The organism is Delftia sp. DLF01 (assembly GCF_014852125.1).
GTDB classification, from domain to species: domain Bacteria; phylum Pseudomonadota; class Gammaproteobacteria; order Burkholderiales; family Burkholderiaceae_C; genus Comamonas; species Comamonas acidovorans.
Genome location: NZ_JACVAZ010000003.1, coordinates 57,672 through 511,330, shown reverse-complemented (window position 1 = coordinate 511,330; position 453,659 = coordinate 57,672). Strand labels below are relative to the sequence as shown.

Annotated in this window: 411 protein-coding genes, 2 tRNA genes, 3 pseudogenes and 1 riboswitch (1 of these 417 only partly in view); of the genes and pseudogenes, 217 read left to right on the top strand and 199 right to left on the bottom strand. The window is 66.0% G+C overall.

Translation table 11 applies throughout. The features are described 5' to 3' along the window. From IB269_RS17545 to IB269_RS17530, 4 genes are all read right to left on the bottom strand, one after another. Positions 1–339 carry the 5' portion of a septation protein A gene (locus IB269_RS17545; RefSeq protein WP_013802779.1) on the bottom strand. The gene continues 261 nt to the left of window position 1, outside the view, so only the first 339 of its 600 coding nucleotides appear in the window; its start codon is at positions 337–339; its stop codon lies beyond the left edge, outside the window. Positions 340–464: 125 nt separating this feature from the next. Then, a complete protein-coding gene (gene msrB, locus IB269_RS17540; RefSeq protein WP_012205139.1) occupies positions 465–878 on the bottom strand; it encodes a peptide-methionine (R)-S-oxide reductase MsrB in 414 nt (137 codons plus the stop codon). Continuing rightward, complete coding sequence (locus IB269_RS17535; RefSeq protein ID WP_192367822.1) at positions 875–2,419, bottom strand: protein adenylyltransferase SelO; 1,545 nt, start codon at positions 2,417–2,419, stop codon at positions 875–877. The genes msrB and IB269_RS17535 overlap by 4 nt, the downstream gene beginning before the upstream one ends. A 69-nt stretch (positions 2,420–2,488) precedes the next feature. Further along, the gene (locus tag IB269_RS17530) at positions 2,489–3,505 is read right to left on the bottom strand and encodes an AraC family transcriptional regulator (RefSeq protein ID WP_012205141.1); all 1,017 of its coding nucleotides are present in this window, start codon (positions 3,503–3,505) and stop codon (positions 2,489–2,491) included. Between the two features lie 190 nt (positions 3,506–3,695). Here IB269_RS17530 and IB269_RS17525 point away from each other — a divergent pair, with 190 nt between their 5' ends. From IB269_RS17525 to IB269_RS17465, 13 genes are all read left to right on the top strand, one after another. Beyond that, complete coding sequence (locus IB269_RS17525; RefSeq protein WP_192367821.1) at positions 3,696–5,408, top strand: carboxylesterase/lipase family protein; 1,713 nt, start codon at positions 3,696–3,698, stop codon at positions 5,406–5,408. Between the two features lie 102 nt (positions 5,409–5,510). Continuing rightward, positions 5,511–7,346, top strand: coding sequence for a CocE/NonD family hydrolase (locus tag IB269_RS17520; protein ID WP_192367820.1), 1,836 nt, complete (start codon positions 5,511–5,513; stop codon positions 7,344–7,346). Positions 7,347–7,457: 111 nt separating this feature from the next. Beyond that, positions 7,458–9,095 (top strand): 3-(methylthio)propionyl-CoA ligase, encoded by a 1,638-nt coding sequence (locus IB269_RS17515; protein ID WP_043822739.1) that lies wholly within the window; start codon positions 7,458–7,460, stop codon positions 9,093–9,095. Between the two features lie 169 nt (positions 9,096–9,264). Next, a complete protein-coding gene (locus IB269_RS17510) occupies positions 9,265–10,500 on the top strand; it encodes a branched-chain amino acid ABC transporter substrate-binding protein (RefSeq protein ID WP_013802774.1) in 1,236 nt (411 codons plus the stop codon). Positions 10,501–10,741: 241 nt separating this feature from the next. Further along, positions 10,742–11,977: a branched-chain amino acid ABC transporter substrate-binding protein gene (locus tag IB269_RS17505; RefSeq protein WP_065346707.1), complete on the top strand. Its 1,236-nt coding sequence runs from the start codon at positions 10,742–10,744 to the stop codon at positions 11,975–11,977. Positions 11,978–12,029: 52 nt separating this feature from the next. Beyond that, entirely contained in the window at positions 12,030–12,983 is a 954-nt protein-coding gene (locus tag IB269_RS17500; RefSeq protein WP_013802772.1) for a branched-chain amino acid ABC transporter permease, read from the top strand. A 4-nt stretch (positions 12,984–12,987) separates the two neighbouring features. Then, on the top strand, positions 12,988–14,352 hold the full coding sequence (locus IB269_RS17495; RefSeq protein ID WP_013802771.1) for a branched-chain amino acid ABC transporter permease: 1,365 nt from the start codon (positions 12,988–12,990) through the stop codon (positions 14,350–14,352). Positions 14,353–14,355: 3 nt separating this feature from the next. After that, complete coding sequence (locus tag IB269_RS17490) at positions 14,356–15,177, top strand: ABC transporter ATP-binding protein (RefSeq protein WP_071955440.1); 822 nt, start codon at positions 14,356–14,358, stop codon at positions 15,175–15,177. A 10-nt stretch (positions 15,178–15,187) separates the two neighbouring features. Then, on the top strand, positions 15,188–15,883 hold the full coding sequence (locus IB269_RS17485; protein WP_012205150.1) for an ABC transporter ATP-binding protein: 696 nt from the start codon (positions 15,188–15,190) through the stop codon (positions 15,881–15,883). 150 nt (positions 15,884–16,033) lie between these two features. After that, on the top strand, positions 16,034–18,133 hold the full coding sequence (locus IB269_RS17480; protein WP_043822732.1) for a 3-hydroxyacyl-CoA dehydrogenase NAD-binding domain-containing protein: 2,100 nt from the start codon (positions 16,034–16,036) through the stop codon (positions 18,131–18,133). 59 nt (positions 18,134–18,192) lie between these two features. After that, positions 18,193–19,368 (top strand): acetyl-CoA C-acyltransferase, encoded by a 1,176-nt coding sequence (locus tag IB269_RS17475; protein ID WP_013802768.1) that lies wholly within the window; start codon positions 18,193–18,195, stop codon positions 19,366–19,368. A gap of 108 nt (positions 19,369–19,476) precedes the next feature. After that, positions 19,477–21,321: an acyl-CoA dehydrogenase gene (locus IB269_RS17470; RefSeq protein WP_192367819.1), complete on the top strand. Its 1,845-nt coding sequence runs from the start codon at positions 19,477–19,479 to the stop codon at positions 21,319–21,321. A gap of 251 nt (positions 21,322–21,572) precedes the next feature. Further along, entirely contained in the window at positions 21,573–21,911 is a 339-nt protein-coding gene (locus tag IB269_RS17465; protein ID WP_192367818.1) for a hypothetical protein, read from the top strand. A 98-nt stretch (positions 21,912–22,009) separates the two neighbouring features. Here IB269_RS17465 and IB269_RS17460 read toward each other — a convergent pair whose 3' ends face one another. The 4 genes from IB269_RS17460 to IB269_RS17445 all read right to left on the bottom strand — a co-directional run bounded on the left by IB269_RS17460 (position 22,010) and on the right by IB269_RS17445 (position 24,972). Next, a complete protein-coding gene (locus IB269_RS17460) occupies positions 22,010–22,837 on the bottom strand; it encodes a hypothetical protein (RefSeq protein ID WP_034363979.1) in 828 nt (275 codons plus the stop codon). A 555-nt stretch (positions 22,838–23,392) separates the two neighbouring features. After that, the gene (locus tag IB269_RS17455; protein ID WP_192367817.1) at positions 23,393–23,857 is read right to left on the bottom strand and encodes a GNAT family N-acetyltransferase; all 465 of its coding nucleotides are present in this window, start codon (positions 23,855–23,857) and stop codon (positions 23,393–23,395) included. Positions 23,858–24,024: 167 nt separating this feature from the next. Further along, positions 24,025–24,258 carry a hypothetical protein gene (locus tag IB269_RS17450; protein WP_043781750.1) on the bottom strand — a complete coding sequence of 78 codons (234 nt, stop codon included), beginning with the start codon at positions 24,256–24,258 and terminating at the stop codon, positions 24,025–24,027. Positions 24,259–24,273: 15 nt separating this feature from the next. Further along, entirely contained in the window at positions 24,274–24,972 is a 699-nt protein-coding gene (locus tag IB269_RS17445; RefSeq protein ID WP_192367816.1) for a hypothetical protein, read from the bottom strand. A 149-nt stretch (positions 24,973–25,121) separates the two neighbouring features. Between IB269_RS17445 and IB269_RS17440 the strand changes: the two genes are divergently transcribed. After that, positions 25,122–26,153 carry an AAA family ATPase gene (locus IB269_RS17440; protein WP_192367815.1) on the top strand — a complete coding sequence of 344 codons (1,032 nt, stop codon included), beginning with the start codon at positions 25,122–25,124 and terminating at the stop codon, positions 26,151–26,153. An 86-nt stretch (positions 26,154–26,239) separates the two neighbouring features. Here IB269_RS17440 and IB269_RS17435 read toward each other — a convergent pair whose 3' ends face one another. Both IB269_RS17435 and IB269_RS17430 read right to left on the bottom strand, forming a co-directional pair. Next, positions 26,240–28,315: a pyridoxamine 5'-phosphate oxidase family protein gene (locus IB269_RS17435; RefSeq protein ID WP_192367814.1), complete on the bottom strand. Its 2,076-nt coding sequence runs from the start codon at positions 28,313–28,315 to the stop codon at positions 26,240–26,242. A gap of 46 nt (positions 28,316–28,361) precedes the next feature. Next, positions 28,362–28,973 carry a glutathione S-transferase family protein gene (locus IB269_RS17430; RefSeq protein WP_192367813.1) on the bottom strand — a complete coding sequence of 204 codons (612 nt, stop codon included), beginning with the start codon at positions 28,971–28,973 and terminating at the stop codon, positions 28,362–28,364. Between the two features lie 201 nt (positions 28,974–29,174). Here IB269_RS17430 and IB269_RS17425 point away from each other — a divergent pair, with 201 nt between their 5' ends. Then, complete coding sequence (locus tag IB269_RS17425; RefSeq protein WP_099751217.1) at positions 29,175–30,074, top strand: LysR family transcriptional regulator; 900 nt, start codon at positions 29,175–29,177, stop codon at positions 30,072–30,074. A gap of 100 nt (positions 30,075–30,174) precedes the next feature. Here IB269_RS17425 and IB269_RS17420 read toward each other — a convergent pair whose 3' ends face one another. Then, the gene (locus IB269_RS17420) at positions 30,175–30,615 is read right to left on the bottom strand and encodes an META domain-containing protein (RefSeq protein WP_192367812.1); all 441 of its coding nucleotides are present in this window, start codon (positions 30,613–30,615) and stop codon (positions 30,175–30,177) included. Positions 30,616–30,705: 90 nt separating this feature from the next. Next, positions 30,706–31,047: a hypothetical protein gene (locus IB269_RS17415; protein ID WP_225614172.1), complete on the bottom strand. Its 342-nt coding sequence runs from the start codon at positions 31,045–31,047 to the stop codon at positions 30,706–30,708. 32 nt (positions 31,048–31,079) lie between these two features. On the opposite strand from IB269_RS17415, the gene IB269_RS17410 reads away from it, so the two are divergent. Next, a complete protein-coding gene (locus IB269_RS17410; protein ID WP_192367810.1) occupies positions 31,080–32,414 on the top strand; it encodes a sigma-70 family RNA polymerase sigma factor in 1,335 nt (444 codons plus the stop codon). A gap of 180 nt (positions 32,415–32,594) precedes the next feature. After that, positions 32,595–34,928, top strand: coding sequence for a TonB-dependent receptor (locus IB269_RS17405; protein ID WP_257221314.1), 2,334 nt, complete (start codon positions 32,595–32,597; stop codon positions 34,926–34,928). Between the two features lie 13 nt (positions 34,929–34,941). Here the strand turns inward: IB269_RS17405 and IB269_RS17400 are convergent, their stop codons facing one another. After that, entirely contained in the window at positions 34,942–36,474 is a 1,533-nt protein-coding gene (locus tag IB269_RS17400) for an MFS transporter (RefSeq protein ID WP_225614171.1), read from the bottom strand. A gap of 108 nt (positions 36,475–36,582) precedes the next feature. Here IB269_RS17400 and IB269_RS17395 point away from each other — a divergent pair, with 108 nt between their 5' ends. Together IB269_RS17395 and IB269_RS17390 are read left to right on the top strand one after the other, a co-directional pair. Further along, positions 36,583–37,554, top strand: coding sequence for a LysR family transcriptional regulator (locus IB269_RS17395; protein WP_192367808.1), 972 nt, complete (start codon positions 36,583–36,585; stop codon positions 37,552–37,554). A gap of 55 nt (positions 37,555–37,609) precedes the next feature. Continuing rightward, complete coding sequence (locus tag IB269_RS17390) at positions 37,610–38,113, top strand: flavodoxin family protein (RefSeq protein ID WP_013802753.1); 504 nt, start codon at positions 37,610–37,612, stop codon at positions 38,111–38,113. Between the two features lie 58 nt (positions 38,114–38,171). Here the strand turns inward: IB269_RS17390 and IB269_RS17385 are convergent, their stop codons facing one another. The 4 genes from IB269_RS17385 to IB269_RS17370 form a co-directional block, all read right to left on the bottom strand. Beyond that, positions 38,172–39,404: a hypothetical protein gene (locus IB269_RS17385; protein ID WP_192367807.1), complete on the bottom strand. Its 1,233-nt coding sequence runs from the start codon at positions 39,402–39,404 to the stop codon at positions 38,172–38,174. Positions 39,405–39,520: 116 nt separating this feature from the next. Then, positions 39,521–39,994: a hypothetical protein gene (locus IB269_RS17380; RefSeq protein WP_192367806.1), complete on the bottom strand. Its 474-nt coding sequence runs from the start codon at positions 39,992–39,994 to the stop codon at positions 39,521–39,523. Positions 39,995–39,997: 3 nt separating this feature from the next. After that, positions 39,998–40,606 carry an N-acetylmuramoyl-L-alanine amidase gene (locus tag IB269_RS17375; RefSeq protein WP_013802750.1) on the bottom strand — a complete coding sequence of 203 codons (609 nt, stop codon included), beginning with the start codon at positions 40,604–40,606 and terminating at the stop codon, positions 39,998–40,000. 211 nt (positions 40,607–40,817) lie between these two features. Continuing rightward, positions 40,818–41,765: a DMT family transporter gene (locus IB269_RS17370; protein ID WP_192367805.1), complete on the bottom strand. Its 948-nt coding sequence runs from the start codon at positions 41,763–41,765 to the stop codon at positions 40,818–40,820. A 145-nt stretch (positions 41,766–41,910) separates the two neighbouring features. Here IB269_RS17370 and IB269_RS17365 point away from each other — a divergent pair, with 145 nt between their 5' ends. Continuing rightward, complete coding sequence (locus IB269_RS17365; RefSeq protein ID WP_192368189.1) at positions 41,911–42,843, top strand: LysR family transcriptional regulator; 933 nt, start codon at positions 41,911–41,913, stop codon at positions 42,841–42,843. Here the strand turns inward: IB269_RS17365 and IB269_RS17360 are convergent. The 3 genes from IB269_RS17360 to IB269_RS17350 are packed head-to-tail and all read right to left on the bottom strand — an operon-like array spanning position 42,840 to position 46,124. Next, the gene (locus tag IB269_RS17360) at positions 42,840–44,405 is read right to left on the bottom strand and encodes a PhnE/PtxC family ABC transporter permease (protein ID WP_192367804.1); all 1,566 of its coding nucleotides are present in this window, start codon (positions 44,403–44,405) and stop codon (positions 42,840–42,842) included. The genes IB269_RS17365 and IB269_RS17360 overlap by 4 nt on opposite strands. Further along, positions 44,396–45,220, bottom strand: coding sequence for a phosphonate ABC transporter ATP-binding protein (locus tag IB269_RS17355; protein WP_192367803.1), 825 nt, complete (start codon positions 45,218–45,220; stop codon positions 44,396–44,398). Before IB269_RS17355 ends, IB269_RS17360 begins: the two co-directional genes overlap by 10 nt. A 19-nt stretch (positions 45,221–45,239) precedes the next feature. Beyond that, a complete protein-coding gene (locus IB269_RS17350; RefSeq protein WP_043820849.1) occupies positions 45,240–46,124 on the bottom strand; it encodes a putative selenate ABC transporter substrate-binding protein in 885 nt (294 codons plus the stop codon). Between the two features lie 584 nt (positions 46,125–46,708). Here IB269_RS17350 and lldP point away from each other — a divergent pair. The 4 genes from lldP to dld all read left to right on the top strand — a co-directional run bounded on the left by lldP (position 46,709) and on the right by dld (position 52,290). Beyond that, positions 46,709–48,391: an L-lactate permease gene (lldP, locus tag IB269_RS17345; RefSeq protein WP_192367802.1), complete on the top strand. Its 1,683-nt coding sequence runs from the start codon at positions 46,709–46,711 to the stop codon at positions 48,389–48,391. Positions 48,392–48,576: 185 nt separating this feature from the next. Beyond that, positions 48,577–49,383: a transcriptional regulator LldR gene (gene lldR, locus IB269_RS17340; protein ID WP_192367801.1), complete on the top strand. Its 807-nt coding sequence runs from the start codon at positions 48,577–48,579 to the stop codon at positions 49,381–49,383. 10 nt (positions 49,384–49,393) lie between these two features. After that, positions 49,394–50,533 carry an FMN-dependent L-lactate dehydrogenase LldD gene (gene lldD / locus IB269_RS17335; RefSeq protein ID WP_012205184.1) on the top strand — a complete coding sequence of 380 codons (1,140 nt, stop codon included), beginning with the start codon at positions 49,394–49,396 and terminating at the stop codon, positions 50,531–50,533. After that, on the top strand, positions 50,530–52,290 hold the full coding sequence (gene dld, locus IB269_RS17330) for a D-lactate dehydrogenase (RefSeq protein ID WP_192367800.1): 1,761 nt from the start codon (positions 50,530–50,532) through the stop codon (positions 52,288–52,290). Before lldD ends, dld begins: the two co-directional genes overlap by 4 nt. A gap of 43 nt (positions 52,291–52,333) precedes the next feature. On the opposite strand, the gene IB269_RS17325 is transcribed toward dld, so the two are convergent. The 4 genes from IB269_RS17325 to IB269_RS17310 all read right to left on the bottom strand — a co-directional run bounded on the left by IB269_RS17325 (position 52,334) and on the right by IB269_RS17310 (position 59,807). Next, complete coding sequence (locus tag IB269_RS17325; protein ID WP_065345663.1) at positions 52,334–53,842, bottom strand: aldehyde dehydrogenase family protein; 1,509 nt, start codon at positions 53,840–53,842, stop codon at positions 52,334–52,336. Between the two features lie 42 nt (positions 53,843–53,884). After that, positions 53,885–54,766 carry a transporter gene (locus tag IB269_RS17320; RefSeq protein ID WP_192367799.1) on the bottom strand — a complete coding sequence of 294 codons (882 nt, stop codon included), beginning with the start codon at positions 54,764–54,766 and terminating at the stop codon, positions 53,885–53,887. A gap of 117 nt (positions 54,767–54,883) precedes the next feature. Then, positions 54,884–57,007, bottom strand: coding sequence for a PQQ-dependent dehydrogenase, methanol/ethanol family (locus tag IB269_RS17315; protein ID WP_141835963.1), 2,124 nt, complete (start codon positions 57,005–57,007; stop codon positions 54,884–54,886). Between the two features lie 589 nt (positions 57,008–57,596). Then, the gene (locus IB269_RS17310) at positions 57,597–59,807 is read right to left on the bottom strand and encodes a TonB-dependent receptor domain-containing protein (protein WP_192367798.1); all 2,211 of its coding nucleotides are present in this window, start codon (positions 59,805–59,807) and stop codon (positions 57,597–57,599) included. A 125-nt stretch (positions 59,808–59,932) separates the two neighbouring features. On the opposite strand from IB269_RS17310, the gene IB269_RS17305 reads away from it, so the two are divergent. Further along, positions 59,933–61,099: a helix-turn-helix domain-containing protein gene (locus IB269_RS17305; RefSeq protein ID WP_225614170.1), complete on the top strand. Its 1,167-nt coding sequence runs from the start codon at positions 59,933–59,935 to the stop codon at positions 61,097–61,099. A 10-nt stretch (positions 61,100–61,109) separates the two neighbouring features. On the opposite strand, the gene IB269_RS17300 is transcribed toward IB269_RS17305, so the two are convergent. Next, on the bottom strand, positions 61,110–62,027 hold the full coding sequence (locus tag IB269_RS17300) for a LysR substrate-binding domain-containing protein (protein ID WP_192367796.1): 918 nt from the start codon (positions 62,025–62,027) through the stop codon (positions 61,110–61,112). A gap of 105 nt (positions 62,028–62,132) precedes the next feature. On the opposite strand from IB269_RS17300, the gene eno reads away from it, so the two are divergent. Further along, complete coding sequence (eno, locus tag IB269_RS17295; RefSeq protein WP_192367795.1) at positions 62,133–63,458, top strand: phosphopyruvate hydratase; 1,326 nt, start codon at positions 62,133–62,135, stop codon at positions 63,456–63,458. On the opposite strand, the gene IB269_RS17290 is transcribed toward eno, so the two are convergent. Next, on the bottom strand, positions 63,413–64,372 hold the full coding sequence (locus IB269_RS17290) for a class I SAM-dependent methyltransferase (protein ID WP_192367794.1): 960 nt from the start codon (positions 64,370–64,372) through the stop codon (positions 63,413–63,415). The genes eno and IB269_RS17290 overlap by 46 nt on opposite strands. Positions 64,373–64,548: 176 nt before the next feature. Next, the gene (locus IB269_RS17285; RefSeq protein ID WP_013802728.1) at positions 64,549–64,863 is read right to left on the bottom strand and encodes a hypothetical protein; all 315 of its coding nucleotides are present in this window, start codon (positions 64,861–64,863) and stop codon (positions 64,549–64,551) included. A gap of 164 nt (positions 64,864–65,027) precedes the next feature. Between IB269_RS17285 and IB269_RS17280 the strand changes: the two genes are divergently transcribed. From IB269_RS17280 to IB269_RS17260, 5 genes are all read left to right on the top strand, one after another. Further along, entirely contained in the window at positions 65,028–65,747 is a 720-nt protein-coding gene (locus tag IB269_RS17280) for a methylated-DNA--[protein]-cysteine S-methyltransferase (RefSeq protein ID WP_192367793.1), read from the top strand. Between the two features lie 137 nt (positions 65,748–65,884). Next, positions 65,885–66,676, top strand: coding sequence for an SDR family oxidoreductase (locus IB269_RS17275; RefSeq protein ID WP_012205198.1), 792 nt, complete (start codon positions 65,885–65,887; stop codon positions 66,674–66,676). Positions 66,677–66,794: 118 nt separating this feature from the next. After that, the gene (locus tag IB269_RS17270) at positions 66,795–67,217 is read left to right on the top strand and encodes a PaaI family thioesterase (RefSeq protein ID WP_016446794.1); all 423 of its coding nucleotides are present in this window, start codon (positions 66,795–66,797) and stop codon (positions 67,215–67,217) included. Between the two features lie 98 nt (positions 67,218–67,315). Beyond that, on the top strand, positions 67,316–68,332 hold the full coding sequence (locus tag IB269_RS17265; protein WP_013802725.1) for an NADP-dependent oxidoreductase: 1,017 nt from the start codon (positions 67,316–67,318) through the stop codon (positions 68,330–68,332). Positions 68,333–68,360: 28 nt separating this feature from the next. Further along, positions 68,361–69,266, top strand: a complete 906-nt coding sequence (locus tag IB269_RS17260) for an SDR family oxidoreductase (RefSeq protein ID WP_013802724.1) — start codon at positions 68,361–68,363, stop codon at positions 69,264–69,266. A 3-nt stretch (positions 69,267–69,269) separates the two neighbouring features. Here the strand turns inward: IB269_RS17260 and IB269_RS17255 are convergent, their stop codons facing one another. Continuing rightward, on the bottom strand, positions 69,270–69,980 hold the full coding sequence (locus tag IB269_RS17255; protein WP_192367792.1) for a DUF1566 domain-containing protein: 711 nt from the start codon (positions 69,978–69,980) through the stop codon (positions 69,270–69,272). Between the two features lie 220 nt (positions 69,981–70,200). Here IB269_RS17255 and IB269_RS17250 point away from each other — a divergent pair, with 220 nt between their 5' ends. From IB269_RS17250 to IB269_RS17225, 6 genes are all read left to right on the top strand, one after another. Beyond that, on the top strand, positions 70,201–71,436 hold the full coding sequence (locus IB269_RS17250) for a multidrug effflux MFS transporter (protein WP_192367791.1): 1,236 nt from the start codon (positions 70,201–70,203) through the stop codon (positions 71,434–71,436). Beyond that, positions 71,433–72,857, top strand: a complete 1,425-nt coding sequence (locus IB269_RS17245) for an MFS transporter (protein ID WP_034392786.1) — start codon at positions 71,433–71,435, stop codon at positions 72,855–72,857. The genes IB269_RS17250 and IB269_RS17245 overlap by 4 nt, the downstream gene beginning before the upstream one ends. 166 nt (positions 72,858–73,023) lie before the next feature. Next, entirely contained in the window at positions 73,024–74,391 is a 1,368-nt protein-coding gene (locus tag IB269_RS17240; protein ID WP_192367790.1) for an efflux RND transporter periplasmic adaptor subunit, read from the top strand. Between the two features lie 18 nt (positions 74,392–74,409). After that, the gene (locus IB269_RS17235) at positions 74,410–77,607 is read left to right on the top strand and encodes an efflux RND transporter permease subunit (protein WP_192367789.1); all 3,198 of its coding nucleotides are present in this window, start codon (positions 74,410–74,412) and stop codon (positions 77,605–77,607) included. Then, a complete protein-coding gene (locus tag IB269_RS17230) occupies positions 77,604–79,073 on the top strand; it encodes an efflux transporter outer membrane subunit (RefSeq protein ID WP_192367788.1) in 1,470 nt (489 codons plus the stop codon). The genes IB269_RS17235 and IB269_RS17230 overlap by 4 nt, the downstream gene beginning before the upstream one ends. Positions 79,074–79,123: 50 nt before the next feature. Further along, entirely contained in the window at positions 79,124–79,453 is a 330-nt protein-coding gene (locus tag IB269_RS17225) for an antibiotic biosynthesis monooxygenase family protein (protein WP_012205208.1), read from the top strand. Here IB269_RS17225 and IB269_RS17220 read toward each other — a convergent pair. Continuing rightward, on the bottom strand, positions 79,438–80,550 hold the full coding sequence (locus tag IB269_RS17220; RefSeq protein WP_192367787.1) for a DUF72 domain-containing protein: 1,113 nt from the start codon (positions 80,548–80,550) through the stop codon (positions 79,438–79,440). The two genes, IB269_RS17225 and IB269_RS17220, sit on opposite strands and share 16 nt — an antisense overlap. Positions 80,551–80,838: 288 nt before the next feature. Between IB269_RS17220 and IB269_RS17215 the strand changes: the two genes are divergently transcribed. From IB269_RS17215 to IB269_RS17200, 4 genes are all read left to right on the top strand, one after another. Then, positions 80,839–81,966 (top strand): RCC1 domain-containing protein, encoded by a 1,128-nt coding sequence (locus IB269_RS17215; RefSeq protein ID WP_192367786.1) that lies wholly within the window; start codon positions 80,839–80,841, stop codon positions 81,964–81,966. 23 nt (positions 81,967–81,989) lie between these two features. After that, the gene (locus IB269_RS17210; RefSeq protein ID WP_192367785.1) at positions 81,990–83,726 is read left to right on the top strand and encodes a multicopper oxidase family protein; all 1,737 of its coding nucleotides are present in this window, start codon (positions 81,990–81,992) and stop codon (positions 83,724–83,726) included. A 179-nt stretch (positions 83,727–83,905) separates the two neighbouring features. Then, a complete protein-coding gene (locus IB269_RS17205; protein ID WP_034392802.1) occupies positions 83,906–86,266 on the top strand; it encodes a Tex family protein in 2,361 nt (786 codons plus the stop codon). Positions 86,267–86,294: 28 nt separating this feature from the next. Continuing rightward, positions 86,295–87,134: an HDOD domain-containing protein gene (locus tag IB269_RS17200; RefSeq protein ID WP_043820881.1), complete on the top strand. Its 840-nt coding sequence runs from the start codon at positions 86,295–86,297 to the stop codon at positions 87,132–87,134. 20 nt (positions 87,135–87,154) lie between these two features. On the opposite strand, the gene IB269_RS17195 is transcribed toward IB269_RS17200, so the two are convergent. From IB269_RS17195 to IB269_RS17180, 4 genes are all read right to left on the bottom strand, one after another. Further along, positions 87,155–88,387: an SEL1-like repeat protein gene (locus tag IB269_RS17195; RefSeq protein WP_071955515.1), complete on the bottom strand. Its 1,233-nt coding sequence runs from the start codon at positions 88,385–88,387 to the stop codon at positions 87,155–87,157. Positions 88,388–88,426: 39 nt separating this feature from the next. Continuing rightward, the gene (locus IB269_RS17190; protein ID WP_034392811.1) at positions 88,427–90,064 is read right to left on the bottom strand and encodes a DUF4384 domain-containing protein; all 1,638 of its coding nucleotides are present in this window, start codon (positions 90,062–90,064) and stop codon (positions 88,427–88,429) included. Positions 90,065–90,303: 239 nt separating this feature from the next. Further along, a complete protein-coding gene (locus tag IB269_RS17185) occupies positions 90,304–90,726 on the bottom strand; it encodes a hypothetical protein (protein ID WP_012205216.1) in 423 nt (140 codons plus the stop codon). Between the two features lie 98 nt (positions 90,727–90,824). After that, the gene (locus IB269_RS17180) at positions 90,825–91,310 is read right to left on the bottom strand and encodes a hypothetical protein (RefSeq protein WP_012205217.1); all 486 of its coding nucleotides are present in this window, start codon (positions 91,308–91,310) and stop codon (positions 90,825–90,827) included. A 656-nt stretch (positions 91,311–91,966) separates the two neighbouring features. On the opposite strand from IB269_RS17180, the gene IB269_RS17175 reads away from it, so the two are divergent. The 3 genes from IB269_RS17175 to IB269_RS17165 all read left to right on the top strand — a co-directional run bounded on the left by IB269_RS17175 (position 91,967) and on the right by IB269_RS17165 (position 96,506). Further along, positions 91,967–92,746 carry a LuxR C-terminal-related transcriptional regulator gene (locus IB269_RS17175; RefSeq protein WP_012205218.1) on the top strand — a complete coding sequence of 260 codons (780 nt, stop codon included), beginning with the start codon at positions 91,967–91,969 and terminating at the stop codon, positions 92,744–92,746. 75 nt (positions 92,747–92,821) lie between these two features. Next, positions 92,822–93,745 carry a sensor histidine kinase gene (locus IB269_RS17170; RefSeq protein ID WP_225614169.1) on the top strand — a complete coding sequence of 308 codons (924 nt, stop codon included), beginning with the start codon at positions 92,822–92,824 and terminating at the stop codon, positions 93,743–93,745. Between the two features lie 145 nt (positions 93,746–93,890). Beyond that, complete coding sequence (locus tag IB269_RS17165) at positions 93,891–96,506, top strand: AI-2E family transporter (RefSeq protein WP_192367783.1); 2,616 nt, start codon at positions 93,891–93,893, stop codon at positions 96,504–96,506. A gap of 7 nt (positions 96,507–96,513) precedes the next feature. Here the strand turns inward: IB269_RS17165 and IB269_RS17160 are convergent, their stop codons facing one another. After that, positions 96,514–97,650, bottom strand: a complete 1,137-nt coding sequence (locus IB269_RS17160; protein WP_012205221.1) for an iron-containing alcohol dehydrogenase — start codon at positions 97,648–97,650, stop codon at positions 96,514–96,516. 300 nt (positions 97,651–97,950) lie between these two features. On the opposite strand from IB269_RS17160, the gene IB269_RS17155 reads away from it, so the two are divergent. Next, positions 97,951–98,955, top strand: coding sequence for an alpha/beta hydrolase (locus IB269_RS17155; protein ID WP_318652170.1), 1,005 nt, complete (start codon positions 97,951–97,953; stop codon positions 98,953–98,955). A gap of 60 nt (positions 98,956–99,015) precedes the next feature. Beyond that, positions 99,016–99,879, top strand: coding sequence for a YbgC/FadM family acyl-CoA thioesterase (locus IB269_RS17150; RefSeq protein WP_043820894.1), 864 nt, complete (start codon positions 99,016–99,018; stop codon positions 99,877–99,879). 35 nt (positions 99,880–99,914) lie between these two features. Here IB269_RS17150 and IB269_RS17145 read toward each other — a convergent pair whose 3' ends face one another. Further along, positions 99,915–100,862 (bottom strand): YgfZ/GcvT domain-containing protein, encoded by a 948-nt coding sequence (locus tag IB269_RS17145; protein ID WP_192367781.1) that lies wholly within the window; start codon positions 100,860–100,862, stop codon positions 99,915–99,917. Positions 100,863–100,908: 46 nt separating this feature from the next. Here IB269_RS17145 and mltG point away from each other — a divergent pair, with 46 nt between their 5' ends. The 6 genes from mltG (at position 100,909) to IB269_RS17115 (ending at position 105,846) form a co-directional block, all read left to right on the top strand. Then, the gene (gene mltG / locus IB269_RS17140) at positions 100,909–101,922 is read left to right on the top strand and encodes an endolytic transglycosylase MltG (RefSeq protein ID WP_080736847.1); all 1,014 of its coding nucleotides are present in this window, start codon (positions 100,909–100,911) and stop codon (positions 101,920–101,922) included. A 57-nt stretch (positions 101,923–101,979) separates the two neighbouring features. Continuing rightward, positions 101,980–102,666: a dTMP kinase gene (gene tmk, locus IB269_RS17135; RefSeq protein WP_012205226.1), complete on the top strand. Its 687-nt coding sequence runs from the start codon at positions 101,980–101,982 to the stop codon at positions 102,664–102,666. Beyond that, entirely contained in the window at positions 102,663–103,712 is a 1,050-nt protein-coding gene (locus IB269_RS17130; protein ID WP_192367780.1) for a DNA polymerase III subunit delta', read from the top strand. The genes tmk and IB269_RS17130 overlap by 4 nt, the downstream gene beginning before the upstream one ends. Positions 103,713–103,856: 144 nt before the next feature. Beyond that, a complete protein-coding gene (locus IB269_RS17125) occupies positions 103,857–104,216 on the top strand; it encodes a PilZ domain-containing protein (RefSeq protein WP_012205228.1) in 360 nt (119 codons plus the stop codon). Between the two features lie 83 nt (positions 104,217–104,299). Further along, positions 104,300–105,112 carry a TatD family hydrolase gene (locus tag IB269_RS17120; RefSeq protein ID WP_192367779.1) on the top strand — a complete coding sequence of 271 codons (813 nt, stop codon included), beginning with the start codon at positions 104,300–104,302 and terminating at the stop codon, positions 105,110–105,112. Then, a complete protein-coding gene (locus IB269_RS17115) occupies positions 105,103–105,846 on the top strand; it encodes an ankyrin repeat domain-containing protein (RefSeq protein ID WP_123691280.1) in 744 nt (247 codons plus the stop codon). The genes IB269_RS17120 and IB269_RS17115 overlap by 10 nt, the downstream gene beginning before the upstream one ends. 45 nt (positions 105,847–105,891) lie before the next feature. Here the strand turns inward: IB269_RS17115 and msbA are convergent, their stop codons facing one another. Next, a complete protein-coding gene (gene msbA / locus IB269_RS17110; protein ID WP_034392846.1) occupies positions 105,892–107,709 on the bottom strand; it encodes a lipid A export permease/ATP-binding protein MsbA in 1,818 nt (605 codons plus the stop codon). Positions 107,710–107,898: 189 nt separating this feature from the next. On the opposite strand from msbA, the gene tolB reads away from it, so the two are divergent. The 5 genes from tolB (at position 107,899) to IB269_RS17085 (ending at position 111,591) form a co-directional block, all read left to right on the top strand. Beyond that, positions 107,899–109,218, top strand: coding sequence for a Tol-Pal system beta propeller repeat protein TolB (gene tolB, locus IB269_RS17105; RefSeq protein WP_013802697.1), 1,320 nt, complete (start codon positions 107,899–107,901; stop codon positions 109,216–109,218). 77 nt (positions 109,219–109,295) lie between these two features. Further along, complete coding sequence (gene pal, locus IB269_RS17100; protein ID WP_013802696.1) at positions 109,296–109,838, top strand: peptidoglycan-associated lipoprotein Pal; 543 nt, start codon at positions 109,296–109,298, stop codon at positions 109,836–109,838. Beyond that, positions 109,838–110,620, top strand: a complete 783-nt coding sequence (gene ybgF / locus IB269_RS17095; protein ID WP_012205234.1) for a tol-pal system protein YbgF — start codon at positions 109,838–109,840, stop codon at positions 110,618–110,620. Before pal ends, ybgF begins: the two co-directional genes overlap by 1 nt. Further along, positions 110,620–111,447 (top strand): ThiF family adenylyltransferase, encoded by an 828-nt coding sequence (locus IB269_RS17090; protein ID WP_099733872.1) that lies wholly within the window; start codon positions 110,620–110,622, stop codon positions 111,445–111,447. The genes ybgF and IB269_RS17090 overlap by 1 nt, the downstream gene beginning before the upstream one ends. Positions 111,448–111,515: 68 nt before the next feature. Further along, positions 111,516–111,591: transfer RNA gene (locus IB269_RS17085), tRNA-Lys, on the top strand. Positions 111,592–111,706: 115 nt separating this feature from the next. Here IB269_RS17085 and IB269_RS17080 read toward each other — a convergent pair. The 4 genes and pseudogenes from IB269_RS17080 to IB269_RS17070 all read right to left on the bottom strand — a co-directional run bounded on the left by IB269_RS17080 (position 111,707) and on the right by IB269_RS17070 (position 116,157). After that, the gene (locus tag IB269_RS17080; protein WP_225614227.1) at positions 111,707–112,198 is read right to left on the bottom strand and encodes a tyrosine-type recombinase/integrase; all 492 of its coding nucleotides are present in this window, start codon (positions 112,196–112,198) and stop codon (positions 111,707–111,709) included. 554 nt (positions 112,199–112,752) lie between these two features. Then, positions 112,753–112,965 carry a hypothetical protein gene (locus IB269_RS17075; RefSeq protein WP_192367777.1) on the bottom strand — a complete coding sequence of 71 codons (213 nt, stop codon included), beginning with the start codon at positions 112,963–112,965 and terminating at the stop codon, positions 112,753–112,755. A gap of 2,267 nt (positions 112,966–115,232) precedes the next feature. Beyond that, positions 115,233–115,351: pseudogene (locus IB269_RS29100) on the bottom strand (VIT family protein); the annotation flags it as partial. Positions 115,352–115,470: 119 nt separating this feature from the next. Then, positions 115,471–116,157 (bottom strand): PRC-barrel domain-containing protein, encoded by a 687-nt coding sequence (locus IB269_RS17070; RefSeq protein WP_192367776.1) that lies wholly within the window; start codon positions 116,155–116,157, stop codon positions 115,471–115,473. Positions 116,158–116,387: 230 nt separating this feature from the next. Between IB269_RS17070 and IB269_RS17065 the strand changes: the two genes are divergently transcribed. Both IB269_RS17065 and IB269_RS17060 read left to right on the top strand, forming a co-directional pair. After that, entirely contained in the window at positions 116,388–117,038 is a 651-nt protein-coding gene (locus IB269_RS17065; protein WP_192367775.1) for a BON domain-containing protein, read from the top strand. A 446-nt stretch (positions 117,039–117,484) separates the two neighbouring features. Beyond that, on the top strand, positions 117,485–117,781 hold the full coding sequence (locus IB269_RS17060) for a hypothetical protein (protein ID WP_225614168.1): 297 nt from the start codon (positions 117,485–117,487) through the stop codon (positions 117,779–117,781). A 380-nt stretch (positions 117,782–118,161) separates the two neighbouring features. Here IB269_RS17060 and IB269_RS17055 read toward each other — a convergent pair whose 3' ends face one another. Next, positions 118,162–118,314 carry a hypothetical protein gene (locus tag IB269_RS17055; RefSeq protein ID WP_192367774.1) on the bottom strand — a complete coding sequence of 51 codons (153 nt, stop codon included), beginning with the start codon at positions 118,312–118,314 and terminating at the stop codon, positions 118,162–118,164. Between the two features lie 188 nt (positions 118,315–118,502). On the opposite strand from IB269_RS17055, the gene IB269_RS17050 reads away from it, so the two are divergent. Beyond that, positions 118,503–118,781, top strand: coding sequence for a hypothetical protein (locus IB269_RS17050; RefSeq protein ID WP_192367773.1), 279 nt, complete (start codon positions 118,503–118,505; stop codon positions 118,779–118,781). 336 nt (positions 118,782–119,117) lie between these two features. Here the strand turns inward: IB269_RS17050 and IB269_RS17045 are convergent, their stop codons facing one another. From IB269_RS17045 to IB269_RS17040, 3 genes are read right to left on the bottom strand one after another with little or no spacing between them, the layout of a single operon-like run. Continuing rightward, positions 119,118–119,315, bottom strand: coding sequence for a tyrosine-type recombinase/integrase (locus tag IB269_RS17045; RefSeq protein WP_318652177.1), 198 nt, complete (start codon positions 119,313–119,315; stop codon positions 119,118–119,120). Next, a complete protein-coding gene (locus IB269_RS29095; protein ID WP_225614167.1) occupies positions 119,279–119,596 on the bottom strand; it encodes a phospholipase D-like domain-containing protein in 318 nt (105 codons plus the stop codon). Before IB269_RS29095 ends, IB269_RS17045 begins: the two co-directional genes overlap by 37 nt. A gap of 46 nt (positions 119,597–119,642) precedes the next feature. Further along, positions 119,643–120,062 carry a hypothetical protein gene (locus tag IB269_RS17040; protein ID WP_034398464.1) on the bottom strand — a complete coding sequence of 140 codons (420 nt, stop codon included), beginning with the start codon at positions 120,060–120,062 and terminating at the stop codon, positions 119,643–119,645. Positions 120,063–120,373: 311 nt separating this feature from the next. Here IB269_RS17040 and IB269_RS17035 point away from each other — a divergent pair, with 311 nt between their 5' ends. Continuing rightward, positions 120,374–120,652, top strand: a complete 279-nt coding sequence (locus IB269_RS17035) for a hypothetical protein (RefSeq protein WP_034392940.1) — start codon at positions 120,374–120,376, stop codon at positions 120,650–120,652. A 58-nt stretch (positions 120,653–120,710) separates the two neighbouring features. Here the strand turns inward: IB269_RS17035 and IB269_RS29265 are convergent, their stop codons facing one another. Both IB269_RS29265 and IB269_RS29315 read right to left on the bottom strand, forming a co-directional pair. Continuing rightward, entirely contained in the window at positions 120,711–122,177 is a 1,467-nt protein-coding gene (locus IB269_RS29265) for an IPTL-CTERM sorting domain-containing protein (protein WP_318652169.1), read from the bottom strand. Between the two features lie 60 nt (positions 122,178–122,237). Next, positions 122,238–122,651 (bottom strand): annotated as a pseudogene (locus tag IB269_RS29315) (hypothetical protein); the annotation flags it as partial. A gap of 881 nt (positions 122,652–123,532) precedes the next feature. Between IB269_RS29315 and IB269_RS17025 the strand changes: the two are divergent. After that, the gene (locus tag IB269_RS17025) at positions 123,533–124,474 is read left to right on the top strand and encodes a hypothetical protein (protein ID WP_318652168.1); all 942 of its coding nucleotides are present in this window, start codon (positions 123,533–123,535) and stop codon (positions 124,472–124,474) included. A 74-nt stretch (positions 124,475–124,548) separates the two neighbouring features. Here IB269_RS17025 and IB269_RS17020 read toward each other — a convergent pair whose 3' ends face one another. The 3 genes from IB269_RS17020 to IB269_RS17010 form a co-directional block, all read right to left on the bottom strand. Next, a complete protein-coding gene (locus tag IB269_RS17020) occupies positions 124,549–125,439 on the bottom strand; it encodes an IPTL-CTERM sorting domain-containing protein (RefSeq protein ID WP_263864458.1) in 891 nt (296 codons plus the stop codon). Between the two features lie 541 nt (positions 125,440–125,980). Then, positions 125,981–127,054, bottom strand: a complete 1,074-nt coding sequence (locus IB269_RS17015) for a linear amide C-N hydrolase (RefSeq protein WP_192367770.1) — start codon at positions 127,052–127,054, stop codon at positions 125,981–125,983. A 251-nt stretch (positions 127,055–127,305) separates the two neighbouring features. Next, a complete protein-coding gene (locus IB269_RS17010; protein ID WP_192367769.1) occupies positions 127,306–127,509 on the bottom strand; it encodes a hypothetical protein in 204 nt (67 codons plus the stop codon). 271 nt (positions 127,510–127,780) lie between these two features. Between IB269_RS17010 and IB269_RS17005 the strand changes: the two genes are divergently transcribed. Both IB269_RS17005 and IB269_RS17000 read left to right on the top strand, forming a co-directional pair. Then, positions 127,781–128,257, top strand: a complete 477-nt coding sequence (locus IB269_RS17005) for a GNAT family N-acetyltransferase (protein ID WP_099751352.1) — start codon at positions 127,781–127,783, stop codon at positions 128,255–128,257. Between the two features lie 141 nt (positions 128,258–128,398). Then, the gene (locus IB269_RS17000; protein WP_192367768.1) at positions 128,399–129,700 is read left to right on the top strand and encodes a UDP-N-acetylglucosamine 1-carboxyvinyltransferase; all 1,302 of its coding nucleotides are present in this window, start codon (positions 128,399–128,401) and stop codon (positions 129,698–129,700) included. A gap of 24 nt (positions 129,701–129,724) precedes the next feature. Here the strand turns inward: IB269_RS17000 and IB269_RS16995 are convergent, their stop codons facing one another. Then, entirely contained in the window at positions 129,725–130,117 is a 393-nt protein-coding gene (locus IB269_RS16995) for a hypothetical protein (protein ID WP_192367767.1), read from the bottom strand. 181 nt (positions 130,118–130,298) lie between these two features. On the opposite strand from IB269_RS16995, the gene IB269_RS16990 reads away from it, so the two are divergent. Both IB269_RS16990 and IB269_RS16985 read left to right on the top strand, forming a co-directional pair. Then, positions 130,299–130,700, top strand: coding sequence for an Arc family DNA-binding protein (locus tag IB269_RS16990; protein ID WP_192367766.1), 402 nt, complete (start codon positions 130,299–130,301; stop codon positions 130,698–130,700). Positions 130,701–130,830: 130 nt separating this feature from the next. Next, positions 130,831–131,010, top strand: a complete 180-nt coding sequence (locus IB269_RS16985) for a CsbD family protein (RefSeq protein WP_012205309.1) — start codon at positions 130,831–130,833, stop codon at positions 131,008–131,010. A gap of 109 nt (positions 131,011–131,119) precedes the next feature. On the opposite strand, the gene IB269_RS16980 is transcribed toward IB269_RS16985, so the two are convergent. Then, positions 131,120–132,295, bottom strand: a complete 1,176-nt coding sequence (locus tag IB269_RS16980; RefSeq protein ID WP_318652167.1) for a GGDEF domain-containing protein — start codon at positions 132,293–132,295, stop codon at positions 131,120–131,122. 346 nt (positions 132,296–132,641) lie between these two features. Between IB269_RS16980 and IB269_RS16975 the strand changes: the two genes are divergently transcribed. Then, positions 132,642–134,204, top strand: coding sequence for a methyl-accepting chemotaxis protein (locus tag IB269_RS16975; protein ID WP_192367764.1), 1,563 nt, complete (start codon positions 132,642–132,644; stop codon positions 134,202–134,204). Between the two features lie 486 nt (positions 134,205–134,690). Here IB269_RS16975 and IB269_RS16970 read toward each other — a convergent pair whose 3' ends face one another. Next, the gene (locus IB269_RS16970) at positions 134,691–134,984 is read right to left on the bottom strand and encodes an H-NS family nucleoid-associated regulatory protein (RefSeq protein ID WP_012205312.1); all 294 of its coding nucleotides are present in this window, start codon (positions 134,982–134,984) and stop codon (positions 134,691–134,693) included. An 800-nt stretch (positions 134,985–135,784) separates the two neighbouring features. Here IB269_RS16970 and IB269_RS16965 point away from each other — a divergent pair. Continuing rightward, positions 135,785–137,605, top strand: a complete 1,821-nt coding sequence (locus IB269_RS16965) for a methyl-accepting chemotaxis protein (RefSeq protein WP_013802673.1) — start codon at positions 135,785–135,787, stop codon at positions 137,603–137,605. 30 nt (positions 137,606–137,635) lie between these two features. On the opposite strand, the gene IB269_RS16960 is transcribed toward IB269_RS16965, so the two are convergent. Beyond that, entirely contained in the window at positions 137,636–139,126 is a 1,491-nt protein-coding gene (locus IB269_RS16960) for a sensor domain-containing diguanylate cyclase (RefSeq protein WP_192367763.1), read from the bottom strand. 662 nt (positions 139,127–139,788) lie between these two features. Here IB269_RS16960 and IB269_RS16955 point away from each other — a divergent pair. Together IB269_RS16955 and IB269_RS16950 are read left to right on the top strand one after the other, a co-directional pair. Then, entirely contained in the window at positions 139,789–140,268 is a 480-nt protein-coding gene (locus IB269_RS16955) for an Lrp/AsnC family transcriptional regulator (RefSeq protein ID WP_012205315.1), read from the top strand. A gap of 156 nt (positions 140,269–140,424) precedes the next feature. Beyond that, positions 140,425–142,875: a penicillin acylase family protein gene (locus tag IB269_RS16950; protein ID WP_192367762.1), complete on the top strand. Its 2,451-nt coding sequence runs from the start codon at positions 140,425–140,427 to the stop codon at positions 142,873–142,875. 106 nt (positions 142,876–142,981) lie between these two features. Here the strand turns inward: IB269_RS16950 and selD are convergent, their stop codons facing one another. Further along, complete coding sequence (selD, locus tag IB269_RS16945) at positions 142,982–144,040, bottom strand: selenide, water dikinase SelD (protein WP_088164922.1); 1,059 nt, start codon at positions 144,038–144,040, stop codon at positions 142,982–142,984. Between the two features lie 99 nt (positions 144,041–144,139). Here selD and IB269_RS16940 point away from each other — a divergent pair, with 99 nt between their 5' ends. The 4 genes from IB269_RS16940 to IB269_RS16925 all read left to right on the top strand — a co-directional run bounded on the left by IB269_RS16940 (position 144,140) and on the right by IB269_RS16925 (position 147,438). Beyond that, a complete protein-coding gene (locus IB269_RS16940) occupies positions 144,140–144,964 on the top strand; it encodes a GNAT family N-acetyltransferase (RefSeq protein ID WP_192367761.1) in 825 nt (274 codons plus the stop codon). A 182-nt stretch (positions 144,965–145,146) separates the two neighbouring features. Then, positions 145,147–145,704 carry a YfiR family protein gene (locus IB269_RS16935; RefSeq protein ID WP_013802668.1) on the top strand — a complete coding sequence of 186 codons (558 nt, stop codon included), beginning with the start codon at positions 145,147–145,149 and terminating at the stop codon, positions 145,702–145,704. Then, positions 145,701–146,930, top strand: coding sequence for a sensor domain-containing diguanylate cyclase (locus IB269_RS16930; protein WP_013802667.1), 1,230 nt, complete (start codon positions 145,701–145,703; stop codon positions 146,928–146,930). Before IB269_RS16935 ends, IB269_RS16930 begins: the two co-directional genes overlap by 4 nt. 1 nt (position 146,931) lies before the next feature. Then, entirely contained in the window at positions 146,932–147,438 is a 507-nt protein-coding gene (locus IB269_RS16925) for an OmpA family protein (protein WP_013802666.1), read from the top strand. Between the two features lie 32 nt (positions 147,439–147,470). Here IB269_RS16925 and IB269_RS16920 read toward each other — a convergent pair. The 8 genes from IB269_RS16920 to IB269_RS16885 all read right to left on the bottom strand — a co-directional run bounded on the left by IB269_RS16920 (position 147,471) and on the right by IB269_RS16885 (position 158,521). Next, positions 147,471–147,566 (bottom strand) — tRNA-Sec (locus IB269_RS16920). A gap of 194 nt (positions 147,567–147,760) precedes the next feature. Next, positions 147,761–149,692, bottom strand: a complete 1,932-nt coding sequence (gene selB / locus IB269_RS16915) for a selenocysteine-specific translation elongation factor (protein ID WP_192367760.1) — start codon at positions 149,690–149,692, stop codon at positions 147,761–147,763. Between the two features lie 10 nt (positions 149,693–149,702). Then, on the bottom strand, positions 149,703–151,169 hold the full coding sequence (gene selA, locus IB269_RS16910; protein WP_192367759.1) for an L-seryl-tRNA(Sec) selenium transferase: 1,467 nt from the start codon (positions 151,167–151,169) through the stop codon (positions 149,703–149,705). Between the two features lie 14 nt (positions 151,170–151,183). Further along, positions 151,184–152,158, bottom strand: coding sequence for a formate dehydrogenase accessory protein FdhE (gene fdhE / locus IB269_RS16905; RefSeq protein WP_192367758.1), 975 nt, complete (start codon positions 152,156–152,158; stop codon positions 151,184–151,186). Between the two features lie 212 nt (positions 152,159–152,370). Then, positions 152,371–152,997 (bottom strand): formate dehydrogenase subunit gamma, encoded by a 627-nt coding sequence (locus IB269_RS16900; RefSeq protein ID WP_012205324.1) that lies wholly within the window; start codon positions 152,995–152,997, stop codon positions 152,371–152,373. Next, complete coding sequence (fdxH, locus tag IB269_RS16895; protein ID WP_063326298.1) at positions 152,994–153,923, bottom strand: formate dehydrogenase subunit beta; 930 nt, start codon at positions 153,921–153,923, stop codon at positions 152,994–152,996. Before fdxH ends, IB269_RS16900 begins: the two co-directional genes overlap by 4 nt. Before the next feature lie 10 nt (positions 153,924–153,933). Next, complete coding sequence (fdnG, locus tag IB269_RS16890) at positions 153,934–156,999, bottom strand: formate dehydrogenase-N subunit alpha (protein WP_080518199.1); 3,066 nt, start codon at positions 156,997–156,999, stop codon at positions 153,934–153,936. 358 nt (positions 157,000–157,357) lie between these two features. Continuing rightward, entirely contained in the window at positions 157,358–158,521 is a 1,164-nt protein-coding gene (locus tag IB269_RS16885) for an AI-2E family transporter (RefSeq protein WP_192367757.1), read from the bottom strand. Positions 158,522–158,752: 231 nt separating this feature from the next. On the opposite strand from IB269_RS16885, the gene IB269_RS16880 reads away from it, so the two are divergent. From IB269_RS16880 to IB269_RS16860, 5 genes are all read left to right on the top strand, one after another. Beyond that, positions 158,753–161,632 (top strand): 2-oxoglutarate dehydrogenase E1 component, encoded by a 2,880-nt coding sequence (locus IB269_RS16880; protein WP_013802660.1) that lies wholly within the window; start codon positions 158,753–158,755, stop codon positions 161,630–161,632. A 54-nt stretch (positions 161,633–161,686) separates the two neighbouring features. Continuing rightward, entirely contained in the window at positions 161,687–162,952 is a 1,266-nt protein-coding gene (odhB, locus tag IB269_RS16875) for a 2-oxoglutarate dehydrogenase complex dihydrolipoyllysine-residue succinyltransferase (RefSeq protein WP_192367756.1), read from the top strand. Positions 162,953–163,042: 90 nt separating this feature from the next. Next, positions 163,043–164,470 (top strand): dihydrolipoyl dehydrogenase, encoded by a 1,428-nt coding sequence (lpdA, locus tag IB269_RS16870; protein ID WP_192367755.1) that lies wholly within the window; start codon positions 163,043–163,045, stop codon positions 164,468–164,470. A gap of 97 nt (positions 164,471–164,567) precedes the next feature. Further along, positions 164,568–165,671: a cell division protein ZapE gene (zapE, locus tag IB269_RS16865; RefSeq protein ID WP_013802657.1), complete on the top strand. Its 1,104-nt coding sequence runs from the start codon at positions 164,568–164,570 to the stop codon at positions 165,669–165,671. Positions 165,672–165,711: 40 nt separating this feature from the next. Beyond that, positions 165,712–166,455, top strand: a complete 744-nt coding sequence (locus IB269_RS16860) for a hypothetical protein (RefSeq protein ID WP_192367754.1) — start codon at positions 165,712–165,714, stop codon at positions 166,453–166,455. A gap of 9 nt (positions 166,456–166,464) precedes the next feature. Here IB269_RS16860 and IB269_RS16855 read toward each other — a convergent pair whose 3' ends face one another. Further along, the gene (locus IB269_RS16855) at positions 166,465–167,238 is read right to left on the bottom strand and encodes a PP2C family protein-serine/threonine phosphatase (RefSeq protein WP_034393013.1); all 774 of its coding nucleotides are present in this window, start codon (positions 167,236–167,238) and stop codon (positions 166,465–166,467) included. Between the two features lie 136 nt (positions 167,239–167,374). Here IB269_RS16855 and IB269_RS16850 point away from each other — a divergent pair, with 136 nt between their 5' ends. Continuing rightward, positions 167,375–169,579: an ATP-dependent DNA helicase gene (locus IB269_RS16850; RefSeq protein WP_192367753.1), complete on the top strand. Its 2,205-nt coding sequence runs from the start codon at positions 167,375–167,377 to the stop codon at positions 169,577–169,579. On the opposite strand, the gene IB269_RS16845 is transcribed toward IB269_RS16850, so the two are convergent. Beyond that, positions 169,542–170,333, bottom strand: a complete 792-nt coding sequence (locus IB269_RS16845) for an outer membrane protein assembly factor BamD (protein WP_012205336.1) — start codon at positions 170,331–170,333, stop codon at positions 169,542–169,544. The genes IB269_RS16850 and IB269_RS16845 overlap by 38 nt on opposite strands. A 212-nt stretch (positions 170,334–170,545) precedes the next feature. On the opposite strand from IB269_RS16845, the gene dnaE reads away from it, so the two are divergent. The 5 genes from dnaE (at position 170,546) to sbcB (ending at position 180,005) form a co-directional block, all read left to right on the top strand. Further along, positions 170,546–174,079: a DNA polymerase III subunit alpha gene (gene dnaE, locus IB269_RS16840; protein WP_043820947.1), complete on the top strand. Its 3,534-nt coding sequence runs from the start codon at positions 170,546–170,548 to the stop codon at positions 174,077–174,079. A 133-nt stretch (positions 174,080–174,212) separates the two neighbouring features. Continuing rightward, a complete protein-coding gene (gene clpS / locus IB269_RS16835) occupies positions 174,213–174,590 on the top strand; it encodes an ATP-dependent Clp protease adapter ClpS (RefSeq protein ID WP_012205338.1) in 378 nt (125 codons plus the stop codon). Positions 174,591–174,653: 63 nt separating this feature from the next. Further along, positions 174,654–176,990, top strand: coding sequence for an ATP-dependent Clp protease ATP-binding subunit ClpA (clpA, locus tag IB269_RS16830; RefSeq protein ID WP_097202510.1), 2,337 nt, complete (start codon positions 174,654–174,656; stop codon positions 176,988–176,990). 83 nt (positions 176,991–177,073) lie between these two features. Next, the gene (gene cls / locus IB269_RS16825) at positions 177,074–178,528 is read left to right on the top strand and encodes a cardiolipin synthase (protein WP_012205340.1); all 1,455 of its coding nucleotides are present in this window, start codon (positions 177,074–177,076) and stop codon (positions 178,526–178,528) included. 37 nt (positions 178,529–178,565) lie between these two features. Further along, the gene (gene sbcB / locus IB269_RS16820; protein WP_192367752.1) at positions 178,566–180,005 is read left to right on the top strand and encodes an exodeoxyribonuclease I; all 1,440 of its coding nucleotides are present in this window, start codon (positions 178,566–178,568) and stop codon (positions 180,003–180,005) included. A gap of 143 nt (positions 180,006–180,148) precedes the next feature. Here sbcB and IB269_RS16815 read toward each other — a convergent pair whose 3' ends face one another. Continuing rightward, positions 180,149–181,378, bottom strand: coding sequence for a nucleoside recognition domain-containing protein (locus tag IB269_RS16815; protein WP_063326291.1), 1,230 nt, complete (start codon positions 181,376–181,378; stop codon positions 180,149–180,151). A gap of 148 nt (positions 181,379–181,526) precedes the next feature. Here IB269_RS16815 and IB269_RS16810 point away from each other — a divergent pair, with 148 nt between their 5' ends. After that, positions 181,527–181,922 carry a VOC family protein gene (locus tag IB269_RS16810; RefSeq protein ID WP_013802649.1) on the top strand — a complete coding sequence of 132 codons (396 nt, stop codon included), beginning with the start codon at positions 181,527–181,529 and terminating at the stop codon, positions 181,920–181,922. A 19-nt stretch (positions 181,923–181,941) separates the two neighbouring features. Here the strand turns inward: IB269_RS16810 and tam are convergent, their stop codons facing one another. Continuing rightward, entirely contained in the window at positions 181,942–182,715 is a 774-nt protein-coding gene (gene tam, locus IB269_RS16805; RefSeq protein ID WP_174549407.1) for a trans-aconitate 2-methyltransferase, read from the bottom strand. Positions 182,716–182,822: 107 nt separating this feature from the next. Here tam and IB269_RS16800 point away from each other — a divergent pair, with 107 nt between their 5' ends. Next, positions 182,823–183,731 carry a LysR family transcriptional regulator gene (locus tag IB269_RS16800; protein WP_192367751.1) on the top strand — a complete coding sequence of 303 codons (909 nt, stop codon included), beginning with the start codon at positions 182,823–182,825 and terminating at the stop codon, positions 183,729–183,731. A gap of 9 nt (positions 183,732–183,740) precedes the next feature. Here IB269_RS16800 and IB269_RS16795 read toward each other — a convergent pair whose 3' ends face one another. Beyond that, entirely contained in the window at positions 183,741–184,658 is a 918-nt protein-coding gene (locus IB269_RS16795; RefSeq protein ID WP_099733802.1) for a LysR family transcriptional regulator, read from the bottom strand. A gap of 75 nt (positions 184,659–184,733) precedes the next feature. On the opposite strand from IB269_RS16795, the gene IB269_RS16790 reads away from it, so the two are divergent. From IB269_RS16790 to IB269_RS16770, 5 genes are all read left to right on the top strand, one after another. Beyond that, on the top strand, positions 184,734–185,603 hold the full coding sequence (locus tag IB269_RS16790) for an HpcH/HpaI aldolase/citrate lyase family protein (RefSeq protein WP_034393039.1): 870 nt from the start codon (positions 184,734–184,736) through the stop codon (positions 185,601–185,603). Between the two features lie 81 nt (positions 185,604–185,684). Beyond that, positions 185,685–186,689 (top strand): tripartite tricarboxylate transporter substrate binding protein, encoded by a 1,005-nt coding sequence (locus IB269_RS16785; protein ID WP_034393042.1) that lies wholly within the window; start codon positions 185,685–185,687, stop codon positions 186,687–186,689. A gap of 58 nt (positions 186,690–186,747) precedes the next feature. Further along, on the top strand, positions 186,748–187,911 hold the full coding sequence (locus IB269_RS16780; protein ID WP_192367750.1) for a CoA transferase: 1,164 nt from the start codon (positions 186,748–186,750) through the stop codon (positions 187,909–187,911). Then, complete coding sequence (locus tag IB269_RS16775; RefSeq protein WP_192367749.1) at positions 187,911–188,756, top strand: amidohydrolase family protein; 846 nt, start codon at positions 187,911–187,913, stop codon at positions 188,754–188,756. Before IB269_RS16780 ends, IB269_RS16775 begins: the two co-directional genes overlap by 1 nt. Positions 188,757–188,819: 63 nt before the next feature. Continuing rightward, on the top strand, positions 188,820–189,812 hold the full coding sequence (locus IB269_RS16770) for a tripartite tricarboxylate transporter substrate binding protein (RefSeq protein WP_192367748.1): 993 nt from the start codon (positions 188,820–188,822) through the stop codon (positions 189,810–189,812). A 20-nt stretch (positions 189,813–189,832) separates the two neighbouring features. Here IB269_RS16770 and IB269_RS29090 read toward each other — a convergent pair whose 3' ends face one another. Beyond that, entirely contained in the window at positions 189,833–190,063 is a 231-nt protein-coding gene (locus IB269_RS29090; protein ID WP_225614165.1) for a PQQ-dependent sugar dehydrogenase, read from the bottom strand. A gap of 173 nt (positions 190,064–190,236) precedes the next feature. Between IB269_RS29090 and IB269_RS16760 the strand changes: the two genes are divergently transcribed. Continuing rightward, positions 190,237–190,938 carry a YebC/PmpR family DNA-binding transcriptional regulator gene (locus IB269_RS16760; protein WP_012205353.1) on the top strand — a complete coding sequence of 234 codons (702 nt, stop codon included), beginning with the start codon at positions 190,237–190,239 and terminating at the stop codon, positions 190,936–190,938. A gap of 72 nt (positions 190,939–191,010) precedes the next feature. Here IB269_RS16760 and upp read toward each other — a convergent pair whose 3' ends face one another. The 3 genes from upp to IB269_RS16745 all read right to left on the bottom strand — a co-directional run bounded on the left by upp (position 191,011) and on the right by IB269_RS16745 (position 194,348). After that, a complete protein-coding gene (gene upp / locus IB269_RS16755) occupies positions 191,011–191,640 on the bottom strand; it encodes a uracil phosphoribosyltransferase (protein ID WP_012205354.1) in 630 nt (209 codons plus the stop codon). Positions 191,641–191,696: 56 nt separating this feature from the next. Next, on the bottom strand, positions 191,697–192,674 hold the full coding sequence (locus IB269_RS16750; protein WP_043796794.1) for a threo-3-hydroxy-L-aspartate ammonia-lyase: 978 nt from the start codon (positions 192,672–192,674) through the stop codon (positions 191,697–191,699). 147 nt (positions 192,675–192,821) lie between these two features. After that, on the bottom strand, positions 192,822–194,348 hold the full coding sequence (locus tag IB269_RS16745; protein ID WP_192367747.1) for a helicase HerA-like domain-containing protein: 1,527 nt from the start codon (positions 194,346–194,348) through the stop codon (positions 192,822–192,824). A gap of 78 nt (positions 194,349–194,426) precedes the next feature. Between IB269_RS16745 and IB269_RS16740 the strand changes: the two genes are divergently transcribed. From IB269_RS16740 to IB269_RS16700, 9 genes are all read left to right on the top strand, one after another. Next, a complete protein-coding gene (locus IB269_RS16740) occupies positions 194,427–195,146 on the top strand; it encodes a YebC/PmpR family DNA-binding transcriptional regulator (RefSeq protein ID WP_012205357.1) in 720 nt (239 codons plus the stop codon). Continuing rightward, positions 195,143–196,426 carry a phosphoribosylamine--glycine ligase gene (purD, locus tag IB269_RS16735; protein WP_012205358.1) on the top strand — a complete coding sequence of 428 codons (1,284 nt, stop codon included), beginning with the start codon at positions 195,143–195,145 and terminating at the stop codon, positions 196,424–196,426. The genes IB269_RS16740 and purD overlap by 4 nt, the downstream gene beginning before the upstream one ends. Positions 196,427–196,430: 4 nt before the next feature. Next, positions 196,431–197,405: an oxygen-dependent coproporphyrinogen oxidase gene (gene hemF / locus IB269_RS16730; protein ID WP_192367746.1), complete on the top strand. Its 975-nt coding sequence runs from the start codon at positions 196,431–196,433 to the stop codon at positions 197,403–197,405. Between the two features lie 249 nt (positions 197,406–197,654). Then, positions 197,655–198,455 carry a ribosome silencing factor gene (gene rsfS / locus IB269_RS16725; RefSeq protein ID WP_180317189.1) on the top strand — a complete coding sequence of 267 codons (801 nt, stop codon included), beginning with the start codon at positions 197,655–197,657 and terminating at the stop codon, positions 198,453–198,455. Positions 198,456–198,476: 21 nt separating this feature from the next. Then, positions 198,477–198,944, top strand: coding sequence for a 23S rRNA (pseudouridine(1915)-N(3))-methyltransferase RlmH (gene rlmH, locus IB269_RS16720; RefSeq protein ID WP_012205361.1), 468 nt, complete (start codon positions 198,477–198,479; stop codon positions 198,942–198,944). 127 nt (positions 198,945–199,071) lie between these two features. Continuing rightward, positions 199,072–199,686, top strand: a complete 615-nt coding sequence (locus tag IB269_RS16715; protein ID WP_012205362.1) for a Maf family protein — start codon at positions 199,072–199,074, stop codon at positions 199,684–199,686. Positions 199,687–199,847: 161 nt separating this feature from the next. After that, positions 199,848–201,335 (top strand): ribonuclease G, encoded by a 1,488-nt coding sequence (gene rng, locus IB269_RS16710; RefSeq protein WP_013802635.1) that lies wholly within the window; start codon positions 199,848–199,850, stop codon positions 201,333–201,335. A gap of 179 nt (positions 201,336–201,514) precedes the next feature. Continuing rightward, a complete protein-coding gene (locus IB269_RS16705; protein WP_192367745.1) occupies positions 201,515–203,416 on the top strand; it encodes a LodA/GoxA family CTQ-dependent oxidase in 1,902 nt (633 codons plus the stop codon). Between the two features lie 9 nt (positions 203,417–203,425). Further along, the gene (locus tag IB269_RS16700) at positions 203,426–204,655 is read left to right on the top strand and encodes an FAD-dependent monooxygenase (protein WP_192367744.1); all 1,230 of its coding nucleotides are present in this window, start codon (positions 203,426–203,428) and stop codon (positions 204,653–204,655) included. Here the strand turns inward: IB269_RS16700 and IB269_RS16695 are convergent. The 9 genes from IB269_RS16695 to lptF all read right to left on the bottom strand — a co-directional run bounded on the left by IB269_RS16695 (position 204,591) and on the right by lptF (position 216,079). Further along, positions 204,591–205,583, bottom strand: coding sequence for a Bug family tripartite tricarboxylate transporter substrate binding protein (locus IB269_RS16695; protein WP_192367743.1), 993 nt, complete (start codon positions 205,581–205,583; stop codon positions 204,591–204,593). The genes IB269_RS16700 and IB269_RS16695 overlap by 65 nt on opposite strands. A 414-nt stretch (positions 205,584–205,997) precedes the next feature. Then, positions 205,998–208,217: a TonB-dependent siderophore receptor gene (locus IB269_RS16690; protein ID WP_225614164.1), complete on the bottom strand. Its 2,220-nt coding sequence runs from the start codon at positions 208,215–208,217 to the stop codon at positions 205,998–206,000. 77 nt (positions 208,218–208,294) lie between these two features. Next, positions 208,295–209,257, bottom strand: coding sequence for a helix-turn-helix transcriptional regulator (locus IB269_RS16685; RefSeq protein ID WP_192367741.1), 963 nt, complete (start codon positions 209,255–209,257; stop codon positions 208,295–208,297). Positions 209,258–209,383: 126 nt separating this feature from the next. Further along, positions 209,384–211,078 carry a tannase/feruloyl esterase family alpha/beta hydrolase gene (locus IB269_RS16680; RefSeq protein WP_192367740.1) on the bottom strand — a complete coding sequence of 565 codons (1,695 nt, stop codon included), beginning with the start codon at positions 211,076–211,078 and terminating at the stop codon, positions 209,384–209,386. Between the two features lie 109 nt (positions 211,079–211,187). Continuing rightward, the gene (locus IB269_RS16675) at positions 211,188–212,354 is read right to left on the bottom strand and encodes a pyridoxal phosphate-dependent aminotransferase (RefSeq protein WP_192367739.1); all 1,167 of its coding nucleotides are present in this window, start codon (positions 212,352–212,354) and stop codon (positions 211,188–211,190) included. Positions 212,355–212,412: 58 nt separating this feature from the next. After that, complete coding sequence (locus tag IB269_RS16670; RefSeq protein ID WP_034398475.1) at positions 212,413–213,354, bottom strand: CysB family HTH-type transcriptional regulator; 942 nt, start codon at positions 213,352–213,354, stop codon at positions 212,413–212,415. A 64-nt stretch (positions 213,355–213,418) separates the two neighbouring features. Continuing rightward, positions 213,419–213,832 (bottom strand): sirohydrochlorin chelatase, encoded by a 414-nt coding sequence (locus IB269_RS16665; RefSeq protein ID WP_192367738.1) that lies wholly within the window; start codon positions 213,830–213,832, stop codon positions 213,419–213,421. A gap of 10 nt (positions 213,833–213,842) precedes the next feature. Beyond that, the gene (lptG, locus tag IB269_RS16660; RefSeq protein WP_034393081.1) at positions 213,843–214,952 is read right to left on the bottom strand and encodes an LPS export ABC transporter permease LptG; all 1,110 of its coding nucleotides are present in this window, start codon (positions 214,950–214,952) and stop codon (positions 213,843–213,845) included. Beyond that, positions 214,952–216,079 carry an LPS export ABC transporter permease LptF gene (gene lptF, locus IB269_RS16655; RefSeq protein ID WP_097202491.1) on the bottom strand — a complete coding sequence of 376 codons (1,128 nt, stop codon included), beginning with the start codon at positions 216,077–216,079 and terminating at the stop codon, positions 214,952–214,954. The genes lptG and lptF overlap by 1 nt, the downstream gene beginning before the upstream one ends. A 23-nt stretch (positions 216,080–216,102) precedes the next feature. On the opposite strand from lptF, the gene IB269_RS16650 reads away from it, so the two are divergent. From IB269_RS16650 to IB269_RS16640, 3 genes are read left to right on the top strand one after another with little or no spacing between them, the layout of a single operon-like run. Further along, positions 216,103–217,662, top strand: coding sequence for a leucyl aminopeptidase (locus tag IB269_RS16650; RefSeq protein WP_192367737.1), 1,560 nt, complete (start codon positions 216,103–216,105; stop codon positions 217,660–217,662). Between the two features lie 45 nt (positions 217,663–217,707). After that, complete coding sequence (locus tag IB269_RS16645) at positions 217,708–218,139, top strand: DNA polymerase III subunit chi (protein WP_012205376.1); 432 nt, start codon at positions 217,708–217,710, stop codon at positions 218,137–218,139. A 3-nt stretch (positions 218,140–218,142) separates the two neighbouring features. After that, positions 218,143–219,003, top strand: a complete 861-nt coding sequence (locus tag IB269_RS16640) for a hypothetical protein (protein WP_192367736.1) — start codon at positions 218,143–218,145, stop codon at positions 219,001–219,003. Positions 219,004–219,049: 46 nt separating this feature from the next. On the opposite strand, the gene IB269_RS16635 is transcribed toward IB269_RS16640, so the two are convergent. Next, positions 219,050–220,066, bottom strand: coding sequence for a D-2-hydroxyacid dehydrogenase family protein (locus IB269_RS16635; RefSeq protein ID WP_063326267.1), 1,017 nt, complete (start codon positions 220,064–220,066; stop codon positions 219,050–219,052). Positions 220,067–220,254: 188 nt separating this feature from the next. Here IB269_RS16635 and IB269_RS16630 point away from each other — a divergent pair, with 188 nt between their 5' ends. After that, positions 220,255–221,529: a tyrosine-type recombinase/integrase gene (locus IB269_RS16630; protein WP_192367735.1), complete on the top strand. Its 1,275-nt coding sequence runs from the start codon at positions 220,255–220,257 to the stop codon at positions 221,527–221,529. Here the strand turns inward: IB269_RS16630 and IB269_RS16625 are convergent. The 6 genes from IB269_RS16625 to IB269_RS16600 form a co-directional block, all read right to left on the bottom strand. Continuing rightward, entirely contained in the window at positions 221,516–221,761 is a 246-nt protein-coding gene (locus IB269_RS16625; RefSeq protein WP_192367734.1) for a helix-turn-helix transcriptional regulator, read from the bottom strand. The genes IB269_RS16630 and IB269_RS16625 overlap by 14 nt on opposite strands. Before the next feature lie 109 nt (positions 221,762–221,870). Then, positions 221,871–222,401, bottom strand: coding sequence for a hypothetical protein (locus IB269_RS16620; RefSeq protein ID WP_192367733.1), 531 nt, complete (start codon positions 222,399–222,401; stop codon positions 221,871–221,873). Between the two features lie 40 nt (positions 222,402–222,441). Continuing rightward, positions 222,442–222,798 (bottom strand): hypothetical protein, encoded by a 357-nt coding sequence (locus IB269_RS16615; RefSeq protein WP_192367732.1) that lies wholly within the window; start codon positions 222,796–222,798, stop codon positions 222,442–222,444. 29 nt (positions 222,799–222,827) lie between these two features. Next, entirely contained in the window at positions 222,828–223,592 is a 765-nt protein-coding gene (locus tag IB269_RS16610) for a hypothetical protein (protein WP_192367731.1), read from the bottom strand. Then, positions 223,589–224,767, bottom strand: coding sequence for a hypothetical protein (locus tag IB269_RS16605; protein WP_192367730.1), 1,179 nt, complete (start codon positions 224,765–224,767; stop codon positions 223,589–223,591). Before IB269_RS16605 ends, IB269_RS16610 begins: the two co-directional genes overlap by 4 nt. Before the next feature lie 100 nt (positions 224,768–224,867). Then, positions 224,868–226,994, bottom strand: coding sequence for a DNA cytosine methyltransferase (locus IB269_RS16600; RefSeq protein ID WP_192367729.1), 2,127 nt, complete (start codon positions 226,992–226,994; stop codon positions 224,868–224,870). 97 nt (positions 226,995–227,091) lie between these two features. Between IB269_RS16600 and IB269_RS16595 the strand changes: the two genes are divergently transcribed. Then, positions 227,092–227,763, top strand: coding sequence for a hypothetical protein (locus tag IB269_RS16595; RefSeq protein WP_192367728.1), 672 nt, complete (start codon positions 227,092–227,094; stop codon positions 227,761–227,763). A 45-nt stretch (positions 227,764–227,808) separates the two neighbouring features. On the opposite strand, the gene IB269_RS16590 is transcribed toward IB269_RS16595, so the two are convergent. The 10 genes from IB269_RS16590 to IB269_RS16540 all read right to left on the bottom strand — a co-directional run bounded on the left by IB269_RS16590 (position 227,809) and on the right by IB269_RS16540 (position 233,985). Further along, positions 227,809–228,090 (bottom strand): H-NS family nucleoid-associated regulatory protein, encoded by a 282-nt coding sequence (locus IB269_RS16590; RefSeq protein WP_192367727.1) that lies wholly within the window; start codon positions 228,088–228,090, stop codon positions 227,809–227,811. A 53-nt stretch (positions 228,091–228,143) separates the two neighbouring features. Further along, a complete protein-coding gene (locus tag IB269_RS16585) occupies positions 228,144–228,842 on the bottom strand; it encodes a hypothetical protein (protein ID WP_192367726.1) in 699 nt (232 codons plus the stop codon). Continuing rightward, positions 228,832–229,056, bottom strand: a complete 225-nt coding sequence (locus IB269_RS16580; protein WP_192367725.1) for a hypothetical protein — start codon at positions 229,054–229,056, stop codon at positions 228,832–228,834. The genes IB269_RS16585 and IB269_RS16580 overlap by 11 nt, the downstream gene beginning before the upstream one ends. Continuing rightward, positions 229,053–230,114 (bottom strand): recombinase RecT, encoded by a 1,062-nt coding sequence (locus tag IB269_RS16575; protein ID WP_192367724.1) that lies wholly within the window; start codon positions 230,112–230,114, stop codon positions 229,053–229,055. The genes IB269_RS16580 and IB269_RS16575 overlap by 4 nt, the downstream gene beginning before the upstream one ends. Then, positions 230,111–230,917 (bottom strand): lambda exonuclease family protein, encoded by an 807-nt coding sequence (locus tag IB269_RS16570; protein ID WP_192367723.1) that lies wholly within the window; start codon positions 230,915–230,917, stop codon positions 230,111–230,113. The genes IB269_RS16575 and IB269_RS16570 overlap by 4 nt, the downstream gene beginning before the upstream one ends. Before the next feature lie 79 nt (positions 230,918–230,996). Then, positions 230,997–231,161, bottom strand: coding sequence for a hypothetical protein (locus IB269_RS16565; protein ID WP_192367722.1), 165 nt, complete (start codon positions 231,159–231,161; stop codon positions 230,997–230,999). Positions 231,162–231,419: 258 nt separating this feature from the next. Next, on the bottom strand, positions 231,420–231,761 hold the full coding sequence (locus IB269_RS16555) for a hypothetical protein (protein ID WP_192367720.1): 342 nt from the start codon (positions 231,759–231,761) through the stop codon (positions 231,420–231,422). A 540-nt stretch (positions 231,762–232,301) separates the two neighbouring features. Beyond that, the gene (locus IB269_RS16550; RefSeq protein WP_318652166.1) at positions 232,302–232,664 is read right to left on the bottom strand and encodes an Arc family DNA-binding protein; all 363 of its coding nucleotides are present in this window, start codon (positions 232,662–232,664) and stop codon (positions 232,302–232,304) included. A gap of 96 nt (positions 232,665–232,760) precedes the next feature. Further along, positions 232,761–233,141 (bottom strand): hypothetical protein, encoded by a 381-nt coding sequence (locus tag IB269_RS16545; protein ID WP_192367719.1) that lies wholly within the window; start codon positions 233,139–233,141, stop codon positions 232,761–232,763. 385 nt (positions 233,142–233,526) lie between these two features. Then, complete coding sequence (locus IB269_RS16540) at positions 233,527–233,985, bottom strand: helix-turn-helix domain-containing protein (RefSeq protein WP_225614163.1); 459 nt, start codon at positions 233,983–233,985, stop codon at positions 233,527–233,529. Here IB269_RS16540 and IB269_RS16535 point away from each other — a divergent pair. From IB269_RS16535 to IB269_RS16405, 27 genes are all read left to right on the top strand, one after another. Further along, positions 233,984–234,238 (top strand): hypothetical protein, encoded by a 255-nt coding sequence (locus IB269_RS16535; protein ID WP_096916516.1) that lies wholly within the window; start codon positions 233,984–233,986, stop codon positions 234,236–234,238. The genes IB269_RS16540 and IB269_RS16535 overlap by 2 nt on opposite strands. Beyond that, entirely contained in the window at positions 234,231–234,602 is a 372-nt protein-coding gene (locus IB269_RS16530; RefSeq protein WP_192367717.1) for a hypothetical protein, read from the top strand. Before IB269_RS16535 ends, IB269_RS16530 begins: the two co-directional genes overlap by 8 nt. 136 nt (positions 234,603–234,738) lie before the next feature. Next, on the top strand, positions 234,739–235,011 hold the full coding sequence (locus IB269_RS16525; RefSeq protein ID WP_192367716.1) for a hypothetical protein: 273 nt from the start codon (positions 234,739–234,741) through the stop codon (positions 235,009–235,011). 135 nt (positions 235,012–235,146) lie between these two features. Continuing rightward, positions 235,147–235,425 (top strand): hypothetical protein, encoded by a 279-nt coding sequence (locus IB269_RS16520; RefSeq protein WP_192367715.1) that lies wholly within the window; start codon positions 235,147–235,149, stop codon positions 235,423–235,425. Next, positions 235,422–235,739, top strand: a complete 318-nt coding sequence (locus IB269_RS16515) for a hypothetical protein (protein WP_192367714.1) — start codon at positions 235,422–235,424, stop codon at positions 235,737–235,739. Before IB269_RS16520 ends, IB269_RS16515 begins: the two co-directional genes overlap by 4 nt. Then, positions 235,736–236,638 carry a hypothetical protein gene (locus IB269_RS16510; protein ID WP_192367713.1) on the top strand — a complete coding sequence of 301 codons (903 nt, stop codon included), beginning with the start codon at positions 235,736–235,738 and terminating at the stop codon, positions 236,636–236,638. The genes IB269_RS16515 and IB269_RS16510 overlap by 4 nt, the downstream gene beginning before the upstream one ends. Further along, positions 236,635–238,026: a replicative DNA helicase gene (locus tag IB269_RS16505; protein WP_192367712.1), complete on the top strand. Its 1,392-nt coding sequence runs from the start codon at positions 236,635–236,637 to the stop codon at positions 238,024–238,026. The genes IB269_RS16510 and IB269_RS16505 overlap by 4 nt, the downstream gene beginning before the upstream one ends. 11 nt (positions 238,027–238,037) lie before the next feature. Then, positions 238,038–238,511, top strand: coding sequence for a RusA family crossover junction endodeoxyribonuclease (locus tag IB269_RS16500; RefSeq protein ID WP_192367711.1), 474 nt, complete (start codon positions 238,038–238,040; stop codon positions 238,509–238,511). Positions 238,512–238,558: 47 nt separating this feature from the next. Further along, entirely contained in the window at positions 238,559–238,768 is a 210-nt protein-coding gene (locus IB269_RS16495) for a hypothetical protein (protein ID WP_192367710.1), read from the top strand. Further along, positions 238,756–239,265, top strand: a complete 510-nt coding sequence (locus tag IB269_RS16490) for a hypothetical protein (protein WP_192367709.1) — start codon at positions 238,756–238,758, stop codon at positions 239,263–239,265. Before IB269_RS16495 ends, IB269_RS16490 begins: the two co-directional genes overlap by 13 nt. After that, on the top strand, positions 239,262–239,720 hold the full coding sequence (locus IB269_RS16485) for a recombination protein NinB (RefSeq protein ID WP_192367708.1): 459 nt from the start codon (positions 239,262–239,264) through the stop codon (positions 239,718–239,720). The genes IB269_RS16490 and IB269_RS16485 overlap by 4 nt, the downstream gene beginning before the upstream one ends. Further along, positions 239,717–240,172, top strand: a complete 456-nt coding sequence (locus IB269_RS16480; protein WP_192367707.1) for a hypothetical protein — start codon at positions 239,717–239,719, stop codon at positions 240,170–240,172. Before IB269_RS16485 ends, IB269_RS16480 begins: the two co-directional genes overlap by 4 nt. Positions 240,173–240,243: 71 nt before the next feature. Continuing rightward, a complete protein-coding gene (locus IB269_RS16475) occupies positions 240,244–240,792 on the top strand; it encodes a hypothetical protein (RefSeq protein WP_192367706.1) in 549 nt (182 codons plus the stop codon). 187 nt (positions 240,793–240,979) lie between these two features. Beyond that, entirely contained in the window at positions 240,980–241,471 is a 492-nt protein-coding gene (locus IB269_RS16470; RefSeq protein WP_192367705.1) for a hypothetical protein, read from the top strand. 38 nt (positions 241,472–241,509) lie between these two features. Further along, positions 241,510–242,175, top strand: coding sequence for a hypothetical protein (locus IB269_RS16465; protein WP_192367704.1), 666 nt, complete (start codon positions 241,510–241,512; stop codon positions 242,173–242,175). Beyond that, positions 242,147–243,655 (top strand): terminase, encoded by a 1,509-nt coding sequence (locus IB269_RS16460; RefSeq protein ID WP_192367703.1) that lies wholly within the window; start codon positions 242,147–242,149, stop codon positions 243,653–243,655. The genes IB269_RS16465 and IB269_RS16460 overlap by 29 nt, the downstream gene beginning before the upstream one ends. A 6-nt stretch (positions 243,656–243,661) precedes the next feature. Then, complete coding sequence (locus tag IB269_RS16455) at positions 243,662–245,815, top strand: genomic island protein (RefSeq protein ID WP_192367702.1); 2,154 nt, start codon at positions 243,662–243,664, stop codon at positions 245,813–245,815. A gap of 11 nt (positions 245,816–245,826) precedes the next feature. Next, positions 245,827–246,006 carry a hypothetical protein gene (locus tag IB269_RS16450; RefSeq protein ID WP_192367701.1) on the top strand — a complete coding sequence of 60 codons (180 nt, stop codon included), beginning with the start codon at positions 245,827–245,829 and terminating at the stop codon, positions 246,004–246,006. Positions 246,007–246,039: 33 nt separating this feature from the next. Then, complete coding sequence (locus IB269_RS16445) at positions 246,040–247,050, top strand: hypothetical protein (RefSeq protein ID WP_192367700.1); 1,011 nt, start codon at positions 246,040–246,042, stop codon at positions 247,048–247,050. Between the two features lie 169 nt (positions 247,051–247,219). Then, a complete protein-coding gene (locus tag IB269_RS16440) occupies positions 247,220–248,320 on the top strand; it encodes a N4-gp56 family major capsid protein (RefSeq protein WP_192367699.1) in 1,101 nt (366 codons plus the stop codon). 68 nt (positions 248,321–248,388) lie between these two features. Then, entirely contained in the window at positions 248,389–248,790 is a 402-nt protein-coding gene (locus IB269_RS16435) for a hypothetical protein (RefSeq protein ID WP_192367698.1), read from the top strand. Between the two features lie 79 nt (positions 248,791–248,869). Further along, entirely contained in the window at positions 248,870–249,250 is a 381-nt protein-coding gene (locus tag IB269_RS16430; RefSeq protein ID WP_192367697.1) for a hypothetical protein, read from the top strand. Positions 249,251–249,261: 11 nt separating this feature from the next. Continuing rightward, positions 249,262–249,933, top strand: a complete 672-nt coding sequence (locus tag IB269_RS16425; RefSeq protein ID WP_192367696.1) for a DUF6682 family protein — start codon at positions 249,262–249,264, stop codon at positions 249,931–249,933. Positions 249,934–250,019: 86 nt separating this feature from the next. After that, on the top strand, positions 250,020–251,801 hold the full coding sequence (locus IB269_RS16420) for a hypothetical protein (protein WP_192367695.1): 1,782 nt from the start codon (positions 250,020–250,022) through the stop codon (positions 251,799–251,801). Between the two features lie 32 nt (positions 251,802–251,833). After that, complete coding sequence (locus IB269_RS16415; protein ID WP_192367694.1) at positions 251,834–252,019, top strand: hypothetical protein; 186 nt, start codon at positions 251,834–251,836, stop codon at positions 252,017–252,019. A gap of 41 nt (positions 252,020–252,060) precedes the next feature. Then, on the top strand, positions 252,061–254,304 hold the full coding sequence (locus IB269_RS16410) for a hypothetical protein (protein ID WP_192367693.1): 2,244 nt from the start codon (positions 252,061–252,063) through the stop codon (positions 254,302–254,304). Positions 254,305–254,347: 43 nt separating this feature from the next. Continuing rightward, the gene (locus IB269_RS16405) at positions 254,348–254,788 is read left to right on the top strand and encodes a hypothetical protein (RefSeq protein ID WP_192367692.1); all 441 of its coding nucleotides are present in this window, start codon (positions 254,348–254,350) and stop codon (positions 254,786–254,788) included. A gap of 12 nt (positions 254,789–254,800) precedes the next feature. Here the strand turns inward: IB269_RS16405 and IB269_RS16400 are convergent, their stop codons facing one another. Then, complete coding sequence (locus tag IB269_RS16400; protein ID WP_192367691.1) at positions 254,801–255,655, bottom strand: hypothetical protein; 855 nt, start codon at positions 255,653–255,655, stop codon at positions 254,801–254,803. Between the two features lie 51 nt (positions 255,656–255,706). Continuing rightward, positions 255,707–256,270, bottom strand: a complete 564-nt coding sequence (locus IB269_RS16395; RefSeq protein ID WP_192367690.1) for a Bro-N domain-containing protein — start codon at positions 256,268–256,270, stop codon at positions 255,707–255,709. A gap of 447 nt (positions 256,271–256,717) precedes the next feature. Between IB269_RS16395 and IB269_RS16390 the strand changes: the two genes are divergently transcribed. The 15 genes from IB269_RS16390 to IB269_RS16320 all read left to right on the top strand — a co-directional run bounded on the left by IB269_RS16390 (position 256,718) and on the right by IB269_RS16320 (position 269,626). Next, on the top strand, positions 256,718–257,596 hold the full coding sequence (locus tag IB269_RS16390) for a hypothetical protein (RefSeq protein WP_192367689.1): 879 nt from the start codon (positions 256,718–256,720) through the stop codon (positions 257,594–257,596). Positions 257,597–257,698: 102 nt separating this feature from the next. Next, a complete protein-coding gene (locus IB269_RS16385; protein WP_192367688.1) occupies positions 257,699–258,877 on the top strand; it encodes a hypothetical protein in 1,179 nt (392 codons plus the stop codon). Next, positions 258,874–259,335 carry a hypothetical protein gene (locus IB269_RS16380; RefSeq protein ID WP_052155296.1) on the top strand — a complete coding sequence of 154 codons (462 nt, stop codon included), beginning with the start codon at positions 258,874–258,876 and terminating at the stop codon, positions 259,333–259,335. The genes IB269_RS16385 and IB269_RS16380 overlap by 4 nt, the downstream gene beginning before the upstream one ends. An 18-nt stretch (positions 259,336–259,353) precedes the next feature. Next, positions 259,354–261,279, top strand: coding sequence for a hypothetical protein (locus IB269_RS16375; protein ID WP_192367687.1), 1,926 nt, complete (start codon positions 259,354–259,356; stop codon positions 261,277–261,279). Between the two features lie 8 nt (positions 261,280–261,287). Continuing rightward, positions 261,288–262,952 carry a hypothetical protein gene (locus tag IB269_RS16370; RefSeq protein WP_043821061.1) on the top strand — a complete coding sequence of 555 codons (1,665 nt, stop codon included), beginning with the start codon at positions 261,288–261,290 and terminating at the stop codon, positions 262,950–262,952. A gap of 2 nt (positions 262,953–262,954) precedes the next feature. After that, a complete protein-coding gene (locus tag IB269_RS16365) occupies positions 262,955–264,853 on the top strand; it encodes a hypothetical protein (protein WP_192367686.1) in 1,899 nt (632 codons plus the stop codon). Positions 264,854–264,906: 53 nt separating this feature from the next. Beyond that, complete coding sequence (locus tag IB269_RS16360; RefSeq protein WP_192367685.1) at positions 264,907–265,344, top strand: hypothetical protein; 438 nt, start codon at positions 264,907–264,909, stop codon at positions 265,342–265,344. Beyond that, the gene (locus IB269_RS16355; RefSeq protein ID WP_192367684.1) at positions 265,341–265,871 is read left to right on the top strand and encodes a hypothetical protein; all 531 of its coding nucleotides are present in this window, start codon (positions 265,341–265,343) and stop codon (positions 265,869–265,871) included. The genes IB269_RS16360 and IB269_RS16355 overlap by 4 nt, the downstream gene beginning before the upstream one ends. Positions 265,872–265,880: 9 nt before the next feature. Continuing rightward, positions 265,881–266,390: a hypothetical protein gene (locus IB269_RS16350; protein ID WP_096916489.1), complete on the top strand. Its 510-nt coding sequence runs from the start codon at positions 265,881–265,883 to the stop codon at positions 266,388–266,390. Position 266,391: 1 nt separating this feature from the next. Next, positions 266,392–267,222: a hypothetical protein gene (locus IB269_RS16345; protein WP_192367683.1), complete on the top strand. Its 831-nt coding sequence runs from the start codon at positions 266,392–266,394 to the stop codon at positions 267,220–267,222. Positions 267,223–267,311: 89 nt separating this feature from the next. Further along, on the top strand, positions 267,312–267,764 hold the full coding sequence (locus IB269_RS16340) for a hypothetical protein (RefSeq protein ID WP_318652165.1): 453 nt from the start codon (positions 267,312–267,314) through the stop codon (positions 267,762–267,764). 39 nt (positions 267,765–267,803) lie between these two features. Next, positions 267,804–268,115, top strand: a complete 312-nt coding sequence (locus IB269_RS16335) for a holin (RefSeq protein ID WP_016453337.1) — start codon at positions 267,804–267,806, stop codon at positions 268,113–268,115. Continuing rightward, on the top strand, positions 268,112–268,696 hold the full coding sequence (locus tag IB269_RS16330) for a glycoside hydrolase family protein (RefSeq protein ID WP_192367681.1): 585 nt from the start codon (positions 268,112–268,114) through the stop codon (positions 268,694–268,696). Before IB269_RS16335 ends, IB269_RS16330 begins: the two co-directional genes overlap by 4 nt. A 7-nt stretch (positions 268,697–268,703) precedes the next feature. Continuing rightward, on the top strand, positions 268,704–269,120 hold the full coding sequence (locus IB269_RS16325) for a hypothetical protein (RefSeq protein ID WP_192367680.1): 417 nt from the start codon (positions 268,704–268,706) through the stop codon (positions 269,118–269,120). Then, positions 269,117–269,626 (top strand): hypothetical protein, encoded by a 510-nt coding sequence (locus IB269_RS16320; RefSeq protein ID WP_192367679.1) that lies wholly within the window; start codon positions 269,117–269,119, stop codon positions 269,624–269,626. The genes IB269_RS16325 and IB269_RS16320 overlap by 4 nt, the downstream gene beginning before the upstream one ends. Positions 269,627–270,231: 605 nt before the next feature. Here IB269_RS16320 and IB269_RS29310 read toward each other — a convergent pair. Then, a complete protein-coding gene (locus IB269_RS29310; RefSeq protein ID WP_412523752.1) occupies positions 270,232–270,369 on the bottom strand; it encodes a DUF1010 domain-containing protein in 138 nt (45 codons plus the stop codon). Between the two features lie 239 nt (positions 270,370–270,608). Next, on the bottom strand, positions 270,609–271,289 hold the full coding sequence (locus IB269_RS16315) for a DUF6338 family protein (RefSeq protein ID WP_192367678.1): 681 nt from the start codon (positions 271,287–271,289) through the stop codon (positions 270,609–270,611). An 826-nt stretch (positions 271,290–272,115) separates the two neighbouring features. Between IB269_RS16315 and IB269_RS16310 the strand changes: the two genes are divergently transcribed. Genes IB269_RS16310 through IB269_RS16300 form a run of 3 tightly spaced genes read left to right on the top strand, consistent with a single transcriptional unit; the run spans position 272,116 to position 273,791 of the window. After that, positions 272,116–272,724, top strand: coding sequence for a hypothetical protein (locus IB269_RS16310; protein WP_141831182.1), 609 nt, complete (start codon positions 272,116–272,118; stop codon positions 272,722–272,724). Continuing rightward, positions 272,724–273,317, top strand: a complete 594-nt coding sequence (locus IB269_RS16305) for an isochorismatase family cysteine hydrolase (RefSeq protein WP_192367677.1) — start codon at positions 272,724–272,726, stop codon at positions 273,315–273,317. Before IB269_RS16310 ends, IB269_RS16305 begins: the two co-directional genes overlap by 1 nt. A gap of 12 nt (positions 273,318–273,329) precedes the next feature. Then, a complete protein-coding gene (locus IB269_RS16300) occupies positions 273,330–273,791 on the top strand; it encodes a DUF421 domain-containing protein (RefSeq protein WP_013802139.1) in 462 nt (153 codons plus the stop codon). A 9-nt stretch (positions 273,792–273,800) separates the two neighbouring features. Here IB269_RS16300 and IB269_RS16295 read toward each other — a convergent pair whose 3' ends face one another. The 4 genes from IB269_RS16295 to IB269_RS16280 are packed head-to-tail and all read right to left on the bottom strand — an operon-like array spanning position 273,801 to position 274,771. Continuing rightward, positions 273,801–274,010: a hypothetical protein gene (locus IB269_RS16295; RefSeq protein ID WP_013802140.1), complete on the bottom strand. Its 210-nt coding sequence runs from the start codon at positions 274,008–274,010 to the stop codon at positions 273,801–273,803. A 5-nt stretch (positions 274,011–274,015) separates the two neighbouring features. Continuing rightward, on the bottom strand, positions 274,016–274,258 hold the full coding sequence (locus tag IB269_RS16290; RefSeq protein ID WP_192367676.1) for a hypothetical protein: 243 nt from the start codon (positions 274,256–274,258) through the stop codon (positions 274,016–274,018). 8 nt (positions 274,259–274,266) lie between these two features. After that, the gene (locus tag IB269_RS16285; RefSeq protein WP_141831188.1) at positions 274,267–274,476 is read right to left on the bottom strand and encodes a hypothetical protein; all 210 of its coding nucleotides are present in this window, start codon (positions 274,474–274,476) and stop codon (positions 274,267–274,269) included. A gap of 16 nt (positions 274,477–274,492) precedes the next feature. Then, positions 274,493–274,771: a hypothetical protein gene (locus IB269_RS16280; protein ID WP_192367675.1), complete on the bottom strand. Its 279-nt coding sequence runs from the start codon at positions 274,769–274,771 to the stop codon at positions 274,493–274,495. 53 nt (positions 274,772–274,824) lie between these two features. Here IB269_RS16280 and IB269_RS16275 point away from each other — a divergent pair, with 53 nt between their 5' ends. Beyond that, positions 274,825–275,523, top strand: coding sequence for an SOS response-associated peptidase (locus IB269_RS16275; RefSeq protein WP_192367674.1), 699 nt, complete (start codon positions 274,825–274,827; stop codon positions 275,521–275,523). Positions 275,524–275,595: 72 nt separating this feature from the next. On the opposite strand, the gene IB269_RS16270 is transcribed toward IB269_RS16275, so the two are convergent. Together IB269_RS16270 and IB269_RS16265 are read right to left on the bottom strand one after the other, a co-directional pair. Beyond that, positions 275,596–275,826 carry a hypothetical protein gene (locus IB269_RS16270; protein WP_143290039.1) on the bottom strand — a complete coding sequence of 77 codons (231 nt, stop codon included), beginning with the start codon at positions 275,824–275,826 and terminating at the stop codon, positions 275,596–275,598. A gap of 442 nt (positions 275,827–276,268) precedes the next feature. Further along, a complete protein-coding gene (locus IB269_RS16265) occupies positions 276,269–276,799 on the bottom strand; it encodes a DUF4124 domain-containing protein (RefSeq protein ID WP_192367673.1) in 531 nt (176 codons plus the stop codon). A gap of 203 nt (positions 276,800–277,002) precedes the next feature. Then, positions 277,003–277,066: riboswitch (Fluoride riboswitch) on the top strand. Between the two features lie 81 nt (positions 277,067–277,147). Here IB269_RS16265 and crcB point away from each other — a divergent pair. Both crcB and IB269_RS16255 read left to right on the top strand, forming a co-directional pair. Next, positions 277,148–277,534 carry a fluoride efflux transporter CrcB gene (crcB, locus tag IB269_RS16260; RefSeq protein ID WP_099752947.1) on the top strand — a complete coding sequence of 129 codons (387 nt, stop codon included), beginning with the start codon at positions 277,148–277,150 and terminating at the stop codon, positions 277,532–277,534. A 178-nt stretch (positions 277,535–277,712) separates the two neighbouring features. Continuing rightward, positions 277,713–278,270, top strand: a complete 558-nt coding sequence (locus IB269_RS16255) for an AAA family ATPase (protein WP_192367672.1) — start codon at positions 277,713–277,715, stop codon at positions 278,268–278,270. A gap of 47 nt (positions 278,271–278,317) precedes the next feature. Here IB269_RS16255 and IB269_RS16250 read toward each other — a convergent pair whose 3' ends face one another. The 4 genes from IB269_RS16250 to lexA form a co-directional block, all read right to left on the bottom strand. Next, positions 278,318–279,289 (bottom strand): FecR domain-containing protein, encoded by a 972-nt coding sequence (locus IB269_RS16250; RefSeq protein WP_192367671.1) that lies wholly within the window; start codon positions 279,287–279,289, stop codon positions 278,318–278,320. A gap of 4 nt (positions 279,290–279,293) precedes the next feature. After that, positions 279,294–279,770, bottom strand: a complete 477-nt coding sequence (locus IB269_RS16245; protein WP_043781909.1) for a sigma-70 family RNA polymerase sigma factor — start codon at positions 279,768–279,770, stop codon at positions 279,294–279,296. 254 nt (positions 279,771–280,024) lie between these two features. Then, the gene (locus tag IB269_RS16235; RefSeq protein WP_192367670.1) at positions 280,025–280,447 is read right to left on the bottom strand and encodes a hypothetical protein; all 423 of its coding nucleotides are present in this window, start codon (positions 280,445–280,447) and stop codon (positions 280,025–280,027) included. 162 nt (positions 280,448–280,609) lie between these two features. Further along, positions 280,610–281,284, bottom strand: coding sequence for a transcriptional repressor LexA (gene lexA / locus IB269_RS16230; RefSeq protein ID WP_012205399.1), 675 nt, complete (start codon positions 281,282–281,284; stop codon positions 280,610–280,612). Positions 281,285–281,382: 98 nt separating this feature from the next. Here lexA and IB269_RS16225 point away from each other — a divergent pair, with 98 nt between their 5' ends. Next, a complete protein-coding gene (locus tag IB269_RS16225; RefSeq protein ID WP_192367669.1) occupies positions 281,383–282,372 on the top strand; it encodes an asparaginase in 990 nt (329 codons plus the stop codon). 92 nt (positions 282,373–282,464) lie between these two features. Here IB269_RS16225 and adk read toward each other — a convergent pair whose 3' ends face one another. The 6 genes from adk to IB269_RS16195 all read right to left on the bottom strand — a co-directional run bounded on the left by adk (position 282,465) and on the right by IB269_RS16195 (position 286,611). Then, positions 282,465–283,121, bottom strand: a complete 657-nt coding sequence (gene adk, locus IB269_RS16220; protein WP_012205401.1) for an adenylate kinase — start codon at positions 283,119–283,121, stop codon at positions 282,465–282,467. A gap of 264 nt (positions 283,122–283,385) precedes the next feature. Next, the gene (kdsB, locus tag IB269_RS16215) at positions 283,386–284,177 is read right to left on the bottom strand and encodes a 3-deoxy-manno-octulosonate cytidylyltransferase (protein ID WP_192367668.1); all 792 of its coding nucleotides are present in this window, start codon (positions 284,175–284,177) and stop codon (positions 283,386–283,388) included. A gap of 67 nt (positions 284,178–284,244) precedes the next feature. Beyond that, positions 284,245–284,427 carry a Trm112 family protein gene (locus IB269_RS16210; protein WP_012205403.1) on the bottom strand — a complete coding sequence of 61 codons (183 nt, stop codon included), beginning with the start codon at positions 284,425–284,427 and terminating at the stop codon, positions 284,245–284,247. 64 nt (positions 284,428–284,491) lie between these two features. Further along, positions 284,492–285,508: a tetraacyldisaccharide 4'-kinase gene (gene lpxK, locus IB269_RS16205; protein WP_192367667.1), complete on the bottom strand. Its 1,017-nt coding sequence runs from the start codon at positions 285,506–285,508 to the stop codon at positions 284,492–284,494. Positions 285,509–285,521: 13 nt separating this feature from the next. Next, positions 285,522–285,947, bottom strand: coding sequence for an ExbD/TolR family protein (locus tag IB269_RS16200; RefSeq protein WP_012205405.1), 426 nt, complete (start codon positions 285,945–285,947; stop codon positions 285,522–285,524). Between the two features lie 31 nt (positions 285,948–285,978). Beyond that, complete coding sequence (locus IB269_RS16195) at positions 285,979–286,611, bottom strand: MotA/TolQ/ExbB proton channel family protein (RefSeq protein ID WP_012205406.1); 633 nt, start codon at positions 286,609–286,611, stop codon at positions 285,979–285,981. Between the two features lie 147 nt (positions 286,612–286,758). On the opposite strand from IB269_RS16195, the gene IB269_RS16190 reads away from it, so the two are divergent. From IB269_RS16190 to IB269_RS16180, 3 genes are all read left to right on the top strand, one after another. Beyond that, positions 286,759–287,010 carry a hypothetical protein gene (locus IB269_RS16190; RefSeq protein ID WP_139093503.1) on the top strand — a complete coding sequence of 84 codons (252 nt, stop codon included), beginning with the start codon at positions 286,759–286,761 and terminating at the stop codon, positions 287,008–287,010. After that, complete coding sequence (gene xseA / locus IB269_RS16185) at positions 287,007–288,332, top strand: exodeoxyribonuclease VII large subunit (protein ID WP_192367666.1); 1,326 nt, start codon at positions 287,007–287,009, stop codon at positions 288,330–288,332. The genes IB269_RS16190 and xseA overlap by 4 nt, the downstream gene beginning before the upstream one ends. A gap of 318 nt (positions 288,333–288,650) precedes the next feature. Then, positions 288,651–289,232, top strand: a complete 582-nt coding sequence (locus IB269_RS16180; protein ID WP_012205408.1) for a Fe-Mn family superoxide dismutase — start codon at positions 288,651–288,653, stop codon at positions 289,230–289,232. 92 nt (positions 289,233–289,324) lie between these two features. Here the strand turns inward: IB269_RS16180 and IB269_RS16175 are convergent, their stop codons facing one another. Further along, positions 289,325–290,869, bottom strand: coding sequence for an MFS transporter (locus IB269_RS16175; protein WP_225614162.1), 1,545 nt, complete (start codon positions 290,867–290,869; stop codon positions 289,325–289,327). 114 nt (positions 290,870–290,983) lie between these two features. Between IB269_RS16175 and IB269_RS16170 the strand changes: the two genes are divergently transcribed. After that, the gene (locus tag IB269_RS16170; protein ID WP_034393130.1) at positions 290,984–291,865 is read left to right on the top strand and encodes a LysR family transcriptional regulator; all 882 of its coding nucleotides are present in this window, start codon (positions 290,984–290,986) and stop codon (positions 291,863–291,865) included. 43 nt (positions 291,866–291,908) lie between these two features. Here IB269_RS16170 and IB269_RS16165 read toward each other — a convergent pair whose 3' ends face one another. Further along, positions 291,909–293,129 (bottom strand): MFS transporter, encoded by a 1,221-nt coding sequence (locus tag IB269_RS16165; protein ID WP_180317169.1) that lies wholly within the window; start codon positions 293,127–293,129, stop codon positions 291,909–291,911. Between the two features lie 122 nt (positions 293,130–293,251). Here IB269_RS16165 and IB269_RS16160 point away from each other — a divergent pair, with 122 nt between their 5' ends. Beyond that, on the top strand, positions 293,252–293,848 hold the full coding sequence (locus tag IB269_RS16160) for a TetR/AcrR family transcriptional regulator (RefSeq protein ID WP_192367665.1): 597 nt from the start codon (positions 293,252–293,254) through the stop codon (positions 293,846–293,848). 52 nt (positions 293,849–293,900) lie between these two features. Here the strand turns inward: IB269_RS16160 and IB269_RS16155 are convergent, their stop codons facing one another. Genes IB269_RS16155 through IB269_RS16145 form a run of 3 tightly spaced genes read right to left on the bottom strand, consistent with a single transcriptional unit; the run spans position 293,901 to position 296,856 of the window. After that, positions 293,901–294,761 (bottom strand): isocitrate lyase/PEP mutase family protein, encoded by an 861-nt coding sequence (locus tag IB269_RS16155; RefSeq protein WP_154834398.1) that lies wholly within the window; start codon positions 294,759–294,761, stop codon positions 293,901–293,903. Positions 294,762–294,805: 44 nt separating this feature from the next. Then, positions 294,806–295,816, bottom strand: coding sequence for a Bug family tripartite tricarboxylate transporter substrate binding protein (locus IB269_RS16150; protein WP_192367664.1), 1,011 nt, complete (start codon positions 295,814–295,816; stop codon positions 294,806–294,808). A gap of 44 nt (positions 295,817–295,860) precedes the next feature. Beyond that, complete coding sequence (locus IB269_RS16145; RefSeq protein ID WP_012205415.1) at positions 295,861–296,856, bottom strand: Bug family tripartite tricarboxylate transporter substrate binding protein; 996 nt, start codon at positions 296,854–296,856, stop codon at positions 295,861–295,863. Positions 296,857–297,032: 176 nt separating this feature from the next. Here IB269_RS16145 and prpR point away from each other — a divergent pair, with 176 nt between their 5' ends. Next, positions 297,033–299,075: a propionate catabolism operon regulatory protein PrpR gene (prpR, locus tag IB269_RS16140; protein WP_412523748.1), complete on the top strand. Its 2,043-nt coding sequence runs from the start codon at positions 297,033–297,035 to the stop codon at positions 299,073–299,075. 21 nt (positions 299,076–299,096) lie between these two features. Here prpR and IB269_RS16135 read toward each other — a convergent pair whose 3' ends face one another. Both IB269_RS16135 and IB269_RS16130 read right to left on the bottom strand, forming a co-directional pair. After that, positions 299,097–299,951: a hypothetical protein gene (locus IB269_RS16135; RefSeq protein WP_063326255.1), complete on the bottom strand. Its 855-nt coding sequence runs from the start codon at positions 299,949–299,951 to the stop codon at positions 299,097–299,099. Between the two features lie 166 nt (positions 299,952–300,117). Further along, positions 300,118–301,050: a LysR family transcriptional regulator gene (locus IB269_RS16130; RefSeq protein WP_192367662.1), complete on the bottom strand. Its 933-nt coding sequence runs from the start codon at positions 301,048–301,050 to the stop codon at positions 300,118–300,120. Between the two features lie 67 nt (positions 301,051–301,117). Between IB269_RS16130 and IB269_RS16125 the strand changes: the two genes are divergently transcribed. Continuing rightward, positions 301,118–302,050, top strand: coding sequence for a pyridoxal-phosphate dependent enzyme (locus IB269_RS16125; protein ID WP_192367661.1), 933 nt, complete (start codon positions 301,118–301,120; stop codon positions 302,048–302,050). A gap of 34 nt (positions 302,051–302,084) precedes the next feature. Here IB269_RS16125 and prpF read toward each other — a convergent pair whose 3' ends face one another. Genes prpF through IB269_RS16110 form a run of 3 tightly spaced genes read right to left on the bottom strand, consistent with a single transcriptional unit; the run spans position 302,085 to position 306,938 of the window. Next, positions 302,085–303,281 (bottom strand): 2-methylaconitate cis-trans isomerase PrpF, encoded by a 1,197-nt coding sequence (prpF, locus tag IB269_RS16120; protein WP_192367660.1) that lies wholly within the window; start codon positions 303,279–303,281, stop codon positions 302,085–302,087. Further along, a complete protein-coding gene (acnD, locus tag IB269_RS16115) occupies positions 303,281–305,908 on the bottom strand; it encodes a Fe/S-dependent 2-methylisocitrate dehydratase AcnD (RefSeq protein WP_192367659.1) in 2,628 nt (875 codons plus the stop codon). Before acnD ends, prpF begins: the two co-directional genes overlap by 1 nt. Positions 305,909–305,957: 49 nt before the next feature. Next, positions 305,958–306,938, bottom strand: a complete 981-nt coding sequence (locus IB269_RS16110; protein WP_192367658.1) for a tripartite tricarboxylate transporter substrate binding protein — start codon at positions 306,936–306,938, stop codon at positions 305,958–305,960. A 541-nt stretch (positions 306,939–307,479) separates the two neighbouring features. Here IB269_RS16110 and IB269_RS16105 point away from each other — a divergent pair. From IB269_RS16105 to IB269_RS16085, 5 genes are all read left to right on the top strand, one after another. Further along, entirely contained in the window at positions 307,480–310,758 is a 3,279-nt protein-coding gene (locus IB269_RS16105; RefSeq protein ID WP_192367657.1) for an EAL domain-containing protein, read from the top strand. A 133-nt stretch (positions 310,759–310,891) separates the two neighbouring features. Next, positions 310,892–314,419, top strand: a complete 3,528-nt coding sequence (gene smc / locus IB269_RS16100) for a chromosome segregation protein SMC (RefSeq protein ID WP_192367656.1) — start codon at positions 310,892–310,894, stop codon at positions 314,417–314,419. Between the two features lie 57 nt (positions 314,420–314,476). Then, the gene (locus tag IB269_RS16095) at positions 314,477–315,823 is read left to right on the top strand and encodes a cell division protein ZipA C-terminal FtsZ-binding domain-containing protein (RefSeq protein WP_065346993.1); all 1,347 of its coding nucleotides are present in this window, start codon (positions 314,477–314,479) and stop codon (positions 315,821–315,823) included. Positions 315,824–315,870: 47 nt separating this feature from the next. Then, the gene (gene ligA / locus IB269_RS16090; RefSeq protein WP_192367655.1) at positions 315,871–317,982 is read left to right on the top strand and encodes an NAD-dependent DNA ligase LigA; all 2,112 of its coding nucleotides are present in this window, start codon (positions 315,871–315,873) and stop codon (positions 317,980–317,982) included. Continuing rightward, positions 317,982–318,989 (top strand): patatin-like phospholipase family protein, encoded by a 1,008-nt coding sequence (locus IB269_RS16085; protein ID WP_012205427.1) that lies wholly within the window; start codon positions 317,982–317,984, stop codon positions 318,987–318,989. Before ligA ends, IB269_RS16085 begins: the two co-directional genes overlap by 1 nt. A 69-nt stretch (positions 318,990–319,058) precedes the next feature. Here IB269_RS16085 and IB269_RS16080 read toward each other — a convergent pair whose 3' ends face one another. The 3 genes from IB269_RS16080 to IB269_RS16070 all read right to left on the bottom strand — a co-directional run bounded on the left by IB269_RS16080 (position 319,059) and on the right by IB269_RS16070 (position 323,600). Next, a complete protein-coding gene (locus IB269_RS16080) occupies positions 319,059–321,941 on the bottom strand; it encodes a chemotaxis protein CheW (protein WP_192367654.1) in 2,883 nt (960 codons plus the stop codon). Between the two features lie 252 nt (positions 321,942–322,193). Then, positions 322,194–322,757, bottom strand: coding sequence for an NUDIX hydrolase (locus tag IB269_RS16075; protein ID WP_096916160.1), 564 nt, complete (start codon positions 322,755–322,757; stop codon positions 322,194–322,196). A gap of 147 nt (positions 322,758–322,904) precedes the next feature. Beyond that, positions 322,905–323,600, bottom strand: coding sequence for a fumarylacetoacetate hydrolase family protein (locus tag IB269_RS16070; RefSeq protein WP_123693125.1), 696 nt, complete (start codon positions 323,598–323,600; stop codon positions 322,905–322,907). A gap of 133 nt (positions 323,601–323,733) precedes the next feature. On the opposite strand from IB269_RS16070, the gene maiA (IB269_RS16065) reads away from it, so the two are divergent. Together maiA (IB269_RS16065) and pgeF are read left to right on the top strand one after the other, a co-directional pair. After that, positions 323,734–324,399, top strand: coding sequence for a maleylacetoacetate isomerase (gene maiA, locus IB269_RS16065; protein WP_192367653.1), 666 nt, complete (start codon positions 323,734–323,736; stop codon positions 324,397–324,399). After that, entirely contained in the window at positions 324,396–325,253 is an 858-nt protein-coding gene (pgeF, locus tag IB269_RS16060) for a peptidoglycan editing factor PgeF (RefSeq protein WP_192367652.1), read from the top strand. The genes maiA (IB269_RS16065) and pgeF overlap by 4 nt, the downstream gene beginning before the upstream one ends. On the opposite strand, the gene IB269_RS16055 is transcribed toward pgeF, so the two are convergent. Beyond that, the gene (locus tag IB269_RS16055) at positions 325,173–325,508 is read right to left on the bottom strand and encodes a hypothetical protein (RefSeq protein ID WP_013802557.1); all 336 of its coding nucleotides are present in this window, start codon (positions 325,506–325,508) and stop codon (positions 325,173–325,175) included. The genes pgeF and IB269_RS16055 overlap by 81 nt on opposite strands. A gap of 141 nt (positions 325,509–325,649) precedes the next feature. On the opposite strand from IB269_RS16055, the gene IB269_RS16050 reads away from it, so the two are divergent. The 3 genes from IB269_RS16050 to phbB all read left to right on the top strand — a co-directional run bounded on the left by IB269_RS16050 (position 325,650) and on the right by phbB (position 329,797). Continuing rightward, positions 325,650–327,542 (top strand): PHA/PHB synthase family protein, encoded by a 1,893-nt coding sequence (locus tag IB269_RS16050; protein WP_192367651.1) that lies wholly within the window; start codon positions 325,650–325,652, stop codon positions 327,540–327,542. A gap of 123 nt (positions 327,543–327,665) precedes the next feature. Then, positions 327,666–328,847: an acetyl-CoA C-acetyltransferase gene (locus tag IB269_RS16045; protein ID WP_012205435.1), complete on the top strand. Its 1,182-nt coding sequence runs from the start codon at positions 327,666–327,668 to the stop codon at positions 328,845–328,847. A 212-nt stretch (positions 328,848–329,059) separates the two neighbouring features. Continuing rightward, entirely contained in the window at positions 329,060–329,797 is a 738-nt protein-coding gene (phbB, locus tag IB269_RS16040; RefSeq protein ID WP_012205436.1) for an acetoacetyl-CoA reductase, read from the top strand. Between the two features lie 718 nt (positions 329,798–330,515). Here the strand turns inward: phbB and IB269_RS16035 are convergent. The 15 genes from IB269_RS16035 to dapC all read right to left on the bottom strand — a co-directional run bounded on the left by IB269_RS16035 (position 330,516) and on the right by dapC (position 348,806). Then, positions 330,516–331,490 (bottom strand): isoaspartyl peptidase/L-asparaginase family protein, encoded by a 975-nt coding sequence (locus tag IB269_RS16035; RefSeq protein ID WP_192367650.1) that lies wholly within the window; start codon positions 331,488–331,490, stop codon positions 330,516–330,518. Continuing rightward, positions 331,487–332,569, bottom strand: a complete 1,083-nt coding sequence (locus IB269_RS16030) for an amino acid ABC transporter permease (RefSeq protein ID WP_192367649.1) — start codon at positions 332,567–332,569, stop codon at positions 331,487–331,489. The genes IB269_RS16035 and IB269_RS16030 overlap by 4 nt, the downstream gene beginning before the upstream one ends. A 17-nt stretch (positions 332,570–332,586) precedes the next feature. Continuing rightward, positions 332,587–333,636, bottom strand: coding sequence for an ABC transporter permease subunit (locus tag IB269_RS16025; RefSeq protein ID WP_192367648.1), 1,050 nt, complete (start codon positions 333,634–333,636; stop codon positions 332,587–332,589). 20 nt (positions 333,637–333,656) lie between these two features. Continuing rightward, complete coding sequence (locus IB269_RS16020) at positions 333,657–334,694, bottom strand: amino acid ABC transporter substrate-binding protein (protein WP_192367647.1); 1,038 nt, start codon at positions 334,692–334,694, stop codon at positions 333,657–333,659. Then, positions 334,691–335,629, bottom strand: coding sequence for a MurR/RpiR family transcriptional regulator (locus IB269_RS16015; protein ID WP_225614161.1), 939 nt, complete (start codon positions 335,627–335,629; stop codon positions 334,691–334,693). Before IB269_RS16015 ends, IB269_RS16020 begins: the two co-directional genes overlap by 4 nt. A gap of 270 nt (positions 335,630–335,899) precedes the next feature. Then, positions 335,900–337,963, bottom strand: a complete 2,064-nt coding sequence (locus tag IB269_RS16010; protein WP_063326238.1) for an ABC-F family ATP-binding cassette domain-containing protein — start codon at positions 337,961–337,963, stop codon at positions 335,900–335,902. Between the two features lie 94 nt (positions 337,964–338,057). After that, positions 338,058–339,077: a tripartite tricarboxylate transporter substrate binding protein gene (locus IB269_RS16005; protein ID WP_012205443.1), complete on the bottom strand. Its 1,020-nt coding sequence runs from the start codon at positions 339,075–339,077 to the stop codon at positions 338,058–338,060. Between the two features lie 41 nt (positions 339,078–339,118). After that, positions 339,119–340,342 (bottom strand): acyl-CoA dehydrogenase family protein, encoded by a 1,224-nt coding sequence (locus tag IB269_RS16000; protein WP_192367645.1) that lies wholly within the window; start codon positions 340,340–340,342, stop codon positions 339,119–339,121. A gap of 1 nt (position 340,343) precedes the next feature. Further along, positions 340,344–341,954 carry an AMP-binding protein gene (locus IB269_RS15995; RefSeq protein WP_192367644.1) on the bottom strand — a complete coding sequence of 537 codons (1,611 nt, stop codon included), beginning with the start codon at positions 341,952–341,954 and terminating at the stop codon, positions 340,344–340,346. Between the two features lie 175 nt (positions 341,955–342,129). Continuing rightward, positions 342,130–343,128, bottom strand: coding sequence for a LysR family transcriptional regulator (locus tag IB269_RS15990; RefSeq protein WP_192367643.1), 999 nt, complete (start codon positions 343,126–343,128; stop codon positions 342,130–342,132). A 1-nt stretch (position 343,129) separates the two neighbouring features. Further along, positions 343,130–344,107, bottom strand: a complete 978-nt coding sequence (gene prmB, locus IB269_RS15985; protein ID WP_192367642.1) for a 50S ribosomal protein L3 N(5)-glutamine methyltransferase — start codon at positions 344,105–344,107, stop codon at positions 343,130–343,132. A gap of 20 nt (positions 344,108–344,127) precedes the next feature. After that, entirely contained in the window at positions 344,128–345,288 is a 1,161-nt protein-coding gene (gene dapE / locus IB269_RS15980; protein ID WP_192367641.1) for a succinyl-diaminopimelate desuccinylase, read from the bottom strand. A gap of 86 nt (positions 345,289–345,374) precedes the next feature. Beyond that, positions 345,375–346,544 (bottom strand): PilT/PilU family type 4a pilus ATPase, encoded by a 1,170-nt coding sequence (locus tag IB269_RS15975; RefSeq protein ID WP_012205449.1) that lies wholly within the window; start codon positions 346,542–346,544, stop codon positions 345,375–345,377. 180 nt (positions 346,545–346,724) lie between these two features. Continuing rightward, on the bottom strand, positions 346,725–347,549 hold the full coding sequence (gene dapD / locus IB269_RS15970; RefSeq protein WP_012205450.1) for a 2,3,4,5-tetrahydropyridine-2,6-dicarboxylate N-succinyltransferase: 825 nt from the start codon (positions 347,547–347,549) through the stop codon (positions 346,725–346,727). 51 nt (positions 347,550–347,600) lie between these two features. After that, positions 347,601–348,806 carry a succinyldiaminopimelate transaminase gene (gene dapC / locus IB269_RS15965; RefSeq protein ID WP_192367640.1) on the bottom strand — a complete coding sequence of 402 codons (1,206 nt, stop codon included), beginning with the start codon at positions 348,804–348,806 and terminating at the stop codon, positions 347,601–347,603. Positions 348,807–348,994: 188 nt separating this feature from the next. Between dapC and IB269_RS15960 the strand changes: the two genes are divergently transcribed. Further along, on the top strand, positions 348,995–350,533 hold the full coding sequence (locus IB269_RS15960; RefSeq protein WP_192367639.1) for a methyl-accepting chemotaxis protein: 1,539 nt from the start codon (positions 348,995–348,997) through the stop codon (positions 350,531–350,533). Between the two features lie 107 nt (positions 350,534–350,640). Here the strand turns inward: IB269_RS15960 and rsxB are convergent, their stop codons facing one another. The 3 genes from rsxB to dusA all read right to left on the bottom strand — a co-directional run bounded on the left by rsxB (position 350,641) and on the right by dusA (position 353,933). After that, on the bottom strand, positions 350,641–351,357 hold the full coding sequence (gene rsxB, locus IB269_RS15955) for an electron transport complex subunit RsxB (protein ID WP_043821779.1): 717 nt from the start codon (positions 351,355–351,357) through the stop codon (positions 350,641–350,643). 23 nt (positions 351,358–351,380) lie between these two features. After that, a complete protein-coding gene (locus IB269_RS15950; RefSeq protein ID WP_043821780.1) occupies positions 351,381–352,754 on the bottom strand; it encodes a polyhydroxyalkanoate depolymerase in 1,374 nt (457 codons plus the stop codon). Between the two features lie 168 nt (positions 352,755–352,922). Then, entirely contained in the window at positions 352,923–353,933 is a 1,011-nt protein-coding gene (gene dusA / locus IB269_RS15945) for a tRNA dihydrouridine(20/20a) synthase DusA (RefSeq protein WP_081816183.1), read from the bottom strand. 186 nt (positions 353,934–354,119) lie between these two features. Between dusA and IB269_RS15940 the strand changes: the two genes are divergently transcribed. Both IB269_RS15940 and IB269_RS15935 read left to right on the top strand, forming a co-directional pair. Next, the gene (locus IB269_RS15940; RefSeq protein WP_192367638.1) at positions 354,120–355,088 is read left to right on the top strand and encodes a hypothetical protein; all 969 of its coding nucleotides are present in this window, start codon (positions 354,120–354,122) and stop codon (positions 355,086–355,088) included. Between the two features lie 323 nt (positions 355,089–355,411). Beyond that, positions 355,412–356,917 (top strand): choice-of-anchor U domain-containing protein, encoded by a 1,506-nt coding sequence (locus IB269_RS15935; RefSeq protein WP_192367637.1) that lies wholly within the window; start codon positions 355,412–355,414, stop codon positions 356,915–356,917. A 643-nt stretch (positions 356,918–357,560) separates the two neighbouring features. Here the strand turns inward: IB269_RS15935 and IB269_RS15930 are convergent. Continuing rightward, complete coding sequence (locus tag IB269_RS15930) at positions 357,561–359,000, bottom strand: IPTL-CTERM sorting domain-containing protein (protein ID WP_192367636.1); 1,440 nt, start codon at positions 358,998–359,000, stop codon at positions 357,561–357,563. 1,078 nt (positions 359,001–360,078) lie between these two features. Between IB269_RS15930 and IB269_RS15925 the strand changes: the two genes are divergently transcribed. The 4 genes from IB269_RS15925 to IB269_RS29260 all read left to right on the top strand — a co-directional run bounded on the left by IB269_RS15925 (position 360,079) and on the right by IB269_RS29260 (position 363,103). Continuing rightward, positions 360,079–360,747, top strand: coding sequence for a hypothetical protein (locus IB269_RS15925; RefSeq protein WP_192367635.1), 669 nt, complete (start codon positions 360,079–360,081; stop codon positions 360,745–360,747). Continuing rightward, entirely contained in the window at positions 360,744–361,214 is a 471-nt protein-coding gene (locus IB269_RS15920) for a phage terminase large subunit (RefSeq protein ID WP_263864457.1), read from the top strand. The genes IB269_RS15925 and IB269_RS15920 overlap by 4 nt, the downstream gene beginning before the upstream one ends. A gap of 134 nt (positions 361,215–361,348) precedes the next feature. Further along, a complete protein-coding gene (locus IB269_RS15915; RefSeq protein WP_192367634.1) occupies positions 361,349–362,038 on the top strand; it encodes an IPTL-CTERM sorting domain-containing protein in 690 nt (229 codons plus the stop codon). Between the two features lie 27 nt (positions 362,039–362,065). Next, positions 362,066–363,103, top strand: a complete 1,038-nt coding sequence (locus tag IB269_RS29260; protein WP_318652163.1) for a hypothetical protein — start codon at positions 362,066–362,068, stop codon at positions 363,101–363,103. Between the two features lie 1,031 nt (positions 363,104–364,134). Here IB269_RS29260 and IB269_RS15905 read toward each other — a convergent pair. After that, entirely contained in the window at positions 364,135–365,157 is a 1,023-nt protein-coding gene (locus tag IB269_RS15905; protein ID WP_192367632.1) for a hypothetical protein, read from the bottom strand. A gap of 386 nt (positions 365,158–365,543) precedes the next feature. On the opposite strand from IB269_RS15905, the gene IB269_RS29305 reads away from it, so the two are divergent. Continuing rightward, positions 365,544–366,665, top strand: a complete 1,122-nt coding sequence (locus IB269_RS29305; protein ID WP_192367631.1) for a collagen-like protein — start codon at positions 365,544–365,546, stop codon at positions 366,663–366,665. Between the two features lie 87 nt (positions 366,666–366,752). Here IB269_RS29305 and IB269_RS15895 read toward each other — a convergent pair whose 3' ends face one another. The 7 genes from IB269_RS15895 to IB269_RS15865 all read right to left on the bottom strand — a co-directional run bounded on the left by IB269_RS15895 (position 366,753) and on the right by IB269_RS15865 (position 375,526). Beyond that, entirely contained in the window at positions 366,753–367,442 is a 690-nt protein-coding gene (locus tag IB269_RS15895) for an ANTAR domain-containing response regulator (protein ID WP_192367630.1), read from the bottom strand. A gap of 2 nt (positions 367,443–367,444) precedes the next feature. Further along, entirely contained in the window at positions 367,445–368,593 is a 1,149-nt protein-coding gene (locus IB269_RS15890; protein ID WP_192367629.1) for a transporter substrate-binding domain-containing protein, read from the bottom strand. Positions 368,594–368,673: 80 nt separating this feature from the next. Continuing rightward, the gene (locus IB269_RS15885; RefSeq protein WP_192367628.1) at positions 368,674–370,407 is read right to left on the bottom strand and encodes a nitric oxide reductase activation protein NorD; all 1,734 of its coding nucleotides are present in this window, start codon (positions 370,405–370,407) and stop codon (positions 368,674–368,676) included. 12 nt (positions 370,408–370,419) lie between these two features. Next, complete coding sequence (locus tag IB269_RS15880) at positions 370,420–371,277, bottom strand: CbbQ/NirQ/NorQ/GpvN family protein (RefSeq protein WP_097202436.1); 858 nt, start codon at positions 371,275–371,277, stop codon at positions 370,420–370,422. Between the two features lie 72 nt (positions 371,278–371,349). Next, entirely contained in the window at positions 371,350–372,387 is a 1,038-nt protein-coding gene (locus tag IB269_RS15875) for an aliphatic amidase (RefSeq protein ID WP_192367627.1), read from the bottom strand. A 306-nt stretch (positions 372,388–372,693) separates the two neighbouring features. Next, positions 372,694–374,103: a GntP family permease gene (locus IB269_RS15870; RefSeq protein WP_013802523.1), complete on the bottom strand. Its 1,410-nt coding sequence runs from the start codon at positions 374,101–374,103 to the stop codon at positions 372,694–372,696. Positions 374,104–374,215: 112 nt separating this feature from the next. Beyond that, positions 374,216–375,526: a cytochrome P450 gene (locus IB269_RS15865; RefSeq protein WP_263864459.1), complete on the bottom strand. Its 1,311-nt coding sequence runs from the start codon at positions 375,524–375,526 to the stop codon at positions 374,216–374,218. A 291-nt stretch (positions 375,527–375,817) separates the two neighbouring features. Between IB269_RS15865 and IB269_RS15860 the strand changes: the two genes are divergently transcribed. Both IB269_RS15860 and IB269_RS15855 read left to right on the top strand, forming a co-directional pair. After that, complete coding sequence (locus IB269_RS15860) at positions 375,818–376,768, top strand: helix-turn-helix domain-containing protein (protein WP_192368185.1); 951 nt, start codon at positions 375,818–375,820, stop codon at positions 376,766–376,768. A 338-nt stretch (positions 376,769–377,106) separates the two neighbouring features. Further along, positions 377,107–379,341 (top strand): NADP-dependent isocitrate dehydrogenase, encoded by a 2,235-nt coding sequence (locus IB269_RS15855; protein WP_013802520.1) that lies wholly within the window; start codon positions 377,107–377,109, stop codon positions 379,339–379,341. Positions 379,342–379,497: 156 nt separating this feature from the next. Here IB269_RS15855 and IB269_RS15850 read toward each other — a convergent pair whose 3' ends face one another. Then, positions 379,498–379,845, bottom strand: coding sequence for an RNA recognition motif domain-containing protein (locus IB269_RS15850; RefSeq protein ID WP_012205474.1), 348 nt, complete (start codon positions 379,843–379,845; stop codon positions 379,498–379,500). A gap of 121 nt (positions 379,846–379,966) precedes the next feature. Next, the gene (locus IB269_RS15845) at positions 379,967–380,176 is read right to left on the bottom strand and encodes a hypothetical protein (protein WP_012205475.1); all 210 of its coding nucleotides are present in this window, start codon (positions 380,174–380,176) and stop codon (positions 379,967–379,969) included. 353 nt (positions 380,177–380,529) lie between these two features. Between IB269_RS15845 and IB269_RS15840 the strand changes: the two genes are divergently transcribed. The 6 genes from IB269_RS15840 (at position 380,530) to fur (ending at position 384,370) form a co-directional block, all read left to right on the top strand. Continuing rightward, positions 380,530–380,928: a Fur family transcriptional regulator gene (locus IB269_RS15840; protein WP_192367626.1), complete on the top strand. Its 399-nt coding sequence runs from the start codon at positions 380,530–380,532 to the stop codon at positions 380,926–380,928. Between the two features lie 66 nt (positions 380,929–380,994). Beyond that, positions 380,995–382,215: a zinc metallochaperone GTPase ZigA gene (zigA, locus tag IB269_RS15835; protein ID WP_034393333.1), complete on the top strand. Its 1,221-nt coding sequence runs from the start codon at positions 380,995–380,997 to the stop codon at positions 382,213–382,215. A gap of 46 nt (positions 382,216–382,261) precedes the next feature. Continuing rightward, positions 382,262–383,152: a GTP cyclohydrolase FolE2 gene (gene folE2 / locus IB269_RS15830; protein ID WP_192367625.1), complete on the top strand. Its 891-nt coding sequence runs from the start codon at positions 382,262–382,264 to the stop codon at positions 383,150–383,152. Between the two features lie 44 nt (positions 383,153–383,196). Further along, complete coding sequence (gene ykgO / locus IB269_RS15825) at positions 383,197–383,346, top strand: type B 50S ribosomal protein L36 (RefSeq protein ID WP_013802515.1); 150 nt, start codon at positions 383,197–383,199, stop codon at positions 383,344–383,346. After that, positions 383,343–383,903 (top strand): carbonate dehydratase, encoded by a 561-nt coding sequence (locus tag IB269_RS15820; protein WP_192367624.1) that lies wholly within the window; start codon positions 383,343–383,345, stop codon positions 383,901–383,903. The genes ykgO and IB269_RS15820 overlap by 4 nt, the downstream gene beginning before the upstream one ends. A 17-nt stretch (positions 383,904–383,920) precedes the next feature. Continuing rightward, complete coding sequence (gene fur / locus IB269_RS15815) at positions 383,921–384,370, top strand: ferric iron uptake transcriptional regulator (protein WP_192367623.1); 450 nt, start codon at positions 383,921–383,923, stop codon at positions 384,368–384,370. Here fur and IB269_RS15810 read toward each other — a convergent pair. From IB269_RS15810 to IB269_RS15780, 7 genes are all read right to left on the bottom strand, one after another. Beyond that, the gene (locus tag IB269_RS15810; protein ID WP_192367622.1) at positions 384,357–385,142 is read right to left on the bottom strand and encodes a DNA alkylation repair protein; all 786 of its coding nucleotides are present in this window, start codon (positions 385,140–385,142) and stop codon (positions 384,357–384,359) included. The genes fur and IB269_RS15810 overlap by 14 nt on opposite strands. Beyond that, positions 385,139–385,630, bottom strand: coding sequence for a MarR family winged helix-turn-helix transcriptional regulator (locus IB269_RS15805; RefSeq protein ID WP_192367621.1), 492 nt, complete (start codon positions 385,628–385,630; stop codon positions 385,139–385,141). The genes IB269_RS15810 and IB269_RS15805 overlap by 4 nt, the downstream gene beginning before the upstream one ends. 23 nt (positions 385,631–385,653) lie before the next feature. Beyond that, complete coding sequence (locus IB269_RS15800; protein WP_192367620.1) at positions 385,654–387,186, bottom strand: PepSY domain-containing protein; 1,533 nt, start codon at positions 387,184–387,186, stop codon at positions 385,654–385,656. A 14-nt stretch (positions 387,187–387,200) separates the two neighbouring features. Beyond that, positions 387,201–389,408, bottom strand: a complete 2,208-nt coding sequence (locus tag IB269_RS15795; RefSeq protein ID WP_192368183.1) for a TonB-dependent receptor — start codon at positions 389,406–389,408, stop codon at positions 387,201–387,203. Between the two features lie 122 nt (positions 389,409–389,530). Further along, positions 389,531–389,902, bottom strand: coding sequence for a DUF2946 family protein (locus IB269_RS15790; protein WP_043821811.1), 372 nt, complete (start codon positions 389,900–389,902; stop codon positions 389,531–389,533). 9 nt (positions 389,903–389,911) lie between these two features. Further along, positions 389,912–390,364: a DUF192 domain-containing protein gene (locus IB269_RS15785; protein ID WP_099733691.1), complete on the bottom strand. Its 453-nt coding sequence runs from the start codon at positions 390,362–390,364 to the stop codon at positions 389,912–389,914. 214 nt (positions 390,365–390,578) lie between these two features. Beyond that, positions 390,579–390,800 (bottom strand): hypothetical protein, encoded by a 222-nt coding sequence (locus IB269_RS15780; protein WP_012205488.1) that lies wholly within the window; start codon positions 390,798–390,800, stop codon positions 390,579–390,581. Between the two features lie 209 nt (positions 390,801–391,009). Between IB269_RS15780 and icd the strand changes: the two genes are divergently transcribed. Further along, a complete protein-coding gene (gene icd / locus IB269_RS15775; RefSeq protein WP_013802507.1) occupies positions 391,010–392,272 on the top strand; it encodes an NADP-dependent isocitrate dehydrogenase in 1,263 nt (420 codons plus the stop codon). A 66-nt stretch (positions 392,273–392,338) separates the two neighbouring features. Here icd and IB269_RS15770 read toward each other — a convergent pair whose 3' ends face one another. Continuing rightward, positions 392,339–393,106: a DsbA family protein gene (locus IB269_RS15770; protein ID WP_043821814.1), complete on the bottom strand. Its 768-nt coding sequence runs from the start codon at positions 393,104–393,106 to the stop codon at positions 392,339–392,341. A gap of 137 nt (positions 393,107–393,243) precedes the next feature. Here IB269_RS15770 and IB269_RS15765 point away from each other — a divergent pair, with 137 nt between their 5' ends. The 3 genes from IB269_RS15765 (at position 393,244) to mnmH (ending at position 396,271) form a co-directional block, all read left to right on the top strand. Continuing rightward, positions 393,244–393,822 (top strand): TIGR02281 family clan AA aspartic protease, encoded by a 579-nt coding sequence (locus IB269_RS15765; RefSeq protein WP_225614160.1) that lies wholly within the window; start codon positions 393,244–393,246, stop codon positions 393,820–393,822. Positions 393,823–393,861: 39 nt separating this feature from the next. Beyond that, the gene (locus IB269_RS15760; RefSeq protein WP_192367618.1) at positions 393,862–394,980 is read left to right on the top strand and encodes a serine hydrolase domain-containing protein; all 1,119 of its coding nucleotides are present in this window, start codon (positions 393,862–393,864) and stop codon (positions 394,978–394,980) included. Between the two features lie 226 nt (positions 394,981–395,206). Continuing rightward, positions 395,207–396,271 carry a tRNA 2-selenouridine(34) synthase MnmH gene (mnmH, locus tag IB269_RS15755; protein WP_071957138.1) on the top strand — a complete coding sequence of 355 codons (1,065 nt, stop codon included), beginning with the start codon at positions 395,207–395,209 and terminating at the stop codon, positions 396,269–396,271. A 40-nt stretch (positions 396,272–396,311) separates the two neighbouring features. Here the strand turns inward: mnmH and IB269_RS15750 are convergent, their stop codons facing one another. Further along, positions 396,312–396,947 carry a LysE family translocator gene (locus tag IB269_RS15750; protein ID WP_192367617.1) on the bottom strand — a complete coding sequence of 212 codons (636 nt, stop codon included), beginning with the start codon at positions 396,945–396,947 and terminating at the stop codon, positions 396,312–396,314. Positions 396,948–397,073: 126 nt separating this feature from the next. Between IB269_RS15750 and IB269_RS15745 the strand changes: the two genes are divergently transcribed. Together IB269_RS15745 and IB269_RS15740 are read left to right on the top strand one after the other, a co-directional pair. Continuing rightward, complete coding sequence (locus tag IB269_RS15745) at positions 397,074–398,585, top strand: PLP-dependent aminotransferase family protein (protein WP_013802501.1); 1,512 nt, start codon at positions 397,074–397,076, stop codon at positions 398,583–398,585. A gap of 112 nt (positions 398,586–398,697) precedes the next feature. After that, positions 398,698–399,495, top strand: coding sequence for a hypothetical protein (locus IB269_RS15740; RefSeq protein WP_192367616.1), 798 nt, complete (start codon positions 398,698–398,700; stop codon positions 399,493–399,495). A 9-nt stretch (positions 399,496–399,504) separates the two neighbouring features. On the opposite strand, the gene IB269_RS15735 is transcribed toward IB269_RS15740, so the two are convergent. The 5 genes from IB269_RS15735 to IB269_RS15715 form a co-directional block, all read right to left on the bottom strand. Beyond that, positions 399,505–401,940, bottom strand: a complete 2,436-nt coding sequence (locus tag IB269_RS15735) for a TonB-dependent siderophore receptor (RefSeq protein ID WP_225614159.1) — start codon at positions 401,938–401,940, stop codon at positions 399,505–399,507. 191 nt (positions 401,941–402,131) lie between these two features. After that, complete coding sequence (locus IB269_RS15730) at positions 402,132–403,124, bottom strand: FecR domain-containing protein (RefSeq protein WP_192367614.1); 993 nt, start codon at positions 403,122–403,124, stop codon at positions 402,132–402,134. Beyond that, the gene (locus IB269_RS15725) at positions 403,121–403,651 is read right to left on the bottom strand and encodes a sigma-70 family RNA polymerase sigma factor (RefSeq protein WP_192367613.1); all 531 of its coding nucleotides are present in this window, start codon (positions 403,649–403,651) and stop codon (positions 403,121–403,123) included. Before IB269_RS15725 ends, IB269_RS15730 begins: the two co-directional genes overlap by 4 nt. A 200-nt stretch (positions 403,652–403,851) precedes the next feature. Beyond that, positions 403,852–404,181 carry a cupin domain-containing protein gene (locus IB269_RS15720; protein ID WP_013802496.1) on the bottom strand — a complete coding sequence of 110 codons (330 nt, stop codon included), beginning with the start codon at positions 404,179–404,181 and terminating at the stop codon, positions 403,852–403,854. 100 nt (positions 404,182–404,281) lie between these two features. Then, entirely contained in the window at positions 404,282–404,734 is a 453-nt protein-coding gene (locus IB269_RS15715) for an SRPBCC family protein (RefSeq protein ID WP_192367612.1), read from the bottom strand. Between the two features lie 234 nt (positions 404,735–404,968). Between IB269_RS15715 and IB269_RS15710 the strand changes: the two genes are divergently transcribed. From IB269_RS15710 to IB269_RS15690, 5 genes are all read left to right on the top strand, one after another. After that, positions 404,969–405,952, top strand: a complete 984-nt coding sequence (locus IB269_RS15710; protein ID WP_192367611.1) for a Bug family tripartite tricarboxylate transporter substrate binding protein — start codon at positions 404,969–404,971, stop codon at positions 405,950–405,952. A gap of 11 nt (positions 405,953–405,963) precedes the next feature. Further along, positions 405,964–407,259 carry a CaiB/BaiF CoA transferase family protein gene (locus tag IB269_RS15705; RefSeq protein WP_192367610.1) on the top strand — a complete coding sequence of 432 codons (1,296 nt, stop codon included), beginning with the start codon at positions 405,964–405,966 and terminating at the stop codon, positions 407,257–407,259. Continuing rightward, a complete protein-coding gene (locus tag IB269_RS15700) occupies positions 407,244–407,639 on the top strand; it encodes a cupin domain-containing protein (protein ID WP_180317128.1) in 396 nt (131 codons plus the stop codon). The genes IB269_RS15705 and IB269_RS15700 overlap by 16 nt, the downstream gene beginning before the upstream one ends. 57 nt (positions 407,640–407,696) lie before the next feature. Further along, positions 407,697–408,860, top strand: coding sequence for an acyl-CoA dehydrogenase family protein (locus IB269_RS15695; protein WP_012205503.1), 1,164 nt, complete (start codon positions 407,697–407,699; stop codon positions 408,858–408,860). A 167-nt stretch (positions 408,861–409,027) separates the two neighbouring features. Next, positions 409,028–409,981: a LysR substrate-binding domain-containing protein gene (locus tag IB269_RS15690; RefSeq protein ID WP_192367609.1), complete on the top strand. Its 954-nt coding sequence runs from the start codon at positions 409,028–409,030 to the stop codon at positions 409,979–409,981. On the opposite strand, the gene IB269_RS15685 is transcribed toward IB269_RS15690, so the two are convergent. From IB269_RS15685 to IB269_RS15675, 3 genes are all read right to left on the bottom strand, one after another. Beyond that, complete coding sequence (locus tag IB269_RS15685; protein WP_081816188.1) at positions 409,962–410,282, bottom strand: hypothetical protein; 321 nt, start codon at positions 410,280–410,282, stop codon at positions 409,962–409,964. The two genes, IB269_RS15690 and IB269_RS15685, sit on opposite strands and share 20 nt — an antisense overlap. A gap of 196 nt (positions 410,283–410,478) precedes the next feature. Then, positions 410,479–411,156 (bottom strand): hypothetical protein, encoded by a 678-nt coding sequence (locus IB269_RS15680; protein WP_225614158.1) that lies wholly within the window; start codon positions 411,154–411,156, stop codon positions 410,479–410,481. Positions 411,157–411,630: 474 nt separating this feature from the next. After that, the gene (locus IB269_RS15675) at positions 411,631–414,123 is read right to left on the bottom strand and encodes a PAS domain-containing sensor histidine kinase (RefSeq protein ID WP_192367607.1); all 2,493 of its coding nucleotides are present in this window, start codon (positions 414,121–414,123) and stop codon (positions 411,631–411,633) included. 84 nt (positions 414,124–414,207) lie between these two features. Here IB269_RS15675 and IB269_RS15670 point away from each other — a divergent pair, with 84 nt between their 5' ends. The 4 genes and pseudogenes from IB269_RS15670 to IB269_RS15655 all read left to right on the top strand — a co-directional run. Continuing rightward, positions 414,208–414,498: a hypothetical protein gene (locus tag IB269_RS15670; protein ID WP_192367606.1), complete on the top strand. Its 291-nt coding sequence runs from the start codon at positions 414,208–414,210 to the stop codon at positions 414,496–414,498. A 221-nt stretch (positions 414,499–414,719) separates the two neighbouring features. After that, positions 414,720–415,820, top strand: a complete 1,101-nt coding sequence (locus tag IB269_RS15665) for a porin (protein WP_013802488.1) — start codon at positions 414,720–414,722, stop codon at positions 415,818–415,820. 122 nt (positions 415,821–415,942) lie between these two features. After that, positions 415,943–417,523, top strand: coding sequence for an esterase-like activity of phytase family protein (locus IB269_RS15660; RefSeq protein WP_192367605.1), 1,581 nt, complete (start codon positions 415,943–415,945; stop codon positions 417,521–417,523). Between the two features lie 399 nt (positions 417,524–417,922). After that, positions 417,923–418,315, top strand: a pseudogene (locus IB269_RS15655) (acetyltransferase); the annotation flags it as partial. Positions 418,316–418,534: 219 nt separating this feature from the next. Here the strand turns inward: IB269_RS15655 and IB269_RS15650 are convergent. Next, positions 418,535–420,520, bottom strand: coding sequence for an ATP-binding protein (locus IB269_RS15650; protein WP_192367603.1), 1,986 nt, complete (start codon positions 420,518–420,520; stop codon positions 418,535–418,537). A 262-nt stretch (positions 420,521–420,782) separates the two neighbouring features. Continuing rightward, complete coding sequence (locus IB269_RS15645) at positions 420,783–421,028, bottom strand: helix-turn-helix domain-containing protein (protein WP_192367602.1); 246 nt, start codon at positions 421,026–421,028, stop codon at positions 420,783–420,785. Positions 421,029–421,257: 229 nt separating this feature from the next. Here IB269_RS15645 and IB269_RS15640 point away from each other — a divergent pair, with 229 nt between their 5' ends. Further along, positions 421,258–421,563 (top strand): hypothetical protein, encoded by a 306-nt coding sequence (locus IB269_RS15640; RefSeq protein ID WP_225614216.1) that lies wholly within the window; start codon positions 421,258–421,260, stop codon positions 421,561–421,563. 109 nt (positions 421,564–421,672) lie between these two features. Here the strand turns inward: IB269_RS15640 and IB269_RS15635 are convergent, their stop codons facing one another. The 9 genes from IB269_RS15635 to IB269_RS15595 all read right to left on the bottom strand — a co-directional run bounded on the left by IB269_RS15635 (position 421,673) and on the right by IB269_RS15595 (position 429,942). After that, on the bottom strand, positions 421,673–422,218 hold the full coding sequence (locus IB269_RS15635) for a PepSY domain-containing protein (protein ID WP_016445999.1): 546 nt from the start codon (positions 422,216–422,218) through the stop codon (positions 421,673–421,675). Positions 422,219–422,360: 142 nt separating this feature from the next. Next, the gene (gene trpB / locus IB269_RS15630) at positions 422,361–423,572 is read right to left on the bottom strand and encodes a tryptophan synthase subunit beta (RefSeq protein WP_192367600.1); all 1,212 of its coding nucleotides are present in this window, start codon (positions 423,570–423,572) and stop codon (positions 422,361–422,363) included. A gap of 461 nt (positions 423,573–424,033) precedes the next feature. Then, positions 424,034–424,930 (bottom strand): 3-hydroxyisobutyrate dehydrogenase, encoded by an 897-nt coding sequence (gene mmsB / locus IB269_RS15625; protein ID WP_192367599.1) that lies wholly within the window; start codon positions 424,928–424,930, stop codon positions 424,034–424,036. Between the two features lie 37 nt (positions 424,931–424,967). Continuing rightward, positions 424,968–425,447: a DUF488 domain-containing protein gene (locus IB269_RS15620; protein WP_192367598.1), complete on the bottom strand. Its 480-nt coding sequence runs from the start codon at positions 425,445–425,447 to the stop codon at positions 424,968–424,970. A gap of 22 nt (positions 425,448–425,469) precedes the next feature. After that, a complete protein-coding gene (locus IB269_RS15615; RefSeq protein WP_192367597.1) occupies positions 425,470–425,934 on the bottom strand; it encodes a TfoX/Sxy family protein in 465 nt (154 codons plus the stop codon). Between the two features lie 23 nt (positions 425,935–425,957). Beyond that, positions 425,958–427,124, bottom strand: a complete 1,167-nt coding sequence (locus IB269_RS15610; RefSeq protein ID WP_016446004.1) for an acyl-CoA dehydrogenase family protein — start codon at positions 427,122–427,124, stop codon at positions 425,958–425,960. Positions 427,125–427,225: 101 nt separating this feature from the next. Beyond that, complete coding sequence (locus tag IB269_RS15605; protein ID WP_052151730.1) at positions 427,226–427,627, bottom strand: lysozyme inhibitor LprI family protein; 402 nt, start codon at positions 427,625–427,627, stop codon at positions 427,226–427,228. Between the two features lie 61 nt (positions 427,628–427,688). Next, positions 427,689–429,212 carry a CoA-acylating methylmalonate-semialdehyde dehydrogenase gene (locus tag IB269_RS15600; RefSeq protein WP_192367596.1) on the bottom strand — a complete coding sequence of 508 codons (1,524 nt, stop codon included), beginning with the start codon at positions 429,210–429,212 and terminating at the stop codon, positions 427,689–427,691. 190 nt (positions 429,213–429,402) lie between these two features. After that, positions 429,403–429,942, bottom strand: a complete 540-nt coding sequence (locus IB269_RS15595; RefSeq protein ID WP_225614156.1) for a MarR family winged helix-turn-helix transcriptional regulator — start codon at positions 429,940–429,942, stop codon at positions 429,403–429,405. A 122-nt stretch (positions 429,943–430,064) separates the two neighbouring features. On the opposite strand from IB269_RS15595, the gene IB269_RS15590 reads away from it, so the two are divergent. Next, the gene (locus tag IB269_RS15590; protein ID WP_043781939.1) at positions 430,065–431,045 is read left to right on the top strand and encodes a tripartite tricarboxylate transporter substrate binding protein; all 981 of its coding nucleotides are present in this window, start codon (positions 430,065–430,067) and stop codon (positions 431,043–431,045) included. A gap of 50 nt (positions 431,046–431,095) precedes the next feature. Beyond that, a complete protein-coding gene (locus tag IB269_RS15585) occupies positions 431,096–432,334 on the top strand; it encodes a flavin-dependent oxidoreductase (protein WP_192367594.1) in 1,239 nt (412 codons plus the stop codon). 14 nt (positions 432,335–432,348) lie between these two features. Here the strand turns inward: IB269_RS15585 and IB269_RS15580 are convergent, their stop codons facing one another. The 5 genes from IB269_RS15580 to IB269_RS15560 all read right to left on the bottom strand — a co-directional run bounded on the left by IB269_RS15580 (position 432,349) and on the right by IB269_RS15560 (position 437,172). Continuing rightward, the gene (locus IB269_RS15580) at positions 432,349–433,386 is read right to left on the bottom strand and encodes a Bug family tripartite tricarboxylate transporter substrate binding protein (protein ID WP_192367593.1); all 1,038 of its coding nucleotides are present in this window, start codon (positions 433,384–433,386) and stop codon (positions 432,349–432,351) included. Between the two features lie 116 nt (positions 433,387–433,502). Further along, positions 433,503–434,144: a maleylacetoacetate isomerase gene (gene maiA / locus IB269_RS15575; RefSeq protein ID WP_192367592.1), complete on the bottom strand. Its 642-nt coding sequence runs from the start codon at positions 434,142–434,144 to the stop codon at positions 433,503–433,505. 19 nt (positions 434,145–434,163) lie between these two features. Further along, positions 434,164–434,871 (bottom strand): fumarylacetoacetate hydrolase family protein, encoded by a 708-nt coding sequence (locus tag IB269_RS15570; protein ID WP_192367591.1) that lies wholly within the window; start codon positions 434,869–434,871, stop codon positions 434,164–434,166. A gap of 38 nt (positions 434,872–434,909) precedes the next feature. Further along, positions 434,910–435,947 carry a cupin domain-containing protein gene (locus tag IB269_RS15565; protein WP_192367590.1) on the bottom strand — a complete coding sequence of 346 codons (1,038 nt, stop codon included), beginning with the start codon at positions 435,945–435,947 and terminating at the stop codon, positions 434,910–434,912. Positions 435,948–435,963: 16 nt separating this feature from the next. Further along, the gene (locus tag IB269_RS15560; protein WP_192367589.1) at positions 435,964–437,172 is read right to left on the bottom strand and encodes a 3-hydroxybenzoate 6-monooxygenase; all 1,209 of its coding nucleotides are present in this window, start codon (positions 437,170–437,172) and stop codon (positions 435,964–435,966) included. Positions 437,173–437,376: 204 nt separating this feature from the next. Between IB269_RS15560 and IB269_RS15555 the strand changes: the two genes are divergently transcribed. The 4 genes from IB269_RS15555 to IB269_RS15540 all read left to right on the top strand — a co-directional run bounded on the left by IB269_RS15555 (position 437,377) and on the right by IB269_RS15540 (position 440,333). Then, the gene (locus IB269_RS15555; RefSeq protein ID WP_012205532.1) at positions 437,377–437,913 is read left to right on the top strand and encodes a MarR family winged helix-turn-helix transcriptional regulator; all 537 of its coding nucleotides are present in this window, start codon (positions 437,377–437,379) and stop codon (positions 437,911–437,913) included. A 14-nt stretch (positions 437,914–437,927) separates the two neighbouring features. Next, positions 437,928–438,830: a LysR family transcriptional regulator gene (locus IB269_RS15550; protein ID WP_192367588.1), complete on the top strand. Its 903-nt coding sequence runs from the start codon at positions 437,928–437,930 to the stop codon at positions 438,828–438,830. Positions 438,831–438,857: 27 nt separating this feature from the next. Further along, positions 438,858–439,160 carry a HigA family addiction module antitoxin gene (locus tag IB269_RS15545; protein ID WP_192367587.1) on the top strand — a complete coding sequence of 101 codons (303 nt, stop codon included), beginning with the start codon at positions 438,858–438,860 and terminating at the stop codon, positions 439,158–439,160. A 114-nt stretch (positions 439,161–439,274) separates the two neighbouring features. Continuing rightward, entirely contained in the window at positions 439,275–440,333 is a 1,059-nt protein-coding gene (locus IB269_RS15540) for a patatin-like phospholipase family protein (RefSeq protein ID WP_016446015.1), read from the top strand. Between the two features lie 21 nt (positions 440,334–440,354). Here the strand turns inward: IB269_RS15540 and glyA are convergent, their stop codons facing one another. From glyA to IB269_RS15520, 4 genes are all read right to left on the bottom strand, one after another. Beyond that, the gene (gene glyA / locus IB269_RS15535; protein ID WP_192367586.1) at positions 440,355–441,629 is read right to left on the bottom strand and encodes a serine hydroxymethyltransferase; all 1,275 of its coding nucleotides are present in this window, start codon (positions 441,627–441,629) and stop codon (positions 440,355–440,357) included. 46 nt (positions 441,630–441,675) lie between these two features. Next, positions 441,676–442,902 (bottom strand): aspartate aminotransferase family protein, encoded by a 1,227-nt coding sequence (locus IB269_RS15530; RefSeq protein WP_192367585.1) that lies wholly within the window; start codon positions 442,900–442,902, stop codon positions 441,676–441,678. 69 nt (positions 442,903–442,971) lie between these two features. Continuing rightward, entirely contained in the window at positions 442,972–443,823 is an 852-nt protein-coding gene (locus tag IB269_RS15525; protein ID WP_096916217.1) for a YggS family pyridoxal phosphate-dependent enzyme, read from the bottom strand. Positions 443,824–443,827: 4 nt separating this feature from the next. Beyond that, the gene (locus IB269_RS15520; RefSeq protein WP_192367584.1) at positions 443,828–445,084 is read right to left on the bottom strand and encodes a benzoate/H(+) symporter BenE family transporter; all 1,257 of its coding nucleotides are present in this window, start codon (positions 445,082–445,084) and stop codon (positions 443,828–443,830) included. 191 nt (positions 445,085–445,275) lie between these two features. Between IB269_RS15520 and IB269_RS15515 the strand changes: the two genes are divergently transcribed. Then, a complete protein-coding gene (locus tag IB269_RS15515; protein ID WP_013802466.1) occupies positions 445,276–446,790 on the top strand; it encodes a PLP-dependent aminotransferase family protein in 1,515 nt (504 codons plus the stop codon). A 30-nt stretch (positions 446,791–446,820) separates the two neighbouring features. On the opposite strand, the gene IB269_RS15510 is transcribed toward IB269_RS15515, so the two are convergent. Further along, positions 446,821–448,101 (bottom strand): serine hydroxymethyltransferase, encoded by a 1,281-nt coding sequence (locus tag IB269_RS15510; protein WP_192367583.1) that lies wholly within the window; start codon positions 448,099–448,101, stop codon positions 446,821–446,823. A 507-nt stretch (positions 448,102–448,608) separates the two neighbouring features. On the opposite strand from IB269_RS15510, the gene IB269_RS15505 reads away from it, so the two are divergent. From IB269_RS15505 to IB269_RS15485, 5 genes are all read left to right on the top strand, one after another. Then, complete coding sequence (locus IB269_RS15505) at positions 448,609–449,571, top strand: AurF N-oxygenase family protein (RefSeq protein ID WP_012205541.1); 963 nt, start codon at positions 448,609–448,611, stop codon at positions 449,569–449,571. Further along, positions 449,568–450,647: a 2Fe-2S iron-sulfur cluster-binding protein gene (locus IB269_RS15500; RefSeq protein ID WP_192367582.1), complete on the top strand. Its 1,080-nt coding sequence runs from the start codon at positions 449,568–449,570 to the stop codon at positions 450,645–450,647. The genes IB269_RS15505 and IB269_RS15500 overlap by 4 nt, the downstream gene beginning before the upstream one ends. Before the next feature lie 51 nt (positions 450,648–450,698). Further along, the gene (locus IB269_RS15495; RefSeq protein WP_192367581.1) at positions 450,699–451,403 is read left to right on the top strand and encodes a glutamine amidotransferase; all 705 of its coding nucleotides are present in this window, start codon (positions 450,699–450,701) and stop codon (positions 451,401–451,403) included. Between the two features lie 94 nt (positions 451,404–451,497). Beyond that, a complete protein-coding gene (locus IB269_RS15490) occupies positions 451,498–451,866 on the top strand; it encodes an antibiotic biosynthesis monooxygenase family protein (protein WP_012205544.1) in 369 nt (122 codons plus the stop codon). Positions 451,867–452,232: 366 nt separating this feature from the next. Continuing rightward, positions 452,233–452,931 carry a hypothetical protein gene (locus IB269_RS15485; protein ID WP_192367580.1) on the top strand — a complete coding sequence of 233 codons (699 nt, stop codon included), beginning with the start codon at positions 452,233–452,235 and terminating at the stop codon, positions 452,929–452,931. A 244-nt stretch (positions 452,932–453,175) separates the two neighbouring features. Here the strand turns inward: IB269_RS15485 and IB269_RS15480 are convergent, their stop codons facing one another. After that, entirely contained in the window at positions 453,176–453,517 is a 342-nt protein-coding gene (locus tag IB269_RS15480) for an H-NS family nucleoid-associated regulatory protein (RefSeq protein ID WP_013802462.1), read from the bottom strand. Between the last annotated feature and the right edge of the window lie 142 nt (positions 453,518–453,659).

Sequence of the window (453,659 nt, the reverse complement as noted above, 5' to 3'; positions counted from 1 at the left end):
GTCGGGCAGTTGCAGCTGTGCGCCCATGACCGAGCGCAGCAGGTTCTTGCGGAACACCAGCTGGCCTATCAACAGGGCGCTGCCCATGAGCCAGTACAGCACGGTGGGCTTCCACTTGATGAAGGTGTCGTTGTGGGCCAGCAAGGTGGCGCCGCCGAACAGCACGATCACGCCCAGGCTCACCCATTGCATGGGCTCGACCTTGCCGTGGCGCACGCGCAGATAGGCGATCTGGGCAATGGTGGCGACGATGGCCACGGCCGTTGCCGTGTAGATGCCCCAGACCTTGAAGGCGACGAAGAACAGGATGATGGGGAAAAAGTCGATCAGTAACTTCATTGGAAGGTTTCGATGGGCTTGGAGTCAGGCATGGGCCTGAGCTTGGCAGGCGCATTGTGGCGCAGCCGGCGCGGCCCGGCATCGGTGCAGGGCCGCGTGGCCTGGGGTTTTTGCGGGCCTGGAGCCTAGGCCTTGGGCGGCTCGAATTCCAACGATGCGGAATTCATGCAGTAGCGCAGCCCTGTGTCGGACGGGCCATCGGGGAACACATGCCCCAGGTGGGCGCCGCACTGGCTGCAGACGGTTTCGGTGCGCACCATGCCGTGGCTGCGGTCCACGATTTCGGTGATTGCGCCCGGGATGGCGCGGTCGAAGCTGGGCCAGCCGCAGCCGGCGTCGAACTTGGTGTCGGAGTCGAACAGCTTGCTGCCGCAGCAGATGCAGTGGTAGCTGCCATCGGCCCAGAACTGCTCATAGCGGCCGGTGAACGGGCGCTCGGTGGCTGCATGGCGTGTCACCTGGAAGGCGGCAGGTTCGGCGCCCTTGGCCTGCAGCTCGGCCTGCCATTCCTGTTCGGTCTTGTGGATGGGAAAGCTCATGATGAACAGCTGATCTCGATGGAGGAAGCCCAATCGGGCGGGAAGCCTGCCCATTCGGCATGCTCGGCGTGGGGGTCGAACGGAGTCTGCAGCACGGCCAGCAATTGGCGCACGGGAGCGAAGTCACCGGCCTTTGCGGCGCGGATGGCCATCTCGCCCAGGTGGTTGCGCAGCACGAAGCGCGGATTCGATTCTTGCATCAAAGCGGCGGCCGCCGCGGCATCCGTGCCTGCCAGGTGCCGTGCGTACAGGGCTGCCCAGCGGTCGAAGGCCTCGCGGTCCAGCACCAGGTCGCGCACGGGCTCGAGGTCGAGGTCCGTACCGACATTGGCACTGGCACCGGCAGCCACCGCATCGGTCAGGCGGCTGAAGAAGATGGTGTAGTCCACCGCGTTGTCGGCCATGAGCTGCAGCAGCGGGTTCACCAGGGCGGCAAAGCGCCCCTCGGCGGGCGGCGTGCCTGGCGCATCTTCGGGCAGGCCCAGCTTGCGCAGCATGAGGGCGCCATAGGCCTGCGGAAACACCTGCTTGTACGACTCCAGCGCTGCAATGGTCAGTTCCTCTTCGCCGATCAGCGGCAGCAGGGCCTGGCCCAGGCAGTACAGGTTCCAGTAGGCCACCTGGGGCTGGCGGTTGAAGGCGTAGCGGCCCTGGGTGTCGCTGTGGTTGCAGATGTGGCCGGGGTTGAAGGCATCGAGGAACTGGAAGGGACCGTAGTCGATGGTCAGGCCCAGGATGCTCATGTTGTCGGTGTTCATCACGCCATGGCAAAAGCCCACGGCCTGCCAGTGCGCCAGCAGCCGCGCCGTGCGCTCGCTCACGGCCTGCAGGAAGTTGGCGTAGGCGTTGCCGGCCAGTGCCTCGGCCGTGCGGCATTCGGGGTAATGGCGGTCGATCACGTAGTCGGCCAGCTGGCGCAGAGGGGCTATCTGGTCGCGCGCCGCAAAGTGCTCGAAGTGGCCGAAGCGTATGAAGCTGGGCGCCACGCGCGCCACCACGGCAGCGGTCTCGATCTCTTCGCGGCGGATGGGGGCGGGCGATCCGGTGAGGCTCAGCGCGCGCGTGGTGGGAATGCCCAGGGCGTGCATGGCCTCGCTGCACAGGAACTCGCGGATGGACGAACGCAGCACGGCGCGCCCGTCGCCCATGCGCGAATAGGGAGTGCGGCCCGCGCCCTTGAGCTGAATCTCGTGGCCCGAGGCGGTCTCACCCAGCAAGATGGCACGGCCGTCGCCAAGCTGGCCGGCCCAGACGCCGAACTGGTGGCCGCTGTAGACGCTGGCCAGCGGATGGCTGCCGGGCAGCACGGCATTGCCGGTGAGCGCCTGCAGGGCCTCATCGGAGGCCAGCCACTGCGGGTCCAGGCCCAGCAGCTCGGCGGTGCCGGTGCTGGTGGCAATCCAGTGCGGCTCGGGCAGCGGCGTGGGGCGCAAATGGGTGAAGAAGTCCGGGCCCAGGGCGGCGAAGCCGTCTTGCCAGGAGATGGGAGGGCGTGGGGAGGTCGCCGGAGCCTGGCCTTCGGCGGCAGCATGCAGGTTCATGCGGGAATTGTCCCCCAGCGCCTATGCCCCGTGGGGCGCAAGGTTCATGCGCGCATTCACCCCATGCATTCACGCACGCAGTTGCTGCCGGTACTGGCCCGGCGGCATGCCGAACCAGCGGCGGCAGGCGCGAAAGAGGTTGCTCTGGTCCACAAAGCCCAGCAGGTCGGCCACCTCGGCCAGGCTGCGGCGCGGCTCGCCCAGGTACTGCAGGGCCAGCTCGCGCCGGGTTTCGTCCAGCAGTTGCTGGTAGCTGGTGTCTTCGGCCTGCAGGCGGCGCTGCAAGGTGCGGTCGGTCAGGCCCAGCAGGCTGGCCACGTCTTCGCGGCGCGGCTCGCCCTGGGGCAGCAGGCGCGCGATCTCGTGGCGCACGCGCGCGCCCACGCCGGCCTGGCCCAGGTGGTCGAGTTCGGTTTCGACCAGCTTTTCGTGCAGTGCCAGCAGTTCGGGGTTGTGCGTGGGAATGGGGGCGAGCAGGTCGGCCTCGGACAGCAGGAAGCGGTTCGCGTCCTCGCCGAAGCGCGGCAGCAGGCCGAAGGCCGCGCGGTAGGCGGCCTCGTGCGAGGGGGCGGGCGCCTCGGCCATGAATTCCACGGCCAGCGGCCGGACATCGCGCCGCGTCAGCCAGTTGCACAGCACCAGCAGCGTGAGCACGGCGAACTCTACGCGCTGGCGCGGCACGGGCCGTGTGGCGCCGATGTGATGTATGGACAACCAGTAGCCGCGCGCATCGCGCTCTAGCGTGAAGGACGTTGCGTCCGAGATCACGGCCATGTGGCGTTCCAGGTCGCGGAAGCCGGCCAGCAGGTGCGGGCCCGAAGCCAGCGAGTAGCCGACCAGATCGATGTTGCCGTGGCGCGCGGCCAGTTGCCGGTCCAGCCCCAGCGTGGGATTGGCGGACTGGGCCACGGCCAGCTCCCAGAGCCGGCTCACGCGGTCCACATCGGTACGGGCCTGCGAATGCTGCAGTGCGGCAAGGTCGATATCGGCTGCGGCGCACAGGCTTTGCGGGGCCAGCCCTTCGGTGGCCATCATGTCCAGGATGCCGCGCACCCAGGCGGCGGAGCTGCTGCGCTGCGTTGTCATGACCGGGTTTTCCTGGGCCATTCGGGGCGCTGTTTGCGTTCTGAAGTCACTGTTTTGGCGTGGTTGCGATAGCGGCGTTTTGCCGCGCTGTTCCTAGAATTTTTGCAGCGCGGCGAACGACTGCGCAGTGTGACCCATGGGCCCGGCGCGGCCCATACGGGAAACCCCAAAAACCATTCAGGAGACAAGCATGCGCACAGGACAGCGGTGGATGGCTGGCGGCATACGCCTGGCCGTGGCTTCAATGGCTTTGTGGCTCGCGGCCTGCGGCGGCTCGGGCGGCGGAGGTCCCGAACTGCGCGAGACGGCCTACGGCCCCTTGCGCGGCGTGGACGATGGCGCCGCCACGGGCACCTATTACTGGAAGGGCGTGCCCTTTGCCCAGGCGCCCGTGGGCGCGCTGCGCTGGCAGCCGCCGGCCGAGCCCAAGGCCTGGGAGGGCGTGCGCGAGGCGCGCCAGTTCGGCAATGCCTGCCTGCAGATCGGGCGCATGTACGGCCCGGGAGCCAACAACCGCTTCGACGACACCATCGCCTCCACCCTGGGCCAGCCCGTGGGCAGCGAGGACTGCCTGACGCTCAATATCTGGCGCCCGGCCAGCGGTGCCGAGAAGCTGCCGGTGCTGGTGTTCATCCACGGCGGCAGCGCCATCTCGGGCTATACGGCCGATCCGCTGTATGACGGCGCGGCCCTGGCGCGCGCCGCCAATGCCGTGGTGGTGACGGCCAACTACCGGCTGGACATCCTGGGCTACATGCACATGCCGCAGATGCAGGCCGGCGCGCCGGCCACGGGCAACTTCGCGCTGCTGGACAACCTGCAGGCGCTGCGCTTTGTTCAACGCAATATCGCGGGCTTTGGCGGCGATCCGGGCAATGTCACGCTCATGGGCCAGTCGGCGGGTGCCACCAATGTGCTGGCGCTGCTGGCGGCCGAATCGGCGCGCGGCCTGTTCCACAGGCTTGTGCCCATCAGCGGCGGGCTGTCGCTTCCATCCAACCTGCCGGCCGGCGTGCTGGCCACGCTCAAGCCGGCTTCGGCCTACGCCACCCAGTCCGCGCTGTTGCTGGCCCATCTGATGGTGGCCGATGGGCTGGCTGCCGATGTGGCGGCTGCGGCCACGGTGGCTGCCGGCTGGACACCGGCGCAGATTGCGGCCTACCTGCGCGGCAAGGATGCGCGCGTGCTGCTGCAGACCCTGGTGGCCAAGGGCCTGACGGGCGCGGGACCGATTCCCGACGGCCTGCTGCTGCCCACCGATCCCATGGCCGCGCTGGCTGCGGGCCAATACAACCGCATGCCAGTGATGGCCGGCTACACGGCCGAGGAGGGCAAGCTGTTCGCGCCCCTGCTGGCTGCGCTGGGCGGCAAGCCGGGCTTCAGGATCGATGATGCGGCGCGCTTTCGCATGATGCAGTCCTTCGATGCGCAGTCGCCCAACGCGCCGGGCCTGGCCGACATCATCGATGCCGCCTACCTGCCCGTCGATACGCCGGTCACCGGCTACAACGCCCGCATGGCGCAGCTGACCCATCTGTTCGCCGACCCCAGCCGCGACCAGTTGCTCAACACGCTGCGCACCCGGCAGGCCGAGGTCTGGAGCTACCGCTTCGACTGGGCGCGCCAGCCCGCGCCCTGGAACACGGTCTACGGTGCGGCCCATGCGTTCGATCTGCCCTTTCTCTTCGGCAACTTCGGGCCGTCCGTGTTCTCCCGCGTGACCAACAGCACGGCGAATGCCCCGGGCCGGCTGGCGCTGTCGAACGCCATGATGGCCAGCCTCAAGGCCTTCATGCAGACGGGCGACCCGCAGAACGCGGCCCTGGGCCAGACATGGAAGCCCTGGCCGTCCAGCCTGATCTTCGACGCTGAGCCGGGCGCGACCAGTATCCGGCTGCAGTGAGAGAGCCGTTGAGCGGGCAGGTGAGCGAGTAGATGAGCGAGCAGGGGCTTGCCGCGGCAAGCCCCAAGAGATAGCCAACAACAACGAAGGAGACAAGTACCCATGACAGTCAAGACCGTTTTCACACATGCCTGGCGCTGGCCGCTGGCGGGGGCCATTGCGGCCGCCGCCGTGGGCCTGGCCGCCTGCGGAGGGGGATCGTCGGGCATGCCCGCGCCCATGGGGCCGGGCCAGCAATCGGGCTACATCACCCTGCCAGACGGCAGCAGGATGCGCTACTCGCTGCTGCTGCCCGAGGGGCAGGGCCCGTTCCCGCTGCTGGTCGAGTACGACGGCTATATCTCGGGCTCGTACCCCAACATCAGCAGTCCCTGGACCAAGGAAGGCTATGCGGTCATGGGGCTGAACGTGCCGGGCACGGGCTGCTCCACGGGGGATGACAAGGTGTTTGACGCCAGCGTAGGTGCGGCCGGGGCCTTTGCCATCGAATGGGCCGGGCGGCAGGCCTGGTCCAATGGCCGCATCGGCATGATCGGCTACTCGTACTCGGGCTACAACCAGCTGTGGGTGGCGGCGCACCGGCCCAAGGGGCTGCTGGCGATCACGCCCAGCAAGAATGTGGGCGATCCCTACCGCGACGTGGGCTATCCGGGCGGCATTGCCAACATCGGCTTTCCGGCGCAGTGGTGGAACGGCTTCCCGCGCATCTGGCGCACGGCCGCCGACCTGGCGGTGAAGAACGGTGGCGACACGGAATGCGCCAAGACCGTGGCCGACAACATCGAGAAGATCAAGCGGCCCGAGCTGGACCTGATCAAGTGGCTGGACAACCCCTATGCCGATGGCCTGTACCTGGAGCGCAGCGCCATGCTGCAAAGCGGCAAGATCAATATCCCCACGCTGGGCACGCAGTCCTGGCAGGACGAGCAGATCGGCCCGCGCTCGGGTTACTACGAGGACACCATTGCGCCCGACAGGATGTGGCTGGTCAGCTCCAACGGCGACCACCACACGAACATCACCTCGGACCATATCGACCAGACCTTGAAGCGCTTCCTGGCGCGCTTCGTCAAGGGCGAGGACAACGGCTTCGACAAGGAGCCGCGCGTGCGCCTGCTGCAGGAGATGCAGACCACGGACGCCAAGGCCCTCAATGGCGGCACCAAGCTCATGCCCACGGGCGAGGCACGGTTTGACCGGCTGCCTGTCCAGGTCAAGCCCCTGCGCCTGTGGATGCAGCCCGGCCAGGCGCTGGGCGACAGCGCACCCGCCTCAGGCACGGCTTCGTCCAGCTACCGCTATCCGGCCCTGAGTCCGCAGGTGAACAACCCGGCGGCCGAAGGCTGGCCCGCCGTGCCCGCTTCGGAAAAGGATGGCCAGCTGGTCTTCACCACGGCGGCCCTGCCGCAGGACCTGAGCTTCTATGGCGAAGGCTCGGCCGACCTGTGGCTCAGCGCCACGGCCGCCAATACCGACATCCAGGTCACCGTGTCCGAGGTGCGGCCGGACGGGCAGGAGATGTTCGTGCAGCGCGGCTGGCTGCGTGCGTCCAAGCGTGCGCTCGATGAGAGCCGATCCACGGCGCTGCGTCCCTGGGGTGCCTACACACGGGACAAGGATGTGCCACTGGTCGCCGGCCAGCCCCAGTTGATGCGGGTGGAGATCCAGAAATTCGCGCATGTGTTCCGCGCCGGTTCAAGCATTCGCGTGACAGTGGATTCGCCATCGCAGACCGGATACTGGATCTTCGGCAACGACAAGACGCCGTCCACGAACACGCTGTGGCATGACGCGGCGCATGCCTCCAGCATCGTCCTAGGGTATATCCCATACGAGCATGCGAAGACGCTGCCGAGTTGCGACAAGACAATGCGTCAACCATGCCGGAAAAACGATGCGCCTGTCCCTGCCGGGATCGGACCCAGGGCGCCGGCCTGAGCCACCCTCCATGCGGGCAGTGGCATCGCGCACCAGGGCCTTGGCCTTGCGCGAATCTGCGGTCCGCAGTTCACGACGTTCACGAAGTTCAATCACCTTAGGAGCCTATAGATGCTGGGTCTGATGCAAAGCCAACCACTGTTGATCTCGTCGCTGATCGACTTCGCCGACCGCCACCATGGCGATGCGGAGATCGTCTCGCGCAGGGTGGAGGGCGATATCCATCGCTATACGTACCGCGACCTGGCACGGCGCTCGCGCCAGCTGGCGAACACGCTGGACGGCCTGGGCCTGCAGCCCGGCGACCGCGTGGCCTCGCTGGCCTGGAACGGCTACCGCCACATGGAAATGTACTTCGGCGTCAGCGGCTCGGGCCGCGTGCTGCACACGGTCAATCCACGCCTGCATCCCGACCAGGTGGCGTGGATCATCAACCACGCGGAAGACCGCGTCATGTGCTTTGACCTGACCTTCCTGCCCATCATCCAGGCCGTGCATGCCAAGTGCCCCACGGTGCGCCAGTGGGTGGCGCTGTGCGATGCGGACCGCCTGCCCGCCGACAGCGGCATTCCGGGCCTGGTCAGCTACGAGGACTGGATTGGCGGCCAGCCCGACCAGTACCAGTGGCCCGAATTCGACGAGAACACGGCCTCCAGCATGTGCTACACCAGCGGCACCACGGGCAACCCGAAGGCCGTGCTGTACAGCCACCGCTCCACCACGCTGCACGCCTACGCGGCCGCGCTGCCCGATGTGATGTGCATATCGGCGCGCGACTCTGTGCTGCCCGTCGTGCCCATGTTCCACGTCAACGCCTGGGGCATTCCCTACTCGGCCGCGCTCACGGGCTGCAAGCTGGTGTTTCCCGGCCCGGCGCTGGACGGCAAGTCGCTGTACGAGCTGATCGAGGCCGAGGGCGTCACCTACGCGGCCGGCGTGCCCACGGTCTGGCAGATGCTGCTGGGCCACATCAGGCCGGGCGGCCTGCGGTTTTCCACGCTCAAGCGCACGGTGATCGGCGGCTCCGCCTGCCCGCCGGCCATGATCACGGCCTTCCAGGACGAGTTCGGCGTGGAGGTGCTGCATGCTTGGGGCATGACCGAGATGAGCCCGCTGGGCACGCTGTGCACGCTCAAGAACAAGCAGCTGCAGCTGCCCAAGGACGAGCAGATGAAGATCCTGCAAAAGCAGGGCCGCGCCATCTACGGCGTGGACATGCGCATCGTCGATAGCGACGGCACCGACCAGCCCTGGGACGGCAAGAGCTATGGCGATCTGCTGGTGCGCGGCCCCTGGATCGTGGACAGCTACTTCAAGGGCGAGAGCCCGCTGGTCAAGGATGCGCAGGGCCGCGGCTGGTTCCCCACGGGCGACGTGGCCACCATCGACCCGGACGGCTTCATGCAGATCACCGACCGCAGCAAGGACGTGATCAAGTCCGGCGGCGAGTGGATCAGCTCCATCGACATCGAGAACATCGCCATGGCCCATCCTGCCGTGGCCATGGCCGCCTGCATCGGCATGCCGCATCCCAAGTGGGACGAGCGCCCCATCGTCGCCGTGGCGAAGAAGCCCGGCGCCGAGGTCACGCGCGAGGAACTGCTCAAGTTCTACGAGGGCAAGACCGCCAAGTGGCAGATCCCTGACGACGTGGTCTTCGTCGATGCCATTCCGCTGGGCGCCACCGGAAAAATGCTCAAGACCCGGCTGCGCGAGCAGCTGGCCGGCTACCGGCTGCCGGGGCTTTGAGCCGTTGCGGGCGGCCACCGGGCCAGGGCATGCGGGGGCATGTCCTGGCCGGGGTGGCCGGTCCGAGTCTCGTCGGCGATAGCCGCTAGGGGCAATCACCGATCAGGGCAGGGCACAGGGGCCATTACCCTGGGCCTCGCCCAGAAACCACCACAAGAGGAGACGCTTCATGAAGTTTGCGATCAAGGCATTGACGGCATCCCTGGCCCTGGCTTGCGCCACGGGCGCCATGGCCCAGAAGGGCGAGACGGTGAAGGTTGCGTGGATCGACCCGCTGTCCGGCCTCATGGCCGCGCTGGGGTCCAACCAGCTCAAGAGCCTGCAGTACATCGCCGAGGAGCTCAACAAGGGCACGGCCTCGGGCGTGAAGTTCGAAATCATCGGCATCGACAACAAGCTCAGCCCGCAGGAAACCACGGCGGCCCTGCGCTCGGCCATGGACCAGGGCGTGCGCTACGTCTTCCAGGGCAACGGCTCGGGCCCGGCCCTGGCCATCATGGATGCGCTGGAAAAGCACAACGCGCGCAACAAGGGCAAGGAAGTCGTCTACCTCAACTACGCGGCCGTGGATCCGGACCTGACCAACAGCAAGTGCAGCTACTGGCACTTCCGCCTGGATGCCGACACCTCCATGAAGATGGAGGCCTTGACTACGTACATGAAGGACGTGCCCGAGGTCAAGAAGGTCTACCTGATCAACCAGAACTACTCGCACGGCCAGCAGGTCTCCAAGTACGCCAAGGAGATGCTCAAGCGCAAGCGCCCCGATGTGGAGATCGTGGGCGACGACTTCTCGCCGCTGGCCCAGGTGCGCGACTTCGCACCCTACATCGCCAAGATCAAGCAGTCGGGTGCCGACTCGGTGATCACGGGCAACTGGGGCTCGGACCTGGCGCTGCTGATCAAGGCCGCCAGCGACGCGGGCCTGAACAACGTCAAGTTCTACACCTACTACGCCATCGCCACCGGCGCGCCCACGGCCATGGGCGCGGCCGCCGCCGACAAGGTCTACATGGTGGGCTACGGCCACATGAACCTGCCCGGCCCGCTGGACCGCATCACCAAGGGCTACAAGGCCAAGTTCAACGACGACATGTACACGGGCTCGCTGTACTCGGGCCTGACCATGCTGGACCAGGCCTTCCTGCGCGCCAAGACCACGGACCCGGCCAAGGTGGCGGCCACCATGGAGGGCATGAAGTTCAACAGCCTCAACGGCGAAGTGGAGATGCGCAAGAGCGATCACCAGCTGCAGCAGGGCCTGTTCATCGCACGCTGGGAAAAGGCCGGCGGCAAGTACCCGATGGATTCGGAGAACACCGGCTACACCTTCGTTCCCGTGAAGTACTACGAGCCCTATGTGGCCAGCACGCCGACTTCATGCGAGATGAAACGGCCTTCCTGATCGCCTGACCGGCCAGTGAACTTCGCAAAGGGGCGCGAGGCGCCCCTTTTTTTGCCCGAAATCAGGCAAAACACGGTTTTCTGGCCTGATCGATGGCGATCTGTCGCCAATGTGTCCAGGGCCGCAGCCAAGTCGCATGCGCGATAGTTTCTAAGGCATTCCCCAGAGGGAAATTGTCATTCAGGCGTTAGTCTGGCGCCAATACAGATATCCGAATCAACCGGAAAAAGGAGACAGAAAAATGAAGTGGATCGTGCATTCGGTGGCCGCCTCGGCCATGCTGGCCTGTGCATCGGGCGCCTGGGCGCAAAAGGGCGAGACGGTGAAGATCGGCTGGATCGATCCTCTGTCGGGTCTGATGGCCGCCGTGGGCACGAACCAGCTCAAGACCTTCCAGCTGATGGCCGAGGAGTTCAACAGGAAAAATGCCTCGGGCGTGAAGTTCGAGATCATCCCGCTGGACAACAAGCTCAGCCCGCAGGAGACCACGGCCGTGCTGCGCTCGGCCATGGACCAGGGCGCACGCTACGTGGTGCAGGGCAACGGCTCGGGCCCGGCCCTGGCCATCATGGATGCGCTGGAAAAGCACAACGCACGCAACAAGGGCAAGGAGGTCGTCTACCTCAACTATGCGGCCGTGGACCCGGACCTGACCAACAGCAAGTGCAGCTACTGGCACTTCCGCCTGGATGCGGACACCTCCATGAAGATGGAAGCGCTGACGACCTATATGAAGGACGTGCCCGAGGTCAAGAAGGTCTACCTGATCAACCAGAACTACTCGCACGGCCAGCAGGTCTCCAAGTACGCCAAGGAAATGCTCAAGGCCAAGCGGCCTGATGTGCAGGTGGTGGGCGACGACTTCGCGCCCCTGGCCCAGGTGCGCGACTTCGCTCCCTACATCGCCAAGATCAAGCAATCGGGCGCCGACACGGTGATCACGGGCAACTGGGGATCGGACCTGTCGCTGCTGCTCAAGGCGGCCAACGACGCGGGCCTGAACAACGTCAAGTTCTACACCTACTACGCCTTCGGCTCGGGCTCGCCCACGGCCATGGGCGCAGCGTCCGACGGCAAGGTCTACACCGTGGGCTATGGCCACTACAACATGGGCGGCCCCATCCAGCCGCTGATGGCCGAGTTCAAGAAGAAGATGAACGACGACCTCACGCAAAGCTCGATCTACCACGTGTTCGCGCTGCTGGATGCGGCCTTCGTCAAGACCGGCGGCACCGACCCCGTGAAGGTGGCGGCCGCGCTGGAGGGCATGAAGCTCAAGAGCTTCAACGGCGAAGTGGAGATGCGAAAGAGCGACCACCAGCTGCAGCAGGGCCTGTACATCACGCGCTGGGAAAAGGCCGGCGGCAAGAACCCGTATGACGCAGAGAACACGGGCTACACCTTCGCCCCGGTGAAGTACTACGAGCCCTACGTGGCCAGCACGCCCACCTCCTGCCAGATGAAGCGCCCGTCCTGAGAGCGGCCCGCACCGTTCCCTGTCCCCAACGCACCGAGACCAAGGCCTTTCGATGACGCTTGAGTTCTTCACCATATCGCTGCTCAACGGCGTGAGCTATGGACTGCTGCTGTTCATGCTCAGCTCGGGGCTGACGCTGATCTTCAGCATGATGGGCGTGCTCAACTTCGCCCACACCAGCTTCTACATGCTGGGCGCGTACTTCGGCTACACGCTCAGCGGCATCATCGGCTTCTGGGGCGCGCTGTTCGTCGCGCCCCTGCTGGTGGGCGCGCTGGGCGCCATGTTCGAGCGCTACAGCCTGCGCCGCGTGCACAAGTACGGCCATGTGCCCGAACTGCTCGTGACCTTCGGCCTGTCCTATCTCATCCTCGAGGTGGTGCAGCTGGTCTGGGGCCGGGGCACCGTGCCCTACGGCCTGCCGCCCGCGCTGCAGGGCCCGCTGTTCACGCTGTACGGCACGCAGTTCCCGCGCTCGCGCTCCTTCGTGATGCTGCTGGCGCTGCTGATGCTGGTGGCCGTCTGGCTGCTGCTGACGCGCACGCGCATCGGCCTGGTCATCCAGGCCGCGCTCAAGAACCCCGAGATGGTGGAGGCGCTGGGCCACAACGTGCCGCGCGTGTTCATGATGGTGTTCGGCGGCGGCTGCGCGCTGGCGGGGCTGGCCGGCGTCATCGGCGGCAACACCTATGTGACCGAGCCGGCCATGGCCATGTCGGTCGGCTCCATCATCTTCGTGGTGGTGGTGGTCGGCGGCATGGGCTCGCTGGCGGGGGCCTTCGTGGCCTCGCTGCTGATCGGCGTCGTGCAGACCTTTGCCGTGGCCATCGACTGGTCGCTGGCCAGCCTGCTGACCTCGCTGGGCAGCCCGGTCGGCGAGCAGACCTTTGGCTGGCCGCTGCTCAAGCTCACCATCTCCCAGGTCGCGCCCATCCTGCCCTACCTGTTCCTGGTGCTGATCCTCATCTTCCGGCCCAAGGGCCTCCTGGGCACGCGGGGAGATTGACACCATGTCCTCGATCACCAAAACGACCATGACATCCACTGCCGCAAAAGGCGTTCCGGGCGCTTCGGGGGCTGCGGGCGCAGGGCGCCACTACAGCTTCCAGCCGCTCAACATCGGCCGCATCCTGATCTGGGGCGCCTTCGCCCTGGCGCTGATCGTCGCGCCGCTGGTGTTCACCAGCAGCCTGGCGCTGACCATGCTCAGCCAGATCGGCTATCTCATCATCATCTGCCTGTCCTACAACATCCTGCTGGGGCAGGGCGGCATGCTGAGCTTCGGCCATGCGGTCTACACGGGGTTGGGTTCGTTCATCGCCATCCATGCGATGAACCGGGCCAGCTCCGGCGACTGGGGCATTCCGCTGGTGCTGATTCCCATCATCGGCGGCCTGGGCGGCATGTTCTTCGCGGCCCTGCTGGGCTATGTGACCACCAAGAAGTCAGGCACCACCTTCGCCATGATCACCATGGGCATCGGCGAGCTGGTGGCGTCCATGGCGCTGATGTTCCCCGAGTTCTTCGGGGGCGAGGGCGGCATCACCACCGACCGCGTCTATGGCAAGCCCTTCTTCGGGCTGACCTTCGGCTCGGGCATGGAGGTGTACTACCTGATCGCCGCCTACTGCTTCATCTGCACGGCCGCCATGTTCGCCTTCACGGGCACGCCGCTGGGCCGCATGCTCAACGCCGTGCGCGACAACCCCGAGCGCGTGGAGTTCGTGGGCTACAACACGCAGCGCGTGCGCTACTTCTCCTTCATCATCGCGGGCTTCTTTGCAGGCGTGGGCGGGGGGCTTGCAGCCATCAACTTCGAGATCATCACGGCCATGGACAGCGTGAGCGTGATGCGCTCGGGCTCGTACCTGCTGTTCACCTTCCTGGGCGGCGCCACCTTCTTCTTCGGGCCCATCATCGGCGCCGTGCTGCTGGTGCTGGCCTCGGTGCTGTTGTCGGAGCTGACCAAGGCCTGGCTGCTGTACCTGGGCCTGGTGTTCCTGCTGATGGTGATGTACGCACCCGGCGGCGTGGCCAGCCTGATCATGATGAACCTGCGCGTGGCGCGCTTCGGCAAGTGGCGCCGGCTGGCCCAGCCCTACCTGGCCATCGCGGCCAGCGCACTGGTCATGATCGTGGGCGGCGCGGCCATCGTCGAGATGATCTACCACCTGCAGCTCAATGCGGCCCTGGGTCCCCAGGTCTCGTTCATGGGCGTGCAGCTCGATACCAGCTCGGCATCGACCTGGACCGTGGCCGTTGCCATCTTCGTGGTGGGCCTGGGCCTGCTGGAAGTGGCCAGGCGCTGGTGCCTGCGCCGCTGGGAGCGCATCCAGGAAGAAATCGAAGAAGCCATCAAGCGCGGGGAGGGTTGAACCATGTCCAGCATTGCAATCGAACGTCCGGGCACCGCCGCCGTGGCTGGCGAGGCCACCTATGCGCTGGAGCTGCGCGACCTGTACAAGCGCTTCGGCAAGGCCGAGATCATCCGTGGCGCCCAGCTGGCCGTGAAGCCGGGCGAGCGCGTGGCCATCATCGGCCCCAACGGCGCGGGCAAGAGCACGCTGTTCAACCTGATCAGTGGCCGCTTCGAGCCCACCAGCGGCCAGGTGCTGCTCAACGGCCAGCGCATCGACGGCAAGAAGCCCTATGAAATCAACCGCATGGGGCTGTCGCGCAGCTTTCAGATCACCAACATCTTTCCCAAGCTCAGCGTGTTCGAGAACCTGCGCTGCAGCGTGCTGTGGAGCCTGGGCTACCGCTACAGCTGCTGGCGCTTCCTGTCGAAGCTGCGCGACGCCAATGCCCGCGCCGATGAGCTGATGGAGATGATCGGCCTGCACAGAAAGCGCGACACGCTGGCGGTGAACCTGACCTATGCCGAGCAGCGTGCGCTGGAGATCGGCATCACCATCGGCGGCGGCGCCGGCGTCATCCTGCTGGACGAACCCACGGCCGGCATGAGCAACAGCGAAACGGCCCACTTCATCCAGCTGATCAAGAAGGTCACCGAAGGCAAGACCCTGCTGACCGTGGAGCACGACATGGGCGTGGTCTTCGGCCTGGCCGACAAGATCGCCGTCGTGGTCTACGGCGAAGTCATCGCCTACGACACGCCCGAGGCCGTGCGTGCCAATCCGCGCGTGCAGGAGGCCTATCTCGGATCTTCAGTCGCCGATCAACAAGCTGGTGCACATTGAGGAAGCGCGGATGCTGAACATCAACAACCTGCATGCCTATTACGGCAAAAGCCATGTGCTGCATGGCGTGGATTTCTCGGTGCAGCCCGGCGAAATCGTCGCGCTGCTGGGGCGCAACGGCTCGGGCCGCTCCACCACGGCCAAGGCCATCATGGGCCTGGTGCACTGGGAGGGCTCGCTGGACTGGAAGGGCCAGAGCCTGACCGGCCGCAAGGCCTACGAGATCGCCCACCTGGGCGTGGGCTATGTGCCCGAGAGCCGCGACGTGTTCCCCAACCTCACCGTGCACCAGAACCTGCTGCTGGGACAGAAGGGCAAGGGCCGGGACAGCCGCTGGGGCTTCGACGACATGTACGCCATGTTCCCGCGCCTGAAGGAGCGTCAGCACACCGAGGCCGGCGTGATGTCGGGCGGCGAGCAGCAGATGCTGACCCTGTGCCGCACGCTGATGGGCGACCCGGACCTGATCATCATCGACGAGCCCACCGAGGGCCTGGCTCCCAAGATCGTCGAGCTGGTGGGCGAGTACCTGCAAAAGATCAAGCAGCGCGGCGTGTCCGTGCTGCTGATCGAGCAAAAGCTCACCATTGCCATGAGCATCTCGGACCGGGCCCTGGTCATGGGGCATGGGCGCATCGTCTTCGACGGCACGCCCGACGGGCTGCGCGCCGATCAGAAGGTGCGCAAGGAGTGGCTGGAGGTCTGATGCCGCACAAGGCTGGGCATGCTGCCAGGCAGGCGGCCCGGGCCACGGCGCTTGTCCCGCTTGGGACAAACCGCAGTGGCGCCGGCCCGCATTTTTTTTACAATCAAAATCGCACGATCGTTCTTTTTCTATCGCATAGGGGACAACAGCATGACTGCTGAATACAAAGTGGACGGTGCCATCGCCGTCATCACCTTGAACAATCCGCCGGTCAACGGCCTGGGACTATCCACGCGGCGGGGCATCGTCGAGGGGCTGGACAAGGCGTACGCCGACCCGGCCGTCAAGGCCATCGTCATCACGGGCGCCGGCAAGGCTTTTTCGGGCGGTGCTGACATCAACGAGTTCGGCAAGGAAGAGGCGTATCGCGAGCCGCACCTGGTCTCGCTGATCAACTCGCTGGACCAGGGCAGCAAGCCCGTGGTGGCCGCCATCCATACCGTCTGCATGGGCGGCGGGCTGGAGCTGGCGCTGGGCTGCAACTACCGCGTGGCCGCTCCCGGCACCCTGGTGGCCCTGCCGGAAGTCAAGCTGGGCCTGCTGCCCGGCGCAGGCGGCACCCAGCGCCTGCCGCGCGTGCTGGGCGTGGAGACCGCGCTGAACATGATCGTCAGCGGCGAACCCGTCAAGAGCGAGCTGCTGGCCTCCATCCCCGGCCAGAAGCTGTTCGACAAGATGGCCGCTTCGCCCGAGTCCCTGCTGGACGAGGCCAAGGCCTTTGCGCTGGAAGTGGCCGACAAGCGTCCGCTGCCGCGCGTGCGCGACCTGCCCTGCAAGCACCCCCAGGGCGACGCCTACTTCCAGTTCGCGCGCAACATGGTCAAGGGCATGGCCAAGAACTACCCGGCCCCGGCCCGCTGCGTGGACACGGTGGAGAACGCCGCGCGCAAGAAGTTCGACGAGGGCATGGCCCTGGAGCGCGATGCCTTCATGCAACTGATGTGGTCGCCCGAGTCGCGCGCGCTGCGCCACCTGTTCATGGCCGAGCGCGCGGCCTCCAAGATCGCCGACGTGCCCTCGGACACGGCTGTGCGCGACATCAAGACCGTGGGCGTCATCGGTGCCGGCACCATGGGCGGCGGCATCTCCATGAACTTCCTGAACGCGGGCATTCCCGTGACCATTCTGGAGACCAAGCAGGAAGCGCTGGACCGTGGCGTGGCCACCATCCGCAAGAACTACGAAGCCCAGGTCAAGAAGGGCAAGCTCACCCAGGAAAAGTACGACCAGCGCATGGCGCTGCTGAGCACCACGCTGTCGTATGACGCGCTCAAGAATGCCGACCTCATCATCGAGGCGGTGTTCGAGGAGCTGGGCGTCAAGGAAACCGTGTTCAAGCAGCTGGACGAGGTTGCCAAGCCTGGCGCCATCCTGGCCTCCAACACCTCCACGCTGGACGTGGACAAGATCGCCGCCTTCACCAAGCGTCCGCAGGACGTGGTGGGCATGCACTTCTTCAGCCCCGCCAACGTGATGAAGCTGCTGGAAGTGGTGCGCGGCAAGCACACCGCCAAGGACGTGCTGGCCACCGTGATGAAGCTGGCCAAGAAGATCAAGAAGACCGCCGTGGTCTCTGGCGTGTGCGATGGCTTCATCGGCAACCGCATGATCGAGCAGTACTCGCGCCAGGCCGGCTTCCTGCTGGACGAAGGCGCCACGCCCGCCCAGGTGGACAAGGCCATCGAGAAGTTCGGCTTCGCCATGGGCCCGTTCCGCATGGGCGACCTGGCCGGCAACGACATCGGCTGGGCCATCCGCAAGCGCCGCGCCGTCGAGCGCGCCGACATGAAGTACAGCCGCACGGCCGACAAGCTGTGCGAGCTGGGCCGCTTCGGCCAGAAGACCGGCGCGGGCTGGTACGACTACCAGGCGGGCAAGCGCGACGCCATCCCGTCCGAGCTGGTCAACCAGATGATCGAGTCCCACCGCAAGGAACTGGGCATCACCCCGCGCAAGATCTCCGATGAGGAAATCGTCCAGCGCCTGGTCTTCGCCCTGGTCAACGAAGGCGCCCACATCCTGGAAGACGGCATCGCCGGCAAGTCGGGCGATATCGACATGGTCTACCTGACCGGCTATGGCTTCCCCATCTGGCGCGGCGGCCCCATGCACTACGCGGGTGAGGTCGGGCTGTTCAACGTGGTCCAGGCCATGAACCGCTTCGCCAAGAACCCCAACGACGACGCCGATTTCTGGCAGCCTGCCCCGCTGCTGGCGAAGCTGGCGGCCGAAGGCAAGCAATTCAGCTGAGACGTGCGGCGCACGAACTTTTTGCGAACCACCGCAAACCCGCCATACAAGGAATATCCATGACATCCGCCGTGATCGTTTCCACCGCCCGCACGCCCCTGGCCAAAAGCTGGAAGGGCTCCTTCAACATGACCCATGGCGCCACGCTGGGCGGCCATGCCGTGCAGCACGCCGTGCAGCGCGCAGGCGTCGACCCTGCCGCCGTCGATGACGTGATCATGGGCTGCGCCAACCCCGAAGGCGCCACCGGCATGAACATTGCGCGCCAGATCGCGCTCAAGGCCGGCCTGCCCATCACCGCATCGGGCATGACCATCAACCGCTTCTGCTCCTCGGGCCTGCAGACCATCGCCACCGCATCGCAGCGCATCATCGCGGGCGAGGGCGATGTCTACGTGGCCGGCGGCGTGGAGTCCATCTCCTGCGTGCAGCAGGAAATGAACCTGCACATGATCCAGGACCTGGCCCTGGCCAAGCAAAAGCCCGAGATCTACTGGAGCATGCTGCAGACCGCCGAACAGGTCGCCAAGCGCTATGGCATCGGCCGTGACGCCATGGACGAATACGGCGCCGCCAGCCAGCAAAAGGCCTGCGCGGCCCAGGCCGCCGGCCTGCTGGATGCCGAGATCGCGCCCATCACCGTGACCATGGGCGTGGCCGACAAGGTGCGCGGCCTGATCACTAAGGAAGTAACCTGCAGCAAGGACGAGGGCGTGCGCGAGGGCACGACCAAGGAAGGCATCTCGGGCATCCGCCCCGCGCTGCCCGGCGGCGTGATCTCGGCCGGCAATGCCAGCCAGTTCTCCGATGGCGCAGGCGCCTGCGTGGTGGTCAGCGAGGACTATGCCTCGCGCAACAACCTCAAGCCTCTTGGCCGCTTCCTGGGCTTTGCCGTGGCCGGCTGCGAGCCCGACGAAATGGGTATCGGCCCCGTCTTCGCCGTGCCCAAGGTGCTCAAGAAGCTGGGCCTGACGGTGCAGGACATCGACCTGTGGGAGCTCAATGAAGCCTTTGCCGTGCAGGTGCTGTACTGCCGCGACAAGCTGGGCATCCCCAACGATCGCCTCAACGTCAACGGCGGCGCCATTGCCCTGGGCCATCCCTATGGCGTATCGGGCCAGCGCCTGACGGGCCATGCCCTGATCGAAGGCAAGCGCCGCGGTGCCAAGCGTGTCTGCGTGACCATGTGCATCGGCGGCGGCATGGGTGCCGCCGGCGTGTTCGAAGTGCTGTAAGTGCAGGTGGCGGCTGCGACCGCCACCGCCTGTTCCCGTTACTCCTGTTGGCCGCACGCGCTCCCTCTGGCGGCGCCTGCGGCTTCTTTTTTGATTCCGGACATCACCATGCGCCTGCGTTCCACCATCGATTTCCTGCTCTATGAATGGCTGCGCGCCGATGCGCTGGGCGAGCGCGAGCGCTTTGCCGACCATTCGCGCGACACCTTCGATGCCGTGCTCGACACCTGCGAGCGCATCGCCCGCGAGAAATACGCCCCCTTCAACCGCACCGTGGACACGCAGGAGCCGCAGTTCGACGGCGAGAAAGTCATCCTGCCCCAGTGCACCCACGATGCGCGCCAGGCCTATGCCGACTCGGGCATGCTCAGCGCCGCCCAGGACTACGACATCGGCGGCATGCAGCTGCCCTACACCGTGGAGGCGGCAGCCAACAGCTTCTTCGCGGCGGCCTCCATCAGCATCGGCTCCAACATGCTGACCTCGGGCAATGCCAATGCCATCATGGCCCACGGCACGGACATGCAAAAGCAGGTCTTTGCCACCAATGAATTCAATGGCCGCTGGGCCGGCACCATGTGCCTGTCCGAGCCCCAGGCCGGCTCCTCGCTGAGCGATATCGCCACCCGCGCCGAGCCCGATGGCGCCGACTTCGAGAGCGATGCGCTGGGCCCGCGCTACCGCCTCAAGGGCAACAAGATGTGGATCAGCGCGGGCGACCATGAGCTGACCGAGAACATCGTCCATCTGGTGCTGGCCAAGATCCCCGGCCCCGATGGCAAGCCCGTGCCCGGCGTGCGGGGCATCTCGCTGTTCATCGTGCCCAAGAAGCTCGTGGACACCGAAGGCCAGCTCACCGGCGAGCGCAACGACGTGGCCCTGGCCGGCCTCAACCACAAGCTGGGCTGGCGTGGCACCACCAACACGCTGCTGAACTTCGGGGAAGGGCGCTTTCCCGTGCGCGGCGGCGCCGGGGCCGTGGGCTACCTCGTCGGCAAGCCCGGCGAGGGCCTCAAATGCATGTTCCACATGATGAACGAGGCCCGCATCTCCATCGGCATGGCCGCCACCATGCTGGGCCTGGCCGGCTACCACGCCAGCCTGGAGTACGCGCAGAGCCGCCCGCAGGGCCGGCCGATCAAGGGGGCGCCGGGTGCAGCCGGCAAGGATGCCACGCGCCCCCAGTCGCGCATCATCGAGCACGCCGACGTCAAGCGCATGCTGCTGGCGCAGAAGTCCTATTGCGAAGGCGCGCTGGCGCTGAACCTGTTCTGCGCACGCCTGGTCGATGAGCAGCACACCGGCACGCCCGAATCCGTGGCCGAGGCCCGGCTGCTGCTGGAAGTGCTGACCCCCATCTCCAAGAGCTGGCCCAGCGAGTTCTGCCTGGAGGCCAACTCCCTGGCCATCCAGATCCATGGCGGCTACGGCTACACGCGCGACTTCCCCGTGGAGCAATACTGGCGCGACAACCGCCTGAACATGATCCACGAAGGCACGCACGGCATCCAGGCCATGGACCTGCTGGGCCGCAAGGTGCTCATGGAAGGCGGCAAGGGCCTGCAGCTGCTGGCCACGCGCATCAACGACACCATCCAGCGCGCCATGGCCCGGCCCGAACTGGCCGGCCATGCCAATGAACTGGCCAAGGCTCTGCAGGAAGTCGGCGCCACCACCAAGGCCGCATGGGCCACCGACGACCCGCAACAGGCCCTGGCCAATGCCGTGCCCTACATGCAGGCCTTCGGCCACACGGTACTGGCCTGGACCTGGCTGGACGTGTCCCTGGCTGTACTTGCCAAAGACACCGCCCTGGCCGAACCTGCCAACGCTGGCCGCATGGCCGCCATGCGCTACTTCTTCCGTTACGAACTGCCCCGGATAGGCGCATGGCTCAAGGTCGTGCGTGAGCGCGACATGACCTGCGCGGAGATGAGTGAAGAGGCGTTCTGAGGGAGTTGGCAGCACGGCTGCCGTAGGATGCAAAAAAGCGCGGACCATGTAGTCTGCGCTTTTTTTTATTTCAAAGATTTTCAGGACCGCTGGCGAGCTTGGCTTGCTCCATGACCCACTCCCTGGATTTTCCGCGAACGCACCATTCGGGCTTTTTGACCCAGTCTGTGAAATATATGGTGGGATGCCCTTCCAGAATATTGCAACGTGTATAGCCCAGCTTAGGCATCGCATAGTACTGCAGCGGAGTAATGAATATCAAAGAAACCAGTGCTGAAGAAATTCCAAGGGTGAAAACTATTGATAGTGCTTTATCGGATTTTCGTAGAATACTATCGTTGCAAGGGATGGAATTTAGCACCGATACCAGTGCTAACGTAATAAAAACGAAAGGAGTCATGAAGATTGTTGGTGCGCCCGGCATGATTCTTATGGTTGGCGCGAGAGCATTTATGTCTTTCAGCATCGGGATTGTTTCCGCAAAGGAAAACCAGAAACATCCGACTGATAGTAGAATGCTGATGGGTATTCCAAATATTGCAGATTTCCGAATTTTTTTTATGTCTCTCATATTTATTTTGATTAATTGATTTTCTTTTGATTTGACGCGAAGTATCTTGTGAAGTTGATTTTCTGTTGGATCGTGATTCTTGGGTGATGCTTGCGTGCTGAGAGATGATAGCTGCCTTTATTGAATGGGGTTTTGATCTAGTTTATATATGCCTGGTGCTTTTTCATTGTTTACAGACTTTAGGGCTGTAATAACGTTTTGTTTTATTTTCCATCGCTGATCTGTGTAGTTGAGAAGTGCTCCAGTGGCAAATATGGCTAACGCCATCGCTCCTAGCGGAAAAATGACCAAAGTAGTAACGCTTGCAGTTAGGGCTCCCGCGCTTATTGCAATCATCGTCGCCAATCCCGCCTTGACCGCCTCCACTCCAATCCCACCCACAAGATCATGCATGGTCTTCTCGTCATTGAAGATGAAGTCCAGTGTCTCTATCCCGGTGCCCACCACCAGGCTCAGAAGAAACCCGCCCTTGGCCACATTCTGCAGACCGCGAATACCCAGGCCCATCTGGACCATGCGTGGATTGGCGGCAAGGAATCGCGTGCCTTGCAGCAGCTGGCGGCGAAGTCCCGCGTAGCCCGTGATGATGATATAGGTGCCTGTGGCGGTTGTCTTGATATAGGAGCGGGCACCGGCCAGGCCCAATGCAATCAGCGTTTTGGTGATCAGGTACGCGTCGCTGACCATCAGGGAGGCGGGAGCGACCCAGGGTTTGCCTGCATTCGGGCTGGCGGTGTGTGTCCAGTATCGACCAAGCGCACTGTGGGCCAGCATGGCATGCAGCGTGGCCGCCAGGCGAGGATTATTGCGCGCCTTGTCGCTCAGTATGTCTGCGTATTCCTGTGGCGTGAGCACAATGGCATCGATCTGTTTCTGCTCCATTTGGCGAGCAAGCATGTCGGCATAGCCGATCTGATAGAAGGTGGCGGCAATGGAGGCTGGCATGGTGTATGGAGACGCTGGATCAGAAGCGGAATCGAGGATTCCAGCCAATGCGCCTTGATCAATAAAGGCAATTTGACGGAAATGAGTGGTTGCAAGCAGGCGAATAATCCGCTGTCAGTGTCCGAGCGGGTTTCTGATGTTTGCTGTGCGAAGAGTCCTCATTTGATTTCATGGCCTGCACGAGGTCAATCAAAGAAGTCGCCCACAGATCATTTTCAGAATTATCCTTAGGACAATTCCTAAAATCAGGTTTGAAATTCCAGGTGAATAGAGATGCTGCCAATGAGCGTTTGGTCCCAGGCAGCGCCATTCGCCATGGGCGGTATTCACGGGGCACAAGCGCAGGCTGCCCGGCTCGGCCACGGGCATTTGCGGATGAAGGATGCGGGGAGAGGTGGTCCGTACCGCCGCTGCGCTTGCGGGCAGGCTGTTGGACCGGGGGATGGGCTACGGTCTCACCGTGCCGAATGCTGGCAGACGAGGACTCAGGGACCAGGTGTCAGCGCATCGGAAGCCGTGCAGGCGCTGAAGGCCGCCTGCCGGAGGGTGCATGCCTCAAAGATCCAGTCCGAGATAACGCGTGCCCGGCACGGGATTGAAGCTCACCGGCTCTGCATCCGCAAAACCCAGGGACTCATACAGCCGCTGCGCGGCCTGGAACTCGGGCAGCACGTCCAGGCAGATGCGGCTGTAGCCTGTGTGGCGTGCAGCGTCCAGGATGCCTTCCACCAGGCGGCGCCCCAGGTTCTCGCCGCGTACCGTGGGGCGCACGTAGACGCGCTTCATTTCGCCTGTCTGCGCATCCACCTGGCGCAGGGCGGCGCAGCCCACGGGCTGGCCGTCTTTCCAGGCCAGCAGCACGCAGCCTTCGGGTGCGGCGTACTTGCCGGGCAGGGCGGCGAACTCGGTCTCGAAGTCCTGGAAGTCCAGGCTCACGGTGGGGCTGGCCACGTACTCCCGGAAGATGCGGACCACGGCGTCGAGGTCTTCGGGAAAGTGGGCGGGGCGGATATCGGTCATGGGTGGCAAGGGGTCAAGCCCGGTTCAAGGGCGCTGCTCAGTTGGAATGAAAGCGCACAAGGATAGGGCAAGACGCCCGGGCCGCCGCCGATCCGCTACAGCATGGGCACCACGCCCAAGCACAGGGCATCGTCGTGCGCCAGGCGGGCAACGGGATAGCCCGCAATTCACTCCTTCGGGGGCGCCTGTTCAGGGCGTTCGCACCTGCCGGTTTGCCTGGAGATCTGTGCTCCAGCTTTCAGGCATTTGTCTTTCTCCACATGGTTCAGGATCAGTGGCGCCAGCCACGCTGCCAGCAAGGCAAGCGCCAAGGGCAGCACGCCAAGCACCCACAGCATCCACTTCGCCTCACGCCGGAAATGCCCGGAGATTCCTGCGTTGGGCGATGCGGGATCTTTCATGGCGATGGCACCGCCTCAACTGCACAAGCGCAGATTGGTGCGCGCAGCCTTGAGCATGGGCAGCACCACATCGGCATCGGTGGGTGGATAGGCCTCGCGCAGTTCCTGATCCGTCTTGCCGGCTTCCTCGGCCAGCGGCGCCAGGGTCTGGCGGCAGGCGGCTGCATCGCCCGAGCGAAGCTGCGCCAGCGCCAGGTCGTTGCGCAGCCAGCCCTTGATAACCCCGGTCAGCACCTCATCGCAGTCCTGCAGCACCGGCGCCAGCGTGGTCAGCGCCAGGCGGTAGTCCTTGGCGTCGTACGCGCGCTTGAAGTTTCTGCGCGATGCGGCAATGGCCTTGTCCGTGCAGCCGGGTGTGGGCCGAAGGTAATCGCCACCGAACCAGGCCCGCATGCCGCAGAAGTCCCGGCATGCATCGGCGGTGGCCGTGTCGACGCCGACGCGCTGGCCTGCAGGCGTGAAGTCCACGGCGCAGGCCGAATTCGCCATCCTGGCCCGGCCGTTGGTGATGGTGCCTTCCAGCTCACAGGTATGGCCGTTGGCACCGACGGTCTGGATATGGAACTTGCCATTGGCCCGCACCACCAGATCGCCACCCCCGCCCTTGCGCACATAGGTGCCTGCTGAGGGCGTGGTGATCTGTGCGCAGGCCAGGCCGATGTGGCAGGTGAGGACCAAGGGCGACAGGCGGAGCAGGCAGTTGGTGAGTTGCATGGGCAGGGCTTTGGATTTGCGGCGTGTACGAGGGCGCAGGAATTGCAGCGAGTGTATCGATCAAGGCCGTTTTGCATGGCGGGTTCGTTTGTCTGCGGACGGTACGGCGCCGTGCCCAGCTACAGTGATCCAGAATCTTGCAGCTCACCATGGACACTACAAAGCACATCAATCCAGACCACTATCTGGAAACCGAACAAGGTCGCCTGTTCACCCCGGAACGCAGTGCTGCCGCATGGGAGTTGGCGTACCGGGACTTGGACAAAGCACTGTCTGTCAGCTCGCCCGCGACCAAGCTCTATGTGGTGGTGGGGGTGCAAGCTGCAGGCAAGAGCAGCTGGATTCAACAGAACGCCGCAGCGTTGGGTGGTGATGCGGTGTTCTTTGATGCCGCCCTTCCGAAGACGGTGCATCGTGAGCGTGCCATTCAGATCGCCAGATCACATGGCGTGCCCGTAGTCTGTATTTGGCTCAAAGCCGATTTGCAGACCGCCTTGCGGAGGAACACGCAGCGGCGAGCCGATCACCAGGTGCCGGAGCAGGCCATTCGCAGCGTGTTTGCCATGTTCGAGCCGCCGAGTGAGCAGGAAGGGTTCGCGGTAGTCCATATCGACGACACCAAGCCGGCCCCCGGGAGCTCCATCCAGCCCATGGGGCCGCGCCAGTTCCCGTCCCTTCAGGATCTCGACCAGCAGGTGATTGTGGGCTGGCGAGCTTGCGAGATGGCGTTGGCCGAAGGCGGCCGCTGGGATATGGATGAATCAGGTCGGCAGCACTGGGTACCTGGCGAAGCAGTCTGGAGCCATCCGCAGGTGCCCTATCTCCAGTTCATCGAGATTTGGATCCAACTGGTGGACGGACGTGTCTGGTCAATGCTTTCCCGTATCGAGGATGGCAGCGGGTTTCACGGCCTGTACCTTGTGACTCCAGAGGCGTCTGAGTCGGGTCCCGGCGTGCCTGCATCCATTGGTTACCGTGACCGACTGCTGGCTGAGTTGCCCTTGGGCCTTGTGCGGATAAAAGACATGCGCCGGGATGCAGATGGCTTTGTCGTGGAGATGTGCATGCTCATCGGCCAGAAAGTGGTTCGGTTCCTGTCAGGGGAGGTCTATGAGCGGGGTCAGGGCCTGTTTGAAGTCATAGAGCTTGATGAATCGATACTCGTCCAGATAGAAAGCTAGATGCAGCCAAGCATTGGGCAGCAATCGCTGATGTGCCTTTTGCCGTCGGTATGTCCTGATGTGGAAAGCGCGCAGAGACAGGCTCCTCACAACGCCAGATGCAAAGCCTCCCCCGTCCCCTGCGCAGGCACGGCGCAGCAGATCAGCGCCTCGCCCGCTGGCACGGCGAAGGAGGGTGGCGAGGCATAGGTCACCCCGCCCTGCAGCACACGCGCGCGGCAGTCGCCGCAGCTGCCGCCCCGGCAGCCGAAGGCGGGCTCCAGCCCCCGGGCCTCGGCCACTTCGAGCAGGCTGCCGTCGCCGGGCTTCCAGCGCGCTTCCTTGGCCGAGTCGGCAAAGATGATGCGGACAGGCTGTGTGGCGGGTGCCGGCAGTTCGACGGCGGGGGCTGCACCGGCCATGGAGCGCTTCAGGGCGGAGGGACCGAAGGCTTCTGCGTGGATGCGCTCGTCGGGCACATTGCGTTCGCGCAGGCCGTCATAGGTGGCCTGCATGAAGGCGTCCGGGCCGCAGAGGTAGAAGTCGTAATCGTCCCAGGGCAGGGTGGCTCTTAACAGGGCCATGTCGATGTGGCCCTCATGGTCGTAGTCGCGGCCGGCCTTTGCCGTGCCGGGCTGGCTGAGCGTGCGCACCCAGTGCACCTCGGCATTGCCGGCCTTCACCAGTTCGGCAATCTCCGTGTCAAAGGCCCGTTCGCTGCGCGTGCGAGCCGCCTGGAACAGCCAGGTGGGCCGCAGGCTGCGGGTGCGCCGGCCTTCGTGGACGATGTGGCGCAGCATGGCCAGCAAGGGCGTGATGCCTATGCCCGCGGCCAGCAGCACGGCGGGGCGGCGCAGGGCCGCATCGGCGGTGAAGCTGCCAGCGGGCGGGCGGGCCTCGACCAGATCGCCGGGCTTCAGGCCATGCAGATGGCTGGATGCGCGGCCTTGCCTCTTGACGCTGATGCGCAAGCGCCCGTCCGAAGGCGCCAGCGACAGCGTATAGGTGCGCTGCAGATGGCTGCCGTCCGCCAGCGTGAGGCGCAGCGGCAGGTGCTGGCCGGCCAGGGGAGCCACAGCGGCCATGCCATCGGCCGGCTCCAGGTAGAGCGAGCGGATGGTGGAACTCTCATCCACGGCCTGCGCCACCCGGAACGGCCGCCACTGCCGCCCCAGCCGGGCGGCGGCCAGGCGCTGGCTGGCATCGGCCCAGCTTCCGGTCATCTGCAGGTGGGGCGACCAGCCGTCGGCCGCCATGCTCCAGCGCAGCGGCAGGGCGTCGGGCCGGCGCACGATGCGGCGGGGCTTGAAGGTCCACAGGCGCTCGGCGCCCTCGAAGGCCGCGATTTCCGGGGAGTCGAGGATGACGCTGGCCTCGCCCGTCATCTGCAGCATTTCCCCGGTTTCGGAGTCGATGAACAGCAGGCCCGCCTTGGGATTGACCAGGAAGTTGCCCAACGTCATGAAGAACAGGTTGCCCGAGAAGTCGGGGATGGTCAGCGTTCCATCGGCGTCGATCCGCACAAAGCCCGGCTTGCCGCCACGGTGGGAGACATCGACCTGGCGCAGGCCATCCTCCCCATCAACGTAGGACGCCACGTAGAACGTATCCGCCTGCGCAATCAGTGCCTGCGCGCGCTGGTCCAGCGATGCCAGTTCGACCGCCGGCACCTGGGTGGGCTCGTCCGCAGGCCGGACGAACCGGACGCTGCGGTTCTGGATATAGCGCGGGCAGTTGCCGAAGCTCTGGACCACGCCGATGTCGAAGGCGCCTGCCCCATCAACGCCTGTCTTGCGCCGCACAGTGCCGTTGAGCCGGTTGCGCCGGCGCGTCATGGGGTCCATGCCCAGCAGGCCCACGGCATGGCCATCGGCCAGGCCCGGCTCGGCCGGGTCGGCCGCATCGCGGCCCGCCGCCACATGCAGGGTCGATGGATCGGGAGAGTGCAGGAAGCCCGGCTCGCCGGCCCGTACCGTGGCCCAGGCATCGCCTTGCGCATCCACGCTGCCCAGCACCACGAAATGCAGCAGAGGATAGAACTCGCGGTGCTGGTCCAGGAGGAAGGGGCGCAGGAACTTGCGGCCCGGCATGTCCATGCGGCCCACGACGCCAACGCTTTGCTGGATCGCCAGTTCGCCCGCATGCCAGGGCGAGGCGGGGTTTTGCAGGGGTTGCGGGTGCATGGTGAGCTCCTTTGCCGGGGTTTCAGGGGAGGTGTGGCTCAGGCACTCAGGCCCGCAGGCCGGCCGGTGTCTGGGCGAATGCCACGAAGCCCGGCAGCGCCTCGATGCGGCCCAGCCAGGCACGCACTTCGCGGTAGGGTTGCAGGTCCACATTGCCCTCGGGCGCGCTGGCGATGTAGCTGTACAGGGCCACGTCGGCAATCGTGGGCGTGCCGCCGGTGAGGAAGGGGCGGGTGGTCAATTGCGCCTCGATCTTGGCGAGGATGGCGTGGGCGCGGGCTATCACTTCCTCGGCCTGGAAGGGGGCCTTGAACACCGTGACCAGCCGGGCCGCTGCCGGGCCGAAGGCGATGGGGCCGGCGGCGATGCTCAGCCATTTCTGGATCTCGGCCTCGGCCTGTGCGCCCAGGGGCATCCAGTCCTGGCGGTCCAGCTTGCGCGCCAGGTAGACCAGGATGGCGTTGGAGTCGGCAATCACCGTACCGTTGTCGTCCAGCACCGGCACCTGGCCCAGCGGGTTCAGCGCCAGGAATTCGGGCTTCTTCTGCGCGCCGTTGGCCAGGTCCACGTGGACCAGCTCATGCTCCACGCCCAGCAGGCCGAGGAAGAGGCGGGCGCGATGGGCGTGGCCGGACAGGGGAAAGTGGTAGAGCTTCATTGCGGTTCCTTGGGGTTGGTGAAGGCGCCGGTTGTCGGCGCCACGGGACGTATCCTCCTTCCCCGCCCGCATCTTTAGAATCCCTGGCGGCGGCAAGTCACTCTTGCGGGAACGCGAACAAAGCGCCGGCGCAAACCTGGGCAGTCCTGCGCGGGCCGCCCGCAGCCGGGCAGACATACGACACAGACAAGGCAGGCACAGATGGATCGCTTCCAGTCCATGACAGCATTTCTCGCAGTGGTGGACACAGGCGGCTTCGCCTCGGCCGCACGCCGGCTCAAGGTCTCGCCCTCGGTGGTGACGCGGGCCGTCTCCGACCTGGAGGAGCGCCTGGGCGTGCGCCTGCTCACGCGCACCACGCGCTTCGTGCGCGTGACCGAGGCCGGCACGGCCTACGCCGACAGCTGCCGCCGCATCCTGGCCGAGCTGGAAGAGGCCGACGAGCATGCCGCCAGCGCCCATGCCGCACCGCGCGGCCGGCTCACGCTCACGGCGCCGGTCAACTTCGGGCGCATGCACGTGCTGCCCGTGGTGCACGACTACCTGGGCCGGTTTCCTGAGGTGGACGTCAACTGCTGGTTTGTGGACCGCGTGGTCAGCCTGGTGGACGAGGGCGTGGACGTGGCCGTGCGCATCGGCGATCTGCCCGACTCCTCGCTGCAGGCCATCCGCGTGGGCAGCGTGCGGCAGGTGCTGTGCGCCTCGCCCGCATACCTGGCCAGCCACGGCGTGCCCCAGCGGCCCGAGGAGCTAGCGCAGCACACCACCATCACCGCATCCGGCCTCACCTCCACACCCGAATGGCGGTTTCTCGAAGGCGACAAGGCCCTGGCCGTGCGCCTGCAGCCGCGCCTCATGTCCATGACCAACGAGGCTGCGGCGGACTGCGCCCTGGCCGGGCAGGGCATCACGCGCCTGCCGCTCTACCAGATCGCCAAACCCGTGCAGGACGGCGCACTGCGCCTGGTCCTGGAGCCCTTCGAGCGGCCGCCGCTACCGATTCATGTGGTGCACAGGGAAGGGCGGCACGCCGCGCATCGCGTGCGGGCGTTCATCGATATGGCGGTGGATGCGCTGCGGGTGGCAGCGTTGAGGTGGTAGCAGCCATCGCCCACGCATTGCAAATCATGTGTGGCAACGCCAAATGGCTGGCGATTTATTCGCTCACCCAACTGAGAAGAATCGCCTAGCCACCACTTCCTTACTTGGTTTTTGAAGTGGGTTCGCCTTTCAGTTCCCAGCGACTACCATCGGCAAAGCGCAGTTGCAGATGGGGTGGTACGTTGGTGATTGCCGTTGTCAACGTGTAGTGAAATTTCCTTGACAGCAAGTCACTTGCCCATTTTTGCAGCTCCATCAATGGCTCGGGACAACCGGCCATCGTGTAGATGCCGGGCTTGATCTGGAGGCTTCCATCGGCATCCATCTCATATTTCCACTTCATGAAATTGCATATCCGTGTGCCGAAATCTCCATCTTTGGAGAACCAGAGCTTTATTGAGGGGCTGTCTGGTGTTTTCCAATTCGTTTTCTCTTTGCCTACGGCATCGAAAGCCTGCTGCAGGTTCCACTCGTAGGCAGATAAATACTCCGCGTCTTTGTTTTGATGCGGTAGCGCACTTTGGCTGGCAATGTGTTCCATGCCGTGGCTTGCAGTGGACAAAAGTATGGCTGCCAGGAATTGAAGAAAAGCTTTCAATTGAAGCCCTCAAGGTGGTGACCAGAGAACCCGCTATCGCAGGGAAGATGCCTCTACCCAGATCGTATGCCCTGGGTGGTGTTCCTCAATGGTGGACACGGCATCGTCGATCAAAACGCGGTCCTCCAGCGAGTAGGCAAAGCGGCTGAGGTTGGGCCATTGTCGGGCGGCGTAGTCGGCCTCGGAAATCGCGTCGCTGCCGCACCAGACGGCGTCGTTTTCGGTGGCGGCGCGAAGTGCCTGTGCCAAGCCGGTAGATGTGATCGCCAGGAAGATCATGGGCATGTGGTCCGGATGTTGATGGGTGGACAGTTTGCCTGCGATGGCCCGGCGGCCGGGCCTGCCTGGATCAAACAAAACTAGAATGATAGTCATTCTCGTTGTCGATTTCTCACCTCCCCCCGGCCATGCCCACCCCTTCCGCCTCCTGGACCGCTGCGCGCTGGCACCAGCTTTTCTGTGCCTGCCAGCAGCAACTGGTGTCCTATCTGGCCGGCAAGACCGGCAGCCGTGATGAGGCGCAGGAACTGGCCCAGGAAACCTGGCTGCGCCTGGCCGATGCGCCGCCGCAACTGCCCGATGGCAGCTCGCCCACGCTCGAAGCCGCGCGGGCCTACCTGTTTGCCACGGCCAAGCATCTGGCGATAGACAGGCTGCGCCAGCGCGGTGCGCAGCAGCGCTGCATGGACGACTGGGCGCAATTGCAGCCCGAGGCCGAAGGCGATGTGGCCGACCGCGCCATGTACCGGCAGGCACTGGCCGTGGTGGAGCGCACGATTGCAGATCTGCCCGAGCGCATGCAGGCCGCCTTGCTGGCCCACCGCCTGCATGGCGAGCGGCAGGCCGACATCGCCCAGCGCCTGCAGGTCTCCCTGAACACCGTGGAGCGCGACCTGATGCAGGCCGATGCCTGCCTGGAAGCCGCCTTGCTGCGCTGGCGCGGCGGGGTGGAGGCGGGCTTGCAGGCCTCTTCCAGAAAGCGGCGGCGGCGTGCCCTGGGCGCACTGCTGGGCGTGGCCGGCATGGCCTGCGCGGCCTGGCCCGCCTGGCAGATGTGGAGCCGCCGCGTGCTGTGGCAAGGTGAACTGGCCAGCGCCACGGGCGTGCAGCGCAGCCTGGAGCTGCCCGATGGCAGCGTGCTGCGCGTGGACGCCGCCAGCCGCGTGGCGCTGACCTACCGTGCCGACCTGCGACAGGCACGGCTGCTGGAAGGCGCCGCCTTCTTTGCCGTGGCCCGCGATGCGGCACGGCCCTTTGTGGTGGAGGCCGGCCCCCTGCGCGTGACCGTGCTGGGCACGCGCTTTGGTGTGGAACTGGAGCCCGATGCGGTGCGGGTGCAGGTGGAGTCGGGCCAGGTGCGGGTGGAGCATGCAGCCACCGGGCGCAGCCAGTTGCTGCAGGACAGCCAGTCGCTGCGCATTCCCCTGGACGGCGGGGCAGGAGATGCCGACGGCGCTGCCTGGCAGCCGCAGCTCCAGCAACGGCCCGCGGCCTGGCGCGAGGGCGAGCTGGTCTTCGAGCAGGAACCGCTGGGCCGCGTCGTCCACCGTCTGGGCCGCTACACGCGGCGCCGCCTGGTGGTGGAGGAGGGCGCGGCGCAACTGGCCATCAGCGGCCATGTGCGCATTGCCCAGACCGAGCGCTGGCTGCGCGGGCTGCCGCAGTTCGCCCCGGTGCAGGTCAGCGTGCTGGACGACGGCGGCCTGCGGATTGCGCGGCGCGGCGGGCGCGCGGAGCCGTGAAGTTTTTTTCAGGGTTTTTGGGAGTGACTCGTATTTGCATATGAAAGGCCGGGCGCCCTGCCTGTGCCGGCGATTCGCAATGAGCCTGTCTTCCAGAAAGTCCTTATGTCCGCTCCCAAGTCCTCCCGATTCCGCCTCCGCCTCCGCCGCACAGCGGTTTTTCATGCATGTGCAGGCCTGGTGCTGGGCCTGCAGCTGCAGTTGGCCGCCGCGCAATCGGTGTCCTTCGACGTGCCGGCCCAGCCGCTGGCCCAGGCGCTGAGCCAGTTTGCGCGCCAGGCGGGGCTGCAGCTCACCTACTCCTCCGAACTGGTGCAGGGCCGGCAGGCCCCGGCGCTCAACGGCAGCCACGATGTGCGCCAGGGCCTGGCGGCATTGCTGCAGGGCAGCGGCCTGCAGGGGCGCATCGAGGGCGGTACGCTGACCCTGCTTCCCACTGCCGCCAACGCGCCGGAGAACGCGCACCGCCTGTCCGAGATCACCGTCACGGCCGGCGACCAGTATGTGAGCCTGCTGCCCGCGCCCTACGCCGGCGGGCAGGTGGCCAAGGGCGTGCGCCTGGGCGTGCTGGGCAATACCGGCAACATGCAGGCGCCGTTCAGCACCACCAGCTACACGTCCGAGGCCGTGCGCAACCAGCAGGCCGGCACCATTGCCGAGGCGGTGAACCGCGACCCTTCCGTGCGCTACACCGTGCTGCCGGGCGGCAACGTGGACAACCTCTATATCCGGGGCTTTCCGATCTGGGAGGGCAACTCGGGCGAGATCGCCTTTGACGGCATCTACGGCATTGCCCCCAACTACCGCGTGCGCACCGAGTACGTGGACCGCATCGAGGTGGTCAAGGGGCCCGGCGCGCTGCTGTTCGGCATGTCGCCCAACGGCTCCGTGGGCGGGGTGATCAACATCGCGCCCAAGCGCGCCAATGAAGATGTGGCGCGGCTTACCACGGGCTGGACTTCGGACAGCCTCTGGCGTGCCCACGCCGACGTGGGCCGGCGCTTTGGCGACGAGGCCCAGTACGGCATCCGTGTGAACGCCAGCAAGTACGGCGGCGATACGTCCATGGACCATCAAAGCACCGATGGCCATGTGCTGGCCGTGGCGCTGGACTACGAGGTGGAGCGCTTCCGTGCCACGCTGGACCTGCTCTCGCAGGACGAGCGCATCGACGGCGTGGGCCGGCCCATCATGCCCACGGGGCTCACCTCCATGCCTGCTGCGCCGGATGGCCGGCGCAACGTGACCCAGCCCTGGGAATGGTCCAAGAACCGCGAGCGCGCCGTGCTGCTGCGCACCGAACTGGACCTCACGCAGCAGCTCACGCTGTTCGCCAACATCGGCCAGTCGCGCGCCGATGTGGACCGCATCTACGACTCGGCCCCGCGCCTGACCAGTGCGGCGGGCGCCACCAGCATCACGCCCACCTACGCGGTGTTCGACGTGGACCGCAGCACCATCGACGCGGGCCTGCGCTCGCGCTTTGCGCTGGCCGGTGTCAAGCATTCGGTCACGCTGCAGCTGGCCAGCTACCGCGAGGATTTTCACCGCGCGCTGCAGGCGGGCTCCACCGTGGTGTCCAACATCTATGCGCCCATTGCCCACGCGCCGCAAAGCATTGCGCGGCCTTCGGCCATTCCGCGCATCCATGACAACCGCAACACCAGCCTGGCCCTGGTGGACACGCTCTCGCTGCTGCAGGACAGGCTGCAACTGTCGCTGGGCCTGCGCCACCAGGCCATCAAGTCCACCAACTACAACGTGCTCACGGGCGGCACCGCCAATGTCTACGACGAGAGCGTGACCACGCCCGCCGTGGGCGTGGTCTGGCGCCAGGCGCCCAACTGGAGCCTCTACGCCAACTACATCGAAGGCCTGAGCAAGGGCGACATCGCGCCGCCCGCGGCCAGCAACTACGGCGAGGTGCTGCGCCCCTACAAGAGCCGCCAGTACGAAGTGGGCAGCAAGTACGACTTCGGCAGCTTCATGGCCACAGCCGCCCTGTTCAGCATTGAAAAACCCAGCGGCGGCCTGGACCAGGGCGTCTACAAGACCAACGGCGAGCAGCGCAACCTGGGCATGGAGCTGTATGCCTACGGCGAGGCCGCGCGCGGCCTGCGCTTGCTCGGTGGCGTGACCTGGCTCAAGCCCGAGATCACGCGCTCGGCCACGCCTGCGCTGGTGGGCAACCGGCCCATCGGCACCTCGCGCCTGCTGGCCAACCTGGGCGTGGAATGGGATGTGCCCGCCCTTGAGGGCCTGACCCTGGTCGGCGACCTGGCCTACACCGGCGCCCAGTTCGTGGACCAGGCCAACCGCCTGCGCATCCCGGGCTGGACACGCACCGACCTGGGCCTGCGCTATGCCACCCGCATCGCAGGCCGCAAGACCACGCTGCGCGCCACGGTGCAGAACGTGGCCGACCGCAAGGCCTGGGCCGGTGTCACGTCCTGGGGCGCCGTCTCGCCGATGATTCCGCGCACCTTCGTGGTGTCGGCTTCGGTGGATTTCTGAGGCATGGGGCGGCCTAGGCGCCTTCCGCACCTCGGCGAATGGCGGCGCTCTGCGCCGCAGGGGCTGTCTGGCCGTCACGCACTGCGGCTTTGCGCGCCGGCAGCCATCGGCAGGCAGCCAACGCCGCCAGAACCGCCAGCGCCGCGCAGCCGAAGATGGCCTGCAGCCCGTGGCCCAGCGCGGCGGTGACGGCATCGGCCTGTGCTGCCAGGGGGCTGGCCGCAGCCAGCTCCTGTTTCATCAAATGGCTGAGCAGGGCTGCCAGCAAGGCCACGCCGGCGGCGCCGCCCAGGCTGCGCAGCATGACGGGTGCCGCCGTGGCAATGCCCAGGTGCCGGGCCGGCGACACACGCTGCGCCACCACGGTGATGATGGGAAACATCAGCCCCAGTCCCAGGCCCAACGGCAGCAGTCCTGCGGACAGGGCCAGCGGCGCCTGCGGCAGCCAGTGCAAGGCCGCGGTGATCAGCCCGAACGACAGCAGCATCAGCACGCAGGCCACCCGGGCGAGCGACGCGGCTGGCGTCTGGGCGCGCAGGCGCCGGCCGCTGCCAATGGCCCCTGCGGTGATGCCGGCCATCAGTGGCGCCAGGTGCCAGGCGGAACCGGTAGGCGACAGGTGCAGGCCGATCTGCAGATACTGCGGAAGGAAGACAACGGCCGCATACAGCGCAACGCCCGTGGACAGGGCCAGGAAACTGACCGCCGCGTAGGCCGGGTGGGCAAACAGCGACAGGGGCAACAGCGGATGGGTGGCGCGGCGCTGGCGCACGAAGAATGCAAGGGCGAACTTGGCGCCCAGGGCCAGCAACACCCACAGCGACAGCTGCTCGGGCAGATTCAGATGGCTGTGCTGGGTGGCCAGCAGCAGGCTGACCAGGGCTGCGGTCAGCAACACGGCACCCAGCCAGTCGATGCGCTGGCGGGGCCGGGGCTCGGCGGCAGCCTGCGGCGCAGCCGCCCTGGCGGGCAGCGCCCATGCCAGCACCCCCCAGGCCAGCCCTGCGAGCGGCACGTTCAACCAGAACGCCCAGTGCCAGGACAGATGCTCCACCAGTGCCCCGCCCAGCAGGGGTCCGATCATGGTCGATACACCATAGGCGGCGCCCAGCAGGCCCTGGTAGCGGGCCCGTTGTTCAGGCGCAAACAGGTCGGCAAGGGTCAGCATCGTCAGCGTCATGAGTCCGCCGCCGCCCGCGCCCTGCAGGGCACGCGCCAACACCAGCTGCTGCAGGTCATGGCTGGCACCACAGGCCAGGGAGCCGGCCAGGAACAGGCCGATGGCCAGCAGCAGCATGGGCTTTCTGCCCAACACATCGGCCAGCCGCCCGTACAGCGCAATCACCACGGTGGCCGCCAGCAGATAGGCCGAGAACACCCAGGCCAGCGGCCAATGGCCCGGCAGTTCGCGGGCCATCACGGGCAGGGCGGTCGAAAGAATGGTCTGGTCCAGGGCCGCGAGGACGAGCGTCAGCACGAGCATGGCGAAGCAAAGCCGGGGCAGGTTCCGCCGACCGGGCGGGGAAGTCAGCGAGGTTGTGGGCATGGGCGTCATGGGCGTGCAGCGGCGAGGGCTTGGGTTGAGGCAACGGCCGCCAGTGTCGGAAGAGGTGTGGGTTTTGTACAGTGCAATGTATTGAACGTATGATTTCGCATGGCGAACATATACGACCTCAACCTGCTGATTGCACTGGATGCCTTGCTCAGCACCGGCAGCGTGACGCAGGCGGCCGGGCGCATGCACCTGAGCACTCCCGCCATGAGCCATACGCTGGCACGCATCAGGGAGGCGTTTGGCGATCCCATCCTGGTGCGTGCGGGCCGCAGCCTGGTGCCCACGCCGCGCGCGCTGGCCCTGGCGGAGCCGGTGCGCGCGCTGCTGGCACAGGCGCGGGCGCTGCAGGACCCTGTCGATGCGGGAGGACTGGCGGGCCTGCGCCGCCGCTTCGTGGTGCGGGCGCCCGAAGGCATTGCCGTCGTCTTCGGTGCCAGCCTCTCGCGTGCGCTGGAGGCGGAAATGCCGCTGGCCAGCCTGCAGTTCCTGCCCGAAACCCATGCTGACCCGGGGGCCCTGCGCGAAGGCCGCATCGACCTGGATGTGGGCAGCTTTCGCAGCATGGACCCGGAAACCGAGAGCCTGGTGATATCGGAGCAGACCTTGGTGGGCGTCGTGCGCGCCGGCCATCCCCTGTTGAAGTCCGCCAGAAAGTCGCAACGGCCGAGCGCCGCGCAGTTCGCCGCCGCGCGCCACGTCGGCATCACCCAGCGCCCGGGTGAAAGCTCGCCCGTGGACGCTGCCCTGGAGGCGCTGGGCCTGCAGCGGCAACTGGCGCTGCTGGTGCCCAGTTCGTTCTCGGCCCTGATTGCGGCTTCCCGCACCGACCTGGTGGCCTGCGTGCCGACACGCACGGCGCATGGCATGGCTGCATCGCTGGGGCTGGTGGTGTTTGCCTTGCCCATCGACGTGCAGGTGCAGCCCATGCGCATGGCCTGGCATCCGCGCCATCAGGCGGATCCCGCGCATCAATGGTTGCGCGACTGCATTCAACGGCAGCTCGATGATCCGCAATGGATCAGGCCTTCCGTGGCGTCGCTGACGGATGGGGCCGGCAGAGGGGTTACCTGAGCCGCACCGTGGCGGGAGCGGCCCGGTTCTCCCACCATCGGTCTATGCTCGCGGCATGAACGCAAGCAAGACCCTGCTGATCGTCTACCACTCCATGACCGGCGGCACTCGCCAGATGGCCGAGGCCGCGCGCGACGGCGCAGCGGCCGAAGGCCAGGGCGTGCAGGTGCGCCTGCTGCATGCCTCCGAGGCCGGCCCCGACGATGTGCTGTCCGCCGACGGCTACCTCTTCGCCACCCCGGAAAACCTGGCCGCCATCAGCGGCCAGCTCAAGGACTTCTTCGACCGCAGCTACTACGCGGCGCTGGACCACCTCAATGGCCGGCCCTATGCCAGCCTCATCTGCGCGGGCAGCGACGGCCAGAACGCCGCCCGCCAGATCGCCCGCATCGCCACCGGCTGGCGCCTTAAGCCCGTGGCCGAGCCCCTGATCATCTGCACCCACGCCCAGACCACCGAAGCCATCCTGGCGCCCAAGCGGATTGCCGCAGCTGAGCTGGAGCAGTGCCGGGCGTTGGGGGAGGCGATGGGGGCCGGGCTGGCGTTGGGAGTCTTTTGAGGGTTGCCAGCATCTTGGGCGGCCTACATTTCTTGGTGGCCCGGTCGCCCGGTGTGGCTCAGCCGAACAGGCGCGACCAGAATCCGCCTTTTCCACCCACCTGCTGCCGGGCTCCCTGCATGTGGGCGCGTATGCCGAGCAATTGGGCATCGCCCGGATCGTGGCGCAGGGCGATCTCGACCAGTTCAGGCTGAAGGTGCGAGGCCTTGAGCTGGCCCAGGGCCCTGAGGGCGGTGACCTTGTGCGCATGAACGAAGCTCATGCTGCGAACTTCCCATTGCGCTTGCTGTTGCTGCGGCGAAAGCTGCGCATAGCGGCGCTCGGCTTCGGCCACGATGTCGAGGACGTCCTGGTGGTGGCTGGTCTCGTTGAGATAGGCGCATGCAGTCTGCGCGCAGTCCAGATACAGGCCGGTGTCAAGCGCGTAGTCCTCCATCAGTAGCAGTGACAGGTCGGTGGCTTGCTTGCGGTTACCCAGTTGCCGATAGGCATGGCGCAGGTTTTCCAGCAGGGCCTGGAAACAGGTCTGCTGCAGCCCGGCTTCGAGGACGGCGGCCGCCTGCTCGTACTGTTCATGTGCGTTGTACAGCACGCCCAGGTTGTTGCAGCACATGGCATAGGTGTGGATGTCCAGCGCGGTGGGCGCGGCCTCCTGGCCGTTTGCCGGCGTGCCGGTGCTGGCGAAGCGCTCCAGACAGCGTTCGTAGAGTGTGGTCTGCAGGCGCTCGATTTCCTGCAGGGCCGCTGCATCCGTGTCGGGGCGCTTCCACTTGCTCACGGTCACGCCGGCCGTGTAGTAGTCGGGTGCCGCCGGGCTATCAGCCAACTCGGGATAGGAAAAGATGCTGCGCCAGGGCACGGCATGCTCCATCTCGAAAATGCGGGCTTGCAAGTCCACCTGGGGCTGCAAGGCATGAGACTTGCGGTAGGCCGCCAGCGCGGGCTCGGGTTCGTCCAGCCAATAGTGGGCACTGCCCAAATAGCGGTGTCCATAGGCATTGCCTGGTGACATTGCCAGTGCGCGCTGCGCCCATTCGCCGACTTGGCGCAATGCCGCACTGCGGTCCTCGGTGAATTGGTCACTGGAATCGAGATATACCAGGCACAGCATCAGCCATGACCATTCGCTACCCTGGCCTGATTCGGCAGTGGCCTGAATGCTGGTCAAGAGGCTGGCAATCGCTTCGTTGTCCAGATGGCTGAAAACCGTGGTGCCGGCCCATAGCGCATGCATGCGCGCGTGGTCGCCCTGGCTGAAGGCATGCATTCCTTGGGAAATCAGTCGTTCCATGGTCTGTTGGGAATATTGTGGGAGGCGCCATCGTATCCGCTGTGTTTGACAGGAGGATGGGGCATCACTCAATCGGAGTGATTAGACGCCTTTGTAGAAAATGTCTGAACAACAGGTCAAAGCCCCGTCAACTGCGGCAATGCCTTCTCGCAGGCCTTGCGGCACAGGTAGCGCAGGTCGTGATCGCCATCTTCACTGCGCAGGTAGCCGGCACCGGCGGCGTTGATGTTCCATTCATAGACCTTGCCCGAGCGCAGCAGCCGTCCGCTGAAACTGCAGGGCAGGATGATGGATTCCTCGTGGAAGCTGCCAGCCGAGACTTGCTTTGCCGTCGCGAAATAGCGGGCCACGTCGGCGGCGTCCAGACTGACTTTCTCGCATCCCATGGTCTCGCCCGTGCCCACGGAACGGGTGACCGGGCCGATGACGGAAATGGGTGCCGCCTTGGCCGCGTGTTTGGGCGTGGGCGTGGATGTGGATGTGGAAGTAGATGAGGCTTGCAGCGGCGCATGCAGGCACAGCATCACGGCAGCCCAGGCCGCAATGCGCAGGCTGCGAGAGGGATTGTTGAAAAGCTGGCTGGATGACATGGCTCAGGCTCCCGTGAAGATGTAGCGCAGCAATTGGGCGCCTTCGGTCGCTTCCTTGCGGGCAATGGCACCGTGGGAGTAGACATCGGACAGAAGCTTGAGCTTGTAGTGGTCCACCAATTGCTGGGTCAGCCATTTGGTCTGGAACAGCTGCGATTGGGTGGGCGCCTCGTAATCCTTGGTCGATGGCAGGAAACGGCCCACCACCTCGATGCCCACGGAGTCGCTGTTGGCCGGATAGCGCAACGGATAGGCCTTTGTGTTCTCGTGCGATGACACATTCTTGGCCCGCTTGCTGAAGCTCAGGCCCTTTTGGTGCAGCAGGGCATTGATGTTCTTGAGTTCCGTGGGATCGCAGGTGCTCTCGTTGACGCAGCGCGGCTGAAGAATTCCCACATGCCAGCAGATCTTTTCCAGACTGGCCGTCTGGTAGATCTTCCCGTCCTTCTCGATCAGAAAGTGCGCCCCCGTCTTCTGGCCGCTCTTGTAGGCATTGAGCACGCTGGCGGCCGTGGACGAGTCAGTGCGGTGTAGCACGATGGATGTGACGGACAGCAAGGCGCCGTGCTCTATGGACGGATAGGTCTTGACTTCGACGCTTTTGTCTACCATCAATCCTTTTTCGATAGTGGCCAATTATTTCTCCCTCTGTATTCCGGCTGAATGAATGCGAATGGCGGAAAGCCGGGAGAGCATACGGGCGGAAAGGGGAAAAATAATTCGAAATGTACTGTGCGCCTCTTTATTGGAAATATCTTGAAACAATTGGATGGAGTTCATGAAGGATGTATGAATTCCAGAAATCTCCGGAATTCACAGGGGCTCAATGGCGGCGCAATGCAATGCCTGCGCGATGGCCCACGACTGCGACGAGGATGAAGCCCATTCCCGCCCACTGCGCCGCCGACGGAACAGCGCCAAACCAGACCAGGTCCACCAGCAAGGCCATGGCGGGGTAGACGAAAGACAGTGCCGCAATGGCGGGCGCCGGCAGCCGCTGGAATGCGGCATACATCACTGTGTACATGAAGGCCGTATGGACCAGCCCCAGGGTCAGCACCATGGAAGCGGCGCGCGCTGACAGCAATTGAGGGCTGGCTGCGGCGATATGGGTGAGCAGGGGCAGGGCCCACAGGCTCAGCACCAGTCCGCCCGCCAGCATCTGCAGCATGGCGATCTGGGCCGAGGGCATGTGGCCCAGACGGCGCGTGGCCACCGTGGTGCCTGCGTAGAGAGCGGCGGCCAGCAGGGCCAGGGCCACGCCTATCCAGGCGCCTGTTCCAGCATGCGATGCATCCATGCCATCCAGCCCGACCAGGCCGCTGCTCAGCGCCACCCCCAACAGGGCCAGCAGCAGCCAGGGCAGCTTGCGGCGTTCGACGGGCTCGCCCTGCAGGGCCGACAGAGCCAGCAGCATGAAGGGCTGCACGTGGTAGACCACGGTGGCCACGGCGATGGAGCTGTAGTGGTAGGCACTGAAGAGGGCGACCCAGTTCAATACCAGGGCGATGCCGCCGCCGGCCAGCCACAGCCATTCACGGCCTTGAGGGGCGACCCATTCGCGCCGCCAGGCCAGCCACAGGCCCAGGCCCAGTGCGCCCAGCACGCAGCGGGCGAATACGACCAGCAGCGGCGGCAGCGCGCTTTCCACGACGAGCAGGCCGATGGTGCCCGACAGCGCCATGGCCAGCAGCATGCGCCAGGTGCCGCCCTGGCTGGTTCGGGGCCGTGTAGGTGAGGTTGCAGAGGTGAGGCTGGGGCTGTGGGACATGGTGTCGATTCCTGGGCGCGCTTCGGTATGGAGCGCATGGCCGTATCTTGCGGACCCTGCAATCAATCAACAATCTGCCATTCATTCAAATTAATATTGCCTGCCGTGCAACAAAGACCGGAGTAGCGCCTTGCCCGATACCGCCATGCCCCTGGATGAAATGCTGGTCTTCGCCCGCGTGGTGGAGCACCAGAGCTTTGCGGGCGCGGCCCGGCAATTGGGGCTGACGACCTCGGCCGTGAGCCGCAGCGTGGGGCGGCTGGAGGCGCATTTCGGGCTGCGGCTGCTGCAGCGCACCACGCGCTCGCTTTCGCTGACCGAGGCGGGGGCCGAGATCCACCAGGCCTGCCTGCGGCTGGTGGCGGATGCACAGGCCGTGCAGGCGCTGGCCGGCCAGCTGCGCCAGCAGCCGCGCGGGCTGCTGAAGATCAGCGCGCCGGCCGTGCTGGGCGATATCTGGCTGTCGCCGCTGCTGCCGGGCTTTTGCGCGCGCTGGCCCGAGGTGCAGGTGCAGGTGGACATGACGGACCGCATGGTGGACCTGGTGGCCGAGGGGCTGGACCTGGGCCTGCGCATCAGCGTGCCGGGCCAGATCGCGCCGGGGCTGGTGGCGCGGCCGCTCAAGACCATCCGCTATGTGCTGGTCTCCACACCCGGCTACTTGGCGCGACATGAGGCCATCGGTGCGCCTGAGCAGTTGCTGGCGCATCCCTTCATCAGCCTGGGCTACGGGCAGTTCCAGAACGAGGTGGAATTGCGCCCGCTCCACCCTGCGGCCGCGCCCGCCACACGGCTGCTGGTGAATACGCCCATCACCATTGCCAGCAGCCTGGGCATCATCCACGCGTTGCAGCAGGGGCCGGGCATAGGCGTGGTGGCCGACTTTGCCGCGCAGGCGGCGCTGCAGGCCGGGCAGCTGGCGCACGTGCTGCCGGGCTGGGCGCTGTGCGGCAAGTACGCGCCGCGCGTGGTGCATGCGGTCTATGCGCCCACGCGCCATGTGCCGCTGAAGCTGCGGGCGCTGATCGACTACCTGGTCGAGGTGGAAGGCGAGGGCGCCGCGGCCTCCACCACCTAACCCATGCGCCTTCGCAGCGCCGCGCTGGCCCAGTCCACGGCCACGGACAGCGCCAGCATGGCGATGATGACGGTGCTGGCCTGGGCGTAGTGGAACAGCGACAGCTCGAAGTACAGCAGCTGCCCCAGCCCGCCCGCGCCCACGAAGCCCAGGATGGCGGCCATGCGGATGTTCATCTCCCAGCGGTACAGCGTGTAGGCCAGCAACTGCGGCGCGGCGCCGGGCAGCGTCGCGTAGAGGAAGGCCATGGCGCGGCCGCTGCCGGACAGGCGCAGCGCTTGGGTGGGGGCGGCGGGCTGGTTCTGCAGGGCCTCGGCATAGAGGCGCCCCAGCACGCCGGCCGTGTGCAGCGCCAACGCCAGCGCGCCTGCGAACGGGCCCAGGCCCACGGCCAGGGCGGTGATGGTGGCCCAGACCAGCTCGGGCACGGAGCGCAGCACGTTGAGCACCAGGCTCCAGGGAGCGCGCCAGCGCGGCAGCGCCAGCAGCAGGCCCAGCACGGCCGCCAGCAGGGTGCCGACCACGGAGATGGCCAGCGTCTCCCACACGCCCACGGCCACCTTGCGCAGCCATTCGGCGCTGGTGTCGGGCGGGAAGAAGCTGATGACGAATTCCAGCATGGACCGGCCCGCCGCGCCGGTGAACAGCGAGGGCAGGTCCATCTCCAGCATGGCAAAGCTGGCGGCCACGCCCAGCGCCAGGGCGGCGCAGGTGAGGGCGCTGCGCCAGCCCCAGGCGCTGGCGCGTGCGGCGGGTGGCGTGTCCAGCGCGCGGCGCAGGCCGCGCGAGAGCAGGTCGGCGCCCCAGACGAGCAGCATGAAGGTCAGCAAGATGGTGGAGGCCTCGCCGCCGTTGAGCATCTTCATGGCCTGGTCCATGAGCTGGCCCAGGCCGCCCGCGCCCACAAAGCCCATGACCACCGAGGCGCGTATGGCGCACTCCCAGCGGTAGACGGTGTACGAGGTCAGTTCGCGCGCGGCCTGGGGCAGCAGGCCGTAGAGCATGGCCAGCGGCCGGCGCGCGCCGGCCTGCGCCAGGGCACGTGCGGGCGCGGGGTCGGCCGATTCCAGGATTTCCGCATAGACCTTGGCCAGCATGCCGCCATAGGTCAGGCCCAGGGCCAGCACGCCAGCGGCCGGCCCCAGGCCGAAGACGCGCACGAAGACCAGGGCCCAGACCAGCTCGGGCACGCCGCGCAGGATGGTGAGCAGGCCGCGCGTGACGGGATTGAGCGCCCGCCGCTCGCTCGCGGCGCCCGTGACGAGGTAGGCCAGCGGCACGGCCAGCACAAAGGCCAGGGCCATGCCGGCCGTGGCAATGGCCAGGGTCTCCAGCGTGGCGCGGCCCAGGTAGCCGAGGAAGTCGCGCCCGGTCTCGGGCGGCAGGAAGGTGGCCAGAAAGCGGCCTATGACCTGCAGGTTGCCGGGATCGAACAGCGCGCCCAGGCTGAAGCCCGCGCCCTGGAACAGCGGCCACAGCACGACGGCGGCCAGCACCAGTGCGCCGAGGCGGCGGGGTGCGGCGGGGTCACGCAGCGCGTGCAGATCGGAACTCAACGGCATGCGGATGCGGACAGCGGTGCGGCAAAGGCGGCGGGCGCGGGTGTCCACGCAGGGCGGGAGGGATCATCGCCAGGATGCTCGGACCCATACAGCGCACGCAGATGTTCTTGCGTGACTTCAGCCACCGGCAGGTCGAAGGCGATGGCGCCATCGCGTATGCCCACGATGCGCGCAAAGCAGGCCAGCGCCAGGTCCACGGCATGCAGGCTGGCGACCAGGGTGGCGCCGCGCGCGGCCGCTTCGTGCACCAGCAGTTGCACGGTGGACAGGGCCAGGGCCGGGTCCAGCGCGGCCACGGGCTCGTCGGCCAGGATGAGCTCGGCCTGCTGGTAGAGCACGCGGGCAATGCCCACGCGCTGCAGCTGCCCGCCAGAGAGCTGGTCGCAGCGCGCGAACAGCTTGTCTGCCAGCTGCACGCGGGCCAGGGCCTCGCGCGCGCCGGCGGTGTCCTGTGGGTACAGCAGCGAGGCCAGCGCCTTCCAGGCCGGCCACCGGCCCAGCCGCCCGGCCAGCACGGCCGTGACCACGCGCTGGCGCGGCGGTATGGGCGGCGCCTGGTGCACCGTGCCGATGCGCGCGCGCAGCAGCCGGGGAGCCCCCGCGCTGGACGCAGGCACCTCGTCGCCCAGCACGCTGCGCCGGCCCTGGCTGGGCGCCAGCGCCGTGCCGATGACGGACAGCAGCGTGGTCTTGCCCGCGCCCGAGGGGCCGATCAGCGCAATGGCTTCGCCCTGGCGTGCGGCCAGCGTCACGCCACGCAGCGCAATGCCGCCGCCGGCGTGGGTCAGGCCCACGCCTTGCAGTTCAAAGCTCATGGATTGCGCCTGCTGCGGCTTACTTGAGCAGGCCGGCCGACTTGGCGGCAGCCTCGATGCCTTCGTAGTTCGAGGCCTGGGTGGGCACGAAGCGCGCGGCGCGCTGCAGCTCCAGGATGGCCTTGTGCTCGGGCTTGGCCGGGTCCAGCGCCAGGAAGGCGTCGGTCAGCTTCTTGACCAGGGCCGGGTCCAGGTCGCCGCGCACGGTCCAGTTGTAGTCGAAGTAGGGCGGCGTGGTGGCGAACACGCGCACCTTGCTGGTATCGACCTTCTTGCTCTCCACCAGCTTGTCCCAGACCGATGCATTGAGCACGCCGGCCTCGGCCTTGCCTGCGGCCACGAAGGCCACGGTGGCGTCATGCGCGCCGGAGAAGGCCACGGTCTTGAAGTCCTTCTCGGGGTTGATGCCGTCCTGCTGCAGGAAAAAGCGCGGCATCAGGCTGCCCGAGGTGGACGAGGGCGCGCCAAAGGCAAAGCTCTTGCCCTTGAGGTCGGCCAGGGTCTTGATGGCGGGGTTGGCCGTGATGAACTTGGAGGTGAACTTGGCGTCTTCCTCGCGCTGCACGATGGGGATGGCCGTGCCGTTGGTGCGGATCTTGGCCTGCACGAAGGTGAAGCCGCCCAGCCAGGCCAGATCCAGCTTGCGCGTGGCCAGCGACTCGACCACGGCGGCGTAGTCGGTCACGGGCGTGAACACCACCTTCATGCCGGTCTGGGCCGAGAGGTACTTGCCCAGCGGCTCGAACTTGCGCTGCAGCTCGGTGGGAGCTTCATCCGGGATGGCCGAGACGCGCAGCACGGCGGGTTCGGCGGCCAGCGCAGGCAGGCTGGACAAGGTGGAGGCGGCCAGCACGCAGGCAGCCGCCTGGCGCAGCGCCGAGCGGCGCGCAGGAATGTGGTTCATGGATGGGCTCCGTTCAATCAGCCACCGCCGTCCGGATACACGGCGATTTAATGGGCGCCCGGGATGACCGGGCGCCGAAGGTACAAGGGCGGTACACCGACCGCTGAGGCTGCATTGTAGGGAGCGGGCTTTTCCGTTGGGGACGTCAGGCATGAGCGCCGGACCTGCGGGCACAGCGCTGCCGCCGATCTTTTCCCCGCGTGCGCTGCGTTTGTGCACCGCCCGGGGGCCTTGCCTGGCCGGGGACTTGAGCATGCGTTGCACCGAAACATTCATAATTGGTCTGACCAATAAACATCGTGGTGCATTATCTGCACTCTTTTAGGTGTTTACCCTGTTCATCTGCCCACTTGAAAGCTCTGAGAATCGCACCACTTCGCGCAATGGTCTGAATTTTGGTTTAATTGGTTGGACCAATTTGCCAATGGCCCACAAGGTGCCAGCGCGGGGAACACTCCCGGTCACCGTTGCGGCCAGCCAGCAGACATCCTGTGCGGATCGCACCGCATGCCAACGCTGCAACGAGAGGGAGTGGCCGACAAGGGGCGCTTACCGCGCCCTCCCCATCATCTAGAGACACGGTCATGCAAACCATCTGGCAGCAGAACTACGATCCCGCCGGGAACATCTGGATCTCGGCGCTGATCGCGCTGATTCCCATCATCTTTTTCTTCCTGGCGCTGACCAGGTTCCGTCTCAAGGGCTACCAGGCCGGCACCGTCACCGTGGCGCTGGCGCTGGGCGTGGCGCTGCTGTTCTACAAGATGCCCGTGAGCGCGGCACTGGCCTCGGCCGTGTACGGCTTCTTCTACGGCCTGTGGCCCATCGCCTGGATCATCGTGGCGGCCGTGTTCCTCTACAAGATTTCGGTCAAGACGGGGCAGTTCGACGTGATCCGCTCGTCCATCCTGTCGGTCACGCCCGACCAGCGGCTGCAGCTCATCCTGGTGGGCTTTTGCTTCGGCGCCTTCCTGGAGGGCGCGGCCGGTTTCGGCGCGCCCGTGGCCATCACGGCCGCGCTGCTGGTGGGCCTGGGCTTCAAGCCGCTGTACGCGGCCGGGCTGTGCCTGATCGCCAACACGGCGCCCGTGGCCTTCGGCGCCATGGGCATTCCCATCATCGTGGCGGGGCAGGTCTCGGGCGTGGATGCATTCGCCATCGGCCAGATGGCCGGGCGCCAGCTGCCCTTCATGACCGTGCTCGTGCTGTTCTGGCTGATGGCCATCATGGACGGCTGGCGCGGCGTCAAGGAAACCTGGCCTGCCGTGCTGGTGGGCGGCGGCTCCTTCGCCGTGGTGCAGTTCCTCACGGCCAACTACATCGGCCCCGAGCTGCCGGACATCACCTCGGCCATCGTCTCGCTGGTGGCGCTGACGCTGTTCCTCAAGGTCTGGCAGCCCAAGCGCATCTTCCGTTTCGACACGGAAGGCGAGGGCGGCAAGGCTGCGGCAGTTGCAGCACCGGCCATCACCTCCGGTGCGCCGCTGACAGCAGGCGCCGTCATCAAGGCCTGGTCGCCCTTCATCATCCTCACGGCCATGGTGACGATCTGGAGCATCAAGCCCTTCAAGGCGCTGTTCGCCGCAGGTGGCCCGCTGGCCTCCACCGTCATCAACATCCCCGTGCCCTTCCTGCACAACCTGGTGGAGAAGACGCCCCCCGTCGTGGCCGCCGCTGCGCCCTACGGCGCGGTCTACACCTTCAACTGGCTGCTGGCCACCGGCACGGCCATCCTGATCGCGGCGCTGATCACCATCACCTTCACGCGCCTGTCGCCCGCCAAGGCCGTGGCCACGCTGGGCGAGACCTTCAGGGAACTGGCCGTGCCGATCTACTCCATCGGCATGGTGCTGGCCTTCGCCTTCGTGGCCAACTACTCGGGCCTGTCGGCCACGCTGGCCCTGGCGCTGGCGCACACGGGCCAGGCGTTCACGTTCTTCTCGCCCTTCCTGGGCTGGATCGGCGTGTTCCTGACGGGCTCGGACACCTCGGCCAACGCGCTGTTCGCCGCGCTGCAGGCCACCACGGCGCAGCAGCTGGGCCTGCCCCAGGTGCTCACGGTGGCGGCCAACACCACGGGCGGCGTGACGGGCAAGATGATCTCGCCCCAGTCCATCGCCATTGCCTGCGCGGCCGTGGGCCTGGCAGGCCGCGAGTCGGACCTGTTCCGCTTCACGGTCAAGCACAGCCTGATGTTCGCCGTGATCATCGGGGTGATCACGACGCTGCAAGCCTATGTGTTTACGTGGATGATTCCTGGGTATTGACATGAAACACCCCCTGAGTCGCTGCGCGCCTTCCCCCTCTCTACCCGCTTCGCGGGGGAGGGGGACGACACCCTCGCGGCGGGGCGGCCCTTGCTCGGTGTCCCTGGCTTGGGCAGTGCGGGTTTCATGCGATGAGGCTGGCGCATAGCGCCGTGAATCACTGAAAACCAATTCTGAGAATCCCCATGCGCGTTGCCGATCAAGTTGTCGAGAAATTGCTTGCCCTGGTGCAGGCCAGCGGAGTGCAGCCCGGACAGCGGCTGCCCGCGGAACGGCAACTTGCGGCCGAGCTGGGTGTCTCGCGCACCTCGGTGCGCGAGGCCATACAGAAACTCACCAGCCAGGGCATGCTGGTGGCGCGGCGCGGCGATGGCACCTACCTGCAGGAGCCGGAGCCGGCTGCCGAGCCTGCGGACTGGCTCAAGGACGCCATGCGGCCGCTGGCCGGCCTGATGGAGTCCGACTCCCACTACCGCTATGACGTGCTGGAAACCCGCCATGCGCTGGAGACCAGCACGGCCTGGCTGGCCGCCCAGCGCGCCACGGAGCGCGACAAGGACCATATCCAGCGCTGCTTCGATGTGATGATCCAGCACCAGCAAAGCGGTCACGCCGAGCTGGCGGCGCGCGCCGATGCGCAGTTCCACCTGGCCATTGCCGAGGCCTCGCACAACCTGGTGCTGGTGCAGGTCATGCACAGCCTGTTCACCGTGGTGCTGTCCACGGTGGAGCGCAACCGCCATGACATGTTTCGCCTGAGCGCGCCCCAGACCCTGCAGGAGCTGACCGTGCAGCACCAGAGCCTGATGCAGGCCATCCTGGACGGCGACCCGCAGCGCGCCCGCGAATGCATCGGTGAGCACCTGGAGCATGTGCGCACCACCATCCAGCGCCTGGACGAGGACCGCGCGCGGCGCGAGCGCTCCATGCGGCTGCCTCTGGACTCCGCGCCCGCGCTGCTGCCCACTTCAGACCTGATACGAAAGACATGAGACCACCATCATGATCATCTCCTCCACCTCCGACTACCGTGCGGCTGCGCAAAAGCGCCTGCCGCCTTTCCTGTTCCACTACATCGACGGTGGCGCCTATGCCGAGCAGACGCTGCGCCGCAATGTGGAAGACCTGGCCGCCGTGGCGCTGCGCCAGCGCGTGCTCAAGGACATGAGCCGGCTGGACACCAGCATCGAGCTGTTCGGCGAGAAGCTGTCCATCCCCGTGGCGCTGTCGCCCGTGGGCCTGACGGGCATGTACCGCCGCCGTGGCGAGGTTCAGGCCGCGCGCGCGGCTGACGCCCATGGCATTCCTTTCACCATGTCCACGGTTTCGGTCTGCCCCATCGAAGAGGTGGCGCCCAAGATCAAGCGCCCCATGTGGTTCCAGCTCTATGTGCTCAAGGACCGGGGCTTCATGCAGAACGCGCTGGAGCGTGCCCAGGCGGCCGGCTGCTCCACCCTGGTCTTCACCGTGGACATGCCCGTGCCCGGCGCGCGCTACCGCGATGCGCATTCGGGCATGAGCGGCCCGAATGCCGCCATGCGCCGCTACTGGCAGTCGGTCACGCACCCGGCCTGGTCCATGGACGTGGGCCTGCTGGGCCGCCCGCATGACCTGGGCAACATCTCGGCCTACCGGGGCAGCCCCACGGGCCTGGCCGACTACATCGGCTGGCTGGGCGCCAACTTCGATCCCTCCATCTCCTGGAAGGATCTCGAATGGATACGCGCCTTCTGGAAGGGCCCCATGGTCATCAAGGGCATCCTGGACCCCGAGGACGCCAAGGACGCCGTGCGCTTTGGCGCCGACGGCATCATCGTCTCCAACCATGGCGGCCGCCAGCTCGACGGCGTGCTGTCCTCGGCCCGCGCGCTGCCGGCCATTGCCGATGCGGTCAAGGGCCAGATCAAGATCCTGGCCGACTCCGGCATCCGCAACGGCCTGGATGTGGTGCGCGCCATCGCCCTGGGCGCCGACTGCGCCATGATCGGCCGCGCCTTCATCTACGCCCTGGCCACCTCCGGCGAGGCGGGCGTCAAGCACCTGCTGGAACTATTGGAAAAGGAAATGCGCGTGGCCATGACTCTGACCAGCGTGAGCAAGGTATCCGACATCACCGGCGACCTGCTGGTGCGCCAGCCATGAGCGCGCTGCAGACTCCGGTCGTCTCCCGCGAGGCCCTGCTGCTGCAGTTGCGCGAAGCCGTGGGTGCCGCCCATGTGCTCACCGACGACCAGGCCACGCGCCGCTTTCGCAAGGGCCACCGCACGGGCGAGGGCCCGGTGCTGGCCGTAGTGCGGCCCGCGACGCTGCTGGAGCAGTGGAAGGTGGTGCAGGCCGCCGTGGCGGCCGGGCGCATCGTCATCATGCAGGCCGCCAACACGGGCCTGACGGGCGGTTCCACGCCCGACGGCGCGGACTACGACCGCGAGATCGTGCTCATCAACACCTTGCGCATCACCGGCGTGCAGGTCATTGGCGGCGGCGCCCAGGTGGTCTGCCTGCCCGGCGCCACGCTGGACCGGCTGGAGCAGGCGCTGGCGCCGCTGGGGCGCGAGCCGCATTCGGTGATCGGCTCGTCGTGCATCGGCGCCTCGGTGCTGGGCGGCATCTGCAACAACTCGGGCGGCGCCCTGGTGCGGCGCGGCCCGGCCTACACCGAGCTGGCGCTGTACGCGCGTGTCTGCGACGACGGCTCGCTGGAACTCGTCAACCACCTGGGCATCGCCCTGGGCCGCACGCCCGAGGAAATCCTCACGCGGCTGCAAAACGGCGACTACACCGAGTCCGACATCGCCCACGATGCGCAGCGCGCCGCCTCCGACCCGCGCTACGCCGAGGCCGTGCGCGCCGTGGACGAGGACACGCCCGCGCGCTTCAATGCCGACCCTTCGCGCCTGTTCGAGGCCTCGGGCTCGGCCGGCAAGCTGTGCCTGTTCGCCGTGCGGCTGGACACCTTTCCCAAGGAGCCCAGCACCGTCTTCTATATAGGCAGCAATGCGCCCGACGACCTCACGGCCGTGCGCCGCGAGCTGCTGACCGCGCTGCCGCGCCTGCCGATCGCGGGCGAGTACATCCACCGCACGGCCTACGACATCGGCGAGAAATACGGCAAGGACACCTTCCTGCTGATCGACCGCTTCGGCACGGCCAGGGTGCCTGCCGCCTTCGCCCTCAAGAGCCGCGTGGACGGCTTCTTCGAGCGCTTCGGCCTGCGCGGCGTCACCGACCGCGTGATCCAGGCGCTGACCAACCTGCTGCCCAGCCACCTGCCCGCGCGCATGCGCCAGTGGCGTGACCGCTACGAGCACCACCTCCTGGTGCGCGTGTCCAACGACACGGCCGAGGCCACGCGCAACTTCCTCACGCGGCACTTCAGCGGCAGCACCACGGGCGGCTGGTTCGAGTGCGATGCCGACGAGGGGCGCAAGGCCTTCCTGCACCGCTTCGCCATCGCGGGCGCGGCCATCCGCTACCGCGAGGTGCACCGCGCCCAGGTGGAGGACATCGTGGCCCTGGACGTGGCCCTGCGCCGCAACGACCGCGAATGGGTGGAGCAACTGCCTGCCGACGTCGAGCGCGACATGGTCCACAAGCTCTACTACGGCCACTTCTTCTGCCATGTCTTCCACCAGGACTACATCGTCAAGAAGGGCGTGGACCCGCTGGCCATGGAGCACCGCATGTGGGAACTGCTGGACGCGCGCCGCGCCGAGTACCCGGCCGAGCACAACGTGGGCCACCTCTACGTGGCCAAGCCCGCGCTGGCGGGCTTTTACCGCGAACTGGACCCGACCAACACCTTCAACCCCGGCATAGGCCACACCTCGCGCAAGCTGGGCTGGGAGGAATGCTGCGACCGGCCGGGGGGATGGCCCAAGGGGTATTCGGAGGCCTCCTGAAGCCAGGTGCAGGCGGGCCAGGGAGCGGCCCGCCGTATCCGACTCACAGATTGATGAACACCGACTTGGTCTCCAGATAGGCATCCAGCGCGGTGCGGCCCATGTCGCGGCCCATGCCGGACTGCTTGTAGCCGCCGAAGGGCATGCCCGGGTCCAGGGTGCTGTGGCAGTTGACCCAGACCGTGCCGGACTGGATCTTGGGGATCAGCCGGTGGACCTTGGACAGGTTGTTGGACCAGATGCTGGCGCCCAGGCCGTAGGGCGTGTCGTTGGCCCAGGCGGCGACTTCGTCGAGGTCGTCATAGGGCATGGCCACGAGCACGGGGCCGAAGATTTCCTCGCGGGCCACGCGGTGGTCGTGCTGCACGCCGGTCATCACCGTGGGCTGCACGAAGTAGCCGCGCTGGCCTGAGCGGGCGCCGCCCGTCACCACCTCGGCGCCCTGGCTGCGGCCTATGTCGATGTAGCTGCAGACGCGCTCCATCTGCTCCTGCGAGACCAGCGGGCCCATCTGCGCGCTGGGGTCCAGGCCATGGCCCAGGGTGAGCTGGGCGGCCTGGTCGGCCACGTCGGCCACCACGCGGTCGAACATGCTCTTGTGCACGTACAGGCGCGAGCCCGCGCAGCAGACCTGGCCGTGGTTGAAGAAGATGGCATTGGCCGCACCCGCCGCAGCCGTGGCGGGATCGCAGTCGTCCAGCACGATGACGGGGGACTTGCCGCCCAGCTCCAGCGTGATGCGCGTCATGTTGTCCATGCAGGCATGGCCGATGAGCTTGCCCACCTCGGTCGAGCCCGTGAAGCTGACCTTGTTGACCAGCGGGTGCGAGACCAGGGGCGCACCCGTGCCGGGGCCGTCGCCCGTGACCACGTTGAACACGCCGGGCGGAAAGCCCGCTTCCTGGATCAGCTCGGCCAGCATCAGCGCGGTCAGCGGCGTCTGCTCGGCGGGCTTGAGCACCAGGGTGCAGCCTGCGGCCAGCGCGGGCGCCAGCTTCCAGGTGGCCATGAGCAGGGGGAAGTTCCAGGGCACGACGGCGGCTACCACGCCCACGGGCTCGCGCCGGGTGTAGGTGAACATCTGGGCCTCGGGCGCGAAGGGCACGGAGTGCTCGTGCGTCATGCCCTCGATCTTGGTGGCCCAGCCGGCCATGTAGCGGATGGAGTCGATGGCCATGGCGATGTCCACGGCGCGCGCAATGGCGGCGGACTTTCCGTTGTCCAGCGATTCGACCTCGGCCAGTGCCTGGGCATGGGTCTCCATGAGGTCGGCCAGGCGCAGCATCAGGCGCTCGCGCTCCACGGGGCGCATGCGGCCCCAGGGGCCCAGGTGCAGCGCGCGGTGCGCGGCGCGCACGGCCAGGTCCACGTCGGCCGGGCCGGCGCTGGCGACTTCGGCGATCACGGCCTCGGTGGCCGGGTTGACGGTGGACAGGCGCTGGCCGGTCTGGGCCGCCACCCATTGGCCGTCGATGAAGAGGTCATGCGTGCCCCGGTTGAGGAAGGCGCTGGCGCGTTCGGTGATCTGGTGCTGGATGTCGCTGAGGTTCATGGTGTGCTCCTTGGTGGTGGACAGGGGACAGGGGGTGTGGATTCAGAAAACCTGCAGCAGGCGCAGGTTGATGCGGGCGTTCTCCTTGAAGCCCTGGCGCACATGCAGGTCGCGGCCCACGGTGGCCAGCAACTGCGTCTTGGGTGCGACAAAGACCGCGCCGCCGAAAGAGACCTTGGTGGAGGACTGGCGGTCGCTTTGCGACACGCCGTTGACCTGGGTCTCGCCGCCCGTCAGGTGCGACAGGCCCAGGCGCAGGTCCGATGTGTCCGACAGGTGGTAGCGCAGCAGGCCCTGGAACTGGAACTGCGCCTTTTGCTTGAGCGTGGCGCTGTGGGCGCCGAAGTCGTCGTTCTTGCCGAAGACGGTGACATCGGCCGCCAGGTCCATGGTCACGCTCTTGCCCAGCGGCTTGATCCAGCCGGCCTGCAGGGCGGCCTTCCAGCGGTTCTCGCCCAGGCTCAGCGGATCGTTGCGGCTGTACTGGCCCGTGGGCAGCCAGACAAAGGGGGTGATGCCGAAGTGCTCCTTGTCGCCGGGCTTCGTCAGCCAAAGGGTGGCGGCCAGCATCAGGTCGCCCACGCCGGTATTGCTGCCCATGGCCGCGATATCGCGCGAGGCCGACAGGCGCCCGAAGGGCAGCAGGAACTGCGGGTCGATCACATAGTCGCCCAGCTTCATGAAGTGCACGCCGCGCGCTATGCCGATGTCCGAGGTCAGCCTCGGCCGTATGGGCGCCTGGTCGCCATTGGCATAGAGGCTGTCCCGCGTGGCGTGCTGGTAATAGACCATGCCCAGCGTGGTGCCCGGAGGCAGGGCGGTGTAGTCGCCCGCGTCGATATCGACGGCGTGGGCGTTGAAGGTGGCGCATGCGGCCATGGCCGCCAGGGCCAGGGATGCGCGGGTGAAGGGCTTGGATGGCATGGCGAAGAGTCCGGTCCGGTGTTTTCAGGCAAAGCCCTGCCCAGGCCTGCTGCAGGACAGCAGGGCCGGGGAGGGGAATGGGAGGTTGGGGGAGGGGAGGAGGGCGGCTCGCGCTGGCTACTTGGGCCGCACCGCGTCGGCCGTGCCCTGGATGAAGGCCTTGATCTTTTCCACGTCTTCCATGCTCAGCTTGCCCGTGAAGTCCGGCATGCCGCGCGACATGGCCGGGCCCTTGAAGATGAACTTGTCCAGGTGCTCGATGTAGGCCGGGTCCAGGTAGCCCAGGTTGGGCAGGTTGCCGCCGCGGTCCACGCCGGGCACGCCGTGGCAGAAGGCGCAGTTGCTGACGTACAGGGCCGTGCCTTCGGCCACCAGGCTCTTGTCGTAGGGCACGCCCTGCAGCAGCTTGCCCTGCTGGTAGGCGACGAAGGCAGGCGCCTCGGCCTTGCCGTCCAGCGCGAAGGTGTAGACCGTGCCCGGGCCCTTGCGCTCGGTGTGGCGCGCGGCCAGGCCGTAGACGCCGCCCCAGCCCACGGCGATGGAGACGTACTGCCGGCCATCGACCTCATAGGTGATGGGTGCGGCCACCACGCCCGTGCCCGTGGGCTTTTCCCAAAGCTTCTTGCCGTTGCGCGCGTCATAGGCCACGAAGCGGCCGTCGGCCGTGCCCTGGAACACCAGGTTGCCTGCCGTGGCCAGGGTGCCGCCGTTCCAGGGCGAGGCATGCTCCACGCGCCAGCGCTCCTTCTGTGCCACCGGGTCCCAGGCGATCAGGCGGCCGAAGGGCGTGCTCTTGGGCGGCTCCATGTTGACCAGCGTGGCCGTGTTCCAGCCGATGTTGCTGTGCGGCTCGGGCAGGGAGCCGCCGTTGAACTTCCAGTTCTTGTTGTCCTGCAGGGTCAGAGGCACATGCTGGGCCGGCAGGTAGGCCAGGCCCGTGTCGGGGCTGTAGGACATGGAATGCCAGTTGTGCGCGCCGAAGGGGCTGGGAATCACGTCGCGGGCGCGGTCGCCGCTGCGCGCAATCGGCGTCTCGATGGGCCGGCCCTTGGCGTCGTAGCCGCTGGCCCAGTTCACATCGACGAAGTTCTTGGCCGAGATGAACTGGCCGTTGGTGCGGTCGATCACGAAGAAGAAGCCGTTCTTGGGCGCATGCAGGATGACCTTGCGCGGCTTGCCGCCCACCTTGATGTCGGCCAGCACCATGGGCTGGGTGGAGGTGAAGTCCCAGCTGTCGCCCGGCGTTTCCTGGTAGTGCCAGACGTACTCGCCCGTATCGGGGTTCAGCGCCACGATGCTGGCCAGGTACAGGTTGTCGCCACCGGCCGGGCTGCGCTTGGCTTGCGCCCAGGGCGAGCCGTTGCCCGTGCCGATGTACATGAGGTTGAGCTCGGGGTCATAGGCCATGGTGTCCCAGGCCGTGCCGCCGCCACCGGCCTCCCACCACTTGCCGGCCGGGTCCCAGGTCTTGGCGGCGCGGGCCATGGCCTCGTTCTCGAACGGCTTGGACGGATCGCCTGGCACGGTGAACCAGCGCCATTGCTGCGCGCCGGTCTCGGCGTCATAGGCCGTGACATAGCCGCGCACGCCGTACTCGGCGCCACCGTTGCCGATCAGCACCTTGCCCTTGATGACGCGCGGCGCACCCGTGATGGTGTATGAGAAGGCGCGGTCGATGATGGTGTCCTGCTCCCAGACCTTCTGGCCCGTGGCTGCGTCCAGCGCCACCAGGCGGCCATCGAAGGCGCCCACATACACCTTGCCCTTGTAGACCGCCACGCCCCGGTTGACCACGTCGCAGCAGCCCTTGAAGCCGTTGGCGCGGTCCACGCCGGGGTCGTAGCTCCACAGGCGCTTGCCGGTGCGCACGTCCACCGCATGCACCACGCTCCAGCTGGCCGTGACGTACATGATTCCATCGACCACCACGGGCGTGGACTCCACGCCGCGCGTGGATTCCAGGTCATACGACCAGACCAGGCCCAGCCGCTTCACATTGGCCGTGTCCAACTGCCTGAGTTTGGAAAAGCGCGTCTCGCTGTAGTCCATGCCGTAGCTGGGCCAGTCCTTGGAGCTGCGTGCGTTGTCGCGGATGCTCTGCGAGTCGATGCGCGAGGTGACGGCGCGTATGTGCTCGGGCGAGCCTTTGCTTGGCAGGCCTGCCTGCGCCAGCGCGGCGCCCGGCAGGGCCAGCACCAGGCCGGCGGCCAGCAGCGTGGAGGAAAGCACGTGGGTCTTCATGTTGTCTCGTCTCCTGTGTGGTTTGTTTTTGCGTGCATGGCGCTGGGGGCAAGGGCACCATGTGGGAGACGATAAAAAAAGCGCCCCGGCGCCACAACATTCGGATTTACCCGGGGGCGGATCTGTACCGCGATGGAACAGGTTTGTGTCGGTTTTTTGTGGGCTGGGTTTTGGCCCTGCCGGGTGGTTGTTTTTCGAGGCCGGGTCTCGGCCCGGCAGCCGACCTACCTTCTTTTGCTTCGCCAAAAGAACGTAGGCCAAGAAAAGGCGACCCCACTGCCTGCGACCCCTTCGCTGCGCTGCGGGGCAACCTGCGTTGAACGGGATGCGGGGTGCGCCGTGAAACTCGTTACGCGCTGCGCGCTTCACTCAAACATCACGGCGAGTCAGATGACGAAGCAGCCCTGTCCTTCGGCAGGGCTGCCACCCCGCATCCCGTTCAACGCAGGCGCAGTCAGAGGGGCAGTGCCGGGACATCCAATACCGGGCGCGGCCGGCCTCTGAAAGCCGCCGCGCAGCGGAATCAAAAAATCGCCCGAAAGCTCAATAAATCAGCAAATCAACGCATCAACGACCCATACATGAAAACCTAGAACGTCCGGCTGACCGTCACCCCGGCCGACAGCCCGCGTCCCGCACCCGGTTCGAAGAACCGCTGGTTGCCCTCGTTGACGATGACCGACCCTGCAAAGCGCCGGTCGAACAGGTTGTCCAGCCGCACAAAGGTCTGGGCGCTCCACTGCTGCCATTGCCGCGACCAGCGCAGGCTGGAGCCCCAGACGGTGTAGCCGGCCGCGCGGTCGGTGTTGCGGTCGTTCACGGCCACGGGGCCGCTGTGCAGCATGTCCACGGTCCAGGTCCATTGCGGCGACAGCTGCCAAGCCAGCTCGCTCCACAGGCGGCGCGGCGCGGTGCCGGCCAGGCGCGCGCCGGCATCCACCGGGGCGGTGGGCGTGGTGCAGGGCGTGGCCTCGCAGGTCAGGAAGCTGTCGCGGTAGCGGGCTTGCAGCAAGGTCAGGGCGGTGCTGGCCGTGAGCCGTCCCCATTGGGCGTTGCCCGAGAATTCCAGCCCCCGGCGCAGCGTGCGGCCTGCGTTCTGGTAGGTGGCGCGCCCGCCCGTGTTGGACAGCACGGTGAGTTCGCGCTGGGTATGGGTTTCGAACAGCGTGAGGTTCCAGCCCGCGTTGCCGTGGCGCCCGCGCAGGCCGACCTCGACGGTGTTGTGGGCGCTGGCGGCCAGGTCGGTGTTCAGGCCGCTGTTCATGCCATTTTGGCTGCCGGGCCGGTAGGCCACTTCGTTGAGCGTGGGCGTCTCCATGCCCCGGCCCACCGATGCGTGCGCCACCAGGTCCGGCAGCAGGTTCACGCGCAGGCCCAGCGAGGGCAGCCAGCCGCGCCAGGCCATGCTGCCGCTGTCGTCGCCATTGCCGGCGACTATGTAGTGGTCCTCGGAGCGGTAGCGCACGCGCGCCTGGCGCAGGCCGGCGCTCAGGGCCAGGCTCTGCGTGCTCCACTCGGCCTGCAGGTAGGGGTCGGCGGAGCGCGCCTGGTTGCGTTCGTCGCGGCGCAGCCGGCCCTGCACGCCGAGCTGGCTGCCGATGAAGTTCTCGTAGCCGCGCCGGGTCTCGCCCTGCCAGTCGTAGGCCAGGCCCGCCGACCAGTCCAGCCGGCCGCCAGCCACATCCTCGTAGGTGCTGCGCCAGCGCAGGTTCATGCCCGCGTAGTCGCGGTCCAGGTCGATCACGCCGCCTGAATGCGAGGGCGGTGCCTGCGTGGCCACGGGAATGGACTGGTACTGCAGCACGGAGCGCGTACCCGCATAGGCCATGAGCTCCAGGCGCTGGCCCGCGCCGAACTGGTGCTGCCAGGCGGCGCCCAGCTGGCGCTGGCGCACGCTTTTGCGCGTATTGAAGCGCAGCGCGCTGGCCGTGGTCTGGCCGGGGTCGGCCTCGAACTCGGCGCGTGTCAGGCCCAGCGGGTCCTGGGCGCTGGCGCGCTGCTCCTGGTACTGCAGCAGCCACTGGTCGTCGCCCTGTTTGCGTGACAGCTTCATGTGGGCCGTGCTGCGGTCGGCGGCCGATTGGGGGCGCATGCCGTCGGTGGCGAAGCGCTCGATGTGGATGGCATAGCGCCAGGGGGCGGAGCCGCCATCCGCCTGGTCCGGCTTTCCGCCACCGATTGTGCCGCGCAGCTGGGTGGACAGGCGCCACAGCCCGTCCGGCCCCACGGCCATGCCGCTGCGCCACAGGCCCGGTTCCTCGCCGTCTTCGGTGTACAGCAGCAGTGCACCGCCTGCGCTGTTGCCGTAGAGCACGGCGGCCGGGCCGCGCACCACGTCCAGGCGCGCGGCGTTGCCCAGCGTGAAATTGGCGGCCTGGCCCTGGCCGTCGGGCGCGCCTGCCGGAATGCCGTCCACGTACAGGCGCAGCCCGCGCACGCCAAAGGTGGAGCGCGCACCGAAGCCGCGCACCGAGATCTGCAGGTCCTGGGCGAAGTTCTGGCGGTTCAGCACCACCAGGCCCGGCACGCGCGCCAGGCTCTCGGACAGGTTAATCTGCATCTGCCCGTCTCGCAGCACGGCGCCTTCCACGCTGTCGATGGCGGCGGTGGCGCGCCACAGATCGGGGCCGGCACCGGGCTGGCTGGCCGTGATGACCACGGGGGCGAGCAGGGCCTCGCTGGAGTCCTGCGCAGCGTCCGCCGCGCGGGCGGGCAGGGCGTGCAGCGTACAGGCCAGTGCGGCGCCCAGGGTGGACAGGGCGGGCCGGGTGTGTCTTGTGCTGTGTGGGGAGCGTGTCATTGCGGGCGGGCCTGTGGCGATGCCCGAGGTTACCGAGCCCGGGAAGCTGTTCCAACACGGGTGATTTCCCTAGTGCTGTCCTGTGCCGTGGCGGAACAACAATCGCGGCAGTTTTGATGTCCGTCATGCAACAGCCGCCTCCCGCCCCACTGCCCTCCAACCCCTTCTATGCCACGCGCCAGGACCGGGTGGCGCTGGCGCGCGAGCGCTATTTCGAGCGTGGCGAGCGCCCCTCGGGCCTGGTGTCCGAGCCCGTGCTGCAGTCCTGGACGCGCTGCCTGGGCGCCAGCCGCAGCCCCGACGAGAAGATCAGCTTCGACCCGGTCAGCAAGATCCGCACGGCCACCTTGCTGACCCACAACCGCGCGCTGATCGAGGCGGCGCGCGACCCCATCGCCGAACTCGAGACCGTGATCGCGGGCAGCCAGGCGCGCGCCATGCTCACCTGCAGCGAGGGCGTGGTGCTGATCGCCTCGCGCCCCACGCCGGGCGACGGCCCGCTGCTGCTGACGGCCGCACGCGTGGGCGTGAACATCGCCGAGGATGCCGTGGGCACGGGCGCACCTGGCGTGGCCGTACGCACGGGCGAGGTCTGCCATGTGCGTGGCGGCGAGCATTTCTTTCGCTGCCTGGCCTCGCTGCACTGCGCGGCCGCGCCCGTGCGCGACGCCAGCGGGCGCACCGTGGCCATGCTGGACCTGAGCAGCGAGGCGGGCCCCTTTCGCTTTGATGCGGGCGCCATGGCCCACATGTACGCCACCTGCATCGAGAACCGGCTGCTGGTGGGCGCCGCCCGCATGCACCTGCTGCTGCGCTTCCAGTCCAGCCGCAGCATGTTCGGCACGCCGCTGGAAGGGCTGGCCGCCGTGGATGGCGGCGGCATGGTGCGCTGGTTCAACGGCGTGGGTGCCCAGTTGTTCGACAGCCCGCGCCGGCCCGCCGAGGGGCTGGCGGCAGAGGAAGTCTTCGGCCTGGGCCTCAACCAGTTGCTGGAGCTGGCCCACCACGGCCAGGCGCGCCCGCAGATGCTGCCCACGGGGCTGACGCTGTGGATGGAGGCGAGGCTGGATGAGGCATCTTCCCAGGTCGAGGAGGTGCTGCCGGCCATCGAGGCCCTGCCACCGCCCGCCGAGGCGCCGTCCGAGGCACCGTCTTCCCTGGGCGAGGCCAGCCGCGAGCTGATCGAGCAGGCCCTGGCCCGCTGCCAGGGCAATATCTCGCAGGCCGCCCGCATGCTGGGCGTCTCGCGCGGGCTGCTGTACCGGCGGCTGCGCGAATGGGGCAGGGCTTAGGCCGTCTGGCCTATGCCGGCACGACGGCCAGCGCGCTGCGCATCCATTCGATGAAGACTCCCGCCTGGGCCGGCAGCGTGCGCCCTGCGGCGGGCACGGCGCGCAGGCCGCCCTCGAAGGGTACGAAGCCATGGGGCGCCACCAGCAGCCCCTCCTTGAGCTCGCGTGCGATCAGCCGCTGCTCCACCAGGGCAACGCCCAGGCCCGACAGTGCCGCCTCTATGCACAGGTGGGTGTGGGGGAACGCCAGCGTCTCGCCCAGGGCCACGGGCTGGCCCGTGAGGGCTTCCCACTGGTTCCAGGCGCTGGCCGTGTACTCATGTGCAATGCGCGCGCGGTTGGCGGGCCGGCGCCGGGCATAGGCCGGCGTGCAGACGGCGCCGAAGTGCACGGGCGCCAGTTCGATGGCGCGGCGGCGGTCTGCCTCGCCGTAGGTGGACAGGTCCCAGGCAATGATCAGGTCGGCGCCCTCGTGGCGCATCTCGCGCGCCGAGGTCATGGACAGGCGGATGCGGATATGCGGGTGGCTGCGGTAGAACACCGCCAGCTGCGGCACCAGCCAGCGCATGGCAAAGGTGGCGCTGCAGGCCACATGTAGCCCCGGTGCCTGGGCGTCGCGCGCCAGCTGGGCATAGGCGGCCTCCAGCTGGTCGAAGGCCGTGCGCACCGAGGCATGGAAGGCGACGCCGGCCTCGGTCAGGCGCAGGCCCGTGCCTTCTTTCTCGAACAGCGCCGCGCCCGCATGCTCCTGCAGCAGGCGCAGGTGGCGGCTGATGGCGCCGTGGCTGCGGCACAGTTCCTCGGCCGCGCGTGTCACCGAGCCGGTGCGGGCAATGGCCTCGAAGGCGCGCAGGGCGGCCAGCGGTGGCAGTTGTCTCATGGCAATCAATTCGTCAGAAAAGCTGACGCATGGGCAGAAAAACTGCATTGTCCCGCATCGCCGTGATTTCTAGCATGGAGGCCTGTTCATTGGAGTTGTGCAGGCTTGCCAACTCCTTTGCACAGTTCAATTTCTTGACGAAAAGGAGTTTCCATGCAGATCACCGATATCGCGGCCCATGAGGCGCTGGACAGCCGGGGTCATCCCACCGTGGAGGTCGAGGTCGAGCTGGAGGACGGCGCGCGCGGCCTGGCCCTGGTGCCCTCGGGCGCCTCCACGGGGCGGCACGAGGCGCTGGAGCGGCGCGACGGCGATGCCTCGCGCCATCTGGGCAAGGGCGTGCTGGGGGCGGTGCAGGCCGTCAACACCGAGCTGCGCGATCTGCTGCGCGGCATGCGGGCCGACGCCCAGGGCCGCATCGACACGGCCATGATGGCGCTGGACGGCACGCCCGGCAAAAGCCGGCTGGGCGCCAACGCGCTGCTGGGCGTGTCGCTGGCCGTGGCGCGCGCGGCGGCGGCCAGCCAGCGCATGCCGCTGTGGCGGCACATGGGCGGCGCCCAGGCGCGCGTGCTGCCCGTGCCCATGATCAATGTCATCAACGGCGGCGCCCATGCCGACAATCCGCTGGACTTCCAGGAGTTCATGCTGCTGCCGGTGGGGGCGGACAGCTTCGGTGAGGCGCTGCGCATGGGCGCCGAGGTCTTTCACACGCTGCGCCATGCGCTCAAGGCCGCAGGCCACAGCGTCAACGTGGGCGACGAGGGCGGCTTTGCGCCCGCCCTGCGCAGCGCGCCCGAGGCGCTGGACCACCTGATGGCCGCCATCGAGCGCGCCGGCCTGCGCCCCGGCAGGGACATCGCCCTGGCCCTGGACCCTGCCGCCAGTGAATTCCATGGCGAGGATGGCTACCGCTACGCGGGCGAGGGCCTGGTGCGCAGCCGCCAGCAGCAGGTGGACTACCTGGCGCAACTGGTGGAGCACTACCCCATCGTCTCCATCGAGGACGGCATGGCCGAGGACGATATCGAGGGCTGGCAGGCCCTGGGTCGGCGCCTGGGCGGACGCTGCCAGCTGGTGGGCGACGATGTGTTCTGCACGAACCCCGGCCTGTTCGAGGGCGGCATTGCCCGGGGCGTGGGCAACGCCATCCTGGTTAAGATCAACCAGATCGGCACGCTGACCGAGACCTGGGACGTGCTGCGCCTGGCGCATGGCGCGGGCTACGGCGTGGTGATGTCGCACCGCTCGGGCGAGACCGAGGACACCAGCATTGCCGACCTGGCCGTGGCGGCCCAGTGTGCCATGATCAAGACCGGCTCGCTGTCGCGCGCCGATCGCACGGCCAAGTACAACCGGCTGCTGCGCATCGAGCGCGAACTGGGCCCGGCCGCCGTCTATGCGGGGCGCCGTGCGCTCAAGGGCCGGGCGGGTCAGGAAGCCGTGTCGGCCGCTGCGGATGTTGCGGGTGCCCTGTAGACCAGCACCTTGAGACTGCGCTCGGCGTCGATGTCGGCGAAGGTGGCCGGGTTGGCCAGGCGCTCGACGAATTCCAGCTCGGGCGCCACTTCCTGCATCTGCGATGTCAGGAACTGCGTGCCCATCTCCGGCGCGTTCAGGCACAGCAGCACATGGCCGCCTGGGCGCAGCAGGTCGGGCAGGCGGCGCATCAGGCGGGCATAGTCCTTGGTGGCGACGAAGCTGCCCTTCTGGTAGCTGGGCGGGTCCACCACGATCAGGTGGTACGGCCCGCCGCGCGTGATCTTGCCCCAGCTGCTGAAGATGTCGTGGGCCAGGAAGCTGGCGCCCGACAGATCGTTGAGCCGGTGGTTCTGCTGGCCCGTGGCCAGCGCGCCCTGGGCCATGTCCATGTTCATCACATGGCGCGCGCCGGCCTGCAGGGCCACCACCGAAAATGCGCAGGTATAGGCGAACAGGTTGAGCACCTTGATGCCGTGGCGGTGCTCGGGATGGTTGGCGACATGCGCGTGCACCCAGCGCCGGCCTTCGGCCATGTCCAGGAACAGGCCGTGGTTCTGGCCGCGCAGCACCTGCACGCGGTAGCGCGTGTCGGCCTCGGTGACGATGTGGGGGTCCGGCACCTCACCGGCCATGAGCCGCGTTTCGGCGGGCGCGGCGGGCTGGCGCAGCTGGTAGACCCAGTTCAGGGGCTGGTCCGGTGCCAGTTCGCTCCAGCGCAGCGACAGCGCTGTGCCGATGGCGGCCAGGGCGTCATCGTCCAGCGGCTGGAAGCTGGTGAGCACCAGCACGGGCGGGAAGGCGTCGAGCACCAGATGCTCGCAGCCCGGGTACAGGCCGCCGCGGCCGTGGAAGATGCGTTGAGCGTCGGAGGGCAGGGCCATCCGGGCGATGGCGTCGAGCAGGGCTTGCATGGGAGAGGCTGGATCTGGCAGGGGCGCCGGGTGTGCCGGGTGGAACCGTATGGGACCGTATGGTTCCAGGCAGGGGTCGACGAAAAGGTCTGCCAGTGTATGCAGTTTGGGGCCCAGCCCAGGCAAACCCGGGCAAACCTGGTTTCAGGCCCCATTCAGCCGTGCTGCGGGCAGGCTCAATGCCGCCAGCCGCGCCGCACCTCGAAGAAACTGCATTCGCCGTCGCCCAGGCCCTGCATGCCGGCCTCGGTGGCGGCGCGCGCAGCCTTCATCCAGCGGGCGAAGGCGAGCTTGGCGTCGTCGCTGATTTCTTCAGGGGGCGTGTCTTCCAGGCCCTCTACCAGGTACAGGGTTTCACTGACCTGCTCGGCGCTGCCGAGCTGGCGTTCGAGCACGCGGGCATAGCGTGCCTCGGCCTTGTTGCGTTCCTGCTCGGGCAGGTTGGGGTAGTCACACAAGGTGACGGTGAAGGCGGCTTCTTGCATGTCCATGGTTCACGAGATGAAGATGATGACTGGCGAAATATACAGTATTAACTGGCTGCACATCCAGTATTTTCCCGGTGTTTTTTTACAGTGTTATCCCGGTGGGGTCGCTGCCGGGCAGCGGCTGCAGCCATCCGGCCACAATCGCCTGCAAGGAGAAAACCATCGCCATGACGAACGAATCGACCACGGGCTGCCCGGCCTGGGACCCCGAAGCCACGGGCCACGCGCTGTTTGCCACGCGCGTGGGGCCCTGCGGCGTGGCCTGGGGCGCCTGCGGCCTGGTGGCCTTTCAGTTGCCCGAGGTGGACGGCCCGGCCGCCACGCGCACGCGCATGCTGCGCGGCGTGCAATTGCGCAGACCGGGCAGCTATGCCGCAGCGGAGAGGGCCGAGGACCTGCCGGCCAGCGTGGCACAGGCCATCGCCGGCGTGCAGGTGCTCATGGCGGGCCATGGCGAATGGACCTTGGAGCCTTCCGCGCCCAGCGCACAGCAGTTGCGTGACGGCCCGGTGCTGCCCGATCTGCGATCACGGCGCATGCTGCCCGCAGGCGAGGCACTGCCGGACCTGGCCGGGCTGGCGCTGGACTGGCACGGCGTGTCGGACTTTCACCGCCGCGTCTATGACCTGACGCGCGCCATTGCGCCCGGCCATACGCGCACCTATGGCGAGATCGCACGCGAGTTGGGCGAGGTGGGCCTGTCGCGCGCCGTGGGGCAGGCGCTGGGCCTCAACCCTTTTGCGCCCGTGATTCCCTGCCACCGCGTGCTGGCTGCCGGCGCCCAGCCGGGCGGTTTTTCGGGCGGCGGCGGCGCGCTGACCAAGCTGCGCATGCTGGAGATCGAGGGTGCGGCCTGGGGCGGCACGCGCTCGCTGTTCGGGGATTGACGGGCCGGACACGCATGTGACATGCGGCACGGCGGGGCGGCTTGCACAATCGCCGCTGCAGGCTGTTCCGCTTGGGGATGGCCGCCCTCCATTCCAACCATGACCGGAACACAAGACCCGGCGCAGGAGACAGACGAATGACTCGCAATGTGCAGCAACTTTTCGACCTCACCGGCAAGACGGCTCTGGTGACCGGCGGCTCGCGCGGCCTGGGCCTGCAGATGGCCCATGCGCTGGGCGAGGCGGGCGCCAGGATCATGCTGAGTTCGCGCAAGGCCGCCGACCTGGAGGAAGCCGCTGCCGAGCTGCAGGCCGCAGGCATCGACGCCCGCTGGATCGCCGCCGACTGCGCCAACGAGGCCGACATCGAGCGCCTGGCCGCCGAGACCCTGGAGCGCCTGGGCCAGGTGGACATCCTCATCAACAACGCAGGCGCCAGCTGGGGCGCGCCGGCCGAGGAGCACCCGGTGGCTGCCTGGGACAAGGTGATGAATCTCAACGTGCGCGGCTACTTCCTGCTGAGCCAGCAGATCGCGCGGCGCAGCATGATCCCGCGCAAGACCGGGCGCATCATCAACCTGGCCTCCATCGCAGGGCTGGGCGGCAACCCGCTGGGCATGAAGACCATTGCCTACAACACCTCCAAGGGCGCGGTCATCAACTTCACGCGCGCGCTGGCCGGCGAGTGGGGCGTGCACGGCATCAACGTCAACGCCATCTGCCCGGGCTTCTTCAAGACCAAGATGGCCAGCGTGCTGATCGAAACCCTGGGCGAGGATGAAATGAAATCCCACGCCCCGCTGCGCCGCCTGGGCGACGACGAGGACCTCAAGGGCCTGACCCTGCTGTACGCCAGCGACGCGGGCAAGCACATCACGGGCCAGTGGGTGGCCGTGGACGGCGGCGTCAGCGCCCTGGTGGGCGGTTGAGCCGCCGCGGCGCTGCTGCCGAGGTGACAGTTTTTCCCGCAGATCGGGCCGCCGCGCGCCATGGTGCCTTCGGGCGCCCTTATGCTCGCCTGCATTGCGATCTGAACTGGAGAATTTCGTGCTGGATTTTGGCCACCCCATCCCCTTCGTCGACCACCTGGGTTTCACCCTGCACCGCATGGAGGACGGGGAGTCCGAACTGCGCTTCGAGGCGCGTCCCGAGCACCTGAACACCTTTGACGTGACCCACGGCGGCGCCACCATGACCCTGCTGGACGTGACCATGGCCGTTGCCGCGCGCAGCCTGCAGCGCGACATGGGCTGCGTGACCATCGAGATGAAGACCAGCTTCATGCAGCCCGCACGCGGCCCCCTGGTGGCCAAGGGCGTGGTGCTGCACCGCACGCGTTCCATGGCCTATACCGAGGCGCGCGTGTTCGATGCCTCGGGCCGGCTGTGCAGCCATGCGACCGGAACGTTCAAGTACATGCCGCGCGTGGCCAAGCCGGCCGCCGCCGAGACAACCCTCGCCACGGACTGATCCGCACGGCGAATCTGCCAGATACCCAATGCCACACGCCAGCCCCAGCAGCACCGGGAACTGGTTCCATTGTTTGTGATGCCACCGGAGGTTTTCCCATGCCCGTGAACCAGCAGATCCTGCTCGACAACCGCCCCGAGGGCGAAGCCGTGGAAAGCAATTTCCGCCTCGCCAAGACCGAGACCCCCGCGCTGGCCGAAGGCCAGGTGCTGGTGCGCCACCACTACCTGAGCCTGGACCCCTACATGCGCGGCCGCATGAATGACAGCAAGAGCTACGCCCAGCCGCAGCCGCTGGGCGAAGTGATGATCGGCGGTACCGTGGGCGAGGTGGTGGAAAGCCGTCATCCCAAGTTTGCCGTTGGCGACAAGGTCGTGGGCATGGGTGGCTGGCAGGAATACAGCGTGGTCGATGGCGATGCGCCCGGCATGCTGCGCAAGGTGGACACCACCCACGTGCCGCTGTCGCACTACCTGGGCGCCGTGGGCATGCCCGGCGTGACGGCCTGGTACGGCCTGGTGAAAATCATTGCCCCCAAGGCCGGCGAGACCGTGGTGGTCAGCGCCGCCACGGGCGCCGTGGGCAGCGCCTTCGCGGCGCTGGCCAAGGCGCGCGGCTGCCGCGTGGTGGGCATTGCGGGCGGCCCCGAGAAGTGCCGCTACGCCACCGAGGAGCTGGGCTTCGACGCCTGCATCGACTACCGCGAGCACCCCGACACCAAGACCATGGCCAAGGCGCTCAAGGACGCCTGCCCGCAGGGCATCGACGGCTATTTCGAGAACGTGGGCGGCTACATCCTCGACGCCGTGCTGCTGCGCACCAACGCCTTTGCGCGCATCGCGCTGTGCGGAATGATCGCCGGCTACGACGGCACGCCGCTGCCCATGACCAATCCCGCGCTCATCCTGATCAACCGCATCCGCATCGAAGGCTTCATCGTCAGCGAGCACATGGAAGTCTGGCCCGAGGCGCTGCAGGAACTGGGCCGCCTGGTGGGCACCGGCAAGCTGCGCCCGCGCGAGAGCATTGCCGAAGGCATTGCCTCCGCGCCCTCGGCCTTCCTGGGCTTGCTCAAGGGCAAGAACTTTGGAAAGCAACTCGTCAAATTGATCTGAACCACCACAAAAACCAGGAGACAAGGGAATGATCAAGAACTTCAAGGGCAAGACGGCGGTGCTGACGGGCGCGGGCTCGGGCTTCGGCCTGGAGTGCGCGCGCATCGGCGCGAAGCTGGGCATGAACCTGGTGCTGGTCGATGTGCAGCAGGAAGCGCTGGACAGGGCCGCCGCCGAGTTCGAAGGGCAGGGCGTGCGCGTGCTGGCGCGCCGCGTGGATGTGTCCGACGCAGCCCAGATGCAGGCCCTGGCCGATGAGGTGCGCCAGCAGTTCGGCGCGCCGCACTTCGTGTTCAACAACGCAGGCGTGGGTGCGGGCGGGCTGGTCTGGGAGAACACGCTGGAAGATTGGCAGTGGGTGCTGGGCGTCAACCTCTGGGGCGTGATCCACGGCGTGCGGCTGTTCACGCCCATGATGCTGGAGGCGGCCAAGGCCGACCCGTCCTTCGAGGGCCACATCGTCAACACGGCCAGCATGGCCGGCCTGCTGGCGCCGCCCAACATGGGCATCTACAACGTCAGCAAGCATGCCGTGGTGAGCCTGACCGAGACGCTCTACCAGGACCTGGCCCTGGTCTCCGACCAGATCAGCGCCAGCGTGCTGTGCCCCTTCTTCGTGCCCACGGGCATCAGCCACAGCGAGCGCAACCGGCCCAGCCATCTGGCCGCCCAGCCGCTGACGGCCAGCCAGAAGATCGGCCAGGCCATGAGCGAGAAGGCCGTGGGCTCGGGCAAGGTCACGGCCCCCGATGTGGCGCAGAAGGTCTTCGACGCCATTGCGGCCAACCAGTTCTACATCTACAGCCATCCGCAGGCGCTGGGCTCGGTCCAGACCCGCATGGAAGATGTGGTGCAGGGCCGCAACCCCACCGATCCGTTCGCGCACAAGCCCGAACTGGGCGCCAGCTTGAAGGCCTCGCTGCGCGCGGCCTGAGCGTCAGTCTTCCTCGTCCGGGTCCGGCCTGTGGGCGGCCGGCCTGGCGGGAGCCTCGGCCTTTTCATCGGGCGGCGCGGAGGGCAGGGGCCGCACCAGCCGCACCATGAGCTGGTTGCCGCGCCCCATGTCGGGCCGCGTCTCCAGGCTGTCGAGGTCAATTGCCCAGGCCTGCTGGGCCGACAGCTGCGTACCGGCGCTGCCCGAGATATTGCTGTAGTTGTAGGGATTGACGGGCCGCGCGTTCACGGCTGCCGTGCCCGTCCAGTGCCAGCCGCGCGGCGCGCCCGGAAACAGCTCGGGCGACAGGCCTTGCGGCCGTATATCGCGCGAGATCAGCCGGCGCATCTCGTTGACGCGCGGCAGGCGCCAGCGCACGCCGTCCTGCTTGGCCCGTTCGGCGGCCAGGGCCTGCGCCTGCTTGTGCGTGAACAGCTCCGGCAGGCCCGTGCAGGTCTTGCCATTCCACTGCATGCCTTCCACGCAGCGCGGCCACAGCAGGCGGGCGCGCCGGTCGATCACGTCGCGGCCGTCTTCGGATACTTCCAGCACAGGAGCGGCGCCGGGCCTGGGGCCGCGCTGTGCCTCCTGCTGTGTCTCTCGCTGCGCTGCCTGGGCAGAACCCAGCGTGCAGGCACCCAGCAGCAGGGCGGCGAGCAGGGGCCCTGGCAATGCATTCAGGGCCGGTGGAAGGGAAGGCAGGGATGGGCGCATGGTGTGTTGCAGTGGCGATGGCAGTTGCAGCGATGAAAAGGTGGGTTGGCCTCTTGGGTGGCAATCTCGTTTCAGAGCGTAACAGGATTGCGGGCTTCTGAATTTGTGTCACGGCAAGCCGCCACCGCCAGGTGCGCGGGGCTGCATGCCCAGGAAATGTGAGCAGCCTCCTGCAGCCCCGCGCGCTTGCCGCCACAATGGCGCGTCTATGTCTGCGTCTATGCCTTCCTCTTCTCCCGCTTCCCCTGATTCCCACACACTGCGCCTGGTGCTGATCCTGGGCCTGCTCTCGGCCATCGGTCCGTTTGCCATCGACATGTACCTGCCCGCGCTGCCCCAGATCGGCAGCAGCCTGGGTGCCCAGGTGGGCGCGGTGCAGGCCAGCCTGACGGCCTTCTTCCTCTCGCTGGGCGTGGGCCAGCTGCTGTACGGGCCGGTCTCGGACATGGTGGGGCGCAAGCCGCCGCTGTACTTCGGCCTGACCGTGTTCGCGCTGGCCAGCGTGGGCTGCGCCATGGCCACCAGCATCGAGACCCTGGTGGTGCTGCGCTTCATCCAGGGCCTGGGCGCGGCCGCCGGCATGGCCGTGCCGCGCGCCGTGGTGCGCGACCTGCACACCGGCCACGCGGCGGCCCGCATGATGTCGCTGCTGATGCTGGTGTTCAGCGTCTCTCCCATCCTGGCGCCGCTGGCCGGCAGCGGCGTGATCGCCGTCAGCAGCTGGCGCGGCGTGTTCTGGGCCGTGGCCGTGGCGGCCGTGATCGGCCTGGTGGCCGTGTTCATGGGCCTGAAGGAAACGCGCGGGGCCGCCGCGCGGCTGGACAGCAGCGTGGCCGGCGCACTGCGCGCCTACGGCGTGCTGCTGCGCGACTGGCATTACCTGGGCCTGGTCTTCATCGGCGGCTGCGCCATGGCGGGCTTTTTCGTCTACCTGGCTGGTTCCCCCTTTGTGCTGATCAATTACTACGGACTGAGCTCCACCCAGTACAGCCTGGCCTTCGGGCTGAACGCCATCGCCTTCATCGGCGCGGCGCAGTTCACGGGCTGGCTGGGCCAGCGCTTCGGCCTGGTGCGCGTGGTCAAGGTGGCGGCCACCGGCTCGGGCCTGGTGATGCTGTCGCTGCTGTCGTACTACCTGCTGGGCGGTGAGCGGCTGGCCGTGCTGATCGGCCTGTACTTCGTGGCCAGCGCGCTGATGGGGCTGGTGATTCCGACGACCTCGGTGCTGGCGCTGGAGGAGCACGGCGCCATTGCCGGCACGGCCTCGGCGCTGCTGGGCACGCTGCAGATGCTGTCGGGCGCCGCGGCCATGCAGATCGTGGGCCTGTTCTCCACGGGCAAGCCCCTGCCCATGGTGGTGGGCATGGCCACGGGCGCGCTGATCGGTGTGGCCCTGGCCTGGATCACGCTGGGCGGTGCGCGTGCCCATCGCGTGGGCGCAAAGGGCCATTCATGAGCCTGGCACCCGCGGCAGAGGCTGCGCCTGTCCACGATGGACTTCCGTCAGGCCCTCGTGGCCAGGCGATGCTGGTCATCATCCTGGGGCTGACGCTGTCGGTGCTGGACAGCACCCTGGTCAATCTGGCACTGCCTGCCATGGCGCGCGAGCTGCAGGCCAGCTCGGCCCATACGCTGTGGGTGGTCAATTCCTACCAGCTTGCCAGCCTGGTGCTGCTGCTGCCGCTGGCGGCCCTGGGCGAACGCCTGGGCTACCGCCGTGTGTATCTGGTGGGCATGCTGGTGTTTTCCGTGGCCTCGCTGGCGGCCATGCTGGCCACGTCGCTGCCCACGCTGGTGGCGGCGCGGGCGCTGCAGGGCCTGGGTGCTGCGGGTGTGATGAGCGTCAACGCCGCCCTGGTGCGGCTGATCTATCCGCGTGCCCTGCTGGGGCGGGGCATGGCCGTGAATTCGCTGGTGGTGGCCACGGCATCCATGGCCGGGCCCTCGGTGGCGGCGGCGATTCTGTCGGTGGCCAGCTGGCCCTGGCTGTTTGCGGCCAATCTGCCGCTGGGCCTGTTTACGCTGTGGCTGGGGCGCCGCGCGCTGCCTGCCAATGCCGTGGCCGGCCATGCAGGGGCGCGGCTGTCGCCGCTGGATGTGCTGCTCAACATCCTCATGTTCAGCCTGATCTTCCTGGGCGGCGAGCAGCTGGGCGTGCGCGCCGGCGGTGCCGATTCTTCCCTGCCTTCGGGTTGGTGGCTGCTGGGCGCGGGCCTGCTGGTGGGCGCCTGGTATGTGCGCCGCCAGTGGCGCCTGCCCGCGCCGCTGCTGCCGGTGGACCTGCTGCGCATTCCGGTGTTTGCGCTGTCCATGTGCGGATCGGTCAGCGCCTTTTGCGCGCAGATGCTGGCCTACCTGGCGCTGCCGTTCCTGCTGCTGGAGTCGCACGGCATGTCGCCCATCGAGGCCGGGCTGCTGATCACGGCCTGGCCGCTGGCCACGGTGCTGACGGCGCCCATCGCGGGCCGGCTCATCGGCCGCTATGCGGACGGGCTGCTGGGCGGCATCGGCATGGCCATGTTCGCCTGCGGGCTGTGGGCGCTGGCGGCCATGCCCGACGCGCCTTCGACCGTGGACATGGTCTGGCGCATGCTGCTGGCGGGCAGCGGCTTTGCGCTGTACCAGTCGCCCAACAACCACACCATCGTGACCACGGCGCCCCTGGCGCGCAGCGGCGCGGCCGGCGGCATGCTGAGTTCGGCGCGGCTCACGGGGCAGACCCTGGGCGCCGTGGTGCTGGCCACCATCTTCACCTTCGCGGGCGGGCATGGCGGCCATGCCGAAATCGTGGCCCTGGCCGTGGCGGGCTGCTTTGCGGCCATGGCGGGCGTGTTCAGCCTGCTGCGCGTGCGCACGGCACCCGTGCCTAAGCACTGAACAGGCCCGTAAATGGCATTGAACTTGCATGTGTCGGCGCGCTCCGACACATGCATCATCCTGGATGGACTTGCCAGGAGATTTCGGTGGCATGCCATCCGCTTTACAAACAAGAAATATGGGCACTGCACAATCGTGCGATGCCCCCAACGACTTCGCTGCTCCCATGATTTCTGACGTGCCCTTTTCGCCGAGCCCGCGCCTTGCTGCGCCTTCCGATTCCCAGCCCGGCGCAGGGCACGTACAAGCTTCCGCCTCGCCGGCCGGCGGCCGGCGCATCGGCACCGCCGTGCTGTGCGCACTGGCGCTGGCCGCAAGCCTTGCGGCCTGCTCCAAGAAGGATGCCGCACCTGCCGCCACGGCCAAGGCCGCGACCGAGGTGGGCGTGGTCACGCTGCAAAAGCAAAGCCAGCAGCTGGACGCCACGCTGCCGGGCCGCACGCGCGCCTCGCTGACCGCCGAAGTGCGGCCCCAGGTATCGGGCATCGTGCAAAAGCGCTTGTTCACCGAGGGCGCGCTGGTGCGCCAGGGCCAGCAGCTCTACCAGATCGACGCGGCCTCGCTGCGCGCCACCGAGGCCAGCGCCCAGGCGGCCGTGGCCAAGTCCGAGGCCAGCGCCCGCACGCTGGAGGCCACGGCGCGGCGCAACGCCGAGCTGGTCAAGATCGATGCCATCAGCCAGCAGGCGTTTGAAGAAAGCCAGGCCGCCGCCGCCCAGTCGCGCTCTGACGTGGCCGTGGCCAAGGCCAATCTGGAGACCGCGCGCATCAACCTCAAGTACAGCCGCATCGAGGCGCCCATCAGCGGGCGCATCAGCCTGTCCACCGTGACGCCGGGCGCGCTGGTGACGGCCAACCAGACCGAGGCGCTGACCTCCATCGTGCAGCTGGACCCCATGTATGTGGACTTCACCCAGTCCACCAGCGAGCTGCTGCAGCTCAAGCGCGACTGGGATGCCGGGCGCTTCCAGAAGGTGGAGGGCGACAAGGTGGCCGTGCGCATCCGCCTGGACGATGGCACGGACTACAGCCACCAGGGCAAGCTGCAGTTTGCCGGCGTGATCGTCAATGCCACCACGGGCAGCGTGACGCTGCGCGCCGTGGTGCCCAACCCGCAGGGCGTTCTCATGCCCGGCATGTATGTGCAGGCGCTGCTGCCCACGGGCCTGGCGCCCGAGGCGCTGCTGGTGCCCCAGCAGTCGGTGACGCGCGACCTGACCGGCAAGGCCAGCGTGCTGGTGGCCAAGGCCGACGACGTGATCGAGCGCAGGCCCGTGAACATCGACCGCGCCGTGGGCAATATGTGGCTGCTGCAGGACGGCCTGTCGGCCGGCGAACGCGTGGTGGTCGATGGCTTCCAGCGCATCAAGCCCGGCGACAAGGTGCGCGCCGTGGAGGTGGACCTGCGCGCCAAAGCCCAGGCCCGCAAGGGCAAGCCCGCCGACGGGCCGGCAGCACCTGGCGCTGCGGACAAGGCGCCTGCTCCAGCTCCAGCTCCTGCACCGGCAGCGGCTCCTGCTCCCGCCGCCGGCTAAGCCGCAGGAACCCGTCACATGGCTCAGTTCTTCATCAACCGGCCCATCTTCGCGTGGGTCATCGCCATCGTCATCATGCTGGGCGGCGCGCTGTCCATCTTCACACTGCCGCTGGAGCAATACCCCGACATCGCGCCGCCGCGCGTGACCATCGGTGCGCAGTACACGGGCGCCTCGGCCGAGACGGTCGAGAACTCGGTGACCCAGATCATCGAGCAGCAGCTCAAGGGCATCGACAACATGCTCTACATGAGCTCCACGTCCGACGCCTCGGGCCGCGCGCGCACCACGCTGACCTTTGCGCCGGGCACCAACATCGACGTGGCCCAGGTGCAGGTGCAAAACAAGCTGCAGTCCGCCGTGAACCGCCTGCCTGATGCGGTCAAGAGCCGGGGTGTGTTCGTGAACAAGGGCGGCCAGGACTTCCTGGTCACCTACAGCTTCTTCTCCAAGGACCCGGCCATGACCGCGGTCGATATCGGCGACTACCTGACCAGCAACCTGGTCGATGTGATCGGCCGCCTCGACGGCGTGGGCGATGTCAACGTCTTCGGCACCAACTATGCGATGCGCATCTGGATGGACCCGGCCAAGATGGAGAAGTACGCGCTGATGCCGTCGGACCTGGTCAATGCGCTGAACTCGCAGAACGCCCAGGTCTCGGCCGGCCAGCTGGGCGCGCTGCCCGCCGTCTCCGACCAGCAGCTCAACGCCACCATCACGGCGCGCACCAAGCTCAAGACGGTGGAGCAGTTCGAAGATATCGTGCTCAAGTCCTCGCTGGACGGCTCGGTGGTGCTCATGAAGGACGTGGCCCGCGTGGAGCTGGGAGCCGACAACCTGACCATCAAGGCCAAGCTCAACGGCCTGCCCGGCGCGGGCATGGGCATCGTGCTGGCCGATGGAGCCAATGCCATGCAGGTGGCCGACACCATCGCCGCCAAGCTGGCCGAGCTCAAGCCGTTCTTCCCCAACGAGATCGACTACTTCGTCAGCTCGGACTCCACGCCCTTCGTGCGCGCCTCCATCAAGGAAGTGGTCAGCGCGCTGGGCGAGGCCATGATCCTCGTGGTCATCGTGATGTTCATCTTCCTGCAGAACTTCCGCGCCACGATGATCCCCGCCATCGCCGTGCCCGTGGTGCTGCTGGGCACCTTCGGCGTGCTGTCGCTGGCCGGGTACTCGATCAATACGCTGACCATGTTCGCCATGGTGCTGGCCATCGGCCTTCTGGTGGACGATGCCATCGTCGTGGTGGAGAACGTCGAGCGCGTGATGCACGAGACGGGCATGTCGCCCAAGCAGGCCACGCGCCAGTCCATGCGCGAGATCACGCCGGCCCTGGTGGGCATCGGCGTGACGCTGTCGGCCGTGTTCGTGCCCATGGCCTTCTTCGGCGGCTCCACGGGCGTGATCTACCGGCAGTTCTCCATCACCATCGTCGCGGCCATGGCGCTGTCGGTGTTCGTGGCGCTGACGCTGACGCCTGCGCTGTGCGCCACGCTGCTCAAGCCGCCCGCAGCGGGCGGGGCAGGGCATGACCGGCCCATCCGCAGCGGCATCCTGGGGGTGAATGACCGGTTCTTTCGCTGGTTCAACCACCATTTCGACGCCACGGCTGCGCGCTACCAGGGCACGGTGGCCTACTCGCTGCGCCGCGCCAAGCGCATGATGCTGATCTTCCTGGCCGTCTGCGGCGTGGTCTGGCTGCTGATGGCGCGCCTGCCCACTTCCTTCCTGCCGGACGAGGACCAGGGCTTCGTCTTCGTCAACATCAACCTGCCTTCGGGCGCGGCCGATACGCGGCTGCAGGGTGTGCTCGACGAGGTGCACGACTACTTTGCCAAGCAGCCCGACGTGGTGAGCTTCTACCAGGTCTCGGGCCTGAACGGCGACCAGGCCTCGGCACGCGCCTTCGTGCGGCTGAAGACCTGGGAGGAACGGCCGCTGCCCGGCCAGTCGGCCTCCGAGATCGCGCACCGCGCGACCAAAGACCTGTCCGCCATCCGCGATGCGCGCGTGCTGGTCGTGCTGCCGCCGGCCGTGCGCGGCCTGGGCTCCAGCTCGGGCTTCAACTTCATGATCAAGGACATGAACGGCCTGGGCCACCAGGCGCTGCTGGAGGCCAAGGAGAAATTCCTGACCGAGGCCCGCAAGCGCCCCGAGCTCACCAATCTGCGCATGACCAACCTGGAAGACGCCAGCGAGCTGCGCCTGGACATTGACGACCGCAAGGCCGCCGCACTCGGCCTGTCGTACACCGACATCAACAGCGTGCTGTCCAGCGCCATGGGCGGCACCTATGTCAACGACTTCCTGAACAACGAGCGCGTCAAGCGCGTCTACATCCAGGGCGATGCGCCGCACCGCATGCTGCCCCAGGACATCGCCAAATGGACGGTGCGCAACGCCAAGGGCGAGATGGTGCCGTTCAGTTCGTTCTCCAGCAGCTACTGGGCCTACGGCTCGCCCCAGCTCATGCGCTACAACGGCAACCCGGCCTACGAAATGGAAGGCCGCGCCGCCTCCGGCGTCAGTTCCGGAACGGCCATGCAGATCGTGGAGGACATCCTGCGCACCCTGCCGGCCGGCATAGGCTACGAGTGGACCGGCGCCTCGCTGCAGGAGCGCCAGTCCGGCGCCCAGGCGCCGCTGCTGTACGCCATCTCCATCCTCTTCGTGTTCCTGTGCCTGGCGGCGCTGTACGAAAGCTGGACCGTGCCGCTGTCGGTGATGCTGGCCGTGCCGCTGGGCGTGGTGGGCGCGCTGGCCGCCACCTATACGCGCGGACTGACCAACGACGTGTACTTCCAGGTGGGCCTGCTGACCACGGTGGGCCTGGCGTCCAAGAACGCCATCCTGATCGTGGAATTTGCGGTGCAGCTGCAGGAGCAGGGCAAGAGCATCTTCGACGCCGTGGTCTCGGCCGTGCGCCTGCGCCTGCGTCCCATCTTGATGACCTCGCTGGCCTTCGGCTTCGGCGTCATTCCGCTGGCCATCGGCACGGGGGCCGGCGCGGGCGGGCGCAATGCCATCGGCACGGCCGTGCTCGGCGGCATGCTGGCCTCCACGGTGCTGGGCATCTTCCTGGTGCCCGTGTTCTTCCTGCTGATCCGCAGCTGGTTCAAGAGCCATTCGCGCACCGAGGACGACGCGCCCCAGCCCACTGCCGGATCACCTGATTCACCGCATACCGCAAAGGAGAGCGCAGCATGAGGCGCCCAACGAATGTCTCCGCACTGGCCGCAGCGGCGGCGCTGGCGGCGCTGCTGACCGGCTGCAACCTCGCGCCGCAGCACCGCACGCCCGAATTGCCCGTGCCCGACACTGTCGGCAGCACGGCCGCAACGCCGGCCCAGGCCGACGAGGCCAGCCTGCAGGCTGCCGCCGCGCTGGGCTGGGTGCAGTCCCAGCAGCTGCGCGAGGTCATTGCGCTGGCCCTGGCCAACAACCGCGACCTGCGCGTGGCCGTGGAAAGCATCGAACGCGCGCGCGCCCAGTACGGCATCACGCGCGCCGACCTGCTGCCCAGCGTCACCGCCCAGGCACAGGCCAGCCGTGCGCGCACGGCCGCCGGCATGACCAGCGCCACCCAGGCGGCCTCGGTCAGCACCCAGTACACGGCCCAGCTGGGCTTTGCCAGCTATGAGATCGACCTGTGGGGCCGCGTGCGCAACCTCAGCGAGGCCGCGCTGCAGCAGTTCCTGCAAAGCGAGCAGAACCGGCGCAATGTGCAGATCGGCCTGGTGGCCGACGTGGCCAACGGCTGGCTCACGCTGGCGGCCGACCAGGCCCGCCTGCAACTGGCGCGCGAGACCCTGGCCAGCCGCGAGAAGGCCTACGAGCTGACGCGGCGCATGCACGAGATTGGCTCCACATCGGGCCTGGTGCTGGCACAGAACCAGACCACGGTGGACACGGCGCGCGGCGACGTGGCCAGCTTCACCTCCCAGGTGGAGCGTGACCGCAACGCCCTGCAATTGCTGGTGGGCGGCCCGCTGCCCGAGGCCCTGCTGCCCGGCGCCGCCACGCTGCGCGCCGATGCCCGGCCCGCGGCCGCGCTGCAGCCCGTGCCTGCACCGCTGCCCTCCAGCGTACTGCTGGTGCGCCCCGACATCCAGGCCGCCGAGAACAACCTGCGCGCCATGGAAGCCAACATCGGCGCCGCACGCGCTGCCATGTTCCCCACCATCAGCCTCACGGCCAGCGTGGGCTCGGGCAGCCGCGAGCTCGACGGCCTCTTTGGCGGCAGCAGCAGCACCTGGAGCTTCATCCCCCTGGTGCGCCTGCCCATCTTCGACGGTGGCCGCAACCGTGCGGGCGTGCAGGTGGCCGAGGCCAACCAGCGCATCGCCGTCGCCCAGTACGAGAAGGCCGTGCAGACGGCCTTCCGCGAAACCGCCGACGTGCTGGCCGACCGCGCGCAGTGGGATGAGCGCCTGGCCGCCCAGACCAGCATGGTCGCCGCCACGCAAAAGGCCTTCGACCTGTCCGAGGCCCGCTTCAAGGCCGGCGTGGACAACTACCTGACCGTGCTGGATGCGCAGCGCAGCCTCTACACGGCCCAGCAGACCCTGATCGGCCTGCGCCTGTCCGAGCAGCTCAACCGCGTCACGCTGTGGAAGGTGCTGGGCGGCGAGCAGGTGCAGGCGTCGTCCGCCTCGGCACCGGCGAATTCCTGAGCGTGGGCGGTGTATTGCGCGGTCCCGCAGAACATGCCGCCCCGACCACGATGAGCCCCTTTGCCAACACCCCCGAGCCGCCTTACTACGCCGTCATCTTCTCGTCGCGCAGGACGCCGGACGACGATGATGGCTACGGCCTCATGGCCCAGCGCATGGTGGACCTGGCCTCGCAGCAGCAAGGCTTCCTGGGCGCGGAAAGCACGCGTGGCGAGGACGGTTTCGGCATCACCGTGTCGTACTGGTCCACGGCCGAATCCATTGCGCGCTGGAAGCAGGATGCCGAGCACCTGGTCGCCCAGCAACTGGGCAAGGATGCCTGGTACGAGCACTATGAGTTGCGCGTGGCCCGCGTGGAGCGTGCCTACGGCAAGCGCTGAATCCGGGCCGCCTGCGCTTGCACCACGGCCTCGGCCAGCAGCGCGATGGAGCGCGGCGCGCAGCCTTCGGCATCGTTGCTCACCGTCACAAAGGCGGGCAGCCCGCGGCTGGTGATGCCATCGATGGTCTTGGCGAGGATGGAGCGCGTGTGCACATCGGGCGTGCGGATCTCGTCGAAGGGATCGTGCTTGGTTTGCGCATCGGGGTAGCCGTAGGCCCCGAACTCGCGGTTCAGGTTCCAGCGGCAGACCAGCGGGGTGGGCCACAGCCCGCGCAGAAAAACCAATTGCTCCTCGATGGGCGGCATCTTGCCGTGCAGCCCCAGGCAGAAGGTGGCGCCTGCAGCGAGCAGCGTGTCCGCCAGCTGGGGCGTCAAAAGCTCCGGGTCGCGCACCTCCACCGCCACGATGATCTGTGCGCCCAGCGGATGGGCGGCCAGCGCCGCTCGCACCGCGTCCAGCATGGCCTGCAGCCGCGCCAGCAGTTCGGTGGGACGGCTCAGCAGGCCCCAGGTCATGGGACTGAGCTGGAACACCAGCACGCCGAGCTGCTCGCCCAGCCCTTCGAGCGTGGGCTCGACGAAGCTGGTCACGGCCAGATCGGGTTGAAGGAACACGGGGTTCAGCGACATGCCCTTGCCATCCTCGTCGCGGACCTGCGCATCGGTGACCACCGAAGGGCACTTGACCACGAAGCGGAAATCGGCCGGCACCTGGCCCGCGAAGGCCAGGTACTGGCTGGCCGTCAACGGCCTCCAGAAGCTGCGGTCCACGCAGACCGTTCGCATCAGCGGATGCCGGCCATAGGCCTCCAGTCCCTTCTTGGCGAGCACGCTTTTGTCATAGGCGCCATCCCAGATCAAACCTTCCCATCCCGGGTAGGACCAGGTGGAGACCCCCATGCGCAAGCCCTGCGGAAGCTGGTCCGCCAGCGCCTGCCATTGCAGGGCCTGGGGCGCCAGCTGCACGGCGCCGACGGCCTTGCGGGATGCCGGCTTGCGGCCGCCAGGCGCCGTGCTGGCGGCGGGCGGGACCGGGGCTGAAGAGGGTGGGGAGGGCGGCGGTGATGGCGGCGCGCCAAACAGATCGTCTTGCATGGGCTGGAGCATGGATTGTCCATGATGCCGCTGCGCCAGCGCAGCCCGCGTAGGCACTCAGGCCACGCAAGCCCCGGCCGCACTGGCGATGTGCCTGCAGGCCAATGCCGCGTCGCAGGCCTGGGGCGGGATCGATTGACGGAGCCTAAGGCGCTCTTGAGGAATCACAGTTTTCAGTGATTGCCACCCACCCGCTTCCTTTGAACAATCCGCACTGACACCTCACGGGCAGCTGTACCGCCGTGTCGAGGTGCCCCAAGACACGCGAAACACGCAAAGGAGAGGGTGATGCTGACCATACAACAGGTAGTGGCGGGCCCGCAGCGGTCCGTGCTCATCACATCGGAGGGCGTATTCGCCTGGGGCAATCTGGAGGTGTTGCGCACCCTGCCCGAAGGCGTGGATGCTGCCGAGGTCTGTGCGCCCGATGCCACGCGCATCGGCCACCGCAGCTTTTCCCAGCCCGTGCCCCAGCGCCTGAGCCCCCGTGGCACGCGTTGGGAGGGGCTGGTGGACGCGGGCCATTCGCTGCTGGCCTGGGCGGATGGCCAGGCCTATGCCGTTGCGCCCCAGGTCCGCGATGCCGCGGGCGCCGTGCCCAGGCCTTTGGCCTTGGGCCGGCAGGATGCCGGGGTGCGGCGCATCTGGGCGGGTGAGCAGCAGGCCTATGTGCAGGACCGCGAAGGCGCACTCTGGGGATGGTCGGATGCCATGCCCGGTGCGCAGCGCGTGCAGGGCCTGCCCTCCGTGCGCAGCGTGTCCGTGGGCATGGGCCATGCGCTGGCGCTGGACGCCAGGGGGCAGGTCTGGTCCTGGGGCGCCAATGCGGCCGGCCAACTGGGGCAGGGCGATCTGGTGCAGCGCAGCCGTGCGCAGCGCGTGGTGCTGCCGCAGGGCGCTGCGGCCGTGGTGGCGGTGGCGGCGGGCGCCACGCACAGCCTGGCGCTGGATGAGAAGGGGCGGCTGTGGGGCTGGGGCTCCAACCACCAGGGCCAACTGGACCAGGGGCTGCAGGCGGCCTACAGCCCCGGCCCCGTGCGCATTGCCGTGCCTGGGCGCCTCAGCAGTCTGGCGGCGGGCCTGCATTTTTCGGCGGCGACCACGCAGGGCGGGCAGGTGCTGGCCTGGGGCTGGAATGGCCTGGGCCAGCTGGGCCAGGGCGATGCGGTACCCCGCGCGGGCTTTCACGCCGTGCCCGGCCTGGCGGCGGTGCAGCAGATCAGCGTGGGCGGCACGCATGTGCTGGCGCTGGAGCACGGCGGGCGCTGCTGGGCCTGGGGCGACAACCGCCATGGCGCCTGCCAGGGCGAGGACGGGGCCCAGGCCCAGTCCCGCCCCCATGCGCTGGCCTTGCACGCCCTCAATGACCTGACCGAAACCAACGCATTCGCCGGCACGGCAAAGGAGGCCCTGTGAAGCATCTGCACCAGGAGCATTCAATGCCTGCCCCGGGCCTGAACCGCAGGGCGCTGCTGCAATGGGGCGCCCTGCTGACGGCGGGCGCCGTGCTGCCCGGCTGCGGCGGTGGAGGCGGGCCGCGCGACGATCTGCCCGAGCCGCAGGCGCTGCGCTCCGTCAACGGCGTGCTGGAGCTGCACCTGAACGTGGGCTATGCGTCCATGGACATGGACCTGCCGGACAGCGACATTGCGCGCTGGGCCCGCTATCCGGCCGATCGGCAGCCCGGGCGGCGTCTGGAGCTGCGCAGCTTCAATGGGCGATACACGGCGCCCACGCTGTGGCTGCGCCCCGGCGACACGCTGAAGATGTGGGTGCACAACCAGCTGCCGGCCTCGCCCCAGGGCTCGGACTGGGCGCTGCTCAACCACCAGAACAGCACCAACATGCATTTCCACGGCCTGCACGTGGACCCGCGCGAGATACGGCCCGGCGTGTTTGGCGACTACGTGGTGGACGGGCCGGATGCCGGCATCGCGCCCGGCGCCACGCGCTACCACGAGATCCATCTGCCCGACGACCACAGTTGCGGCATCTACTGGTACCACCCGCATCTGCACGGCGCCACCAATGCCCAGGTCTCCAGCGGCATGTTCGGCGCCATCATCGTGGCCGATGCGCAGGACCCGTTCCGTGCCAGCGTGAACATGCGCGAGCGCGTGCTGTTCGCCCACAAGCTCACCGTCAACGCCAAGGGCCGCACCGATACGCTGGAAGACTCGATGCAGAATCCGGCTGGCGCCTTTTTGCTCAACGGCGCCTACCAGCCCACCATCGTGATGCGGCCCGGCGAGGTGCAGCACTGGCACATCGTCAATCCTTCGTCGTTCTACCCGCTGCATCCCGTGCTCGACGGGCATGTGATGAATGTCTATGGCCGCGACGGCAACCATTACGGCGGTATCTACCGGCCGCTGAGCCGGCAGACGGCCGGGCAGCCGCTGGACATGCGCGACTGGCCCGGCAACTACATCTACCCGGGCGGGCGCCTGTCCATGGTGGTGCAGGCATCGATGGCGCCGGGGGAGTATTTCCTGCGCGCGGCCGCGTGCCCGTCCTTTCACCGGCCAAGCGGCAACGAGCCCTTCGAGGAGGTGCTGGCCCGGGTGGTGGTGCAGGGCGAGCCCGTGCAGGCCCGCGTGCCCGACCCGGCACTGCTGCGCCGGCCCGGCGACTACACGCCCATCACCGATGCCGAACTGGCCAGCCATGGAGGCGTGCAGCGCGTCCTGCGCCTGGCCGTGCTGGCCGACGACGAGGGCAAGGGCGTGCGCGACCCGGCCCTGGCGCCCATGCCGGCCGGCGAGAGCTGGGTGCTGAAGGTGGGCGGCAACCGATCGGTGTTTGCGGTGGGCACCGAGGCCATGCCGCTGGGCATGTCGCCCATCCATTCCAGCCTCACGCCTGTGCAGACCGTGCCCTTCAATGCGGTGGAGGAGTGGACGGTCTACAACTACAACGGCTACCCGCATCCCTTTCATATCCACGTCAACGATTGCTATGTGGTCAGGGTCAACGGCACGCCGGTGACGCCGTTCTGGGCCGACACCCTGCCCGTGCCGCCGGGCACGGGCAGCAGCGGGGCGGCGGGGGTCACCAAGGGCAGCATCACCTTTCGCATGCGGTTCGCGGATTTCCACGGCAAGTTCGTCTGGCATTGCCATGCGCTGGACCATGAGGACCTGGGAATGATGCAGATCGTGGATGTGCGGCCCTGAAAGCCGGGCTTGTCCGATCGGCCATTCCCGCGCCCTTCCGGCTTCATGCTGCAAGCCATTGAATTCATTGGCCTGCAAGAAATGCTTGCATTTGCGGGCGGGCCGTGAGCGGCCCGGCCCGAATCGCGTGTGGCACACTTGGCCGCTTTCCGGATTCCACGCCACGGGGCGCCTCTCGAATGCAAAAAATCATTGGCCAAATCGCCGCAGAACTGAATGTCAAGCCGCAGCAAGTGGGTGCTGCGGTCGAATTGCTTGATGGCGGAGCCACGGTTCCGTTCGTCGCCCGCTACCGCAAGGAAGTGACCGGCGGCCTGGACGACGCGCAATTGCGCCAGCTCGACGAACGCCTGGGCTATCTGCGCGAGCTGGAAGACCGCCGGGGCACGGTGCTCAAGGCCATCGACGAGCAGGGCAAGCTGACCGATGCGCTGCGCCTGGCCATTGCCAATGCGCCGACCAAGCAGGAGCTGGAGGACATCTACCTGCCCTTCAAGCAAAAGCGCCGCACCAAGGGCCAGATTGCCAAGGAATTCGGCATCGAGCCGCTGGCCGACAAGCTGTTTGCCGACCCCACGCTGGACCCGCACAAGGAGGCCGAGGCCTTCTGCAAGCCCGCCACCACCCTGGACGACGGCAAGCCGGGTCCCGATTTCTCCACCACCTTCGCCGTGCTCGATGGCGTGCGCGACATCCTGTCCGAGCGCTGGGCCGAAGACCCGGCGCTGGTGCAGAAGCTGCGCGAATGGCTGTGGGAAGACGGCCTGCTGCGCTCCAAGAAGATCGAGGCCAAGAACGAGAACGACCCCGAGGTCGCCAAGTTCCGCGACTATTTCGAGTACGACGAACCGATTGGCCGCGTGCCCTCGCACCGCGCCCTGGCCGTGTTCCGCGGCCGCGCGCTGGAGATCCTCGAAGCCAAGCTGGTTCTTCCCGTGGAGCCCGAGCCCGGCCAGCCCAGCCTGGCCGAAGGCAAGATCGCCCTGCACCTGGGCTGGAGCCACGCCAAGCGCGCCAGCGACGACCTGATCCGCAAGTGCGTGGCCTGGACCTGGCGCGTCAAGCTGAGCCTGTCCACCGAGCGCGACCTGTTCTCGCGCCTGCGCGAAGACGCCGAGAAGGTGGCCATCAAGGTCTTTGGCGACAACCTGCGCGACCTGCTGCTGGCCGCGCCCGCGGGCCAGCGCGCCGTCATCGGCCTGGACCCGGGCATCCGCACGGGTGTCAAGGTGGCCGTGGTGGACAGCACGGGCAAGCTGGTGGACACCACCACCATCTACCCGCATGAGCCGCGCCGCGACTGGGACGGCTCTCTGGCCGTGCTGGCCCGCCTGGTCGAAAAGCACCAGATCAACCTGATTGCCATCGGTAACGGCACGGCCAGCCGCGAAACGGACAAGCTGGCGGCCGACCTGATCAAGATCGCCAGCAAGGCCGACCGCCAGATCGAGAAGGTCGTGGTCAGCGAGGCCGGCGCCTCGGTGTATTCCGCTAGCGAGTTCGCCTCGCAGGAAATGCCCGATGTGGACGTGAGCCTGCGCGGCGCCGCCAGCATTGCGCGCCGCCTGCAGGATCCGCTGGCCGAGCTGGTCAAGATCGACCCCAAGAGCATCGGCGTGGGCCAGTACCAGCACGACGTGAACCAAAGCGAGCTGGCGCGCCAGCTTGACGCCGTGGTCGAGGACTGCGTCAACTCCGTGGGCGTGGACCTGAACACGGCCTCAGCGCCGCTGCTGTCGCGCGTCTCGGGCCTGTCGGGCAGCGTGGCCAAGTCGGTGGTGCGCTGGCGCGATGCCAATGGCTCCTTCAAGAGCCGCAAGCAGCTGATGGACGTGGCTGGCCTGGGCGCCAAGACCTTCGAGCAGGCCGCAGGCTTTCTGCGCATCCGCGGCGGCGACAACCCGCTGGACATGACGGGCGTGCACCCGGAAACCTATCCCGTGGTCGAACGCATCATTGCCACCACGGGCAAGAGCGTGGACCAGCTCATGGGCCGCTCCGAGGTGCTCAAGGGCCTGAAGGCCGAGCAGTTCGTGAACGAGCAGTTCGGTGCTATCACCATCAAGGACATCCTGGGCGAGCTGGAAAAGCCCGGCCGCGATCCGCGCCCGGACTTCGTCGTCGCCCGCTTCAATGACGGCGTGGAAGACATCAAGGACCTCAAGGAAGGCATGACGCTGGAGGGCACGGTCAGCAACGTGGCCCAGTTCGGCGCCTTCGTGGACCTGGGCGTGCACCAGGATGGCCTGGTCCACGTCAGCCAGATGAGCCACAAGTTCATCGAGGACGCGCGCGAGGTCGTCAAGACCGGCCAGATCGTCAAGGTCAAGGTGCTGGAGGTCGATGTGGCGCGCAAGCGCATCAGCCTGACCATGAAGCTGGATGCGGCGCCCGCGCGGCGCGACGGCCCCCGGGACAACCGCTTCGAGAGCGCAGGCCGGGGCAGCCAGGGCCATCAGGGCGGCCAGCGCCGCGCGCCCGAGCCGGCGCAGCAGTCGGCCATGGCCTCGGCCTTCGCCAAGCTGCAGACCCGCAAGTAAGGCCGGGCAGGGCAAGGCAGGAAACGCGATGGCTGCGCACGCACTGGATCTGCAGACGCTGTTGACCCAGACGCTGGCCCTGCCGGCGCAGCCGCGCATTGTGGCCCTGCTGCTGCGCGAGCTGGTGCCCGAGCAGCCCAGCCTGCGCCGGCTGAGCCAGCTGTTCGCGGCCGATCCCGCGCTGGCTGCCGGGCTGCTGGCGCAGGCCAACGGCCCGGTCTTCGGCATGGCGGGCCGTGTCACCGGCATTCCCGAGGCGCTGGCCCTGCTGGCGCCCGCGCAGTTGCGCCAGATCGTGCGGGGCATGCCGCTGGGCGTGGGCACGCATGCCGTGCCGGGCGTGGCCATGCCGGCCTTCTGGCGCTACAGCGTGGATGCCGCACGCGTGGCCCGCGCGCTGGCCGGCACGGTGCAGGCCAGCCCCACGGCGGCCTATGCGGCAGGCCTGCTGCACGGGCTGGGCGAGCTGGCCATGCACATGATCGATCCCGGCCGCGCGGCCACCATCTCCGAGCTGGTCGGCCCGCTGGACCCGCGCCGTGCCGAACTGGAGATGCGGCTGTGCGGCTACGCATACAGCCATGTCAGCGCAGGCCTGGCCCGGCGCTGGAATCTTCCGCCGCTGCTGGCCGACGCGCTGCAGCACCTGCACGCGCCGCTGGCCCAGCCCGGCTTCGATCCCCTGGCCTGCGTGCTGCACATCGCCGCCTGGCGCGCCCGATCGCGCGAGGCGCAATGGGGCGAGCGCGCGCTTGCCGTGAGCTTTCCCGGCGAAGTGGGGGTGGCCCTGGGCCTGGACATCGACATGGTGCTGCGCCAGGACCCGGTGGACTGGATGGCCGACACGGGCCTGGATGTGCTGCTTTAGGGCAGGACCCAGGGCCAGCGTCAGTTCCGGTGCCAGGGCGCCGGCACCATGTCGAAAAGCGGCGTGGGGTCGCGCCGGTAGGGCGCGGGGCTGATGGGGGCCATGGGCTGCATGGTCATGGGGTCGATGCGTGCCAGCTGCTGCATCCAGCCAATGTCCACACCGCCGCCCTGTGCGGGGCGCGAATAGATCAACTCCAGCATGCGCCGCGATGCCACATGGCCGTGGGACGCCGCCTGCTGGTACAGGCGCAGGGCCTCGGTGTAGTTGGCCGGCACGCCTTCGCCACGGTGATAGCGCTGGGCCTGCTCCCACTGCTGCTGGGCCGTGACGGGCTGGCGCACCTGGATGTCCTGCTCGCTGGGCGAGCCCCGCAACTCCGGCGTGCGCTGCAGCCGTTGCGGCCCCTGCGCCGCAGGCGGGGCAGACGTGCCCTGGGCCGACACGAGCTGGCCCGCGGGCCGCATGCGGTCGCCCAGCATCTGTGCATTGGTCGCCGCGCTGGATGAGCGTGGCGCCGCCGCGCGGAACTGGCGCAGGGCGGCCTCGGGCTCGTCCTGCGCGAGCAGGGCCAGGCCCCATTCCAGCTGGGCGCCGGGGCTGCCCGAACGCGCCGCGCGCTGCAGCAGTTCCTGGTCGGGTGTGCCTGCCACGGTCAAGGCCTCGCCCACGGGCTCGGCCGTGGACAGCGGCGCCAGGCGCCGGGCCAGCAGCCATTCCAGGTATTGCGCACGGGCCGGGTCGGTCTTGGCCAGCTGGGCGATCCAGGGCCTTGCGGCCGGTGGATCGGGGGGCTGGCCGCAGCCGTCCATGGCGCACCAGGCCAGTCCCGCGCTGGCCAGCGGATGGCCGGCGCGCTGGGCACGCTCGAACCAGGTCCTGGCCTGTGGCCCGTCCTGGGCCATGGCAATGCCATGCAGTGCCAGCAGGCCCATGACCCATTGCGCCTCGCGCTGCGTGGCCGGGCTCACGCCCTTGCCTTCGGCGCGGCTGCGCAGTTGGGACAGGGCCCGTTGCTGGGCGGTATCCGAAGTCGAATTGATGTTGCTGGTGCCCGGCTGGGAGCCGTACACGCTGGCCGTCGCCACCCGGATGGGCATGACCGGCGTGAAGCGGGCTGCCGCCTGCACATGCGGCAGCACGGCGGGAGCCAGACCGGGCAGCACCACCAGCAGCCCGGGCAGCACAAGCCTGGCGGTCAGGCGCAGCCCGCGGCGCCGCCGCGGCGAGGTTTCATGAGCGCTGGAGGGCATGGCAGGTGCCTCTGGTTGGCTTGTGTTCCGCACCGTGCATCAGCGCTTGGCCTGGGCCGGCACCACCTGCCAGAAGCGGGCCGAGCCGGTGTACCCGTCTGCGCCCAGCGAGCTGGCCATGTACTGGTTGACATCCTCCAGGGAGCGCATGCCCGGGATGGCGATGAAGGCCTTGCCCTGCAGCAGCGTGGGCAGCTTGTCGGTCATGTTCTGCTCGGTGGCGAAGCAGGCCACGCCTTCCTTGCCGGGAGGGCCGGCGTTGATCACATAGCCGGGGTTGGGGCTCATCCAGTCGGGCAGGCGCACGGACTGGGCGGCGGTGATCCAGCCCGAGCGGTTCACGTCGTTGGGCACCAGCCGGGTGACCTCGCCATCGGCGCCCGCCATGAAGCACGACAGGTAGGAGGCACGCGACACGGTGGTGGACAGGAAGAGCTGCTCACCCGTCTCGAAGGAGGTACGGGTGGGCGTGATGTTCTCCACCCACAGGTCCAGCTTGCGGTCGGGCGCGGGGGCGCCGTAGCGGTAGTCGCCCGTGCCCACGGCCACGTTCTCGGAGGCGGTGGTGACCGGCGCTGCGCTCTTGGTGTTCCAGCCAATGCGCGTGATGTGGCCATCGGCGCCCACGGCCACGAAGTCGCGCAGTGCGCGTTCGTAGGTGTTGAAGTCCACCACGCCGCTGACCACCATGCCGCTGTCGGCCTGGAAGCGCCCTATGGCCTCGCGCCACTGCGGGTTGCCTGCGGTGAAGGCCGGGGCGTCCGGCGGCAGATAGCCCTTGCTGATCAGCGACTGGCGCACCAGTTCCTGGTGGATGCCGGCTTCGCCTTCCTCGTACCAGTCGCGCAGCTGGCGCTGGAAGTCGGGATGGGTCTGGTCCAGCGTCAGGCACTGCCAGTAGGGCAGGCGCGACCATTTGCCCAGCAGCTCGATCATGCCCAGCTCGACCAGGGTGCGCACGGCCGGGCCCGAGCCCTGGGCATAGTCGCGGCCCACGCTGAACTGCACGCCGTAGGTGCCGATGCGGCCGGACAGGTCCAGCCCCTGGCTGCCGTTGCCGATGACGACCTCGTTGGCCGAATCCAGGCCCGGGATGATGGTTCGCGTGCGGAAGTCGCCCAGGTGCAGCTCCATGCCCAGCACGGCGCCGCTGCGGTTGGCGCTGTAGCCGGTTTCCAGGCGCGAGGCGCTGGTGCCTATGTCCACGTTGTTGCGCAGCACGTTCTGGTCCATGAAGGACACGGCGCCCGACACGTACAGGGCAGGGCGCTGCAGCTGGATCTGGTTGTTGTTGAGCAAGATGGTGGTGAGGTTCTGCACCGTATCCTGGCGGGCGATGTCCACCTCATAGTCCACGTAGCGGAAGGCGCTGCTGACGCGCGACATCTGGGACAGGGCGGTGACCACCATCTCCTTGGCGGCCACGGCCACGCGGCCCGAGTAGTCGGGCAGCTGCTTGCTGGTGATCAGCACCGTGGGCATGTGGCTGTTGCGGAACATCCTGTCCATGCACATCAGCGAGTCGGAAAAGCTCGATATCGAGCGCACCGGCCGCACCACGGGGCGGTCGGCCGCATAGACCTTGTCCAGGTACTTGGCGTCCTTGCGCGCATCCAGCGGCGCGCAGCCCGACAGCAGCACGATGGACGCCGAGACGGCGCAGGCAATGGCCCGCATGCAACCCTGTCTGCCGGACCATCGCTGGCGGAAAGTCCCACGGTCGTCCGCATGGCCGCCGAGTGCCGGCTGCAGCGCGGCATCGGGGCGGGGAAGTCCTGGCGATGGAAGGCGGTTGCGCATGATGGACCTCTGCTGGAAAACGGCGAGCCAGGGCACAGGCGCGCACGGGCGTCGGCGCCGGAAATGGGGGATCGAGAAATGGTGGGCGGCCCGAAGGCTGGCCGCCCGGTGTCGCGCTAGCGGCAGACGTTGACCAGGTCGCCCTTGAGGACCACGATCTGGTCCTTGGTCTGGGGCCCATAGCGGTTGAATGCGCTGGCGTTGGTGTTGCTGGCCAGGTCCTGGGTGCAGGTGCGCTGCATGCCCGTGCTGCTCGTCGTGGTCGTGGTCACCACGTTCGCCTCGGTGGAGATACCGGGCGCATTGGTCATGGACATGGCTTCGTAGCGCGCGATCTTGGCCTTGACATTGATGGGGATGTCGGTGACGGTGTCCAGCCCCGACGATGTCGGCTGCTTGGCCGTGGGCAGCCTGAGGTAGTCGACGGGCTTGTTCAGCACCACCGGGTCTTCGCCGGGGGCCGCTGCATGAAGGGGGTTCGCTCCGAGGGCGAGCCAGGCCAATAGGGCAGCCGAACAGAGATGGGCGGCGGTGTGCATGGTGGGCTCTCCTGGTGCGGTGAGCTGGGTCTTCGCCGGGAAGGTGCCGCCGGGTGGCCTTGGGCCGCCCGGCAGTTTCCTTCGTCCGGCAGCCAGGCTCAGTGGTTGTTGTAGCAGGTCACGCAGCCGTTGTTGCTGGAGATGTTCTGCACTGCCATGGAACCGTTGCCGGCGTAGTTGATGATGCCGGAGTTCTTGGCAGCCACCACCTGGATCGAAGTGCTCTTCACGTCCACTTCGCCATAGTTGGAGGCCAGGTTGTTGACGGCCACTGCGCTATAGCCATCGGCCTTGTTCAGGATGCCGCTGCCGGTGGCTGCGACGACCTGCAGCGAGCTGCCACTGCGATCGATGGTCACGTTGCCTGCATTGCTGGCCAGGTTCTGGGAGGCCTTGCCACCACCCGTTGCCACGTTCAGCACGCCGCTCCTGTTCAGCAGGGTGACCTGAACGCTGGGGCCATTGATTTCGATCTGGGAGCTGCTGCTGCCGCCGCCGCTGCCGCCACCGCCGCCACCACCCATGGGGCCTGCCATGGCAGCTGTTGCGATCAAGCTCAGGGAAAGAATTGCAAGCGATTTCATGATGGCTCCTTGATGAAGAATCGGACTATCAGGAAGAGGTGTGTAAGCACCCGTTTTGCAGACACTTTGCGGAGGTTTCCGGCTTTGTCTCCCTGGACCCCTGCTCGTTGTCTGGACTCCAATGTGCTCGGGGAGATCCGTCCATTCCATCTCTTGTCCGGGGTAGCCATGAGCGCTGATCCACTTGCCGGGTACTTACCCACCCAAGCCGTTTGCAGGCAGGCTGCATCGCGTTAAAACGGCAGCCGTGCGCGATGAATGGATCTGGGTAGTTTCAAGGTGTAACGACAGAAAATTCACGGTTGCAGCTTTGCTTGGGGTCGCCGTTTCGGCGGGTGCGGGGGATTTTGGGCAACCTGGTGTATCGAAGTGCACGCAACTGAGGCCGGCGGCGGCAAAAAGGCAGGATGGACCTTTGTCACAAGGCGGGATTGAAGGCGCGGTGCGCGGTGTCTGGATCGGCAAGATCTGCCGGACCGGCGCTCAGGAAACTCCGTAGTCGATTCCTCACACAAAGGTGTTAATTTGTAATCTACGCAATCTTTCACAAACTTCGTCAAAGATTGTGGATATCGGTTGCGATTTCTCTTAATGTGGAAAGGCAAGTCTGTGATCGGTTGCGTCATACACATGGCGTGACATTTGAGGAGAGCAGCATGAATCCATCCGACGTTCCCGCCGATGCCCGTCCCCTGATCGCCGAGTCCCCTCGCGCCCAGGGCATGCTGGGCACAGGTCTGAGCTCTGCCATGTGGCCCGACTACCTGGCGGGCCAGCCCGACAAGCCCGTGCGGGTGCTGCTGGTGGACGACGATGCCCATATCCGCATGGTCATTGCGCAGGAAATCATGAACGACCCGCGCACCCTGGTCGTGGCCCAGGCCGGCAGCGTGCGCGACGGGCGCAAGGCCATCCGCCAGCATGAATTCGACGTGATGCTGGTGGACCTGAACCTGGGTGACGGCGAGGGCTTCGAGCTGCTGGACATGATGAAGACCGTGCGGCCCACGGCCGAGGCCGTCATCATCTCCGTGATGGAAAACGACGAACAGGTGCTGCGCGCCTTCGAGCTGGGCGCCACGGGCTACCTCGTCAAGAACTCCTGGTTCGGCAACTATCCGCAGGCCGTGCTGCAGGTGGCCAATGGCGGCGCATCCGTCACCCCCAGCCTGGCGCGCAGGTTGCTGCAGCGCTTCGACAAGACCCAGGGAGCCGAGCCCAAGCGCCGCACGCCCGACGAGGCAGACCGCCTGTCCACCCGCGAGCGCGAGGTGCTGCGCATGGTCGCCAGCGGCTATACCAGCGCCGAGATCGGCTCGCGCCTGATGATCAGCGCCATGACGGTCAACACGCACATCAAGAACATCTACCGCAAGCTGCAGGTGCGCACACGCGCCCAGGCGGTACGCTTTGCATCGCTGCGCGGCCTGTTCTGATCCTGGGGCGGCGTCCTGCCCGCAGCGGCCTGCCGCCGCCCGGGCCATGGCGGCCGCGCCTGGCACGGCTTGGCCATGAAAGATCCCCTTCGCACGCTGGCCATCTGCCTGGCCCTGGGCCTGCTGCAGATGCTGGTCCTGTGCGCCTGGCTCTGGCAGGCGGGCGCCCAGGCCCCGCCGTGGCTGAGCCTGGCCAGCCTGGCGCTGCTGGTATCCACGGCGCTGCTGTGCGCCATGGGCGCCCGGCGACTGCACAGGCTGCTGCTGTGGCGGCGCCGGCGCAGTCCCCGGCCCTCGCGCGAAGTGCAGGCCGAGCGCCGGCGCATTGCCGCCGACCTGCACGACGGCGTGGGCGGGCTGCTGGTGCATGCCATGGCCTTGCTGGACCCGCGCGAGACCCGCCAGCGCCAGGCGCAGGAATTGCTGGAGCAGGGCTTGCTGGACCTGCGGCTCATGGTGGATGCCATGGACGCCATGGAAGACGCCTTGCCCGTGCGGCTGGCGCGCCTGCGCCACCGGCTGCAGCCCGTGCTGGACCGGCGCGGCATGCGCATCTGCTGGAGCGTGGCCGATCCGCATGCCGCCGCCGGGCTGCGCGGGGTGCCAGACCTGCCCGACCTGCCCGACCTGCCAGACTTGCCGCGTGGCCAGCCGTCCCAGCAGTTGCTGGCCATCGCCCAGGAGGCCGTGAGCAATGCGCTGCAGCATGCGCGCGCCACCACGCTGTGGCTGGTGCTGGAGCCGGTGGATCGTGCAGATGCTGCAAGCCCTGGCCGCGATGCCCGGCGTGCATTGCACTGGGAACTGCGCGTGGAAGATGACGGCTGCGGCCTGCCGTCCGACCCTGGCGCTGACCCTGGCCCTGCGCAGGGTGCCATCCCGCCTGGCCTGCAGGGCATGGGCCTGGCAGGCATGCATCGCCGCGCCCATGCCATCGGGGCTGTGCTGGACATCCTGCCGCGGGCCGGTGGGGGTACCGTGGTGCGTGTGCGCTGGTGATCCGGCCGATGCGCCGGCGGCAACGGCGTTCCGGCAATTGCGGTGCCCGCTGACAGGGCAGGCCTGCGGCGCGCTGTGCAATCCCCCGATATGCGGATGTGAGGCAGTATCCATACCTGCATCCAAGCCCTGACATCCCGTTTCCATGAACCCACATCCCGACCCTGCGCCGTCGCCTTCACGGCCGGCCCTTCCTGCAGCCACCGAAGGCGCCAATGCTGCCAATGCAGCTGCGAATTCCGCTACCCATGCAGATTTCGCGCGCAGCGTGCGTTCGGCCCTACCGGGCCTGGCACAGCTGGCCGACATGGTGCCTGCGCTGCGCCTGCTCACCGGGCTGCTGGTGGCCAGCATCGTCATCGCCGGCCTGTATTTCGGCCAGGGCCTGCTGATTCCGCTGGCGCTGGCGCTGTTGTTCGGTTTTTTGCTGGATCCGGCCGTCTCCCGGCTCAAGCGCTGGGGCATGCCGCGCATGGCGGCCACGCTGCTGGTGGTGGTCATGGCGCTGGCGACGCTGGCGGGAATGGGTACCTATCTGGGCAGCCAGGTGCAGCAGCTCAGCGCCGATCTGCCGACCTACCAGAACACCATCCGCGACAAGCTGCGCAGCCTGCGCAGGAACGCCAACATGCCCAGTGCCTGGGACGGCGCGCTGCGCACCTATGACACCGTGGAGCGCGAGATATCGCGCGGCGCCACCACGCCCCGCGTGCAGAAGGTGGAGATCCAGTCGCCCGAGCAAAAGCCCACGGCGCGCATGCTGCAGTGGCTGGGCCGCGTGGCCGAGCCCGTGACCATGGCCGGCATCGTGCTGCTGTTCGTGATCCTCATCCTGCTGGACCGCGATGACCTGCGCGACCGGCTGCTGCGCCTGATGGGCGGCAACCTGCACGTGGCCACCGACGCGCTGGACGAGGCCTCGCAGCGCATAGGCAAGTACCTGCGCATGCAGTTCGTCGTCAACATCACCTACGGACTGCCCATGGCGGCGGGGCTGTGGTTCATTGGCGTGCCGGGCGCCATTCTCTGGGGCGTGCTGGCGGCCATCATGCGTTTCGTGCCCTATGTGGGGGCCATGATCTCGGCCGCCTTCCCGCTGGCGCTGGCCTTTGCCGTGGACCCGGGCTGGCAGATGCTGCTGATGACGCTGGGCCTGATCATGGCGCTGGAGCTGATCAGCAACAATCTGATCGAGCCCTGGCTGTATGGCAGCAGCACGGGCCTGTCCACGCTTTCCATCATCGTGTCGGCCACCTTCTGGACGGCGCTGTGGGGGCCGATAGGGCTGATCCTGTCCACCCCGCTGACGGTCTGCCTATTGGTGCTGGGGCGCTACATCCCGGCGCTGCAATTCATGGAAGTGCTGCTGGGCAGCTCGCCCGTGCTGGGGCCGGCCCAGCGCCTGTACCAGCGCCTGCTGGCCGACGACGTGGAAGACGCGGTCACGCTGGCGCATGAACTGGTGGACGCAAGGCTGCCGGCGCGCGCCTCGCCGGACGAACGCTCGGCCGCAGTGGCCGGTTTCTATGACGAGGTGGCCATCCCCGCACTGCGCCTGGCCACGCAGCAGCACCTGGAATCGGCCACGGCCGAACACCGGCTGCGCCTGTCCAGCGGCATGGATGCCCTGATCGAGGAACTGCGCGAAAGCCATCCGGCGCCCGCTGCGGCCCTGGCCACGCGCGCCCTGCGCATCCATTGCGTGGGCGCGCGCTGGGAGGTCGATGCCCTGGCCGCCGCCATGGTGGCGCACAGCGAGGCGCTGCGCGGCCACGTGGTCAGCTGCTCGGACTGGGCCCTGGCCGCCGACCCGCAATGGCGCCAGTTGGGACCGGGGCAGGGCGGCCTGCCGCAAGGCCACGCAGGAGCCCAGGCCCTGGCCGAGGCGCAGTTGCTGGTGCTGTCCGTCTTCAGCACCCAGCCCCAGACCGTGGTGCGCCAACTGATGCGCCGCGTGCGCCGCCATTGGCCGCACCTGCGCGTGGTGCTGGCGCTGTGGAATGCGCCGGCCGTGGTGTCCGACCCCGAGTTCGCGCGCCGCTGCGGCGCCGCCGCCTGCGTGTCCGGCCTGCGCGAGCTGCAGTTGTGGGTGGACGCCTTGCGCCTGCCTGACGCGGCAGGCCAGGGCCTGGCCGCGCCCATTCCCGATGACGATGAGCAGCGCGTGCGCCAGCTGCACGACAGCGGCGTGCTCGGGCCCGGCCTGCCGCAGCTGTACCACGAGGCAGCCCAGCAGGCCGCGAATGCCTTCGATGTGAAATGGGCCCAGGTCTCATGGGTCGATGCCGACCGCGTGCACACGCCCGGCAGCCTGCTGGTGGCGGACCAGGGCGACCCGGCTTCCGCCGGCATGCCGCGTGCGCAGTCCATCTGCTCCTACGTGGTCCATGGCGGTGACGCCCTGGTGGTGCATGACGCCGCGCGCGACCCCCGATTTGCCGGCAACCCCGCGTTGCAGGCGATGCGGCTGCGCTTTTATGCGGGCGTGCCGCTCAAGAACCGCCACGGCACGGTGCTGGGCAGCTTTTGCATCATGGACGACGCGCCGCGCGAGGTCTCGGCGGCCGATCTGGAACTGCTGGGCGTCATGGCCGAGCAGTTGATGCAGAACGTGGAGGTGCGCCGGATGATGGAAGCTGGCGCTGCACCGGCTCCGGTGCAGACTTCGGCACAAACTCCGGCGCAAGTGGCATCCCAAACGACACCCCAGCCACCATCGTCGTCACCATCGACAACACCCCAACCGAGTGCTGGCGGCTGAGTCCCGCTTACAGCGAGGTGGCCAGCATCTGCTCGTAGTCGTCGGCGCTGGCCAGGCGCGGGTTCGTGCCGTGGCAATGGTCCTTGAGCGCGCCGCCGATCACGGCTGCAAACTGCGCGCGCTCCACGCCCATGGCCGCCAGGCCCGTGGGCAGGCCCAGGCGGGCGTTCATGTCGCGTATGGCTTCGGGAATGTCGCTGCCCGAGTCCAGGCCCATGGCGTGGGCCATGCGCTGCAGGCGCTGTTCGGCGCGCACGCTCTCTGCCTCGGCATTGAAGCGCACCACGGCGGGCAGGAACATGGCGTTCAGCGTGCCATGGTGCAGGCGCGGGTTCACGCCGCCCAGGCTGTGGCTGAGGCTGTGCACGCAGCCCAGGCCCTTCTGGAAGGCCATGGCGCCCTGCATGCTGGCGCTCATCAGCTGGCGGCGCGCCTCGGCATCCTGGCCGTTGCGCGTGGCGCGTTCGATGTGGGCCCAGCCGCGCGTGAGGCCATCGAGCGCAATGCCGTCGGCAGGCGGGTTGAAGGCGGCCGCCATGAAGGTCTCCATGCAATGGGCAATGGCGTCCATGCCCGTGGCGGCCGTCAGCATGGCGGGCAGGCCGTAGGTCAGTTCCGGGTCGCAGATGGCGGCACGGGGCACCAGGTGCCAGCTGTGAAAGCCCAGCTTGCGGTGGTCGTCCACGATGATGATGGCGCCGCGCGCCACCTCGCTGCCCGTGCCGCTGGTGGTGGGCACGGCGATCAGCGGGGCCACGCGCTCGCTGATGCGCGGCGAGCCGCCCTCGATGGTGGCGTAGTGCGACAGCGGCCCTTCGTGCGTGGCTGCAATCGCCACGCCCTTGGCGCAGTCGATGGCGCTGCCGCCGCCCACGGCGATCAGGCCGTCGCAGCGCTGCTCCTGGTAGATCGCGGCGGCCGCGCGCACGGCGGCCTCGGTGGGGTTGGAGGGCGTCTGGTCGAACACTGCATGCGGCATGCCGCCCAGCGCATCCAGCGCCTTTTGCAGCACGCCAGCGGCCTTGACGCCCTGGTCGGTGACGATCAGCGGCCGCGTGATGCCCACGCGCTCGCACTCCTGGCGCAACAGGCGCACGGCGCCGAAGTCAAACTGGATCTGGGTGACGTAGTTGATGAAGGCCATGGTCGGTGACTCGTTGCGGGCCGTTGCGGCCCATGGTGGGGATCAGGGGGAGTGCGCCGAATCTAGACCGCGCGTGCTGCACTGCAAACAAAACAAACCCTGAGAGGGCACCTGCGCGGTCACGGGGGCGACAGCACGGGCATGCACTGCCATCGCATGGCTGCCAGGGCCTTGTGCTCGCGGCACAATGCCTGCTGCGCCGTGCTGGCCGTGCCTGGTCGGCCGCACCTCGCCGGCCGCACCTGGCCGGCCGCACCGAATTGCCTTGCCAGATAGTCGCTACCGAACCTGTCCCTGAACGTGCTCCTGAACGTGCCCCAGTCTGAATCCTCCTCCCACGCCACGCCGCTGCCGGCGTCCCTGACCCACCAGATGCGCGATGTGCTGCGCCGCATGGAGCGCGCCGCGCGCACGCCTCTGCACCAGCTGGGCGCCGAAGGCGCACGTGCCGCCTACGAGGCGGGGGCCGGCGTGCTAGAAATTCCCAAGCCGGCTCTGCCGCGTGTGGAGGATCTGCAGATTCCCGCGCGCGATGGCGCCTTGCTGCCCGCTCGGCTCTATGCGCCCGTGGAACGCAGCCAGGCGCCGGCCATGGGCCTGCCCGTGCTGCTGTACCTGCACGGCGGCGGCTTCACCGTGGGCAGCGTGGCCACGCACGACGTGCTGTGCCGCCAGCTGGCCCATCTGTCGGGCGCCATGGTCGTCTCGCTGGACTATCGGCGCGCGCCAGAGCACAAGTTTCCGACCGCCCACAACGACGCCTGGGACGCGCTGCAGTGGCTGGCCGCGCAGGCGGCCTCGCTGGGCGCCGACCCTGCGCGCCTGGCCGTGGGCGGCGACAGCGCGGGCGGCACGCTGGCCGCAGCCTGCGCCATCCATGCGCGCGACACCGGCCTCAAGCTTGCCCTGCAACTGCTGATCTACCCGGGCACGACGGCGAACCAGGACACCGACTCGCACCGCCGCTTCGCCCACGGGCTGGTGATCGACGAGCCGGCCATCACCTGGTTCTTCGCCCAGTACCTCAACAGCCCCGCCGACCGCGAGGACTGGCGCTTTGCCCCGCTGCTGGCCCCCGATGTGGACGGCGTGGCCCCGGCCTGGATAGGCCTGGCCGAATGCGACCCGCTGGTGGACGAGGGCGTGGAATACGCCGACAAGCTGCGCATGTCCGGCGTGCCCGTGGACCTGGAGATCTACCGGGGCGTGACCCATGAATTCGTCAAGATGGGCCGCGCCATTGCAGAAGCGCGCCGTGCACATGCCGACATGGCGCGCGCCTTGGCCGACGCCTTCGCGGCCTGAAGGCCAAGACGCACCAAAACACACCAAGACACCCCAAGACAACAGGAGAGAAACACCCCCATGCAACGCCAAGATTTCCGCACGCTGCAACGCATCGAAGTGCGCTGGTCCGAAGTGGACGCCCAGAAGATCGTCTTCAACGCCCACTACCTGATGTATGCCGACGTGGCCGTCACCGACTACTGGCGCCAGCTGGGCCTGCCCTATGAATCGTCCTTCGCGGCCCTGGGCGGCGAGCTGTTCGTCAAGAAGGCCACCACCACCTACCACGCATCGGCCACGCTGGGCGACGTGCTGCATGTGGGCATACGCTGTGCCAGGCAGGGCAATACCTCGCTGCTGTTCGAGGCCGGCATCTTCCGGGGCATGGAACTGCTCAATACCGTGGAACTGGTCTATGTGTTCGCCGATGCCACCACGCGCCAGCCGCTGCCCGTGCCGCAGCAGCTGCGCGACGTGCTCACGGCCTATGAGGCCGGCCAGAGCGTGGTGCGCGTGGCATCGGGCAGCTGGAACGACCTGGGCCGCGACGCCGAGCGCCTGCGCCTGGCCGTGTTCGTGCACGAGCAGGGCGTGCCGCGCGAGATCGAGATCGACGAGTTCGACCCCGTGGCCCGCCACGCCGTGGTCTACAACGGCCTGGGCCAGCCGATCGCCACCGGCCGCCTGGTCAGCGACAGCCCCGGCGCGGGCAGGATCGGCCGCATGGCCGTGGACCGCAGCGTGCGCGGCGGCCGCTGGGGCCGCATCGTGCTGGACAGCCTGGTCGAAGCCTCGCGCCAGCGCGGCGACCGCGAAGTCGTGCTGCATGCGCAGCGCCATGCCGAGTCGTTCTACCTGCGCGCGGGCTTCACGCCCGAGGGCGAGCCCTATGAAGAGGCTGGCATTCCCCACATCACCATGAGGAAAGCGCTCACCGCCTGAGCTGCAGGCAGCTCAGGCGGTGCAAGGCTCAAATCTCAGATGTCCTCGCGCAACGCGTAGGGCAGGGGCTTGAGCTGCAGCGCCACGGCCTGTGCGGCATCGGCGCGCTGGCCTTCGCCCAGTGCGGCGTGGGCCAGCAAGGGCTGGTCGGCCGAGCTGGTCTGCATGGAGACGATGGCGTCCCAGCCGCCGCCGGGCGCCGGGGCGGCCTGGACCACGGTGCCGGTGGCCTGCTCCAGGTCCTCGGGCGTGAAGACCTCCATGCCGGTGGCCAGCGGCTGCTGCGCATGGGCGATGTAGGCACGGCGCTTGAGCGTGCCCCGGAACTGGCTGCGGGCCACCACCTCCTGGCCTGGGTAGCAGCCCTTCTTGAAGTTCACGCCTTCCACCGATTCGTAGTTGAGCATCTGCGGCACAAAGGCATCCACCACAGGCGCCGACAGCGTGGCAATGCCGCTGGCGACTTCGCTCCAGAGCCAGTCGGCCTCGCTGAGTGCAGGGCCTTCGGGCAGGGGCGCGCCCACGGGCGCCACGCGCAGGGCGCGCGGCTGGCCGGCGGCCGGGTACAGGGCGATCAGGCTGGCGTCGCCGTCATCGGTCTTGGTCCACGGCACGGCTGCCGGGCCCAGGGCCTGCGCGGCGGCATCGCCAGCCAGCCCGTGCAGCGTGAATTCGTCCGTGGCGTCGCTGAGCTTGCACTTGGCGCGCAGCACGAACATGGACAGGCGCTTGAGCGTGGGCGCCAGCAGGCTGCGGTCGCACAGCAGCAGGATCTCGTCCTTGCTGCGCTTGAAGCCGATGAAGCTGGCCAGCATGCGGCCCTTGGCCGTGCAGAACGCTGCCAGACGCGCATGCTGCAGATCCAGCAGCGCGAAGTCGTTGGTCAGCTGTCCATGCAGGAACTGGGCGGCGTCTTCGCCGAGGGCGCGTATCACGCCGAGATGGGAAACGGAAGCAATGCCGTTCAGTAAAGGCTGGGTCATGGCTGAATTATGATCAGCCGCTCTATTGCTTGCTTGGACCGAGGTTGTGCGCTTTATCTTTCGCGCTTTGATGATGTTGCTGGTGCTGGCCGCCGTGCTGGCCGGTGCCGGCTGGTGGTGGCTGAACCAGCCGCTGCCGCTGGCCCAGCCCACGCTGGAGCTGGAGGTCGAGCCCGGCACCACGCCGCGTGGCGTGGCCCGCGAAGTGGTCAAGGCCGGCGTGCAGACCGATGCGCGGCTGCTGTACGCCTGGTTCCGCGTCTCGGGGCAGGACCGGCAGATCAAGGCCGGCAACTATGAGCTGACCACGGGCCTGACTCCCTATGTGCTGCTGCAAAAACTCGCGCGCGGCGAGGAATCGCTCAAGGCCCTGACCCTGGTGGAAGGCTGGAACTGGCGCCAAGTGCGCGCTGCCCTGGCCCGCGAGGAATTCCTGCGCCAGGAAAGCGCAGGCATGGACGACGCTGCCCTCATGCAGGCCCTGGGCCGCGCGGGCGTGGCACCCGAGGGCCGCTTCTTCCCCGATACCTATACCTATGCCAAGGGCAGCTCCGACCTGGCCGTGCTGCGCCGCGCCCTGCACGCCATGGACCGGCGCCTGGCCGATGTCTGGGCGCTGCGCTCGGCCGACACGCCGCTCAAGACGCCCGACGAAGCGCTGATCCTGGCCAGCATCGTCGAGAAGGAAACCGGCCGCGCGGCCGACCGCGCACAGATTGCCGGTGTCTTCAGCAACCGCCTGCGCATCGGCATGCTGCTGCAGACCGATCCCACCGTGATCTACGGCCTGGGCGAGAAATTCGACGGCAACCTGCGCCGCCGCGACCTGCAGACCGATACTCCCTGGAACACCTACACCCGCGCGGGCCTGCCGCCCACGCCCATCGCCATGCCCGGCAAGGCCGCCCTCATGGCCGCCGTGCAGCCCGGACAGACCAAGGCGCTGTACTTTGTGGCGCGTGGCGACGGCACCAGCCATTTCAGCGCATCGCTGGACGAGCACAACCGCGCCGTGAACCGCTACCAGCGCGGCCAGCAAAGCCCTGGGCAAAAGCCCTGAGATATTCCCCCAGGGCTGCTGCTCTTTGCGCAGCGCTTGCGTATCCTCTCTTTCCATATGACCACTGCAACTCCCGCCGGCCTGTTCATCAGCTTCGAAGGCATCGATGGCGCCGGCAAGTCCTCGCACATCGCGTCGCTGGCCCAGGCTTTCCGTGACCAGGGCCGCACGGTGACGCTCACCCGCGAGCCCGGCGGCACGCCGCTGGCCGAAAAGCTGCGCGCGCTGATGCTGCACGACGCCATGGACCCGCTGACCGAGGCCCTGATCGCCTTTGCCGCGCGACGCGACCACCTGGTGCAGGTGATCGAGCCCGCGCTGGCGCGCGGCGAAGTCGTGCTCTGCGACCGCTTCACCGACGCCACCTTTGCCTACCAGGGTGCGGGCCGGGGCTTCGACCTGCAGCCGCTGGCCACGCTGGAGCGCATGGTGCAGACGGGCACCGCCCCCCAGCCCGATCTGCTGCGCGAGCCCCACCTGACGCTCTGGTTCGACCTGCCCGCCGAGGTGGCCGCCGAGCGCCTGGCCTCGGCCCGTGTCCCGGACCGCTTCGAGTCCGAGCCCGGCAGCTTTTTCGCACGCGTGGCCCAGGGCTATGCGGCGCGCGCTGCCGCCGCGCCCCAGCGCTTTGCGCGCATCGACTCCAACGCCAGCCGGCATGCGGTCTGGCAGCAGATCACCCAGGTCATGGTGCGCCGGGGCTGGCTGGCCATCATGGTCGGCGGACAGGCAGGTGCGGCATGAGCGAGGCCCTGCCACAACCGGCCGAGACCGACACCGCCTGGATCGCCGGGCAACGCACGCGCCTGCTGGCCCAGCGCGGCCACGCCTGGCTGCTGCAGGGGCCTTCCGGCCTGGGCCAGTACGCGCTGTCGCTGTCGCTGGTGCGCGCCTGGCTGTGCGAATCGCCGTCGCCCCAGGGGGCCTGCGGCCACTGCGGCAGCTGCCACGCCATCGACGTGCGCGCCCATGCCGACCTGTGCGTGCTCATGCCCGAGGTGCAGATGATGGCGCTGGGCTGGCCACTGCCCGAGAAGGCCCAGGCCGATATCGACGACAAGAAACGCAAGCCCAGCAAGGAAATCCGTGTCGAGGCCATGCGCGACGCCGTGGAGTTCTGCCAGCGCACCAGCGCGCGCGGGCGCGGCAAGGCCGTGCTGGTCTACCCGGCCGAGCAGATGAACGCCATCACGGCCAATGCGCTGCTCAAGACGCTGGAGGAGCCGCCGGGCGATGCCCGCTTCGTGCTGGCCAGCGAGGCGGCCCACCAGCTGCTGCCCACCATCCGCAGCCGTTGCCTGACCCACACCATGGCCTGGCCCGATCAGCGAGAGGCCCTGGACTGGCTGCAGGGGCAGGGCGTGGCCCCGGAAGCGGCCGACGTGGCGCTGCGCGCCGCAGGCGGGCGGCCCGGCGACGCGCTGGCATTGGCGCACAGCGGTGGCGGCAAGGACATGGCCGCATGGTCCCAGTTGCCGCGCGCGCTGGCCAAGGGCGATGTGGCGGCCCTGGCCGCCTATGCTCCGCCCCATGCCGTGGAGGCCTTGCAGAAGATCTGCCACGACCTGATGGCCCTGGCCGCAGGCGCCGCGCCGCGCTACTTCACGCCGGCCGACCTGCCTTCGCGGCCGCTGGACATGGGCCTGCTGGCCGAGTGGTCACGCGCCCTGGCCCAGGCTGCGCGCACGGCGGACCATCCCTTCAACGCCGGACTCATGACCGAGGCCCTGGCCGCCGAGGCCCGGCGCGTTCTCATGTCCGGCCAGCCCGCCCGCCAACGCCGGGGATGAGGCGCGGGGAGCGGGGCGTGGCGGCAGTGCAGCAGCGCGGCTGGGTGCTTTTCGCCACATGAAAGCCCGTCCTGTTAACCTACGGCCCTGGGCCCGGTGCCGATCGCGCCGGCCGCTCACCGAACCAATGTCTGCAAACCATCCATGAGCACCGCACCCACCACACCCCGTCCCAGCGTGATGCAACTGGCGATCAAGGAAAAGGCCGCGCTGTACGCCGCCTACATTCCCATGTTCGCCGAAGGGGGCGTTTTCGTGCCCACGCAGCGTGAGTACCGTCTTGGCGATGATGTCTACGTGCTGCTGACCCTGCCCGACGAGCCGCAGCGCTATCCCGTGGCCGGCCGCGTGGCGTGGATCACGCCCGCGCGCGCCTCGGGCAACCGCACGCAGGGCATAGGCATACAGTTCCCCAAGGACGAGAAGTCCGCCGAGCTCAAGGCCAAGATCGAGAACATCCTGGGCTCGGCCTTGGCATCGGACAAGGCCACGCAGACGGTCTGAGTCCTGCGCCTGCCTCTGCCCGCATGCCGACATGGAGGAAATGCTCTCCGGTCGGCATGCCTGTTTCTGAACCACGAGATTCCATGTTTACCGATTCCCACTGCCATCTGAATTTTCCCGAGCTGCAAAGCCGCCTGCCCGAGATCCGCGAGGCCATGGCGGCCGCGCGCGTCACGCGTGCGCTGTGCATCTGCACCACGATGGAGGAATTCGGCGATGTGCACCAGCTGGCGCTGGACCACGACAATTTCTGGGCCACGGTGGGCGTGCACCCCGATACGGAACACATGACCGAGCCCAGCGTGGCCGACCTGGTCGAGCGCGCCGCCCTGGCACGCGTGGTGGCCATCGGCGAAACGGGACTGGACTACTACGGCATGGAAGACCGCAAGGGCGGGCGCACCATTGCCGACCTGGAATGGCAGCGCGAGCGCTTTCGCGTGCACATCCGCGCGGCGCGCCAGACACAAAAGCCCTTGATCATCCACACGCGCAGCGCCTCTGATGACACGCTGGCCATCCTGCGCGAAGAAGGCGAGGACGGCTCGGCAGGCCAGGCTGGCGGCGTGTTCCACTGCTTCACCGAAACCATGGAGGTCGCGCGTGCGGCGCTGGACCTGGGCTACTACATCTCCATGTCAGGCATCGTCACTTTCAAGAACGCCCAGCACCTGCGCGACGTGGCCGCCTTCGTGCCGGCCGACCGCCTGCTGATCGAGACCGACAGCCCCTACCTGGCGCCCGTTCCCTATCGCGGCAAGACCAACAATCCGTCGTATGTGCCGTACGTGGCCCAGCAGATTGCGCAGGTGCGCGGCATGGCCGTGGAGGACGTGGCGGCCCTGACCAGTGCCAACTTCGACCAGCTGTTCAAGGGGGTTGTCGCATGCGACTGAATGCTGCGGCCGGTGGCCGCGTGGGCATGGGCGTGGACGTGCACCGGCGCCACTGGCTGGCCCAGGCCGGCCAGGCCGTGGTGGCCCTGGCCGCAGCCAGCGGCGGGCTGGCGCATGCCAGCCAGTACGACGATTACGTGCGCGCCATCATCAGCGACAACGAGCGCGCCATGGTCAACCTGATCTTTCGCGGCTTCGACCCCAATACCCGCGACACGCGCGGCCGCCCGGGCCTGGTAGCGGCCCTGCACCAGGGCTCGCTGGGCGTGTTCGATGTGCTGCTCAAATCCCCGGGCATCAAGGTCAACGAAGCCTCCCAGCAGGGCGAAACGCCGCTGATGATGGCCTGCATCAAAGGCCACCTGGACCTGGCCAAGGAACTCATACGCCGGGGCGCCGATGTCAACCGCCCCGGCTGGACGCCGCTGCACTACGCCACCTCGGCCGACCTGCCCAAGACGCTGGACATCGTCAAGCTGCTGCTGGACAACAGCGCCTACATCGACGCCGACTCGCCCAACGGCACCACCCCGCTGATGCTGGCCGCCCAATACAGCAGCGAAGCCGTGGTGGACCTGCTGATCAAGGAGGGCGCCGACGTCGTCCTTCGCAACCAGCGCGGCTTCACCGCAGCCGACTTTGCCCGGCAGGTGGACCGCCAATACATGGTGGACAAGCTCACCAAGGCCATCAAGGCCGAGCGCAAGACCCAGCCTTCGCGCGGAAGCTGGTAGCAGAAAGCCAGGCGAGTGGCACTGCCGGTGCCGCCGCTGTCCAGCTCAGGTTGTGTGATTCCTGCTCAATCGGGCGTACAGGCCGTCCCGCGCCAGCAGCTCGGCATGCGTTCCCTGCTCGGCAATGCGGCCGCGCTCCATCACCACCACGCGGTCGGCATGCTCGATGGTCGAGAGCCGGTGGGCGATGACCAGGGTCGTGCGGCCCTGCATCAGCCGCGTCAGCGCCTCCTGCACCAGGCGCTCGGATTCGTTGTCCAGGGCCGAGGTGGCCTCGTCCAGGATCAGGATGGGCGCATCCTTGTACAGCGCCCGTGCAATCGCCAGCCGCTGGCGCTGGCCCCCCGACAGCTGGCTGGCGTTGTGGCCCACCACCGTCTGCAGACCATTGGACAGGCCGCGCACGTGGGTGCCCAGATTGGCTGCATCCAGCGCGGCCCATAGCTGGGCCTCGTCTTCCACCCCGCCCAGCGCCACGTTGGCGGCAATGGTGTCGTTGAACATCACCACGTCCTGGCTGACCATGGCGAACTGCTGGCGCAGCGCGGCCAGATCCCATTCGGGCAAGGGCGTTCCGTCCAGTAGCAACTGGCCGCCGGTGGGCTGCAAAAAGCGTGGCAGCAGGTTCACCAGCGTGGTCTTGCCCGCGCCGGAGGGGCCGACCAGGGCCACCACCTCGCCCGGGCGCACGCGCAGGTCCACATGGCTCAGGGCGGGTGCCTTGTCCTCACCAAACTGCACGGACACGTCGCGCAACTCGATCTCGCCGCGCGCCTTGCCGGGCACCTGCGTGCCGCCGGTCTCGTCGCCCGAGCCCTCCAGCAGATGCAGGCCCCGCTCCAGCGCCGCCACGCCACGCGTGATGGGGTTGGCCACATCGGCCAGGCGGCGGATAGGGGCAATCAGCATCAGCATGGCCGTGATGAAGGCCGCAAAGCTGCCCACCGTCACATCCTGCACATTGGCCGCAGCAGCGCCCGTGCCCCGGCTTTGCCACAGCGCAATGCAGATCACGGCCGACAGGGCGGCGGCGGCCAGCAACTGGGTCAGCGGCGTCATGGCCGCCGAGGCGATGGTGGCCTTGATGGCCAGCTTGCGCAGCTGCCCGCTCAGGCCGCCAAAGCGCTTTTGCTGGCCCTGTTGCGCGCCATGCAAGCGCACCATGCGGTGGGCCAGAACGTTCTCTTCCACCACATAGGCCAGGGAATCGGTGGCCTCCTGGCTGATCTTGGTGATGCGGTACAGGCGGCGCGACAGCGTCTTCATGATCCAGGCCACGCCCGGCACCACGGCCGCCACCACCAGCGTCAGCTGCCAGTTCAGATACAGCAGGTAGCCCAGCAGCGCCACCAGCGTGAAACCGTCGCGCGAGATGCCCAGCATGGCCTGCACCAGCAGCGTGGAGCCGGTCTGCACCTCATAGACCACGGTGTTGGACAGCGATGAGGCCGACTGGCGCGAGAACAGCGCCATATCGGCGGCCAGCAGCCGCTCGAACAGGCGCTTGCGCAGCGCTAGCATGCCCTCGTTGGCAATGCGCGCCAGCGCGTACTGGCCCACGAACTGCGACAGGCCCCGCACCAGGAACACGCCGATGATGGCCAGCGGCACCGACCACAGTGGCAGCGTGCCGTCGGTGAAGCCGCTGTCCAGCAGCGGCTGCAGCAGGGCAGGGATCAATGGCTCGGTGACCGCGCCCACCAGCGTGGCAGCCACGGCCAGCGTCCAGGCCAGGCGCTGGCCACCAAAGTAGGGTGACAGGCGCTTGAGGCGCTGCGACAGGGTCAGGGTGCTGGCGAGATCAAGGGCCGCCGGTGCGGCGGACGGCGCAGGGGCCGGCGGCGGTGAGGATGGTGCTTGCATGAAGCGCGGATTTTACGGCGGGCTTGCCTGTGGCTGCCTCATGGGGAACTGATGCGGCTGCCGGGGATCGAGAAAGCCTGGGCCGACAGACCCTACAGTGCACGTTCTTACATCGTGACGCATCCAGTGTGTGTAACATTCGCACCTGTGCAAGTACCGGGGTCTTCCCGTAGATATTGATGAATGCCAATGACTATTGACCGACTCCTTTCTCCCTCCTCCCTGGCGGCCGTGCCGCGCACTTCGCGCCGAACCCTGCTGGCCGCTCTCGCCTCAACCCCCGCAATTCCCGCGCTGGCCCAGTTCCGCGTCGAAGTGACGGGCGTGGGCCTGACCCAGTTGCCCATCGCCATTGCAGCATTCAAGGGAGAAGGGCAGGCGCCCCAGAAGATCTCGGCCATCATCCAGGCTGACCTGGAGCGCAGCGGTCAATTCCGCGCAGTGGACACGGCCGGCGTCCAGCTGGACGAGACCTCGCGGCCCGACGTTGCCATGTGGCGCCAAAAGAGCGCTGACTCGCTGGCCGTGGGCAGCATCACGCGCCTGGCCGATGGCCGCTACGATGTGCGCTTTCGCCTCTGGGACGTGGTCAAGGGCCAGGACCTGGGGGGCCAGGGCTTTGCCGTCACCACCGGCGACCTGCGCCTGGTGGCCCACCGCATCTCCGACTACATCTACGAAAAACTCACGGGCGAGAAGGGCGTGTTCTCCACGCGCATCGCCTATGTGACCAAGGCGGGCAGCAACTACCGCCTGTGGGTGGCCGATGCCGATGGCGAGAACGCCCAGTCGGCCCTGTCCAGCCCGGAACCCATCATCTCGCCTGCCTGGTCGCCCACCGGCACCCAACTGGCCTACGTGTCCTTCGAGTCGCGCAAGCCCGTGGTCTATGTGCACGATGTGGCCAGTGGCCGCCGCCGCCTGGTTGCCAACTTCCGGGGCTCCAACAGCGCACCGGCCTGGTCGCCTGACGGCAACTCCCTGGCCGTCACGCTCAGCCGCGACGGCGGCTCCCAGCTGTACCTGATCAGCGCCCAGGGCGGCGAGCCGCGCCGACTGATGCAAAGCAGCGGCATCGACACCGAGCCGAACTTCTCCAGCGATGGCCGCTCCATCTACTTCGTCAGCGACCGTGGCGGCGCCCCGCAGATCTACAAGGTGCCGGCCTCGGGCGGTAGCGCGGAACGCGTCACCTTCACCGGCAACTACAACATCTCGCCCAGCGTCAGCCCCGATGGAAAGTGGCTTGCCTACGTCTCGCGCGTGGGCGGCGGCTTCAAGCTCCACGTCATGGACCTGGGCACCGGCACCGTGAATGCCATCACCGACACCACGGCCGACGAAAGCCCCAGCTTCGCTCCGAACAGCCGCCTGATCGTCTACGCCACCCTGCAGCAGGGACGCGAATCCCTGATGACCACCACGCTCGACGGCAAGATCAAGGCGCGGCTGGCAGGGCAGGGCGGTGACATCCGCGAGCCCGACTGGGGTCCGTTCCAGCGCCAGTGACAGCCGGCTTCCTCGATTTCTTTTCAGTCAACCAGTCAACTCAGCACGAAGTCCACCCGGACATACGGAGATTTTTCATGATCACCATCAAACGACTTTCCCTGGCACTTGCAGTCACCGCACTCATGGCAGGTTGCAGCTCAGGCGTCAAACTTGACGAAACCCCGGTCACCGACGCGGGCGCCACCAGCACGGGCCAGGGCAGCGGCGCCGGCACCGGCAGCACCTCGCAAAGCGGCATCTCGGGCGTGGACCTGACCGGCTCGGCCGCCGACAAGGCAGGTCCCCAGGGCGTCAGCCGCGTCGTCTACTTCGACTTCGACAGCTACGTCGTCAAGGCCGACGCCCAGCCTCAGATCGAAGCCCACGCACGCTTCCTGAAGGCATCTTCCGCTCGCAAGGTCCAGATCGAAGGCCACACCGACGAGCGCGGCGGCCGCGAATACAACCTGGCCCTGGGCCAAAAGCGTGCCGAAGCCGTGCGCCGCTCGCTGGGCCTGCTGGGCGTCAGCGATGCGCAAATGGAAGCCGTGAGCTACGGCAAGGAAAAGCCTGCCTCCGAAGGCCATTCCGAAGACGCCTACGCGCAAAACCGCCGCGCTGAACTGTCCTACCGTTGATGAACATGCAGCGCTCCCCGATCCTGCATCGCACCGCGCTGCGCACGCTGCTGGCGGCCGGCCTGATGGCCGGCTACGCCGCCAGCGGCCATGCCGCACTGTTCGGCGATGACGAGGCGCGCCGCGCCATCCTGGAAATGCGCCAGCGCGTCGACAGCATGCAGCAGTCGCAGCAGCGCATGACCGAGGAAAGCTCGCAAACGCGCCGTGGCCTGCTCGAACTGCAGTCGCAGATCGAGCAGCTCAAGTCCGAGCAAGCCAAGCTGCGCGGCCAGAACGAGCAGCTGCTGCGCGATGTGGCCGAGCTGCAGCGCGGCCAGCGCGACATCGCCAAGGGCGTGGACGAGCGCCTGCGCCAGTTCGAGCCCGTCACGGTGACGGTGGACGGCCAGGAATTCGCAGCCGACCCGGCAGAGAAGCGCGACTTCGAAGCCGCCCTGGCGCAGTTCCGCGCAGGCAGCTTTGCTGAAGCCGGCACGGCGTTCTCGTCCTTCCTGAACCAGTGGCCCAAGAGCGGCTATGTGCCCTCGGCACGCTTTTGGCTGGGCAATGCGCAGTACGCCAATCGCAACTACAAGGACGCGATCACCAACTTCCGCGCGCTGCTGGCAGCAGCCCCTATGCACGGCCGGGCGCCGGAGGCGGCACTGTCCATCGCCAACTGCCAGATCGAGATGAAGGACACCAAGGGCGCGCGCAAGACGCTGGAAGACCTGATCAAGGCCTATCCCAACGCCGAAGCCACGGCTGCGGCCAAGAACCGTCTCGCCAGCCTCAAGTGATGAACGACACGGCTTCTTCATCCCTTCCGGAAGAAGACAAGACAGCGCCTGAAGCAGGCGCTGTTTTTTCTGATGCCGACCTGCAGCGCCGCTTCGGCGGCCTGGAGCGCCTGTATGGCGTGCCGGGCGCCGCTCGCATTCGCGCCGCGCACGTCGTCGTGGTGGGCATCGGCGGCGTGGGCTCCTGGACTGCCGAGGCGCTGGCGCGCAGCGGTGTGGGCGAGCTCACCCTGATCGACATGGACCATGTCGCCGAGTCCAACATCAACCGCCAGATCCACGCGCTCTCCACCACGGTGGGCCAGGCCAAGATCGAAGCCATGCGCGAGCGCATCGCCCAGATCAACCCCGCCTGCCGCGTGCACTGCATCGACGACTTCGTTGACCCGGACAACTGGCTGCGCCTGCTGCCCCCGGGCGCCGACGCCGTCATCGACGCCTGCGACCAGGTCAAGGCCAAGACCGCCATGGCAGCCCATGCGCGCGCCACGCGGCAATGCTTCATCTCCGTGGGTGCAGCGGGCGGCAAGCGCCTGGCTCACAAGGTCGATATCGATGACCTCAGCGCCACCACGCACGACCCGCTGCTGGCCCAACTGCGCTACCGCCTGCGCCGCGAGCACGGCGCACCCAAGGAAGGCAAGCGCATCGGCATCGCCTGCGTCTTCAGCCGCGAGGCCGTCGCCCCGCCCGATGCCTCTTGCGCCATCGAAGGCGACGGCACGCTCAACTGCCACGGCTACGGCTCGGTAGTGGCCGTCACCGCCACCTTCGGTCAGTGCGCCGCAGGCTGGGTCATCGATCAACTGAGCCGCACCAAGAATTGAAGCGTAAATTTTGGTGCTAGAATCTATGTCTTCGCTAAGCAGCATCTGATGCATGCAAAGCGTGGTTCGGGTCTTTAGCTCAGTCGGTAGAGCAGCGGACTTTTAATCCGTTGGTCGCGAGTTCGAATCTCGCAGGACCCACCAAAGAACACAAGGCTCCGTAGCAATACGGGGCCTTTTTTCTTTGCTATCGAAGAAGTAGCAAAACGGAACAGAGATTTGCGGCCCGTGTTCCGCAATTCTGGGCGTGTTCCACAATTCACCGCACGGGCTTCACCTTCTTGCCCACCTTGTGGCGGATGTACTGCGCTGTCATGCCCTCCGTTGTATGCCCCAGCAGCGCCTGGGCATGGCGTATCCCGCCGTCGTCATCCACAGTGGTGGCGGCCGTGGCGCGCAGGTCCCGAAACTGGAATTGCGCCTTGGGAATGCCTGCGGCATCCCGAGCGGCGTCGAAGCGGTCGCGGAGCATGTTCTTTGTCAGCGGCTGACCCGCCTCGTTCACAAGCAGCTGCGCGGTGTCTGCTTTGACCTGGGCTTTGTACGCCTGGATCTTGGCCAGCAGCTCCTGAAGTGCGCCTGTTACCTCGATGCGCAGCTTGGCTGTCTTGCCCTGGCGGACGTGGAGCATGCCGCCGGCGATGTGGTCGGTGCTCATGCGAAGCACGTCGGCCGGGCGCTGGCCAGTGAGGAGCGCCAAGTGGACAGCGAACCGCAGGGATACTGCGGCCTTCTCCAACAGCCGAGCCATCAGGTCGTCGCCGACTACGACATCCCGCCCATCCTCCCGGAAGCCTCGCATGCCTGCGCAGGGGTTGGAGGCCTTCGTGAGGCCCTGTTCCCGAGCAAAGTTCCACATGTGCGAGAACAGGGACTTCTCCCGATTGGCGCGCACCTGGCCGATGGAATCCCGAATCGTCTGAGCCGGTAGTCCAACTTGCCTAAGGGCGCAATGCGGGGGAGTAACTTGGCTCATGCTGGTCCAGAACACAGAAAGCCAGCTCTGTGGCTGGCTTTTTGAAGAAGGAGAGATCAGGACAGCGCACTTCACGCGCTGTGCTCACGCACGGAAAAAAAGCCACTGTTGAGTGGCTTTGATCTGGTTAACGAAGGTTTGCCTAGCTAAGCATCTCGATTTATTTGCTTTTCTTCTTCATAGATCCTTCGTTCCTCTCTGGATAAAGGGTCATTCTTTCTTTTGCTATCAAGTGCTTCTATCTGAACTCCTGGAGAAAAGATACTCTTGACGGAATCCCAAAAGACTTCCCATGGGGTGCGAGGTTGTGAAAGCATATTAAACTCCAATTATCTTCCGTTGAGGTAGGGAGGAGGTGTGTCCCGCAGTTCAGCAGAATCCAAATTTATAGTAAATTCTGTGTCCCAATCGCTGATTTTTTTCTTGCGTGGTGGGGTAGGCGTGCGGAAATAGTCATCGTTAGATACAGCATGACTATCAACATCTGGAAAAGAATATTTATTTGATCGGCTAAATGAACCTTTTGTGTCTTTGACTTTCATGTGGACCTCCGGTCCTGTGTGTTGACCGAAAATGACCAACTTTTTTCACACTACTCTGATTTCCAGCGGAAAACCGTTTGGGTAACAACAATTACCTATATGTAGAAGCGGATCAGGGCAGCGAAGCCCGTCGCGAGAGGGCGCGTCTCGCGCCCCGCATCCATGCCCTCAGGAAATGTCAGGAACTGCTCGCGGTCTTTGCAAACGATCCATCTCGGGGGCTGTTATGAAGGAAAAAGACCCCTGGCAGTCTCGCATCCAGGGGCTTGGGGAGCCCTAGACTTGGCGCGCACCCCTTTGAGTGGTGTATGGGCCGGTCGTTGCTTAACTGTTGGCCGTTCTTATAAGAAGCTGCTTCCGGACCTTGCGGTATCTCCAGGCCGCAGGCAGGCTTGGCTGCGCGAGAAGGTACCAAGACAGCGTGCTGCACGCGCTGCGCTCATGCTTCTCGATATGTGTACGCGGATGTAATACAGCTTCCAAAGGAACAAAGATAGGCGCCGAATGAAACTGCTCATTGGCAATTTCGTTTCCTCCAGAGGCGTTCCTTAATTTGAAATTCGGGAGAAAATGTTATGGATCAAAGAATAAGTGAGCCCGAGCTAGGGGCATTGCACGTTTGGCATGCAAGCATGGTGCTGCTGGCACGCCGTGGCGAGATGCTTGGAATTTCTGTATATGAAGCGCCTGCGATCGCAAGTCTAGCCGCACGCTGTGAGTCCCCATATCACATGCTAGTGATAGCGGTAGACGATCCTTGGGATGTGTCCACCCAAAATCGCATTCGCGCGAGCCTTAGCAGGTTTACGGCATAGGCTCGTCTGCGTTTAAAACACTCAGACTCTCGCCGTTTTGTCGTATAAATGACATGTTGCCAAAAAATTCCCTTTTCTGGTGCATGCAATAACCACAATGCTTGTGATAGATGTGAAATGGCTAATGGGCCTAGATGTTGAATTGCATTTTTCTTACAGCGCTCACCAGTACAGAAGCTCATGCTGTGTTAATGACCACACCTAGTAAAAAATCCCCTGGCCAAGTGCCCACATCCTCTTCTCGTAACAGGTTTTCCACGCGCAGGACACTCTACATCGGCATCGCTGTGGTAGTTGTTGCTCTTCTGGTTACGCTTGTTCCCTGGTAGATGATCACGGCTGCTTTTGCGAGCTGTACGTAACAGCCTTGCGGGGAAGTGCGATCCCAAAAAGGCCTCTATGAAGAGGTTTAGGGGAGCGATTATAAAAACAGAGTGGTTCAGATGGCTGAAAAAGAGCCCGCATTCAGCGGGCTTTTCTACAATTGTCATTATATCGGTCTGTGATATTTATCCTCGCGTCCCTCTATATGTGCATTGTGCCTATTGATGTGTTCATGCTGAGAAGATGCTTGGCTGTACGACGGGGCGTTGAGATTGTCTTGAAGCTCTTCTTCGTATATTAATATATCTTCTTTAGACAAGGGGTAATCTTGCTCAGTGGTTTCCATGGGATCTAGGTGAGCTTTGGGAGTAAATACGGTTTTTATAGAATCCCAGAATTTTTCAAAAGGGGTACGAGGGAGTAAGAACATATTGCTCTCCAGTGCGCAAACCATTTAGAGCGGGCGGGCATATCTGTCGTTCGCGCAATACGGCAGATTTAAGAGCGACCAGAGATGCTGTATTCCACCAGCTGCGCATTATTTTGTGCGGTGGATCAGGCGTGTGGGAGTAATCATCTCTTGATACGGAATGGCTATCAACATCAGGTAGCGAAAAACTTTCGATGTGGATGGTTGAATCAGATTTTTTTCTTAATTTCATGTGAACCTCCGGTTTGGATCGTTGGTCAAAGATGACTAACTTTTCACACTACTCTGATTTGCGCGGTAAAACCGTTTGCGTAACAATAATTACCTATATGTAGTAGCGTTTCATGGCGTCGAAGGACATTAGAAGAGGGCGCAAGGCACTCCCTGTGCTTCTGGCTATCAGTAAATTATCAGGAAACTCTCACGGTGTTTACCTGTTCGCGTTTGTCTGGGACATATGCAGTCTGTAGCGTTTGTCGGAACTTTCGAAGGTCCGAGATCTTCTTGTCCAGAGCCTTCGCTGCGCCATGAGCCCTGGCCAGCGGCACATCTGCCAACACTCCATCAGCATCCTCTCCGCGCTGAAACCCGGGCTTTGAACTCGTTCTCGCTGATGTGGATCCGCTTGAGGTTCTCGTGGTAGGCGTTGCTCTGGCCGTTGGCGCCGCGCGTGTTCCCGTAGAGGCGACCTGCCAGAACACGACAAGGCTCGCCGTCGAGATGATGCCGTCGTTGGTGCCCAGCACTGCAGCGCGCAGCCAACCTACGTGAGCGGTTCATGGCGCTCAGGATACGTTCGATAGTGGAATGACTTCATAGGCATCTTTTCGTCAACGCGAGGAGCGCCAAGCAGTATGCAGCAGCGTGTTGTCGTGTGGTATGTAGTGATTATTTTCATGGCTTCTCTAATGTGGAATAAATTTCCATTAAGCTTTATCAGCCTTCGGATAATGCCATGGATTTTTTTATTCGATCGATCGCCGCAACTACGCCCGCCTCAAAGTCTCTCCAGTTTTTTACGCCAGAGTGACGCATTTCATTCATCTTCTCATCTGCGGATTTAATCTCGGTGTGCATTCTATTAATGTGCATCTGAATATTTACTTTGGCATCGGAGCTTGCCAAGTCATATTTCTTCTCAAGCTCTGATACCGCTGCCTTCCCTTTGGATATCTCCTTTCCGGCATTTGCTAAGAACTGCTCGCGAACCATTGCCTCGTTGGTGTAGGTGAATGCTGGCATGTCCTTCACACTTTGTCTTGTAGCCCCCATGATAATCAGTTTTCCTGATATTTCATTAATCTCACGGATTGGAATGGCCACATCATGTTGTCCTATTCCGACAAACCCTCCTGCACTCACGATGGCATAAGTCACGTTCTTGTCAGGTGAAATAATAAGATCATCTACTCTGCCAACTTTTCCCCCAGTGTCGTTAAATATAAATTTCCCTATCAGTGATTTCTTTGCGCTCCATCCCACGGCGGCGCTGGTGGCTTGGGAGGTCTTAACATCCATTGTGGTAGTTGATCCTGCAATTTGTGCCCTTGCTGTTGCAGCAGAAGCTAGGACAGCGGCTAATGCCAGAACGGCAAGAAAATGGTGTGAATGTTGATTTTTCATGATGAGGTTCTCCAAAACGTACCACATCGGGTGTTGGATGTTTGGTGTACGTTTTATCGCTTTTATACTTATCAAGTAGCTCTGTCTGTACGCGAACGTACAGTGGTTTTTTAACCCTAACACCCTTGATGCAGAAATTTCTCTGGAAATATTTCAAGTGTGTGCTGGCGCACAGACATGATTTTATGTTGGACATATTATTCTGATTGTTGAATCATCTAGGATTTACCATGAAAACTGACACACAATTACAGCAAGATGTAATGGCGGAGTTGAAGTGGGAGCCTTCTGTGCACGCATCCCAGATTGGGGTAGAGGTCAAGGATGGAGCTGTCACTTTGGCTGGAGAGGTCAGTAGCTATTTGGAAAAATGGGGAGCTGAAAGGGCCGTGCAACGTGTGGTAGGTGTTAGAGCCTTGGCGATCGACATGACTGTCAAGTTGTCGCAAATGGGAAAGAGGACTGATACCGATATCGCGGCATCCGCGCGAAACGTGCTTAGCTGGACGAATTCGGTTCCTATCGACACCGTTCAGGTCCTTGTAGAAGATGGTTGGATTACCTTGTCTGGGGAAGTGGTTTGGAACTATCAGCGTAGCGATGCTGCCGACAGAGTGCGCCTCTTGCCGGGAGTGCGCGGTGTGAGCAACCAAATTTCCATCAAACCCAGGGCTTCAGCCATCGTCGTAAAGTCAGAAATCGAGGATGCCATCAAGCGTCGTGCGACTTCTGATACGAAAACGATTGTTGTTGATGTCACGGGTGGCGATGTGACGTTAACAGGGACCGTCGGTAGTTGGACGGAGCGTGATCTCGTAGTTCATTCTGCCTGGGGAAGCCCGGGTGTCCGCCAGGTATTTGACAGGATGACCATCATCTGACAATTTTGGCGAAGGCCGTAGGCTTGAATCGTTGTCGCCAATTCATAGCCATTGTCGTCGTGCCTACCTGAAGCGGATGTCTGATGAATCAGAAAGGATCTGAGCCATGACCGAAACCTGTCCAAAGTATGCAGAAATAGGGTGAAAGAGGCATGATTTCGAAAACACCAGAGGCGTGGATGATTGAGAATGTGTTTTCTTTTTGTCTATTTCAGTGGAACGGATTTCTAATCTGTTGGTCGCAAGTTCAAATCTCGAAGGACCCAACAACAAAAACTCGGAAGCCGCGCTATTGTAAAAGTAGCGCGGCTTCGTTTTGTCCCCAATTGAGGAATAGAGGTCTGGGCTGCTGCCGGTTTCATCTTCCACCTTAACAAGAGGTCATCAAAACCGGCAGCAGCTCACAACGTCAACCACATGTCCAGCACTTTTTTGGAGTAGAAAACATGAAAAATTCCATCCAAGCTCCCTGTCCTCTGTGCAGCCTGACCAGTACAGCCTACTTGGAAAACTATGCCAAGTGGACGCATTTTGTGTGTCCCTGTTGTCGTGAGTTCAAAGTGAACAAGCTGGTCATTAACATGTTGCGTGCTGAATCTGTTGATGTTCGTGAGCGGCTGTCACAGGAGGCTCGGGCGTTAACGGGGAGCAACTATCTTCATATCGCTGCAGCTGAGGGCAAGTCATTGCAACCCAAGGGGCTGACTCCTTGGCGCGCAGAGGTGCGGCAGCGGCCGGTTTAATGTTCAGCCGTCCGGTCCATGCCCAGGGCTTGTCCAGAGCGCGATACGGGTGAACACTGGAGCCATGCTTCATCTACCCACTCGGCCCTGCAGGTCAGACCTCCTAGAAGATCCTTCACGTCGTTTCTAGCTTTCTCCGCGTATCCTTCGCCGATATGGCCCAGCTTTATTAATGTCTCCAGCATAGATAAGGCCCCTGCATTCCATGCTTCCGAAACGGTTAGGGTTGTGCGTATCTCATCTGGTAGAGCTTTTGCCCAGTCATCGAATTTCATATACGTGCCTTGTCTCCGGTGTTCATGCGGTGACTTTCAATGCGGCTTGCCTGCTCGCTGAAGAAAAAAGGGCCTGTTGGCCCTTTGGATTTTTATCCAGCAGATTTATTGCTGAGCCTGTTCTTGCTCAGTCCGCTTTTTTTGCTGCTCGGGCGCGTGCGATCCCTCTTTCAGAGGTCGGCTTTGCTCCTGCTGCGAGGGTTGCGGCTTGTTGCCTTGTTGCTGGTTGTTGCCAGGGGTATTTTGAAAAACGGCCATGAAGAGCTCCTTGGTTATCAAAAGCCAAGATCGGCTCCTGAGGTCTAACGATGTTCCTTTTCCTGATTTTCTGCTGTAGTCAAATAGGCCAATGATTATTTAATGTGTAAGCAGCGTGCCGAAAGGCTTTTATTTTTTAGGGTAAAACTGGACCTTAATAGGTTTCTGGTTTTATATAATATGTAGAAATGACGTTCGATCAGATCGCAATTGCCCTGCTGGGGTCCCTGGCAGCTTGGCTCTCCCAAGCCCGGGGAAAGAGCTGGCGCAAATGGGCGCCGGTGTTCGGAATGCTGGGGCAGCCGTTCTGGTTTTATGCCAGCTGGCAGGCCGAGCAGTGGGGCATCTTCGCCGTGTCGATCATCTATGCTGGCGCGTGGGCCCGGGAGCTGTGGGTCTACTGGATCTCGCCGCGGCGTGAGCATGGCACGGAGCCCATTCAACTGGTCCCCCGCCGCAAGCCATGATCTATGCCCTGCTGGGTTAGACCAAAGTGGAGATTTCTGACACCGGCGATGCGCTGATAGTGGAGGGTTCAGGCAGGCGGTGTGCTATGACCAAAACCTGCCCAAAGTAGGCTGAAATAGGGTGAAAAAGGCATGATTTCGAAAACACCAGATGAGTGGCTATCGTTGCAAGTGATTGATACGAAAGGTATTTTCTCTTATGCCTATTTCGATAGATCTGACTTTTAATCCGTTGGTCGCGAGTTCGAATCTCTCAGGACCCACCAAAGAACACAAGGCCCCGTACCAATACGGGGCCTTTTTTCTTTGCTATCGAAGAAGTAGCAAGAGTGGCGTTCAGGCCGCTTTTTTCTTGGCCGTTGTGCAGGCTTTTTTGCCAATCAACGCAACGGCACTTTTCAGCGTCTTCGTCGCCAGATGGCCGTACCGCTTCGTGCTCACGGCAGACTTGTGCCCCAGTACGCCGCCCATGTTGTACAGATCCACGCCGGCGTTGATCATCTCGCTGGCTGTGCTGTGCCGCAGGTCATGCAGCCGGGCATGGCTGTAGCCGGCCGCTCGCGCGCCAGCCTTGAACGCTTTGCGCGCACGTCCACGCCGCGCTGATAAGCAGCCACAAGTGCCTGCGCAATGTCAGGAGCCTGGAAGGCATAGGCCAGCACCTGAATGCTTGTCTTGGCGCTGGCGATTGTGTCCAGCACCAACTTGCGGGCGGAACCTTCGGGTGAGAACCCTACCTGCACGCTCGACTGGGCAAAGGAGGCGATCGGCAGAGCGAGCAGAGCCGCCAGTGCAATGCGAGGAAGGTTTTTCATACGCAGATAGTGCTGCGCCCGCGCTGTCTGCGGGCGCGGCGCCACTTCAATTCACGACTGAAATTTTGAGCGTGTACGCGGACGACTTGCCCTGCCGGGCGGCCGCACGATTGAGGAAGACTCGCACACGGTAGTCACCGCTGGCGGGCAAGGCGCCGGTCCAAGTGGGCCCGTCTGCCATTTCGCCGCGGAACAGCGCTTCATCGCTGCCAGGTGGGAGCACGTTGAAGTAGGTCGAGGTGGATTTTGTCTCCATCTGCACGGTCATCGTCTGCCCGGCGCCCGCGCGGACCACGTAGTCGCGCGTCTCCACCTTGTTGCCTTGGAGCTTGCCCTGGACGGTGGCGCTCGACGTGCCTTTCTTGAAGTTCACCGCAGTAGAGGGAACATCCGCCTGAGCCATCGCTGGCACTTGCACGACCGTGAGGCAGGCGACAAATGCAGCTGTGCAAATTCTGGAAAGCATGCAGGTCCTTTCTAGGAGGCGCATATCGCCCCGTTCACGTACAGGCTACCAGACGATCGGGCGCATTGTGCGACAGCCTCCGACGAGCCGCCTCGCAGAGATGACGGTGCCGTCCCAAGCCTGCCACGTTCGGCAGGATGAGCAAGGAACAGAAGCAAGCCCCCCAGTGGGAGCGCATTGAGCTGGACTACAGGGCTGGCCCCCCACAACGCACCCGTAGGACTCTCGCCACCGGAATCTTGCTCAGGGACCGACAGCCTGCAGCCCGCTGGCGGGGCACCATGCAAGCTCTGAAGAAACAGGAGCAATGAATGGCGATTTCAGAAAAGATCCAGGACCTGCGCAAGTGGGATGACTCTCGCAAGGGATTCACGGGAGAGCACTGGCTGGTGCTCGGTGCTGGCCTATTGGCTCTGCGCCACGCCCGGCGGACGGAAAGTGGCATGGGCCGTGTTGTGAGTGGTGCGCTGGGCACAGCACTGATAGCGCGGGCGGTAACGGGCCGCGATGGTGTTCTGGGAACGGCAGAGCGCTTGGCTGCAAAGCCCACGCTGGCCGAGCGCCTGCAGATCGCCGCGCGCCGCCTGTAGATACGCAGACGAAGAAAAGGCCCGCAGTTGCGGGCCTTGTTTTTAGGTCAGGGCTGCATCAACGCTGGCGGCGTATGCGACGCAGGCCGAACATCGCCATCAGGGCAGACATCAGAATGACACCCCACTCGCTGAGCGTAGGAATGGCTGCGGCGCCGCCGGCTGGAGCTGCTGCCAGCACGGGCACGAGTGGGTCTGCGATTACGCCCACGGCAGGGTTGGTATCACCCGGGCCGTTGTCGGTGATGGTGTAGGTCACCGTGGTGCGCGCACCGTTCACGATCACGTTCAGCGCGGTCGCAGGGTCGAACCATCCGCCGGCTCCATCGGGCTTGCGGAACTGCACGCCTTCGGGGAGAGCGCTGGGATAGGTGAGAGTCATCGTCACAGATCCGGTGCAGTTTTCAGCGCTGAAAGCGAATTGACCGCTGGGCGCTTGGAGGTTCGGAGGGGTGGAGGTCACAGGTCCGAAGCCGCCGCCAGGTTGCAGCGTGCAGGTGGTGCCGCCGCCGGACATCGTGGCAGACGGTATGCCTGTCATGCCAGGCACACTGCCGGGCGCGCTCACCAACTGCAGCTTGCGCGGCGTGGCTTGTGTGCTTGCAGAGGCTGCGCCGGTGGTCCCGTTGGATGCCACGACCGTGAAGTTGTAGGTGAAGCCATTGCTCAGGCCAGCCACGACGATGGGGGATGTCGTTCCCTGCTGAGTGATCACACCAGGCGCACCGGGCACGGCCACGGGGGTCGCGGTCACGGTATAGCCTGTGATGGGGGTGCCGCCGTCAGATGCAGGTGCAGTAAAGGTCACCGTAGCCTGCCCGTCGGCTGCAGTGACGTTGCCAATGGTGGGGGCTCCGGGTGCCGCTGCATTCACCATGAAGGTTTGAGACACCTGTGATGCAGGCAGATAGCTTGCGTTACCACTTTGGTTCGCATCGACGGTGCAAGAGCCTGTGTTCACAAAAGTCAGCATGCCGCCCGACGTGACCGTGCACACGGCAGTTGTGGTTGCACTGAAGGCCACGGGCAGGCTGGAACTGGCCGTCGCGGTCAGTGTTGGCGTTGTGCCGAAACTTTGGTCGCCGGGGTTTGTGAACGTGATGCTCTGGGTTTGCTGTCCATTCACCAGTACGCCGGTCGTGGCGCCTACGTTTGCCAAATTCAGTACAACGTTGGTGCCTCCGCTCGTCATCGTGCTCCCATTGAGATTGATGGCTGTCCCTAACGTCACTCCATTTGCATCAAAGTCACCTGGCTGCACGGTGTATATGAAAGTCAGGGTGGAGGTGTTGCTGCCACCGACGAAGTTCGCTTGCCGGATAGTTGAACCAATCGTCAAAGGAATTGACGGTGGGCCGCCAGCTGTGACGGCGACGGGAGCGCTGTAGGTCACATTGAACTGCAGGTTCTGTCCAGCACTATAGGTTCCGTTGGGAGGAACGCTTACTGATTGCACTGAGGGGGCAGCGGCCGCAAGCATGTAGCTCAGCGCGGTTTGGCAGGCGTTGGCGTCTGTGATGGTCACCCAATATTGACCGGGAGCTAGTCCTGTCGCGGTTGCCGCTGTGCCCCCGGAGGGGATCCAGGCGTAGGTGTAGCCAGGAGTCCCCCCGCTCGCGACAACTGCTGCGCTACCGTTGTTGCCTCCAGTGGGATTGATCTGCGACTTTGTGCCTGATAGGGCTGCTACAGGTTGTCCAACTGTGACAGACGCAGTTCCCTGCAAGTTGTTCGAGTCAGTAACTTCGACGGTGTAAGTGCCAGCCATGAGCCCTGAGGCGGTAGCGTTTGTGCCTCCAGTGGGTGCCCATGAGTAGGAGAAGGGCGCAACACCGTTCTGGATGCTGTGGGCCGTGGCTGTGCCATTGTTTCCTCCGTAACACGAGACATTGGTATGTGATGTGGATACGTTGAGCAACTGTGCGCTGGCGGAGCCAGCAAAGGCCACAAGAGCCACGGCGCTGCCCAGTGCCCATGTGCGGAAATTCCCGGATGACATGTTGGTTCCTTTTTAGCGAACGGCTCGCTCCCTGCAGCGCTCTATACCGAACCCATGTTCGATGGCCGAATTCGTTGCAAATTGTAGAAATTTGTGTATTTTGTGTATATCACTGAAACTTGGTAGTTACTTGGAGTGGGTGGCCTGGTGCTGTGGCGGTCGTCCCAAGCCTGCCAGCTTCGGGCGGATGAGCAAGCAACAGAAACAGGCGCCGCAGTGGGAGCGCGTCGAGCTGGACGCGCGCTGTCTCTGACGGCCTGCGCGAGCAATCTGCAGATGCCGCCCGCAGACTTGCCAGCGCTCCCCCCGCATCCGTCCTTGAATACGCCACTGCCGTCAATGCCGTATATGAAGACTGCCGCGCAGCGTATGGGGACATGGCAGCAAAGGCTGCAGGACACGCAGCCGATGTCCAATCATTAGGTGCTGCATGGCCTGGAATATCCAAGGATTTAAATCGCGTTTAATTTCTTGGTTAGATGCTTGATTATAGGAAATCAACTAATGAATTTTTAGGTCAGAGTGTGATTTATGGTTTATCCCAAGCTCGTCAATTCCTGAAAGTGTCGCAGGATTAAATGATTCATATTTTCAGATTGTAATTAGACTGCTTGCGGCTAGGGAGGTGATTTTTTTCTGCAGCTCCTCTAAGAGTGGTTAACACCACTTCACCAGAGGGCCCATCAGAGCGGTTATGCTCCCTGCCCTCATTACGAGAAGGTCCACGTGAGCGTTGACCTTCTCGCTGGCGGTGCTGTGTCGCAGGTCGTGGAGAAGCAGATCAATGAGGCCAGCGCATCCGCTCGTTCACGCGTGTTTTGGGCAGATTTTCCTTAGCAAGCAAATAAATTAACTAAATTAAATTTGTTGAAGCGTTTGATGTGAATTATCTTGATGAACCGGTTGCAGGCTATAGTCAGGCGGCTTCGCTTAATTTTCATGTCAATGGAGACGTTATGAATCGATGGGTCCGCAGTGTTGTGATTTCTGCCGTTGCCTCTTGCCTGTCTGCTTACGCAATGGCGGCCTTGCCTGATTCCGGTATGTGGGCAATGGATGGTGAGCTGAATGGCAAGCCTGGGCGTGGGATTCAGATAGACAGGCAAGGCGGGCTGAACGTGATCGTTACCTACTTCGGATACAGAACGGATGGCTCTGCACTTTTCCTGCAGGCTGCGGGTCAGCTGAAGGATGAAAAAACCTTCGAAGGTGAACTGACGGAATACCGTGGCGGCCGCGTTCTGGGAGGGCCCGCACAGGATGGAGAGCCCGTGCGAGTCGTAGGACCTGTCCGCATTGTTTTTGATACAGAGACTTCTGCTACGGTCACTTTGCCCGGGGAGGCGCCACAGCCAATGAAGCGGTTCGGCTTTGAGGACAATTTGGCCCGCATGCATGGCAAGAGCTTCAGCTACTCATCGGGTGAGGAACTGGTGATGAGTGGTTCGAGGGGTGGGCAGCTTCATATCTACGCTAAGGGAGATGTGTTCCGCATGGAGGAGGAGTTTGCAGCCGGAGGGACTTGCTTTTACGAGGGACCTCTGAGGTATTCGGGAGGTGGCATCTACTCTGAGGGGCTTTTGAGCTGCAAAGGCGCTCCGTCTCGATCCGGCTTGAACATGTACAGGATTGAGAGGCTGCACGTGGACGAATACGGCGTCCTGACGGGACGGATCCATTGGAGCGGGGTGGATGCAGCCGGCCAACTCGTCCAACCGGCCAGAACGGTACTGGGCTTTTGCCATAGCAGTGCAGCCGTAATGCTGACGCCCATGCCGTGCTTGGGCGGCGGAAAAAACTACTACCAGGCTGAAAGGCATTGAAGGAATCACAGCGCACGCGCGCTGTGATCATTCCTTTTGGGGCGGGTCCTCAAAAATCCGTCCCGCTCCTGTGCTCAGTACTGGCGCCGCGTCCTGGCTACGCCGACCAAGGCCAGCAGGCCCGACAGCAGCAGCAGGCTCCATTCGCCAAGCGTGGGGATGGCCTGGGCTGATGCGATTGGGGGCGCGAAGGTGATCAGAACGGACCCGTCCGCACCATTCGAATCTCCGACGCCACCCATCCCCGCTCCGCTGGTGGCTGCTGCGAATGTGATTCCGGTGCCGTAGCTGCTGCCACCACCACCAGCGCCGCCTATGTCGTCAGTGTTCCCGCCGCCGCCGCCGCCACCCCCCCCGTAGCCGCCGCCACCACCACCGGCGTTGTAGCCGCCGGCTCCTCCGCCGCCTGCGCCGCCACCGCCCAAACCGGGGCCCATGCTGCCGACGCTGGCGCCACTGGCTCCTGGTCCTGCAGGACCCACGCCGCTGCCGCTGCCGCCTCCGTCATTGCCTGTGGCCGTGCTGCCGTCCCTGCTGCTGGTGCTGCCGCCAGCGCCTCCCGTGCCGTCGGTGCCAATGCCACCGGCCCCGCCCGTGCCAGCCACCGTACCGCCTGCGCCACCGGGGTGTGCCGGGTTGCCCATCGTTCCGTTGCTGCCGTTGCCACCTCCGAAGCCCACTCCCGCATTGCCACCGGAAACTCCAACGGTGTCGTTGCGGCCGGCGCCGCCTCCGCCGCCCGCCACGGCCAGAACGGTGAAGGCGGATGTGTCGATGATGCTGCTGCTTCCACCGCCCCCTGCGCCGACAGGCCCTCCTGTGGTGCCTCCGCCACCGACGCTGATCAGGAGGTTGTTGGCAGGAGTCACCGCCAAGCTGCCTGTGCCAACGGCGGCGTTTCCTCCTGTCACCATGGATGAGCTGAGAACGCCCCCGCCGCCACCGCCGATGAGGGTGACGGTCATGGTCGTGATGCCTGCAGGTACGGTGCAAACCTGGGGTCCGCCAGCGGCGGTGTACACCGTTCCACTGACGCAGGGCGCTGCCCAGACCGCAGGGGCCAGGCACGCAGCGCAAGCTGCCAGAAGACGCGCATTCAATATGCCCTTGCGCAGTTCAGGCCAAGGCGTGATCCATCTTTGTTGATTCGGTGTTGTTGCTCGCATTTTTCCTCATCCCTTGGTGAATATATTTTGCGAGCGCGATGCTATGTGATGGTCTGAATATTGTCTATTGAGGAATTACTTGATTTCGGCTTGTGGAGTCAAGTTGATGTTGTTTATATATTGATATAAATCAATCAATAGAAAATTCAAATGTATCGAGTTTGAGATTATTGGATTTTATTTGTTTAGATTTATTTTCCAGCTGAATGCCAATAAACCGTCATGGTATGAATCAACGGCAATTAGCTCTGCTGTTTTTGGTTTTCCTATGCAAGAACAACGCGAAATCAACATTGAGGCATCAGTGCGCGAGCCCATGGCCTGTGCCTGAAGTTGATTCTCACAATCCAAGAAACTCAAACGGTGCCGATTCCTGAAAATTCCGCGTGGCATCGCCCGAGAATGTGTGGTCCTGATCCGGTCCCAGGTCGAGCTTGAGCACCTTGCCTGTTTGCTTGCTGAAGTCCAGTGCCTTGAGGTCCACCCAGAAGGTATTCGGTGTCAGGGCCGACTCGAAGAAATAGAGCTTGCGCTGGTGGTCGAACACGGTTCTCCAGCGGGTAGATGAAATGTTGGGCTCTTCGGGAGTGTTCAGGCCATATGGCACGGAGGCGTTGCGGATCACGCTGAAGACGCTGGCAAGCGCCTTGTTAGGGTCCGGGCTTTTGGGGATCGCGTTGACGTAGAACGATGCGCGGGCAAAGCGGTCGGCGGCCCGGTTGGTGCCGGGCAGCATGGTGGTGCCGCCCACTTGCTTCCAATAGGCGTTCAGGGCCAGTTGCTGATCAAAGGTCGGCGAGTTGGTCATGACCTGGTATTCACGGCCGTGGTGTATCACCTGTCGGCCGTTGATGTATTCGACGATCGCGCTGTCGCCGCTGGCGTCGGACATCGAAAGGTGCAGCGTCGTCAGGCGGTTCTCTCCGGGCACGTTGTCCGAGACGATGGTGAAGGGCTCTTTCTCCAAAGCCGCGACGGCTTCCTTCACGGTGGCGAAGTTGTCCAGCACATACTGCGCCCAAGCCGCAATGGTCAGGCCGGGTTTGCTGCCTGCGCCGAAAGCGGGGTATTGGGATTCCACGAGCCATAGCAGGTTGGCATTCAGGCCGGCCTCATTGACTCCATCGGTGGTGGAAACGTCATAGCCCGAGGTGACAACGCTGCCGTACCTGGAAGTCCAGCGCAGGGAATTGGGGCCGGCCTTGCCGCTGCGCTCCATGCCGCGCGGCAGTACCCAGAGATTGCTGACGATGTCGCTTTTCCAGTCCATGGAGCGTGCCGTCACGACCTGGCCATTCGCACCCAAATAGACAAGGCGAGTACAGGCCCAGGCGCTGGAAAGGGCTGCAAGCCCGGCAAATCCCACCAGCAATGCGCCCACAAAGGGACGAATCTGCAATGTGCTTTTCTTCACGGGCAATTCCTTTGTAAGCAAATGGACTGGCGCAGTGTAGGCGGCAGGCATTTGCATCCAGAGTCGGATAAAGCCGCATTGGAGACGGCCAAGGAGATGGCCGATGGTTTTATGGGCGTGGTGCAGGCAACGGCACGCGCGCTGGCAGCACGGTCAGATGGCGTGGCTGAGCATGGGGCTGGCCAGCATCGCCACGGCAAAGGAAATGGCGCAGATGGCAGACCACAGAAAGACGAGGAAGAGGTGTCGCATCAGAAAGCTCTCGGCAGTTCGGTGGCGAATGCGGCCCGCAAGGCGCGCAAGCCCCGCGCGTACAGGCGCCACAGGGGCGAGCGCGACTCCATGCGCAGCAGCAAAGGCTGGCTGCCGCGAAGGGGAAAGGCTTCCAGCAGGCTGCGGTGGTAGCGGGCATCCGGGTCCGGGTTGAAGCTTTCTGTCGGAACGACTCGACTCATCTTGTATCTCCGTCACATGATTTGGAGAGGTTTCTGGGTACGTGCTCTCCTATGGGCTCTATTTCAATTGGTTGCGCGGTGTTTCTGTGCGGGCCAAGGCTGAGGTCGCATGTAGGCCGCGCCTGTACGCCGTGTATGTGTTTTGCGGACGCGCTGTGCGCTGCGTCCTCAGGCCTCGCAGGGGTGCAAGGAGTGGCCTGCAAGCCTCTTTGCGGCGGCTTGCCATGCCTAGAATTCCTGGTCCCCATTTCATTTGTTTGCCAGGAGTTCCATGTCGTCCCTTGTTCCTCCGCTCCAGATCCGGCCTGTCACACAGGCGGACCACCACCAATGGCTTCCTCTCTGGCAGGGCTACAACGCGTTCTATGGGCGCGCTGGCGAGACGGCGCTGCCCGAAGGCATCACACAGGCCACCTGGGAGCGCTTCCTCAATCCGCTGGAGCCGGTGTTTGCGCTCGTGGCGGAGAGCGAGGGTGAGCTGGTCGGCCTGGCGCACTACCTTTTTCATCGCAGCACCACGCGGCTGGAGCCGGTGTGCTATCTGCAGGATCTGTTTGCCGATGCGCGGCGGCGCAAGCAGGGCATTGGCAAGTCGCTTATCCGTGCGGTCTATGCGCAGGCTGCGCAGGCAGGAGCGCGCCGCGTGTACTGGCAGACGCAGTCCTCCAACGAGGCGGGCCGCGCGCTGTATGACCAGGTGGCCGAGCACCGAGGCTTCATCGTCTACGGGCACGAAGTGCAGGACTGAGGCTGACGCTTTGTTGTCGGGTAGGCGGCCTGGATACGAAACCTGTTGAAACAGCGGGCGTGTGCTGCCGCTGCAAGGCCTGCGGGCAGCCCGGCAACCCTAGAATCACGCGTTGTCCTATCGCTGCTAGCGCTGCACCCCATGTCCAATCTCATCGTCCACGGCGGCACGCCTTTGCGCGGCCGCGTCGTTCCCTCCGCCAACAAGAATGCCGTGCTGCCGATTCTGTGCGCCACGCTGCTGACCGATCAGCCGCTGCGGCTGCATGGCGTGCCGGACATCACGGATGTGCGCAAGATCCTCGACATCTTCCGCACGCTGGGCAGCGAGGTGCAACTGGACGAGGCCACGCGCACGCTGCAGCTGCACCACCGCGACACGCGCTTTGACGCGTCCTCGCACCGCCTGCCCGAGGAAATGCGCTCTTCCATCATGCTGGTGCCGCCGCTGCTGGCGCGCTTTGGCGTGGCGCGGCTGGAGGACAACGTCAAGGGCTGCACGTTGGGCGTGCGCGAGATCGATCCGCACGTGGACATCTTTCGCTCCTTTGGCGGAGAGGTTGAGCGCGCCAGCGGCTCCCTGCTGATTCACAGTGCCGCGCCGCTCAAGGCTGTGCGCCACTGGCTGGACTATGCATCGGTCACGGCCACGGAGAACTTCGTGCTGTGCGCCGTGGCTGCGCAGGGCGAGTCCATGCTGACCAATGCGGCCTGCGAGCCGCATGTGCAGGAGTTCTGCCGCTTCATGGTGATGATGGGTGCCGATATTGACGGCATCGGCACCTCGCGGCTGACGGTGCGCGGCGGTGCGCCGCTGAGCGGCGGCGATTTCACCTTCGAGGAAGACTTCCACGAGATCACCACCTTTCTCGCGCTGGGCGCGATCACGGGCGGCGATGTGGAGGTACGCAACAGCACGCCAGACAACTTTCCGCTGATCGACCGCACCTTCGCCAAGTTTGGCGTACAGGTGGAGCACAAGAACGGCTGGTCGCGCGCGCTGCGCTCCGGGCCGCTGAAGGTGCAGACGCCGTTCACCAGCAATGTGCTCACCAAGGTGGAAGCCGCTCCCTGGCCGTACTTTCCGGTGGATCTGCTGCCCATCTTCATTGCGCTGGGTGTGCATGCGCAGGGCAATGCGCTGTTCTGGAACAAGATCTACGACGGCGCGCTGGGCTGGACGGGCGAGCTGTCCAAGTTCGGTGCCCATGTGTTTTCTTCGGACCCGCACCGCGTGGTCACCTTTGGCGGCAATCCGCTGACGCCGGCCGTGGTGGAGAGCCCCTACATCATCCGCGTGGCGATTGCGCTGTTCATGGTCGCCAGCAGCATCGAGGGTCGCTCGGAGATCCGCAACGCCACGCCGATTCGCCGTGCGCATCCGCACTTTGTCGAGAACCTGCGCAGCCTGGGCGCGCGGGTGGAGTGGACCAACGAGGAGTGAGGCCAGGCGGCGATGCGCAGGCCGCTATGCCTGCGGCGCCGCATCCGAGAATCTCTTGGCCGCCCTGAGCAGGTAGCTCACGGCATAGAGGATGGGGTCGTCCATCTCGTCGTCGTTCACGCGGTCAATGATTTCCAGCAGGCCTTGAAGGTCGGTCGACATCTGCGGCAGCACGCTGCTGGCCAGCGCCTCGACCGGCTGCTCTGCAGCGGCACGGTCTGCCTTGAGGTGGTAGCTGCGCAGCAGGTCGTGGACACCGACCACCATGGCGCGGTTGGATCTTTCCACATGCATTTCCAGCACGCTCAGCGCCGCGCTGATGTGGCATAGCGCATCGGTCGCCAGGCTCTCCGGATCGGGCGCTCTGGCGAGGGCCTGCGCAAGGCGCGCGCAGGCGTGCATGTCTGTGTCCGGCATGGTTCTGTTCTTGCGCAATAGGTCTGGGGTTCAGTGCTCGTACGCACGGGCATCGGCGTGTGCATGGCATGGGGTCTGGTTTGCCCGGTCCTCGGTCGGGCCGATTCAAATGTTATGCCAACTTGGAATCATGTCAACTAGGCATGAATCTGAATTTGCATCTGACAGGTACCATCGCCCAATGCAACGAAAACCCTTTCCCAGCGAAACCCAGGAGCGCTTCATCGTCCGTTTCCCGGATGGAATGCGCGATCGCATCTCGGAAGTGGCAAAGGCAGGCCACCGTTCCATGAATGCCGAAATCGTTGCCCGCATACGGCGCAGCTTCGAATTGGATGAAGCCGGCGACACGGCCCAGGCTGGCCCGGACCTGGATGTGGCGGAGTTGAAAAAGGAAATCGCGCGCCTGTGCCGCTTGCTGCAAGAACACAAGGACGCCGCTGCAGGCCTGTTCGAGGCGCACAAGGAGGCCGTGGTGACCGAAGCCCTCAAGCGCCTGCGCTCCGAAGCGGGTGAGGCCGCGTCTTTGTCCAAGGCCACGGGGGATGGCATGCAGGCCCGTCGCCCCAGCAAGAAGACCTGAGGCTGTAGGCCTCAGACCACGCGTATCGTTGCAGCGCGCTGTCGCGCGCCCCGGTTTGCCACGCGTATCGTTGCGTTGGGTGTTAAACAACTATCCCTTTTTGAAGGCTCTTGCAGCAAAGGACGCAACTATGAACACGGATCAGATCAAGGGCACGCTCAAGGATGCCGCAGGCAAGGTGCAGCAAAAGGCTGGCGAGTTGATCGACAGCCCCGAGCAACAGGCCAAGGGCATTGCCAAGCAGGTCGAAGGCACGGCCCAGAAGAAGCTGGGTGATGTGAAGGAAGTCTTGAAGGACGCGAAAAAATAAGGCATTCACCCTGCCTTTGCGAACAAGCCCGCCACACCCTGGCGGGCTTTTTCTTTTCCACGGATTTCGATGAATGGGCGTGGGAACAAGGCGCTCCGCGCTTCCTGTTTCAGACGGCCTGCGGCACCCTGCGGCCAGGGTCCGTGGCCACATGCACGCGGTCGCGGCCCGCCTGCTTGGCGGCATACAGCAGGCCGTCGGCGCGCGTCAGCGCATCGGTCAAGGCGGTGTTGGCGGCCACGGGTGCGATGCCGAAGCTGATGGTCACCCGCTGGCCGGCCGCCAGCACATAGCCATCCGCGCTGAGCTGGGCGCGTATGCGCTGGGCCACGCGCTCGGCCTCCTGGGGCGTGGTGCGCATCAGCAGCAGCACGAATTCCTCGCCGCCAAAGCGTGACACCAGATCGTCGTTGCGCACGTGTTGCTGCAGGGTCTGGGCCACGGCCTGCAATACACGGTCTCCGCTGTCATGTCCCCAGCTGTCATTGATGCGCTTGAAGTGGTCTATGTCGCCTATCAGCACGGAGATCGGGGCCATGTGCGGATCGGCCAGGCGCAGCTCGGCAGCCTCCTGGAAGGCGCGGCGGTTGAGCAGGTTGGTCAGCGAGTCGTGGTTGCGCTCCTCGCGCAGCGCGGTGAAGACATCGCGCACCGTGCAGGCCAGCAGCATGAGGGTGAACAGCAGCGCAAACGACAGCGTGCTGACCAGGGTCACCAGCCAGTAGGTGGAGCGTGCAATCTCATTGAGATCGGTGCTGCCCAGGGCCAGCACCAGCAGCGGCCGGGCAGCGGTGTAGCCGGCAAACACCACGTAGGACCAGTAGAGCATTCTCTCCAGCCAATCCTGAGGCGGCCGGCGCCGCAGCATGGCGGGCGCCGGCAGCATCTGCAGCAGGCCCAGGCCGGTGTTGAGCCAGTGCACGCGCACCCACAGATCGACCTGGACCCGGCTGTAGTAGTACAGCGCAGCCAGGACGACGGCGCCTATGAGCAGCCCCAGCAAGGGATGGGCCGAGACGCCATAGCGCCCCGCCATGCAGCGCGCGAAGCACCAGGTGCCGAACAGATACATAGCGCCCGTGAACACGGCCCAGTGGTGCAGTTCTTCCCGGGGTGCAAGGCTTTGCCAGGCCAGCGCCAGAGAAACCAGGGCGTATCCGCCCGCAATCCACAGCAGGTAGCGCTGGCGCCGCTGCACCAGCCAGCACACGGCCAGCGTGCAACTGAGCAGCAAAATGCTCAGCGGCGCAATCAATACATAGAGGCGATCGGTATCGAGTGACACATCCACAGCGTGTTATGCACTTGCAGGTGCGGGTGGCGACAGCTTCGCGATTGCGGCATTGAATGGTGCTGCATTCCGAAGCGCCGGTCCATTTTGCATCCGTTGCCACGGCGCTTGCGGCCGCATGGGCGCATGTTCTGCGTTGTGCACGGCTGGCAATATCGGGCCTACCCGTGCGGCGGCCTCAAGTCCCGGGCATTTGTGACGAAAAAGCAGGTCATCTTTTCCGGATTGGTGGCCTATGCCGATATGGCAAGGCGTTGCGCCGGAAAACGGTCGCCGCTGATGTGCGCGGCCTGTTGTTTCACCTTTCCTGTATTCGGTTTTTCCGACGAGAGTGCTACGAATGAAATTTGATCAATGGAGCGTGTCCGCCAAGCTTTGGGGCACGCTGGGCGGCTTGCTGGCGATGATGCTTGCGGTATCGCTTTGGGCACAGTTTGCGGCGGCTCGCGCCATGGACCACGGCATGCAGACGCTGTCCGAGTACGAGAGTCGCATCAGCCTGGCCATTCAATGGAAGGGCGCAACGGAGACCACGGGCGAGCGGGTTCTGGCCAGCAATGCCTCCACCGATGAGGAACTGACCCGCCTGCTAGACGGCCGGGTCAAGGAAGGCTCGGCACTGATCACCAAGCTGCAGGCCGAGATCGTCAAGGGCGCCAGCGAGGCCGACAAGGCGGCGCTGGAGCGCATTGCCGCCATCCGCACCGAGGTGCTGGCACTGAACAAGCGGGCGCGCGAGATCAAGTTGACCGGCGATGCAGCGGCATTCCGCGAGTTCGTCCAGCAGCAGTACCTGGGCGCCATTGGCCGCTACGTGGACTCGCTGGAAGTCTTCGTGCAACTGCAGCGCAGCCAGCGCGATGCAGCCCGCGAGCAGGCCCAGGCCGCCCGGCAGCAGGCCAGCGTGCTGGCCTGGATCGTCCAGGGCGTGGTCCTTCTGGCGGGCCTGGCCCTGGCCTTGGCGCTGACGCGGGCCATCACCCGCCCCCTGGAACGCGCCGTGCAGCTGACGGACGCCATCGCCCAGGGCGACCTCACGGTGTCGGCCGATGACAGTCGCAAGGACGAGTTCGGCCACCTGCTGCGCTCGGTCTCGGGCATGGCTGCGCGGCTGCGCGGCCTGGTGACGGAGGTGCGTGACAGCGTGCACTCCATCTCCACCGCATCCACCGAGATTGCCGCGGGCAACCACAACCTGTCTTCGCGCACTGAGCAGACGGCGTCCAATCTGGAGGAAACGGCCGCCAGCATGGAGCAACTGACCGCCACCGTGGGCCAGGCGGCCGACACCGCGCGCCAGGCCAATCATCTGGCCGGCAGCGCCGCCCAGGCTGCCGAGCGCGGCGGCGCCGTGGTGGGCCATGTGGTGGCCAGCATGGATCGCATCGGCGACAGCGCGCGCCGCATCTCCGACATCATCGGTGTCATCGACTCCATTGCCTTCCAGACCAACATCCTGGCGCTGAACGCTGCCGTGGAAGCGGCCCGCGCAGGCGAGCAGGGCCGCGGCTTTGCCGTGGTGGCCGGTGAAGTGCGGGCCCTGGCCCATCGCAGCGCCGAGGCCGCCAAGGAGATCAAGGTGCTGATCAGCACCTCGGTCGATGCCGCGCAGGAAGGCTCGGCCCAGGTGGCCCAGGCCGGCCAGGTGATGGACGATATCGTGGGCAGCGTGCGCAAGGTCTCGGACATGATCGGCGAGATCACGGCATCTTCCACCGAGCAGCGCGACGGCATTGGCCAGGTCAACCAGGCAGTCAGCCAGCTGGACCAGATGACGCAGCAAAATGCGGCTCTCGTGGAGGAGTCCGCAGCGGCGGCCGCCGCCCTCAGCGACCAGGCGCAGCGCCTGTCGGGCATGGTGGCCGTGTTCAAGGTGGGCCATGCCGTGCCAGCCTTGCGTTGACCAGCACCAATGCGCAGTAACACACGCAGAAAAAAGGACCGCCCGAGGGCGGTCCTTGAAGAGAAAAGCCGGTGCCCTTGCGGGCCTGCCAGGGTAAGTCAGTGAGAGGGGAGGGAGGAGATAGTCTCCCTGGCCCGGCTGGAAAATGGTTCGTGGTGGCTGCCGATCGATTCAGTGGCCGCCTGGACTTTGCCGCTGCGTGGTTGCATCCACATGGCTTGCGCTTGCTGCAAAGGCGTGGCCAACATGATTTTGGAGAGCAGGGCTGTAGGACAGTTCCCTGTGTGATACCTGCTGTTTCCCTTGTTGTGATTGCTTGGGTACCGAAACATGCCGGCACCCATCGGTTCACGCATCTGCACTACATTGAAGAATTTGTAACTTCTGAGCAATAGGGTTAACCCGTTGCTTCTGGCAGCAAAAAGCCCGCACTTGGCGGGCTCTGTCGCAGCTTGGTGGCTGCCAGGGGGCGGGTTGCGCCGGACCTCATATGGCGAAGGGAGTGCGGTCCTTGCCTTCGATCCAGCGGGGCTGCTTGCCGCGGCCGGTCCAGGTCGCGCCCGTGGCCGGGTCGCGGTACTTGGGGACGCCGACCACGCGGAAACCGCCACCAGCCTTGGCTTTGGACGAAGGGAAGACGTCGGCCTCGGTCAATCCGTATTGGTCGATGATGGTGCGCACCTGGGCAATGGCTCCGGACTTCTCGGTCTTGAGCACTTCGGCGATCTGGGCTTCGAGATGGGCTTTCTGCTGCAGCAGTGTCTTGTAGTCGGTAGTCATGTATATCAATGGATGTTGATCTGCCAATATAAAGGAATCTTAGGAGACTTTTGGCAAAGTGAGCCTACACTGCCGCGCAACACCCGGACGACGACAGGCGTATTGCCTGGAACCTGTCTGAGAACGGATTCCCATCTTGCCCGAGTCTAGGCGAGTCGGACGCTGATTTTTGTAGCGTATGGAAACCGTGCCATCGCGTCTGCCACAGCGGCGCAGGTGCTGGGGAACAGGGCTGTGTAGCAGGCGCCGGCCACTTTGATGATGCATCGCTTCATGTTTCTCTTCCCTTGAATGACAGATCTGCCTTCTTATCGGCATTTTTGTATCAAGGTGAAACACTTTCTTGCCCGGCTCCCTGCCGGCCCCCGATGGGAAGCCACTCTCGATCAATGGCAGTCCATGCAAGGGAAGAAAAGGCCGCGTGGTGCACCCCAAAAATATGAGGGAGGGAAAAACACAGGGTGCGCGGCGCAAACGGCAGGGTCCTGGAATCAAGGCTCTGGCGTTTGCGACAGAAAAATCCCGCAGCCAGGGCGGCAAGTGTCTGTGTTACAAATTGACACTATAGCACGCATCCTTCAAGCTTGTGACTGGTTCTTGCAAAAGGCTGACGACTGCGGCTTGGGCGGCGCTGCCAGCAATGCAGTGCCTGCACGAAGGGGCTAGCCAGCGGGCTTCTTCGCACGCAAGAAGCAGGCAATTACAAGGGCAAGTACGCACTCTTCGAGCTCTGGCGGCCGATGCGTCTCGGATAGGCTCGGTGGGCATTCACAGCCCTCGTTTTGCCTTCACTACGCATCATGTTTCAAACACTTCGTGCCCGCCTGATCCTCATCTGCGTAGCAATCACCGTGGCCGCACTGTTCGCGCTGTCCATGGCCACCTTCTGGACGGCGCGCAGCAGCACGCTGTCCGATATCGACGAAAACATCGGCCAGCTCACGCGGGCCCATGCATCCACACTGACCGACTGGGTTCAGGACAAGCAGCGCATCACCGGCTCATTGAAGAAGGCGGTGGACCAGCCGGACCCCATCCCCTTCCTGCTGGCCGGCCAGCAGGCTGGCGGCTTCGATGACGCCTATTTCGTCCATGCCGACAAGCGCGCCGTGTTCACCCATCCCATGCCGGAGAACTACGACGGAACCCAGCGCGACTGGTTCAAGCAGGCCGTGCGCGAAGGCCGGCCGGGCGTGACGCCAGCCTATGTCGATGCCAGCACCGGCGAGCTGACCATCAGCTTTGTCGATCCGGTCGGCAGCTCGGGCGCCATCACGGCCGTTGTCGGCACTGATGTGCGGTTGGCCGCCATGTCCAGGAAAGTGGCCGCCATCCGTCCCCAGGAAAAAAGCTTTGCCTTTCTGATTGATGGCGAAGGCCGCCTGCTGGCCTACGCCAAGCCCGAGCTGGCGCTCAAGCCCGCTTCCGCGATTGCCCCTGAACTCGATGCCGCGCTGATCAAGCGCCTGGCCGAGCAGGGCGGCCGCGCCGATCTGGTGCTCGATGGCGAGCCGCAGATGCTCTACGCCGCCAAGGTCGAGGGCACGCCCTGGACGCTGGCCGTGGTGATCGACCGCGCACAGGCCACGGATTCGGTGCGGGCGCTGCTGCAGGTGGCCGCCCTCATCACCGTGCTGTCCGTGCTGGGCGCGGCGGTGCTGCTGACCGTGGCGCTGCGCCGCATGCTCAACCGCCTGGCCGTGGCACGCGATGCGCTGCAGGACATCGCCTCGGGCGAAGGCGATCTGACCCGCCGCCTCACCTCTGCCGGCCGCGATGAGCTGGCGCAGATCGGCCAGTCCTTCAACCAGTTCGTGGACAAGATCGCCACGGTGCTGCTGCGCATTCGCGAGTCGTCGGAATCGGTGCGCATGGCGTCGGCAGAGATTGCGGGTGGCAACCAGGACCTGTCGTCACGCACCGAGCAGCAGGCCAGCTCGCTGGAGCAGACGGCAGCCGCCATGGAGCAGATCACGGCAACCGTGCAGCAGAACGCGGCCAATGCCCGCCAGGCCAGCGAGCTGGCCACCAGCGCCTCGCAGATCGCCACCCAGGGCGGAGAGGCCGTCGGCCAGGTGGTGCAGACCATGGGCGGCATCGAGGCCTCGGCCCGCAAGATCGAAAGCATCATCGGCGTGATCGATTCCATTGCCTTCCAGACCAACATCCTCGCGCTGAACGCGGCGGTGGAAGCGGCGCGCGCCGGCGAGCAGGGTCGGGGCTTTGCCGTGGTCGCCAGCGAGGTGCGCACGCTGGCGCAACGCAGCGCCACGGCGGCCAGGGAGATCAAGGCGCTGATCGATGATTCCGTGGGCCAGATCGACACGGGCAGCCGCCTTGTTCGCAATGCGGGCACCACCATCGACCAGGCCGTGGACGGCGTGCGCAAGCTCAGCACGCTGGTGGCCGAGATCAGCAACGCCAGCCAGGAGCAAAGCCGTGGCATTGCCGAGGTGGGCAGCGCCATCGGCCAGATGGACCAGGTCACGCAGCAGAACGCTGCCCTGGTGGAAGAGGTCACGGCTGCAGCGCAGTCGCTGCAGCAGCAGGCGGTGCAGCTGGCGCAGGCCGTGGCGGGCTTCAAGCTCGACGAAGGAAACGGCGCGCGCCGCCTGCGCTGAGCGCGGGCAAAGCCAAGGCGGGCCGGGCGGTCAGGCCGCCTTGGCGCCGCCCGGATGCTCGCAGGCAAAGGCCGGTGTGTCGGCCTCGCCCGGCCGCTCGCCGGCCACGAAGTAGCGGTCGCGGCCGCTGGCCTTGGCCTGGTACAGCGCCGTATCGGCCATGCGCAGCAAGGCACTCAAACCCAGCGGTGGGTAGGCCATGTTCGTGCAGCCTATGCCAATGCTCAGCGTGGGGCAGATGGCTGCGCCATCGTTCATGTCGATGCGAATTTCGCGCGTGGCCTCGCACAGCCGCTGGGCCACGGCGATTGCCGTGACGCAGTCGGCACCGGGCAGCAGCACCGCAAACTCCTCGCCGCCCAGGCGGCCTATGAGTTCATGCGGGCGCAGCGCCTGCGACAGGCGGGCCGAGACTTCCTGCAGCACCCGGTCGCCGGCGGCATGGCCATGGCGGTCGTTGATGTGCTTGAAGTGGTCCAGGTCAAGCATCAGCATGGCGCCTGACTGGCGCTCGCGCTGCAGGCGCTCCAGCGTGCGCTGTGCGCGCTCCAGAAAGCTGGTGCGTGCCAGCAGTCCGGTCAGCGCATCGTGGTTCACTGCATGGCGCAGCTTGCTGAGCATGTCCTTGAAAGCCATGAGCGTGCAGGCTACGGCCAGCGGTCCGATCGACAGCATGGCCAGACCCAGGCGGAAGGAGAACGTGGTCTCCAGCTCGGTGTTGGGCGAGCTGAACAACACATGGGAAAACGTGGCCAGCTTGATGGCACAGCTGACCAGGTTGAGCAGGGCGACCACGAACAGCCGATAGCGCATGGCGCACAGCAGCATGGCCGGCATGGTGAGCGACAGCGCGCCTGGTCCGCCCAGGTAGATGGCAATGGATTCGGAAATCGCCAGGGCAAGCAGCGGCAGCAAGGCCTGCGCCGTTTGTTTGAATGGCTGGCTGCGCCAGGACAGCGGCTCCAGCTTTGCCGGAAGGCTCAGCAGCACAGGCAGCAACAGGGTCATGTGCATCAACTCGCTGCTGAACCACATGGCCATCATGGGCTGCCAGGGCCAATGCATGAGATGGTGCATGCCCGCCGAGCCCAGCACGGCTCCGACCACGCTCACCAGCAGGCTGCACATCACCAGATGCAGCACCGAGGAAGGAGAGCGCATCTGCTGCACCCGCTGCGGCAGGCGCCGCATCATCACCCAGCCGCAGGCCACGGCGGCCAGGTCGGCAAAGGTCAGCCACAGGGTCTGGTCCAGCGGACTGCCAGAAAGCCATTCGGCCAGCGCCATGGCAATGGCGGCAGCCGTCCAGCCGTGTCTATGGCTGTAGGCAGGGCTGCGAAGCATCCAGCCCAGGAGCAGGGCGTTGGACAGCCACAGGGACGACAGATGCTCCGGAGAGCGCAGGCCCAGCGCCACGGCCGAGCACAGGAACAGCACCCCGCCCAGCACAAAGCTGTCCCGCCAGGGCGTTGCAGCTTGTGGAAGGCTCCACGGATCTCCGGATGCGGCGCGATGTGACATATGTCTCCCCTGTGGAGACCGAATGGAGGCACCGGACTCTGCGCGCGTTCGTCGGGCATGGCGGCCATGCCCTTGTCATGGTGGTGAACGAGCGGCCCGGCGGGCAGCGGGAACAGGAAATCCTCCTCGGGGCAGATAAAACAAGACGCGCGGGGTAACTTGAGTACACAAAATTTACGCCTGCGGGGCCAATCTAGCGGAAATGCATGTATTTGCAAGTACTGATCCATCTTGCATACAGCACGCTTTGAAAGCGTTTCGCAGGCGCCGGTAAGCCCGATCAGCACTGCCGCAAGTGTCAGCGGTGCGCCTGGAGCAGCTTTTGTGAAGGAAAGATGGGATGCATGCTAAGGATTCATGCGGTTCCGTAGTCAGGTCCCTGCATGGTCCCTGTTTTCTGTCGCGCCAGGAATTTGTAATTAGTTACTTTTGTTTCTGATGAATATCCCAAGAGCTGGTGGTGCCAGTTGGGGCGGCTGCCGTTCGGCGACGGTTGGAGAGGCATTCCAGCCACCGCGGCACCAGGAAAAGTGCAGCTCCTATCGATAGAACGACGATGCACAACGCATAAAATCGCCGGATTGGGGGAGATCTCTGCCGAAATGTTGAACCACATCCGGGCAGCCTCCATGGGTGCTTGCCGTTGAAATCCAGGGAACCGCATGGAATACCGTCTTGATGAAACCGACCGCCAGCTGCTGCGTCTGCTGCAGACCAATGCACGTGCTTCCACCGCACATCTGGCTCGGCAGATGAATCTGGCGCGCACCACGGTGGTGGCGCGCATTGCCAGGCTGGAGCAAGAGGGCGTGATCGCCGGCTACGGCGTGCGCCTGGGCGCACGCGTGGAGCAGTCTGCCGTGCGGGCGTATTGCGGCATCCGCGTGCAGCCCAAGACGGCCACGCTGGTCATGCAGGCGCTCAACCGCTTCACCGAGGTCGAGGAGGTCTCTGCCGTCAGCGGCCAGTACGACTACATGGTGTTCGTGCGCTGCGAGAGCAATGAAAAGCTCGATGCGCTGCTGGACCGCATCGGCCTGATCGACGGCATTCAGCAGACCTACACCTCGGTGGTGCTCAGCCGCAAGATCGACCGGCGCACGACGGCGGCCCTGAGCCAGCCGGGCGAATCCGCTGCTTGACGAGCGCGCTGCAGCCCTTGCAACCACTGTCGGGTCTCTGACATCTGCTAGTGAAACTGCCGGGTAGGCAGTCCCTTGCGGCCCTCCTATGCTGTTGTGGGCCCCCGTACCAACAGGGGCCTTTCTTTGTGTACGCATAACACCAGGAGACAAAGCATGTACCCAGCGGTTCGCAGTGGATGGAAGCCCCTGTCATTGATTTGCCTGGCCGCCTTGGCGGCCTGCGGCGGTTCGGGCGACGGCTCCAGCAGCAAGTACAGCGCGGAGATCCGCCGCACGGAAATGGGCATTCCGCACATCAAGGCCAAGGACTGGACGGGCCTGGGCTATGGCGCCGGCTATGCCCAGGCGCAGGACAACCTGTGCACCATGGCCGACTCCTTCCTGACGTACCGTGGGGAGCGCTCGCGCTACCTTGGCGGCGATGCCCAGGCCGTCTACGACAGCACCATCGACCGGCCGCGCAATCTCGACTCGGACTTCTTCTTCCGCCATGTCGTCTCCGATGACGCCGTGGCCGCCATGATCCAGGCCCAGCCGGACAAGCTCAAGCAACTGGTCGATGGCTTCGTGGCCGGCTACAACCGCGTGGTGCGCGAGACCCCGGCCGGGGCCAAGACCAATGCGGCCTGCGCGGGCCAGCCTTGGGTGCAGGCCATCACCGCGCAGGACATCTGGCGGCGCATGTACACGGCCAATCTGGCCGGTGGCTACAGCAACTTCGTGGCCCAGATCGCCAATGCCGTGCCGCCTGCAGCGGCTGCGGCAGCAACGGCCTCGGCCAGGCCGGCGAAGGCCCGGCCGGCCGCGACACAGCTGGCCGCGCTCAAGCCGGGGCAGGTGGTGGCGCCATCATTGCAGGTGGGCGGCACCACGGGCATCGGCAGCAACATGTACGGCTTTGGCCAGCAGGCCACGGGCGGCGGCAGCAGCGTGCTGTTCGGCAATCCGCACTGGTACTGGAAGGGGCCGGACCGCTTCTATCAATCGCAGCTCACGATTCCGGGCGAGATCGATGTCAGTGGCGCAAGCTTTCTGGGCATCCCGATGGTGCTGATCGGCTTCAACAACGACGTGGCCTGGAGCCACACCGTGTCCACGGCGCGGCGCTTCGGCCTGTTCATGTACCAGCTGGCGCCCAATGACCCGACCCGCTATGTGCGCGACGGCAAGACCGAGGCCATGCAGGCCAGCAAGATCACCGTGAGCGTGCGCAATGCCTCCGGCGGGCAGGACCAGGTCACGCGCACGCTGTACAAGACCGTGCACGGCCCGGTGGTCAACCTGGGCGCCATGGACCCGGCGCTGGGCTGGACCACGCAGAGCGTGTTCGCCATCCGCGACATCAACGCCTACAACTACCGCACCTTCCGCAACTGGCTGCGCTGGAACCAGGCCAAGTCGCTGGACGAGTTCATCCGCATCCAGAAGGAGGAGTCGGCCATTCCCTGGGTCAACACCGTGGCCGCAGGGCGCGGCAACGCCCAGGTCTGGTATGCCGACATAGGCGCCGTGCCCAACGTGCCGCCCGCGCAGCTGCAGGCCTGTGCCACGCCGGCCTCGGCCGCCATCAACGCGGCGCTGCCCCAGGTGCCGGTGCTGGCCGGCGGCAGCAGCCAGTGCGACTGGAGTTCGGATGCGGATTCGGTGCAGGCGGGCGCCATCGGCCCCGCACGTATGCCCAATTTGCTGCGCAGCGACTACGTGGGCAACATGAACGACAGCTACTGGCTGTCCAATGCCTCGGCGCCGCTGACCGGCTATCCGGCCATCTTCGGCTCCACTTCGTCGGCCCAGAGCCTGCGCACGCGCTTGGGCCACACCATGGCGCTGCAGCGGCTGGCGGGCACGGACGGCTATCCGGGCAAGCTGGCCACCAGCGACATCGTTCGCCAGATGGTGCTGGACAGCCGTGTCTACAGCGCGCGCTTCAAGGACGAGGCATTGGCCCAGGTCTGTCCAGGCCCCGTGTCCTCGGCGGGTGAAACGGTGGACGTATCGGCTGCCTGCACGGCGCTGCAGGCCTGGGACGGCACGGGCACGGCGGCATCCAGGGGCTCCCATGTCTGGGATGAGTTCTGGAAGCGCGTGGCCAGCCAGATCAAATCGGCCGACCTGTATGCCGTGCCCTTCGATGCGGCCGACCCCGTCAACACGCCGCGTGGCATCAAGCCCACTGCCAAGGCGGCGCTGCAAAAGGCATTTGCAGAAGGCGTGAAGGCCGTGCAGGCCAGCGGCTTTGCCATGGATGCGGCGCGCGGCACCGTGCTGTTCTCGCAGCGCGGCGGCGAGAAGATCGCGCTGTATGGCGGCTGCGGCGAGGTGGGCTACTTCACCATCACCTGCTCGGAAAACAAGATAGAGCAGGGCGGCTACAGCATGGACGGGCAGCCGCACGGCAACAGCTACATGCAGGTGGTGAGCTTCCCGTCGGCCGGTGTGGAGGCGCATACCTTCCTGACCTTCTCGCTGTCGGACGACCCGGCCTCGGCCCACTACGTGGACTACACCAAGGCCTACGGCGCCCGCCAATGGCTCAAGCTGCCGTTCACCGACAGCGCCATCCAGGCCAGCCCGGCCTACAAGACGCAGACCGTGAGCGAGTGAAGCAACCTGTGACCCGGTGACGGGCCGCCGGTTCGCTGGCGGCTCGCCGGGAGTGCAAAAAGCAACGGGGGCCGAGGCCCCCGTTGCTTTTGGAATGCGCTGGCCGTCAGTCCACGATGACGCGCGGCTCGCCCGCCTCCATGCGGCCGACGATGGCGGCACTGCCAAAGCCCTGCTCGGCAAACAGCGCAAGCACCTGATCGGCAACATCCGGCGTGCAGGACACGAGCAGGCCGCCCGAGGTCTGCGGATCGGTCAGCAGCGCGCGCTGCGCATCGGTGATGCCGGCGCCCAGCGCAATCTGCGCGCCATAAGAGGCCCAGTTGCGGCCGGAGGCGCCCGTGATGACGCCCTGCTCGGCAAAGCCCTGCACCGTGGGCAGCACGGGCAGGCTGCGGCTGTCGATGCGTGCCGTCAGGCCCGCGCCGCGTGCCAGTTCCAGGCCGTGGCCCAGCAGGCCGAAGCCCGTCACATCGGTCAGCGCGTGCACGCCGTCCATCTTGCCCAGCGCCGTGCCGGGGCGGTTGAGCAGGGTGGTTGCTTCCACCATGGCGCGGTAGCCGGCCTCGTCCAGCAGGTTCTTCTTGAGTGCGGCCGACAGAATGCCCACGCCCAGCGGCTTGCCCAGGATCAGCACGTCGCCGGCCCTGGCGTCGGCATTGCGCTTCATCTGGCGGGGGTTGACGATGCCGATGCCGACCAGGCCGTAGATGGGCTCGACCGAGTCGATGGAGTGGCCCCCGGCCAGCGGAATGCCGGCATCGCGGCAGACCGATTCGCCGCCTTCCAGGATCTTGGCAATGGTGTCGTGCGGCAGCACATTGATGGGCATGCCCACGATGGCCAGGGCCATCAGGGGCTGGCCGCCCATGGCGTAGATGTCGGACAGCGCATTCGTCGCGGCGATGCGGCCGAAGTCATACGGGTCGTCCACGATGGGCATGAAGAAGTCCGTGGTCGCCACGATGGCCTGCTCGTCGTTGATGCGGTAGACGGCGGCGTCGTCAGCGGTCTCCGTGCCCACCAGCAGGTCCGGGAAGAACTGCTTGGGCAGCGCGCTCTTGCCGATCAGCTCCGCCAGCAGGCCCGGCGCGATCTTGCAGCCGCAGCCGCCGCCATGGGACAGCGAGGTGAGTCGGGGGGCTTGGGAGGTGTCTGTGGTCATGGAGCAATCCGGCGATCGGCGGCGATCGCAGTAGTGGGAAAGAGTGCCTGCCGCCAGCGCGGCGGCGCGCCATATTATGGGCGGGCACGGCGGGCGGCCATGGTACAAGCGGGCATGTCCAAGTCTTTCACTCATGACCGCGCATCCGTGGAATGCGATCCCGAGACGGTGGTGGGCGTGGAGCAGCGCGGCTTCAACGCCTGGCCGGCCCAGCGCACCGTGCTCTGCGGCGACTGGCTGCTGCGCGCCGCGCAGGGCCATACCAAGCGCGCCAACTCGGCCAATGCCCAGCAGCCCGGCGCCCGTCTTGGCGCCTTGCTGCCGCAGATCGAGGCCTTCTACGAGCGCCAGGGCCTGCCTGCCATCTTTCGCCTCTCGCCCCTGGCAAGTCCCGAGGCGGATGCGCAGCTGGCGCAGGCCGGTTACCTGCTGGCCGACCCTTCCCTGGTGATGCGTGCCGCATTGACGGACATGGCGCCGCCAGCGAACGACCAGGGCTGGACCCTTGCCATTCAAGCCCAGCCTGGCACGGTCTGGCTGCAGGGCTTTGCCGAGGCAGGCGCCGTGCCGGAGCAGCACAGGCAGGCGCACCACCATATGCTGCAGTCCATTGCCTGGCCCGCCGCATTTGCTTCGCTGCAAGTGGGCGGTGGAGCGGGCGGCGAGGTGGCCGGGTTTGGCCTGGCCGTCGTGGAGCGCGGCTGCGTGGGCCTGTATGACATCGTCATCACGCCTGCGCTGCGCGGCCAGGGACTGGGCCGGGCGCTGGTGCATGGCCTGATGCACTGGGGGCAGACGCAGGGAGCGCAATGGGCCGAACTGCAGGTGCGTGCGCCCAACATGGTGGCGCGCGGGCTGTATGAAAGCCTGGGCTTTCAGGCGCTCTACGGCTATCACTACCGTCTGCCTGCCTCTGCGCTTTGATGTGTTGCCGCATTGGCCCATCACGGGCGCCCCGGCGTGACAGGCCGGGCGGCGCGATGGGGTCGATATGTGAAAAAATGCTTCAGTGCGCCAGCGTGGCGCAATGCATGGATATTCCGTTCAAGGAGCCTTGGTTGGCAGCTCGCACACATCGCATACATCACACACACCGCAGGTGGGGCATGGATTGCAGGATCAAAGGCCTGTCTGCCCGGGCCTGGCTGGTCGTGGGCTTGCTGGCCTTGCAGGCCGGGCTGGTGGGGCAGGCACATGCGGAGCCGGCGGCCGATGAGCATGAGCTGGGGGTGACCCGCACCGTCGTAGGCATCCTGGGCTACACGCGCTGGCCCACGGAAAGCCCCGTGCTGCGGCTGTGCGTGGTGGGCTCCACCGAATATGCCGACGACCTGCTCAATGGCGCCCCGCAGACCGTGGGCAGCCAGCGGCTGGAAGTGCGGCGCGTGGTGCCCGTCGATGCGCGCGCCCTGGTCGAATGCGAGGGCATTTATGCCGGCCAGCTCGATGAGGCTGCGTGGCGCAAGCTCATGGAGCAGCTGGCCGGGCGGCCGCTGCTGACCATCAGCGAGCGGGGCGAGCTGTGCCGCATCGGCGCCATGTTCTGCCTGCGCCGCCGTGGCGAAGGCGCGGGCTTCGAGGTCAGCCTCGACTCCGTGGCCCGCAGCGGCCTGCGTGTCAATCCCAAGGTGCTGCAACTGGCGCGCCACAGGACCTTGCCATGAAGTTGTCCCTGTCCGGCAATGCCTCCCTGCGCAACGTGATCCGCCGCGCGCACCTGCGCATGGCGGCGGTGGCCATCGCGCTGGCGGGGGCGCTGCTGCTCATCGTCGGCGTGGCCACCCTGCGCCTGTACCTGTCCAACAACCTGCATCTGGTGGCCCGTTCGCTGGCCTATACGGTCGAGGCATCGCTGGTCTTCGGTGACCGTGACGAGGCCGCCCGCGTGCTGGACCAGCTGCTGCGCGGAGAAGGCGTGGCCCATGCCGAGGTCTTCGATGCCGAGGGCCGCCCGTTCGTGCGGTGGTCGGGCCATGGTGGCTCGGCGCTGTCCAGCATCGGGGAGCTGCTGGCCGTGGGCATTGGCCTGCCGCGCGCCGAGGCCGATGTGCGCCAGGACGGCAGGCTGGTCGGCAGTGTGCAGCTGGCCAGCGATGGCGTGGGCCTGGTCCGCTTCCTGGGCGCAGGTTTCATCGTGCTGGTGCTGTGCGTGGGTGTCAGCGGCTATGTGGGCCTGCGCCAGTCGCGCCGCATGCTGCGCGACATTGCCGAGCCGCTGCAGCAGCTGGCGCGCGTGGCCCGGGCCGTGCGCCATGACCGATCCATGGACCAGCGCGTGCCGCTGGCGCGCATTGCCGAGCTGCGCGAGTTGGGCGACAACTTCAACGCACTGCTGGCCGAGCTGCAGACGCGCCATGAGCGGCTGCAGCAGCAAAATTCGGCCCTGGAGCGACAGGCTTCACGTGACAGCCTCACCGGGCTGGCCAACCGCCTGCATTTCGAGCAGCGACTGCAGCAGGCGCTGGACAGTGCAGCGGAGAGCGGGCAGAAGCTGGCCGTGCTGTTTCTGGACAACGACCGCTTCAAGCAGGTCAACGATGCCTACGGCCATGCCGTGGGCGATGTGCTGCTCAAGGCGGTGGGTGCCCGGCTGCGCTCGCAGGTGCGCGAGACCGATCTGGTCGCCCGCCTGGGTGGCGACGAATTCGCCATCCTGCTCTATCCCATCGGCGGCGGTGGCGATGCGCAGATGGTGCAGGACAAGATAGAGGCCGCCATGCGCGAGCCCCTGGTCGTTGGCGACGGCGTGGTGCTGCAGCCTTCGGTCAGCGCGGGCGTCGCCCTTTTTCCCAAGCATGGCCAGAGCATGGAGACGCTGATGCGCCATGCAGACCAGGCCATGTACCAGGCCAAGGCCATGCGCCAGGCCGAACGAATCACAGGAGGATGACATGTTGAAACGACGGAGCTGGATCCGGATGTGCGGCGCAGGTGCGGCCGCAGTGCTGGCCCTTGCGCTGGTCGGTTGCCAGACGGTGCCGCAGGCGCCGGCCAAGGCGCCGGGGCTGACCGAAGAACAGCAGCAGTTGCTGCGCAGCCAGGGTTTTGCGCAGGCAGACCAGGGCTGGGAGCTGCAGATGTCGGGCAAGCTGCTGTTCGGCTTTGATTCGGCCGAAGTCGGCGCCCAGGCGCGCACCAAGGTGCTGGAGCTGGGCCGTGCCCTCAAGGGCGTGGGCATCGAGCGGCTGCGCGTGGAAGGCCATACGGACGATCGCGGCAGCGATGCCTACAACATGCGCCTGTCGCTGCGCCGCGCAGAGGCGGTGGCCGATGTGCTGGCCGAAGCTGGCCTGGCGCGCCAGGATATCGAGGTCAAGGGCCTGGGCCGCGCCATGCCCGTGGTGCCCAGCGATGCGGCGGAGAACCGCCGCGTGGCCATCGTCGTGCCCTTGCAATAGCCGTAACCTGGCTGGAATCAGAGTCGGGGGATTGGCGGAAAGCAGCAGGAGTCGAACCTACCCAGGAGCGGCTGACGCCCCTGACCGGGTTTGAAGCCCGGGCGCACCACCGGGTGCGTATGCTTTCCTTCTGGCTTGAAGCTCCCCCTGAGCGGCTTACGCCGCTTCCCCCCGTTGCACGGCGCCTCTCTACCCGCTTCGCGGGGGAGGGGGACGACACTCTTGCGGCGGGGCGGCCCTTGCTCGGTGTCCCTCGCCTTGGGCCGCGCCGGTTGCTGGCGCCGTGGCGAAACAAAGCTCGCCATTGTAGCGGCCCCTTGCCTCAGATTCTTGCTGTGGCGCCAGTGGTCCACTGCACATCGGGGCGCAGCAGGTGGGCGTCGCGCAGGCGGCGGGTGTAGCCGATGCGGTCGAAGAATTCGAGGATCTGGATGGCGCGTTTGCGGCCCAGGCCGGTGGCGTCACGGAAGGCGTGGGCCTGGATTTCGGCGTTGGGGGTGGAGGAGGCCAGCTCGCGGACCAGGGCCGCGAGTTCGTCCATGCGGGCTGCCGTGTAGAACAGGTCCTTGGTGACTTGGAACAATTGGCCCTGGCGTGCGAGCTTGCGCAGCAGCTGGCGCACGGTTTCCTCGCCGGTGGCGCTGTCGCGGGCCAGGTCGCGCACCCAGGGCGGGTCGTAGCGGCCGGCCTCGATGGCGGGCAGCAGTTTCTGGGCGATCTGCTTTTCACTGTCCGACAGCTGCACGCTGTGGCCGGGCAGGTGCAGCCAGGCGCCGCTGGCGGCCAGGCTGCCGTCCTGCAGCAGGGCTTGCAGCAGGCCTTTCCACAGCGCGTCATGCCCTGCATGCACCAGGCCCGACAGTGCCATGCGGCGCAGGCGTGCGGCGTTCACGCCGGGCTCGTCGGGGCTTTTGTCGTGGAAGCGCGCCATGCTGTCCAGCACCTGGTTGCGCAGCTGCTGCAAGCGTGCCTCGCCCAGCAGCAGCGTATCGCCCTCCGCCAAGGGGAGGCGATGCAGGCGGGCATCCGTGGCCACCGATGCGCGGCCCGTCAGGCGCATGAGCTGCGACGTGGCAATGCCGTGCGCCGCGCCTTGCACCAGCGCGCTGGCGTCCCCGGTGGCAATCAGCGATTCCAGCGCCTGCAGATAGGCCGTGCGCTCGGGGCTGCGGCGCTTGCGTGCGGGTGCAAAGGGGTCGATGACGCTGCCGCCGGCAATGGTGCGGCTGGCCTGGGCATTGCGCACGATGAGCCGGTCGCCGGGTTGGGCATGTACGGGCATGTCCAGCACCAGTTGGACTATGGCCTGTTCGCCCGGGCCCAGCGGCTGGTCCTGCAGCAGGGCCACGTGGGCCGTGCAGCGCGCCGTACCGATGTGCACATGCACAGGCGTCCATTGGGCCAGTGATGGCGCATCGGCCAGCAGTTGCAGGCGCACGTCGATCCGGTCGCTGGCCTGCAGCAGCCGGGCGTCGGCGATCCAGTCGCCGCGCGTGATGGCTTCCTTGGCAATGCCCGACAGGTTGAGCGCGCAGCGCTGTCCGGCCAGGCCCTGTTCGCTGGCCTGGTTCTGGGCATGCAGGCTGCGCACGCGCACCTCGGTGCCCGAGGCCGAGTGCACCAGCGTGTCGCCCACCTTCACCTGCCCGCCGAACACGGTGCCCGTGACCACGGTGCCCTGGCCCGGCAGCGTGAAGCTGCGGTCCACGGCCAGGCGGAACAGCCCGTCGCTGGCCCGCGCGGGAATGGACTGGGCGCGCGCCATGAGATGCTCGCGCAGCTGCGCTACGCCAGCGTCACCGGGCTGGGCGGCGGCGGTGGGAAAGACCGGGGCGCCTGCCAGCGGCGTGGGCGCCAGCAGGGACTCGATCTCGGCACGCACCTGCTGCAGCCGCTCGGGCGTGGCGCGGTCGGCCTTGGTCAGGGCCACGGTGGCTTCGCGCACGCCCAGCAGCTGCAGGATGTCCAGGTGCTCGCGCGTCTGCGGCATGACGCCGTCGTCGGCCGCCACCACCAGCAGGGCATGGTCTATGCCCACGGCGCCTGCGGCCATGGTGTGCACGAACTTTTCGTGGCCGGGCACGTCGATGATGCCCAGCACCTCGCCATTGGGCAGCGGCGTGTAGGCATAGCCCAGCTCGATGGAGATGCCGCGTGCCTTCTCTTCCTTGAGGCGGTCGGTGTCCACGCCCGTGAGCGCGCGCACCAGGGTGGTCTTGCCGTGGTCGATGTGGCCGGCGGTGCCGATGATCATGCGTTCGTCCTCAGGCGATGTGCAGCAGCGGCAGCTGTTCGGTGAAGGCAGGCTCGTCGGCCGCTTCCAGGCAGCGCAGGTCCAGCCACAGCGCGTCGTCATGCAGCCGGCCGATGACGGGGCGGGGCAGGCTGCGCAGGCCGGCCTCCAGCCGGGTGAGCTGGCGGCCGGCCTGGCGACCGTCGGCCGGATGCAGGCGCAGGCCCCAGCTGGGCAGGTTTTCCACGGGCAGGGCGCCGCTGCCGATCTGGCTGTTCATCTCGGCGGTTTCCACCACGTAGCGGCTGCCCAGCGCCTGCTGCACCAGCGGCTGCAGCGCCTGCGCGCGGGCCTGCATGTCGGCCTGGGGGCGTGTGAACAGGCGCAGCGTGGTCAGGCGTTCGGCCAGCTTTTCAGGATGCAGGTACAGGCGCAGCGTGGGCTCCAGCGCGGCCAGGGTGAGCTTGCTCACGCGCAGTGCGCGCTTGAGCGGGTGTTTCTTGATGCGGGCGATCAGGTCCTTGCGGCCCACGATCAGGCCGGCCTGCGGGCCGCCCAGCAGCTTGTCGCCGCTGAAGGTGACGATGTCGGCGCCCGACTCGATGGTCTCGCGCACCGTGACCTCGTAGGGCAGGCCCCATTCGCGCAGATCGACCAGGGTGCCGCTGCCCAGGTCCACCACCATCTGCAGGCCGTGCGCATGGGCAATGGATGCCACCTCCGCGTCGCTCACGGCCTTGGTGAAGCCGGTGATGGCGTAGTTGCTGCAATGCACCTTCATGAGCAGGCCGGTGTGTTCGCCGACAGCGCCTTCATAGTCGCGCGCATGGGTTCGGTTGGTGGTGCCCACCTCGACCAGGGTGGCGCCTGCGCGCGTCATCACGTCGGGAATGCGGAAGGCTCCACCGATCTCCACCAGCTCGCCGCGCGAGACGATGACTTCGCGCCCGGTCGCCAGCGTGGCCAGGGTCAGCAGCACGGCGGCGGCGTTGTTGTTGACGACGGTGCAGGCCTCGGCACCCGTGAGTTCGCAGACCAGGGATTCGATCAGGTCGTCGCGGTCGCCACGGCCGCCGTCCTCCAGGTCGTACTCCAGGTTGGCCGGCGCCGTCATGGCTGCCACCACGGCGTCCACGGCCTCCTGCGGCAGCAGGGCGCGGCCCAGGTTGGTGTGCAGCACCGTGCCCGTGAGGTTGAAGACCGTGCGCAGGCGGGGCGCAAAGCGCCGCGCCAGGCGCAGGCCGGCCGCCTGGATCACCTCGGTGATGCCGGGCGCGCCTGCATCGGGCTCGCCGGACCGCAGCCGCTCCTGCGCATCGGCCCGCATCTGTGCCAGTGTCTCGCGCACGGCCTGGGTGCAGGCATCGAGGCCGTGGCGCTCGCGCAGCGCGAGCATGTCGGCGCTCAGCAGCACCTTGTCCACGGCAGGCAGGCGCAGCGCGGACGGGGCAGGGGAGGCGGCAGAGGATGCGGCAGAGGGGGCGGCGGTATCGGTCATGGCGTGCGAAAGGGTCAGGCAGCAGGCGTGGCGGGGTCGATCAGCGCGTCGCCGGCCTCATCCTGCTCCTCGGCAAAGGCCACGTAGAGCAGGGGATTGGCGCTGGCGCGCTGAAAGCGCGTCTCCTCGCCCATCAGCAGGTCCAGCATCAGCGAGGCCAGGTCGTCGGCCAGGGGCTCGGCCATCGGGTCCTTTTCCTGGTTGACCACCTTGCGGTAGCTGCCGCATTCCTCGCAGGTCTCGGCCAGCACGGTATCGCCTGCGCCATCGATGCCCTGGTACTCGACGCCCTTGGTCGACTCGCAGTGCGAGCACTTGACGCGCACCATGTGCCACTCCGTGCAGCAGGTGCCGCAGTGCAGGTAGCGGTGGCCCGCCGCCTTGCCGCCAATGCGCAGCACACTGGCCACGGGCTCGCTGGCGCAGACGGGGCAGATCGAGGCGGGATCGGTATAGGGCACGTCGCGTGCGCTCAGGCCGCTGGCGCGCGTGGCAAACACCACCTGCAGCGCAGCCATCACAAAAGGCGCCATGCCCACGTGGCGGGCCGCCACTTCCTTTTGCAGCAGCCGCTGCGCGATCTCGTCACGCCCGGCCGTGTCCAGCGCGCGCAGCTCCTGCAGCAGCGGCTGCAGCGGCGCAGGCAGGCCATCGGCGCCCGACAGGGTATCGAGCATGCGGTCCAGCACACCGTGCCAAGCGGCATCGATATGGTCGGCGGCAGGCAGCAGCGGCATCGAATGCTCCTGCGCCCGCGCAATCAGCGCCGCATCGGGCGCGGCCAGCGTCAACTGCCCGGCCGCCTTGCCCTGCGCGTCCACGATCTGCGCCACGAACCGCAGATAGTCGGCAATCGGATTGCCCTCGGCCAGCTGCCGCAGCCGCGCCGCCCGCTCGACGAACAGCCCCGGCAACTGCGGCAGCAGCACGCGCGGAAAACTGGTGTGGTCCAGCGACTCGATATCGCCAGGTTGAAGAATGCGTTGCATTGGAATGTTCCAAAAAGACAATCGCCCAGCGTCCATGGACGCCGGGCGGCTGGTGGCTTCAGGCGAAAGGCTAACACGGGGTTCCGCATTGTCCTTGGCCTATGAAACCGGCGTGCCCCAGAGCAGGGGCACCGAGGAAGGGCCGCCCCGCACCGAGGGTGCCGTCCCCCCCGCGAAGCGAGAGGGGGAAGCGGCGCAGCCGCTCAGGGGGCTCAGTCGTTGTCCCCGGTCATCTTGCGATACCACCCCCGGTGGTGCTGCTTGGCCCAGGCCCGCGTCACCGTGCCGTACAGCATGGCGCGGATGGTGCCCCGGGTCCAGATGGCCGCGTACACGTGCATGATGATCAGGCCGATCATCCACACGCCCGCAATGGCATGCACCACCGAGGCGGCGCGCACCACGTTGACGGGCAGCGTCCACCAGGCGCGCCACATGAGCGCTCCGGTCACGGTGATCGCCAGCATTCCGATGACCAGGCCCCAGAACAGCAGCTTCTGGCCGCCGTTGTACTTGCCCTGCTCGGGCATGTCGTGGTCGTCGCCGTCGATCATCTTGTTGACGTTCTTGAGCCACTCGATGTCGCGAGGCTCGACCACGTTCAGGCGCCAGAAGCGCAGCGCCATGATGATGAAGAACAGCGCCATCACCACCCCGATGTAGGGGTGCAGGATGCGCGTCCACGGCCCGCCGCCGAACAGCTGAGTGAGCGGGAAGAAGGCCGGGTGGAAGAATGCCAGGCCCGACAGCGCCAGCAGGATGAAGCAGATGCCGACCACCCAGTGGTTGGCACGCTCCGATGCGTTGTAGCGCACCAGGTCACGTGGATTGCGTTTCATCGGCGGGCCTCCTTTTCAGTGGCTTCCTGGTCCTTGCGGTCCATTTCGTCTTCCAGTTCCTTGGACACGTCGTTCGGGCCCTTGGTGATGTAGTGGAACAGGCTGCCGACGGCAGCTGCGCCCAGCGCGGCCATGGCCAGCGGCTTGGCAACGCCCTTCCACAGGGACACCATGGGGCTGATCTTCGGGTCGTCGGGCAGGCCCTTGTACAGCGAAGGCTTGTCCGCGTGATGCAGCACGTACATCACATGGGTGCCGCCCACGCCTTGCGGGTCATAGAGGCCGGCCTCGGCATAGCCGCGCCGCTTGAGGTCGCCGATGCGGTGCTCGGCCTGGTCCTTCATCGCCTCCTTGGTGCCAAACATGATGGCGCCGGTGGGGCAGGTCTTGACACAGGCCGGCTCCCGGCCGACGGCCACGCGGTCCGAGCACAGCGTGCACTTGTAGGCCTTGTGGTCCTTCTTGGAGATGCGCGGGATGTTGAACGGGCAGCCCGTGACGCAGTAGCCGCAGCCCACGCACTGGTCCTGCTGGAAGTCCACGATGCCGTTGCTGTACTGCACGATGGCGCCCGGCGAGGGGCAGGCCTTCAGGCAGCCCGGGTCCTCGCAGTGCATGCAGCCGTCCTTGCGGATCAGCCACTCCAGGTTGCCGGTTGCTTCGTTCTCGTACTCGGTAAAGCGCATGACGGTCCACGACTGATCGGTCAGATCGGTCGGGTTGTCATAGACGCCGGCCGCGCAGGTTCCGATTTCGTCGCGCAGGTCGTTCCACTCCATGCAGGCGGTCTGGCAGGCCTTGCACCCGATGCACTTGGAGACATCGATGAGCTTGGCCACCTCGCCGCTGTGCGTTTCGCGCGCACTGGGAGCAGGCGTCGTCGTGGCCGAGCGACGCTTGATATCGAGAGACATGGTTGATGACATCAGCTGCTCCTTAAACCTTTTCCACCTTCACGAGGAAGGTCTTGGATTCCGGGGTAAGGCTGTTGCCATCGCCCACCGATGCCGTCAGGTTGTTGGCCATGTAGCCCTTGCGGCCCGTCGACGAGAAGCCCCAGTGAATGGGCACGCCCACGTGGTGGATGGTCTTGCCATCGATCTTCATGGGCTTGATGCGCTTGGTCACCACGGCGGCGGCCTTGACGAAGCCGCGCTTGGAGCTGACCTTCACATGCTGGCCGGTCTCGATGCCCAGTTCCTTGGCCAGCGCCTCGCCGATTTCCACGAACTGCTCGGGCTGAACGATGTTGTTCAGCTGAACGTGCTTGGTCCAGTAGTGGAAGTGCTCGGTCAGGCGGTACGTTGTGCCCACGTGCGGGAACTCGCTGGGCGAGCCCGCCGAATCCTTGACGGAGTCGAAGATGCGCGTGGCCGGGTTGATGACAGCCAGCTTGTTGTCGGGATACATGGGGTTGTATCCCAGCGGGTTGTCAAAGGCCTCGTAGTGGGTGGGGAACGGTCCCTCGTTCATGCCCTTGCGGGCGAAGAAACGCGCCACGCCCTCGGGGTTCATGATGAACGGATCGGTGGTCTCCGGCGGCATGGTCGGGCCCATGTCGGGCACGTCGGCACCGCCCCAGGCCTTGCCGTTCCAGCGGATCAGCGTGCGCTTGGGATCGAACGGCTGGCCGTTGCGGTCGCAGGAGGCGCGGTTGTAGAGCACGCGGCGATTGGCCGGCCAGGCCCAGGCCCAGTTCAGCGTGTTGCCTATGCCCGTGGGGTCGCTGTTGTCGCGCCGGGCCATCTGGTTGCCGGACGAGGTCCAGCATCCTGCCCAGATCCAGCAGCCGCCCATCGTCGTGCCGTCGTCGCGCATCTCGCCGAAGCCGGCCAGCTGCTCGCCGGCCTTGCGGATGAGCTTGGTCGGGTCCTTGGGGTCGAACAGGTCCACCAGGGCGCGGCCGTTGTACTCCTTGGCGATCTCTTCCGAGGTCGGATGATCGGCATGGGCGTAGGGCCACCACAGCTTGGTGATCGGCTCGGGGAACTTGCCGCCGTCCTTCTCATAGGCCTGCTTCAGGCGCAGGTGCAGGGCCGACATGATGGCGATGTCGGTCTTGGCCTCGCCCGGAGGCTCGGCCGCCTTCCAGTGCCACTGCAGCACGCGCGAGGAGCTGACGACGGCGCCGTCTTCCTCGGCAAAGCAGGTCGTGGGCAGGCGGAACACCTCGGTCTGGATCGATGCCGGATCCACGTCGTTGAACTCGCCGTGGTTCTGCCAGAACTCCGATGTCTCGGTGACCAGCGGGTCCATGATCACCAGGAACTTCAGCTTCTTGAGGCCTTCGCGCACATTGTTGCTGTTCGCAAGGGCCGCCAGCGGGTTGAAGCCCTGGGCGATGTAGCCGTTGATCTTGCCCTGCGCCATCAGGTCGAACACCTGCAGCATGTCGTACTGCCTGTCCAGCTTGGGCAGGTAGTTGAAGGCCCAGTTGTTCTCGGCCGTGGCCGCCGGTCCCCACCAGGCCTTCATCAGGCTCACGTGGAACTTGGGCGTGTTCGACCAGTAGTTCATCTGGCCCGGGCGCATGGCCTTGGGCGTGCGCGCGTCGATGTACTTCTGGTAGTCCTGCTCGCCTTCGTTGGGCAGCGTCAGGTAGCCGGGCAGCGAGGCCGACAGGATGCCCAGGTCCGTCAGGCCCTGGATGTTGGAGTGCCCGCGCAGCGCGTTCATGCCGCCACCGGCCACGCCGATATTGCCCAGCAGCAGCTGGACCATTGCGCCCGTGCGCAGGATCTGCGCGCCCGTGGTGTGCTGTGTCCAGCCCAGTGCGTACAGGATGGTCGCGACGCGGCCCGGCACGGCGGTCGATGCCAGCTTCTCGCACACGTGCAGGAATTTTTCCTTGGGCGTGCCGCAGGCGCTCTCCACCTTCTCGGGCGTGTAGCTGGCGTAGTGGCGCTTGAGCCATTGGTACACGCAGCGCGGATGCTGCAGGCTGGCGTCCACCTTCACGTAGCCGTCGGCGTCGAGCTCATAGTCCCAGCTGGACTTGTCGTATTTGCGTGTCTGCGGGTCGTAGCCCGAGAAGATGCCTTCGTCGAACGCAAACTCCTCCTTCACGATGTACGAGAAGTCGGTGTAGTTCCTCACGTATTCGTGATGGATCTTGTCGTTCGTGAGCAGATAGTTGATCACGCCACCCAGGAACACGATGTCCGAGCCTGACCGGATGGGGGCATAGAAATCGGCCACGGAGGCGGAGCGGTTGAAGCGCGGATCGACCACCATGAAGTGCGCACCGTTGTGCTCCTTCGCTTCGGTCACCCACTTGAAACCGCAGGGATGTGCTTCAGCGGCATTGCCGCCCATGATCAGGATAACGTCCGCGTTCTTGATGTCGACCCAATGGTTCGTCATCGCTCCACGGCCAAACGTCGGGGCAAGACCTGCCACCGTCGGGCCGTGTCAGACACGTGCTTGGTTATCGAGTGCGAGCAGGCCCCAGGAACGGGCAACCTTGTGTGTGACGTAACCGGCTTCGTTGCTGGAGGCCGAGGCGGCCAGCATGCCGGTGGTCAGCCAGCGGTTCACCGTCTGGCCCTTGTCGTTTTGCTCGACGAAGTTCGCGTCGCGGTCGTCCTTGAGCAGCTTGGTGATGCGCGTCAGTGCCTCGTCCCAGGACATGCGCTTCCACTCGTTGGAGCCGGGGGCGCGGTACTCGGGGTACTTCAGGCGGTGCGGGCTGTGGACGAAGTCCAGCAGCGAGGCGCCCTTGGGGCACAGCGTGCCGCGGTTGACGGGGTGGTCCGGATCGCCCTCGACATGGATCACCGACAGCTTGGCGTTCTTGGCGCCGTCGCTCAGCGAATACATCAGGATGCCGCAGCCTACCGAGCAGTAGGTACAGGTCTGGCGGGTGACCGTGGTGGCGGCCAGCTTGAACTGGCGCACTTCAGCCAGGGCGGCAGTGGGCGAGAAGCCCATCAACGCCAGGCTGGATCCGGCCAGAGTCGAACCAGTCACTTTCATGAACTGGCGTCTGGAGAATTGGACCATGTGGGGTACCTTCTAATAGAAATTGACGCTTGTAAGCAAATTCTACGAGTGCACCCCGGAATCAATCCGGGAAATAACCCTTAATCCTGAGTCGTCCTGTGCGGCATTCGCGCGCAAGCTCCACGCCAGGCCTTGCTGCGCGGGGCTTGCCGGGGCGCCGCCCGGCGGGATCATCAGTTGAAATGATTATCTGGATTCAGGGCTTCGGACATTTTGTTTTATATCAATCCGCCATTCATTGAATGGATGAATGGGGTCGATGGATCCAGGCTATTGCGCGAATGCGATCCATTTGCACCCATTGAATGCCTGAAAATGGATTTCCGGCCCCCGTCCAGAGGGAGGGGCCGGAGCAGGCTCAGCGTGCCGGCGGGCGCGGATCCTGCGGTGCTTGCTTGAGGTCCATATCATTCGATGTCTGATATTCAGCATGCGCCAAACCTGCCTGGGCAAGTTGGCGGCGCTTTTCCTCATCCTGCACTTGCATGCGCGAGAACATGTCCCAGATCGCCATGAACAGGGCCGCGATCACGGGGCCTATCACAAAACCCGTCAGTCCGAAGAGAGCCATGCCGCCCAGCGTCGAGATCAGCACGATGTAGTCGGGCATCTTCGTGTCCTTGCCCACCAGCAAGGGGCGCAGCACGTTGTCCACCAGGCCGATCACCAGCACACCGTAGGCGATCAGGATCAGGCCCTTACCCATGGCGCCGGTGGCCAGGAAGTAGATGGCCACAGGGGCCCAGATCAGGCCGGCGCCCACGGCGGGCAGCAGCGACAGGAAGGCCATCACCACGCCCCACAGCACGGGCCCCTGGATGCCCAGGATCCAGAAGATCAGCCCGCCCAGCGCGCCCTGGGCGGCCGCCACGGCCAGGTTCCCCTTGACGGTGGCGCGGATCACGGTGGTGAACTTGCTCGACAGCTCGGCCTTGTGGTCGGCCTGCAGCGGAATCGCCATGCGGATGCGCTGGGTCAGGTCACGGCCGTCGCGCAGCAGGAAGAACAGCAGGTACAGCATCACGCAAAAGCCCACCAGGAAGCCGAACGTGTTCTGGCCTATGCCCAGCGCCTTGGTGGCGGCCAGCTTGGATGCCTGCATGGCGATGCTGGACAGCTTGTCCTGCAGCTCGGCCAGCGAGCCCAGGTGCAACCGCTCCAGCCAGGGTGTGACCCAGGAGGGCAGGGCGTCCATGATCTGTTGCAGATAGGTGCCCGCGTCCAGGTTGCCGCTGTTGACGCGCTCATAGATCAACGAGGCCTCGCGCACCAGGGAGGCGCCGATCAGCGCCAGCGGCAGGATGGCAACGACCAGGCACAGCAGCAGGGTGGACAGGGCGGCGAGATTGGTGCGCCGGGGCATGCGCGCCAGCAGGCGCCGGTGCAGCGGCGAGAACAGGATGGCCAGGGCGACGCCCCAGAAGATGGCCCCCATGAATTCCCAGAGCACGGCACCGAAGCCTATGGTCGCCGCGATCAGCAGCAGCATGAAAGTGCGTTTGTGTAAGGGCAGCAGGTTCATCTGTCGGTCCGTTCGGAAGATGCGCCAATGTACGCGACTGCGGGAACTCCCGGAGGGTCCAGGTAATCGCTTGGTAACTGCCCTGCTGCGATGTTTGAACGGTGGCACAATGGCGGTCGCAACCAGGCCCTTCCCCAGCCACAGTCGCATCCGCCAATCGGTACAGCCGTGTCGCGGAAGGTTCTACAAACCAGCTAATGCCTCCTTCAGGGAGGCGGAGGTCAGCGCAATATGAGCGATCAGACGTCGGTCTACCAAGCCTATCAAGGCAATACTTACCTCTTCGGCGGCAATGCCCCCTACGTCGAAGAAATGTACGAGAACTACCTGGCCAACCCCGGTAGCGTGCCGGATTCCTGGCGCGAGTACTTTGATGCACTGCAACATGTGCCCGCAGTCGACGGCACGGACTCCAAGGACGTCCCGCACCAGCCCGTCATCAACGCTTTCGCCGAGCGCGCCAAGCAAGGCGGCACCAAGGTGGTCGTGGCCTCCGGCGCCGACTCCGAACTGGGCCGCAAGCGCACCGCCGTCCAGCAGCTGATCGCCGCCTACCGCAATGTCGGCGCACGCTGGGCCGATCTCGATCCCCTCAAGCGCACCGAGCGCCCCGAAATTCCCGAGCTGGAGCCGTCGTTCTACGGCTTCACCGATGCCGACCAGGAAACGGTGTTCAACACGAGCAACACCTTCTTCGGCAAGGAAAGCATGTCGCTGCGCGAGCTGATGAACGCGCTGCGCGAGACCTACTGCGGCACCCTGGGCACCGAGTACATGTATGCCACCGACCAGACGCAAAAGCGCTGGTGGCAGCAAAAGCTGGAAACCAGCCGTACCAAGCCCAGCTTTGACGCCAGCCAGAAAAAGCGCATCCTCGACCGCCTGACGGCTGCCGAAGGCCTGGAACGCTACCTGCACACCAAGTACGTCGGCCAAAAGCGCTTCTCGCTGGAAGGTGGCGAAAGCTTCATCGTCGCCATGGACGAGCTGATCAACGCTGCCGGCCAGAAGGGCGTGCAGGAAGTCGTGATCGGCATGGCCCACCGCGGCCGCCTGAACGTGCTGGTCAACACCCTGGGCAAGATGCCCAAGGACCTGTTTGCCGAGTTCGATCACACCGCTCCCGAAGATCTGCCCTCGGGCGACGTGAAGTACCACCAGGGCTTCAGCTCCGATGTGTCCACCGCTGGCGGCCCTGTCCACCTGTCGCTGGCCTTCAATCCCTCGCACCTGGAAATCGTCAACCCCGTGGTCGAAGGCTCGGTGCGCTCGCGCATGGACCGCCGCGACGACCCGCACGGCAAGCAAGTGCTGCCCGTGCTGGTGCACGGCGATGCCGCCTTTGCCGGCCAGGGCGTGAACCAGGAAACCCTGGCGCTGGCCCAGACCCGTGGCTACACCACGGGCGGTACGGTGCACATCATCATCAACAACCAGATCGGCTTCACCACCTCCGATCCGCGCGACACCCGCTCCACGCTGTACTGCACCGACATCGTCAAGATGATCGAGTCGCCCGTGCTGCACGTGAACGGCGATGATCCGGAAGCCGTGGCACTGGCCGTGCAGCTGGCGCTGGAATTCCGCATGGAATTCTCCAAGGACGTGGTCGTGGACATCGTCTGCTTCCGCAAGCTGGGCCACAACGAGCAGGACACGCCTGCCCTGACCCAGCCGCTGATGTACAAGAAGATCGGCGCCCACCCCGGCACCCGCAAGCTGTACGCCGACAAGCTGGCCACGCAAGGCCTGGGCGAATCGCTGGGCGACGACATGGCCAAGGCCTACCGCGCCGCCATGGACGAAGGCCGCCACACCGTGGACCCGGTGCTGACGAACTTCAAGAGCAAGTACGCCGTGGACTGGAGCCCGTTCCTGGGCAAGACCTGGACCGACGCCGGCGACACCGCCATCCCGCTGACCGAATGGAAGCGCCTGGCCGAACGCATCACCACCATTCCCGAGACCGTGACCCCGCACGCGCTGGTCAAGAAGGTCTATGACGACCGCGCAGCCATGGGCCGCGGCGATGTCAACGTGGACTGGGGCATGGGCGAGCACATGGCCTTCGCATCGCTGGTCGCATCGGGCTACCCCGTGCGCCTGTCGGGCGAGGACTGCGGCCGCGGCACCTTCACCCACCGCCACTCGGTCATCCATGACCAAAAGCGTGAAAAGTGGAGCGAAGGCACCTACATCCCGCTGCAGAACGTGGCCGACAGCCAGGCTCCGTTCACCGTCATCGACTCCATCCTGTCCGAAGAGGCCGTGCTGGGCTTCGAGTACGGCTATGCGTCGAACGATCCCAACACCCTGGTGATCTGGGAAGCCCAGTTCGGCGACTTCGCCAACGGCGCCCAGGTGGTGATCGACCAGTTCATCGCCTCCGGTGAAGTCAAGTGGGGCCGCATCAACGGCCTGACGCTGATGCTGCCGCACGGCTATGAAGGCCAGGGCCCCGAGCACAGCTCGGCACGCCTGGAGCGCTTCATGCAGCTGGCCGCCGACGCCAACATGCAGATCGTGCAGCCCACCACGGCCAGCCAGATCTTCCACGTGCTGCGTCGCCAGATGGTGCGCCCGCTGCGCAAGCCGCTGGTCATCATGACCCCCAAGTCGCTGCTGCGTAACAAGGACGCGACCTCGCCGCTGTCCGAGTTCACCAGCGGTGGTTTCCAGACCGTGATCCCCGAGCAGGACGAAGCCGTCGTGAAGAACGCGGCCAAGGTCAAGCGCGTGATCGCATGCTCGGGCAAGGTCTACTACGACCTGGTCAAGAAGCGCGCCGAGAAGGAAAGCAAGGACGTCGCCATCATCCGCGTCGAACAGCTGTACCCCTTCCCTCACAAGGCCTTCGCCGCTGAACTCAAGAAGTTCGGCAACGCCACCGAGATCGTCTGGTGCCAGGACGAGCCGCAGAACCAGGGCGCCTGGTTCTTCGTGCAGCACTACATCCACGAGAACATGCTCGATGGCCAGAAGCTGGGCTACTCCGGTCGCGCTGCCTCGGCATCGCCCGCCGTGGGTTACGCACACCTGCACCAGGAGCAGCAAAAGGCCCTGGTGGAAGGCGCGTTCTCCAAGCTCAAGGGTTTTGTCCTGAACAAGTAAGGCAGCCCCCACCCGCTACGTATCAGTACAGAACACTTTTGGAAAGAATCACAAATGGCTATCGTTGAAGTCAAAGTTCCCCAGCTGTCCGAGTCCATCGCTGAGGCCACCATGCTGACCTGGAAGAAGAAGGCCGGCGAAGCGGTTGCAATCGATGAGATCCTCATCGAAATCGAAACCGACAAGGTCGTGCTCGAAGTGCCCGCACCCGCCGCTGGCGTGCTGGCCGAGATCGTGCAAGGTGACGGCGCCACCGTGGTGGCCGAGCAGCTGATCGCCAAGATCGATACCGAAGGCGTGGCCGGCGTGGCCGCTGCCACTCCTGCCGCAGCCGCCGCTCCCGCTGCCGCAGCGCCTGCTGCTGCTCCCGCCGCTGCTGCTGCCACTGGCGGCAGCAAGGGCGATGTCGCCATGCCCGCCGCTGCCAAGCTGCTGGCCGAGAACAACCTGTCGGCCGCCAACGTGGCTGGCTCCGGCAAGGATGGCCGCGTGACCAAGGGCGACGCCCTGGCCGCCGTCAAGGGCGGCGTGCAGTCCACGGCTGCCGTCATCCCCACCGGCGTGCCCACCAAGGCGCTGCCCCAGGTGTCGGCTCCCGCTGCCAAGGAAGACCTCAGCGGCCGTCCCGAGCAGCGCGTGCCCATGAGCCGCCTGCGTGCCCGCGTGGCCGAGCGCCTGCTGCAGTCGCAGTCCACCAACGCCATCCTGACCACGTTCAACGAAGTGAACATGGCCCCGGTGATGGATCTGCGCAAGAAGTTCCAGGACGCCTTCACCAAGGAACACGGCACCAAGCTGGGCTTCATGTCCTTCTTCGTCAAGGCGGCAGTGCACGCCCTGAAGAAGTACCCCGTGCTCAATGCTTCCGTGGACGGCAACGACATCGTCTACCACGGCTACTTCGACATCGGTATCGCCGTGGGTTCGCCCCGTGGCCTGGTGGTGCCCATCCTGCGCAATGCAGACCAGATGAGCTTCGCCGACATCGAAAAGAAGATTGCCGAATTCGGCAAGAAGGCGGCAGACGGCAAGCTGGGCATTGAAGACATGACCGGCGGCACCTTCTCCATCTCCAACGGCGGCACCTTCGGCTCGATGATGTCCACCCCCATCATCAACCCGCCCCAGTCGGCCATCCTGGGCGTGCACGCCACCAAGGACCGCGCCATGGTCGAGAACGGCCAGGTCGTGGTCCGCCCGATGAACTATCTGGCCATGTCCTATGACCACCGCATCATCGACGGCCGCGAAGCCGTGCTGGGCCTGGTGGCCATGAAGGACGCGCTGGAAGATCCTTCGCGCCTGCTGTTCGACCTGTAATTCCACAGGGTTCGACACGACGAAAACCCACCCTTGGCCGCGTGCCCTGCGGTGGGTTTTTTCATGCATCACAGACAAGAGATTCCTGAAATGAGCAAGCAATTCGACGTCATCGTCATCGGCGCGGGCCCTGGCGGCTACATCGCCGCCATCCGTGCCGCACAACTGGGCTTCAACGTGGCCTGTATCGACGAGTGGAAGAACGCCGCGGGCGGCGCCGCTCCGGGCGGCACCTGCACCAACGTGGGCTGCATTCCCTCCAAGGCCCTGCTGCAGTCGTCCGAGCACTTCGAGCACGCCAATCTGCACTTTGCCGACCATGGCATCTCCACCGGCAAGGTCGAGATGGACGTGGCCAAGATGATCGCCCGCAAGGATGCGGTCGTGAAGCAGAACAACGACGGCATCCTGTACCTGTTCAAGAAGAACAAGGTCACCTTCTTCCACGGCCGTGGCTCGTTCGTCAAGGCGGTCGAGGGCGGCTACGAGATCAAGGTTGCCGGCAAGGAAGAGGAAGTGCTGACGGGCAAGCAGATCGTGGTCGCCACGGGCTCCAGCGCCCGCGCGCTGCCCGGCGTGCCCTTCGATGAAGAGAACATCCTGTCCAACGACGGCGCTCTGCGCCTGGGCAAGGCCCCCAAGAAGCTGGCCCTGATCGGCGCTGGCGTGATCGGCCTGGAAATGGGCTCGGTCTGGCGCCGCCTGGGCACGGAAGTGATCGTGCTCGAAGGCATGGACAAGTTCCTGTCCGCCGTGGACGAGCAGATCGCCAAGGAAGCCAAGAAGGCGTTCGACAAGCAGGGCTTGAAGATCGAGCTGGGCGTGAAGATCGGCGAAATCAAGAGCGGCAAGAAGGGCGTGTCCATCGCCTACACCAACGCCAAGGGTGAAGCCCAGGCGCTGGAGGCCGACAAGCTGATCATCTCCATCGGCCGCACCGCCAACACGGCCGGCCTCAATGCCGAGGCCGTGGGCCTGGCTCTGGACGAGCGCGGCTGCGTCGTGGTCGATGACGACTGCAAGACCAGCCTGCCCGGCGTTTGGGCCGTGGGCGACGTGGTGCGCGGCCCGATGCTGGCGCACAAGGCCGAGGAAGAGGCCGTGGCCGTGGCCGAGCGCATTGCCGGCCAGCATGGCCATGTGAACTTCGGCACCATTCCCTGGGTGATCTACACCAGCCCCGAAATCGCATGGGTGGGCCGCACCGAGCAGCAACTGAAGGAGCAGGGCGTCAAGTACAAGGCTGGCACCTTCCCCTTCCTGGCCAACGGCCGTGCGCGCGCCCTGGGCGATACCACGGGCATGGTCAAGTTCCTGGCCGATGCCGAGACCGACGAAATCCTGGGCGTGCACATGGTCGGCCCCATGGTCTCGGAGCTGATCTCCGAAGCCGTGGTCGCCATGGAGTTCAAGGCATCGAGCGAAGACATTGCCCGCATCTGCCACGCCCACCCCTCGCTGTCCGAGGCCACCAAGGAAGCGGCACTGGCCGTCGACAAGCGCACTCTGAATTTCTGAGTGCCAGGCTAGCCATCTAGCCCAAGCCAAAGACCTGAAAGCGCTTGCCCTGCAAGCGTTTTCAGCTTCTGAATACATAGCGAATGGTTGATGCTGCATGAGCGTTTCAGTGCGAGAGGCCTACGAGGCCGAACTGGTAGCCAAGGGCTTTCACAGTGATCCTGCGCAGTTGCGCGCCGTCGAGGCGCTGCAGCGCTGTGCCGACGACTGGGCGGTCTACCGCCAGCGCCGCTCCAACGCCTTCAAGAAGCTCATCAACCATCCCGAGATTCCCCGCGGCGTCTACATGTACGGCGGGGTGGGGCGCGGCAAGAGCTTTCTCATGGACTGCTTCTTCAATGCCGTGCCGCTCAGGCGCAAGGTGCGCCTGCATTTCCACGAATTCATGCGCGAGGTCCACCGCGAGCTCGCCGTGCTGCAGGGCACGCAGAACCCGCTGGACGTGCTGGGTGCGCGCATCTCCAAGAAGTACAAGCTGATCTGCTTCGACGAATTCCACGTCGCCGACATCACGGACGCGATGATCCTGCACCGGCTGCTGGTCTCGCTGTTCGCCAACGGCGTGGGCTTTGTCACCACCTCCAACTTCAAGCCCGACGAGCTGTATCCGGGCGGGCTGCACCGCGACCGCATCCTGCCGGCCATCGACCTGCTCAACGAGCGCATGGAAGTCGTCAACGTGGACAACGGCACGGACTACCGCCGCCGCACGCTGGAAAACGCCCGGCTCTATCACACGCCCCTGGGTGCACAGGCCGATGCGGCCATGACCGAAACCTTCGACAAGCTGGCCGAAGTCAAGGACGAAGACCCAGTGCTGCACATCGAGGCGCGCGAGATCCGTGCGCGCCGCCGCGCCGGTGGCGTGGTCTGGTTCGACTTCCGCGAGCTGTGCGGCGGCCCGCGCTCGCAGAACGACTACCTGGAGATCGCAAGCCAGTTCCACACCGTGCTGCTGTCCGACGTGCCCTATATGCCGGTCAACATGGCATCGCCCGCGCGGCGCTTCACCTGGCTGGTGGACGTGCTGTACGACCGCAGGGTCAAGCTGGTCATCTCGGCCGCCGTGCCGCCCGAGCAGCTTTACACTGAGGGCCCGCTGGCCCATGAGTTCCCCCGTACCGTCTCGCGCCTGAACGAGATGCAGTCCAAGGAATTCCTGGCGCTGGAGCGCCGTGTGGTGGACACCAGCCTGACCTGAGGCCGGTCCCGACCGCTGGCGTCGTTTGCCGGACCTGTACATGCTGAAACTGCCTACCTCTGCTTTCGCCCTTTTGAAGAAACTGCCCGCTCCCCTGGGCGCTGCGCTGGCCTGCCTTGTGCTGGCCGGCCCGGCCATGGCTGCGGAGGCTGGCGCGGATAGCGATGCCGATGCGCGGCAGGAACGCGCCCAGGCTGCAAAGCAGGTCCAGGCCGAGCGCAAGGCCGCACGCGCCGAGATCGCGGCCCAGCGTGCCGTCATCGACAGGCGGCGCACGGCCCTGGAGTCCGAGTGCTACCAGCGCTTTGCCGTGGAAGACTGCCTCAGGCAGGCGCGCGAGGAGGCCCGTGAGCAGGACAAGCCGCTGCGCGAACGCGAGCTGCAGATCAACGACGAGGAGCGCAAGGAGCGCGCCGCCCAGCGCCTTGAGGATATCGAGGCCAAGAAGGCCCAGAAGGCCGCCTCGTCCATGCAAGCCAAGGAGCGGCCACCGGCCGCCCAGCGCGACACCCAGGCCATCAGGGCCCAGCGTGCCCAGGACGCACAGCAGCGCGCAGCCCAGCAGGCCAGCCACCAGCGTGATCGCCAGGCGCAGATCGAGCAGCGCCAGTCTGCGCAGGAGCAGGAGCGGCGAACTGCCGCCCGCGCCCAGTTCGAGGCCAAGCAAAAAGAGGCTGCCGAGCGCAAGGCCCGTGCCGCCGATGCCGCCCGCGAGCGCGGCCCGCAGGCAGCGCCACTGCCTGCGCCTCCCGCGCCTGCGCCTCCCGCGCCTGCGGCGCCCTGAGTTCGGTGGTCACGCCGTCACCGGCTGCTCCAGTGCCTCGAGCTTGAGCACCACCAGCGACAGGTTGTCACCACCGCCCTGGGCGCGCACGCGTGCCTTGTCGATCAGGAATTCCGTGGCCTCGCGCGGCGTGAGCGCGTTGAGCACGGTGCCCAGTTCCTCCGCCGTGTAGTAGTGCCAGACGCCGTCGCTGCAGGCCATGAGCGTGGTGCCCGGGTGCACGTGCTCGATCACGTGGTGGCTCATGGGCGGCTCGGCCTCGGTGCCCAGGCAGCCCAGCAGGATGTTGGACTTGGGGTGCACATGGGCCTCGAATTCGGTGAGTTCTCCCCTGTCCACCAGGGACTGGACGTAGGAGTGGTCCTTGGTGCGGTGGACCATGGTCGCGCCCTGGTAGTGGTAGATGCGCGAATCGCCCGAATGCACCCAGTGGCAGCGGCCCTGGGGCAGCAGCACGAAGGCGGCAATGGTGCTGTGCGGCTCCTGCTCGGCCGAAATGGCCGTCAGCCGGATCACCATGTGCGACTCGTGGACGATGCTCTCCAGCAGCGCCGTGCAGTCCTCCTTGCCTGGCTCGAAGCGCTCGAACAGCTGGCGCGCCGTGAGCATGACCTGGTCGGAGGCCTTGCGCCCGCCACTGCGCCCGCCCATGCCGTCGGCCAGCACGCCCAGCAGGCAGCCGTGTACATAGGGGTGGGCCATGAGCATCACCTGGTCTTGCTGGTATTGCCTGTCACCGCGATGGATGCCTGTGGCGGCTTGGAGTCGGTACGCTGGCTGCATGGTCTCTGGTTTGGTGGGCTCTTGGGGCGGTGGATGGGCACACCAATGTCATGGCGCATATTATCGGAGCACCGTCCCCGGCGCTGGCCCGCCGCACCCCGGCGGCGCTCTCTTTTTCAACAAACGGACCCGCCCTTTGCATTCCCTGACCGCTGCCGTGCAGGCGGCCTTCGCGCCGCAAGGCCTGCTGTCGCGCGCCGAGGCGCTGTTCCTGCCGCGTGAGGGGCAGACCCGCATGGCCCTGGCCGTGGCCCAGGCCATCGAGCAGCGCCAGACCCTGGTGGTCGAGGCCGGCACGGGCGTGGGCAAGACCTATGCCTACCTGGTGCCGGCCCTGCTCAGCGGCCAGCGCGTGCTGGTGTCCACGGCCACGCGCGCGCTGCAGGATCAGCTGTATGCCCGCGATCTGCCGCGCCTCGTTGCCGCGCTGGGCATGCCGCTGCGTATGGCGCGCCTCAAGGGCCGCAGCGCCTACCTGTGCATGGAGCGGCTGGAGCGTGTGCGCCAGGGCCGCACGGCGCCGCAGGACCCGCAGGTGCTGCGCAGCGTGGCCCTGGTCGAGCGATGGGCACGCACCACGCGCACGGGCGACCTGGGCGAGTTGCCCGCGCTGGACGAGCGCTCGCCCGCGCTGCCCCTGGTCACTTCCACACGCGACAACTGCCTGGGTTCCGACTGCCCGCATTGGCAGGACTGCCATGTCAACGTGGCCCGCCGCGCTGCGCTGGAGGCCGATGTGGTGGTCATCAACCACCACCTGATGTTTGCCGACCTGGATGTGCGCGAGTCGGGCGTGGCCCAGTTGCTGCCCAGCGTGGGCGTGGTCGTGGTGGACGAGGCCCACCAGCTCAACGACACCGGCGTGCAGTTCGCGGGCCAGAGTCTGTCGGGCCAGCAACTGACGGGCTATGCCCGCGATGTGCTGCGCGCCGGCCAGGAACTGGCGCGCGGCATGGCCGACTGGATGCAGCTTTCGGCACGTGTGGAGCAGGCCTTGCGCGAGCTGCGACTGGCGGCAGGCAAGCCCCCGGTGGGCGGGCGCCTGCCCTGGCAGGGCGTGACGCCGCAGGGGCTGGACGCGCAGCGCTGGCGCACCGCCCTGGTCACACTGGGGCGCAGCCTGCGGGCATTGCTGGAACCGCTGGTGCAACTGCAGGTCAGCGACCCCGAACTGCGCAGGCTGTTCGAGCGCGGCAACGAGCTGCTGCGGCGCCTGGCCACCTTTGCCGCAGCCGCCGTGCAGGACACGGTGCGCTGGCTGGAGCTGGGCAGCCAGCAGATGCGCATGCTGGAGTCTCCGCTGACCATTGCGCACATCATGCGCACGCGGCTGCTGGGGTTGACGCAGGAGCAGGAGGGATCGGCAGATCAGGAGCGAGAGGATGCACAGCCCGAGCCCGAGCCCGAGCCCGAGACACAAGCACAGGAAGAAGGCGCGCCCGTGCCCGTTCCCGAAGCTGCAGGCCTGCCTCGGCAGCCATCGGGCACCGCGTGGATCTTCACCTCGGCCACGCTGGGTGACGACGAGCGCCTGAGCTGGTTCACCGAGCCCTGCGGCCTGCGCGAGGCCCAGGTGCTGCGCGTGGACAGTCCCTTTGACTATGCGCGGCAGGCAGCGCTTTACGTGCCCCGGCCCTTTGCCCAGGCCGGCAGTGCCACGCACAGCACCGAGGTGGCGCGCCTGGCGCTGGATGCTGCCCAGCGCCTGGGCGGGCGCACGCTGGTGCTGACGACCACGCTGCGGGCGCTGCACGCCATAGGCGATGCGCTGCAGCAGTCGCTGGGGCTGTTTGGTGAACTTGATGTGCTGGTCCAGGGGCAGGCGCCCAAGCTGGCCTTGATCGAGCGCTTTATTGCGGCCGGAGAAGGCAGGGAAGGCACGCAAGGCGAGGAAGGCACGGGGGCGCGCCCGGGGCGGGGCTGCATTCTCGTGGCCTCTGCCACTTTCTGGGAGGGGGTGGACCTGCCGGGCGATGCGCTGCAGCTGGTGGTCATCGACAAGCTGCCGTTTCCGCCGCCCGACGATCCGCTGGTCGAGGCGCGTTCGCGCAGTCTGGAATCCGTGGGGCGTCAGGCCTTTGCCGACTACATGCTGCCCGAGGCCGCCATGGCGCTCAAGCAGGGCGCTGGCCGCCTGATCCGGCGTGAGACGGATCGCGGCGTGCTCGTGGTCTGTGATTCCCGGTTGGCCACCATGGGTTACGGGCGGCGGCTGCGTGCCGCGCTGCCGCCCATGCGGACCCTGGTGGACGAGGCGGCCTTTGTTCAGGCCCTGCAGGCGCTGGCGCAGCCTGCGCCGCAGATCACCACAGCTTCCACCACGACTTCTGCTTTGCCGTGAGGTCCTGGTCGGACTCCTGGCCGTAGGAGGCGGTCAGTACGCGTTGCGCGTCGTCGCGCAACTGCGTCATGCCCAGGGCGTCGTATGAATTCACCAGGATCTGCATGGCCTCGCGCACGGCGGGCACGCCCTGGTAGTCCTTGACGGCCGTCTGCGCGCGCGCGATGGCGGCCACGTAGGCGCCGCGTCCGTAGTAGTAGCGGGCCACATGCACTTCGTACTGCGCCAGAGAGTTGACGATGTACTGCATGCGCAGCCGCGAATCCTCGGCGTAGCGCGACTCGGGGAAGCGCGTCACCAGTTCGCGGAAGGACTCGAACGAGTCTTTGGCGGCCTTCTGGTCACGCTCGGACAGATCCTGGCGCGACAGCCAGGAGAACATGCCCAGGTTGTCATTGAAGTTGACCAGGCCCTTCAGGTAGAGGGCGTAGTCGGTGGCGGGGCTGGCCGGATGCAGCTTCAGGAAGCGGTCCAGCGTGGCGGTGGCCTGGATCTTGTCGCCGCTCTTGTACTGGGCATAAGCCTTGTCGAGCTGGGCCTGCTGGGCCAGGGGCGTGCCGGCGGCACGGCCTTCGAGCTTCTCGAACAGCGGAACGGCCTTGTCGAACGCGCCGGAGGCGGCTTCGTCGCGGGCCTCGGTATAGATGCGGTCCGGGGTCCACTTGGCAGTAGGGTCTTGCTGCGTACTGGAGCAGGCTGTCAGAACGCCTGCGACCAGCATGGCGGGAACGATGGACAGGGGAATACGCTGCATGGTGGACGTTTCTCGGGCAATCGAAGGGCGGTGAGAGGGTTGGCGGGCAGGGAGGCGGGCCGCGCTGAGGGGCCGCACAAAGCCTGATTTTCCCGCAACCGGGCCGAAGCATTGTAACGGCCTGCGATGCCCGCCCCGCAGGCGGGGGCGGCGGCAAAGGCATGGCCGTGAACGGGCCCCGGCCTTGCGGAGCTTTCTACAATGGCGCCCATATGTTTGTCCATTTGCGCCTGCACACCGAATTCTCCGTCGTGGACGGAACCAACCGCATCAATGCCATCGTCAAGGCCGCCGCCGAGGATGGGCAGGTCGCACTGGCCGTCACAGACTTCAACAACCTGTTTGGCGGCGTCAAGTTCTACCGCGAAGGGCGGGCCAAGGGCGTCAAGCCCGTGCTGGGCGCGGAAATCCAGATCGAAGGCGAGAACGGCGCCGCCGTCTCGCGCATCATCGTGCTGGTGCAAAGCCCGCTGGGCTATCACAACCTGTCCGAACTGCTGGCCCGTGGCTGGACCCGCAACGTGGTCAAGGGCCAGGCCGTGCACACCTGGGCCTGGCTGCAGGAGCTGGGCGAGGGGCTGATCGTCCTGGCCGGTGCCCAGGCCGGCCCCGTGGGCCAGGCGCTGATGCGCGGCGACGAGGCAGGCGCAGCCGCCGTGGCCCAGCGGCTGGCAGGCATGTTCCCGCACCGCTTCTTCATCGAACTGCAGCGCGCCGGCCGCCAGGACGATGAGGCGCACGTGCTGGCGGCCGTACAACTGGCCGAGCGGCTGAACCTGCCCGTGGTGGCCACGCACCCCATCCAGTTCTTCGGCCCCGACGACTACGAGTCCCACGAAGCGCGCGTGTGCATCGCCGAGGGTGAGATCCTGGCCAACCCGAAGCGCGTGCGCCGCTTCACGCGCGACCAGCATTTCAAGACCGCCGCGCAGATGCAGGCGCTGTTCGCCGACATTCCCAGCGCCATTGCCAACACCGTGGAAATCGCGCGCCGCTGCAGCCTGACCCTGGTGCTGGGCAAGCCGCAGCTGCCCAATTTCCCCGTGCCTGACGGCATGACCATGGACGAGTTCTTCCGCAGCGAATCCTTCAACGGCCTTGAAGACCGCCTGACCCACCTGTATCCCGATCCCGCCAAGCGCGAGGCGCAGCGCCCGCGCTACGTGGAACGGCTGGAATTCGAGATCGGCACCATCCTCAAGATGGGCTTTCCGGGCTACTTCCTCATCGTGGGCGACTTCATCAAGTGGGCCAAGCTCAACGGCTGCCCCGTGGGCCCGGGCCGCGGATCGGGCGCGGGCTCGCTGGTGGCCTACGTGCTCAAGATCACGGACCTGGACCCGCTGGAGTACAACCTGCTGTTCGAGCGCTTCCTGAACCCCGAGCGCGTGTCCATGCCCGACTTCGACGTGGACTTCTGCCAGGCCAACCGCGACCGCGTCATCGACTATGTGAAGCAGCTCTACGGCCGCGACGCCGTCAGCCAGATCGCCACCTTCGGCACCATGGCCGCGCGCGCGGCCATCCGCGACGTGGGCCGCGTGCTGGACATGAGCTACACCTTCTGCGACGGCATCTCCAAGCTCATTCCCAACAAGCCGGGCCTGCACGTCACGCTCAAATACCCGCCCAATCCGAAGAAGGAGGGCGACAAGTACACCTACGCCATCGAGGCCGAGCCCATGCTGGCCGAGCGCATCGAAAAAGAAGAAGACGTCAAGACCCTGATCGAAATGGCCCAGAAGCTCGAAGGCATGACTCGCAACATCGGCATGCACGCGGGCGGCGTGGTGATCGCTCCGGGCAAGCTCGCCGACTTCTGCCCGCTGTACCAGCAGCCGGGCAGCGACTCGGCCGTGGCCATGTACGACAAGGACGATGTGGAGGCCGTGGGCCTGGTGAAGTTCGACTTTCTGGGCCTGGCCACGCTGACCATCCTGGAGATCGCGCGCGAGTTCATCATCAAGCGCCACAAGGGCCAGGAGAACTTCGCCTTCGAGAACATCCCGCTGGACGATGCGCGCACCTACCACCTGTTCTCCGAGGGCAAGACTGAAGCCGTGTTCCAGTTTGAATCGCGCGGCATGCAGGGCATGCTGCGCGACGCCAAGCCCAGCCGCCTGGAAGACCTGATCGCACTGAACGCGCTGTACCGTCCGGGTCCCATGGACCTGATCCCCAGCTTCGTCGCGCGCAAGCACGGCAAGGAAGTGGTGGAGTACCCGCACCCGCTGGTCGAGCAGGTGCTGGCCGAGACCTACGGCATCATGGTCTACCAGGAGCAGGTGATGCAGACCGCCCAGGTGCTGGGCGGCTACTCGCTGGGCGGCGCCGACCTCTTGCGCCGGGCCATGGGCAAGAAGAAGGTCGAGGAAATGGTCATGCACCGCGGGATATTCCGCGAGGGCGCGGCCAAGCAGGGCATCAGCGAGGAAAAGGCCGACGAGGTCTTCGACCTGATGGAGAAGTTCGCGGGCTACGGCTTCAACAAGTCGCACGCCGCCGCCTACTCGCTGCTGGCCTACCACACGGCCTGGCTCAAGGTGCACTACACGGCCGAGTTCTACTGCGGGAACATGACCGTGGAAATGGACAACACCGACAAGCTCAAGGTGTTGTACGAAGACGCGCTCAAGATGGGCATCAGCTTCGAGCCGCCGGATGTCAACCGCGGCATGTACCGTTTCGAGCCCGTCACCGACAAGGTCATCCGCTACGGCCTGGGCGCCATCAAGGGCACGGGCCAGCAGGCCATCGAGGCCATCGTTGCGGCGCGCGAAGGCCGCGGCGTGGGGCCGCGCGGTGCCGACAAGGGTCCTTTCAAGAGCCTGGCCGACTTCTGCGTGCGCGTGGACCGCACGCGCCTGAACAAGCGCACGCTGGAAGCCCTGATCAAGGGCGGCGCCTTCGACGCCATCGAGCTCAACCGGGCGTCGCTGGTGGCCTCCATCGACCATGCCTTCGAGTTCGGCAACAAGACGCTGGCCAACGCCAACCAGGGCGGCCTGTTCGACATGATGGGCGATGACGCCGTGGGCTCCAGCACCCAGGAGCCGCCGCTGGTCGAGGCACTGCCCTGGGGCGTGAAGGAGCGGCTGACCCAGGAAAAGACGGCGGTGGGCTTCTACCTCTCGGGCCACCTGTTCGACGAGGTCGAGAAAGAGGTGCGCCGCTTCGTGCGCACGCCCCTGGCCGAGCTGCGCGACAGCCGCGAGCCCCAGACGCTGGCCGGCATCATCAGCGACTTCCGCGCCATCAATGGCCAGCGCGGGCGGCTGGGCCTGTTCAAGATCGATGACGGCTCGGGCGTGATCGAGGCCTCGGTGGACGAGAACACGCTCAATACCTACCGCGAACTGCTCAAGGACGATGAATTCGTCGTCATCACCGGGCGCCTGCAGCTCGACCATTTCAGCGGCGGCCTGCGCATGAAGGCCCAGCAGCTGTGGAATCTGGCAGACGCGCGCTGCCGCTTTGCGCGCTACCTGCAGGTCAGCGTGGGCGAGAAGATGCCTGACGTGCTTGGCCTGCTGCGCCAGTTCCCCGCCGTGGTGGAGCAGGGCGAGCACGGCGAGCTGCAGCGCGGCATGAAAGTGCGCCTGGGGCTGGTCTGCGAGGACGAGCGCGGCTCGGCCAGCTGCGAGCTGGCGCTGGGCGATGCCAGCCGCTTCTATCCCAGCGATGCGGCCCTGGCGGCCTGGTACGCCCAGGCCGGCAGTGCCCAGGTCAAGGTGGTCTACGAATAACCCGCAAGGTGGCGCAGCGCCCGATGGCGGCGAGCAGGCACTGCTTTGGTGCGTGCTTGCCGGCCCGGGCGGGCACCGCGCTTGAATTCTTCAGGCATGCCTCGCATATCCCTTCCGGAAAACAGTGGCTCCGATGGCTAGAATGATTTTCATGGCAACCCAACCCCCTTCGATCCCTCCTGCCATCCCTACAGTGCGGCCCGTGTCCGACGATGACGGTGCCGTGGTGCTGGAGCGGCGACGCCAGCGCGTCCAGCCGCCGCAGATGTACCAGGTCGTGATGCTCAACGATGACTTCACGCCCATGGAATTCGTCATCATCGTCCTGCAGGAACTCTTCGGTAAGGACCGCGAAACGGCCACCCAGATCATGCTCAAGATCCATCTGGATGGCCGCGGCGTCTGCGGCGTGTACTCGCGCGACGTGGCGGCCACCAAGGTCGAACAGGTGCTGCAGGCGGCCCAGAAGGCAGGCCATCCGTTGCAGGCGATGTTCGAGCCTGTTGAATAAACCCGGGCCGCCCTGATTTATGGTTGCAGTCAATAATCCCCAGCAAGCGAAAAGGAGTCATCAATGATCGCCCAGGAACTGGAAGTCAGCTTGCACATGGCCTTTGTCGAAGCGCGCCAGCAGCGCCACGAGTTCATCACCGTGGAACACCTGCTGCTGGCCCTGCTGGACAACCCCAGTGCAGCGGAAGTGCTGCGCGCCTGCTCAGCCAACATCGATGACCTGCGCTCGGCCCTGTCCAACTTCATCAAGGACAACACGCCCCAGGTGGCGGGCTCCGATGAGGTGGACACACAGCCCACGCTGGGTTTCCAGCGTGTGATTCAGCGCGCCATCATGCATGTGCAATCCACCGGCAACGGCAAGAAGGAAGTCACGGGCGCCAACGTGCTCGTGGCCATCTTCGGTGAGAAGGATTCGCACGCCGTCTACTACCTGCACCAGCAGGGTGTGACGCGCCTGGACGTGGTCAATTTCATTGCCCACGGCATCAAGAAGGGCGAACCGCCCGAGCCCGCCAAGGCCGAAAACCCTGCGGAGTCCGAAGAGGGCGCCGGTGGCGAGCGCAACGAAAAGGCTTCGCCCCTGGAGCAGTTCACGCTGAACCTCAACCAGGCGGCCAAGGACGGCAAGATCGATCCGCTGATCGGGCGCGACTACGAGGTCGAGCGCACCATCCAGATCCTGTGCCGCCGCCGAAAGAACAACCCGCTGCTGGTCGGCGAGGCCGGCGTGGGCAAGACGGCGATCGCCGAAGGCCTGGCCTGGCGCATCACCGAGGGCAAGGTGCCCGAGGTGCTGACCGAGGCCGTGGTCTATTCGCTGGACATGGGCGCTCTGCTGGCGGGCACCAAGTACCGTGGTGATTTCGAGCAGCGCCTCAAGGGCGTGCTCAAGTCGCTCAAGGACCGGCCCAACGCCATCCTGTTCATCGACGAAATCCACACGCTGATCGGCGCGGGCGCCGCTTCGGGCGGCACGCTGGACGCGTCCAATCTGCTCAAGCCGGCGCTGTCCAGCGGCCAGCTCAAGTGCATCGGCGCGACCACCTTCACCGAGTACCGCGGCATCTTCGAAAAGGATGCGGCGCTGTCGCGGCGTTTCCAGAAGGTCGATGTGGTCGAGCCCACCGTGGCCGAGACCGTGGACATCCTCAAGGGCCTGAAGTCGCGCTTCGAGGAACACCACAGCGTGCAGTACGCCGCCGCCGCCCTGCAGGCTGCGGCCGAGCTGTCGGCCAAGTACATCAATGACCGCCACCTGCCCGACAAGGCCATCGACGTGATCGATGAGGCCGGTGCCGCGCAGCGCATCATTCCGGTGGAGCAGCGCAAGCAGACCATCGACAAGGCCGAGATCGAGGCCATCGTGGCCAAGATCGCGCGCATTCCGCCTGCCAACGTGTCCAACGACGACCGCAGCAAGCTGCAGACGCTGGAGCGCGACCTCAAGAGCGTGGTCTTCGGCCAGGACAAGGCGCTGGAAGCGCTGGCCTCCTCGGTCAAGATGGCGCGCTCGGGCCTGGGCAAGCCGGACAAGCCGATCGGCTCCTTCCTGTTCTCCGGCCCCACGGGCGTGGGCAAGACGGAAGCGGCCAAGCAGCTGGCCTACATCCTGGGCGTGGACCTGATCCGCTTCGACATGTCGGAGTACATGGAGCGCCATGCCGTCAGCCGCCTGATCGGCGCGCCTCCGGGCTATGTGGGCTTTGACCAGGGCGGTCTGCTGACCGAGGCCGTGACCAAGAAGCCGCATTCGGTGCTGTTGCTCGACGAAATCGAGAAGGCGCATCCGGACATCTTCAACGTGCTGCTGCAGGTCATGGACCACGGCACGCTGACGGACAACAACGGGCGCAAGGCCGATTTCCGCAACGTGATCCTCATCATGACCACGAACGCGGGCGCCGAGACCATCAACAAGGCCTCGATCGGCTTCACCAACCCGCGCCAGGCCGGCGACGAAATGGGCGACATCAAGCGCCTGTTCACGCCGGAGTTCCGCAACCGTCTGGACGCCATCGTCAGCTTCAAGCCGCTGGACGAGCAGGTCATCCTGCGCGTGGTCGACAAGTTCCTGCTGCAACTGGAGCAGCAACTGGCCGAAAAGCGCGTGGAGGTCACCTTCACCGATGCGCTGCGCAAGCACCTGGCCAGGAAGGGCTTCGATCCGCTCATGGGCGCTCGCCCCATGCAGCGCCTGATCCAGGACACCATCCGGCGCTCGCTGGCCGACGAGCTGCTTTTCGGGCAACTGGTCGACGGTGGCCGCCTGGAAGTGGACTGGGTGGCCGATGCCGACGATGCCGACAAGGGCGAAGTCAAGCTCGACATCACGCCCCAGCCCAAGCAGGACCCGGCGTCCGAGCCGGCCGAGCCCAAAGAGGCCACCGCCGACTGATGTGCATCGCCTGATGCCCATCGCGCAAGCCGACAGCCCCCCGGGCTGCCGGCTTTTTCTTTGATCCGCCCGAAGGAGTCTTTGTGGAGTGGCTTCGTCAGTACCTGACCCATGAGAATGCGCTGCTGCTGCTGTCGGTGACCTGGTCGGTCTATGTGGTGATCGTCGCGGTGTGGATCCTTCTGCAGCGCAGCGCACCCGTGGCCACGCTGAGCTGGCTTCTGTCCATGGCGGCGATTCCCGTGGGCGGGTTGGCCATTTACTACTTCTTCGGCCCGCAGCGGCTCAAGCGCCAGCGCATCAAGCGGCTGCGTGCGCGAAAGACATCTCGTGTGCGAACAGGCGTGCAGCGCCTGCGCGAGCGCATGCCGGGCAGCTCGGAGCGACTGCACCAGGTCGCGCGGCTGGTGGCGGCCACCAGCGACTTTCCCGTCAGCACGGCCGCCGACCTGCGGCTGCTGGTGGGCGGCGCTGCCACCTTCGACGCCATCATCGAGGCGGTGAATGCGGCGCGCCACCACATCCACCTGGAGTACTACATCTTCGAGCCGGACCAGACCGGCACGGCCTTGCGCGACCTGCTGATACAGCGGGCCCGCGCAGGCATACAGGTGCGCCTGCTGGTGGATGCCCTGGGTTCCAAGAAGCTGGGACGGCGCTTTCTGCAGCCGCTGGAGGATGCGGGCGCCGAGGTCGCGCTGTTCCATGGCACCAAGATCGGCCGACGGCTGCGCCCGGTCATCAACTTCCGTACCCACCGCAAGATCCTGGTGTGCGACGGCAAGGTGGGCTTCACGGGCGGCGTCAACGTGACTGACGAAGAGAACGCGCGTGTCATGCCCGATGCCTACCACGACGTGCACCTGCGCCTGGAGGGCGCCATCGTCAACTGGCTGCAGACCGTGTTCCTCGAAGACTGGGCCTATGCGCTGGAAAAGGACCCCAAGAACGAGCCCGCCGACATCGACCTGCTGCTGCCGGACGCGCCCGAGGGCCCGCTGCCCGTGCAGATCATCACCTCGGGCCCCGACAACGGCCTGCAGGCCATCTACCGCGCCCATCTTGCGGCCATCAACGCGGCCGAGGAACGTGTCTGGCTGACCACGCCGTATTTCGTGCCGACGGAGGCCGCGTTGGCAGCGCTCACCAATGCCTCGCTGCGCGGTGTCGATGTGCAGCTGCTGGTGCCGCGTCGCTCCGATTCGGCCCTGGTCACGGCGGCTGCGCGCTCCTACTACGACGAGCTGATCCGCTGCGGCGTGCGCGTCTACGAGTACAAGGCGCGCATGCTGCACTCCAAGACCCTGGTGGTGGACGACAACATCGCCATCATCGGCACGGCCAACTTCGACTACCGCAGCTTCTTCCTGAACTACGAGGTCTGCGCCATCGCCTACGGGCCTGCGCTCAACGGCGATCTGGCCAAGCAGTTCGAGGCCGATCTGGAGCAGGCCCAGCGCGTGCATTTCAAGCGCGACCTGGGCTTTGCGCTGCGCCTGTTCGACTCGGGCGCGCGGCTGTGTTCGCCCCTGCTGTGAGGGCCGGTGGCCCGTTTTTCGCAGGCATACTCGCCCGATGGCCCATACCTTCTTCTGGCACGACTACGAGACCTTCGGCGCCCAGCCGCGCTATGACCGGCCCGCGCAATTCGCGGGCATCCGCACCGATGCGGAACTCAATGAAATCGGCGAGCCCGTCATGTGGTACTGCCAGCCGGCAGGCGACTACCTGCCCGATCCGCAGTCCTGCCTGATCACCGGCATCACCCCCCAGCAATGCCTGGAGCAGGGCATGCCCGAGGCCCAGTTCGCCGCCCGCATCGAGGCAGAACTGGCCCAGGCAGGCACCGTGGGCGTGGGCTACAACACCATCCGTTTTGACGACGAGATCACGCGCTTCATGTTCTGGCGCAACCTCATCGACCCCTATGCGCGCGAATGGCAAAACGGCTGCGGGCGCTGGGACCTGCTCGACGTGGTGCGCATGGTCTATGCGCTGCGCCCCGAGGGCATTGTCTGGCCGAAAAAGGAGGATGGATCTCCGAGCTTCAAGCTCGAGGACCTGGCCCGCGCTAATGGCCTCCTGCACGAGAAGGCGCACGACGCGCTGTCCGATGTGCGCGCCACCATCGGGTTGGCGCGGCTGATCCGCAAGGTCCAGCCCAGATTGTTCGACTTCGCCTTCTCGCTGCACAAGAAGGACCGCGTGCTGCAGGAAATGGGCCTGCCGGCCGAGCCGGCGCATGCACGGCCCTTCCTGCACGTCAGCGGCATGATCCGGCCCGAGCGCGGCTGCATCGCCGTCATGTGGCCGCTGGCCACGCACCCCACCAACAAGAACGAGATCATCTGCTGGGATCTGGCGCAGGACCCGTCCGAGCTGGCCTCCATCGACGTGGAAACGCTGCGCCTGCGCCTGTTCTCGCGCGCGGCCGACCTGCCCGAGGGCGTGCAGCGCCTGCCCATCAAGAGCATTCACGTCAACAAGTCGCCCATGGTGGTCGGCAGCCTCAAGACGCTGAGCCCTGCCATGGCCGCGCAATGGGGCATCGATGTGGAGCAGTGCATGGGCCATGCGGCCATTGCACGTGACCTGCCCGACATGAGCGCGCTGTGGCGTGCCGTTCACCAGCGCCCTACGCAGGAAGGGCTGGATGCCGACCAGGACCTGTACGGCGGCTTTGTGGGCAACGAGGACCGGCGCCGCCTGAACCACCTGCGCAGCCTGTCTGCGCAGGAGCTGGCGCTGGACCGCACGGGCTTTGACGATGCGCGCTTGACCGAACTGCTGTTCCGATACCGCGCCCGCAACTTCCCCGCCAGCCTGAACCCGGCCGAGCGCCAGCGCTGGCTGCAGCACTGCGCTGCCTGCCTGATCGACGGCAAGGGCGGCGCACGCACGGCCGAGCAGATGTTTGCCATGGTCGATCAGTTATCGGAAACTGCCGACGAGCGCGGAGAGGAAATCCTGGGGGCGCTGTATGACTATGCCGAGGCGATCATGCCGGAACTTTAGTCCCCCCTGAGCCGCTGCGCGGCTTCTCCCGAGAGGTGCGACACCCTCGCGGCGGGGCGAGGCGGGGCGGGTGGCGTAGGCCCTTGCTCGGTGTTCCTCGCCTTGGGCCGCGTCGGCTTTAGGCGCAGCGCCCATTTGTGCCTTTAGCCAAAGAACTTGTAGCAGACCACGATGGCCGCCACCACGCCGGCCAGTTCGGCGATGAGGGCGCAGGGCACGGCGTGGCGGGCGCGCTGTATGCCCACGGCGCCGAAGTAGACGGCCAGGACGTAGAAAGTGGTTTCGGTGCTGCCCTGGATGGTGGCGGCCACCAGGGCGGCGAAGCTGTCCACGCCCTGGGTCTGCATGGTCTCGATCAGCATGGCGCGCGCCGCGCTGCCCGAGAAGGGTTTGACCAGGGCCGTGGGCAGGGCGTCCACGAAGCGGGCGTCCATGCCCAGGGCATCGACCACCCAGCGTATGCCCGACAGCGCGTACTCCAGCGCACCCGATGCGCGGAACACGCCCACGGCGCAGAGCATGGCTACCAGGTAGGGCAGCAGGCCCTTGGCCACGTCAAAGCCTTCCTTGGCGCCTTCGATGAAGCTGTCGTAGACCGCGACCTTGCGCCAGGCGCCCAGGGTGACGAACAGCACGATCAGGGCAAACAGCGTCAGGTTGCCCAGCAGCGATGACAGCTGCGCCAGCGCGGCCGCCGACAGCGTGGCCAGAAAGGCCATGAAGCCCGCCAGCGCCAGGCCCAGCGGCAGCAGATAGCCCAGCACCACGGGGCTCCACAGCGGCAGTCGCTGCACGGCGGCCACGGCCAGCAGGCCGACCAGGGTCGAGGCCGAGGTGGCCAGCAAGATCGGCAGAAAGACCAGGGTGGGATCGGGCGCACCCTGCTGCATGCGGTACATGAAGATGGTCACGGGCAGCAAGGTCAGCGACGACGCATTGAGCACCAGGAACAGGATCTGCGCATTGGTGGCGGTGTCGGGCCGGGGATTGAGCTCCTGCAGCGAGCGCATGGCCTTCAGTCCCATGGGCGTGGCCGCGTTGTCCAGTCCCAGCCCGTTGGCCGCGAAGTTCAGCGTGATCAGGCCCAGGGCCGGATGGCCGCGCGGCACCTCGGGCATGAGCCTGGCGAACAACGGGCCCAGCACGCGCGCCAGCCACTCCACCACGCCGGCCTTCTCTGCGATGCGCAGAAAGCCCAGCCACAGCGTCAGCGTGCCGAACAGCAGCACCATGACCTCGACCGACAGCCTGGCCATGGCAAACAGCGCCTGCACCATGGCCGAGAAAATCCCGGCCTGGCCGCCGACCAGCCATTGCGCCAGCGCAGCCACGGCCGCCACCAGAAAAAAGCCCAGCCACAAGGCATTCAGCATGGATTCCCATCCCTCACGAGGCAATTGCAAGCCGCCATTGTGGGGCCAGCCGCAGGGCTTACGGGCCAGGGCGGCAGGGCATTGACAGGGCTCCGTTATCCTCGCGGCCCCGCGGTCCGAGGACCGCACCATTGCTGCAAAGGATTCCATGCCCCAGGTGATAGGACAGGTGAGCGTCGCCGTGCGCGACTATGACGAGGCGCTGCGCTTTTATGTGGGCGCGCTGGGCTTCGTGCTGATCGAGGACACCGCCCTGTCCGAGGGCAAGCGCTGGGTCACCGTGGCCCCCGGTGGCGGCGGTGTGCGCCTGCTGCTGGCCCGCGCCACGAATGAGGAGCAGGCCGCGCGCGTGGGCAACCAGACCGGCGGGCGCGTGTTCCTGTTCCTGCAGACCGACGACTGCCTGCGCGACTTCGAGGCCTACCGCTCGCGCGGCGTGCGCTTTGTGCAGGACCCCCAGCGCAAGCCCCACGGCACCGTGGCCGTGTTCGAAGACCTCTACGGCAATCTGTGGGATCTCATCGAGCCGCATCCGGCGCGTTGAGGGCCGAAGGCGCGCTGCTTCAGCGGCTGGCCACGATGAACAGCCTGGGGAAGGGCAGCAGCACCGTGCCATCGTCCAGCGCGGGGTAGGCCTGGGAGATGGCCTGCAGATACGCTGCGTAGAAGCCGGCCTTTTGCTCCTCGTCCAGCGGCGCGACGAAGGGACGCAGCGCCGAACCCTTGAACCACTCAACCACCGCGGCATGGCCGCCCGCCAGCGGGTGGAAGTAGGTGGTGCGCCAGACATCGACGTTGCTGCAGTGCGGGCGAAGCAGGGCGTAGTAGAAGTCCGCGCTGTGCCGTGCGGGGTGGCGCACATCGCCAATCGTGGCGGCCCATGGGCCGCTGGCGGCCACTTCGCGTGCCAGCCGGTGGGCCGGTTCTTCCAGGTTGTCCGGCGTCTGCACGGCCAGGCTGCCACCGGGTGCCAGGTGGCTGACAAGGCGCGGGTAAAGCTGCTGGTGGTCGGGCAGCCACTGCAGCGAGGCATTGGCCAGGATCACGTCCTGCGGCTGGTCGGGCTGCCAGGTGGCGATGTCGGCCAGTGAGAAGGCCGTGCCCGGCAGCCGCTTGCGTGCGGCATCCAGCATGTCCTCGGAATTGTCCAGTCCCGTCACGGTGGCCTCGGGGAAGCGCTGGGCCAGGACCTCGGTGGAGTTGCCGGGGCCGCAGCCCAGGTCCACGGCCAGCCGCACGGCGCGGCCAGGCAGATCGGGAATGGCGGCCACCAGGTCGCGCACGGGGCGCGTGCGTTCCTGCTCGAACGTTGTGTACTGCTTTGCGGACCAGGTCATCGTGTTGCCTTTCAGGTAGGTGTGTTTGTGGGGCGCGAGCGTAAATCCGTCCATCCATGATTGCAAATGCCACAATTGATGTCTTCCCATACCTTGAAAGTATTGATGTGCCCGAGCTTCGCCAACTGCGCGCCTTTGTCGCCATCGCCGAGGAAGGCCACATCACCCGCGCGGCCGAGCGCCTGGGCATGCAGCAGCCGCCGCTGACGCGATTGCTGCAGGGCCTGGAACACGAATTGGGCGTGGAGCTGGTGCAGCGCCTGCCGCGCGGCGTGCGGCCCACGGCGGCGGGGCTGGCGCTGCTGGAAGAGTCCAAGGCGCTGCTGGAGCGCTGTGACGTGCTGGCCGAGGTGGTGCGCCGTGCCGCCCGGGGCGAGACGGGCCGGCTGGCCGTGGGCTTCACCAGCTCTGCCGCGCTGCATCCCTTCGTGCCCGGCGTGCTGCGCATGTTCCGCCAGCAGGTGCCCGGCGTGGCCGTGGCACTGGAGGAGTCGGGCACGGGTGAACTCATGGACGCATTGCTGCACGAGCGGCTGGACGCGGCCTTTGTGCGCTCGCCCCTGCATGGCAGCCAGGGGCTGCAGGCCGTGCCGATTCTGGAGGAGCCCATGCTGCTGGCCCTGCCGGCAGGGCATGCGCTGGCACGCCCATTGCGCCGGCCCGTGCCTTTGCCGCAGCTCGCCTCGGAGGATTTCGTGCTGTACCGGCGCAGGGTAGGGCAGGGCCTGTACGACGCCATTCTCAAGGCCTGCCTGGAGGCGGGCTTCAGCCCGCGCGTGGTGCAGGAGGCGCCGCGCATGACGGCCACGCTGAGCCTGGTCTCGGCAGGGCTGGGGCTGTCCATCGTGCCGGCCTCCATGCAGCGCCTGCGCAGCGACGGCATTGTCTACCGTGCGCTGTCCCAGTGCCCCGGGTTGGCCGCTCCCCTGCATCTGGCCACGCGCGTGGGCGATGCGTCGGCCGTGCTGCGCAGGTTCCAGGACCTGGTTGCCACGGCGGCCGTGGCGGAGTCCTGACGGCGCGGGCTACGGTGTCCTAGTTGCTGAGCGCGCGGCAGCGCGCGGGCCGCCGCGCTGCTTGACCACGGTGCGTGCGCAGTCCACCAGCCTGTGGATCAACGGCAGCCGTGCCGACGAGCGCAGCCACATCACGCCAAAGCGCCGCGACTGCGATTCCTCGGGCAGGGCCAGGCGCACCACGCCCTGGCCATCGGGCAGGTTCAGTGCCGTGTCGGGCACCAGGGAGACGCCCAGGCCGCGCTCCACCATCATGGCAATGGCCACCAGCGAGCTCAGTTCAAAGCGCTCCTGCGGCGCAATCTGCGCGGCGCGCAGGTAGCGCTCCACCATTTGCCCGCCGCCCAGGCTGCGGTCATAGCGGATCAGCGGCTGGGTGCGCAGCAGCGTGTGCGGGTCCAGGTGCGCCAGCTGGTGCGGCACCAGAAGCACCAGCGGCTCCTCGCGCAGCAGTGTCCAGTCGAAGGTCTTGGCCAGGGCGAAGGAGGGGTGCAGGCATACAGCGGCATCCAGCTCGCCTTGCTGCACGGCCTGGTACAGCTCGCGCGTGGTGGCCGAGCGCAGGAACACCTTGGTCTGCGGGCACTTCTTCACAAAGCCCGCCAGGATGTCGGGCAGCAGGCTGTGCAGGGCCGTGTTGATGGTGCCTATCACCAGCTCGCCGTCGGCGCCCTCATGGTTGACATGGGTCTTGGCGTTGGCCAGCTCGCGCAGCAGCAGCGGGGCCGATTGCGACAGTCGGTGGCCGGCTGGCGTGGGCAGCACGGTGCGGCCTGCGCGGGCCAGCAGGGGGGCGTCGAACTCGCGCTCCAGGATGCGGATCTGCTGGGCCACGGCGGCGGCCGTGATGTTCAGGCGCCGCGCAGCCTCGGCCATGGAGCCCGTCTCGACCACGAGCAGGAAGCTGTGCAGGTAGCTGGTTTCCATAAACAAAGAATTTGTGTGGTTTGAACAAATATTACCTGTGTTTCTCTTGGCTTTCTGCCGCCCACAATGCGGTGCATGAGAAGCAAACTGTTTGTTCCCGCATCGCGTCCCGAGCTGTTCGCCAAGGCCCTGGCTGGCGAGGCCGACGCACTGTCCTTCGACCTGGAGGACGCGGTGGCCGAGGCCCGCAAGGACGAGGCGCGCGGCCTGCTGCGCAGCTTCCTGCTCAGCCCTGAAAGCCGGGGCCATGGCAAGACGCTGATCGTGCGCGTCAACGCCATGGATACGCCGCATTTCGGCGCCGACATCGCCGAGATGGTGCGCGACGGCGTGCACCTCATCAACCTGCCCAAGCCCGAGACCGTGCAGCAGGTGCGCGAGGCCGCACAGCGCATTGCCGAGGCGGCAGATGCCAACGGCGTGGCCCAGGCGCCTGGCCTGCTGCTCAACATAGAAACACCCCGCGCCCTGCGCTGCGCTGCCGAACTGGCCAGCGCCCATGCCAGCGTGGCCGGCCTGCAGATGGGGCTGGGCGATCTGTTCGAGCCCTTTGGCGTGAACCGGCGCGAGCCCGCCGCCATTGCCCAGGCGCTGTTTGCCGTGCGCATGGCCGCCGCCGAGGCCGGCGTCTACGCCTACGACGGCGCCTTTGCCGACATCCGCGACAGCGAGGGCTTCAGCGCCGAGGCCCGCCTGTCGCGCGGCCTGGGCTTTCTGGGCAAGACCTGCATACATCCCAGCCAGATCGCCCTGGCCAATGCGGTCTACCAGCCCACCGAGCAGGAAATCGGGCACGCCCTGAAGGTGGTGGAGGCGGCCCGCCAGGCAGATGCCAACGCCCTGGGCGCCTATGTGGTGGACGGAAAGATGGTGGACAAGCCCTTTGTGCTGCGTGCTCAGGCCATCGTGGCTGCGGCGCATGCACAGGGGCTGCTGGCGGCCTGAACGGGCGGCCGGCAATCCGGTGCCCCGGCATCCCGCATGCCGGGCATCCCCATGACAAGAAACAGTACAGGAGACAAAGACATGAGCATTTCCCATTGCCGCGCGCGGCGCAGGCTGGTGGCGCTGGCCGCCACCACAACGGTGGCCACGCTGGCCGGGCTGGCTTCGCCGGGATTGATGGCGCAGGGCGCCTTCCCGTCCAAGGCCATCACCATGGTGGTTCCCTATCCGCCGGGTGGCTCCAACGACGTGTTCGCACGCCAGGTGGCCAAGGAAATGGGTGATCTGCTCAAGCAGACCGTGATCGTGGACAACCGGCCCGGCGCCAGCGGCAACACCGGCACGGCCTCGGTAGCCAAGGCGACGGCAGACGGCTACACGCTGGTGGCGGTCTCGTCCAGCATGACCACGAATGCCGCGGTACAGGCCAAGATGCCCTTCGACCCCGTCAAGGACCTGGCGCCCGTGGCCATGTTTGCCAAGGGCCCGCTGGTGGTGGCCGTGAACAATGAATTCCCGGCCAGGACGCCGCAGGATCTGGTGCGCGCCATCAAGGCCAGCCCGGGCCAGTTCAACTACGCCACCTCGGGCACCGGCAGCATCAACCACTTCGCGACCGAGATGATGCGCTCCATGGTGCCGGGCATGGACATCATGCATGTGCCCTACAAGGGCCAGGGTCCGGCCGTGACCGACGTGATCGGCAACCAGGTGCAGATGCTGGTCTCCAGCGGCCCGTCCATCCTGCCCATGGTGCGCAACGGCAAGCTGCGCGCCATCGGCATCACCAGCCTCAAGCCCAGCCCCATTGCGCCGGACCTGACGCCCATGGCAACGGCCATTCCGGGCTACGAATTCGATCTGTGGTGGGGGCTGCTGGCGCCTGCGGGCACGCCCGCCGACATCGTGGACCGCCTCAACCAGGCCGTGAACCAGGTGCTGGCCAAGCCGACCATCCAGGCCAGCTTCCTGCGCGAAGGCGCCATTGCCAACCCCGTGACGCCGCAGCAGTTCGCACAAGTGATCCGCAGCGACGTGGCGCGCTGGAAGCAGCTCGCCAAGGACCGCAATATCCAGGCCGATTGAACCCGGCCTTTGGCGGGAGGCGCCCCAGGCCTTCCCGCTTCCCTATCAGGAGAAACGAATGAGTTTTGTGCCCGGTGAACGCCAGGGACCGAAAGGCCCGCTCAGCGGTGTGCGCGTGCTGGATCTGAGCGCCTATATCGCGGGGCCTTACGGCTGCTCGCTGCTGGCGGACCAGGGCGCCGAGGTGATCAAGGTCGAGCCGCCCGTGGGCGACAACCTGCGCAAGTACCCCTCCACGCTGGAAGCGGAAAGCCGCGCCTTCCTGGGCGTGAACCGCAGCAAGTGGGGCATGGTGCTGGACCTGAAGGACGAGGCCGACCATGCCGTGCTGCTGCGCCTGGTGCGCGAGGCCGATGTGCTGGTCCACAACTTCCGGCCCGGCGTGCCCGAGCGGCTGGGCATCGGTTTTGCGCAACTGGCCGCCATCAACCCACGCCTCATCTATTGCAGCGTCACCGGCTATGGCAGCCGCGGGCCGCTCAAGGCCAAGGCGGGCTACGACCAGGTGCTGCAGACCATGACCGGCATGTGCGCCATGCAGGGCAAGGCAGGCGGGCCGCCCGAGATTCTCTATGGCTCCGTGGTGGACTACTACGCCTCGGCCCTGGTGGCGGGCGGCGTGTCGTCGGCGCTGTACGAGCGCGAGAAAAGCGGGCTGGGCCAGCATGTGGGCGTGTCCCTGCTGCGCGCGGCGCTGACCATGCAGTCCGCACGCATGGTCTGGGCCGAGGGCGAGCCGCGCGAGGTGGGGCGCGACATGCGCTCCGGCGGCATCACGGGCATCCACCCGACGCGCGAAGGTTATCTCTACATTTCGGCCAACACCGTGCATTTCTGGGCCGCGCTGTGCCGCAAGCTGGATCTGCCCGAGGTGGCCAGCGACGAGCGCTACGACTCCGTGCGCAAGCGCGCCCAGCACCGCGACGTGCTGGTGCCCCTGCTGCGCCAGGCGCTGGCGGGGCGCAGCGCACTGGAATGGGAAGCCTTGTTTGGCGAGGAAGTGCCCTGCGCGGCGGCCCGAACGGTGGAAGACATGTTCGACGACCCGCAGGTGCAGGCCGAGGGCATGGTCACCCGCTTCGAGCACCCGACCCTGGGCAGCTACCGGGGCTTTGCCGGCGCCGTCGAATTCGACCGCACGCCCGGCCCACCGGCCTTTGCCGCCCCCACGCTGGGCCAGCATACCGAGGCGCTGAAGGCCGCTGCGCAAGAGAGCCGCTGATGCACGCACTGCCCGCAGGCGCCTGCGACGCCCATCTGCACGTCTTCGATCCGCGCTTTGGTACGCGTTCTGATACGCACTTTGGTACGCGTTTTGGCGCCCATGCCACGGCTGCCGACTATGCGCAGCTGCGCGGCGCCATGGGGCTGGAGCGGGCCGTCATCGTCCAGCCGCGTGCGCATGGCACGGACAACCGGGCCACGCTGAACGCCATCCAGTCGCTGGGCGCTGCAAGCACGCGCGGCATTGCCGTGGTGCACCCCGAGATCACCGACGCACAGTTGCAGGCGCTGCATGACGGCGGCATTCGCGGCATCCGCTTTTCGCTGCACACCGAGCACGATGCAGCCGTGCGGCTGGACATGCTGGAGCCGTTGGCCGAGCGCATTGCCGCGCTGGGCTGGCATGTGCAGCTGCACTGGCTGGCCAGCCAGATCGAGGCCCATGCGGCGCTGCTGCAGCGGCTGCCATGCACCCTGGTGTTCGACCACATGGCGCGGCTCGCTGACAGTGCTGACGGCGCTGGCGTGCACCAGCCCGCCTTCGGCGTGGTCCGTGGGCTGGTGCAGCAGGGCAGGGCCTGGGTCAAGCTCTCGGGCCCGTATCTGAACAGCCGGGCGGGCCTGGCCGCAGGCTATGCCGACTGCGACGCACTGGCGCAGGCCTGGGTGGCCGAGGCCCCGCAGCGCTTGGTCTGGGGCAGCGACTGGCCCCATGTCACCGAAGTTGCCCATCCGCCGCAGACCCCCATGCTGCTGGCGCTGCTGTCGCGCTGGATTCCCGATGCGGCGCTGCGCGCCCGCGTGCTGGTGGACAACGCCGCCGAGCTGTACGGATTCGATTGAGGGCGCGGGGCACGCAAGCCTCGCAGCCCAGGTTTTCACCATTGAGCAACAGGAGACAGAAACGTGAAGAAGATCAAGACACTGCGGCCCGCCATGACGGTGCTGGCCTTGGGGCTGGGCCTGGGACTGGGACTTTTCCAGGGCACGCTGCATGCGGCCGACTATCCGGCCGCACAGGCCATCACGGTCGTCGTGCCGTTCTCGGCCGGCGGCGGCGCGGACAATGCGGCGCGCATCATCGCCAAGGCGCTGGGCGAGGTCTCGGGCCAGACCGTGGTGGTGGACAACAAGGCCGGCGCCAGCGGCGCCATTGGTGCCGCCCTCGTGGCGCGCGCCAAGGCCGATGGCTATACGGTGCTGTATGACGCATCGTCCTTCGCCATCAACCCCGCATTGCGCAAGCTGCCCTATGACCCGGCCAAGGATTTCATTGCCGTGTCCCAGGCCATCAGCGTGCCCAACATCCTCGTGGCCGCGCCGTCCTCTCCCTACAACAGCCTGGCCGACTTCATGAATGCCGCGCGGCAAAAGCCCGGCAGGCTCACCTATGCCTCCTACGGTCCGGGCAGCCTGGCCCAGATGGCGACGGAACTGCTCAAGGCAGACGCCAGGTTCGATGCCGTCCACGTTCCCTACAAGGGCGGGGCGCCCGCCATTGTCGATGTCATGGGCGGCCAGGTCGATGTGTACTTTGCCAACGCGGCCTCCAGCATCAATTACGTCAAGGGCGGCAAGCTCAAGGCGCTGGCCGTGTCCTCGGCCAAGCGCATGCCCGACCTGCCCGACGTGCCCACGGTGGCGGAAAGCGGCATCAAGGGCTTCGAGGTAACGGAGTGGAACGGCTTCTTCCTGCCTGCGGGCACGGCGCCCGACACCGTGCAGAAGCTGCAGGACCTGGTGCAAAAGGCACTGGCCTTGCCGGCCACGCGCGCCAGCCTGGAAAAGCTGGGCCTGACGCCCGTGGGCAGTTCCTCCGCCGCCTTCACGGGCTTCGTGGCGGCCGAGCGCAAGCGCTGGGATGCCGTGGTCAAGGCCAACGGCATCACCGTGCAGTGAGCCGCCGCGCGTGACGGGGCTCAGGGCGTGGCGGTGACGCGCAGCAACTGCCCGTCCTGGGCGTCCGTCAGCAGGTAAAGCCAGCCGTCCGGTCCTTGACGGACATCACGGACGCGCTGGCCCAGGCGCGGCAGCGCCTGCTCGCTGGCCGTTACCTTGCCGGTCCACAGGGGGCAGACCAGCCATTGCCGACGCGAGGCGCCCGTCACCGTGCACGATGCGCAGTCGGGCGGCTTTGATCTGGCAAACATCATGCACGACGCGGCCAGAGCCAGCGGCGCCCTGTCAACCACTGTGCAAAAAGCCCGCGCAGCCACTTGCGCGGGTGTATAAACAGCGCTCTTTCGGCGCCGGGCCGGGTCCCTGCGTGGGGCGGTCGGCGGCGCCTCCTACCCACCAGAGAATCCGCAAGGGAAAAGCAGCCATGGGCGCGCAATGGAAAGCAAAGGGCAAGGCGCTGGTCGCCGATGCCAAGGGAAAGCTGTTTGGCAAGCTGGCCAAGGAAATCATCGTCGCGGCGCGCGCCGGTGCCGATCCGGCAGGCAACTCGCGCCTGCGCATGGCCGTGGAAGCCGCCCGCAAGGCCTCCATGCCCAAGGACACGCTCGAGCGTGCGATCAAGAAGGGCTCGGGCGTGGGTGCCGACGCCGTCAATTACGAACGCGTGGTCTATGAAGGCTACGGCCCCAACCGCGTGCCCGTGATGATCGAGTGCCTGACCGACAACGTGAACCGCACGGCGCCCAACATGCGCGTGTGCTTCCGCAAGGGCCAGATGACGGCCGTGGCCTGGGACTTCGACCATGTGGGCATGATCGAGGGCGAGCCCGAAGGCGGTGCCGATGCCGAGCTGGCCGCCATCGAGGCCGGCGCACAGGACTTCGAGCCCGGCGAGGAAGAGGGCACGACGCTGTTCATCACCGACCCGACGGACCTCGATACCGTGAGCAAGGCGCTGCCGGCCCAGGGCTTCAAGGTGCTGTCGGCCAAGCTGGGCTACAAGGCCAAGACGCCGGTCAGCATGGCCAGCCTGTCGGCCGAGCAGCAGGAGGAAGTGCAGGACTTCCTGGCCGGCATCGAGAACGATGACGACGTGCAGCACGTCTATGCGGGGCTGGTGGATTGATCCCGCTGCCCCCCGCTCCCCAGCAAAAAAGCCGCACGATGTGCGGCTTTTTTGTGGGTGCGTGCACCAGGCCTACTTGGTGCCGAAGATGCGGTCGCCCGCGTCGCCCAGGCCCGGCAGGATGTAGCCGTGCGCGTCGAGCTGGCGGTCCACGGCGGCCGTGTAGATGTCCACGTCGGGATGGGCCTTTTGCATGGTGGCCACGCCTTCGGGCGCGGCCAGCAGGCACATGAACTTGATGGACTTCGGGTTCAGCTGCTTCAGGCGCGCCACGGCGGCGGCTGCCGAGTTGCCCGTGGCCAGCATGGGATCGACGACCAGCACGTCGCGCTCTTCCATCTCGGAGGGCATCTTGAAGTAGTACTCGACGGGCTGCAGCGTCTCGGGGTCGCGGTACAGGCCGATGTGGCCGATGCGCGCACCGGGCACGACGTTGAGCATGCCGTCGAGGAAACCGTTGCCGGCGCGCAGGATGGACACCAGCACCAGCTTCTTGCCGTCGATGACCTTGCCGGTCATGGTCTCCAGCGGGGTCTCGATCTCGATGTCCTGCAGCGGCATGTCGCGCGTGATCTCGTAGGCCATCAGCGTGGACAGCTCGCCCAGCATGCGGCGAAAGCTGTTGGTGCTGGCTTCCTTGCGGCGCATCAGCGTGAGCTTGTGTTGGACCAGCGGGTGGTCGATCAGGTGCAGAGTACTCATGGTTTTCTTCTGGAAAAAAGGGGCGCCGGCATTTGCGGCCGGCGCCAGGGGGCGGTTCAGTCGTGCAGAAAGCGTGCGTAGCGCGCCAGGTCCACATTGCCGCCGCTGATCAGAATGCCCACGCGCGCGCCCGACAGCGCAACCCCGCCATGCAGGGCGCCCGCCAGCGAGAGCGCTCCCGTGGGTTCGACCACGATTTTCTTGCGTTCCGCGTAAAAGCGCATGGCCTGCACCAGATGCTCGTCCGCCACGGCCAGGATATCTTCCACATGCTCGCGGATGATGGCGAATGTGATATCGCCGATGGACTGGGTCTGGGCACCGTCGGCAATGGTGTGGGGCGTGGGGATCTGCACGATCTGGCCTGCCCGCAGCGACTGGCGGGCATCGTCGCCGGCCTGGGGCTCGACGCCGTAGACCTTGCAGCGCGGCGCCAGTTGCCTGGCCGCCAGCAGGCTGCCCGACAGCAGGCCGCCGCCGCCCAGGCAGACAAAGAGGTAGTCCAGGTCGGGCACCTCTTCGAACAGTTCCTTGGCTGCCGTGCCCTGGCCGGCGATCACGTCGCGGTGGTTGAACGGCGGGATCAGCGTCATGCCGCGCTCGTCGGCCAGGCGGCGGGAGATGGCCTCGCGGTCTTCGGTGAAGCGGTCATAGGTCACCACCTGGGCGCCGTAGGAGCGCGTGGCCGCCATCTTGGAGGCGGGTGCATCCTCGGGCATGACGATGAGCGCGGGCATGTCCAGCATCTGCGCGGCCAGTGCCACGGCCTGGGCATGGTTGCCCGAAGAAAAGGCCAGTGCGCCACGCTTGCGCTGCTCGGGCGTGAACTGCGACAGCGCGTTGTAGGCGCCGCGTATCTTGAAGGCGCCCGTGCGCTGCAGGTTCTCGCACTTGAAGAACAGCTGGGCGCCCAGCAGCTCGTCGGCGGTGCGGCTGCGCAGTATGGGTGTGCGGTGGGCCACGCCTTCCAGCCGGCGAGCGGCGGCGGCGACATCGTCATAGGTGGGCAGCGAGGGAGGGCTGTTCGTCGTCATGGCGTGCGGTTCCGCAAAGTGGATGGAGGCGCTTTCGATCATAGCCGCATGCGCGGGCTTTCAGAGCCCTGAAATGCGCCAGCCGTTGCATGGCAACGGCTGGGTGCTATGGTGTTTGATGCGGCGCAGTGCCGGTGTGCCAGTGCTTCAGCGCTTCTTGTTGCCCAGGATGCCGCCGAGCACGCCGCGCAGGATCTCCTTGCCCAGCGAATTGCCCATGGTGCGCATGGTGGACTTGGCCATGGTCTGCACCAGGCCGTCGTGCTTGCCGCCGCGCGGGCCGGTGGTGCCGAACAGCAGGTCCTTGAGCCCGTCCATCATGGCACCACCTTCGCTTGCCGCGGGCGCAGCACCGGCCGGGCCCGTGCCGGTTGGCGCTGCGCCGTCGCCGGCCGCTGCCGTGCGGCCGCGCAGCACCTCGTAGGCCGACTCGCGGTCCACCGCCTTTTCATAGACGCCGGCCACCAGCGACTGTGCCAGCAGGGTCTTGCGCTGCTCCTCGTTGATGGGGCCGATCTGGCTGCCGGGCGGGATCACGTAGGCACGCTCGGTGATGCCGGGGCGGCCCTTGTCGTCGAGGAAGCTCACCAGGGCCTCGCCCACGGCCAGTTCGGTGATGGCGGCCTCGATATCCAGGCCGGGCTTGGGCCGCATGGTAGTGGCCGTGGCCTTGACGGCCTTCTGGTCGCGCGGGGTGAAGGCGCGCAGCGCATGCTGCACGCGGTTGCCCAGCTGGGCCAGCACGGTGTCGGGCACGTCCATGGGGTTTTGCGTGACGAAATACACGCCCACGCCCTTGGAGCGCACCAGGCGCACCACCAGTTCGATGCGTTCGAGCAGCACCTTGGGCGCGTCGTTGAACAGCAGGTGGGCTTCGTCGAAGAAGAAGACCAGCTTGGGCTTGTCGGGGTCGCCGATCTCGGGCAGGCGCTCGAACAGCTCGGACAGCATCCACAGCAGGAAGGTGGAGTACAGGCGCGGCGAATTCATCAGCTTCTCGGCGGCCAGGATGTTGACCACGCCCTTGCCGCCGGCATCGGTCTGCATCAGGTCGCTAATGTCGAGCATGGGCTCGCCAAAGAATTTGTCACCGCCCTGCGACTCGATGGCCACCAGCCCGCGCTGTATGGCGCCCACGCTGGCCGCGCTGATGTTGCCGTACTCGGTGGTGAACTGCTTGGCGTTGTCGCCCACATGCTGGAGCATGGCGCGCAGGTCCTTGAGGTCCAGCAGCAGCAGGCCGTTGTCGTCGGCAATCTTGAAGACCAGGTTGAGCACGCCCATCTGCGTGTCGTTCAGGGCCAGCATGCGGCCGATCAGCAGCGGACCCATGTCCGAGACCGTGGCGCGCACCGGGTGGCCCAGCTCGCCGAACACGTCCCACAGCGTGGTGGGGCAGGCCAGGGGCTGGGGAATCTCGATGCCGCGCTCCTGCAGGGAGGCCGCCATCTTGGCGCCCGTGCTGCCAGCCTGGCTGATGCCGGACAGGTCTCCCTTGATGTCGGCCATGAACACCGGCACGCCGATCTCGGAGAATCCCTCGGCCATTTTCTGCAGCGTCACGGTCTTGCCGGTGCCCGTGGCGCCCGTGATCAGGCCATGTCGATTGGCCAGTGCGGGCAGCAGCAGGCATTCTGTGGCAGAGTGGCGGGCGATCAGAAGTGGAGCGGCCATTTCGGGTTTCCTCGGGGGAGCATGCGGTCAAAAGTAAAATCCCAGCCGCAAGGTTAAATCAATATCAAAGGACAGCCTGTGGCAGGACACAGTAAATGGGCCAATATCCAGCACCGCAAAGGCCGCCAGGACGAAAAGCGCGGCAAGGTCTGGACTCGCATCATCCGTGAAATCATGGTGGCGGCACGCACGGGAGGGGGCGATCTCAGCGCCAACCCGCGCCTGCGCCTGGCGGTGGAAAAGGCCAAGGCGGCCAACATGCCGGCCGACAACATCAAGCGCAACATCGACAAGGCCACGGGCAACCTCGAAGGCGTGACCTACGAGGAAATCCGCTACGAAGGCTACGGCATTGGCGGCGCGGCCATCATCGTGGACACCATGACCGACAATCGCGTGCGCACTGTGGCGGATGTGCGTCACGCCTTCAGCAAGTACGGTGGCAACATGGGCACGGAGGGTTCCGTGTCCTTCCAGTTCAAGCATGTCGGACAACTGATCTTCGCTCCCGGAAGCGACGAGGACCAGATCATGGAAGTGGCTCTGGAGGCCGGCGCCGAGGACGTGATCACCGATGACGAGGGAGCCATCGAGGTGCTGACCGCACCCGCAGAGTTCGAAACCGTGCGCGACGCGCTGCAGGCCAAGGGCCTGACGCCGGAGGTGGCTGAAGTCACCATGCGCCCGGAAAACACCATCGCCCTGCAAGGCGATGACGCAGCCCGCATGCAAAAGCTGCTGGACATGATCGAAGACCTGGATGACGTACAGGACGTCTACCACAACGCTGAACTATGAAAATTCTTGTGATTGGTGGCGGAGGCCGCGAGCACGCCCTGGCGTGGAAACTGGCTGAATCGCCGAAATCGACCAAGGTCTATGTGGCCCCCGGCAACGGTGGCACGGGCCTGGCCGGCGGCAAGGTGGAAAACCTCAACATCACCGACCCGCAGGCGCTGCGCGAGTGGGCGCAGGCCGAGAAGGTCGCGCTGACCGTGGTGGGCCCCGAGGCTCCGCTGGCTGCCGGCGTGGTCGATGAGTTCCGCGCCCACGGCCTGCGCATCTTCGGCCCCTCCAAGGCGGCCGCCCAGCTGGAAAGCTCCAAGGCCTTCTCCAAGGACTTCATGGCGCGCCACGGCATCCCCACGGCGCTCTATGAAACCTTCACCGACCCGGTGGCGGCCCATGCCTACGTGGACCGCCTGGGTGCGCCCATCGTGGTCAAGGCCGACGGCCTGGCCGCAGGCAAGGGCGTGGTCGTTGCGACAACGCTGCAGGAAGCCCACGACGCCGTGGACTTCATGCTCGTGGACAACAAGTACGGCGTGGCCCACAACGACGGCGGCGCCCGCGTGGTGATCGAGGAATTCCTCGCCGGCGAGGAAGCCAGCTTCATCGTGCTGTGCGACGGCAAGAACGTCCTGGCCCTGGCAACCAGCCAGGACCACAAGCGCCTGAAGGACGGCGACCAGGGCCCGAACACGGGCGGCATGGGCGCCTACTCGCCCGCGCCCGTGGTCACGGCCGACGTGCATGCCCGCGCCATGCGCGAGATCATCCTGCCGACCATCCGCGGCATGGAAAAGGACGGCATTCCCTACACCGGCTTCCTCTATGCGGGCCTGATGATCGACGCGTCCGGCCATCCCAAGACGCTGGAGTTCAACTGCCGCATGGGCGACCCCGAGACCCAGCCCATCATGATGCGCCTCAAGAGCGATCTGGTGGACGTCATGCTGGCGGCCACCGATGCCAAGCTCGACCAGGTCGAGCTGCAATGGGACCGCCGCACGGCGCTGGGCGTGGTCATGGCTGCGGCCGGCTATCCCGAGGACCCGCGCAAGGGCGATGCCATCAGCGGGCTGCCGCAGGACGCCGCCGATGCCATGGTCTTCCATGCCGGCACCCAGCTCAAGGACGGCGTGCCCGTCACCAGCGGTGGCCGCGTGCTGTGCGTCACCGTGCTGGCCGACAGCGTCAAGCAGGCCCAGCAAAAAGTCTATGACGTGGCGCGCGGCATCCATTTCGATGGTGCCCAGTACCGCCGCGACATCGGCTTCCGTGCTGTGAAGAACTGAGTCCATGGCAGAGCAATCGACCGGGCAGGCGCTGCCCGTGGCCCAGGTGCGCGAGTACCTGACGGGCCTGCAGGCCCGCATCACGCAGGCGCTGGAGCAGGTGGAAGGCGAGGGCGGTGCACGCTTTCTGTCCGACGCCTGGAGCAAGGGCCCCGGCGAGCGCCTGCAGGGCGATGGCATCACCCGCATCATGGAGGGCGGCCGCGTGTTCGAGCGCGCGGGCTGCGGCTTCTCGCATGTGCGCGGGCCGCAGCTGCCGCCCTCGGCCACGCAGCACCGGCCTGAACTGGCGGGTGCGCCGTTCGAGGCCATGGGCGTGTCCCTGGTCTTCCATCCGCGCAATCCTTTTGTGCCTACGGTACACATGAATGTGCGAATGATTGCGGCCGGCTCAGGCGCGGCCGGCTCAGGTGCGGAAGGGCATCCGGGCAACGAGCCCACCTGCTGGTTCGGCGGCGGCATGGACCTGACACCGGTCTACGGCTTCGAGGAAGATGCACAGCACTTTCACCGCGTCTGCCGCGATGCGCTGGCGCCTTTTGGCGACACGCTCTACCCGCGCTTCAAGACCTGGTGCGACGAGTACTTCTGCCTGAAGCACCGCAACGAGCAGCGCGGCATCGGCGGCATCTTCTTCGACGACTTCTCTGAGCTGGGCCAGGCGCGCAGCTTCGACATGCTGCGTTCGGTGGGAGATTCCTTTCTGGAGTCCTACCTGCCCATCGTCGAGCGCCGCCAGGCCATGGACTACGGGCAGCAGCAGGTCGATTTCCAGCGCTACCGCCGCGGCCGCTACGTGGAGTTCAACCTGGTCTGGGACCGGGGCACGCACTTCGGCCTGCAGTCCGGCGGGCGCACGGAATCCATCTTGCTGTCCATGCCCCCGCATGCGAGCTGGAGCTACCAGCGCGAGGACGCGCCCGGCACGCCCGAACGCGCGCTGCTGGAGCAATTCCTGGTGCGCCGCGACTGGCTTTGAGTTCCATTGCCGCCATCCCCGACCGCGTGGCGAAATCCGCGCGTGCAAGGGAATAGGCGGCAAAACTATAATTTCAATAGCTTGAGGCGCAGCGTTGGCTGCGTTCTCCACTTTCTTCGGCGCGAAATCTTCCGGCGATCTGTGGGCGAACTCCATGCATTTTGGAGCGCCGCTACAGCCAAGCCCTCTACGGGCCGCACGGCGCTCGCGCTATATTGATCCCATTTCTATTCCACTGATCACCGCCTGATGACCACTTCCACCAAATCGGATTCCGCAGCCAAGCGCGACGTGACCAAGCTGCAACGCGCCATTGTTGACGGCCTCGAAAACGTCAAGGCCCAAGACATCCAGGTCTTCAATACCGAAAAGCTCTCGCCGCTGTTCGAGCGCGTGATCGTGGCTGCTGGCACCTCCAACCGCCAGACCAAGGCGCTGGCCTCCAGCGTGCGCGACGCCGTCAAGCAAGCCGGTTTTCCCGTGCCACGCCAGGAAGGCGAAGAAAACGGCGAGTGGATCATCGTCGACTGCGGCCAGGCCGTGGTCCATGTCATGCAGCCAGCCATCCGCCAGTACTACCGCCTGGAAGAGATCTGGGGCGAGACGCCTGTGCGCCTGAAGCTGGGTGCTCCCAAGCCCACGCGCTCGGCCGCCACCGACAAGGCCGAGGAAAAGGCCAAGAAGGCCGCTTCCAAGAAGGCCGCTGCAACGGCCGCCAAGCCTGCTGCCAAGAAGGCCGCTTCTGCCGCCGCACCTGCTGCAGGCAAGAAGCCCGCTGCCAAGAAGGCAGCTCCTGCAAAGGCCGCTGCACCCCGTTCCGCAGCTGCCAAGCCGGCAGCATCCCGTACGGCAGCCGCCAAGCCGGCTGCTGCAAAGTCGGCCGCTCCCAAGTCCGCCGCCGTGAAGTCGGCCGCCGCCAAGGCGCCGGCTCGCAAGACGGCAGCGCCCAAGGCCATCAAGACCGTGGTGGTCAACCGGGCTCCCGCCAAGCCCAAGGCAGGTGCCGCTGCCAAGCCGGCCGCCAAGCGCGCTCCCCGCGCGAAGGCCTGAACGGTTCGGGACTGACGCTGCATGAAGCTGTTGATCGTGGCCGTGGGCCAGCATGTGCCCGACTGGGCGCAGACGGCCTACGACGACTATGCCAAGCGCTTTCCCCCGGAGCTCAAGGTGGAGCTCAAGGCCGTCAAGACCGAGCCGCGCGGCTCCAAGACGGTAGAGACCCTGTACGCGGCCGAGCGCAAGCGCATCGAGGCCGCCATTCCGCGTGGCACGCGCATCGTCGTGCTCGATGAGCGTGGCACCAATCTGACGACCAAGGCACTGGCCCAGCGCCTGCAGGGCTGGCAGCTGGAGGGCGACGACGTGGCCCTGATCATCGGCGGCCCGGACGGACTGGACCCCGCCTTCAGGCAGGCTGCGCACGAGCGCATCCGCCTGTCGGACCTGACCCTGCCGCATGCCATGGTGCGGGTGCTGCTCATCGAGCAGCTGTACCGTGCCTGGTCGGTCAACGCCGGCCATCCCTACCACCGGGAATAGGGCCTGTCCCGGCTCCCAGGCTCTGCCAGCGGCCCTGTCACGCGGATCCGAGGATCTCGTGATACTATGATTTTGATAGCCTTCAGCGCTTTGCAACAAAGGGCTGAAGGCATTTCTCATTCTTATCATGCCGCCATTCATCTACCTTGCCTCCCAGAGCCCTCGCCGCCGCCAGCTGCTGGAGCAGCTGGGTGTGGCCCATGAGCTTTTGCTGCCCAACGCCGAGGGCGACATTGCCGAAGATGCCGAGGCCATAGAGGCCGAACTGGCCGATGAGGCAGCGCGCGACTATGTGCAGCGCGTCACCGCGCTCAAGCTCGATGCCGCCATGGCCCGCCATGCGCGCCGCGCCCTGGCTGTGGCGCCCGTGCTGTGCTCGGACACCACGGTGGCGCTGGATGGCCGCATTCTTGGCAAGCCTGCCGATGCCGACGATGCCCGCCGCATGCTGACCGCGCTTGCGGGCCGCGAGCACGAGGTGCTGACCGCCGTCGCCATACAGCACGGCGCGCGGCGCCTGGCTGCGCTGTCGGTTTCCCAGGTCTGCTTCTCGGCCATGAGCGCGCAGCAGATCGACGCGTATGTGGCCTCGGGCGAGCCCATGGGCAAGGCCGGCGCCTATGGCATACAGGGCCGCGCGGCGGCCCATGTGCAGTGGCTGCACGGCAGCTACTCGGGCATCATGGGCCTGCCGCTGTTCGAGACGGCGGCGCTGCTGCGCGAGCTGGGCTGGGCACTGTAGGCCGGCTCCCCGACCTGGGCCCGCAGGGGCGTGCAGGCATGCGCAGACCGCCGATGGCAGCGGATGGCGCGGCAAGATAGTGGCAAGCGGCCACCGGCGCAATGATTGCCGGGCCGCCATGGCCGAGAAATACAAACGACAAAGCACACCACAGGCACAGCATGCAGCAAGACATTCTGATCAATTGGTCGCCACAGGAAACGCGCGTGGCCATCATCGAGAACGGCGCCGTCCAGGAGCTGCACATGGAGCGCCCGCTGGAGCGCGGCCTGGTCGGCAACGTCTATCTGGGCAAGGTCTCGCGCGTGCTGCCGGGCATGCAGTCGGCCTTCATCGACATCGGCCTGGAGCGCGCGGCCTTCCTGCACGTGGCCGATGTCTGGCAGCGGCAGGAAGGGGGCGAGGCCCCCATGTTCGCGCGCAAGGACATGCCTGTCGTGCCCATCGAAAAGCAGGTTTTCGAAGGCCAGACCATCATGGTGCAGGTCATCAAGGACCCGATCGGCACCAAGGGTGCGCGCCTGTCCACGCAGATCAGCATCGCGGGGCGATTGCTGGTGCTGCTGCCCCAGGATGACCATATCGGCATCTCGCAGAAAATCCCGCAGGGCGAGCGCGACGCGCTGCGCGCCCGCCTGCAAGGCCTGGTGGGCACCAAGGAAACCGGCGGGGGCGGCGGCTTCATCCTGCGCACCAATGGCGAGGACTCCAGCGACGCCGAGCTGGCCGACGACATCCGCTACCTGCGCAAGACCTGGAGCCGCATCAAGGACGCCTCGGTGCGCCTGCCGCCCATGTCGCTGCTGCACCAGGACCTGAACCTGCTGCAGCGCGTGCTGCGCGATCTGGTGGGCGAGGGCACGCAGAGCATCCGCATCGACTCCAAGGAGCAGTTCGCCCTGCTCATGACCTTCGGGCAGGAATACATGCCGGCGGCCGTGCCCAAGCTGCAGCACTACCGCGGCGAGCGGCCCATCTTCGACCTGTTCGCCATCGACGAGGAAATCGCCCGCGCGCTGGGCCGCCGCGTGGACCTCAAGTCCGGCGGCTACCTGATCGTGGACCAGACCGAGGCGCTGACCACGGTGGACGTCAACACCGGCGGCTACGTGGGCGCGCGCAACTTCGACGACACCATCTTCAAGACCAACCTGGAAGCGGCCCAGCAGATCGCGCGCCAGCTGCGCCTGCGCAACCTGGGCGGCATCATCATCGTGGACTTCATCGACATGGTGCGCGACGACCACCAGGCCGAGGTGCTGTCCGAATTCAAGCGCCAGCTCGGGCGCGACCGCGTCAAGACCATGGCGGGCGGTTTCTCGCAGTTGGGCCTGGTGGAGATGACGCGCAAGCGCACGCGCGAATCGCTGGCCCACATGCTGTGCGAATCCTGCCCGGTCTGCCAGGGCAAGGGCCATGTGAAGACCGTGCGCAGCGTCTGCTACGAGGTGCTGCGCGAAATCCTGCGCGAGGCGCGCCAGTTCAACCCGCGCGAGTTCCGCATCGTGGCCTCGCCCAAGGTGGTGGAGATGTTCCTGGACGAGGAAAGCCAGCACCTGGCCGGCCTGTCCGACTTCATCAAGAAGCCCATCTCCCTGCAGGCCGAGACGGCCATGGCACAGGAGCAATACGACATCGTGCTGCTGTGAATCGGTATTTATCCTGCTAATTCATTATCAATAGCAGTTCATCTATTGGAGAATGAATGGGTTCAATTGAACTCATTCTTTCGTTGCTATGGATTGTTGATTCCCGATAATTAACTTTGTCTCGGCTTTTTTGATACTGTTTGTTGCAATCAGTGCCTCAGCAACTGAAAGGGCGACGAATGGGAATCGACTCCACCATTGTGCGTGCAGCCATACACCCGGGAATTGGTGTGGCGCGTATTGGCAATAGTCCGGATGAGTACTATGTCGGCCCCGAGCTGATGCATGTGCCGCCCATGGCGCCGGGCAGCCTGCGTGATGCGCAGGGCGCGCTCAAGCGCCAGGCTGCGCGCTTTCGCATCTACGGCTACAACGCCGCGGGCGAGGTGGTGCGTGAACTCACGGCCGACCAGGACCAGATCGAATGGGAAGTCGAACTGGCCAATACCAAGGCCGCCTGGTATCAATTCCAATTGGCGCTGGACGTGCCTGAAGCCGCAACGGCCGATCCCACGATTTTGCGCAATGCCACGGTGAAGGACCGGAAAAGCCTGGCCATTCGACCCGGAGCCCGCCGAATTGCCAAAGGCTCGGCCCCGGTGGCATTCGACAGCGGCAGTTTCTGCGGCAAGCCGGTTTATCTGGGCGAATTGCGCATTGAAAAGACGGGCCAGCTTCTCGTGCTGGGAGGCCGTGGCGTTTCTGCCTCCGTGGATGGCTCCAAGGCCACCACGTTTGCGAACAACGAGGGCTGGCATGACGATGTGGCCGACGGCCCCGTGCGCGCCAAGGTCGTCGTGGCCGGCGTTTCCGTGCCGGTGGATGCGGCATGGGTCACGGTTGCGCCGCCCAACTACGGCCCGCAGATGAAGTCGGTGCGCACCATGAAGGACCTGATGGAGGATGTGTACATCCACTCGGGCATGGCCGCCTTCCCGCTGCACGTCTCCTTCAGCCGGCACATCCTGCCCATACTCCAGCGCCAGAGCAGCCTGCAGTGGGCGAACAAGGGCTTTGCATCCCAGTTCGGCTGGGGCGGGGCGGCCAGTGCGGATGACGAGGCGTGGATCGCCAGGCTCAACAGCCCGGGCACGACCTGGGCCGAGCTGCGCCAGCAGGTGGCCAATGCCTTCCGCCGTTTTGACCGTGATGGCGCATCCCCCCAGCCCTGGCCCTGGCTGTATGGCGACGCCATGGCCGTGCCGCCCGCCGACACACCGCGCCAGCATGCGGCGCTGACCCCCACGCAGCTGAGAATGCTGGACCTGTGGGCCGGTGGCCATTTCCTGTCCGACTGGAAGCCCGGCCAGCAGTACCCTGCCCAGCTCGCCGACGTGCCGCTGCAGGAGCAGCCGACCATGCTCGACCATGCCGCCATGGACGACTGCCTGGCCGACGCCTTCCATCCGGGCTGCGAGATCACCTGGCCCATGCGGCACGCCAGCATGTACCGGGCGCCGTTCCGCATCCGCGAGGCGGCAGTGAACCCGCCCGAGCTGCAACTCTACGGCTCCCGGCTCACGCCTGCGGTGGCCCTGTCCGAGAGCGGGCCGCTGTATGCGCAGGTGGCCGGCGACCTCACGCGCTGGATGGCGGTCCCCTGGCAGACCGACACCGCCAGCTGCCGCAGCGGCTATTACGCCGGCTATGGCCCACGCTACGACCCCTACCTGCCCACGTTCTGGCCGGCCCGCGTGCCCAACCAGGTGCTGACGCAGGAGGCCTATGAAAGAGTCATCGACACCGAACTGCCGCGCGAGCAGCGCGTTGCCGCCTTCAACCGCCGCGAGTCGTGGTTCCGCACACTGGGCGAGGAAGGCTATGAGAGCGAGATCAACCGCATGATCAGCCACTTCGGTGACATGGGCGTCATCGAGAGTCGGCCCGGCGTGCGGGGCGACAAGGACTTCCCGCCGGTGATGCAGGTGGAAAACCGCATCGCCCCGGCGCCGTCGCACATGCTCAAGACTGCGGTGCAACCGGACGGGCAGGAGGCGCCTCCCCGCATCGAGCCCTTCGATGCAGACAACGAGCAGCAGTTGCGCGCCATGACGCAGCGCGGCCCGGTGCTGCCGCGCTGAGTGCCGGCCATGCCGTCGCACGCCATGGCCGCCGCGCCGCTGCCGGATGAACTGGATGTGCTCGTCGTGGGCGCAGGGCCGGCGGGCGCGGCCGTTGCCGCGCAACTGGCAGGGCACTGCCGCGTGGCGCTGGTAGGACGCGCCGTGCAGGCTGGGCGGGCCATTGGCGAAACCCTGCCCGCTGCGGCCCGGGTGATTCTGTGCGACCTGGGCGTGTGGGATGCGTTCGCGGCACAGGGCCACCGTCCTGCCTGGTCGCGGCGGTCATTGTGGGGAAGCTCCGAGGTCATCTTTCAGGACGCGCTGTTCGACCCGCATGGCGCGGGCTGGCACCTGGACCGAAAGCGCTTCGACGCCATGCTGCTGGAGGCTGCGCGCAGCCGTGGCGTGCCCTGCCTGGTGCCCGCCACGCTGCGCAGCCTGCAGCGCCAGCCACCGGGCGCACCCATGCGCTGGCGCTGCCTGATCGATAGGGCGCAGGGCGACCCGGCGCACGGCCCGCTGGAGCTGTCCTGCCGCATCGTGGTCGATGCCACGGGCCGCGCGGCCCGCGTGGCCCGGCAGGCGGGCGCCCAGGTCCACCGTGGTGGCCGCCTGGTCTGCTTTCACGCCTGGGTGGAGCCGCCATCGCATGAGCATGCAGGCACCACCATGATCGAGTCGGATGCCGAAGGCTGGTGGTACAGCGCCGACCTGCCCGATGGCAGTTGCGTGATTGCCTGGCAGACCGATATCGACCTGCCTGAAGCCCGGCGCCTGCGCAGCACGGCCGATCTGTTGGAAATGGCGCATCACACGGCCCTGGTGGGCGCGCGCAGCAGGGGCAGCCGGCTGCTGGAGCCGCTGCGCGTGGCCGCCGCCCACGAACAATGGCTTGATGCAGCCAGCGGGCCGGACTGGCTGGCCGTGGGCGATGCAGGCCTGTCCTTCGATCCCCTGGCATCGCAGGGCCTGCTCAACAGCCTGGTCACGGGCAGCGAGGCCGCCCAGGCCGTGCGCCGCAGCCTGGCGGGCGATGCCGATGCGCTGCCGTCCTGGAGTGCGTGGATCGGCACGATACGCGCCGCGTACCGCACCCACCACCAGCACTACTACGCGCTGGAGCAGCGCTGGGCGGCCGAGCCGTTCTGGACCCGCCGCCAGCGGGCGCCGGAGGCGGGGACCGGAGCCGACGTTATTGCCGTTCCAGCTTCGCCGTCTGCACGATCGCATTCCAGCGCTGGTACTCGGCCCGCGTGAATTCGCGGAAGGCCTTGGAGTCCAGCAGGCGCACTTCGCCGCCCAGTGCCGTCACCTTGGACTTGAAGTCGGCATGGCCCGCCACCTTGAGCGTGGCCTCTTCCAGGCGCTTGACGATGGCGGCCGGCGTGCCCTTGGGTGCCAGCACGCCGTTCCAGGTGCCGGTCACGAAGGTGGGGTAGCCGCTTTCCTTCATGGTCGGCACATCGGGCAGGGCGGGCAGGCGCTGCTCGGAGGTCACGGCCAGGGCCTTGAGCTTGCCCGACTGCACGAAGGGCAGGGCGGGCGTCACGTTCTCGAAGATGAAATCGATCTGGCCGCCCAGCAGGTCGGTCAGGGCCGGCGCGCTGCCCTTGTAGGGCACATGCACCATGTCCAGCTGGGTGGCGCTCTTGAACAGCTCGCCCGACAGGTGGACCGTGGAGCCGCTGCCCGGCGAGCCATAGCTCATGCCGGTCTTTTGCGCGGCGGCGCGTGCCACCAGGTCCTTCACCGTCCTGGCGGGCGTGCGCGTCTCGTTGACGACCAGCACATTGGGAATGGTGGTCACCAGGGCCACGTACTCGAAATCGCCCAGGCTCTTCTCGCTCAGGTTCTTGTACAGGCTCTGGTTGATGGCCTGGGTGCCGGCCGTGCCGAACAGCAGCGTATAGCCATCATTGGCCGCCGAAGCCACGCGGCTGGCGCCGATGGAGCCGTTGGCGCCGGAGATGTTTTCCACGATCACGGGCTGGCCCAGCGACTCGGACAGGCCCTGCGCCACCATGCGCGCCAGCACATCGGTATTGCCGCCAGGGGCGAAGGGCACGACCAGCTTGACGGGCCGGGTGGGATAGGCATCCGCCCAGGCCTGGGGCAGGGGCAGCAGCGCGGCGCCGAGCAGCGCGGCAGCGCGCAGGAATTGCTTGCGTGAAAGGGTGCGGGGCATGGGGGATGTCTCCTTGTCGGTGTTTTTGGTGGCGCAGCGGCTGGGGCCGGCGGCGGATTTTTCAGGCGGGCCAATGCTGGGTGGTGGCTGTCTTGACGTCAATCAATGTTTTGGCAGGACGTCATGCGGCGGGCGAATGACCTGTTCGGCCTTGCTCGGCAAATGAGAATGGACTGCACCGGCGTGCGCCCGTCATGGCTCCTGCAACCACGGCGCAAGCCTCCTGGACCCGCCCATGAACAAGGTCCGCCCCCTCTCCTGCATCCGCCCCCGACGCTGCCAACTGCCCGCATCCATGCGGCTTTGCTGCTCCTGCCTGCACCTGCACGATGCGCCCCATGACGTGGGCTGGCGCCTGCCGGCGCGCCGGGGTGGAGCGGGAATTGCCGCTGTCCATGCCAATGCCGATACAGCTCAGAAATCCGCCTTCAGGCTCACCGTCAGATTGCGTGGCTCGCCCCACCAGCCCTGGTTGTAGAAGCCGATCTGGCTGTAGTACTGACGGTCCAGCACGTTGTTGAGCTGCACGCTGGCCGACCAGGTGGGGTCGATGCGGTAGTGGGCCGAGAGGTTGACCACCAGGTAGCTGCCCTGGCCGACCTGCACGCTCTGGCGCAGCGGGTTGGTCACGTTCTGCCAGATGCGGCTTTGCCAGCGCAGGTTGCCGCCCAGGCTCAGGCCCTGAAGCGCACCCTCGAAGCTGCGCATGGCCGTGAGCTTGACCAGGCTGCGCGGGTGCGTGGTGTTGAACGCGGCGCCGCTGGCGCTGCGTGCCGTGTAGTGCGTGTAGCTGGCGCCCATGCGCCAGCCCCGGGCCGGCTCGCCGCTGAGTTCCAGATCAATGCCGCGCACCTGGGCGCCCTTGACGCCGCGATAGGCCTTCTGGTCCGTGGTGCCGTCGATGAATTCGCCCGTGTCCTGCGCCAGGTTGTCCTGGCGGGTCTGGAACAGCGCGGCAGAACCCTGCAGCCGGTCCTGCAGCCAGGAGCCCTTGAGGCCCAGCTCGAAGGCCTGGCCGGTGACGGGGTCCAGGATGCCGCCTTGCTTGTCGCGGTAGTTCTGGGGCGTGAAGATTTCCGTGTAGCTCAGGTAGGCCGTGTGCCGGGCATCGATGTCCCACAGCAGGCCGGCGTAGGGCGTGATTTCGTTGCTGTAGCGGTAGTCGCGCAGGCTGCCGAAGTAGTTCTGGCGCGTGGACCAGCGGCTCAGGCGGGCGCCGGCCATGGCCGTCCAGCCATCGGCCAGCGAGAAGCGCCCCACGGCATAGCCGCCGCTTTGGCGCATGCGGCTGTCGTCGCCGCCGTTGGAGACGTCGGACCAGCCCGGCTCGGCCAGGCTGCCGTTGCGCCAGTCGAGGAAGTTGTCCGTGGCAGGCGGCGTGCCCAGCGGTGCGTAGCGGCGGATGTCGATGTCGTCGCGCACATGGTTCCAGCCCACGGCAATCTCGTGCTGGCGCCCGAACAGCGCGACCGGGCCGCTGGCCGTGAGGTGCAGGCTGTCGCGCGAGCGGTCGCCCCGGTATTTGATGAAGGAGTTGGCCATGCCCAGGCCGGTGCTGGCGTCCGGCGCGCCGCCCCGGTAGACGTAGCGCATGTCGTAGTTGCCGTCGTTGCGGCTGTAGGCGGCGCGCAGCAGCCAGCGGTTGTCCAGCCGGTGCGTCAGGTCCAGCGTGGCCGTGGTGTTCTCGGTGCCGAAATGCGACCAGCGCGTGTTGTTGGACACCGAGCGGTCGAAGTCCGTGCGGCTGCCGTCCGCATAGAACAGCGGAAAGCCGGCGCCCATGCCGGGGCTGGTGTTCTTCTTGTATTCGAGGCTGGTCACGAGCCGCGTGGCGGGCGTCAGGGCCGCGCTGACCACGGCGTACAGGCCCTGCCTGCGCTGGCCGAAGTGGCTGACGTAGCTGTCGCTGTCCGATTGCACGGCCACGACACGGCCATGCACGCGGCCTTCGCGGTCCAGCGGCAGGGACAGATCGGCCTCGGCGCGGCGCAGGTTCCAGCGGCCCAGCGTCAGCGAGGCATGGCCGCCCGCCGTCTCGAGCGGCTGCTTGCGCACGAAGTTCACCGTGGCCGACGGATCGCCCGAGCCATTGAGCAGGCCCGTGGCGCCGCGCACGATTTCCACGCGGTCGTAGAAGGCGGTGTCCATGTCGGTGGCGCCGAAGTTCCACAGGCTGTTGATGGGCGAGGCCAGGCCGTCGAACTGGAAGTTGCTGACGCCAAAGCCGCGCGAGGAAAACTGGTAGCGGTTGCTGTCGCTGCGGCTCACCGACAGGCCGGGCGCGGAGGCCTCCAGCGTCTGCGAGACCGTGAGCTGGCCTGCATCGTCCATGAGCTGGCGCGTGATCACGCTGACCGACTGCGGAGTTTCACGCGCCGACAGTTGCAGGCCCGTGGCCGTGCCTGTGGCGCCGCTGGTGTAGCGCGCCGTGCCTTCGGTGATGCCCGCATCGGCGGTGGCGCGCACGGTGACGGTGCCCAGTTCGGTGTCGCCTTTCCTGGCAGGGGGCCTGTCCTCGTCGGCGGCCCAGACTGCTGGCGCAGGGGCGGCACAAAGGGCGCAGATCAGCAGGGACAGCGGGGTCCGCGCGCCTTGGGGGTGTCGCGGGGCGGGGTTTTGAATGCGAATGCTCATCATTTCCATGGTCCTGGGCGTGAGCCCGGATTGTGGGAAATGTGCGCCGCCGCCGCCTGTTCCCGGCGACGCCAGTCCTATGGTTTGCGACGCAGGCTGCCTTGGCTGGGCGCGTGGCCGAAGCGCTGGCGAAAGGCCGTGGCGAAATTGCTGGCGTGCTGAAAGCCCACGCAGTCGGCCGCTTCCTGCACGCTCCAGCCCTGTGCCAGCCGTTCGCGCGCCAATTGCATGCGGCGCTCGCGCAGCCAGCCGAACACGGTCTGGCCGTAGGCAGCCTGGAATTTCTCGCGCAGCGTGGTCGGGCTCATGCAGGCCAGGCGCGCCAGGTCGTCCAGGCTGTGCGCCTGGCCCGGCGCTGCATCCATGCACTCGCGCACGCGCTCCAGGCCGCGCCTGTCCCGGGGATGGATGCGCGGCGAGGGCGCAGGCCGCGGCTGCGCATGTGCCTGCAGCGCGCAGGCCAGCACCTGCAGCGCAATGCCTTCGCGGTGCAGCCGGGCCAGGCTGCCGCTCCAGACGCCATCGAGCAGCTGGCGCAGCGACACCGCCAGATGCTCGGGCAGCGACCAAGCATGCAGCGGCGGGCCGGACTGCCGCAGGGCATGGTGCAGCAGCTCGGCCAGTTCGGCATCGGCGCAGGCCTCGGGTGCCTCGATGGACAGGTTGAAGCCGCGCACCGTCTGGCCCGCCACATGGGTGGCCTTGAGCACCTCGGTGTCGCCGCAGGAGAATGCCGCTGCGGCATGGCGCGTCACGCTCAGGGCCTTGCGGGCGCCGGGCAGCTGCAGCTCGGCCTGGCCGTCCAGCAGGACCACGGCGGTAAAGCGCCGCGGATGCTCGGACGTGGATTCATAGCCATGGTTGATGCGGATGTCGGAGCTGACCAGCTGCAGGCCCGAAGGCAGTTGGTGCTCCTGTACCTGGCCTTCGAAGATGCAATCGTTTTCGGAGACGGTGGAGAGAAAGCGCACACTGAAACCGTGGCGCTGGCGCATGGCGTCGAGCTGCGCCGTGGTGTAGCGCTGGGAAGGGGCGGGCATGGGCGGAGGCGGAAAGGCGGTGGCGGGAAGCGCTCGCTGCGGTGAACGCTTCTCATTATCGCTGCAGGCTTGCTCCGGCCCTGCGGCGGCCCCGGCCTGTGGCGCCCAGCCCGCAGATGCGCAGGCTCAGGGCAGGGCGCAGACAAAGCTGGCCGCATCCTCCACATTGCCCGTGCCGGCGGCTGCGCCCTCGAACCTGTACCTGGCAATCTTCGGATACGGGCACAGCGGGCGCGTGCGCTGCGGAAAGTCCGCGCTGGACGGCAGGGCCCTGGCAGCGATGGTGTCCGGGGCGATGCCTTTCTCCACCCAGTCGACCATGGCCTGTATGGAGTCGAAGCTGTCCGTGGCCGGGCCCCCCGAGCAATGGTTCATGCCCGGCACGAGGAAGGTGCGCGCAAAGTCCTGCGTGGCCTGCATGCCTCCGTTGTTGGCGGCCAGGCGCTCGTAGTAGTCCAGCGTGTCCAGCGCCGAGAAGATGGGGTCGGACATGCCGTGGATGAAGAGCATCTTGCCGCCGTGCTGCCGGAAGGCCGTGAGCCGGTCATCCCGGTAGGTGTCATAGATGGCCGAGTAGGCCTGCATGCGCGCCGGGTCGGTGTCGAAGTTGAAGGCCAGCGGGTTGAAGCCCAGGTCTGGCGGGGTGAGGAATTCGTTGACCAGCGCATCCACGATCAGCGTGATGTAGCGCGAATCCGGCGTGGCGGTGGTGGAGCTGCCCAGTGTCCAGGTGCGCCAGCCCGGCGCTGCCAGGCCCGGATCCCACGGCTGGCCCGCATACAGGGCCTGGCCTGCCGAGTTGCGCGGCCCGGCAAACACGTTTCTGAGCGCGTTCACCTGTCCGCTGCTCAGGCAGCTGCCGGCCTTGGCGCCGCCGCACTGCAGCACGCCGGGGTCGAAATGGCAGGCCTTGACGTGGTTCACCATGCCATCGGCCACGCCGTCGGCCGCATCGCAGGAGGCGGTCACGGCCTTGGCCACCAGGTTCAGGTCCTCGTTGCTGAAGGCCCGGGAGAGGATGCGCCGGCCGCTGCTGTCGGCCGGCGCGATGGCATCGAACTCGATGGTGTTCCACATCGCGGCCACCGTGGCGCCGCTCGATACCCGCATGGCAGGGGCACCGGCCGTGATGGCGTCGAAGTAGTCGGGAAAGCGCTGCGAGAACACCATGCCCTGCCGCCCGCCACCCGAGCAGCCTGAAAAATAGGAGTGCTCAGGCTTGCGCCCGTAGCGCGTGGAGATCAGCGATTTGGCCGCCACGGCGGTCTTGTCGTAGGCGTTGTAGGCGTGGTCCAGCCTGGCCTGAGGGTCGGCACCGAAGCTGGCTGTCGTGCCGGTGTGGCCCGCGTCGGTGGAGACCACCGCAAAGCCCTGGCCCAGCGGCGAAGGCGTTGCGCCTGAGATGCTGGAGCTCAGCGAGGTGTCGCGCAGGATGCCGTCGTTGCCACCGCCGCCGATGAAGAGAAACCGGCCGTTCCATTGGTCCGGCAGGCTGAGCTGGAACCCGATGGCGTAGTTCTTGCCGTCCACGCCCACGCGCGGGTTGATGGCGCCGGTGACTACGCAGTGCCCCGGCAGCAGCGCGCCGGTGCTGGCGCCGCCCGGCCTGCGGGTGTCGGGCGGCACATAGCTGGTGGACAGCCGGGTGGCCGCAAGGCCTGCCCTGTCAGGCAGGTCGGCGCAGGCGGCCGCCTGCGTTGTGGCATCGGCCAAAGTGGGGCTGCTGCCACCGCCGCAGCCCGCCATGAGAAGGGATGCGGCAAAGGCGGCCGTGGATGGAAAAACGCGCCGCAAGGCGCGTGGGGCGTGGTCGGTTCGCATGGCTTGTGTCTCCTGTCGCCCGAGCGTAAGACCAGGGACGGAGGGGCCATGTCATCTCAGAGGATGACGGGACAACCCGGCGTGGGCGCGCGCTGCCCCGCGCCCGGCTTCAGAGTTTGCGTAGCCGCTCCAACGCCGCGCGCAGCGTGCTGTCTTGCTTGGCAAAGCAAAAGCGCACCACGCGCTGGTCGAAGCCGTCGCCATAGAAGGCCGACAGCGGGATGGCCGCCACGCCATGCTCTCGGACCAGCCACTGGCAGAACGCGGCTTCGTCCAGGTCCGAGACGGCCGAGATGTCGGCGCAGACGAAGTAGGTCCCCGCCGTGGGCAGCAGGCGCAGGCGCGAGCCTTCCAGGCCCTGGCAGAACAGGTCGCGCTTGGCCTGGTAGAAGGCGGGCAGCTGCAGGTAGGGCGCAGGGTCGGCCATGTAGCTGGCCAGGCCCGCCTGCATGGGCGTGTTGACGGTGAAGACGTTGAACTGGTGGACCTTGCGGAACTCGGCCGTGAGCGCGGCCGGCGCGGCGACGGTGCCCACCTTCCAGCCCGTGACATGGTAGGTCTTGCCGAAGCTGGAGACGATGAAGGCGCGCGCCGCCAGGCCGGCAAAGCGCGCGGCGCTCTGGTGCTGGCGGCCGTCGTAGACCATGTGCTCGTAGACCTCGTCGCTGATCAGCAGCACGTCGGTGGGCGCCAGCAGCTCCTGCAATTGCAGCATCTCGGCATCGCTCCAGATGGTGGCGCTGGGGTTGTGCGGGCTGTTGATGATCAGCAGCCGTGTGCGCGGCGTGATGGCGGCGGCAATTTTGGCGAAGTCGGGCTTGAAGCTGCCCGGCGTCAGCGGCACGCGCACGGGCACGCCGCCGGCGAGCTCGATATTGGGCACGTAGCTGTCGTAGCAGGGGTCGAGCACGATGACCTCATCGCCCGCATGCACGGTGGCCAGGATGGCGGTGAGGATGGCCTGCGTGGCGCCGGCCGTGACCGTGATCTCGGTGGCCGCGTCGTAGCGGCGGCCGTACAGCACCTGCATCTTGTCGGCCATGGCCTGGCGCAGCTGCGGCAGGCCGGGCATGGGCGGGTACTGGTTGTGGCCGGCCTGCATGGCGGCCGTGACGGCATCGACCAGCCTGGGGGCGCAGCCGAAGTCGGGGAAGCCCTGGCCCAGGTTCACCGCCTGGTGCTCGGCGGCCAGCGCCGACATGGTGGTGAAGATGGTCGTGCCCACATGGGGCAGGCGGCTGGGGAAGGCGGGCGTGCGGGGCGTGGCAGAGGTCATGGCGGAGGCAGCGGAAAACGGGAACGGGCCCGCACTGCGGGCCCGGTGGGGCGGAGGATCAGAGTTCGTAGTCGTGCACGTGGCCGCTCATGGCGCGCATGATCAGGTCGCGCGTCAGGCGGTCGCTGAGCAGTTCGGCGAAGCGGTAGACGAAGTTGCGCAGATAGGCGCCGCGCTTGATGGCCACGCGCGCCACGCTCTGGCCGAACAGATGGCCCATGGGGCGGACCACGAGGTCGTTGACCGGATCGTCGCGCATGGCCATCTCGGCCACGATGCCGATGCCCAGGCCCAGGCGCACATAAGTCTTGATCACGTCGGAGTCAATGGCCTCCAGCACGATGCGCGGACGCAGCCGGCGCGTGGCGAAGGCCTGGTCGATCTTGCCGCGCCCGGTGAACGAGGGGTGGTAGGTGATCAGCGACTCATGGGCGATGTCGTCCAGCGTGATGCGCTCTTTCTGCGCCAGCGGATGGCCCGTGGGCATGACCAGCACGTGCTGCCATTCGTAGCAGGGCAGGGTGACGAGATCGGGGTAGTCGGCCAGGGACTCGGTGGCCATGCCGATGTCGGCGATTTCGTCGATGACCATGCGCGCCACCTCGGCCGGCGTGGCCTGGTGCAGGCTGATGGTGACCTTGGGATACAGGTCGCGCAGCCGTGCCACGGCGGGCGGCAGCACGTAGCGGGCCTGGGTGTGGGTGGTGGCAATCGACAGCGTGCCGCTGTCCTGGGCGCTGTACTGCTCGCCGATGCGCTTGAGGTTGCCGATCTCGCGCATGATGAGTTCAATGCTCTTGAGCACCTCCAGGCCGGGCTCGGTGATGCGCTTGAGGCGCTTGCCGTGGCGCGCGAAGATGTCGATGCCCAGCTCCTCCTCCAGCTCGATGATGGCCTTGGAGACGCCGGGCTGCGAGGTGTGCAGGGCCTTGGCCGCCTCGGTGAGGTTGAGGTTGCGGCGCGCCGCTTCTTGGACGAATCGGAATTGGTGCAGGTTCATGGCGGTGACAGCTGGGTGCAGCGCACCATTATGCTGCATTTATATAAAGAAGCGATTCGTTATTTCAGCTTCCTGAACTGCCGGAAGGCTCCATGGCCGCCAACGCCAGCTCTGCCAGCAGGGCCGTGACACGCGGATGCTCGCCCACGGCCGGCTCCAGTTCCACGGCCACCTGTGGATGGGTGTCGCGGATCTCCTGCACCAGCTTCGGGATGTCCTCACGCGCATGCTTGCCCGTGCCAAGGAACAGGGGCAGCACGGTGATGCGCGTGGCGCCCGCCTCGACCAGCCCGAGCGCGGCGGTGGGCAGGTCGGGCGCACAGGCTTCCAGGTAGGCGCATGCAGCCAGGCCGTGGGGCCGCGTTTGCCGGACGGCGCCGAGCACGGCCTCGATGGGCTGGCGCCACAGGGCGTCGCGGGAGCCGTGGGCCAGCAGGATCAGGCCGGCAATGCCGGCCGCTGTTGTGTCGTTTTGCATGGCAACGGACCTAGCGGCGCAGCACCAGCCAGGTGAAGGCGGTCAATGAAAGAAGGCTGTAGAGCAGGCCCGGCGCCGCAGCGGTCAGCCAGGGCGACCAGGTCTGCAGCGTGCCGATGTAGCCGAACACGTTGTTCAGCAGAAAGAAGCTGATGCCGGCCATGACGCCGCCGAACACATAGGCCGCGATGCCGCCCGAACGGAAGTGCAGATAGGCAAAGGGCAGGGCCAGCACCACCATCACCAGGCAGCTCATGGGGTAGAAGACCTTGCGCCAGAACTCGATCTCGTACTTCTGCGCGGCCTGGCCGTTGGCCTCCAGGTGGCGCACGTACTGGAACAGTGAAATGGTGGACATGCGGTCGGGCTTGAGCAGCGCGGCCGAGACCATTTCGGCGCTGATGCCGGTCTTCCAGACCAGGCTGTCCTCCTTCTCGCGCAGCAGCACCATGCCTCCGTCGGCCTTGGCCTTCAGGCGGCTGGCCTCAACGCCCTGGAGCGTCCAGGATTCGCCATCCTCGCTGACCTGCGCCGCCTGCGCATGGATCTGGGCCGAGATGCGGCCCTGGCCGTCAAAGTCGAAGATGCGCACATTGGAGAAATCGCCGGGCCCGCGGATGGCGCGCACGTTGATGGCGATGGAGTGATCGCCCTGGCGTTCCTTGAGCCAGGCACCCGTGGCGCCGCGCGACAGCTGGGCCAGGTGGATGGCGCGGATGTTCTGGCCCGCGTTCTCGGCCGCCGGCGCCAGGTAGTCGCCCGTGCCGAAGGTGGCCAGCACAAAACCCAGGCCCAGCACCATCAGCGTGCGCAGCGCCAGCCAGGGGCCCATGCCGCTGGTGCGCATGATGGTGAATTCCGAGCTTTGGGCAAAGCGCGCCATCACGTAGATGGTGCCGATCAGCACGGTGATGGGCATCAGCTCGTACAGGTGGCTGGGGATGCGCAGCACCACGAAGAGCAGGGCGTGCGTGATCTGGTAGCCGTTGTCGCCGCCGCGCCCGACCCAGCGCAGCTCATCGACCAGATCGAAGAAGAAGAACAGCGCCAGGAAGGCCAGCGTCACATAGCTGACGGCCGCGATGATGTCGCGGTACAGCAGGTTTCTCAGAACTCTCATCAGGGCACCGCCTTTGCGTCGTCCAGGGCAGCCGGCTTGCAGGGCCTGCGCCACAGGTCGCGCGGCGACCAGCGCTTGTGCCGTGCCAGCAGCACCAGCAGTGCCAGCAGCAATGTTCCTCCGTGCAGCAGGGCCGTCATGGCGGGCATGCTCAGCTTGCCCGAGGCCACCCAGTTCTCGCCCAGCGTCATCAGGTTGTAGTACACGATGAAGGCGAACAGCGCGAGCATGAGGCTGCCGCTGCCGCCCGCGCGCGGGTTCACGCTGGCCACGGCCAGGCCCAGGATCACGAAGTTCAGCGCCGCCAGCGGCAGGCCTATGCGCCAGCCCAGCTCGGCGCGGTAGATGGGTTCGGTGCGCGGCAGCAGCTCATGCGTGTAGGTGCTGCGAGCGGCCATTTCCTCGGCAGCGGCCAGATTGTTGCCGCCGCCGAGCTGCGTGCCGTATTCCTTGAACTCGCTGATCTTCACCGAGCCGTCGCTGGTCTGCGTTTCCATGCGCTGGCCATCGGTGAGCACGGCCATGCGTTCGCCCTTGATCACTTCCAGCCGCGCCCCGCGCGCCGAGGTCACGGACTCGCGCCCCCGCTCATTGGCCACGATGAACACATTGTTGGCAGCGGTGGCGCTGGGCACGTCCTTGTCGATGAAGAACACGCGCGATCCGCCCGCAGACTCCTGGAACTCGCCGGGGGCGATGCGGTCGATGTCGCTGCGCTGCTCGAACTGGGTCTTGATCTGCTCGATCTGCTGGTTGGCCCAGGGCAGGATGCCCAGGCCCAGCACGGCGATCACGGCCAGCACCGGCCAGGCAAAGCGCAGCAGCGGGCGCAGCAGGCTGGCCAACCCCTGGCCTGCGGCGAACCAGATCACCATCTCGCTGTCGCGGTACATGCGCGACAGCGAGCCGACCACGGCCACGAAAAGCCCCAGGCCCAAAATCGTGGGCAACTGGCCAAGCACCGTATAGCCCATGACCAGCAGAACGTCGGAAGGGCTGACATTGCCCTTGTAAGCCTGGCCCAGCGTGCGGATCAGCATCATGGTCATGACGACCGTGATCAGCACCACGACCGTGGCACCGAAGCTGCGGGCCAGCTCTTTGCGTATGGATGAATCGAATAACATTGGCTGAAAGGAAAACGCCGATTATGAACTTTGAACTGAAGCCGTTGACGACTGCCGCAGCAGTACGTGAAAAGTGTGACCTGTTGTTGGTGCTGGTGACCGAAGCCACGGTCACGGGCAGCGACGCGCTGTCCACCCTGGTCGCACACGCGGTCAAGGCCGGAGATTTCGAAACGGCAGCCGGCAAACAGCTGGCACTGTACGGCCTGCCAGCCGTCGCTGCACGCCGCGTCGTGCTGCTGGGCGCGGGCAACGGCTCGGCACGGGAAGTGCGCCAGGCCGTGGCCGGCGCAGGTGCCGCGCTCAAGGCGACCGGTGTTGGCAAGGCCTTGCTGTGCTTTGGCTTCGATGCGGCAGGTCCTGCCGTTGCTGCCGCCGTTCTGGCGGCGGCCGATGCCTGCTACAGCTATACCCACACTAAGCCGCAGGCCAAGCCCGTGGCGCTCAAGAAGCTGGTGATTGCCACAGCCGTCAAGGCGGGCGACAAGAATGGCGTTGCCGACGCTTTCAAGACCGCCGTGGCCCAGGCCGAAGGCATGACCCTGGCACGCGAATGGGCCAATCGCCCCGCCAACCACGCCACGCCCACCTTGCTGGCTGACGCGGCCCGCGCCCTGGCCAAGCTGCCCGGCATCAGCTGCAAGATCCACGGCCCCGCCGAAGTCGCCAAGCTCGGCATGGGCGCCTTCATGGCCGTGGCCCAGGGATCGGAGCAGCCGCTGCGCTTCATCGAACTGCACTACAACGGCGGCACCAAGGGCGCCGCGCCCGTGGTGCTGGTCGGCAAGGGCATCACTTTCGATACCGGCGGCATCTCGCTCAAGCCTGCCGCTGAAATGGACGAGATGAAGTTCGACATGGGCGGCGCCGCCAGCGTGCTGGGCGTGTTCCATGCGCTGGCCCGGCTGCAGCCGGCCGTCAATGTCGTCGGCCTCATTCCGGCGTCCGAGAACATGCCCGGCGGCGCTGCCGTCAAGCCGGGCGATGTGGTCACCAGCATGAGCGGCCAGACCATAGAAATCCTCAACACCGATGCCGAAGGCCGTCTCGTGCTCTGCGATGCGCTGACCTACGCCGCCCGCTTCAAGCCCCGCGCCATGGTGGACATCGCCACGCTGACCGGCGCCTGCGTCATCGCCCTGGGCGGGCTGCGCAGCGGCATGTTCTCGCCCAGCGACGAACTGGCCCGCGCGCTGGAGCAGGCCGGCGATGCGGCACTGGACCCCTGCTGGCGCATGCCGCTGGACGAGGAGTACGGCGAAGGCCTCAAGAGCAATTTTGCCGACATGGGCAATGTGGCTGGCCGCGCGGGTGGCGCAGTCACGGCAGCCAAGTTCCTGCAGCGCTTTGTGGGCGACATTCCCTGGGCGCACCTGGACATCGCCGGCACGGCCTGGAAGAGCGGCGCCGCCAAGGGCGGTACAGGCCGCCCCGTGGGCCTGCTGCTGCACTATCTGCTGGCCTGCATCGATGCTGGCAAGGTGCAGGCCAAGGCTGCTGCACCCAAGAAACCTGTGCCACCCAAGGCAGGATCTGCCAGCCGCCGCAAGGCTGCAGTTGCCGCTCAGCCGGAGCAGGCATGAGCGCATCGTCCCCGTCGGCCCGGACCTGTTTGAAGGGGGCATCGCTTGACTGAAGTGGCCTTCCATTTCAACGCGCCCGACAAGCTGGCCTATGTCTGCCGTCTGGCGCGTAAGGCGCTCAGGCACCGCACGCAACTGGTGGTGCTGGGGTCGCCGCCGCTGCTCAAGGCCTTGTCGCCCAGGCTGTGGAGTGTCTCGCCCACCGACTTCCTGGCCCATGCCGGCGAAGGCGATGGGGCAGACATCATGGCCTTCTCGCCCATCGTTTTGCTGGAGCGGCTGGACGGCGCGCCGCACCACGACATGCTGGTCAACCTGGGCGGCGAAGTGCCCGAAGGGTTCGAGCGCTTTGCGCGTGTCGTCGAAGTGGTTTCCGCCACCGACGAGGAAGACCGCCACCTGGCCCGGCAGCGCTGGAAGCACTATGCGGCCCAGGGTATTTCCATCAAGCGCCATGACCTGGTCCTCAAGGAGTAAGCCATGAGCGCTCCTCCCTCCAAAACCCCACCGCGCTTTGTTCCCACGCTCACCGATGTTGTTGCGGTGGATGCGGTGCAGGCACCGGTTCAGGCGGTCGAGCCCCCGGCACCCCTGGCACACCCCGTGTCCGAACTGCCGCTGACTGACGAAGCGACGCCCTGGGCCAGCGAAGGCATGCTGGCGCCTCGGCGTGGCGTGGTCACCCTGCCTGCGTCCCTGCCGCCACTGCCGCAGGACCTGGAACCCCAGCGGCCCATGGTCACCGAGCAGGCTGCACCCGAGGAAATCCCGACACCTGCAATGCAGCCCGTGCTCTCGGACTATCAGCCGCCCAGCGCCCCGTCCGTGGAAATGCAATTGGCCCAGGAAAGCCGTCTGGCCGAAATGGCCGAAATGGCTGACGTGGCGGATGCGGCGGATGTGGCAGGTGCGGCAGATGTGGCTGCAGCGGGCGACGTGGCACCGGTCGGGGAAGTGGTCCCTGCCGACTTGGTGGTCCCGGTGGTCTCGGTGGTCCCGGTGGTGCAGACTGTCGTGGCAGAGGCGGCTGCCGCGCCGACGCCGGCTTCCCCCGCCATGCCGGCAGCTCCCACCATGGAGTCCATCTGGGACAGCCATGCGCAGCAGGTCACCGAGGAATATCTGGTCCATCGCCTCATGCAGCGTGTGGACCTGGTGCTGGACCAGCGCCTGCGCGACGCCATTGCCACCGTGGTTCAGCAGCAGACTCGGTCCATCGTCGTGCGTCTGCGCGAGGAGGTGGAATCCGTCGTGCGCCAGGCCGTCTATGAGGCGGTGGCCGATGAACTGGCCTTTCGTGCCACGGCCGCACGTGGCGAGTCCGGCCAGGGCGGCCGTTGAGTGCTGGGCAAGGGCGGGTGGCGCAAGCCCCCGCCTGATCCGGTCGTCAGCCTGCGCGGGCCGGGCCTGAGAACACCTCGGGATTGAGGATGTTGCTGGGCTGCCCCGCAACGAAGTTCACCACATTGTCGAAGGCGGCGCGAAAGTACAGCTCATAGCTGTCCTGCTCCACGTAGCCGATGTGCGGCGTGCAGATGCAGTTCTCCAGTCGCAGCAGCGCATGGCCCTGGAGGATGGGCTCGCTCTCGAACACGTCCACGGCCGCCAGGCCCGGCCGGCCTCGGTTGAGCGCACCCAGCAGGGCATCGGCCTCCACCAGCTCCGCGCGCGAGGTGTTCACGAACAGGGCGGTCGGCTTCATGCGTGCCAGATCCTGCGCCGTGACGATGCCGCGTGTGGCCTCATGCAGTCGCAGATGCATGGACAGCACGTCGGATTCGGTAAAGAAAGCCTCGCGCGAGTCCGCCGCCGCAAAGCCATCGGCCTGCGCCTTCTGGCGCGAGCTTTCGCTGCCCCAGACCAGAACCTGCATGCCGAAGGCATGGCCGTAGTGCGCTACCAGCCGTCCAATGCGGCCGTAGCCCCAGATGCCCAGCGTGCGCCCGTGCAACACGCTGCCCAGTCCGAAATTCGCAGGCATGGACGCAGCCTTGAAGCCCGATTGCTGCCATGCGCCGTGCTTGAGGTTGGCGATGTACTGCGGCAGCCGCCGCGTGGCCGCCATGATCAGCGACCAGGTCAGCTCTGCCGGCGCAATGGGCGAGCCCACGCCCTCGGCAATCGCAACGCCCTGGTCGGTACAGGCCTGCACATCGATATGGGCGCCGGCCTTGCCGGTCTGCGCGATCAGCTTCAGGCGCGGAAGCTTTTCCAGCAGCTGCCGGCTGATCTGCGTGCGCTCGCGGGTCAGCACGATGATGTCCGCATCGCGCAACCGCACCGACAGCTGGCCAACGCCCTTGACGGTATTGGTGAAGACCTTGGCGTTGAAGGGCTCCAGCAGACGAGCACAGTCCAGCTTGCGCACGGCGTCCTGGTAGTCGTCAAGAATGATGATGTTCATTGCCTGTGAATCTGTCATAAGCCTTTGATTTATCTCTGGTTTGCCGCGTAAGATGGTGTCGGCAAATGATTTATTCCATTCCTGCGCTTACCTTCGTGCTTCATCTGCGCTTGCCTGGACTCGTCTACACTTCACCGCTCGGTATAGGTTTTGTGTAGGTTTTTCCGGCATTCAAGGTGTAGCTTCAGATGTTCTTTGACGCACGTTCAGCCAAGACCCTAAAGCAGGGCGAACACATTGTCGTACAAGGTTGCCCAGGCTTGAGGCTCGAAGCGACGGCCAGCACGAAATCTTGGACCTATCGTTACAGAAGCTTGGCGGATTCGGCAAAGCTCAAGCAGGTCAAACTCGGCCAATGGCCATCCATGTCGCCAGCCCAGGCTGCAGCTGAATGGCAGACAGCACGGGACCTGCGTGAGCAGGGAAGAGATCCGGCGGATGAGCGAAAGCTGGCGCGCAAGGCTTTGGCGCAACCGGTTGCACAGGTTTACACATTGGCCAGGCTGGTGGACGACTATGCCGCCCGGTATCTCATGGTCAACCGGGAGGCCAAGGGCGCCCGCAACATCGAGCAGCGTCTGCGCAATGCGATCTCGGGACGGGAGTCGACATCCGTGACCGAGGTGGGCCGCTCTTTTGTCTACGACGTCATTGAAGGTCTGGCCGACCGCCCCGTCTTGGCCAAGTCCGTGAAGACGGAGATGGCAGCTGCATGGCGCGTGGGGCTGGAGTCAGGGCGAATTCCGGACGGCATGCCCAACTGGTGGGCGGAACGCACGTCCCACAAGCTTCGCAGCAAAGGGGCAGTGCGTGAGGGCAAACACAAGGGCACCAGCAAGCGCGTGCTGAGCGGCGCGGAGATCAAGACGCTGATCGGCAGCGAGCTGTCGATGTTCAGCCAGCAGGTTCAGGATTTCCTGACGCTGCAGCTGTGGACATGCACGCGTGGCGGGGAGATCTGCCAGATGCAGAAGAAGCAGTTGTCGGAGGAGGGGGGTGTGCTCTGGTGGACCGTGCCCAAGGAGGCAATGAAGATTCGGCACGTTGAGGTCGCACATGACCTGCGTGTGCCTTTGTTCGGTCGGGCCGAGCAGATCGTGCGACGTCTGCTGGCGAATGAGGGGCAATGGCTGTTCCCGAGCATCGGGCGCGATGGTGTGCTTAAAGGGCAGACCCAGGCCTACATGCAGACCAAGGTGCATTATCTGCAGCCCTACAGCAAGACGAAGCCCGAGCACAAGCGGGCGCGGTTGACCGTGACGCATTGGTCACCGCATGATCTTCGGCGGACGGGACGCACCATCCTTGCGTCGATGGGCTGTCCGCATGAGGTTGGGGAGGCGATCCTTGGCCACGTCCTCCCTGGCGTGGCGGGCGATTACAACCTCTACCGGTACGACGCCGAGCGCGGCCAATGGCTGGCAGCGCTCGATGCGAAGTTGGAGGAGTTCATCGGGGCTTAGGGGCACCGGTGTTCTCAGGTGGCAGCAGCTCGGACGCTGGCCGACGGGCGGACCAGTCATCGAGTTCCGCGCGCAGCCAGCCCACGCGCCTGGCAGACAACTGGCGTGGCTGGGGAATCTGGCGCTCCCGCACCAGTTGTTCGAAGGAACTGACGCTCAGCGCCACGTAGGCTGCGGCATGCTCGCGGCCGAGCACGGCAGGTGCAAAGTTCAGAGTGATGATCTTGGACATGGGCGTCCTCAATGAAAAAGGCCCGCGGGTGCGGGCCAGGTGATTGGTTCGTCGTCAGGGTGTGGCGCGCGCTTGTCGCGCCAGTGCTCGGGCTTCTTGCTGGCCATGGTCAGGTCTCCTCGGCGGCCGGCGCGATCTGCTTCAGAGCCTCGCGCACGGCATTGCATATGCGCTCCAGGTGGCCGTACTCCGGGTTCGTCTCCGTGGCCTGCACAGCCATCATGGTGCCGTCGGGCCCGAAGATTTCCTCCAACAGCTCGGCCTTGGACCAGCACTGGCTTTCGGTTTCGCAGTTGGCAAGCTCATCGACGCGCCCCATCAGCTCCTCGGCCTGGGCCTTGGTCAATGGGTCGTACTCGAACCGGCACGCGGCTGTGCCCTTGCGGCGCCCCCTGATGGTCTTCCGCGCCAGGGAAACCAGCGCATCGGCGCTGTAGCGGCTGGCGTGCAGGTCCGGAGCGAGGTTGCTGATCAGGTAGTGGTTGTCGCAGCTGGCGAAAAATTGCGCGATGCCCTGGTCGCCCATGGCGCCCCAGTACGACTCCCAGGCCCTGCCGTAGCACCCGATGGTGATTCGGCCGCGCCCTGGCTCGATGTCATCCAGCGTGACCCGGATGGGGTCCAGGCGGTGGGATTGCATGATGTCGCTGATCGTGATGTGCACGACCGCGTTTGAGCGCTCAACTTTCATGTGGTCCTTTCTGCTGCGCCTGGGCGCGCAACGGCGATTTGCGCTCGTAGAGCACGGCATGGCGATAGGCTGCGTACTCGGCAGTCTTGCCTTCCGCGTCGTCCAGTGAGGCGAACCAGCGTTCTGGCTTCAGCCACTGCTCCACATTGATCGGCCTGTAGTTGCCGTCGCGCCAGCCGTTGTAGCCAGCGAGCACCACGCCACTGGTGATGTCGCCGTTCTTGAGGCGCACGACCTGCCAGACGCCGGTGAGTGGCCAGATCTTCTGGGCGAACCATTGATCCTGGGGGACCCACCAGCCGCGCTCGGTCTCGTTGCGCACGGTCACTTCGATTGGTTCCTGCATGTCAGCTCTCCTTGTGCCCAGTGGTGCGCTCATGCTGTGTATTCCTGCTCGGCCAGCTCGCAGAAGAAGCTGCATGCTGGCAGGGCTTCGTTGCGCTTGATTGGGCCGTCCGGCAGGTCGCGCAGAGGGAAGCGCTCCCCTATGCGTGGCCCTGAGCGATAGCGTAGGAACCAAGATCCAGGGCCCAACTCGTCTTGAACCAGGCACATCTCCTCGAACTCGTCAGGGAAGTCGCAACGGATCGCGCGCCAGTAGGCCTCGCCGCCCTTGACACATCCTTTGCAGTTCGCGTTCTCGTAGCCCATCTCGTACATCACGGGGAGTGCTATTCCGGCCCGCTGCACCATCGCCTTGCAATCGTCTTTCCCGAGGCCGGCAGTGACCAGTGGCGCCAAGGCCTGAAGCCCCGGGTTGTTCTCTTGCCAATCTTCCCAGCGGCCTTCTTCTTCTGCCGTGAACCCGAAGACGATCACGTCGCCGTGCTCGCTCCACTGGTCAAGCAGCTTGCGCTTGAGAACCCTTGTGCACGGGGCGCCACGCGGGCCCTTGATGAAGCGCTCGCGCCGGAAGACCCGAATGATGTCTGCGTCGTACTTCTCATCTCGTAGTTGGACGATATGCCGCCCGAACCAGCGTTCGCAGTCCACGAGGAAACGCCGGTTGTCGTCGTGCTCTTGCTTGATGAAGGCGTTGACGATCTGCACGTCGTGGGTCGCGCCGTACTGGGCCAATGCCAGCTTTGTGGCCACGGCTGAGGCCGCGCCGCAGCTGAACTGGCAAACGATCCTGGTCATGCCGCCCCCTTGGCTGCTGCCTGGGCTGAGTGGTTGCGCTCGGCCCACCAGTCCCGGCCCGGGTCTGCTGCGTTGTCGGCTTCCATGGCGATCATTACGGCCAGCAGTGCCATGCGGGTGCGGCTGGACTTGCCGCCACCCTGACCCGGCGTGCAGAACTCGATGCTTGCGCCGCCGCGCTCGTCCCAGATGCTGGCGTACACGTCGTTGTCGCTGTCGAGGCCGATGCGAAGGTGTGCGCTCGGGCTCATGTCGCCGATGCGGCCAACGTCCCGGGCCTTGGGCCAGACGATGGGGGCATCCACTGCAGGCGCTTCCAGGGCGGGCGCTGCTGCAGACTGCTCGACAGGTGCCATAGCGACGGAGTAGCCCTCTGCTTTCCTGCGCGTTTCTGTACCGTACTGCGTGGACATTTCATGCTTTTTGGCATCGCTGATTACTTCCAGCGTCTCGGGATGCATCCATGCCGTCACGCCCTGGGGCGACACAGCGGCAGGAGCTGCCCCGGCTTCCAGGGCCTCACAGAGTTGCAGCATCAGTGCCTGCTCGGTCCGCCCACGCACGCGGGTCCATCCGTTGCGCAGGTACTCGCGGCATTCCTCGACGGTCAGATCGTCTCGCTCCCGTGCACGACGCACGGGACGTGTTGCCGCCACATATGGCTGTTCGCGCAGCCACCATGCCACGGGGCCGTCCTCGGTGTCATGGATCGACACGAGGCACCAGCCGGCCCCCTCCGGCGATGCGGGCGCCCAGGCGGCGAAGTTGAATTCCTTGGAATCGTAGTTGCCAGCCATCACGTCATAGGCATCCACGTCCAGCTGTTCCTGCGCCGACACGCCCGCCAGTTGCAGGCCCAGTGCCTCGAAGAACTTGGGCGGGTTCATTCCCTCGTCCAACCAGGGCAAGTCAGGGTGCTCGCCGAGGCCCTGTGCATCGCGCTCGATGGCGCGGCCGTCGAGCATGCGCGCCTTCCAGCAGCCATCGAACACCGGGGCGCCGCCAGCGCGTAGCTGCTCGATATGGGCCGGGCACTGGCGGCCAGCGCGCGTACGCTGGACCTCGGCAATGCGAACCATTGCAACCCAGGCCTGGTCGAGTTCGGATGTGGGGCACTCGAAGAATGGGCGCAGCAGATCCAGGGTGGGCGTGCGCGGGATCAGGATGTGGGTCATGGGTTGCTCCGTTCGATTTGCCATGCGCTGGCAGTTTTGGAAATGACGTGGCCTGCGCGCTGCAGTAGCAGCGGGCACGCGGCCTGGGGTGGGGTCGGGGTCAAGCTGCGACTCCGTAGATCAGGGCTTCGTGCGCGAAGTTGGCGCGGGCCAGGGCCTCGGCCAGCGGTGGGCAGACGCTGTTGCCGCACATGCGGACCTGCGCGGTGGTGCTCAGGTCGATGAGGGGAACATCGCGCGGGTCGGCGGCTTGCTTGCCACCTCGGAACAGCAGGGCCGGGTCGGGCACGCGCTCGAAGTGGTAGTCGCGCGGGAAGCCCTGGGCGCGGAACAGCTCGCGCGGCTTGAGCATGCGCAGCGTGATGTCCACTAGCACCCACCACTGGCCTGCGTGCCACATGAGCACGAGTTCGGCCGGATCGGGAAAGTGCTCGGGCAGGTGCTTGTGCAGCAGCTCGGCGCACAGCCGGGCCCGCTCGGCATGCTCGGGCGCCAGCGTTGCGGCCGGCACCTGGCACGTCTGGACGAGGCCCATGCGGGCCTTGGTGGGCACGGTGTGCATGGGCTCGCTGCAGGCGCTGTCCTGGCCGCCCTCGCTGTAGTACTTCACGAGGTAGGCCGTGATCAGCCGCTGCTGCGTGCCGCTGGAGGTCACCGTGGACATGGGGTCCGCCGCGCTGCGGCCGTCGCCGTCGTAGAACCCGCCGTTGGCCTGCTCCAAGCACGCGGCCACCATGGCCTGCTCGCCCCGGTTGGCGCCGGTGACGGTGCGGAGCGGCTCGCGCGGGTCGTTGCCGGTGCGCTCGCCGTGGTGCGTGAGGTGGGTCAGGTGCACGGCAGCCAGCGCACTGGTGCCGCCGCTGGCCGTGACGGTGTTGAGCGGCACTTCCAGGCTGCGGATGCCGTGGCTGAAACGCTTGCCACCGGCAGGCCCTTCGCCGTGGCCCATGTCCACCAGATGCGCTGCAACCAAGGCACTCTTGATGCCTCCGGCCACCACCGTGCCCAGCGGCGCCTCGATGTCCTGGGTGCGTGGCTGCTGGCCCTCGCGCTCGCCGTAGCCGATGGTGACCAGGTTGGCGCCCACCAAGGCGTGGTGCGTGCCGCTGGCCGCCACGGTGGACAACGGGGCCTCCACGGCATGGCCGACCAGGTGCTGCTCGGACGTGCCGCGCAGTGGGGCCAGCGTGGGCGCCACGACGCTGAAGTGCCCGCCCTTCACCTGCGCGCAGATGGTGCGCAGCGGCGCATCAGCCGGCATGGTGCGCTGGTTGCTGGCGTTGGCGTGCTCGTTCAGGTAGGGCGCCATCACCGGCTGGGCCACAGCGCGGTGGTTCTGCGTGGTCACGGTGCCGATGGGGCGGTCTGTCGCGGCGGGCCGGCCTGCATAGACCGGGCCGCCGGCGCCGACGAGGTACGGGCTGGCACTGGTGAGGACATGCTTCCAAAGGCCCTTTGCGACACGGCGCATGGTGTTGTCCACCAGCGGGCGCTTGCGGCCGAACACGCTCTCGGCATGCAGGTCGAAGTCGATGCACTCGGCGGCCGTGCGGTGCGCGGCCAGCTTGCCGGCGATCACGCGGCGGTCTGTGGGCTCGGCATGCGTCTGCTCGGGCCAGACGATGGGCAGGCCATCGCGGCGTGCTACGAGGAACAGGCGCTTGCGGATCGTGGGCGTGCCGTGGTCGCTGGCGCGCAGCTCGCGCCAGTCCACCTGATAGCCGTGGGCCTTGAGCTGGCGCACGAACGACTGGAAGGTCTTACCGCGGCGCGCGGGGTCCGGCCGGGCCTGGCCGTCAGGTCCGACGAGGATCGGGCCCCAGGTCTGGAACTCCTCCACGTTCTCCAACATGAGCACGCGGGGCTTGCACATGGCAACCCAGCGCATGCCCACCCAGGCCAAGCCCCGGATGTGCTTGCTGACCGGCGTGCCGCCCTTGGCCTTGCTGAAATGCTTGCAGTCCGGCGACAGCCAGACGAGCGCCACGGGCTGGTTGCCGGTGACTTGGATGGGGTTCACGTCCCAGACCGATTCGCACAGGTGCAGCGTGTGCGGATGGTTGGCAGCGTGCATGGCCAGCGCCTCGGGGTCGTGGTTGATGGCGATGTCCACGGGCCGGCCGAATGCGGCTTCCAGCCCGGTGGAGGTGCCGCCGCCGCCGGCAAAATTGTCGATGATCAACTCGCCCGGGAATGCGAGTGGCAATGTGAAAGCATCACGCTTCATGTGCGAGTTCCTGTGGTGGAAATGCAAAAAGCCCGAGAGGCGACTGCCAAACGGGCTATGGGAGGTTAGGATTCGCCGCTCATGAAAGGAGAGGGCGATGGACGTTGATCAATTAATCTCTGGTATCGGATCTGCGGTAGCTTCTGCGCAATCACAGAATATCTGTGTTTTTTGGTGCATGACTAAATCGGAGTGGGCTAGCTGGGTGCAGGCTGGTGGATCAGTTGTTGCTATATTCTCAGGTTTTTACTTAACTAGAAAAACTCTACACGTTCAAAATCAGCAGCAGCTTCAGAGAGATATTGAGGCTAAGCGAGTTAAAGACAGGATGCAGTACTGTGTTTTGGCTGACTTGTTCGAAGCCACTGAAGCTTGGGGTAATGAAATGGCCCGAACTATAGTCGACCCAGATACGTACAATATTGATAGCTCCATCTACATAGGGCAATCTGTTATTGATTCGCTAAGGTCTGTATCAAATGAACAATTGCCTGCAGTCGATTCGATAAGAAGAATTAATATGGCAGTTCTCAGCACTGAGGCTGTAGTCGCTGGACTAAAAATCGTAAAGGCACTTGAAGGTGATGCAGCAACCGCCGCTCGTCATACTGTTAAATTTCGGGCGAATCGTCTTAGGAAAATAGCTTCGGTTGATAAGGACTTCTGCAATAGACAGGCGGATGATATTTCAACTGCAGAAGAAATTGCCATAAGACGAAAAGCCGAAGAAAGCAGAGCACAGGCATTGACTGAGCTATTCAGCAAATAGTTGAGAATGTGCCTTGCCGCTAAAAAAGCGCTAGATTGCTGGCAGTCAGATCTGGAACTGCTCCCGCTCCTTGCCGAGAATCCAGTTCGGCGGCTTGCCCCGGCCGGTCCAGGTGGCCCCGGTGGCGGGGTCGCGGTACTTCGGGGCGCCCACGGTGCCCTTGGGCTTCTTGCCCTGGGGCGGGAACACATCGGCAGCGGTCAAGCCATGCTCCTGGATCAGCGCGCGGGCTTCGGTCACAGCCTTCGCCTTGGCTTCGGCCTGGGCCTGGGCGATCTGGGCGTCCAGTTCGGCCTTGCGGGCCAGCAGTTCGGTGTAGGAGGTCATGGATTTCCTTTCGTGGCGCCGCGCGGGCGCCGTGGGTTGGTTCAGTGGATGGTTCAGGCCGGTTCGCCGGTCACGGCCGCCGCAAATGCGTCTTCGGGCGTCTGGTTCACAGGGTGGTTCGGGTCGGTGGGCGGCTCGTCCTCGCCTTCCTCGCGCAGCTCCTGCTGGTCCTCGTTGTCCGGCTGGCTGGCGGGCGTGTCCGGCTTGCCGGCGCGGTAGCCCTTCTTGGCCTGCAGCAGTTCGGCCGGGGCCAGCAGCTTGATGTAGATCTCGCCCTCGGCTGCCAGGCCGGACAGCTCGCCGAAGACATCGTTGTCCTGCAGCTCGTCGCCGTTGTATTGGATGGTGCCCTTGATGGTGACGCTGCCGCCTTCGCTCAGCTCGTAGTGCAGGCCGGTCAGCACGGCGTCCATGAAGTCCACGTGCGCGTCTTCGATGCCCCAGTCCCAGATGAAGCGGTAGCCGCGCCACTTCTGGCCCTTGCCGTAGTGGTAGAGCAGGGGCAGCTGTGGGTGCCGCAGGTTCGGCAGCGGGATCAGCACGCCGGGGAGCGCCTCCTGGCCGGCCGTGGCCGCCTTGTTGCAGTAGTGGTGCTCGCGCAGTCCGGGCTCCAGAAGGTCCAGCAGGGTGTTCTCGCCCGTGAGCGTGAAGGAGATGTCGATGGCGCGCACCTTCTCTTCGCCGTGCAGCTCGCGCCGCGGGTTGGCGTTGGTGATGGTGACGGCCGTGGATTCGGCAAGTTCAAAGGCCATGGTGGTCCTCGGTGGTGGTGGTGGAAACAGGGATGGGCTGGCCCAGGGCCTGGGCGGCGTACTCGCGGCCGAGCTTTTCGGCCTCCAGGGAGACGCGCAGGAATGCGCGGGCGACCTGCTCATGCGAGAGGTTTTCCGCGCCGATGGGCAGGCCCGTGATCAAGCCTGCCAGCTGCGCAGCGAACTTGGCGGCCGGGACGGTGGCGGCGGTCATGCCCCAGGCATCTCCGCGCGCAGGGCCTCGTACTTGGCGTTGAGGTTCCTGCGGTCTTCCTCGACAGGCAGGTCGCCGATGAAGCTGGCCACCTCGTCCAGCTTCTCCGGGCTCTTGGCCTTGAGCATCTGGGCGAGCAGCTCGGGTGCGCTGTAGCCGATGGCGGGCGGCTGTGCTGGAGCCTGGGCGGACGCGGCCGGCGCTGCAGCGGAATCGATCGCGCCGTCCTGCTGCTGGTCGTCGCCGTGCGGCATGTCGTCCGGCATCATGGTGAACTCGCCGTCGATGATGTTGCTGTTGTCCAGGTTCTGGTCCTTGCCGGCCTCGGCCATGCCGTCCAGCGCGGCGGCTGTCTGGAATTCGATGGACAGCGGCAGGTACTTGGCCAGGCGGCGGATGACGGTCTTGCGGCCCATCTCCGTGAAGTTGTCCTTCCAGGGGCCGTATTTGCCCTTGCTCTGGGTGCCGGCCATGATCTGCTCGACCTGCAGGCGGCTCATGAACTCGAAGCAGTGGCCGCCATCCTTGAGCTTGGCCACGGCGTAAAAGCCGATCACCTCGCCGCGCTCGCCCATGGCCGGGCGGTGCTCCAGCTTCTCGTCCAGGCCGTAGACCAGATCGAAGGTGTCCTGCTCGCAGACCTCGTGCGCCGCGATGCTCACGATCTGACCGCTGCGCCGGGCCAGGTCGATCAGGCCCTTGTAGCCGATGATCACCTGCACGCTGTTGACCCAGCGCTCAACACCCTGTGCATCCTTGCGCTTCGTGTTGAAGGGCACGAGGTAGGCGTGGCCCAGCACCGTGTTGGGCTCCAGGCCCATCTGGGCGCATTGCCCGATGGCGCCGACGAGGCTGGCCACGTCGCACTTGGCCAGGGCCGGTGTGGTGGTGGCCGCGATCTGAGCCACCTTCAGCAGCCGCTCGGCGTTGAGGTGCTTGGGCAGCATCTTGGCGATCTCGCCGCGCTTGCTCTGCAGCAGGTGCGCGATCTGCTCCTTGGGCTTCATCTGCGCCAGGGGGCGGGCGGCGGCGGGCGCCTGGGGAATGTTCGTGGTCATGCATGCTCCTGGGTGTTGCCGCGCAGGGCGGTTTCGTACTGGTCCACCAGCTGCTTGAACTGCAGCAGCTCGGCTTCCATGGTTTCGATGTAGTCGTCGTCGCGTGGCACGCGCCAGCGCGTAAAGTCGCGGCCCACGGCAGCCAGGGCCGGGCAGTAGATGCAGAAGTCCCACCAGCGCCTGCCGGTGATCCACATCCCGCCTTGCACCTGGTCCATGAACTCGCTGATGTCGTTGTCCAGCAGGCTGGCGCGCAGGCGCAGCGGGTCGATGAGGCACTTGTATTCGGCGCCGCCGTCCGGCTCGATCAGGCCGTCTGCGCTGGCCCCGAAGAAGCGGTCGGGCGTGGTGATGAAGCCGCAGGGCAGCACCTCGACGCCGGCATGCACTTCGTGCGCGGCGCGCGCCATGGGCTCCAGCTCGTGCCCGCGCCGCATGGCGTAGGTTTCGAAGCCTTCGTCCAGCGGCTCGCGGCTACCGCGCTCGATTGCCAGGCGCAGGGCGTAGCTCTTGGCGGCCTCGCTGAAGTCGCCGATGGGCAGCCCGTCGATCGCGCGCTGCACGGTCTCGGTGAGCTTGGGGCGCGTCTTGTAGCCGGCCTGGGCCGCCGCAGCATCCATGGCCATGCCGGCGCGGATGCCTGCCACCAGGGCGGCCTGCTGCTCCGTCAGGCCGCCCACGCGCTCGCGCGCCGTGGCGAACATGCTGGCCGTGATGACGCCGGAGCGGTCGCGCTTCCATTCGTCCGTGCCCTGGGCGCTGTAGTGGACGATGAACTGGGGGGCGTCGGCCAGCGTGGTCATGCCAGCCCCGCCGCGATGCCGGCCAGGCCAGCGCAGATGGCGCTCAGGCCTAGCCAGAGGAACAGGTGGAGGAGGGCGTTCATGCTTCAGCGTCCTCCTGCGGCAGCATCTCGTTCACGCGCTTCAGCCAGAACTGGCCGCCGGCTGGCAGGCAGCAGTCCAGCTTTTGGCAGGCTTCGCGCACCATTTGGGCCAGCTCGTCGCGCTGCTCCTGCAACTGTTGGTAGGTCAGGGTCTGGCTCATGGCCGCTCCTTCAAACATTGAACTTGGGTGTCGCTGAGCCACTGCGCATGCATACCCGGGCAGAGCCAAGCTCCAGCGGCAGCGCGCTTCAGCTCGGCGGGGCTAGCACTGTCCTGCGCCGCGTCCGCGGCGCTGCAGCCGGACAGGGCCAGCACCAGGGCAGCCAGCCCCAGGACAAGGCCCAGAAGCAGCGAAGCCCGCTGGCGGGCGGGCTTCTTGCGGCGTGGCAGCTGCTGGAGCTGAATGGGAGGGCGGGTATCAGGCAGCATTGATGCCCTCCGGATAGCGGTTGGCGATGTGGGCCATGACGGCGGTGCGCAGCTGCAGGGCCGGCTGGCTGACCATCAGCGCGCCGAGTGCCGTGATGCTGTCATGGTCACCGTCGGCGATGGCCTCGGCCAGCATCTCGTCGAACGACATGGGCAAGCCGAACGGTCCGGGCATGCGCTCGTGGAACCAGTCCGTGGGCGTCATGAACGCCGCCGCGCGCTGCAGCTTCTGCATGGCGCGGGCCCTGTCTTCATCGGCCGCAGCGGCGCGGCGGTCCATCTCGTTCTCCCAGCGCTCCGCATCCGCGCTGGGGTTGGCGGTCATCAGCATGGCTGAATCTCCTGTGGTGGTGGCCGCTGCGGGCCGGGAATGAAAAAGGCCCGCGAGCGTTGAAGCTGCGGGCCTTGGTACAAAGTGCCGATGCCTTGAAGGCGTGCCTGGGAATTAGAGAGGGAGGGAGGAGGAACCCAGGCTCGGCGTGAAACTGATTGCGTCCACGATACCCTGCACTCGGCCGAGCAAATGTGAACGGAAAGTAAAAGATGCAGGGCTTCCACCTGCTGCGGCTTGCGAGGCCTCTGCGACCCCGTGGCCAGGGTATGGATGATGGCATGCCGTATTCGCCCCGGCTTCCCTTCTATTGACGGTTTGGCGGACTCTCACCGCTTGCGGGTGGGCAACTACCCGTCACGATTTGCCATCACAGATAGGGGCCGGTGCTGATCTCCGGCTTGGCGGCGTTACAAGGTACGGTTGCGACCCGTTTGTCCTATCCGCCCGAGGTTCCTTCTGTCGCATCAGCCTGCGCATTCCCTATCTGTGATGGCCCCGGCACTTGGCCGGGACGTTTCGATCCCGCTGTCAATCCGCTCAATCGGGATTGGCAGCGTCGCGCGCCAGCTCCAAGAGCTCGCACATGTAGTCGGTCTGCACGCGCATCTGGGACAGCATCTCGGCCAGCACCGGCTGCGCAGCTGGCTGCTCTGCGGCGAAGTCCTCGCCCAGGGTCTGGGCCAGGCGCCTGACGATCTCTGTGTTGAGGCTGCGATCTGCTGCTTTGGCCAGCCTCTTGAGTTCCTGGTGCATTGGCGTCGGCAGCCGGGCGACGAATTGGGTGATGCCTTCTTCTCGCATCGCCATTACAGCGCCTGCTCCTTGCGGCAGGCTGTCCTGCTGCCCGCTCTGCGGCGCGGTGCCCGAGGCAATGGCGATCTTGTCCAGGGTGTGGTTCACGGTGGTTTCTCCTGTGGTGGTGGCGGAAACAGAAAAGGCCTCCCTCATCGAGAAGCCTCTTTTGTTTGCCCCGATGACGCTCGGGGCGGGCGGTGGTCAGATCTGCGCGGTGTAGGCCTCGAACAAATGGGCGTGCCGCAGGGCGTCATCTGCGGCGGCCCGCGCCTTTTCGATTTCCGCCTGCAGACCGTTGGCATTGAGTGCTTCAATCAGCAGGGCCACCAACTTCGTTTCGCGCATCTCCTGCGCCTGTCTTTTCAGCTTCAGCAACTCCGCCTTCGTGCGCTGCCGGTCGGCTTCGAGGTGCGCGATCTCGCTGTCCAGCGCAATGCGCTCCGGCGCTGGTGTGGATTCGCCGTGCACGAAGAACAGCTCCTTATTGCGCAATCGCAGCGCCTCCTTCTCGAACAGCTCCAGCTTGTTTTGCTCGCGCTTCATGGTCAGTTGCGCGATCTGGGCGGACAGTGGTTCCTTCATCTTTTGCTCCTTGATCAAACCTCAGCACCCTCTCGGAAGACGCTGAGGTTTGGACCCTTGCGGGCCCAATCGCGACGCACCCACGCCGCTGGTTTTTCTTGCTCTTGGGTTCCACCCTCACCGGAGGATTGGCTTGCATCCGGGCGCCCCGGGACTGAGTCCCTGGCGACTTGCAGCTTTGGCCTGCTCGGGAGCAGGTGGCTGGGTCGTTGGGGTGAATTCTTTCCCAAATGTGGGATGCAAGTCAACCCAAATTTGGGAATTAGGTGCAAATTTTTTCCCGCAATTGGGTGTTGCAGGGTGTTCTCGGGTGTTGCGGGGGCACAAAAAAGCCCGCTGGTGCGGGCATTCGGTTTTGAACTTCTTGGGGCGAGCGTCAGCGAATCTATGGAGCCCCATCCTTTTTCGAAGCTTCCCACTCCTGATAGACGTCCATAGCTTTGGCCTCGATCATCCCTTTTCGCCGGTCTGGCAGCGCGGCAAATTGCTGTGGAGAGATGTCCTCGAATGGCCAGGGCGACGTGCCCACTCCGCTCAATGGATCGAACTCCTCCGAGAGCAAGGCCCATGTGGGTATTTGAAAGGCGCGCGCAATTCCAGCCAAGTGATCAACGCCAGTGTTGGTTTCGGCCTTGGTCATCCGCTCGACCACCCCCTTAGATACACCAGAGGCTTCCGACAGTCGCACGATCGTTCCGAGACGTGGATTGGCCTGCATCAGCGCGCGCACATTTTTGGCAAGGATGTGTCGTGGTTCCGAACTCATCCTCCGAGTGTGCCGAAGGCTGTATCCCAGGAATGGGATTGACTCTGTCCCAAATTTGGGATTATGCTCGGCAGCCATGGAACCCATCATCTCTTTCCTCAAGCGTCGTCTTCGCGAGGCGGGCGCCGCGCGCTGGGAGTTGATTGCGGCGGATGCCGGCGTAGCGAAAACGCTGCCCCGGAAGATCGCTTGCAACGACCGAGACAACCCCGGCGTGCAGACCATCCAGCCTCTTCTGGACTACTTCCGCCTCGTTGACCTCGGCGAACGGAAACTTCCCGAACTGCCATCTGCAGCCCCGGCCCCAGCCCAGGAGCCCGGCCATGCCTGAGCCGCACATGCCGCGCCGTTTCGGGCGTCTGCCGTGGCAGGCCAAGCTGAGGATGAAGCGAATGGACCGCATCTGGGATGCCCGGATGGCCGAGTGGCGCGCAGCTGAGGTTCGTATGGCAGCGGAAAAGGCAGCAGCCTCTGCTGCGGTTGCTGCACACGAAACGGCTTATGCGGCAATGCAGAGCGCGAGCTACACAGCTCCGGCATCTCTGCCGCCGCGCGCCATCTCCATCACCGACCTCGACGACCGCGTCGTCATCAAGGTGGGCTTCTCCGAGCTGCGCCTGACCCCTGAAGAGGCCGCACGCCTATTCGCCATGGGCCGCGACTTCGGCGCCCCCCAGCAGAACGGAGGTGCCTGATGCCTACAGCTCCAGGTATGGGCCGCGCTCTCCCCGTGGCGACTTCCGGCTCTCGTAGCGGAAGCGCAGCCCCTCTGATCCGTAGTGCACGTCCGTCCACAGGTAGCCAACGGCGACCAGCACGTAGCACGCCTGAATGGCAATTCCTGACGCGGTGGGCTTCATGAAGAACAACAGCACCACCAATGCCGAAGCCAGGGAAAGTATCCGGCTCCAAGCCCGAATGAAGGCGGCGCGCACGAAGCGCTTGCGCCGGTACGCGGCTGACATCTTGTTGGTTGGCCACCTGGTGATTGCCTTCATGTTGGGCGCATTGGGAGCAGTTGACGAAGCGCTGATCGTACTGACTGCGCTGCCCGCCTCCCTGATCGCCCATGCCTGGGCATACCGCCCGCTGGCCAAGCCCTGAGGTGCTGCCCATGTCTCAACCCACACCCCCAGCCCGCCGCTGCGCCAGCCCGTACAGCAACGCATCCAGCTCCCTGCGGCTGACGTCCCATTCGTCCGCTTCGCAGTCCTCCACCACCACAGCCAGGACCGAGAAATGAACCAACAGCAGCCTGCCTTCGCGCGCAGTCGCAACCCTGAACTGGACCGCACTGACCTGCGCGCGACGGTCCGCAAATTCACCATGGACGTCATCGACGCCGAGGTGAACCACCGCATCCGCCACACCGACGCGGGCGCGAGCCGGAACATGGTCATCAACGAGATCCTGGAGGCGTGGGCGTCTGAGCAATGGCATAGGGCAACTATGACCGTAGCCCTGGCGCCTATCAATCCGTTGCTGCAGGAATCGGAGCAGGGCCAGGAGCCGGCATGAACATCCAGATCCGTTTTGCCGGTGTCGATGGCCAGCCGCCCCAGCCCATGCTGGTGGTGGACTTCGCGCCCACGCCGGTTTCCATGCCACTCGCAGACCAGGAGCTGGAGCTGCGCATCCAGGCCCAGGCCTTGCTGATGAGCGCCGACATGCTGGCGTTCGAGCGCACCAAGAACCTGATGTACCGCCGCTGTGCCGATCAGGGCAAGAAGGCCATGTATGCGCTGATCGGCCGCCGCTCGCCTGAGCGCCAGGCTGATATGGCGTGTGCGCTGGCCACCGAAACACAACAACAAGAAGGGCGCGCACAGTGACCGACACCGCCGAGAAAACCAAGCGCCCAGCGTTCCAGTTCTACCCTGCTGACTGGCGCAAGGATGTCGAGCTGCAGTCGTGCTCCATGGCCGCTCAAGGCCTGTGGATCAACGCCATGTGCATCGCACACGAATGTGAGCCCTACGGCCACCTGATGGTCAACGGCCGCCCCATGAACACCGCGCAGCTGGGTCGCCAGGTCGGCCTTTCCGTGAAGGAATGCGAGGGCCTGGTCTCCGAACTGCTGGACGCTGGCGTGGCCCGCCGCACGGAGGAAGGGGCGTTGTTCTCCAAGCGCATGGTGCAGGACGAGATCACCCGAAACGCCCGTGCTGCTGGTGGAAAGACTGGCGCAGAACACGGCGCGAAGGGGGCTTCTCATGGAAAGAAAGGGGGGCGTCCTGCTCAACCGAAGGGGGGTTCTGAAACCCCCCTTGCTGGAAACGAAACTACCCCCCTTCTAGGCTTCGAAGAACCCCCCCCTTCTTCTTCATCTTCTTCTTCACCTTCGGGGTTTAAAGAAGGAGCTAACGCTCCTCTGTCGAAAGCGAGGCTTCCGACCTGCCCGAAGCAGGCCATTGTCGACCTGTACCACGAGGTGCTGCCCGAGCTGCCCGGCGTGCGGGTTATGGACAAGGACCGGGAGAAGGCCCTGGCCGAGATCTGGCAGTGGGTGCTGACCGTGCCGAAGAAGGACGGCCAGCCCCGTGCCACCGACGCTGCAGGTGCATTGGCCTGGCTGCGCGGCTACTTCCTCCGTGCCCGCAGCAACGACTTCATCATGGGTCGCGGTTTCCGCTCTGCTGAGCACCAGAACTGGCGCTGCACGATCGAATACCTCGTGTCGAGCCGTGGCCGGAAAAAGGTCATCGAGGAGACGCAGGAGGTCGCAGCATGAACGCCCGCTCCATGCCCCCTCTGGACGAAGATTTCGACGGCGCCACCGCGATGCCGCTGGCCAGCTTCGAGGCTGAGCACGCCGTGCTGGGCTCCCTGCTGCTGAGCAGCGGCCTGTACGACGTGGTGGGCGACATCCTGCAGCCTGCGGATTTCGCCGACGAGACCCACGGCGCGATCTACGGCGCCATCTCCGCGCTGGCCGTGGCCGCCAAGGCTGTGGACCCGCTGACCGTGTACGAGCAGCTGCGCTGCGCGGTGGAGCTGACCTACCTGAACGACTTGGCGCAGGCCGGCTCCGTCTCCGGCTCGTCTGCCCGGCGCTACGCCGAAATCGTCCGGGAGCGTGCCCAAAGCCGCCAGCTGCTGGGCGTGGTGGACAAGGCCCGCGAGCTGGCGCGCGACCACGCGCTGCCGATTGGGGACCGCATCGAGCAGGTTTCGGCGCAGCTGGCCGGCCTGGTGTCCGATGGCCCGGGCGACGAGTGGGTCGATGCCTCCGCAGGCATGGACGAGTTCCTGCAGGAGCTGGACCGGCGCGCCAGCGGCGTGGAGGAGCCGTTCATGCCCACAGGCCTGGCCGACCTGGACAACCGGCTCGACGGCGGCCTGCGGCCCGGGGAGTTGGTCATCATCGCCGGCCGGCCTGGCATGGGCAAAACAGCGCTGGCCCTGGGCATCGGCAGCCACGGCTCCAAGCTCAAGCAGACCTGCGCCATGTTCTCGCTGGAGATGCCGCGCATCCAGCTCTACGAGCGCCAGATCGCCTCAGAGGCAGAGGTCTCGTACAGCAAGATCCGGCTGCCCAAGCGCCTGACCGACGAAGAGGGCGCCGCCGTCGTGGCGGCAGCCGAGCGCGTGAAGGCCCGGCCGTTCTACGTGACGGACAAGACCGGCCACAACATCAACACCGTGCGCACGAAGGCCCGCGCGCTCAAGCGCCGGCACGGCCTGCGCCTGCTGATCATCGACTACCTGGGCCTGCTGGAAGGCGCGAACCCGAAGGACAACCGCACCACCCAGCTCGGCGAGATCACGCGCAACCTCAAGAAGCTGGCGAAGGAGCTGGACATCACGATCCTGCTGCTGGCCCAGCTCAACCGTGAGGTGGAGAAGCGCGTGGACGGCATGCCGATCCTGTCCGACCTGCGCGACTGCGGCGAGATCGAGCAGGACGCCGACATCGTGCTGTTTGCTCATCGACCCATCCAGCACAAGCCCAGCCTGGGCGACGCCTGGCGCTACTACGGCGTCATCCGTGTGGCCAAGCAGCGCGGCGGCGCCACCGGCGACATCGACGTCAAGTACACGGGCCCGCTCCTGACCTTCTCCAACTGGTACGGCGCCCGGCCGAGCACCACCCCTGGCCGTTCGGCCGACTTCGAGTGAAAGCCCCACCCATGATCACCCTCACTCTCCCATACCCCATCAGCGCGAACCGCTACTGGCAGACCCGCGTGATCCGCAAGGGAACGACCAGCATGGCCATGACCTACGTGAGCACCGAGGCCAAGGCCTTCAAGGAGCGCGTGGGCTGGCTGGCCAAGGCCGCTGGCGTGCGCAGCCCCATCGCAGGCCGTGTGGCCATCGCCTACACCCTGCACCCGCACCGGCCCCAGGACTGGGCGCAGCGGGCGAAGCGCGATCCCATAGCCTGGGATGACACCGTGCAGTGCATCGACCTGGACAACGCCCAGAAGGTGCTGCTGGACGCGCTCAAGGGCGTGGCCATCGAGGACGACCGCTGGGTGCGCAGCATCAACGCCCAGCGCGGCGAGCCCGTCGAGGGCGGCAAGCTGGTCGTGACCATCACATCGCTGGCCGTGGCCACGCCCGTGCCGGAGCAGGGCGACCTGCTGGGAGCGCTGGCATGAGCAGGTACGGAAAACCCTCCGCGCTCATCTCCGCCCAGGCCCTGGAGATGGCTGCCGCCGATCCCATGTGGGCCAACCACTGCGAGATCCACAAGGACACCGCCAAGAAGGCGGCTGAAGCGTTGCGCGCGATGCTCCGCTGGGACCGTGAGCAGATGGGCCTGCTGGGCGAGGCTCGCAAGAAGATCGCCGCGCTGGAGCTGCGCATTGAACAGCTGGAAGCCGCCGGCGCGAAGGATGCCTTATGCCCGCGCTGACCAGTCGCCCCTTCGGCCGCCGGCCAGCTGCAGCGCCAGCACAGGACCGCGAAGAGCGCCTGGCCCAGCGTGCCGCCCGCGCCCTGGCCAGCGCCCGCGCCACGGTCGGCATGGCCTGCTCCAGCACCGTGACCATGGGCTCCGCCACCGGCCAGGCCCAGCCCAAGGCCGAGATCCTGACCTGCGAAGCCTACCGCCGCGCCGTGGCCAGCCTGCCGTGCATCTCCTGCGGCATCCACGGTTTCAGCCAGCACGCCCACCTGAACCTGGGCAAGGGCTTCGCGCTCAAGACGGACGACCGCACAGGTTTCCCCCTGTGCTGCACGCGCCCCGACATCGAGGGATGCCACGTGGCCTATGACAACTACCGCCTGGTGGAAGGCGGCAGGGAAGGGCACCGCGCCTACGGCCTCGAATGGGGCCGCATCACTCGCCACACGATCCAACAGCGCGGCCTCTGGCCAGCGCGCCTGCCCCTCTGGAAGGAAGACCAATGAGCGAACACCTCACCATCCTGCTGAAGGACACCGAGCAGGCCCATGTGGCCGTGACCAGCGCGTGGCGGCGCGCCAAGGGCTGGCTGGCCGACGGCAAGCGCCTGGTGCTGGAGATCCGCCCGGAGCGCCGGCAGGAGCGCCACAGCCGCCATTTCCACAGCCTCATCAACCAGATCAGCGCCCAGGTGGGCGGCGACCTGGCCGACACCGACGACGCCAAGCGCATCCTGATCAGCGCCTTCCGCCTGGATACCCTGCGCGATGCCCAGTTCTGCGACGAGTGGGCCCGCTTCGGCGAGGCACGCATGGGACGCGGCCTGCGCGGCGAGGTCGTGGTGCTGGGCACGCAGACGAAGAACTTCACCGACAAGCTGGCCAAGGGCTTCGTGGAATGGCTCTATGCCTTCGGCGCCGAGGCTGGTGTCTCCTTCAAGCCCTGGGAGGACCGGCCATGAAGCGCCACCACCAACACCGCGCGCCAGCGCAGCTGCCCAAGTTCAGGCGCCCGAAGCTGGCCGAATCCACAAAGCTCGAAGCCAAGCTCGTGCACCACGACCTGCTGCAGACCATCGCCCAGGGCGGTGCCACCTTTGCGGTTCTTCTCGATTGGATGGAGACCGGCACGACCTACAGCCGAATGATGTGGCTGCTCCAGCAGGATGGCGAGCCGCTGACCGAGGAGGCTGCCCAGGCCGTCAACGCGCAGCTGGAGCTGTACGAGCCGGTGTGCGCCCGCTGGGCACGCTGGGGGAAGGTCCAACTGACGCAGCCAGAGCTGGAAATCGCGCGGCAAGCTGCCCAGGTGTTCGACCAGCTGCTGGAGATCGACCGCAACGGCATCGCCGTGGAGGCCGCGCACTGGTCGATGAAGGAGATGCTGAAGTTCCGGCAGATCCGGCCTGGATAAAGGAAAGCCCGCGCGAGGCGGGCGATCCCGGTCCTGTGACCTGAGCAATCGCAGTTTACCGGGAGAACGCCATGACCACCACCACGCCACAGCACGACGAACGCACCACACGCGAAATCATCTGGGATCACATCCAGGAGATGGCGCATTTGGGCCAGAACATCACACGCCAGCGGCTCATGGAGCTGACCGGCAAGAGCTATCACATCATCGACGACCACGTCTCCCGGATGATCAGCGAGGACGGCATCCTGCGCCGGACCACCGATGGCGTCTATGAGCTGGTCAAGGGCCCCGGGGCGCCGCGCCCGGTGTCCATCACCGATCTGGAAGACGGCATGACCCTGATCGAGATCGGCGACCAAGAACTGCGGCTCTGGCCCCGCGAACTGCGCAACATCGCTATCCGACTCCAAGGCAACGCAATGCAGCACAGCAACCTGCAACTGCAGCACGACGTCGGCCTGCTGGCCCAAGACCTCCAGCTCCAGGTGGCCGCCCAGCGACGCGAGATGGCCGCGCGCATCAAGGAACTGGAAGGCGAGGTGAAAGCGCTGAAGGGGCGCAGGCTGGAGCCCAGCCCGCAGATGGACCTACTGGCGGGGGCGATGATCCAGTAGATCAAAATGCCTGGTCGCATTGGATGCGTCACGTTGCAGTCGGTTGACGATTACTAAATGCTGCACAACCTATTGCTACGATGGCCTAGTGCGATGACTGACATGAGTGATGAGTGGTGCAACAATTTGATTGCCAGTACGCCTGCTGGGTTAGCATGTCGATTCTTTATTTAACAGGAAATAAGTAATGACAAAAATCGAGAACTTCATGAATGTAATCACTGATGGTACTTTCCCATCAAAGCTAAAGAGAATCGACGCTGCGAAAGCTAGGTTCTACAAAGCCCTTGTTGACGAGGAGGAGGAGCAGCAGCAGCAGCAGCAGAGTAAGGTATATACATTGATTCGAAGTGGGGCCCTTGGTGATGCGCCAATTGACTCGGTGAAAATTTCTACAGAGGTCGGGCTGTTGGAGATGAGGAGCTTTCACGCTCTGGACACACGTGGAGGTCTGGCGGGATGGATAGTCTTTTATGGACAATCGCCCGATGACGCCACAGAATCTTGCAGACTTCTTACTGTGCGCATCAATGAACTCGAATGGATGAGGCCAGATGGGACGAAATATCGGGATTCCTCCGGGGATGACTGGGTCACGCTCATCATCATGGAGGCCATGGCGGAATTGCTTCGACTGAAAACGGAGTACATCCACGCGACATCAAAGTCCCCCCAGTAGGGTTCGCCTAAAAGACGCGCGCCCGGGAGACTCCGGGCATGCCTTCCACTCCCGCAGTTCCCGATCAAGCCCCCGGCCCCCGCTCCCCTGACTGGGAGCGCATAGAGCTGGACTACCGGGCCGGCATCAAGACCCTCCGCCAGATCGCCGACGAGAACGGCATCACCCACGGCGCAATCAACAAGCGCGCCAAGCGTGATGGATGGGAGCGGGACCTGGAAGTGAAGATCCAGGCCAAGGCCGATGCGTTGGTATCCAAGGCAGCGGTATCCAGCGAGGTATCCACGGATACCAAAGTCCGTGAACGGGCAGTCATCGACGCCAACGCCCAGGCCGTGGCTGACGTTCGGCTGGGCCACCGCAAGGACGTGCACCGCGCCCGGCGGCTCATGAACAGGCTCATGGACGAGTTGGAGCAGCAGACCGACCCGGCCACCTTGGCAAAGCTGCAGGAGCTGGCTGCGGCCGTGGTGGCCCCCAACGAGAAGCCTGGGCGCGACCGTTTTGCCGAGTTGCTCGAGGCCGTGATCAGCCTGCCGGAGCGCTCCAAGACCATGAAGATGATGGTCGAGAGCCTTCAGAAGCTGGTGGACATGGAGCGCCAGGCCTACGGCATCCGCGACGAAGGCGGGGGCGGCGAGGGTGGCGATCAAGAGTTCCTGGAGAGGCTGCTGAATGCCCGCGCCCGAGCTGCAAACCGCTAAATCGCGGCTGGCGCGCCCGGCGGAGCTGGAGGCGCAGCTGGTGGACGACATCGGGGCGTTCTTCGACGACCCCGAGGGCTTCGTGCGCTACGCCTTCCCCTGGGGCCAGGCCGGCACGCCGCTGGCTGACCAGTCCGGGCCCGACAGCTGGCAGTGCGACGTCATGGGCGAGATCCGCGCCGCACTGCTGGACGGCGCCGACGTGCAGACCGCCATCCAGATCGCTGTCTCCAGCGGCCACGGCATCGGAAAGACCGGCCTGGTGGCCTGGATCATTCTGTGGTTCATGAGCACGCGGGACTTTCCGCAGGTGGTGGTCACCGCCAACACCAAGACGCAGCTCACCACGAAGACATGGCGCGAGCTGTCGAAGTGGCACAAGCTCAGCATCAACGCCCACTGGTTCGACTGGTCGGCGACGAAGTTCAACCACGTCCTCTATCCCGAGGTCTGGTTTGCGGCGGCCATCCCCTGGACCGAGCACAACAGCGAGGCCTTCGCCGGCACCCATGAAAGGCACGTCCTGGTGATCTTCGATGAGGCCTCGGCCATCGCGGACAAGATCTGGGAAGTGACCGAGGGCGCCATGACCACGCCCGGCGCCATGTGGCTGGCCTTCGGCAACCCCACCCAGACCACAGGCCGGTTCGCACAGTGCTTCGGCAAGTTCAAGCATCGCTGGATCACGCGCCAGGTGGACAGCCGCACGGCCAAGATGGCCAACAAGGCCCAGATCCAGAAGTGGATCGACGACTACGGCGAGGACCACGACTTCGTGCGCGTGCGCGTCCGTGGAGTCTTCCCTCGCGCTGGCAGCCTGCAGTTCATCGGGCTGGACACTGTGGCTGCGGCCCAGCGCCGCAAGGCCGAGGGCTACCAGGACTTCGCCAAGGTGCTGGGCGTGGACGTGGCCCGGCATGGCGATGACCAGTCGGTGTTCACGCGGCGCCAGGGAAACCACGTCTGGCCCCAGCGCAAGCTGCGCGAGCCCGACCTCATGCGGCTTGCCGACCTGGTTGCCCTCGAGATCCACGAATTCAAGCCTGATGCCGTGTTCATCGACGCCACAGGCATGGGGTGGGGTGTTATCGACCGGCTGCGCCAGATGGGATTCGGCCGGCTGATCCATGCCGTCCAGGTTGCCGAGCGGGCACTGACCGAGGCCCGTTACTGCAACAAGCGCTCAGAACTCTGGGCGGCCGGTAAGGAATGGCTGGAAGAGGGCGGATGCCTGCCCAGCGATCCCGAGCTGGAAACCGACCTCACATCTCCCGAGTACGGCTACGACAAGCGCATGCGCATTTCGATCGAGAGCAAGGACGACATGAAGGGCCGGGGCCTGCCGAGCCCGGACTGTGCCGACTCCCTGCTCCTGACCTTCGCCAGCCCCATCGCCAGCACCACCGCAACGCCCGCGAAGAGCTGGCGCGACCGCCTGGGCATTTCCCGGCGCAACCGAGGATCGGCGCAAGCCGCGTAAGAAGCCATGGCAACAGCACCAGCACAGAACGACGAAGTCGCCCGCGAGAACTGGGCGCGCTACCTCTGCGGCAAGGACCGGGGGCACAAGGAATACACGGAGAACGCCGCGCGCTGCGAGGGTATGTACCTGGGCGGCGGTGAGCAGTGGAGCGCTGCTGACAAGGCCCTGCTGGACAGCGAGGGCCGGCCCCACTACGAGTTCAACGAGATCATGGCCAGCGTGAACAGCGCCATCGGCTACCAGATCCACAACCGCATGGACATCGCATACAAGCCGCGGGGCGCCATGGGCGACCTGGAGGTGGCCACCATCCTGTCGAAGGTGGTCAAGCAGGTGGCCGACATGACCAAGCTGCACTGGGTGGAAACGCAGGTCTTCGGGGATGGCCTGGTCGAGCAGCGCGGCTACTACGAGCTGCGCATGGACTTCGAGCGCAACTTCAAGGGCGAGATCGCCATCGCGGCCCTCGATCCGCGAGACGTGATCCCCGATCCGGACGCCAAGGCCTACGACCCCGACCAGTGGGGCGACGTCATCATCACGCGCTGGCTGACCCTGGACGAGATCGAGCAGCGCTATGGAAAGGCCGCGCGCACCAAGGTCGAGGAGAGCCAGGACAGCAGCCCCGATTTCGGCGACTTCGACGACGAGACGGAGCGCAGCAAGTTCGGCATGTTCAGCCGGGGCAGCATCTACGACGCCTTCAAGGAGGACGGCCACGGCTTCCGGCGCTACCGCATCATCGACCGCCAGCAGTGGGTCTATGAGCTGACGCAGTGCCTGGTCTATCCGATGTCCGGTGACGTCGTGATGGTCGATTCGCTGGCCGAGGACTCCATTGCAGACGCCCTGCGCCAGGGCGCCGTGCAGGCCAAGCGTATGCGCCGCCGGATCAAGTGGACGGCAAGCACGTGGAGCAAGGTGCTGCACGACGACTACAGCCCCTATGACCACTTCACCGTGGTGCCGTATTTCGGCTATTTCCGGCGCGGCAAGACGCGCGGCATGGTGGACAACGCCATCGGCCCGCAGGAGGTCATCAACAAGGCCGTTTCTCAGTTCGTGCACATTCTCAACAGCTCGGCCAATGGTGGCTGGATGGTGGAGCAGAACTCGCTGACCAACATGGACACCGAGGAACTGGAGACCATGGGGGCCACCACGGGCCTGGTCATCGAGTACGCCGAAAACAAGAAGGCTCCCCAGAAGATCCAGCCCAACACCGTGCCCACGGGCGTGGACCGCATCATCGACCGCGCCGACCGCGCCCTCAAGGATGTCACGGTCCCCGAGGCTATGCGCGGCAGCCAGGGACCGGAGACCTCCGGCATCGCCATCCAGTCCAAGCAGTTCGCCTCCCAGCAGCAGCTGGCCGTGCCGCTGGACAACCTCGCCTACACCCGCCACCTGCTGGCCGGCCGCATCACCAAGCTGATCCAGCGCTACTACGACAGCCACCGCATCTTCCGCATCACTGAGACGGACCCGCTGACGGGCAAGCCGGAAGAAGAGGTGCTGGAGATCAACAAGTTCGACCCGATGACTGGCGCCTACCTGAACGACGTCACCGTGGGCGAGTACGACGTGGTGATCAGCGAGCAGCCGATTCAGGTCACCTTCGAGAACAGCCAGTTCCAGCAGGCGCTAGAGATGCGCCAGGCCGGCATCCGTATCCCGGACGCCACGGTGCTGCGCTACAGCAGCCTGGCCGACAAGCACGAGATCCTGGCCGGCATGGAGGGCCAGCAGCAACCCGTGGACCCGCGCGCCGAGGCACAGGCAAGGCTGTATGACGCTCAGGCCCGCCGCACCGAGGCAGAAGTTGGACGCACGGAGGCCCAGACCACGAAGCTGGGCGCCGAGACGGTCAACACCAACGTCGAGGGCTACTTCAGCTCCACGCAGACCGCCCTGTCGCTGCTGCAGTACCCCGGCGCTGCCGAATCGGCCGACCAGCTCCTGCTGTCCGCTGGCTCCATCGACCACAACGCGGCGCCCATCGTGGCCTCGCCAGATGGCCAGGCCGCGCTGCCAGGTCCTGACGCCGGCCCAGCGCCGGAGCCGCAGGCCAACACCAACCCCCTGACCCCAGCGAATCCGGCCGTAGGCCTGATGCATGGGATCGAAACCCCGGGCCCAGACGGCCTGCAACCCTGAAGGAGCACGACATGGGCAAGAGCATTTCCATGGACGCCAGCGAGGACGACTGGCAAGCCAAGAGCGACATGCGCACCCTGGCCGAAGCCGAGGAGATCCGTAAGGACTCCAAGCGCTTCAAGGCGGCCATGGAAAAGGCGCGCGAGAAGCTGGCCGAGATCGAGTCTCTGCTGGACTCCGACAAGAAGTAACCACCACGCACCACCACCGAGAAGGAAAACACCATGAATCCGATGCTGAAGAAGCTCCTGGCCCGCTACATGGCCCCCGCTGGCGATGACGGCACCGACACTGGCGGCACGGCCGTCGCCGAACCCGAGAACATCACCCCCGAGGATCGCGGCGATGTCGTGGACCCGGGCGTGAGCACCGAAGCGCTGCAGGCCCTGGTGGCCAGCGACAAGGGCGAAGGGGAGGGTGGTGCTGGCGCGCCTGCTGCTGCCCCGGCCGCACCCAATCCTGACGACGACGGCGCCGGCCAGAGCGAGCGCATCCCAAAGGCCCGCTTCAACGAGGTCAACGAGGGGCGCAAGGCTGCGCTGGCCCGGGCTGAGGCTGCGGAGGCAGAGCTGGAGCGCCTGCGCGCTGGCCAGTCGCCTGCAGCACCCGCCCCGTCGCCCGCTGCAGCACCGGCGCCCGCCGCCGAATTCGACGAGGACGCCCAGGAAGAGGCCTACGTGGCCGCGCTGATGGAAGGCGACTCCAAGAAGGCGGCAGGCATCCGTCGCGCCATCAATGCCCATGTCCGCGAGCAGGCCGCCGCGGACGCGCGCCACGAGGTTGAGCAGCAGCGTCAGCAGGACCAGGCCCGCGCCACTGCGGATGCGCTGGCAGCAGAGTCCCAGGCCACGCTGCAGGCCTTCCCCTACCTGAACACTGAAGAAGGCAAAGAGGCGCTGCTGCTGATTGTCGAAGCCCGCGACGGGAAGATCGCGCGCGGCATGGCCCCGCTCGATGCCCTGCGGGCCGCCGTGAAGTCCATTGCGCCCAAGTTCGCGCCGGCCGGCCAGGGCGAACCCCCGTCCAAGGATTTGCCGCAGGGCGAGCCCAAGACAGACTTGCGTACAGCAGCAGCGGTAGAGCGCGGCGCCAAGGCCTCACTGGCCCAGCCCGCGCCTCTGTCCGGCGGCGTTGGTGAGCGGGCGGAAGCCGGCCGCATCAACGTGGCGCAGCTCACCGACGAGCAGTTCAACAAGCTGCCCGAGGCCGAGAAGCGCAGGCTGCGCGGCGACTGATCGCCAAACCAGGGCCGGCAGGCCTCACCCACCTGCCGGCGTCTCTCCAGGGTGCTCTCGTCTGCATGGTCGGACGGTAAACGACCTGGCGCCTTGGCGGCCAACAGCCATGCATTCGCAATAGGGCGGCGCATGTCCCGAGCAGTTCAACACTTCTTTGGAGCATGTTATGCAGACGAATTTTGCGGCACTCACCCCCCAGCAAAAGCTGGTCTGGTCGCGCGACGTCTGGTCCGCAGCCCGCGACCAGATGTTCATCAAGCGCTTCATGGGCTCGAACCAGAACGCGATGATCCAGGTCATCAAGGAGCTGACCAAGACCGAAAAGGGCACTCAGGCCATCATCCAACTGGTCGCCGACCTGGTGGAAGACGGCGTCACGGGCGACAACGAGCGCGAGGGCAATGAAGAAGCCATGCAGTCGTACAGCCAGATCATCACCATTGATCAGCTGTCGCACTCTGTGCGCAACGAAGGCAAGCTGGCTGATCAGGGTTCGGTGATCAACTTCCGGGAACAGGGCCGCGACAAGCTGGCGTACTGGCTGGCGGATCGCTGCGACCAGCTGGCTTTCCTGACCCTCTCGGGCATCAGCTACGCCTTCAAGCCCAATGGCGCGCCCCGTGTCGGCTCTCCTTTCCCCACGCTGGACTTTGCTGCGGACGTGTCCGCGCCGACCTCCAAGCGCTCGCTGATGTGGGATGGCACCAGCCTGCAGGCGTCCAACACGGGCTCCATCACCACCTCGTTCGTGCCCAAGTACACGATGATCGTGGACCTGATCGCCTACGCCAAGGAGCACTATGTGCGCCCTCTGATGGACGGCGGCAAGCAGTACTTCGTGCTGCTGGTGGCCCCTGGCACGCTGGCGGCCCTGAAGAAGGACCCCGACTACCAGCGCGCGGTCGTGGCCGTGGCCACCAAGGCCGGCACGGATTCACCCTGGTTCACGGGCGCCTCGGTGACGGTGGATGGTGCCGTGATTCACGAGCACAACAAGGTCTACAACACCAAGGGCGCGGCATCCGGCTCGAAGTGGGGCTCTGGCGGCACGGTCAACGGCACCCGCACCCTGCTGTGCGGTGCGCAGGCCCTGGGCATGTGCGACCTGGGTGCGCCTGGCTGGGTCGAGAAGCTGTTCGACTACGAGAACCAGCAGGGCATCAACGTCGACAAGATGATGGGCCTGCTCAAGCCCAAGTTCTTCAGCATCGCTGACGGCAGCGTCGAGGACTTCGGCGTCATCGCGGTTGACCACTACCTGCAGTAAGCAGGCCCCCGGGCGGGGCCTGTGTGCCCCGCTCCTTCCCTCTCCCTGATGTTGAAAAGGAGCATCCCATGCCTATCAAGAAGAACGCCGGCCGGCAGGAACTGATTTCTGCCAGCCTGCTGATCAACTTCGGCGACCCCACGACCTACGGCACGGCGGAAAGCGCCATTGACCTGCCTGGTGGCGCCATCCTGGTCGGCGGCGACGTCACCGTGCTGACCGCCTGGAACTCGGCAACGAGCGCCACGCTGAAGCTGGGCGACACGGCTGACGACGACCGCTACACCGCCGCGCCCATCGACCTGAAGACTGCGGGCCGCACCGCACTGACCATCACTGGCTTCCGCCACACGGTGGCCGAAAGCCTGAAGGCGCTGCTGGCCCAGGCTGGTGCGGCGGCCACGGCCGGCCAGGCACGCATCTCCATCCAGTACTACGTCCAAGGCCGCTCGGCCTTCACGCAGCGCTGATTCTTTCTCGGTGGCCAGGGCTTGTAAGGGCCCTTTACCCGGCGGCCGCGTGCTGCCGGGCCTTTTGAAGGATTGAACCATGAAATTCCGCTCTCCTACCGATCAACCTCTGCAGATCGGCCTCACTTCCGGCCACACCGTGGTGATCACGCCCGAGGGCAATGACGTCGCAGCCATGTTCCGCCGCGAAGCCATTGCCCGTGGCGCTGTCCCCGTGGGCATCCCTGGCGCCGAAGAGACGCTCGCGGCGCTGAATGGCACCGTTGGCGCGCCGGTCGCCGACCGTCCCCAGGCCATTCAGGCCGCCCTGCAGGCGATGCTGGACGGCGGCGAGGAAGGCGACTTCACCGGCGAAGGCAAGCCCAACCTGGTCAAGCTGAAGGGCCGCTTGGGGTTCGCTGTGACCCGCGAGGAAGTGGATGCTGCCTGGGCCATCGTGTCCGCGGCCGGCACGGACTGAAAAGGCACGCCATGCGGGTCCAGGAGTTCATCCAGCGGTTCCGGGAAACCGTTGACGACACTGTCAAAAAGCAGTTCTGGACGGACGAGGAGGTGGTTTTTCATCTCAACGAGGCCGTGCAGGAGGCCTGCGAGCGCGCCAAACTCCTGGAAGACCGCACCACCCCCGCCGTGTGCTCCATCACCCTGGAGCCCGGCAAATCCACCTATCTCCTGCACCCCAGCGTGCTGGAGATCAAGCGGCTGACCCTGCGAGGCCGCCCCCTGCATGAGACCAGCGTCGAAGAACTGGACTGCACCCATCCCGCGTGGGAGGCGCGCCAGGGTGTGCCGCGCCAGTTCCTGCTGGAGCAGGCCAACGGCCGGGGCATGCCGCAACTGCGCCTGGTGCCCACCCCCGTGGAGGCTGAAGCCATCGCGCTGACGGTCGTCCGTGGCGCCCTGAAGCCGCTCAGTGCAGACGATTGCCGGGGCCAGCCCGAGATCCACGAGCGCTTCCACACGCGGCTACTGGACTGGGTCTACCACCGGGCCTATCTCAAGCAGGATTCCGAGGTGTTCAACCCCGACAAGGCCGCTGTATCGCTGGCCCTGTTCGAGCGCTCCTTCGGCGCCAGGCCGGACGCCAATGTGCAGCGCAAGCAGCGCGACCGTCGGCCGCCCGTGGTGCGCTTTCGCTGGTAGAGACCGGGCAAATCTACCCCCTGTAGGGTTTGGCCTTGGAAGGGCTGGCGCAGAGACTGGTGGCAGTACAGACGAAAGGCCCTTCCATGGCAACAACCGACGACCGCCAGCGGCGAGGCGCCGCCGACCTCCTGAGCCAGATTCCGACCGATGGCCAGCGCGCCGCGCCCATGCCAGACGGCTCCCAGAGCAACCCCCTGAACACCGAATTTGGCCGCAACGCCATGAACACGCTGTCGGCGCTGCCCGGTGGCGGTGGCGGGGCCATGTACGGTGGCGGCGTGGCTGCAGGAACACTCTCTCGCGCGGCGGCCACAGCTGCGCAGTCCGCGCCGGTGACCTCTGCTCTTTCCAGTCTTGGCAGCGCGGCAAAGGTCGCCGCTCCATACGCGCCAGCAGCCGCTGGCGGCGGAATCCTGCTGGGGATGGCCAATTCTGGCGACTCCAGCGCTGCCTCGCCGCCCGCTACGCCGCCCGCAGGATCTGCAGCCGCTGCGCTTTCCAGTCCGCCACAGGCCTCCAGTGAGTACGGGCGCTACAACGCCGGGCAGACAATGGGGCCTCCCAATCTGTCAGCGCTGAACCAGCCCGAAAACGCCGTGCCCACGTCCGCTGCTGCGCAGCTGTCGAATGTGTCGCGCGAAGGCAACAGCTATTCCGGCATGAACATCGGCGGCGACATCTCCATCAATGGCGCAGCACCTCGCGGCTCGGTGACCACGCTGCCTGCTGGCGCCGCGCCTGTCGGCATCGGTGTCGGGGCGGCCCAGCAGTTGCTGGGGGACATGCCATCCGCAACCACGAACGGCATCTCTGCGCAGAGCATGGGTGCTGCCGATGGGCTTGATGCCCGCTCGCAACTGGAGTCCCTGTCGCGTCTGCGCGCCAGCGGCCAGATCGCTGCGCCTGCGGCAGGGCCATCCATGAGCCTTTCCGGTAGCACCCTCGGCATCCGTCGCGCCCCCAGCATCGTGGCTTCGGAGCTGGGCGCGCAGCGGGCATTTGACCGCAGCGTGGGCCGTGACCCCGCATCTCTCCAGCGCGCTGCCGTTCTCCAGCAGGCTCAGCTGGAGCAGCAGGGTGCAAACGCCCGAGCCCTACTGTCCGATCTCGGCAACACGCGGCGCACGGGGATGGAACAGACCGGTGCCAATGCACGGGCGCAGCTGGCTGACACCGGCTCCTTCCAACGCCAGGCACTGGAAAACCAGGGGGCACTGAACCGCCAGGCCCTGCAGTCCGCCGGCACGGTGCAGGCCGCCCAAATCAAGGCGCAGCAGGGCCTGGGCAAGGAGTTGCAACAGCAGACGAAGGACGCTTCCGATGTGGTGGGCTTGGCTACGCAGGCAGACGATCTGCTCAAGTCCGCCACCGGCAGCTATGGCGGCGCGGCCTTCGACGGGCTGGCGCGCGGCATGGGACTGAGCACGCCGGGTGCCGACGCCGCCGCGCAGCTCAAGGTGTTGCAGGGCAGCCTGATCAGCAAGATGCCCAAGATGAGCGGACCGCAGTCCGACAAGGACGTGCAGCTCTACCGGGAAATGGCGGGCCAGATCGGCGACGCCACGCTGCCGACCAGCACGCGCCAGGCCGCGCTGGAGCAGATCTATGCCCTGAATGCCAAGTACGCCTCTCCCGAGGCCTTGGCCAGCACCCAAACCAGCCCTCTGGCGCAGCGCGTGCAGGCTGCGCAGGCCAAGCGCGCTGCTGCAGCACCTGCCAGCGCGCCAGCCCCTGCAGCAGCTCCCGCGCCAGCCTCCACCCCTGTCGGCCAGCCTACCGGCGCTACGCGACAGGTCGGCACCTCCGGCGGACGGCCTGTTTACGAAGATGAGCAGGGGCGGCGCTTCCTGGCTCGTGGAGGCTGATATGGATCTCATCCCTTTCACTGGCGAACTCGATGCACCAACAACTCCAGCAGCGCCCAGCGCACCGCCTGACCTTGTCCCTTTCGATGGAGCGCTGGATGAGCCTGGCACTGCCTCGGCGCCGGCCGCGCCGCCTGCTGCTGCACCCATCGCGCCTGCGACGCCTGCGGCGCAACCGCGTAGCGTTGGCCAGGAGCTGGGCCGCCAGGCTGGCCTGACTGCCCGCGCAGCGGTCACGGGTCTGGCCTCCCTGCCTGCCATGGCTGCTGATGCAGTGGGGAGCGTGGCCAATGCCGGCCTGGACCTGGTTCGCGGCGAGGGAAATGGCTTCCGCTTCCCGAAGCAGGCCCAGGCCCTGGACAACGTGATGACCCAGGCCGGGCTGCCGAAGCCCGAAACAGCGACCGAGCGCGTGGTGGGTGATGTCGCCTCGGCCGTGGCCGGCGCAGGCGGCACGGTGGCGCTGGGCAAGAAGCTGGCTGAGACGGCGACTTCTGGCGTGACGCGCGCCGTGGGCGGCATCCTGGCTGCAGAGCCTGCTGTCCAGTTGGGAAGCGCTGCAGCGGGTGGCGGCGCCTCCGGGCTGACGCGCGAGGCCGGCGGCGGTGAAGGCGCCCAGATGGCAGCAGGCATTGCCGGCGCCCTGGCGCCCACCGTAGCGCCGTTTGCCGCCAAGGCTGCGGTGCGCGGCGCTCTTCGGGGCGGCGAGGCCGGCCGGCAGCAGATGGTCGAAAACATCGACACCTTCGAGAAGGCAGCGGGCATCACGCCCACGCTGGGCCAGGCCACGCAGTCCCGGGGCATCCAGGCTGCTGAGACCATGCTGTCCAACGTGCCCGGCGGCTCCGGCATCCTGGCACGCCGCGGCGTTGCCCAGGCGCAGGCCCTGGAAGACAGCGTGAATCAGATCACCAAGGAGCTGGCCCCGGACGCCACGGGATGGGGCGCGGGCGAGGCCATCACCAAGGGCGTGAACGCCTTCAAGGCCGGCACCAAGGCCACCCAGGCAGAGCTGTACCAGAAGCTGGACCAGTTCATCCCGGCCAACACGCAGATCACATCCACGCGCACGCAGGCCGCGCTGGCAGACCTCAATGCCGACATTGCCGGCGCGCCAGCGCTGTCGGAGTGGTTCAAGAATGCCCGCATCCAGGGCATCGAGGGTGGACTGAAGAGCGACACCACGGGCATCGAGGCAATCCTGTCGCGCCCTGGCATGCGCGAGAAGGCCGACCAACTGCGCGCCCAGCTCACAGCGGAAGCACAGAACGCCGAAGCGGCCAACCAGCGGCATTTCGGCAATCTGCGGCTGCAGGCGGACGAGGCCATCGAAGCAAACAAGGCCTGGCGCATCTCGTTGCAGCAGGAGGCCGACGCCGCAGCACAGCGCAATGCGGAGCGCCGCACCCTGGGCATGAACAACTTCGAGCCCGTGATGACGCCTCAGCAGATCCGGGACATGCCGGACCAGTTCCACGTCATGTCGGACAAGGACATGACCAGCATCCGGCCGCCCAACGCTGTGCGCACGCCTCAGCAGATCGAGCAGGAGGTGAGCGACATGCTGCGCGGGGAGGTGGACGGCAAACTGCCCTACGAGTCGATCAAGAAGCTGCGCACCCTGGTGGGCAACGAGATCAGCGACGGCGGCCTGGTGGCCGATGTGCCGCGCTCGAAGTGGCGCGCCCTGTACGCGGCCCTGAGCGAAGACCTGGGCGAGGCCGCGAAGTCTGCCGGCCCCCAGGCGGAACAGGCTTGGGGCCGGGCCAACCAGTACACCCGGGGCAGCATGCAGCGCCTGGAGCAGCTCGAATCCATCGTGAACCGAGACGCACCCGAGAAGGTGTTCAAGGCCGCCACCAGCGGGCTGGCTGACGGCGGCACGCAGATTGGCCGCCTGATGAAGTCCATGCCAGTGGAAAACCGCCGCGAGGTCACGGCGGCCGTGCTGCAGCGCCTGGGGCGTGCCCGCAATTCAGCCCAGAACGAAATGGGCGAGGCATTCAGCGCAGAGAGCTTCCTGACCAATCTGGCCGCAATGTCCGGGCCGGCGCGCACTGCGCTGTTCGCCAATTCCGGCTTCCCGGGCTTGCGCCAGAAGGTGGAGCAGATGGGCCGCATGGCCTCGCTGCGTAGGGAAGGGGCTCAGGTGTTCGCCAATCCGAGTGGGACGGCACGGCAGACGGCCTTGATCGGCGGGCTGTCGAGCCTGATCTCCGGAATAGCTACTGGCAACCCGCTGCTTGTGATGGGCGCTCTTGCCACACCGGCCCTGGCAGCAAGCTCCGCAGCAGGAGTGACAAGCAAGAGCCTGGTGAACTTTGCTGCCGGGAGAACGCGTGCGCGCACCTCAGTGCCTGCTGTCGCCTTGGGCGCAGTAGGTCGCTCAAATGGTGCAGAGCAGAATCCGGAGGTCTACAGCAATCGCGTGAGAGCTGGCGCAGAGGCACGTAGACAGGGGAAACAAGTTTTTCCAGTCAATGGAGGATGGGTTGTGCGGTAACATTGGCGCCACTTTCATTGCCGCAATTGAGGGGGGGGTCTATATGAAGAAATATTTGGAAATTTCATCGTCAGTTTTGTCTGCGAAAGCCATCTTGCTTGCTGCAATTGGTGTATTCGCACTTGTAGCGCCACCTGCTAGCAACGCTGCCGATACCAATGGAATGTATATGAGGGGCGGCGGAGTCGGGTCAGTTGAATGCCCTGACTTTGTGAAGTCAATGGGAGTCGCAAAGGCTAGTGGTTACGGGTCTCTGACTTACGCAAACGAAATGATGGGGTATGCATCATTTATATCAGGGTATCAAACCGCATTTAATAACCAGACGCCAAACACTTGCGATATCTTTTCAGGCGTTAGCCTGAATCAGATGCTGGTTTGGGTTGAAAACTATTGCAAGCAAAATCCGCTTGAAAAGTTCGGGACGGGAGTTGGAGAATTGGCGGCTTCGGTTTACAAGAAACGGCTGCAGACCTGCAAATAACGCCAATATCTTTTATCGAGCAAAAAGGCTAATCAATCCCCAAATCATTATCCCAATGCAGGCAAGGAGCAGAGGGAATGAGACTATCAATCCAATCCCTGCCAAAAAGCCTTTAGTCTCTCCCTTCCTATGCAATCGATCCTCCTCGGCCTTGAGTAGGCGTTCGGATTCCTCAAGGCTCATTGGAGGTTTGTTTAGGTCTCTCATGAGCGCGATGGTAGCCGAACGCATCTGCCGGCGTCCAATCCATCTCCTCACCGGGCCGAGCGGCCCGCCCTCCATGCGCTGTGCCGCCAGGAGGAGGGCGCCCTCCAGCTCTTGCCGCGACACCCCGCGCTCCAGCAGCAACCCCTCGCGGAGCGCACGCCCCTTCCATGCTTCGATAGCCTGGGCCAGGGGTCGCCCTGGCCGGATGCGCCCGGACTGCAGGCACAACAGCTCCTCGGCCGCATAGGCCGCAATCTCATCGGCTTCCTGCCTGGGGCTGAGGCAAAACCTGCCGGCTTCGTCCACATATGCCGCTCGGATGTGGCGCTGCAGCGTGCGCAGGCCAGGATCACCCGCCTGCAGGCCCAGTTGGATATGCCTCATGAAATGCGGCCACTCTTTCCCGAGCATGGCGCGCAGGCCGTAATGGCCAACGGCCTCATGGGCCAGCGTCTGCGCCAGGGAATCAGGCGCCTGATTCGCTACCAGGTGGACAGTCCCATTCCAATGCAGGCCGCGCGCATCGTCGGGCGCAGGGAATGGCAGATGCCGGGCAGTGGGAGCGATGCGGACGACAGGGCCTGATTTCCAGCGGGAGGTCAGCCAGTTGACGATGGCGGCGGCGCGATGGGTTCGGGAAGCGGGAGACAGAGAATGCATGGCGAAGAAAAAGCCCGCAGCGCGGGCTGTGGCACAGGTCGGGAGGCTTGATCAGTGGGGCAGGAGCTGCAGGTATCCCGGCTCCCTCATGCCGAGCTTGGGGTGGAGGCCCCGCAATGCCCGGTGCACGCCGAGTGCATCCGAAAATGGATCGCCCAGCGGGTTGAACATGGCCTTCAGTCTTTCCAGGCGGACGGTGATCTCCTGGACCTGCTCATGGGATAGGCGCGCTGCTTGCGCACGTGCAGGCACATGCCTGCTGGCGACCTCTGTATCCAGGATGTCCAGCACCCAGCGCCTGAATTCCTTGGCCACATCGGTGCGCGCAAACATGGCGATGAGGTGAGCGCCGCGCAGGGAGAAGATGCGGGTTTCGCGTTGCAGCTGCCCGCCATTCTGCGAGACCGTCAATTTGACGGTCTGGGACATAGCCGGCGTGAACTCGTCTGCGCGGCGGTCGAAGATGCGGCTGATCGAGTCTTCGCGGGCGTAGCCAAGGGCGCGTGCAATGTCCGCAGCCTGGAGCCAGCGTTGGCCATCACGGTCAACAACGTTGAGCGCGGTGGTGCGAAAGGAGAGGGTCTGCGCGAGCGCGCGAGTGGAAGTGCCAGCCATGAGAGGCTCCTTGACGACAGGTTGATACCTGCCACCCGCATCGCCAAATGAGGGTGGCAGACCGTGCGAGGTTGGCGAACCGGGTCAAGGATCCGGCACACGCTTGCGCGTGTCCCCGCACGGCCCGCCGTAAACGGATCCATGCTGCGCAGACAAAAAAAGCCGCTACCTATGTGGCGCGGCTGTTGCTCTGCGCCTTGACTGCCGGGTCGCCAAACCCAGGCCCCCGTAACTGCAGGGACAGCCGCAGTATAGCAAAAGCGATATTTTTGTGTTGTCGGGTGAAGTGTTACATTCCGTCGCGCTGCCACATCGTGTTGCGCTTGCGCTCGCTGCAAGGAGCTTTCGAAGTGTCCTGCCATGATGAACCTTGAATTGGATTTGGCAAAACTGGTTATCAAGTATTGAGGTTTTTCTTAGTTGATTAATATGTTTGTGGAGGAGTGCATGAATTCAATGAATGATGCGGCAGTAGGTTTGCCATTTTCCTTAAATTATCTTCGGCCCAGCGCGCCACTAAATGATTCGAGTAGATTTCGGGTAAAAATCTCCCAAGCCTTTGGCGATATTGCCGAAGACTATACATTTGAGATCAAGGCGCATTTCGCGCTCGATGTTGGCGTTTCTATTAACGGATCCACAATTTATGAGATAAAAAGCTGGTTCTTGACGGCCAGCATTGCTGATGTATTGGACTGCATAACGAGTACGTGGACATTTTTTGTTAAACGACGGAATGTAGATATTGGCAGAAGGTCTTACCCTGGTGAAATGGTTGCAGAAAAGTGGCATTCCTTTGTGTCAGCCGCATTTTCAACTGAATCGATGGGCTATCAGTTAGATGAAAGATGTGGCGTCCATTATTTTGTTGATTCGGAATTTGAGGGCGCCAGGGCTGCTGCTGTGTCCGGCCTAGGTGCTCCAAGATACACAAATGTTGCTCACTCCCTGGAGAAGGCATACGCGTTTTTGGATGGGCCAGTAGTTGATACAAAATCGGCTGCCAGGTCTGCCTTTGAGGCAATTGAAATATTGGCAAAACTGATGGTTCCTGAGGCCCAAAATCTGAATGGCAGAATGATTGAGACAAGGTTGGAGCCTCTGGTTTTGTCAGGATGTATTGATGATGCACATAAGAATATGGCCTCTGCCATAATGAAATCACTGAAGGAGTTTGTTAACGGCGTTCACTATTATCGTCATGGGCAGGGCGAAGAGTCCGTCATAGAGCCTCCTCTGGATATAGCTGTATACATACTGTCGCAAGTTTCTAATGCTATTCGATTGCTTATACCTGTTGATCAACGGTTGCAGTCAGGGAACTAACCCAATATCTCCAGCCCGCTTGATGAGCGGGTTTTTTTCGACGGCATCCCCCCCCCCCGGCAGGGTTCGACCAAATAACTCGCACCCGAGAAACTGCGGTGCATGGACCCAATCCGCTCCTTCCGAGGCTTGAACAACGTCTCCGACCCCATCCGGCTCGGTCTGTCGTGGTTCACCCGTGCCGACAACGTCGATGTGACGGAGTCGGGCGGGGTGCAGCGGCGTGCCGGATATGCGTTGGCCCAGGCTGGCGCACCGACTGGCATTTACGCCACCAAGGATGAGACCCGCCTGTACGTGATCGACGGCGGCGAACTGCGGCAGGTGCTGGATGACATTACGGTGCGCCCCATGGCGCAGGGCCTGGGCCGCGATGCGTGGTGGGCCGAGATCAACGACCAGGTGCTGTACGTGGCTGGCTACGCTGCGGGCATCGTGACTGCCGAGAGCGAGGTGCTGCCCTGGCGCCTGCCCGTGCCGGCCGAGCCGCGGGTGCTGGTGGGTGAGGGCGGCCAGTTGCCGGCGGGCCAGTACCGTGTCTGCGCCACGTTCGTCATGCCCGACGGCCGGGAGACGCCGGCCAGCACGGCGGCCGAGGTTGTGGTGGAGCAGGGCGCTGCACTGCAGATCAGCGGCATTGAGCAGCTGCCCGGCTGCGTGACGCGCGTCTACGTGGCACCGGCCGACAGCACCGCATTTCAGTTGGCCTTTGGTGCTGCTGGTCCTGCTGCTGTCTGGGCGCAGCCGCCCGAGGCGCTGGGCCAGGAGCTGCTGACCGATGGCCTGGACCCGCTGCCTTTGGGCGTGGACGTGATCGCCGAATGGCGCGGCCGTATTTTCGCCGCCCAGTACCTGCCCGAGGACGACAAGACAGTCGTGTGGCGCAGTGAACCTCTGGCGGCGCACCTCTGGAATCTCTCCGAAGGCTTCTTCATGGTGCCCGGTCGCGTGCACGCCCTGGCGCCGAACGACGCCGGCCTGGTGGCGGCCACCGATCGCGCCATGCACGCCTACACGCCCGAGGGCCTGGCCCTGCTGGCCGACTACGGCACGGTCCCGGGCCTGCCCTGGGCGCTGGACGGCAAGCGGACGCTCATCTGGTCTCAGCGCGGCCTGTGCCAGTTCCCCGAATTCACCAACCTGACCGCCTCGCGCGTGAGCGTGGCGCCCGGCCTGCAGGCTGGCGCGGCCGTGCTCGAGCTGGAAGGCCAGGTCCGTTTCATCAGCTGCCTGCACGCGGGCGGCACTCCTTTCAACCAACGACGCGAGGTATCGCCATGACTCTCAAACTCTCCACGGCCCTGCGCAATGCGCAGGCTGGCACCACGGGCTTTGCCGGCGCGCTCAATGGCGGCTGCATCCTGGTCTACAGCGGACCGCAGCCCGTCACCGCTGATGCAGCTCCCACGGGTACGCTGCTTGGCCGTGCCACGTTGAACGGTGACCCCTGGGTTGCGGGTTCGCCCACGAATGGCCTGGTCCTGGACACGCCGGCCAATGGCGGCGTGCTCAAGCCGGCATCGGCGGTCTGGAAGTTCACCGGCCTGGCCGCCGGCACCATCGGCTGGTTCCGGTTCGTCGGCAACGGAGCAGACGATGGCTCCGCATCGGTGCTGCTTCCCCGCGTTGACGGTGCTGCGGCAGTGGGTTCAGGCGAAGGCAAGTTCTCGACGCTCACTGTGGTGGTTGGCCAGCCCATCACCATCGATTCGTTCTCGTACATGATTCCGGCGCAGTAGGGCGAGGGCGGGCAGGCCATGGGGACGGAGCGCGAACACCTGCTACTGGGCGGCGCCGAAGAGGCCAAGCTGCTGCCCTTCGCGCGGGGGCGCGTGAGCACCCTGCGGGCAGCTGGGTTTCGCCACATCACGCAGCGCTACGAGCTGCTGGATATGCTGGTGCGCGTGACCATCGCTGGCGATGACGCATGGATCGAGATCCAGGGCGGGCGCTGGGACTATCTGGTTTGGCCGACGAGCCTGGACCATGGCCTGGGCGTGCACCAGAGGGATGGTCAGGAGATTTCTCCCTTGTGTGCCATGACTCTGAATGCCTCGGACAAAGGGCTACGCCGCAAGGAGAACGTGGACCTGCAGGCGGGGCCTCACGACTGGATCAGCGACGACCACAAGGATGTGCTGACCTATGACCACGGCAACGGCTTCCGGTATGCAATCACGGGAGCCCAGCATGCAGGCAGCGGCGCCAAGGCGGAGATCTTCCGCAACGGTGCACGCATCAAGGTGGCCCGTGAGCTGAGCGGTTGCGCCATCTTCAAGGCCTCTCTGCCCCAGGGCAGCACGGCGAAGTATTTGGTCCACGCTGCCTACGAGGCCGGGGCCAGCGGCACCATCGGGGATCAGCAGGTGGTGCTCTATCGTGTGGACCCCAAGATCAAGGACGACGACGGCCTAGCGCACACCGAAGAGTTCGCACGCTGGGAAGTGCCCGCCGACATGGAGCTGGCGATCACGCAGCCGTTCTTCTTTGACGGGATCGGCACTCACTGCATCACGATGCTGGAGACGCTGACACGCGAAGTCGTGGGCGGCGTGGAGGTGGTCAGTTTCGGGAAGCCTCGGTATGCGCTGCGTGGCACGCTGGCCCGTGACAGCAATGGTGATTTGGGTGCCCAGTTTGAATTGGGGCTGCTGGTCTCCACGCCCGATGAGCCCTTCACCAGCGTCAACGAGCAAAGACACAACCCTGCCGATTCATCCTATTTTCCAGGGAGCTTGGCCAACGACTTCCACGATGCTGAGAACTACCCGATCGACGAATACAACACCTTCGCGCGGTCCAACAGCAGTTCTTCGGGGTACTCGCGCACCAGGACCACTGAGCGTGTCGTTCACATCCTGGGGCTGGATATGGCCCCTGATGGGACGGAACTGCTGGTTGAACGCGTCCGCTTTTCCGAATCGCTGAGCTATGCCGAGGAAGTGGGAAAGAGCCAATTCCAGTACACGCACTATTACAACGGCAGCGTGTTTCCGGTGGTGGAGCATTACACCGGTAGTGGATCTTTCAGCAACGTTTACAGCGCAGGCTCCACAAGCAAGACCACCGAGACCATCACGGTCAACGGGCAAGCGCTGATGTCGCTTGAACTCGCCAGCGACTTCAACGATGTGACTCGGACTCGGCAATGGGCGTATTCATATTCCCAGGCATACCCTGCACCGAATCCTCCACCTGCAACGGTGAGCACCACTGAGTCTTCGAACTCCAGCCGGCAGACGCTGAGCCTGCGAGACATCGATGGGCGCTGGGGTGCACTGGCGGCGGTGACGGCGCAGTACACGCAGCCCTTCAACGGGACCGACCTCGTGCCCTATTCGGTGAGGCTGCAGGCGCGGTGCCAGGGTTATTTGTTTGGACGCGACATTTTCACAGGGCACGTGAGGCTACCGCCACCGAACATGAGCACGGACACGATGCACTACCGCAGCGTCGCGGTGCGCCGGCCGGGTGAGTTCGTAATTTGCGCGTCGCCCGCGGGCGCAGTGCACCGTGAGCCGCCTCTTTCGACGTTCTATGACGACTTGGCCCTGACCGGGGCGCCTGACCGCGAACCTCTGATTGCCATGCAGCGCAAGGGCAAGGTCATCACTCCCGGTCCCGACAAATTCACGCTGGGCGAGGAGGCCGGTTTCCGGCTCGATCCCGTCCGCCTTCTCTGAGCACAGCCATGGCCGAACTTGCCGGATACGCGTACCTCAGCCGCGAGGAGAACTATTACTCGCCACCAGGCGACCCAGAGACCTGGCAGGCGCAGGTGCACGTCTATGAGGTGTATGACGATGGCACCGCTGTCTATTCGGGGGTTGCTCTCTACAAGGCCTCCCTGCAGGATTATCTGGGTCTGCGCTTTGGATATCGCCCCGAGCCTGACATCAATAATCCCGCATACGAGGGCTACTACGACCTGGACCCACTGGCGCTCCGGCATATCAAGCAGCCGCCCGAGCGCGTGCGGCGCTTTTATTACAAGATCAACGAAACGGGCGCTTCGTTGCAGGCGGACCCAGACCGGTACGATCTTGGCGGACTGATCCCGGACCCTGCTACCCAATACATGGTCTGGTGCCACTGGGAGGCACCGGATGAAGTGGGTGACTTTCCGCGGCCAGCGCGGGTGGCAGTCCTGTTGCCGCTGGTCCCTGGGCTCTGGCAGGGCATGGACATCACTGAGGACTGGCACCGTGCCGCTTTTGCGTCGGATTACGCAGAAGAGATCCTGAACGAGATCGAGCTCGTTTGCCCCACCCCGGTGCTGGAGATGGTGGCCACAGTCGAAGGGCTCGCGCGGTTCGACCTGATCGCACCGGTGGCCCGAGCCGAATTGCATGCTGGGGCTCGTGTCGAGCTGGTGGCGCCTGCCGCGCGCGTGGCGCTGACAGGATCTGACGCGGCGAACCGCTTAGAGCTGGTCGCCCCTGCGGCAACAGCGCTGTTGGTTGGTGGCACTCAGATCGCTCTCGTTGCGCCTTCCCCCGTCGTGAGCCTGCAGGCCACGGTCAGCGAACTCGCGCGTATTGAGCTGGTTTGCCCCGTGCCGCAGGTCCTGCTCGAAGCGACGGTGGAGGGCCTGGCGCAGATCGCGCTCATGGCGCCGGCGGCGCGCGTCGATTTCGTGGGAGGCGCCCGCATCGAGTTGCTGGCCCCGGCCGCCGTTGTGAGCCTGGAGGCCACCACCGAAGGGCTGGCGCAGATCCATCTCGTGTGCCCCATGCCCGTGGCAAAGCTGGAGGCTCATGGCGAGGCCACGGCCAGCTTTGACCTGATTGCGCCTGCGGCGATTGCCGGCGGCTGGGCTGACATCGTGCTCGTGGCGCCTGCCGCGCGCGCCTTCCTGGTGGCCACGGCCGAGGTGCCAGTGGTGCACGAGGCATATGCGATCAACCTGCGCACCAGCCTGGAGACCGGCGGCAACGAGGTAACGCGCTACACGGCTTTCCCGTTCATCCGGGTCGTGCGCTGGCGCGGGCGCTACGTGGCCATGGCCGCCAATGGCCTGTACTTCCTCGGTGGCGATACGGACGCCGGCCAGCCCATCGCGTGGCACCTGCACACCGGCACAACGGACTTCGGCAGCGCGCAGCGCAAGGCGTGGATCAGCTGCTACGTCGGCGGCCGCATGCCGCCCTGCAGTCGCTTCACCGTGGCCGTGGGCGAGAAGTGCCAGGAGCGCTACCCCTACGACACCCCGCGCGGCTCCAGCGCCCAGAACTACCGCCAGAAGTTCGGCAGGGGGCTGGACGCCCGGTACTACGCCCTGGAGCTATCGGGCCGGGGCGCGCTGACCATTGACGACCTCGAGGCCGAGGTCGTGAACAAGACACGGAGGATCTGACCATGGCATCTGTAGAAGAAATCATCGACGACCAGCGCGGCTTTGCGGCCGAAGTGCTGGCGGACTCGCGCCAGGCGCTGCAGGACGTGAGCAACATGATCACGGGCATCGGCTACCTGCAGCCTGACCCGCAGTTGGATCCCATCGATCAGCCGCTGGAGCCACCCGTGCTGCAGCAGGTACCGGAGTTTGCGGGGGTGGATTTCCAACTGCCCCAGGCGCCGGGCGCGGCGCCGCAGTTCCAAGATATCGGCCCCATCGACATCAGCGGACTGCCGGCGGCTACGGCGATGGTGCCCACCATCACGATGCCCTCCACACCAGCGGCGCTGGCGGACTTCTCCATCTCTGCGCCCTCGATCAACACGAGCTATGAGTTCCCGGACCCGCCTGACCAGCTCATCAACCCACTGATCCCTGAGCCGCAGATCCAGGACCGGGCCCCACCTGACAAGCCCACCATCGTGCTGCCGGTGTTTGATTCTGCTGCGCCCGTGTTCGACGCCGAGGAGCCCACGGATCTGGCGGTGCAGCTGGAGACCACGCTGCGCGGGGCCAGCGCCGCGATGATGTCTGTGCTGGACGGCCAGCTGGACGCCATGCTGGCCAGGTACTGCCCGCGCTACCGCTCCAGCATGGAGACCATGGAGCTGCGCCTGTCCCAGCTGATGGCCGGCGGTTCCGGTTTCAGCGGGGATGTCGAGCGCGCGGTGATGGAGCGGGCCAAGGATCGGAACCTCGGCGAGTACCGGCGCGCGCGCGATGCCGCTTGGGCCGACGCTGCAGACAGGGGTTACACGCTGCCACCGGGCGCGCTGCTGTCAGCGACTGCCAAGGCCCGCCAGGCCGCTGCCGACAACGTGGCCCGCGCCAACATCGAATTGGTAGTGAAGCAGGCCGAGATGGAGCAGGCCAACCTGCAGTTCGCCATCAGCACCTCGCTGAACCTGCGCCAGTCCGTGCTCGCGGCCATGCTCAGCTACCACGGTAACTTGGTGCAGATCAACGGGCAGGCGCTGGAGCACGCCAAGGCCGTGGCGGGCATGGCCGTGGAGGCCTACAACATCGCGGTCAAGGCCTTTGGCGCCAAGTTGGAGGCCTGGCGTGCGCAGGTCGCGCTGTACGAGGTGCGGCTTAGGGGCGCGATGGCGGCCATCGATCTGTACAAGGCCGAAGTCGATGCCCTGCAGGCGCTGACCCAGGTGGACATGGCCAAGGTCAACGTCTACCGTGCCCGCATGGAGTCGCTGCAGTCCCTGGCGAACGTCTACCGTGCGCGCATTGATGCCATCGTCAGCAGGGCCGGGCTGGAGAAGCTCAAGCTGGAACTGTTCCAGGCCCAGGTGCAGACCCGGGCCACCGAGGTCCAGTCCAAGGCTACCGAGTGGACCGGCTACCGCGCCGCGCTGGAGGGCCAGGAGCTGCAGGTGCGCGTGTACGATGCCCAGGTTCGGGCAGACGGCCAGGCCATCCAGACCTATCGTGCCGGCATCGACGCCAAGGTCGAGGTGGTGCGGGCCGCCGCGATCACCAACGATTCCCGGGCGCGTGTGCACGAGATGGCGCTGCGCGAGTACGGGCAGATCGTGGCCGCACGTGGCGAGCTGGCGCGCACGCAGCTCGAAGGCGACCGCCAGAAGCTCATGGCCTACCAGGCCCAGACGTCCGCGGCCGTCAGCTACGCGCAGATGGCAGCCACCTTCTACCGCTCCAAGGCGGATGTGAACGTGAGCTACGCCGATGCGCGCATGCGTGCCCAGACCGTGCAGCAGTCCAGCATGCAGAGCATGCAGGCGGCCATCACGCAACTGGCCGCCGCCAACGCCAACACGCACAGCCAAGTCGCGGGCCAGGCCATGGCCGGCTTGAACTCCGTGGCCATCAAGAGCAGCGACGGCTGACCGCCCCCGGCTAGGGTTCGCCTCCAGCAGCCCTGCCGGGAACACTGCGGGGCATGACAACCCCGGCATGCCTCGACTTCACCATCTATCAGGGCGCGACCTTCCGCACGGCCCTGGAGCGCTACAGCGTGGCGTATCCCGTGCGCGAAGAATGCGATGGGGTGGTGAAGGCCTGCAGCGGCGACCCGGTGCCCGATGCCGACAAGGTGCCAGAGGACTACACCGGCTGCACGGCCCGCATGCAGCTGCGGCGCGAGATCGATGACCCGGAGGTGCTGCTGGAGCTGAGCACGGCCAATGGCGGGATTGAGCTGGACGACGCCTGGCTGCGCCTGCTGATGACGGCAGAGCAGACCGCTGCCTTTGTGTACGGACCCATTGCGCCCGGCTGGACCTCCTGCATCGGCCAGATCGAGGTCACGCGCCCCAGCGGTGACGTGGAGCGGCAGTACGAGTTGCGTTTCGCCCTGTACCCGGAGGGCACCCGGTGACCACCGTCGTCTCTTCCGAACCCTCGTCCGCCGTCATCGAGCGGCAGACTTCTATCGTGGTGAAGCAGGAGGGCGGCAAGACCGTTGTGGTGCAGCAGCCGGCGCCGCCACAGGTCGTCGTGACGCGGGGCATTCCCGGTCCCGAGGGCAAGCGCGGCCCGGCAGGCCCAGCCGGCGACGCCATTACGGTCAAAGTTGGCCCGCTGCCGATCAGCGGCCACAGCGTGGTGGCCTGCAACGCCCAGGGCGAGCTCATCGCGGCTGACGCGACCAATCCCGCGCACCGCGGCGCCGTGCTGGGTGTGGTGGCCGATGCATACAGCCCCGGCGATGACGCCGTAGTGCAGACCGGCTTTGTGCTGGAGCACAGCGGCTGGTCCTGGGCGCCCGGCCCGGTGCTGGTCGGGCTGGCCGGCCAACTGGCCCAGGCATTGCCGCCCGGCGCGCTGTTCTCCCAAGTCATCGGGGAGGCCCTGTCCGCCACCCGCGTCCTCATCGACATCAACCCACCCATCACCCTTGCATAGGAGGCCACCATGGCTGCCAAGACTTTCATCCGCCTCATCAACGGCATCTTGACCCGCGTCTCCGGCGTTGTGGTCTCCACGGGGGCTAGCAACGATGGCGACATCCCCGCGCTGGACAGCACGGGCCGGCTGGACATGAGCCTGATGCCCGTGGGTATCGGCGCAGACACAGCATCCATCACCGCGAGCGAGGCCCTGGCCGCGGGCGACTACGTCAACATCTGGAGCAACGCGGGCGCCTTTGCCGCGCGCAAGGCTGACGCAACCATCACGGGCAAGGAGGCTCATGGATTCGTGCTCGCCGCAGTTGCCAGCGCTGCTGCAGCCACGGTCTATTTCGAGGGCACCAACACCCAGGTCACCGCGCAGACGCCGGGCCCTGTCTTCCTGCAGACGACGGCAGGGAAGGGCGCCGCAACGGTTCCCTCTGCCACTGGGAACGTGGTCCAGAACATCGGCTATGCCACGAGCGCGACCTCGGTGAACTTCCAGTCGCAGCTCCCCATCGTGCTGGCCTGACATGGCTTCTCGGCGTCCCCTGGTCAACGTCAGCGGCAGCATCCGCGAGCTACCCACGGGCGACACGCTGCCCGGCGTGCGCGAGCTGCTCACCGCTGCGCGCACCTACTACGTCCGCACCGATGGCAGCGACAGCAATACTGGGCTGAGCAATACGGCGGGCGGGGCGTTTGCAACGCTGCAAAAGGCTGTATCGACTGCGCTGCTTTTTGATTTCAATCGCCTCACAGTGACAATACAGCTTGGCGATGGCACTTATTCCGCAGCATCCGTGGCGTCTGGGTATATAAACGGGTCTCTTGTAATCAATGGCAATGCTGCGAGTCCAGGAAATGTGGTGATATCCCTGTCGTCTGGTAGCTGCATAACCGCTACTGATTCAGCAAAGATCAATGTCAGCAACATGCGGCTGCAGACGAGTGGGGTGTCAGGCCTCGTGGCGAGCACAGGGGCCACGGTAACAGGCTCGAATCTCATATTCGGCGCATGCGGCTATGCGCACATAGCTGCTGCAGCCCGTGCACAGATCATTATTACTGATAGTTGTCAGATCGCCGGATCTGCTCCTGCTTTTGGCAATCTCGATCAAGCAAATCTGGATGCGACTGCGGTTGCATTTACTCTTTCGGGTAGCCTCGCGTTCTCCGATGCGTTTATTCGTGCGGGGGCGCTCTCATATGCACGCATGATTGTCCCAACATTCTCAGGGACGGCAACTGGCAGTAGATACAACGTATCCGGAAATTCTGTGATCAATACCAACGGGGCAGGCGAAACATTTTTCCCTGGCAATGCGGCTGGGGTTAAAAATTCTGGCGGTCAATATATATGACAGAGTATCAATTCACTGGAGAAGGGTTTGTTTACAGGTTTCGTGACGGCGTGCGCATGTCAATCCCCCTTGCAGACCCTCCACTCGGAGTGCCGCCGAATCCAGATGTCATCGAATACCGCGCATGGCTGGCGGCTGGCGGCGTGCCGCTACCTGCCGAGCTGCGGCCTGCAGTCGAGATCGCGGCAGGCCTGCGTCTGGCCCTGGCCGCAGAGTACCGGCGCCGCATGCAAGTCATCGCGGCCGGCTACCCGCTCAGCGAGCGGGAATCGTGGCCTGTGCAGACGGAGGAGGCGAGGGCGCTCGGGGCTGACCCCGCAGCCGCAACGCCGTGGATCGACGCTGCAGCGCTGGCGCGCGGGCTGGACCGCCTGGTGCTGGCCGAGCGCATCCGGGCCAAGGATGACGCATACCGCCAAGTGCACGGCCTGCTGACGGGCACCCGACAGCGCATCGAAGACCAGATCGACGCTGTGGCCGACGACTCTCTAGCCCTGTCCCAGATCGATGTCGCGGTCGGCTGGCCTGCGGCCCCCGTGTAGGGTTCGCCAGCGCGGCCCAGCCCCGGAATCATCGGGGCCATGAAAACTGAAACCCTCGACACGCTCGCAACGGCAGGCAGTCGCACCACCGGCGGCGGGGCTGTCGTCGGCTTTCTCGGCTGGCTCGCTTCTTCCCAAGCCATAGGCTTGCTGGGCATCTGCATTGCGCTTCTGGGCACCTTGGTGAACTGGTACTACAGGCGGGAGGCCAGCAGGCGTGCCACTGCCAGCCGGCAAGAGGAAGCTGCAGAGCACGCGCTTCGCATGGAACTGATGCGCAAGACTGGCATCCCGCTCCGGCCAGTGCATGACGAGCCAGATACCTCTCCAACCGACATGGGGGTGTTGTGAGCAAGGCCCCGCGCACCGCCGTCGCCGCGCTCACCATCTCGGCGGCTGGGCTGCTGGCCACGCTGGGCGTTGAGGGCTTCCGGTCTGACCCGCACATCCCGACGCAGGGTGACCGCCCGACCATCGGCCACGGCTCCACGGTCTACGAGGACGGCACGCCCGTGCAGCTGTCGGACCCACCGATCACCCGCGAGCGCGCGCTGCAGCTGGTGCGCAGCCACACCTCCAAGGACGAGGCCATGTTCCGAGCCAGCCTGCCGGGCGTGGCCCTGTACCAAGCGGAATACGACCTCTACCTGGACTTCACCTACCAGTACGGGATCGGCGCCTGGCGCGCTAGCCCGATGCGCACGCGGCTGCTGGCCGGGCAGTTCGCCCCCGCCTGCCAGGCGCTGCTGGGCTATCGCTTCATGACCAGCCTCAAGCGCGAGGGATCGGGCTGGGAGCCTTACCAGTGGGACGCGGCCGGCCAGCCGAAGCGCTGGCGCTACGACTGCAGCACGCCCGGCAATCGCATCTGCCGCGGCGTCTGGACCCGTCAACAGGCGCGGCACGCTGCATGCATGGAGGCCCAGTCATGAGCCCGATTTGGATCGCAATGTGGTGGTACTGGTGGAGGGGCGGCCGATGAAATGGCTCAGCCGCGACACGGTGCGCTTGCCGTACATGACCCTGTGCCTATCTCAGGCCGAATTCTTGAAGGTCGCCACTCGCTGCAACGTGCCAGATCCAGGGGTCTGGATGGATGTCGATCGCCAATTGGCGGTTGTACACACATGGGAAAACGACAGCGGCTTGTTCTGTGTGGTTTGTTTGAACCAATCAGCCGCAGAGGCGGACCCAATAGCCGTCGCATGCGCTTTGGTCCACGAGTCAGTTCACGTCTTCCAGAGACTGTGCGACAGCATTGGCGAGGAGAAGCCTTCGAGGGAGTTCGAAGCCTATTCCATCGAGCGCATCTCTGAAGCACTGATGCGCGAGTACGCCAGGAGGGTATGCACATGATCCCCGCGCTCTACACCCACCTGGCCGCCGCCGGCGCGGCCCTGGCCATCGGAGCGGGAGGGGCCTGGTGGGTACAGGGCCAGCGCTACGGCCTGCAGATCGAGCAGCTGCAGCACCAACAGACCAGCTCCGCACTGGTCAGTACGCAACAGGCCGTCAAGGACATGGCCGGATTCCAGAAAGGACTGTCCGATGCACTCGCCACATTCCAGACCACGAGCCAGCGCAACACGGCCGCGCAGCAAGATTTGGACCGCAGCTTGCGTGACTGGCGCAGCACTGTTGCAGGCATGCGGGGCGACTTTGCCGGCCTCCCCGAGCGCATCGCTGGAGCTGCCCAGCCCGCCCTCGCTCGGTACGCCTCAACCTGCACAGCCGTACTCCAAGAGCTGGCAGACCGAGGTGGACGAATGGCAGAGCGCGGTGCAGACATCGCGCGAGCGGCTGATGGCCACGCCGCTGACTCCGCGCTGATGCGGGATGCTTGGCCGAAGGAAGTGCGCTGACTGGCGTGAGTAACTGCCGCAAGTGCAGCAGTGGACCGTTAACGGCCAGGAGCTGTCAGTGGCTGCGAGTAAAAGCGGACGTTTAACGATTGACATGAGAGGCGCTGACCGGCTTGCCCGGCAGCGTCCTCTCGATGGAAGGCTTAGGCGTCACCTCGGCTACCTCCCAATACTTGACCCAAGCTTTGACACTCTGTCCAGAGAGACTTTTTGCTGCTGGAGTGAAGCGTCGGATATATTTCTTACCCTGCCATTCAATAACCTCTCTCGACTGCGCATTTGGAAATGCTGCATCGAGAATGGCATCTCGTTCTTCTGTGGCCGTGAGTGCAAGCAGACCAATTGCCTTAAGTTCTGTCTCGATTTAATGAACTTGGGCTTTGGCTTCCTCGATATTGGCGCGGTACCTGTTCGGGTTGTTCCCCGTGTAGTTGTCCCACTTCTCGTTCCAGTGCTTCGAGTTTGGCTTTGGCCGCGGCATAGTCCTCAAGCGTGCGTTTAGTCATTTGCATTCCTTTGTACAGAGAGAGTTGCCATGCAAGTGCTTTACAGCGCTTGCAGCCTGAGTTCAACCGTCGCCGAAGGCGGTCGGTTGCGACGAATGGTTAGACTCGATGGCTAAAAAAGGTGCGCCTTAAATTGAAGACAGGCGCCATCCAAAAGAAAGCACTGCGGCGCCGAGGCAGCGCAATGCTTGCAAGACGAAAGCAGGCTGCGCTTGCTGAGAAAGCTCCAGAAGCCAGAAGGCTTGAAGCTGGCCGGGCGCTAGCAGGCGAAGCCCTGCGTTAAGCCAAAACCCCAGCGGATAAAAGCTTGAGAAATGCGAAACGCCTAAATAATGTTGGCCTGCGTGAATCGGATTATAAAAGGACGAACGTGTCCGAGTCGACTGACCTGCTAGACCCGACTGCCTTAAGGCGTCTTCGGGGGTGGTTGTACCGGCCTTTGCTCGCTCGTCGGCGGTTGATAACCGCTATTCGGACTAGGAGGCGCTGGCGCTTTGACCGGAGTGGGCTGCCACCCCCTCTGACCTTGATTCGGTAGATTCTGCTTGCTTGACATTTGACTCCTCCTGGAGCATGTTGAAGAATTCAATGGATCGAAGCTCGTTTCCAAGTATGAGGATTCCCGCTGAGTCCTGTCTGGGACGTTCAAAGCCGCCTGTGTCGTTCAGTGCCCAAGCTTCCTCCAAATAAAGCTGCTCGCCGGCGGGTGTTGCAGACGCGAAGGAACGTGAGTCGTAGCGGCCCCCGACCTGCTTGCCGTCTTTGAACGTGACAAGCACCCAGTATCTTTGGCGCTGACGGAAGAAGAAGTCCCATGGCTTGCCAACCGGATGCGGAACAATTTTCTGGAGTTGTTGCGTGGTGCGCAAGAATTTCCAACCAAATGCCAAGAGTATCGGAGCAACAAGCACGACAAAGGCGTAGAAGGCGACGTACATCTCTTTGTTCGAGATTCGAAGTCCGGAACTCTCGACCTTCAGTATCGGCCACGCGAGTACGGCGTAGTTGATACAGCTATAGGCCACTGCATCAATCACCTGCTTCGACGAATCCGCTGCTGAATCCAGACCCAGCACTGCGCTGGTCTTCAGGAGTAAGAACCCCGGAATCACAAAAGCAATGAATAGAACAAGCTTGTCGACGTTCCAGATATCCATGGCGTGATTGTGAGGTCTAACGTATGCTAAGCCGACCGCCGAAGGTGGCTCGGTTTGAGTGCTGAGTTACTGGGTAAAAACACAGTTCTAAATTGGCCATGAAACCGGCCGCTTCTCTTGTGTTGCGCGCCACGCGGTCGCTGAATGAGGTCCGCAAATGAATCTTCTGCAAGTACTATAGCCTACGCACGGAGCAGGCCTATGTGCAATGGGCGCGCCTGTTTGTGAAATGGCACGGTTTGCGGCATCACGAGACAAGGGGCTGTAGGAAATCCGGGGTTTTCAGGCCCTGCTGGCCAATGAATGATGGGTCTCGAGCTTCTAGCTGGAGGGCTGCTCAGGGTCGGGCAGCGACAGTCGTGGGGCTGGCCGAGATCGACCGCGGCGAGGGCTACGAGGTGCGACTGCTGGCCGCGCTGATTGCGTGCACGCGGCCGATCACGCCGTAGACGCCGGGTCAGCTGGTGTTACTCGGCTTGCCTCATCGCCGCGGCTCGCGCTGCTTCTGCCGCTTCTCGAGCTTCCTTTTCGGCCTGGATAACGCGTTGCTGCGGCGTCATTGATGCCCCGTCATAGCCACCTGTAGCGCGCTCACCGAACTGTATGTGAGAAATCCGCGACGCTCCGTAGAACAGGGCTGCAGCGATGATGAGTAGCGCGATGAATCTCATGCAGCCATTGTGCCGTCCGCCCGTCATTATTTGACGGTCTTGGACGTACACGTAACTTTCGAGAAGCACTACATACCCTTCAGTTGCTGCTTACGCGCAAAGTGCCAAGGTTGGCCGACCATCGCCGGACCGCAACTGAAAACCGGAGTGGGCAAATGGCTAAACCACGATATGACGATTCTCAACTCAGAGATCTGTTGCTGCAGATGATGGAAACGGAACTCGGAGGTGAGCAGGTGTATAGAACTGCTCTGACCTGTGCCCTGAACGATGACCTTAAAAAGGAATGGGAAGAGTATCTCGAAGAGACGCTCAGCCACCAGAACGTGGTGCGCACCACATGTGAACTGTTGGGAGTCAACCCGGACGAAGCTTCGCCTTCCCGTGATGTTGTGAAGCACATAGGATCATCGCTGGTGAAGGCGATGGAGTTGGCTCTCAGGGGTGGTAGCGCGGCCGCTGCGCAACTCGTGGCGTGCGAGTGCGTGGTCCACGCTGAGACCAAGGACCACGCCAACTGGGAGCTTCTGGGCAAGGTCGCCGAGGTGGCTACAGGTGAAAAGGGCAAGGTCCTCAAGGAGGCCCACGCTCGTGTGGAAAAGGACGAAGACCATCACCTGTATCACACCAAGGGGTGGTGCCGCGAGCTGTGGATCCAGAGCTTGGGTATGCCAGCAGTCCTGCCTCCCCCTGAAGAGGTCAAGCAGGTTGAAACTGCCATCGGCGCATCTCGAGCGGAGCAGCAACGCGAATCCATGCTGTGATGCCTAGGCCGAGGTGGTTAGAACCCACGCAAGTGCCTCACAGCGCGGAGGTGCTGTTGCTGGTGGATGTCATCAATCCGTTTCAATTTCCCAATGCCGGGCCTTTGCTGCAGGAAGCGGTACGGGCTGCCCGGCGCATAGTCCGGCTCAAGGCCAGGCTTCGTGAAAAGGGCGTGGCTACGATCTACGCCAACGACAACTACGGGACTTGGCACAGCGAGTTCAGCGACATTCTTGTCGCCTGCCAGGGTTTGGCCGGCGAGCGCGGCGAGATCGCTCGGCTGCTTGCGCCCGATGCGGAGGATCTGGTGATTCTCAAGCCCCAGCATTCGGCCTTTCATTCCACGCCGCTCCTGCATCTGCTGGGCAGAATGCATGCGCGCAGGCTGGTCATCGTGGGGTTTGCTGCGGACATGTGCGTCATGCTCACGGCTACGGATGCACGCATGTCGGGCTACGAGGTCTGGGTGCCCAGCGATTGCACGGCGGCCGAGACGCCTGCGCGGCGGCAGCAGGCATTGCGGCAGTTGAGGCAGGCCTTCAAGTGTTCAGTGCGCGCTTCGGCGCGTAGCCCCTGGGCGGGGCGGAATTGAAGGGGCGTTGGTATGTGGAACCTGGACATCCATCCGTTTGAGTTGTCCGTACGTGCGCTGGCGGTCTATGTCCTGCTGCTGCTGATGATGCGCATGACGGGGCGGCGTACCGTGGGCCAGTTCACGCCTTTCGATCTGCTGGTGGTGATGTTGGTGAGCGAGGCGGCGGGGCCCTCAATGACAGGGTCTGATCAGTCCCTGCCTGGAGGGCTGCTGGTGTGCGTGATCCTCATTGCGTTGAATACGGCCGTGGGTTTCGTGACGGCGCGCTGGCGCGGGGCGGAAAAGCTGCTGGAGGGCGAGGCGGTGCTGCTGGGGCGGGATGGAACGATCTTCGAGGGTGCGCGCAAAAGCCACCGGGTATCGCGCAACGATATCGAGAAGGCGCTGCGCGAGGCAGACTGCGAGGAATCAGAAATCCGCTGCATGTTCCTGGAGGCCGACGGATCCATTAGCGTGCAGAAAAAGCAGTAGTCGAACCTGTCAATCCTCTGGGCAGCGCTCCATGGCCCAGTCCAGGGCGGCGTCGGCCGAGTGGTGCGGTCCGTCGAATGCCCTGATGCCGCGCTCGTCATCCCAGAGGGCGCCGTCCCAGCGCCGCGCAGCAGGGAAGGGCAGGCGGCCGTAATCCACCACGACCGCATACCAGCCCGGCGCCGTGGGCGCGCCGCCCCAGGTCATGCCATCAGCCATGGCGCTCAGCCAGCAGGCTGTTCCAGTTGCTCGGCGCCGCGCCCGACCCAATGCCAGAATTGATTGCGGCCATGCGAATAGCGCTGCAACTCAAACGTGATGCGCACTCGGCCGGCAAGCAGCGTTTCAATCTCACAGGTGATGTGTTGTGGCTGGCCCCGCCCAGCCCCAGGCAACAGGCGTTGTGCTGCCGACATCTCTTCACCACGCACCTTGGCGATTACGCCGCGCTCAATGGGGTTTTGCATGGTAGCTCTCAGAAGGGGGCGTTTGACTGCTGCACGGACACGGGTCCGACACCGCTGTAGACCATGTCGCCGTCCGAGTCGTAGACAAGAAACCAGTCGGGATGCAGCTGTTCGATGAAATAGTCCTCCGGCTTGCCCGGCATGACTTTGACTTCGGGCGTGCCGAACCAGCGCGGCATCGTGAGCAACGTGGGGAATTCCTCGTATGTGAGCAACATGCGGCCTCCTGGGTGGTCAGTAGTCGAACTCGCAGGACCATTCCTGCGCGTGCCATGCTCTGTCGCAGCGTTCCAGTCCGCTGAACTTCATCTTTCCCGCACATGCATAGATCAGCTTGGGCTCGAACAGCTGGTTGTTGGCGCTGTCTCCAAGGATGCGCAGCACAGGGATCGTCCGGCGCTGATCAGGCACTGCGTAGTGCTTCAGGTCCAGCTCACCCTTAACGTACTGCAGCGGGCCACGGTGGTAGCTGCGTGCGCCTGCTTTGCGGAGGATGGTGACTTTGACTTTCATGACTGTATAAATGTACAGTTATCTGGCAGAGCGAGAAAAGTTAGCATCCACTTATGTGCAATCGATATAACACCCCGCGTGAGATCGAAGTTGAGCGCATGTGGCGGGTCGGCCGGCAGGTGCCACTTCCATGGTGGAAGCCGCACGTCACACCACTGGCCCTGGGGCCGTACATCACTGCAGGCGGCGTGCTGGACATCGGGCAATGGGGCATGATCCCGCGATCATCCAAGACGCGCCGGCCCGTGACAGCCGAGGGCCGGCCGATGTCGACCAACAACGCAAGGCGCGAGACTCTGGCTAGGTCGTGGACCTTTGCCCCGGCGTGGCGTGCTGGCCAACGTTGCTTGATTCCCGTGGAGTCATGGCTGGAACCCTATTGGGGGCTTGGGAGCCGCAACGTGTGGTGGTCCTTCCGCCGAGCGGATGGTGAGCCTGCAGCCTTAGCAGGGCTCCACAGCGAGTGGGTGGACCCGGGGACTGGCGAGGTCGTGCCCAACTACACGATGATCACGCAGCCCGCAGATGGGCATCCGGTGTTGTCGCTCATGCACAGGCCTGGCAAGGAAAAGCGGGGTGTCGTGATGCTGGAGCAGCAGGACTGGGATGCCTGGCTGCACGGCACGGCCGCGCAGGCCGACGCGCTGATCAAGCTGCCGCCGCTGGGAGCGTTGCTGAGCGGAGCAGAGAAGCCTGAGGAAGAGGGCCTGCTTCCTGCCGAGCAGCTGCTCGCTCTAAAAGCTGGGGAATAAGCAGAAGCAGAACCCGCTCCCCGCTGAATGCGGTGTAGGTTCTTGTGTAGCTTTTGAAGAATATTCTGATAATCAGAGGGAGAAGGCTTCTTCAAGAATGATGATGTTCATTGCCTGTGAATCTGTCATAAGCCTTTGATTTATCTCCGGTTTGCCGCGCAAGATGTTGTCGGCAAACACTTTAATCTGTCGTTGCGCTCTGTCTTCGGCATCGTCGGCACTTGCCTGAGCTGGGCTGCTTGAAGGTTCTATGAGACTCGCGCAGCCAAGGCCCTGAAGCCCGGCGAACACATTGTCGTTCAAGCTTGTGCCTACCTGAGGCTGGAGGCTTCGGTCAGTACCAAATCTTGGACCTGTCGTTACAGAAGCCTCACAGATGTCAAGGCTCAAACCGGCGAAGTGCGGCCGTTGGCCCACCATGCCAGCCGCACAGGCTGCTTCTGAATGGCAAGCTGCATCTTGCTCCGCTCGCACCGTGATTTATCCAACGAGCGCAGGCAGGCAGGCCAAGGTCGGCTCCGCGCAACCGTATCAGTGGCTTACACACTGGAACGTCTTGGCGACAACGATGTCGAGAAGGCTTGGTGGATGGCCGCCTGTTGGCAAGGTCGGTGAAGACCGGGTTGGCGGCGGTCTGAAGAGGCTGCTTGGCATTGGGAGAATGCCTGAACATGTTCCCCCGCTGGTGAGTGGCGGGAAAGAAGTCATGATTGCGCTCGATATCTGGCAGTTCCGTGCCTGGTTCTCATTGAGAAACTGGTTGCTGAATGGAGTGAGGTACTCGCGGTGTCCCAATCACCTTCGGCGGCTCCTGCATCAGGGGCGTATTTGAGCCGCATGCAGCATTGACACCCGTGATCGCGGCATTGGTCCGCATCCGTTTTTCGTCTTGGGAAATGGTGCGAATGCTGGAGACGAATTCCAGCTCCTTGCGCGCCTGCTTGCACTGAAGGGACGCGCCGAGCTGCTCCGGCGCAGGAGCAGTTGTCTGGCGGGCTTGCTGCTCGATGACACGCTGCTGGCTCTCGATCTGGCGCTGCTGCATTTCGTTCATCTGGCGCTGATACTTTTGTTCATTCGCCTGTGCTGCATCAGCCCGTTCACGGGAAATCTCATCGTCCGATTTTTTGCGCTGTATCAGAGCTCCAGTGTCAGTGCTGCTGCAGGGACTGTCTGAGAAAGTCGACTTTCCAGAAGCATCCTTGCATTGAAAGACCTGGGCTGCGGCAGGCAATGCGAAAAGTGCTGTAAAGATTGCTGTGGTCAAGAGTCGCATATGCATATCGATGAATTGATAGGCCTGATCGGAATCGAATTACAGACGAAGCATAGTCCTTTGACCCGCATGCCCGGCAACTTTCGTCTTGGTTTGAATGGCCCGCTTCACTCGGCGTCCCGCAGGGCAGCGCGGCGGGCTGCTTCAGCGGTCTCCTGAGCCTGCCAGGTCCAGAGTAAACTCGCCGCCGCAGCCAGCACTCGCTGCACGACGGGAATGGAGCTTCCCGAAACCGCCCTGCGAAGGGCTGATGGCTCCTGCCTTGGTGGGATGGGTCCTGCCGGTGGCGGGGCCATGTCTTGATCCTGCCCGGCACGCCCGTCCCGGTTATTCGATGAAAGGACGGTCATGGGGTTCTACGGTTTCATTCTGGTGTTCGTTGGAGGCGGCCTGGGGTCTGCGCTCCGGCATGGCACGAACTTGCTCGCGCTGCGGCTGGTGGGCAGTGCGTATCCACTGGGTACGTTGGCGATCAATGTGCTGGGTGCCTTCGTGATGGGGGTGGCGGTGGAGTGGTTTGCGCTCAAGACATCGCTGCCGCAGAGTGCGCGGTTGTTCATCACCACGGGCATTCTGGGTGGCTTCACCACGTTTTCGACGTACGCGCTGGAGGTCGGCATGCTGTATGAGCGTGGCGACTGGCTGGCCTCCGTGCTGTATGCGCTGGGCTCGCTGGTGTTGGGCGTGGCTGCGCTGTTTGCGGGGTTGGGGCTGGTGCGCATGGTGGCCCACTGAGACACCGTGATTGCGCTATGCTGTGTGCCATGGCCCGCCTGAACGCAACGCAGATTATTCGCACCATCCATTGGATGGTGGGTTAGCCAGCGGCCTTCAGCGCCATGCAACCCGCCCAGAGGAGGCGGGTTTTTTCATTCCGTCTCCGGGGTTTTCTCAAGCCTTTCAGGAGATGGATATGCAGGTTTCCGAACAGTCCCGGCCCCGTTGCGCAGAATATGCCGATGCCCCTGCCGCCAACGCGCGGCTTGCCACGCTGCACATGGTTTGCGGCAAGATCGGCTCGGGCAAGTCAACGCTGGCGCGGCAATTGGCGGCCGGGCCCGGAACGGTGTTGGTCAGCGAGGATTCCTGGCTGGCCGGCCTGTACCCCGGGGAGATGCAGTCGGTGGCCGATTACGTGCGTTGCAGCACGCGGCTCAAGGGGTTGATGGGGGCGCATGTACAGGCGCTGCTGGACGCTGGCGTGTCGGTGGTGCTGGATTTTCCGGCCAATACCCTGGAGGGGAGGGGGTGGGCGCGCAGCGTGTTCGAGAAAGTGGACGCCTCGCACCGCCTGCATTTTCTGGATGTGCCTGACGAGGTCTGCAAGCAGCGCTTGCGTGTGCGCAATGCGGCAGGCGAGCATCCGTTTCAGGCCAGCGATGAGCAATTCGACCTGATCACGAGCTACTTTGTCGCGCCCTCCGACGAGGAGGGCTTCGACGTGGTGCATCACCCGTATGCGCCGGTCTGAAGTGCCGGCCTGGACAAGAGACTTCGCCACGGCCTCATCCCATCATCTCAGCTTGATCGCGCTTGCACCTCCACCCAATAGCGGGTGCGGCTGCGCAGTTGCAGAGGAAAGCGGCTGACGAGCGCGGCCAGTGCGCGATCCGTGTCATCCACGGGAAAGGCGCCCGAGACAAGCATCCCGGCGACCTCGGCCGAGCAGCCCAGGTAGCCGGGCCGGTAGCGGGCAAGGGCGTCAATCAGCTGGCCCAACGGCATGTCCAGCGCGACCAGTCCGCCTTCATGCCAGCTGGCTGCAAAGGGGTCTGCGGATGTAGGCGGCTGGGTGGCGCTGGACGAGAAGGCGGCCTGCTGTCCGGCCTGCAATTGCGCGGAGGGTGCATCGCTGTCCAGAGGCTGCAGGCGCACGGCCTTTTCCTGCACGGTGACATGGCACAGGCCATCGTCCGCAAGATGGACCGTGAAGCGCGTGCCCAGGGCCAATACGTGGCCTTGCGGGGTCTGCACGCTGAAGGGGCGGCCCAGCGCGTCGGGCTCGGTGGCGACGAGGATGCGGCCACGGTGCAGGCGCAGCAGGCGCTGGCGGTCGTCGAAAACGGTGTCCAAGGCGGTGGCCGTATCCAGGGCCACCAGGGAGCCGTCGGGTAGCGTCAGATCCCGGCGCTCGCCCGTGGCTGTACGCTGGTCGGCCTGCCAGCTTTCCAGTGGTGCGCCTTTCCAGGCCATCCAGGCCGTGGCGCCGCTGCCCAGGCCCAGAGCCACGCCGCGCATCACGGAGCGGCGGGTGGGCGAGGCGCGACGGCCCAGCGCCTGGCGCGCCAGGGGGGCGGGCAGATGCGACAGCTGCGCGGTGACGGATTGCACGCGCAGCCAGGCGCGCTGGTGGGCGGGATCGGCCTCATGCCATTTCTGCCAGTCCTGTTGCAGGCCCGCTGTGGCAGAGGCGCCGCGCAGTTTCACGTGCCAGGCGGCGGCCTCATGCAAGGCGCGGCGGTCGTTGCCTTCCAGATGTCTCTCGCCCATGTGGCTATGCCAGGACCAGGCAGCAATGCTCCATCGCCCGGGTCAGGTAGTTGCTGACGGTGCGCAGCGATACACCCAGGCGCTGGGCGATCTCTGGGTAGCTCAGTTCCTCGAACTGGGCCAGCACGAAGGCTTCGCGAACCTTGGGGGGAAGGCCCTGGAGCATGCGGTCCACATCCAGCAGGGTCTGCTGGACGATGGCCTGCTCTTCGGGCGAAGGCGCCAGCGATTGCGGCAACTGGGCCAGATAGTCCAGATAGGACTGCTCCAGCGTGCGGCGGCGAAACAGGTCGGCGACCAGGCCCCGGGCGATGGTGGCCAGGTAGCGCCTGGGTTCGCGGATGTCCTGCTGCGGCAGGGGCGAGCGCAGCAGGCGCACAAAGGTGTCCTGGGCTAGGTCGGCGGCATCGTCACGGTTTCCCAGGCGTTTGCGCAGCAGGCTTTCCAGCCAGGGATGGTGATTCTGGTAGAGGCTGTGCACGGAGAAGGCTGGGGCGGAGGAGGCGGGCGCAGTGGCAATCGCTGCTGCAAAAGATAATAAGAATGCTTATCAATTATCTTTCAGGCCGGCGCCCCTCCCGCAAAGAGGGCGTCCACTTGTTGCATGTGCGCTACAGGGCAGTGGTGGCCGCCAGCCTGCACCAGCTTTGCGCAGGCCGATTCCTCGTGCGGCACGCGGTCCGCGCCGCCCAGGTTTGTGTCGTGCAAGGTGTGTCGCACACCTTGCATCGGGCCTCAGTTGGCTGCCGGTCCGCCATGCGCCTCCATGCGCTCCAGCGCAGCGCAGACATCGGCCATGCGCCCGGAGATGAACAGGCATTCCGGCTGCTCCTGCGGCGACCGCTGGATGATGCGCAGGCCTGAAGGCTGCTCAGGTGCGGATTGCAGGGCGGGCTGCGTTGGCAGCAAGGGCAGGATCAGCTGGGCATCTCCATGGTCTGCAGCGCGTGCGGCCTTGCTGCGGCGCTGCTGGCTGCGCCGGCGTGCCTTGCTGAAAGAGATCACGTTGGCGGACTCGGGTGCTGCAGCAGGTAATGGCTGGCACGCAGGGGCTTGTGCAAGTGGCATGGCCGACTCCATGGCGGTCGCAGTCAGGCGGATGCCATGTGCCAGGCGCAGGAAGGAAAAAGAAGACAGTGTTGGCAGAGCGAATCCCATGTGACGACTCCTGTTGGCGTGTTTCAAAGAGGCATGGACACAGGCAGGATTGCGGTTTGCGGGCAAAGCTCCGCCCAGGGCGAAGCTCCAAGGCTTCGCGCCTACCACCTGGGCGGTGCGTGAAATGGGGTGAGGCGGCCTGAGAAGGGCCGCCAGTCCGGCTTACATGGACATGCTGTTGCGGATCAGCCCCACGGCCAGGCCTTCAATGGCAAAGGCCTCCTCGGGGGCGACGCGAATCACCGGGTAATCGGGGTTTTCCGGCAGAAGCTCCACGCCCTGCGTGGTGCGGCGCAGGCGCTTGACGGTGACTTCATCACCCAGGCGCGCCACGACGATCTGGCCGTTGCGGGCTTCGTGTGCGGACTGCACGGCCAGCAGGTCGCCGTCCATGATGCCCGCGTCGCGCATGGACATGCCGCGCACGCGCAGCAGATAGTCGGGGCGCGTCTGGAACAGGCTGGGCTCGACGGAATAGGTTTGGTCGATATGTTCCTGGGCGAGAATGGGCGAGCCCGCCGCAACGCGGCCCACCAGGGGCAACATCAGCGGTGCCAGGGCCGACAGCGGCAGTCCGAAGCTGGTGCCGCGCGCGGCATTGATGTTGCGCACGGTGTCGGTACGCAGGCGAATGCCGCGCGAGGTGCCGCTGACCAGTTCGATCACACCTTTGCGGGCCAGAGCCTGCAGGTGTTCCTCGGCAGCGTTGGCGGACTTGAAGCCCAGCGTGTTGGCGATTTCCGCGCGGGTGGGAGGCGCGCCCGTGCGGGAGATGGCGGCCTGGATCAGGTCCAGGATCTGTTGCTGGCGGGCGGTGAGCTTGGGATGGTCGAGCATGGCGTGCGTCCGGTCCTTGAGGGCAGATGGCAGGCTGGGAGGCCATCTGATGATTTATACAGTATCTGTATTTTTAACCAGTTTTCCAAGAGGTGCAAGTGGGGCAGTCAAAGTTGGTGATTCTGGGCACGGGCGGGACCATCGCCGGCCGGGCGGATTCGCAGTCGCAGGGCGTGGGGTACAAGGCCGGGCAGATCACGGTGCAGTCGCTGCTGGAGGCCGTGCCGGACCTGGAGCAGCAGGCGCTGGGACCCGTGCAGACGCAGCAGATCGCGCAGGTGGACAGCAAGGATATGGACTGGCCCGTGTGGCGCGCGTTGCTGCGCGCCTGCACGCAGGCACTGGAGGATGCGGACACACGCGCCGTGGTGATCACGCATGGAACGGACACGCTGGAAGAGACGGCCTGGCTGCTGCACAGCCTGCTGCCGGCCACCAAGCCCATTGTGCTGACCTGCGCCATGCGCCCGGCCACGGCCCTGTTGGCCGACGGGCCGCAGAATCTGCGCGATGCCGTGACCGTGGCTGCCAGCGGCGGGCGCAGCGGCGTATGGGTGGTGGCGGGCGGCGAGGTGCATGCGGCAGCCCAAGTGCAGAAGGTCCATCCCTACCGGCTGCAGGCAATGCGCTCCGTGGAAGGCGGGCCGCAGGCGTTGGTGGAGGAAGGGTGTGTGCGCTGGCTGGTGCCCGATGCGCCGTCCTCCCCCTCCGCACCGTCCACGCGGGCCATGGTGCCTGTGACCATGTCATCTGATCTGCTGGCGCTGGATGAGCTGCCCTGGGTCGAGGTGGTGTTCAGCGGCGCCTTGGCGCGTGCCAGCGGCGTGGATGCGCTGGTGGCGGCAGGCGTGCGTGGCATCGTCGTGGCTGGCACGGGCAATGCGACGGTTCACGAAGGTATGGAAGCGGCCTTGCAGCGTGCCCGCGACAGGGGTGTCTGGATCTGGCGGGGCACGCGCTGCGCTGAAGGCCTGCCCGTGGCCTCGGGCCTTGGGACCAACCCGGCAGAGGCTGATCTGGCGCAGCTGCCTGTGGCAAAGGCCCGGATTGCGATGATGCTGGCGCTGGCAGCACAGCCGCGCGATTGAGCCGGGCGGCGACGCCGGCATTTCTTCAGTTGCTGGCGGTCAACAAAAAAGCACCCGGCGGGTGCTTTTTTCGTTGCGGCACATGGCCTGCATCACTCAGCCAGTGCAGCCAGTGCGCGTTGGGTGATGTCCTCGACCGAGCCCAGGCCGCTGATGGCGCGGTACTTGGGCGCCGCTGCGGCTTCCTTTTCGGCCCATGCGCGGTAGTAGTCCACCAGGGGGCGGGTCTGGCTGCTGTAGACGTCCAGGCGCTTCTTGACGGTTTCTTCCTTGTCGTCTTCGCGCTGCACCAGCGGCTCGCCGGTCACGTCGTCCTGGCCTTCGACCTTGGGTGGATTGAACTTGACGTGGTAGGTGCGGCCCGAGGCGGGGTGGGAGCGGCGGCCGCTCATGCGCTCGATGATGGCATCGAAGGGCACGTCGATCTCCAGCACGTAGTCCAGCTTCACGCCGGCGGCCTTCATGGCGTCTGCCTGGGGAATGGTGCGGGGAAATCCATCAAACAGGAAGCCGTTGGCGCAATCGGCCTGGGCGATGCGTTCCTTGACCAGATTGATGATCAGGTCGTCGCTGACCAGTTGGCCGGCGTCCATCACGGCCTTGGCCTGTTGGCCCAGGGGCGTTCCGGCCTTGACGGCGGCACGCAGCATGTCACCGGTGGAAATCTGGGGGATGCCGTACTTCTGGCAGATGAAAGCGGCTTGCGTGCCTTTGCCGGCGCCGGGTGCGCCCAACAAAATCAGTTTCATGGAAGTCCTTGAGGAGAGTAGAAATTCTTGTCTGCCGGATCGGCCCACCGGGGCGGACAGTCCATGCGTCATATTTTTGTCGCGGGCAAGGATAGCACGCACAGGGCTAACACTGGCTTACACGCAGAGGGCAAAACTGTCGCCTGTGCAATCTCCAAAAACTGCGTTTTGCTGTCCGACAAAACCGCATGTGCAGTTGTGATGTGAATGGCGATGCCGGGCATCGCCATTGGCGCATCTGTATTGGCGTATGCGGGATCGGATTCAGGCGGACAACTGGGCGCGCACCCGTTCCAGGTCTTCGGGGGTGTCAACGCCGGGGCCTGGTGCATGGGGCGTGAGGTGGACGGCGATGCGGTGGCCATGCCACAGCGCACGCAACTGTTCCAGCGCCTCCAGCACCTCGGTGGGGGCGGGAGAAAGCTGTGGGAAGCTGCGCAGGAAACCGGCACGGTAGCTGTAGATGCCGATGTGGCGCAGGGGCGCGAAGCCGGGGTGACCCGGCGCTGCCGCTGCAGATGCAGTCTCCCACCATGCCTGGCCTGCATGTTCACGCGCAAAGGGGATGGGTGCGCGGCTGAAATAGTGGGCCATGCCCTGGGCATCGCAGACGACCTTGACCACGTTCGGGTTGGTGAAGTCGGCCAGGCTGTCGATGGCATGTGTCGCCGTGCCCATGCTGGCCGAGGGCCGCTGCGGCAGCAGGGCGGCCACGGCATCGATGAGGTCGGGAGCGATCAACGGTTCGTCGCCCTGGACGTTGACGACGATGTCGTCGCCATCCAGGCCCAGCAGTTCGCAGGCCTCGGCCAGGCGGTCGCTGCCGCTGGCGTGGTCGTTGCGCGTGAGCACGGCCGCAACGCCGTGCGCGGCGCAGGCGGCGACGATGCTCTCGTCATCGGCCGCGACCACGCAGCGCGTGGCGCCGCTGAGGCCGGCACGCTGTGCCACGCGCACGACCATGGGAAGGCCTGCAATGTCTGCAAGGGGCTTGCCTGGCAGGCGGCTGGAGGCAAGGCGGGCAGGAATCAGAACCGTGAAGGGCGCGGTGGGCATGGTGCGTTGCGGAGATGGTCGAAAGTGCGGGCGCGGGCGTCGTCGGAAATCGGGCCTTGCGGCGCGATCAGTCCTCGAGCTCGTCGTCGTCCAGCGTGCGGGCTTCGGCCTCCAGCAGCACCGGAATGCCGTCGCGCACGGGGTAGGCCAGGCGCGCGCTGCGCGAGACCAGTTCCTGGTGCTCGCGGTCAAAGCGCAGCGGGCCTTTGGTGACGGGGCAGACCAGCAGTTCGAGAAGTTTGGCGTCCATGGCGGATCCTGTGTTTTGGAGGGGGAGGGCGGGCCGTGGCGGCCAGCCAAGACGGTGATGATAGTCAGGCGCGTGGCCTGCGCAGCGCCTGCAGCCGCTGATCCAGCAGCGCCCAGAAATCTGGCGGCAGCTGCAATTGCAGCGCAACGGACCAGGCCTGGGGATGGGTGCGCCACAGCTTGACGGCATCTTTTTCGGTGCAGACCAGCGGGTCGTCATGGCGTCCCAGACGCTGGAAGCTCTCAAAATTATAGTGATCCGGCAGCGCCTGGGCATGCTCCAGCGCCAGGCCCTGTTCGCTGGCCAGCATGGAGAAAAAGCCCTCGGGCCGGGCCACGGCGGCCACGGCCTCCACGGGCCGTCCGCGCAGGGCCGCCAGGGGAATGCGCTCACCGTGCGCATTGACGCCTTCAGCGGCCAGTTGGCGCTGCATGGCAAAGGCGGGCGCATCCGTTGGCGGGCAGGCGCCCGCGTGCAGCACGGCGGTGACGGGGCGCGGCCAGGGTTCGCGCAGCGGGCCTGCCGGCAGCAGCCAGCCATTGCCGATGCCGTCGTCGTTGAAGACGCACAGCTCGATGTCGCGGGCCAGGGCCAGGTGCTGCAGGCCGTCGTCGCTGATGACCACATCCACCTGGGGATGGCGGGCGCGCAGGGCCTGGACGGCCTCGATGCGCTTGCGGGCCACAAAGACCGGCACGCCGCTGGCACGCGCCAGCAGCGCGGGCTCGTCGCCCACATCGGCGGGGGCGCTGTCGGGCGTGGCTTCGCGGCAGTCGTCCGTGCTGCGGCCATAGCCGCGCGAGACGATGCCAGGGCTCCAGCCGCTGTCCCGCAGATGGCGGGCCAGGGCGAGCGTGACGGGGGTCTTTCCGGCGCCGCCCGCAATCACATTGCCGACGACGATGACCGGAATGCCGGCCTGGCCTGCACGCCTTAAACCCAGGGCGTAAGGCAGCCGATGCAGGCCCAGCAGGGCGCGGTATAGCAGGGACAGGGGAAGGAGCGCGCAGGCCAGCGGGCCGCGGTGGCGCCAGGCCGCGCGAAGCCCCCGGGCTGCGGGGGCGGGGCCATTCCCGGGCATGGAGGCCTTGCCCTCAGCGCCCGGCGCTGGCCGAGGTCTGCGTGGCAAAGGTGATCTGGGACAGTCCGGCGCGGCGCGAGGCTTCCATCACCGACACCACGGACTGGTGCGGCGCGGTGGCGTCGGCGCTGATGATGACCACGCTGTCCTTGCCGGCAACGGCCGCTGCGGCCAGTGCCTGGGTCAGGCCGGTGACGCTGCGGTCTTCCACGGCGGTCTTGTTAATGGCGTAGCGGCCGTCGGCGGCGATGGCGACGATGATTTCGCGGGGCCGGTCGCGCTGCTGCTCGACATCGGCCACGGGAAGGGTCAGCTGCAGCTCGGTGAACTTGCTGTAGGTGGTGGACAGCATCAGAAAGATCAGCACCACCAGCAGCACATCGATGAACGGGATCAGGTTGATCTCGGGCTCGTCACGGCGGCGGGGACGGAAGTTCATGGCAGGTCTCTCGCGTGCGGGTTCTGCGGGTTCACTTGCCGCCGACGCGCACCAGGTGGCGCACGAACTGCTCGGAAGCCAGCTCCATGCCCAGCAGGTAGCCATCGACGCGGGCGCGGAAGTAGCGCCAGAAGATCAGCGCCGGAATGGCGACGATCAGGCCGAAGGCCGTGTTGTACAGGGCGATGGAGATGCCGGCCGCCAGCTGTGCCGGGTTGCCGCCGCCGGTGGCCGATGCGCCGCCTTGCGAGCCGAAGATCTCGATCATGCCGATCACCGTGCCCAGCAGGCCCAGCAAAGGCGCGGCAGAGGCGATGGTGGCCAGCGCGCTCAGGTGCTTTTCCAGCGTGTGGGCAGCAGCGCGGCCGGCGCCTTCCATGGAGGCGCGAAGCTCTTCTTCGCTGCTGTCCGGATGGGCCTGCAGGGCGCGCAGTCCGCTTGCCAGGACTTCGCCCAGCGTGGAGTTCTGGGACAGCTGCTGCACGACTTCCTGGCTGGGCAGGCCGCGCGAGGACACGGAAATCGCCTCGCCCAGCAGGGCGGGCGGCGCTACGCGGGCCGTTTTCAGCGCCACGAAACGTTCAAAGACCAGGGCCAGAGCCAGGATGGAGCAGGCAATCAGTGGCCAGATCGGCCAGCCTGCGGCTTGTATGATCGACAGCAAGTTGTTTTCCCCCCGCGTTTAACTGCAGCCGACGATTATGGCCCAGCCATATGGCCGGTCCAGGCGTCTCGTGTCCGCGATCGCCTGAAAACTGTGACCCGGCGCAGCATCCAGGCAACGGGCGGCTCCCCATATTCGGGATTTTGGATGGTCGCTATAGCACAAATTTCTGTGGATAACTTTGTTATCAAGCGGGTTGCGCAAACGCCGCTGCGGCGGCGAATGGACACTGTGACAAATGTGAATTCTTTGTTGCAGCAAAAAAATCTTTATGAATCAATTGCTTGCGAGGTGTTTTTGAGAGTGCTTCTGCAAATTGCCGCCAAAGTGCCTGCTCGGGTCTGCATCCGCCTGCCTGTGGAGAATGTTGCACTGCATGCAGACCGGGAGGCCGCATGAGTGGTGCATTCGGCGCAATGAACCCAGCAGCGGCGCCGCTGGTCTGGGAAGTCGGCGCGCTGTGCCGCGCCGTGAGCGACGCCTTGCAGGCACGCTTCAATCCGGTGGCGGTTCGCGGCGAGATCAGCGGCTTTTCGCGCGCTGCCAGCGGGCATTGCTACTTCAGCATCAAGGACGCGGGCGGGCAGATCCGCTGCGCCATGTTCCGGCGTGCGGCCCAGCTCATGGATTTTTCGCCGCGCGACGGCGAACTGGTCGAGTTGCGGGGCCGGCTGGGCGTCTACGAGCAGCGTGGCGACCTGCAACTGGTCGTCGAGAGCATGCAGCGTGCGGGCCAGGGCGCCCTGTTCGAGCAGTTCCTGCGGCTGAAGGCGCAGCTGGAGGCCGAAGGCCTTTTCGACGCGGCCCGAAAGCGCAGCCTGCCGCCGCTGCCGCGCGGCATTGGTGTGGTGACTTCGCCGGGGGCTGCTGCGCTGCACGACGTGATCACGGCGCTGCGCCGCCGCGTGCCCCATATCCCCGTGGTGCTGGTGCCTGCCCTGGTGCAGGGCGCGCAGGCGCCGGCCTCCCTGATCGATGCGCTGCAAAGGCTTTATGGCCTGGCGCAGGAAGGCGCGGGCTCGGTTGATGGCGCGCCGCCCATCGACACCATCTTGCTGGTGCGCGGGGGCGGCTCCATTGAAGACCTTTGGGCCTTCAATGACGAGCGCCTGGCCCGCACCATCGTGCAAAGCCCGGTGCCGCTGATCAGCGGCGTGGGGCACGAGACCGATTTCACCATTGCCGACTTCTGCGCCGACCTGCGCGCGCCCACGCCCACGGCGGCGGCCGAACTGGTGAGCCAGCCGCGCGAGGTCTGGATGGGTGCGCTGCAGCTCATGCAGGGCCGCCTGGAGGACGGTGTGCAGCGGCTGCTGGACCGCCAGCAGCAGCGCCTGGACCTGGCAGCGCAGCGCCTGGGCCGGCCCAGCGAGCAACTGGCCCGCAGCCGGCTGCAGCTCAGCCGCCAGGCCCAGCGACTGCGCCATGCCATGCAGTTGCGGCTGCAGCGCATGGACCATGCGGGGCAGGGCCTGCAGGCGCAGTTGCCTGCCGGCATGCGTCGCGGCCTGGACAGGCGCGCGGATCACCTGGCGCGCATGGAGCTTCGCCTGCAGCTGCTGGACCCGCGCCTGGTGCTGCAGCGCGGCTATGCCCTGCTGACCGATGCCGAGGGCCATCCCGTGACCGAGGCGCGCAGCGCGCCACCGGGCACGGCCTTGCAGGCACAGCTGGCCGACGGCAGCCTGGACCTGGTGGTGACGCAGCCGCGCCTGCTCTGAACTGCGGCGCCCTGGGTGCAGCGTTCGGCGTGCAGGGAGTGGCGGGCGGCAGGCAGTATCCGTGTAGGCCGATTGGCCGGATCAAGGTCAATTCACATCCACCCCCGCAGCAGCGGGCCAAGATGGGCCATTTGGCGCGCGCTTTCGCCGCAGGGTCACGAAGTTGTTCCTACAATGCCCGTTCGGGTGCGTGAGGGCCAGGGCTCGCAGCAATGCGTGCAGTGCAGGCCCCGCGCGACGGTCACGGCAGGCGCTGCAGGCGCTCTGCGCAACAGGTGCTGGCCCGTCCTAAAAGATTTCAACCACGAAGGAAACACCATGGAACATACCTTGCCCCCTCTGCCCTATGCGATTGACGCGCTGGCACCCCACTACAGCCAGGAAACGCTGGAGTACCACCATGGCAAGCACCACAACGCCTATGTGGTGAACCTGAACAACCTGCAAAAGGGCACCGAATTCGAAAACATGACCCTGGAAGAGATCGTCAAGAAGTCTTCCGGTGGCATCTACAACAACGCAGCCCAGATCTGGAACCACACCTTCTTCTGGAACTGCATGGCCCCCAACGGTGGCGGCGAGCCCACCGGCGCACTGGCTGACGCCATCAACAAGAAGTGGGGCAGCTACGCCGCCTTCAAGGAAGCCTTCGTGAAGTCGGCCGTGGGCAACTTCGGCTCTGGCTGGACCTGGCTGGTCAAGAAGGCCGACGGTTCGGTGGACATCGTCAACACCGGTGCTGCCGGCACGCCCCTGACCACGGAAGACAAGGCCCTGCTGACCGTGGACGTCTGGGAACACGCCTACTACATCGACTACCGCAACCTGCGTCCCAAGTTCGTCGAGACCTTCCTCGGCCAGCTGGTGAACTGGAAGTTTGCCGAGCAGAACTTCGCCTGATCGAAGCGCAGGTACGACGTGTGCACGCCATGTGCACGCAACGCAAAAAGCCCCGGACGGGGCTTTTTGCTTTTTGAGAGGAAGGCGACGGCTCAGCGGCGCTGAGCGCGCAGCCGCCAGCCTGTCCACAGTGCCGTGCAGACCAGCAGCAGCGTGGCGCTGGCGATCACGGCGCTGAAACCCTGGCCGAAGGCCGTGCGTGCCAGCTCGGTCAACTGGTGCGCGGCCTGGGGCATCAGCTGATCGGCGGCCAGCAGGGCTTCGTCCAGGCTGTCGCGCACGGAGTCGGGCAGGGCCAGGCCCAGGCCCTCCGGCAGGTGCAGTGAGCCTGCATAGACGGCCGACAGCAGGCTGCCCATCAGCGTCACGCCCAGGGCGCCGCCCAGCTCGTATGACACCTCCTCGACCGAGGCCGCCATGCCGGCACGATCCGCGGGAGCGCTTTGCATGATGGTGCTCGACGCCGTGGTCATGGCCGCGCCTATGCCCAGGCCCAGCACGGCCAGCGCTGCCGCCTGCGGCCACCAGCCCATTTCGTGGACCAGCAGATAGCCGCCCATGCCCAGGCCCGACAGCAGCAGCGCTGCCGGCAGCATGCGCGCGCCGCCCAGGCGTGGCAGCCAGTGGCCTGCCACGGGGCCTGCGACAAAGGCGGCCAGCGGAAGCGGCAGCACGGCCAGGCCGGCCTGCAGTGGCGACAGTCCCTGCACCAGTTGCAGGCGCTGGCTGAACACGAGCTCCATGCCGATCAGCGCGGCCGCTGCCACCAGGGCCGAGGCCACGGCCGTGGCAAACGCCGGGTTGCGGAACAGCGCAAAGTCCAGCAGCGGGTCGCTGCTGCGGCGCTGGCGCCGCACGAACAGCGCGAGAAAGCCCAGGCCCAGCACCAGGGCCACGGCGGCCAGGGCCCAGTCGGGCGACTGTTTGCCGGCTTCCTTGATGGCATAGGTGCTGCCCACCAGGCCTGCCATGACCTGCAGTGAGCCGATGAAGTCCCAGGGCCGCTGCGCGGTGGCCGTGCCTGCGGGAATCAGCCAGCCGGCCAGGGGCAGGGCGAGCAGCACGATGGGCACATTGATCAGGAACACCGAGCCCCACCAGAAGTATTCGAGCAGCAGCCCGCCCACCACCGGCCCGAAGGCCGCACCGCCCGAGGCCACCGAGGCCCAGATGCCGATGGCCAGCGCGCGCTCGCGCTCATCGGCAAAGCTCAGGCGGATCAGGGACAGCGTGGCCGGCATCATCATGGCCGCGCCCACGCCCAGCAGCGCGCGCGCCGCAATCAGCAGGGCGGGCGAGGGCGCAAAGGCCGCGCACAGCGATGCCACGCCGAACACGCACAGCCCGGCCATGAACAGCCGCTTGTGGCCGAGCCTGTCGCCCAGCGTGCCCATGCCCAGCAGCAGGCCGGAGACCACCAGGGCATAGATATTGACGATCCACAGCTTGGCCGAGGCCGTGGCCGCCAAGTCATGCGTCAGGCGCGGCAGTGCCGTGTAGAGCACCGTCATGTCGATGACGATGAGCAGCAGCGCTACCGAGACGATGGCCAGCACCAGCCAGCGGCGCGGATCGGCCGCCTGGGATTTTGGAAGATGCCCCGCAACGGGGTTCTGGGTTTGCGTTGTGAACGCCATAAAGCACCTGTTTGCCCCGGGCCTTGTGGGCCAGGACTTCCTTCTTGATGAAAACCACAGTTTCCATCAATGAAATGATTCATCAAAGTTTGATTCCATCCATAAAATTGATGGATGGAATGGACACTCGACAGGCTGAAGCATTTCGTGGCGGTGGCCGAAGCCGGCACCATGACCGAGGCCGCCCGTCGCCTGGGGCGTGCGCAGTCGGCCGTGAGCACGGCCATCGGCCTGCTGGAAGCCGACCTGGGGCTGGAGCTGTTCGACCGCGTGGGGCGCCGCGTGCAGCTGACGGCGGCAGGGGAGGTGATGCTGCTGGAGGCCCGGTCCCTGCTGCACCAGGCCCAGGCCATGGACCACCGCGCCCGCGCATTGGCCGCAGGCGGGCAGGCACGCCTGGCCGTTGCGCTGGACGAGGCATTGCCCTATGTGCCGCTGGCCCAGCTGTTCAAGGAGCTGGCGGCGCGCTTTCCGGCCATGGAGCTGACCGTGCTGAACGGCACGGCCTCCGAAGTGGCCGAGCATGTGGCGGCGCAGCGTGCCCAGGTCGCCTTCCAGTTCGACCGAGCGCCTGCGCCGGCCACCTGCGCCCAGCGCCATATCGGCAGCGTGCCGCAGACCATTTGCGTGGCCAAGGGCCATGTGCTCGATGGCACGGCGGCCCTCACGCGCAGGCAACTGGCCGCGCACCGCCAGTTGCTGATGCACATCGAGGGCGTGGAGGACACCGTGCTCAGTCCCGCCGTCTGGCGCTCCAACAGCTTCTATGTGATTGCCGACATGGTGGCCGACGGCCTGGGCTGGGCCATCCTGCCGGTCAATATTGCCGAGTTCGGCGACCTGCGCCCGCATCTGCGGCAACGCGCCTGCGAGGGGCTGGCGCTGCCGCCGCTGACCGTGCGCATGCTGTGGCTGGAAGGGCTGGCGCCCGGGGCCGAAGCGCTGTGGATGCGCCAGCGCCTGGCCGAGCTGCTGGCCCTGATGGCCACGGCCTGAGCGGCCTGAGCAGTCTGGGCTGGCGCGGGCGTTGCGGCCGTGTTCAGGTGCAGGCGGCGGCTGCGTCTTCGGCGGGCTGGCTCTCTTTCGCTCGTGCCTGGCGTGCGGCCAGCACGCCCAGGGCCCACATGGCGACACCGGCCAGCAGCGCCACCACGAAGGAAATGCGCGCGCCCCACAGGTCGGTGGCCCAGCCTGCGGCGGCCGCGCCCAGGGCCACGCCCATGGCAATGCCCGTCAGCAGCCAGGTCATGCCTTCGGTCAGGCGCTGGTGCGGCACCTGCTGCTCCACCAGGCCCATGGCCACGGTGATGGTCGGCCCGAAGGTAATGCCGGCCAGCAACACGGCCAGGGTCAGCGTGAACACATTGGTGGCCAGCAGCAGGGGCACGGCGGTGATGCAGACCGAGGCGCCCACCCAGGCAATCTGGCGGTGCAGCGGCGCCTTCAGGCGCAGCGTGCCGAACACCAGTCCCATCACGCAGGACCCCAGCGCATAGAACGACAGCACGATGCTGGCCGCCGCCGGCTGGCCCTGCTGCGTGGCAAAGGCCACGCTGGCCACGTCGATGGTGCCCACGATGATGCCCTGGGCCAGCATGAACAGCGCCAGCGTGCGCACCACGGGATGGCGGGCCAGCGACTGCTGGCGCGTGCGCTGCTGCGATGTGTCCACGGGCGGCTCTGTGCGGCGCTGGGCCACGAACAGCGCCACGCCCACCAGCAGCAGCAAGGAGGCGGCCAGCGGCCCGGCCTCGGGGAACAGCACCATGCTCAAACCCACCGACAGCGGCGGGCCGACGATGAAGCAGACATCGTCCAGCACGGCCTCCAGCGCATAGGCCGTCTGCAGCTGGGGCGTGCCGCGCAGCAGCACGGTCCAGCGCGCACGCACCATGGCCGGCATGCTGGGCAGGGCGCCCACCAGCGCTGCCAGCACCAGCAGCAGCCAATCCGGCCCCTGCCAATGCGCGCAGGCCAGCAGCGCAAACATGGCGGCAGCACTCACGGCCGCTGCCCAGGGCAGCACCTTGCGCTGGCCATGGCGGTCCACCAGGGCCGAGATGCGGGGCGCCAGCACCGCAATGGACAGCGCAAAGCAGGCCGCGACCGCGCCGGCCAGCGTGTAGGCGCCGCGCTGCTGGGACAGCATGGTGATCAGGCCGATGCCCGTCATGGAAAGGGGCAGGCGGGCCAGGAGACCGGCCAGCACAAAGGCGGCCGTGCCGGGCCGGGTGAACAGCTGGCGGTAGGCGTGGAACATGGAAACCTCGGAAAACGGACAGGCCGCTGCAATCACATACGCGGCGTATGTCAGCGATTCTACGGGTTGCCCATGACGCGCCGTATCATTGGCATACGTTTTGTATGTGAATGGAGTGCGCCATGCGCAAAAGCCGGGCCAGCATGATCGAGGAGACACGCGCCAAGCTCATCGAGGCTGCGCGCGAGGCCTTTGGCAGCCAGGGCTATTCCCAGGCCTCCATGGACGAATTGACGGCCAATGCCGGCCTGACGCGCGGCGCGCTGTACCACCATTTCGGTGGCAAGCCGGGCCTGCTGGCCGCCGTGGTGGCGCAGATGGATGCCGAGATGGACGCACGCCTGGAGCAGGTGCTGGCCGACCATGCCGACCCCTGGGAGGGGTTCCTGGCCTACTGCCGCGCCTACCTGGCCATGGCGCAGGAGGGCGAGATACGCCGCATCGTGCTGCAGGATGCGCGCGCCGTGCTCACGGGCACGGACCAGGGCGAGCAGCACCGCGCCTGCATCGCCTTCGTGGCCGGCTACCTGGAGCAGCTCATGGACCGCGGCGTGATCGTGCGTGCCAATCCTCTGGCCATGTCGCGCCTGCTCAATGGCTGCCTGGTGGAATCCGCGTTCTGGATTGCCGAGGAAGGGGCGCCCCCCGAACGCCTGCCGCAGGCGCTGCAGGCGCTGGAGTTGACGCTCAAGGGGTGGAAGGCGCCTGCGAGGGGCTGAGCGGCTGAGCGGCGCTGTGCCAGCCCGCCCTCGCTCGAACTTCACTCGTGCTTCACTCGTACTTCTTTTCCAGCGCATCCCAGAACGGCTTGTTGACCAGGCGCTGGCGCTCGGCAAAGGGGGCGACCACAGCGGGGTTCTCGTCCACCCTGCGCTCGTTGCGCAGTTGGCCCAGCGCCTTTTGCATGCCGGCCACGGCGCCTTGCAGCGCCGCGTTGGCATACAGCACCAGGCCATAGCCCAGGTCTGCCAGCTCGCCCGCGTCGGTGATGGGCGTCTTGCCTCCGATCACCATGTTCATCAGCTGCGGCGTGGACAGGCGCTGGGGCAGGGCGCGGATTTCTTCGGCCTGGGTCACGGCCTCGACAAAAAGGATGTCGGCTCCCGCCTCGGCAAAGCGCTGGGCGCGCTCCACGGCGGCCTCGAAGCCTTGGGTGGCGCAGGCATCGGTGCGCGCCATGATCAGCGTGCCCTGGTCGCGGCGCGCGTCCACGGCGGCCTTGATCTTGCCCAGCATCTCGTCGGTGGAAATCACTTCCTTGCCATTGAAATGGCCGCAGCGCTTGGGGCTGATCTGGTCCTCGATCTGGATGCAGTCGGCGCCTGCGCGCTCCAGCGTGCGCACGGCGTGGTAGGTGTTGAGCGCGTTGCCGAAGCCGGTGTCGGCATCGACGATCAGCGGCAGATCCACCGCATCACGGATGCGGGCCGTGTGGTCGGCGATGTCGGTCAGGCCCATGAAGGCCTGGTCGGGCAGGCCGAACCACATGTTGGTCACGCCGGCTCCGGTCACATAGATGGCCTCGAAGCCGAGATCGGCCACGACGCGCGCGGACAGCGCGTTGAATGCGCCGGGCACGAGCACGCCGCGGCGCGCTTCGGCCAGGGCCTTGAGTTGTTGCTTGGTGTTCATGGATGGTTCTGTCGAATGGGAAAAAGCGATGCGCGGGCTGGCGCTCAGTCCAGCGTGATGTTGGCGTTCTTGATCACCGGGCCCCACTTGGCGCGCTCGGCCTCGATGAACTTGCCGTAGGCCTGGGGCGTGCCGCCCATGACCATGCCGCCCGTGTTCTCGATCATGGCGCGCACCTCGGCGTCCTTGAGTGCCTCGTTCACGGCCTTGTTCAGGCGCTCGATCACGGCCGGCGGCGTGCTGGCCGGTGCAATCATGCCCAGCCAGTTGTATGACTCGAAGCCCTTGATGCCCGCCTCATCCAGCGTGGGCACGCTGGGCAGCACCTTCAGTCGCTGCTTGCTGGACACGGCCAGCGCCTTGACCTTGTCGCCCTGGATGGCGGGCAAGGCCGCATAGCCCATCTCGAACATGAAGGCCAGGTGCCCGCCCATCAGGTCGGTGGCTGCCAGCGCGCCGCCCTTGTAGGGCACATGGACCATGTCCGTGCGCGTCTGGAAGGCCAGCAGCTCGCCCGACAGGTGGTGGGCGCCGCCCACGCCCGATGATCCATAGGTCAGCGTGCCCGGCTTGGCCTTGGCTGCAGCCACCAGCTCGGCCACGGTCTTGAACGGCTGGTTGGGCGCCGTGGTCAGGATCAGCGGCGCCTCTTCGATCAGGATGATGGGCTGCAGGTCGCGGGCGGCGTTGTAGGGCAGCTTTTTCATCAGCATGGGATTGGTCACCAGCGGACCTGGCGAGCCGAAGCCGAAGGTATGGCCGTCCGCGGCTTTGGCAATGGCATCCGTGCCCGTCACGCCGCCCGCGCCGCCGCGGTTGTCGATCACGATGGGCTGGCCCAGGCTCTGGCCTATCTTGTCGGCGATCTTTCGGGCCCGCGTATCGGCAAAGCCGCCGGCCGCATAGGGCACGATGAGCTTGATGGGGCGGGAGGGCCAGGCATCTGCGCCCTGGGCCACGGCGGTGGCGGGAGCGGCGAGCAGGGCCGCAGCGGCGGCGGTGGCACTCAGGGCCAGCCCCAAGCTCAGGCGGAGGGTGTTGCGGCGGGTATTCATGGTGTCTTGTCTCGGTTGGGATCCGTGGTTGTGGCGGGAGCGGCTCACTTTTCCTGCATCTTCGCGGCCTTGACGATCTCGCCCAGGCGCTTGCGCTCGGCATCGGTGAATTTCACGAACTCGGCGCGCGTGCCGCCGATGGGCTCGATGCCCAGGCCCTTGAGCTTCTCCACGGTGGCCGGCTCCTTCATGGCCTGGTCCACGGCGGCGGCCAGCTTGTCCAGGATGGCGGGCGGCGTGCCCTTGGGTGCATGGATGCCGGCCCAGTGCGCGATCTGCAGCTCGGCAAAGCCCTGCTCCACGGCGGTGGACAGCTGCGGATAGGCGGAGATGCGCTGCGTCCAGGTGGTGGCCAGGGCCTTGAACTTGCCCTCATTGAGGATGTGGGGCAGGGCGATGATGCTGGCCTCCGACGTGCCCTCCACCTGGCCGCCCAGCACGGCCGTCGTGCTTTCCGATCCGCTCTTGTAGGGCACGGGCTGCAGCTGTGCGCCGTACTTCACGTTCAGCATCTCGGCCACGAAATGCGGCGTGCTGCCCGTGCCGGCCGTGGCGAAATTGAAGCCCTGGCCCTTCTTCGATGCCTCGACGAAATCGCGCAGGTTCTGGTAGGGCGCGTTCTTGGGAACCACGATCACCGAAGGCGCCAGTCCGATCATGGCCACGGGCACCAGCGCATCGTCCTTGAACGGCATGGTCTTCTTGATCATGCTGTTGGAGATCACGCCGGCCGCGCTCACCAGCAGGGTGTAGCCATCGGGCTGGGCCTTGGCCACGATGTCGGCGCCCACGGTGCCGCCTGCGCCGGGCCGGTTGTCGATGACCACGGGCTGGCCCAGGATTTTGGACGCACCTTCGGCGGCCGAGCGGGCCATCAGGTCGTTGGCGCCGCCTGCAGAGAACGGCACCACCAGGCGGATGGGGCGGGTGGGCCAGGCATCGGCGGCAGGCGCGGCAAACGACACGCCGGCCAGCGGCAGCACGGTGGCAAGCAGGGCGGCCAGGGCGGTGCGGCGGGGCAGGCGGGATGGCTGGTGCATGGGGAGTCTCCTGGAAATACTTGAAATGATTGAAACGCCGGCCTTGTTTGCAAGCTGCATGCCATGGCAATAAAGGGTAAACCCTTGTTATTGCAAGCCATTGATCTGAATGAATTTTTCAGTTCGCAAGAGGATGGGGTGGAACCTGCTGCTGGATTCATGCAGCGCGATGTTGCATGAATGAAATAATCGGTTGCATGAATGAATCAGTCGTGGCCCATGTCCCTGGAACCCCGTCCGCCCCCCGCGCGGCATGGCCCCGTGTCGTCACCATAGGCCGCCACCGCATCGGCCGCGTGCTGGAGCGCATGTCCCTGGCGTTGGGCGACCAGGTGCGTGTGGAGCATGTCAGCGCGGCCTTTGACGACGCCGTGCAGGCCGTGCGCGCGCTGCAGGCGGTCGAGCCCATAGACGCCCTGGTGGCCGCCGGCGCCAGTGGTGCCTGGGTGCGCGAGCATGTCGACATTCCCGTGGTCATGATCGAGGTGCGCGGCTTCGATCTGCTGCAGGCGCTGGCCAGCGCGCGGGAGTTGGCGCAGGCGGGCGGCACGCCGCGCATCGGGCTGGTGTCGTTTGACCATCCCTCGCCGCACCTGGCCCAGTTCGACGCGCTGTTCGGCGCCGGCATTGCCCAGTTCAGCTACCACGGGCCCGAGGATGCCCAGGCCTGCGTGCGTGCGCTGCAGGCCGCAGGCGTGGGTGCCGTGGTCGCGCCTGGGCTGGTTGCCGATCTGGCCGAGCAGGCCGGCATTCCCAGCGTGCTGCTGTACTCCGACGGCGCCGTGCTGCAGGCGCTGCGCGACGCGGTGCTGCTGGCCCGCCACCGCCATGCCGAGCGCGCCCGCCACCAGCGGCTGGAAACCGTGCTCGGCCAGTTGCAGGACGGCGTGGTCGCCGTGGACACCCAAGGCTGCATCCAGGCACTGAACCCCACCATGGCGGCCCTGCTGGGAGCGCCTGCCAAGGCGCTGCATGGCCGGCTGCTGGACGAGGTGGCGCCCGCGCTGGCACTGGCGCAGGCGCTGCAGTCGCAGTCCCTGGAGCCCGAGGGCAGTGAAGACGTGGTCCAACTGGCCATGCGCACCCTGGTGGTACGGCGCGCGCCCATCGTGGAAAACGGCCAGCTCACGGGCGCCTTGCTGGTCTGCCGCGATCCCGCCACCATCCAGCGCGCCGACCGCCACCTGCGCGCCAACCGCAGCCTGCGCGGCGCGGGCGTGCGCTGGCGCATCGAAGACTACGCGGGCGACAGCGAACCCGCCCAGCGCGTGCGCCGCCTGGCGCGCCAGTTCGCGGCCAGCGATGCCACCGTGCTCATCCAGGGCAACAGTGGCACGGGCAAGGAGTTGCTGGCCCAGGGCATGCACCGCGCCAGCCGGCGCGCCGCCCAGCCCTTTCTGGCCGTCAACTGCGCGGCCCTGGGGGAAAGCCTGCTGGAGAGCGAACTCTTCGGCTACGACGAAGGCGCTTTCACCGGCGCGCGGCGCGGCGGCAAGACCGGGCTGATCGAGGCGGCCCATACGGGCACCTTGTTCTTGGACGAGATCGGGGACATGCCGCTGGCCCTGCAATCCCGCCTGTTGCGCGTGCTGCAGGAGCGCGAAGTGCTGCGCGTGGGCTCCACCACGTCCGTGCCCGTGGACCTGCGCGTCATCGCCGCCACGCATGCCGATCTGGCGACCCTGGTCGAGCGCGGTGAATTCAGGCGCGACCTGTTCTACCGCCTGGCCGTGCTGCGCCTGGCCATGCCCGGACTGCACGAACGCGGACAGGGCGATGTCCAGGCCCTGGCCCGCACCATGCTTGCGCGACGTTTGCGCACGCAGTCGCTGCAGGCCGAGGCCTCTTCACTGGAGCCCTTGCTGGAAGCCCTGCTGGATTTGGCCGCCGCTCACCGCTGGCCCGGCAATGCGCGAGAGCTGGACAACTGGGTGGAGCGCCTGCTGGCCTGCCGCCACGACCTGCGTGACAGTGCGGGCCGCGTGGACATGGGCCGGCTGCGGGAGCTGTTTCCTGAATGCGACGGAGCTGGGCAGGGTACCGTTCAGACCCTGCCCGCACAGCAGCGGCAACTGCAGTTGCGCGAGGCCCGGCGCGATGCCGAGCGCCAGCGCATGCGCGAAGTACTGGAGCAGGTGCAGGGCGACCAGCGCCGCGCCTGCGAGATCCTGGGTATCAGCCGGGCCACGCTGTGGCGCAGGTTGCGCGACAGCCGTTGATCGCGCGCTTGCGTCCTGCGGCTATTCCCGCTGCAGGGCAGGGTCCACCTGCATGGCCTCGGGATTACAACGGGGCGTGCCCAGCATCGTGGGTTGATCATTTTGGCAAATGCCGCTGATGAACTGTCTGTGGCTATAGGTTCCGGGCTTGTCGACAGGGCCCATATAGATGCGGGCACTGAGTGTGCCGAATTCATCCACTTTCAGGTGCTTGGCCTCATAAATGAAGTGACTGATGTTTGTACCCCAGTCGCATTCGGCCGTTCCCTTTGAGTGGAAGCCATCGCCCGCATACTTCAAATCGCCCACGTATTCACAGCTACCTGAGCCGCCCGTTTTTTGGGACATGGTGAGCGTATTGCCATCGGCCTTGATGGTGATCGTGCCCGGTGTGATATTGGAGAACTCATAGGCGACGGTGTGGACGAATGTGAAGTTGAGTCGGCGCTTCAGATCCTCGAACTGGAAGCGCTGAAGGCGCTGCGGAGCCTCGCCGGGCAGGGTGATCGTCGCCGTGGTGGAGGAATCGAAGACGATCCTGACCGGGCCAGCCTCCTGTGCAAGTTCTCCATCGCGGGCCTGGCCACCCAGTGCGCGGCCATTGCGGTATTCCGTGAGCACGCCGTCAAACTGCTTGCCGTCCTTCAGCGTGCCTGCGGCCTGCAGGAACAGTGACGATCCATCCGCGCGATAACCGAAATAGGTCAGGATCAGCGTGGAGCCGCCTTGCCTGTCGATCTGAATGCCGCGCCCGGGCTTGCCATTGAGTTCCGCGCCAATGCTCCACATGCCCGAATCCGGCAGAATGGCCAGCGCGGGTGTGGAAATGAAGGCGGCAAGGGCCGCGGCCATGAGGCCATTCAGTCGCTTTGACATGCTTGCTCCGTTGGTTTTGGGGATATTGAATCGAATGGATGCCGGACTTTAACCGCGATCCACTGCGGAATGCTGAATCGCCCGGGATGACGGAGTCATTTGGTTTTCTGCTCGAATGAAATGGTCGTCGTGATTGCCATTGGCTATTGAAAATCACATGGAAGAATCATGAAACCTGCAGCCCATCAACCCCGCCCAGCCGCTCGGCCAGGAAATCCATCAGCACGCGCAGCTTGAGCGGCAGGTGGCGCGTGGGCGGGTGAAGAATCCACAGCTGGCCGCTGTAGTTGGGCAGGAAGCTCCAGTCCGGCAGCACTTGCACGATGCGCCCGTCCGCCAGGGCCTCGCGTGCCGTGAAGCGGGGCAGGCTGGCGATGCCGATGTGCTGCAGCACGGCGTCCAGCCGCACACCGGTGTGGTTGGCGGCATAGCGCCCGCGCACGGCCACGGTGACGGTCTTGCCATGGCTGCGCAGCTTCCAGTGTGCGTCGCCGGGCTCCTCGCCCAGGTAGATGCAGCTGTGGGCCTTGAGCTCCAGCGGATGCACGGGCGTGCCGTGCCGGGCCAGGTACTGGGGCGAGGCGCACAGCAGATGGTCGATGTCCATCAGGTGGCGGCCCATGAGGCCCGGCGGCGGGTGGTTGGTGATGCGTATGGCCAGGTCCACCGGGTCGTCGATCAGGTCCATGTAGCGGTCTTCCAGCCGCATCTGCACATCGACCTCCGGATACTGGGCCAGGAAGTCGGGCATGTGGGGATGGACCACGGTACGGCCCACGGCCTTGGGCACGCTGATGCGCACCAGGCCGCGCGGCTGCGCGTCCTGCAGCAGGGACGCGGCCATGACGGCCTGGGCGGCGCCCACCATGTCCAGGCAGCGCGCATGCACCTCGCGGCCGGCCTCGCTCAGGCGCAGCTTGCGCGTAGTGCGTTCCAGAAGGCGCAGGCCCAGAGCCCTTTCCAGCCGCGCCACGCCCCGGCTGGTGGCCGATGGCGTGCTGCCCAGCTGGCGCGCGGCCTCGGAAAAGCTGCCCGTGTCCACCACCTTGACGAAGATGGCCATTTCTCCGAACAGGGGTAGGGCTTGATTTGTGCTCATAGCGCAAAGAATATTTGAAAAGCCAAGGGATTATCGCGGCTGAACGCCAGTCCTACACTGCCACCCCATGCCTTTGCACACCTTCACTCCCTTTATCCCGTCCCATGCCCTGAGCCACGCCGGTGGGCCTGAAATCTGGCTCAAGCTGGATGCGCTGCAACCCTGCGGATCGTTCAAGCTGCGCGGCATAGGCCATGCCTGCGAGACCCTGGCGCGCCAGGGCAAGAAGCGCTTTGTGGCTTCGTCGGGCGGCAATGCCGGCATTGCCGTGGCCTATGCCGGGCGGCAGCTGTCCATACCCGTCACCGTGGTCGTGCCCCAAACCACGACCGAGCATGCGCGGGCACTGATCCGTGCCCAGGGCGCCGAGCTGATCGTGCATGGCGCCGTCTGGGACGAGGCCAATGCCCTGGCCCAGTCCCTGCTGGGCGCCGAAGATGCCTTTGTCCATCCTTTTGACGACCCGCTGCTGTGGGCAGGGCATTCCACCCTGGTCGATGAGCTGGCTGCTGCCGACTTCAAGCCCGACGCCGTGGTGCTGGCCGTGGGCGGCGGCGGCCTGCTGGCCGGCGTGGTGCAGGGCCTGGAGCGCCACGGCTGGACCGATGTGCCCGTGATTGCCGCGGAGACGGCCGGCGCGGACTCCCTGGCGCAGTCGCTGGCCCAGGGCCGCCGCGTGCTGCTGGACCGCATCACCAGCGTTGCCACTTCGCTGGGCGCGCGCCAGGTCTGCCAGCGGGCCTTCGATCTGGCGCAGGTGCACCCCGTGCGCAGCGCCGTGGTGACGGATGCGCAGGCGCTGGACGCCTGCCTGCGCTTCATTGATGACCATCGCCTGCATGTGGAGCCCGCCTGCGGTGCCGCGCTGGCCCTGGCCTACGCAGGCGCACCTGCGCTGCAAGGCTTCAAGCGCGTGCTGGTGGTGGCCTGCGGCGGCACGACGAACACGCTGGAGCAACTGCGGACGTGGCACGCAGCGGCGCTGACCGGTCAGGCGTAAGCACGGCCCAGGCCTGAAGCCGGACCCTGCGCATTCACGCGGCGTTCAACACCTCGCCAGGCACCCTGATCCAGCCTTCCATCAGGATGCGCGCGCTGCGGCTCATCAAGGCCTTGGTCACCTGCCACTGGCCATTCACCAACCGGGCCTCGGCGCCCACGCGCAGCGTGCCGGAGGGATGGCCGAAGCGAACGGCGCCGCGTTCGCCGCCCCCCGCCGCCAGATTCACCAGCGTGCCCGGCACCGCTGCCGCCGTGCCGATGGCCACCGCCGCCGTGCCCATCATTGCGTGGTGCAGCTTGCCCATGGACAGGGCGCGCACCAGCAGGTCCACATCGCCTGCCTCGATGCGTTTGCCGCTGGAGGCCGTGTAGGGCGCCGGCGATGCCACAAAGGCGATTTTTGGCGTGTGCTGGCGCCTGGCGGCTTCGGACAGTTCCTGGATCAGGCCCATCTGCAGGGCGCCGTGGGCGCGTATGGCCTCGAAGCGCGCCAGCGCCTCGGCATCGCCGTTGATGGCGTCCTGCAGCTCGCAGCCCGTGTAGCCCAGGTCCTTTGCGTTCAGGAAGATGGTCGGAATGCCCGCATTGATCAGCGTGGCTGCAAAGCTGCCCACGCCAGGCACATCCAGGCGATCCACGAGATGGCCCGTGGGGAACATGGCTCCTCCGTCCTCTCCCTCATCGGCAGGGTCCAGGAAATCCAACGCCACCTCGGCCGCAGGAAAGGTCACGCCATCGAGCTCGAAGTCGCCTGTCTCCTGCACCTGGCCGTTCGTGATGGGCACATGGGCCACGATGGTCTTGCCGATATTGGCCTGCCAGATACGGAGGGTGACCATGCCGTTGCGTGGAATGCGCGCAGGGGCTATCAATCCCATGTGGATGGCGCAGGGCCCCACGGCGGCCGAGAGATTGCCGCAGTTGCCGCTCCAGTCCACGAAGGGCCGGTCGATGGAGACCTGGCCGAACAGGTAGTCCACGTCATGGCCTTCGCGCGTGCTGGCCGAGAGGATCACGGCCTTGCTGGTGCTCGACGATGCATTGCCCATGCCGTCGATCTGCTTGCCGTAAGGGTCGGGGCTGCCCAGGGCGCGCAGCAGGATGGCGTCGCGCACGGCGCCCGGCTGTTGCGCAGCCTCCGGAAGGTCTTGCAGGCGGAAGAACACGCCCTTGCTGGTGCCTCCGCGCAGGTAGGTGGCGGGAATGCGGATCTGGGGTGCGGTGTTCATCAAGCGTCCTGTGTCTGTGCAAGAAAGTCCTGGGCGAAGCGCTGCAGCACGCCGCCCGCCTCGTAGACCGATACCTCCTCGGCCGTGTCCAGCCGGCAGGTCACGGGCACGCGCAGCGTCTGGCCGTCTCTTCGTTCAATCACCAGCGTGAGTTGGGTGCCCGGCGTGCGCTCGCCTTCCACGCCATAGATCTCCGTGCCGTCCAGCGCCAGGGTCCTGCGGTCGGTGCCCGGCAGGAACTGCAGCGGCAGCACGCCCATGCCGATGAGGTTGGTGCGGTGGATGCGCTCGAAGCCTTCGGCCACCACGGCCTCGACTCCGGCCAGCCGCACTCCCTTGGCCGCCCAGTCGCGCGAGCTGCCCTGGCCGTAGTCGGCGCCCGCGATGATGATCAGCGGCTGGCGCCGGTTCAGGTAGGTTTCCATGGCCTCCCACATGCGCACCACGCGCCCTTCGGGCTCGATGCGCGCCAGCGATCCCTTGTGCTGCACGCCGTCGATGACGGCCATCTCGTTGACCAGCTGCGGGTTGGCGAAGGTGGCCCGCATGGCGGTGAGGTGGTCGCCGCGGTGGGTGGCGTAGGAGTTGAAGTCTTCCTCGGGCAGGCCCATGCGCGCCAGGTATTCGCCCGCCGCGCTGTCGGCCAGGATGGCGTTGGAGGGCGACAGGTGGTCGGTGGTGATGTTGTCGGGCAGCAGGGCCAGCGGCCGCATGTTGCGCAGCGTGCGCGGGAAGGCCGCCAGCGCGCCCACGCCTTCGGTGTCCCAGTAGGGCGGACGGCGGATGTAGGTGGACTGGGGGCGCCAGTCGTACTGGGGCAGGGCCTTGTTTCCGTCGTCCTTGCGGATGGCGAACATGGGTTCGTAGACGGCGCGGAATTGCGCAGGTTTGACCGCTTGCTCGACGATGGCGTCGATCTCCTCGTCGGCGGGCCACAGGTCCTTGAGGCGGATCTCGCGGCCGTCCACCACAGCCAGCACATCCTGCTCGATGTCAAAGCGCACCGTGCCCGCCAGCGCATAGGCCACGACCAGCGGCGGCGAGGCCAGGAAGGCTTGTTTGGCCTGGGGATGGATGCGCCCGTCGAAGTTGCGGTTGCCCGAGAGCACGGCCGTGGCGTAGAGGTCGCGCTCGATGATTTCCTGCTGGATCCTGGGGTCCAGCGCGCCGCTCATGCCGTTGCAGGTGGTGCAGGCAAAGGCGACGATGCCAAAGCCCAACTGCTCCAGCTCGGTGAGCAGCCCGGCCTCTTTCAGGTACAGCTCCACGGCCTTGGAGCCCGGCGCCAGCGAGGATTTGACCCAGGGCTTGCGCGTGAGACCCAGGCGATTGGCATTGCGCGCCAGCAAGGCGGCGGCGATGACATTGCGCGGGTTGCTGGTGTTGGTGCAGCTGGTGATGGCGGCGATGATGACGGCCCCATCGGGCATCAGGCCCTGACTCTCCTGGGCACGGGCGGCCTGCAGCTTGGCCGCATCGGCAATGCCGCGCTCGGCCAGGGCCGAGGTGGGCAGGCGCCGGTGCGGATTCGAGGGGCCGGCCATGTTGCGCACCACGGTGGACAGGTCGAACTGCAGCAGGCGCTCGTACTGGGCATCGGCCAGGCTGTCGCTCCAGAAACCTGCGGTGCGCGCATAGGCCTCGACCAGGCGCACCTGGGCCTCGTCGCGGCCGGTCAGGCGCAGGTAGGCCAGCGTCTGGTCATCAATGGAGAACATGGCCGCCGTGGCGCCGTATTCGGGGCACATGTTGGAGATGGTGGCGCGGTCGCCAATGCTCAGGCTGTCGGCGCCCTCGCCAAAGAATTCCACATAGGCGCCCACCACCTTTTGCTGGCGCAGGAATTCGGTCAGGGCCAGCACGATGTCGGTGGCGGTGATGCCCGCCTGGCGCCGGCCCGTGAGGCGCACGCCCACGATCTCGGGCAGGCGCATCCAGCAGGCGCGGCCCAGCATGACGTTCTCGGCCTCCAGCCCGCCCACGCCCACGGCGATCACGCCCAGGGCGTCCACATGGGGCGTGTGACTGTCCGTGCCCACGCAGGTATCGGGGAAGGCCAGGCCATCCTGCACGGTGACCACGGGGGACATTTTTTCCAGATTGATCTGGTGCATGATCCCGTTCCCCGCAGGGATCACATCCACGTTGGCAAAGGCCTTCTTCGTCCACTCAATGAAGTGGAAGCGGTCCTCGTTGCGGCGGTCCTCGATGGCGCGGTTCTTCACGAAGGCATCGGGATCGAAGCCGCCGCACTCCACGGCCAGCGAGTGGTCCACGATGAGCTGCACGGGAACGACGGGGTTGACCTGGGCAGGGTCGCCGCCTTCGGCCGCGATGGCGTCGCGCAGGCCGGCCAGGTCCACCAGGGCGGTCTGGCCCAGGATGTCGTGGCAGACCACGCGCACGGGGTACCAGGGAAAGTCGATGTCACGCCGGCGCTCGATCAGCTGCAGCAGGTAGCTGTCGAGTTGCGCGGGATCGGCACGGCGCACGAGGTTCTCGGCGTGGACGCGGGCGGTGTAGGGCAGGCGTGCCCAGGCGCCGGGCGAGAGGGCATCGACGGCGGCGCGGGCGTCGATGTAGTACAGCGTGGTGCCGGGCAGGGGTTTCTTGTAGCGGGACGTCATGGGGGCGGATGGATTCTCGGGCCTGCGTGGGCCGATTGCTGTGCGCCGATTACTGTGCGCGGATTTCGTTGTCTTTCACCACCTTGGCGTAGCGGGGAATCTCGGACTGGATCAGGGCGCCGAACTGGGCCGGTGTGCCGCCTGCCGGGGACACGCCCGTGGGCTCCAGCTGGGCCAGCAGTGCCGGCGCCTTGAGGCCGTTGTCCAACGCCGCATTGATGCGCGACAGCACGGCGGGCGGCAGGCCCTTGGGCGCGAGCAGGCCGTGCCAGGCCACCACGTCATAGTCCGGCAGGCCGCTTTCGGCCACCGACGGAATCTCGGGATAGGCGGGCAGGCGCTGGGCCGTGGTCACGGCCAGGGCGTGCAGCTTGCCGCTCTTGACGTGCTGCATCAGCGCCTCGGTGCCGGCCACCAGCATGTCCACGTTGCCCGAAAGCAGATCGGTCACGGCCGGGCCCGTGCCGCGATAGGGCACATGCGTGGCCTTGACCTTGGCCATGCCGAACAGGTACTCGGTGACGATGTGAAGATGGCTGCCATTGCCGGCCGAGGCAAAGGTCAGCTTGCCCGGGTTCTCACGCGCATAGGTCAGCAGTTCCTGCAGGTTTCTGGCGGGCACGCGGGGGCTCACGCAGACCACGTAGGCGCCTTTGGACAGCTGGATCACGGGCGTCATGTCGGCCACGGGGTCGAAGCGCAGCTTGTACAGCGAAGGGTTGACCGTATAGCTGCCCGCCACCAGCAGCAGTGTGTAGCCATCGGCCGCCGAGCGCAGCGCGTACTCGGTGCCCAGCGTGCCACCGGCGCCAGGCCGGTTCTCCACCACCACGGGCTGGCCCAGCCTGTCGTTGAGCACGTTGGAGGCCACGCGCGCAATGAAGTCCGAACCGCCGCCGGGTGCGAAGGGGCAGATGATCTTCAGCGACTTGCTGGGAAAGGCCTCCTGGGCCAGGCCCTGGTGCGGCAGCGCAAGGCCGGCCAGCGGGGCGGGCAGGGCGGCGCAAAAGCGGCGGCGGTTGATGCTCATGGGTTGGTGTCTCCTGCAGAGTTATGGTTGGCAGTGCACCAGGCTTGTTGCAAGCAGCATGCCATCCGACTCAAGGGGAAACCCGTGCAAGCCCCGCAGCCTGCTGCCAGAGGCTGAAGGGCTGCAGCGCCACCTGCTGCCGCGCCATCCGTTTCATTGATGTTTCAAAACTGCCGCCTCTGATTTCATGGATGAGGGCTTGTGCAATGCCTCGCCCTTCACCCCTGGTGCCCGGCAAGGCCCGGCAGGCCCGGCGGGCTCGGGCACAGGGGGCCGGGTGCAAGCACCTTGCTGCCTGCAGTCTAGGGTTTGCCCGTGGAGGTCTTCAGCAAGAGCGCATTCCGACGATAGAGCAAAGGCGTTTGTAGGATTTGTCTTACATATGATTTGCCTGCCGGGTGCCGAAATCCATTTATCCTCGCTCTCTGCTCCACATGGCCTGCCCGGCCTTTTCGGGTGGCTGGCCATGGGGCTGGCAACGAGTGGTTCCGTGCTCCTGGACCGATTCCCCCGTGACTGCCTATTCAGCCTTAGCCGCTCCATGTCAGCTTTTGCCCAGCGCACGCTTGTAGCCATCCGGACCGCCTGGCCAGCCGCCACCGTCATGGCGGTGGGCATGTGCCTGAGCGCCGCGCTCGCCCTGCAGCAGCAGAGGGCGCTGGAGCGCATCGACCTGCAGCGCCATACGCAACAGGCCCAGTCTGCCCGCCAGGCGCTGGAGATGCGCCTGGATGCCTATGCCGTCATGGTCCAGCATGTGGCCAACCAGCTGGCCGCCTCTCCCGAGATGGGGCAGCAGGCCTTCGCGCGCATTGCGCAGGCGCTGCGCATACAGATACAGCCCGGCATGCAGGCGCTGACCTTTACGCGGGCCGCAACGGAGCACGGTCAGGCCAGCCAGGATTCGTCGGCCTCGTTCAGGCCCGATCCCCACTATTTCTTCATCGACTATCTCTGGCCGGTGGAAGGCAATGAATCCATCGCCGGCCTGGACATGCACGACCGCCCCAGTCTCATGGCCAGCATGCTGCGCAGCCGGGACAGCGCGGCCGCCGTGGTCTCGGCGCCGTTTGCCATGAAGCAGCCCGGCGAGCATGCCACCGCCGTGCTGGTGCGCGCGCCCGTCTTTGCGCTTGCGGACCACCAGTCCCCGGATGGCACGGCCGCGCATCCGCTGTTCCTGGGAACGGCCGACGTCAGCATTCGTGTGCACGACCTGGTGCAGGACCTGCATGAGCGCGGTTTCCTGGGTCGGCTAGCGCTGGCCATGCATGATGCAGGCCCGGTCTCGCCCCTGCCGCCGGCCGGCGTATCGCCGCTGCCGCTGTATCTGGGTGCTGCCTGGCCCGAGCGCGGGCAGGAAGCGGTAGGCCTGGGCGACACCGGCCAGGTGGTGCTGGAGCAGACGCTGCAGGCCCAGGACCGGCTGTGGCGGCTGAACTTCATTCCCGTGAGCACGGCCCTGTCCTGGACCGAGCGTGCCCAGCCCCTGGTGCTGTTTGCGCTGGGCATGCTGGTGTCAGTCCTGCTGGCCTCGCTGGCGGCAGCCTGGTGGCGGCGCCATCCGTCCAGCTGGGCGCAGCTGCGTGCCTCTTCCCGCAGCATGCGCGAGAGCGATGCCCGCTTTCAGGCACTGTTCGAGCAGGCCGCCGTGGGCGTGGTGCAGATCGACGCGGCCAACGGCAATGTCCTGCATGTGAACCGCAGGTATTGCGACATCACCGGCCACGAGGCACAGCAGCTGTGCCAGCGCCCCCTGCTGGCCCTGGTGGCCGCCGAAACGGTGGAGGGCGACAGGCTGCTGCTGCAGGAACTGGCTGCGGGCCAGCGCCGCGCCCTGCAGATCGAGCGGCAGCTGCGGCGCAGCGACGGCAGCCTGGTCTGGGTGGAGCTGCACATCTCCGCGCTGGGCCACGGCCCATCGCTGCGGCTGATGGCCCTGGTGCAGGACATCAGCGCGCGCCGCCACTTGCAGCAAATGCAGCGCGACGGATCGCGCCACCTGCGCATGGTCATCCAGCGCCTGCCCCTGGGCCTGGCCATGCTGCAGGAGGATGGCCGCTTCGCCTACTGGAACGAGGAATTCATGCGCCTGGCAGGCCATGGCGCCACGGCCGGCATGGATGGCGACGGCTGGTGGCGCAACATGTGCCCGGATGAAGCGCGCCGCCAGCGCATGCAGCGCCGCTTCGAGGCTGCGCAGGCGCGGGCGCGCGTTGCCCAAAGCCCCCATGGCAGCGAGTCCGACAGCTGCGGCACCCTCAACTCCGAGGAGTACCAGCTCATAGGCAGCGACGGCTGCGCGCGCTCCGTATCCATCGGCGGCATGCTGCTGGACGAAGGCTGCCTGCTGATCCTGCAGGACCAGAGCCAGCGCAAGACCGCCGAAGAGGAAATTCGCCGCCTGGCCTTCTACGATGCGCTCACCGGCCTGCCCAACCGCCGCCTGCTGGTGGACCGGCTGCAGCAGGCGCTGGCCTCCAGCCGCCGTCGCGGACGCTGTGGCGCCGTCATGCTGCTGGACGTGGACAACTTCAAGGCCTTCAACGACAGCCTGGGGCTGGAACTGGGCGACGTGCTGCTGCGCATGATTGCCGAGCGACTGGCCCAGTCCCTGGGCCGCGAGGCCACGCTGGCCCGCCACAGCGGCGATGACTTCGTCGTGCTGCTGGAGGACCTGGGCAAGGACTCCATGCACGCCGCCTCCAAGCTCGAAGGCGAGGTCCAGCGCATGCGTTCGCTGCTGCTGCAACCGCTGCAACTGAGTGGCCAGTCCTGCCACATCACGCTGAGCATAGGCGCCAGCCTGTTCGGCGAGCAGGAACTCAGTGCCGACGAGGTGCTGCGCCGTGCCGAGATGGCCATGTACCAGGCCAAGGGCATGGGGCGCAACACGCTGCAGTTCTTCGATCCGCAACTGCAGGCCGTGCTCAGATCGCGCACGGCCATGGAGCAGGAAATGCGCGAGGGCCTGGTGCGCTCGCAATTCGTCCTGTACTACCAGCCGCAGGTGGCGAACGGGCGCATCGTCGGCGCCGAGGGCCTGCTGCGCTGGAACCACCCGCGCGAAGGGCTGGTGCCTCCGTCGCTCTTCGTCTCGCTGGCCGAGGAAACGGGCCTGATCCAGCAACTGGGCGAATGGGTGCTGGGCGAGGCCTGCCGGCAACTGGCGCAATGGGCGGCGGAGCCGGACATGGCCTGCCTGATGCTGGCCGTCAACGTCAGCCCGCGCCAGTTCCACCAGGCGCGCTTCGTGGAGCAGGTGCTGCAGGCGCTCAAGGAGCACGGTGCCAATCCGCGCCTGCTCAAGCTGGAGCTGACCGAAAGCCTGCTGCTGGCCGACGTGGACGACACGGCGGCCAAGATGGCCACGCTCAAGGCACACGGCGTGGGGTTCTCGCTGGACGACTTCGGCACCGGCTACTCCTCCCTGGCCTATCTCAAGCGCCTGCCGCTGGACCAGCTCAAGATCGACCGCAGCTTCGTGCGCGACGTGCTCAGCGACCCCAACGACGCGGCCATTGCGCGCACCATCGTCGCCCTGGGCACCAGCCTGGGCCTGCAGGTCATCGCCGAGGGTGTGGAGACCGAGGCGCAGCGCCAGTTCCTCGAAGACCAGCACTGCCATGCCTGGCAGGGCTACCTGCTCAGCCCGCCCGTGCCCGTGCGCAGCTTCGAGGCACTGGTGCGCCAGGCCATCGTGTCGCGCCCTCCGGCCCTGAGCCCGGCGAACCTGCCGCAGCAGGCGCAGGACCGGCCCCAGGTGGTGGCGTGCACGGATGGCAGCGGGGTGCCGGACGCCCCCTCAAACCATTCTTGACATTCGACACGGCCCCGCGCGGGCCGCTTTCCATTCTTGAGCAGGGGTGGCGCGCGGTATCATTCCGAGCTTCCCTGTTGTTCCCCCACGTCCTCATTCGTCCGTTCGCCGCGGACCGCCATCTGCCTGCATCGTGCGCCTGAATTCCATCAAGCTGTCCGGCTTCAAGTCCTTCGCCGAGCCCACCAACTTCATGCTGCCGGGGCAACTGGTGGGCGTGGTGGGCCCCAACGGCTGCGGCAAGTCCAACATCATGGATGCGGTGCGCTGGGTGCTGGGCGAGAGCAAGGCCAGCGAGCTGCGCGGCGAGTCCATGCAGGACGTGATCTTCAACGGCACCACGCACCGCAAGCCGGCCAGCCGCTCCAGCGTGGAGCTGGTGTTCGACAACAGTGACCACCGCGCGGGCGGCCAGTGGGGCCAGTTCGGCGAAATCGCCGTCAAGCGCGTGCTCACGCGCGAGGGCAACAGCAGCTACTTCATCAACAACCAGGCCGTGCGCCGCCGCGATGTGCAGGACGTGTTCCTGGGCACGGGCCTGGGCCCGCGCGCCTACGCCATCATCGGCCAGGGCACGATCAGCCGCATCATCGAGTCGCGCCCCGAGGAACTGCGCCTGTTCCTGGAAGAGGCCGCAGGCGTGTCCAAGTACAAGGAGCGCCGGCGCGAGACCGAGAACCGGCTCTCGGCCACCACCGAGAACCTCACGCGCGTGGAAGACATCCTGCGCGAGCTAAACAACAACCTCGACCGGCTGGAAAAGCAGGCCGAGGTGGCGGCCCAGTACAACGCGCTGCAGTCCCAGGTCACGCTCAAGCAGCAGCAGCTGTGGTTCCTCAAGCGCGCCGAGGCCGAGGCCGAGCAGGACCGCGTGCGCGTGGAGGGCCTGCAGGCCGTCAACGAGCTCGAAGAGCGCATGGCCGACATCCGCAACAACGAAAGCGGACTCGAGACCCTGCGCCAGGCGCACTACGACGCCAGCGACCAGGTCAACCAGGCCCAGGCCAAGCTCTACGAATCCACGGCCGAAGTCGGCAAGCTGGAGGCCGAGATCCGCTACGTGCTCGAAGGCCGCCAGCGCGTGCAGCAGCGGCTGCAGCAGCTGTCCGAGCAGGTGCTGCTGTGGAACAGCCGCCGCGAGGAAGCCGAAGCCGAGATCGAGAACCTCGAAGGCGCCGGCATGGACGCCGAGGAACAGGCCGAGATGCTGGCCGCCCAGGTCGAGGAGCAAAGCATGCGCCTGCCCGACCTGGAGGACGCCCTGCGCAATGCCCAGAAGGCCGACACCGACCAGCGCGCCAGCGTGGTCCAGGTGCAGCAGCAGATCCAGGTGCTAGCCGCCGAGCAGCGCAGCCTGGATGAGCAGCGCCGCCAGTTCGAGACCCGCTTCGAGCGCCTGCGCGCCGACCGCAACGCGCTGGAGACGCCCGACGAGGCCCGCCTGAACAATCTGCAGTCCCAGCTGGAAGAGGCGCGCGAACTGGCCGAAATGGCCGATGCCGTGCTCAACGAGCTGCAGGACTCCGTGCCCCAGCTCGACGAGGACCGCCGCACGCGCCAGCAGGCCGTCAATGCCGAGGCCGCGCGCCACGCGGACCTGTCGGCGCGGCTGGAAGCGCTCAAGGCCCTGCAGGAAAAGGTCAAGACAGACGGCAAGCTCCAGCCCTGGCTGGCCAAGCACGGCCTGGACGGCATGCAGGGCCTGTGGAGCCGCATTGCCATCGAGCCCGGCTGGGAAAACGCGCTGGAGGCCGCGCTGCGCGAGCGCCTGGGCGCGCTGGAAGTGGGCCGGCTCGACATGGTGCGTGGCTTTCTGGGCTCAGGCGGGCACGATGCGCCGCCCGCGCGCCTGGCCTTCTTCAGCCCGCCGCAAGGCGCACCCGCGCCGGCTGCCGGCCGCTGGCAGCACCTGTCGGACCTGCTGCGCGTGAACGATGCCGGCCTGCGCGCCGTGCTCGGCGACTGGCTGCAGGACTGCTACACAGCGCCCACGCTGGAAGAGGCGCTGTCGCGCCGCGGCGAACTGCGGCCCGGTGAAACCGTCTACGTGCCCACGGGCCATGCCGTCAGCAGCCACAGCGTGAGCTTTTATGCGCAGGACTCGGAGCAATCCGGCCTGCTGGCACGCGCCCAGGAAATCGAGCACCTTGAAAAGGAAGTGCGCGCCCAGGCGCTGATTTCCGACGAGTCGCGCACGGCCCTGGTGCGTGCCGAAAGCGCCTATGCCGAGGCCTCGCAGCGCCTGGTCAGCGCCCGGCGCGAGGCCAGCGAATCGCAAAGCCGTGCCCACGAGCTGCAGGTCGAAACCCTGCGCCTGTCGCAGCTGGCCGAGCAGGCCCGTGCGCGCAATGCCCAGATCAGCGCCGACCTGGCCGAGGTCGAGGCCCAGCTGTCCGACATCGAGGAGCGCCGCGTGGCGGCCGAAGCCCGCTTCGAGGAACTGGACATGCAGCTGGCCGATAGCCAGGAGCGCCATGCCCAGCTCGGCGACAAGGTGCTGGAGTCCGAGCGGCGCCTGAACGAATCGCGCGAGCAGCTGCGCACGCTGGAACGCCAGGCCCAGGAGGCCACGTTCTCGCGCCGCAGCCTGGAAGCGCGCCGGGGCGAACTGAGCCGCACCATAGAAACGGCCAGCCAGCAGGCCCGCTCCCTGGCCGACGAGCAGCAGCGCGCGCAGGATGAGTTCACGCGCCTGACCGATGCCGCGGCCCAGGGCGGCCTGCAGGATGCGCTGGATTTGAAGATGCAGCGCGAGCAGGCCGTGGCCGCGCGCCGCAGCGAATATGACGACCTGACCAACAAGCTGCGCGCCAGCGACGAACGCCGCCAGCAACTGGAAAAGGCGCTGGACCCGCTGCGCCAGCGCATCACCGAATTCCAGCTCAAGGAGCAGGCCGCGCGCCTGGGCCTGGAGCAGTACTCCACCTTGCTGGAAGAGGCGGGCGCCGACCTGGCCGCCGTCTCCCAGTCCATTGCCGAGGCCAATGTGCGCATGCACGGCCTGCAGGGCGAGATCGACCGCCTGCACCGCGAGATCGCGGCCCTGGGCGCGGTCAACCTGGCGGCGCTGGACGAGTTGAAGCTGGCGCGCGAGCGCAAGACCTTCCTCGACGCGCAGACCGAGGACCTGACCCAGGCCATGAACACGCTGGAAGATGCCATTCGCAAGATCGACGCCGAGACGCGCGAACTGCTGTCGGGCACTTTCGAGACTGTGAACGGGCATTTCGGGCGCATGTTCCCCGAGCTGTTCGGCGGCGGGCAGGCCAAGCTGGTCATCACGGGCGATGAAATCCTGGACTCGGGCGTGCAGGTGATCGCGCAGCCGCCCGGCAAGAAGAACCAGACGATTCACCTGCTGTCGGGTGGCGAGAAGGCGCTGACGGCGATTGCGCTGGTCTTCGCCATCTTCCAGCTCAACCCGGCCCCGTTCTGTCTGCTGGACGAGGTGGATGCGCCGCTGGACGATGCCAACACCGAGCGCTATGCCAAGCTGGTGGCCAGCATGAGCAAGAGCACGCAGTTCCTGTTCATCAGCCACAACAAGATCGCCATGGAAATGGCCCAGCAGCTCATCGGCGTGACCATGCAGGAGCAGGGCGTGTCCCGCATCGTGGCCGTGGACATGGAGTCCGCGCTGTCCATGGCTGAGCTATCCTGAGCATGTCCGCAACCTTTCAAACCCCTTTGCTGGAACGACGTTTCATTCCTTCATTCCATGAGTAACCTGCAAATCAGTCTGGCCGTCCTGGGCTTTGTGGTGCTGGCCCTGATCCTTGCCTACAACAGCTGGTCCGCGCGCCGCAATGCACCCAAGCGCGCCGACCCCGTCGATGAAGCGCAGCGCGATCCCTCGCGCCATGAGCCCGGCATGGACACCGTGGGCCACGGCCCGGACCTGACGCACAGCCTGCGCGAGCCCGTGCTGGGCGACTTCGGCACCGCCGCGCCGGGCCAGAGCCCTGCCTCCGCAGACCGCTTTGCCGAAACCGACGCCGAGCTGGCCCATCTGGTCCAGCTCGAAGAGCAGCAGCGCCAGGCCGCGGCCCAGGCTGCGCTGGCGGCCAAGGCCGCCCAGGCAGTGCAGTCCGCGCAGGCAGCCCATGCCCTGCAGGCGGGCGAAGACGCCAGCGCTTCGGCACCCGCATCTGAATCTGTGTCCGCGCCTGCGGCGTCCCCGTCGGCACCGCAGTCCATCGAGCCTTCCCTCAACGACGCGGCCCTGACCAGCGCGGCCGCCAGCCGCCCGGGTCTGGATGCGCTGATCGACGCGATTGCCCCCGTGCAGGTCGGCCAGGCCGTGCCTGGCGAACTGGCGCTGCAGGCCCAGCCCGCCACGCGGCGCGCGGGCAACAAGCCCTTTGCGATCGAGGGCATGAACCAGTCCACCCACCAGTGGGAGCCGCTGCAGCCCGGCCAGCGCTACCTGGGCTTCCAGGCCGGCGTGCAGCTGGCCAACCGCACAGGTGCGCTCAACGAGATCGAGTTCTCCGAGTTCGTTGCCAAGGTGCAGCGCTTTGCCGACGCGCTGGGCGCCACGCCCGACGTGCCCGACATGCTGCAGGAAGTGGCGCGAGCGCGCGAGCTCGACCAGTTCGCCAGCGAGCACGACGCCCAGCTCACCTTCATGCTGCGCGCACGCCAGGCCTCCTGGAGCGCGGGCTACGTGCAGCAGAACGCATCGCGCCAGGGCTTTCTGCCGGGCTCCATGCCCGGGCGCATGGCCCTGCCTTCGCCCACGCCCGGCATGCCGCCGGTGCTGGTGCTCAACTACGACCCGCAGGCGGCGATGGCCGACGACCTGGACACCTCGGTGGTGCGCGAGTTCCTGCTGAGCCTGGACGTGCCCCAGGTGCCGCGCGGCGAGCAGGCCTTCGTGCAGTTGCGCCAGGTGGCCGAGCGCCTGTGCCAGACCATGGACGGCGTGCTCTGCGACCAGAACGGCTACCTGCTGCCGGCCATGGCGCTGGACCCCATCCAGCACGACCTGGAACATCTCTATGACAAGCTCGACAGCCGCGAGCTGTCGGCGGGCTCCATGCTGGCGCGGCGACTGTTCAGCTGACGCGGCGCGGTGCCTCTGGTGCACAACAGGCTCCTGGCCTCAACCCCATGAATGACAATCTGGATCTTTTCTCCGGCGCAGCCCCCGCGGCGCCGGAGTCCGGGGCCGCCCCTGACAAGGTGCTGGCCAAGGTGCAGGCGCTGCGCGCCCAGCTCAACCAATGGGCGCATGAGTACTACGTGCTGGACACGCCCACCGTGCCCGACGGCGAGTACGACCGCGTCTTCCAGCAACTGCAGGCGCTGGAAGGTGCCTACCCCGAACTGGTCACCCCGGATTCGCCCACGCAGCGCGTGATCGGCGCCGTGCTCGACGGCCTGATGCCCGTGCGCCATGCCGTGCCCATGCTCAGTATCCGCACCGAGACCGACAACGAGGCCACGGGTGCCGAGGCCTTCGACGCACGCATCCGCAAGGAGCTGGAACTGGCCGAAGGCGCGCCGCCCGTGGAGTATGTGGCCGAGCCCAAGTTCGACGGCCTGGCCATGAACCTGCGCTACGAGAACGGCCGCCTGGTGCAGGCCACCACGCGCGGCGACGGCGAGGTGGGCGAGGACGTCACCCACAACATCCGCACCATCCGCAAGATTCCGCTGTCCCTGCCCGAAGGCAAGGGCGTGCCGCCCGTGGTCGAGGTGCGCGGCGAGGTCTACATGGGCCGCGCCGACTTCGTCAAGCTCAATGAGCGTCAGCAGGCCGCCGGCGGAAAGAGCTTTGCCAATCCGCGCAATGCTGCGGCAGGCTCGGTGCGCCAGCTGGACTCGGGCATTGCGGCGCAGCGCCCGCTGTCCTTCTTCGCCTATGGCCTGGGCGAGATCACGCAGGCCGCGCAGGGCGGCCCCGACTTCGTCACCCACTACGCCATGCTGCAGACGCTGCGCGACTGGGGCTTTCCGGTGGCGCCCCAGGTCTGCATCGCCAAGGGCGCGGCCGAGCTGGTGGCCTTCCACCAGCGCATGGGCGCCGAGCGCGCCACGCTGCCCTACGAGATCGACGGCGTGGTCTACAAGGTCAACAGCCTGGCCCAGCAGCGCCAGCTGGGCTTTGTCTCGCGCGAGCCGCGCTGGGCCGTGGCCCACAAGTACCCGGCCGAGGAAATGCCCACGCGCATGGAAGGCATCGACATACAGGTCGGCCGCACGGGCAAGCTGACGCCCGTGGCGCGCCTGGCCCCCGTGGCAGTGGGCGGCGTCATCGTCACGAATGCCACGCTGCACAACCTGTTCGAGATCCGCAAGAAGCGCGTGCGCACGGGCGACACCGTGGTCGTGCGCCGCGCCGGTGACGTGATCCCCGAGGTCGTGGGCCGCGTGCCCGGCGACCGGCCGGCCTATGTGCCCAACTTCCGCATGCCCGCTGCATGCCCCATCTGCGGCAGCGCCGTGGCGCGGCCCAAGGGCGAGGCCAACCACCGCTGCACGGGCGGCCTGTTCTGCCCGGCGCAGCGCAAGGAGGCCATCCTGCACTTTGCCGCGCGGCGCGCCATGGACATCGAGGGCCTGGGCGACAAGCTCGTGGACCAGTTGGTGGACGGTCACGTGGTGCGCACGCTGCCCGACCTCTACCGCCTGGGCCTGGTGGCCCTGGCATCGCTGGACCGCATGGCCGAGAAGTCGGCCCAGAACGTGCTGGACGCGCTGGAAAAATCCAAGAAGACCACGCTGGCGCGGTTCCTCTTCGGCCTGGGCATCCGCCAGGTGGGCGAGTCCACGGCCAAGGACCTGGCCCGCCACTTCGGCCAGCTGGACGCCATCATGGACGCCAGCGTCGAGCAACTGCTGCAGGTGCGCGACGTGGGGCCCATCGTGGCCGAAAGCATCCACACCTTCTTCGCCCAGCCCCACAACCGCGAGGTGGTCGAGCAACTGCGTGCCTGCGGCGTGCACTGGGAAGAGGGCGCGGCGCGCGAGCAGACCGCCCAGCCGCTGGCCGGCATGACCGTGGTGCTCACCGGCACGCTGCCCACGCTGGGCCGCGACCAGGCCAAGGAGATGCTGGAGGCCGCTGGCGCCAAGGTCTCCGGCTCGGTCAGCAAGAAGACCAGCTATGTGGTGGCCGGCGCCGAGGCCGGCAGCAAGCTGGCCAAGGCCGAGGAACTGGGCGTGACCGTGCTGGACGAGGCCGGCATGCTGGCGCTGCTGGCGGGCGGGGACCGCTGATGGCGCTGAGTCCGCGCAAACCCGTGGTCGGCCTGGCGTTGGGCAGCGGGTCGGCGCGTGGCTGGGCGCATTTCGGCGTGCTGCGCGCGCTGGAGGATGCGGGCCTGAGGCCCGACATCATCTGCGGCTCGTCCATCGGCGCCCTGGTCGGTGCCTCCTATGCGGCTGGCGAGATGCAGCGCTTCGAGGAATGGGTGCTGGGACTGGGCATGCGCAAGGTGTTCGGTTTCATGGACTTCAACATCACGGGCGGCATGCTCAAGGGCGAGAAGCTGATCGCGTTCTGGCGCGAGCACTTCGTGGACTCGGCCATCGAGGACCTGAAGATTCCCTTCGGCGCCGTGGCCACCGACCTGCATTCGGGCGCCGAGGTCTGGCTGCGCAAGGGCTCCATCGCCGATGCCGTGCGTGCCTCCATCGCGCTGCCCGGCCTGTTCACGCCCGTGCAGCGCGAGGGGCGGCTGCTGGTCGACGGCGGCATCGTCAACCCCGTGCCCGCCTCGCTGGCGCGCGCCATGGGCGCGGACATCGTGATCGCGGTCGATCTCAATGCCGACATCATGCGGCGCCACATGCGGCCGCTGGTTCCCTCCGCCGCCATGGCTGCCGCGCCGCCGCTGGAGGAAGCCCCGCCCGCCGTGGAGCAGGGCGTGGCGCCCGAGGACCTGGCGGGCCAGGCCAGTGCCGTGGCCGGCACGGCCTGGGTGCGCAGGCTGCAGCGCGGCGTGATGGGGTGGATGCCCGGCCACCACCGCGACGAGGCCGGCCGCGAGACCGAGCCGCCGCCGCGGCCCCCCTCGCTGCTGGACGTGGTGATGACCAGCGTCAACATCATGCAGATGCGCATCACGCGCAGCCGCATGGCGGGCGACCCGCCCGAGCTGGTGATCGCGCCGCGCCTGTCCCACCTGGGCCTGCTGGACTTCCACCGCGCCCGCGAGGCCATCGACGAAGGCTACGAGGCAGCGCAGGCCGCGTTGCCGGGCCTGCGCCACTGGGGCCTTTGAGGCGTTACAGGCCCGGCGCGCCCGACATGCCCATAGGCCCGACATGCCCATAGGCCCGACAGGCCCGGGCTACGCCGCCTCTCTTTCCACGCTGACCGCATTGCGGTCGGCATTGGCCGCAGCAACGCGCGAAGGCTGCAGCCTGCGCATCAGCGCGGCGGGGTCCAGGCACTGGATCAGCGGCAGGCCCGAATCGGCATGCACCAGCTTGCGCACCAGGGCCGTCGCGGTGTCGGCCGCGTTCAGCATGGGCGAATCCACCAGCGCGCTGGCTGGCAGCCGGTGCACGCCCTGCAGCGCGCTGACCAGCAGGCCCACGCGCAGGCCGCCATGCTGGACCACGATGACCTGTGACTGCTCGGTGACCACGCCGGGCTGGCCCTGCAGCAGCGCGGCCAGGTCGAATACCCAGACATAGCCGCTGACGCTGCCCTGGCTGCGCCGTGCCAGCGCGCCCACGCAAAACGGCAGCCGTCCTGCCGCCACGGGCGAGATGGCGCTGGCGGGCAGGGCCTCGCAGACATCGCCCGCGCGCAGGGCCAGCAGGCTGGCGCCCACGTAGAAGCTGGCCAGTTCCACAGGCGCGTCGCCGCTGCCATGCGCGGCGCGCCCGTGCCCGTGCCCTTGCGTAGCGGGCCGGGCACCATCCAGGCGGGTGGCCGACGCCAGGCGCAGCGCGCGGTTGCGCGCATCGGCATGCACGGGGCCCAACCGCTGCAGGCTCAGGCTGACCAGGCCGGCCAGTGTGTCGTCCGTTGCGCTTTCTTTTGCATCGCGTGCCGCGCCCTGGTCCAGCCGGAACTCGCGGTAGCCGCGCCCGGCGGCCATGCCGACGATGCAGTAGTGGCCTTCGATCTCCTCGATGCTGCTGCGCACCTCGCCATCGGCCAGCGACGCCAGGCCGGCCACGCCTGCGATGCAGCTGCCCAGCGGGCGCCCGCCATGGCTGGCAGCGACGATGCGCCCGTCACGCGCCACGTAGAACGCTTCCATCGGCAGGCGCGGCAGGCCGCTGTCTTCGGGATCGGTGGCTGCGGCCTGCTCTGCCGTTGCTGCCTGCTCTGGCGCTGCGGCCTGCAGCATGGCCTGCAGCTCCCGCCGCGTGTGGAACAGCAGGGCGATGCCGCCGATGACGGGGCCCTGATCGCCGCCGTGTGCATGTCCGTGCGCCTGTTCACTCCCAGGCGATGGCGCGCGCAGCGCGGCATGGTAGACATGGACGGGCAGGCCTCCATCGTCCATCTCCTGCACGTGGTAGGCCTGGGCATCGCGCAGCAGCACAGTGGCTTGCAGGGCCGATGCCTGCACGCGCGTGCCGGGAGCCAGGGGCAGGCCGGCCTCGTCCTCATGGCTGCAGGCCAGCACCAGTCCCTGGGCGTCGTACAGCGCAATGCGCGCATAGACGGTGTACAGCGCATTGAGCTGCTCCAGCAGCCGCTGCGCGCTGTCGTGGGCCTGTACCGACAGGGCCAGGCAGCCGCTGTTGTCCTCCAGCACCTTTTGCAGGCCGGGCGTCAGGGCCCACCAGCGGCAGTCGTTGGCACGTTCATAGAGATTGCGCTCCAGCAGGTCCATCAGCAGCCGGTTCAGCGTGCTGTGCTCCTGCAGCCGGGTGGACAGCGCGGTCTCGTGCAGGCCGTGAATGGCGCGTGTGAACACGGCATGGGTCAGGTCGCCGGTCTCGCCCATCTGCTCCAGCACGGCCTGCAGCGGGTCTGGGTGGGCCGTGCCCTGCACGAGGGACTCCGGCGCCTGGCTGGCAGCCAGCACCTGGCCATTCCAGACCACGCGGCGAATGTCGTCGGCCGCGCGGGCCATGGCGTGCAGCGGCGGGCAAAAGCCGCGCGCCTGGGCCATCAGCCCCTCGGCAATGGCAGGCTCCAGCGCCTGCAGCACCTGCGGTCTTTGCTGCGCGGCGAAGGCCAGGTCCAGCGGTGCCATCACCTGGGTCTGCCAGCCCTGCGGCCCCGCGTAGCCCTGGTAGGGCAGGGCGCGCGCCGTCCGCACCAGGTAGGTGCGGCCTGCATGGATCAGCGGCTGCACGGCATCACCATGGTGCATGGGCACGCGGCTGCCGGGGGCTATCCAGTGGGCGTCGCTGCTGGCGATGACCAGTCCGCCCTCGTCCAGCAGCAGTCCCACCTGGGCGCGCGGCCCGCCCGAGGCAAAGATGGCCTGCATCTCGGCGGCGAAGTCGAAGCTCAGGCACAGCACGCCGAGCACCGCCATGGTGCGTGGGTGCAGCAGGCGCTGCGCGTAGATCAGGCGGTCAGCGCCCGGCAGCACGCAGCTGGCGCCGAAATGGCTGACATGGCCGGCCTGCTGCAGGGACTGCTGGAACCAGGCCTCGGCACAGGGCGGTGGCGGCTTGCGGCCTGCCTGCGCCTGGGCACGTGCGCAGACCTGGCCCTGCGTGTCCAGCAGCAGGATGTCGTCATACACCGTGTACTTGGCTCGGTAGCTCTGGAGGTGGGTCTGCAGGTGCGCCTGCAGCGGTGCCTGCCATGCGCGCAGACCGCCGGCCGCCATGTCGGGCAGGCCACAGTCATCGCCATCGCCATCGCCATCGCCATCGCCATCGCCATCGTCAAGCCGGGCCATGGCCTCGCACAGCACGGTATCGGCGGCGAGAAAGCCGACATCGGCCGTGCGCTCGTACAGGCTTCGCACCAGCAGGTCGATGGCATGGGCGGACTGCATGCCCAGCTGGGCCATGGCCTCCTGCGCGGACTGCGCCAGCTGCGACTGCAGCAGGCCTTGCTCCAGCTGCTCCAGTCCCTGGCGCGTGTCGGTGAGCATGGACACCAGGGCCTGCCCCTGCTGCGAGGCCTGCATGCGGGCCGAGGCTTCGATGAGCCGCCACATGAGCCGTATTTCGCGCAGGTCGGCGGCGTTGCGGTTGAGTTCCCGCAGGTGGGGAAGAATCAGGTCGGTTGGCAGGGATGTGGCCATGGAGCGCTCCGCAGTCAGGTTCAGGCTGGGTGAAACCCGCTTTCCCCGATCAGGGAAAAGCCTGATGCAACGAGCAAGAAGGAGGCCAGTTTGTGACTAAATGTGTCTGCAAGGTGACACAGGGATGACGGCCCCCCATCCACAGCCCCACCCGTAGCCCCATCGGCGCCACGCCGGGGCATGGCCTGGCGTCACCGGGGTGCGTCCGGCACTGCCGTGCAGCACGGTGGTGCCGGACGGCGGTGCATGCGCCTACAGGCTCAGGTCGATGGAGTGCACGCGGTGCGCGTCAAGCAGGCCGGTCGCACGGTCCTCGAAGTAGCGCTCCAGCGTCACGCGCACGGTGCGAAAGGCCAGTTCCTCCCAGGGAATCTCGGCCTCGGCAAAGAGGCGGGCCTCCATGGTCTCCGGGCCTGGATAGAACTGCTCGCTGCGCAGGCGGGCGCGGTAGAACAGGTGGACCTGGCTGACCTTGGGCACGTCAACGATGGAAAACAGCGGCCCCATCTCGATGTCGGCACCGGCTTCCTCATCGGTCTCGCGCTGGGCGCCGCGCGCCGTGGTCTCGGCCAGTTCCATGAAGCCGGCAGGCAGGGTCCACAGGCCCCGGCGCGGCTCGATGTTGCGCTTGCACAGCAGCACGCGGCCGTCGTCGGTGACGGGGATGGTGCCGACCACGTTCAGCGGATTCTCGTAATGGATGGTGTGGCAGTGCGGGCACACGGCGCGTTCGCGCGTGTCGCCATCGTCGGGAATGCGGTAGACCACGGCCGTGCCGCAGGCTCGGCAGAACTTGATGGGGCTGCGAAAAATCATGCCGACACCATGGAAGTGAAAGCGCCGCCAGACGGAAGGCAGGAAGGCATTCCATGCGGCGGACTGTGGGTTCAGAAAAACGAAGGCCGGCAGGCCGGGGAGCGCGCTCCCCGCTGCCTTGCCGGCCTGTCGCCAGGCACAGGGGTCTCAGGCGATCTTGACGCTCAAGGGGCTCAGGCCATCGATGCGGCCTTCCAGCACGTCACCGCGCACCACGGCGGCCACGCCTTCGGGCGTGCCCGTCATGATCAGGTCGCCGGGCTGCAGTTCCCAGGCGGCCGACAGGTGCTCGATGGTCTCGGCAATGTTCCAGATCAGCTTGCCGATGTCGCTGCGCTGGCGGTCGGCGCCATTGACCTGCAGCGAGATCGTGGCCTTGGCGATGTCGCCGGCCTCGGCTGCCGGGGTGATGGGACCGATGGGCGCGGCATGTTCGAAGGCCTTGCCGATGCACCAGGGGCGGCCCTGTTTCTTCATGTCGTTCTGCAGGTCGCGGCGCGTCATGTCCAGGCCCACGGCGTAGCCCCAGATGTAGTCCAGCGCGTCGGCGGCCAGGATGTTCTTGCCCGCCTTGCCGATGGCCACGACGAGCTCGATCTCGTGGTGCAGGTTGGAGGTCAGCGTGGGGTAGGGCATGGTGCCCGTGGTGCCGGCCTCGACGGGCACGATGGCGTCGGCAGGCTTGAGGAAGAAGAAGGGCGGCTCGCGGCCGGTGAAGCCCATCTCCTTGGCGTGCTCTTCGTAGTTGCGGCCCACGCAGTAGATGCGGTGCACGGGAAAACGCTCGGGGCGGCCCAGGACGGGTACGCTGGCCACGGCGGGCGGGTTGAAAACGTAGCTCATGTCGGTGTTCCTCTGGCGCCTTGTCTCGTGGGCGCCGTCGCAAGTGTGCCATGCCTGTGGCCCCGCAGCGGGGCAACGCGATGGCTGGATGAGCCGGAACAGACCCCGGGCCGCACGGTATGCTTTGCGGTCTATGAAGCTCCACACCTACTTCCGCTCGTCGGCCTCCTACCGCGTGCGCATTGCGCTGCAGATCAAGGGCCTGGACTATGAATCCGTACCCGTGCACCTGCTGCGCGGCGACCACAGGGCGCCGGCCTATGCCCAGCATGTCGGCGATGCGCTGGTGCCGGCGCTGGAAACCGAGGACGGCCACTGGCTGACCCAGTCCATGGCCATCATCGAATATCTCGATGAGACCCATGCCGAAATACCGCTGCTGCCGCGCGACGCCCTGGGCCGTGCCCATGTGCGCGCGCTGGCCCAGATGGTGGCCTGCGAGATCCATCCGCTCAACAACCTGCGCGTGCTCAAGTACCTGGTGCGCAACCTGGGTGTCTCCGACGAGGCCAAGAGCGGCTGGTACGTGCATTGGGTGCGCTCCGGCCTGGAAGCCTTCGAACGCCAGCTGGACCTGCTGGCCGCCGAGCGCGAGGCCGCAGGCCTGGCGTCTTCGCTGTTTTGCTGGGGCGACACGCCCACGCTGGCCGACTGCTGCCTGGTGCCGCAGATCTTCAACGGCCGCCGCTTCAACGTGAGCCTGGACGGCCTGCCACGCCTGGCGGCCATCGTCGATCGCTGCGAGGCGCTGCCGGCCTTCCAGAAGGCCCATCCCTCGGCCTGCCCCGACGCGGAATGAGCGCGGCCCTGCCTGACTCCATCCCCGGCAACCTCCCCGGCACCATCCCCGCATCCTGGCTCGTGCCCGAGTGGCCCGCGCCGCCCGGGGTGCACGCGCTGTGCACCTCGCGCGAAGGCGGCGTCAGCACGGCGCCCTGGGGCAGCCTGAACCTGGGCGACCATGTGGGCGATGACCCGCAGGCCGTGCGCACCAACCGCCAGCGGCTGCAGGCGATCGTGCGTGCCCATACGCCCGGCGCCTGCGCGGTGTTCCTGCAGCAGGTGCATGGCGTGGATGTCGTGGCGCTGGATGCAGGCAGCGCGCAGGGCCAGGCCTTCGATGCCTGCGTGACCAGCGCCTCGGGCGTGGTCTGCACCATCATGGTGGCCGACTGCCTGCCCGTGCTGCTGGCCCATCGCAGCGGGGCTGTGGTGGGCGCGGCCCATGCGGGCTGGCGCGGGCTGGCGGGCGGGGTGCTGGAGACGCTGTTCGAGCGCTTTGCTGGCCAGATCCAGACACCGCCCGGGCAAGCGGCGCAGCAGACCCTGGCCTGGCTCGGACCCTGCATCGGTCCGCGCTCCTTCGAAGTGGGAGCCGAGGTGCGCGCGGCCTTCATCGCGCATGACGCGGCGGCCGGGGCGCATTTCACCGCCGTGCCGCAAGAGGGCGGGAGCGCACCCAAGTACCTGGCCAACCTGGCCGGGCTTGCGCGCCAGCGCCTGGCGGCGCTGGGCATCACCGCCATCTACGGCAATGACGGCGGCGACGCATGGTGCACGGTGCTCAACGGCTCACGGTTCTTTTCGCACCGGCGCGACGCTGCCCGCCTGGGCAGCAGCGGGCGGTTCGCCGCCTGCATCTGGAAGGACTGAGCGCGCCTGCGTGCCGGGGCCGCTCTGCGAGGCCTGCTGCTGCGCCAGCCAGGCCTCGCGCTCGGCCAATTCGCGTGCATGGCGTTTTCGCTTGCGCGCGGGCGTGCCCATGATGTAGATCACGATGGACAGCGGCAGCAGTCCATAGAGTGCGAACGTGATCACGGCGCCGAGTATGCTGCCCGTGGGGCTGGCGGCCTCGGCCACTGCCATCATCAGAGTGACATACAGCCAGGCGATAACAACGAGATACATGGTCGAACCAAAAAATCGAGCGAGGCACGGGTTTTCGTGGAGGTCTGTGCCGGGCAAGGCGGGGCTCGCCTGGGTCACAATCAAAACGGATGCCCCGCAAGCCCCAGGCTATTGCATGGCATCCACGAACAAGGATGCAGCATGAATTTTGACCCACTCGCTGGCCTGTCAGGCCAATCCGTCCAGCAATTCTGGAACGAGCAATGGAGCCGCACGCTGCAGACACTGCAGCAGCTGGGGCAACCAGGCCTTCCGGGAACCCAGGGCATGCCAGGCATGCCGGACATGGTTCAGGCCTGGAAAGCGGCCGTCCCCGAACCCGGCGCCCTGCCCGAGAACGCGCTGTCGCTGGACCCCGAAAAGCTGCTGGAGCTGCAGCGCCAGTACCTGGATGGTGCCAAGGCCATGGCCGAACAGGGCGGCGCCCAGGCGCTGCTGGCCAAGGACAAGCGCTTCAATACCGAATCGTGGGCCGGCAATCCGCTGACGGCGGCCACGGCTGCGACCTATCTGCTCAACAGCCGCATGCTCATGGGCCTGGCCGATGCCGTGCAGGCCGATGACAAGACGCGCAACCGCGTGCGCTTCGCCATCGAGCAATGGCTGGCGGCCATGGCGCCCAGCAACTTCCTGGCACTCAATGCCGAGGCCCAGAAGAAAGCCATCGAAACCCAGGGCGAGAGCCTGGCCCAGGGCGTGGCCAACCTGCTGGCCGACATGCGCCAGGGCCATGTGTCCATGACCGACGAAAGCCTGTTCACCGTGGGCAAGAACGTCGCCACCACCGAAGGCGCCGTGGTGTTCGAGAACGAGCTGTTCCAGCTCATCGAATACAAGCCGCTGACGGACAAGGTGCACGAACGGCCCTTCCTCATGGTGCCGCCCTGCATCAACAAGTTCTACATCCTGGACCTGCAGCCCGACAACTCGCTGATCCGCTACGCCGTCAGCCAGGGCCATCGCACCTTCGTGATGAGCTGGCGCAACCCCGACGAAAGCCTGGCGCGCAAGACCTGGGACAACTACATCGAGGACGGCGTGCTCACCGGCATCCGCGTGGCGCGCGAGATCGCAGGAGCCGAGCAGATCAATGTGCTGGGCTTTTGCGTGGGCGGCACCATGCTGTCCACCGCGCTGGCGGTGCTGCAGGCACGCCACGACCGCGAGCATGGCGCAGTTGCCGCTCCGGCGGCCAAGGCGCCTGCGGCCAAACGCGCGGCTGGCGGCCGCAGCGCCGCCCGCACATCCACAGCCCGCGCCACGGCGCCAGCCGGCGTGCCGTTTCCCGTGGCCAGCGTCACGCTGCTGACCACCTTCATCGACTTCAGCGACACCGGCATCCTCGATGTCTTCATCGACGAATCCGTGGTGCGCTTCCGTGAGATGCAGATGGGCGAGGGCGGTCTCATGAAGGGCCAGGACCTGGCGTCCACCTTCAGCTTTCTGCGGCCCAACGACCTGGTCTGGAACTACGTGGTGGGCAACTACCTCAAGGGCGAGACTCCCCCGCCGTTCGACCTGCTGTACTGGAACAGCGACTCCACCAACCTGCCCGGCCCCTACTACGCCTGGTACCTGCGCAACCTCTACCTGGAAAACAAGCTGGCCCAGCCCGGCGCGCTGACCGTCTGCGGCGAGCGCATCGACATGCACCAGCTGCGCCTGCCAGCCTATATCTATGGCTCGCGCGAGGACCACATCGTGCCCGTGGGCGGCTCCTATGCGTCCACCCAGGTGCTGGGCGGCGACAAGCGTTTTGTGATGGGCGCGTCGGGCCACATTGCAGGCGTGATCAATCCGCCGGCCAAGAAAAAGCGCAGCTACTGGCTGCGCGAGGACGGCCAGTTGCCGCCCACGCTCAAGGAGTGGCAGGCCGGCGCCGACGAGTACCCGGGCAGCTGGTGGGCCGACTGGAGCCCCTGGCTGGCCGAGCACGGCGGCAAGCTGGTCGCAGCGCCCAAGCAGTACGGCAAAGGCAGGGAATACACGGCCATCGAGCCGGCCCCGGGCCGCTACGTACTGGTCAAGGCCTGAGGCACAATCGTTTCGATGCTGCAGTGCAATAACGCTGCGGCTTGAATGCAGGGTGCCGCTGCCGCGACTGCGGCAATGTGCGCCCGGGCATCCCTTCAAGAGTCCAAAGAAAGGTCCGTCATCATGGAAGACATCGTCATCGTTTCCGCTGTCCGTACTGCCGTTGGCAAGTTTGGCGGCACCCTTGCCAAGATCCCCGCCACCGAACTGGGCTCCATCGTGATCCGCGAGGCACTGAACCGCGCCAAGGTCGGCACCGACCAGGTCGGTGAAGTCATCATGGGCCAGGTGCTGGCCGCTGGCGCAGGCCAGAACCCCGCACGCCAGGCCATGATGAAGGCCGGCGTTGCCAAGGAAACCCCGGCCCTCACCATCAACGCCGTCTGCGGCTCCGGCCTGAAGGCCGTGATGCTGGCAGCCCAGGCCGTGGCCACGGGCGACAGCGAGATCGTCGTGGCCGGCGGCCAGGAGAACATGAGCCTGTCGCCCCACGTGCTGCCGGGCTCGCGCGACGGCCAGCGCATGGGTGACTGGAAGATGGCCGACACCATGATCGTGGACGGCCTGTGGGACGTCTACAACCAGTACCACATGGGCATCACGGCCGAGAACGTGGCCAAGGAAAAGAGCGTCAGCCGCGAGCAGCAGGATGCCCTGGCCCTGGCCAGCCAGCAAAAGGCCACGGCCGCACAGGACGCAGGCAAGTTCGTGGACGAGATCGTTCCCGTCAGCATTCCCCAGCGCAAGGGCGATCCCGTGGTGTTCGCGGCCGATGAGTACATCAACCGCAAGACCAATGCCGACGCCCTGGCAGGCCTGCGCCCGGCCTTCGACAAGGCCGGCTCGGTGACGGCCGGCAACGCCTCGGGCCTGAACGACGGCGCGGCCGCCGTGGTGGTGATGAGCGCCTCCAAGGCCAAGGCCCTGGGCCTGAAGCCGCTGGCACGCATCGTCTCCTACGCCACCAGCGGCCTGGACCCTGCCACCATGGGCCTGGGCCCGGTGTTCGCCTCGCGCAAGGCGCTGGAGCGTGCGGGCTGGACCGCGCAGGACGTGGACCTGTTCGAGCTGAACGAAGCCTTTGCGGCCCAGGCCTGTGCGGTGAACCAGGAGCTGGGCATCGACCCGGCCAAGGTCAACGTCAACGGCGGCGCCATTGCCATCGGCCACCCCATCGGCGCATCGGGCGCCCGCATCCTGGTGACCCTGCTGCACGAGATGCAGCGCAGCGGCGCCAAGAAGGGCCTGGCCGGCCTGTGCATCGGCGGCGGCATGGGCGTGGCCATGGCGGTGGAGCGCGTCTGAAAGGCTCAGGGAAAACGTTAGCAAGCTTTCAGGGTAGATCCTAGGCCTGCCTAGGGCCTGCCCGAAGAGAGGCGCAGCGCACGCGCTGCATACTAGCCATACGGGGGTGCCGGACCCAGAGGTTCAGGCACCCTTGGTGATAACCGGAGTCAATGCCCCGGTTGTCGTGGATAGATTGATCTGAAGCAACCATTGATTGACAGGAGAGAAGAATGGCTCAAAAAGTAGCGTATGTCACAGGGGGAATGGGAGGCATCGGAACGGCTATCTGCCAGCGTCTGCACAAGGAAGGCTTCAAGGTCATCGCAGGTTGCGGTCCGTCGCGCGACTTCCAGAAGTGGCTGGACGAGCAAAAGGCGCTGGGATACAACTTCCATGCATCGGTCGGCAATGTGGGCGACTGGGCTTCCACCGTCGAGGCCTTCAGCAAGACCAAGGCCGAGCACGGCAGCATCGATGTGCTGGTCAACAATGCCGGCATCACGCGTGACCGCATGTTCATCAAGATGACGCCGGAAGACTGGCAGGCCGTCATCGAGACCAACCTCAACTCCATGTTCAACGTGACCAAGCAGGTCGTGGGCGACATGGTGGAAAAGGGCTGGGGCCGCATCATCAACATCAGCTCGGTCAATGGCGCCAAGGGCCAGGCCGGGCAGACCAATTACTCGGCCGCCAAGGCGGGCATGCACGGCTTCACCATGGCGCTGGCGCAGGAGATGGCCACCAAGGGCGTGACCGTGAACACCGTGAGCCCCGGCTACATCGGCACCGACATGGTCAAGGCCATCCGTCCCGACGTGCTGGAGAAGATCGTGGGCACCATCCCCGTCAAGCGCCTGGGCGAGCCCAGCGAGATCGCATCGATCATCGCCTGGCTGGCTTCGGAGGAAGGCGGCTACTCCACCGGCGCCGATTTTTCGGTCAACGGTGGCCTGCACATGCATTGAACCTGCAAGGGTTCGCGCTGCAAAGGAGCCTCCGGGCTCCTTTTTTGTTGGGCAGCCCCGCTGCAAATGTCCCAGAAATGACAAAACCCGCTGAAGCGGGTTCTGTGGAAGAGGGGGGTCTGCACGGAAGGCCGTCAGACCGGTGGTGTCAGAGACTGGGGCACCGTGTGCGCCAGCCAGCGCCTCAGCGCTTGCGATCGCGTTCGTCTTCGGGCCAGATGGACATGATGGCAGTCGTTTGCATGGAAACTTTCTCCTGTATTGCTCTCTTAACGCGGGCCAGATTCAGCTGGTTGACAGGTTTTTAAAAAATTTTCGAAGGAAGTCGAAACTTTTTTGTGACCCGGTTTTCAGGCGTTGCGGGGGCCGCGCTTGCGGTCACGGTCATCCCATGGCCAGACAGCTTGGGCCAGCGCAGCGGCTGCAAAGCGGGTCTGCAGGGCGGTGTGGGAAAAGATGTCGGTCATGTGCAATCACTCCTTTGTTGCGTGTTCAACGCGGGCAAGTGGCTGCAGGTTGACCCAGGGATTGCCCCAGGACGCAAGCAATTGCAAGCCCGGAGGTGGTGATCTGTCAGTTTGCAGACAGATTTCTGGCGTGGTGAGAAAAAATCCGTTTCCTGACAGAGGCTTACGGGCGTAGCGGGCCAATGCCGATGCTGTTACGCCTCGTTGCCCGCAATGCGTGGGCACAGGTCAACCCGGGGCGGAAACGTCCATCAGGCAAAAATCAGGGTCACGGCAGGCGCGTCGTCCACGATGTAGCCGCGGTACATGCCGGCGCTGTTGAAGGGGCAGTGCACGCGTCCGTGGCTGTCCACGGCCACCACGCCGCCCTGGCCTCCGATGTGTGTCAGCGTGCCCCGCACTGCGGCGTCGGCTGCGAGTTCCAGGCTCTGCCCCAGGTAGCGCATGCGCGCATGGATGTCGTGCGCGATGGCTGCGCGAAGGAAATGCTCGCCGGTTCCGGTGGCCGCCACGGCGCAGGTGGTGCTGTCGGCGTAGAAACCTGCGCCCACCACGGGCGTGTCGCCCACGCGCCCGGGGCGCTTGTTGGTCAGCCCGCCGGTGGATGCCGCGGCGGCCAGGTTGCCATGCACATCGCGCGCCACGGCGCCGACCGTGCCCATCTTGCCGTTCTCGTTCAGCGGAGCAGGGTGCGCCGCCAGTCCGCTGGCGTCGTGGTCCAGCAGCGCGGTCTGGCCGGATTGCGCCTGCACCCGGCGCAGCTGTGCCAGGCGCTCGGCAGAGTCGAAGTAGCCGGCATCCATCCGCGCCAGCCCGCGTTCATCGGCAAACCGTTGCGCCCCTTCGCCGACCAGGAGCACGCACTGGCCGTCGTCAAGAACATGCCGTGCCAGCGCAATCGGATTGCGCACCTGGCTGACGGAAGCGACCGCGCCGGCCCGCAGGTTGCTGCCGTCCATCAGGCCGGCGTCCATCTCGTGGCGCGCGTCGCGCGTGTAGACGGAGCCGCGCCCGGCATTGAACAGCGGGCAGTCTTCCAGGGACTGGCACGCGGCCTGGACGGCGTCCAGCGCGCTGGCGCCGCGCCGCAGCAGGGCGGCGCCCGCCTCCAGCGCCTGGGCCAGCGCGGTGTGGTAGGGGGCCTCGTCGGCCTGGCCCTGGATGACGGTGCCTGCGCCGCCGTGCACGGCAATGGAAAATTTTCGGGAGTTCTGGGGCATGTTCATTGGAGCGCGTAGCGCGATTCCAGGAAGCGGCCATAGCGGGCGATGCCCAGGCCGATGAGCAGGTAGACGGCGCAGACCACCATGTACATCTCCACGAAGTACGCAATCCAGTGGGGGTCGCTCATGGCCATCTTCAGGGAGCCGGTGATGTCGTAGATATTCACGATCGCCACCAGGGAGGTGTCCTTCACCGCGCCGATGAAGTTGCTCACCGTGGGCGCGATGGTCACGCGCAGCGCCTGCGGCAGGACCACGTGGCGCAGCACCTGCACCCTGGTGAAACCCATGGCCTGGGCCGCCATGACCTGGCCCTGGGGCACGGCCTGCAGCCCGCCGCGAAACACCTCGGCAAGATAGGCGGCGCTGAAGGCCGCCAGGCAGACGGCGATGCGGACCATGGGGTCCACCCGCCATTGCGCGGGCACCAGCATGGGCAGCACGAAGGCCCCGAAGAACAGCAGCGTGATCAGGGGCACGCCGCGCACGGCCTCGATGAAGCCCGTGCACAGGATGCGGATCAAGGGCAAGCTGGAGCGCCGGCCCAGCGCCAGCAGAATGCCCAGCGGAACGCCGGCCAGGCAGGCGATCACGGCAAGGAAGAGGGTCAGCGGCAGGCCGCCCCACAGATCGCTGGGCACGGGTGCCAGGCCGGCCACACCGCCCGCCATCAGCACGCCAAAGCCTGTCAACCCGGCCAGCAGCATTGCCATGCCGGCGCGGCCGAAGAAGCGCGGCAGTGCCGCCACCCCCACGCTGCCCAGCAGCAGCAGGCTGGCGGCGACGGGGCGCCACTGTTCGGCCATGGGGTAGCGCCCCAGGAACACCAGACGGTACTTGTCGCGCACCACGCCCCAGCAGGCGCCGGCCGCAGCGCGGCATGTGTCGGGGTTGGCTGCGGTTTCGGCGTCCAGCAGGCCCCAGGCCAGCAGCTTCCAGCCCGCCCACAGCGCGGCCAGCAGCAGCGTGGCGGTGATGAGCCCGGAGAGCGCATCCGGAAACAGGCTGGCGCGCAGGCGCTGCGCCAGCGGAACCCGGGGCGGGGCCACCGGCAGGGCCGGGGCGCGGAGTATGGCACTCATGGGCAGGTCTTTCCCGGCTAGCGTGTGATGAAGGCACTGCGCTGGTTGAAGGCATTCAATGCCAGCGAGGTCAGCAGGTTGATGGCCAGGTAGACCACCGCGATGATGGTCACGCACTCGATGGCCTGGCCGGTCTGGCTCATGGCGGTGTTGGCGACCATCACCACGTCGGGGTAGCCGATGGCGACGGCCAGCGAGGAGTTCTTGATGGTGCTGAGCGCCAGGTTGGTATAGGGCGGAATGATCACCCGCAGGGCCTGCGGCAGCACGACCAGGCGCAACTGCTGGCCGCGGCGCATGCCCAGGGCCGAGGCGGCATTCCATTGCCCGCGCGGCACGGCCTGCAGACCGGCGCGCACGATTTCCGCGCAATAGGCGGCGGCATACAGGCCCAGGGCTCCTACCAGGGCCAGTAATTCCGGCGTCAGCGCCAGTCCTCCGTCGATGCCGAACATGCCCGGTTGCGGAGAACTCCAGTGCCAGCCCGCCGCGCTGTCGTACACCGGGCCGGGCAGGGCCAGCCCCGCCTTGCTCAGAAAGCCCAGGGGGCCGATGGCCAGAGGGCGGTCCACGTCGGGCAGCAGCGAAGTCAGCGCGAAATACCACAGCAGCACCTGCACCAGCAACGGGATGTTGCGCGCCACATCGACATAGAGGCGCACGGCGCCGCGCAGCAGCGGATGCCTTGCCACGGCGGCCACGCCCAGCAGCAGGCCCAGCACGGTGGCCAGCACGAGCGCGGGCACGGCGGCGCGAACCGTGTTGGCCACGCCGGCCGCGACCGCACGCAGGTAGCTGTCGCCGGGCTCGTAGGGCAGCAGCCCTTCGGAGATGGAAAAGCCGGCCGTCTGCTCCAGAAAGCCGAAGCCCCCGGCAATGCCGCGCGCGGCCATGTTGCGGCTGGCGTTGTGCGCCAGCCAGCCCAGCAGCAATATCAGCAGCCAGCCGATGGCGAGCTGCAAGGCCAGCCGGCCCCAGCGTGGCCGGGTGGGGGCCGGCGGCTGCCGTGCCCCGGCGTCGATGGCATTCACGGCTTTCGCAGCATCCACAGCGTTCGCGGCATTCATGGCAGGGTGCCCTCGGCGCGTCAGTTCATCGGCGGCGACATCATCAGGCCGCCCTTGGTGAACAGCGCGTTCTTGCCGCGCGGCACGTTCAGGCCCGACCTGGCGCCCAGGTTGCGCTCATAGCTCTCGCCATAGTTGCCCACGGCCTTGACGATGCGCAGGGCCCATTCCTTGTCCAGCCCCAGCTGCTTGCCCAGGTCGTCGCTCTGGCCCAGGAAACGCTTGACCTGGATGCTGTCGGAGCGGGTCTTGAGCTCGTCGGCATTGGCCTGGGTGATGCCCAGTTCCTCGGCCTCGATCATGGCGTTGAGTGTCCAGCGCACGACGGCGAACCATTCGTCGTCACCGCGGCGCACGGCCGGGCCGGCCGGCTCCTTGGAGATGACTTCGGGCAGGATCAGGTAGTCGTCGGGGTTGGCCAGCTCCTTGCCACGCAGCACGGCCAGGGCGCCGAGGTCGCCTGTATAGGCCTGGCAGCGTCCGCTGCTGAAGGCCTGCAGGGCGGCTTCGGGGTTGTCGAACACCACCGCCTTGTAGTTGAGCTTGTGGGCGCGAAAGTACTCCGACAGGGTTTTTTCCGTGGTGGATCCGCTGATCACGCAGATGGTGGCGCCAGAGAGCTGCTTGACGCTGTTCAGGCCGGGTTTCTTCCTGGCCATGAAGCCCTGGCCGTCGTGGAAATTGATGCCCGCCCACATCAGGCCCAGGCCGTTGTCGCGCGTGAAGGTCCAGGTGGTGTTGCGTGCCAGCAGATCGATCTCGCCGGACTGCAGCGCCGTGATGCGTGTCTGGCCGCTGGTGGGAATGAACTTGACCTTGCTGGCGTCGCCCAGGGTGGCGGCGGCCACGGCACGGCACAGATCCACGTCCAGCCCGGACCAGTTGCCGCTGCCGTCGGCGAGCGCAAAGCCTGCGCGCCCCGTGTGCACGCCGCAGGCCACGGCGCCGCGCTGCTTGATGCCGTCCAGCGTCTTGCCAGCGTGGGCGGGCGCGGCAGCGAGTGTGAAGAGGGCGGCCATCGATGCAAGCGCAAGGCGCAGACGGGCAGGGGCGTTCATGGTGAATCCTTTCCAGTGGGATGAGGGGCCTGGGGTTGCGGCTTGCTTGCCGCCGGCGAAGCGGTATCGGCGTCCGGAGTCAGGTAGGGAAGCACCGACTCGGACAGTTCGACCAGGCTGCGCACGGCCTGGGGCGTGGCGCGGATGACCTGGGTGGCCAGTGCCTCGACCATGGCCATGCCCGCCATTGGCGATGAAGGCAGCAGGGGATGCGAGGCGGGCGCCAGCAGCGTGTAGTCGGCCTCGCGGGCCAGCGGACTCGTGGCCTCGTCGGTGATGGCGATGGTCAGGGCGCCCCGCTGGCGTGCGTGCGCCGTCAGCGCGACGGCTTCGCGCGAGTAGCGCGGCAGGGAAATGGCGATCAGCACGTCCTGCTCCGTCAGCCCTGTCATGCGGCGTACCGCCTGTTCCGATCCGCCTGCGGAGGTCACTTCCACCACCTGCGGCAGATAGGGTTGCAGCACGTCGGCGCCAAAGGCCGCCACATGGTGGGAGCTGCCGAACCCCATGAAGAGCACACGGCGGGCGCGGCAGATGCGCTGGGCCAGTTGGTCGAGCAGGCCGGGGTCGCAGGCCTGCGCAGCCGCCTGCAGGTTGCGCTGCGTGTGCCCGAAAGCCTGCTCGCCCACGGCACCAGCCGTGGCGGCCTCGGGCCCATGCGCCACGCGCAGCTTGTTCACGGGCTCCAGGGCCTGCTGCAGCTGGCGGCCCAGGTGCAGGCGCAAATCGGCAAAGCCTTCGTAGCCGGCATGCTTGGCGAAGCGATTGACGGCGGCCAGGGAGCCGCCGCAGGCATTGGCCACTTCCTCGGCGCTCAACGTGACGGCCAGCACCGGATGCGCGGCCATCCAGCGGCCGACCCGGGCGACGGCGGGCGAGCCATCGACGCTGGCGCGCAGCAGTTCCTGTACGGCGGGGTGGGGGTGGAGTTCCATGAATGAATGAAAGTGAATGGTCTCTTTCATTCATTATTTTTTAAGAATGAAATCTTTCATTCAGGAGAAACCCTGAATCAAACGATCCATGCGTTCCGCTGGCTGCGGGGAAGTGCGGGGAGGTGCGGGAGGGCGGGGCCTCAGGGGCGCACTTCGGCGCAGCCGAAGTGGCGCGCCGTCTTCACGCGGGACGACGCTTGTGGCAGGCGGTCATGGGTGCGAGCAAGGGCCTCGCACCGATGACCGCCTGATTTTCGAGAACGACTGGAATCAGTCGGAAATCGCGGCCGACAGCTGCTCGATCTGCTCGCTCAGTTCCAGCCAGCGCTCTTCCAGGCTGTCGATCTCGTCGTTGCAGGCCTTGAGGCTGCGGCCCGTCTCGGCCATGTCGGCGGGCGAGATGGGCTGGCTCAGCAGGCCTTCGAGCCGCGTGCGCTCGGCCTGCAGCTGGGGCAGGCGCTTGTCCAGCTGCTCCAGTTCCTTCTTGAACGGCCGGGTCTTCTCGGCCATCTGCTGGCGGGCCAGGGCGGCCAGGCGCCGTTGCTCGCGCTGGTCTCCGGCACTGGCGGCCGGTGGCGTGGACGGGGCAGCGGGGGCCGGGGCCAGCGCAGCAGCCACGGGGGCCTGCACTGCGGGTGCTGCATGTGCTGCGGGCTCCACCTGCGCTGCCGCCTTGCTGGTGGCCGCAGCCGCCTGTTCTGCCTTGCGGGCTTCCTCGCGCAGGCGGCGGGATTCTTCCAGCAGGTAGCGCTGGTAGTCGTCCAGGTCGCCGTCGAAGGGGCCGACCACGCCACGGCCGACCAGCCAGAAGTCCTCGCAGACCGAGCGCAGCAGCGCGCGGTCGTGGCTGACCAGCATGACGGTGCCGTCGAAGTCGTTGATCGCCATGGCCAGGGCCTCGCGCGTGGCCAGGTCCAGGTGGTTGGTGGGCTCGTCCAGCAGCAGCAGGTTGGGGCGCTGCCAGACGATCATGGCCAGCACCAGGCGGGCCTTTTCGCCGCCGCTCATGCTGCCCACGGCCTGCTTGACCATGTCGCCGCTGAAATTGAACGTGCCCAGGTAGCTGCGCAGGTCCTGCTCGCGCGCCTGCGGGCCGGTGGCGCCGGTGTCCCGTGCCAGGCGGATCATGTGCTCCATCGGGTTCTCGCCGGGGCGCAGCACGTCCAGTTCCTGCTGGGCGAAGTAGCCGATGTTCAGGCCCTTGCCTTCGGTCACGGTGCCGGCCAGGGCCTTCATCTCGCGCGCAATGGTCTTGACCAGGGTGGACTTGCCCTGGCCGTTGGCGCCCAGGATGCCGATGCGCTGGCCCGCCAGCACCGAGCGGTTGACGCCGCGCAGGATGGTGGTCGCCTGGCCTTCGTCGTCCAGGTAGCCGAATGCGGCGTCCGTGATCGCCAGCATGGGGTTGGGCAGGTTGGCCGGCGGTTTGAACTCGAAGGTGAAATCGGCGCTGGCCAGCATGGGTGCGACCTTTTCCATGCGCTCGATCTGCTTGACGCGGCTTTGCGCCTGCTTGGCCTTGGAGGCCTTGGCCTTGAAGCGGTCGATGAATTTTTGCAGGTGGGCGATCTTGTCCTGCTGGCGCTCGAACGAGGCCTGCTGCAGCAGGATCTGCTGGGCGCGCAGTTCCTCGAACTTGCTGTAGTTGCCGCCATAGCGCGTGACCTGCGCGTTTTCTATGTGCAGCGTGGTGTTGGTGATGGCGTCCAGGAATTCGCGGTCATGGCTGATCACGACCAGGGTGCCGGGATAGCGCTTGAGCCAGGCTTCCAGCCAGACCAGGGCGTCCAGGTCCAAGTGGTTGGTGGGCTCGTCCAGCAGCAGCAGGTCGGAGGGGCACATCAGCGCGCGCGCCAGCTGCAGGCGCATGCGCCAGCCGCCGGAGAAGCTGTTGACGGGGTGCTCCAGCTCGGAGACCTTGAAGCCCAGGCCCAGGATCAGGGCCTGGGCGCGCGGCACGGCATCGTGGGCACCGGCGTCGGCCAGGTCCACGTGGGCGTGGGCAATGGCCATGCCGTCCTCGCTGGCCTCGGCGGCCGCGAGCTGGGCGTTGAGCTCGCTCAGGCGGGTGTCGCCGTCCAGCACGAACTGGGTGGCCGTCTCCGAGGTCTCGGGCATGTTCTGTGCGACCTGGCCCAGGCGCCATTGCGAAGGGATGGAGAACTCTCCACCGTCCTCGGCCAGGCTGCCGTTGAGCAGGGCGAACAGGCTGGACTTGCCGGCGCCATTGCGTCCGACAAGGCCGACTTTTTCACCGGGGTTGATGGAGACGGAGGTGCTGTCCAGCAGCACGCGGGTGCCGCGGCGCAGGGTAATGTTGCGAAGGCTGATCATGAATGGGCAGGATTATCCCAGCGATTGCGTCAGGACAGGATTGCCGCCCGCCATGCCCGTGCCCGGCCACGGTGCAAAGCCCTGGTACCAGGCCCTAGATCGGCTGTATGCCCACGCGCTGCATCATGGACTGGGTGAACTGGATCTCGCGCTCGAAGCCCTTGGCATAGGCGTCGGCGCTAGTGATGGCGACCTTGCCGCCTTCCTGCTCCAGCAAGGCGATGACCCTGGGCTGCCTGAGCACCTCCTCCAGCGCCGTACGCAGCCGCTGGACGATGGGCTCGGGCGTGGCGGCCGGCACGGACACGCCGCCCCAGGACGTGAGGTTGACATTGGGCACACCCAGCTCGGCCAGGGTCTGCACCTGGGGCAGCTTGGCGTTGCGCTGCGGCCCGGCAATGGCCAGCGGCACCAGCTTGCCAGCCAGCACTTGGGGATAGGCCACGGAAAACAGCGGGGCGCCGAACGCTACCTGCTGGCCCAGCACGGCATTGACCAGCTCGGACGCGCCCTTGTAGGGCACATGGTTGACCTGCAGGCCCATGCTGGAGGCCAGCATTTCCACGCCCAGGTGCGATGGCGTGCCCACGCCGCCCGAGGCATAGTCCAGCGCGCCGGGCCTGGCCTTGGCGCGAGCGGCCAGGTCGTCCAACGTGCGCATGCCAGAGTCGGCATGCACGACGACCAGGATGTCCGAGCGCGACATGCCCAGCACATGGCGGAAGTCCTTGAACACGTCGTAGCCCGGGCTTTTGTACATGCGCATGGCGGCGGCCATGGGCGAGCCCGAGTACAGCAGGGTGTAGCCGTCCGCTGGCGCCTTGGCCACCTGGCGTGCGCCGATGTTGCCGCCTGCGCCGGCGCGGTTGTCTATCACCACGGGCTGGCCCAGCTGGGCGGACAGCGCCTCGGCCACGATGCGCGCGGCCGTGTCGGGGCTGGTGCCGGCCAGGTAGGGCACCACCCATTTGATGGGGCGCGTGGGCCAGGCGCTGTCGTGTGTGGTGGCTGTGGCGGCTGTGGTGGCCCAGGGCAGGCCTGCGGCAAGCGATGCGGCGCCCGCAGCGCGCAGGAATCGGCGTCGGTCCGGCCTTTGGGATGGATTGTCTTGCATGGCGTTGTCTCCTTGTCTTTTCGCTTCTATGCCGGCCAGCTTCAGGCGCCGGCCCGCTCCAGCAGTTCCTTGGCGATGGTGTTGCGCTGTATCTCGCTGGTGCCCGTGAGCACGCGGTACATGCGCAGCATGCGGAACAGGAATTCCACGCGCCGGCCCTGGACGATGCCTTCGCCGCCATGGATCTGCACGGCGCGGTCGGCAATGCGGAACGCCGTCTCCGAGCAGAACAGCTTGCTCATCGAGGCCTGGGCGCGCGCATCGATGCCGGCGTCGATGGCGCGGGCCGTCTGCACCATCAGTGCGCGCGCGGCCATCCATTCGGTGGCCATGTCGGCCAGCATGTGCTGTATGGACTGGAACTGGGCGATGCTGCGGCCGAATTGCTGGCGCCCCAGCGCATAGTCGCGCGCATCGCGCAGCGCCACCTGGGCCAGGCCCAGCATGGCCGGGCAGTGCAGCAGGCGGTTGACGGTGATGCGGCCCAGCGCCAGGGCCAGGCCCCGGCCCGACTCGCCGATCAACTGGGCAGCGGGCACGCGGCAGCCGTCGAGCACGATGTCCCCCGTGCTGGACTGCCCGGCCATGGTCTTGTAGCCGCTGACCACCTGCACGCCCGGGGCATGCAGGTCCACGAAGAAGGCGCTGATCTCGCGCTGCGGGCTGCCCTCGGGCGCGGTCGAGGCCATGAGCACAGCCAAGTCGGCGAACGGCGAGCCCGAGATGAAGCGCTTGCGGCCGTGGAGCACGTAATGGTCGCCTTCCAGCACGGCGCGCGTCTCCAGCGCGCCCGCGTCCGAGCCGGCCGCTGCCTCGGTCAGCGCAAAGCAGATGGATTTCTCGGCGCGCGCCACGGGCAGGATGAACTGCTCCATCTGCAGCGGCGTGGCCTTGCGGATCAGCGCACCTATGCGCGGCGGGCCGCTGAGTTCGCCCAGTACATGGGGCGCGAAGGGCGAGCCCGTGGCGTAGATGGCCTCCTTGACCAGCACCTGATCGAGCACGGACAGGCCGGCGCCGCCCATGGACTCGGGCAGGTTCATGCCGTAGAAGCCGCGCGCATGCGACAGCTTCCACACCTGGCGCAGCAAATCGGTGGAAGCGCTGTTTTCATGGTCCACGCCATGCGCGCGGGCGAGGTCGGCCAGTTCGCCGTGGATGAAGGCGTTGAGCGCGTCGATCAGGCCGGCTGCGCGTTCCGAGCCTTCAAAGGGCATTTCCAGCAGGGCAGCGTTGGCGGCGGGGAGTGTGTCTTTGGCGTTCATCTCAGTTCACCTTGCGGGCGTGGTTGGCCCAGTAGGGCGCCTGCACGGCGCGGCGCATGACCTTGCCGTTGGGGTTCTTGGGCAGCTGCTGCACGAATTCGATGTGGCGCGGGCGCTTGAAGCCGCCCAGGCGCTCGGCGCAAAAGCGGTCCAGCGCGGCGCTGTCGCCGGCCAGGCCGGGCTTGAGCACGATGTGGGCGGCCACGGCCTCGCCCCATTTGTCGTCGGGGATGGCGAACACGCAGGCATCGGCCACCGAGGCATGTTCGTAGAGCACGGACTCCACCTCGGACGGATAGACGTTGAAGCCGCCGCTGATGACCATGTCCTTCTTGCGGTCCACGATGTAGACAAAGCCCTGCTCGTCCATGCGGGCCAGATCGCCCGTGTGGTAGCGGCCGTTCCTGAGCACCTCGGCCGTCAGCTCGGGCGCGCGCCAGTAGCCCGCGAAGACATCGGCGCCGCTGACCACGATTTCGCCGATCTCGCCCTCGGGCACCGGGCGGCCCTCGTCGTCCAGCACTTCGACCAGGGATTCCAGGAAGGGCCGTCCGCAGGAAGCCAGCCGCTCGGGGCGCGATGCGCGCGCCTGCAGGTGGTCCTGCACCGTCAGGCCGCAGACACCGGAGGTGGTCTCGCCTGCGCCGTAGCCCTGGGACAGGATGGGGCCGAACACGTCCATGGCCTGCAGGATGCGCGCGGGCGCCATGGGCGCTGCGCCGTAGCCCAGGCGCAGCAGGTCGGGCAGGGGGCGGTAGCGGCCGCCGATCTCGGCCAGCAGCATGTTGATCATGGTGGGCACCATGAAGGTATGGGTCACGCGCCGCGCCTGCATCTCGGCCATGAAGGCGCCCGGCTCGAAGCCCGAGAACAGGTGGATGGTGGCGCCCGTGCACAGCGCCGGCACCATCTGCATGCCCGAGGCGTGCGTGACCGGACCGACCAGGCCCAGCACGTGGCCGGCCTGCATGCCCTCGCCGCGCATCAGGAATTTGCGCAGCTGGGCCAGGCGGTTGCCGAAGGTCTGCATGGCGGCCTTGAGCACGCCCGAGGAGCCCGAGGTGTAGTGCAGCACGGCCACCTCGTGCTCGTGCACGGCCACGGGCTGAAAGCGGTCGCTGGCGCGGGCGAGCAGGGACTCGTAGCTTTCGCCGGCGGGGCCGTCCAGCATCAGCAGACGCACGTCGGCAGACTGCAGGTGCGGCTTGAAGGCCTCGGCGCGCGCTGCGGTGGTCACGATGACGGCGGCATCGCTGTTGGCCGCGATACCGCCCACTTCGCGCGGCGAAAGGCGTGCGTTGAAGGGCGCCTTGATGAGCCCGGCCTTGTAGCAGGCGATCTCGATCTCCACGATTTCCACGCAGTTGGGCAGGTAGATGCCCACGCGGTCGCCACGGGACAGGCCCAGCGCCGCCAGCGCATTGGCCAGCCGGTTGGAGCGCTGTTCCAGCTCGGCATAGCTGATGCTGCGCGCGGCGCTGGTCACGGCCGGCTGCGCGCCGTGGGCCCTGCAACTGCGCGCGACCAGTTCGCCGACATTGAGGATGGGAAGGGAGTGGGAATGGGAATGGGGATGGGGGTGGCCTGCGGTGGGCCGGGATGTCTCGTGCATGGCATTCCTTGGCTGAAGCCGCGCGTTTTGCGCGACGTGCCATGCACTGTTCCAGAAGAGGCCTGGAGCGGGGAAATACCGTTTAGTGATTCAGGCGCATCAGAAAAATTGATGTCCAGATCAACCCTTGCGGTATTTGCTGATGGCCCGTGCCCAGACTCCTGAGGTCATGCCGTCATGCCTGCTGCCAGCGTGCCTGCCAGATGCCGGCCGTGATCAATTGCCGGGCCTGTGCCATCAGCGCCTGCTGGACCACCTGCAGCGCCGGGTCGCTGCTGCGGTTGGCCTGCACGGCCAGGAAGTAGCGGCGCAGCAGTTCGGGCGCCGTGACCTGGGCCACGATCCAGCCGTGCTGGATGGCCGTGGGCGCAGCCTTGGCTTCCTCGCGCAGCCAGGCGGGCGCATCGCTCAGCGAGCAGGCGGGCGTGAAGGTGAAGCCCGCGCCGCAGTGGTAGAGCGAGCGGATGACGCGGGCGGAATCGTGTTCGTGGACGATGTTCAGCCGCAGGTTGCGCGCATCGGCCGCGGCCTCCACGGTCTGGCGGATGGAAAAGCGGCGTGATTGCAGCACCAGCGGCAGCTGGCAGGCGTGGGCAAAGTCCATGTGCGGCAGGCCGCCGTCCGGCGCGGGGCGCAGCAGCGGGGCCACGCTGCCATCGACATCCTGGCCGCAGATGTAGATGGATTCCTCGGCCATGGGCTGCACCTGCATGTCGTGCAGGCTGGTCGTGTCCACAAGAATGGCCAGGTCTGCGCGCCGGTCCAGCATGGCCTTTTGCACCATGAGGCTGAGGTCGTCGAGCACAAAGATGCGTATGCGCGGGTGGCTGTTGCGCAGGCTGGCGATCACGGGGCCGGCCAGCAGGCTGGTCAGCAAAAAGGGCAGGGCGATGGTGACCGAGCCTTCGGGGCCCTGCGGCAGGCGCTGTATGCGCTCGCGCATGGCATCGGCGTCGGACAGCAGGCGGCGTGCGTCCTCGTACAGCTGGGCGCCGGCCGGCGTGGGGGTCACGCCGGCGTGGCTGCGCTCCAGCAACTGGGCGCCCAGCTCGCCTTCCAGCTTTTTGATCTGCGCCGTGAGCGCGGGCTGGGCCACGTACAGCGAGTGCGCGGCGCGCGAGAGGCTGCCCGCCTCCAGCACCGCGATGAAGTAGCGCAGCGCCCGCAGGTCCATCTCAGCCCAGGGGGCGGTAGGTGGGGCGCAGGGCCTCGATGTCGCCTTCGGTCCAGGCGCGCAGTGCCTCCTGGGTGATCAGCAGCACCTGCTCGTCGCCCGAGCTGGTGTCCAGCCAGAACACGGGCAGGTCGGGGAAGGCGGCTTCGAAGAAGTCCTTTTCATTGCCGATTTCCAGCACGACCACGCCTTCCTTGGCCAGGCGCGACGGCAGGTCCAGCAGCAGGCGGCGGATGAAGTCCATGCCGTCGGCGCCGCCGGCCAGCGCCAGTTCGGGCTCGGCCTGGTATTCGGCGGGCAGGCGCGACATGCTGTCGGCATTCACATAGGGCGGGTTGCACAGCACCAGGTCCCAGGGGCCGGGAAGGGCGGCCAGTCCGTCGCTTTCCAGCAGCTGCACGCGCTCGGCGAGTTCATGGCGGTCCACGTTGATGCGCGCCACGGCCAGCGCGTCTGCCGAGATGTCGGCGCCCGTGACCTCCACCTCGGGCCAGGCCATGGCCGCCAGGCAGGCCAGGCTGCCGTTGCCCGTGCACAGGTCCAGCACGCGGCGCGTGCGGTCGGACAGCCAGCCGTCGATGCCGCCGTCGGCCAGCAGCTCGGCAATGAAGCTGCGCGGCACGATGGCGCGCTCGTCCACGTAGAAGGGCACGCCCTGCAGCCAGGCCTCGCGCGTGAGGTAGGCGGCGGGCTTGCGCGTTCGGATGCGCTCTGCGAACAGCTCGGCCACTTCGGCCTGCTGCTGGGCGCTGACGGCCTGGTCGGCCAGGGATTCGGGCGCGCCAGGCGCCAGTTCGCTGTCCAGCGGCAGGCCCAGCTTCCACAGCGTGAGCCAGGCCGCTTCGTCTTCGGCCGTGGCCGTGCCGTGGCCAAAGGCCACGCCGGCCGCCGTGAGCGCTGCGGCCCCGGAGGCCACGAGGTCGGCGATGGTACTGCCCGAGATGGCGGGAATATTGGCAGGGGTGGGGGCGGATGTCATCGTCGGCTCCTTGGTCGCGTTCAGACGGCCTGCTGTCGCTGCAGCTCCTGGAGCGTGCAGCGGTAAATGTTCTTGATGGGCTCGATGTCGGCCACCACGATGTGCTCGTCGATCTTGTGGATGCTGGCGTTGGGCGGGCCCACCTCCACGACCTGGCTGCAGATCTGGGCGATGAAGCGGCCGTCGCTGGTGCCGCCCGTGGTGGACAGCTCGGTCTCCAGGCCGGTCTCGGCGCGGATGGCCGCCTGCACGGCGTTCACCAGCGTGCCCGGCGTGGTCAGGAAGGGCTGGCCGCCAATGGTCCAGGCCAGCTCGTACTCCAGCCCGTGGCGGTCCAGCACGGCGTGCACGCGCTGCTGCAGCGATTCGGCCGTGGACTCGGTGCAGAAGCGGAAGTTGAAGTCGATGGTCACATGGCCGGGAATGACGTTGGACGCGCCCGTGCCGCCATGCATGTTGCTGATCTGCCAGCTGGTGGGCGGGAAGAAGGCATTGCCCTCGTCCCAGCGCGTGGCGGCCAGTTCGGCCAGGGCCGGCAGGGCCTGGTGGATGGGGTTGCGCGCCAGCTGCGGGTAGGCGATGTGGCCCTGGATGCCCTTGACCGTGAGGCGCCCGCTCATGGTGCCCCGGCGGCCGTTCTTGATCATGTCGCCCGTGCGGTCCACCGATGTGGGCTCGCCGACGATGCACCAGTCCAGGCGCTCGCCGCGCTCGCGCAGCAGCTCGACCACGACCTTGGTGCCGTCCACCGAGGGGCCTTCCTCGTCGCTGGTCAGCAGCAGGGCAATGTCGAAGGAGGGAGCCGGTGTCTCGGCCAGGAATTCCTCCAGCGCCACGACGAAGGCGGCGATGGAGGTCTTCATGTCGCTGGCGCCGCGGCCGTACAGCTTGCCGTCGCGGTGCGTGGGCACGAAGGGCGGGCTGCTCCACTGCTCCAGCGGGCCGGTGGGCACCACGTCGGTATGGCCGGCAAAGACCAGCACGGGCCGGTCGGCGCCTGTCCCGGAGCGCCGGGCCCAGAGGTTGCGCACGCGAAAGCTGTCGGGGCCGCTGTCGATGCGCTCGCAGGCAAAGCCCATGGGCTGCAGGGCATCGGCCAGGAGTTCGAGGCAGCCGGCGTCTTCGGGAGTGACGGAGGGCAGGCTGATCAGCTGCTCGGTCAGTTGCAGGGTGCGGGACATGGTGGGTGGAATCAAAAAACAAAAAAGTCGGAGGGCCGGCTGCCGCCAGCGTGCTCCGACATTGTGAACGCTGCGGGGCTGGCCGATCAGTTCGGCTTGACTTCAAGCATGATTTCCGTGAACGAGGGCATGTCGTCCTCGCCGGGCGTGGCCAGTTCGGCGAACTGACTGGACGGCGCGGCATGGCTGGCCTTGACCACGTCGTTTTCCAGGCGCCACATCAGGTTGGTGGGCGAATCGGCGAAGGCCAGGGCTTCGGCGCGGTCGATGCGGCCGGAGCGGACCAGCTGCGCCAACGCCTCTTCAAAGGTCTGCGAGCCTTCGGCCATGGATTTTTCCATGGCCTCCTTGACGCCCGAGAAGTTGCCGCGCTCGATGAGGTCGGCGATCAGCTTGGTGTTGAGCATGACCTCGACGGCCGGCATGCGGCCGCCGTCCACGGTGCGCACCAGGCGCTGGGAGATCACGCCCTTGAGTGCTGCCGACAGCTCGCCCAGCATGGTGGGGCGGATTTCCTCGGGGAAGAAGGACAGGATGCGGTTGAGCGCGTGGTAGCTGTTGTTGGCGTGCAGCGTGGCCAGGCACAAATGGCCCGACTGCGCAAAGCCCATGGCCGAGGACATGGTCTCGCGGTCGCGGATTTCGCCGATCAGGATCACGTCGGGGGCCTGGCGCAGCGCATTCTTGAGCGCGATCTGCAGCGATGCCGTGTCCGAGCCCACTTCGCGCTGGTTGACGATGGAGCGCTTGTTGCGGAACTGGTATTCGATGGGGTCCTCGATGGTGAGGATGTGGCCCGTGAGCTTTTCGTTGCGCGCATCGATCATCGAGGCCAGCGTCGTGCTCTTGCCCGAGCCCGTGGAGCCCACGACCAGCAGCAGGCCGCGCTTTTGCATGATCAGCTCGCCCAGCACCGGCGGCAGGTTCAGCGTGTCCATGGCCGGAATGTGCTGGGCGATGAAGCGGATCACCACGGCGCAGCTGCCGCGCTGGTGCATGGCGCTGACGCGAAAACGCCCCACGCCGCGCAGCGGCACGCCCATGTTGAGCTCGCCCGTTTCGTCCAGCTCCTGCAGGCGCTCGGCCGGCACGATCTCGGCCAGCAGGCTGCGCGGCGCGTCGGGCGGCAGCAGCTGGTTGTTGATGGGCACGCATTCGCCGTTGATCTTGATCAGCGCCGGCGCGTTGACCGCCAGGTAGACGTCGGACGCCTGCTTCTCGCCCATCAGGCGCAAAATCCTCTCCATCGTGCCCATGTTTTCCCCCAAATTCGTGTACTGCCGCTGTTCTTGGATCGTCTGCACGCTCTTGTGACGTGAAACGGGCGTCCGCTGCCTGGTGGCCGGGGACGCCCTCGAGAGTATGCCTTGCTCCATCCCCTGAACAGGGGATGTTTTGGCGCCGCAACCACGCCTTTGGCGCGGTGCGGATGCGGATCAATCGCGCAGCAGGTCGTTCAGGCTCGTGGTGGAGCGTGTCTTGGCATCGACCTTCTTGACGATGATGGCGGCGTACATGCTGTAGCGGCCGTTGTCCTTGGGCAGGTTGCCCGACACCACCACCGAGCCGGCAGGCACGCGGCCATAGCTGGTCTCGCCGGTCGCACGGTCATAGATGGGGGTGGACTGGCCGATGTACACGCCCATGGAGATCACGGAGTTCTCTTCCACGATCACGCCTTCGACGATCTCGGATCGCGCGCCGATGAAGCAGTTGTCCTCGATGATGGTCGGGTTGGCCTGCAGCGGCTCCAGCACGCCGCCCAGGCCCACGCCGCCGGACAGGTGCACGTTCTTGCCGACCTGGGCGCAGGAGCCCACGGTGGCCCAAGTGTCGACCATGGTGCCTTCGTCCACGTAGGCGCCGATGTTCACGTAGGAGGGCATCAGGATGGCGCCCTTGGCGACGAAGCTGCCACGGCGGGCCACGGCCGGAGGCACGACGCGCACGCCGGTGGCGGCGATCTCGGCCTCGGTCATGCCGGCGAACTTGGTGGGCACCTTGTCGAAGAAGTTCAGGTCGCCGGACTGCATCAGCACGTTGTCCTTGAGGCGGAAGGACAGCAGCACGGCCTTCTTGATCCACTGGTGCACGGTCCACTGGCCCACGCCTTCGCGCGTGGCCACGCGCAGCTGGCCGTTGTTCAGGGCTTCGATCACGTGGTCCACGGCCTCGGTCACTTCCTTGGGGGCGGCAGCGGGGGAGAGGCTGGCACGGTTGTCCCAGGCGGTGTCGATGATGGATTGCAGCTGTTGCGTCATATGGCTTTGGTGATCAAAGGGTTTGTGAGGAAAGGGGAGCGCAGGGCTGTCTCAGCGCTGGCGCGATTCTATGAACTGTGCAATGCGCTGGGCGGCTTCCAGGCATTCTGCGGTCTCGGCCACCAGGGCCATGCGCACGCGTCCGGCGCCGGGGTTGCGGCCATTGGCTTCGCGCGCCAGGTAGCTGCCGGGCAGCACGGTCACGCCGGTGGCGGCATACAGCTCGCGTGCAAAGTCGGCGTCGTCCAGGCCCAGCGATTCGGGAATGCCGGCCCAGAGGTAGAAGCTCGCATCGGGCAGGCGCACATCCATCACGCGCGCCAGCACGGGCGTGACCTGGTTGAATTTTTCGCGATACAGGCGGCGGTTTTCCTCGACATGGGCCTCGTCGGCCCAGGCCGCCATGCTGGCCGTCTGCACCACGGGGCTCATGGCGCCGCCGTGGTAGGTGCGGTACAGCAGGAAGGCCTTGATCAGGGCCGCATCGCCCGCCACGAAACCGCTGCGCAGGCCGGGCACATTGCTGCGCTTGGACAGGCTGGTGAACATCAGCAGGTTTTTGTAGTTCGTGCGGCCCAGGCGCTGTGCGGCTTCCAGGCCGCCCAGGGGGGCGGTGCCGTCGAAATAGATCTCGCTGTAGCACTCGTCGCTGGCAATCACGAAGCCGTAGCGGTCGGACAGGGCAAACAGCTTTTCCCACTCGGCCAGCGGCATCACCGCGCCTGTGGGGTTGCCGGGCGAGCACACGAAGATCAGCTGGGTCTTTTCCCACACGTCGGCGGGCACGCTGTCCCAGTCCACCGCGAAGTTGCGTGCGGCGTCGCTGGGCGCGTAGTACGGCTGGGCGCCGGCCAGCAGGGTGGCGCCTTCGTAGATTTGATAGAACGGGTTGGGGCAGATCACGCGCGCGCCGTCCTGGCTGGCATCCACCACCACCTGGGTGAAGGCAAACAGTGCCTCGCGCGAGCCGTTGACGGGCAGCACCTGGGTGGCGGCGTCCAGGGCAATGCCATAGCGCTGGCGAGCCCATTGGGCGCAGGCCTCGCGCAGCGCGGGCTCGCCCGCCGTGGCGGGGTACTTGGCCAGGCCGCCGAGGTCGGCGCTCAGCGCCTGTTCGATGAACGCCGGCGTGGCATGGCGGGGCTCTCCGATGCCAAGGCTGATGGGGCGCACGCCCGCCGGTGGCTGGACCCCGGCGAACAGTTTGCGAAGACGCTCAAACGGGTAGGGCTGGAGTCGGGAGAGCAGGGGATTCATGGGCTCGCATTATGGATTGATGCGCTTTCGGCATGCCGTTGTCACAGGGGACTGCGGGTCTGCACGCTGGCTTTTTTGCATTCTGTTACCTATTCTGGCATGGTCTCGACTGGGGCCATGCCATCTCGTGTGGCGGGGCCTCGTGAACGGTGAATTCCAGATACCAATGACTAGAGAGGCAATCAGCTATGCAGGCAGGCGCTGGCATGGAAAAAGTGGGAAACAGGCATCGTAAGCATACATCCGGCCCCGGGGCCGGCTTCCTTGTATGCGCCGTGTGGGCATTGGCGGGGCCGCCGCTGGCGCTGGTGGCCGGTTCGGCGGGCTTGGGGCCCTGGGTTTGGGGAGGCATGCTGCTGTGGGCCGGACTGCTGCTGGGGGGCATGCACAGGCTCTGGTCGCGGGTGATCGGCGAGCGCGAATTGCTGCAGCAGGCCATGCAGGGCATCGCCCAGGGCGACCTGAGCCAGCGCGTGACCGTGGAGGCTGCCGCCTCGCAGGAGGGCGCCGGTGCTCTCCAGACGCCCAAGGCGCTGCTGGGAGGCATGGTCACCTCGCTGTCGGGCATGGTGGCCGATGTGCGCAGCAACGCGGCCCTGGTGGCGCAGGCCGGGCAGCAATTGGTGAACGAGCACCAGGCGCTGTCCGATCGCACCGAGCTGCAGGCCACCAACCTGGCCCAGACCGTGGTCAGCGTGGAGCAGTTGAGCAGCGCCGTGCAGCACAACGCCGATGTGGTGGGCGTGGTCCATCACCAGGCCAGCGCTGTGCGCGGCGCCGCCGATGAAGGCGTGGTGGCCATGGGCCGCGCCGTGGAGTCGGTGGAGACCATTGAGAACAGTGCCGGGCGCATGCGGGAGATCATCGGCGTGATCGACGGCATTGCTTTCCAGACCAATATCCTCGCGCTCAATGCCGCCGTTGAGGCCGCACGGGCTGGCGAGCAGGGCCGGGGCTTTGCCGTGGTGGCCAGCGAGGTGCGCTCCCTGGCCGGCCGCTCGGCGGAGGCGGCGCGCGAGATTCGCCACCTGATTGGCGATGCGCTGACCCAGGTGGAGCACAGCACCGAGTTGATCCGCACGGCCGGGCGCGGCATGGAGCGCGTGACCGAAGGCATCCGCCAGGTGGCCGAGCACATGGGCGAGCTCTCGCAATCGACCGGCAGCCAGAGCACGGGCCTGGCCGAGATCAGCCGCGCCGTGCACCAGATCGACGAGATCACCCAGCACAACGCGCAGATGGTGGGCCACGCGCTGGACCAGGCACGCGCGCTGCAGCAGCGCGCGCAGATGCTGTCAGGGGCGGTGTCGCGCTTTCGGCTGCAGCAGGGCACGGCGGAGGAAGCCGTGGCCCTGGTCGAGTCGGCCCTGGGCCTGGCGCGGCGCGGCGTGGCCACCGAGGCACTGCTGGCCGCCGTGAGCGACCCCGGCCAGCCCTTCCATGACCGTGACATGTACGTGTTCGCCCTGGCCGCCGACGGCAGCTACCGCGCCTTCGGCGGCAACCCTGCGCGTGTGGGCGTGCGCGTGCAGGAGCTGCCAGGCGTGCGGGGTGAGCAGCTGCTGGCCGACATCATTGCCCAGGCCGAGCGCGGCCCAGGCTGGGTGGAGTACGACTTCAGAAACCCTGCCACGCAACAGGTACAGACCAAGATGTCCTTCGTCTGCAAGCATGGCGGGCTGTACTGGGGTTGCGGTGTCTACAAGAGCCTGGCGCTGGCTGCGTAGGCCTGCCACGGCCCGCGTGGGTGCCTGTGCGGTCTATGGCCATTTATGGGCATCCATAGGCCTGTACTGGCGGGTGTAGGCGGGTCTCGCTGCCCGCCCACATCCACTCAATGCCCGTTGGGCGTTGAGGCGCCACCCGCACGCTGGGCGCGTGCGCGGGCCAGGATGGCTGCGATGGTGGCTTGCTTGCTGTCGGTCGCCAGCGGGGGCGCCGGGCAGGGCGTGGAAGGGCTGGCGTCGTCGGCCATTTCCTGCTCACCCAATGCAAGAGGCATCTGCGCCCGGGCGGCACCCAGGCGCTCGCGCTCCTGTTCACGCTCTCGGCGCAGCACATAGCGCTGTCGCGCATGCTCGGCCTGCTGGGGGCTCCAGGCAGACCAGCCTGTGGCCGGGCCGCTGGCGTTGTGCAGCTCGATGCAGTCCACGGGACAGACGGGGATGCACAGCTCGCAGCCCGTGCAGTGGGCGGCGATCACCGTATGCATGAACTTGTTGGCGCCCAGGATGGCATCCGTGGGGCAGGCCTTGATGCAAAGGGTGCAACCGATGCACCAGGCCTCGTCGATCACGGCCACGGTGCGCGGGGCTTCCGTGCCGTGCTCGGCGCTCAGTGGGACAGCGGGCCGGCCCGTCAGTGCAGCCAGCCTCTCCACTCCCGCAGCGCCCCCGGGGGGGCACTGGTTGATGCCGGCCTCGCCCGAGGCCACGGCCTGGGCATAGCTGGCGCAGTCGGGGTAGCCGCAACGCGTGCACTGCGTCTGCGGCAGCGCCGCGTCTATGCGTGCTGCCAGATCGTCGCGGGCAAGGATTGCGAAGGCGGACATGGCGTGCCGGGCTTGCTCGGTGCTCAGCCTGCCTGCACCTTGGCACCGCGCTTGCGCGGCTGCTCGGTGGCCGAGGGCGCGTCATCGCTCAGGCTGCTGGTGTGACCTGCCGCGCTGGCGGCCGTGGCGCTTTCGGGCTGGTGGGCACTGATGAATTCGCGCACCTGCGGGTAGACGATCTCTCTCCAGCGCCTGCCGCTGAAAATTCCGTAGTGTCCGGCGCCCGGCACTTCAAGGTGCTTGCGCTGCTCTGCCGCGATGCCCGTGCACAGATCGTGCGCTGCGCGCGTCTGGCCCGAGCCGGAGATGTCGTCCAGCTCGCCTTCGACGGTCAGCAGGGCGCTGCCCTTGATGTCCTGCGGGCGCACCAGCTCGGCCTGGCCTTCGGGCGAACGCACTTCCCAGGTGCCATGGACCAGCTTGTAGTCCTGGAACACCGTGGCGATGGTCTCGAGGTAGTAGTCGGCATCCATGTCGAGCACGGCGTTGTACTCGTCATAGAACTTGCGGTGATGCTCGGCGCTGGCGTCGTCACCCTTGATCAGATCCTTGAAGTAGTCGTAGTGGCTATTGGCGTGGCGGTCCGGATTCATGGCCACGAAGCCCGAGTACTGCAGGAAGCCCGGGTACACGCGGCGGCCTACGCCCGGATAGCCTTCGGGCACGCGGTAGATCACATTGTTCTCGAACCACTCGAAGCTGCGGTTCTGCGCCAGGTTGTTCACCGAGGTCGGCGAGCGGCGTGCGTCGATGGGGCCGCCCATCATGGTCATGGACAGCGGAGGCGTCTCGCCACGGCTGGCCATCAGCGACACGGCAGCCAGCACCGGCACCGTGGGCTGGCACACGCTGACCACGTGGCACTGGCCGTACTTGCCCTGCAGGTAGCGGATGAACTCCTGCACATAGTTCACGTAGTCGTCGAGGTGGAACTCGCCATCGGCCAGGGGCACCAGGCGGGCGTTCTTCCAGTCGGTGATGTAGACCTTGTGGCCTCCCAGCATGCTTTGCACCGTATCGCGCAGCAGCGTGGCGTAGTGGCCCGACAGCGGCGCCACGATCAGCACCACGGGCTGGCTCAGCATGGTCTGCAGCGTATCGGTGTCGTCGGAGAAGCGCTTGAAGCGGCGCAGCTCGCAAAACGGCTTGTCCACTTCGACGCGCTCGCGGATGGTCACGTCAACGCCGCCCACATCCACACTGTGCAGGTTGAATTCGGGCTTCTCGTAATCCTTGCCAAGGCGGTAGAACAGATCGAACCCGGCGGCCATGCGCTGGGACATCGGACCTTGGCTCAGCAACGAGTGGGGGTTGCTGTAGAGCTTGGCTGCAGCTTGCGCGAAATCGGCAAAGGGCTCGACCATGGCGCGCTGGATTTCGTAGAGCTGATAGAGCATGGATACAAGGGGTTGTTTGGATATGTTGCAGTGCAATATATCAGCAGCAAGCTAAGAAAATTGGTAGTAAAACCCCTTTGATGCTGTCGCGTAAGTGATAGTTTTTACCGATAGGCCTGCGCGAGCGGCCGCCTCAGCCCTGGCCATCGTGCAAAGCAGTCCCCCGCGCTAGGCGGCAAGCGCCGCCTCGGCCGGTTTGGTGCGCGCAAGCCGCATCACCTCTGAAGGCGGCAATTGCTTGAGCTGGTGATTGCTCCACACCTGGCGCCAGCGGCGCGCCCCCGCCAGCCCGTTGCGCAACCCCAACATATGCCGCGCGATGGAGTACCAGTGCGTGCCATGCGTGCGCGCCTCGCGCTCCATATACGCCACCATCTGCTCCTCGATGGACTCGCGTGTGTGCTCCACGCTCGCATCGCCGTAGTACAGCGCATCCCACGAGGCCAGCCACCAGGGGTTGTGATAGGCCTCGCGGCCCACCATCACGCCATCGACCTGCTGCAGCAGTTCCTGCACCGTGGCATCGGCCTTGATGCCGCCGTTGATGGCAATGGTCAGTTCCGGAAAATCCTGCTTGAGCCGGGCCACGATCTCGTAGCGCAGCGGCGGGATCTCGCGGTTTTCCTTGGGCGACAGGCCCTTGAGCCAGGCATTACGCGCGTGAACGATGAACACGCGGCAGCCCGCATCCGCCACCGTGCCCACGAAATCGCGCACGAACTCGTAGCTCTCATCCTTGTCGATGCCAATGCGGTGCTTCACCGTGACGGGCACATCCACCACATCCACCATCGCCTTCACGCAATCGGCCACCAGCGGGGCCTCATTCATCAGGCAGGCGCCAAACGCGCCGCGCTGCACCCGCTCGCTGGGGCAGCCGCAATTGAGGTTGATCTCGTCATACCCCCACTGCGCCCCCAGCCGCGCGGCCTGCGCCAGATCGGAAGGCTCGCTGCCACCGAGCTGCAGCGCCACCGGATGCTCCTCGGCCTCGAACCGCAGATGCCGCGGCACATCACCGTGCAGCAAGGCGCCCGTCGTCACCATCTCTGTGTAGAGCAAGGTGTGGCGGCTCAGAAGCCGGTGCAGGTAGCGGCAGTGCTTGTCGGTCCAGTCCATCATGGGCGCAACGGACATGCGCCACATGCTGGCAGGTGCTTGATTTTCTACGTTTGTCATTGATCTGATTGGGTTTTTTGCTCTGGCGTCGTTGCCTGATTCTTCGCCATTCAACCCCGTTTTTGCTGATTTTCTCGCTGGCTTTGCTACATCCTTCACCTGTAGCAAAACAGATGGGAGCAGCACTTCACGCAAGCGTGCACACGGCTTGCTTGCTCGCTTGCCTGCACCGCACAGATCCGGCTGATGGAGAACGGCACGTTTGTCCACCGCGAAAGCCAGACCTACCGTCGGAAAGTGCAGGCCAACGAGTGGCTGCGCAGGCGCGAGTACGAAATGGACCAGGAGCGCGCTTCCGGCCAGGCTGTGCACAAGAAAATTTCAGTGGGGGAGCCACTGCGGGATTATGTCAGTGCGGCCGAAAACGTGACTGAGTGGGGCCGTAGCAAAAAGGCCGACATCGCGCGGCTGCAGGCCTCTGGCCTGGCCGAACTTCAGGCCACCAAGCTCACGGTGCAGGACCTGATGGGCTACGCCAAGAAGCGGCGCACGGAAGACGAGGCCGGCCCCGCCACCGTGCTCAATGACATGGTGTGGCTGCGCCAGGTCTTCCTGCATGCTTCGGCCGCGCGCGGCATCGATGCACCGCTGCAGGTGCTGGACCGCGCCAAGTCCGAACTGCTGCGCACGCGCGTGATCGCCAAGCCGGCTCAGCGCTCGCGCCGGCTGCTGCCTGAAGAAGAGGCCAGGCTGCTGGAGCACTTCGCCAGCCGCGACGGCCGGGCGTCATCCACGGGAAGGGGGAGCGCAGGAAGGCCGACGACCACTACAGCGCCTGGTGCTGCGCCGCCTGCCATTCCTGGCTGGACCAAGGGCCTGCGCCCGCCGCACGCAAGGAAGCCACGTTCATGGCCGCGCATCTGCGCCAGGTCCTGGCATGGCGCGCGCTGGCCTACGCCCCGAATATCGATGCCCGCGACCGAGCCGCTGTGCTGTGGGCGCTGGGCCTGCTCAACGCCACGCCGATTCTGGATTTTTGAAAGAGGACCATCTTGGAAACCAAGGCCGCGCACACGAACCGCGACGACACGCAAAAAGAAGAAGGTGGCACCGCTTGACCTGCATGGACTGGATGGCTGGCCAACTGGGGGGCTGGCACGAGGAGGGGGCGCGGCACAACAACCCGCGTCCTGCGGGCAGGATCCGCCCGGGTAGTGGCACGGACGTGCTGCTGCGGTTTGGGCACTGGGATACTTGGTTCGTAATGGCTTGGTCGAGAGCAGGCTTACGGAGTTGCCCGTGCGCAAGCAGGTACTTCGGTATCGGCTGAGAACGACCACGAGCACTGACGGTCTTACTCACCGCGCGAGGTGAATTCAGAGTGTCCCGAATGTTGGAAAAATGAGAGCTATTTCGGGGGCCAGAACGCGAGCAGATAACATTGCATCCTTTTGCAACAATTTTGACAAGCTATGGCCTTGGGGCATGGTGTGGGGCAAATTTCCCCGCTCTCCAGTTTCATTGGCGCAGGAGTGACAATGTTTGATCCACGCTGGGTATTAGTTCTTGCGAGCGCCATCACAACGTCGGCCGCTTGGGCTGCTCCCATAGCACTCTACGACGGTAGCGATGTTCCCAACGAGCAAGGTTGGGACCGAAGCAACATCGGTGGCTCGGTCATAGTTGGAGGGGGCACCACGCAGTTTGTGACAACGACGGCCCCGGGCGGGCGATCCGGCGAGCAAAACTTGTATCGATACGGCGTGAATACCTCTAATTTTATAGCCTCTATTCGATTAAATGCGATTTCCGTTTCTCGGCACAATACGCTAGATGCGGGGTTAATGTTTAGCGTTTCTAACAGTTTTTTATTTCCATTTGGTAACTCTGCTGACCGTAGCGCTATGCTTTACATAGATGCTAACGCTATAGGGTGGGGGGACGACACGGGAAGCGTAGCCTTCAATACGAGCGGTTTTCACGAGTACGCCATTCGTTATCTTAATGGGCAGGCAAATGTTTATATCGATGCATCCTATGCCGATATTATTTCGGGAGCGGCGACCCCTGTTTTGGTCCGCGGGATCGTGGGAGCAAGCGGAAACAATGGTGCGATTGCGTTTGGTGATCAGTCAAATGATTCGAACGTAGATTCCAACTATGTGGTAGATTACGTCAATTTCCAAAACCTGAATTTTCCAGAATCTCCAGCAAGTATATCGGCTGAGAGTGGTGATGGCTCCGCGCGAGTTTACTTTACGCCGCCGACCTTCAACGGCATCAGTGCTGTCACCCGTTATGACGTGATTGCTATTGCCCCTGACGATTCTACAGCCGGCAGCTGCATACCCACGCCAGCGCTGCCTGCGGGCAATCAAACAGCAAGCTGCGTTATCTCCGGTCTGACCAACGGCACGTCCTACACTTTTAGCGTTACTGCGACCAACGCATCAGGAACAGGGCCGGCAGCCACCACCACGACGCAACCTCAATTACTGGCCACGGCTACCCCTTTGGCTTTACCAGGCGGTGGAAACGCAAATGTGATCATCAGCGGCAATCCGCCCGGTTGTGCCCTAAGCGCCGCTCCAACGTTGTCGCCTGCCAACCTTGCTGGTGCTCCCAATCAATCCACGGCGCCCCTGAATGCTCTGCGCTTCACCACCACTGCCTGCCCGGGCGCCACTTTGTCCGTAAAAATTGATTATCCCTCAGGCAGCCTGACAGGCCTTACGCCCTATAAGTTTGGACCGAAGAGCACAGGCGCTGCACCAACTTGGTTTCCGTATGGCAGTATTTCTGGTGATAGCGTGACTTATACCGTAGTAGACGACGGCATAGGCGACAGCAATACGGTTGTGGCAGGGGTAATTGAGGATCCGTTCGCGCCTCTTGCGTTGGCTGCAGTCCCTCCTGTTGGTACGACTGCAGCAGTGCCTGGTTTGGGGCCTTGGGGCGTGGCGCTTTTGTCATGTCTGGTGCCGTTGTTTTTGGGCTTCAGGACGAGTCAAAAGCGGGCCAAAGGATACCTTCGCTGGAATTGATGACGTCCGGTGTGTCCGGCGCGGGGGCTCTTCTTGTCTGCGCGACCGGTGATGTCCGAAGCCTGCCAGCTTCGGGGAGAAGAGCAAGGAACAGAAGCAGGCCCCTCAGTGGGAGCGCATCGGCCTGGATTACCGGGCCGGCATCAAGATGCCTGAGGCAGATCGCGACGGATGAGAGCATCAGCGAGCGGGTGATCCGCAAGCGTGCCAAGGGTGACGACTGGAGCCGAGGCTGGTCGGAGCGCAACCTGGAGAAACGAGAAGGTGGCTCCGCTAGAACTGCGGGGACTGAATGGCTGGCCAGCTGGAGGGCCGGCAGGAGGAGGGGTGCGGCACAACGACCCGCCTCCTGCGGGCGCCATCCGCCCGCGCAGTGGCACCGACGTGCTGCTGCGGTTTCTACGCCAGGCCCCCGGGCGCTGGTTCTTCCATTCCGAGCTGGTCCTGGCCCTGGGCCGCAGCAATGGAGAGATCGATTGGGCACTGCTGTACCGGGTGCGTGAGGGGCAGGTGGAAAGCCGGCTCACCGAGCTGCCGACACGCAAGCCGTGCTTCGTTATCGTCTGGCAGCCATGGACCTTTGACGATACTCAGAAGCAAACAAGGCCCGCACATGCGGGCCTTGTTTCATTGGCGTGGCTTATCAACGCTGGCGGCGCATACGTCGCAGTCCGAACATCGCCAGGAGAACCGACATCATGAAGATGCCCCACTGCGACAGGGTGGGAATGCCCACTGGACCGGTCGCCGGCAGCGCGAACAAAGTAAATGGGTCTTCAATCGCCCCTGGCGTGGTGATGTTGTTGTCGCCCGTTCCATTGTCCGTAACCTCGTAGACCACGGAATCGCCAGTGACTGTGCCGTACGGAAACCATTTAGCGCTTTCCCCTGGCTGAGGTGGTCCAAACTTGTATGGTTTGACGCTTCCCAGGCTGCCAGCCGGGTAGACCGCTTTCACTTTCAGCGTGCTGCCGGTGCAGCCACTGGCGGCGAAACGCAGTACCCCAAGTGGCGGTGCAGTCTGTACTGGCGCACCGGGCGGAACGCTGCCGTCGATGGTGATGGGTCCATTCAAGTCGCAGCCCGGTGGATTGCCGCTGATGGTGACCATGACCGAGCCGCTACCGCCTGGTAGCGACACTGGCGCATTTGCAAGTGCCCTTGGCGTGGCGCTGACAACTGCCGGGGCGCCCGCATTGACGGCGTTGCGCGCGCGCACCTCGAAGCTGACGGCCGTGCCATTGGCCAAGCCCGAAACACTGCAGGGTGAGGCGGTGCACGCGGTGGGAGCGCCGTTTGCCGTTACCTCGTACCTGGTAATGGCGCTGCCGCCGTCGCTAGATGGGGGAGTCCAGACGATACGGACACTGCCGTCGCCCGGCGTGGCGCTGACATTTTGGGGTGCGCTTGGTACGCCTGCGACCACTGAAATAGTCAGCGTCGCCTGTGGAGCGGGTAGATGTGAGGCGTCGCCAGCTTGGTTAGCTGTCAGTGTGCAGTTGTTGGTGCCCGGCGCCACTCCAGTGACTTGATTGCCGGAGACAAGGCATGTACTGGGCGTACTGGAACCGAACACCACGGGGGCGCCTGAGGTACCCCCAGTAGCGTTGATTGTGCTGCTTGTCCCAATAGAAACGATGGGCGATGCACCCCAAACGATTGACTGAGTCAGCTTGGGAGTGCTGAACGACTGCGTGCTGCTTTGCGCGGTGCCTCCTGAATTTACGGCATAGGCGCGGAAGTAGTAAGTTGCGCCTGGAGTCAGGTTCGTTAGGCTCGCATTTACGGGAGTAGCACCTGCCGCGACTGTAATCGTGCCAGGCGTAGCTGTTGCCAGCACGCCGCCATCGCTGTTTACAGATTGTTGATCGGTGCCAAAGCGGAAGTAGGCTGCACTCACATCAGCCCCTTGTGCGCTCACGCCAGCGTTCAACGTAGCCGCAGTGGTCGTCACGTTATCGGCCGAAGGGTTAGCGATAGTGGGTGGCGCGATGTAGAGCAATACGCGCGGTACACCATCGCCCAGGCTTAGGGTTCCATCCAAAGGCACAAGATTGGAGCCGCCGCCGCCGCCAGCAAACATGCCGCCGCCTCCGCCGCCGGCGTATCCACCGCCCCCACCGCCGCCAGCTGGGGCACGTATTGACATTGAGCCACCGCCCTGGCCACCGCCGAAGTTCTGTGGCAGGTTGCTGTTTGTGACTCCTCCGGCCGTGCCGCCATTCCCGCCAGCTTGGCCGAAGCCTCCGCCTCCGCCTCCGCCTGCGCCATAACTCACACTCTCTCCAGTGAGGCCTGGTGCGCCCATGTCACCGCCAGATCCCCCTGCGCCGTAGGCTCCTGGAGCACCGGTGGCTCCTCCCGATCCGCCTATGGATCCGGATCCCGCGTTGCCCCCATATTGGCTCGGCGTCCCTATACCTGGGCTGCCTGCGTCGCCACCGGGCGTGAAGCCATTACCACGGCCGCCACCGCCCCCTCCACCGGCTGCAATGACCAAAGGCCCCTGGGTCGCGCTAATTGAAGAAATTGCCGAGTAGCCCCCGCCGCCGCCGCCTTCAGGCGAGATGTCATTGCCGTCCGCGCCGTTGTTGCCCGAGCTCATGTAGAGAATCTGGCCCGGCGTGACTGAAAGCGTACCCGTGATGCGCGCACCTCGCCCTCCAGGGCTTGTGCTTATGCCGACGTCCCATACTCCGCTCCTCCCGCCGTTGCCACCAACAACTTCGTAGGTCAGGGCATACACGCCTGGAGGCACGATGCATGTGGCCGATTGGCCTGCGCTGGAACTGCAAACCTGTGCCATAGCGTGATGGGATGCGACGGATCCCAGTGCGCCCACGAGCAAGGGCAACCACCAATGCTTTTGCTTAATGGTCCTGTCATCCGGAATTCCGGGCAGCAGACTTCCAGCGGTTTTCGCAGGTTCCCTGATAGATTTATGAGCCCCTCTCAAGGCGGGCCAGCGTGTCGTCAGCATGCTTTTTTTTCCACGGTTGCTTTGTTATGCGAACATTAAATTACAACTGTATCGAGCTGGCTTGTGTCTGTCCTCTTCTTTGATTCTTGATCTGCTGTTTTGTAGTTTTTAAGGCGTGAACCTCAATTGACCGTTGCCAGTGTCCTGCTGGCCTCGTCCCAAGCCTGCCAGCTTCGGGAGGATGAGCAAGGAACACAAGCAGGCGCCGCAGTGGGAGCGCATCGAGCTGGATTACAGGGCCGGCATCAAAAGCCTTCGGCAGATCGCAGCAGAGCAGGGCATCAGCGAGGGGGCGATCCGCAAGCGAGCCAAGCGTGACGACTGGAGCCGGGATCTCTCGGAGCGCATCCAGGAGAAGGCCGAGCAACTGGTACGCAAGGAGGCGGTACGCAGCGAGGTACGCGCGGAGCGTACTGCGTCCGAACGTGAAGTGGTGGACGCGAATGCGCAGGCTTTGGCCACCATCAGGCTGGCGCACAGACGGGACATCCAGAGGGCGCGCAAGATCACCAATGCGCTGCTGGATGAGCTGGAGCAGATGGCGGACGCGGACACGGTGGCCTACCTGCAGGAGCTGGGCGAGATGCTGCGCTCGCCGGACGACAACGGCATGGACAAGCTGAACGACCTCTACCAGAAGGTCATCAGCCTGCCGGAGCGCTCCAAGACCATGAAGGTGCTGGCCGAGAGCCTGCGCATCGTGGTGGACATGGAACGCCAGGCCTTTGGCATGAACGACAAGGACGCGGGCAAGGGGCCGAACGGCGGCGGCAACGTGGGCCACTTCGAGCTGCACTTCATGGATGCGCCAGCGCGTGAGCACGATCCGCGCGACGGGGAGGGCGCATGAACTTGCTGTCCGCCAGCATGCAGGCCGCGCACCTGGCCGGCGAGGGCCCGGAACCAGATTTCGCCGAGGACTACGAGGTAGACCGCTCGCGCGTTCGTGTCGAGTTCCCCGCGAAGCTGCGCGGCCTGTTCCAGCCCAAGCACTTCAAGGTCACTTACGGCGGGCGCGGCGGGGCCGAGTCCTGGTCTGTGGCCATGGCCCTGCTGGTGATGGGCAGCAACCGCCCCCTGCGCATCCTGTGCGCGCGCGAGATCCAGAAGTCCATGCGGGACTCGGTGCACCGCCTGCTGTCCGACCAGATCGCGGCGTTGGACCTCCGCAAGTTCCGCCGCAGCGTGCAGGCTAGCGACGCACCGAACAAGCGCGATCAGGTCAAGGGGATCAATCAGGAGATTGAGGTTTCCATGCATCTGTTGAATGAGGAGGTGCACCTAAAGCTGGAAAAAGCAAAAACCCAGCGCCCATGACAACAAAAACGCGAACGAGTTCTTGATCGAAGATTTCAATTAGTTGCATATTGTTTCAGCTGACAATGCTTGACACTTTTGGCGCATTACTGTGACTGTGCCCTGCGGTCTTGATGCCCAGCGGAGCTTGTTTGATGACTTTTTCACTTTCGCGATGGCTGGCCGGGGTTGGCTTGGCTTTTCTGCTGTCCTCCAACGCCGCTGCCCAGTGGTCCTATCCACCGGGCAGCTCTCTGGTTGTCCCGCCCGGGGGCGCCGTAGACCTGTCCTGCTCTGCGCTGGACATGCAGGGAACATTGGATCTGGGCGGCGCGCTGACCGTCGATTCTTCGGCTACGTTCGCAAGTACCGCCGCCATCACCAACAGTGGTGGAACGCTGTCGGTGGGTGGTGACCTGCAGATCAACGGATCACTGAATGCCGGCAACAACACGATCGAGCTGCGCGACGGCTGCGATCCGGGCAACACCAGCCAGCTCAGCGGCACCTTGGTCGTGCAGAACCTGACCATCAAGAGCAGCACGGGCCGTACCTTTGTGCTGCCTGTCGGGGCAAATATCACCGTGCTCGGTACGCTGACCGTCGAGGGTGTGCCTGGTCAGCCCGTGGTGCTCCAAGCTGCCAGTGGCACAGCGGTCATCAACCTGGGTCCTGGCGCAACGGTGGTGCGCACCAATGCGACGGTTCCATCCACCGTCCAGATAGGTGCAGGTTCCGCCCCGTCGGCTGCGGCCATCCCCACATTGAGCGAATACGGATTAGTGCTTCTTTCTCTGCTGATGGGACTGGCGCTCTGGCGTCAGCGCCGCACTTCACAACGTTAATTACTCCACATACAGACCATGACAACCATGAAATTCACGCTGCGCTCTGTCTCTTTCGCCGCGGCCATCGTCTTGAGCGGCGCTGCAATGGCTGCTCCTGGCGGCGCCGACATCACCATCACACCGCCGGCCAATGGTGGATTCGTCATCAAGAACAATGCAGGCAATGCAGAGCGGCTCCGGGTGATGGAAACAGGCGATGTGTATTTGCCCAACTTGCCCAATACAACGGAGGCTGGCAGCGTGGCCTGCTATGACGATGTGACGGGGCGACTGGGCAAATGCGCAGCAGGTGCGATTGTGGGAAGTCCTGGTCCGACAGGAGCAACAGGAGCCACGGGACCAGCGGGCGTTACAGGGGCGACTGGCGTCACCGGACAGGCAGGCCCGGCGGGACCCACAGGTCCGATTGGCCTTCAAGGTTCAGCGGGCCAGACAGGCGCTCAAGGCCCCATTGGTGCCACGGGCCTTCAAGGTCCGACGGGGGCGCAGGGTGATATTGGCTTGCCTGGCCCCACAGGCCCCACTGGCCCTGCAGGCGCATCGGGTGGTAAAGTCATCATGAGCAGCAGTGCGAAAGGCATGGCATTGACCACTATTTTGGGCGGCTTGCCCGGAAACGTTGCGGTCTTGCCGATGAATGGCTACGTTCCTGCTGCTGCAATGCAAAGTCTTATTGGTGGCAACCTAGACCTCACAGCACAGCAAGCAGCAGATGGAGTACCTCAATCATTTCCGGCTGATGGTGTGATAACTGGATTGACTGCGCAAATCCAGAATACCAGTGCATTGAGTTTGGTTGGAACTACTATCTCATTGCAGGCGCAACTTTATACATCTGTGAATAATGTATTTGCTGCTGTGCCAGGAGCGGTATGCACAATGACTCCTGGTTATACGGGGATTATTACTATAGGTACTATTTCCAGCTGTATTGTTACTGGGTTGAGCATTCCTGTTGCAGCTGGTACAAGAGGGGTTTTTGTAATTTCGGCAAATGCTATTGGTCTTACTTTGGTAAATACTGTGAATGTCGTAGGTGGGGCATCGCTTGTAATGCAGTAAAAGCCTTGCTTTAGTATTGACTGTGCTCTCAGATGCTGAAAAGTGTCTGAGAGTTTTTTTTTAAATTTCCTAGAAAGATTTAACAATATTGCCGGGTTGTGGTCTTGGTGAGGGAAAACTGCGGGAACGCGTCGGCGCTGCACACAGGTCGACGATAATCTCGACAAGTGGCGAGGCAGTAGAGAGGTGCCGTGCTGGATGCCTCAGTGGATCGTCGCCACTAGGCTACTCCAGGGGCCAGGCCAGGCACAAACTGCTGACGAGCCATACGGTCCTTTTGCTATGACCAAAACCTGCCCAAGGTAGGCCGAAATTGGGCTAAAAGGCATGATTTCAAAAACACTAGAGGCGTTCCTATCGCTGCAAGTTGTTGATGTGGAATGTCTTTTCTCTCATGCCTATTTCGGTGGATCGGACTTTTAATCCGTTGGTCGCGGCCCCATGAGCAGGTTGGACTCCCAGACGGGTCAATGCGCCTTTTGACTCAAAGGCGTCTGGGCTTGGTAGGTGTGCTCCTCATCGAACGGTACCTTAGCCGAATCTACGCACAATTAGAAGCTCAACTGATTGAGCGATGCAGCATAGTTGCTACAGAGGGTCACGGGCATACATCTAAGTTACTGTCAGATAATGATTTTCTTCAAGAATCAATCCAGTCCATCATGGGCGCAACGGACATGCGCCACACGTTGGCAGGTGCTTGGAATTCGCGGTGTGTCATTGATTCGATTGAAATTTCTGCTGCGCCTGCGCTTTTGTGCTCTGCACCACCGCCCGCCCGCCTGTCTTTCCTTGCAAGTGACGGGTGAACTGCAGCCATGCATCGCGCGGTTCCTATCCCTAAGAAGGCGGTCAATCCACCTGCCGCCAGCCTGGGCAGGATGGTCGCCGTACGGCGGCAGTTGCGCCGTAGAGGACGGTGGCCGCAGGTTCAGTCAAGGCGCAGGAGGCAGGTAACCCCAAATTATGTCAGGGAGGGTAAAGCCGTGGCCTGTCCGGGGCTGGCTGGACTGGGTCATGGGCAAAGCCGCTCAACAGGGGTGCGGCGCGGTTATTAGGTAAGCAAGGATGGCAGTGCACACACAAGCCAAGGCCGCCATCAGTCCCAGCCACATGCCTTTGCGGGCGAGCATTGCCTCGTCCATTGCACGGGCGGCCTCATTACGGTAGAAGGCGGCTTCTTTTTGCGCTTCCAGCGTGCGATTTCGTTCTGCCCGCAACGCTGCTTCCGAGGCTATCGCGCTGCGCCTAGCGTACTCGGTTCTTTTGTCTTCGCGCTCTTCCTGTTCCCTTCGCCGCTCCTCCAGCATGTGGCCGAACGGCGTCGATCCTGTTATTTGTTGACGGGGTTGGGTGTCTCCCCCTCTGGATAGTAATTTGAGCGGTATGGGTTGAATTGGAGTGCTTTTTTTGGCGTGGCTGTCTGGTGTTTTCTGAATTTTTATCTGATGATCTGGTGTATTTTTGGAGATCGGCTTTTCTGCTTTTTTGATATTAATCTCAGGGTTTGATTTGGTCGCGATGGGGTTGCTTATTTTTCCGTTGAACTCGATGAGAGGAATTTCCGGCGAAGCATGAATTTCCCTTTTTTTATTGTTTGTGGAGCTGGCGGGGTTTGAGTTTTTCGATGTGATGCCGGAATGATTAGCTATTTGAGTAGGGGTTTTTCCACCAAGTAGATAAGACTGGTTGAATGAACCATATTTGGAACGGCCTGAAGCCTGTTGTGGATATATGTTTGCTTCTTTGGGTGGCGATGGCGATGAGTCTTGGGAGCCTGATGTTGTCGATTGGAGTTCAGGTTTCGGAATGCTCTGTGGCAATTGAGCAGGCTCATCCCTGAGAAGTTCTTCAGGCGACAAGACGGAGATGCTTGCATTCAAGGCCGCTCTCATCCGGTCCAGAGCTTTATAGTCACGTCCTGCGACGGATCCACTCAAGCCTATGGTGTGTGGCGTGATATCGACAGGAGCTGCGGGGCTCTGCTCAAGATGATTTTTGGGTGCGTTGCTTTCCGATTCTCTGTCTTCTTGCAACTTCTTCAGATCTGTCATTGCTCTCTCACGTTCTGAGATGTGGTCGGGCGATTGTGTCATCCCGCCAGCTTGTACCCATGCTTTTTTCTGGTGATGAAGCACTTGCCGGGCAGATATTCCGCTGCATGACTCTGTCAATCTTGGGGGCATCGAGCCAGTCTGATTGCAGAGCGGTAGAGGCCATCATGGGTTGCTTTCCTCCAGGCTTGAACCGGCTGCGAGACGGATTGGTTGGAATTTCATGTGATTTGAGTGGCTGATAGTTGTTTTGATGTGATACTCATTAATCAATTGTTAATTTTTCTTACGTGAGAATCATTTTCTCACTCATCATCTGCCCGGCTTCGGCAAGCCGAGCTCCTGTGCTCGGTGTGCGTGGAGTCACAAATTGCATCAGGCGTGCAATGCCTGTACTGGTGACATCGCCCGCCAGCATTTCCACGCTCAACACCTGTGGACTGATGCTGATGAGTCTGCTGCTCGGTGGCATGGCCCTGCGTCGCCAGCGCAATTCGCCCCCCGCTCCTGAAAAACCTATGAACCACAATCATCGCCCCGTTCCCGCCCTGCTGCTGGCCCTGCTTTCGTGCGCCGGACTGCATGCGCCTGCCGCCCTCGCGGCCGATGTCTCCATCACGCTGCCTGCCAATGGCGATTTCGTGATCAAGAACTCCGTGGGTGCCGAGCGCCTGAGGGTCCAGCGTACTGGCGAGGTACTGGTGCCAGCCCTGCCCGCCGATACAGCCACAGGCTCTCAGTTGCTGTGTGTTGACGGTGTTACGGGGCAGCTGGTGCACTGTGCGGCGGGTGTGGGCGCTGGAGCTACCGGCGCCACGGGTGCCACCGGGCCCACAGGTGCGACTGGCACCACGGGGGCGACGGGGGCTACCGGTGTGACGGGGACCAATGGCACGGGTGCAACAGGTGCAACGGGTCCTACCGGACCGACGGGCGCAACAGGTGCTACGGGTTTGACAGGGGTTCAAGGCGCAATTGGCGTCCAGGGAGCCACGGGCGTGACAGGGCCCACAGGTGCAACAGGTGCTACGGGCACGACCGGGGCCACGGGAGCCACCGGCATTGGCGCGACGGGCTCTACCGGCGCCACCGGGCCGACGGGGGCAACAGGGGCGACGGGAACGGCAGGCACGGCCGGTACGGCGGGCTCCACGGGTCTGCAGGGAGCGCAGGGTCCGACAGGCAATACCGGGCCAACCGGGGCGACGGGACCGACCGGCGCCGATGGACCACAAGGCTTGCAAGGTCCGTCTGGGGCAGGTTCGGTGACCTTGACCAAGGTGATCAACACTGGATCCTGGGCGTTTGCCGACTTCACTGACGCCGCTGTCGAAGTAACTGCCTCCTGTTCGGCCGGTAAGACGGTTGTCAGCGGAGGATGCCGCGTCACGGCGGGACGAGGCGGAAGCTACTTCGAGGGGGGGTATTCGTCTGCTCCGGATAAGTGGACTTGCCAATACACGGTCTATAAGGACTTGGCAGCCGAAGCATCGGCGATGTGCCAATAGCGCCTCATTCGTCACATTGCTCCTGCCCGGCTCCCTGGAGGGCATCCGCGAGAGGGGCATCTGCAGGCGTGCGATGCCCCGGCCCCTTCACCCGCCCACGCCCTTGCCCAGCGACAGTATTTCGCTCGCATGGACGATGGCCTGGGCAATCTCCTCCACCGAGCTTCGCCGGCTCATGGCCTGGGCGCGGATCATGTCGTAGGCCTGGTCTTCGTTGATCTGGTGGGTCTGCATGAGGATGGCCTTGGCTTCGGCCACGCGGCGCTGGCCCAGCAGCTTGGCCTGGAGCTTGGCGATGCGCTGCTGCTGCTGGCGTGATTCCCTGTGGTTTCTGCGCGCCAGTACCAGGGTGGACAGCAAGCCGAAGGAGCGGATGGGCGAGGGCAGGATGGCTTGCACCTGCAGCTCCAGCACGGCGGAGACGATGGTGGGGTTCTCGTAGTTGACCACGGCGATGGCGGTGGGCGGGCTCTCTCCCTCGCCCTGGGTCCAGGCGTAGTTCAACTGCAGGTGATCGGGGCGCACGGCCAGGAAGACCACGTCCGTGCCCTCGGGCAGGCTGGGCTGGGGCGGCCAGATGGCCTGGACCTGGCAGCCTATGCGCTGCAGCTGCTGGGCCAGCAGGCGGCCGTCCGCGTCGTCGGGGTGGACGACGGCAATGCGCAGCTGGCGCAGTTCCTTCAGTTGGGGCGAGGTGGCACGCAGCAGCGGCTTTCTTTCCAGCAGTGGCCGGCCTGTGGCAGCGCTGCCGGTGTCCTTGTTGGGGGCGGCATCCACGCTCAGTTCTCCAGGGCACCGAGGCTGGCGGTCCAGTCGCCCAGGGAGTGTGTGACCAGGTAGGGGTCGGGCGAGACGGCCCGGGTGGCCTGGCGCACGATGGTGAAGCCGCCCTGTGCATTGGCGCGGCCCACGCGCGGGTGCAGCCAGGTGTGGTGGTTGTCGGGATCCAGCCGGATGCGGCCCTGGGGCGCGTCGAATTCGCTGCCCAGCAGATGGGACAGCAGCTCGCCTATGCGGTCACTGCCGGCCTGGCGGAAGGCGTTGGCGAACAGGTGCATCTGAAAGTAGGCGGCCTCCCAGCACAGGTTGGGCCGGCAGTCGTTGCCCAGGCGCTGGCGCAGCCGGGCCAGGCAGCGCGCGTTGGCCGGCGAATCGATGGACTGGAAGTAGGGCGCGGCCGTGAAGTGGCCGGCAGCCACATCGGCGCCCATCTGGGCGATCTCGGCCTCGGAGGTGGTGAGGCTGGCAATCGGCATGGTCTGCGGGTTGAAGCCCGCATCGGCATAGGCGCGGTAGAGGCTGGCCGTGGAGTCGCCGACCACGGTGGAGAAGATGAAGTCCGGCTGCCTGGCGCGGATGTCCTGCATGATGGCCGCGTAGTCGCGCTCGGTGGCGTCCAGCGGCAGGTAGTGTTCGCCCAGCTTGTCGCTGCCCGGGTGCTGCATGACCAGCTCGCCCATGATGCGGTTGGACTCATAGGGGTAGATGTAGTCCGAGCCGATGAGGTAGACCCGCGCGCCGAAGCTGCTGGTCATGTAGTCGGCCAGTTGCACGCTGTTCTGGTTGGGCGCGGCGCCCGTGTAGATGACATTGCCCGAGAACTCGAAGCCTTCGTAGAGCGTGGGATAGAACAGCAGCTTGTTCCATTTCTCGACGATGGGGATGACGGCCTTGCGGCTGCTGGACATGTAGCAGCCGAAGATGACGTTGATGCCGTCGCGCACGATGAGTTGCTCGGCCAGGGCCGCATAGCGGGCCGGCGTGGAGGCCGGGTCGTAGCGCACTGCCACCAGTTCACGCCCCAGCAGGCCGCCCGCCTCGTTGATTTCGTCGATGGCCAGCTGCGCGCCCTGCAGCTGGGACTGGCCGATGATCGATGTGGTGCCGGTGGCCGAGTAAAGAATGCCGACTCTGACGGGGTCGTTCATGGGTTCCTTCTGTGCCAGGTGCTGGCGTGCGTTCTTTGCAGGCTTCAGGTTAATCGAGATTTCCGTGGCGCTTGCCGTGGTCAGCGGCCGGCTGCGAGCCTTGCGCCCATCTGGGACAGCCGCCTTGGCAGATGACGCGCGTCGTCGGCAATGCCGTAGTTGCGCCCGCCAAAGATATGGCGCACATAGCCGTCTGCCTGGCTGTCCACGGCCAGGCAACTGATGCGTATGCCTGCGGCGCGGGCCTGCTGCACGGCATGGCGCGCGTCTTCGATCAGGTAGCGATCGTCATGCACGTCGATGTCGGCGGGTGCGCCGTCGGTGATCACCAGCAGATGGCGCTGGCCAGCAGGCTCCGCTGCCAGCAGGCTGCTGGCGTGGCGCAGGGCGGCGCCCAGGCGGGTGGAATGGCGGCCCTGCAGTGCCTGCAACCGGGTGGCCGCTGCTGCGGCAAAGGGTTGGCCGAAGTCCAGCAGGCGCAGGTAGCGGACTTCGGCGCGCGTGTTGGACGAGAAGGCGTGGATGGCCAGGCGGTCCACGCCGGTCCTGTGGCCTGCGCGCGATTCGGCCAGCATGAGGGCCGCCTGTTTCTCCAGCTCCAGCAGGCTGGCGCCTTGGGGGCCGGGCGTGTTGACCGATTCGGAAGCGTCCATCAGCACCAGCAGGCTGGTGGGGCGCGGGCCTTTGCCGGCCCGCATGAAAAGGCGAGGTTCCGGTCGCAGGTTCAGGCGGCGGTCCACCTGGACCTCGATGGCGGCATTGAAGTCCAGGTCATCGCCCTCCCACTGGCGGCGCAGGCGCTGGCGCCGGTCCAGCTGGCGTGCGGGAGGCAGCGGCAGGGGCGGCAGTGTCTGTCTGCCGGCCTGGGTGCCTTTTCCGGCCAAAGCCTCGGGCCATGCAGGCAGGGTGTCGATGACGGTGCACCAGTCCGTCTTCAGGCGCTCCGACCTGCGGTCCCATTCGGGATAGCTGTGGCGCGACAGTTCCAGGCCTGGGTCCAGGTCCAGCGACTGGCCTTCCTGTGCATCCGACTGCTGTCCTGCGCCAGCCGATGGAGGAGGGGCCGCGCGCGCAGCGGTCTGCTGCAGCGCGAGTGTGTCTTCCTCGCCCTGGGGCGACTCCGGATGCTGCCAGAGATAGCTGTTGTCATCACGGTAGATGCTGGGCACGGCATGGTGCTGGGGGTCCATGCGCACGCGCATCTGTCCCAGGTCGTTGGCCAGGATGGAGGCAATGGCCCGGAATGCGGCGTAGTCCTCCAGGCCATGGCGCGTGGCGGTGTTCTCGAACAGGTCACGGGCCTTGTGGATCCAGTGGTTGCCGTCCATACGGCCTGGCCACAGCAGCATGCGGTCCAGCCGGGCCATGAAGGCGGCAAAGCCCAGGTCGGATGGGTCGGGCTCGGGCGCGATGCAGGCCTCGAACCAGCGGCGCACGCCGGGGTGCTGCAGGCACAGCAGCCGTTCCACGCGCGCATCTTCCAGCGCAGCCGCCACGGCCTGGCCCATGGGCTTGAGGGCGCTGCTGTCCTGGCGGGCGGGCGAAAAGCGCAGATGGGCTGAGGCATGGGCCATCGTTGCTGCGTGCAGGTGTGCCTGAGTGGACAAGTTGGCGGGAACCAGCAGCCGGGCAGGCTGGCCGATCAGCACGGCGCGCGGCGGCAGGGCGTGGGCCTGGCCTGCCGCCGGGGCACTGGCCGGCATCCTGGCCAGCGCCTGCACGGCGACAGGCTGGCGCGCCAGGCCGCTGGCCAGCAGGCCCAGCGTGTGCAGCAGGCGAGACTCTTCGGGCAAGGCAGCGGAGACGATGGCCATGGCGCGCGGCCCTCAGGCGCCGAACTCTGCTTCGACCAGCTGGCGCAGCGCGGCGGCCGTGTCGGGGTCGTCGGTCAGGGCGCTGGTGATGGTCATGTCGCAGCTGTCATGCACCGGCATGCCGTCGCGCATCAGCAGGCCTGCGTAAATCAGCATGCGGGTGGAGGCGCCTTCGTCCAGGCCCCGGTGGCGCAGTTCGCGTGTGCTGCGCGCCAGGCTGACCAGGCTGCGAGCGGTGGCCGGCGCAATGCCGGTCTCGTGGGCCACGATGTCCGCCTCGATCTCGGGCGCCGGGTAGTCGAAGTCCAGCGCCGCGAAGCGCTGGCGGGTCGATGGCTTCATGTCCTTGGCGCTGCTCTGGTAGCCGGGGTTGTAGGAAACCACCAGCTGGAAGTCAGGGTGCGCGTGGACCACCTCGCCCTTCTTGTCCAGCGGCAGGGCGCGGCGCGCGTCGGTCAGCGGGTGGATGACGACGGTGGTGTCCTGGCGGGCCTCCACCACTTCGTCCAGGTAGCAGATGCCGCCGTGGCGCACGGCCAGGGTCAGCGGGCCGTCGTGCCAGGCCGTGCCGTCGGCATCCAGCAGGTAGCGGCCCACCAGGTCGGAGGCCGTCATGTCCTCGTTGCAGGCCAGCGTGACCAGGGGGCGCTTGAGCGCCCAGGCCATGTACTCCACAAAGCGCGTCTTGCCGCAGCCCGTGGGGCCCTTGAGGATGAGCGGCATGCGGTGCTGGTAGGCCTGGCGGTAGAGCTGGACCTCGCGGCCCGAGGGGCGGTAGAAGGGCTCTTCCTCGATGCGGTAGGCCGCCAGCGGGTCGGCGGCCTGGCTGGCGGGAGCGGGCACCGGGCCTGTGGTTGTTGTCGTGCTCATCTTCACTCTTCACCTTTCCGTGTTCATGGGCGGGCCTGCCCCCAGGCCTGCAGACTCGGAGGCAGGACGCTGTCAGCGGTGCTTGGGCGCCTCGTGCGGAATGCCTTCGATGGGGCATTCGGGCGTGCCCACGGTGGTGCGTGTGAAGGACTCCACCATCTCGCGCGTGCCCTCGGGATCGTTGACCCACTGGCTGTAGAAGTTGTAGGGGCAGGCGGCCACGCCCTTGTCCCCGTCGCCGGAGTTGATGGTGCCGGTGTAGCCGCGGTGCACCAGCTTGAACAGATGGTTCTGCGACTGGCCGTTCTTGCGCGCATCGCGGATCAGGTGCTTGGACAACTCGGCGTACTGGATGCCCATTTCCTCCTCGCCGGTCTCGCCCAGGGTGCGGCCGTCGAAGCCGATGATGGCCGAGTGCCCGAAGTACGAGTACACGCCGTCGAAGCCCGCCGCATTGGCCACGGCCACGTAGCAGTTGTTCATGAAGGCCATGGCCTTGGAGACCATGATCTGCTGCTCCTTGGCCGGGTACATGTAGCCCTGGCAGCGCACGACGAGCTCGGCGCCGCGCATGGCGCAGTCGCGCCAGATCTCGGGGTAGTTGCCGTCGTCGCAGATGATGAGGCTGATCTTCAGGCCCTTGGGGCCTTCGCTCACATAGGTGCAGTCGCCCGGGTACCAGCCCTCGATGGGCACCCAGGGCATGATCTTGCGGTACTTCTGCACGATCTCGCCCTGGTTGTTCATGAGGATCAGGGTGTTGTAGGGCGCCTTGTTGGGGTGCTCCTCATGGCGCTCGCCCGTCAGCGAGAACACGCCCCAGACGTTGGCCCTGCGGCAGGCGTCGGCAAAGATCTCGGTCTCTTCGCCTGGGATGGCGCTGGCCGTGTCGTACATCTCCTTGGCGTCGTACATGATGCCGTGCGTGGAGTACTCGGGGAAGATCACCAGGTCCATGCCCGGCAGGCCGCGCTTCATGCCCACCAGCATGTCCGCGATCTTGCGGCAGTTGTCCAGCACCTCGGCCTTGTTGTGCAGGCGCGGCATCTTGTAGTTGACCACTGCCACGCCGACGCAATCGTTGCTGCTGGAAATATCTCCGTGTCTCATGCTGCTGCTCCTGAAAGGGTTGAGAGGCGGCTTTCCGCATCGCCGCCCCTTCGATTCCCGGCCAACAAAAAAAGGCCCGAACCGCTCCGGGTCAGGGAGCGGTTCGGGCCTTGTTGCCCGACATCTGCGCTGGCAGCTTTGGCAGCGGATGTCGTCTTGTCGGTAATGCGGGAATGAATCGGGGCGATGCCTTATCGCCGTGCATGCATTGTTGCCATGCACCCGCCCCGCGCATATACGTCATATGCCGGTTGTGGCGGGCGCGATGCCGTGGTATTTCCCGCGCGCGCTCTGCGCCCTGGTCCCTCAGAAGGACCCGAACATGGTGCCGAGCGTGATCACCAGCACCAGGGCCAGCAGTGGCGCGCCAATGGTCATGATGGCGATGTTGCCGTACGACTGGCGGTGCGTGAGGCCGCAGATGGACAGCAGCGTGATGATGGCGCCGCTGTGCGGCAGGGTGTCGAAGCAGCCGGCCGCCATCACGGCCACGCGGTGCAGCAGCTCGGGGCTGATGCCCAGTTGCGCGGCCATGGCCAGGTAGTCCTTGCCCAGCGTGGACAGGGCAATCGACAGGCCGCCGGACGACGACCCCGTGATGCCGGCCAGCACGTTCATGGCCACGGCCTCGGAGATCAGCGGGTTGTGAGGTGCGACATTGAGCACGGCCTCGCGGATGATGGCAAAGCCCGCCAGCCCCGCGATGACCGCGCCGTAGCCCACTTCCGAGGCGGTGTTGAAGATGGGCAGCATGGAGCCCAGCACGCCCTTGTTCACCGACTCCTTGAGATTGCGCCAGCGGCCCAGGCCCAGCAGCACCAGTGCGGCGCAGGCCACGGCCAGGGCCATGATCAGCGCCCACAGGCCCGTCTGCTTGGCAGGGTCCACGGCAGGAAAGCGCTCCTTCAGAAAGCCGAAATCCATCTGCGGGAACACGCCGTAGGTGAGCAGCGCATTGACCGCGATCACCAGCACCAGCGGCAGCAGGGCCAGCAGCAGCGGCAGGTCCCGGCGGCTGTGCAGGGCGGGATCGCTTTCGTCATGCAGGCCCTGCTCGACGGCGTCGTCATGGTCGCCGTAGCCTTCGCCGGCCACGCGCGCCTTGGCCGCGCGCGACTGCAGCCACCACAGGCCCAGGGCCAGCATGGTCATGCCGCCGATGATGCCCAGGCCCGGCGCTGCGAACACATTGGTACCGTAGTAGGGAATGGGAATGGCGTTCTGGATGGACGGCGTGCCCGGCAGCGCCGTCATGGTGAAGGTGAACGAGCCCAGCGCGATGGTGGGCGGTATCAGCCGCTTGGGCACATGGGCCGCGCGGAACAGCGACTTGGCAATCGGATAGATGGCAAAGGCCACCACGAACAGCGACACGCCGCCATAGGTGAGCACGGCGCAGGCCAGCACCACCGTGAGGATGGCGTGCTTCTCGCCCAGCACGCGCATGATCCAGTGCGATATCGCGGTGGCTGCGCCCGAGTCCGCCATCAACTGGCCGAACAGCGCGCCCAGCAGGAACACGGGGAAGAACTGCAGCATGTAGTTGCCCAGGGCGCCCATGAAGGTGCTGGTGTACAGCGGCAGCATGTGGCCCAGGTCGCCGGACAGCAGCACGGCCACGGCGGCCATCAGGGGGGCCAGCAGCAGCACGGAGATGCCTCGGTAAGCCAGGAACATCAGTCCCGCCAATGAAATCACGATTGCCAGGGTACTCAAATCGTCTCCAGTCCAGTGGTTCTAGTCAAAAAGACAGAATAAATGCGGATGGGTGACAATTTGGCGTAATTGGCGTGCTTTGTAGATGATTTGGCGCAATATATCGCCACGTTTACCCGGCCTGTGCGCTGCTGCGCGATTGCAGCCGCAGTCTCAAGGGCGTGGATGGCCGCAGCGTGACCTGCAGCACAGGGCGGGGCGCGCTGGCACCTTCGGGCACGCTCAGCCGAAGGCGCTGCAGCACCATGGCTGCCACCACCGTCATCTCCGTGCTGGCCAGGTGCTGGCCCAGGCATACGCGCGGGCCGGTGCCAAAGGGCATCCAGCTGCCGCGCGGCGCGGCAGGGGCTCCGTCGTTGTCGGCAACGGCGAAACGCTGCGGCTGAAAGGCATCGGGTTGCGGGAACCAGCGCGCGTCGCGTTGCATGAGGCCGGGCGCAATCATGAACAGGGTTCGCGCGGGCAGGCGCCACGGACCCAGCTGCACAGGCCGCGTGCAACGCCGGCTGATGAGCACCGGCGCGGCCGGGTACAGGCGCATGGCTTCCTGAAGGCTCCAGCCCAACTGGCGCAGCGCGGGCAGGTCCTGCGCCGTGGGCATGCGGCCCTGCAGCTGTTCGTGGATCTCGTCGGCCACCTGCTGCTGCGCCTCGGGATGGGTGGCCATGCACCAGGACCACCAGGTCAGGCTGCTGGCCACGGTTTCGTGACCTGCCAGAAAGGCCGTCATGCACTCATCGCGCACGGCCTGCAGTGTCCAGGCCTGGGCGTCGCCCCGGTGCAGGCGCAGCAGGCGGCTGAGCAGATCCTCGGGCCAGTGTGCATCGGCCTGCGCCAGCCGGAGCCGGACCTGCCGGTCGATGAAGCCGCGCAGCCACGCAAGCGCCCGGCGCTTGCGGCGCTTCCAGGGCATGGCATCGGGCCAGCGCAGGGGCCAGTAGAACTCGCTGTTGGCGGCATGGCTGACTTCGCGGATGGCCTGCTCCGCGGAGCGCGCATCCTCGCCGATGGCGCCGGAGAACATCAGCCGCATGATCACATCCATGGCCAGGGCGGTCAGCGCCTGTTCCATCGGAAAGTCCTCGGACTGCTGCGGCCAGGCCTGGAGCGCGGCCTGCGCGGCTGCGGCCAGGGCCGGTATCTGGGCCTGCACGGCCTTGGGGGAGAAGGCCGGCAACAGGGCCTGCCGCTTGCTGCGCCAGGGCTGGCCTTCGCTGACCAGCACGCTGTGGCCGTGCAATTGGGCAAAGACCGAGATGCCGTGCTCCCAGCGCACCAGCGCATCGTGCTGGCCGACCAGCAGCTCGCGCACCAGTTCGGGATCCGTGACGACGACCTGGTGCTCTGGCCAGATGCGCAGATGGATGGCATCGCCGTGCTCGCCGCGCCACTGCGCCAGCGTACCCAGCAGGTCGCGCGACATGCGGCGCAGCAGGCCCCAGCCCATGAGCCCCGGTGCCGGGCCGGGTGGCCAGGCCCTGGAGGCCGTCTGCTCGGATTGCTCGGGTTGCGCCGGTTGCGCGGATTGCGGCGCTTGCGTGGCAAAGGGGCAGGAGGCCGCATTCGACGGCGCCGGTGTGCAGGTATCTTGCGTGGGAATCGGGCGGTTCATGTTCCCATGCTCGCTGGTCACGCCGCCCGTGGTCTTGAACGAAAGCGTCACCGGATCGGCGGGCGGCAAGGCCTACACTGCGCCTCCATGGATGCCGTCGTGATGCCCGAAGCCGAAGCCGCAATCGAAGCCTGTACGCCCAGCGCCTTTGCTGCCTGTCCCCCTCTGGATGCCAGGGCCGCGCGCTGGGCAGGCCAGGGGCGGCAGCCGCACTCCATGCTGTATCCCGCGCCAGCGGGGCTGCATGGTGCGGTGGTGGCCGTCGTCTGCCGCGATACGCGGGGCGTGGTCCTGGACGATGCGCAGCGGCTGTCGCATTTTCCCGCCACCCCCATGGTCTGCCTGTCCTGGTACCAGGACATGGCCGCAGGCCTGGTGGGCGTGCAGGGCTACGAGCCCTTTGAGGCATCCGTCATGCTCTCGGGCAGCCAGACCGCGCCCACGGCCAGCTGGGCCAGCGGGCCGGGCCGTGGCGGCATGGTCTGCCTGCACCTGGATGCCGCGCTGCAGCTGTTCGGCCCCGGCGTGCTGCAGGCGCAGGATGGCTTTGTCGCGGCATCCGGGGTGCTGGGGCCGTCCTGGTCCGCGCTGTGCCAGGCCCTGCTGCATGCGCAGGACGATGCCGGCACCCTGGACGCGTTGCAGCGCCACTTGGCGCCGCGCTGGCGCGAGGTCCGGGGGAGCGCCCTGCAGGTGCTGCCCTCATTGCGCGAGCATGGGCGCCACTGGGTGGCCTGGCTGGGGATGCAGGCGCTGCAATGGCAAAGAACGCTGGGCGCGCGCCAGGTGGAGCGGCGCATCAAGCAGTTCAGCGGCCGCTCCCTGCGGCAGTGGCAGGGCATGGTGCGCACGGAAAGCCTGTTCCATGCGGCGCGGCGCCACCATGAACAGGGACAGGCGCTGGACTGGGCCGCGCTGGCGCTGGACGAGGGCTTCTCCGACCAGGCCCATATGTGCCGCGCCGTGCGCCAGATCACGGGGTTTCCGCCGGGGGAGTTTGCGCGGCGCTTCGAGCACGATGAATCGTTCTGGATGTATCGGCTCTGGGTTTGACCCGGGGGTCTGCTCCGCTTGCGTGTCCGTCACGCTACAGCATTTTTTGCATGGTAGAAAACGCGGGGGCTGCAAGCCGTTTCCCTGTGAAAACAGGTCCCGAATGCCGCTGTAAAACCCTAAGTCTTCTACAAGACTTAAAAAATATGGCGGGTTCCGCTTAGAATTTTGTATTGTGGGATCGCATTGCAGAAAACGCCGGGGCAGCATGCTGGCGCGACGGGGCATTGCGTGACGGTCCTACTGCCTCAGGCTGCACCGGCCCCGTTTCCCCTAGCGGATGCCCGGTTCGACGGCCTGCGGCGCGACCCCTACCTTTTCACTACCTGAGACAAGAGATGAGCACGCAGCAACCCACCATCATCTACACCCTGACCGATGAGGCTCCGCGCCTTGCCACCAGTGCTTTCCTGCCTGTGGTGCGCGCCTTTGCCGCACCCGTCGGCGTGAATGTCGAGACCGCCGACATCTCCGTGGCCCACCGCATCCTGGGTGAGTTCTCCGAATTCCTGGCCGAAGACCAGCGCGTGGCCCACACCTTGTCCGAGCTCGGCAAGAAGACGCTGGAGCCCGATGTCAACATCATCAAGCTGCCCAACATCAGCGCCTCGGTAGCCCAGCTGACGGCTGCCATCAAGGAGCTGCAGGGCAAGGGCTACGCACTGCCCGACTACCCCGAGAATCCGACCAACGATCAGGAAAAGGACATCAAGGCACGCTACGGCAAGTGCCTGGGCTCGGCCGTGAACCCCGTGCTGCGCGAGGGCAACTCCGACCGCCGCGCTCCTGCCGCCGTCAAGAACTACGCCAAGAAGCACCCCCACTCCATGGGCGAGTGGAAGCAGTGGTCGCAAACCCATGTCTCGCACATGGAGCACGGCGACTTCTACCACGGCGAAAAGTCGATCACGCTGGACGCCGCACGCGACGTCAAGATGGAGCTGACCACCAAGAGCGGCAAGACCGTGGTGCTCAAGTCCAAGGTGGCCCTGAAGGCTGGCGAGATCATCGACTCCATGTTCATGAGCAAGAAGGCGCTGTGCGACTTCTATGAAAAGGAACTGGACGACTGCCGCGACGCCGGCATCCTGTTCTCGCTGCACGTCAAGGCCACGATGATGAAGGTCTCGCACCCCATCGTGTTCGGCCACTGCGTGAGGATCTACTACAAGGAAGCCTTCGAGAAGCACGGCAAGCTGTTCGACGAGCTGGGCGTGAACGTCAACAACGGCATGTCCACGCTGTACGAGAAGATCGAGACACTGCCCGCCTCGCTGCGCGAAGAGATCATCCGTGACCTGCACGCCTGCCAGGAACACCGTCCTGCGCTGGCCATGGTGGACTCGGCCAAGGGCATCACCAACTTCCACTCGCCCAACGACGTGATCGTTGACGCGTCCATGCCCGCCATGATCCGCCAGGGCGGCAAGATGTGGGGCGCCGACGGCAAGCCCTACGACTGCAAGGCCGTGATGCCTGAGTCCACCTTTGCCCGTATCTACCAGGAGATGATCAACTTCTGCAAGTGGCACGGCAACTTCGACCCCAAGACCATGGGCACCGTGCCCAACGTGGGCCTGATGGCGCAAAAGGCCGAAGAGTACGGCTCGCACGACAAGACCTTCGAGATCGAGGAAGACGGCGTTGCCAACATCGTCGATCTGGCCACCGGCGAAGTGCTGATGAGCCAGAACGTGGAGCAGGGCGACATCTGGCGCATGTGCCAGGTCAAGGACGCTCCCATCCGCGACTGGGTCAAGCTGGCCGTCACGCGTGCCCGCAACTCCGGCATGCCTGCCGTGTTCTGGCTGGACCCCTATCGTCCGCACGAGGCCGAGCTGATCAAGAAGGTCAACACCTACCTGAAGGACTACGACACCACGGGCCTGGAAATCCACATCCTGTCTCAGGTCCGCGCCATGCGCTACACGCTGGAGCGCGTGGCCCGCGGCCTGGACACCATCTCGGTGACCGGCAACATCCTGCGCGACTACCTGACCGACCTGTTCCCCATCATGGAACTGGGCACCTCGGCCAAGATGCTGTCCATCGTGCCCCTGATGGCCGGCGGCGGCATGTACGAAACGGGTGCTGGCGGCTCGGCTCCCAAGCACGTGCAGCAGCTGGTGGAGGAAAACCACCTGCGCTGGGATTCGCTGGGCGAGTTCCTGGCACTGGCCGTGTCGCTGGAAGACCTGGGCATCAAGAACGACAACGCCCGCGCCAAGCTGCTGGCCAAGACCCTGGATGAAGCCACGGGCAAGCTGCTGGACGAAGACAAGTCGCCTTCGCGCCGCACCGGCGAGCTGGACAACCGTGGCAGCCAGTTCTACATCGCCCTGTATTGGGCACAGGCCCTGGCGGCGCAGACGGAAGATGCCGAACTGGCCTCCAAGTTCGCTTCGCTGGCCAAGCAACTGGCCGACAACGAGTCCAAGATCATCGAAGAGCTGCGCGCCGTGCAGGGCAAGGCCGTGGACATCGGTGGCTACTACATGCCCGACGTGGCCAAGATGGATGCCGTGATGCGCCCCAGCGCCACGTTCAACGCAGCCATCGACGCGCTGCTGTAAGCCACTGTGCCGGGGGGCCAGGCCCCGGCATGCTTCAGCCATGACCGGCCGACCCGCAAGGGCGGCCGGTTTTTTCATGCCTGCAACGGCAGGAAAGAAAACCGCAGGCGAAAAAAAACCGGCCCAGAGAGCCGGTTTTTGGAAGCTGCGCCGTGATCAGTAGCGACCGCCGCCGTGGCCGCCATTGCCATAGCCGACGTCCGAACGCTTGCCGGCGTAACCCTGCGGGCTGTAGCCACCGGAGCTGCGGCCTTCTTCACGGGGACGGGCCAGGTTCACGACGATCGAGCGTCCGTCCACGGACATGCCGTGCAGGCCGGTGATGGCGGCCTGGGCGACTTCGGCAGAAGCCATTTCCACAAAGCCGAAGCCCTTGGAGCGGCCGGTTTCGCGGTCCATCATGACCTTGGCGGAGGCCACGTTGCCGAACTCGGCAAAGTTGCTTTCCAGGCTGGAGTCGGTCACGGAGTAGGGCAGATTGCCCACGTAGATTTTGGTGGTCATAGGAAAACCTCTTCGATTGGATGTGCGCAAAAGGGCGCACCGTTGGCATGCATGCGGCGGACTGTGCAATCCGCGGCGGTGAATGGGTGGGAGGGCGACAGGCAGCCGGGCAGACAGGCCGTCAGCACGCAGGCGGGTGCTGCATGCAGGTCTGAAGCCAGCCCTGGGTGACGGCAAACAGCCGTGCTGCTTCGCGGGAGGCGAACGCCTTGTCGAAACGGAATACGCGGCAGTAGCTGCCGTTGCCTTGGGAGCGATGGACCGCGAAGGAGGCGCGGAAGCGGCCGCAGTCGGTCGGGTGTGTCGAGGGCGAGACGACGTACTTGCCCATGGGAATGCCGGTGTTTGAAATGTGGTTCAGTCAGGTTCGCAGCCTTGAACAGGCCTGCGTGAGCATCTGGGAACTCGGTTGGCTGCAGCTCTACAGACCAACTGTGCGACAAAGGTCGCAAGAGACATCCTGCGGGGAGCGGCGGACAGCCGTTGTGCAGGGAAGGGAAGTGGGCGGCTTAAGCGCTTGGCCTCAACAACGGAGCTGACTATATCCTGTTGTGTATTTAAGCGCAACTTAATATTCTTTTTAATTGTAAAACAGTGCGCGGTTGTCAATTTTGTTATGTTATAACGTAACTGTTTTGATGCAGGGCAAGGTCGCCGCCCGCCCTTTTTGACCAGGAAACCACCATGTCCCACCCCCTGACCACCAAGCAACAACGCGTGCTCGACACGCTGCGCCAGGCCGGCGCGCCGCTGACGGCCTACGCGCTGCTCGACCAGTTGCGTGACCACGGTTTGACGGCCCCTACCCAGGTCTACCGCGCGCTGGACAAGCTGGCCGAGCAGGGCGTGGTCCATCGCCTGGAGTCGCTGAATGCCTATGTCTGCTGCTCGCATCCGGACGAGGGCAGCCATGATTTCTCGGCCTTTGCGATCTGCGACAGCTGCGGCCAGGTCGATGAGTTCGTGGACGACGCGCTCAACCGCTGCCTGGGCAGCTGGGCGCATGGCCATGCGTTTGCGCTGGCCCATTCGAACATCGAGCTGCATGGCAAGTGCTCCGCCTGCACCGCGCTCCCCGCCTGAGACCCCTCCCTGCGCATGCGGCTGCAGTGCCCGCCGCGTGCTCCCTGTCCCTGTTCGAGAGATTCCATGATGCATACCGTAGCGCCGGTTCAGCCGCCGCATGCCCGATTGCCTGTGACCGTGCTGTCGGGTTTTCTGGGCGCGGGCAAGACCACCTTGCTCAACCACATCCTGCACAACCGCGAAGGGCGGCGCGTGGCCGTCATCGTCAATGACATGTCCGAGGTCAACATCGACGCGGCCCTGGTGCGCGATGGCGGGGCCGACCTGTCGCGTACCGACGAAAAGCTGGTGGAGATGAGCAACGGCTGCATCTGCTGCACGCTGCGCGAGGACCTGCTGCTGGAGGTGGCGCGGCTGGCGGGCGAGGGCCGCTTCGACCAGCTGGTCATCGAGTCCACGGGCATCTCCGAGCCCCTGCCGGTGGCCGAGACCTTCACCTTCGCGGGCGAGGACGGACGCAGCCTGGGCGATGTGGCGCGGCTGGACACCATGGTGACCGTGGTCGATGCCTTCAACTTCCTGCACGACTATGGCTCGCGCGACAGCCTGCGCTCGCGTGGTGAATCGCTGGGCGAGGAGGACCGCCGCACCGTGGTCGATCTGCTGATCGAGCAGGTGGAGTTCTGCGATGTGATCGTGCTCAACAAGATCGACCTGGTCACCGAGGAGGACTGCACGCGGCTGATGGCCATCCTGCGCGGGCTCAACCCGCGTGCCAGGCTGGAGATCGCCTCCTTCGGCCAGCTGCCGCTGGATCGCGTGCTCGATACCGGGCTGTTCGATTTCGAGGAGGCCTCCAGGGCGCCGGGCTGGCTGCAGCAGTTGCGTGGCACGCACCAGCCCGAGACGGAGGCCTATGGCGTTGCCAGCTTTGTCTACCGTGCCCGCCGCCCCTTTCATCCCCGGCGCTTCTTCGGCCTGGTGCAAAGCGAATGGCCGGGAGTGGTGCGCTCCAAGGGATTTTTCTGGCTGGCCAGCCATCCGGCGCTGGCCGGCTCCTGGTCGCAGGCCGGCGCCGTGGCCCGCCATGGGCCGGCCGGCCACTGGTGGGCCGCCGTGGAGGCCGAGCGCTGGCCGCGCGACCCCGAAAGCGTGGAGCGCATCCTGGACAAATGGGTCGATGGCGTGGGCGACGCGCGCCAGGAACTGGTGCTGATCGGCATGGGCATGGACGAGGACGCGCTGCGCGCCCGCCTGGACGAGTGCCTGCTGACCGATGCAGAAATGGCCCTGGGCCCGCAGGCCTGGGCGCAATGGGACAACCCGTTTCCCGACTGGAATTGAGCGAATACCGCGCCGGCCTGGGTCGGCGCGGCCACTGGAGCCCCGAATGCCTGCACCTCTCCCCGATGTTTCCCTGACCGATCCCGCGCCCAGCCTCAGCCCGCTGCAATGGGTGGGCATGCAGGGCATAGACCTGCCCGTGACCGTGGCCGAGCCCGGCTACTGGCGTGAGCTGCATGCGCGTGCCGATGTGCAGGTCGATCTTCCTGCGGCCCATGTCAAGGGCATACACATGTCCCGGCTGTACCGGCAACTGGACAGCCTGGCCGAGGAGTCCGCGCTGTCTGCCCTGGCGCTGCGCCATGCGCTGCAGGCCATGATCGACAGCCACCTCGACTGCCAAAGCCGCAGCGCCCGAATGCGCCTGTCGCTGGACCTGCTGGCCCAGCGGCCCGCCCTGGTCACCCACGATCTGTCGGGCTGGAAGTCCTATCCCGTGCGCCTGGACGCCACGCTGGCGCAAGGCGTATTCCAGCTGCGGCTGCAGGTGGGCGTGGGCTATTCCTCGACCTGCCCCTGCTCGGCGGCACTGTCGCGCCAGTTGCTGGAGCAGGGCTTTTTGCAGGCCTTTGCGGGCGAGCCACTGGTGGAGCCGGACCAGGTGGCCTCCTGGCTGCGCCGGCATGGCACTCTGGCCACGGCACACAGCCAGCGCAGCGAGGCCCAGGTCAGCGTGGACCTGGCCTGTGATGGGCCGGACCTCGGCATCCTGCCCCTGATCGCCCGCGTGGAGCAGGCGCTGGGCACGCCCGTGCAGACCGCGGTCAAGCGCGCCGACGAGCAGGCCTTTGCCGCGCTCAACGGCCGCAACCTGATGTTTGTCGAGGATGCGGCGCGCCGCATACAGGCCGCGCTGGAAGGCATCTACGCCCGGCCGCGCGTGCATGTGCGCCACATGGAGAGCCTGCATCCGCACGATGCCGTGGCCTGGGCATGACCGGCGAGCCGGCACCCGTTTCTCTACAACCCAAGGAGTTTTCCATGCAAGTTCTCTCGTCACTCAAGGAAGCCAAGCTGCGCCATCGAGACTGCCAGGTGGTGCGCCGCCGCGGCCGCATCTACGTCATCTGCAAGAGCAACCCGCGCTTCAAGGCCCGCCAGGGCGGCGCAAAGAACAGGCGCAAGGGATGATCCGCAAGAACCCGCGCGGCGACCTGCCGCGCATCCATGCCAGCGCCTTCGTGGACCCCACGGCCATCCTGTGCGGACTGGTGGTCGTGGAAGAGAACGTCTTCATCGGCCCCTATGCGGTGATCCGTGCCGACGAGATGGATGCGGACGGCCATATCGACCCCATCGTGATCGGTGCGCACTCCAACATCCAGGACGGGGTGGTGATCCACTCCAAGTCCGGCGCGCGCGTCAGCGTGGGGCAGCACACCTCGATCGCCCATCGCGCCATCGTCCACGGGCCCTGCACCGTGGGCAATGGCGTGTTCATCGGCTTCAACAGCGTGTTGTTCAACTGCGTGGTCGATGAGGGCTGCGTGGTGCGCTACAACGCCGTGGTCGATGGATGCCACCTGCCGCCAGGCTTTTATGTGCCGTCCACTGCGCGCATAGGCCCGGAGACCGACCTGTCCACGCTGGCCCAGGTGCCCGCCGACGCCAGCGATTTCTCCGAGGACGTGGTCCGCACCAACAACGAATTGGTGCGCGGCTACAAGGCCATCCACAATGAGTTCTGACCGGCCGGGAGGGCTGCATGTCCGATTCCGCTGACCTCAAGAACCTGGGGCTGAAGGCCACGCTGGCGCGACTGTGGGTACTGGACATCTTTCGCCACGGGGACCAGCGGCATCTGCCGGCGGAGGAGGTCTACCGCCAGCTGCATGACCAGGGCCGGGGCACCAGCCTGGCCACGGTCTACCGCGTGCTGGCGCAGCTGGAGCAGGCCGGCATGCTGCGCCAGCAGCGCTTTGCGGCGGGCAAGGCGGTCTATGAACTCGACGACGGCGAGCACCATGACCACCTGATCTGCACGCGCTGCGGCCTGGTGCAGGAGTTCCACGATGCGGTGATCGAGCAGCGCCAGAAGCTGCTGGCGCGCTCGCATGGCTTTGCCATCGTGGAGCACTCCCACATCCTCTACGGGCGCTGCATCAAGCCCGACTGCGAACGGCTGGCGGGCCGGCAGGAAGCTACCTCTCCTTGAGGCTGCGCTGCGCACGCTCGCAGATGCGGCGCGTGGCGGGCACGGGCGATTCCTGGAGCCATTGCGCGCACAGGGCGCGCACCCAGTCGGGCCGGCTCTTGGCCGCGTCGTTGAGCCAGTTGGCCACCGAGTCCTGCACATAGGGCGAGGCATCGGCGCGCAGCCGCTGCAAAAGGGGCAGGGCGATCTCCGGCTGCTGCTTGAGCGCCGCGATATGGCTGCACCAGACGCCGCGCGGCCGCAGGGCCTCGCTGGCGAAACGGCGCAGGCGGTCGGAGGGCCGCCTTGTCCACCGAGACAACTCGGCCACGGCCTGCGGCAGGTCCCTGGCCAGATGCGGGCGCACGCCCATCCACGACCATTCGCGCACGCCGAAATGCGAGTCATCGGCCAGCGGCTGCACCAGCTCCAGGCGCTGGCTCAGGGTCAGGCCCGGCTGCGCACCGGCCATGAAGCAGGCCCAGCCGCGCACCGTGTCAGAGCGGTGCGTGAGGCAGCGCTGCCAGCCGGCCTGGCCCAGCGCCTGCCACAGCAGGCCGCCAATGCACTCCATGCGCTTGAGAATGCCAAGCTGGCCCAGCGCCTGCGCCGTGTCCTCCAGTTGCAGCCACGCGTCGGGAAAGACGGCCTGCAGCAGCCGGGCTTGGTCCACGGCCAGGCTTTCGGTCAGCGTGGCGGTCTCTATCTCGCCCAGTGACAGGGCCTGCAGCAGTTCGGGAGTGATATCGACTGTGCGGTTGGCGCCCTTGCGCCGGGGCGTGTGCGCCGTCATGCGCTGGCCTCCACGCCTGCGGCGGCCTTGGCCAGCAGCTTTCCCAACTGGCCGCGTTCGGCGGGCGACAGGTTGGAAAACAGGCCGGCGATCCATTGGCTGTGCCGGGCAAACAGCTTGCGCGCCAGCTGGCGCCCCTTGGCGGTGAGCTGCACGCGCAGCGCGCGGCGGTCGGCCGGGTCGGGCAGGCGCTCGGCCAGGGCCTCGCGTTCCAGGCCGTCCAGCAGGCCGGTCACGGTGGCGCGGGTGATGCCGGCCTGCTCTGCCAGGTGGTTGGGCGCCAGGCCTTCGCTGGCGGATTCCAGCAGGAACAGCAGCACGAAGCGCCCTTCGGACAGGCCATGGGGCGCCAGCAGCGCGGCGCAGTCACGGTCGATGCGCGCAGCCAGCGACAGGGTCTGGAAGCACAGCCGCATGCTGTCCACGTCGTCCAGCTTGAGGCGCTCGGCCTCGGCCAGCAGGGCCTGGTATTTCTGTTCGAGTTGCATGCGGCAAGCATACAGTATGGTGGCTAACCATGTGGCTGGGCCTCCAGGCAAGCAGTGGCCTGTGCGCGATGGCTGCGCTTGCGGCGCAGCCTGCGCACGCCTATGAGCACGCCCGTGGCGCTCATCAGCAGGCCGCCCAGGCTGAAGGCCAGCAGCAGCCCATCCCACAGCGGCCGGCGCTGCAGCAGCGGCAGCCAGTCCCAACTGTGCAGCATGGCGAACAGCCAGCGCTTGAGGCGCTGGGTGCCGTCCAGCCGGCCCAGCACCTGGCCCGTGTGCGGGTCGATGTGCACCCAGCTGGCCGCAGCATCGCCAAAAACCACGCGCAGCACGGGCAGGGGCTTGTCATGGCCGCCCATCATGGTGTGCTCGGCGCGCTCGTACCAGTACAGGTCGTGCGCGGTCAGCCATTCGCTGCGCAGCACGGGTGCGTCGATCAGCAGGGCTGCGCGCGCCAGCAGGGCGTCGCGCGAGTGGGCCACGGGCGCGGCGCTGGCGCTGTCCAGCACCAGGGGCGTACCGGCTGCGGGCTGGGCCAGCACTTCGGTGCGGCCTGCGGTGCGCAGCCAGCGCAGTTCGCGCACGGGGCCGCCCGCTGCGGCGATCAGCGACTGCGGCGTGGCGTCGTCCCCGGTCAGGCGCAGCGGGCCCTGCTGCCACCGGGCCATGTGCAGTGGCGGCGTGCCCGTGTCGAACAGGCGCCAGGGGTTCATGGACATCAGGCCGCTGAAGATCCAGGCCAGCGTTGTCAGCGCGAACAGCAGGCCCGCCACATGGTGCCAGCGCATGGCGAGGCCCGGGTAGGGCGTGCGCCGGCCGCTGCGGTAGGGCTGCCTGAACCGCCAGCGCATCACCCCGACCACGGTGCCGGTGATGGCCACGGCAATGCCGACCAGCGACAGCACGTTGACGATGTCGGCCCAGGCGCCATCAAAGGCATTGCCCCGGAACATGTACAGCCAGTGCAACCAGGCGCCCAGGTAGTTCCAGCCGCGCTCGGTGCGCGTGGCATCGCGCACCACCTCGGCCGTGCGGCCGGAGATGTAGAGCAGCGTGCCCTGGGCATCGTCCATCTGCACGCGGTGCAGGGGGCGGTGGATGTCCAGCGCGCGCGAGTGGCTGAAGGCATCCTCATCCACCGTGCCCAGGTAGTGCAGGCCCGTGCCGTCCCCCGCGAAGGCGCGGGCACTGGCCAGGGCCTGCGCCTCGCTGGTGGCGGGCAGCACCTGGCCGCTGGCCGCATCAATGGCCACGGGCTGGCGCCGCCCCTCGGGCGTGGCCAGATAGCTGGCACGGCTGGCGCTGCCGGCATGCAGGCGCAGATCCTTGAGCGGGCCGTCGATGCCGGCCGCGCGCAGCGCCTCGGTGGGCGCGAGCAGGGCGGCGTTGCCATCGAGCGGAGGCAGGTGGCGCAGCCGTTCGGCCTCGGTGAGCTTGGGGTAGCCCACGTACATCATCACCATGCCCGAGACAAACCACAGCGCAAAGAACAGGCACACGGCAATGCCCAGCCAGCGGTGCAGCAGGAACAGCCAGCGTTTGAGGTGAAGGCGCATGGCGCGGCCCTCGCTCAGAACGCCACGCGCAGCGTGATATCGGCCGTGCGCGGCGCCCCCAGGTAGGCCATGGTGCTGGTCAGGCTGGCGGCGTAGACGCGGTCCGTGGCATTGCGCAGCCGTGCAACCACGGTCATGCGCGGGTCGATGCGGTAGCTCAGGCCCAGGTCCAGCAGGGTGTAGGCGGGCCAGGACAGGGTATTGGCCGCATCGGCATAGATGCCTCCCACGCGGCGCAGCCCGGCGTTGACCTCCAGCGCCGGCGTGATGCGGTAGCTGGTCCAGAGGTTGAGCACGCTGGCGGGCGTATTCGTGGGCCGCTTGCCGGCCAGGGACACGCCGCCTTGCTGGTAGTTGTCATAGCGCGCGTCCACATGGCTCCAGTTGCCCTGGACCGACCAGCGCGGCGTGGGCGCCAGGCCCATGGACAGCTCCACCCCGCGCGAGGACTGCTGGCCCACCAGCACCGTGCGCGTGCTGTCCTGCGGGTCCTGGGTGGAGATGTTGCGGCGCGTGATGTGATAGACCGCCAGCGCCGCCGTTCCCTTGCCCTGCCAGAACGACAGCTTGCTGCCCGCCTCCACCTGGCGGCCCGTGGTCAGTCCGGTGTTGTTGATGGCGTCGGCAAACGAGGCGCCCATCAGCATGCCCGACGGCGGATCGGCCGCCGTGGAGAACTGCGCGTAGAGATTGGCCTCGGGCGTGGCATCCCAGACCAGGCCCACGCGCCCGGTCGTCGGGCTGTAGCTGCGGCTGTAGCTGGCGGGCAGCGCGGGCGTTACATCGCGCCGGTTGGTCAGGTCCACATCGATGCGTTCATGGCGCAGCGCCGTCAGCAGATGCAGGGCAGGAGTGAGGGCCGTGCGGTTTTCCAGGTACAGGGCGGTGGTGGTGACCTTGTTGTCGCGGTCAGGCCTGAATCCGGGCGCCATGCCTGGGATGTCGTAGAAGTTCTCTGTCGTGAAATCGTAGGGATTGACCGTGCTCACCGTGCCAGACAGGCTGTTCGGAAAGCGCGTCTGCCGGTTCACGCTCACATCCAGCCCAAAGGCCCATTCGCTGCGCCGGCCGGCCAGCTCGCCCAGGTAGCTGCCTTCGATGCGGTCGCCCACCATGCGCTGGTCATGGCGCTGCAGCAGCGCGGCCGAGCGCACCACCGCGCTGTTGTCGGGCGTGAAGCGGTAGGTCTCCACGTTGCGGTAGTCGCGCAGCGCGTCATAGGCGTAGAAGGTGTTGCTCAGCTTGAGCCGGTCGCTGGCCCGCCATTCGGTGATGGAGCGCAGCCACTGCACGCGCTGGGCGTACAGGCCGTCGGCGCTGTTGTAGTTCTTGCCGAGGGTGGCCTCGTCAATGCGCGCCTGGCCGCGCAGCGGGTTGAGCAGCGGCGTTCCCCAGTAGGGGCGGTCCACGCGCTCATGCTGGGCTTCGTAGGCCAGGGTGTGCGTCAGGCCGCCACCCAGGTCGGACAGCAGCGAGGCCGCCAGCTGCGTGGAGCGCGACTGCGTGCCGCCCACCCAGTTGCCGGCATCGCGGTGGTTGAGGTCCAGGCGTAGGTAATGGGTGGTGCCCTGGCCTTCGCCGGCATCGCCCAGGCGGCGGTTCAGCCCGACGGAGGCTTCTTTCAGCCCGTAGCTGCCCAGGCGCAGTTGGCCTTCGGTGAAGCTGTCGCGCTGGGCCAGCTTGGTGATGTAGTTCAGCGTGCCGCCCACGCCGCCTGCGCCGTAGAGAAAGCCGGAGGCGCCGCCAATGGCCTCCACCCGGTCGTAGATCCAGCTGTCCACGGGCCGTGCCGCAATGGAGTACTGCAGGTTGATGCCGTTGAACAGCTGGCTGACCGACCCCGTGCCGAAGCCCCGGTAGCTGATGCCGATGTTGCCGGGCGGGCTGTAGGCCGTGACGCCCGGAATGGAGCGCAGGATCTCCTGCGTGTCCTGGGCGCCGCGCGCCTCGATGGCGGCGCGGTCCACGATGTGCACCGAGGCCGGTGTCTCGCGCGCCGTCAGGCCCAGGCGGCTGGCCGTGCCCACGGTCTTGTTCAGCGGCAGCAGGCCGTTGGCGTCGGCCGTGGCCTGGTCGGAGACTTCGACGGCGGGCAGTGCCGCCTCGGCCAGGGCCTGCGCGTGCGCGGCAGGTGCCCATGCGGCGCCCAGCGCGCAGCACAGCGCCGTGGCAAGGGGATGGAGACGAAAGGCGTGCGTGGATGCGCGCACCGGCGCCGCCATCGCGGGGAAAGGGGAAGAATTCACGAACTGACTCCGGGTCTTGCACCGCGCATGCGGCGCAGTCCTGGGCCACAGGCGCGGCACAGGCGGGCCGGGCGCGCATCAGCAGGCCCGGCGGCGATTCAAGAGAACACGGCAGTCAGCGGGGGAGGGCCGCGCGCCGGCAGCGGCGCGCGTGTGACGGAGGCAATGTGCGCCGCCACCAGCGGCAGCAGCGCGTGGGCCAGCGGTTGCTGGTGGGGCACGGCCATCGCCGGCAGGGCCGGCGGCGGTGCGCCGGCGGGCAGGCACATGGGGCAGTCAAGCTGGTGGTGGCCCATGCCAGGGGCCGCGCTGTCGCCCAGCGCCACCAGCTTGACGTCGCCGCTGGCCGTGCAGACCAGCTCGAATCCCTGGGGATGGACCAGGGGTGAGGCCACGGCAACGCCCAGCGTCACGGCAAACCAGGCCAATATCAGCCGGGTGAGCCAGAACGAGGAGCGAAGCGCTTGCATGGGGCGTGATTATGGCTTGGGGGCTGGCGTCGGTGTGAACAGACTGCCGCCCAGCTTGACGCCAGCCTTCAGGCCGCGCTTGGCGAACCAGCCCTGGTTCATCTCCAGCACATAGCGCACGGGCTTGGCCGAGCAGTGCGAGTCCTCGGTCATGGGCTTCATGTCGGCCAGGTTCACGATGGTGCCGTCATCGGCCACGAAGGCGGCGGTCAGAGGCAGCAGGGTGTTGCGCATCCAGAAGCACTGCACGGCGGGCACCTCGAAGACGAAGATCATGCCCTCCTGCGCAGGCATGTCCTGGCGGAACATCAGGCCGATGGCGCGCTCGCGGTCCGAGGCGGCCACCTGGGCATCGATGCGGTGGATTCCGGCCGTCAACTCCACGCGGCGCAGATTCATCTGGGGGCTGCCCTGGGGCTGTGCGCCTGCCGATACGGCGGCGCCAGCCAGGCAGGCGGCCATGAGCAACCGCTGCAGCGCGCGGCGGGAAAGGGATGTGTGGAGGGGTGTCGAAGGCTTCGTCATCTTGCACATTCTGTCGCAGGGGGCGCGTGGCCGGACGCAAAAATCGGCTTGGCCGGGCCAGCATGGCCGGGCGGGCGGCAAAAAGCCCGCAGTGCATTGCTGACTTGCGGGCTTTTTTGAGGGGATGCCGGCTGGCATCCCGCGGCATGGATCAGGCCACGGCCTTGTGTGCCTTCTTCGTGGAGCGCTTGGCGTGCTTTTTGCCGGAGTGCTTGCCGCTCTTGGCGACCTTGGCCTTCTTGGCTGTGTGAGCGGGAGCAGCTGCGGAAGCGGCCGTGGGAGCCGACATCGGCGCTTCGGGTGCTGCGGCGGCCTGTGCGAAGGCGCCTGCGGCAAACGAACCGGCGATCAGGACAGCGAGGAGTTTTTTCATATATGCCATTTCCTAGAAAAGCGGTAGAAGCCAAGTTGAATCAGACAACGGTGCGAAGTTCTTGATGCACCGCACATGCTCAACGCGTTTACTGTATCGCCGTTGACAGGAGGGCGGCCCGATTGTCGTTAGAATTTTCTGCACCAAATTCGTGCCCGATCCGGGCATTCACTCTTGCCTCGTGCACCAGCCAACGGAGACCCGTCCCCATGAACCGCTTCCAGCACATCCAGGTGCCGGCCGAGGGCCAGAAGATCACTGTCAACGCCGACATGTCGTTGAACGTGCCAGACCAGCCCATCATTCCTTTCATTGAAGGCGACGGCACCGGCGTGGACATCACGCCCGTGATGATCAAGGTGGTGGATGCCGCCGTGGCCAAGGCCTATGGCGGCAAGCGCAAGATCCAGTGGATGGAGGTCTTCGCGGGCGAGAAATCCACGCGCATCTACGGCCCCGATGTCTGGCTGCCCGAGGAAACCATGCAGGCCCTGCGCGAGTACGTGGTCTCCATCAAGGGTCCGCTGACCACGCCCGTGGGCGGCGGCATCCGCTCGCTGAACGTGGCGCTGCGCCAGGAGCTGGACCTCTACGTCTGCCTGCGCCCCGTGCAGTATTTCAAGGGCGTGCCCTCGCCGCTGAAGGAGCCCGAGAAGACCAACATGGTCATCTTCCGCGAGAACTCCGAGGACATCTACGCGGGCATCGAGTACGAAGCCCGCAGCGACAACGCCAAGAAGCTCATCGACTTCCTGGTCAAGGAAATGGGCGTCAAGAAGATCCGCTTCCCCGAGACCTCGGGCATCGGCGTCAAGCCAGTGTCCATCGAGGGAACGGAGCGCCTGGTGCGCAAGGCCATCCAGTACGCGATCGACAATGACAAGCCCAGCGTGACCCTGGTCCACAAGGGCAACATCATGAAGTTCACCGAAGGGGGCTTCCGCGACTGGGGCTACGCGCTGGCCGCGCGCGAGTTCGGCGCCCAGCCCATCGACGGCGGACCCTGGCTCAAGTTCAAGAACCCTCGCACGGGCCGCGACATCGTCATCAAGGACTCCATTGCCGACGCCTTCCTGCAGCAGATCCTGCTGCGCCCGGCAGAGTACTCGGTGGTGGCCACGCTCAACCTCAACGGCGACTACATCTCGGACGCGCTGGCGGCCCAGGTCGGCGGCATCGGCATTGCGCCAGGCGCCAACATGTCCGACTCCGTGGCCTGCTTCGAGGCCACGCACGGCACGGCCCCCAAGTACGCGGGCAAGGACTATGTGAACCCGGGCTCCGAAATCCTCTCGGCCGAGATGATGCTGCGCCACATGGGCTGGCGCGAGGCGGCCGACCTGGTCATCAGCGCGCTGGAAAAGGCCATCCAGAGCAAGCAGGTGACCTACGACTTCGCCCGCCTGATGGACGGCGCCACCCAGGTGTCGTGCTCCGGCTTTGGCGAGGTGATGATCTCCAAGATGGATTGACGGGCGCCCGCGCTCCATGAAAAAACCGCGCCAGGGCGCGGTTTTTCTTTGGTGGTCGTTGACGGGTCAGCTCTTGGGCAGCGCACAGCCATCGGGCCCGCAATCCTCGCCTTGGGGCGCCGTCTGCTCGCCGGCGGTGATGGCCGCCACCTGCTGCACCCACTCGCCCAGTTGCTGCGCCCAGCCATCGGCATCTCCCAGCCAGGGACCGATGTCGATGCGCTGGATGGCGCGCTGGCCCGGCTGCTCTGCCTCGGGGTGGTCGAACTCCAGCGCGAAGGTCGGGAAACCCTGGCCCTGTGCCAGCTCCAGCCATTCGCGCGACTGGGCGATATGGGCCTGGGTTGCGGCGCCCGAAAGGCGCTGGAAGGCGTCGGTGAAGGCCGCCACGTCCAGGCCCAGGTCCCGGGCCAGTTCCAGCAGCACGGCCGGATCGCTGATGCGCCGGCCTTCCACGTAGTGGGCCTGCTGCTGGCGCGCCAGCATGTCCAGGCCCCGGCCCGCTAGTTCCTCGGCGGCCAGTAGCGCCGTGGTGGGCGGTTCGGAGTCCAGCACGGCGCCCAGGTCGTTGAGCAGGCCGTCGAAGTAGGCCGTGCCGAAGGGCTGGCCCGTCATCTCGGCAATGCGCTGGTCGTGCGGCATCACGTGGCCGCGCCAGTCGGCCGTGATGGTGCGGGTGTGGGCGCCCGTGAGCATGCCGCCGCCATGCCATTGCAGCGTGACGCCGGGCACGCTGCGCGCGGCCTTGACCAGGGGCGCGGCGGCATAGCACCAGCCGCACAGCGGGTCGAAGATGTAGTGAAGGACAAAGGGCGGCTGCGCGGTCGTGGTCATGGCAGGAGCGGGCTGTGATGAAGGCGCCCACTGTAGCGGCTATTGGCTTGCCCGTGACGGGGCAGGGCCGCAGGCAGAATGGGCGACTGCCGCCGTGCAGCCACCGTGCTGCCATCGTCGATCCCGTCTGCATTGCCATGCGCCTCAAATCCACGCCGCCTCCGTCCGATCCGTCCGCTGCCTCCACCCCGGCCGCCGAGCCCAGCGTCCAGTCCGTCGCCCGGCGCGGCATGCTGGGTTTTCTGCTGTTCTGGCTGCTGGTCATGGGCGTGCTGTACTGGGCCATGCAGATGTACCTGAAGCCGGCCGGCGTCAAGGTCCAGGCCGATGGCACGGTGGCCATTGCGCGTGACCGCGACGGGCATTTCCGCGTGGAAGGGGCCGTCAACGGGCAGCCCGTCATGTTCCTGGTGGACACGGGCGCCAGCATGGTCGGCGTGACCGAGCCGCTGGCCGAGCGCGCAGGCCTGGACGGCGGCGAGCCCGTGCGCTTTCGCACCGCCAATGGCGAGCGCGACGGCCGCATGGTGGTGGCCGAGCAGGTGCGCGTGGCCTCCCTGGTGGTCAGCGGCCTGCGCGTGGGCACGGGCTATACCGGCAGCACGGACAGGGATGCGCTGCTGGGCCAGAACTTCCTGCGCCAGTTCGATGTGGAAATACGCGGCGACCGCATGCTGATCCATCCGCGCGGCAGCGGGTCTTTGCCCAAGCGGTAAGTACGTAACTAACTAGCTAGCTAAGCAAGGGAGAGGGACATGACAAACAACGGCTTTCGCACCGACAGGCGCAGATGGCTGCAGACGGGCGCAGCCCTGGCGGCGCTGGGCTGCACGGCCTGTGCCAGCGTGGGGCAGGGCGGTGCCTTTTCCACCGGCACCGGCACCGGCCTGGCCGAGGACCTGGGCGAACGCCTGGACCAGGGCGTGCAGAGCGGAGAACTGGCGAACCTGCACGCCATCGTCGTGATGCGCCACGGCCGGCTGGCGCTGGAGCGCTATTTCGAGGGCGAGGACGAACGCTGGGGCGAGCCGCTGGGCAAGGTGGCCTTCAACGCCGACTCCCTGCACGATGTGCGCTCGGTCAGCAAGAGCGTCGTCGGCCTGCTGTACGGCATGGCCCTGGCCGAGGGCAAGGTGCCCGCGCTGGACACGCCCCTGGTCCAGGCCTTTCCCGCCTACAGCGATCTGGCGGCCGATGAGGGCCGGCGCGCCATCCTGGTCTCCCATGCCCTGGGCATGACCATGGGCCTGCAATGGGACGAGGACCTTCCGTATTCCGACCCGCGCAACAGCGAAATCGCCATGGAGCGCAGCAGCGACCGCTACCGCTACGTGCTGGAGCAGCCCATCGTCGCCCCGCCCGGCGAACGCTGGTGCTACAGCGGCGGGGCGACGGCCCTGCTGGGCCATCTGATCGCGCAGGGCAGCGGCATGCCGCTGCTGGACTATGCGCGCCACAAGCTGTTTGCTCCGCTGGGCATCGACAAGGCCGAGTGGACGCCTGGCACCAACGGCGAGGCGGCCGCTGCCTCCGGCCTGCGCCTGCGGGCGCGGGACTTGGCCCGCATTGGCCAGCTGGTGCTGCAACAGGGTGAATGGCAGGGCCGGGCGCTGGTGCCCCGGCATTGGATTGTGCAATCCATTCAGCCGCGCGTGGACGCTTGGCCCGGCCTGCGCTACGGCCACCACTGGTACGTGGGGCAGACCCGCGCCGGCCTGGCGTACTACATGGCCATCGGTCTGGGCGGCCAGCGGCTGGTGGTCGTGCCCCAGCAGTCGCTGGTGTATGCCGTCTTCATGGGCAACTACGACAGCCCCCAGCAGGTGCAGCGCGTGGCTGCCGTGCAGGGCCTGATCGCCGCTGCCTTGCGTTGACTGCCTTGCCCTGACAGCCGTGCGCGGGCACGTCGGGCGTGCGAGAATCCCCGCTTCCAAGGTCGGCCGCATGCCCGGCTCGCGCAAGCAGGGCGCGAAGCGGGGCGGGCCGGTGCGTGTCGAGGCTCGATCCACTTTCCTGGTTCCGGTGCCGGCCCATGAGCCCCTGAGGCCATGGCGCCGGTTGTTTCTGCCTCCCGCATGATCGCCAGATCACCGTTTGCCCGTGTCCCACCGCCAGCCCATCCGCATCGCCGACCGCCACCAGTTCGACACCCTGATCGACGCCCGTTCGCCTGCCGAATTCGCGCAGGACCACATTCCCGGCGCCATCAACTGCCCCGTGCTCGACAACGAGGAGCGCGCCCGGATCGGCACCATCTACAAGCAGGTCAGCCCCTTCGAGGCCAAGCGCCTGGGCGCGGCCATGGTCTCGGCCAACCTGGCGCGCCATCTGCAGGAAACCTTCGCCGACAAGCCCGCCAACTGGAAGCCGCTGGTCTACTGCTGGCGCGGCGGCCTGCGCAGCGGCTCCATGGTCACCTGGCTGCGCCTGGTCGGCTGGGATGCCCAGCAACTGGCCAACGGCTACAAGTCCTATCGCGGCCATGTGATCGAGCTGATCGACCGCCTGGTGCCCCAACTGCGCCTGCAGGTGCTGTGCGGCGCCACCGGCAGCGCCAAGACCCGCGTGCTGCACGCCCTGGCCGAGGCCGGCGAGCAGGTGCTGGACCTGGAGGGCTATGCCAGCCACAAGGGCTCCTTGCTGGGCAACCTGCCCGGCGTGGAGCAGCCCAGCCAGAAATACTTCGAGACGCTGCTGGCCCAGCAGTTGGAGAGTTTCGATCCGTCGCGCACCGTGTACGTGGAAGGCGAGAGCGCCAAGATCGGCCGCGTGTCCCTGCCACTGGTGCTGGTCGAGCACATGCGCCAGTCGCCCGTGATTGCGCTCGATGCCACGCCCGAGGCACGCCTGGCCTACCTGCTGCGCGACTACGCCTACCTGGGCGACGATCCGCAGACGCTGGCCGACAAGCTGGGCTGGCTCAAGGAGCTGCAGGGCAAGGAGACCATCTCGCGCTGGCAGGCCTGGGCGCATGAGCGCAGCCTCTCGCCGCTGTTCTCCGAGCTCATGGCCCAGCACTACGACCCGCACTACGAGCGTTCGCAAGAGCGGCATTTCACGCAGTGGCGCACGCGCCGCAGGGTGCAGGCCGACGACCTCAGCGAGGCCGGCATCGCCGCGCTGGCGCAGCAGATACTGGCGCTGGATGCGGCATCGGCCGCATGAAGCAGCCGCATGAAGCAGCCGCGTGGATCAGGCGTTTGAATCAGGCGTGTGAATCTGCCAGCACCGGGTACAGCGACAGCAGCAGCAGGGCCGCCATGCCCCAGTTGAAGCGGCGCAGTGCCTGCGGCGAGCGCAGCGCGCGCCCCACGGCGCTGCCGAACAGCGTCCAGACGCTGACGCTGGGATAGTTCACGATGCCCAGCACCAGCGCCGCCAGCACCAGGTTGATGAAGAAATCCTCCCGCGGCGTGTAGGTGGCAATCACGCCGATGGCCATGATCCAGGCCTTGGGATTGACCCACTGGAAGGCCGCCGCCTGCCAGAACCCGAAGGGCCGGGCGCCCGCGTTGCCGCCGTCGATGCCGCCGCTGCCCGCGGTCTTCCAGGCCAGCCAGACCAGGTAGGCCGCGCCCAGGTACTTGAGCGCGGTGTAGATCACCGGCAGCCGCTCGAACACCGCGCCCAGGCCCGCGCCCACCAGCAGCACCATGACCACCACGCCCATGGTGATGCCCAGCATGTGGGGCACGGTGCGGCGGTAACCGAAGGTGGCGCCCGAGGCCGTCAACATCACATTGTTGGGGCCGGGCGTGACGGAGCTGACGAAGGAGAACATGGCCAGCGGCAGCAGGAACGAGGTGTGGGCGGTATCGAAGGGCATGGTGACAACAGGCATGGCAGGGAATCCGGCGCCCTGTCTGCGCATGCCGCAGGCCGCGGCGCCGTCAGGCCATACTAATGTCAGTGTTCGGTACAGTAGCAGTACACTTTGCCAGAACAATTTGCCAACTGGCCTGCCATCATGACCCTGACACTTGATCCGGCCGCCACGCCGAATACACCGCAGGCACCGCGCGCATCCTCCGATACGGCTTTCCAGGCCGCTGCGCCCTGGCGCCCGCTGCGGTCTTCCGACCTCTCGCTGGTGGACCAGCTGGTCGACCACTACGGCGGCCTGATCCGCCACCATGGCCTGCGCGCGGGCTCGCGCCTGCCTTCCGTGCGTGCGCTGGCGCAAGAGGCGGCCGTGAGCCGCGACACCGTGGTGCAGGCCTATGACCGGCTGGCCGCCCAGGGCCTGGTGCATTCGCGGCGCGGCTCGGGCGTCTTCGTCAGCGCCCGGCGTGCGGCCCAGGCGGCGCCCCGCGCCAGCGATGCCCTGCCTACGCTGGAGCAGGGCGCGGCCTTCGATACCGCCTTTTTGCTGCGCAGCATGTTCCGCGAGGGCATGGAGCATTCGGGTGGCGCGGGCATGCTGCCGCCGGAATGGCTGGACCAGGAGATGCTGGCTTCGGCCCTGCGCGCCGTGGGCCGCAGCACGGGTCCGAGCCTGCTGACCTACGGCGTGCCCCAGGGCTACCTGCCGCTGCGCCAGCAGATCGCCTCGGTGCTGCAGGCCCAGGACGTGCCCGCCCACCCCGAGGCCCACCTGATGACCGTGGCCGGCGTCACCCAGGGTCTGGACCTGATCGTGCGCAGCCTGGTGCGGCCCGGCGATACGGTGCTGGTGGAAGACCCGGGCTGGTTTCTCATCTTCGGCCGGCTCAACGCCCTGGGCGTGAACGTGGTCGGCGTGCCCCGCCTGCCCGGCGGCCCCGATGTGGAGGCGCTGGAGCGGCTGGCCCGCCAGCACCAGCCCCGGCTTTTCATCCTGAACACGGCCGTGCACAACCCCACGGGCCAGACCCTGTCGGCGGGCGTGGCCCACGAGGTGCTGCGCATTGCCGAGCGCCACGACTTCTACCTGGCCGAGGACGACACCTACTCCGACTTCCTGCCCGGCGTGCCCGTGCGCCTGGCCGCCATGGACCGGCTGCAGCGCGTGCTCCTGGTCGGCGGCTACTCCAAGACCCTCGCCGGCAGCCTGCGCGTGGGCTATGTGGCGGCGCACACCGACCTGATACGGCGGCTGACCGACCTCAAGCTGCTTGGCGGGCTGACCACGGCGCTGCCGGGCGAGCAGGTGGTGCACCGCGTGCTGGCCGATGGCCAGTACCGCAAGCATGTGGACCGCCTGCGCGAGCGCGTGGACCGCGCGCGCAACCGCTGCCTGCGCATGCTCGAGGCCCTGGACTGCCGCGCGCCGCACGAGCCGCAGGCCGGCATGTTCGCCTGGGTGGATTGCGGCGTGGACTCGGAGGTGCTGGCCCGCCATGCCGCGCCGCAGGGCCTGCTGCTGGCACCGGGCCTGCTGTTTTCGCCCAGGCAGGCCGCGGGCAGCATGCTGCGCATTCCCGTGCCCATGGTGGAGCAGCCCCAGACCTGGAAGATCCTCGGCCACCTGCTGGCGCAGCACCGGGGCGGTGGTGGATGACCGGATGGTGCAGCAGCACTGCCTGACGGGAGGTTGACGCTGCCGGCGCCATGGCGTGTAAGACAGGGCATCGGGCCTCGGCGCCCCGGTAGTGCGCTGCTATCGTTCCGGGATGACTATTGAGCTTGTCTTTCCAGGGGAGGCCGGCCGCAGAGCCGGGGTGAATGACAGCCGGCCCCGACCGGGAGGCGGCGCGGCGCGCCGCCTGGCGCCGGTGCTGGCGCTTCTGCTGACAGCGGGCTGTGCCGACACGCCCGCGCCGCGCGGCAAGGTGGAGGGCGCCTCGTTCGAGCCCAGCGAAATCGTGCAGTCCGACAGCAACCGCATGGCCACCCTGGCCATGAAGGAGAACCTGGACAGCCTGATGCGCATCATGGACAAGCTCTACCTGCGCAACCCCTCCGAGTGGAAGAAAACCGCCGAAAGCCGCGAGGCCGCATCCGCCTACGTGCGCATCGCCATCACCGAGCGCCAGCCCTGGGCCGACCTGCGCGGCGCCCAGGACGTGGCCGCGCTCTCGCTGGCGCTGCAGCCCGACTTCAAGGGTGACCGCGTGGCCGCCTTCGTCCATGCGCTGGCGGACACCATCATCACCGCCCACGGCGGGCGCACCAGCTTCACCCTGGTCCATGGGCTGGACCCGCAGCTGATCTACAACGCCGCACGCAACGTGGAAGTGGCCAACTGGATACTCAACTCACGGCGCAATGCCGCAGGCGGGCCGCTGCTGCTGTCCAACCACCTGGGCGACGACGCGCGCAACCTCAGCTTCGAGCGCGAGATGGGCAAGATCATCGGCCGGCTGGACCTGATCGCCAACTACACCACCGAGCGCTACAGGCGCTCCTTCATCGGCTACGGGCAAGGACTGGTGGCGGGGCCCTTCATGCAGTTCCTGCCCGTGCGTTGAGGCGCGGCCTCAGAGCCTGTAGCTGAGCGTCACGGACACCGAGCGCGGTGCCCCGTAGCGCGCCAGGCCCCCCGACCATGAATAGCCAAGATCCTGGTAGTAGCGACGGTCCAGCAGGTTGTCCACGCTCAGCTGCACATGGGCATTGGCATTGACCTGGTAGCCCACGCCCAGGCCCAGCAGGGCGTAGCTGCGCTGCGTGGTCTCGAAGCCGGTTTCACGGCGGAACATCTTGCTTTGCGCATGCAGCGATCCGTACAGGCTCCAGCGCCCGTACTCGCCGGGCAGGCGATAGCTGGTGTAGAGCTTGAGGAGGTGCTGGGGCTCGTCGGTGCTCACGCGCTGGCCGATGTTGGTGGCAATCCGGTCCTTGGTGTAGCGCGCCCGCACATAGGTGTAGCCGGCCGAAACCTGCCAGCCGGGCTGCAGCAGTCCGGACAGCTGCAACTCCAGGCCATCGCTTTGGATCTCGCCCGCCGCGCGAAAGCAACTGATGGCGCCGCTGGTGGGGCAATTGGCATCGTCACGCACGGCACGGTTGCGCTGCGTGATGCGGAACACCGAGGCGCTGGCATGGAGTCGCCCGTCAAAGTACTCGCCCTTGGCGCCCAGCTCGTAGTTGGTGCCTGTCATCGGGTCCAGGGTGTTGCCCCGCACGTCCATCGAGCTTTGGGGCTGGTAGCTCTGTGTCAGGCTGGCATAGACCGAATGCCTGTCATCCACGTCATAGACCAGGCCCGCATAGGGAACGAACCTGGCGCTCTCGTCCAGGCTGCGCTTCCAGTTGGGCGTGCCGGTGTACCAGCCCGTCGTGTCCTGCTCATACCAGCCCAGACGCCCGCCCAGAATCAGGTGCAGCGGATCGGCCAGGCTGAAGTTGCCGCTGGCGTAGATGGCTTTTTCGCGCGTCTTGCGGCCCCACAGGTCGCCATTGGCAGGCACTGAGCCGGTCCAGGGCGCGGAGTAGGGATTCCAGTTCGCAATGTCGACGATGCGCGAGGCCGACGACCCCCAGGTCTCGGCCGCATGCGAGCTGTCATTGCGGTAGCTGGCACCCACGGCGATCTCGTGCGTGCGCCCGAACCACTGCACTGGGCCCCGGGCGCGCAGGTCGGCCACGGTCTGGCGTGTGCCGTAGCGCCAGCCCGTCTCGGACTGCTCCAGCTGTGTGGTCGATCCCGCGACGCGGCTGTTGGTGGTGTTTCGGATATCGGAGTCGGCCTCGACATGGTTGATGCCCAGCTTGACCGTCCAGCCGTTGCGCAGGCGCTGCTCCAGATCAACGAACACGCCATCGTTGTCGCGGTTCTGGAAAGACTCCGCGTTGTTGAGGAAGGTGGAGCGCGGCAGGTCCATATGGCCGCCATCGGGCAGGGTGGGCAGGCCCGTGAACACGCCCTTGGTGCGCGTGCGCTGGCGGTAGGCGCCCAGGCCCAGCGTGGTATCTGGCGTAAGGTCCGCTTCCACGATGCCGTACAGGCTGGCATTGCGGGTGTTGGTGACATCGACGAAGCTGTCGCTGTCGCGCCAGCCGCCCACCACGCGAGCGCGCACGCTGCCGCTGGCATTGAGCGCACGGCTTGCGTCCAGCGAGGCCTGGCGGTTGTTCCAGCTGCCCAGGCCCAGCGTGGCATTGAGCAGCGGCTGGGCCGTGGGACGCTTGCGCACCAGGTTGACCGAGCCCGAAGGCGCGCCCACGCCATCCATCAGGCCCGTGGCGCCGCGCACCACCTCTACGCGGTCATACATCAGCAGGTCGGCCGAGACATTGCGCGAATTGAAGCCCGTCACGTCCAGCGGCAGGCCGTCCACATTCACATGCTCCAGCGCAAAGCCGCGCGCGTAGAAGGTGGACTCCGAATCGGTCACGGCCGGGTTCTTGGCGTACAGCCCGGGCGTGACCTTGGCAATGTCCTGCAGGGTGCTCAGGTGGAAGTCATCCATTTGCTGGCGCGTCACCACGCTCACGGACTGCGGCGTCTGGCGCTGCGACAGGTTCAGCCCCGTGGCGCTGGCCATGCTGGGCGTGGTGTATGAGCCCGTGCCTTCCGTGGCGCTGCTGCGCTCCGCATCGGCCGTCACATTGACGGTCTGCAGCGTGCTGGCGGAAGCCGGTGGGGTGGGACCTGCCGCAGCAGGCAAGGGCGCGGCAGCCTTCAGTGAAAAGCCTCCGCCAGGCTGCTGCACGGCTGCCACGCCGCTGCCCGACAGCAGTTGCTGCAATCCGGCCGACACGCCGTGGCTGCCGGTCAGCCCGCCCGTGCGCAGGCCCGCCACCAGTGCCGGGTCATAGGACAGGCTGACGCCCGCTGCGCGGGAGAAGCGATCCAGTGCCGCATCGAGCGGACCTGCTGCAATGCTGAAATCGCGCGTGAGCGCTCCGGCCTGGCCTGTGGCCGTCTGCGCCCATGCTGCGCCTGAAGGCGCCAGGGTCGACATCGCCATGCCGATGACGGCGGCTTGCACAAGAGTGACAAGCGGCCGGGGACGCCACTGCGGTTGGCTACCGGGCCTGGGCGGGTGATGACGGGACATGCTGGGTTCTCCTGGATGGAATACGGGAAAGGATTGAAGGACTCATTCCCAGGCCGTACGAAAATCCGGATCCCCTCACTTTTTCTGAAAAAAAGTGGAAATCACTGGCCGGATGCCGGCCCCACATGAACCCACCAGCGCGTGCGCCGGCTGATGCTCACGGGCTGCGTCTGCGCGATGAGCTGCAGCACCTGCTCGGTCTGGCGCACATGGAAAGTGCCCGACAGGCGCAGGCCTGCCACGCGCTCGTCGCAACTGATGTGCCCATGGCGGTAGCGCCCCAGTTCCGCCAGAAGGTCACCCAGGCGGATGGCCCGGCCTGCCATCACGCCATCTGCCCAGTCGTCCGCACCAAAGTCCGGGGGAGGTGCCGGGGTACTGGCATCGGCCGACAGCCACCACGGCGAGCCGGGCATCGCCGTTTGCCGTGCGGCGCTGTCTGCGGCCTTTGCAGGCGTCAGCAGTACGGCGCCTTCCTGCACGCTGACAAGGGCCCGATGCTTGTGCAGCCTGACCACAAAGCGCGTGCCCAGGGCCTGCAGATCGCCAAACGGCGTGCGCACCCTGAAGGGCCGGTGGCCGGGTGCCGTCTCGTCGGCGCCCGTGGTCACCAGGATTTCCCCACGGCTGAGCACCACCAGTCGCTGCTGCGGGTCCAGCTCCGTGCGGATGGCCGTGTCCGTGTTGAGCACGATGGTGCTGCCATCGTCCAGCCTGACGGTGCGCTGCTCGCCCACCGAGGTGCTGGCGCTGGCCAGCAGGCGCTGCGAAGGCGTGTGGCTGTAGGCCATCCAGCCCGTTGCCGTGGCGATTCCGGACAAGGACAGCAGCTTGAGGGCGCGGCGGCGCGAGACGCTGCGGGACTGGCGCAGGCGCTGCGCTGCATCCAGCGTGTCCAGTGCCAGGCGTTGCGGCATGCGGTCAAAGTCGGTCCTCAGTGATTGCACCCGATCCCAGGCCAGGGCGTGGGCGGGCTGCGCATGCAGCCATTGCTCGAAGGCCTGCCGTGTGGCGGGGCTGGGCGTGTTGAAGTCCAGCCGTACGGACCACTGGATGGCTTCGTCGATCAGGCCGGGCGAAAGATCGCTGCTCATGCCCCGAAGCGCAGTGCGTAGCAGTGGCGCAGGGCGGTGGCGATGTAGCGCTCGGCCGTGGCCAGGGACACGCCCAGTCGTTCGGCGATCTGCGGGCAGGTGAGTCCTTCCAGCTGCGCCCACAGAAAGGCGCTGCGCACGCGGGGCTTCAAGGCATCCAGCATGCGGTCTATGGCGACCAGGGTTTCCAGGAAGATCAGCCGGCTTTCCGGCGAGGGGGCCTGCGCCTCGGGCATGAGGGCCAGGGTCTCCAGCCAGGCACGTTCCAGCTCGCGGCGGCGCCAGTGGTCCACCAGCAGGCCGTGGGCAATGGTGCTCAGGTAGGCACGGGGCTGGCGCAGGCCGGTTGCGTCAGGGCCGGGTTGGCGGGTGAGCAGGCGCATGAACACGTCCTGCGCCATGTCGGCCGCGTCGAAGGAGTCGCCCAACCGGCGCCGCAACCAGCCCTGCAGCCAGCTCTGGTGGCTGTGGTACAGGCTTTCCACGCTGGTTGCCGCCTTGGCGGACTGGGAAATCTGCGCGTCCATGGAGCGTCCATTCAACGAATGCAATCACGGGGCTCGTCATGCATTGCGAAGGGCTGGCGGCGGCTGCGTCCATGGCGTGAGCTAACGAGAAAGGCGTGATTATAGATTTGGTAATGAGAATGAATCGCAAATGAGGCGCAGGCACAACCATTCGCACGCGGGCAGGCCGCGCGCGAGGCTGCATGTTCCGCGTCAGCCGTTCAGCTGCACAGAACGATGGTGACCAGAGCAGAGGTGTCTTCGATGGCGCGCACCGCATGCGCCATGTTGGCCGGCAGGTGCATCAGCTGGCCGGCCTGCAAGGACTGGCGGCTTTCGCCGAGCATCACCTCCAGCTCGCCTTCCAGGCAGTGCAGGCTGACGCTGCCCGGCACCTTGTGCGGCGGCAGCGACTGGCTGGCGCGCAGCACCACGCGGATGACCTCCATGTCCTGGGACTTGAACAGGGCACAGGTCCGGGCGCCCGCCAGCCGCGCACCAAACGGCAGGACATCGATGGCTTGAGCGGTCAGTGCAAAGGGGGTGGCCATGGCGGACCTCCGGGCGTTGGCGGGCAATACTGCCATTGTCCTCCGAAGCACCGCAATCCATCAACCGCAGCTGTGTGACAGCAGGGGCTTGTGCAGGGTCTCAGCCCGGCACGCTGGCCTCCACCAGCAGGGTCAGCAACTGCAGCGACTCCTGCCAGCCCAGGTGACAGGCCTCGGCGGGAATGACGGCGGGCACGCCTTCCTGGGTCACATCCATTTCAGTGCCGCAGAACACCTCGCGCAGCGTGATGGTGGTGACCATCTCGCCGGGCAGTTGCGGGTCGTCGAAGCGGTCGGTATGGCGTACCAGCCGACCGGGCTCCAGGTCCAGGAATTCCCCGCCGAAGCCGCTGCGCCCGCCCGTGGACAGATTGATGAAGGCCATGCGGTAGCGCCCGCCGACCCGGGCGTCGAACTCGGGCACCTCGCAGATGTAGCCGTGGGGCGGCAGCCATTTGGCCAGGGCAGCGGCCGTGGTGAAGGCCTGGTACACGCGCTGCGGCGGCGCCTTGAGGACGCGGTGCAGCCGGATGGTGTGGACGGTGTGTGACATGCGGAACTCCTTGGCATGGTGTCGTGCAAGGCTGCCAGCCTCGCACCGATGCAGTACTTGCGCAAGAGGCGGGACATGGAGCCTGACGCAGGATTCAATGATTCATAAATCGAATCCTTGCTTGGTTTTAAAGAATTGGACTTGAATCATTGACGCCCGCACCATGGCGGCGAGCGCTGGACACACAGCGCCGCCTTCCATAGGAAAACAGGATAGGAAACAGGAGACAAGCAAATGAAGCATTCCCCGTTGCGCAGGGCCCTGGCCCTTGGCGCTATCAGCACCATTGCGGCCGTGGCCGCGCCCTCCGTGTCGGCGCAGGGGGGTTACCCCTCCAATCCCATCACCCTGGTCGTGCCGTTCGCGGCCGGCAGCGGCACGGACGCGGTGGCGCGCCTGGTGGCCACCCGGCTGGGCGAGCGGCTCAAGCAGCCCGTGATCGTGGACAACAAGGCCGGCGCCAATGCCCAGATTGCCGCCAACCATGTGGCCAAGGCCAGGCCGGACGGCTACACCCTGTTCATGACCACCAACACCTCGCACTCGGCCAACCCCTGGCTGGTCAAGGGCCTGAAGTACGACCCCGTCAAGGATTTCACGCCCGTGGCGCGCGTGGGCGAGCTGCCGTTCGCGCTGCTGGTCCACCCCTCCGTTCCGGCCAAGACCGTGCAGGAACTCATCGACTACGCCAAGGCCAATCCCGACCGCCTGTCCTACGGCACGCCCAACAGCACCTCGCTGGTCGCCTCGGAAACCTTCAAGTACGTCACGCACACCCAGATCACTTCGGTGCCCTACAAGTCCAGCCCGCAGGCGCTGACCGACCTCATGGGCAACCAGATCCAGGTCTACGTGGCCGACCTGGGCTCGGCCTGGGGCACGATCAAGACCGACCGCGTGCGAACCCTGGCCGTGACGGCGGCCAAGGGTTCCACCCTGCTGCCCAATGTGCCGGCCATCGGCAAGACGCTGCCGGGCTTCGACATCACGTCGTGGAACGGCATCTTCGGCCCGGCCGGGATGCCGGCCGAGATCACCGAGCGGCTGAACACCGAGCTGCAGGCCATCCTCAAGGACAAGACCGTGCAGGAGCAACTGGCCCAGGTCGGCTTCGAGGTCTGGCCCACGGCCACGCCTGCCGAGTTCGCCACCTATGTGAAGGACCAGATGGCCCGCTGGGGGCAACTGGTCAAGCAGGCGGGCATCGAGGCGCAGTGAAGGAGAGCCCCATGGAACAAGCTCAGCAAGGGCAGCAAGGCCCTCTTGCAGGGGTGAAGGTGCTGGACATGACCTCGGTGGTCATGGGCCCCTTTGCCACCCAGATCCTTGCAGGCCTGGGGGCCGAGGTGATCAAGGTCGAATCGCCCGAGGGCGACAACATGCGCCACGTCGGCCCCATGCGCAACCCCGCCATGGGCCACATCTTCCTGCAGGCCAACCAGGGCAAGCGCTCCGTGGTGCTGGACCTCAAGCAGGGCGCCGCGCGCGAGGCCCTGCTGCGCCTGGCCGAAGGCTGCGACGTGCTGGTCAGCAACGTGCGGCCCCAGGCCATGGCGCGCCTGGGCCTGGCCTACGAGGACGTGGCGGCGCGCAACCCGCGCATCATCCACGTGAGCTGCTGCGGCTTCGACCAGCGCGGCCCCTACGCGGCCCGGCCCGCCTATGACGACCTCATCCAGGGCGCCACCGGCGTGCCCTGGCTGGCGCAGCAATACGGAGGCGGCGAGCCGGCCTATGCCCCCATGACCCTGGGCGACCGCGTCACCGGCCTGCACGCGGTCTACGCCGTCACGGCCGCCCTCTATGCGCGCGAGAAAACCGGCAAGGGCCAGGCCGTAGTCGTGCCCATGTTCGAGGCCATGACCCAGTTCATCCTGGGCGACCACATGGCGGGCCTGTCGTTCGAGCCGCAACTGGGCGGCCCCGGCTATGCGCGCCTGCTCACGTCCCACCGCAGGCCCTATCGCACCAGCGACGGCCACCTGTGCGTTCTCATCTACAACGACAAGCACTGGCACAGCTTCTTCAACGCCATAGGCCAGCCCGAGCGCATGGCCGAGCCCATCTTCGCCACCCACAGCCAGCGCGCGCTGCACATCGATGCCGTCTATGCCGAAGTCTCGCGGCTGATGGCAGGGCGCAACACCGCCGAATGGCGCACGCTGCTGGACGCGGCCGATGTGCCCAACATGCCCATGGCCTCGCCCGAGGACCTGATCGCCGACCCCCAGCACCAGGCCACCGGCTTCGTGCACGAGATAGACCACCCCAGCGAAGGCCGGCTGCGCACCACGGCCAGCCCCACGCGCTGGAGCGCCACGCCGCCCGCAGAACGCGCCGCCCCCGCGCCGCGCCTGGGCGAACACACCCTGCAGGTGCTGCGCGACGCGGGCCTGACCGAGGCCGAACTGGCCGCCCTGCAGGCCAGCCGCGCCTGCAGCCAGGCTGCCGCGCTGCAAGACGCCCCACCACAAACACAAGCACAGGCACAAACAGAAGGAAACCGCCCATGCCCCGCTACCTGATCCGCGAACAAGACGTGCCCGGCTACAGCCCCGCCAACCACCACGGCACCGTCAACCGGCGCCTGGTCAGCGCCGCCAACGTGGGCGCGCGCCACATGGAGCTGGTGCTGGGCACGCTGGAGCAGGGCGGCGGCGCGCTGCCCCATGCCCACCCCGGCATGGAGCAGGCGTGCTACCTGCTGGCCGGCACGGCCGAGGTGGAAATCGACACCCCGGACGGCAAGGAACGCTTTGCCATGCAGCCCGGCGACACCTGCTTCTTCCCCGAGGACTGCATGCACATCTTCCGCGTGACCAGCGCCGAGCCCGTGCGCCTGCTGGTCTTCTACAGCCCGCCTTACGCAGAGAGCCCCGAGCGCGTGCGCCGGCCGGCAGCCTGAGCGCCGTCACCCCACAGACACGACAAGCGAACAGCAACAAGCAACGGAGAACACACCATGGACTTTCTGTGGAACGAAGAACAGGAACAGATACGCGACGCCGTCGAGCGCGCCTGCGCCCCCTTTGACGCCGACTACTGGCTGCGCAAGGACCACGAAGGCGGCTTCCCGCACGACTTCCACAAGGCCCTGGCCGACGCGGGCTGGCTGGGCATTGCCATGCCCGAAGAATTCGGCGGCGCGGGCCTGGGCATCAGCGAAGCGGCGCTGATGATGCACACCATCTCGGCCACGGGCGCGGGCCTGTCGGGCGCCTCGGCCGTGCACATGAACATCTTCGGCCTGCACCCCGTCGTCGTCTTCGGCACGGACGAGCAAAAGCGCCGCTGGCTGCCCCCGCTGATCGCGGGCACGGACAAGGCCTGCTTCGGCGTCACCGAGCCCAATGCCGGCCTCAACACCCTCAAGCTGCAGACCCGCGCCGTGCGCGATGGCGACGTCTACGTGGTCCATGGCCAGAAAGTCTTCATCTCCACCGCCCAGGTTGCCAACAAGATCCTGCTGCTGGTGCGCACCAAGCCCGTGGAAGAGTGCAAGGGCACGGAAGGTCTGAGCCTGTTCTACACCGACCTGGACCGCGAACGCATCGAGGTGCGTGAGATCGACAAGCTGGGCCGCAAATGCGTGGACACCAACCAGCTGTTCATCGACGGCCTGCGCATCCCCGCCGAGGACCGCATCGGCGAAGAGGGCAAGGGCTTCTCGTACATCCTGCACGGCCTCAACCCCGAGCGCATCCTCATCGCCGCCGAGGCCGTGGGCCTGGGCCGCGCCGCCCTGGCGCGCGCCACCCAGTACGCCAAGGAGCGCGTGGTCTTCGACCGCCCCATCGGCCAGAACCAGGGCATACAGCACCCGCTGGCCCAGGCCTGGATGGGGCTTGAGGCGGCCCACCTCATGGTGCAAAAGGCCGCCTTCCTCTACGACAGGGGGCTGCCCTGCGGCGCCGAGGCCAACGCCGCCAAGTACCTGGCGGCCGAAGCCTGCGCCAAGGCCTGCGAAACCGCCATCTTCACGCACGGCGGCATGGGCTACGCCAAGGAATACCACGTGGAGCGCTACATGCGCGAATCCTGGATCCCGCGCCTGGCGCCCGTCAGCCCGCAGCTCATCATGTGCTTCATCGCCGAAAAGGTATTGGGCTTGCCTAAATCGTATTGACCCCCTGAGTCGCTTCGCGCCTTCCCCCTTCTCGCTGCGCGGAGGGGGACGACACCCTCGGTGCGGGGCGGCCCTTCCTCGGTGTCTCAAAGTTGAGTTGCGCGGGTTTTGTGGCTGCGAACCATCTGAAGTCCCATGATTTATCAATCTGTATTTCAGAGGTAGCCATGGTGCAAGATGCCATCTCGCTTGCTCCCCATCCGCCGCCTCTCATGAAGACCCATCTGCTGCGCTATTTCGTCGCCCTGGCCGAGGAACGCCATTTCGGCCGCGCGGCCCAGCGCCTGTGCATCACCCAGCCGCCGCTGAGCATGGCGCTCAAGACCCTGGAGCAGGACCTGGGCGCCAGCCTCATGGACCGCGACGCCAAGAACGTGCGCCTCACCCCCGCAGGCGAGGCCTTCCTGGTCGAGGCACGCAAGGTGCTCGCCCAGCTGCAGCATGCGGCCGACGTGGTGCGCGGCGTGGCCGAAGGCATGCAGGGCCGGCTGGACGTGGGCATCACCGGCTCCATGGTCTACCGCCAGGTGCCCGACTTCTGCCGCGCCTTCCGCGCAGAACGCCCCCTGGTCGAAGTCTGCCTGCATGAAATGTCCACGCGCGAGCAACTGCAGGCCATTGCCAGCGGCCAGATCGACTGCGGCTTTCTCAACATAGCCATCCCGCCAGACGGCCTGCAGACCCTGTCGATTGGCGAGGAACCCTTTGTCTGCTGCCTGCCCGCCACGCATGCGCTGGCCCGGCAGTCCGACATCGACCTGCGCGAACTGGCCCGCGACACCTTCGTCATGTTCGCCCGCGAAGTGGCCCCGGCCAACTACGACAACGTCATCGCCTGCCTGCAGCAGGCCGGCATCCACCCCCACACCCGCCACGCGGCGCGCCAGTGGCTCACCGTCATGGCTCTGGTCTCGGCAGAGCAGGGCGTGGCCCTGGTGCCCAGCTGCATGCAGCGCGTGGGCATGAACGGCGTGGTGTTCGTGCCGCTGCGCGGTCCGCAGCAGGCCATGACGCCCGCCGTCATGGCCTGGCGGGCGGACCAGCCTGCGGCGGTGCTGGAGGCTTTCATTGAGAGGGTGAGGGCGATGGCATCCACCGCCGTCAAGGGTGGTAGGGGTTGAGGGCTGTCACCTCTACAGACCCTTCGCAGTAGTGCATGGCGAAAACCACCAGCTCCTTACCATTCGATTGGGTGATGGCCTCCACGTGCCAAAAAGGCACTTTTTCTCCCGGAGAAAACGTCACCTTGGTGATATCGAATGCGTACTGAGGAAACTTCTCTTTCAGTTTTTTCAGTACATTCGTTCGAACCAGATTAAGGTCATGGTTTTCGCAAGCGGTTGCGTTTTTTGCGTCGCCGCATGCGATGATCAGCAAGACTGCGCCAGCCAACACACTTCGCAAAAAACTGGATCTTGACATGGTTTTTTCATATCAGCGGCCTGTGAAGTAATTGGCCAAAGCCGTTGATGGCCGGATACTGGCTGGAGTTATGCGCGGATGTGCGGCGTTGTGCGGGCACCATCATCAAAGACGGGTTGCCATGGTACTTTCTTCTGTTTTAGGCTGAAGAAGGCACCATGGCTTCCTGGTGTCATGCACTTGGTTTATTGTTGCTTCAATAGATTTCCATTATCCCATTTTCACTGGCCGAGTATTTGCTTTCCGAAACTGCTCGAGCAGAAACGGCCTTTCCTCCTGTGCCGGCCAAATGGGGGTACATGTAGCACAGAACTGCGACTTGCAAATTTGCTACTGGAATGCTACCAGCCATGGTGAAACCATTGTTATAGCAATTTGGAATTCCTCGAACTCCAACGGCGAGTGAAAGATCGCCACCTCTCGCGACAGAAAAGTCAACTCCTACACTTGCAGATACTCTTGTATATGAGCCAGCACGTGGGTAAGGGTCGTAGCTTAGAGATAGAACAGGTCTGTAGTCCCATTGGCCACCAGGCATGTAATAGTAGTTGGAATGTTGCTTAAATGACATTTCCTTTTGAAGGGAGGCCGGTTCACAATGAAGGGGTATATTCCTTTCATCGCTACCAATTACCATTTTTCCAGGAGATTCTGGATTTTTGTCTCCGTACATTTCACACAACCTCTTGTTGAATTCAATTGCTTCATCATTTTGATTGGTGGTTTCGTAGAGATAAGATCCATTTGATAGCTTGACTAGATTTATGGTCACGGTACCATTCATTCCAGCCATGCTGCCAGAAATACTTCTGGCGACCATTGGCATGCCGTTCTTTTCAATTTCCTCGTTCCCTATCAAAAAATCTTGGGCCATTGCAGATATTGATCCGAGAACAAGTATGGATCCGGTGAGAATTTTACTTAGCATAGTTCCCTCTGTGCTGAAGTTTTAATAAGCCTTTGCTGCCACATCTCAGTGAGTGGCGCTATTAGTCTAAGTTCTTTAGCATTTTCAGATCAAGTGCAGACTGCTGTCGTTTTCTGTTTGTTCTGAAAAATAAGATACTTCCTAGGAATTGACGTGAATTGACGATCAACGGTCTAAACACACGCATTCGGATGGCCTGATGAGCAAGGCTTGCGCTGATTCGCAGGCTTGATGAATCCGTAAGTTCCTGGTGCCGTGCATCCGAGTGCTCTTGCCGCTTTGGCAGTGCCCCTTTGTCGTCGGCGATCGAGTCTGCCCACATAGCCACTACGAGGGCCGAGGGAGATGCGATATGGCAGGGTTTGAGCTGCGAGACAGGCGCCCGGAATCTGCGGGTCACCACGGCGCCAGCCGCGCAACTCAGTCCAATGGCACAGCGTCTGTACTGCCCAGAATCTCCGCCACCTTGAGCGCCAGCGCATCCAATGTGAACGGCTTGGTCAGAAGCTGCGTTCCGGGGTGCAGGTTTTCCTGGCTGAGCGGAGATGCCTCGGTGAATCCGGTGATGAAGAGCACCGGCAGGTCGGAACGGGCCAGGCGAGCCTCGTCGGCCAGCTGCTTGCCATTCATTCCGCCGCGCAGCCTCATGTCCGTGATCAGCATGTCCACCCGGGTTCCGGCGCGCAGCACCTGCAGCGCGGCGGCTGCATCGGCCACGGCAAGCACCGTGTAGCCCAGGTCGACAAGCGCCTCGTCGATGAGATGGCGGATCGGGGCTTCGTCATCCACCACCAGCAAGGTCCTTTGGGCAGGAACGACTACCTGCCTTGCCGCATCGACCGCGCGTTCTGCAACGGGCGCGGCGTCGCATCTGGGCAGATACAGGCAGACCGTGGTGCCCTGGCCCGGCTGGGAGAAGATCCTGACCGCTCCTCCCGATTGCCGCGCGAAGCCGTAGATCATCGACAGCCCCAACCCGGTTCCATGGCCCACCGGCTTGGTGGTGTAGAACGGCTCGAAGGCGCGCGCAATGGTCTGCTCCGACATGCCGGTGCCCGTATCGGTGACGCACAGCGACACATAGCCGCCCGTCGGAAGATCCCACTCCCGGGCTGCCGCCTCTTCAAGCTCGATATTGGCTGTCCTGATGGTCAGCCGGCCGCCTTCGGGCATGGCATCGCGGGCGTTGATGCACAGGTTCAGGATGGCGTTCTCCAGCTGCGTTCCATCGATTTGCGCATGCCACAGATGGGCTGCCGGCACGATGTCGATGTCCACGCTGGCGCCCACGGTCCTGCGCAGCAGGTCCTCCCAGTCGGCCAGGAGCGCGGCCATATCGGTGGGCTTGGAGTCCAGGATCTGCCGGCGCGAGAACGCAAGCAGCCGCTGCGTGAGCGTGGCGGCGCGCCGCACCGCCCCCTGCGCTCCATGGATGAAGCGCGTGAGGTTGTCCACCTGGCCGCGCGCCAGCATCCGCTGCAGCAGCTCCAGATTGCCCATGACGGCCGCCAGCAGGTTGTTGAAGTCGTGCGCAAGGCCGCCCGTCAGCTGGCCCACCGCCTCCATCTTCTGCGACTGGCGCAGTTGCTCCTGCACCTTGGCCAGCGCTTCGGCCTTGGCCATTTCGGAGGTGATGTCGCGGCCCACGGCATTGATTCGGCCTGCCGCCGAACGCGTGGACCAGGAGATCCAGCGGTAGCTCCCATCCCGATGGCGATACCGGTTGTCAAACCGGGCATGCGCCATGCCTGTGGCCAGCTCCTGCGTGTCCTGGATGGTGCGCGCCAGATCCTCAGGATGGATGAGATGAAAAAGCGTTGTGCCCAGCAGCTCGTCTTCACGCCAGCCCAACACCTCGGTCCAGGCCGGGTTGACCGCAGTGATGATGCCTTCGAACGTGCAGCGCATCATGATGTCGGAAGACAGCTGCCACAGCGCGTTGCGGTCGGCCGTGCGCTCTGCCACCTGTTCCTCCAGCGTGGCATTCAAGCGCTCCAGCGCGGCCTGGGCCTGCTTGCGCTCGGTGATGTCGGAGGCCGCTCCCAGCCAGCCGGTGATGGCGCCTGCGGCATCGAACAGCGGCACGGCGCGCGAGAACGCCCAGCCCACGCTGCCATCGACCCGGTTCACCCGGTGCTCGATCACATAGTCGGTCTTCGTGCGGATGGCCCGCGCGATCTCCGCGCGCACCAGGTCGCGGTCCTCCGGGGGGATGTAGTCTTCCAGCCAGTTCGTGTTGGACGCCTGCGTGTCGGGGATGAACCCGCCGCCTGCCAGCTGGTGCAGCTCGCTCCAGTCCGCACTGATGGAGTAGCGCACTTCCGAGGAGGAGCGCACCAGCGCATCCAGCCGTTCCTCGCTCTGGCGCAACATGTCCAGCGCCCGCCGTTCCGCATCGATGTCCAGAATGGCGATGGCCGTGGCCACGACTTCCTTGTCTGCATTGCGCAGCGGCACCCCGAACACGCGCGTCCATACCTCAAGCCCCTGGGGCGTGTCATAGACGCAGTCAACACCCGGCACCACCAGCTCCCCGCGGAACGCGCGGGCGGCCACAAACTGGTCGCGGGGGACGGGCTTGCCGTCCTTGTCCCAACTGCGCCAGCGCCCCCGGTCTTCCTCGGCCGACAGCAGCGACGGGATAGGGGTGTCCGGCAGGAAATGGCGGTAGGCCGGGTTGGACATCAGTACCTTGCCGCCCTTGCCCACCAGGCACAGGCCTATAGGCAGATGCTCGATGAAATCCGAGAACAGCGTCTTCTGGTCCGCGACCTGCGCATCGAAGGGGTCCTTATCGCTGGCGCCCGCGCCCTGCACGGCGCTGGCATGGCCCGCCGTGGCAATCGCCAGCTGCGCCCGCAGCCGGGCGTTTTCCTCGCGAAGCAGGGCAATCTCTTCGGACTCTTGGATCATTGGGGATGGGGCGGGGCGTTGGGTGGAGGAGAGGGGGCAGCTCGCCGCTGGCGGGGACGGCGATGCTGCCTGGGGATCATAGCTGTGACTGCTGGTGCGACCGATGTTGAGGCTGCAGTCCTCGGTGCGGCAATTCTTGTGGGACTTCGCCCTCCCAGGGACTATGGGGTTGAACTGGCCGTGCAATGGGCTGAATTTGGGTCCCCAATGACTGATGAATCGATCGACGAACGCTCGAAATGTGCCATTGAAAATATGGAAGTCCAGAACCTTATTGGGGAAATGGCAAAAGAATGCATATTTCCGCCAATTCTCGAATATGAATCAAACAAATCGGCAATGAATGATCTGCCCCGTCGTGCAGGCCATGGTTGAAGGGTGGGGGCGAGAGGGCTTCCCTGCAGGAAACGTGCCGCAGGCACCGCCGCTGCTGTGACTTTCATGTCACACAGCACAGCTGTCACGAAGAATACTTATGTGTTGCCTAGAGTTCCCGCAGCGGTGGCAGGAGGCTACCGTCATTCTCATTAATAAGTTCAGTTCGTATCTCGCCAATGAAAAATCAAAAAACGTGCTCGCGCATTCTGGGACTCGCGATGGGCACATTCTTCGCCTCTTCTTCCAGCTTGGCCTTGGCACAATCTTCCGTCACCATTTTTGGTGTGGTGGACGTCGGCGTCACCATTGCCAAGTCCGGCAGCAACAGGCTCAATGCACTGAACTCCAGCCAAGGCAAGACCAGCTTGCTTGGCTTGCGCGGCACGGAGGACCTCGGCGGCGGCAACAGAGCTCAGCTCTGGCTTGAAGGCGGCCTCAACCCCGATGTCGGCACTGGCGGCAGCAGCGGCTCCCTTGGCTTCGAGCGCCGCTCCACGATCGGGCTGAGCAACAATTCCTGGGGTGAAATCCGGCTGGGTCGCGACTACACCCCCAGCTACAACATCTTCACCGCTTTCGCGGGCCCCGACACCACCACCGGTGTGCAGGCCAATCTGTTCCAGACGATCCGCCAGACTGCCTACAACGCCGCCAGCCAAAGCGGCGTGGTTGACCGCACGCGCATCAGCAACGCCGTGGGCTACTTCCTGCCGAGCGACCTGGGCGGTGTCTATGGCCAGTTCTCGGTTTCCTTTGGCGACGAGAACGCCTCCGGCTCTGGCGCAAGCAAGGCCCGCAGGTACATAGGCGGCAACCTGGGCTATCGCTCTGGCCCGCTGAACGTGGGTATCGGCTACGGCAGGATCGACGGCACCGCGGCCGTGGCTTCGCCCAGCGCCATCGCTGCAACCAGCGATCTGGAAGACCTGGTGCTGGGCGCCTCGTACAACTTCGGCAGTTTCCTGCTCAATGGCGGATACAACAGCCTGAAGTGGGAGCCCGTCAACGGCGCAACCTCCGGGAAGGTGGACGGTTTCTATCTGGGCGCAACCATCCCCATGGGGCCAGGCAGCTTGCGCGTCAAGTACGCCAGCGCCAAGTTCAGCGGCAACGCCTCTGCCCTCACGCGCAGCGGCGGCAAGGCCGACAAGTATTCGATCGGATATGTCTACGACTTCTCCAAGCGCACCTCTCTGTACGCAGGGCTGGCGCGTGTCAACAACAAGAACGGCGCCAGCGTCGGCCTGATCGGCGGCCCTGCGGGTGTGGCCAACGCCGGCTCGACCGGTGTGGATCTGGGCATCAGCCACTCGTTCTGAGCGGCACAGCGCCTTTTCCAGAAACGAAGCCTTCAAGCTTGGGCAGGCCCTTGCCACGCAGGGCCTGCCGATCTGCCTATCTGCCTATCAGGCTTGCCTCTTCTTCTCAAGACCTACTCGCCATGCGCCCCCCCACTTCCTCTTCCTGCCTGATGGCAGTGATCGCCGCCGCGGCTGCCTTGCTGAGCGCTTGCGCCGACACCCGCCCGCTCCAGGCCGCCGGCTCCGAGACGGTGACGCAGACCACCGGCGTCGGCAGCATCCGCGCCACCGTCACGCGCCAGGACGTCCAGTTCGACGACAGGTTCTATTTCCCCTACGAAGGCCAACACCCCGCCACCAAGGCCGATTTCCCCAAGGGATTTCTGCCAGCCTACGGTTCGGGCCTGGCCTTGAAGGGCAGGCGTGCCGACGGCACGCTGGAGTTCTACGCCATCACCGATCGCGGCCCGAACGCGACCACCGGCCCGGTCACGCAGATCACCGACGGCTCCAATCCCGCGGGCTTTGCCAGTTCCACGGTGTTTCCCTCGCCCAACTTCACTCCGTCCATCGGCGTGATCGCCCTCGGAAAGGACGGAGCCAGGCTCGTCTCCACCCTGCCGCTCAGATTCAGCGCCACACAGAACGCCAACGGCCGCGTGCAGCCACGGGGCATCACAGGCAACACGGGCGAGCAAGTCCTGGACGACTCCTTCACCTATCCCGGCAAGGCCAAGGGCTACAGCGAATTCGGCCTGGACACAGAATCCGTGGTGGTGGATGCCGCACGCAATGTGCTGTGGGTGTCCGACGAATACGGACCCTTCATCGTGAAGATCGACCCGGCGACCGGCATCATCCAGAAGAAATACGGGCCCGGCGCTGGCGCGGCCGATCTGCCGGCCATTCTCGCCAAGCGCCGCGCCAACCGTGGCATGGAGGGGCTGAGCATTGATGTGGCCAGCGGCAAGCTGCACGGTTTCCTGCAAAGCCCTCTGGACGACGGCAAGGCCGACTACACCACCGCTGCCGTTCCCGACGCCACTGGCAAGTCGGAGAACGTGCGCGACTACGCTCGCTTTGTGCGCTGGGTGGAGTTTGACCCGACCACCGAGAAAACCCGCCTGTTTGCCTTGCCCGTGGACAGCCGCTGGTACAACCAAGGCAAGACCGGCAATGCCAAGCTGGGTGATATGGTCTCACTGGGCAAGGGGAAATTCATCGCCATCGAGCAAGGCACTGGCAAGGACAAGCAAGTCTTCAACGACCTGGTTCTGATCGAGTTTCCGGCCAACGCCACCGACATCACCGCGCTGGGCTCCGACCTGGAAAAGAGCAGCCTGACTGGCAAGCCGGTCAATGGCTCGGACTATTCCAAGGTCGTGACGCTCAAGAAGACCCGGCTCTTCAACCTGAACGCCACTGGCTGGGTGGCCGAGAAGGCCGAAGGCCTGGCACTGGTCGATGACTACACGTTGGCGCTGACCAACGACACCGACTTCGGTGTTTCGCTGGCCGTGCTGGACGCCAGCGGCAAGGAAATCGAAGGCTCGGAAGTCACCAAATGCATGGTGGACGCCGAAGGCAAGATCGTGAACGATGGCCAATGCGCCAAGGGCGCGGCGAGCCTGCGCTTTACCACCAATGACGTCAACGATCGCGCGCAGCGACTGTGGACCTTTGGGTTCAGCAAGAAACTGAGCGAATACGGCGCTCCCTGAACGACTGCGACTGGGACTGGGACTGCGATTGCATGGCATAGGCAAGGCAACGGAACCCCCGGTGATTGGGGGAGTTGACCCGGTCCGGTGGACGGTTTCTGGTTTGATTCTCAAACCATCTGGGGTGCTTCGTCAGCGCCCCGCCGTTCCGCATTGATGGCCAGGATGGCGATGGCCGTTGCCACCGCCTCCTTGTCGGTATTGCGCAGCGGCATGCCGCACAGGCGCGTCCAGACTTCGCGCCCATCACACAGTCCAGGTCCGGCACCACCAGCTCGCCACGGGCAGCCCGGGCGCCGACAAACTGGTCCCTGGGGATGGGCTTGCCGTCCTTGTCCCAGCTGCGCCAGCCAGCGCCCCGGGTCTTCTGCAGGCGCCAGAAGCGAGGGAAGGGGGCTCTTGGGCAGGATTTTGCGGCGCTCCGTGGACGCCACCCGTCACTTTCTCAGCGCCGAGGATCAAAAGGCCTTTGACGCCGAAGTGTGTGGCTTTCTACCCCATGCGCCAGTGACCGTTGCTGTCGATCCAGACGACAAACCCCATGGCTTCATGCTCATCGACGGCACACATATGGAGGCGCTCTTCATCGATCCTGATGTCCGTGGGGGCGGCATTGGCCGCCAATTGGTGCAGCATGGGTTGTCGCTGCATGGAACATTGAGCACCGACGTCAACCTGCAGAACTCCCAAGCCGTGGGCTTCTATCAACGGATGGGTTTTGTCGAGACCGGACGTTCGGAGGTGGATTCACAGGGACGTTCCTGCCCCTTGATCCATCTGAACTATCGGGGTTGCCTGCAAGCAGGCAGCCGCGACGATAGGTATCGCAAAACTGCTGCTCGCATGGTCAACAGCCAATGCCTACTTTGCAGCGGCTGCTGCCATTCGTGCTCGCAACATGAACGGCAGATCATCGCCGCATAGCCGTCATCCGCAGAGATCATCGCACAAGAATGAATGGTGCCAGTTGGAAAATTACAGATGCCATATCGAGCAATTTATCTTTTGCTGTTATGTCTTACTTTTTCCTTGAGAGTGCCGCTCTCTATCTGCTCCTGCTGCCCGCTGTTGCTTTATTGCGAATTCCAAATTCTTTTTAACAATTTCCTTAAGAACCTGGTCATCTGTCGAGAGTGCTTGTTCCAAATCTCGTCGAGCTTCGGTAAGAAAACGTCTGCAATCATCCCACGCACGTCTTTTCGCCGAGGATGGCAACTGGTTGTTGAAACGCGCAGTTCTAGAGCATTGCTTGGCCATGCCGATATATGCGTTGCCACGAACTTGGAGGAGCGATGGATTATTTCGCCACTCAGGATGCTCACGGAATTGCTTATCAAGAAACTCCACGGCCGCATGATCATCACCCGAGCGACTTAGCCCTTGCGCCAGCTTTCTAACTTCGCGCTCCTCAACATAGCCTTGAGAAGCAGCCAAATACAGTCGGCGCGCTTCTTCACGATCATTCTGCGTCGGCTGCGAATGTAAAGTGAGCGCATCCGCGATTCTTGCGAGGATAGTCGGCGAAAGGCTGTTGAGGTGTCCACTATGTTCGGCAACATAATTTCTAACTAATGAAACATCCCCTAGAGCCAAGGCGACATCTGTTAATAGGACGACCGCACGGTGGTTCAAAGGATCGCGCTTCAGCAATGCATCGACACGATCTTTTGCACGCGAGAACTCTCCGAGTGAAATTGCTTCTTCGATACCACTATATTCTCGTGCTAATGCATGACGCGGGTGGGCAGGGAGGCGGCACGTGACGTTTGCCTCGGTAACTTCAAAGCTGGGAGCGGGACAACCTTCTTCTCTCATCGATCGGATGATTGTTGGAATCCCTTGTCCCTCTGCCTGCGCAAGCTGCAGACGATTAAGGAACCATGCTAGACTTTGATTGCGCCATTTTGAAGTAGCCTTGCCTTGTTCAAATGTCTCAACACGTATTCCAGTTGGGAGCGAGCCAGAAGAAGAAATCTCTATTCGATCAGAAAAAACGGTAGTCCGAGTTGGTTCGTGCAGCTCGTAGTCGCGATGTGCAAGTGCGTTGATCATCGCTTCAGTCAACGCTTGGCGCGGATATTTGAGCGCATTGGGAGTTTGAGCGTTTGTTTTGTCGAATGCAACGTGACTCTGCACTCCTAGCAAGTCGATCGAACGCCGAGCTTGCTCAATGATCGAGCCTGCCAGTTCGTGTCTTTCAGCATGGGGCTCTGAGCGGTCAATGCCTGGATAAATTGAAAGTAGAGCGTATGCACCTGGTACATGCAATTGCAATTGTCGTGCAAACAAAAGCATCGCATAGTTACGAGGCCTTAGTTGGCCCGTCAAAGGGTCGCGACCGCACAGAGGTGGTACAAATGGACTAAGCGAGTGAGTATCCGATAAATAGTCGTCAATCCCGCGATTGGGGTCGAATACATTCATCCGTTGAAGTGCATCGCGAAAAGCTACAAGATCTAAGTCATTTGTAGTGGCACTGATGCAAATTCGCCGATCCCAAGGCTCGACATCTCCTTTTCTAACCAGTAATTCTCTGAGAATTCCGTCTCGAGCTTCTCGTGTTTCTCGACTTAGACGAACATAGTGCTTGCCAGTGTCGTCACCCCGACGCAGCGTGTGAGCATGGCGTGTTGACGCAACAATAAAAACCAATATTCGTCTGTCTGGTGTAGGTCCTGCCATTTCGTGAACAAGAGGAACCACTCCTGGGAATATTCGATCTCTGCAAGCAGTCAGAACCTTTCCCTCAATTTCCCGCAATCGTGCTGAAGTGAGCCCGACAAGTTCAACTGCCGGAAATCCGTGGACATCTTTCTTTTCGGCTGCCCCACAGACGACATATCCGCCGCCCAAGTTTGACCAATCATTTGCAAACGCGCAAATAGTTTCGACAACGTCATCAGTATCCGCGACATTTTCCTTCCATTCTACTTGCTCACTCTCTCTTAAAAGAAGGGAATTTAAATCAACGTTATCCCTTGTCCATTGACTATTCATATTTTAACGTTTAAGAGTTTAAAATTTTTGCCTGCAGTCACATTTTGATAGGATGCACTCAAAATTTTACAAAGTCAAGTTTGCCGTTCTCCTCACCTATCCCGCAATGATGAGTCTCGCTGGGCTTGGTGAAGCTGACCTACTGTCTACTGACGTCAATAGCAGACATTGAAATTGAAAAACCAAACGGCTGCAGACAGTCTGAAGCAGTCTGCCAAGAGGGCGTCGCGACCGCCCGCTATTGGCCGGCAGCAGTCCTTCACTAGTCGCCACTCTCAGACCCTCTAACTCGCCTATCCACCTCACCCACCACATCCCCTGGCGCAACCCCCAACACCTTGCACAGCTTGAATACAGACCGAAGGCTCGGACATTTGCTACCAAGCTCCAACTGGCTGATGTAGTTGCGCGCCAGCCCGGCCTCAGCGGCAAGGGTCTCCTGGGACAGTGCGCGCTCGTTGCGCAGTTCACGCAACAAGCTTCCAAAGGCTTTATCAAGTTCTGTCATGGCTGCTCACTAAAGTGAGCAAAGCTTCCGGGTTTGCGTGCAGACAGTCTTCCACCTATAGTTGGAGTTTTGTAACGCAGCGATGGCGCTTCCAGCAGATGGGCGTCGCATTTGCCCATTGATCTTGGGCGTTGAGCAACTCTCGACTGGAGCGCAGATGGAGCAGCAAGTCTTGGCCACCAAACCCCCACCCAAACTCGAAGACCTCGCCATAGACGCCGTCCTGCACATGGGCGCTGCGCTGGATGTGCTGGACCTGCACGCTCGCCACAAGGTCACGGCCATCAATTGCGTGTGCCGGGATCTGCTGCGCATCTACTACGTGAAGGCCGATCAGGCGCAGTCGCTGGAGCCGGAAGACAGGGAACTGGTGGGCCTGCTGCACGACACGGCGGTGAACCTGGGCTATGCCATTGAGGTGGTGGAGCATCTCAATGGCGATGAGGCCGACGACCCCATTCTTTATGCCGTGAGCTATCTGCTCAGGGCGGCAAAGCGGTTTGCGGATGAGGGGGTGTCGGTGGCGTTGGCCTGAAGAGTGCTGCAGGCGCGGATGGCCTGCGAATATGGCGGGAGCGAGGCAAAAAATGGGCGAAAAAAAGCGCGTCCCATGCTGAAGCGCGCTGTCGGGTTGGGGTCGAGACTCAGTCCTTCTTGGCCCGGATGACTTCGCCGCCCACGGCGTCGATCTTGACTTCCATGAGCGTGCCGTTGGCCTGCAGCACTTCGACCTGGTAGCTGGTCTGGCCCCAGTGGGAGTCCAGTTCCGCGCTGACGGGCGTGCCGGGGGTGTGGCGGGTGGCGGCCTGTATGGCTTGCTCTATGGTGGATTTGGCCTTTTCCAGGCGCTGGCGGTCCTTGCGCTTGGCGGCGCCGTCATTCTTGTGCTGGGCGGCCTGGCCGGTGATGGCGTTGACCCAGACTTCCACGCTGTCGCCGGCCGGGGTGATGACTTCGATTTCGTAGCGCGGGCCCATGCCGTCGCCGTCGTCCAGCTGGGCTTCGATGGCCTTGCCGGGCACGGCCTGGGTGGCGCGGGTGATGGCCTGTTCCAGCGGGATCTTGGCCTGGCTGGTGATGGTCTGCCATTCAGCCACCGATTTGGCTGCGGCGGGCAGGGCGGCGGTGGCGCAGGTCAGGGCCAGGGCGATGGAGAGGGCGGCGGTGCGTGCGAACGGGGCAGGCTTCATGGGTGTGGCTCCTTCCGGAAATGGGGTTGGACAAGACAACGGTCGGGGCCATTGTCTCTACCGTCCCGGAGAGCGGTTGTCGGAGAGGGCGCCCTTTGCCCCCTCCGGCGTGCTGCGGTTTGATCCAGCGCAGGCTTTGCGTTCAGAGGCCCAGCACCTTGGCCACGTAGTCGGCGTCCTTGTCGCCCCGGCCCGAGAGGTTGATGAGGATGTGCTGGTCCTTGGGCAGGCCGGGCGCCACGCGCATGGCCCAGGCCACGGCGTGGGCGCTTTCCAGGGCGGGGATGATGCCTTCCACGCGCGACAGCTGCATGAAGGCGTCCAGGCATTCCTTGTCGGTGACGGATTCGTACTGCACGCGGCCCAGGTCCTTGAGGTAGCTGTGCTGCGGGCCCACGCCCGGATAGTCCAGGCCCGAGGCAATGCTGTGCACGGCAGCCGGCGTGCCGTCTGCGTTTTCCAGTACGTAGCACTTCATGCCGTGGATTTCACCGGGCTTGCCCATGCTGAGGGTGGCTGCGTGGCGGCCGGGCTTGTCCGTGCCTTCGCCCGAGGGCTCCACGCCGACGAGCTTGACCGAGGCATCGCCCAGGAAGGCCGTGAAGATGCCCATGGCGTTGGAGCCGCCGCCCACGCAGGCTGCCACATGGTCGGGCAGCTTGCCGTGTTTGGCCTGGAATTGCTCGCGCGCCTCGCGGCCGATGATGCTCTGGAAGTCGCGCACCATCATCGGAAACGGGTGGGGGCCGACCACGGAGCCGATGGCGTAGATGTAGTCGGTGGGGTTGGTGAGGTATTCCTCGAAGGCGCTGTCCACGGCTTCCTTGAGCGTGGCCGCGCCGCGCGTGACGGGCACGAGCTTGCAGCCCAGGATGCGCATCTTGGTGACGTTGGGGTGTTCCTTCTCGATGTCCACCTGTCCCATGTGGATCTCGCAGGGAATGCCCACCAGCGCGCAGGCCGTGGCCAGGGCCACGCCGTGCTGGCCGGCGCCGGTTTCTGCGATGACCTTCTTCTTGCCCATGAACTTGGCCAGCAGGGCCTCGCCCAGGCAGTGGTTGATCTTGTGGGCGCCGGTGTGGTTGAGGTCTTCGCGCTTGAGGTGGATCTGTGCGCCGCCGAGCTGCTCCGACAGGCGCCGCGCGTGGAAGATGGGGCTTGGGCGGCCCACGTAGTCGGCGAAGAGCTGGGCCAGTTCCTGCTGGAAGTCTTGGCGTTTGGTGATTTCGGCGTAGGCGGTGTTGATGTCGTCCATGGCCTGCTTGAGGTGGGGCGGGACCAACTGGCCGCCGTAGGGGCCGAAGTAGCCTTCCTCGGTGGGCATGGAGGCGAAGGTGGGGGGCGTAGTGGTCATGGTTGCTGGCGGGTGTTCTGTGGAATGGCTGATGGTGGCGGTGGCAGCTTACGTAGGGCTGCCATGGGTCTGAAGAGAGAAAACCCCGGTCGGGGTTTCTTGTTTTTGACCCTGCCGGGTGGTTGTTTTTCGAGGCCGGGTTTCGGCCCGGCAGCCGACCTACCTTTCTTTGATTCGTCAAAGAAACGTAGGCCAAAGAAAGACGACCCGAATGCCCGCGACCCCTTCGCTGCGCTGCGGGGCAACCTGCGTCGGGCCGCCTGCGGGGTCCGCCGCAGAACTCACTGCGCGCTGCGCGCTCCGTTCAGACAACTGCGGCGAGTCAGTTGACGAGGCAGTCCTTGTCCTGCGGCAGGACTGCAACCCCGCAGGCGGCCCGACGCAGGCGCGGGCATACGGGATTGAGGGGTGCGGGTGCGGGTGCGGGTGCAGGGCATTGCCCGCTGGCCTGAGCCTGGCGGTCAGCCGTTCTTTTGCAGGGAGCGGATGACGCTGGAGAAGTCCAGGGCGCCGTTGCCGGCGATGGAGTGCATGGCGTACATGGCGCGGGCCATGCCGCCCAGCGGCGTGGAGGCCTTGACGGCCATGGCGTTTTCCTGGGCCAGGCCCAGGTCCTTGAGCATGAGGTCGGTGCCGAAGCCGCCTGCGTAGTTCTTGGAGGCGGGGGCGTTTTCGTGGACGCCGGGGAAGGGGTTGTATTTTTCCAGGGCCCAGTTGCCGCCCGAGCTGCGGCGCATGATTTCGCTGAGGACCTTGGGGTCCAGGCCGTTGGCCACGCCCAGGGCGATGGCTTCGCTGGTGCCGATCATGAGGATGCCCAGCAGCATGTTGTTGCAGATCTTGGCGGTCTGGCCCGCGCCCACGGCTCCGGCGTGGAAGATGTTGGCGCCCATTTTTTCGAGCAGGGGGCGGGCGCGCTCCAGGTCGGCGTCGCTGCCGCCGACCATGAAGGTGAGGGTGCCTGCAATGGCGCCGCCCGTGCCGCCGGAGACGGGGGCGTCGATGAAGGCGATGCCTGCGGCCTGTGCGGCCTTGGCGACCTTTTGGCTGGTGGCGGCGGCGATGGTGGAGCTGTCGATGATGAGCGCGCCCTTGGCAATGCGCTGGAGCAGGCCGGCCGCGCCGTCACGGCCGAGGAAGAGGCCTTCCACGTGCTGGCTGGCGGGCAGCATGGAGACCACGGCTTCGGCGCCCTGCACGGCGTCCTCGGCGCTGGCGGCAATGGCCAGGCCTTCGGCGGCGACCTTGGCGCAGGCGTCCTTGGAGAGGTCGAAGGCCTTGACCGTGTGGCCGGCCTTGTGCAGGTTGATGGCCATGGGGCCGCCCATGTTGCCGAGTCCGATGAATGCGATCTGCATGTGCTTGTCTCCTGTGTTGTGAAGCTTGTGGTGTGTCTCAGTGGACCGTGTCGTCGGTGTACTTTTCGCCGGGGTTCATGTCGCCGGTGTCCTTGTCACCGTTCGCGATGTCGGCGCCGCGTTCCTTGAGCAGGGAGCGCAGGATGCCGCGATGGCAGCGCGCCTCCTGCTCGCAGTAGCAGCCGATGGCGAAGGCGCTGTGCTGCGAGAGGGCGGCGAGCAGGTCCAGGGTGCGGCTGGCGGCGGGGTCGGCCATTTCCTTGCGGAATTTGCGCACGAACTGCTGCCAGAGCTTGTCTGCCTCGGCCTGCTGGCCGTGGTCCTGCAGCCGGTGCGATTCGAGCGCGGTGTGCATGGTGTCGGGCTGGGGCGATAGTTCGGGGTACCAGACGTCGTAGTAGTCGCGGCTGGCGAATTCGGCCTTGGGCACGCCGCGCGGCGGGCGGCGCACGGTGCCTATGCGCAGGCCTTCATCGGCGTGGCGGGGGCTGCCTAGCTGGACGATGCGGATGGGCATGGGGCTCTCCTGCAAAGGGGGCTTATTCGTCGCCGAAGATGGGGTGCTTGCGTGTGCGGCGCCCGGCCGGGGCGGGCGGCGCTGGCGGTGTCTTTGTGTCGGTGGGCGCGGGTTCGCTGGCCTTGGCCTTGCGCTTTTTCGGCGGCGTGGCCTTGGCGTGGGGGTTGAAGGCCAGGGCCTGGGCAATCCAGTGCTGCCACTGCTGGCGCGTGGCGTAGGCGGCGGGGCCGATGAAGAAGTAGCCGTCCATCTGGCCCTTGGACGAGAGCGGGCGCAGGCCCGGCGTCTCGGCCACGGCGGCGTGCTGCGAAGGCGGCAGCCGCACCAGCAGTTCGTCGTCTTCCACGCCCAGGCACAGCTTGCCGTTGACCATGAAGACATGGCAGCCGAACATGCGCTTTTCCTGCACGTCGTCGCAGCCGGCCAGGGCTTCGCGCACGGCGTCTATGAGATGCAGCGTGGTGTCGGAGAGCGGGCGGGCGGGCATGGTGCGGGCTGGATGTGGATGAGTCAGCGGATCATGTCCGGCGCATCGCCTTCCAGCATGCGCCGCGCGATGATGACGCGCATGATTTCGTTCGTGCCTTCGAGGATCTGGTGCACGCGGGCATCGCGCATGAGGCGCTCCAGCGGGTATTCGCGGATGTAGCCGTAGCCGCCGTGCAGCTGCAGGGCTTCGTTGCAGACCATGAAGCCGGCATCGGTGGCAAAGCGCTTGGCCATGGCGCAGTAGGTGGAGGCGTCGCGCGCACCGGCATCGAGCTTGGAGGCGGCCAGGCGCACCATCTGGCGCGCGGCCACGAGTTCGGTGGCCATGTCGGCCAGCTTGAACTGCAGGGCCTGGAAGCTGGCAATGGGCTTGCCGAACTGCTTGCGCTCGTGCATGTATTGCTGGGCCTGGGTGAGCGCGCCCTGGGCGGCGCCCACGGAGCAGGTGGCGATGTTGATGCGCCCGCCGTCCAGGCCCTTCATGGCGATCTTGAAGCCTTCGCCCTCGCGGCCCAGCAGGTTCTGGGCAGGGATGCGCACGTTGTCGAAGCTGATGACGCGCGTGGGCTGGCTGTTCCAGCCCATTTTTTCTTCCTTCTTGCCGTAGCTGATGCCGGGCAGGTCGGCAGGCACGGCAAAGGCGGAGATGCCGCTGGCGCCCGAGCCTGCGTCGCCCGTTCTGGCCATCAGCACCAGCATGTCGGTGCTGCCCGCGCCGCTGATGAAGGCCTTGGCGCCGTTGATGATGTATTCATGGCCCGCAAGCTCGGCCCGGGTCTTGAGCGAGCCGGCGTCCGAGCCCGCGCCGGGCTCGGTCAGGCAGTAGCTGGCCAGCTTGCGGCCGCTGGTCAGGGCCTCGCCCCATTCGGCGCGCACGGCGTCGGTGGCCCAGGTGCCCAGCATCCAGGTGGCCATGTTGTGGATGGTGATGAAGGCGGTGGTGGAGGGATCGACGGCGGCCAGTTCCTCGAAGACCATGGTGGCATCCAGGCGCGGCAGTTGCAGGCCGCCGGCGTTCTCGGGCGCGTACAGGCCGCAAAAGCCCAGTTCGCCCGCCTTGGCGATGGCCTCGCGCGGGAAGATGGATTCACGGTCCCAGTGCGCGGCATGGGGCGCGAGTTCGGCCTGGGCAAAGGCGCGGGCCGATTCGGCAAAGGCGCGCTGGTCGTCGTTGAGTTCGAAGTCCATGGCTGGCTTGTCTCCTGCGTTGGGCTCTGGGGCCCTTGTTGTTCTGGGGGGGCTTTCGGGGCCTGTGGGCGCCTGTCGATGCCTGTCGGTGCGTGCGGCGGTCAGTGCTGCAGCCAGCGCTCCAGCGCCTGCATGCGCTCCTGTGTCGCGGCCGTGAGGCATTCGTGGTACAGGCGCGGGCCTTCGGGCTGGGTTTCGCTGTCGCGCGTGGCGGCCTTGCAGCGCGCCGTGCGGCCCTTGATCCAGCCGTTCTGGTCGTGGCGCAGGCCCGTGCGCTTGCCCTGGGGCAGTTGCTGCATGACGTCCAGGTAGCGGATGTTGAGCGCGGTGTCGGCCTCCTGGAAGGCCTGGACCGCGCAGGCATTGCGGCTGGCGGCGGCGGTGGAGGCCGGGTCGCAGGCTGCACCGGCCTGCGCGTGAAGGGTCAGGGGCAGGGCGGCCAGGGCGGTGAGCAAGGCGGCACCCAGGCCCCGGGAGAGGGAGGCGGTCATTGGAAAACGCATGCCGCCATCATCCCAGAGCCGGGGCCTGCCCCGGATCAATCCAGGCCCGCCCACCCGTGCATCAGCGCAGGCTGATGGTGGTGTTCACGCCCTGGCTGGTGGTGCTGTCGTCGAACCAGCGCGCCGTGACGGTCTTGGTCTGCGTGTAGAACAGCACGACCTGCTTGCCGTAGGGGCCCAGGTCGCCCAGCTTGGAGGCGCGGCTGCCCGTGAAGGAGAACAGCGGAACCGGCACGGGAATCGGCACGTTGATGCCGACCTGGCCCACGTCGATGTCTTCCTGGAACTTGCGCGCCGCCGCGCCCGACTGCGTGAAGATGGCCGTGCCGTTGCCGTTGGGGTTGGCGTTGATGAACTCGATGGCCTCGTCCAGGCTCTCGGCAGCCGCCAGGCAGAGCACGGGGCCGAAGATTTCCTGGTCATACACGCTCATGCCGGGCTTGACGCCGCTGAACACGGTGGGGCCGACGAAGTTGCCCTTGTCGTAGCCGGCCACCTGGGGCTTGCGGCCGTCCAGTTCCAGCTTGGCGCCGTCGGCCATGCCGCGTTCGATCAGGCTTTCCACACGCGACAGCGCCGCACAGGACACCAGCGGGCCCACGTCGGTGCCGGGCTCGGTGCCGCCGCTGACCTTGAGGGTCTTGGACTTTTCCACCAGCTCGGGAATCCACTTCTGTGCATCGCCCACCAGCACGGCCACCGACAGCGCCATGCAGCGCTGGCCTGCCGCGCCGAAGGCTGCGCCCAGCAGGGCGTTGAGCGTTTGCTCCTTGTTGGCGTCGGGCATGACGATGGCGTGGTTCTTGGCGCCCATCATGCATTGCACGCGCTTGCCGGCCAGGCTGGCACGGTTGTAGACATGGGTGCCGACCTTGGTGGAGCCCACGAAGCTGATGGCCTTGATGTCGGGGTGATCGCAGATGGCGTTGACCACGTCCTCGCCGCCGTGCACCACGTTCAGCACGCCGGGCGGAATGCCGGCTTCCAGCGCCAGCTCGCACAGGCGCATGGTGACCATGGGGTCCTGCTCGGAGGGCTTGAGCACGAAGGTGTTGCCCGTGGCGATGGCCATGGGGAACATCCACAGCGGAATCATGGCCGGGAAGTTGAAGGGGGTGATGCCCGCGCACACGCCCAGCGGCTGCAGCACGGAATAGGTGTCCACGCCGTTGGCCACGTTGTTGGCCAGCTCGCCCAGCTGCAGCGAGCCGATGTTGGCCGCATGCTCCACCACTTCCAGGCCGCGGAAGACATCGCCTTCCGCGTCAGGCAGGGTCTTGCCCTGTTCGGCGGTCAGCAGGGCGGCCAGCTCCTTCATGTTCTCGCGGATCAGCTGCTGCAGCTTCAGGAAGATGCGGGCGCGCTGGCCAATGGGGGTCTTGCGCCAGGTCTTGAAGGCTTCCTTGGCGTTGGCGACGGCGGCGTTGACCTCGTCAGGCGTGGCAAATGGCACGCGGGCCAGCACTTCCTGCGTGGCCGGGTTGACCACATCGCGCCATTGGGTGCTTTGGGATTCGACCAGCTTGCCGTTGATCAGCAGCTTGACCGTGGGCGCCAAAACCTTGGCGGACGTGGATGCATTCATGGCTTGTCTCCTGTTGCGGTGGTGTCAGCCCGGCATGCGTGCGCCGGGCGTTCATCGCATGGTAGCTGTGCGGTTTTTCGCAAGCAATGGAGATATGTGCAGTATTCATGTGCGTTTTTGCACAGGCTGGCGCAAAAAAGAGCATGGCCTGCGGCAGGCGCAGGCCATGCTGGTTCAGGCGGTCAGCGGCTCAGTCCGTGCCGGTGGCCGGCAGGCGGGCGTCGTCGGCAGGAGCAGGAGGCTGAACGGCGCGGGCGCCGGGCTTGCGCAGCGGCTCCAGCTTCACGCGGGCATTTGCGCCCAGGCCGGACTCCAGCTTGGCCAGCAGGCGCAGCAGCTCCTGCAGCTCGCCGTCCTCCAGCGGGGACACCAGGCGGTGGTAGGCCTGGTCCACCAGCGGCACGCTGGCGGCCAGAAGGGCGCGGCCCTTGTCGGTCAGCGTCAGTTCGTGCTGGCGGCGGTCGCGCGTGCTCAGGGCGCGGTGCACGTATTCGCGCTCTTCCAGCCCGCGCACCAAGCGCAGCGTGGTCACCTTGTCAAAGCCCATGGCGCGCGCCAGGGAGCTTTGGTCGGAGCCGGGGGAGGCGTCGATCAGGACCAGGGCGCCGTACTGTGGCGGCGTCAGTCCCAGGGGGCGGCATTGCTCTTCAAAAATGCCGACCGAAATCTGGTGGGCGCGCCGCAGCAAAAAGCCAGGGCGCTGATATAGCGGCAGTGGTGCAGGCGTCATCGTGTCCATATGCGTCTAGTATTCTTGCAGAAGTGTCCAGTATTCATTCGATTTCCACCAATTGTGCCCATTTTGGTGCATGATTACCATGCGTTTGCATGCTAACTACAAAAGAGGTCTACATGCGAAATTTTGTTGGCAGACGGCAATTTTTGAAGACGAGCGGATTGGGAGTATTGGGTTTACCCGTAGCAGGTGCCATCGCCAGTACCGAGAGTGTGCCTCTGAAATTGATTGTGCCTTTCACTCCGGGGACTGGAATCGACACGATAGCGCGAACCATCGGACCTTTGCTGGCCAAGCGCCAGGGCCGGCCCGTGGTGGTGGAGAACAAGCCGGGCGCCTCTGGAAATATCGGCACCGAGGCCGTTGTGCGCTCGCCCGCCAATGGCCAGACGCTTTTGGTGACAGTGAATACCCTGGTGATGAATGCATCGCTGTATCCCAAATTGCCATTCAATCCGCTGACAGACCTCGAACCTGTGACGCTGACCAGTTGGGGGCAGTTGATTTTGGTGACGCCCACGGCCTCGGCCTATCAGACGGCGGCCGATCTGGTGAAGGCCGCCAAGGCCTCGCCGGGCCGCATCAATTACGCCTCGCCGGGAGTGGGCACTCCGCACCATATGGCGATGGAGCTTTTCAAGAGCACGGCCGGGGTGTCGATCACGCACATCCCGTATCGCGGAACAGGGCCGGCGCTGACCGACCTGCTGGGCGGCCAGGTGGAATGCATGTTCCTGCCCATTCACGTGGCCCTGGTGCACGTGAAGGCCGGCAAGCTGCGCGCGCTGGGCATTGGCAGCCACCAGCGCCACCCGCTGCTGCCCGATGTGCCCACGCTCAAGGAGGCCAAGGCGGGCGATGTGAACGTGGATATGTGGTACGGCGTGTTTGCGCCGGCCGGCATGCCGGCGGACCAGGTCGATGCCCTCAATCGCGAGATCCGCGCGATTTTGGCGTCGGAGGAAGTCCGGCATGCCTTCGCGCCCCAGGGCATGGATCCGGCCGGCAGCACGCCGGCCGAGTTCAAGGCCCTGGTGCAAAAGGACGCCCGGCGCTGGGCCGATCTGGTCAAGGCGCGGGGGATTACCGCCGAGTAGGCGGGACGGGCGCCCAAGGCGCCCCTGGAGAAAGCATGGAGAGTCAGCGGATGAAAGTAGCGATCGTGGGGGGCGGCATCGGAGGCCTGTGCCTGGCATTGGCCCTGCATCAAAGAGGCATTGCCTGCGAAGTCTTCGAGGCCGTGCCCGAGGTCCGCGAGATCGGCGCGGGCATTACCCTGCTGCCGCATGCCATGCGCGAACTCAGCGACCTGGGCCTGCAGCCGCAGCTGGAGGCCCAGGCGATCGAGAACCTGGAAAGCGTGTTCTTCAACCGCTATGGCCAGTTCGTCTACCGCGAGCCGCGCGGCCGCCATGCGGGCTACGAGCTGCCGGAGCTGGGCATCCACCGTGGCCGCCTGCACCGCGTTCTCTTCGAGGCAGCCGTGCAGCGCCTGGGCCCGGGTGCCGTGCACACGGGCCACCGCTGCGTGCGCGTGGACCAGTCGGCCCATGGCGCCACCGTGCATTTCGCGCCGGATGCGCAGGGCCATGTGCCGCCGTCCGCCACGGCCGACATCGTCGTGGCCTGCGATGGCGTCAACTCCGCCGTGCGGCGCCAGTTCTATCCGCAGGAGGAGCTGGCCTTCGGCGGCATCAACACCTGGCGCGGCGTCTCGCGCTTCAAGCCCATCCTGACGGGCAAGAGCTATCTGCGCATCGGCTCGGTCGATACCGGCAAGATGGTGATCTATCCCATCGAGGACAACGTCGACGGCCAGGGCATGCAGCGCATCAACTGGGTGGCCGAGATCCGCGACCCGCAGATGCGCATGAACGACTGGAACCGCGCAGGCCGCATGGAGGATGTGCTGGAGATTTTTGGCGGCTGGACCTTCGACTGGCTGGATGTGCCGGCCCTGATCCGCTCGGCCGAGACCATCTTCGAGTACCCCATGGTGGACAAGGACCCCGTGGACCAGTGGAGCTTCGGCCGCGTGACCCTGCTGGGCGATGCCGCCCACCCCATGTATCCGCGTGGCTCCAACGGCTCGGCCCAGGCCATGCGCGATGCGCGGGTGCTGGCCGACCTGCTGGCCGCCGACCCGCAGGGCGACCCGCTGGCGCTGCTGGCCGCCTATGAGGCCAGCCGCCTGCCCGCCACCAGCCAGGTGGTGCTGACCAACCGCTCCACGCCGCCCGACTTCATCATCATGAAGGCCGACGAGCTCAGTGGCGGCCAGCCCTTCGGCCATATCGACGAGCTGATCAGCCAGGACGAGCTGCGTGCCATTGCCCGCCATTACGAGCAGGTGGCGGGGTTTGCGAATCCGCAGTCCCAGGGTTGAGGCAGGCGGCGGGCTCAATCCAGGCTGATATTCGCCTTCTGGATCAGCAGCTTGTACTGGTCCGCCTTGGTCCTGGCGAATTTCTCCATCTCCGGCACCTCCCAGGTGATGGGCTGGAAGGCGAAGGTGGCGAATTTCTCGCGCACCTGCGGATCCTGCAGCACGGCGACCACGTCGGCATGGATCCTGTCGCGCAGGGCGGCGTCCACGCCCTTGGGCGCCAGCAGGGAGACGAAGGAGTTCACGATCAGGTCGGCGGGGCCGCCCGATTCGGCCACGGTGAGCACGTCGGGCATCTGGGCGATGCGCTGGGGTGCGGCCACGGCCAGGTAGCGGATCTTGCCGGATTTGTAGATGCCCTGGCTGGAGGGAATGCTGGCAAAGCTCCAGGCCGGGTCGCCATTGGCCACCGAGGTGTAGAGCTGGCTGACCTCGCGGTAGGGAACGTGGGTCATCTTGCTGCCGGTCAGGAAGTCCAGCCATTCGCCGCCCAGGTGGCCGGGGCTGCCCACGCCCCAGGAGCCGTAGCTGACCTTGCCGGGCTCCGACTTGGCCGCCTTGATCAGGTCGCCCATGCTCTTCCAGGGCGAGTTCGTGGGCACGGCCACGAAAAAGGGCGTGAGGAACAGCGGCGCCACCGGGTCGAAGTGCTGCAGCGGATGGAAGTTGCGCTGCTTGTAGAGGTAGGGCAGGGCGGAGACATGTTCGCTGTCGAGCTGCAGCAGCGTGTAGCCGTCGGGCTTGGCGCGGCGTGCGGCTTCGATGGCGACAAAGCCGCCGCCGCCTGGGCGGTTGTCCACGGTCACGCCCTGCTTCCAGCGGGCGGAAAGCTTTTCGCCCACGATGCGCAGCACGGCGTCAGGGCCGCTGCCCACGGCAAAGGCCGTGATCACGGTGACGGGGCGCGTGGGAAAGCTGGCGGTGCTGCTGGAGCCTGCCTGCGCCCAGGCGCAATGCAGCGGGGCGATGGAGGCCAGCAGCAGGGCGGCGCCTGCAAGGGCCTTGTGGCGGGAGGGGGCGGCGCCGAGGCGGCTGGATGGGGATGCTTTCACAGTCTGTCTCCTGTTGGATCTGCTTTTTTCACTGCTTGCAATGCCCCGGTCCTTCTGGCGAGGACTCGGGGCGGGGCGGGGCTGCCGGCAAAGGCGCGGCGGGGTTCAGGCGAGGTTCAGCCGGCGTCAGGCTGGGCCAGGGGCGCGGCCTGCGCAAAGGCGGGCAGGGCCGCGCAGGCCCTGTCCACAGCGCTGATCAGCGGCCAGCGGTCCAGGTCCACGCCAAAGCGGCGTGCGCTTTCGACCTGGGGCACCAGGTAGACATCGGCCAGCGTGGGTGCGTGGCCGAAGCAGAAGTCGCCGCGCTGCGTGTCGCGTGCCAGCAGGGCCTCGATGGCGTCGAAGCCGTCGGCAATCCAGGTGGCGCACCAGGCGTTGATGGCGGCCTCGTCCGCACCGAACTGGCGACGCAGGGTCTGCAGGATGCGGCGGTTGTTGATGGGATGCACGTCGCAGCCCACGATGGCGGCCAATGCGCGCACCTGGGCGCGGTCCTCGGGGTCGGCGGGCAGCAGCGGCGGCTCGGGGTGGCGGTCCTCCAGCCATTCGATGATGGCCGGCGACTGGATCAGCGTGCGGCCATCGTCCAGCGTCAGCGCGGGCACCAGGCCCTGCGGGTTGACCTGCTTGAACGGCGCCTGGGCCTGCTCGTCCACGCGCAGGTCAACGGGGAAGTAGTCAGGGCGCAGGCCCTTGAGGTGGAGCGCGATGCGCAGGCGGTGCGAGGTGCCGCTGCGGAAAAAGCTGTAGAGCTTCATGGTGGTGGTCTCCCCGGTCTTATTCAGGCTGGCCCACGGTGAGCGCGATCTCGCCCACGCCCTGCACATGGCCCGTGATGCGGTCGCCCGGCAGCACGGCGCCCACGCCCTCGGGCGTGCCTGTGTAGATGAGGTCGCCGGGCTGCAGGTGATAGAACAGCGAGAGGTCGGCAATGATTTCGCGGATGTTCCAGATCAGCTTGTCCACGTCGGACTGCTGCTTTGTCTCGCCATTGACGGCCAGTGCAATGGCGCCGGATTCGATCACCTGGCCCGGCATGGGCACGATCTCGCTGGCCACCGAGGACTGCTCCACGTCCTTGCCCAGGTCCCAGGGCCGGCCCTTGTCGCGCGCCGCCAGCTGAAGGTCGCGGCGCGTCATGTCCAGGCCGCAGGCGTAGCCGTAGATGTGTTCATGCGCCTGGTCTGCCGCAATGCGAAAGCCCGCCTTGCCGATGGCCACCACCAGTTCCATCTCGAAGTGGTAGTTGTTCGTCTCGGGCGGGTAGGCCACGGTGGCACCCGATTCGGTCAGCGTGGAGGGCGCCTTGGTGAAGTAGAAGGGGCGCTCCACGCTCTTGTCCACCGGGCGGCCCATTTCGACGGCATGGGCGTGGTAGTTGCGGCCCACGAAGAACAGGCGGTTCACGGGCAGGCGCTGCGTGCTGCCGCGCACGGGCAGGGATTGGACGGGGGGCGGGGTCCAGAGGTATTGGGGGGCGGTCATGGTATTGGCGATGGGGGAGTAAAGAGACATCGGAGGATTCAAGGCCGGACTTCGTAGAGGCCCAGCTTTCGGTGCAAAGGCGCCTCGTCGGCCAGGAAGAGGAAGGCGGGCTCGCTGGCGCTGGCATTGGCCAGCGTGGCGGGCGCCCAGCCGGGCACGCAGCAGGTGTCGGCCGGGGCCAGGTCGAAGTGGCGGTCCACGGCGGCCACGCTGGCGCCGCCCTCGATGACGTGGAACACGCAGGCCGGCGAGCGCGCGGGCAACTGCAGCGTCTGGCCCGGGCGCAGCATCAGCGCGTAGAAGCCCAGGATGTTTTCGCAGTCGGCCCCGGTTTCGGGGTTGGTGTAGGCCAGCTGCACGCAGTCCAGGTCCGGCCGGTCGGCGGCCAGTTCCAGCAGCGCGGCGCGCGCGTCCTTCCAGGGGTAGCGCAGCATGGGGTAGGCCTTGGCGTTGCGGGCGAACACCTGCGTGGGTGCCAGGCCGCCGCGCGCATACGCCCGGTCGCCACGGCCGGGCAGGGCGGGCTGGCGCGGGCCGTCCACGTGGTAGGTGACTTCCAGGTAGTAGGCCAGGGGCAGGTCCAGCACATCGAGCCAGATCACGGGCTCGTCGCCGTCGTGGCCATGCTCGTGCCACAGGCCCGTGGGCGTGAGGATCAGGTCGCCGCGCTCCATGGGGCATTTCTCGCCGTCGACCAGGCTCCATGCGCCCTGGCCTTCCACCACCATGCGCACGGCATTGGGCGTGTGGCGGTGCGAGGGCGCCCACTCGCCGGGCAGCAGCAGCTGCATGCCCAGGTAGATGGAGGAGCTGGCCTGCATCTTCTCCAGCCCATGGCCGGGGTTGGCCAGCACCAGCACGCGGCGCTCGGCTTTTTCGATGGGCGTCAGCTCGCCGGCCTGCATCAACAGCGGGCGGATGGCCTGGTAGGGCCAGGCAATGGGCTGGGTGCGCGGGCGCGGCGTGTGCGGCGGCATCACGTTGCGCAGGCTGGGCCATAGCGGCACCAGGTTGTTGCGCGTGAGTTCGTCGCGGTAGTCCTGGGGCAGGTCTTCCAGGCGGCCAAGTTCTTGCATGGCGGTCTCCTTGTGTTCAGTCTTCGGCGAGGCAGGTTTCGGCCTTCCAGCCGTACAGCCATTCCATGGCGTCGTAGAAACGCTGGGGCGTGCGGCCCTTCCAGAGGTCGTTGCGCACCAGGCGCTCCACACCGCTGGCGTGGAAGATGCGGCCCATCTCGCGCGCGGACAGCACCACGCGCGCCGTGCGGGCGATGCGCGAGCGCTCGTACAGCCGCAGCGCCTGCGGCCAGTCGTTGCCGCAGCGCTTGAGCGCCTGGCCCAGCGTCACCGCGTCTTCCAGCGCCATGCAGGCGCCCTGGGCGATGTACTGCAGGGTAGGGTGGGCCGCATCGCCCAGCAGCGTGGCGCGGCCGAAGCTCCACTGGCCAATGGGCTCGCGGTCGGCCGTGGCCCAGCGCTTCCAGCTTTTGGGCAGGTCTATGAGCTGGCGCGCGCGCGGGCAGCAGTCGCTGTAGTAGCTTTGCACCTCTTGGCGGCTGCCTTCGCGCACGCCCCATTCCTCCTGCTCGCGGCTGTGGAAGGTGACGACCACGTTGTACTGCTCGCAGCCGCGCAGCGGGTAGTGCACCAGGTGGTAGTTGGGGCCGACCCAGATGCTGGCCGCGTTCCAGCGCAGGTCTTCGGGGAAGTCGTTCTTCTCCACCACGGCGCGGTACACCACATGGCCGGAGACACGCGCCGCATCGCCCACGTACTGCTGGCGTACCACGGACTTCACGCCATCGGCGCCGATCAGGGCCTGGCCCACATGGACCTGGCCGTGCTGGTCGCGCACGGTGACGGTGTCACCCTCCTGCTGCACGGCTTCGATGCGGGCGCCCGTCAGCGTCTCGATTTGACCGTGGGCGCGCGCGCCTTCGAGCAGCGAGGTGTGGATGTCGGCGCGGTGGATCACCGCATACGGGTTGCCGAAGCGGGCGCGAAACGCCTCGCCCGTGGGAATGCGGCCGACCAGTCGTTCATCGAGCGCGTCGTGCATCACCATCTCGTCGGTATAGACGGCGCGGCCCCGGGCCAGCTCGCCAATGCCCAGCGCGTCGAAGGCCGCGAATGCGTTGGGCCCCAGCTGTATGCCAGCGCCGATCTCGCCCAGCTGCGGCGCCTGCTCCAGCACCTTGACGGCGAATCCCTGGCGCGCCAGGGCCAGCGCGGCCGCCACGCCGCCAATGCCGCCGCCTGCCACAAGAACGGGCAGCGCCCGGGAAGAAATGCTGGTGCTCATGGATGTCCTGTGCTTCGTGGTGCGTGTCGCCAGCCTGCAGGTCAGCTGCGTCGCGACTAATTAAACAGTATGCTGACGATAAGTGTAGTGTTGATTTGCATCAGCCCAGCCTGGGGTTTCCCTGGATGCAGGCAAAACGGTGATGGATAGCGTGTTCAGTTGAATCACCTGTCTGCCAGCCAAGGCCAACGGAGGGCGCGGTTCATGCGAACATCTGCGCTTGCCCGCAGGGACCCGGAAAAGAGCGCAATGGCCATGGACTACCAACCCGCAGAACTAGAAAACTACCCCGGCTACCACATCCGCCGCCTGCAGCAGATCGCGGTAGCCGTCTTCATGGAGGAGACCCAGGAATTCGGCGTGACCCCCGTGCAGTACGCGGCGCTGTCGGCCGTGCTGCGCCAGCCCGGCGTGGACCAGCGCACGCTGGCGCGGATGATCGGCTTCGATACCTCGACCATTGGCAGCGTCATCGACCGGCTGGAGGCGCGCGGCCTCATGGTGCGCAACACCAGCCCGGCCGACCGGCGCGTGCGCCTGCTGTCCGTCACCGCAGAAGGCGCCGCGCTGCTGGCCGCTGCCGAGCCCTCGGTGCTGCGGGCCCAGCAGCGCATGCTGGAGCCGCTGCCGCAGGAGCAGCGGGGCCTGTTCATGGACATGATGGCCGTCCTGGTGCGGCAAAACGACGAGCTGGCGCGTGCGCCCAGCACGCTGGCCGCGCGCCGCGCCGCTGCCGACTGAGGCGGCTTTGACCCATGGACTGGGACCACCTGAGATTCTTTGGCGAGCTGGCGCGCAGCGGCAGCATGGCCGCCGCCGCGCGGCAACTGGGCGTGGAGCACACCACGGTGTCGCGCCGCATCCAGGCCCTGGAAAAGCAGCTGGGGGCCGTACTCTTCGAGCGCGAAGCGGGCCAATGGCGGCCCACGGAGGCCGGCCGACAGCTGCTGGGCGTGGCAGACGCCATGCAGCGCGCCGCCGCCGGGCTGGAGCGCATGCCGCTGACGGCGGAATCCACCAGCCAGGGTCCGTCGGGCCTGGTGCGCGTGGGCGCCACCGAGGGCTTCGGCACCCAGCTGCTGGCCCCGCAGCTGGCCGCGCTGACGCAGCGCCATCCGCTGCTGAGCATCGACCTGCTGGCCCTGCCGCGCCTGCTGCACCTGTCGCGGCGCGAGGCCGACATCGTCATCTCGCTGGAGCGTCCCACGCGCGGCTCGGCCGTGGTCACCAAGCTCACGGACTACCGGCTCTTCCTCTACGGCCAGCGCGAATACCTTGCGCGCCGCCCGCTGGTGGCGCGCACCGAGGACCTGCGCCACCACAGCTTCATCCACTATGTGGACGACCTGCTGTTCACGCGCGAGCTGCAGCTGCTGTCCACCCTGTTCCAGCCCGAGCGCTTTGCCTTTCGCAGCACCAGCATCACCGCCCAGTACGAGGCCGTGCGCGCCGGCGCCGGCCTGGCCGTGCTGCCCGCCTTCATCGCCGACCGCGACCCCGTGCTCAGCCGCGTCCTGCCCGCCGAGGCCTGCTTCACCCGCACCTTCTGGATGAGCATGCCCTCGGATGCCCGGCAGGTTCAGCGCATCGAGGCGGTCTGGGGGTTTTTGCGGGAGGCTGTGCAGGGGATGCGGGAGTTGCTCAGTCCCCGGAGTTGAAGTGGCCCGAAACTGAAAGGAGTGCACATGTCGCGTGAAATCAGGCTACCGCACCCAGGAGAAATCCTGATGCAGGAGTGGCTCGAACCCATGGGCCTGAGCCAGTACGCGTTGGCAAAGGCCATCGATGTTCCGCCCCGGCGCATCAACGAGATCGTGAAGGGCATGCGCGGCATCACGGCGGATACGGCGCTGCGCCTTGCGGTCTTCTTTGGCACGGACGCGCAAAGCTGGCTCAACCTGCAGTCCGACTACGACCTTGCCGAAGCCCGCGATGCCATGGCGGACGTGCTGGCGCGAATCCGGCGGTTTGAGCCCTCGCATCCCTGAGCGACTTCAGGATGCCCTCTGCCGCCCGCAGCATGATGCGTCGCCGGCGGTGGTTTGCCCCTGCCGCTATACTGCCCGCCCCGAATCTCGTCATCCGACAGCAGGATCCCTGGCATGCGCCTCCAAGCCCTTTTGCGTCCACTGGTGTACCTGAGCCTGGCGGGGCTGGCCGCTTGCGGCAGCAACCCGCCCAGCCCCTCGGCGGCCACGCCCGAGTCCACGCCCACCGCGCCGGGCACGCCCGTGGCGCCCATCAGGATCGGTCTGGCCCTGGGCGGCGGGGCCGTGAAGGGCTTTGCCCATATCGGCGTCATCAAGATGCTGGAAGCCAATGGCCTTGCGCCTGCGGTGGTGTCCGGCACCAGCGCGGGCAGCGTGGTGGGGGCGCTGTATGCGAGCGGCATGAACGCCTTCGAGCTGCAGGAAAAGGCCGTTGCGCTGGATGAGACCAGGATCCGCGACCTGCAGCTGTCCTCGGGCGGCCTGCTGGTGGGGCAGAAGCTGGAAGACTATGTGAACGAACAGGTGGGCCGCAAGCCGCTGGAGCAGCTGGCCAAGCCCTTCGTGGCCGTGTCCACGCGGCTGGAAGACGGCGAGCGCACCGTGTTCGCGCGCGGCAATACGGGGCAGGCGGTGCGTGCCTCCAGCAGCATTCCGGGTGTGTTCCAGCCCGTGGCCATCGGCAAGTTCCACTTCGTCGATGGCGGCATCACCAGCCCCGTGCCCGTGGACGCCGCGCGCCAGCTGGGCGCCGACCTGGTGATCGCCGTGGACATCTCCAACAAGGCCCGTGGCAAGGCGCCCGAGAACATGCTGGGCGCCCTGGGCCAGTCCATTGCCATCATGGGCCAGAAGCTGGGCCAGGCCGAACTGGCCCGCGCCGACATCACCATCCGCCCCAAGGTGCTGGACATCGGCCCGGCCGACTTCACCCAGCGCGCCAGCGCCATTCTTGAGGGCGAAAAGGCCGCCGTGGCCGCCATGCCCCAGATCCGCGAGCGCATCGCCCAGTTGCAGGCCGAGCGCGCCAAGGCCGCGAAGCTGGCCCAGCAAAAGGCGGCCGAAGCCCAGCACCAGGCCTGCCTGGATCAGCGCTCGCGCATGCAGAAGCTGGCGGAGATGGCGGGGATGGATGGCGCCTGCGCCAACCCCAACCTCAACGCCAACCCCTGATCCACCACGGCTGCGCGCGGGCTATCCGTACACCGGATAGCGGGCGCAAAGCTCCGTCACCTGCTCCCTGACCTGCGCCGCCACCTTGGCAAAGCGGGCGCCTTCCTGCGCATCCAGCGCATCGAGCACATCGCACAGCCAGCCGGCCAGCTGTTCGCACTGCGCCTGGCCGAAGCCGCGCGTGGTGACGGCGGGCGTGCCTATGCGCAGGCCCGAGGTCACGAAGGGCGAGCGCGGGTCGTTGGGCACGGTGTTCTTGTTGGTGGTGATGTGCGCCTCGCTGAGCGCGGCGTCGGCGTCCTTGCCGGTGTAGCTGCGGTCGGACAGGTCGATCAGCATCAGGTGGTTGTCCGTGCCGCCCGAGACGATGCGGTAGCCGCGCTGCTGGATCACGGCGGCCATGGCGCGGGCGTTGGCCAGCACCTGGCGCTGGTAGGTCTTGAAGCCCGGCTGCAGCGCCTCCTTGAAGGCGACGGCCTTGGCGGCGATCACATGCATCAGCGGCCCGCCCTGCACGCCGGGGAACACGGCCGAGCTCAGGCGGCGGTTGAAGGTTTCGTCCTGTCCCTTGGACAGGATCAGGCCGCCGCGCGGGCCCCGCAGCGTCTTGTGCGTGGTGCTGGTGACCACATGCGCGTGGGGCAGGGGGCTGGGGTATTCGCCCGCGGCCACCAGGCCTGCCACATGGGCCATGTCCACCCAGAACACGGCGCCCACCTTGTCGGCAATGGCGCGCATGCGGGCCCAGTCCTTGTGGCGCGAGTAGGCAGAGAAGCCGCCGATGAGCATGCGGGGCCGGTGCTCCACGGCGATGCGCTCCATTTCGTCGTAGTCGATCAGGCCCGTGGCGGGGTCCAGGCCGTAGGGGACGATGCGGTAGTGGCGGCCCGAGAAGTTGGACGGGTTGCCATGCGTCAGGTGACCGCCCTGGGCCAGGTTCATGCCCATGACGGTGTCGCCGGGCTGGGCCAGCGCCAGGAACACGGCGGCATTGGCCTGGGCGCCGGCATGGGGCTGCACGTTGGCGTAGTCGCAGTCGAACAGCGCCATGGCGCGTTCCACGGCCAGGCGCTCGGCCACGTCCACGTTCTCGCAGCCGCTGTAGTAGCGCTTGCCGGGGTAGCCCTCGGCGTACTTGTTGGTGAAGACCGAGTTCTGCACCGCCATCACCAGCGGGCTGGCGTAGTTTTCGGAGGCGATGAGTTCCACATGGTCTTCCTGGCGGCGTTTCTCGCTCTGGATGGCCTTGGCCAGCTGCAGGTCGAAGTCGGCCAGGGTCAGGGATGCGTCGTACATGGGTGAGTGGTTCCTGTATGGGGGCAAGGGCTGTAGGGAGCGATGGTCATGCAGCCGCCAGCTGGCCTGCGGCGGGTGCGCCTGCCTGCGCGGCGCTGGCCGGCTCCAGCAGGCAGGCCACGCGGGCGACGATGTCGTCGATCTGGCGCTCGTCGCATATCAGCGGCGGCAGCAGGCGGATGGTGGATTCGCGCGTCACCGTAATCAGCAGGCGCTGCTGGGCCAGCGCGCGGCCCACCAGGTCCTGGCAGTTGCGGTTCAGCTCGATGCCCACCATCAGGCCCTGGCCGCGCACGGCCAGCACGTCGGGGTGGCCGTGCAGCGCCTGCTGCAGGCCGTTGAGCAGGCGCCGGCCCAGTTGCCTGGCGCGGCCGGGGATGTCCTCGCTCTCCATGATGTCCAGCACCGTGCAGCCCACGCGGCAGGCCAGGGGGTTGCCGCCAAAGGTGGAGCCATGCTGGCCGGGCGAGATCAGGTCGGCCGCAGGCCCGCGCGCCAGGCAGGCGCCGATCGGAATGCCGTTGCCCAGGGCCTTGGCCAGGGTCATCACATCGGGGGCGATGCCCGCGTGCTGGTGGCCGAACCAGGCGCCGGTGCGTCCCAGGCCGGTCTGGATCTCGTCGAGCATCAGCAGCCAGCCGTGCCGGTCGCACAGGCTGCGCAGCTGGCGCAGGTAGTCGGGGCTTGCCAGGCGGATGCCGCCTTCGCCCTGCACGGGCTCGATCAGCACGGCCACGATGTCGCCATGCTGGGCGGCGGCGTGGTGCACGGCCGCGATGTCGTCATAGGGCACGCGCACAAAGCCCGGCATCAGCGGCTCGAAGCCGCGCTGCTTGGCCGGGTTGCCGGTGGCCGACAGCGTGGCCAGCGTGCGGCCGTGAAAGCCGTTGTCCATCACCAGGATCTGCGGCCGCGCCACCTGCCTGCGGTGGCCGTGCAGGCGCGCCAGCTTGAGCGCGGCCTCGTTGGCCTCGGCGCCGGAGTTGCAGAAAAAGGCCGTCTCCATGCCGGCCAGGGTGCACAGGCGCTGGCCCAGGCGTTCCTGCCAGTCGATGCGGAACACGTTGGAGGTGTGCAGCAGCAGGCCGGCCTGCTCGGCGATCACGGCGGCGATCTCCGGGTGCGCGTGGCCCAGGGCGATCACTGCCACGCCGGCAATGGCGTCCAGGTATTCGGTGCCGTGCTCGTCCCACAGCCGGGCTCCACGGCCACGAACGAAGGACACGGGCTGGCGGGCATAGGCCTTCATCAGGCGGGAATCAAGGGGTTGCATGGCTTTTTGCATGTCAAGGTCCTCAAGCGGGGTCAGGGTTGAAGCGAAAAGGGGGGCGAGGGGGCGCGTTCATGGCAGTGCCAGGGCGGCAGGATCGGGGCCGCCTGCGGGCCAGTAAAAGCTGTCCGGCTGGGCGCGGGCGCCGAAGATGGCCTGGCCCACGCGCACCACGGTGGCGCCTTCCTCGATGGCGATCTCGAAGTCGCCGGACATGCCCATGGACAGCTCATCCAGCGAGATACCCGCCGGCGCGCTCTGGCGCAGCTGGTCGCGCAGGCGGCGCAGCAGCACGAAGCACTGGCGCACGCGCTCGGCCTCGCTGGAGAACAGGGCCAGCGTCATCAGGCCGCGCACGCGCAGCGCACTGAAGGCGGGCAGGGCCTGGACAAATCCCTGCACCTCGTCGGGCGGCAGGCCGTACTTGCTGGCCTCGCCCGAGGTGTTGACCTGCACGAACACGTCCAGCGCCCGGCCTTCGGCCTGCAGGCGGCGGTCCAGCGCCTCGGCCACGCGCAGGTTGTCCAGCGCCTGGAACTCGCTGGCAAAGCGTGCCACCAGCCTGGCCTTGTTGGTCTGCAGGTGGCCGATGACGGACCACTGCAGATCGGCCAGGTCCTGCATGGCCTCCCACTTGCCGAAGGCTTCCTGCACCTTGTTCTCGCCCAGCATGCGGCAGCCCGCCGCGTGGGCCAGGCGCAGGCTGGACTCGGGCTTGGTCTTGCTCACGGGCAGCAGGCGCACGCTGGCCGGGTCGCGCCCCGCGCGGCGGCAGGCAGCGGCCATGCGCGCCTGCACGGTGGCCAGGTTGTGCCGGAAATCGTCCACCGTCTCGGCCTGGGGGTAGCGGCCGTGCTGGTCGTGGCGGGTCAGGGTGTCGGCGGCTTGGGCGGTGCCGCCGGTGGTGTCTTGTGTCGCAAGCATGGTTTCAGCTCCTTTTGATGGCGGCATCGGCGGCGGGCACGTTGCCGGTGCCCGCCTCGCTGCGGGCGGCCCGGCGCGGCCACTGGCCGTTGAGCACGGCATGGGCGACCAGGCCGATGACCAGGCCCCAGAAGGCGCCGCCTATGCCCAGCATGGAAATGTTGGCGGCGGCGGCCAGGAAGGTGATCAGCGAGGCCTCGCGGGTTTTGGCATCGGCCAGCGCATTGGCCAGGCTGCCGCCGATGGTGCCCAGCAGCGCCAGACCCGCCAGCGTGGTGATGAAGGTGGCCGGGAACGCCATGAACACGGCCGCCAGCGTGACGCCGAACACGCCCACCAGGATGTAGAACACGCCCGCAGCGATGCCCGCGATCCAGCGCCTGGACGGCTCTTCATGCGCCTCCTTGCCCGTGCAGATGGCGGCCGTGATGGCGGCGATGTTGAAGGCGTGCGAGCCGAACGGCGCCATCAGCAGCGAGCCCAGGCCCGTCAGCGTGACGATGGGGTTGGCGCTGGTCCTGAAGCCGTCGTTGCGCAGCACCAGCATGCCGGGCATGTACTGGCCGGTCAGCGTGATCAGGAACAGCGGCAGGGCCACACTCAGCAGGGCGTTGAACGTGAATTCCGGCCGCGTGAACACGGGCGCGGCAAAGCGCAGCTGCAGCCCGGACAGGTCCACACGGTCCTGCGCCAGCAGGAACGCCAGGCCCAGCGCCAGGATGCCGACCACCGCATAGCGCGCCGTCAGCCGCTTGAGCAGAACGTAGGCCACGATCAGCAGGCCGGCCAGCAACGGGTCCACGCTCATGCCGCCAAAGGCCTTGATGCCGAATTGCAGCAGGATGCCCGCCAGCAGGCCCGAGGCCACGCCGGGCGGAATCAGCCGGATAACGCGCTCGAACCAGCCCGACAGTCCCAGCACCACGAAGGCCGCGGCCGACACCACATAGGCGCCCACGGCCTCGGCATACGGCGTGGTGGCCAGGGCCGTCACCAGGAAGGCGGCGGCCGGCGTGGACCAGGCCGTGATGATGGGCTCGCGCGAGAGCCAGCTGAGCACCAGTCCGGTGACGCCCACGCCAATCGAAATCGACCACACCCACGAAGCCGTGAGTTCCGGGCTCAGGCCGGCCACCTTGGCGGCCTGGAACACCAGGATGAAGGTGCCGCCGTAGTTGACGATGACCGAGATCAGCCCGGCCACCACGGGGTGGATGAGGTCGCTGAAGCGAAGGGGTGAGTGTGTGTCTGATGAAGGCATGGTCTTCTCGTTTTCCTTGGGGGTTGGATTCCTGGCTGTCTGGGGAAAGGGGTATTTGAGCGCCGAAGTGGACTGAATGATCCATACACTTCGCTCTCTTGTTGCAGACCACTTTGCAATGGGCGCGCAGCATTTGCGTCAGTACAATGGCCTGCCAAAGAGGTGCAATGAGATGAAAGGCGGCAGACCGCATGAGCAAGACCTTCGAGCTTGAGACCCTGAAGATCCGCATGGGAGATGCCGACCTGCGACAGCTGGACCTGCACCAGCGGGTGCAGCGCGCCATGCGTGCGCTGATCCTGGATGGTGCGCTGCTGCCGGGACTGAAACTGCCGGCCACGCGCTCGCTGGCCGACTCGCTGGGCATTGCCCGCGACACGGTGGAGAACGCCTACACCCAGCTGCACCGCGACGGCTTCATCGTGCGGCGCCAGGGATCGGGCAGCTATGTCTCCGAGACCATCGGCACCGAGCTGCGGGGCCGGGCGGCGCGGCGCGGCCGCTCGCCCGAGCACGAGCGCAGCGCCCAGGTGGCCGCAGCGGGCAGGGCCGGTGCCGGCCTGAGCCGGCGCGGCCAGGCCATTGTTGACGGCGGTGGCATCGCCGACCAGCAGACCATTCGGGCCTTTGCCACCGGCCTGCCCGAGACGCGCACCTTTCCCACCGATGTCTGGGAGCGGCTGCAGCGCCAGGCGCTCAAGGACTACCGTGCCAGCGTCCTGCTGCACGGCGACCCGCAGGGCGCCGAGCCGCTGCGCAAGGCCATTGCCACCTACCTCAACCTGGAGCGCGGCGCCAAGGTGGACGCCGGGCAGATCGTGGTGCTCAGCAGCACGCGGCAGGCGCTGTTCCTGTGCGCGCAGCTGCTGGTGGATGCGGGCCGGCCCATCCTGCTGGAGAACCCGGGCTACTTCGGCGCCAGAAAGGCCTTCGAATCGGCCGAGGCCAAGGTCCTGCCCATCGACGTGGACGCGCAAGGCATTCGCACGGACCTGCTGCATGCCGACCGCAGCGGCGCCACCTGCGTCTATGTCACGCCGTCGCACCAGTACCCCACGGGCGTCACCATGCAGCTGGAGCGGCGGCTGGACCTGATCCGCTGGGCCTTCGAGAGCGGGCGCTGGATCATCGAGGACGACTACGACAGCGAATTCCACTACGACGGCATGCCCACCGCCTGCGTGCAAGGCCTGGACAAGCACGCGCGCACCATCTACATCGGCACCTTCGGCAAGACCCTGTACCCGGGCCTGCGCATGGGCTACATGGCCTTGCCGCAGGAGCTGGTGCGCGCCTTTGTCCAGGCGCGCAGCATCATGGACGGGCACACGCCCCAGATCCAGCAGCTGACGCTGGCGCGCTTCATGGAAGACGGCCACTACAACTCCCACGTGCGGGCCATGCGCAAGCTGTACGCGGGGCGGCGCGAGGTCATCCTCGAATCCATAGGCAGGCACCTGGCCGGCATCGTCACCGCGCCACGGCCCCAGGGCGGCATGCAGGTGCCCTGCCTGCTGGAGCCCGGCTGGTCCGAGGAGGACACCATCCGCCGCGCCGCCGCAGCCGGCGTGCTGCTGCAGGGGCTCAGCCGCCTGTACGCTGGCGAGCAGCGGCAACCGGGCTGGCTGCTGGGCTATGCCTCGCTCACGGCCTACGAGATCGAGGCCGCCGTGCTGCGCCTGGCCAACGCGCTGCGAAAACCCTGACAGGTTGGGAGACGCCGGACGCTGCATGCCTCAATAGGGCAGGGGAAAGCGCCCGGTCAGGTCGGACACGCCTTCGTGGATGGACTTGAGCGTGCGCGCGTTCATGGTGCCGCTGCGTATGCCGCCCAGCGTGGCAAGAATCATGTCGCCGATCTCGCGGAACTCGTCGGCGCCCATGCCGCGCGTGGTGCAGGCCGCGCTGCCCACGCGGATGCCCGAGGTCACCAGCGGCCGCGCGCCATCGCCGGGTACGGCGTTCTTGTTGACCGTGATGCCGATCTGCTCCAGCGCCGTTTCGGCGGCCTTGCCCGTCAGCTCCCAGGGGCGCAGGTCGATCACGCCCAGATGGCAGTCCGTGCCTGCGGACACCACGGACAGTCCGCCCTGCGAAAGCCGGTCGCACAGCACGCGGGCGTTGTCCACCACGGCCCGCGCATAGGTGCGAAAGGCGGGCTTGAGCGCCTCGCCCAGCGCCACCGCCTTGGCCGCCACCACATGCATCAGCGGGCCGGACTGCAGGCCCGGAAACACGGCGGCGTCTATGCGTCTGGCGATCTCGGCGTCGGCCGAGAGGATCATGCCGCCGCGCGGCCCGCGCAGCGTCTTGTGCGTGGTGGTCGTGGTCACATGGGCGTGCTCCACGGGCGAGGGGAACACGCCCGCGGCCACCAGCCCCGCCACGTGCGCGATGTCGGCCATGAAGAGGGCGCCCACCCGGTCGGCAATGCGCCGGAACTCGGCCCAGTCCATCTGCCGTGAATAGGCCGAGCCACCGGCAATGATGAGCCTGGGCCGCTCCTTCAGCGCAATGCGCCGCACCTGGTCCATGTCGATGCGCTGGGAGCGGGCGTCCACCTCGTAGCTGATGGACTGGAACCACTTGCCCGACACGCTCACGCGGGAGCCGTGCGTCAGGTGGCCGCCCGAGCGCAGGTCCAGCCCCATGATCTTGTCGCCGGGCTCCAGGAACGCCAGGTACACGCCCTGGTTGGCCTGGCTGCCCGAGTGCGGCTGCACGTTGGCGTGCGCGCAGCCGAACAGCGCCTTGGCACGCGCAATGGCCAGGTTCTCGACGGCATCGGCATTGGCGCAGCCGCCGTAGTAGCGCACGCCCGGATAGCCCTCGGCGTATTTGTTGGTCAGCACCGAGCCCTGCGCCTCCATCACCGCGCGGCTCACGAAGTTTTCAGAGGCAATCAATTCAATCGAGCGTGACTGGCGAATCCGCTCGGCCGCGATGGCATCCCAGGCCTCGCTGTCTGCCTGTTGAAGATCCAGTGAATTGATTTTGGGGAGCGATAAATCGTCCATGTCGCATTGGCTGTCTTGGAGGCGCTGAAGCACGGGAATCGGCAGCGTCCGGGTTATGGAAGGATTTGGAAACCAGGACGCATCGGTAATGGGCAGTCTACAAATTGCAGCCGCCTTGATTCCGACCATGTTTCAGCGGGTGAGCAGACCAATTAAGGTGGCATGCCAATGTAAACGGTTGAAAAAAGCGGTCTGGTTCATTGACGAAAATAGGTCTGTTTGAATCCATGCTCTCTCCATAGAATTCGCCGCCAGACGTTGAAAGTCATGAGATCCAATACCGCCACGAATCATCCGCAATCAGCAGTCGGGCAGATTGATTCAAGGCGGAATATGACAGAGTGAAGAAATCCATGGCAACGTATCTGCCATCTGCGGCGTCATTTGAAGCGCCATGTGCATCGTCATTTGCAGCGCCATTGGTGATTGCGGCGGATGGAGAAAGCGGGGGGAGGGAATAGGCGATTTGACTCAGATCAATCAAGTTCAATCACACGGAGTTGAAAAATGAATCTCGATATCTCTCGGACAGATGACGCCGTGCGCGATGCGCTCAAAAAGCTGTCCCTGCTCTGGAAGTCAAGAGCGGCCGTGAATCAGGACCTGCCTGATTACTGCGGCTTGGCGTTCGACCCCGCCCGGCAGGACTTCACCGCCTCGCTGCTGCCGTTTCGCGATCACCAGGCATGGGTGGAGGCACCCCAGCACCTGCGCGACCAATGCCTGTCCTACGCCTGGGGCATCTACAACCTCAAGACCATCTACATCGAGTGCAACGTGGTCACGCCGGCCTGCGAGGACATCATCAAGACCCCGCCGCCCAGCGCCAACCGGGCGCTGCTGCAGGACGTCATGTCCCAGGCCCTGCTGGACGAGGCCCTGCACACCCGCATGTCCATCATGGCCTGCAACTACATCTACGAGATGCGCGGCCTGGCGCCGCTGGACTACGCGGACTTCAACCTCGTCGGCTGGCGCAACGGCGTGCTGGCGCAGTGCGGCGCGGAATGGGAGCGCCGCCTGGCCCGCTTCGCCATTGCCTGCGCCAGCGAGACCCTGATCACCGACTACCTCAAGACCATGGCCGAGGACCGCAGCATCCAGCCCATCTGCCACGAGGTCACCCGCACCCACGCCGTGGACGAATGGAGCCACTCCAGCGTCTTCAGCTCGGTGGCCACCGACATCGTCCAGGGCCTGAGCAACCGCGAGCGCAGCTACCTGCGCTCCATCATCCTCAAGACCGTGCAGATGTTCGCCAACAACGAGCTGGGCGCCTGGTCCACCGTCTTCACCATGGTCGGCATGCCGCATGCGCGCGACATCCTGCACGACGTGGGCGACAGCAACGAGATCGGCGTCTACACCGACTCGGTGCAAAGCCTGATCGACCGCATCGGCCTGGCGGGCCGCAACCTGGGCGGCAGCGTGGCGCTGGTGTCCTCGGTCCTCGAGGAGATGCAGGCATGAGCGCCGCCCTCCAGGCAGGCAGCACGCTGGCGCGCTGCGCCGCGGCACGGGCAGAGGCGGGCGGCGTCATGGTCTACACCCTGCGCGTGCAGGGCGCCTCGGCGCAGTTCCTCGGCGGCCTGCGGCCCGGCCGGCATGTGGCCGTCGAGCATGCCGACGCCAGCGGCGCCGTGCAGCAGCGGCTGTACTCCATCACCCGCTACGAGCCCTGCAGCGAGCACGACGGCGCCGGCCAGTTCGACATTGCCGTCAAAAGCTCGGGCCGGGGCAGCGTCTCCGACCACATGCATGCCGTGCTGCGCGCAGGCTCCACGCTGCCGCTCGGCCACGTGGCCGGTGACATCACGGCCGACCTGGTGCTGGGCCTGGACTCCCTGGTCATGCTGGCCGGCGGCATCGGCCTGACCCTGCCGCTGGCGCTGCTGCGCGAACTGGACCGGCAGCAGCAGCAGGGCCAGCGCGTGCCGCGCACCACGCTGCTGCTGTGCTTTGCGCGCATGGCCGACATTCCGTTCCTGCAGGAGCTGCAGCAGCTGTGCGAAACGGCATCTTGGTTCGACCTGCGTATCCACATCACGCGTGAAGACATTGCCGCCCACGGCCCCTTCGTGCCGGGCCGCCCCTCGCAGCAGTCCCTGCTGGCGCTGGGCCAGCCCCAGGCAGTGGTCATCTGTGGTGGCCACGCCTTTGCGCAGACCTTTCGCGAGCATGCGCGGGCCTGCTTTCCCGGTGCCATACAGCACATCGAGGCCTTCACGCCGCCTGCCGCATCCACCGCCCAGCCAGGCGAGACCGCGCAGGCATGCCAGCTGCAGATCGCGCACAGCGGGCAGATTGTCGAAGCCGCGTCCGGCAAAAGCCTGCTGGAAATCCTGGAGGGCGTGGGCATTGCCATCCGCAGCCAGTGCCGGGCCGGCATCTGCGGCAGTTGCCGCATCCGCATCACGGGAGGCAGTTCACGGCTGGAGGCGGACTTTTGCCTCAGCGACAGGGAAAAGGAGGCCGGCTATGCCTTGGCCTGCTGCACCTTCCCCTCGGCAGGCCATATCCACGTCGATCTCAAGCCCGGCGCCTGACGGGCTCCGCACGTTCCAAGCCACCCTCCTGTATCCACCTGAGTTCCTCCCATGAAAAAAGCCATCGCGCTGCGCCATATCCACTTCGAAGACCTGGGCACCCTGCATGCTGAGTTCGCCAGCCGCGGCTACGAAGTGCAGTACGTCGATCCCAGCATCGGCGAGCTTGACACCCTGGACCTGGGCCGTGCCGACCTGCTGGTCGTGCTGGGCGGACCCATAGGTGCCTATGACGAGGCGCTTTATCCCTTCGTCGCCCAGGAGCTGGCGGCCGTGCGCCACTGGCTGGACAGCGGCAAGCCGCTGCTGGGCATCTGCCTGGGCGCGCAGCTCATTGCGCGCGCGCTGGGCGCCAGGGTCTACCCGCTGGGCGTCAAGGAAATCGGCTTTTCGCCGCTCACGCTTACCGATGCGGGCCTGGCCTCGCCCCTCGCCAAACTGGACGGCGTGCCCGTGCTCCATTGGCATGGCGACCAGTTCGACATTCCCGAAGGCGCCGTGCACCTGGCTGGCACCGCCATCGGCGCCAACCAGGCCTTCGCCGTGGGCCCGCAGGTGCTGGGCCTGCAATTCCATCTGGAGGCCGACGCGGCCCGGCTGGAGCGCTGGCTGGTCGGCCATGCCTGTGAGCTCGGCATGGCCAAGGTGGACCCGCGCACGCTGCGCGCCGATGCCCAGAAATACGGCGGCCTGCTGACCCTGGCCGCGCGCGATGTGCTGGCTGCCTGGCTGACCAACCTGGAGCGCAGCCGCTGAACCTGCGGCGCCGCCCATTCACCCATTTCCCCCACGCCGGAGCCGCCGCTGCGCGGCGCCGGAATCTCTGTTCCCGAAAAAAGGAGAGTTGAAGATGGTTGTCGTACTGTTCGAACTGCAGGCCTTGCCCGGCCAGAACCAGACCTATGTGGACCTGGTCAACAAGCTCACCCCCATGCTCAAGCCCATGGAGGGGTTCATCTCTGTGGAGTGCTTCCAGAGCACGCTCAACCCCGAGAAAGTCATGTCCGTCACCACCTGGCGCGACGAGGAAGCCGTCGTCCAGTGGCGCAACGTGGAAGCCCACCTCAGCGCCCAGCGCGCCGGCCGCGACAAGATCTTCAAGGACTACCGCGTGCGCGTCACCCAGGTGCTGCGCGACTACGGCCTGAACGACCGCGCGCAGGCGCCTGCGGACAGCATCATGGGCAAGGCAGGCAGCTGCCCGGTCAGCCACGCCTGAGGGGCAGGCCGGGCATCAAAGCAAAAAAAGCAGAAAAGGCAGGCGCGGGAGGGCGTCTGCTGTGTCTGCCCGGGCCGGCATGACGCTGCCGGTTGAATAAGAAAAACAAATGAAGAATGAAGAAATAATAGAAAAATAACAATTTCAGGCAATCGTCAGGCTGGTGCACTTGTATTCAAGTGTAAGGAATCCAAAGTGTTCGGATTTTCCCCAGTCTCGAGAGGCTAGACTACAGAAACACCATCTGCATTGTTCATTGGCTTGTTCAGGCCGTGGATGGGTGCTTTCTGGAATTTGATAATCAAATATCAAGAATATTTCCTATATTCCTGCTTGATTATTCATTTATTTTAAAAAGGGGTTTTTGTGAAGTTTTCCGCGTTTCTTACTGGGGCTGCCGTTCTTGCTCTTGTTCTTCCAGCACATGCAGAGTCCAGTTTGAATATCAGCGGCATACGCTTGGGCGCCACGCCAGATCAGGCCCGTGCTGCCGCTGCGGCCGCCAATCCGAAATATGTTTTTTCCGATCTGCGGCGCGCCGGAGAGGAGAAAGTCGCAGGTTTCGAGGCCAAGGATGATCCGCGCAAGGTGTTTCCGCCCGATCTGCTCAAGGTCATTTTCGACGAGCGAAATGCCACCTGGTTCGTGTACCGGGAGCAGCGTTATGAAACCGGCTCGCGTCCAACCAAGGAAGCCACCTTGGCAGCCTTGAAGGAAAAATACGGCGAGCCTTCTTTCACTGACGTGGATGTCCTGCGTGGACTGGCTTCATGGCAATTCGATCGCGCTGGCAAGATCTACAAAGGCGCGCGTGGACAGGCCCCATGCCCAGGTACCCGCAACCGTGGTTCAACCCCGGAAAAATTCGGCGAGCGCTGCGGCTCGTTTGTGCAGGCACAGTGGAACTTCATGAATCCGGAAAAGCTGGTGGAGCAGCTTCAGGTCACCATCGTGGAGACGCAGCACGTCTATGACGCGCTAAAGCAGCAGCAGGACGCGGCCGACTCGGCAAAGAAGAACGCCCTCGACGCGGAACGTGCCAAGGCTGTGAAGCCCAAGCTCTGAAAACGGGATCTGCTACAGAAATCCCGATGGGTACCACCCTGCAGCGCAGGCCTTGCTGGTTCCCTCTTGCACGACCGCCATGGACGCCCTGCAAAGATGCACAGGGCAGCCACATTGCCGGCGCCAGGCCGGAAAAAAAGCCCGCTGAATGCTCAGAGGGCTTTTTTTCGGAGGGCACAGATTCCTTCGCATCGGAACCTCACGGCATCGCACTGCATCCTGAGTGCCGCCGTGTGCAGCGCCTTCAGTTGCGAGCTGCCGCTGCCGCCATTTCGGCGAGAAACGGGCCTTGGGCCGCTTCGGGTTTGCTTTCGATGAGGAAGTCTTCGCGATCCTGGTCCTTGATCCAGTTCGGAGGCTTGCCTCGACCTGTCCACGTCGCTCCCGTGGCCGGATCGCGATACTTCGCCGGCGCACTGGTTTTTTCAGGGATGTAGGGGAACACTTGCTGTTGGGTGAACCCGAAATCGGTCACCAGCTTCTGGACCTTGGACAGGGCAGCGTCGGCCGCCGAGGTGCGGGCCTTGGCAATTTCCATGTCCAGCGCGGCCTTGGCCGCAAGGAGTTCTTTGAGGGACTGTGTCATTGGTGTCGTGAAATTTTGAAGCCAGATTATGGGGCTGTTCGGGCAGCCGCGTGGTGTCCGGATCATGCAGGCCGATGAAAGGAAGGCAGCCCGCCTGAGCCTGCTGCCGAGCCGGGTGACCGCAGGCCCGGGCAGGAAAGCC

Bases quoted from the DNA above. Each gene is read 5' to 3' on its own strand.
- msrB (WP_012205139.1), bottom strand. From the start codon at position 878: ATGAGCTTTCCCATCCACAAGACCGAACAGGAATGGCAGGCCGAGCTG.
- IB269_RS17535 (WP_192367822.1), bottom strand. From the start codon at position 2,419: ATGAACCTGCATGCTGCCGCCGAAGGCCAGGCTCCGGCGACCTCCCCA.
- IB269_RS17530 (WP_012205141.1), bottom strand. From the start codon at position 3,505: ATGACAACGCAGCGCAGCAGCTCCGCCGCCTGGGTGCGCGGCATCCTG.
- IB269_RS17525 (WP_192367821.1), top strand. From the start codon at position 3,696: ATGCGCACAGGACAGCGGTGGATGGCTGGCGGCATACGCCTGGCCGTG.
- IB269_RS17520 (WP_192367820.1), top strand. From the start codon at position 5,511: ATGACAGTCAAGACCGTTTTCACACATGCCTGGCGCTGGCCGCTGGCG.
- IB269_RS17515 (WP_043822739.1), top strand. From the start codon at position 7,458: ATGCTGGGTCTGATGCAAAGCCAACCACTGTTGATCTCGTCGCTGATC.
- IB269_RS17510 (WP_013802774.1), top strand. From the start codon at position 9,265: ATGAAGTTTGCGATCAAGGCATTGACGGCATCCCTGGCCCTGGCTTGC.
- IB269_RS17505 (WP_065346707.1), top strand. From the start codon at position 10,742: ATGAAGTGGATCGTGCATTCGGTGGCCGCCTCGGCCATGCTGGCCTGT.
- IB269_RS17500 (WP_013802772.1), top strand. From the start codon at position 12,030: ATGACGCTTGAGTTCTTCACCATATCGCTGCTCAACGGCGTGAGCTAT.
- IB269_RS17495 (WP_013802771.1), top strand. From the start codon at position 12,988: ATGTCCTCGATCACCAAAACGACCATGACATCCACTGCCGCAAAAGGC.
- IB269_RS17490 (WP_071955440.1), top strand. From the start codon at position 14,356: ATGTCCAGCATTGCAATCGAACGTCCGGGCACCGCCGCCGTGGCTGGC.
- IB269_RS17485 (WP_012205150.1), top strand. From the start codon at position 15,188: ATGCTGAACATCAACAACCTGCATGCCTATTACGGCAAAAGCCATGTG.
- IB269_RS17480 (WP_043822732.1), top strand. From the start codon at position 16,034: ATGACTGCTGAATACAAAGTGGACGGTGCCATCGCCGTCATCACCTTG.
- IB269_RS17475 (WP_013802768.1), top strand. From the start codon at position 18,193: ATGACATCCGCCGTGATCGTTTCCACCGCCCGCACGCCCCTGGCCAAA.
- IB269_RS17470 (WP_192367819.1), top strand. From the start codon at position 19,477: ATGCGCCTGCGTTCCACCATCGATTTCCTGCTCTATGAATGGCTGCGC.
- IB269_RS17465 (WP_192367818.1), top strand. From the start codon at position 21,573: ATGAATATCAAAGAAACCAGTGCTGAAGAAATTCCAAGGGTGAAAACT.
- IB269_RS17460 (WP_034363979.1), bottom strand. From the start codon at position 22,837: ATGCCAGCCTCCATTGCCGCCACCTTCTATCAGATCGGCTATGCCGAC.
- IB269_RS17455 (WP_192367817.1), bottom strand. From the start codon at position 23,857: ATGACCGATATCCGCCCCGCCCACTTTCCCGAAGACCTCGACGCCGTG.
- IB269_RS17450 (WP_043781750.1), bottom strand. From the start codon at position 24,258: ATGAAAGATCCCGCATCGCCCAACGCAGGAATCTCCGGGCATTTCCGG.
- IB269_RS17445 (WP_192367816.1), bottom strand. From the start codon at position 24,972: ATGCAACTCACCAACTGCCTGCTCCGCCTGTCGCCCTTGGTCCTCACC.
- IB269_RS17440 (WP_192367815.1), top strand. From the start codon at position 25,122: ATGGACACTACAAAGCACATCAATCCAGACCACTATCTGGAAACCGAA.
- IB269_RS17435 (WP_192367814.1), bottom strand. From the start codon at position 28,315: ATGCACCCGCAACCCCTGCAAAACCCCGCCTCGCCCTGGCATGCGGGC.
- IB269_RS17430 (WP_192367813.1), bottom strand. From the start codon at position 28,973: ATGAAGCTCTACCACTTTCCCCTGTCCGGCCACGCCCATCGCGCCCGC.
- IB269_RS17425 (WP_099751217.1), top strand. From the start codon at position 29,175: ATGGATCGCTTCCAGTCCATGACAGCATTTCTCGCAGTGGTGGACACA.
- IB269_RS17420 (WP_192367812.1), bottom strand. From the start codon at position 30,615: ATGGAACACATTGCCAGCCAAAGTGCGCTACCGCATCAAAACAAAGAC.
- IB269_RS17415 (WP_225614172.1), bottom strand. From the start codon at position 31,047: ATGACTATCATTCTAGTTTTGTTTGATCCAGGCAGGCCCGGCCGCCGG.
- IB269_RS17410 (WP_192367810.1), top strand. From the start codon at position 31,080: ATGCCCACCCCTTCCGCCTCCTGGACCGCTGCGCGCTGGCACCAGCTT.
- IB269_RS17400 (WP_225614171.1), bottom strand. From the start codon at position 36,474: ATGCCCACAACCTCGCTGACTTCCCCGCCCGGTCGGCGGAACCTGCCC.
- IB269_RS17395 (WP_192367808.1), top strand. From the start codon at position 36,583: ATGGCGAACATATACGACCTCAACCTGCTGATTGCACTGGATGCCTTG.
- IB269_RS17390 (WP_013802753.1), top strand. From the start codon at position 37,610: ATGAACGCAAGCAAGACCCTGCTGATCGTCTACCACTCCATGACCGGC.
- IB269_RS17385 (WP_192367807.1), bottom strand. From the start codon at position 39,404: ATGGAACGACTGATTTCCCAAGGAATGCATGCCTTCAGCCAGGGCGAC.
- IB269_RS17380 (WP_192367806.1), bottom strand. From the start codon at position 39,994: ATGTCATCCAGCCAGCTTTTCAACAATCCCTCTCGCAGCCTGCGCATT.
- IB269_RS17375 (WP_013802750.1), bottom strand. From the start codon at position 40,606: ATGGTAGACAAAAGCGTCGAAGTCAAGACCTATCCGTCCATAGAGCAC.
- IB269_RS17370 (WP_192367805.1), bottom strand. From the start codon at position 41,765: ATGTCCCACAGCCCCAGCCTCACCTCTGCAACCTCACCTACACGGCCC.
- IB269_RS17365 (WP_192368189.1), top strand. From the start codon at position 41,911: ATGCCCCTGGATGAAATGCTGGTCTTCGCCCGCGTGGTGGAGCACCAG.
- IB269_RS17360 (WP_192367804.1), bottom strand. From the start codon at position 44,405: ATGCCGTTGAGTTCCGATCTGCACGCGCTGCGTGACCCCGCCGCACCC.
- IB269_RS17355 (WP_192367803.1), bottom strand. From the start codon at position 45,220: ATGAGCTTTGAACTGCAAGGCGTGGGCCTGACCCACGCCGGCGGCGGC.
- IB269_RS17350 (WP_043820849.1), bottom strand. From the start codon at position 46,124: ATGAACCACATTCCTGCGCGCCGCTCGGCGCTGCGCCAGGCGGCTGCC.
- lldP (WP_192367802.1), top strand. From the start codon at position 46,709: ATGCAAACCATCTGGCAGCAGAACTACGATCCCGCCGGGAACATCTGG.
- lldR (WP_192367801.1), top strand. From the start codon at position 48,577: ATGCGCGTTGCCGATCAAGTTGTCGAGAAATTGCTTGCCCTGGTGCAG.
- lldD (WP_012205184.1), top strand. From the start codon at position 49,394: ATGATCATCTCCTCCACCTCCGACTACCGTGCGGCTGCGCAAAAGCGC.
- dld (WP_192367800.1), top strand. From the start codon at position 50,530: ATGAGCGCGCTGCAGACTCCGGTCGTCTCCCGCGAGGCCCTGCTGCTG.
- IB269_RS17325 (WP_065345663.1), bottom strand. From the start codon at position 53,842: ATGAACCTCAGCGACATCCAGCACCAGATCACCGAACGCGCCAGCGCC.
- IB269_RS17320 (WP_192367799.1), bottom strand. From the start codon at position 54,766: ATGCCATCCAAGCCCTTCACCCGCGCATCCCTGGCCCTGGCGGCCATG.
- IB269_RS17315 (WP_141835963.1), bottom strand. From the start codon at position 57,007: ATGAAGACCCACGTGCTTTCCTCCACGCTGCTGGCCGCCGGCCTGGTG.
- IB269_RS17310 (WP_192367798.1), bottom strand. From the start codon at position 59,807: ATGACACGCTCCCCACACAGCACAAGACACACCCGGCCCGCCCTGTCC.
- IB269_RS17305 (WP_225614170.1), top strand. From the start codon at position 59,933: ATGCAACAGCCGCCTCCCGCCCCACTGCCCTCCAACCCCTTCTATGCC.
- IB269_RS17300 (WP_192367796.1), bottom strand. From the start codon at position 62,027: ATGCAGTTTTTCTGCCCATGCGTCAGCTTTTCTGACGAATTGATTGCC.
- eno (WP_192367795.1), top strand. From the start codon at position 62,133: ATGCAGATCACCGATATCGCGGCCCATGAGGCGCTGGACAGCCGGGGT.
- IB269_RS17290 (WP_192367794.1), bottom strand. From the start codon at position 64,372: ATGCAAGCCCTGCTCGACGCCATCGCCCGGATGGCCCTGCCCTCCGAC.
- IB269_RS17285 (WP_013802728.1), bottom strand. From the start codon at position 64,863: ATGGACATGCAAGAAGCCGCCTTCACCGTCACCTTGTGTGACTACCCC.
- IB269_RS17280 (WP_192367793.1), top strand. From the start codon at position 65,028: ATGACGAACGAATCGACCACGGGCTGCCCGGCCTGGGACCCCGAAGCC.
- IB269_RS17275 (WP_012205198.1), top strand. From the start codon at position 65,885: ATGACTCGCAATGTGCAGCAACTTTTCGACCTCACCGGCAAGACGGCT.
- IB269_RS17265 (WP_013802725.1), top strand. From the start codon at position 67,316: ATGCCCGTGAACCAGCAGATCCTGCTCGACAACCGCCCCGAGGGCGAA.
- IB269_RS17260 (WP_013802724.1), top strand. From the start codon at position 68,361: ATGATCAAGAACTTCAAGGGCAAGACGGCGGTGCTGACGGGCGCGGGC.
- IB269_RS17255 (WP_192367792.1), bottom strand. From the start codon at position 69,980: ATGCGCCCATCCCTGCCTTCCCTTCCACCGGCCCTGAATGCATTGCCA.
- IB269_RS17250 (WP_192367791.1), top strand. From the start codon at position 70,201: ATGCCTTCCTCTTCTCCCGCTTCCCCTGATTCCCACACACTGCGCCTG.
- IB269_RS17245 (WP_034392786.1), top strand. From the start codon at position 71,433: ATGAGCCTGGCACCCGCGGCAGAGGCTGCGCCTGTCCACGATGGACTT.
- IB269_RS17240 (WP_192367790.1), top strand. From the start codon at position 73,024: ATGATTTCTGACGTGCCCTTTTCGCCGAGCCCGCGCCTTGCTGCGCCT.
- IB269_RS17235 (WP_192367789.1), top strand. From the start codon at position 74,410: ATGGCTCAGTTCTTCATCAACCGGCCCATCTTCGCGTGGGTCATCGCC.
- IB269_RS17230 (WP_192367788.1), top strand. From the start codon at position 77,604: ATGAGGCGCCCAACGAATGTCTCCGCACTGGCCGCAGCGGCGGCGCTG.
- IB269_RS17225 (WP_012205208.1), top strand. From the start codon at position 79,124: ATGAGCCCCTTTGCCAACACCCCCGAGCCGCCTTACTACGCCGTCATC.
- IB269_RS17220 (WP_192367787.1), bottom strand. From the start codon at position 80,550: ATGCAAGACGATCTGTTTGGCGCGCCGCCATCACCGCCGCCCTCCCCA.
- IB269_RS17215 (WP_192367786.1), top strand. From the start codon at position 80,839: ATGCTGACCATACAACAGGTAGTGGCGGGCCCGCAGCGGTCCGTGCTC.
- IB269_RS17210 (WP_192367785.1), top strand. From the start codon at position 81,990: ATGCCTGCCCCGGGCCTGAACCGCAGGGCGCTGCTGCAATGGGGCGCC.
- IB269_RS17205 (WP_034392802.1), top strand. From the start codon at position 83,906: ATGCAAAAAATCATTGGCCAAATCGCCGCAGAACTGAATGTCAAGCCG.
- IB269_RS17200 (WP_043820881.1), top strand. From the start codon at position 86,295: ATGGCTGCGCACGCACTGGATCTGCAGACGCTGTTGACCCAGACGCTG.
- IB269_RS17195 (WP_071955515.1), bottom strand. From the start codon at position 88,387: ATGCCCTCCAGCGCTCATGAAACCTCGCCGCGGCGGCGCCGCGGGCTG.
- IB269_RS17190 (WP_034392811.1), bottom strand. From the start codon at position 90,064: ATGCGGGCCATTGCCTGCGCCGTCTCGGCGTCCATCGTGCTGCTGTCG.
- IB269_RS17185 (WP_012205216.1), bottom strand. From the start codon at position 90,726: ATGCACACCGCCGCCCATCTCTGTTCGGCTGCCCTATTGGCCTGGCTC.
- IB269_RS17180 (WP_012205217.1), bottom strand. From the start codon at position 91,310: ATGAAATCGCTTGCAATTCTTTCCCTGAGCTTGATCGCAACAGCTGCC.
- IB269_RS17175 (WP_012205218.1), top strand. From the start codon at position 91,967: ATGAATCCATCCGACGTTCCCGCCGATGCCCGTCCCCTGATCGCCGAG.
- IB269_RS17170 (WP_225614169.1), top strand. From the start codon at position 92,822: ATGAAAGATCCCCTTCGCACGCTGGCCATCTGCCTGGCCCTGGGCCTG.
- IB269_RS17165 (WP_192367783.1), top strand. From the start codon at position 93,891: ATGAACCCACATCCCGACCCTGCGCCGTCGCCTTCACGGCCGGCCCTT.
- IB269_RS17160 (WP_012205221.1), bottom strand. From the start codon at position 97,650: ATGGCCTTCATCAACTACGTCACCCAGATCCAGTTTGACTTCGGCGCC.
- IB269_RS17150 (WP_043820894.1), top strand. From the start codon at position 99,016: ATGCAACGCCAAGATTTCCGCACGCTGCAACGCATCGAAGTGCGCTGG.
- IB269_RS17145 (WP_192367781.1), bottom strand. From the start codon at position 100,862: ATGACCCAGCCTTTACTGAACGGCATTGCTTCCGTTTCCCATCTCGGC.
- tmk (WP_012205226.1), top strand. From the start codon at position 101,980: ATGACCACTGCAACTCCCGCCGGCCTGTTCATCAGCTTCGAAGGCATC.
- IB269_RS17130 (WP_192367780.1), top strand. From the start codon at position 102,663: ATGAGCGAGGCCCTGCCACAACCGGCCGAGACCGACACCGCCTGGATC.
- IB269_RS17125 (WP_012205228.1), top strand. From the start codon at position 103,857: ATGAGCACCGCACCCACCACACCCCGTCCCAGCGTGATGCAACTGGCG.
- IB269_RS17120 (WP_192367779.1), top strand. From the start codon at position 104,300: ATGTTTACCGATTCCCACTGCCATCTGAATTTTCCCGAGCTGCAAAGC.
- IB269_RS17115 (WP_123691280.1), top strand. From the start codon at position 105,103: ATGCGACTGAATGCTGCGGCCGGTGGCCGCGTGGGCATGGGCGTGGAC.
- msbA (WP_034392846.1), bottom strand. From the start codon at position 107,709: ATGCAAGCACCATCCTCACCGCCGCCGGCCCCTGCGCCGTCCGCCGCA.
- tolB (WP_013802697.1), top strand. From the start codon at position 107,899: ATGACTATTGACCGACTCCTTTCTCCCTCCTCCCTGGCGGCCGTGCCG.
- pal (WP_013802696.1), top strand. From the start codon at position 109,296: ATGATCACCATCAAACGACTTTCCCTGGCACTTGCAGTCACCGCACTC.
- ybgF (WP_012205234.1), top strand. From the start codon at position 109,838: ATGAACATGCAGCGCTCCCCGATCCTGCATCGCACCGCGCTGCGCACG.
- IB269_RS17090 (WP_099733872.1), top strand. From the start codon at position 110,620: ATGAACGACACGGCTTCTTCATCCCTTCCGGAAGAAGACAAGACAGCG.
- IB269_RS17080 (WP_225614227.1), bottom strand. From the start codon at position 112,198: ATGGCTCGGCTGTTGGAGAAGGCCGCAGTATCCCTGCGGTTCGCTGTC.
- IB269_RS17075 (WP_192367777.1), bottom strand. From the start codon at position 112,965: ATGAAAGTCAAAGACACAAAAGGTTCATTTAGCCGATCAAATAAATAT.
- IB269_RS17070 (WP_192367776.1), bottom strand. From the start codon at position 116,157: ATGAAAAATCAACATTCACACCATTTTCTTGCCGTTCTGGCATTAGCC.
- IB269_RS17065 (WP_192367775.1), top strand. From the start codon at position 116,388: ATGAAAACTGACACACAATTACAGCAAGATGTAATGGCGGAGTTGAAG.
- IB269_RS17060 (WP_225614168.1), top strand. From the start codon at position 117,485: ATGAAAAATTCCATCCAAGCTCCCTGTCCTCTGTGCAGCCTGACCAGT.
- IB269_RS17055 (WP_192367774.1), bottom strand. From the start codon at position 118,314: ATGGCCGTTTTTCAAAATACCCCTGGCAACAACCAGCAACAAGGCAAC.
- IB269_RS17050 (WP_192367773.1), top strand. From the start codon at position 118,503: ATGACGTTCGATCAGATCGCAATTGCCCTGCTGGGGTCCCTGGCAGCT.
- IB269_RS29095 (WP_225614167.1), bottom strand. From the start codon at position 119,596: ATGAAAAACCTTCCTCGCATTGCACTGGCGGCTCTGCTCGCTCTGCCG.
- IB269_RS17040 (WP_034398464.1), bottom strand. From the start codon at position 120,062: ATGCTTTCCAGAATTTGCACAGCTGCATTTGTCGCCTGCCTCACGGTC.
- IB269_RS17035 (WP_034392940.1), top strand. From the start codon at position 120,374: ATGGCGATTTCAGAAAAGATCCAGGACCTGCGCAAGTGGGATGACTCT.
- IB269_RS17020 (WP_263864458.1), bottom strand. From the start codon at position 125,439: ATGACCGTCACCCTCATCGGCGGTGGCGGCGGGGGCGTTCTCAGCTCA.
- IB269_RS17010 (WP_192367769.1), bottom strand. From the start codon at position 127,509: ATGAGTCGAGTCGTTCCGACAGAAAGCTTCAACCCGGACCCGGATGCC.
- IB269_RS17005 (WP_099751352.1), top strand. From the start codon at position 127,781: ATGTCGTCCCTTGTTCCTCCGCTCCAGATCCGGCCTGTCACACAGGCG.
- IB269_RS17000 (WP_192367768.1), top strand. From the start codon at position 128,399: ATGTCCAATCTCATCGTCCACGGCGGCACGCCTTTGCGCGGCCGCGTC.
- IB269_RS16995 (WP_192367767.1), bottom strand. From the start codon at position 130,117: ATGCCGGACACAGACATGCACGCCTGCGCGCGCCTTGCGCAGGCCCTC.
- IB269_RS16990 (WP_192367766.1), top strand. From the start codon at position 130,299: ATGCAACGAAAACCCTTTCCCAGCGAAACCCAGGAGCGCTTCATCGTC.
- IB269_RS16985 (WP_012205309.1), top strand. From the start codon at position 130,831: ATGAACACGGATCAGATCAAGGGCACGCTCAAGGATGCCGCAGGCAAG.
- IB269_RS16975 (WP_192367764.1), top strand. From the start codon at position 132,642: ATGAAATTTGATCAATGGAGCGTGTCCGCCAAGCTTTGGGGCACGCTG.
- IB269_RS16970 (WP_012205312.1), bottom strand. From the start codon at position 134,984: ATGACTACCGACTACAAGACACTGCTGCAGCAGAAAGCCCATCTCGAA.
- IB269_RS16965 (WP_013802673.1), top strand. From the start codon at position 135,785: ATGTTTCAAACACTTCGTGCCCGCCTGATCCTCATCTGCGTAGCAATC.
- IB269_RS16960 (WP_192367763.1), bottom strand. From the start codon at position 139,126: ATGTCACATCGCGCCGCATCCGGAGATCCGTGGAGCCTTCCACAAGCT.
- IB269_RS16955 (WP_012205315.1), top strand. From the start codon at position 139,789: ATGGAATACCGTCTTGATGAAACCGACCGCCAGCTGCTGCGTCTGCTG.
- IB269_RS16950 (WP_192367762.1), top strand. From the start codon at position 140,425: ATGTACCCAGCGGTTCGCAGTGGATGGAAGCCCCTGTCATTGATTTGC.
- selD (WP_088164922.1), bottom strand. From the start codon at position 144,040: ATGACCACAGACACCTCCCAAGCCCCCCGACTCACCTCGCTGTCCCAT.
- IB269_RS16940 (WP_192367761.1), top strand. From the start codon at position 144,140: ATGGTACAAGCGGGCATGTCCAAGTCTTTCACTCATGACCGCGCATCC.
- IB269_RS16935 (WP_013802668.1), top strand. From the start codon at position 145,147: ATGGATTGCAGGATCAAAGGCCTGTCTGCCCGGGCCTGGCTGGTCGTG.
- IB269_RS16930 (WP_013802667.1), top strand. From the start codon at position 145,701: ATGAAGTTGTCCCTGTCCGGCAATGCCTCCCTGCGCAACGTGATCCGC.
- IB269_RS16925 (WP_013802666.1), top strand. From the start codon at position 146,932: ATGTTGAAACGACGGAGCTGGATCCGGATGTGCGGCGCAGGTGCGGCC.
- selB (WP_192367760.1), bottom strand. From the start codon at position 149,692: ATGATCATCGGCACCGCCGGCCACATCGACCACGGCAAGACCACCCTG.
- selA (WP_192367759.1), bottom strand. From the start codon at position 151,169: ATGACCGATACCGCCGCCCCCTCTGCCGCATCCTCTGCCGCCTCCCCT.
- fdhE (WP_192367758.1), bottom strand. From the start codon at position 152,158: ATGCAACGCATTCTTCAACCTGGCGATATCGAGTCGCTGGACCACACC.
- IB269_RS16900 (WP_012205324.1), bottom strand. From the start codon at position 152,997: ATGAAACGCAATCCACGTGACCTGGTGCGCTACAACGCATCGGAGCGT.
- fdxH (WP_063326298.1), bottom strand. From the start codon at position 153,923: ATGTCATCAACCATGTCTCTCGATATCAAGCGTCGCTCGGCCACGACG.
- IB269_RS16885 (WP_192367757.1), bottom strand. From the start codon at position 158,521: ATGAACCTGCTGCCCTTACACAAACGCACTTTCATGCTGCTGCTGATC.
- IB269_RS16880 (WP_013802660.1), top strand. From the start codon at position 158,753: ATGAGCGATCAGACGTCGGTCTACCAAGCCTATCAAGGCAATACTTAC.
- odhB (WP_192367756.1), top strand. From the start codon at position 161,687: ATGGCTATCGTTGAAGTCAAAGTTCCCCAGCTGTCCGAGTCCATCGCT.
- lpdA (WP_192367755.1), top strand. From the start codon at position 163,043: ATGAGCAAGCAATTCGACGTCATCGTCATCGGCGCGGGCCCTGGCGGC.
- zapE (WP_013802657.1), top strand. From the start codon at position 164,568: ATGAGCGTTTCAGTGCGAGAGGCCTACGAGGCCGAACTGGTAGCCAAG.
- IB269_RS16860 (WP_192367754.1), top strand. From the start codon at position 165,712: ATGCTGAAACTGCCTACCTCTGCTTTCGCCCTTTTGAAGAAACTGCCC.
- IB269_RS16855 (WP_034393013.1), bottom strand. From the start codon at position 167,238: ATGCAGCCAGCGTACCGACTCCAAGCCGCCACAGGCATCCATCGCGGT.
- IB269_RS16845 (WP_012205336.1), bottom strand. From the start codon at position 170,333: ATGCAGCGTATTCCCCTGTCCATCGTTCCCGCCATGCTGGTCGCAGGC.
- dnaE (WP_043820947.1), top strand. From the start codon at position 170,546: ATGTTTGTCCATTTGCGCCTGCACACCGAATTCTCCGTCGTGGACGGA.
- clpS (WP_012205338.1), top strand. From the start codon at position 174,213: ATGGCTAGAATGATTTTCATGGCAACCCAACCCCCTTCGATCCCTCCT.
- clpA (WP_097202510.1), top strand. From the start codon at position 174,654: ATGATCGCCCAGGAACTGGAAGTCAGCTTGCACATGGCCTTTGTCGAA.
- sbcB (WP_192367752.1), top strand. From the start codon at position 178,566: ATGGCCCATACCTTCTTCTGGCACGACTACGAGACCTTCGGCGCCCAG.
- IB269_RS16815 (WP_063326291.1), bottom strand. From the start codon at position 181,378: ATGCTGAATGCCTTGTGGCTGGGCTTTTTTCTGGTGGCGGCCGTGGCT.
- IB269_RS16810 (WP_013802649.1), top strand. From the start codon at position 181,527: ATGCCCCAGGTGATAGGACAGGTGAGCGTCGCCGTGCGCGACTATGAC.
- tam (WP_174549407.1), bottom strand. From the start codon at position 182,715: ATGACCTGGTCCGCAAAGCAGTACACAACGTTCGAGCAGGAACGCACG.
- IB269_RS16795 (WP_099733802.1), bottom strand. From the start codon at position 184,658: ATGGAAACCAGCTACCTGCACAGCTTCCTGCTCGTGGTCGAGACGGGC.
- IB269_RS16790 (WP_034393039.1), top strand. From the start codon at position 184,734: ATGAGAAGCAAACTGTTTGTTCCCGCATCGCGTCCCGAGCTGTTCGCC.
- IB269_RS16785 (WP_034393042.1), top strand. From the start codon at position 185,685: ATGAGCATTTCCCATTGCCGCGCGCGGCGCAGGCTGGTGGCGCTGGCC.
- IB269_RS16780 (WP_192367750.1), top strand. From the start codon at position 186,748: ATGAGTTTTGTGCCCGGTGAACGCCAGGGACCGAAAGGCCCGCTCAGC.
- IB269_RS16775 (WP_192367749.1), top strand. From the start codon at position 187,911: ATGCACGCACTGCCCGCAGGCGCCTGCGACGCCCATCTGCACGTCTTC.
- IB269_RS29090 (WP_225614165.1), bottom strand. From the start codon at position 190,063: ATGTTTGCCAGATCAAAGCCGCCCGACTGCGCATCGTGCACGGTGACG.
- IB269_RS16760 (WP_012205353.1), top strand. From the start codon at position 190,237: ATGGGCGCGCAATGGAAAGCAAAGGGCAAGGCGCTGGTCGCCGATGCC.
- upp (WP_012205354.1), bottom strand. From the start codon at position 191,640: ATGAGTACTCTGCACCTGATCGACCACCCGCTGGTCCAACACAAGCTC.
- IB269_RS16750 (WP_043796794.1), bottom strand. From the start codon at position 192,674: ATGACGACGAACAGCCCTCCCTCGCTGCCCACCTATGACGATGTCGCC.
- IB269_RS16745 (WP_192367747.1), bottom strand. From the start codon at position 194,348: ATGGCCGCTCCACTTCTGATCGCCCGCCACTCTGCCACAGAATGCCTG.
- purD (WP_012205358.1), top strand. From the start codon at position 195,143: ATGAAAATTCTTGTGATTGGTGGCGGAGGCCGCGAGCACGCCCTGGCG.
- hemF (WP_192367746.1), top strand. From the start codon at position 196,431: ATGGCAGAGCAATCGACCGGGCAGGCGCTGCCCGTGGCCCAGGTGCGC.
- rsfS (WP_180317189.1), top strand. From the start codon at position 197,655: ATGACCACTTCCACCAAATCGGATTCCGCAGCCAAGCGCGACGTGACC.
- rlmH (WP_012205361.1), top strand. From the start codon at position 198,477: ATGAAGCTGTTGATCGTGGCCGTGGGCCAGCATGTGCCCGACTGGGCG.
- IB269_RS16715 (WP_012205362.1), top strand. From the start codon at position 199,072: ATGCCGCCATTCATCTACCTTGCCTCCCAGAGCCCTCGCCGCCGCCAG.
- rng (WP_013802635.1), top strand. From the start codon at position 199,848: ATGCAGCAAGACATTCTGATCAATTGGTCGCCACAGGAAACGCGCGTG.
- IB269_RS16705 (WP_192367745.1), top strand. From the start codon at position 201,515: ATGGGAATCGACTCCACCATTGTGCGTGCAGCCATACACCCGGGAATT.
- IB269_RS16700 (WP_192367744.1), top strand. From the start codon at position 203,426: ATGCCGTCGCACGCCATGGCCGCCGCGCCGCTGCCGGATGAACTGGAT.
- IB269_RS16695 (WP_192367743.1), bottom strand. From the start codon at position 205,583: ATGCCCCGCACCCTTTCACGCAAGCAATTCCTGCGCGCTGCCGCGCTG.
- IB269_RS16690 (WP_225614164.1), bottom strand. From the start codon at position 208,217: ATGAGCATTCGCATTCAAAACCCCGCCCCGCGACACCCCCAAGGCGCG.
- IB269_RS16685 (WP_192367741.1), bottom strand. From the start codon at position 209,257: ATGCCCGCCCCTTCCCAGCGCTACACCACGGCGCAGCTCGACGCCATG.
- IB269_RS16680 (WP_192367740.1), bottom strand. From the start codon at position 211,078: ATGCGAACCGACCACGCCCCACGCGCCTTGCGGCGCGTTTTTCCATCC.
- IB269_RS16675 (WP_192367739.1), bottom strand. From the start codon at position 212,354: ATGACCTCTGCCACGCCCCGCACGCCCGCCTTCCCCAGCCGCCTGCCC.
- IB269_RS16670 (WP_034398475.1), bottom strand. From the start codon at position 213,354: ATGAACCTGCACCAATTCCGATTCGTCCAAGAAGCGGCGCGCCGCAAC.
- IB269_RS16665 (WP_192367738.1), bottom strand. From the start codon at position 213,832: ATGCAAAACGACACAACAGCGGCCGGCATTGCCGGCCTGATCCTGCTG.
- lptG (WP_034393081.1), bottom strand. From the start codon at position 214,952: ATGAGAGTTCTGAGAAACCTGCTGTACCGCGACATCATCGCGGCCGTC.
- lptF (WP_097202491.1), bottom strand. From the start codon at position 216,079: ATGTTATTCGATTCATCCATACGCAAAGAGCTGGCCCGCAGCTTCGGT.
- IB269_RS16650 (WP_192367737.1), top strand. From the start codon at position 216,103: ATGAACTTTGAACTGAAGCCGTTGACGACTGCCGCAGCAGTACGTGAA.
- IB269_RS16640 (WP_192367736.1), top strand. From the start codon at position 218,143: ATGAGCGCTCCTCCCTCCAAAACCCCACCGCGCTTTGTTCCCACGCTC.
- IB269_RS16635 (WP_063326267.1), bottom strand. From the start codon at position 220,066: ATGAACATCATCATTCTTGACGACTACCAGGACGCCGTGCGCAAGCTG.
- IB269_RS16630 (WP_192367735.1), top strand. From the start codon at position 220,255: ATGTTCTTTGACGCACGTTCAGCCAAGACCCTAAAGCAGGGCGAACAC.
- IB269_RS16625 (WP_192367734.1), bottom strand. From the start codon at position 221,761: ATGTCCAAGATCATCACTCTGAACTTTGCACCTGCCGTGCTCGGCCGC.
- IB269_RS16620 (WP_192367733.1), bottom strand. From the start codon at position 222,401: ATGCAATCCCACCGCCTGGACCCCATCCGGGTCACGCTGGATGACATC.
- IB269_RS16615 (WP_192367732.1), bottom strand. From the start codon at position 222,798: ATGCAGGAACCAATCGAAGTGACCGTGCGCAACGAGACCGAGCGCGGC.
- IB269_RS16610 (WP_192367731.1), bottom strand. From the start codon at position 223,592: ATGACCAGGATCGTTTGCCAGTTCAGCTGCGGCGCGGCCTCAGCCGTG.
- IB269_RS16605 (WP_192367730.1), bottom strand. From the start codon at position 224,767: ATGACCCACATCCTGATCCCGCGCACGCCCACCCTGGATCTGCTGCGC.
- IB269_RS16600 (WP_192367729.1), bottom strand. From the start codon at position 226,994: ATGAAGCGTGATGCTTTCACATTGCCACTCGCATTCCCGGGCGAGTTG.
- IB269_RS16595 (WP_192367728.1), top strand. From the start codon at position 227,092: ATGGACGTTGATCAATTAATCTCTGGTATCGGATCTGCGGTAGCTTCT.
- IB269_RS16590 (WP_192367727.1), bottom strand. From the start codon at position 228,090: ATGACCTCCTACACCGAACTGCTGGCCCGCAAGGCCGAACTGGACGCC.
- IB269_RS16585 (WP_192367726.1), bottom strand. From the start codon at position 228,842: ATGGCCTTTGAACTTGCCGAATCCACGGCCGTCACCATCACCAACGCC.
- IB269_RS16580 (WP_192367725.1), bottom strand. From the start codon at position 229,056: ATGACCGCCGCCACCGTCCCGGCCGCCAAGTTCGCTGCGCAGCTGGCA.
- IB269_RS16575 (WP_192367724.1), bottom strand. From the start codon at position 230,114: ATGACCACGAACATTCCCCAGGCGCCCGCCGCCGCCCGCCCCCTGGCG.
- IB269_RS16570 (WP_192367723.1), bottom strand. From the start codon at position 230,917: ATGACCACGCTGGCCGACGCCCCCCAGTTCATCGTCCACTACAGCGCC.
- IB269_RS16565 (WP_192367722.1), bottom strand. From the start codon at position 231,161: ATGAGCCAGACCCTGACCTACCAACAGTTGCAGGAGCAGCGCGACGAG.
- IB269_RS16555 (WP_192367720.1), bottom strand. From the start codon at position 231,761: ATGCTGATGACCGCCAACCCCAGCGCGGATGCGGAGCGCTGGGAGAAC.
- IB269_RS16545 (WP_192367719.1), bottom strand. From the start codon at position 233,141: ATGAAGGAACCACTGTCCGCCCAGATCGCGCAACTGACCATGAAGCGC.
- IB269_RS16535 (WP_096916516.1), top strand. From the start codon at position 233,984: ATGGAACCCATCATCTCTTTCCTCAAGCGTCGTCTTCGCGAGGCGGGC.
- IB269_RS16540 (WP_225614163.1), bottom strand. From the start codon at position 233,985: ATGGCTGCCGAGCATAATCCCAAATTTGGGACAGAGTCAATCCCATTC.
- IB269_RS16530 (WP_192367717.1), top strand. From the start codon at position 234,231: ATGCCTGAGCCGCACATGCCGCGCCGTTTCGGGCGTCTGCCGTGGCAG.
- IB269_RS16525 (WP_192367716.1), top strand. From the start codon at position 234,739: ATGGCAATTCCTGACGCGGTGGGCTTCATGAAGAACAACAGCACCACC.
- IB269_RS16520 (WP_192367715.1), top strand. From the start codon at position 235,147: ATGAACCAACAGCAGCCTGCCTTCGCGCGCAGTCGCAACCCTGAACTG.
- IB269_RS16515 (WP_192367714.1), top strand. From the start codon at position 235,422: ATGAACATCCAGATCCGTTTTGCCGGTGTCGATGGCCAGCCGCCCCAG.
- IB269_RS16505 (WP_192367712.1), top strand. From the start codon at position 236,635: ATGAACGCCCGCTCCATGCCCCCTCTGGACGAAGATTTCGACGGCGCC.
- IB269_RS16500 (WP_192367711.1), top strand. From the start codon at position 238,038: ATGATCACCCTCACTCTCCCATACCCCATCAGCGCGAACCGCTACTGG.
- IB269_RS16495 (WP_192367710.1), top strand. From the start codon at position 238,559: ATGGCTGCCGCCGATCCCATGTGGGCCAACCACTGCGAGATCCACAAG.
- IB269_RS16490 (WP_192367709.1), top strand. From the start codon at position 238,756: ATGCCCGCGCTGACCAGTCGCCCCTTCGGCCGCCGGCCAGCTGCAGCG.
- IB269_RS16485 (WP_192367708.1), top strand. From the start codon at position 239,262: ATGAGCGAACACCTCACCATCCTGCTGAAGGACACCGAGCAGGCCCAT.
- IB269_RS16480 (WP_192367707.1), top strand. From the start codon at position 239,717: ATGAAGCGCCACCACCAACACCGCGCGCCAGCGCAGCTGCCCAAGTTC.
- IB269_RS16475 (WP_192367706.1), top strand. From the start codon at position 240,244: ATGACCACCACCACGCCACAGCACGACGAACGCACCACACGCGAAATC.
- IB269_RS16470 (WP_192367705.1), top strand. From the start codon at position 240,980: ATGACAAAAATCGAGAACTTCATGAATGTAATCACTGATGGTACTTTC.
- IB269_RS16465 (WP_192367704.1), top strand. From the start codon at position 241,510: ATGCCTTCCACTCCCGCAGTTCCCGATCAAGCCCCCGGCCCCCGCTCC.
- IB269_RS16460 (WP_192367703.1), top strand. From the start codon at position 242,147: ATGCCCGCGCCCGAGCTGCAAACCGCTAAATCGCGGCTGGCGCGCCCG.
- IB269_RS16455 (WP_192367702.1), top strand. From the start codon at position 243,662: ATGGCAACAGCACCAGCACAGAACGACGAAGTCGCCCGCGAGAACTGG.
- IB269_RS16450 (WP_192367701.1), top strand. From the start codon at position 245,827: ATGGGCAAGAGCATTTCCATGGACGCCAGCGAGGACGACTGGCAAGCC.
- IB269_RS16445 (WP_192367700.1), top strand. From the start codon at position 246,040: ATGAATCCGATGCTGAAGAAGCTCCTGGCCCGCTACATGGCCCCCGCT.
- IB269_RS16440 (WP_192367699.1), top strand. From the start codon at position 247,220: ATGCAGACGAATTTTGCGGCACTCACCCCCCAGCAAAAGCTGGTCTGG.
- IB269_RS16435 (WP_192367698.1), top strand. From the start codon at position 248,389: ATGCCTATCAAGAAGAACGCCGGCCGGCAGGAACTGATTTCTGCCAGC.
- IB269_RS16430 (WP_192367697.1), top strand. From the start codon at position 248,870: ATGAAATTCCGCTCTCCTACCGATCAACCTCTGCAGATCGGCCTCACT.
- IB269_RS16425 (WP_192367696.1), top strand. From the start codon at position 249,262: ATGCGGGTCCAGGAGTTCATCCAGCGGTTCCGGGAAACCGTTGACGAC.
- IB269_RS16420 (WP_192367695.1), top strand. From the start codon at position 250,020: ATGGCAACAACCGACGACCGCCAGCGGCGAGGCGCCGCCGACCTCCTG.
- IB269_RS16415 (WP_192367694.1), top strand. From the start codon at position 251,834: ATGCACCAACAACTCCAGCAGCGCCCAGCGCACCGCCTGACCTTGTCC.
- IB269_RS16410 (WP_192367693.1), top strand. From the start codon at position 252,061: ATGGCTGCTGATGCAGTGGGGAGCGTGGCCAATGCCGGCCTGGACCTG.
- IB269_RS16405 (WP_192367692.1), top strand. From the start codon at position 254,348: ATGAAGAAATATTTGGAAATTTCATCGTCAGTTTTGTCTGCGAAAGCC.
- IB269_RS16400 (WP_192367691.1), bottom strand. From the start codon at position 255,655: ATGCATTCTCTGTCTCCCGCTTCCCGAACCCATCGCGCCGCCGCCATC.
- IB269_RS16395 (WP_192367690.1), bottom strand. From the start codon at position 256,270: ATGGCTGGCACTTCCACTCGCGCGCTCGCGCAGACCCTCTCCTTTCGC.
- IB269_RS16390 (WP_192367689.1), top strand. From the start codon at position 256,718: ATGAATTCAATGAATGATGCGGCAGTAGGTTTGCCATTTTCCTTAAAT.
- IB269_RS16385 (WP_192367688.1), top strand. From the start codon at position 257,699: ATGGACCCAATCCGCTCCTTCCGAGGCTTGAACAACGTCTCCGACCCC.
- IB269_RS16380 (WP_052155296.1), top strand. From the start codon at position 258,874: ATGACTCTCAAACTCTCCACGGCCCTGCGCAATGCGCAGGCTGGCACC.
- IB269_RS16375 (WP_192367687.1), top strand. From the start codon at position 259,354: ATGGGGACGGAGCGCGAACACCTGCTACTGGGCGGCGCCGAAGAGGCC.
- IB269_RS16370 (WP_043821061.1), top strand. From the start codon at position 261,288: ATGGCCGAACTTGCCGGATACGCGTACCTCAGCCGCGAGGAGAACTAT.
- IB269_RS16365 (WP_192367686.1), top strand. From the start codon at position 262,955: ATGGCATCTGTAGAAGAAATCATCGACGACCAGCGCGGCTTTGCGGCC.
- IB269_RS16360 (WP_192367685.1), top strand. From the start codon at position 264,907: ATGACAACCCCGGCATGCCTCGACTTCACCATCTATCAGGGCGCGACC.
- IB269_RS16350 (WP_096916489.1), top strand. From the start codon at position 265,881: ATGGCTGCCAAGACTTTCATCCGCCTCATCAACGGCATCTTGACCCGC.
- IB269_RS16345 (WP_192367683.1), top strand. From the start codon at position 266,392: ATGGCTTCTCGGCGTCCCCTGGTCAACGTCAGCGGCAGCATCCGCGAG.
- IB269_RS16335 (WP_016453337.1), top strand. From the start codon at position 267,804: ATGAAAACTGAAACCCTCGACACGCTCGCAACGGCAGGCAGTCGCACC.
- IB269_RS16320 (WP_192367679.1), top strand. From the start codon at position 269,117: ATGATCCCCGCGCTCTACACCCACCTGGCCGCCGCCGGCGCGGCCCTG.
- IB269_RS16315 (WP_192367678.1), bottom strand. From the start codon at position 271,289: ATGGATATCTGGAACGTCGACAAGCTTGTTCTATTCATTGCTTTTGTG.
- IB269_RS16310 (WP_141831182.1), top strand. From the start codon at position 272,116: ATGGCTAAACCACGATATGACGATTCTCAACTCAGAGATCTGTTGCTG.
- IB269_RS16305 (WP_192367677.1), top strand. From the start codon at position 272,724: ATGCCTAGGCCGAGGTGGTTAGAACCCACGCAAGTGCCTCACAGCGCG.
- IB269_RS16300 (WP_013802139.1), top strand. From the start codon at position 273,330: ATGTGGAACCTGGACATCCATCCGTTTGAGTTGTCCGTACGTGCGCTG.
- IB269_RS16295 (WP_013802140.1), bottom strand. From the start codon at position 274,010: ATGGCTGATGGCATGACCTGGGGCGGCGCGCCCACGGCGCCGGGCTGG.
- IB269_RS16290 (WP_192367676.1), bottom strand. From the start codon at position 274,258: ATGCAAAACCCCATTGAGCGCGGCGTAATCGCCAAGGTGCGTGGTGAA.
- IB269_RS16285 (WP_141831188.1), bottom strand. From the start codon at position 274,476: ATGTTGCTCACATACGAGGAATTCCCCACGTTGCTCACGATGCCGCGC.
- IB269_RS16280 (WP_192367675.1), bottom strand. From the start codon at position 274,771: ATGAAAGTCAAAGTCACCATCCTCCGCAAAGCAGGCGCACGCAGCTAC.
- IB269_RS16275 (WP_192367674.1), top strand. From the start codon at position 274,825: ATGTGCAATCGATATAACACCCCGCGTGAGATCGAAGTTGAGCGCATG.
- IB269_RS16265 (WP_192367673.1), bottom strand. From the start codon at position 276,799: ATGCGACTCTTGACCACAGCAATCTTTACAGCACTTTTCGCATTGCCT.
- crcB (WP_099752947.1), top strand. From the start codon at position 277,148: ATGGGGTTCTACGGTTTCATTCTGGTGTTCGTTGGAGGCGGCCTGGGG.
- IB269_RS16255 (WP_192367672.1), top strand. From the start codon at position 277,713: ATGCAGGTTTCCGAACAGTCCCGGCCCCGTTGCGCAGAATATGCCGAT.
- IB269_RS16250 (WP_192367671.1), bottom strand. From the start codon at position 279,289: ATGGGCGAGAGACATCTGGAAGGCAACGACCGCCGCGCCTTGCATGAG.
- IB269_RS16235 (WP_192367670.1), bottom strand. From the start codon at position 280,447: ATGGGATTCGCTCTGCCAACACTGTCTTCTTTTTCCTTCCTGCGCCTG.
- lexA (WP_012205399.1), bottom strand. From the start codon at position 281,284: ATGCTCGACCATCCCAAGCTCACCGCCCGCCAGCAACAGATCCTGGAC.
- adk (WP_012205401.1), bottom strand. From the start codon at position 283,121: ATGAAACTGATTTTGTTGGGCGCACCCGGCGCCGGCAAAGGCACGCAA.
- kdsB (WP_192367668.1), bottom strand. From the start codon at position 284,177: ATGCCCACCGCGCCCTTCACGGTTCTGATTCCTGCCCGCCTTGCCTCC.
- IB269_RS16210 (WP_012205403.1), bottom strand. From the start codon at position 284,427: ATGGACGCCAAACTTCTCGAACTGCTGGTCTGCCCCGTCACCAAAGGC.
- lpxK (WP_192367667.1), bottom strand. From the start codon at position 285,508: ATGCCCGGGAATGGCCCCGCCCCCGCAGCCCGGGGGCTTCGCGCGGCC.
- IB269_RS16200 (WP_012205405.1), bottom strand. From the start codon at position 285,947: ATGAACTTCCGTCCCCGCCGCCGTGACGAGCCCGAGATCAACCTGATC.
- IB269_RS16190 (WP_139093503.1), top strand. From the start codon at position 286,759: ATGGTCGCTATAGCACAAATTTCTGTGGATAACTTTGTTATCAAGCGG.
- xseA (WP_192367666.1), top strand. From the start codon at position 287,007: ATGAGTGGTGCATTCGGCGCAATGAACCCAGCAGCGGCGCCGCTGGTC.
- IB269_RS16180 (WP_012205408.1), top strand. From the start codon at position 288,651: ATGGAACATACCTTGCCCCCTCTGCCCTATGCGATTGACGCGCTGGCA.
- IB269_RS16175 (WP_225614162.1), bottom strand. From the start codon at position 290,869: ATGGCGTTCACAACGCAAACCCAGAACCCCGTTGCGGGGCATCTTCCA.
- IB269_RS16170 (WP_034393130.1), top strand. From the start codon at position 290,984: ATGGAATGGACACTCGACAGGCTGAAGCATTTCGTGGCGGTGGCCGAA.
- IB269_RS16165 (WP_180317169.1), bottom strand. From the start codon at position 293,129: ATGTTCCACGCCTACCGCCAGCTGTTCACCCGGCCCGGCACGGCCGCC.
- IB269_RS16160 (WP_192367665.1), top strand. From the start codon at position 293,252: ATGCGCAAAAGCCGGGCCAGCATGATCGAGGAGACACGCGCCAAGCTC.
- IB269_RS16155 (WP_154834398.1), bottom strand. From the start codon at position 294,761: ATGAACACCAAGCAACAACTCAAGGCCCTGGCCGAAGCGCGCCGCGGC.
- IB269_RS16150 (WP_192367664.1), bottom strand. From the start codon at position 295,816: ATGAATACCCGCCGCAACACCCTCCGCCTGAGCTTGGGGCTGGCCCTG.
- IB269_RS16145 (WP_012205415.1), bottom strand. From the start codon at position 296,856: ATGCACCAGCCATCCCGCCTGCCCCGCCGCACCGCCCTGGCCGCCCTG.
- prpR (WP_412523748.1), top strand. From the start codon at position 297,033: ATGAATGAAATAATCGGTTGCATGAATGAATCAGTCGTGGCCCATGTC.
- IB269_RS16135 (WP_063326255.1), bottom strand. From the start codon at position 299,951: ATGTCAAAGCGACTGAATGGCCTCATGGCCGCGGCCCTTGCCGCCTTC.
- IB269_RS16130 (WP_192367662.1), bottom strand. From the start codon at position 301,050: ATGAGCACAAATCAAGCCCTACCCCTGTTCGGAGAAATGGCCATCTTC.
- IB269_RS16125 (WP_192367661.1), top strand. From the start codon at position 301,118: ATGCCTTTGCACACCTTCACTCCCTTTATCCCGTCCCATGCCCTGAGC.
- prpF (WP_192367660.1), bottom strand. From the start codon at position 303,281: ATGAACACCGCACCCCAGATCCGCATTCCCGCCACCTACCTGCGCGGA.
- acnD (WP_192367659.1), bottom strand. From the start codon at position 305,908: ATGACGTCCCGCTACAAGAAACCCCTGCCCGGCACCACGCTGTACTAC.
- IB269_RS16110 (WP_192367658.1), bottom strand. From the start codon at position 306,938: ATGAGCATCAACCGCCGCCGCTTTTGCGCCGCCCTGCCCGCCCCGCTG.
- IB269_RS16105 (WP_192367657.1), top strand. From the start codon at position 307,480: ATGTCAGCTTTTGCCCAGCGCACGCTTGTAGCCATCCGGACCGCCTGG.
- IB269_RS16095 (WP_065346993.1), top strand. From the start codon at position 314,477: ATGAGTAACCTGCAAATCAGTCTGGCCGTCCTGGGCTTTGTGGTGCTG.
- ligA (WP_192367655.1), top strand. From the start codon at position 315,871: ATGAATGACAATCTGGATCTTTTCTCCGGCGCAGCCCCCGCGGCGCCG.
- IB269_RS16085 (WP_012205427.1), top strand. From the start codon at position 317,982: ATGGCGCTGAGTCCGCGCAAACCCGTGGTCGGCCTGGCGTTGGGCAGC.
- IB269_RS16080 (WP_192367654.1), bottom strand. From the start codon at position 321,941: ATGGCCACATCCCTGCCAACCGACCTGATTCTTCCCCACCTGCGGGAA.
- IB269_RS16075 (WP_096916160.1), bottom strand. From the start codon at position 322,757: ATGATTTTTCGCAGCCCCATCAAGTTCTGCCGAGCCTGCGGCACGGCC.
- IB269_RS16070 (WP_123693125.1), bottom strand. From the start codon at position 323,600: ATGAGCTACGTTTTCAACCCGCCCGCCGTGGCCAGCGTACCCGTCCTG.
- maiA (WP_192367653.1), top strand. From the start codon at position 323,734: ATGAAGCTCCACACCTACTTCCGCTCGTCGGCCTCCTACCGCGTGCGC.
- pgeF (WP_192367652.1), top strand. From the start codon at position 324,396: ATGAGCGCGGCCCTGCCTGACTCCATCCCCGGCAACCTCCCCGGCACC.
- IB269_RS16055 (WP_013802557.1), bottom strand. From the start codon at position 325,508: ATGTATCTCGTTGTTATCGCCTGGCTGTATGTCACTCTGATGATGGCA.
- IB269_RS16050 (WP_192367651.1), top strand. From the start codon at position 325,650: ATGAATTTTGACCCACTCGCTGGCCTGTCAGGCCAATCCGTCCAGCAA.
- IB269_RS16045 (WP_012205435.1), top strand. From the start codon at position 327,666: ATGGAAGACATCGTCATCGTTTCCGCTGTCCGTACTGCCGTTGGCAAG.
- phbB (WP_012205436.1), top strand. From the start codon at position 329,060: ATGGCTCAAAAAGTAGCGTATGTCACAGGGGGAATGGGAGGCATCGGA.
- IB269_RS16035 (WP_192367650.1), bottom strand. From the start codon at position 331,490: ATGAACATGCCCCAGAACTCCCGAAAATTTTCCATTGCCGTGCACGGC.
- IB269_RS16030 (WP_192367649.1), bottom strand. From the start codon at position 332,569: ATGAGTGCCATACTCCGCGCCCCGGCCCTGCCGGTGGCCCCGCCCCGG.
- IB269_RS16025 (WP_192367648.1), bottom strand. From the start codon at position 333,636: ATGAATGCCGCGAACGCTGTGGATGCTGCGAAAGCCGTGAATGCCATC.
- IB269_RS16020 (WP_192367647.1), bottom strand. From the start codon at position 334,694: ATGAACGCCCCTGCCCGTCTGCGCCTTGCGCTTGCATCGATGGCCGCC.
- IB269_RS16015 (WP_225614161.1), bottom strand. From the start codon at position 335,629: ATGGAACTCCACCCCCACCCCGCCGTACAGGAACTGCTGCGCGCCAGC.
- IB269_RS16010 (WP_063326238.1), bottom strand. From the start codon at position 337,963: ATGATCAGCCTTCGCAACATTACCCTGCGCCGCGGCACCCGCGTGCTG.
- IB269_RS16005 (WP_012205443.1), bottom strand. From the start codon at position 339,077: ATGCAAGACAATCCATCCCAAAGGCCGGACCGACGCCGATTCCTGCGC.
- IB269_RS16000 (WP_192367645.1), bottom strand. From the start codon at position 340,342: ATGAACGCCAAAGACACACTCCCCGCCGCCAACGCTGCCCTGCTGGAA.
- IB269_RS15995 (WP_192367644.1), bottom strand. From the start codon at position 341,954: ATGCACGAGACATCCCGGCCCACCGCAGGCCACCCCCATCCCCATTCC.
- IB269_RS15990 (WP_192367643.1), bottom strand. From the start codon at position 343,128: ATGGACCTGCGGGCGCTGCGCTACTTCATCGCGGTGCTGGAGGCGGGC.
- prmB (WP_192367642.1), bottom strand. From the start codon at position 344,107: ATGACATCCGCCCCCACCCCTGCCAATATTCCCGCCATCTCGGGCAGT.
- dapE (WP_192367641.1), bottom strand. From the start codon at position 345,288: ATGTCCCGCACCCTGCAACTGACCGAGCAGCTGATCAGCCTGCCCTCC.
- IB269_RS15975 (WP_012205449.1), bottom strand. From the start codon at position 346,544: ATGGGCACGATGGAGAGGATTTTGCGCCTGATGGGCGAGAAGCAGGCG.
- dapD (WP_012205450.1), bottom strand. From the start codon at position 347,549: ATGACGCAACAGCTGCAATCCATCATCGACACCGCCTGGGACAACCGT.
- dapC (WP_192367640.1), bottom strand. From the start codon at position 348,806: ATGAATCCCCTGCTCTCCCGACTCCAGCCCTACCCGTTTGAGCGTCTT.
- IB269_RS15960 (WP_192367639.1), top strand. From the start codon at position 348,995: ATGCAGGCAGGCGCTGGCATGGAAAAAGTGGGAAACAGGCATCGTAAG.
- rsxB (WP_043821779.1), bottom strand. From the start codon at position 351,357: ATGTCCGCCTTCGCAATCCTTGCCCGCGACGATCTGGCAGCACGCATA.
- IB269_RS15950 (WP_043821780.1), bottom strand. From the start codon at position 352,754: ATGCTCTATCAGCTCTACGAAATCCAGCGCGCCATGGTCGAGCCCTTT.
- dusA (WP_081816183.1), bottom strand. From the start codon at position 353,933: ATGACAAACGTAGAAAATCAAGCACCTGCCAGCATGTGGCGCATGTCC.
- IB269_RS15940 (WP_192367638.1), top strand. From the start codon at position 354,120: ATGGAGAACGGCACGTTTGTCCACCGCGAAAGCCAGACCTACCGTCGG.
- IB269_RS15935 (WP_192367637.1), top strand. From the start codon at position 355,412: ATGTTTGATCCACGCTGGGTATTAGTTCTTGCGAGCGCCATCACAACG.
- IB269_RS15930 (WP_192367636.1), bottom strand. From the start codon at position 359,000: ATGTTTGCTGGCGGCGGCGGCGGCTCCAATCTTGTGCCTTTGGATGGA.
- IB269_RS15925 (WP_192367635.1), top strand. From the start codon at position 360,079: ATGAGCAAGGAACACAAGCAGGCGCCGCAGTGGGAGCGCATCGAGCTG.
- IB269_RS15920 (WP_263864457.1), top strand. From the start codon at position 360,744: ATGAACTTGCTGTCCGCCAGCATGCAGGCCGCGCACCTGGCCGGCGAG.
- IB269_RS15915 (WP_192367634.1), top strand. From the start codon at position 361,349: ATGACTTTTTCACTTTCGCGATGGCTGGCCGGGGTTGGCTTGGCTTTT.
- IB269_RS29260 (WP_318652163.1), top strand. From the start codon at position 362,066: ATGAAATTCACGCTGCGCTCTGTCTCTTTCGCCGCGGCCATCGTCTTG.
- IB269_RS15905 (WP_192367632.1), bottom strand. From the start codon at position 365,157: ATGACAGATCTGAAGAAGTTGCAAGAAGACAGAGAATCGGAAAGCAAC.
- IB269_RS29305 (WP_192367631.1), top strand. From the start codon at position 365,544: ATGCCTGTACTGGTGACATCGCCCGCCAGCATTTCCACGCTCAACACC.
- IB269_RS15890 (WP_192367629.1), bottom strand. From the start codon at position 368,593: ATGAACGACCCCGTCAGAGTCGGCATTCTTTACTCGGCCACCGGCACC.
- IB269_RS15885 (WP_192367628.1), bottom strand. From the start codon at position 370,407: ATGGCCATCGTCTCCGCTGCCTTGCCCGAAGAGTCTCGCCTGCTGCAC.
- IB269_RS15880 (WP_097202436.1), bottom strand. From the start codon at position 371,277: ATGAGCACGACAACAACCACAGGCCCGGTGCCCGCTCCCGCCAGCCAG.
- IB269_RS15875 (WP_192367627.1), bottom strand. From the start codon at position 372,387: ATGAGACACGGAGATATTTCCAGCAGCAACGATTGCGTCGGCGTGGCA.
- IB269_RS15865 (WP_263864459.1), bottom strand. From the start codon at position 375,526: ATGTCGCGCGACCTGCTGGGTACGCTGGCGCAGTGGCGCGGCGAGCAC.
- IB269_RS15860 (WP_192368185.1), top strand. From the start codon at position 375,818: ATGCCCGAAGCCGAAGCCGCAATCGAAGCCTGTACGCCCAGCGCCTTT.
- IB269_RS15855 (WP_013802520.1), top strand. From the start codon at position 377,107: ATGAGCACGCAGCAACCCACCATCATCTACACCCTGACCGATGAGGCT.
- IB269_RS15850 (WP_012205474.1), bottom strand. From the start codon at position 379,845: ATGACCACCAAAATCTACGTGGGCAATCTGCCCTACTCCGTGACCGAC.
- IB269_RS15845 (WP_012205475.1), bottom strand. From the start codon at position 380,176: ATGGGCAAGTACGTCGTCTCGCCCTCGACACACCCGACCGACTGCGGC.
- IB269_RS15840 (WP_192367626.1), top strand. From the start codon at position 380,530: ATGTCCCACCCCCTGACCACCAAGCAACAACGCGTGCTCGACACGCTG.
- zigA (WP_034393333.1), top strand. From the start codon at position 380,995: ATGATGCATACCGTAGCGCCGGTTCAGCCGCCGCATGCCCGATTGCCT.
- folE2 (WP_192367625.1), top strand. From the start codon at position 382,262: ATGCCTGCACCTCTCCCCGATGTTTCCCTGACCGATCCCGCGCCCAGC.
- ykgO (WP_013802515.1), top strand. From the start codon at position 383,197: ATGCAAGTTCTCTCGTCACTCAAGGAAGCCAAGCTGCGCCATCGAGAC.
- IB269_RS15820 (WP_192367624.1), top strand. From the start codon at position 383,343: ATGATCCGCAAGAACCCGCGCGGCGACCTGCCGCGCATCCATGCCAGC.
- fur (WP_192367623.1), top strand. From the start codon at position 383,921: ATGTCCGATTCCGCTGACCTCAAGAACCTGGGGCTGAAGGCCACGCTG.
- IB269_RS15810 (WP_192367622.1), bottom strand. From the start codon at position 385,142: ATGACGGCGCACACGCCCCGGCGCAAGGGCGCCAACCGCACAGTCGAT.
- IB269_RS15805 (WP_192367621.1), bottom strand. From the start codon at position 385,630: ATGCAACTCGAACAGAAATACCAGGCCCTGCTGGCCGAGGCCGAGCGC.
- IB269_RS15800 (WP_192367620.1), bottom strand. From the start codon at position 387,186: ATGCGCCTTCACCTCAAACGCTGGCTGTTCCTGCTGCACCGCTGGCTG.
- IB269_RS15795 (WP_192368183.1), bottom strand. From the start codon at position 389,408: ATGGCGGCGCCGGTGCGCGCATCCACGCACGCCTTTCGTCTCCATCCC.
- IB269_RS15790 (WP_043821811.1), bottom strand. From the start codon at position 389,902: ATGCAAGCGCTTCGCTCCTCGTTCTGGCTCACCCGGCTGATATTGGCC.
- IB269_RS15785 (WP_099733691.1), bottom strand. From the start codon at position 390,364: ATGGCCGCCTGCCTGGCTGGCGCCGCCGTATCGGCAGGCGCACAGCCC.
- IB269_RS15780 (WP_012205488.1), bottom strand. From the start codon at position 390,800: ATGAAAAAACTCCTCGCTGTCCTGATCGCCGGTTCGTTTGCCGCAGGC.
- icd (WP_013802507.1), top strand. From the start codon at position 391,010: ATGAACCGCTTCCAGCACATCCAGGTGCCGGCCGAGGGCCAGAAGATC.
- IB269_RS15770 (WP_043821814.1), bottom strand. From the start codon at position 393,106: ATGACCACGACCGCGCAGCCGCCCTTTGTCCTTCACTACATCTTCGAC.
- IB269_RS15765 (WP_225614160.1), top strand. From the start codon at position 393,244: ATGCGCCTCAAATCCACGCCGCCTCCGTCCGATCCGTCCGCTGCCTCC.
- IB269_RS15760 (WP_192367618.1), top strand. From the start codon at position 393,862: ATGACAAACAACGGCTTTCGCACCGACAGGCGCAGATGGCTGCAGACG.
- IB269_RS15750 (WP_192367617.1), bottom strand. From the start codon at position 396,947: ATGCCTGTTGTCACCATGCCCTTCGATACCGCCCACACCTCGTTCCTG.
- IB269_RS15745 (WP_013802501.1), top strand. From the start codon at position 397,074: ATGACCCTGACACTTGATCCGGCCGCCACGCCGAATACACCGCAGGCA.
- IB269_RS15740 (WP_192367616.1), top strand. From the start codon at position 398,698: ATGACTATTGAGCTTGTCTTTCCAGGGGAGGCCGGCCGCAGAGCCGGG.
- IB269_RS15735 (WP_225614159.1), bottom strand. From the start codon at position 401,940: ATGGCGATGTCGACCCTGGCGCCTTCAGGCGCAGCATGGGCGCAGACG.
- IB269_RS15730 (WP_192367614.1), bottom strand. From the start codon at position 403,124: ATGAGCAGCGATCTTTCGCCCGGCCTGATCGACGAAGCCATCCAGTGG.
- IB269_RS15725 (WP_192367613.1), bottom strand. From the start codon at position 403,651: ATGGACGCGCAGATTTCCCAGTCCGCCAAGGCGGCAACCAGCGTGGAA.
- IB269_RS15720 (WP_013802496.1), bottom strand. From the start codon at position 404,181: ATGGCCACCCCCTTTGCACTGACCGCTCAAGCCATCGATGTCCTGCCG.
- IB269_RS15715 (WP_192367612.1), bottom strand. From the start codon at position 404,734: ATGTCACACACCGTCCACACCATCCGGCTGCACCGCGTCCTCAAGGCG.
- IB269_RS15710 (WP_192367611.1), top strand. From the start codon at position 404,969: ATGAAGCATTCCCCGTTGCGCAGGGCCCTGGCCCTTGGCGCTATCAGC.
- IB269_RS15705 (WP_192367610.1), top strand. From the start codon at position 405,964: ATGGAACAAGCTCAGCAAGGGCAGCAAGGCCCTCTTGCAGGGGTGAAG.
- IB269_RS15700 (WP_180317128.1), top strand. From the start codon at position 407,244: ATGCCCCGCTACCTGATCCGCGAACAAGACGTGCCCGGCTACAGCCCC.
- IB269_RS15695 (WP_012205503.1), top strand. From the start codon at position 407,697: ATGGACTTTCTGTGGAACGAAGAACAGGAACAGATACGCGACGCCGTC.
- IB269_RS15690 (WP_192367609.1), top strand. From the start codon at position 409,028: ATGGTGCAAGATGCCATCTCGCTTGCTCCCCATCCGCCGCCTCTCATG.
- IB269_RS15685 (WP_081816188.1), bottom strand. From the start codon at position 410,282: ATGTCAAGATCCAGTTTTTTGCGAAGTGTGTTGGCTGGCGCAGTCTTG.
- IB269_RS15680 (WP_225614158.1), bottom strand. From the start codon at position 411,156: ATGGCCCAAGATTTTTTGATAGGGAACGAGGAAATTGAAAAGAACGGC.
- IB269_RS15675 (WP_192367607.1), bottom strand. From the start codon at position 414,123: ATGATCCAAGAGTCCGAAGAGATTGCCCTGCTTCGCGAGGAAAACGCC.
- IB269_RS15665 (WP_013802488.1), top strand. From the start codon at position 414,720: ATGGGCACATTCTTCGCCTCTTCTTCCAGCTTGGCCTTGGCACAATCT.
- IB269_RS15660 (WP_192367605.1), top strand. From the start codon at position 415,943: ATGCGCCCCCCCACTTCCTCTTCCTGCCTGATGGCAGTGATCGCCGCC.
- IB269_RS15650 (WP_192367603.1), bottom strand. From the start codon at position 420,520: ATGAATAGTCAATGGACAAGGGATAACGTTGATTTAAATTCCCTTCTT.
- IB269_RS15645 (WP_192367602.1), bottom strand. From the start codon at position 421,028: ATGACAGAACTTGATAAAGCCTTTGGAAGCTTGTTGCGTGAACTGCGC.
- IB269_RS15640 (WP_225614216.1), top strand. From the start codon at position 421,258: ATGGGCGCTGCGCTGGATGTGCTGGACCTGCACGCTCGCCACAAGGTC.
- IB269_RS15635 (WP_016445999.1), bottom strand. From the start codon at position 422,218: ATGAAGCCTGCCCCGTTCGCACGCACCGCCGCCCTCTCCATCGCCCTG.
- trpB (WP_192367600.1), bottom strand. From the start codon at position 423,572: ATGACCACTACGCCCCCCACCTTCGCCTCCATGCCCACCGAGGAAGGC.
- mmsB (WP_192367599.1), bottom strand. From the start codon at position 424,930: ATGCAGATCGCATTCATCGGACTCGGCAACATGGGCGGCCCCATGGCC.
- IB269_RS15620 (WP_192367598.1), bottom strand. From the start codon at position 425,447: ATGCCCATCCGCATCGTCCAGCTAGGCAGCCCCCGCCACGCCGATGAA.
- IB269_RS15615 (WP_192367597.1), bottom strand. From the start codon at position 425,934: ATGCCCGCCCGCCCGCTCTCCGACACCACGCTGCATCTCATAGACGCC.
- IB269_RS15610 (WP_016446004.1), bottom strand. From the start codon at position 427,124: ATGGACTTCGAACTCAACGACGACCAGCGCGCCTTTGCCGAATCGGCC.
- IB269_RS15605 (WP_052151730.1), bottom strand. From the start codon at position 427,627: ATGCGTTTTCCAATGACCGCCTCCCTCTCCCGGGGCCTGGGTGCCGCC.
- IB269_RS15600 (WP_192367596.1), bottom strand. From the start codon at position 429,212: ATGAATGCATCCACGTCCGCCAAGGTTTTGGCGCCCACGGTCAAGCTG.
- IB269_RS15595 (WP_225614156.1), bottom strand. From the start codon at position 429,942: ATGACGCCTGCACCACTGCCGCTATATCAGCGCCCTGGCTTTTTGCTG.
- IB269_RS15590 (WP_043781939.1), top strand. From the start codon at position 430,065: ATGCGAAATTTTGTTGGCAGACGGCAATTTTTGAAGACGAGCGGATTG.
- IB269_RS15585 (WP_192367594.1), top strand. From the start codon at position 431,096: ATGAAAGTAGCGATCGTGGGGGGCGGCATCGGAGGCCTGTGCCTGGCA.
- maiA (WP_192367592.1), bottom strand. From the start codon at position 434,144: ATGAAGCTCTACAGCTTTTTCCGCAGCGGCACCTCGCACCGCCTGCGC.
- IB269_RS15570 (WP_192367591.1), bottom strand. From the start codon at position 434,871: ATGACCGCCCCCCAATACCTCTGGACCCCGCCCCCCGTCCAATCCCTG.
- IB269_RS15565 (WP_192367590.1), bottom strand. From the start codon at position 435,947: ATGCAAGAACTTGGCCGCCTGGAAGACCTGCCCCAGGACTACCGCGAC.
- IB269_RS15560 (WP_192367589.1), bottom strand. From the start codon at position 437,172: ATGAGCACCAGCATTTCTTCCCGGGCGCTGCCCGTTCTTGTGGCAGGC.
- IB269_RS15555 (WP_012205532.1), top strand. From the start codon at position 437,377: ATGCGAACATCTGCGCTTGCCCGCAGGGACCCGGAAAAGAGCGCAATG.
- IB269_RS15550 (WP_192367588.1), top strand. From the start codon at position 437,928: ATGGACTGGGACCACCTGAGATTCTTTGGCGAGCTGGCGCGCAGCGGC.
- IB269_RS15545 (WP_192367587.1), top strand. From the start codon at position 438,858: ATGTCGCGTGAAATCAGGCTACCGCACCCAGGAGAAATCCTGATGCAG.
- IB269_RS15540 (WP_016446015.1), top strand. From the start codon at position 439,275: ATGCGCCTCCAAGCCCTTTTGCGTCCACTGGTGTACCTGAGCCTGGCG.
- glyA (WP_192367586.1), bottom strand. From the start codon at position 441,629: ATGTACGACGCATCCCTGACCCTGGCCGACTTCGACCTGCAGCTGGCC.
- IB269_RS15530 (WP_192367585.1), bottom strand. From the start codon at position 442,902: ATGCAACCCCTTGATTCCCGCCTGATGAAGGCCTATGCCCGCCAGCCC.
- IB269_RS15525 (WP_096916217.1), bottom strand. From the start codon at position 443,823: ATGCTTGCGACACAAGACACCACCGGCGGCACCGCCCAAGCCGCCGAC.
- IB269_RS15520 (WP_192367584.1), bottom strand. From the start codon at position 445,084: ATGCCTTCATCAGACACACACTCACCCCTTCGCTTCAGCGACCTCATC.
- IB269_RS15515 (WP_013802466.1), top strand. From the start codon at position 445,276: ATGAGCAAGACCTTCGAGCTTGAGACCCTGAAGATCCGCATGGGAGAT.
- IB269_RS15510 (WP_192367583.1), bottom strand. From the start codon at position 448,101: ATGGACGATTTATCGCTCCCCAAAATCAATTCACTGGATCTTCAACAG.
- IB269_RS15505 (WP_012205541.1), top strand. From the start codon at position 448,609: ATGAATCTCGATATCTCTCGGACAGATGACGCCGTGCGCGATGCGCTC.
- IB269_RS15500 (WP_192367582.1), top strand. From the start codon at position 449,568: ATGAGCGCCGCCCTCCAGGCAGGCAGCACGCTGGCGCGCTGCGCCGCG.
- IB269_RS15495 (WP_192367581.1), top strand. From the start codon at position 450,699: ATGAAAAAAGCCATCGCGCTGCGCCATATCCACTTCGAAGACCTGGGC.
- IB269_RS15490 (WP_012205544.1), top strand. From the start codon at position 451,498: ATGGTTGTCGTACTGTTCGAACTGCAGGCCTTGCCCGGCCAGAACCAG.
- IB269_RS15480 (WP_013802462.1), bottom strand. From the start codon at position 453,517: ATGACACAGTCCCTCAAAGAACTCCTTGCGGCCAAGGCCGCGCTGGAC.